A 461,373-nucleotide genomic window follows, 5' to 3' on the forward strand; every position below is an offset into this window, starting at 1 on the left:
CTGAATACCTTGCTGCAACATGCGCAGGCGAAAAAGGTGAAAGATATTTTTCTCGGCACGACAGACAAGTTTCTGGCAGCGCATCGCTTTTATGAAAAGAACGGATTTCAGCCCGTCACGGTGGCAGACCTGCCGCCAGATTTTCCGCTGATGGCGGTAGACAGTAAGTTTTACCGGCTAACGTTCTGAACGTTTTATCATCAGTAAAACCGTCCTGACTGAGACATATCAAAACCATCGTCTTTCATACTGCTATCCTCTGTAATATTCAGGGTCATCAGCTCAACGGACAGAGAATGGATCAGCAGCGGCGGTTTGCATTTAATCTTAAACGCCTGATATTGCTTCTGGCATTGGTGAGTACGCTTGTCACCTTGCTCAGCAGCTATCTGGCGATTTTTCAGGTAGAGAAAAAACTTCTTATCGAATCCTCATTGCGGGCGAGTCAGTCGTTCGCGACGCGGCTGTCGCTGACGGCGGATCTGTTCTTCAATGCGGCACAAAAGCAGGTGGCTTACAGTGCCGATTTGCTCGGCGACGAGTTTGACAACATTCAGGCGCTGACCGATGAAGCCGACCGGTTGCAGGTGCAGAGCAAGCGGTTCAGTTCCGTGCTGGTGGTGGATAAAACCGGCGTGGTGCGCGCGGCCTCGCGAAATTCCGCGTCGATGGTCGGATTAAAACTGGTCTCTGATGCCAATACCGCCGCGCTGACCACGCAAAATCCGGTGCTCAGTTCGCCGTTTCGTACCGCGCAAAACAATCACATCATCGTGCTTTCCGCCCCGATCCGTAATGCGCGCGGCGGCTATCTCGGCTATCTGGCGACCGAAATCGATCTGAGTAAAAGCAGTATTGTCGATACGCTGATTAACGCCCGTAATTACCGCAAGGACGCCTATATCTATGTGATCGACCGTGAAGGTGATGTGTTGTACCGCGCGGCATCCGGCTGGATTGAAAGCGTGCCGCAGGGGCATGTGAATAAGGCGCAGCTCGGCGGCCGGGAGCAGGGCTATCTGCGCATGGGAAACCTGCAGGGCGAGGAGTCGCTGGCCGGTTTTTCTACCATGGAAGTCGCGGGCTGGACGGTGCTGGTGTTGCATCCCGCCAAAGCCGACGTGGTGCTGCTGTACAACGTGATGTTGCAGGTTTTGCTCTACACGCTGCCGATCGTGATTCTGGTGTTTATCTGTATCTGGCTGCTGACGCGCTATATTTCGCGGCCATTGCGACAGCTCGCCTCGAAAGCGGACACCATGGATTCAGAAGATGTTTCTCAGGAAATTCAGCGGATTAATGCCTGGTATTACGAAGCCTCGAAGCTGAAAACGGTGATGTTACAGGGCATCAGGTTGCTGCATCAGCGCATCGAGCAGCTCAGTACGGAAGCCCACACCGATCCGATGACCGGCCTGCTGAACCGGCGTGGCTTTTATGAGGCCGTGGATAAACAACTGACGGCGTCGTCGCGTATTGCGGTCATCACGCTCGATATCGATCATTTCAAAAAAATAAATGATACCTACGGCCATGACGTGGGGGATAGCGTGATCACACAACTGGCCCGTCATATTCTGAGTAATTCCCGGGACGGCGATTTGCTGTGCCGCATGGGCGGCGAGGAGTTTCTGTTGCTGCTGCCCGGCGCGTCACTGACGCAGGCCATTCAGCTTGCCGAGCGTTTGCGTAAACAGGTCGAAGTGCAGCAGTTTGACGGCGCCGGACAGGTAACCATTTCGCTCGGAGTGACCCTGTTCTATCCCGGAAAAGTCAATATCGACGGGGCATTGAAAACGGCAGACAAGGCGCTGTATCAGGCGAAAAATGAAGGGCGTAACCGCGTGGTGAATTTGTAGATTTTGCCGGTACGGATCAGGCAGAAAAAGAGAAAAGGCTCAGGCATCGCGCCTGAGCTTTTTTTTAGCGTGAACCCGGCAGCAGGGATTCAGTACATTTGAAGACGTCTTCGCGGAATTTCCGTGATGCGTCGTCCAGATCCGCCTGATTAGCGACATCTGCACGGTTGGCTTCCAGCGCCTGATTGACCGCAATGGTAAACGCATTTTCCTGGCTGGCATTCAGCACGTTGCCCACGCTGCCAAACAGCAGACGCATGGCGGAAATCTGTACCAGCAGTTCACGGTTTACGCGTTCGAGCTGGTCTACGCGTTTGTTCAGGGTATCGTCGTTCATCAGTGTCTCCTTATTGAATTGCCGCACACCATAACAAAAGCGCCGCCGCGAAAAAACCGCCTTTCGCCAGCGGGCGGTTTCCTGCGGATTTATCGCACCATCTGCTGCATCTGGCGGCTGAGTTGCATCAGTTGCGCATTCAGCGGCACCAGTTGCTGCTGGATGGCGTTGTATTTATCCAGCTGCTTCTGGTTGGCAAATTGCAGCCGGTTGCCGGTGATGGTGACATTTTTGCCCTGACTTTTGATAAAGTCGGCCTTCGCCACAATCAGGTTCAGCACCTGCGGCAGGAGATCAAACACCTGTCCGGTGATCTCGGACGGTTTGACGATGGTTTTTTCATACGCCTGATCGTAAACCTTTTTCAGGTCTTCCGGCTGTTTCAGCGCGGCACGCTGGCTGTCGGCCTGCGTTCTCAGTTGCACGATTTTTTCTTTCCATTTCACACTGCTGTCCGCCATTTTCTTCAGATCATCGCGCTGTTCCAGCAGATTGTTCACGCTGTTGACTCCGTTCATGCCGGCAAAAACCGGCACCAGCGAGGAATCCAGTGCAATGTTCATCTGACGATGAAAGCCGGTGATGATGGCGTAATCTTTGCTGTAATCACCCAGCTCTTTTTTCTGGGCTTCAGTCAGTTGCGGGACGGCCAGTACGGGCTTGTTCAGGATCCGCGACTGAAGAAAATCGATAAACGCTTTTCGCTGTGCGGGTTCTTTGTCACCGCAGGCGCTGATAGCGAAAATCATCAGCAACATCATAAAAGGCAGCAGAAAGGCGCGGTTAAAGGCTGAGGTGCGGGGGGCTGAGTGCATAATTTCCTTGTTCCTTTATCTCCATCTTCAGAGTCTTAACCTTAACGCATAAAGATAATTTTTTGCTAGATCGGCATGGCTATCTTCGCTAACGTCACTGTCAGATGCATTCATTCAGGGAACGTATAACTTTGAACCATAAGTCATTTTCGATTAAACAGGCCGCAGCGGTGCTGACGATCCTGATCCTTGCCGGATGTACATCCACGAAAAAAACCGCCACACCGGCTCAAAATCCCCGCGACGTGAAAGCCGATATCGTGCGGCTGTTACCCGCGTCCGCGCCGGATAAGAAGGGCTGGGCCACGGATATCACGGCGGCGTTTACCGCGCAGGACATTCCGGCGACCACGGAAAATATCTGTTCCGTACTGGCGGTGGCGCAGCAGGAATCCAATTTTAACGCCGATGCGCCGGTGCCGGGTCTCGGGAAAATCGCCTGGAAGGAAATCGACCGGCGTGCGGATGCCGTGCATGTGCCGAATTTTCTGGTGCATACGGCACTGCTGCTGAAATCGCCGAACGGAAAATCCTACAGCGAGCGGCTGGATAACGTCAAAACCGAGAAACAGCTGAGCGCCATTTTCGATGATTTCATTGATATGGTGCCGATGGGGCAGACGCTGTTCGGCAACCTGAACCCGGTGCATACCGGCGGCCCGATGCAGGTCAGCATTGCCTTTGCCGAGCAAAATGCCAAAGGCTACCCGTATCACGTTGAGGATTCGATCCGCAACGAAGTGTTCAGCCGTCGCGGCGGGGTCTATTTCGGCGTCAAACATCTGCTGGGTTATCCGGCGAATTACACGCAGCCGTTGTACCGCTTTGCCGATTTTAATGCCGGATGGTATGCCAGCCGCAACGCCGCATTCCAGAGCGCGGTCAGTAAAGTGTCCGGCATTCCGCTGGCGCTGGACGGCGACCTGATTAACTACGGCACCGATAAACCGGGCAGCACCGAACTGGCGGTTCGCACGCTGAGCAAGCGTCTGGACATCAGCCAGTCCGCCATCCGCAAGGCGCTGGAGAAGGGCGAGCAGCTGGAGTTTGAACAGACCAGGCTCTATAAACAGGTCTTTGCGCTGGCGGATAAAACCACCGGCAAACGCCAGCCGCGCGAGATGCTGCCGGGCATCACGCTGGAAAGTCCGAAGATTACCCGCAAGCTGACCACCGCCTGGTTTGCCAAACGGGTGGACGGTCGCCGGGCTGATTGCATGAAAAGGGCGGGAGGATAATTCTTAAAGCCTGCCGGTATCGGGCAGGCTGTTTTCTTTTCATTCTGTCCGCAGCCACCGCCACGGGCGGGCTGTGGCTTATTTCCCTTTGGAATATCATCCGCATAAATATAATTGCGATGAAATAAAAGCTTGCTTAATAAATCCTCCTGTGTGTAAATAGCGTCAACGGTTTGTGGTTAAGACCTATTTATGTAAGACATTTTAGTAAAGCAGTTCCTGGTTCAAGTGATATAGCAAATCCTTTCTCCGACGAATTTCCTTCTCTGATGCATCCATAAGTATTTCAAATAAAAACAGACCTATATTGCCCTATGGCATCATAAAATAAAAACGAAGAAGGTATTTCCTATGTCTAATAAAATGACTGGTTTAGTAAAATGGTTTGACGCTGGTAAAGGTTTCGGTTTCATCTCCCCTGCAGACGGCAGCAAAGACGTGTTCGTTCACTTCTCTGCTATCCAGAGCAATGATTTCAAAACCCTGGACGAAGGTCAGAACGTTGAGTTCACCATCGAAAATGGTCAGAAAGGCCCATCAGCGGGTAACGTTGTCGTTCTGTAATGTCGCCTGATATTGAAGGCAAACACTCTGCAATAGCGAAGATGGGTTAAACCCGGAGCAGCCAGAATAATTGTTTCAATATCGACATTATCAATGACAAAAATAAGCCCTGGCCAACGCCGGGGTTTATTATTTCTACGCTTCTGAATTTATTATCAGGAGCCACAACAGACAAACCGGTTCTCCTTTTTAAATTCCAGCCGTTTTTTCTGTTGTGCAAAGGCCGTGCTCAGGCCGCGTAATGTTGGAGTGTGGGATGGACGCTTACGCCATAATATGACGGCCGGGAAAGCACCGGCACTTCTTCCCTTCATACTTCAAGCCGCAGATGCGTTGGCTGCACTCAGTCACCCGAATCACTTACATAAGTAAGCTCATCGGGATTCCTTCACTTGCCGCCTTCCTGCAACTCGAATTATTCGTGAATAAGCTGTGACTGCTTTCGCCAAATCCCAATCCCAATCCAAATGATGCTTTTGCCGGAAAACAGGCAAAAAAAAGCCCGCACGCGGCGGGCAAATAACAGGGTTCTACAGGGGTATAACACAGGGACTTTACACAGGGACATCACACAACATTTGATGGATTTAAGATAACAAACGCTGTGTATGTTTTTGTCATGGCCCGGTAAGGTTAATCCAGCAGATGTAAGGCTTATTTCTCTGCGTAATGGGAAATCACCTGGTCGATTTTGGCGTCCGCCAATGTAATACCCTTTTGGATCAAAGACTCAGAGCCGATGCTTGCCAGTACGATGACGGCAGCCACCACCATTAATCCTTTCCAGGTCATGATGTAATCCTTGCGTAGTGATCAGTGAATGGCAGCATTATGCGGCGATACCGGATGTATCGCCACCGGGCAGGGGGGAAAACGCGGAAAAAGTGTTATGCGCCTAAATGGCCGACGGTGAAATAGGTCACCAGACCGACGATGACCAGCAGCGCAATGGCGGCTGCGGTGTAGAGCATGATGCGTTTAGGGCTGTAAAATGCCATAAAATATCCTTATTTATCCGTCACAACTCAACGTTGCAGAATCACAGAAGTTCCATCATCAGGGCCATCGCATAGCCGATCCCGACAGAGCCTCCGGCCATGACTAACCAAAATGCTGTTGCTTTCATCTCACACTCCTTGTGCGGGACGGGTTGTCCCATCGATAAGTTTTAAGTCGCAATTATAACAAACATATAATCCATATGGATAAACATGTGCTTTTATTTTAAACAAATCAGCGGAAAGATCCTACCCTGAACTGTGAAGCACCTCGCTAGTGGCGGCATTTTTCCTTGTCTCAACACCGCAGGACGCCAAATGGCTGACGGATGAGGAGAAACTGGCGCTGAGCACGGCACTGAGCACGGAAGCCAGCTCGCGCGATGTGCATACGCAGGGGATGTCGCGCTGGAAGCTGATCACTGACGGCAAAATGGCCTATCTGTGTTTTCTGTTCTTTGTGATGTGTATGACCGGTTACACGCTGGTGTTCTGGCAGCCGGAAATCATTGGCCGCATTCAGGGGCTGTCGCCATTCCAGATCGGTATGCTGAATTCCGTGCCGTGGATTTGCGCCATTATTGCCATCAATATTCTTGGCCGTGTCAGCGACCGTTTCCGGGGAAACCGTGAAACCATTCTGGCGCTGGCGCTGATTGTGGCGGCCATCGGGACCTGTCTGTGCACCTTGGGCAGCCCGTGGTTCGGTCTGTTTGCGCTTTGCGTGGTGTGCATCGGCACCAAATCCAGTGCGGTACTGTTCTGGCCGATCCCGCAGAGTCAGCTGCCGTCCTCCATCGTCGCGCCGGGCATTGCGCTGATCAATTCGCTGGGCAATCTTGGCGGTTTCTTTGCACCGGCGGTGTTTGGTTATCTGCAACAAACCACCGGCAGCACAACGGCGGGGCTGTATATCCTCAGTGGCATTTCGGTTTTCGCTGCCATCACGCTGTTCTTCACCAAAACTCACCGTACGCCAACACAACCTGAATATCACGCCCCGCAGGGAATGGAGACCAAACGTCATGTCTGATACGCCAAAAATTGTCGAAATGCAGGTTATTCCGGTCGCCGGTTATGACAGCATGCTGCTGAACATTGCCGGTGCGCATCACTGCTATTTCACCCGTATTTTACTGGTACTGAAAGACAACGCCGGGCATACCGGTGTGGGCGAGGCACCGGCCACCGGCGTGGTGCTGAAGATCCTCAATGATGCGGTCCCGCATATTGTCGGGCAGGAAATCGGCATCATGAATCAGCTGGTCAGTGATTTGCACAAACGGGATCTGGACGAAAACCGCCAGCCGAAGCCGGTGCTGCCGGGCTTTCGTCCGTGGGATCTCGAGCGGCACCATAATGCGGTCGCGGTGCTGGAAACCGCGCTGCTGGATCTGATGGGGCAGTTTCTCAATCAGCCTGTCGCGCAACTGCTTGGCCCCGGTAAACAGCGCGATGAAGTGCCGGTACTGGGTTATCTGTTTTATATCGCTGACCGGCAGAAAACCGATCTGGATTATCTGCCGGGAAATGCGCAGGCGGGGCAGCATCCGTGGTATCACCTGCGCCATCAGGAAGCCATGAGCCACGACAAGGTCGTGCAGCTGGCAGAAGCCGCGCAGGATAAATACGGTTTTAAGGATTTTAAACTCAAAGGCGGCGTGCAGGCGGGCGAGGTCGAAATCGAAACGGTCAGGGCGCTGAAAAAACGTTTTCCGCAGGCGCGGATCACCGTCGATCCGAATGCCTCCTGGTCGCTGGAACAGGCGATTTCGCTGTGCAAAGACATGCACGGAATTTTGTCTTACGTTGAAGATCCGTGCGGCGCGGAGCAGGGTTTTTCCGGGCGTGAGACGCTGGCGGAATTTAAACGCGCCACCGGATTACCGGTCGCGACCAATATGATTGCCAACGACTGGCGGCAAATGAGCCATGCGCTGCAACTGAATGCCATCGATATTCCGCTGGCCGACCCGCATTACTGGTCGATGCGCGGGGCGAATACTATCGGCACATTATGCAACGCATGGGGGATGACGCTCGGCTGCCATTCGAACAATCACTTTGATGTGTCGCTGGCGATGCTGGCGCATCTCGGGGCGGCCGCACCGGGTGAGATCACGCCGTTTGATACGCACTGGATCTGGCAGGAAGGCCAGCATCTGACCAAAAATCCGTTACAGATTAAAGAGGGCAAACTGGCGCTGAACGGGCTGCCGGGGCTGGGTGTCGAGCTGGATATGGACGCCGTCGGCATTGCCCATCAGCGTTACAACAACCTGCGGCAAAAAGATCGCGATGATGCGGTTGCTATGCAGTATCTGATCCGCGGCTGGGCATTTGACGGTAAGCGCGCCACGCTGGTGCGCTGACGGGGCTTGTTTCAGGGATTTTTTATTTCAGATAATCGCTGCTGGCGGTCAGTTTATTGTGCGCGCTGGCATCGATCGTCGTCGAAGGGCGGGTACTGCTTTCGCTGGCTTTACGGTTCAGTTCAGAAGCCACTTCCTGTGCGCTGGAAGGGTAAGCCTGAGCGAAACTGTTAAAGGTGGTCATGGCGATCATCATGCCAAAAAGCGCGAGGGTGGTGCGTTTCATTTTACGGGTGTCCGGTCTGTTCACATTCTGTCATAGGTTTTGCGTGATTCAGCGGCCGATGTTAACTGCTTTATACATAAGAAACGGGAGCTAATTGTGCTCCCGTTCATCATTTATTCTGCGCTCAGCTGCTGTATTACACGTGCTGGAGCGTATTATGACCTGCTTCTGATTTATTCGGTAAGCGAATCGTGGCAGAAAGAACCAATGACACAATCAATAATACAGTGATGATGCTGAAGGTCACCGCAAAGCCACCGAACAGGGACGCGACCAGGGACGCGAAGATGCTGCCGATACCGAAGCCGAGATACAGCAGACCGTAGTTTTTGGTCATGTTGTTCAGGCCGAAGAAGTCGCTGACCAGTGAAGGGTAGACGGTGATGGTGCCGCCGAAACTGAAGGCGACGCAGGCCACGGAGAGGAAGAACATCATTTCATTCATCTGCGTGAACAGCATCAGGCTCATACCGGCCAGTGACACAATCTGCGCGATAGAAATCACGCGGATACGCTGCATTTTGTCGGACAGCACACCCAGCACCAGACGGCCACTCAGGTTGGCAATCGCAATCACGGTCACGGCATTGGCGGCGGTCAGGGCATCCAGTTTGACCAGGCTCTGGCCGATATCTTTCGCCACACCAATCACATACAAACCACTCATGCAGGCGGTCAGGAACATCAGCGCCAGCATCCAGTATTGCGGTGCGCGGATGGCTTCGGCCAGCGTGAAATCACGGCTGTCATTGCTGTTGTCATTCAGGCTGTTTTCTTCACGGGTGACATTCGCATTCGCCGCGGAATTTTCCTGTTTCGGCGCATCTTTCATCATCAGCGCCCCGGCAATCACCATCACCATCGCCACACCGCCCCAGATCATAAAGGTATTTTGCAGACCTTCTGTCGCCAGCAGATGACCACAGACGAATTTGAATAACAGGCTGCCGAGACCGTACGCCCCGATAGAACAGGCGGAGATCAGACCTTTGCGTTCAGGGAACCATTTCACGCAGTTGGTGAGGGTCAGCAGATACCCGGCACCGTCCGCCAGACCGACCAGCACACCGGCGCTGATGTACAGCATGATGACGTTATCGGAATGAGCGGTCAGCGCGAAACCCGCCGCCATCAGCAGACCGGCGGCGATAGTGACGGTACGCACACCGAAACGTTCCTGAAGTTTACCCGCCACGGAAGAGGCCAGCGCCAGACACAGGCTGAGGATACCGAAGGTCAGCGCGACGCGGCTGATGGGCTCACCGAGTTTCTCGGATAACTGACCGTTAAACAGGCTCCAGGTATAAACAGAACCCAGAGCAAGCTGAGTAAGAATGGTTCCGACCAGTGTCAGCCAGCGGGTACGGTTGTAATTCTGCATGCCAGATGTGTCGCTCATAGTGGGTTCTCCCGGGCGAAGTAGATTCAATTAACTGTGGCTATGATAAGTCTGCTGAATGAGGCCGGCGCATTTGCGGAGTGAGTTGCATGAGTTGCGGAATGAAATGCATCCAGTGAGGTATGAGTCGCCATTTTCGGGTCAAAAACAGCGCGAAATTGGACTTAAAACACCGCTGCAGCCCTTGCGGGGCGCGGGTTTTAGTTGATCTGGATCACTAATCCGTCATTTAGTTTTTTCGGGCCAGCTTACAAATTTTGTTACAAAGGTTTCGTTGTATCATTTGGTACATAACGTTGTGCTCACAGACATTTGGTCGTACCCTTCCGGCACTCCTCATTTTTACTTTTAGTGCGCATTCATGACTCTTTCTGCGGAACCGGCGCCTGCGTCACCGTTTCAACGCGCCCGGTTTCTGACGCCCCGCCGGTGTTTTATTCTCAGCCTGCTGCTGTTGCTGGGCGGAATAATGATTTCACTGACCCTTGGCCGGTATCCGGTTTCATTTGCGGCGCTGATACGTTTCGTCGGTGCCGACGCGTCTTCGCCCCAATACGCTCTGCTGCATAACATCCTGATTGATTCGCGCCTGCCGCGTATTCTGGCTGCCGTGCTGGTCGGCGCCGGGCTGTCGGTATCCGGTGCGGCCTATCAGGCGGTGTTCCGCAATCCGCTGGTGTCGCCGGGGTTACTCGGGGTGCTGAGCGGCTGCGCATTCGGTGCGGCATTGAGTATCGTGGCAGGGCTGAACGGGTTGTGGATCCCCGCGCTGGCCTGCGTGGCGGGATTGCTGGCGGTCGCCCTCGGCGTCGGTATCGCCAGCCTGTTTGCCTCGCCGTCGGTTCTGATGCTGATCCTCGGTGGGATCATCAGCAATGCGGTGTTTACCGGGTTGTTATCGGTCGTGAAATACGTGGCCGATCCGCAGGATCAGTTGCCCGCGATTGTCTACTGGATGCTGGGCAGTCTGAGCGCGGTAGATAATCATGCGCTGCTGCTGACCGCGCCGGTGCTGGCGGTGGCGATTGTGCTGCTGGCCGTACTCGGGCGGGTGCTGGATGTCATGACGCTCAGCGAAGATGAAGCTTACAGCCTCGGCGTGCCGGTCCGCTTTTACCGCTACGGCATTATTGTGCTGGCGACGCTGATTTCCGCCCTGACGGTCAGTCTCGCCGGGATGGTCGGCTGGGTCGGTTTACTGATCCCGCATCTGACCCGTCTGCTGACCGGCGCCAGTAACGTCTGGCTGTTGCCGGTATCGGTGTGTCTCGGCGGCTGTTTTCTGCTGTTGTGTGACGGGCTGGCGCGCACGCTGGCGCCGGGCGAAATTCCGCTGGGCATCATTACCGAACTGCTGGGCGCACTGGCCTTTATCGCGTTGCTGAAAACCGTGCGGCGGGGTTGGGCATGATCCTTTCTGTTGAAAACCTTTCATACCGGATCGGGCAACGTACGGTGCTCGATAACCTGTCTTTCGGGCTTGAGGCCGGAGAATGCGTGGCGTTGCTCGGTGCCAACGGTGCCGGAAAAAGCACGCTGCTGAAACTGTTGCTGCGGCTGATTAAACCGGCCAGCGGTCACATCGAACTGGCGGGTGTTGCACTGGAAAGCCTGACACGCCGCGATATTGCCCGTCATATTGCCTGGGTGCCGCAACACCATCAGCCGCATTTTCCGTTCACCGCCTGGCAGGTGGTGATGCAGGGAAGATTGCCGGTCACCGGCCTGATGCGCAGCCCGACGCCGCAGGATATCACCCGCGTGGAGCAGGCATTTGACGACAACGGCATCGCACATTTATCTGCCCGCATTTATACCGACCTTTCCGGCGGTGAGCGCCAGCGCGTGCTGATCACCCGGGCGCTGGTGCAGGACACGCCGCTGATCCTGCTCGATGAGCCGGTGAATGGCCTCGATTACGGCCATCAGCTGCATTTGCTCGCCCAGCTAAAAAAACTCGCCTCGGAAGGCTACACACTGCTGATGATCACGCATCAGCCCGAACATGCACTGATGGCCGCAAGCCGGGCTTTGGTGCTGCACGAAAGTCGGCTGATCGCCGATGGCGCGCCGTCAGAAGTGGTAGACAGCGCGTTGATTTCCCGCATTTATCAGGCACAGGTAGAACAAATCGATCTGAACAGCGGGCACCGTTTTTTTATTCCTTAAGGGACTGAACACAAATGCAAAGTAAAATAACTGCGCCGCTTATGGCTGGCGCGTGCGGACTTCTGTTGTCTGCAGGTTCTGCACTGGCCGCAGACACCTCCGACACCATCACGGTTAACGCCAGTGCGAAAAATAGCGATACCGCAGCCGGTGATCCGTCAGCCTCCGGTACGCAAAGCGCAAGTATGGGCGTGCTGGGCAAGCGTGATGTGCTCAACACACCGTATTCCGTGCATGCCGTGCCGGAAAGTATCATTACCCGTCAGCAGGTAAAAAGCGTCAAAGACGTATACAAATATCTGCCGTCGGTACAAGGTGACGGCGCGCGTCCGCAGACCCGTGGGATCCAGGGCAGCGTGGTGCAAAACTCGATGATCGACGGTCTGAATGTGGTGTCGACCACCGATTATCCGGCGGAGCAGTTTCAGAAAATTGAAGTGCTGAACGGACTGGCGGGGTCGCTCTACGGCCCGGCAAACCCGGCGGGGATGTTTAACTTTGTCTCGAAACGTCCGGGTTACACGACTAAAAACAGCCTGACGTTGGGCATGGGCACCGGCATGTCTGGCCTTGGGGCGCTGGATCTCAGCGGGGCGCTGGACAGCGGCGAGCGGGTGCGTTATCGCCTGAATCTGCTCAACGATCAGGGCGGAAGTTATACCTCCGGCAGCAGTAAAAAACGCCAGCTCGCCAGCCTGGCACTGGATTTTCAGCTGACCGACCAGACCGTGCTGGAAACCAATTTCAGCTATTACCGTTATGTGACGAAAGGTCTGCCGGGGACTTTTGCGCTGGCCAGCGGTGTGGCCTTCCCGAAAGCCATGAACCCGACACAGCGTAATCTGGGGCAAAGTTATGCCGGTGATGACAATCACACCAGCACCTACAGCGCGCACCTCAAACATGATTTCGATGGCAACTGGCAGTCGGATATCGGCTTCCTGCATCAGGTGGCCGACCGTCAGTCCACGGCGGTGACGAATACGCTGGTCAACAATAAAGGCGACTACAAAACCACGGTCTCCAGCGCCACCGCGACGCGTTTTGTCATCAACAGCTATATGGCCAACCTGAACGGCACGGTGAATACCGGCGGGCTGCAACATGATTTGTCCTTCGGCATGCGCGGTTTTGTGTGGAAAAACTACAACCCGATCCACGGCGGCACCGCCACATTAGGCACGGGCAATATCAACGATCTGCAGCATTTTGCCGAGCCGGATTTCCCGGATTTCTCTGACCGTTATCACTCGGCGACCAGCACCCAGCAGGCGTTCTCGGTGGGCGATACGCTGACCTTCTCGCCGAAATGGAGTCTGTTGCTGGCCGGTAGCGAAAGCTTCCTGACCTCGGCGAATTACGCGAAAACCCGTCAGCGTACCAGCGATTCCAATGACAGCGGATTTAGCGGTTCGGCCAGCCTGATGTACAAACCGGTCGAGAACCTGACGCTGTACACCACTTACGCCGACAGCCTGCAACAGGGCGACACCGCACCGGCAGGCGCGACAAACGCCGGACAGATCACCTCGCCGTACCGCAGCAAACAGATTGAAGTCGGCAGCAAATTGCGCGTCGGTCAGGCGAATCTTTCTGCGGCCTTGTTCCAGATCGATCGCCCGTTTGCCTACACGCTGGAAAACGGCGAATTCGCTAACGACGGCAATCAGCGCAACCGCGGGCTGGAGCTGATGGCGGATGGCAACGTCAGCCGTGACGTGCACATTTTTGGCGGCGTGACTTTCCTCGATCCGAAACTGCGCGATACGGCGTCGGCGTCCTCCGATAACAAACAGATCGTTGGTTTGTCCCGTGTCACTGCCAATCTGCTGACCGTCTGGAGCCTGCCGCAGGTCGAAGGGCTGGATCTGGATGCCAACGTCCATTACGTCGGCAAACGCCCGACAGACAATGCCAACGACAACTGGGTCGGCAGCTATGCGGTATTTGATGCGGGCAGCAGTTACCGCACGCGTCTGTTTAATACCAACACCACCTTCCGCTTTGATCTGACCAACCTGACCAACCGCCATTACTGGACCAACATTGTGCCCGGCGGTCTGAACGGTTACAGCGGGGCGGGCAATGCGTCAGCGCAACTCGGCGCGCCACGCATGGCGCAGGTATCGATGCAGCTTGAGTTTTAAGTCCCCGGAGAAATAGAAATGAAATTACCGACAGGTTTGATTCTGGCGGGCGTACTGAGTCTGTTCAGCCTGAGCAGTGTCAGCGCAACCCGCGAAGTGACGGATGATGCGGGTAAGCAGGTGATCCTGCCTGCCAGAGTGGCGCGGATCGCCGATGCCTGGTACGCGCATCATTCATTACTGATGACGCTGGGCGCGGGGAAAAACATCGTCGCCACGGTGAATCATCCCGAAAGCCAGCCATGGATGTTTCACATTCAGCCGTCGCTGAATCAGGCGCTGTCGGTAAAAGGCACCACGTTTAATGCCGAAAGTTTGCTGGCGCAGAACGTGGATGTGGTGTTTGTCAGCGCCGGTAATCGCGATGCAGTCGCGCTGCGTCAGGCCGGTCTGCCGGTGGTCGAAATGAAGTTCACCGATTTTGATTCCATGACGCGTTCCCTGCGCACCACCGCGCAGGTGCTGGGCACGCCGCAGGCCGAAAAACGGGCAGAGGATTACATTCATTATCTGGATGATCATTTGCAGGTGATTGCCGCGAAAACCGCCAGCCTCACTGCGCAGCAGCGTCCGCGAGTGCTGCATATTCAGTCGCTGAATCCGCTGAAAGTCGACGGCAGCGACACGCTGATCGACCAGTGGATCCGTGCCGCCGGTGGACGCAATGCCGCCGACGGGCTGAAAGGCAATATGCAGGCGGTTTCCGCTGAGCAACTGCTGGTATGGCAACCGGATGTGATCATTCTGGCTGCCAGCGCCGGAGATATCGCGACCTCCGCCTACGCCAGCCAGTTTGCATTGCTCGACGCGGTGAAACAGGGCCGCGTGTGGCGCAATCCGGCGGGGGTGTTCCCGTGGGACCGGTATGGCACCGAAACCGCATTACAAATTCAGTGGGCTGCGCAGAAACTGCATCCGGCACTTTTTCCGGATCTGAATATGGTGCAAACCACGCAAGATTTTTACCGCCGGTTCTTTGATTATCCGCTGACGCCAGCCGAGGCGGAGAAGATTCTGGCGGGGAGCTTCTGAGAGCAGCAACGGGCGAAATATTTATTTGTTCAGATGTCGTTTTTTGAAGGTTTCCATACCTGACGCGGAGTTACACTTTCGGCGTGCATGAGGATGTATGCATGCTGGTGTTGACGGATGTCAACGAGAGGATATACTACAGCAACAGGAGGCCAATGAAGGCACATCCTAATAAGCATATTCACGCAGCCATTGAATATGCGATGTCTGAAGGCTGGCATTTTGTCAGCGGCGGCGGCAGTTCACACTGCTTTGGTCGGCTCCGGTGCGGAACCTCTGCTCATCGAGAACATATGATGAGCATCTGGTCTACTCCCCGGAATCCGGAAAAGCACGCTGCGCAAATTATCAGAAGGGTAGAACATTGCTCACCTGATAAGACATAACACCAGGGCGGGAAACCGCCTTTTCTGCCCTGACTGAATAAGGAGATTCTTTGCCACTCTATCACTTCATGCTGACGCTTTCCGGTGTCACGTCGGATACCGAAATGCTGGAAGACGCGCTCTGGGAGAGCGGCTGCGATGATGCACTGATCGCTTTTTATGGCACGTCGGTTTATCTCGAGTTTGACCGGGAGGGTACTTCATTCGCTAACGCCATTATGACGGCTGTCCGTGATATTGAATCCGCAGGTCTGAATGCCCGGGTTGAATCGGTAGATTCTGTGTTCGTCGGGCTCAGTGATATTGCCGGACTGGCCGGGCTGACCCGCCAGTCCGTCGCCTTATTGAAAGAGGGGGCAAGAGGGCCGCGTAATTTCCCCACCCCCGTTCAGCGGCTCAAAGGGAATTCCCCCCTCTGGCGCTGGAAGGATGTGGCGGACTGGCTGGTGAGAGAAGGGCGACTGGCAAACGACGCCCCTCAGGTGCAAAACGCAGTCATACTGGAGAATATCAATCTGGCGCTGCAATTACGTTCAGTGTCCGATGCCAGACAAGTCAGGGACTTTCTGCACTTGCTTGAGCATCAGGAAGAGATCACTGGTTGAGGATCCCGGCCTACAAGGCTGCCGTATTCAGCGCGGCATTGATGGCGGCTGCCAAACCGGTCGGGTTTTCCCACATCATCGAATGACCGGCCTGCGGCACGATGGCGGTCTGAATGCCATGTTGTGGCAGAACGGCGACATCCGGTTCCGGCAGTGAAAACTCACCGAATAATACGGTGGCGGGCATTTCCAGCTGATAGAGCTGTTCGCGCCATGACACGGCGTCGCCATTGACCAGTCCGACCGCCTGACGGTGGATCGCCAGTGGCGAGGCGATGCCCATACATCCCGCCCAGATATGATCGTTACCGCGAACTGCGACCTTAATCAGATGCGCATGACCTTCTCGCAGGTAATCAGCTTCTGAGTATTGCGTGACGGCACGGCTGAATACGCCGCCTCCGGCATCCAGATTCGGCTCGGCGACAATCAGCCGCTGGATCAGATCCGGCCGCTGCGCCGCCACCATAATGGCAATACTGCCGCCCATGCTGTGGCCGAACAGGTTGACCTGCGGCACGCCGAGACTGTCCAGCCAGGCAATGACGCAGTCAGTGTGTGCCTGCAGGCTGTAGCTGAAATCATCGGGTTTATCGCTGTAGCCTGAACCGGCGAAATCCAGCAGGTATGAACGACGCGGACGCAGTGATGCATCGGTCGCTACGCGCGGAAAATCGCAGGAAGCCGCACATCCCAGACCGTGCAGAAACACCAGCGGAACGCCCAGCCCTGACAACTCATGGAAACGTAAATGTATTTCCGTCCCCGGTACTTTGAACGATTTCATCTCAATCCTTTGTTAACGGCTTAAGTGCAATCTGCGGATTATAGGCAGGATTTTTCTTAGTGGCAGTACAAAAACTGAGTAAACAGACGTCACGGGATGGGATATATCATTTGCGCGATGCAATTTAAGTTAAGTTATTCAGTAGATGAATATTTTTTCTTCCGGACTCTTTCTATCAGCCCGACAAGTGATAGCATGGAACTCTTGCTCACTTTATGGATTTATCTGATGGTCAGGTTAGGCAGTTTTGTGGCGGTTACCCTGGTGCTGGCGTCCTTTTCAGCATCTGCTGTCACTCAGTATCAATGTGTATTAACGCACCACACGCAGTCTGATGATGGCAACGATGTGTCCGAAGTCGTCAATAAAAATGCACCGGTCTATGACGCGGGTAATACTTTCAGTTTTTCACCGGATGGCAGCAAAATGGTCACCAGCCCGGAACTGACGGATATCATCGGCAAAGATAATCAGCCGATGAAAGCCGGTGCGCAAGATAACCTGATGTATATTCACGTCAAAGACAGTTTTGTGGTCGCTACCCAGACCGAAGGCTATGTCTACGGTGAGTGCAAAGTGAATACCGCGAAGTAAAAATGTGAGCCTCCCGCATTTTCTGTATCAGGGGCGTTGAGCCAGTCCGCAACGCCCTGCAATAAATAGAAACACTCCTGCCACTTCATTAGCACACTTCTTATAGTCGCCTGTTGCACGACGGGCTATCCTTGCGCACTTTTCCAGTCCTCACGTTATTCCATTTTCGCCCGCTTTAAGAAGCAGACAATAAAGGTATTTGCCCGCTTATGGCCTTACTTAACGACGAAATCCGCGACCATACCGCCGAGTCCGTCCTTTTCGTTCGTCGCGCCGTGATCGCATTTTTGGTTGTGGTGTTATTGTCTGCCGCCCTGGTGTTCAATCTGTACCACCTGCAGGTGGGAATGCATGATTTTTACCAGACCCGCTCGAATCAGAACGACATCAAAATGCTGCCGATCGCCCCAAGTCGCGGGCTGATCATGGATCGCAACGGGGTGGTGCTGGCGCAAAATATCACGCTGTATCAGATCCAGGTGATCCCCGGCAAAGTGCCTGATCTTAATGCGACACTGAAGGCACTGACGCCGATTGTCGATCTGACACCCGACGATCTGACCAGTTTCCACGACGCCATGATCCACGGCCGTCGCTTCGCGCAAATCCCGCTGAAACTGGCGCTGACTGATGTCGAAGTCGCGCGTTTTTCCGTCAATCAGTTTGATTTCCCCGGCGTATCCATCAGCACTTATCAGCAGCGCCGCTATCCGTACGGCGCGGAACTGGCGCATGTGGTGGGGTACGTTTCCAAGATCAACGATAAAGATGCTAAACGTCTCGATGCGGAAGGCATTTCAGAAAACTATGCCGCCGACCACGACATCGGCAAACAGGGCGTTGAAAAGTATTATGAAAATATCCTGCATGGCCGCACCGGCTATCAGGAAGTGGAAGTGGATAACCATGGCCATGTGGTGCGCTTACTGAAAGAAGTGCCGCCGCAGGCCGGGCAGAATATCTATCTGACGCTGGATCTCGGTTTGCAGCAGTACATCGAAAAAGTGCTGAAAGGCCAGCGCGCCGCCGTGGTGGTGATGGATCCGCGCGACGGCGGCATTAAAGCCATGGTCTCCAGCCCGAGCTATGATCCGAACCCGTTTGTGAACGGGATTTCCAGCAAGCAATATAGTGCGTTACTGAAAAACCCGGATCTGCCGCTGATCAACCGTGTGACGCAGGGGCTGTATCCTCCGGCCTCCACGGTGAAACCGTTTATGGCGACATCAGCACTGTTTGAAGGCGTGATAACACCGCAAACATCGTTCTTTGGCGCGCCAACCTGGACGCTGCCGGGCACCCAGCGCCATTACCGCGACTGGCTGAAAACCGGTCACGGCATGCTGAATGTCACCAAAGCCATTGAAGAATCCGCTGATACATTCTTCTATCAGGTGGCTTATGAAATGGGCATTGACCGTATTCATACGTGGCTGAGCAAATTTGGTTACGGGCAATCAACCGGTATTGATCTCGATGAGCAATATAACGGTGTGCTGCCGAGTCGTGAATGGAAACTGAAGGTACATAAAAAGGGCTGGTATCAGGGCGATACGGTGTCTGTCGGTATCGGTCAGGGCTACTGGGTGGCGACGCCAATTCAGATGGTGCGTGCGCTCAGTGCGCTGGTGAATAACGGTAAGCTGGAAACGCCCCATCTGCTTTATTCAGCAAAAAGCGGCAAAGTGATTACGCCATATAAAATGCCGCCGACGCAGCAAATAGCGGATCCGAAATCGCCAATCTGGGGGATTGTGAAAAACGGCATGTTTGGCATGGCCAATTTCCCGAATGGTACCGGCTATAAATTATTCCACACCGCGCCTTATCAGATTGCGGCGAAATCCGGCACCTCGCAGGTTTTCAGCCTGCGTGAGAATCAGGTTTATAACGCTAAAATGACGCCGGTTCGCTTACGTGACCACATCTTCTACACGGCGTTTGCGCCTTACAAACATCCGACGGTGGTGATGGCGCTGATCATGGAAAATGGCGGCGGCGATGGTGTGGTGGCCGGGCCGACCGCGCGGGCGATCCTCGACCATATTTTCCTGCCGCCGCAGGCGGTGATGTGTGATCCGGCCAAAGCGGATAATCCGGCAGACTGTGAACAACCGGTGCCGGCGCCAAATTCACTCGGTTTCAGTGAGCATTGATCCGGGCGCGGGATCAGAGCATTTCAAAGGGCACGTTGTTGAGCCGGGCAACGTGTTTTCCAATCTCTTCCGTGGTCTTCATGTGACCAGCAGAGACCTTACTGTAGTCAGGAAACGGCACATCATCGACGCCTAACACTCTCGTCACCCGGATGCTTTGAGTTGCGGGGAGCCCGGCATAGAGATTCAGACCCGGGCGGCCGATAATCAGTATTTCATTGTGGGTATATTCACGACGGATCGCTTTATCTTGTGTCATGAGCGCAGCGGGGGTCAAAAGTTGCTGATAGCCACCCTCGCATCTGAAGCCATTTACTCCTACTCCGGTCCGAATGCAGTCCACAAGTTCATAGGGGTCGATCAGCCGCCCCTGGGGGTGACCTCCTTCCCGTCCGGCATGGTTCATAAACGACACGTCACGCGGGAATGTCCCGAGAATATTTTGTCGGGGAACGTCAAGAACCAGCGCGATGTTGTGATACATCCCTGTGTAACGAGAAGACTGTGTCGTGAATTTTTTAATATCGTTTAAATCAACCAATGATGTGCTGAAGACATCCCAACTATTAAACAGGGAGGCTGCGTCCTGACGGCAGAACGGGCTTTCGTGCCGTTTAATGGTATGGACCAAAATATGGCGCTCAGGCAGTACGGCCCAGCTTTGTAGTGTGGCTGCTTTTTGCTTATCCCACACTTTTCTTCTATTTAACCACTTATCCCGCTCAGCTAAATACATTGCACGCGTGTAAGATGATGGTTTTTTTTTTTTGAAAAAGGGCATGATTTACATCCTGTAAATGTGCGTGTTGCTATTGTTTTGGGGAAGTAAAATGAAGCGATAACGGTTCTAAAATATATCATGTTGATATTATTAATATAGTTAATAACATATTAAGAATAAGCAGAAGGGAAGCCTGTTCCCTTGACTGTCGGAGCAGTGGATTGCCTTGCAGGAGGCCGGAAGGGGGATAAATGGTTTTACCTTTTCTCCGAAAAGCATTTTTCACTTTACAGATTTCTTTGTTGAGATGTGCCATCTTAAGCGGACTGGCGAGATTCAGAGCGCTTAAAAATATTATTGATAATAAAATTCCTAACACAAACATATACAAAACTTGCGGTGGGCGCCCATCCAGTACAATTTTTTTGCTATTGTTTTTGTTCGCTAATATAAAGGGTAAAAATCTCCAAACGCTCTCTTTATTTTTTTATTTGAATCCGGGAAATCTGTTTCACCTGACGACTGGCATCTTGCAGTCTGAAGTAGGGTGAAGCATGAAATATGAGGTCCGTGAATGAAAACGCCAGAAATCCCCGCTGACGAGGCGAAACGCATCCATGCGCTGCGTGCCTATAATTTACTTGATACGCTGCCCGAAGAGCGTTTTGACCGCCTGACGCGTCTGGCAAGACGCCTGTTCGATGTGCCTATCGCGCTGGTTTCACTGGTGGATGTTAACCGCCAGTGGTTTAAATCCTGTCAGGGGCTGGCCGCCACCGAGACGTCCAGAGACGTTTCATTCTGCGCCCACGCCATTTTGCAGGATGACATTCTGCTGGTCCCCAACACCCTCAGTGACGAACGTTTTTATGACAACCCGCTGGTGACCGGCGATCCGGGGATTCGTTTTTACGCTGGTTGTCCGCTGATTGTGCCCAACGGCAGTTCCCTCGGCACCTTGTGCCTGATTGACGTTAAGCCCCGCGACATGGGCGATGACGAACGCCAGCTTTTGCGCGATTTAGCCAAAATGGCAGAACAGGAGATCGGTGCCCTGCAGATGGCGACGATGGATGAACTGACGCTGGTGGCCAACCGTCGGGGCTTTGAGGCTCAGGCGCAACAGGCGCTGACGGCCTGCCAGAAGCTGGGCGTACCGGCCACCATGCTGTTTTTTGATCTCAATGATTTCAAAGGTATTAACGATCAGTTTGGTCATGCTGAAGGCGACCGGGCGCTGACTGTTTTTGCCGGTATTCTCAGCGGTTTGTTGCGGGAAACCGATGTCGTCGGCCGCCTGGGCGGTGATGAATTTGTCGCGCTGCTGACCAATGCCAGCCATCTTGAGGCGGCAGAGATTATGCAGCGTCTGCATGAGGCAGTCGTGGCGTGGAATCTGCTTGAGCAGCGCGGATACAACATTAAATTCAGCGTCGGGCAGACGGAATATGACAGCGGGAAACATGCCTCTGTTCAGGCGTTACTGGCGGATTCCGATCAGGCGATGTACAGCCATAAACAGCTGAGCAAAAAGACCGTCATTAATCACTGATGCCGGTGTGTCATAAATTGGCGACAATCGCGCCTGGCGTTGTCGCCAATTGGCGACATATAAGTTACTGATAATTAAAGATTGTGATTACCGTGGCCGGGAGTGTTGCGATATGGCGACAGTGTGGGTGTTTTTTCGTCGCCAGAAACGCGTCGCGCAGAGAATCTCATTGCGGAAATTATATTTAAATCCTTTATATTCATTCAGTTGATGTTTTTGTTTAAAAGTTGGCACGCATCCTGCTAGAATGGGGCAGTTGCTCATTCACCTGATTATGATTGGCTCACGCGAAAGCGTTGATATGCTCATAATGTCCGAATGACGCCAAAGAAACGGTGCCTATCGTTCACCAGACCGATAATCGTTGCGCAAGCACGTTATCAAGCATCGAACGACACGTTGAGTGAGGCACCACCTCTTCCGGCCTGCTGAATTTTCTGAAGAAGTTTCAGCAGGCCAACCCCTCCCGGCTTTCGCCCATCAAATCGCTTTCAATTCCCACTCCGAGACTGGCTGTTCAAACCGTTGTCCGCTAGCATGACGTTATCTGTGGTCAATGAGATGAATGCGTTGAAAAGAGGACGTTTATTCCCCGGTTCGCTCCGCCAGCTGGTACTGATGGCTTTCCTGCTGGTTCTGCTTCCGTTGCTGGTGCTGGCTTATCAGGCGTATGACAGCCTCGATCAGCTCAGCCGTCAGGCGGCACGCATTAACCGCACCACGCTGAGCGACGCCCGTCGCAGTGAATCCATGTCCAGTATTGCGCTGGAGATGGAGCGCAGTTACCGCCAGTATTGTGTTCTCGATGATCCGACCCTTTCCCGCCTTTACCAAAATCAGCACAAACAATACGCGCAGTTGCTGGATGCCCATGCGTCGGTATTGCCGGATTTACGTTACTACCAGACGCTGCGCACCTTGCTGACGCAACTGACCCAACCGGTTTGCCGCAATAACTCGCCGGATGCCGAATCCTCGGCGCGGCTGGAGAATTTCTCACGTACTAACGCCGAAATGGTACAGGCGACGCGGGAAGTGGTGTTTTCGCGCGGGCAACAACTTCAGCGCGCGATTGCCGAACGCGGCCAGTTTTTTGGCTGGCAGGCGCTGGTGCTGTTCCTGCTCAGTGGCGCGCTGGTGCTGCTGTTTACCCGCATGATTATCGGGCCGGTGAAAGGCGTCGAGCGGATGATCAACCGGCTGGGAGAAGGGCGTAATCTCGGGGATGTCACGCGCTTTAAAGGCCCGCGGGAAATCCGCTCGCTGGTGCAGCGCATCGTCTGGCTGAGTGAGCGGCTGGCGTGGCTGGAATCCCAGCGTCACGAGTTTCTGCGCCATATTTCTCATGAGCTGAAAACGCCGCTCGCCAGTATGCGTGAAGGCACGGAATTACTGGCGGATGAAGTCGCCGGGCCGCTGACGCCGGATCAAAAAGAGGTGGTGGCGATCCTCAATAACAGCAGCCGCCATTTACAGACGCTGATCGAGCAACTGCTCGACTATAACCGCAAGCTGGCAGATGCGCCGACGCTGAGTGTGGTGGTCGACCTTAACGCGCTGATCGATGAGGTGGTGACCGCCAACAGCCTGCCTGCCCGCGCCAAGAAGATCCGTACCGAGGTTTCCATCGATGCGCCGCAGTGTCTGGCCGAGCCGACGTTACTGAAACGCGTGCTGGATAATCTCTATTCCAATGCGGTGCACTACGGGGCTGAATCCGGTACTATTTGGGTCCGCAGCCGGCAAGCTGAAGGACGGGTGAGAATTGAGGTGGCGAACACCGGCACACCGATCCCGCAAGCCGAGCGCGCGATGATTTTTGAACCTTTTTACCAGGGTAGCCAGCAGAGAAAAGGGGCCGTAAAAGGCAGCGGTCTGGGGCTGAGTATTGCTCAGGATTGTATTCGCCGTATGCATGGAGAGCTGCAACTGGTTGCCGTTGAGGATGCGGACGTCTGTTTCCGTATCGAATTGCCCCTGACGGCTGAGAAGAATGAAGAATGATCACATTTTCAGGCTGGCTGCGTGCCGTATTCCGCCGCCGGATCATCGTATTGAGCGCCACACTGGCGCTGGCGGGCTGCGTCACGCATTCCGCCGATAACCGCTATTATCAGCAAGTCTCCGATCAGGTTGTCCCGGACAGCAAAGTGATCGATTTTCGCATCGCGCCCTGTGAAACCTTGTGGGCGCTGGATGACAGCGACGCCGTGACCAATTCACTGTACTGGTTGCGGGCGATGGATTGCGCCGAACGCATGAGTGATGCACAGGCGCGTTTCCAGGCGCAGCAGATCCCCGCCACCCGCTGGGAAGAGGTGTTTAAACAAAGCATCCTGCTGGCCGGTGCGGAACCGGATCAGCAGCAGCGCCGTGCATTGCTGGCGAAAGTCAGCCAGTACCGTGGCGAAATGCCGGGGTCGATCCGTCCGCTGGTGCAGTTATGGCGTGAGCGCCAGAACCTGCAGGTGGTGCTGGGGGATGAAAAAGCCCGCAACGCACGTCAGCAGGCGGTAAACGAAGAAAAAATTCAAATGATGACGGCACAGCAACAGGTGCTGGAAGACAGTCTGGCAGACACGCGCCGTAAGCTGGAAAACCTGACCGACATTGAACGTCAGCTTTCCTCGCGTAAACAGATCCAGGGGGATTTACCGGATAACGACGCCAGCACGCCGGCGACGAAACCGGCTTCCGGCAACGCAGTGAAACCGGCTGAGACGTATACGCCACCGTCTAAGGATCCGAACGCAAAATGACGATACGCAAAGCGGCCAGTTTATTGCTGGTTGATGATGATCCCAGCCTGCTCAAGTTGCTGGGAATGCGCCTGACCAGCGAGGGTTTCCGTGTGACCACGGCGGAAAGCGGTGCCGAAGCGCTGCGTGTCCTGCACCGGGATCGTATCGATCTGGTGCTGAGCGATTTACGCATGGATGAAATGGACGGCATGGCGCTGTTCGCCGAGATCCAGAAATTTCAGCCGGGCATGCCGGTGATCATTCTGACCGCGCACGGCTCGATCCCCGATGCGGTGGCGGCCACGCAGCAGGGCGTCTTCAGCTTCCTCACCAAACCGGTCGACCGCGATGCGTTGTATAAAGCCATCGATGAAGCGCTGGCGCAGTCCAGCCCGTCGGCGGATGAAAGCTGGCGTGAGGCGATTGTCACCCGCAGCCCGATCATGCTGCGCTTGCTGGAACAGGCCAATATGGTCGCGCAGTCTGACGTCAGCGTGCTGATTAATGGTCAGAGCGGTACCGGCAAGGAAGTGCTGGCGCAGGCCATTCACGGTGCCAGTCCGCGCGGCAAGAAAGCCTTTATCGCCATTAACTGTGGTGCATTACCCGAACAGTTACTGGAATCCGAACTCTTTGGACATGCCAAAGGTGCCTTCACCGGCGCGGTGAGCAGCCGTGAAGGGCTGTTTCAGGCGGCGACCGGCGGCACGTTGTTCCTCGATGAAATCGGCGATATGCCGCTGTCGTTGCAGGTGAAATTGTTGCGCGTATTGCAGGAGCGCAAGGTGCGCCCGCTCGGCAGCAATCAGGATATCGATGTGGACGTGCGGATTATTTCGGCGACTCACCGTGATTTGCCGAAAGCGATGGAAAAGGGCGAGTTTCGCGAAGACCTGTTTTACCGCCTGAACGTGGTCAGCCTGAAATTGCCGACGCTGAGTGAACGCTCTGAAGATATCCCGCTGCTGGCGAATCATCTGTTGCGCGTGGCAGCCCAGCGGCACAAACCTTTTGTGCGCAGTTTTTCCATCGATGCGCTGAAACGGCTGATGGCCGCCAGCTGGCCGGGCAACGTGCGTCAGCTGGTGAACGTGATCGAGCAATGCGTGGCGCTGACGTCGGCGCCGGTGATCAGCGAGGCACTGGTGCAACAGGCGCTGGAAGGTGAAAACACCGCGCTGCCGACATTTGCCGATGCGCGTAATCAGTTCGAACTCAATTATCTGCGCAAGCTGCTGCAAATCACCAAAGGCAATGTCACGCAGGCCGCCCGTATCGCCGGGCGTAACCGCACCGAATTTTACAAGTTGTTGTCGCGCCACGAGTTAGAAGCGACCGATTTTAAAGAGTAACCGGAATTTACTTTCAGAGGCTTGAGGTACATTGCTGCCGCTGAACTATGATACCTTTAGCGCCTTCGCATGCCTCAGGCATCCGAAACCAGACTGTGAACCATGCTGCCGCTCAGGAAGGCGGAGAGCAAACGAATGATTATAAGGGTCCGCCATGAAAAAGATTGATGCGATTATCAAGCCATTCAAACTCGACGACGTCCGTGAAGCACTGGCTGAAGTCGGGATTACCGGGATGACCGTGACCGAAGTGAAAGGCTTTGGTCGTCAGAAAGGTCACACCGAACTGTACCGTGGTGCGGAATACATGGTCGATTTCCTGCCAAAAGTGAAAATCGAAATTGTCGTGGCGGATGACATCGTGGATACCTGCGTTGAAACCATCATGACCACCGCACAGACCGGTAAAATCGGTGACGGCAAAATCTTCGTGTTCGATGTCGCGCGTGTGGTGCGTATCCGTACCGGCGAGCAGGACGAAGAAGCGATTTAATGTGTCAGCAGGGCGGGTAATGTCCCGTTACCGGCCCTGAGTTTTACCCTTCTGCTTTTTTCTGCGCTCTCCTCCCTGTTATACCAATCCATAATCCCCTGCGCATTCCCTTTGCCTGAATGACCCCAAAAAATGCTATTTGTTAGTTTTGTGTGAAGTTTGTAGGGTTTTTATTGTGACTTCATTGAAAAAGTGAGAGTAAAATCACGTTTGTTGTTATACCAGTTCGATAAATATGTCAGATACGTTGTAGTCACCAACTAAAACAATTCAGGGTGAAAGTATCTGGCTGCCGGAACTGGTGTGGATTGATCTCCGTTGATCGTGGTTTTCACACCCATTCAAAAGGCTTTGCAATGTCACCACATGAAAAACCCATACGCATTTCCCGTCGCGTATTTTTAGGGGGCGCACTGGCGGCGCTTTCCGTCCCGCTGATGAACAAACTGCTGCTCAGCCCGGTTTATGCCGCGCCGGTGGCCGGTTTGTCTCAGGCAAAACAGGATTTCACCCAACTCTCGCTGTATTTAACCGGTCATGATCAGTTAGAACCGGTCCTTTCTGAACGTTATTACCAGACCATGCTGGCGCTGTACCCGGATTTCACCGCGCAGGTCCAGGCGTTGCAGGCGTTTATCACGGCGAATCACCTTGACGCCGCTGACCTGCAAAAAGCCCTGGATACCCGGCAGCCCGCGCTGGCGAAACTGCCGCGCAGCATCTTACAGGCGTGGTATCTCGGCGTGGTCGGCGATGGCAAACAGGCGGTGTGTCTGGCGTATGAAAATGCGCTGATGAATGTCGCGGTTCGCGATCATCTCAACCCGCCGAGCTATGCCTACGGCGCTTACGGCACCTGGGCAAAACAGCCTGTCTGAAAATAACGTTCAAAAAGGGTTAAACAATGAGTGAACAACTTTCCGCTGACGTCGTCGTCATCGGCTCAGGGATCTGCGGCTCGCTGGTCGCGCAGCGTCTGGCAAAACAGGGCATCTCCGTCATTATTCTCGAATCCGGCCCGCGTATTGATCGCGGTACGCTGACCGAAAACTTCCGTAATTCACCACGCAAAAAAGACTTTATGTCGCCGTATCCTTACTCGGACTGGTCGCCGCATCCGGTATACAAACCGGAAGACAATGATTATCTGCAACAGCAGGGGCCGTATCCGTTCCCGGCGGAATATATCCGTATTATGGGCGGCACCACCTGGCACTGGGCGGCGCAGGCGTGGCGCGTTCTGCCAAACGATATGAAGATTAAAACGCTGTACGGCGTGGGGCGCGACTGGCCGTTATCCTATGACGAGCTGGAACCGTTTTATTACGAAGCCGAAGTGAAAATGGGCGTCTCCGGTGCGCCCGATAACGGTTCACCGCGCAATCAGCCGTTCCCGATGGAACCGGTCGCGGAATCCTGGCTGCAACAGCGTTTTCGCGAACGTCTGGCACCCGGCGGTTATGACGTGATTGTGAACACCACCGCGCGTAACAGCCGTAACTACGACGGGCGTCCGGCCTGTTGTGGTAACAACAACTGTATGCCGATTTGCCCGATTGACGCGCAATATCACGGCGGCATCGCCGCGCAGGCTGCCGAAGCAGCGGGCGCAAAACTGATCACCAGCGCGGTGGTTTACCGCCTCGAGCACGACGAGAAAGGCCGCATTGTCGCCGCGCATTATTACGATCCGGATAAAGGCGAACATAAAGTCACGGCGAAAAACTTCGTTCTGGCCGCCAATGGCATCGAAAGCCCGAAACTGCTGCTGATTTCCGCCAGCGATAAATACCCGGACGGACTGGCCAACAGTTCCGGCACCGTTGGCCGTCATCTGATGGATCACCCGAGTAACTCGCTGACCTTCGAAACCGAAGAGCCGCTGTGGGCCGGGCGCGGACCGATGAGTCCGGCGTCGATCAACAGCCTGCGCGACGGCGATTTCCGCAAAGATTACGCCTCATTCCGTATCGATATCGCCAACTCGTCGCAGGTGCAGTCCGTCACTCAGGACTTGCTGGCGGAAGGCGTTTACGGCATCAGCCTGGATAACGAAATCCGTCGCCGTGCCTCGCACCAGACCAGCCTGAAAAACGTCATGGAGCAGCTGCCGAACTACGACAACCGCATCATTCTCAGCGACAAAAAAGACAAACTGGGTATTCCTAAACCGGCGGCGATTTACCACATGGACGATTATGTGCATCGCGGTATGGCGCGCGCGGTAAAAGAATATACCGAGATTGCCAGACTGATGGGCGGCACCAATCTGCGTTTCAGTAAGCCGGGCGTTTACGGCAACAACCAGCACATTACCGGCACGATGAGCATGGGGCATGACCCGAAAGATTCCGTGGTGGATGCGTTCGGACGCACTCATGACCATGAAAATCTGTTCATCACCAGTACCGGCGTAATGCCAACGTCTGCCACGGTCAACTCCACGCTGACTGCGGTCGCTCTGGCGTTACGTACCGCTGATCATCTTGCCAAAACTGCGCTATAGGCTGACTGACATGACTCTGAACCGTTTATCTCAAAAACGTCTGACGGGCGCATTGCTGGCCTTTGGCCTGAGCCTCAGTGCGGGCGCAGCGTATGCCGCGTTGTCGCCGCAGCAGGATGCGCTGATTAAGAAAGGCGAATATGTCGCGGTGGCCGGTGACTGCGTGGCCTGCCATTCCACTGAAGGCGGCAAGCCGTTCGCCGGTGGCCTCGGGCTGGCGACGCCGCTGGGCACCATTTATTCGAGCAACATCACGCCGTCTAAAAAAGACGGCATCGGCAATTACACGCTGGAACAGTTTGAACACGCGGTGCGCGATGGCGTGCGTGGCGACGGCGCGAATCTTTATCCGGCAATGCCGTATACCTCGTATGCCAAAATCAGCGATGAAGACATGAAAGCGCTGTACGCCTATTTCATGCAGGGCGTGCAACCGGTGGATGTGCCTTCAACGCCGACCGCGCTGCCGTTCCCGTTCAACGTGCGTTTGTCGATGGCGGGCTGGAATCTGCTGTTTCTCGAGAAAGGCGCGTTTAAAGCCGATCCGTCAAAAAGTGATCAGGTGAACCGCGGCGCGTATCTGGGGGAAGCCCTCGCGCATTGCAGCACCTGCCATACGCCGCGTAATGCGCTGATGGCCGAGCAGGGCGATAAAGCCCTGGGCGGCAGCAGTCTGGGCACCTGGTTTGCGCCGAATATCACCCCGGACGCGGTCAGCGGCATTGGCAACTGGAGCACGGATGAAATCGCCGGTTACCTGAAGACCGGTCACGCGCCGGGTAAAGCACAGGCTGCGGGGCCGATGGCGGAGGCGATCGATCACAGTCTCAGCCATCTGAGTGACAGTGATTTGCAGGCCATTGCCGTGTGGCTGAAACAAACCACCCCGGTGAGTCAGGAAGGGCAGGCGAAAGCCGCCGACCAGTTCGGCACTCCGGCCAGTTATGTCGATAATCTGCGTGGCGTTGCGCGCCCGGCCGATGCCGATAAAATGACCGGCTGGCAGGTGTATGACGGCTATTGTGCCAGTTGTCACCAGCCCGACGGGCGCGGCAGCAAGGACGGCGGATTGCCTTCGCTGGTCAACAATACCGCGCTGGGACACCTGAACAGCGACAATCTGGTGATGGCGATCCTGCATGGCGTGCAGCGTGGTCCGGAAAGCCACAATGTCGCGATGCCGGCATTTGAACATTTGCTGTCAGATACGCAGGTTGCCACACTGAGCAATCAGCTGTTGCAGCAGTTCGGTAACGATCAGGCGAAAGTGACGCCGCAGCGGGTGAAGGAATTACGCGCTGGCGGTAAACCTTCGCCGTTGCTGGAACTGGCGCACTGGGGAATGGGCATTGCGGGGCTGATTGTTATCCTGCTGATCGCGCTGTTCCTGGTTCGCCGCCGCCGTCGTTAATCTCTGCTGACGCGGCAACAAAAAAAGGCTGACATTTTGCGTCAGCCTTTTTTTTCGGGCGCGGATTAAATCACTTTATGCGGGCCGAAGCATTCGTAGTGAATGTTCGCTTCGCTGACGTTCATCGCCAGCAACTGTTTCGCCGTGAACTGCATAAAGCTCACCGGACCGCACAGATAGAAATGCATCGCCGGATCGCTCAGCTGACCGCTGACTTTGCTCAGATCCATCAGCCCCTGATACTGGAAATCTTCACCGGGTAAATCATTCGCCTGTGGCTGGTTATACCAGACATGGCTTTCCAGTTGTGGCAGACGGGCCTGCGCGCTTTTCACTTCACCGGCAAACGCATGCACCGCGCCGTTTTCTGCTGCGTGCAGCCACTGCACCGGCGCGTGATGTCCGCATCCGGCCAGCGTGCTGAGCATACCTAACATCGGCGTCTGACCGACACCGGCAGAAATCAGTGCCACCGGCGTGGTATCGCTGATATCCATAAAGAAATCACCGTGCGGGGCGGCCAGATGAACGATGTCACCCGTTTGCGCGACATTGTGCAGGAAGCTGGACACCGCGCCCTGGCCTTCGCGTTTTACCGCGATGCGGTAAGTTTTGCCGTTCGGTGCCTGGGTCAGGGAATACTGACGGATTTCCTGATTTTCCAGCGAGGCATCGCGGATGTACACCGCCAGATATTGCCCCGGCCGGAAGTCAGCCACCGGTTTGCCATCCACAGGTTCCAGCAGGAAAGAGGTGATCAGTTCACTCTGCGGTTGTTTTTCAACAATGCGGAATTCACGGGTGCCACGCCAGCCACCGGCTTTTTCGGCGCTGTCCTGATAAATCTCGGCCTCACGATGGATAAACACATTTGCCAGCACGCCATAGGCTTTGCCCCACGCATCCAGCACTTCCTGACCCGGACTGAACATTTCATCCAGCGTCGCCAGCAGGTGTGCGCCGACGATGTTGTATTGCTCAGGCTCAATGGTGAAGCTGGTGTGTTTTTGCGCGATGCGTTCCACCGCAGGCAGCAACGCCGCCAGATTGTCGATATTGGCAGCGTATGCGCAGATGGCATCAAACAGCGCCTGACGCTGATCGCCGTTGCGCTGGTTACTCATATTGAAGATGTCTTTCAGCTCGGGATTATGCGCAAACATGCGGTCATAGAAGTGTGCAGTCAGTTTCGGGCCGGTCGCGGCGAGCAAAGGAAGGGTGGATTTAACGGTGGCGATAGTGGCTGAATCAAGCATGGTGAACTCCGTGTCTGTGATGACTTTATCTAAACATGTATTTCAAATGCATCTTATATAAACCCACAATTTCTGTAAACACCCCCTAAAGGGGTAGGGGGATTCAGGGGGGCGCGCTGAGTCACAAAGCTGAAATTTGTACATGTTCAGGTGAATATATATCCCTTGATTATGGGCGGAGGTTCTTAGATCAAAGCCTTGCTGTATCTGGAGCCAATCGTTTGCCTAAAAACCTGAAACTGACCCTATCCGAAGGCCGCTTAAACATTTACACTGTTGCGCAGAACCCGGAAGGGGCGTTTATTTTTTAGTTTGTTGAGTCAGGAGATGCGGATGTTAAAGCGTGAAATGAACATTGCCGATTATGATGCTGAGCTGTGGGCAGCAATGGAAAAAGAAGTTGTTCGTCAGGAAGAACATATCGAGCTGATTGCGTCAGAAAACTATACCAGCCCGCGTGTCATGCAGGCTCAGGGTTCGCAGCTGACCAACAAATATGCCGAAGGCTATCCGGGCAAACGTTATTACGGTGGTTGTGAGTACGTCGACATCGTTGAGCAACTGGCTATCGACCGTGCAAAAGCATTGTTCGGTGCCGATTTCGCCAACGTTCAGCCACACTCCGGCTCACAGGCCAACTTTGCGGTATACACCGCGCTGCTGCAACCGGGCGACACCATTCTGGGGATGAACCTCGGCCATGGCGGTCACCTGACTCACGGTTCACCGGTTAACCTGTCCGGCAAACTGTACAACGTGGTGCCTTACGGCATCGACGAAAGCGGCGATATCGATTACGAAGACGTGAAACGTCAGGCCGAAGCGCACAAACCAAAAATGATCATCGGCGGTTTCTCCGCATTCTCCGGTATCGTTGACTGGGCAAAAATGCGTGAAATCGCAGACAGCGTGGGCGCTTACTTCTTCGTCGACATGGCACACGTTGCCGGTCTGATCGCAGCAGGCGTTTATCCGAACCCGGTTCCGCACGCACACATCGTGACCACCACCACGCACAAAACGCTGGCGGGTCCACGCGGTGGTCTGATTCTGGCAAAAGGCGGCGACGAAGAGTTCTACAAAAAACTGAACTCGGCTGTCTTCCCTGGCGGCCAGGGCGGCCCGCTGATGCACGTGATTGCCGGTAAAGCGGTTGCACTGAAAGAAGCGATGGAACCTGAGTTCAAAGCGTACCAGCAGCAGGTGGCGAAAAACGCCCAGGCAATGGTGGCGGTGATCCTGGAACGTGGCTACAAAGTGGTTTCCGGCGGCACCCATAACCACCTGTTCCTGATGGATCTGGTGGATAAAAATCTGACCGGTAAAGAAGCCGATGCCGCACTGGGTCGCGCGAACATTACCGTCAACAAAAACAGCGTTCCTAACGATCCGAAGAGCCCGTTTGTGACGTCCGGCGTGCGTATCGGTACTCCGGCCGTGACCCGTCGCGGCTTCAAAGAAGCGGAAGTCCGTGAACTGGCTGGCTGGATCTGTGACGTGCTGGACAACGTGAACGACGAAGCGACCATCGAACGCGTTAAACAGAAAGTTCTCGACATCTGTGCACGCTTCCCGGTTTACGCGTAATATTTTGCGAAGCCGTTGAGCTGCTAAAACCCGCCACGGCGGGTTTTTTTATGGGCATGTATCAGAATTTGTGAGCTGGCAGACATTACGGGAGTATGAAAGCGTCTGCGGATTGCTAGCGATTGTGAGCTTTGTCAAAGTATTGGCCTCACACCGGAGGATTTATGGAATTGCGTTCCACGCGCTGGCTTGCACTCAGTTATTTCACCTATTTTTTCAGTTACGGTATTTTTCTTCCTTTCTGGGGCTTATGGCTAAAAGGCGAGGGCATCTCCTCCGAAAGCATCGGCCTGCTGCTCGGCGCGGGGCTGGTCGCCCGTTTTCTCGGCACGTTAATCATTTCGCCCTCCATTAAAGATCCTTCTTATCTCATCACCGGTTTGCGTATTCTGGCGCTGCTGACTCTGGCCTTTGCCGTCGGCTTCTGGTTTGGCAACGGCTGGGCGTGGCTGATGATCAACATTGCCGGTTTCAGTCTGTTCTTTGGTCCGCTGGTGCCGCTGACCGATGCGCTGGCGGGGACGCTGCAACGTCAGATCAATATGGATTACGGCAAGGTGCGCGTCTGGGGTTCCATTGCGTTTGTGATCGGTTCCGCAGTGACCGGCAAGCTGGTTGAGGTCTATGGTCATAACGCGATTTTGTACACGCTGACCGCCGGTGTGGCAGCGATGCTGCTGGGCATGTTGCTGCGTCCGAGCGTGAAACCGGTGGGCGAGCCGAGGCAAAGCGGCGCGGCGGGTATTTCGTGGAAAGCGTTGCTCGGCGAAAAACCGGTCTGGCGGTTTCTGTTATGCGTCACGCTGTTACAGGGCGCGCATGCGGCCTATTACGGTTTCAGCGCGATTTACTGGCAGGATGTCGGCTATTCCTCAACGACCATTGGTTACCTATGGTCGCTGGGCGTAGTGGCAGAAGTGCTGGTGTTTACTTTCAGTCATCAGCTGTTCCGGCGCTGGTCGGCGCGGGATCTCCTGTTGCTGTCGGCGTTCTGCGGGGTGGTCCGCTGGGGACTGATGGGGGCGTTTACCGCGTTGCCTTGGCTGATCGTAATTCAGATTTTGCACTGCGGCACGTTCACGGTCTGCCATCTGGCCGGGATGCGTTTCATCGCGGCGCGTCCGCGTGATCAGGTGATCCGTCTGCAATCGGTCTATTCCGCGCTGGCGATGGGCGGCGGCGTGGCGGTGATGACCATGGTGTCCGGTTTCCTGTTCGAACATCTGCATGCCGGATTGTTCTGGGTGATGGCGCTGCTGGCCGTACCGGCGATTTTCCTGCGTCCGGCGGTTACGCCGTCAGCGCCGGAGGTTTCCACCCGCTAGGGGGCTTCGAGCAGCGAGCGGATACGTTTTCGCTGCTCTTTTGCCAGCGGCAATTGTGTGTGGATCACCAGCGGATCGGCGTCGGTGCTGCGGGTGGCGTAAGGCGTGACAATCATCGCCACGCCGCTCGGCGCACCGAATTTATAGAAATCCGCCAGTGTCTGATATTTGATATTCAGCGGCAGCAGCGTCGCTTCGCGGATCTGCTGTTCAACGGCCTCTTCCAGCTCGGGATTATCATGGGTCAGCAGCAGGATCTGTTTCTCCTGCAAGGCGTTACCCTGCATCAGCCACGCGCCGAAGGTGATCGCCACCAGCCCGACTTCATCTTCTGACAGCGTGATCAGGTATTCGTGTTCAAAACCCTGCAAGGCTTCGCGGGTGGTACGCACCAGACGCGGATACATGCGGTTCACTTCTTCCTGCATCAGATTGTCGATGCCAATGCCGAAATGACAGCGTTCAATTGCCGGGCCAAGATGGGCGAAAAGCTGGCCGACCAGCCCTTCATAGCTGCTGAACTTCATCCCGGCGATGTCCTGAAAACGCGCCACCATGTTCTCAATTTCTAACAACAGCCGCTGATCTTCGGTCGAACCGGAACTCTGGTAACTGTGGATTTTCAGCATGCGTAACATCAGGGTGAAAAACTCACACTCGCAGTCATCCAGCAGGCCGTTGCTCAGTTCCTGTAGCTGGATAAACAGCTCGCGGGCCGCCGGATATTCAGGCTTTTCGCGCAGCCAGCGGCGCTGTTGTTCGGTGAAACGCAGGCCGGTTGCGCCGTTGTTTTGCCACAGGCAATATTGCAGACAAATCAGCATCAGCTGGCGGTCATGCCCGCTGAGCGGTTTGGGTAACAGCGCGCCGGAATCTTCCAGCACCATGCCGAGAATGTCGGTGCGCAATGCCGCCTTCGGGCAGGTCTGACCTTCGAAAGCGATATGCAGCCACGGGATAAAATGGCGGGAAACAAAGTCCGGCGAAATGCGCAACGTCCGGCGCAATCCCTGAAATAAACACAGCCGCTGTGCCAGCGCATCGCCCTGAATGCGGCATTCTTTCTCGCTGTATTGCAGCACATCAAGCTGGTGGATCCGCTGAATTTCGCAGGTCACTTCCGCCAGATCTTCCCAGGTCGTGCCTAATCCGACGCCGTTAATTTCGCTGATGATCTCCAGCTGAACCGCCGTCAGCGGCGCGTACAGCATCAGCAACACGTGGCAACGGCGTTGCGTAGCGGAAAGCGCAGGGGAGGGCTGTTTGTCTGGATTCATATCACCTACCGGAAAGGTATCACCTGAAATTATTAGTCAAGCATAGCAAAGGCAATGCCCGCAATAAGGCGCGGGGATTGGGTTTTACTCCGGCTTACAACTCAGATCACAGATATTTTTGACGACTGCTTAAATGCACAGCAAAATACTGTTACTTAGTAACAATATATGGCGCTGATATGGAAATGACGTTAACCCGGGCCCGGAACCGGCCTTTCTCCCGTTACGGCAAATGGCTGGGAGTTGCGCTGTTCTGCCTGCCCGCCACGGTCATGGCGCACCCGCACAGTTTCATTGATATGCAAACCACGCTGGTGGCGAATGACACCTCGCTGACCGGCCTGAAAATGGTCTGGACGATGGATGAAATCACTTCGGCAGATTTGCTGTATGACGCGCAGAATGCCAAACCGGGGTCAGATATCTGGAAAAAACTGGCGGCTGAAGTGATGGCGCGGGTACTCAGTCAGCACTATTTCACTGACTTTTATCGTGAGGGAAAACCGGTGAAATATCTCGATTTACCCAGCGAATATCAGCTTTCCCGCAAAGGCGATCAGGCCGTGCTGGAATTCGTTCTGCCGCTGGCAAAACCGCAAGCGCTGGAAGGCAAACCGATGGAATTCTCCACTTTCGATCCGTCGTACTTTGTCGATATGACATATAAAGACAAAACCGCGCTGCACCTGCCGCCGGAACTGGAAAAACGCTGCACGCTGGCGCTGTTTACGCCGAAGCCGGATGCTTCGCTGCAAAACTATGCGCTGTCACTCGATAAGGCCGATGCCCCGCCGGAAGATATGGATCTTGGTCAGCAATTTGCTCAGAAGGTCACGCTGGAATGTCATTAATCTCCACGCCATCGAAAACCCTCTCATGGCGCGATCTGTGGCCGCTGGCCATATTTCTGTTGCTGCTGGCGGGCGGCGCTTTTCTGTTAATCCATTACTGGCCGCGCATTTTGCTTAGCAGCATTATCTGGCAGCGGGAGTTGCATCAGGAACTGGCCGGACTGTTGCGGCAGGTGAAAGAAAATCCGATGCAGGCAGGCATGACGCTGGCCGGTTTCAGTCTGATTTACGGGGTGATCCACGCGGTCGGTCCGGGACACGGGAAAATCGTCATCACTACCTATCTGGCGACCCATCCTTCACGGCTGAAAAGCAGCCTGAAGCTGACATTTGCTTCGGCGATTGTTCAGGGGCTGGTGGCGATTTTACTGGTCACGGTGGTGCTGGTTGTGTTGCAGCTCTCTTCGCGTCAGTTGCATCAGAGCAGTTTCTGGATGGAGCGGGGCAGCTTTATTCTGGTGATGCTGCTCGGTTTACTGCTGTGCTGGCGCGCACTGAAACGTGTATGGCAGACGCTCAGAAGTATGCGTCCCGCGACGGCAATGAAAATCCACAGTCTGTCGCCGATGGATAAGGGAACGCATGTTCACGATGAACATTGCGGTTGCGGACATCAGCATGTGCCGAGCGATCAGCAGCTTCAGGCGGGCGGCGATTTACGCACGCAGGTGGCGATCGTGCTGGCGATGGGATTACGTCCGTGTTCCGGTGCGATCATGGTGTTGCTGTTTGCCAAAGTGATCGGCGTGTACAGCTGGGGCGTGATTTCGGCCATTACCATGGCGGTCGGCACCTCCCTGACCGTCTCGCTGATTGGTGTGCTGGTGTTTTACAGCCGCGCGCTGGCGGTGAAACTGAGTGCCAGCCGCACGCCTGCCGTCTGGCAGCGGATCACCTGGTCGTTGCTGGCGCTGACCGGTGGGATGGTACTGCTGGTGGCGGGGTTTTTGCTTTACAGCACGGGCGGTGGTGATGTTTCGCCAATCACCGGCGGGCCTTTCAGGGGATAGCTTTCTGTACATACCCAACAGGCAAAAAAAAACGGACGCCCGAAAGGACGTCCGTTTTTCTTTGTAGCAATAACTGGCGGGATTAACGCTTCAGCGCTTCGCTCAGTTCATCACGCATGGTCGTCAGAATACCTTTAACGACGCGCGGGTTACCGGCAACGATGTTGCCTGATGAGAAGTGGTTGTGGCCGCCAACAAAGTCAGTCACTACGCCGCCGGATTCACGAACCAGCAGTTCGCCACCGGCGAAATCCCATGGTTTGAGGGCGATTTCGAAGAAACCGTCAACGCGGCCAGCAGCCACGTAAGCCAGATCCAGCGCAGCAGAACCGGTGCGACGGAAGTCTGCACATTCGGTGAACAGCTTGCCAACCACATTCATGTAGCTGGTGGCGTGTTGTTTTGCTTTGAACGGGAAGCCGGTCGCCAGAATGGTGCCGTCGAGATCTTTCGCATTGGTACCGCGCAGACGGTAACCGTTCAGCTGTGCGCCCTGACCACGGGTCGCGGTGAACAGTTCGTTACGCATTGGATCGTAAACTACCGCGACTTCAGTGCGGCCTTTGATGCGCACGGCGATAGAAACAGCGAAATGTGGGAAGCGTTTAACGAAGTTGGTGGTGCCATCCAGCGGGTCGATAATCCATTGTACGTCTTTGTCTTCGCCTTCCAGTTCGCCACACTCTTCACTGATGATGGTGTGTTTTGGATAGGATTTGCGAATGACATCGATAATCATGTGTTCTGCATCGCGGTCTACATTGGTAACAAAATCGTTGGTACCTTTTTGTGTAGCTTCTACAGAGTCTGGCGTTTCGTAATGTTTGGCAATCAGGTTACCGGCCTTGCGCGCAGCGCGCACGGCGATGGTGAGCATCGGATGCATGGATATCTTCCAACTAGGATGTTAAAGAACGGGAATACGGGAAACGGCGCGCAGTATAGCAGGGGTTCTGAAAATTAACTACCGTTGTGTTAGGCTGTTGTGATTTTCCGTCTGGCTAAGAGTGCCTATGCTGCCCAATATCCGCATTGTATTAGTAGAAACGTCCCACACTGGCAATATGGGCTCCACCGCCCGTGCCATGAAAACCATGGGATTATCAAGTCTTTATCTGGTAAATCCGCTGGTGAAACCTGACTCTCAGGCTATCTCGTTATCTGCCGGTGCCAGTGATGTCATCGGTAACGCGACCATTGTGGATACGCTTGATGAAGCGCTGGCCGGTTGCAGCCTGGTGATCGGCACCAGCGCGCGCTCCCGCACACTGCCGTGGCCGATGCTCGAGCCGCGTGAATGCGGAGAGCACAGTGCGAAAGCCGCGCAAACCGCGCCGGTGGCACTGGTGTTTGGCCGCGAACGTGTCGGGCTGACCAACGAAGAACTGCAAAAATGTAACTATCACGTCTGTATTCCGGCCAACCCGGAATACAGCTCGCTGAATCTGGCGATGGCCGTGCAGATTATCGCGTATGAAGTCCGCGTCGCGCATCTGGCTCTGCTGGAAGCAGCAAAACCGCAAATTGAATATGAAGAAACGCCGTATCCGCTGGTCGATGACCTTGAGCGTTTTTATCAGCATCTGGAAAAAACCTTGCTGGAAACGGGCTTTATTCGTCAGGCGCATCCGGGCCAGGTGATGAGCAAATTACGCCGTCTGTTTACCCGTGCACGACCTGAATCTCAGGAATTAAACATCCTGCGTGGTATCCTGACGTCGATTGAAAAGACGCAGGGCAACAAAGAATAAGTGGCGTAATGAGGCGATAAGAAGCTGATTTTTGTTTGTTAGTCAAAAGCTTATCGGTTGCCTATAAATGACGAAAAGAGTGCGGTTGTGCCCGCTCTGTAATACTTGAGTAAATTACTAGGTTAAATAGTTGACTGTTTTACTCGGGAATGGCAGACTCGTTTGCATGTTCCGCACGATTGAATTTTTAAGTCATTTTAAACAGGTAACCATGCTATGAGACTGACATCCAAAGGCCGTTATGCCGTGACCGCTATGCTCGACGTTGCACTGCATTCACAGGAAGGACCAGTACCCCTGGCTGACATTTCTGAGCGTCAGGGTATTTCCCTTTCTTACCTGGAGCAGCTTTTCTCGCGCTTACGTAAAAATGGCCTGGTTGCCAGTGTTCGTGGTCCGGGCGGTGGTTATCTGTTAGGTAAAGATTCCGGCGATATCGCCGTTGGCGCAGTGATTACTGCCGTTGACGAATCTGTCGATGCTACCCGTTGTCAGGGTAAAGAAGGCTGCCAGAATGGCGAACGCTGCCTGACTCACACCTTATGGCGTGATCTGAGCGAGCGCATCAGCGGCTTCCTGAACAACATCACGCTGGCAGAGCTGGTCAACAACCAGGAAATCCTGGAAGTGGCCGACCGTCAGAACGGTGAAATCCGTCGTCAGCCTAATGGCCGACAAATCGAAACGATTAATGTGAACTTACGAGCGTAATTGCTTAGTCAGCATTGATAACTGATTTAAAAAGCCCGCGGAAATGCAGATTTCCGCGGGCTTTTGCTTTTATGACGTCAATTCTTACCGATTAGTGCCCGCAAAGCGTCATTTCCCTTTTAAGAATCTGTGAACCCGTTTTAAACTGGATGTCGTTTTTAATTCTATCGTTCGACGCCGAACGCGCAGTCCGGAGCTTACCTGCCATGAAATTACCTATTTATCTCGATTACTCTGCCACCACGCCGGTTGATCCGCGTGTTGCACAGAAAATGATGCAGTGTTTAACACTGGACGGTACTTTCGGTAATCCGGCTTCCCGTTCGCACCGTTTCGGCTGGCAGGCGGAAGAAGCAGTGGATGTGGCGCGTAACCAGATTGCTGAGCTGATCAATGCCGATCCGCGCGAAATCGTCTTCACGTCGGGCGCGACGGAATCGGACAATCTGGCGATTAAAGGCGCAGCCCATGCGCATCGCGCGAAAGGTAATCACATTATTACCAGCCAGACGGAACACAAAGCGGTGTTGGACACCTGTGCGCAACTGGAAGCGGAAGGCTTCGAGGTGACGTATCTGGCTCCGCAGCCTGACGGTTATATTCCTCCGGCGGCGATTGAAGCGGCGCTGCGTCCGGATACCCTTCTGGTGTCCATCATGCAGGTAAATAATGAAATCGGTGTGGTGCAGGATATTGCGACTATAGGCGAACTGTGCCGCAGTCGTGGCATTCTTTTCCATGTCGATGCCACGCAAAGTGTGGGGAAAATCGCCATTGACCTGAGCGAACTGCCGGTTGATCTGATGTCATTTTCCGCGCACAAAATCTACGGCCCGAAAGGGATCGGGGCGCTGTACGTGAGCCGTAAACCGAAAGTGCGGATTGACGCGCAGATCCACGGCGGTGGCCATGAACGCGGCATGCGTTCCGGTACCTTGCCGGTGCACCAGATCGTCGGAATGGGCGAGGCGTATCGCATCGCCAAAGAGGAAATGACCGCTGAAGTCGCGCGACTGACCGAACTGCGCGATCGTTTATGGAAAGGCATTCAGCAACTCGATCAGGTGTTTCTCAACGGCGCACCAAAACATGCCGCGCCAAATATTCTCAACGTCAGTTTTGCCGGTGTTGAAGGGGAATCCCTGATCATGGCACTGAAAGATCTGGCGGTGTCATCAGGGTCGGCGTGTACGTCGGCCAGCCTTGAACCTTCCTATGTTCTCCGTGCGTTGGGATTAAGCGAAGAACTGGCGCACAGTTCCCTGCGTTTCTCCCTCGGACGCTGGACGACAGAAGAAGAAATTGATTATGCGATTGCGCTGGTGGTGAAATCTGTCCGCCGCCTGCGTGAGTTGCCCCCTGTCTATACGAAATGAAGTGCCGCCCGATAAAAGGGTGATTTGCCTGTCATTGAAAAAATGAATATTCATTGAAGATAAAAAACATCAGGAGTGCAGTTATGAGTTCCGAAGTCACCACCAATGAAGCAATGTCCGTATTCCTTTCCTCTCAGCCTGCCGATGCGCGCTGGGGCGAAAAAGCCACGCTGAGCACCGATTCTGCCGGTATGACCATTCATTTGAATGGCGGCGATGTGCTGACGGTCATTGCCCGTGCTGCGCGTCGTATCGACGGTCAGGGTGTTAAAAACGTGAAGCTGGCCGGTGAAGGCTGGGATCTCGAAAACAGCTGGGCATTCTGGCAGGGCTTCCGAGGCCCGAAAGGCGCACGCCATGTTGAATGGGCTGAACTGTCTGAAGATGACGCGAACACGCTGAAACAACGCCTGAAAATCATCGACTGGGTGCGTAACACTATTAACACCCCGGCGGAAGATTTGTCGCCTGAACAGCTGGCGACCCGCGCGGTTGATCTGATGTGTGAATTTGGCAACGAAAAAGTCAGCTACCGCATCACTAAAGGCGACGATCTGCGTCAGCAAAGCTACATGGGCATTCACACTGTCGGCCGTGGTTCTGACCGTCCGCCGGTATTCCTGGCGCTCGATTACAACCCGAGCGGTGACGCTGAAGCACCGGTTTACGCCTGTCTGGTCGGCAAAGGGATCACCTTTGATACCGGCGGCTACAGCCTGAAACCGAGTGCTTCCATGGATTCCATGAAAGCGGATATGGGCGGCGCGGCCACCCTGACCGGCGCACTGGCGCTGGCGGCGGCTAACGGCCTGAACAAACGCGTGAAACTGTACCTGTGCTGCGCGGACAACATGGTCAGCGGCAACGCGCTGAAACTGGGCGATATTATCCGCTACCGCAACGGCAAAACCGTTGAAGTGATGAACACCGACGCCGAAGGCCGTCTGGTGCTGGCCGATGGCCTGATCGACGCGTCTGCGCAAAACCCTGAACTGATCATTGATGCGGCAACGCTGACCGGCGCGGCGAAAACTGCACTGGGTAACGATTATCACGCCCTGTTCAGCTTTGACGATGCACTGGCGGGCGAGTTGCTGGAAAGCGCGAAAGCCGAACACGAACCGTTCTGGCGTCTGCCGCTGGAAGAGTTCCACCGTTCACATTTGCCGTCTAACTTTGCCGAGCTGAATAACATTGCCGGTCCTGCGCATACTGCAGGTGCGAGCACGGCGGCAGCGTTCCTGTCGCATTTCGTGACGGAATATAAGAAAGGCTGGCTGCACATTGACTGTTCCGCCACTTACCGTAAAAGCGCGGCGGATCAGTGGTCTGCCGGTGCAACCGGTTTAGGCGTACGTACCGTGGCTAATCTGTTATTAGCCAAAGCGAAATAAGCCGTAAAACATTTGCATGAAGCACAACGGGGCGCTTAACAGCGCCCCGTTTTATACCATTACCGGAGTCAAGAAACATGAGTGTCCCACACGATCATCTTCCTGCTGGCGCGGCGGCGACCGACGGTGAAAACGAGCTGGAGCGTCTGCTCCGCCTGTCTGTCACCGCGCCTGCCTGGCGTCCGGCGTTTTATCAAACGTTGCTGGAATCCACCGTCTTTGTGCTGGGTGATGCAGGGCAGGATGACGCTGAAAAGCAGGGCAGTGTGGCGATCACCGCAGGCAGTGAACTGAATATTTTGCACTGGGAAAAACAGGACGGCAGCTCAATTATTCCTTTCTTTTCCTCAGTGGAGGTGCTGGAAAAAGCCAGTGCAGGCGAAAGCCCGGATGAGCAGGCGTTTGTCGCGCTGCCCGCCCGCGTATTGTTTGAAATGACACAGGGTGAAGAACTGTTCCTGAACCCGAAATCAGAGTACGGCAAGGAATTTTACCCGAGCGAAGTCACGCTGCTGCTGAGTAATGGCGGGCTGAATGCGCCGTCGGAACTGGTGCTGGATAAAGAAAGCCAGTTGCTGATCGGCCAGCCGGAAGAATACCCTTCTGCGATGATCGACGCGCTTACCACACTGTTTACGCAGAAAAAACCGGTGCGCCGCGCCTTTATGGCGCTGATCCATGACAAAGCGGTGGATGACCAGCCGAACCTGCTGATTGGTGTGGAAGCTGACGGCGATGAGCAGGAAATTGACGCGCTGATCCGCGAAGCGGGAAATGTGGCGAGCGAAACCTCTCCCGACGACCGTCCGGTGGATTTCTGTATCGTTTCCGAAAAAGAGCGCGGCATCAGCCATTATCTGATCAGCCACACCCAGCCGTTCTATCAGCGTAAGTGGGGAAGCTGGCTGCGCAACATTATTCCTTCCTCCGGTCAGGCATAAAAGATCACGAAACCACAGGGGAAACGCCATTTTGCCCCTGCTTTGTTTAAGGGGAATGGGCGGTTTAGGTTCATTAGTGAATCAATCACGCATTTTTTTAATTAAATGTTGTGATTCGGGTAGGCAATCGTAACTTCGCTCCCTATAATCACCGCCATTTTACGGCAGGTATAACATTAAATTAACCGGCCCTACCTATAAAAGTCAGACAGAGGTTTTTTCATGACTATCGAACGCACTTTCTCCATCATCAAGCCAAACTCCGTAGCGAACAACGACATCGGCGCTATCTACGCACGTTTCGAGCGCGCGGGTTTCACCATCATCGCGTCTAAAATGCTGAAACTGACTAAAGAACAAGCTGAAGGTTTCTACGCAGAACACAAAGGTCGTCCTTTCTTCGACGGTCTGGTTGAGTTCATGACCTCTGGCCCAATCATGGTTCAGGTTCTGGAAGGCGAAAACGCCGTTCAGCGTAACCGTGACATCATGGGCGCGACTAACCCGGACAACGCACTGGCCGGTACCCTGCGTGCAGACTTCGCTGACAGCTTCACCGCTAACGCGGTTCACGGTTCTGACGCGGTAGAATCTGCACAACGCGAAATCGCTTACTTCTTCACCGAAAGCGAAATCTGCCCGCGTTAAGATTTTTGCGTCACCGTTGCTGGAAGATGTGCCGCAAATTCGCAAGAATTTTGTAACAGCCACTTTCCAAACATGGCAACTGTGCCCTAAAATTTGTACAATGTTGCGCCCCGAATGAGCCAGCCTCTTCGGGGCGCACTTTTATTTGCAGGCCAGCCGTTTTCTGTCAGGTCAGGCTCTGCACTTCCAATACGCCATAACGTGTAACAACGAGGCCATTTTTCATCATGTTAGAATCCAACACGTCCGAGCCAATCTTGTCTGAAAATAACGCTGTTTCCGCAGAAGCCGTGAACACTGTCGTGCCTGCTGCCGCCAAAATTAACCTTCTTGACCTTAACCGCAAACAGATGCGCGAGTTCTTTATCAACATGGGCGAAAAACCGTTCCGTGCTGATCAGGTCATGAAGTGGATGTATCACTACTGCAGCGATGATTTCGAGCAAATGACCGATATCAATAAAGCGCTGCGTGAAAAGCTGGCCCGCGTTGCCGAAATCCGTGCGCCGGAAGTCGCTTCTGAACAACGTTCAACTGACGGCACCATTAAATGGGCGATTCAGGTGGGCGGACAACTGGTCGAAACCGTGTATATCCCGGACGGCGACCGCGCAACGCTTTGCGTTTCCTCTCAGGTCGGCTGTGCGCTGGAATGTACGTTCTGTTCCACGGCGCAGCAGGGCTTTAACCGTAACCTGCGCGTGTCCGAAATTATCGGTCAGGTGTGGCGCGCGGCAAAAATTATCGGTGCCGCGAAAGTCGCGGGTACACGTCCGATCACCAACGTCGTGATGATGGGCATGGGCGAGCCGTTGCTGAACCTCAATAACGTGGTGCCGGCGATGGAAATCATGCTCGACGATTTCGGTTTTGGTCTGTCAAAACGTCGCGTGACGCTGTCCACATCAGGCGTAGTCCCTGCACTGGACAAACTGGGCGACATGATTGACGTCGCACTGGCGATTTCGCTGCATGCGCCAAACGACACCATTCGTGACGAAATCGTGCCGATCAACCGCAAGTACAATATCGACACTTTCCTGGCTGCCGTTGAGCGTTATATTGGCAAATCCAACGCCAATCAGGGTCGCGTCACCATTGAGTACGTTATGCTGGATCATATCAATGATGGTACCGAGCATGCGCACGAACTGGCGGAGCGTCTGAAAAATACGCCGTGCAAGATCAACCTGATCCCATGGAACCCGTTCCCGGGCGCGCCGTATGGCCGCAGCTCGAACAGCCGTATCGACCGCTTCTCAAAAGTGCTGATGGATTATGGCTTTACGGTTATCGTGCGTAAAACCCGTGGCGACGATATCGATGCCGCGTGTGGTCAGCTGGCCGGTGATGTGATTGACCGTACCAAACGTACGTTGAAGAAAAAAATGGCAGGCGAGCAGCAGATTTCCGTAAAAGCTGTCTGATCCTGACGTTGTGTGCGGGGCTTTACCATGCCGTTGCGGTGAAGCCCGCTGTTTTATTGTCGCTGGCAGGGTAAAGGGAATTAAGCATGACAATGAAGGGCAGTGTGAAAATGTTGATCGTCACCGGCATGACGGTGGCTTTACTGGCAGGATGCGCCGGTTCCCCGAAAAAAACGCAACAGGCCAGTGGGGCGGCACAAACGCGCCTCGAACTTGGCATGGCTTATCTGAATCAGGGGAACATGGACGCGGCAAAGCAGAATCTGCAAAGTGCCGCTGACAGCGCGCCACAGGATTATCGTACACAGCTGGGTATGGCGCTTTACGAGCAAAAAAACGGCAATCAGAAAGCAGCGGAAAGCCGCTACCAGCAAGCGTTGCAGCTGGCACCGCAAAATGGGACGGTCTTAAATAATTACGGTGCGTTTTTGTGTAGTTTAGGGCAGTATGTACCGGCACAACAGCAGTTTAGCGCCGCAGCTAACGCGCCTGATTACGGTCAGGTTGCTGACAGTCTGGAAAATGCAGGCTACTGTTTTCTGAAGGCCAATCAGAATGAGGAAGCGCGAGTGTTACTAAGCCGGGCATTGAAAGTTGATCCCGATAAAGGCGCACCCTTGCTGACTGAGGCAACCAAAGAATTTGGGGAAGGGAACCGCGCTCAGGCGAAACTATTACTGGATGTATATCAACATGTTCTGCCAGCCACGGCTGACAGCCTTATGTTGCAAATTCGATTCGCTGCGTTAGCGGGCAACCCGGATAGCGTTCAACGCTACGGTAAGCAACTTGCGCGTAGTTATCCACAATCTAAACAGTACCAGCAGTTCTTAGCCAATGAATACTGAAGCCCCTCAAGAAAATAATGCAAAACTGACGACAGGCGAACGTCTGCGTCAGGCTCGTGAACAGTTAGGTCTCAGTCATCAGGCCGTTGCAGAACGCCTGTGTCTGAAAGTCTCAACTATTCGCCAAATCGAAGAAGAAACGACGCCGGCCGATCTTGCGCCGACTTTCCTGCGTGGTTATCTCCGTTCTTACGCCAAACTGGTTCATGTACCTGAAGAAGAATTATTAGGTCTGATCGGTAAACAAGCGCCGATTAAAGTGCCAAAAGTGGCTTCCATGCAGGGATTCTCGCTCGGTAAGTCTCGCAAAAAACGCGATGGCTGGCTGATGGGCTTTACCTGGCTGGTGGTGTTTGTGGTGATTGGCCTGACGGGTGCGTGGTGGTGGCAAAATCATCAGGCGCAGCAGCAGGAAATCGCAACCATGGCCGACCAGTCATCGGCACAGCTGAATCAGGATAACGGCCAGGGGCAAACTATTCCTCTGGGCGATAACGCGAATTCAGCGCCAACTACCGATGACACCTCTGCTCCGGCACCGGATGCAGCATCCACCGCGCCAGAGCAACAAAACAGTATTCCGCTGAACACCACGCCGGGTGCAGCCGCAAGCAACGCGCCTGCAGCCTCGGGGACACCAGCGGATCAGGCACCTGCAGCGGTGTCGACCAGCCAGCCTCCTGCCACTGCGGAAAATGGCCTGCCAACCGGTGATGCACAAACTGCTGCGGCAGCGGGTGTGGATCCAGAAGCGGTCACATTTACCTTTAAAGCAGATTGCTGGTTCCAGATTGATGACGCGTCAGGGAAAACCCTGTTCAGCGGCATGAAAAAAGGCGGTGAAACCTTCAGCGTGAAGGGGACTGCGCCATATAAACTGAAAATCGGTGCGCCGGGTGCAGTGGATATCCAGTTCCAGGGCAAACCGGTGGATTTAAGTCGTTTTGTAAAATCAAGCCGTGTTGCGCGCCTGACCTTAGCTGCCGAGTAATCGGCAGTTTGTCAGACGGTTGCAACGATGGAGAGTGAAGTAATGCATAACCAGTCACCCATTACCCGTCGCAAATCAACCCGGATTTATGTCGGCAAGGTGCCTGTAGGTGACGGAGCACCGATTGCTGTGCAATCGATGACCAACACCCGCACCACAGATGTGGCGGCAACGGTCGCACAGATCAAATCACTGGAGCGCGTCGGTGTTGATATTGTTCGCGTTTCTGTGCCTACCATGGATGCGGCTGAAGCATTCAAACTGATCAAGCAGCAGGTGAATGTCCCGCTGGTTGCTGATATTCATTTCGATTACCGCATCGCCCTGCAGGTTGCAGAATACGGCGTGGATTGCCTGCGTATTAATCCGGGCAACATCGGTAACGAATCCCGCATCCGCTCCGTGGTGGATTGCGCGCGCGACAAAAATATTCCTATCCGTATCGGTGTGAACGGTGGCTCTCTGGAAAAAGACATCCAGGAAAAGTACGGCGAACCCACGCCGGAAGCGCTGCTGGAATCGGCGATGCGTCACGTCGATATTCTCGACCGTCTCAACTTTGACCAGTTTAAAGTCAGCGTAAAAGCTTCTGACGTTTTCCTGGCCGTTGAGTCCTACCGCCTGCTGGCCAAACAGATTGTTCAGCCGCTGCACCTCGGGATTACCGAAGCCGGGGGCTTGCGTGCAGGTTCCGTTAAATCGGCGATCGGTTTAGGCCTGCTGCTTTCTGAAGGTATCGGCGACACGCTGCGTATTTCGCTGGCAGCCGATCCGGTTGAAGAAGTCAAAGTTGGTTTCGATATCCTGAAATCCCTGCGCATCCGCTCCCGTGGTATCAACTTTATTGCCTGCCCGACCTGTTCGCGTCAGGAGTTTGATGTCATCGGCACCGTGAATGCCCTGGAACAACGTCTGGAAGATATCATCACGCCAATGGATGTCTCGATCATCGGGTGTGTGGTAAACGGTCCGGGCGAAGCACTGGTTTCCACCCTGGGTGTGACCGGCGGTCATAATAAAAGCGGTTTCTATGAAGACGGCGTCCGTCAGAGAGAGCGTTTTGATAACAACGATATGATCGACCAGTTAGAAGCAAAAATTCGCGCCAAAGCAGCGCTGATGGATGAGAGTAAACGTATCGTTATCAATCATCTTGAAAAGTAACATCGGTTGCGGGTCATAATACTTATACCCAAATAATTCGTGTTGCACAAAGGCGGCAATCGAACGAATCCCGGGGAGCTTACTCAGGTAAGTGGTTCGGGTGAGTGAGGGCAGCCAACGCCTCTGCGACCCGAAGAATGACGGGTATAGACCTGCATTATTATAGTGAACCCGTTGGGGTGATTGAGACTGTGCGTTGAACCACAGCCCACAAAGCCCCTATAATCGGGTTCATTTTTTATAAAACGATAGAGAACTGACGTGGCAAAGAATATCCAGGCCATTCGCGGCATGAACGACTACCTGCCTGAAGATACCGCACTGTGGCAACGCATCGAAGGATCGTTGAAACACGTGCTCGGCAGCTACGGCTACAGTGAAATCCGTATGCCGATTGTAGAGCAGACCCCATTGTTTAAACGCGCTATCGGTGAAGTGACCGACGTCGTGGAAAAAGAAATGTATACCTTTGACGACCGCAACGGCGAAAGCCTGACGCTGCGTCCGGAGGGTACGGCGGGCTGCGTGCGCGCCGGTATTGAACATGGTCTGCTGTACAATCAGGAACAGCGTCTGTGGTACATCGGTCCGATGTTCCGCTACGAGCGCCCGCAGAAAGGCCGCTATCGTCAGTTTAATCAGCTGGGTGTGGAAGTCTTTGGCCTGCAAGGCCCGGACGTTGATGCCGAATTGATCCTGCTGACCGCCCGCTGGTGGCGTGCGCTGGGTATTTCAGAACATGTTGCGCTTGAGCTGAACTCTATCGGTTCACTGGAAGCCCGCGCCAACTACCGTGATGCGCTGGTGGCCTTCCTTGAGCAGCACAAAGACAAACTGGATGAAGACTGCAAGCGCCGCATGTACAGCAATCCGCTGCGCGTTCTGGACTCTAAAAATCCCGATATTCAGGCGTTATTAAATGATGCACCGGAACTCGGTGATTACCTTGATGATGAATCAAGAGAACACTTTGCAGGTCTGTGTGAACTTTTAGAGCAGTCTGGTATCCCATATACGGTTAATCAGCGACTTGTGCGCGGTCTGGATTATTACAACCGCACCGTGTTCGAATGGGTAACCCGCAGTTTAGGTTCACAAGGTACCGTGTGTGCCGGTGGCCGTTACGACGGTCTGGTCGAACAACTGGGCGGTCGTGCCACACCGGCAGTCGGTTTCGCCATGGGGCTGGAGCGTCTGGTATTACTGGTTCAGGCCGTGAACCCGGACTTCAAAGCACCGGCAACCGTCGATGCCTACGTGATTTCTTCCGGTGCCGGTACGCAAAGCGCGGCCATGCAACTGGCTGAAACACTGCGTGATGCATTGCCTGAGCTGAAAGTGATGACTAACTACGGTGGCGGTAACTTCAAGAAACAATTCGCCCGTGCTGATAAATGGGGTGCGCGTGTTGCCCTGGTATTAGGCGAAACTGAAGTCGCTAACCAGCAGATCGTTGTTAAAGATCTGCAGAGTGGAACGCAAGAAACGCTGGCGCAGAGCGAAATCGCCGCGCGTCTGGCTTCGATGTTGGGTTAAGGAGAAGGACACTGTGGAAGTCTATACCACTGAGAATGAACAGGTTGATGCTGTACGTCGCTTCTTTGCCGAAAACGGTAAAGCGCTGGCCATCGGCGTGGTTCTGGGTATTGCAGCCCTGGGCGGCTGGCGTTTCTGGCAGAGTCATCAGGACTCAGCCCTGACGGAAGCTTCTGCGTCTTTCCAGCAAGCTAATCAGTCGCTGACCAGCAATAACGCGAAAGGCGTGGCTGATCTCGAAAAATTTGCTCAGAGCAATGACAATAACTACGGGGTGTTTGCTGCCCTGCAACTGGCTGATCATTTTGTCGGGACTCACGATTTCGCCAATGCTGAAAAGCAGTTAGCGCAGGCGCAAGGTCAGGCTAAAGAAGATAATTTACATTCGCTGGTGAACTTACGTCTGGCTCGTGTCCAGATGCAGCAAGGCAAATTTGATGATGCACTCAAAACGTTAGACGGCGTGAAGGGTGAAGGCTGGACGGCTATGCAGCAAGGCATCCGTGGTGATGTTCTGCTTGCGAAAGGCGATGCAAAAGGTGCACGTGAAGCCTACAGCAAAGGACTCGATTCTAAACCCTCTCAAACGCTGCAAACCGTGCTGCGTATGAAATTGAACAACTTAGCCAGCTAAGGGGAACCCCGATGCAATTGCGTAAAACACTCTTGGTAGGATGGGTTTCTGTTGCCCTGCTGAGTGGCTGTTCATTGTTTAACAGCGAAGAAGACGTGGTAAAAATGTCTCCGCTGCCAAAAGTTGAGAACCAGTTTACTCCGACAAAAGTATGGAGCAAATCCGTAGGCGATGGCATTGGCGAATTCTATTCCAACCTGCGCCCGGCCTGGCAGGACAGCACCATTTTTGCCGCTGACCGTTTTGGTGTGGTCAAAGCACTGGACGCAGACAGCGGTAAAGAAAAATGGAGCGTTAACCTTTCTGAGAAGACCGGGTTCCTCTCCAGAAATATTTCCGCGCAGCTCTCTGGCGGTCTGACGGTTTCCGGCGATCACGTCTACGTCGGCAGCGAAAAAGCCATTGTTTATGCATTAAACACAAGTGATGGTAAAATCGCCTGGCAAACCAAAGTCGCGGGCGAAGCACTGTCCCGTCCGGTGGTCAGCGATGGTCTGGTTCTGGTTCACACCGGCAACGGCATGTTGCAGGGTCTGAATGAATCCGACGGTACCATTCAGTGGACCGCTAACCTGGATATGCCAACCCTGTCTCTGCGTGGCGAATCTGCCCCGGCCGTGGCCTTTGGTGCTGCGATTGTCGGTGGCGATAATGGCCGCGTCAGTGCCGTGCTGATGAAAGAAGGTCAGTTGATCTGGCAACAACGTATTTCTCAGACCACGGGTACCACTGAAATTGACCGTCTGAGTGATGTGGATACCACGCCGGTTGTTGTTGATGGCGTAGTGTATACGCTGGCGTATAACGGCAATCTGGCCGCGATGGATCTGCGTTCCGGTCAGGTCATGTGGAAACGTGATGTCGGTTCCGTCAATGACATCATTGTTGATGCAGGCCGTATCTACATGGTTGATCAGGATGACCGCGTGATGGCGCTTGATACACAAGGCGGTGTCAGCCTGTGGCGTCAAAGTGATTTGCTGCACCGTAACCTGACAGCGCCTGTGCTGTATAATGGTTACATTGTGGTCGGCGATTCCGAAGGCTATCTGCACTGGATTAACACCACTGATGGTCGTTTCGTTGCTCAGCAGAAAGTTGACAGCGATGGCTTCCTGAGTGCGCCGATTGTGGCAAGTGACAAGCTGGTTGTGCAGGCGAAGGGTGGCGAAGTTTACTCCTTCACCCGTTAATATCGCGACCGGCATCTGGCTCTGAGATCGGTTGATCCCGGGCTTTAAAACGGCTCCTGAATTGCTCAGGGGCCGTTTCGTATTCTGAAATCTGCGTAATCGTGAATGACGGATTGCGCTGTAACAATTTGAATTATAGTGGTTTGTATCGAAATTCTACAGGCCAGCTATTTGCGTTTAGCACCACCTATAAAAACACTGAGGCTTCAAAATGATACCTGTCGTTGCGCTTGTTGGGCGCCCGAATGTGGGTAAATCCACTTTATTTAACCGTTTAACCAAAACGCGTGATGCGCTGGTGGCGGATTTCCCGGGGCTTACGCGTGACCGCAAGTATGGTCGTGCCGAAATTGAGGGTAATGAATTCATCATCGTGGATACCGGCGGTATCGACGGTACCGAAGATGGCGTTGAAACCCGCATGGCAGGGCAGTCTCTGCTGGCAATCGAAGAAGCGGATATCGTGTTGTTCATGGTCGATGCCCGCGCGGGTCTGATGCCAGCCGATCAAGGTATCGCCCAGCATCTGCGCAGCCGCGAAAAAGCCACTTTCCTGGTCGCGAACAAAACGGACGGTCTGGATCCGGACAGCGCCACCGGTGATTTCTATTCGCTCGGTTTGGGCGACGTGTACGCCATCGCCGCTTCACATGGCCGCGGTGTCACACAGCTGATCGAACACGTGCTGATCCCGTTCGTGGGTGAAAAGCCGGAAGAAGTTGAGCTGACCGAAGAAGAGGCAAACGCCGCTTACTGGGCCGAGCAGGAAGCGACCGGTGACGAAATTCCTGAAGACGAAGAAGACGATTTTGATCCGCAGTCTCTGCCAATCAAACTGGCGATTGTCGGGCGTCCGAACGTAGGTAAGTCCACACTGACTAACCGTATTCTCGGTGAAGAACGTGTTGTGGTGTACGACATGCCGGGCACCACCCGCGACAGTATTTATATCCCGATGAACCGTGACGATCGTGAATATGTTCTTATCGATACGGCTGGTGTGCGTAAACGCGGCAAAGTCACTGAAACCGTGGAGAAATTCTCGGTAATCAAAACGCTTCAGGCCATTGAAGATGCTAACGTGGTGATGCTGGTGATCGATGCCCGCGAAGGCATTTCCGATCAGGATCTCTCGCTGTTAGGCTTTATCCTCAATAGCGGGCGCTCACTGGTTATCGTGGTTAACAAGTGGGATGGCATGAGCGAAGAAGCGCGTGCTCAGGTCAAAGACCAGCTGGATCTGCGTCTTGGCTTCGTCGATTTTGCCCGTATTCACTTCATCTCTGCGCTGCACGGCAGCGGCGTCGGTAACCTGTTTGAGTCCGTGAACGAAGCCTACACCTGTGCGACCACGCGTGTGAGCACTTCCTTACTGACCCGTATCATGCAAATGGCGGCTGACGATCACCAGCCACCGCTGGTGAACGGTCGCCGCGTGAAACTGAAATATGCGCACGCCGGGGGTTATAACCCGCCAATCGTGGTGATCCACGGTAATCAGGTGAAAGATCTGGCCGATTCCTATAAACGCTATCTGATGAACTATTTCCGTCGTTCACTGAAAGTCATGGGTACGCCAATCCGTATTCAGTTCAAAGAGGGTGAGAACCCGTTTGAAGGCAAGCGTAATACGCTGACGCCAAATCAGCTGCGTAAACGTAAACGCCTGATGTCTCACCTGAAAAAAAGCAAGTAATCCGCAAGCGGGGCGCATAAGAATGTGCCCCTTTTTTTCGTCTCATTTTCCCCGCAAGGAGCTGGCTGGATGTTCTGGCAGACCTGGAGTTTTGCATTTGGTGTTACGGTCCCCAACTTACTGATTTTGTTACTGGGTGTGGTGCTGCGTCGCACCGGCCTGATGGATGACAGCTTCAATGAGAAAGCCAGCCGGTTAGTGTTTAATATTGCCTTACCTTGCCTGCTTTTCTTCAGTGTGGCGCAGGGACATGACTCCTCAGGTTCAAACCTGCCGCTGGCCATTTACGGTGGCCTTGGCACCGTCGTTTCATTCCTGTTGCTGGAACTGGTGGCGATAAAACTGGTGAAGGATCCGCGTGAGCGCGGTATTTTCGTGCAGGGCGGTTTCCGCGCTAATACCGGCATCGCAGGGCTGGCGTATGCGTCACTGGCTTTCGGCAGTGAAGGGATTGCGCTGGGATCGATGTATCTGGCCGTTACGGTGATTTTGTTCAACGTATTGTCGGTGATCACCCTGACCCGCAGCCTGAAGGGCGGCCATGGCAAGCGTATCGGGCTGAAGCCGGTTCTGTACGAGGTCGTGACTAACCCGCTGATTATCGGTCTGGTGCTCGGGCTGGCATTCCAGTACAGCCATCTGCCGATGCCTGCCACCCTTGCCAGTACCGGGAATTTTATTTCCGGCATGGCGTTACCGCTGGCGATGCTCTGCGCGGGTGCCAGCCTTGACTGGCAAGCCATGTTCCGCAGTTCCAATGTGGCGGCCTGGTCTTCTGCATCACGTGTGATCTTCGTGCCTGCACTGATGACGTTCGGCGCGTGGCTGTTCGGATTTCGCGACGCGGCGCTTGGGGTTATATTTCTGTTTTCCTGCACGCCGACGGCGGCAGGCAGCTATGTCATGACCCGCGCGATGGGCGGCAACGCCACGCTGGCAGCGAACATTATTGCCGTCACCACGTTGGGTTCATTTTTCACGACCGCACTGGGCCTGTATTTACTGCGAACGCTGGGTGTTATTTAGAAGGGGAATACCATGGAAGCTCTTTGTCCGGTCTGCCGTCAGCCGATGAAATGGGTAAGCGGTCACTTTCACTGTGATGCTTGTCAGGTCGATTATAAGCAAACGGCATTATGCCCGGATTGCCAGCAACCGTTGCAGGAACTGAAAGCCTGCGGCGCGGTCGATTACTTCTGCCAAAACGGGCACGGGATGATTTCTAAAAAACGGGTACAGTTTATTTATTCCCCTTATTCAGAAGAGTGATCGTCCGGCGGCGCCTGTTTCCATAAATCCACCAGTTCTTCCGGGGTTTCGGTTTCAGGAATAATCACCACCAGACTGGCCGAATGCTCTGCCGACGCATAGTAAATCTCCAGCCGGAAATAACGCTGGTCTCCATGACCGGCGTTTTCTTTTTCCTGAGCATACGGCAGGGCTTTGTTGATGAGCTGGCAAATTTCCCGCCGCTTGTCATCACTCATGCCTGAAAGTTCCACCCGCCGTGGCCCGCTGAGTTTGGGAATAAACGCGATGCCGCCTTCGCGGTAAATTTCAATCACCGCATTACTTTCCAGCGAATCTAAAGGTTTCATTTACATCACTCCAACCTGCTCCCAGGCTTCACGCACCGCCTGAGCGACGGAAGCGTCAAATCGTTTTTCCGCATGCTGAACTGTTAGTTGAGCGAACGTGACGAAATCGGCATCTTTCGGCAGGGATTTATCGCAAACCGTGTCGTACCAGACGTAACCTGCACGTTCCCAGGCGTGACCGCCCAGTGCCGTGGCGGCCAGATAAAATGCGCGGTTTGGGATGCCTGAATTAATGTGGACGCCGCCATTATCGTCGCGGGTATTCACATAGCCGCTCATGTCGGCGGGTTGCGGATCTTTACCCAGCAGCGGATCGTCGTAGGCGGTACCGGGATGAGACATTGAGCGCAGACCGGTGCCATGAATGCCTTTTGCCAGCAAGCCTTCGCCAATAATCCAGTCGGCCTGATCCGCCGTCTGTTTCAGATGGAACTGTTTCACCAGCGAGCCAAACACATCCGACATTGATTCGTTCAGCGCGCCCGACTGGCCGTTATATTCCAGACCGGCTTCCGTTTCGGTCACGCCGTGCGACAGCTCATGCCCGACCACGTCGATGGCAATGGTGAAACGGTTGAAGATTTCGCCGTCACCGTCGCCAAAGACCATCTGCTGCCCGTTCCAGAAGGCGTTCTGATAACCTTTGTCGTAATGCACCGTGCCAAGCAGCGCCAGCCCTTTGTTATCGAGGGAATTTCGCTGATAGGCCTGCCAGAAGAAATCATAGGTGACGCCGAGATAATCATAGGCTTCATCCACCGAGACATCGCCGTTACCGGGCTGACCTTCTTTTCGCACGGACTCACCCGGGAGGCGGGTGGTATTTTTGGCATCGTAAATATCCCGCTCTGCCTGTCCCGCTTTGGCTGTCACGATTTTTTGCGGTTTGGCGTAAGGCTGCGCCATCAGGGTATTCACATGCACCAGGGTCTGTTTTGCACACCGGCGCTGCGGTTCTGAACCGTGCTCAATAATACGATTGAGCATGTAGGGCGGGATCACGCTGTGGTAACGCTTTGCTGAACTGTGATTCATGATGAATCTCCTTATCAAAAGAGTCACTGGTCAGTATAGGACCGCTGCGCGTTCCGTCGGTCAAAGATGAGATTTATCTGTCCGGCTGCGGGTCATACAACGTATGCGGATGACAGGTCACGGCGCGTCCGGTGGCTTTCCTGACCGATTCGCGCACCACCAGTTTTCCCTGTAACAACTGCGTGGTGTGGGGCGCATCGGGGCGTAACATGCGACGCTGCAACAGGGAAATGGCTTCAGCGCCCAGTTCATCGCGCGGGACGTGCACCGCCGTCAGCGGGACGTCGTGGATCTCCGCCAGATTGAATCCGTCTGTACTGAGGACGCTGATATCGCCCGGCACCGAATACCCGCGCTGAGCCAGCGCCGCCACAATGCCGGACGCCATGAAATCTCCCCCGGCCAGAATAGCCGTCGGCATCGGCTGGCCGGGCGGTAAGGCATCGAGATATTCCAGCAAGGCCTGTTCGCTTTCCTGCGCACCGAATCCTGAGGTATTCAGCAAATGCTGGCTGTCACTGAAGGTCATATGATGGCGGGCGAACGCCTGTCTGATGCCGGTCAGGCGCAATTCCATGGTATGACGGCGCAGACACTGCACGGTCACGATATGGTTATGCCCCTGAGAAAACAGGTAGTCACAGGCGAAATCGCCCATGGTCTGATGATCCGGACTGACGCTGTCGTGTCGCATATGGCGGTCATGACAATTGACCAGCACGCACGGTTTGCCCATCTCGGCAGCGAGCTGATGAATGTGCGGATCGTCGATACCGACCAGCAACACGGCTTCGGTCTGCGGATCGGTCATTTTGGCGATGAACAGCGCAGCATCGGCGTTTTCTTCTTCCATCGCACAATACCGGACGCGCACTTCATGATGGGCAGTGGCCGCCAGAATGCCCTGGATCACTTTGTAGTAAAAAATATCACTGCGCACATCAAAGGCGCGAGCCGGTGCAAAAATCAAAATGTTGTTGAGCATCAGCCTGCCGGTGGAAAGCTCGTTCAGCACCCCCTGCGCTTTGGCGCATTCAAGCACGGCGTCACGCGCCTTGCTGCTGGTGTTATTTTTCCCGGCTAAAACCCGCGAAACGGTACTGATCGACAACCCTGTCTGGTCGGCAATTTGCTGGATATTTAACTTTCCTTTCAAACTGTGATCTCCTTCAAAATCGTCCCTGCAAAAATTTTCATATCAGAAGATGTGCTGCCTGTGAGCATTTATCCTCCCTGACTTCCCGGTGCAGTTATAGCGTGAAAGCTTTTGCAAAAAATCACGTTTCCCTCACAAATCCGTGTGCCTACTCTGCAGAAGTACCTCACATACCACATCATCTGCGGCAAGGCCGACGGGTGGGAGAACGGACATGACAATTCAAATAAATACCGGGACAGCTGCGGTCGCAGGGCGCAGAAAAATAAAAGCCTTACGCTGGTGGATGCTGGCGCTGTTTCTGCTTGGCGTGACAGTCAACTACGTCACCCGAAATTCACTGGGGTTACTGGCGGCTGAACTGAAAACCAGCCTGAACATGACCACTGAACAATATTCTTATATCGTCGCGGCGTTTCAGGCGGCTTACACCATTTTCCAGCCATTGTGCGGCTGGCTGATTGATGTGATTGGCCTGAAGCTGGGCTTCCTGATTTGCGCCTCCATCTGGGCAGTGGTGTGTATGCTGCATGCGGGCGCGGGCAGTTGGATCCAGCTTGCCGTGCTGCGCTTCTTTATGGGCAGCGCCGAGGCGGCGGCCACACCGGCCAACGCCAAAGCCATTTCCGACTGGTTCCCGCGTAAAGAGCGTCCGGTTGCCGCGGGCTGGGCAGGCGTGGGCTTCTCGATTGGTGCCATGCTGGCTCCGCCGATTATTCTGGTAGCGCATGTGTCATTTGGCTGGCGCGGTGCGTTCCTGTTCTGCGGCGTGCTGTCGATGTTATGGGTCCTGCTGTGGTGGAAGTTCTACCATTCACCGGAAACCCATCCGAATCTGAGCAAAGATGAACTGGCGCTGATCCGCTCTGACAACGAGCCGCAGCAAACACGTCTGCCGTTTATCAAATCGCTGAAAATCGTCTGCAAAAACAAAAAATTCTACGGTATCGCCATTCCGGCATTTCTGGCTGAACCTGCGTGGGCGGTGTTCAGTTTCTGGGTGCCGCTGTATCTGGCTAACGAACGCGGAATGGATTTAAAACACATTGTGATGTTTGCCTGGCTGCCGTTCCTGGCCGCCGACCTCGGCAGTATTGCCAGCGGCTACCTCACCACGCTGTACCGCAAAGTGTTTGGCTGCACCCGCATTAACTCCATCGTCGCCAGCTCCGTCACCGGCGCATTTATGATGCTCTCGCTGGCACTGGTTGCCGTGACGCAAAGCCCGTACGCCGCCATTGCTCTGATTTCCATCGGCGGGTTCGGCCATCAGGTGATTTCCTGCATGTTGAGCGCGGTAGTGGTAGAGACATTCGATAAAAGTCAGGTGGCGACGGTCAACGGTATGCGCGGTTCCTCCGCATGGATCGCCAGCTTCCTGTTTTCACTGCTGATCGGCGCAGTTGCCGACAAAATGGGTTTCAATCCGCTGTTTATCGCGATGGGTTTCTTTGATTTGATTGGCGCAGTCTTCCTGATTGCTCTGATCGCTGAACGCCGCAATCCGGCTAAAAGGGAGAGTGTATGAAGACGTTAAAACACTGGGAGCTTGCCGGGCAACATGACGCAGGCGTGGATTTGCGCGTTGATGATAAGCATCTGTTTTCTCTGCGCGTGCTGGAGCAGGGGCTGGTCCGCGTGTTTATCCAGCGTCATGGTGAACTGGCGCTGGATCGTACCTGGAGCATCGCGCCGCAAAATGACGTGCCGTGGGAAGGGCGTGACCGCCTGAGCAACGACGGTTTCACCGTGCCGGGTTATCAGCTGACGCAGGGCGATGACCATCTGATACTGACCACTGACGCGCTGCGCGTTACGGTTCATCAGCCGTTGTGGCTGGAATGGGAATACAAAAACGAGGCGGGTACCTGGTTGCCGCTGGCGAAGGATCGTAAAACCGGCGCCTACATGCTCGGCGTGAAAGGGGACGAATCCGCACACTATCAGCTGCGCGAACCGCAGGACGGCGTGTTCGGGCTGGGCGAAAAAGCCGGTGATCTCAACCGCAGCGGCCGCCGCTTCGAAATGCGCAATCTGGACGCGATGGGCTATAACGCCGCCAGCACCGATCCGCTGTATAAACATATTCCGTTTACGATGACCCGCCGCAATGACGTCAGTTTCGGCATGTTCTACGACAATCTCAGCAATGTCTGGCTGGATCTCGGCAATGAACTGGACAATTACCATCTGCCATACCGTCGTTTCAGTGCGGAAGCCGGTGATCTGGATTACTACCTGTTTGTCGGGCCGACCTCGCTGGACGTCACCAAAAAGCTGGTCAGGCTGACCGGTAAAACCACCTTCGGGCCAAAATGGAGCCTCGGCTACAGCGGTTCCACCATGTATTACACCGATGCGCCGGATGCCCAGCAGCAGCTGATGAAATTCATCACGCTGTGCGAACAGCATGAAATTCCGTGCGATTCATTCCAGTTATCATCGGGCTACACCTCGATCGGCAACAAGCGCTACGTCTTTAACTGGAACTACGACAAAGTGCCTGAGCCGGAAGTGATGTCGAAAGCGTTTCTTGACGCCGGTATCCGCCTGGCGGCAAACATCAAACCTTGTCTGTTGCAGGATCACCCGCAATACGGGCAGGTCGCTGAGCAGGGATTGTTTATCCGCGACAGCGAAAGCGACGTGCCGGAACGCTCTGTGTTCTGGGATGACGAAGGCTCGCATCTGGACTTCACCCATCCTTCCGCCGTGCGCTGGTGGCAAAATGGCGTGACACAACAGTTGCTTGCAAAAGGCATCGGCTCGACGTGGAACGACAACAACGAATATGAAGTCTGGGACCGTGATGCGCGCTGCCATGGTTTCGGTAAATCCATCGCCATCAAACATATCCGCCCGGTGATGCCGCTGCTGATGATGCGTGCGTCGTTTGAAGCGCAGCAGAAATTTGCGCCGGAAACCCGTCCGTACCTGATCTCCCGTTCCGGCTGTTCCGGCATGCAGCGTTACGTGCAAACCTGGAGTGGTGACAACCGTACCAACTGGCAGACGCTGCGCTACAACACGCGCATGGGGATTGGCATGAGTCTGTCCGGTTTGTACAACGTCGGGCATGACGTCGGCGGGTTCTCAGGCGATAAGCCGGATGCCGAACTCTTTGTCCGTTGGGTGCAAAACGGCGTGATGCATCCGCGTTTCACCATTCATTCCTGGAACGATGATCACACCGTGAACGAGCCGTGGATGTATCCGCAGGTGACGCCGCTTATCCGCGATGCCATTCGTCTGCGTTACCGCCTTCTGCCGTATTTCTACACCTTGTTATGGCAGGCGCATGCGGATGACGAGCCGATGTTGCGGCCGACATTCCTCGATCACGAGCACGATAAAAATACCTTTGTGGAAACGGATGATTTCCTGATGGGCCGGGATTTGCTGGTCGCCAGTGTGGTCGATGAAGGCCAGCGTGAGCGTCAGGTTTATCTGCCGGATAACGGCATTGGCTGGTGCGATTTCTACACCGGCGAATGGTTTGCGGGGGGGCAGACAATCACGCGGGATGCGCCGCTGGATCGCCTGCCGCTGCTGGTGCGTGCGGGCGCTGCGTTGCCACAATCCTGCCGTCTGGCACATGTCGATATCCGCAAAGATACGCTGCGTGAGTTGCATGTGTATCCGGCACCGGGTCAGGCGACATCCTCAGGGTTGCTGTTCGAAGACGACGGCGAAAGCCATCGCTGGGAGCAGAATCATGCGCTGTGGCTCAACTGGGATATTTGCAGTGACGAGCAGCGAATCAATATCACGCTGACGCAGCGCGGCGATTTCAAACCTGGCTGGAAAACGCTGGATATGGTGTTGCCGGAAGGTGAAACGCGCGAAGTGCGGGTCAATGGTATGAAGACCAACAGCTATAATTTGTAAGCTTTTCAATCTCCCCTCCCCGTCTCCCCCTGCGAAGGGGGAGACGGGGAGGGGGCTTTAAACCCAACACTTATTTAACTGCACGTTTCCGCGCTTTCTTCTCCACCACAATCGATTTCACTTCACTTTCAATCCAGCCATCGGCCAGACGCGTTTTCAGTGTTTCGCCCGGCGCAGTCTGCGTGGTTTTCTTCAACAATGCGCCCTGTGGCGTGGTCGTCACGCTGTAGCCGCGGGCGAGTGTCGCCAGCGGGCTGACGCCTTCCAGCTGTGTACAGGCGGTGCCGAAACGCTGACGGCTTTCCGCCAGTTGTGATGACATCGCCTGTTGCAGCCGGTATTGCAGTTGCTGAACCCGTTGCTGGGCGCGGTGAATGCGCGGCTGCGGCTGTTGTTGCGTCAGGCGCTGCTGCAAACGGTCGGTGCGACGCAGCATCTGGCGCAGCTGATTTTGCATCGCCTCATCCAGACGACGACGCAATTTGAACAGCGCCGTTTGCTGGCGTGCCAGACGTAAATGCGGATGCTGTTGTTGCAGGCGATGATTCAGACGGGTAAAGCGTTGCGTCAGCTGTGCGAGGTAATAATCCATCGCCATTTCGAGGCGTTGCTGCTGCGACTGGATCTGGCGCAATAATTCCAACTGATTTCGGCTGATCAGTTCGGCGGCGGCAGACGGCGTTGGCGCGCGTAAATCCGCGACAAAATCAGCAATCGTCACATCGGTTTCGTGGCCGACGGCGCTGACAATGGGAATGCGGCTGGCAAAAATCGCCCGTGCCACCCGCTCATCGTTAAAGCTCCACAAATCTTCCAGCGAACCGCCGCCGCGCCCGACAATCAGCACATCCACTTCTTCGCGGGCGTTCGCTAACTGAATGGCACGGACAATCTGGCCCGGCGCATCTGCGCCCTGAACGGACGTCGGATAAATAATGACGGGCAACGACGGGTCACGACGCTTTAAGACATTTAACACGTCATGCAGCGCAGCACCGCTGGCGGAAGTAATCACCCCCACGCATTTAGCGGGTGAGGGCAGCGGTTGTTTAAACTGCGCATCAAACAGACCTTCGGCGGCCAGTTGTTGTTTCAGTAAATCGAATTTCTGCTGTAACAGACCGTCGCCCGCTTCCTGCATGCTTTCTGCAATCAGCTGATAATCGCCACGTGGTTCGTACAACGTAATCGTAGCGCGAACTAAAACCTGCTGGCCATTTTGCGGGCGGAACGTGGTGCGGCGGTTGGAATTGCGGAACATGGCGCATTTGACCTGCGCCCGGTCATCTTTGAGCGTGAAATACCAGTGGCCGGAGGAAGGCTGAGAGAAGTTTGAAATCTCACCGGAGAGCCAGACCTGACCCATTTCGTTTTCCAGCAACTGTCGGACCGTCTGATTGAGGCGGCTTACGGTAAAAATAGGAGGCGAAGAAGGTAGCGACATGTGATCCAGATCAAATTCAAAAACAGAGACTTAATCGAACGATACTACATGCCCGCAAAAGGTAATCAAGAAGTTTTTGAAATAGTTCTGGTCGGAATGCCTACTCACCTGTATACTCCCGCTGCAATATTTTATCTTTTCCGCATCCACCTTGGTGAGATATTGCCCATGCTACGTATCGCAAAAGAAGCACTAACGTTCGACGACGTTCTCCTTGTTCCAGCCCACTCCACAGTTCTGCCTAACACTGCCGACCTCGGTACTCAACTGACCGCTAAAATCCGTCTGAATATCCCTATGCTGTCCGCAGCGATGGATACCGTGACTGAAGCGAATCTGGCGATTGCTCTGGCGCAGGAAGGCGGCCTCGGATTCATCCACAAGAACATGTCTATTGAGCGTCAGGCGGAAGAAGTCCGTCGCGTGAAGAAGCATGAAAGCGGCGTTGTTGCTGACCCTAAAACCGTCACACCTTCAACCACTCTGCGTCAGGTCAAAGAACTCACTGAAATCAACGGTTTTGCCGGTTATCCGGTCGTGACGGAAGAAAACGAACTGGTCGGTATTATTACCGGCCGTGACGTGCGCTTCGTGACCGATCTGGAACAGCCTGTCACTGCGGTCATGACGCCGAAAGAACGTCTGGTCACCGTGAAAGAAGGCGAAGCCCGTGAAGTCGTGCTGCAGAAAATGCACGAAAAACGCGTAGAGAAAGCGCTGGTGGTTGACGCGCAATTCCATCTGCTCGGTATGATCACCGTAAAAGACTTCCAGAAAGCCGAACGTAAACCGAACGCCTGTAAAGATGAGCAGGGCAGCCTGCGCGTCGGTGCAGCGGTTGGCGCAGGTGCGGGCAACGAAGAACGTATCGATGCGCTGGTGGCTGCCGGTGTTGACGTTCTGCTGATCGACTCCTCTCACGGCCACTCCGAAGGCGTTCTGGAACGTATCCGCGCCACCCGCGCAAAATACCCGGATCTGCAAATCATTGGCGGTAACGTGGCGACTGGCGCAGGTGCTCTGGCACTGGCCAAAGCAGGCGTGAGCGCAGTGAAAGTCGGTATCGGTCCTGGTTCAATCTGTACCACCCGTATCGTGACCGGCGTAGGCGTTCCGCAAATCACTGCCGTTTCTGACGCAGTTGAAGCGCTGGAAGGCACCGGTATTCCGGTTATCGCTGACGGCGGTATCCGCTTCTCCGGTGACATCGCAAAAGCTATCGCTGCTGGCGCAAGCTGTGTGATGGTCGGCGGGATGCTGGCAGGTACTGAAGAATCGCCGGGCGAAATCGAGTTGTACCAGGGCCGTTCGTACAAATCTTACCGTGGTATGGGTTCTCTGGGCGCAATGTCCAAAGGCTCTTCTGACCGTTACTTCCAGACTGACAACGCCGCTGACAAACTGGTACCGGAAGGTATCGAAGGTCGCGTGGCGTATAAAGGCCGTCTGAAAGAGATCATCCACCAGCAAATGGGCGGTCTGCGCTCCTGTATGGGGCTGACCGGTTGTGCTACCATCGACGACCTGCGCACCAAGGCTGAGTTTGTCCGTATCAGCGGTGCAGGGATCCAGGAAAGCCACGTGCATGACGTGACGATTACCAAAGAGTCACCGAACTACCGCATGGGATCTTAATTCCACAGTCGCTGCTGCGCGTCGGCGAGCCGGCGTTGGAAGCTGGCTCAAAATGCTCATTTACGTCATGTAAACTGCGCTTTATCGCCAGCTTCCGCCTTGCCTCACCTTAGCTCGCGAGCGCCTGGATCGAGTCACTACCAATTTATACCCAGCCCGATGTTTCCGGGCTGATTAATATTCCGTTTTAACGCTTTTATTGCTTTCTGGAAAACGCCCCCTCATGAGCGAAAATATTCACAAGCACCGTATCCTGATCCTCGATTTCGGCTCCCAGTACACCCAACTTGTTGCGCGCCGCGTGCGTGAACTGGGTGTCTATTGCGAACTCTGGGCCTGGGACGTAACCGAAGCCCAAATCCGCGAATTCAACCCGAACGGGATCATCCTGTCCGGCGGCCCGGAAAGTACCACCGAGCATGACAGCCCGCGTGCACCAGATTATGTTTTCGAAGCCGGTGTTCCGGTTCTCGGCGTCTGCTACGGCATGCAAACCATGGCAATGCAGTTAGGCGGCCATGTTGAAGGTTCTAACGAGCGCGAATTTGGTTATGCGCAGGTTGAAGTGCAGACGGAAAGCGCGCTGATCCGCGACATTCAGGATGCCCTGAGCGAGAACAACAAACCGCTGCTCGACGTCTGGATGAGCCACGGTGATAAAGTGACGGCCATCCCGTCTGATTTCGTGACCGTCGCCAGCACAGATTCCTGCCCGTTTGCCATTATGGCGAACGAAGAAAAACGCTTCTACGGTGTGCAGTTCCACCCGGAAGTGACGCATACCCGTCAGGGCCTGCGTATGCTCGAACGTTTCATCATGGACATCTGCGAGTGCGAAGCATTGTGGACGCCTGCGAAAATCATCGAAGACGCTGTTGAGCGTCTGCGTGTGCAGATTGGCGACGATCACGTGATCCTCGGCCTGTCCGGTGGCGTTGACTCTTCCGTCACCGCCATGCTGCTGCACCGCGCCATTGGCGACCGTCTGACCTGCGTATTCGTCGATAACGGCCTGCTGCGCCTGAATGAAGCCGATCAGGTGCTGGAAATGTTCGGTGACCGTTTCGGTCTGAACATTGTTCACGTCGCTGCGGAAGAGCGTTTCCTGTCTGCACTGGCGGGCGTTGATGAACCCGAAGCCAAACGTAAAATCATTGGCCGCGTCTTTGTTGAAGTGTTCGATGAAGAAGCCTGCAAACAAGACGAAGTGAAATGGCTGGCGCAGGGCACTATCTACCCTGACGTGATCGAATCCGCCGCGTCTGCCACCGGCAAAGCGCACGTGATCAAATCGCACCACAACGTGGGCGGTCTGCCAAAGGAAATGAAACTGGGTCTGGTTGAGCCGCTGAAAGAGCTGTTCAAAGACGAAGTGCGTAAAATCGGTCTGGAACTCGGCCTGCCGTACGACATGCTTTACCGTCACCCGTTCCCGGGTCCAGGTCTGGGCGTTCGTGTGCTGGGCGAAGTGAAGAAAGAATACTGCGACCTGTTGCGTCGCGCCGATGCAATCTTCATCGAAGAACTGCACAAAGCCGACCTGTACAACAAAGTCAGCCAGGCATTCACCGTCTTCCTGCCAGTGCGTTCCGTTGGCGTGATGGGCGATGGCCGCAAATATGACTGGGTGGTTTCCCTGCGTGCAGTAGAAACCATCGACTTTATGACCGCGCACTGGGCGCACCTGCCGTATGATTTCCTCGGCCGCTGCTCCAACCGCATCATCAACGAAGTCGACGGCATTTCCCGCGTGGTGTATGACATCTCCGGTAAGCCACCGGCGACGATCGAGTGGGAATAAGTTTTAGCGCAAGCTGAGGCGTAAATCCTGTAAAAACGCCAGTGTGATCGCAAGATCCACTGGCGTTTTTTATGTCTGAATTTTATTGCGGAATCACTCAGAACCGCACTGTTTTTAATCGCGCGGGAACAGTTTTGTGTCGTTCGCCATGCTGTCTACCACCACTCTCAGATCATTGGCGGTGACTTTCTGGCTGTCATTGGACACCTGTTTGCCGAACCCTTTACGCACGACTTTAATCACCGGTTTACCTGTGCTGGCGTCGATCAACTCACCTTCAAAGTAGACTTCGGTATCACGGGTACGGTGGCCTGTCGCCGTTTCAGTACCGGCAATCACCAGCGCAACCGGGATGACTTCATAGAACTGCAAACCTTCTGCCGCTGTATTCACACCGGTGATAGCACCTTTGAAAATCAGGGTGCGCGGGCCAGCCACGTCGGTCAGTTGCATACGTTCGGCCAGTGCCGGTTTCATACGGCTGTTGGCGTAATCCAGAACGCCCTGCAAGGTTTCCTTGCTGATTTGTTCCGTTGGCTGAGGTTCAGGATAGAATTTGATCGGCTCATATTTGATATAGGAATAATTTGAGCGTTTGTAAGAAGGATCAATCCAGCGCAGCACAGGGTTGCCGGACCCTGTTTTCACTTCCTTAAGTCCGGAGTAATCGCCGAGGAAACCGGAGAATTTTTCAGTCTGTGTCACATGGCTGGTACAGCCGGCCAGGAACAGCGCGCCGGTCACTGCAGCAACCTGCATCAGTTTTATTGTTTTCATTCGTACCCTCGAAAATTTTTAAGGAAGACAAGGTATGTATAGCACCGCTGCAAAATTTAACCTCTTCACTACAAAGAAAAATTGATATTCGTCAGGATCGCGAAAATTCAGTTCTGTGGGGTAATCATTTCGTCTTTAATTATTTTTTTGATGAATGAAACAGATAGTATTCCCCCTTCGGACTTTCCCCCGTAGAGACGATGTTCCAGCCCTTTGACAGGTAAAAGCTGACCGAATTTTCACTCTTTACTAAACATTTCAGCGAGCCCTGACGGGTGAACGTTTCTTCGGCGGCGTGTAGCAAGGCCGTGCCTGCGCCGGTTCCCTGATATTGCGGATCGATAAACAGGTTATGCAGAAAATTTTCCTGCGTGAAGATCGAGGCAAAACCCAGTAAATGCCCGTCACGTTCGGCGACCAGTATTTTTTCACCGATCACGGCACGGTCAAAATCCTCCAGTTGAAAATCGTCTTCCAGCCAGGTCCAGGTATGTTTGCGTGACGCCAGATATAAGGTACGCAAGAAAGGGCGGTCTGCTTCCTGGTAGGGGCGGATGTGAAGGGATGATGGCAAAGAGAACTCCTGAGAAAGGTTTAACATCAATGTCTGTCTTCATATTTGCCTTTTGATACTGCCAGCGAACAGGGGCAAGTTCAATGGGGTCGTCAGCCGGTTTTTATCGCATTTCCTGATTGATCTTCTGGCCTGCGCCACCAATAATGTCCCCTTGACTCGGGGTGCCCGCTTGCAAAAGTCAGGGCTGAGATTTTACCCGTATTACCTGATCTGGATTATGCCAGCGTAGGGGGCCGAAATTCGGCCTACTTATCATGAGATTGACTCTCTTTTTGTCGGTGCATAATGCACTTGAGGTACAAAAAGGGTGTATTCATGGGGTACAGAACTCTTCCATACACGTTTCAGCGAAACGGCAACTACTACCTTCAAATCCGGCTTTCAAATGGCAGGATATATAAGAAATCCCTTCTCACTGACAGCTATCGTGAAGCATCTGCTTTGATGATTGGCGTCACTCCGCATATTCCTTTTGTTAAATCATTAGCTACGCCGATCTCAGTTTTCGATTCATTTTTGTCAAACCTGATTACGTCAGAACGCCAGGCTGTGAGAAATCCACTTTTCCCCCACCAGCAGATAGCTCCTCCTGTTGAAATCGTGGAATCTCAACCGCCAGCCGAATCGGAAAAAGTGATAACCCTCTCGGATGCGTGGGCGATGTACAAAGACGAAAAGGGGCGAAACTGGACGAAATCGATCTCAATGGCAAATAAGCGCTACATGGAAGTGTTGCTAACTGTCTTGGGCGGAGAAACTAATGTCACGGCTATCACCAAGCAGGACATTAAACAGGTGATGGAAGTTGTTGAGAACCTCCCTAAGCGAGTTGTACAGCCTTATCGCTCAATGACCATTCAGCAATTGATAGAATGTGACGATGCCCCGGCTGATGAACTGGTCGGGGTTGAAGCCATCCATAAACATCTAAAGCTCTACAAATCACTGTTCAAAACTTTTCTTACTGAAAGTAAAGACGTTTTGCTGAAGTCGCCAACTGATGGGGTAGTGGCTGCACCATCGAAAGCAAGATTTGGCGCATACAGTACAGCCGAGATGAAAAAGTTTGTAGGGTGGGCGCTTAAGCAGCCCGATAACTGGCAAAAATGGATCACGTTGTTATTGGCATACACGGGAGCGAGAAGAGGCGAGATAGGAAAGCTGGAGAAGTCACAGATTAAATTTGACGAAGATAGCCAGCGTTACTATTTCCTGATTGCTGAAGGAGGGCAGGGGAAAACTGAGAACGCTACGAGGCAGGTAGTCATCCACCCTAAGTTAATCGAATGGGGTTTCATGGATTACGTTGATCGCCAGTGGAAAGAGCGGATTTTTTCAGAAGTGGCAGGTACGAACATGACGAAGATCGGCAAAGTGTTTGCTGATGTTCGGGATCAGTTGGGTATTCCTTATCTGGACGATTATGGACAGCGGCGGTTGCTGCATTCTATCCGTCACTCGGTCTGCTCTGCGGCAATGGCTGGTTGGGTGACCAACATTCTTCACCTACAACAGACGGTAGGCCATGAGAAGAGTGGTGGGATCACGAAACGCTATTTACATAAGTTTCCACTATCATCAGTTTGCTATGTTATTGATGGGATTTATTGGATCTGAGATAGCATATTCGTTATGAATGTTTTGCTATGATAAACGTGAGAGTTAAGTATTTATTTGTATTACAGACCATTCCAATAGTGCATTTTTTGAACAAAAACATCAAAACATCACTTGACTGTATATTAATACAGTATCTATAATCAGTGCAAGAAATCGACAACATATACTTGGTATGATAAATTTTGTCCATGATAACAAGAAGGTATTGTGGATATGCTACTACCAATACGAGTTGATAAACGGTTTTTGAACTTATTTAAGACTGTACAAATAGACACTTGCCCACAGCAATCAACGTTAAACTTGCATATATTGAATATTGAAAGCAATCAATTCATATATTCAAAGTTGGTTGAAGAACTTCGGGAACTTATTATTAGTTATGTACATTCTAATAGGCGAATTGAAGAGTTTAAACAAAACTATCCTGCTTATAGTCCTAAGCCATTCTTTGAAGCAATACAAAAATTCCGAAGTTACACTTCAAATGAAGGTGAATTGGGTGAGTTGCTCTTATATGCCTTTCTTGAGGCAGGATTAAATGCTCCCAAACTACTTTCCAAAATGGAATTGAAAACGGATTCAAATGACTATATTAAAGGTTCTGATGGTGTACATTTATTAGAAACAGACGATAGTTTTCAGTTAATTTTTGGTGAGTCTAAGTTGTATGCCGATCTGTTAGACGGTGCTCGAGAGGCATTTGATTCTATAGTTGACTTCAAGGCTAATGGAATGGGGTTTGAAAGAGGGTTAATAGATACACATGTTATAAATGAAATGGTTTCAGAAGCTGGATATGAAAAGATAAAAGAAGTTTTGCTACCCTCTGGTAATAATGGACCGGATCTCGACCTGTCATTTGGCATATTTCTCGGATTCGAACTACCAGTTGATAATTCCATCTTAGCATTGAAGACCAAAGAATTCAGAGAGTGGGTAAATGAATCTGTTAAAGAGCATGCTTCACGTGTTGTTAAAACCATACAAAAAAAGATTATCAATCATGGATTATTTGGGCATGAGTTTCACATATATATAGTCCCTTTTACAAATATAGATATAACGCGTAAGCAGCTAATTAAAGATATGCTAACTATAGAGGGGGATTCATGAGTGAATTAAGCTCTAATAATATTCATTTAGCGGCTCGCCTTGCAGAAGATGCTTTTGCGAGCCCTTATTTTAAAGAAATATATAAGTATATAAGTGAATTATATGACAAGTTTTTATTTGATCGGGGAGCGATAAAAATTCTTGAGCTGTCTGAAACCAATAAGATCTCGCATGCTTTACGTTTTGCCGATATTTTGTCTCACTCCGATGTTGAAGTGTATAGAACTCGTGCATTTGAAATAATAAGCAAAATAGCAGCATTCAAAAATGATGATCCATATTTCAAATTTATAGGTTCAGCGGTTATAAATAGAATTGGGGTATACGCAGCTGAAAAATTAATATCTGATGGGGTCTCATTACCCTTAGATCGAGAGATAGACTCCATAATAAAAAAATCGGTACAAAAAACAGATGACGATGGGATATATTTCACGGACAGGCAATATGAGTTGTATCAATTATTGAAAAACAGTTCAACTATTAGCTTTGCTGGCCCAACCTCAATGGGGAAATAATTTGTTATTAACGCCTATATTAAAGAGATTACGTCGAAATATAATGACAAAAATATAGTGTTGATCGTACCTACAAGAGCATTAATAAGCCAAAATGCCCTTAAGTTAAAAAATGAAATGGCGAATTCGGCATGCTCAAACAGCTATACGATAGTTACCACATCATATATGATCGATAGCGAGGTTGATAGCGGTTATATTTTTATATTAACACCTGAAAGATTGGTTAGTATTATAAGTACTATCCCTGAACTAAAGATTGATTATTTATTTGTGGATGAGGCTCAAAAACTTACAACTAAGAATGACTCAAGGAGTCTTGTTACGTATTCGGCAATAGAGCAGACTCTTAATAATAATCCGGGTGCAAAGCTATTCTTCTCATCGCCTAACCTATCAAATCCTGATGTGTTCAATTCTCTCTTTAATCGTTCAAAATCAAAGGTTTATAGAAGTACAGAAGGTGCCACTGCGCAAAATATGTATTTTATTGATTTATTAAATGACAGTTTTAGTGTTGTAAACACACACGATAGAAACCTTGAGAAAATTGAAAGGGATTTTAACAAGTATAAAAGTGCGAATGATTTAATTTATAAATTAAATCACAAGAAAAGTAAGATCATATACTGTGGTGGTGTTGAAAGTACCCTTGTTAGAACCAGGGATTTTATCAAATATCTTAAAATAAATAACAGAGCTATAAATCCGAAAAATATAGAGATATCAGCACAAATTAGAGAGTTTGTTCATGATAATTATGAACTTGCTGAAGCTATTAATTACGGTGTTGCCTTTCACTTCGGTAATTTGCCACAATCGATTAGAGATCTAATTGAACATAACTTCAAAATAGGAAATATAGAATATCTCTTTTGTACGTCTACCCTTCTCGAAGGTGTGAACTTACCTGCGAGATCTGTTTTCATTCTAACTCATAAAAAAGGCCTCAGCCCTTTAGAGCCTGTTGATTTTTGGAATTTGGCAGGCAGGGCTGGTCGATTAGCTATGGAATTATCAGGAGATATTTTTTGTATTAGAGATGAAGTTAAAATATGGGATAATAAAGCAATTAATAACATTCTATTATCAGATAAAAATGATATATCATTGACGCCAAGTTTTTATATTGAAGACAAAAAAAGATTAAATGAGTTGCATGAAATAATAGCTACAGGAGAAACAGGAAAGATTAAGAATTCTGAATTTCTGCGAACATTAGGTGATATGATTAGAATTGATACGATGCGGGATGAGAAACATCTTCCGTTAATTAATTATTTTCAACACAGTGGTAAGCCAGAAATCGTATTAAGTGCAAAAAATAGCACTAAAGATATTAATCTACCACTTAATATACTTCTGGCAAATAGCCATATCCCTGTTGACTCACAGTATAATGCGTTTAATAAAATAAAATCACTCAGTGTTAATGAAATAAAATTGTCATGGCAGCCCTCATATGATGAAATTAAATCGAAGCTGAGCTTGATTTTTGAGATTTATCAGATAGATAAGTTCGCAACTGGTCAAAATCGTCTATATTCTAATTCGATCCCTTATTACGCACTTATACTTTCTCAATGGATGTATGGTAATAGCCTTCAAGAGATAATATCAGGGGCAATAATATACAAGAAAAACAAAACCATTTATATAAAGAATGCACCAATTCCTTTTGATAGCAATAATTCATCACATATAACAGCATTAGTAAATGACACAATTAAAGATATTGAGTTGCGAGTGGGGTATTTATTGCAGAATTATATTTCACATTATTGTCAGCTCTTAACTTATGTTCATCATGGAAATCCAGGCGCAAATTGGTCACAGTTCATCGAATTCGGATCAAATGATCCTATCGTGTGGCATTTGCAAATGGTGGGTTTTTCAAGGGATTGCGCAGTATACCTCAAAAGGAATTTTTCAAAACATTTGAAAATGAACGTTGAGTCTAACAAGTTAGTAATAAAAAACAAATCAACAATTAAGGAATTGGTTAAAAAAAATAAACTTTACTCATTGGAAATTCATTCGCTTTTATGATTTTCGTAAGCCAGAGGTTAGTTAAATAGCCTCTGGTAAAACTCATATTTTAAGTGTGCTACTTTAATTTGAGTTAGTACTTAATTTTGTAACTATATTGATCTCTACTACCGGTACAACGGTGATAAACCTGCCAAGATGCTTAAACTGTTAAGCTCGATCTTTTCTACCCCGGTCCAACGATATCCTGAATCTTAAAATATCAGAGAGATGAGCGAATATCTTAAGTCGGCAGAAGGTGGCTTTGCTGGTCGCTACCTATACTGTACCGCTGCTCATGGTGCAACCTTGCACTAACAACTCTCTCATCTGTTCAATTGTCTCTTTGGTAGATCGTACGCAATTATTACTTTCCTACATTATTGTAAACATGCCTTTATCGACTGGCGCAGATAGGGCTACAGCCCTTCTAAAGCAAACGTCAGGATTTGGATTTACTTGTGGGTTGACTAATTATTGCACAAGGGTAGAGCAACCTCTCAAGCTCAACACTTTTCACTTTCGGATGAATCTTAATGATTGTAAGTTTATTCCTTGCTCATTTCTTACGGTAAAGGAAGACAGATGAACGTGAATATCAAGCCAATTTTTGGCAATTGGGATTTAGGATATGCAATGGATAAGCATATGATTAAAAGTACCTATTTGGGTGATAATGAATATGGACGGCCTCAGTTTCATAACGAACGTACTGAAGTTGGTGAGGCACTTTATCAGCTGAAATATCAGCATGACTGGAACCAAGTTGAACCACTCGCGCAGTGTCTTTTTGAAAAAGCACTCCCTCTTTTTAAGGGTATTCAGCTAATCATTCCGATGGCTGCCTCTAATCCAAGAGCCAGACAGCCAGTCACAGCAATTGCTGAAGTTCTTGCAAGTAAAATGGGATTTGGGATGAATTGTTTTGACGGATTAATTCTGAAAAAAGCCGGTGGTCCCTCTCTCAAAAATCTGAGCACCAGAGCAGAAAAACTTGAAGCTGTAGCGAATATGTTTTCATATCAAGATCTTATATCTTCTGAAGGGACTTACAACGCACTTATCATTGATGACCTTTATCACACGGGTGTATCGATGGAGGCGGCGGTTGCGGCGCTTCGTGGATATAGTAAAATAGATAAAATCTATGTCGCGGCCCTGACTTGGAAACCAGAATGAAAACCGTTTTTGTAGCTGGATCGATAACCATAAAAAAATTGGCCCCTCAAATCGTTGAGAGGTTGAAGAAAATCGTCGATAAGAATTTCAACGTTGTGGTCGGTGACGCAACAGGCGTTGACTCATCCGTGCAGCAGGAGTTGTTACAGTTGGGATGTCGTGCTGCTACGGTATTCAGTAGTTCTGTAAGACCACGCAATAACCTCGGCTCGTGGCCCGTCAACGTTGTTCATACAGATCATACACCTGGCACGCGCGCATTTTTCACTGCAAAAGATATTAAAATGGCGGAAGCCGCTGATTATGGTCTCATGGTGTGGGATACCAAAAGCCCTGGCACATTAAGTAATGTTATTGAACTTTTGTCCCGTAAAAAGTATTCAGTAGTATTTATTAATAAGTCTAAGGAGTTTATTGTTATCAAAGAACCAAAAGATGTAGACAAGTTGATAAGCTGTATGTCTGCTTCCGCGCTCGAAAAAGTTGAAGAAAAAATAAAACTTTCCGAAAGATTGGCGCGACTAAAAAATGAGCAGATAGCACTTATTTAACTAAAAATGGACACTTTCATAATGGATAAAAAACAGCTTTAAGAGGCTATTTTAAAAGAAGAAATACAAGCATTGATTGATATCCGCTTTCGCTATGAGACGGCGCGAGAAGCATGCTTTAGCGAGTTGCAAAGAGATTGTGAACGTAGTGAGGGGAACATGGCGCAGGAAGCCAGACGTGAAGAGTATCAGATTGAATTGCGTAATGCTGACCATTCAGCTAAATTAGCGTTAGATGCTCAGGAAATAATTGTCTCTGACCTGACTAAGTTGTATTCAACTATTTAATGACAACCGTTTCCGAGCGATTTACCCCAGCAGCCTTGGGTATATGGGTATTTAAGGATCATCCTGTCACGCGGCTTTTATTAATTGTACAAAATCTGTTCAATGCTCATCGTTTAAAGCATTAAGCAATTTCATTTTCTCCCCGATCTCTATCTTTTAACTGGATGAAATATCGCCAGTAAATAATTTGATATTGAAATGAATATTTATTGGATAAATGCCCCATTGTTTCTTTTGGGTATACGCAAATGAGACAAACTATAGTAGTTAACTACTTGCACTTATTTAGCATCCTTAGTCGCTAATGCTGAGAATAAGTTATCTTGTTGCTTGAACTGCTAAGCTCTAACTTTCCCTACCACCTACCTGAGTAGCCAGAATCCTTAAATATCAGTGATGTAGATCAGAAGGTCTTTAGTCGATAGAAGGTGGCTTTGCTGATACCTAACCTGTGTTGTACCACTGCTGGCGGTAAACCTTACGCTAACAATTCTCGCACCTGTTCAACGGTTGCTTTTATAGGTCTGCCGCAATGTTTTCCTTCAGACTGAGCACGCTTGATACCTGCTGTTCTACGCTCTGCGATCAGATCTTTTTCCAGGCTGGCAAGCCCTGCCATCATAGTGAGCATCGCTTTACCAACTGGCGTTGACAGGTCGAACCCTTCACGCAAGCTGACAACTTTCACGCCTTTCGTCTGCAATTTTTCCACGGTGGAAAGAACGTCAATCGTGTTACGCCCCAGGCGGTCTATAGCAATCACAATCAGCGTATCGCCTTCTCGCACATAACTGAGTAGTTCACCAAACCCTGGACGCTCTTCCGCCTTGATTGCACCACTCACCGCTTCATCACTGAACCAGCGAGTAACGCTATAACCAGCATCGGTTATCTGTTGCTTCTGGTTTTTAACGTTCTGGTCGCTGGTGGAAACTCGCACATATCCGATCACCGTTGTCATGATGTTCTCTAAGTCTCAAAAGGTAGTATCAAAATAACCTCGTTAACTAAACGTAGATACCGATGATCTTGTTAATCACAGCTTCGAGGTATCAAGCCCAGAGGCTTTAAGCCGTTCGGTGAGATTTCTCATTTTGCTGAATTCAGTACCAAAACTGGCTTTAAGTCCCACACCCTCGCAAAACTCTTTAGCAGTGACGTTTTTCAGGTGGTCGGCGTATTTGATCATCTGGAGGTGCATTTCAACCGTTTGACCATTTCGCGGTGCGCTGTTGATGGCTTGCTTAATGCTCTCGTAGATCTGGGTTTCTGTCATTTGCATATCTCACTTATCAAATTTAGATAATCAAGAGGTTTTGTCATACAGATATGGGGTACAAGCTGGGGTACAGCGTGAAGAAGCGATAACCGGAAGGGCGGGCTTGCGTCAGCAAGCAACTTCCCCTAAGCTGGCAAAAAGTATAGAGATTCAATCTTCATGACTCGGGGTGCCCCATCACTGATGGGCTGAGAAATACCCGTACCACCTGATCTGGATAATGCCAGCGTAGGGAAGTCAGGTATCTCTCCCGATACCGCCTTCTTTAGCGCCGGTGGGGAGATTTATGAATATCCAACCTGCCGTATTTTCCGGCGCTGTCGCCGCCGCTTCCTTGCAACAACTCCGCCTTTCCGCGCCGCTGGTTCATTGTCTGACCAACGACGTGGTGCAATCTTTTACGGCCAATGTCCTGCTCGCACTGGGCGCTTCACCCGCGATGGTGGTGGATCCTGCCGAGGCTGCGCAGTTCAGCGCTGTCGCCGACGCGTTACTGGTGAATGTCGGCACGCTGACACGCCCTCACAGCGACGCCATGCTGGTGGCCATCCACGCTGCCCGTCAGGCCGGAAAACCCTGGGTGCTGGATCCGGTGGCGGTGGGCGGTCTGAGCTGGCGTACCGAATTCTGTCTGGAACTTATCAAACTTAACCCGGCGGCGATCCGCGGAAATGCCTCGGAAATTCGTGCGCTCAGCGGGCTGACTGCCGCCGGGCGTGGCGTCGACAGCGGTGACGACTCGCTTTCTGCCATTCCGTCAGCGCAGCAACTGGCACGGGAAACCGGCGCGGTAGTGGCCGTGACCGGCGAAACGGATTACGTCACGGATGGCGAACGCTGTCTGGCGGTGGCGGGCGGCCATCCGATGATGACCCGCGTGGTCGGCACCGGTTGCGCCTTATCGGCAGTTGTCGCCGCCTTTTCGTGTTTGCCGGGCGATCGCCTGAATCATGTGGCTGCGGCCTGCCGGGTGATGTCCTGCGGCGGTGAGCGGGCCTGCGCGGTGGTGAAAGGGCCGGGCAGCTTCACGGCTGCGTTTCTGGACAATCTGTATCTGATGAACGAAGGCTGGCTGAACGGGGAGGGGCAGTAATGAAACGGATCAATGCCCTGACCATTGCCGGCACCGATCCCAGCGGAGGCGCGGGGATCCAGGCAGATTTAAAAACCTTCTCGGCGCTGGGCGCTTACGGCACCAGTGTCATCACCGCACTGGTGGCGCAAAACACCCGTGGCGTGCAGTCGGTTTATCACATCGAACCGGATTTCGTTGCCGCGCAGCTGGATTCCGTGCTGAGTGACGTCCGCATCGACAGCACGAAAATCGGCATGCTGGCGAACAGTCAGATCGTGGAGGCGGTGGCGGAGCGGCTCAGATATTACCGGCCCGCTTTTGTGGTGCTGGATACTGTGATGCTGGCGAAAAGCGGCGATCCGTTGCTGTTGCCGGAAGCCGTCGATGCTGTACGCCGTTTGCTGATCCCGCAGGTGTCGATCATTACACCGAATCTGCCGGAGGCCGCCGCGTTGCTGGAGTGTAGCGTGGCAGCCAGTGAAACCGAGATGCGCGAGCAGGGGGAGGCGTTGCTGGCGATGGGATGTGACGCGGTGCTGATGAAAGGCGGTCATCTGAGTGATGAGGAAAGCCCTGACTGGCTGTTTACCGCCGATTCCCGCGAGCGTTTTACAGCGCCACGCGTCAACACCCGCCATACGCACGGCACAGGATGTACGCTTTCTGCGGCACTGGCCGCCTTGCGCCCGCGCCACAACAACTGGGCAGATACGCTGCGCGAGGCGAAAGCGTATTTACAGCAGGCGTTGATGCAGGCGGATTCACTGGAAGTCGGCCACGGCATCGGGCCGGTGCATCATTTCCACCGCTGGTGGTAAACAGATATCAGGCGCGGCGCAATGTCTCGCCAAGCGCCTGTTCAGCCTGACGGAATTTCACCAACGCCTGCTGCAAATGCACGGCATCGAACGGGTTAAGCGGATAGAATTTTGCGTCTTTGCGCGGTCTAAGCATGACGCGGATTTTATTCGCCGAAACCCGTTCAAACAGGTAACTGGCAATATCGTCATTCTCTTCATCTTTCCATGACAGCAGCACCGAAGCATGTTCACCGCTACGGCGTCCGATAAACTGATCGTGTGTCCACAGACCTTCACATTCACCGTCTTTTTGCAGTTTTTTGCCGCTGAACCACGGTGATTCAGACAGCGTCCACAACGCCTGCGGTGAGATTTCCTCATGCACCTGACGCCACAGAGGACGGTTGTTGTCCATTTGCCAGCAGGCCATGCCCAGATAATCATTCAGTTCACGCCAGTCATTTTCCAGCGTGTCGCGAAGTTCAGGATCCTGAATATGCATGAACTGTTGCAGGCCGGTCGGTTGTTCGCCCAGCTTGTTATAGGCGATCACCGTCATCGTGCGGGGCTTGCGGCGGAAAGTGACCCACAGCAGCACTTTAGGAATACGAAAGGTAATGGCCTGCACGGTCAGTTTGTAGCGGTTGCCGCGTGACATCACCAGCCCGCTGGAGGTGCCGCGTTTGTCCTGATAATTTCTCACCAGCACCACGCTGTTCTGACCCATCCAGCCTGTGAGGTAATGTTCCTTTTCGCTTTCCGCCACATCCAGATCACGGGCGATCTGACTGATTTTTTCCTCATCGAGCTGGGAAAGGGACAGTGACTGTTCTGCGCTGTAGTAGCTTTTTTTCAGGAGGGTTGCGGCTGGCATAGAAAGTATCCACGATATTGATGTGGTTTACAGCTTACACTAAGTTGTCATACAGATTTCAGGGGTAACCCGCAAAATTTGAACCGCGTCGCAAACTGCCTGCGTGGCCGGTTTTTCGCTTACGGATATTTTCTCTGTTGAAATTTTACGAGACGTCTCGACAAAAATAGCTTTGGTGATTGTGATTACGGGCGGTCATATTATTCTTGCAGGATTGATTTTCACACTGCGGGAATATAATAAAAGATGACGTTACATGAAAAGGTTGTTGCCGAGACGATGACAACAATGAATGCGGCTTTTGTACAGTTAAACGTCCCGCTTATTATAAGGCGTATTCGACGGAGTGATATTATCTGGCAGCAACGCCGTGCGAGACGTAATTTACGGCAACCCGAAAAACATCTTCTTAACTGGAAATGGCTATTTAAGCAATACAGGAAAAACCAGCCACGGGAATCCGGTATGGAACAAACGGCTTATGTGTTTTGCCTCAACAATCCTCATCAGGAGCGGGCTGCGTTCCTGCTGAAGTCATGTAAGCCAGTGAAGGGTCCTGTTGAGTTAAACTCATTGGAAAATTTTTATCGTAAGACGCAAGGGCATCCACTCAAAGGAAAAATGCTCCGTTACAGTCTTTGCATGATGGTTATTTATGCCGATAGCCTTAATGAAAATAGAATGTTGGAAAAAGAGAGTGCAAAGTTCATTATTAAGGATATTGTGAATGAGGAAGTTATGCGGTTTTATATCAGCGAAGCACCAATGACTCCCGTTTTCGGGAAAATGGAATGTGAATCCACTTACTATTTGTTAAATCAATATATGAAAGTAAACTTTGTTGATCGGAGTTATTCATTGTTGAAGTAAATAATGTTTAACAGAGTGAATATATCATCGGTATACATTATGTAAAAGGAGCAGCACATGGAGTTGGATAGGGAAAAAATGACTCATTTGACGCCAAGGCAGGTGAGAATGGTGGAAAAAATTGTTGGTTTTTTGAGGTATTGCGATGAGAAATGTCCTGAGGGTGATGTAGATGACCTCGACGTTTTTGGTCCTCCTGAAGCCTTTTATCGCCCGTCGAAGGAATGGAACAAACTGCCCTGAATCCTGCTTTCTTCCCGCGTTTAACGACAACTTCTGAACGCGGGAAGTACTCACTCACTCGTTGTCAAACCAGTCACTGTTTTGTTCAGCGATCGGGGTGATGGTGGAGATCATTTCCTGCAGATGAACGCGGATCGCTTTTTCAGCGGCGTCCGGGTCATGAGCCTTCAGCCCGTCAAAAATCGCATAATGCTGCGCAATCAGATTTTCCGGAGGAGACACTTTACTGAGTGTTAAGAAGCGTACGCGATCCATCGTCGCCTTGATGTGCTCGACGGTTTCCCATGCCAGACGGCAGTCAATGATCTGTGTAATGGTGCGGTGGAACTCATCATCGAGCAGCAGGAATTCCTGCGTTTGCTGACTTCTTGCCGCCAGCGTCTGACGTTCCAGGTTATGTTCCAGCAACGCCAGATCTTTGTCCGTGACCACCATTGCTGCGCGACGCACCACTGCCGTTTCGACCGCTTCACGAATGAAACGACCGTCAGCCACCCGCTTGGACGAGATTTTCATGACATAGGTGCCGCGCTGCGGTAAAACCTGAACCAGACCGGCCTCGGCCAGTTTGATAAAGGCTTCGCGAACCGGCTGGCGGGACACGTTAAAGCGCGTGGAAATCTCTTTCTCCGACAGGAATGCGCCCGGTGCGATTGCACAGGTGACGATGTCCTGACGCAAGGTACGGTAAATCTGCTGATTAACCGGCACGTTATGGAGAAATTCAAAGGCGTCTGTCATGGGCAAAAGTTGTCTTTAAAGTCGGGAGAGCCCAATACTACCATGAGTTTTCTGATGATTATGAGATTGTTAGCGCAAGGCTATCTCAAATTATTGAGAGTTAATGTGCTCGCGGCAATAAAGCTTTTTATAAGCGGCGGGCGTGATGCCCAGCAGTTTGCGAAATACCCGGCGAAAATAGGCAACATCATTAAAACCGGTCAGCCTTGCTACGTCCGCCACATTCCCGGTATTGGCCAGCAACAGTTTCTCTGCTGCCGACACCCGCTGTTTATGCAGGGCATCGGTCAGCGTCATCTGAAAAGTCAGACGGAAAACGCGGCCAAGATAATCGGCATTACAGTGAAGCCGTTCCGCAAGCTCAGATGCGCCAAGCGGCAGATGAAACTGTGTGGTAATCAACTGACGGGCTTTGTACGCCAGCGCCACGCCGGGGCCGCCAGGTTCAACATTTTCCGGCCAGGCGCGCGCGACCTCCTTTAACAGCAACATCAGGAACAGTTCCAGCGAACTTCCGCCACGTTCCTGTTCATATAAAAATAATCTGAACAGGGTTAACAGGGTTTCGCTGTCCCTGACTTTACAATGCTGTGGAATATTTAACTGTATTGAGGGACTATTTAGCTGTGATGTTAATATTGCCGCTTCTTTCACAATATCGAAGTGCAGCCAGTAAAATTTCAGCTCAGCATCAAATGTCGTCACCCCTTTATGTTCCCTGCCGGGAAATAGCAATAAACTTTCCCCTTCATGTAAATCAAAACGCGTATTTTCTTCCTGTAAGGAGAGTGTGCCGCGAACGACATAAATGAGTTCATGGGAACTGAGTCTCCGGGTCGGATGTGTACCCATTCCGCGCGAAATAAACAGGCCGCCATTTTGCACTTTGACCGGGTGGCTGACAGAAAAGGTAAGCGTTTCAGACATTTTCAGGCGCTCATCAGGCAGATTTAGCCTGACAGTAGCACAACGCTAAGGGGCTGCCAGCGGGGTGGCAAGAGGTTATGATCTGCTTCACAGATTCTGAACGTGAGTCGGAATTGTCCCGTTTAACTACTTTATCCTCCTCTTGTTGGCGTGTTGTCCCTATGCCAGATTTACGGCGTACCTTATTTAATGTCCGGGCTGATATGAATAAACAGCCTTATTTATCGTGTTCCTGTTGCTTATAAATAACGATATAAAAGCGAGGAAAAAACAATGCCAACAGATTCTGTGAATACCGGTTCCGCGCCGGTAAGTGGCGAGGGTGGAATAATTTCGGCGAATGCAAAACTTTCGGTCAGTGAGAAAATTGGTTACGGATTAGGGGATGCCGGAGGCACCATTATTACCTGTCTGATCACCAGTTTTCTGACCTTCTTTTATACCGATGTGTTCGGGCTGACGCCGGCCATTGTCGGCACATTATTTATTTCCCTGCGGGTGATTGATGCGATTTCCGATCCGCTGATGGGGATCCTCGCCGACCGAACGCAAAGCCGCTGGGGGCGTTTTCGTCCGTGGCAGTTGTGGATTGCGCTGCCGATTGGCGTGGTGGGCTTTCTGACCTTCACCGTGCCCGGCCTGAGCGGCGATGCCAAAATCGCCTACGCCTTTTTCACCTATTTCCTGCTTTCCGTGTCGTATACCGCCATTAACGTGCCGTACTGCGCATTGATCAACACCATGACCACCGATCACCGTGAGGTCATTTCCTGTCAGTCGTGGCGTTTTGTTTTGTGCGGCGTCGCCGGTTTTATGGTGTCAGTCGGATTACCGTGGCTGGTACAGGTGCTGGGTAAAGGCAATGCGGCGGCAGGTTATCAGCAGGGCGTTGGCCTGCTGTGTGCGGTGGCTGTCGTGATGTTTCTGTGGTGCTTCTTCGCGGTGCGTGAGCGTTTGCCGCTGGCGCTGCTCGGCCAGTTCAGCATTAAGGAACATATCCGCGGGATGCTGAAGAATGACCAGTTGTTGCTGGTATTGCTGATGTCTTTCCTGCTGATCAATGTGTTCAACCTGCGCGGTGGCGGCTACATGTATTTCATCACCTATGTACTGAAAGGCGGCGCGGGTTATGCCTCGATGTTCTTCGGTATGGTGACGCTGGCATCCATTCTCGGCGCGGTGATTGTCAATCAGCTGACCAAATTCATCGACAGCGTGCGGCTGTACATGATCACTAATCTGGTGCTGGCGGTGTTTTCCCTGCTGCTGTGGTTTGTGCCGGTCGGTGAACAATGGCAGACACTGTGGCTCGGCATCATCTTTGTGCATTGCGTGATTCTCGGTTTCACATTGCCGCTGCATTTTTCCCTCATGGCGTTCGCCGACGATTACGGACACTGGAAAAACGGTATCCGCTCCTCCGGCATGAATTTCGCCTTCAACCTGTTCTTTATCAAACTGGCCTGGGCATCCAGCGCCGGGATCATCAGCCTGGTCTTCATTCTGGTCTCCTATCAGGCCGGTGCTGAGCATCAGACAGCGGCATCGCTCGGCGGGATCACCCTGCTCGAAACCCTGCTACCGGCGGCGATGCATCTGCTGCTGGCCGGTACGCTGCTGTTCTGCAAGCTCGACAATACATTACTGACGCGGATGTCCCGCGATTTAGCAGCGAAAATTTAAATTACTGTTTTACAGGAGGTTGTATGTCGTTTTCTCCGGTTGACTCCTTAGAAGTCCCGTTGCAAAAAGTGAATGTTTCCGATGCGTTCTGGCTGGAATACCAGCGGCTGGTGAAAGAGGTGGTGGTGCCTTATCAGTGGAAAGCCCTGAATGATGACGTTGCAGACGCTGAACCGAGCCATGCGATTGAAAACTTCCGTATCGCCGCCGGACAAAGCGACGGCGAATTTTACGGGATGGTATTTCAGGACAGTGATGTGGCGAAATGGCTGGAGGCGGTCGGTTATTTGCTGGCAAAAACGCCCGATCCGGCGCTGGAAGAGACCGCCGATCAGGTGATCGAACTGGTCGGTGCGGTGCAGCAACCCGATGGGTATCTGAATACCTATTTTACGGTAAAAGAGCCGCAACAGCGCTGGACCAATCTGGCGGAATGCCATGAGCTTTACTGCGCCGGGCATCTGATCGAAGCCGGTGTGGCCTATGCGCAGGCGACCGGAAAAACCCGTTTGCTGGAGATTGTCTGCAAACTGGCTGATCACATTGCGCAGGTGTTCGGGCCGGGTGAACAGCAACTGCATGGTTATCCCGGTCACCCGGAAATTGAACTGGCACTGATGCGGTTGTATGAACAAACCGCCGAAACACGTTACCTCGAACTGACCCGCTATTTTGTTGAGCAACGAGGGGCACAACCGCATTTCTACGATATCGAGTATGAAAAGCGTGGCAAGACTTCGCACTGGAATACCTACGGTCCGGCGTGGATGGTGAAAGATAAAGCCTACAGTCAGGCGCATGTCCCGGTGGCCTTGCAGACAACGGCCATCGGTCACGCAGTGCGTTTTGTCTATCTTTATGCCGGTGTCGCGCATCTGGCGCGGCTGAGTCAGGATCAGGAAAAACGCGAGGTGTGCCAGCGGTTGTGGGAAAACATGACCCAACGGCAGATGTACATCACCGGTTCTATCGGATCGCAAAGCAGCGGGGAAGCCTTCTCTTCCGATTATGATTTGCCGAATGACACGGCCTACACCGAAACCTGTGCCTCCATCGGTCTGATGATGTTTGCCAACCGCATGTTGCAGATGGATCCTGACAGCCGTTATGCCGATGTGATGGAACGCGCGCTCTACAACACCGTACTTGCTGGCATGGCGCTCGACGGCAAGCATTTCTTCTATGTGAATCCGCTGGAAGTGCATCCGAAAAGCATTCCGTTCAACCACATTTATGACCACGTCAAACCGGTGCGTCAGCGTTGGTTCGGCTGTGCCTGTTGCCCGCCGAACATTGCACGTCTGCTGGCGTCACTCGGCCATTACATTTACACCCAGCGTCCGGATGGCGTGGATATCAATCTGTATATCGGCAGCGATGTTGAGGCGACAATTGGCGGCAAAGCATTACGCCTGAAACAATCCGGCGGCTATCCATGGGCGGAACAGGTGCTGATTGAAGTGGATACCGATCAGCCGCTTGAAGCCACGCTGGCACTGCGTTTACCGGACTGGTGCGCCAGCCCGCAGGTCACTCTCAATGGCCATCCGCTGGAACTGACCAGCCTGACGCAGCGCGGATATCTGCGTCTGACGCAGGCGTGGCAGAAAGGTGACTGCATTGAATTGACGTTCCCGATGCCGGTAATGCGGGTGAAAGGCAACCCCTTGCTGCGCCATGTCGCCGGAAAAGTCGCGATACAGCGCGGTCCGCTGGTGTATTGCCTCGAACAGGCAGACAACGGCAGCGAACTGCATAACGTCCGTCTGCCGCAGGATGCGCCATTCCGTCTGATTTCCGGCAGCGGATTGTTCGCCGGTAAGACGCTGCTGCAAACGCAGGGTAAGCGGAGTACATCCGTGCAGGCCAGCCAGCAGCCGTTGTACCGCTACAATCCGCCAGCGGAAGAGGTGGTGCCGCAAACCCTGACTTTTGTGCCGTACTTTACCTGGGCGAACAGGGGAGAAGGAGAGATGCGGGTTTGGGTCGATGAGGCGTGATGTGAATGGAAAGAAAACCCGGTCTCTGCAGACCGGGTTTTTTCATTATGTTCAGAACATCAGTTATGAGAAAGCGTGGTGGCAGGCGTATGTTTCGGGGGTTTAATCACGAAGAACACCAGAATGGCACCCAATGCGGCGACGCCGCCCGCGAGAATAAAGGCGCTGTCGAAACGACCGGTATTTTGGACAATGAAGCCGGTGACCACCGGGCCGATGATGCCCGAGACGCTGCCGACCAGATGAATGAATCCGCTGGTGCCGCCGACGCGGGATTTATGCACCACGTCCTGAATAATGGCCCAGTAAATGGCCCCGGTGGTGTACAGGAAGAAAATAGACACCGACATCAGAATAACCGCCGGAACCACGCTGGTGACCACCCCGGCCAGCGCGACACAAATGGCGGCGGCTAACAGGCTGACCACTAATATAATTTTTCGCGACAGCAATAAACGGCCGGTAATATTGAAAATCTTATCGGAAATATAACCACCGAGTGCCAGACCTACGAAACCGACAATCCACGGAATAACCGTCGTCAGGCTCATCTCTTTAATATTCAGACCATGTGCCTGTACCAGATAAGCCGGGAACCAGCTGAGGAAGAAGAATAAAATATAGTTGTAGCAGAAGAAGGCAAAAGCCGTCACCAGGATAATCGGCTGACGTAAATAATAGCCCAGACCGTGTGCTGCCTGCGCCAGATCTTCTTCTTCGCTGATGTTTTCATTCTTCATCTGATCCACTAAACGTAATTCTTCCGGCGAGACACGTTTACTCTTCAGCGGATTATCTGCCACGGTGAAGAACCAGACGGCCATCCAGACAATCCCGATAGCGGCAATCACCATAAAGGCCGGACGCCAGCCAAAGGAGATCGCCAGATACCCGACAATCGGGCCGGCGACCGCGCCACCAAGGGGGGAACCGGCGCTCAGCAAGCCCATCGCAGTGGCCGCCTGTTTCTTCGGGAACCAGCCGTTGATCATCTTATTGGCGGAGGCGCAAATCGGGCCTTCGGCCATGCCGAATAATACCCTCAAAATCAGCATGGAATAAAAGCCGGTAGCGATAGCCGTCATGCCGCAAAATACTGACCATAAGCCGACGGCTAATCCCATGACCAGCGTCGGGCCGAATTTATCGACGGCCAGACCACCGATAAAGTTAAAGATCGCATAACCAAAGAAGAAGCTGCCAAATATCATGCCGAATTGTTCGGGATTAATGGTCAGTTCTTTTTCAATCATCGGAACAGTAATCGACAGCGCAACGCGGTCGAGGTAATTGATCATGTAAACCAGAAACAGCAGGAATACGATGATCCAGCGTAGGTTCTTAAACATAGATGAGTGCTCCACTTGTGGTGTCGTTTTAATAGTGTTGCGTTTTTATAGGTAGAATATGAGGTACGGCAGACGGGGAGATATTTGGAATCTTCCCGTCTTCTTTCAAAATTAACAATTCATCAGAATGTCAGTAAAACCTTGCAGCAGGAACGCTGATCTTTCTCAAACAGCGTTAACGCCGCTTCGACTTCGCTGGCGGGCATCCAGTGCGTCACCAGTTTTTCAGGTGCGATTTTCCCTTGCTCCATCCACTCAATCACCTGCGGGAACCGGTGGCTGTTGAGACGTGAAGAAAACAGTGAAATCTCTTTGCTGGTAATGCTTTGCTGCGTTACCTGGCTGGGTTCCCCCGAGAAACCCATCATGCCAATCCGGGCTGCCGGTGAGGCCAGCAGAATGGCTTCCTGCAAAATTGCCGGATGGCAGGCGGCATCCACGATAAGCGTCGGACGCACGCCTTCTGCGGCCAGTTCATCCGCCACGCTGCGTTCGCTGTTGTTGATGATCCAGTCCGCGCCACTGGCCTGCGCCATCTGCAACCGCTCGTCAATACGATCGGCGACAATCACTTTCTGTACGCCATACACGCCTTTCAGCACCTGAATCACCGTCAGCCCCATCGGGCCTGCGCCGTAAATCAGCGCGGTATCCTGCGGCGTCGGCTGAAGAAACGCCGTGATATTGGCGGCGATAGTAAAGGGTTCGACCATACTGGCGAGTTTGTCCGGTATCGCCGCAGGCACCACATAAGCGTTTGTCGCGGGCGCACAGGCATAATCGCTGAAACCGCCGTCACGGTGGACGCCGATCACCTGCAGTTCGGCGCAGACATTCGGCCGGCCAATCGAACACGGATAACACTGTCCGCAGCTGACCACCGGATCGACAACAACCCGCTCGCCAATCCTGCTGGTGTTTACGCCTTCGCCGACACTGTCGATGTGGCCGAAGAACTCATGGCCGATCACCCGCGGATATTTCGCAAACGGATTGTGGCCGTGATAGATATGAACATCTGAACCGCAGATGCCCGCATGACTCACCCGAACTCGTACCTCGCCGGCGGCAGGTACCGGCAAAGCACGTTGCTCGATGACTAACTTTCCGGGTTCTTGTATTACAACGCTGTTCATGTTTCGCTCCCTTACCAGTTCCACAACGTACCGTCATCCAGACGGGCCACCGGCAGATATGCCGGTTCGTACGGATATTTCGCCGCCAGCTTTTCGTCGAACTCAATGCCCAGCCCCGGTTTTTCACCCGGATGCATGTAGCCGTTGTCGAACGTCCAGTTATGCGGAAAGACTTCCAGCATCTGCTCGGAATAACCCATGTATTCCTGCACGCCGAAGTTTGGCACCCACAGATCGAAGTGCAGGGCGGCGGCCATACAAACGGGTGAAAGGTCGGAAGGGCCGTGAGAGCCGGTGCGCACCTGATACAGCGAGGCGAAATCTGCAATCCGGCGCATGCCGGTGATGCCGCCTGCATGGGTGATCGTGGTGCGGATGTAATCGATCAGCTGTTCTTCAATCAGCTGTTTGCAATCCCAGATGCTGTTGAACACTTCGCCGACCGCAATTGGCGTTACCGTATGCTGGCGGATCAAACGGAAGCATTCCTGATTTTCCGCCGGAGTCGGATCCTCCATCCAGAACAGGCGATATTCTTCGATACTTTTGCCAAAACGCGCGGCTTCGATTGGCGTCAGGCGATGGTGCATGTCGTGCAGCAGGTGTTCATCAAAACCGAATTTATTGCGCACGGCTTCAAACAGTTTTGGCGTGAAATCGAGGTATTTTTCGGTCGACCATAACTGCTCTTCCGGCCAGTTACCTTTCGTCGCCGGTTCGTAAGCCAGGCCTTTGCCTTTCGCCATGCCGTAGGTGGTTTTCATGCCCGGAACCCCGCATTGCGCGCGGATCGCCTTGAAGCCCAGTTCTTTGTGTCTGGCGTAATCGTCCAGCACTTCGTCAATGGAATGGCCGGTGGTGTGACAGTACACCATGACGCCGGTACGGGATGCGCCGCCGAGCAATTGATAAAGCGGCATATTGGCGGCTTTGGCTTTGATGTCCCACAGCGCCGTGTCTACCGCCGAAATCGCAGACATCGTGACCGGGCCACGACGCCAGTACGCGCCTTTGTAGAAAAACTGCCAGATGTCTTCAATCTGATGTGCATCGCGGCCGATCAATTGCGGGCAGACATGATCTTTCAGGTATGACGCGACCGGCAATTCGCGGCCATTCAGCGTGGCATCACCAATGCCGGTCAGCCCGCTGTCGGTGGTGATTTTCAACGTGACAAAGTTGCGCCCCGGGCAAGTAACAAACACTTCAGCATTCACGATTTTCATCGGTTACGACCTTCTGCAGTAAAAGTAAGATGCATTTTCTTTGGTTATAAATACGCCATATGCCAACTACCATACAAGTATGCTTATCGTTTTTTGCCGGAGAAGATCACACTTTGTTGCGGGAAAGTGAACGTGGAAGGAAGAAATTAAGAGAGTAATAATGGGCAGAAGGTATCAATAAAAAGCCTCCGTAAGAGGAGGCTGCGGGAATTATACCGTTTTCTGATAATTCCCGATGAGTGTGAAACAAATCTCCGCAGAGGGATCACAGTACCGGGAATGAACGATAAGGCGGATGAATATCAGCCGAGCAGTTCGCAGTGCGGCGGTAAACGGCACTGAATCGCATCCGGCAACACTTCGATACGGAAATGTGTGCCGGTCAGCGGTTCGCCATCAAGGTTGAAAGTCATGTCGTGCGGCGCGGTAATTTCCAGCCACGGCAGACTGGCAGAAACGATATTTTTGTTTTCTTCGTTATTGATCAGACTGCGCAGGAAAGAGGGCAGCAGCTCTTCTGACGTCAGAAGACGCAACTGTAGCAGGCCATCGTTAATCAGGGCATCGGGGCAGATTTGTTGCCCGCCACCCGCCTGGCGGCCATTACCGATACCGATCACCAGCGCGTCACCTTCCCAGCTGAAATCCGGCCCGGTAATCTCGCAGCGGTCGGCTTTAAGCGTATCAAGGCGCAAAAGTCCGTGGATAAAATACGAGACCCCGCCCAGCGCGGCTTTCAGTTTTTCCGGTGTTTCCGTGGTGATACGCGTGCCAAAGCCGCCGGTCGCCATGTTGATGAAGAAATGCTGGTCGTTGACGCGCGCCAGATCGATATCAACCGCTTTGCCTTTTACCGCCAGCTGTAATGCCTGTTCAGGCACCGGAGGAATATTGCAGGCGGTGGCGAAATCATTAGCCGTCCCCAGCGGAACAATCCCCAGTACCGGCTTGATGCCGGGAAGTTGCGCCAGCGCACCGGCCACTTCGTTGATGGTGCCGTCGCCGCCCCCGGCGATCACGGTTTCACAGCCCAGTTCGACGGCTTCAGCAACGTATCGCGCGGCATCGCCATGTTCCCAGGTGACCCGCACACTCAGCTCCACGCCTTCGGCGCGCAGCGCGCTCACCGCTTCACGCAGTTCTTCGATGGCTGCGCCTTTTCCATTCAAAATCAGCAGTGCTGTGGTCATGTACGCTCCTTTTATCTATACATATCTACCATAGATGAAAAGTCCCATATTTGGCTATCAGATTAATCAGCGAATGATTTATTCATACGGAAAATAATTTCACTTAAATTAATTCAATATTTCGTTTATTTTTTGACGCGGTTTTTTATTAATACGGATAATCATTATCGTTATTAACAAACCGAAAGAAGAGGGTGTTAGCAGGCTGAAAACTAAAAGAAAAGCCAGCTCAAGGGAGATTGAGCTGGCCAAGGAGGTGGTTCCTAGTGTAGTCCGGTGCTTTATTTTGCATTCGAAGTAAATTGCGAATGCATATTAACCAGCTCCACCAGAAATAGATGTGATCGGCTCCTTATTTTCGAATAAATCCTTATTTCGCGTGCGGATCACGGGTGTCAGTATTTTCCAGATTACGCAACAAAATGGCGAACTCCAGACTGACATCTTCCGGCAACGCGACATACACGATGTGCCCGTTGCCCGGTGCGACATCCACCGGCTGCCCTTTTTTATTGCGCAGGGCCTCCAGTTTGAACTGGACGTTGCCCTGTGGCGTCATCATTTCCACGCTGTCGCCGACGCTGAATTTATTCTTCACATCGATTTCAGCCCAGCCATCCACGCGGTTGCCGGTGAATTCACCGACAAACTGCTGGCGGTCGCTGACGGAGAAACCGTATTCGTAGTTTTGCTGCGCGTCATGGGTATGGCGGCGCAGGAAACCTTCGGTATAACCACGGTGTGCCAGCCCTTCCAGCGTGGAGAGCAGCGTCGGGTCAAAAGGCTTTCCGGCGACGGCGTCATCAATGGCGCGGCGGTAAACCTGCGCGGTGCGGGCGCAATAATAGAAGGATTTGGTACGGCCTTCGATTTTCAGTGAGTGCACGCCCATTTTCGTCAACGTTTCGACATGCTGAATGGCACGCAGATCTTTGGAATTCATAATATAGGTGCCATGTTCGTCTTCAAAGGCACTCATGTATTCACCCGGACGCATCGCTTCTTCCAGCATAAAGACTTTATCCGTCGGCTGGCCGATGCCTAATGTCGGCTCCGGCGCGTCAACCTGCTGAACGGGGATCGGCTCGTGCTGATGCACAATATTGCCGACAGCGTCTTCTTTACCTTCCTGAACTTTATATTCCCAGCGACAGGCGTTGGTACAGGTGCCCTGATTCGGGTCACGTTTATTGATGTAGCCGGAAAGCAGACAGCGGCCGGAATACGCCATGCACAGCGCGCCGTGGACGAAGATCTCGATCTCCATATCCGGCACCTGAGCGCGGATCTCGGCGATCTCTTCCAGCGACAGTTCACGCGATAAAATCACCCGCGTCAGCCCCATTTGTTTCCAGAATTTCACCGTCGCCCAGTTAACGGCGTTAGCCTGCACCGACAGATGAATATCCATCTGCGGGAAGGCTTCACGCACCATCATGATCAGCCCCGGATCGGACATGATCAGGGCATCCGGCCCCATGTCGATCACGGGCTGTAAATCACGGATAAAGGTTTTCAGTTTGGCGTTGTGCGGCGCGATATTCACCACCACGTAGAATTTTTTACCTAAGGCATGGGCCTCGTTGATGCCGGTTTCCAGATTCTGGTGGTTAAATTCGTTATTACGTACGCGCAGGCTGTAGCGCGGCTGACCGGCATACACGGCATCGGCGCCATAGGCGAACGCATAACGCATATTTTTCAGGGAGCCGGCAGGGGAGAGCAGTTCCGGAACAAAAGAATCGCGGGTAAACATAGTCAATCTCAGTCTGATCACAGGTCAGGGCCGTCCCGGATGCGGGGCGACGAAAGGTCAGAATTGTAACGTCTGAGTTGACTGAAAGCAGCCGGTTTGTGTGGGTATTTGAGGTTTTAGCGGGTCAGATCAATTTTTGTATCCTGAGGCTGCAAACGGAAATATGCAGCCCCGGGATAATGGGATCAGGCAATCTGCTGGGTAAGATCGCGGATCTCCGGGCTTAACCCGTTTTTGATGACGGACTGCACCCCTTTCTTAGCCGCGCTCAGCGTGGTGTACATCTCGCTGACGCCAATAACCTGATGGTTTTTTGCTTTCAAGACGAAATAAAACTGCCCGTCTTTTGAGGGCTTAACTTCATACTGCGATTCTTCGGCTGCATTGTTTTGTACCGATAAGATGCCGTTTTCAGCGGATGCTTTGCTGGCATACATTTCGCTGGTGAGAATAATCTCTCCATTACCGGCTTTAAGGATAAAGTGATATTGCCCGTTCCTCGCCTTAGTCAGATCGTAGTGACCATTAGCCATAAAGGTAATCTCCATAAGAGGGGTTATTTTCCAGAGATAAGTGTAGTTAATGGAAACTTTTTCGCGGCGATAGCGGAAATTTAAGGTATGAAATGTGAACTGGCCGACAGACTTTCAGCAACTTTACAAAACTCAATTGCCGGCCAGAATAACGTTAAACCAGATGGCAGGGTTCGGCTTCCCAGCGGTAGCCGACGCCATAGACGGCGCGGATAAAAGCTTTTTCGCCGTCGAGGGATTCGAGTTTGCGGCGCAGATTTTTGATGTGGCTGTCGATGGTGCGGTCAGTCACCACGCGGTAATCATCATAGAGATTATTGAGCAGCACCTCGCGGGTGAAAACGTAGCCCGGTTTCACCGACAGGGTTTTCAGCAGACGGAATTCCGCAGGCGTCAGCTCAAGCTCATGCCCCTGGAAGGTGGCGCGAAAGCGGGCTTCATCAATGTGCAGACCGGTTTCTTTTGCCACATGTTCATCGGGACGTACGCAACGGCGCAGGATCACTTTGACGCGCGCCACCACTTCCCGCGGGCTGTAAGGTTTGCAGATGTAATCATCGGCACCGATTTCCAGCCCGAGCAGACGGTCGATTTCTTCCGTTTTGGCGGTCACCATCATGACCGGCACATCGGAGAACTGGCGGATGTCGCGGCAGATCGATAAACCACTGCTGCCCGGCAGCATCAGATCCAGCAGGATCAGCGCCGGAGGCTGGGTTTTCACCAGCGTAATCACATCGTGACCGTCGGGCAGCCATTGCGTGGCATAGCCCGCCGCTTCGAGATAGTCGATCAGCAACTGGGCGAGTTTCGGTTCGTCTTCCACGATCAGAATTTTCAACGGCGCAGGGCCGGACAGTACAGAGTCGTTCATTCAGTTTCTCGGGCCATGTGGAACAGAAAGTGGCAGGACGATCGTAATACGAACGCCCCCGGCGGGGGAGTGGCTGGCGCTAATCTGCCCGCCGTGCGCTTCAACGATATTCTGGCAAATCGCCAGACCTAAACCGGAACCGCCGCTGGCGCGGTTGCGCGAGCCTTCGGTGCGGTAGAAGCGTTCGAAAATACGGATCAGCTGTTCATCGCTGATGCCCGGCGCGCTGTCCTGAAAAATCAAATGCAGCGATTTGTCGCGTATTTCGCCCAGAATTTCCAGACCGCCGTTCGGGTCAGTATAGCGCAGACTGTTTTCCAGCAGATTATTGAAAAGTTGCGACAGCCGCTGCGGATCACCAAACACGTCTGCTTTTTCAGGCAGCTGGCTGGTGAGCGTGAGCTGTTTACTGTGGAAGCGATCCCGTGAACCGGCCTCCGCCAGCTGGACCAGATGCACCACATCGGTGTCCACCTTGCGATAGGCCAGCGCACCCGCATCCGACAGCGAAAGCTGATGCAGGTCGTCCACCAGTTTGGTCAGAATCGCCACTTCAGATTGCAGAGACTCCAGCGAACCGACACTCATTTTGCGCACGCCGTCCTGCATGGCTTCCAGCTCACCGCGCAACACCGCCAGCGGCGTGCGCAGTTCATGGGAAATATCCGCCATAAACGCCCGGCGCATTTGCTCGTTTTTTTCCAGCGTCATCGCCAACTGGTTGAAATCCTGCGCCAGTTTTCCCAGCTCATCTTCACTGTCGACTTTTACCCGGGTGCTGAAATCCCCGGCGGCCAGCTGATGGGTGCCGTTCACCAGACGCTTAACCGGCGCGAGCATTCCCCGTGAGAGCACCCACGTGACGGCGGCGGCCAGTAACGCGGTGAAAGCGACAATAATCCAGCTGGTCTGGCTTTGCTGGCGTTCGAAATTGATATCGGCATTGCGCGTCAGACGTTCGGCGGGAGTGGAGATCACCGAGCCTATCATCACGCCGTCAACGGTCATCACCCGACGCGGGCCTTGCAGATCGGGCGGAACCGGCTGGTCATACCCGCCGATGCGGCGATCATGACTGTCGAGGATCCAGAACTTTGTCCGCCAGCCTTGCGGCGGCATTTTCTCGCTGCTGGTCTGGTCAAACGAACGCATCAGCTGATAGATCAGCCGGTCATTTTTTTCCAGAAAATCCCAGCTGCCGTGTTGTTTGTACTGCTCCTGCAGGGTGTCAGCCAGCAAGGCAACGCGCTGTTCGTTACTTTGACGGATGTAGTCGATAAAGCCCCGTTCGAAGCTCATCCGCACGCCCCAGTTCATGGTGATTAACACCAGCGCGCAGGTACAAAAGATGGCCATAAACAGCTTGGCGGTAATACCAGGTTTCATGATTTTCTCATCGGGTCGGGAGAACCGGCCGCAGCACGACGACGGTCAATAAGGGCATTTTTTTGGGCGTCAGGCGGTACTTTGGAGAATACCCAGGCAGGCAGGGCAATCACCAGCGCCATCGACATGTAGCAATAGAGGAAAGCGGTATGCATGATACTGCTGTCCGGTGTGATCGCCTGCTGATGGGCAAACAGCCCGATCAGCAAACCGGCGACACTCACGCCGAGGCTCATCGATAACTGCATGATCATCGACAGCAAACTGTTGCCGCTGCTGGCAAGACGCGGCGGTAAATCTTTCAGCGTCAGCGTATTCATTGAAGAGAAGCGCAGTGAATTCACCATCCCCTGGAAAAACAGCACGATCGGGATCATCCACACGGCACCGTAAATGGCGACAACCGGGAAAATCAGCGTAATCAGTGCCAGCAGCAGGGTGGCGCTGACCAGGGCTTTACGGTAGCCGAGCTGATTCACCAGCCGGACGACCACGCGCTTCATCCCCATGCTGCCCAGCACCATCGGGATCATCATCAGCCCGGCGTGGAAAGGGGTAAAACCCATGCCGAGTTGCAGGAAGACCGGCGTCATAAAGGGTAACATGCCGCTGCCGATACGCCCCAGCAGGCTGCCGATCAGCCCGATCTTAAACGTCGGGGTGTGGAACAGGCGCAGGGAAAACAGCGCCGACAGATTACCGCGCGCGTGCATCCAGTAAACACCCAGCGCGCCGCCACCGACCGCCACCAGCAATACGATTTCCAGCGGCGTCAGCCCCATACTGCGGCTGCCTTCCAGCGCCAGCGTCAGTGTGGCCATACACACAGCAAGCATCACAAACCCGCTGATATCAAAGCGGCGGGTCTGCATTTTATAGTTCGGCATGATCATTAACGTGGCGATACAACCGGCCAGCCCGACAGGCAGGTTGATGAGGAAAATCCAGTGCCAGCTGGCGTATTGCACCAGAAAACCGCCGAGCGCCGGGCCGAGTAACGGACCGACCTGACCGGGCAAGGTCACCATGGTCATCGCCGCCATGTATTCGCTGCGCGGAACGATTTTCAGCACCGTCAGCCGCCCGACCGGCACCATCATCGCCCCGCCAATCCCCTGAACAATGCGTGACAACACCAGCTCGCGCAGGCTTTCCGACTGTGCGCACAGCAGGGAGCCGAGGGTGAACAGCACGATGGCTGAAAAGAATACCCACTTCACCCCGACTTTATCCGCCAGCCAGCCGCTGGCGGGCAACATCACCGCGACCGTCAGCACGTAAGCGACAATCACCGAATGCATATGCAGCGGGTTTTCACCGAGGCTGCGGGCCATGGAGGGAAGCGCGGTATTGACGATGGTGGTGTCGAGAGCCTGCATAAAAAAGCCGAAGGCGACGATCCACAACTGCCAGCGCACCGAAGGCGGCAGCGGCGTGGAGGGCGGTAAGGTGTCAGTATTTTCAGATTTCATGAGTCATCGCATCAGCACAATCATTGTCGCGGCATTTCAGGAAGAAATTCACCTGCAGACCGGCTCACAGTGTAGCCAGAATGTTTCAACAGAAAATGGAGGAAATAAGGAGAGTCTTTCCCATTTTTTGACAATTCTTCTGACAATAAAGAATAGCGTTCAGCCTGACATTTTATATCAAAATGCTAAGGTTGACCTTTGACCATAAACCGTTCGCACGCAAACTAAGTGTAATCTGACCTTATGAAAGGGAGAGAATGATGAGCAAAAGAGAACTGGGTCGTTCAGGTATTCAGGTGCCGTTGTTAACCTTCGGTGGCAATGTGTTTGGCTGGACGGTGGATCAGGCCGCCTCGTTTAACCTGCTGGATGCCTTACTGGATCACAAACTGAATTTTATCGACACGGCAGATGTGTACTCGAGCTGGGTTGAAGGCAACAAAGGCGGAGAATCTGAAACCATCATCGGCAACTGGCTGAAAAAAACCGGTAAGCGTGACCAGGTCATTCTTGCCACCAAAGTCGGTAAGCCGATGGGGGAAGGCAAAGTCGGGCTGTCGCCCCGCTATATCAGAGAAGCCGTCGAAGCGTCACTGAAACGCCTGCAAACGGATTATATCGATTTGTATCAGTCACATGATGACGATGCCGATACGCCACTGGCTGAAACCATGGCGGCATTCGATGCGTTGATTAAAGAAGGCAAGGTGCGTGCCGTCGGCGCGTCAAACTACAGCGCACCGCGTCTGGCCGAAGCGTTGAAAGTCAGTCAGGAAAACGGGCTGGCGCGTTATGAAACCCTGCAACCGCAATACAATCTTTATGACCGCAAAGTGTATGAAGAGGCACTGGAGAAAGTGGTGCTCGATAACGGCTTAGGCGTGATCAACTTCTACGGGCTGGCCGCCGGATTCCTGACCGGCAAATACCGCACCAAAGCCGATGCCGCTAAGAGCAAACGCGGGGAAAACGTGGTTGCACGCTGTCTGAACGAACGCGGTCTTAAAGTGCTGGCTGGGTTGGATCAGGTGGCTGAGAAGCACGGCGCGCAACCCGGGCAGGTGGCGCTGGCCTGGCAGATTGCGCGTCCGGGCATTACCTCGCCGATCGTCAGTGCGACCTCCCTGCAACAGCTGAATGAACTGGCGCAGGCCGCGACCCTGAAACTGGATGACGCGGATATCAAAACGTTAAATGACGCCAGCGCCTGGTAAATCCGGTTTCTGAGACATAAAAAAAACCGCCTTCAGTCTCAGGCGGTTTTCGTTTTTCTGCACCGTGACATCTTAACGGAACAGCGTTTGTGCCCAGCGCGCCAGACCGGCGGTGACGGAGCCAAAATCATTGCCCCCGACCAGCGGGATCCCCGGCAATTGTGCCTGCAAAGCCGCACGCAGCAGTGGCGAACGTGCGCTGCCACCCGTCAGATAAATGACGTCCGGTTTAATGTCGCTGCTGGCCAGTGCCAGACTGACCTGTTCCTGAATTCGTTCCAGCGGCTGAGAAATTGCTTCACTCAGTTGCTGCTGGCTGATGGTTTCGGCCAGACCGGATTCAATGAAGTCCATCGCCGCCGTCACGCTTTCACGTTCAGAAAGCGCAATCTTACTTTCTTCTGCCGCGCGGACCAGACGGTAGCTCAGACGCTGTTGATGCACTTTCAGCAGGCGTTTGATTAGATCCGGTTGCGCCGCATCGCGGATTAAATCACGCAACATGCGGCCATTCGCCACGCTGTAGAAATCCAACTGCGCCGGTACGTCATTGGTTGCTACCGCATTCCAGTAAGGCAGCGCCGGGATGGCGATCCCTTTTTGGGTTTCGCTGCCCATCCCAAACTGGGGGGTGAGCTGTTTGAAGGCGGTCATGATATCCAGATCGTTTCCGCCGACGCGGCAACCACTGTGGCCGAGCAGGCTGCTCTGACGCTCTGCTTTATCGCGCCATTGCGGACCCATCAGCAGCACCGAGCAGTCGGTGGTTCCGCCGCCGATATCCACCACCAGCACGGTTTTCTCTTCCGTCAGCGTGGCTTCGAAATCCAGACCTGCCGCAACCGGCTCAAACTGGAAAGCGATATCGCGGAAACCTGCGCGTTCAGCCGCACGCTGCAAAATACCCTGTGCCTGCGCATTCGCGTCTTCCCCGCCCATGCCCTGAAAGTTTATCGGGCGACCGATAACCGTCTGCTCAATGCTTTCCTGCAGGACGGATTCAGCCTGACGCCTGATGTGGTACATCATCGCGCAGACCAGATCTTCAAACAGGGCAATTTGCTGTGGTTTCAGGCCATTTGCGCCCAGGAAGGATTTCGGCGAGCGAACAAAGTACACCTCTTCCGGATCTTCCATGTAGGTCGCCAGCGCCTGCAAACCGAAGTTCACGCTGTTGGCATTAACCGGAATATCTTCCTCACGGTTAAAGCTGATACTGCGGCGCAGCAGCGCCAGATTTTCATCACTGCCCGTCGGAACCTGTCCGTGACGGTTCAGCCATTCGCTGACCGCTTCACGTGTCGGTGCACAAAGCATGGAGGGTAAGTAAGGATCGTTATTTTCGAGCGCCAGAAGATGAGCGTTATTATCACGCATCACCGCCACGGAGCAGTTCGCTGTACCGTAGTCAAATCCAATAAACATCATTGTTCCCCATGCCAAAGAAGGGACGGGACTTTACCGGAGAGACGCAGATTGAGCAAGATGAAAACCGGGGTTTTCCTGATGGCGTAAAGCAGTATTTTGTTCCCGTGTTTGCTGTGAAACTCACCCCTTCGCAGGGGTGAGAGCAGATCGAGCATTTACTCCTCCCCCTGCGAAGGGGGAGGCGGGGAGCGGGTTTACCGACCACTCATGACTTTCTTTTACTTCAAAAGCGCCTGCGCTTTCGCGACCACATTATCCGCTGTAAAACCGAACTCCCTGAACAGTTGCTCTGCGGGTGCCGATTCCCCGAAGGAGGTCATGCCGACAATGGCTCCGTTAAGGCCGACGTATTTGTACCAGTAATCGGCGATACCGGCCTCAACGGCGACACGCGCGGTCACGGCTTTTGGCAGCACGGCTTCACGGTATGCCGCATCCTGCTGATCGAAGACATCGGTAGACGGCATGGACACCACGCGCACTTTGGTGCCAGCAGCGGCCAGTTTATCTGCGGCCTCTACGGTAATGCCGACTTCCGAACCGGTGGCAATCAGGATCACCTCCGGCGTGCCGTCAGAATCTTTCAGCACATAACCGCCGCGCGCCACGTTTGCCAGTTGATCAGGCGTACGCGGCTGCTGGGTTAAATTCTGACGCGAGAAGATCAGGGCAGAAGGGCCGTCAGTTCGCTCAATGGCATATTTCCACGCCACCGCTGATTCCACCTGATCACCCGGCCGCCAGGTGTTCATGTTTGGCGTCACGCGCAGGCTGGCCATTTGTTCCACCGGCTGATGCGTCGGGCCGTCTTCACCCAGACCGATGGAGTCATGGGTATACACGAACACGTTGCGGATTTTCATCAGTGCGGCCAGACGTACGGCGTTACGGGCATATTCGACGAACATCAGGAAGGTCGCGGAATAAGGCAGGAAACCGCCATGCAGGGCGATACCGTTGGTGATGGCCGTCATGCCGAATTCACGTACGCCGTAGTGGATGTAGTTACCGGCCTGATCGTCACCGATCGATTTCGAGCCAGACCACATGGTCAGGTTACTTGGCGCAAGGTCAGCGGAGCCGCCAAGGAATTCCGGCAGGATTTTACCAAAGGACTCCAGCGTATTTTGCGAGGCTTTACGGCTGGCAATATTGGCCGGTTTTGCCTGCAATTCTTCGATGTATTTCTGCGCTTCGCTTTGCCAGTTGGCAGGCAGTTCGCCACTCACACGACGATCAAATTCGGCGGCCAGTTGCGGATAGGCTTTGGCATAGGCGGCAAACTTGTCGTTCCAGGCTTTCTCTTTCGCTTTACCGGCTTCTTTGGCATCCCATTGGGCGTAAATATCCTGCGGTATTTCAAACGGAGGATAGTTCCAGCCAATGTGTTTGCGGGTGGCAGCGACTTCATCGTCACCCAGCGCAGCGCCATGCGCGCCGTGGGTACCGGCTTTGTTCGGTGAGCCGAACGCGATCACAGTTTTGCACAGCAACAGCGACGGTTTGTCGGTCACCTGGCGGGCTTCTTCGATGGCGGCTTTTACGGCGTCAGGATCATGACCGTCAATGCCACGGATCACATGCCAGTGGTAGGCTTCAAAGCGTTTGGCGGTGTCATCGGTGAACCAGCCTTCCACATGGCCGTCGATGGAGATCCCGTTGTCATCATAAAACGCAATCAGCTTGCCGAGTTTCATGGTGCCCGCGAGTGAACAGGCTTCGTGTGAGATGCCTTCCATCATGCAGCCATCACCGAGGAAAGCGTAGGTGTAGTGGTTCACGATGTCGTGATTTTCACGGTTAAACTGAGCCGCCAGCGTGCGCTCGGCAATCGCGAAGCCCACGGCGTTAGCGATCCCCTGACCCAGCGGGCCGGTGGTGGTTTCAACGCCCGGCGTATAACCGAATTCGGGGTGTCCCGGCGTTTTGGAATGCAGCTGGCGGAAATTCTCCAGCTCTTTCATTGGCAGGTCGTAACCGGTTAAATGCAGCAGGCTGTATTGCAGCATCGAGCCGTGTCCGTTGGACATCAGAAAGCGGTCACGATCGGCCCATTTCGGGTTGGTCGGGTTGTGATTCATATAATCACGCCACAGCACTTCGGCAATGTCAGCCATGCCCATCGGGGCGCCGGGGTGGCCGGAATTCGCTTTCTGAACGGCGTCCATGCTCAGGGCGCGGATCGCATTCGCTAGTTCTTTACGAGAAGGCATATTCACTCCATCTGGTTATTCAATACAAAACTACAGTTGTGCTGACAGCACATCTTCGAGTTTTTTCTGGTCGGTGGCGAACTGGCGAATACCTTCTGCGAGTTTATCCACGGCCATCGCATCCTGATGATGTTCCCAGAGGAATTCTGCCTGTGTCAGTGGTGCGGGTTTTTTGCCACCCTTATCCGATGGCTGCAATTTACGTTCAACCGGTGCGTCACTGGCTTTAAGTTCTTCCAGCAGGTTGGGTGAAAGGGTCAGGCGATCACAACCGGCCAGTGCCAGAACCTGTTCCACCTTGCGGAAACTGGCGCCCATGATGACCGTCTCGTAGCCGTGAGATTTGTAGTAATCGTAGATAGTACGGACAGATTTCACGCCCGGATCTTGTTCCACGTCGTAGGCGGCATTCGGTTCTTTGGCTTTGTACCAGTCATAGATACGGCCAACGAACGGGGAAATCAGGTAAACACCGGCTTCGGCGCAGGCGCGTGCCTGGGCAAAGGAGAACAGCAAGGTCAGGTTACAGTTGATGCCTTCTTTTTCCAGTGCTTCAGCGGCTTTGATGCCTTCCCATGTGGAAGCCAGCTTGATGAGAATGCGTGATTTGTCGATACCCTGATCCTGATACAAGCCAATCAGTTTGCGGGCTTTTTCGATACACAATTCGCGGTCAAACGACAGGCGGGCATCGACTTCTGTCGAGATGCGCCCCGGAACGCTTTTCAGGATTTCCACACCGATATTCACGGCCAGCTTGTCTGTGGCATTGACCACCTGAGTCTCTTTGCTGCCGCCCTGCTTACGGGCATAGTCCAGCGCGTCTTTAATCAGGTTTTGGTATTGCGGCAGGTCGGCTGCTTTGAGGATCAGCGAAGGATTGGTGGTCGCATCCTGAGGCTCGAAATGACGGATAGATTCAATGTCACCGCTGTCGGCAACGACGGTGGTGATTTTTTTTAGTGCGTCTAACTGGTTCATCTCTTAGCTCCTTGGCAAGAAAAAACGATACAGCAATAAGGTCGTCCGACTCTCTTTCGTAGGGCTCCTACCCTGCATCATTCGGTTAACAAACTGAATGCGCTTTTTCTGATTACTGCAATGGGTCTCAACAATGACGGCCCCTGTTGCCCCACAAACTGAGCGTCTGACGGGTAAAGCGCAAGGCCAAACTTTAAGCTTAGTTGATTTTTACGAGACGTCTTCCACGAATGAAAAGTAATCAATGTAACGGCGAAATTTTGGTCGTTATCCGCCTCTGGCCGTGGCAGGGTTATCTATACTGGTCAGCGGGAAAAGCCGATGGTGAGATTTCCCCGTGCCCTGTTGTCCCTACAAATGTCCCTACAAAAAGTTGTCTCTACAAAAAATAAGAAACAAGAAAAGGATCCTGCAATGGACGAACAACTCAAACAAAGTGCGCTCGATTTTCACGAGTTTCCGGTGCCCGGAAAAATACAGGTTTCTCCGACCAAACCCCTCGCCACGCAACGTGATCTGGCTCTGGCCTATTCGCCGGGCGTCGCCGCCCCTTGCCTGGAAATCGCCAAAGATCCGCTGGCGGCTTACAAGTACACCGCCCGTGGCAATCTGGTGGCGGTGATTTCCAACGGGACCGCCGTTCTCGGGCTGGGCAATATCGGTGCGCTGGCCGGTAAACCGGTGATGGAAGGCAAGGGCGTATTGTTCAAGAAATTCGCCGGTATCGACGTATTTGATATCGAAGTTGATGAGAACGATCCCGATAAGCTGATCGACGTGATCGCCGCGCTGGAACCGACATTCGGCGGTATCAACCTTGAAGACATCAAAGCGCCGGAGTGTTTTTACATCGAGAAAAAGCTGCGGGAACGGATGAAGATCCCGGTATTTCATGACGATCAGCACGGCACGGCCATTATTTGTACCGCAGCGGTGCTTAACGGTTTGCGTGTGGTCGGGAAAAACATTTCAGATGTGCGGCTGGTGGTGTCAGGTGCCGGAGCTTCCGCCATTGCCTGCCTGAATCTGCTGGTGGCGCTGGGGCTGAAACGCCACAACATCACAGCCTGTGATTCCCGTGGCGTGATTTATCAGGGCCGCGAAGAGAACATGGCCGAAACCAAAGCGGCTTACGCCATTGCAGATAACGGTCAGCGCACGCTTGGCGATGCGATCCCGGAGGCGGACATTTTCCTCGGCTGTTCCGGCCCCGGCGTTCTGACGCAGGATATGGTGAAAACTATGGCGAAGGATCCGCTGATCCTGGCGCTGGCCAATCCTGAGCCGGAGATTTTACCGCCGCTGGCAAAAGCCGTACGGCCTGATGCCATTATCTGCACCGGCCGTTCGGATTATCCGAATCAGGTCAACAACGTCCTGTGCTTTCCGTTCATTTTTCGCGGGGCGCTGGATGTCGGCGCGACCACCATCAATGAAGAAATGAAACTGGCCTGCGTTCATGCCATCGCAGATCTGGCGATGGCGGAGCAAAGCGATGTGGTGGCTTCTGCTTATGGCGAAGAAGAGTTGTCTTTCGGACCGGAATACATCATTCCCAAGCCTTTTGATCCGCGTCTGATTGTGAAAATTGCGCCAGCGGTGGCGAAAGCGGCGATGGATTCTGGTGTCGCCATGCGCCCGATTGTCGATCTGGACGCGTATACCGAAAAACTCACCGAGTTTGTCTATAAAACCAACCTGTTTATGAAGCCGATTTTCTCGCAGGCGAAGAAAGACGCCAAACGGGTGGTGATGGCGGAAGGGGAAGAAGAGCGTGTCCTGCATGCCACGCAGGAGCTGATTTCTCTCGGGCTGGCAAAACCGATTCTGGTCGGCAGGCCGAGCGTGATTGCCATGCGCATTAAGAAACTGGGTCTGCAACTGGAGGCGGGACGGGATTTCGAAGTGGTCAATAACGAATCCGACCCGCGTTTTAATGAATACTGGCGCGAATATTATCAGCTGATGAAACGGCGCGGTGTCTCGCAGGAGCAGGCGCGGCGGGCGGTGATCGGCAATCCGACGCTGATTTCCGCCATTATGCTGTTACGCGGCGAAGCGGATGCGATGATCTGCGGTACGGTCGGCACTTATCATGAGCACTATGACATCGTCGAAAAGGTGTTTGGCTTCCGCCGGGGTACGCATGTAGCCGGGGCGATGAATGCCCTGTTGCTGCCAAGCGGTAATACGTTTATTGCGGATACTTACGTCAATGATGACCCGACACCTGAGCAACTGACGGAAATCACGCTGATGGCGGCAGAAACGGTGAGACGATTTGGCATTGAGCCGAAAGTGGCGCTGCTGTCCCATTCCAGTTTCGGCACCTCCGACAGCCCGGCCGCGCTGAAAATGCGCCGTACGCTGCAACTGATTAATGAGCGTGATCCTGATCTGGAAATCGACGGTGAGATGCATGGTGACGCGGCACTGGTCGAAAGCATCCGTCAGGACATCATGCCGGACAGTCCGCTGAAAGGGTCGGCGAATATCCTGATCATGCCGAACATGGAATCGGCGCGCATCAGTTACAACCTGTTGCGGGTTTCCTGTTCAGAAGGGGTAACGGTGGGGCCGGTGCTGATGGGCGTTTCAAAACCGGTGCATATTCTCACGCCGATCGCCTCGGTCAGGAGGATTGTGAATATGGTGGCGTTAGCCGTGGTGGAAGCGCAAACCGAGCCGCTATAAATCAGCAAGGGCGCCGCAACAGGCGCCCTTTAAAGAGAGTTACTCAGTATTTCACTTCGCCGATACGTTCCAGCGCATCGACGATCAGGTCCCAGAAACGCTGATGATCGAGTTTTACCGCCACTTGTGTATGGCAATCCGGTGGCGGCGGAGCGCGGAAATCCGCGACGGTCATGCCGAGGGTTAAGGTGCCGGTCAGTTCGATATCCACCGGGACTTTTTGCACGGTCATGACATTCGGATCAATCACGTAAGCCACCGCGCACGGATCATGAACAGGTGGTGAATCAAAGCCTTGCCGGTCTTTGTAACTCAGACCAAAGAAATCGAGCAGCTCGCCGACAAATTTCGCAGGCTGTGTCCCCACGGCGGCGATGCGCGCGGCGACGTCCGGTGTAGCCAGTGCCTGATGGGTTAAATCCAGTCCGACCATGGTCAGCGGCCATTTTTCGTTGAACACGATATGGGCGGCTTCCGGGTCAATCTTGATGTTGAACTCGGCGACTGCGCTCCAGTTCCCCACATGATAACCGCCGCCCATCAGCACCACTTCTTTTACCCGTTCCGCAATGCGCGGTTCTTTGCGCACGGCCATGGCGATGTTGGTCAGCCCGCCGGTCGGCACCAGCGTGATGGTTTTCGGCGGATGAGACATGATCAGATCAATGATCAGGTCGATCGCATGAACAGGTTCAAGTGTGATGGCCGCTTCCGGCAATACCGGGCCGTCCAGACCGGACTCGCCGTGGATCTCGTCCGCCACTTCAATCTGACGCACCAGAGGACGCGTTGCCCCCGCAGCGAACGGCACGCCGGTCAGATTAATCACACGAGCGACGGCAAGTGCGTTGCGGGTGACTTTCTCCAGCGTCTGATTGCCAACCACCGTCGTGACGGCCAGCAGTTCGATATCGGGGTTACCGTGCGCCAGTAACATCGCGATAGCATCGTCGTGCCCCGGATCGCAATCAAGGATGATCTTTTTGACCATTTCTTATTCCTTTAATTAATGTAGTGGTACTTCGGTTTCGACAGCCAGACTGGATTATTTTTTGGCTTGTTGCAGCCACTTATCCAGTTCATTGGCAAATTGCTGGCGGTCGCGCTGATTAAGCGCAGGCGGCCCGCCGGTCTGCACGCCGCTGGCGCGCATGGTGTCCATAAAATCACGCATGTTCAGGCGTTCTTTGATGGTTTCCGTGGTGTAACGCTCGCCGCGCGGGTTCAGCGCCACGCCGCCTTTCTCAATGACTTCGGCGGCCAGCGGGATATCGGCGGTGATCACCAGATCGCCCGGTTCGGTGCGTTTCACAATTTCGTTATCGGCGACGTCAAAACCCGCTTCGACCCGCAGGGTGCGCAGATATTTTGACGGCGGCGTGCGGATGATCTGGTTGGCTACCAGCGTCACCATCATGCCGGTGCGTTCGGCGGCACGGAACAGCACTTCTTTGATGACGTTCGGACAGGCATCCGCATCAACCCAGATTTGCATCAGTTTGGCGCTCCGTTTTCAGATAAGCCATTTTCAGCCAGCCAGTCGCGTACCGGCAGAAAATCGCGGTACAGCGCGGCTTCCGGGCTGCCTTCTTCCGGCTGGTAACCGTATTCCCAGCGTACCAGCGGTGGCATCGACATTAAAATGGATTCCGTGCGACCGCCTGTTTGCAGGCCAAACAACGTGCCGCGATCCCACACAAGATTGAATTCAACGTAGCGGCCACGGCGGTAGAGCTGGAACTGGCGCTCACGTTCGCCCCACGGCAGTGTTTTGCGTTTTTCCACCACCGGCAGATAGGCGTCAGTAAAGCCGTTACCGACCGCCTGCATAAAGTTAAAGCAGGCGTCGAAATCCGGTGAATTAAGGTCATCAAAGAATAAGCCGCCGATCCCGCGTGCTTCGTTGCGGTGTTTGATAAAGAAGTAATCGTCGCACCATTTTTTGTATTTCGGATAGACATCGTCGCCGAACGGCTGGCAAAGCTGTTGTGCAGTGAGGTGCCAGTGGCGGGCGTCTTCTTCAAAACCGTAATAAGGCGTGAGATCGAAACCGCCGCCAAACCACCAGACTGGTGCTTCGCCGGGTTTTTCCGCAATGAAAAAGCGCACGTTGGCATGGCTGGTCGGCACATAGGGGTTCAGCGGATGAATAACCAGGGAGACGCCCATCGCCTGAAAGCTGCGTCCCGCCAGTTCGGGGCGATGAGCGGTGGCGGAAGCGGGCAGGGTGGCACCGGAAACGTGGGAGAAATTCACCCCGGCCTGTTCAAACACCGCGCCATTCGTCAGAACCCGGCTTTGACCGCCGCCGCCTTCCTCGCGCACCCATTGATCTTCAGCGAACTGACCTTTGCCATCGGCGTCCGCCAGTTTCTGGCAAATGTGCTCCTGAAGTTTAAGCAGGAAGGTTTTGACTTGCTGGATGTCGGGAATGGATTGGCTCACGGGCAAACTCGCAGACGTTGACTGAAAGGACATTCAGCGCCGTGCGGGCGCTGAATGAGAAAAAAGTGGTCATCAGTATAGCGTGATTTGCTGTCAGTTTGGCAGCTCAGTGGGGTTTACGCTCGTTGGCGTCGAAATAGCTGAAGAAATTCACAATACCCTGTGAAATGGCCTGCGCAATTTCGCGGCGGAATGCCGTGGTGCTCAGTAACTGTTCTTCCTGATGGTTGGTGATAAAGGACGTTTCCACCAGAATCGACGGAATTGACGGCGATTTCAGTACGGCAAAGGCCGCCTGTTCGGTTTGCTGACTGTGAAGATGGTGGATCGGGCGGATCCTGTCGAGCACATGGTGACCCAGCGTCAGGCTGTTTTTAATGGTGTCGGTCTGTACCAGATCAAACAGGACTTGCTGGAGATAATTGTTGTCTTCTTTGGCATATTTCGCACCCGCGACCAGATCGGCATCGTTTTCTTTTTTCGACATGTAACGCGCCATGGCGCTGCTGGCTCCCCGGTTGGAGAGCGCGAAAACCGACGCGCCGGAGGCTGTCGGGCTGGTGTAACCATCGGCATGAATCGAGACGAACAGATCGGCCTGATGCTGATGCGCCAGCTCAACACGCTGATAAAGCGGAATAAAGTGATCCGAATCGCGGGTCAGTTTGACCTCAATATGGCTTTGTTCGCCCAGAAATTCCCGCACATAGTTGGCGATTTCCAGCACCACATGTTTTTCTTCCGAGCCTTCATGGCCGACAGCACCGGAATCTATACCGCCGTGGCCGGGGTCGATCATCACCAGTTTTTTTGCGCCCGGGGGTTTAGGGGCGGGGGCGGATTTGGTGATGTGCTCCTGCTGCGCGGCGCTGGCAGAACGTGAACCGAAAGCGGCAATGGCTAATCCAAGCCCGGACAGTAACAACTGGCGACGGGTGGCGGCGGCAGGGAGAGGCTGGAAATGCAGAAATTTATTCAGGGGGTTTAACATCAGTCCGTTACCGTCAGAAAAAATGCAGAATGCCCTATGTTATAGAGTATCTTTTTTATAGTTTCGATCTGAGAACTATTACTTTTTATGAATATTGTGTCGTGAATGAATCTGTCACCGAATAAATCTCCGTCTGCGGAGAGGCGGCCTGTTGTTTTATGTGAAGATTTTATCGCTGAAAACGGTTCATAAAGTACACAATCTGTGATTTTGATGTTGCGTATCAATCAGATCACGCGATAATCAGATAAACCCCTACTAACAGCGGCGAACAGTGATGGAAATTCGCGTATACCGTCAAGAAGATTTCGAAGAAGTACTGACCTTATGGGAACGTTGCGACCTGCTGCGTCCGTGGAATGATCCTGAGCTGGATATTGAACGTAAAATTAACCACAGCCCTGAGTTTTTCCTTGTGGCGGAAGTGGGCGGTGAAGTGGTGGCGACGCTGATGGGCGGCTACGATGGTCATCGCGGATCAGCCAATTATCTGGGTGTACATCCAGATTATCGCGGCCGTGGCATTGCCAATGCGCTGGTAAACCGTCTGGAGAAGAAGTTAATCGCACGCGGTTGCCCGAAAATGAATTTAATGGTGCGTGCTGAAAACGATGCGGTAGTCAGCATGTATGAAAAACTGGGTTATGAGATTTCGGACACTTTGCTGCTCGGTAAACGACTGATCGAAGATCAGGAATACTGATATACCCGTGTCCTTCAGGTTGCAGATGCGTGGGCTACGCGCACCCGCCCGAATCACTTACTTAGGTAAGCTCATATAAAAAAGCCCCGGCAGGAGTGATCCGCCGGGGCTTCGTTTTCTGCGTTACTTGATCAGTTTTACGCTTTTGACATCCACTTCCACAGAGTTCCAGTCTTTATCGACTTTACCTTCAATGCGGATTTTGTCTTTCGGCGACACGTTCTGTCCCTGCCAGCGTTTGCCATCTATTTCGACATTGAGGGTGCCGGTGTTGTCGCGGAAAATGTATTTATCATGGTCGATGCGCTGATCGATGAACCCTTCCAGCATCACCCACTGATCATCCTTCATGGTTTGCGTGTCTTTCACCGTGCTCAGCGCCGTGGTACCGGTGAAACCGCCCTGCGCGGCAGGCTGGGTTTGCGTTTCCTGCGCCGACGGGCCGTTAAAGCCACCGGTCTGCTGGGCAAACGCGGTTGCGGAACAAAGTGCAATGAGGGTTGCCAGCGTGATCTTCTTCATCATAATAGTCGTCCTTAAGTTAATGTTTCCAGAGCACCGGCAACTATGACATCGTTCAGGATGTGTTGCCGTGTTAGAAACCATTAAAGCAGACTGTTCTTAACAGTTTCTTAAGCGCCTGCCCGACAGAGGTCGATTTATGTCGGGTATGTCCCTGAGCGATGGTTAACTTTCACCTTATTTGCAGGAACGTTGTTCTTTTTATGAACCCGGATGATTATAACGACCACGGTATGTTGCGGTTGCCGCTGTGGTTCTGGACGATTTTGATTTTGCAGGCGCGGACCTGGATATTGTTTGTGATGGTCGGTGCGTCACGTCAGCAGGGCAGTGATCTGCTGGCGTTGTTTTATCCCGAATCGCAGAATTTCTGGTCCGGTATGTTGCTCGGTTTGCCGCCCGCGCTGGTGTTTTTGCTCAGCGGACGCCGTCATCTGTGGCCACGGGTCTGGCAGGCCGGTTACTGGCTGTTGCTGGCCGGTATGTTCATCACCTTTGCCTTGCAGGCGCTGGGTTTGTGGCAAAGTACCGACAGTATTTCAGGTGTGGACATTGTGCTGGCGTTGCTGGATGCCGCCGCGCTGGCTTACTGGTTAATGAGCCGTCGTCTGCGCGCCTGTTTTGATGCCGCGCGCCGTCTGGTCTGAAGCATATTCCATTTGGGGCTGAACTTTCTTACTGAGTAAGTACTCGAACTGGCGCTAAACAATAATGATTCAAGGAGTGTACCGAATGACTGTTCGCCTGCGGGTTCGCCCGCTGTTACTGGCGCTGCCGCTGATCCTGACCGGCTGTTCGTCGATGTCACATATGTCATGGCCAGACGTCTCCTGGTCAGCGATGAATCCGCTTAACTGGTTTGGCAGCAGTGCGACGGTCAGCGATAAAGGAGTCGGTGGGATCACCGCCAGCACGCCGCTGACGGAAACCGCGATCACTGACGCGCTCGACGGCGACTATACCCTGCGCAGTGGTATGTCGATGAGCAACGGCAAAATGCTCAGCTTCTTCCAGGCGATGGATGGCAAAGAGGTGAAAATGTCGATCAGCGGCGAGCCGAAAGGCACGGTGCAGCGCGTTGACGTGGTGGATCCGAAAGTCGAAAGCGAGTGGGGCGTCAAAATCGGTACGCCGTTCAGCGATCTCTACAGCAAGGCTTTTGATGTGTGCGTGAAGGGTGAAGGTGATGACGCCGAAAGCGTCGAGTGTAAAGCGCCGCAAAGTGCTCACGTGACCTATGTGTTCAGCGGTATCTGGCATGGCCCGGATTCGCTGATGCCTTCGGATGATGCCCTGAAAGACTGGAAGGTCAGCAAAATTATCTGGCGCGCCAATCCGGCACAGGCCGCTGCCGCGCAATAAAACGGTTTTCTCCGCTTAAAAAGCCCTCAATGCCTTGCCTTCGCGCAAGGCATTTTTATTGACATCCGGTATGATGACGCCGGTCAAATTAACGAGGATGAGAAGATGACTCAGGTTCAGAGCGGCATTTTACCCGAACATTGCCGTTTCGCGATTTACATTGAAGCGAAAGCTCAGGGTGACCTGGATGCGCTCCGGCAGGGCTGCCGTGCATTTGTGGCCGTACTGGAAGACATGCAGAAAAAATTTCCCACCGAACATCTTGGTGCGGTCGTGGCCTTTGGCAACGATGTGTGGCGTGATTTATCCGGCAACCAGGGCGCGGATGAACTGAAATCTTTCGAGCCGCTGGGCAAAGGTCTGGCGCCCGCGACGCAGCGCGATATGTTGCTGCACATTCAGTCCCTGCGTCATGACGTGAACTTTGCGCTGGCCCAGGCGGCACTGAAAGCCTTCGGCAGTGCGATCACCGTCGAGGAAGAAACCCACGGTTTCCGTGCGCTGGAAGAACGTGATCTGAGCGGCTTTGTCGATGGCACTGAAAACCCGAAAGCGGAAGCCCGCGCGCAGGTAGCGATTATTCCTGAAGGCAGCGTCGATGCTGGCGGCAGTTATGTGATGGTGCAACGCTGGAAACATAATCTGGTGCAATGGGAACGCTTCTCCGTGCAGCAGCAGGAAGAGGTGATCGGCCGTACCAAAGACACCGACGAAGAACTGGATTCAGAAACCCGTCCGGCGACGTCACACGTCAGCCGCGTGGATCTGAAAGAGGACGGCAAGGGCCTGAAAATCCTGCGTCAGAGCCTGCCTTACGGCACTGCCAGCGGTGAGCACGGATTGTATTTCATTAGCTATTGCGCCCGTTTGTGGAACATTGAGAAACAACTGCTGAGCATGTTTGGCGATCTCGATGGTAAACGTGATGCCATGCTGCGCTTCACCCGTCCGGTAACCGGCAGCTATTATTTCGCGCCGTCCCTGACCCGCCTTCTCGCACTCTAAGTTCTCTCAGCGCGTTCCCCGTGGGCGCGCTGTTTCTTTCCCTCCTGTTATTTTCCCCTGCGGTTGTTAATGCCTTATAGCTTTTCATGCTTGAAAATCACCAAATGGTATATAAAACCGTTACAGCCTGACCCTCAGTTATAAATACACTGTGTGATATTGAGCGATTCATATTCGTGTCGCAAATCGATTCATCACCTAAGGCTGAGCATGAAAACAGAAACGGGGTTTGCTAAAACGTGGTTTACAGGCAACGTGCTGAAAGGTTCGGTGGCGGCACTCTTGCTGGCCAGCGGAGCCGCGTCGGCGACTGAATTGCTCAACAGCTCTTATGATGTCTCCCGTGAACTGTTTTCTGCCCTGAATCCGCCTTTCCAGAAACAATGGGCGGAGCAAAATAACGGCGACAAACTGGATATCAAACAGTCCCATGCCGGTTCATCCAAGCAGGCGCTGGCGATTTTGCAGGGTCTGAAAGCCGATGTGGTCACTTACAATCAGGTGACGGATGTGCAGATTTTGCATGACCGCGGCAATCTGATCCCGGCCGACTGGCAAACACGTCTGCCGAACAACAGTTCGCCATTCTATTCCACCATGGCGTTTCTGGTGCGCAAGGGCAATCCAAAGAATATTCACAGCTGGGACGATTTAGCGCGTCCGGGCGTGAGTCTGGTGTTCCCGAATCCTAAAACCTCCGGCAATGGCCGTTATACCTATCTCGCGGCCTGGGGCGCGTTCAATCTGGAAGACAATAAAAACCAGACGCAGACCCGCGAGAAGATGGCGAGTTTACTGAAAAACGTGCAGGTCTTTGATACCGGCGGCCGTGGCGCGACCACCACATTTGTCGAACGCGGGCTGGGCGATGTGCTGATCAGCTTTGAATCTGAAGTGAACAATATCCGCAAACAATACGGCGATGATAAATACGAAGTTATTGTCCCGAAGGTGGACATTCTGGCGGAATTCCCGGTCGCCTGGGTGGATAAAAATGTCGAGAAAAATGGCACTGAGAAAGCCGCGAAAGCGTATCTGAATTATTTGTGGAGCCCGCAGGCGCAGAAAATCATCACCAGTTTTAATTACCGCGTGTATGACAAAACGGCGATGGCGGCGGCGAAAGGGCAATTCCCGGACACCAGACTGTTCAAGGTTGAAGAACAGTTCGGAAGCTGGCCACAAGTGATGGAAACCCATTTCAGTACCGGCGGTGAGCTGGACAAACTGTTAGAGCAAGGTCACCAGTAATGTTGTTGTCGAGCAAACGCGTTTTACCCGGATTCACCCTGAGCCTCGGCAGCAGTTTGCTGTTCGTATGCCTTGTCCTGTTGCTGCCGCTGAGCGCGCTGGTGATGCAGTTGTCGCAAATGACCCTGTCGCAATACTGGGATGTCATCACCAACGGTCAGGTGGTGGCGGCCTATAAAGTGACGCTGCTGGCAGCGGGCGTGGCGAGTCTTTTTAACTGTTTCTTCGGCATGCTGATGGCGTGGATCCTCACCCGTTACGAGTTTCCGGGCAAAAGCCTGATCGACGGGCTGATGGATTTGCCGTTTGCCCTGCCAACCGCCGTCGCCGGTTTAACGCTGGCCGGATTATTTTCTACCACCGGTTTTTACGGCCAGTGGCTGGCGCATTTTGATATCAAAGTGGCCTACACCTGGCTCGGTATTGCGGTGGCGATGGCGTTTACCAGCATCCCGTTCGTGGTGCGTACCGTGCAGCCGGTGCTGGAAGAGTTAGGCCCGGAATATGAAGAAGCGGCTGAAACCCTTGGCGCCTCGCGCTGGCAGAGTTTCCGTCGCGTGGTATTGCCGGAGGTGATGCCTTCGCTGCTGGCGGGCACCGCGTTGTCCTTCACCCGCAGTCTCGGGGAGTTCGGTGCGGTCATTTTCATCGCCGGGAACATTGCGTGGAAAACCGAAGTCACCTCGCTGATGATTTTCATCCGCTTGCAGGAATTTGATTACCCGGCGGCCAGCGCCATTGCTTCCGTGATCCTCGCAGCATCGCTGCTGCTGTTGTTTGCGATTAACACCTTACAGAGCCGCTATGGCCGTCGTCTGGGAGGCCAGTAATGTCTGATATTCCGGCTTTTGCAGGGGAAAAACGCCAGCGTATTGACTGGGTGAAATGGTCGCTGATTGGCACCGGTGTGCTGATCTGCGTGCTGCTGCTGGTGATCCCGATGATCAGCATTTTTGTGCTGGCATTTTCTGATGGCATTGCGGCGGTGTGGAAGAACCTGTCGGACTCCGACATGTTGCACTCCATCTGGCTGACCGTGCTGATGGCGCTGATCACCGTGCCGGTTAACCTGATTTTCGGCACGCTGCTGGCCTGGCTGGTGGCGCGCTTTAATTTTCCGGGACGTCAGCTGTTACTGACGCTGATCGACATTCCGTTCGCGGTGTCACCGGTGGTCGCTGGTCTGCTTTATCTGCTGTTTTACGGCACTAACGGCCCGATTGGCGGCTGGCTGGATGCCCACAACATTCAGTTTATGTTCGCCTGGCCGGGCATGGTGATGGTGACGGTATTTGTCACCTGTCCGTTTGTTATCCGTGAGCTGGTGCCGGTGATGCTCAGTCAGGGCAGCCATGAAGATGAAGCGGCGGTCTTACTCGGCGCCTCCGGCTGGCAGATGTTCCGCCGCGTGACTCTGCCGAACATCCGCTGGGCATTGCTGTACGGCGTGGTGCTGACCAATGCCCGCGCGATCGGTGAATTTGGCGCGGTGTCCGTGGTATCCGGTTCTATTCGCGGCGAAACGTACACGCTGCCTTTACAAGTTGAATTACTGCATCAGGACTACAACACCGCTGGCGCGTTTACTGCCGCAGCGCTGTTAACCCTGATGGCAATTGTCACACTGTTTCTGAAAAGCGGCCTGCAATGGCGTCTGAAGCGCCACAACGACCGTCTTGAGCGGGAGGAAAGTCATGAGCATTGAAATTAACGGTATCAACAAATATTTTGGCCGCACCAAGGTGCTCAATGATATCTCGCTCGATATTGCTTCCGGGGAGATGGTGGCGTTGCTCGGGCCTTCCGGTTCCGGTAAAACCACGCTGCTGCGTATTATCGCCGGGCTGGAAAATCAGAGCGCGGGGCATTTGAGTTTTCACGGCAAAGACGTGACGCGTCTGCACGCCCGCGATCGTCAGGTCGGCTTTGTGTTCCAGCATTATGCGCTGTTCCGTCATATGACCGTGTTCGACAATATTGCCTTCGGTCTGACGGTTCTGCCGCGCCGCGAGCGTCCGGACGCCGGGGCCATCAAACAGAAAGTCACTAAATTGCTGGAGATGGTGCAGTTAGCCCATCTGGCAAACCGTTATCCGGCACAGCTTTCCGGCGGTCAGAAACAGCGTGTGGCGCTGGCCCGTGCGCTGGCGGTCGAGCCGCAAATTCTGCTGCTGGATGAACCCTTCGGCGCGCTGGATGCCCAGGTGCGTAAAGAGCTGCGCCGCTGGCTGCGTCAGTTGCATGAAGAACTGAAATTCACCAGCGTATTCGTGACCCACGATCAGGAAGAAGCCATGGAAGTCGCCGACCGTGTGGTGGTGATGAGTCAGGGCAATATCGAGCAGGTTGGCGCACCGGAAGAAATCTGGCGTGAACCGGCGACCCGTTTCGTGCTGGAATTCATGGGTGAAGTGAATAAAATCGGCGGCGAAATTCGTGGCTCGCAGTTGTATGTCGGCGCGCATCACTGGCCGCTGGAAAACCCGCCGCTGCATCAGGGCGCGGTCGATTTGTTCCTGCGTCCGTGGGAAATGGAAATCACCGCGCAAAGCACGGCGCGTTGTCCGTTACCGGTGAAAGTGCTGGAAGTCAGCCCGCGCGGTCACTTCTGGCAGCTTATCGTGCAGGCTGAGGGCTGGCATGATGAACCGCTTTCCGTGGTACTGTCAGAAACGCACGGCAACGGCGTACCTCAGCGCGGCGATCGTTTTTACGTCGGCGGGTTGAATGGTCGTCTGTATGCCGGTGATCAACCGCTACAACCCGTTGCGTTAGCGAAGAGCGCCTGATATTTTTTAATCAGAATGTGTCTCAGGGCGGTCATCAGGCCGCCCTTTTTATCGCCTGATATCTGTTTATGTATTTTTTATCAGTCAATATATCCTTTTAATATAAGGCAAGCCCGTGAGTACGCTTGAACATTACATCGGTAATACCCCTCTGGTGAGATTACAGCGCCTGACTCAGGATCTGGACAGCGAGATTTGGGTCAAACTGGAAGGCAATAATCCCGCCGGATCGGTAAAAGATCGTGCCGCACTGTTTATGATTGAGCAGGCAGAAAAGCGCGGTGAAATTCGCCCGGGTGATACGCTGATCGAGGCCACCAGCGGCAATACCGGTATTGCGCTGGCGATGATTGCCGCGCTGAAAGGCTACAAGCTGAAATTGCTGATGCCGGAAAATATGAGCCTTGAGCGTCAGGCGTCGATGCGCGCGTACGGCGCGGAGCTGTTACTGGTCAGCCGGGCACAGGGAATGGAAGGCGCGCGCGATCTGGCGCTGGACATGGAAAAGCAGGGGCAGGGGAAAGTGCTGGATCAGTTTAATAATCCCGATAATCCGCTCGCTCACTTCACCACCACCGGCCCCGAAATCTGGCAACAAACGCACGGGCGCATCACGCATTTTGTCTCCAGCATGGGCACCACCGGCACAATCACCGGTGTCAGCCGTTTTCTGCGCAGCCAGCACACCGGGGTTAAAATCGTCGGGCTGCAACCTTCAGAAGGCAGCAGCATTCCGGGTATACGCCGCTGGCCGGTGGAATATCTGCCGGGGATTTTCAATCCTGAACTGGTTGATGAAGTGATGGATATGGGCCAGAACGAAGCAGAAGACACCATGCGCGCACTGGCGCGGACAGAAGGTATCTTCTGTGGCGTGAGTTCCGGCGGGGCCGTGGCAGGGGCGTTACGCGTTGCCAGAAGCCATCCGGGCAGCGTGGTGGTGGCGATCATCTGCGATCGCGGAGACCGTTACTTATCCACTGGCGTTTTTAATGTTTAATTCTATATTCAGCTGTTGAATGTAAAATTAGAGTAAAAGCGGCTGCGAAGGGCAGGCTTAGTGGTAAAAATGACCAAAATTTTAGCCAGGCGGAAATAAGAATGAAAATTTTGTTAGTCGATGACGATCTTGAGTTAGGCACCATGCTCAGCGAATACCTGATCGCAGAAGGCTTTGACGCCTCTCTGGTGCTGACCGGCAGAGCCGGTGTGGAAGGCGCGATGTCTGGCGAATACACGGCGATGATCCTCGATATTATGCTGCCGGACATGAGCGGCATTGATGTTCTGCGTCAGGTGCGTAAAAACAGCCGTCTGCCGATCATTATGCTGACGGCGAAGGGCGACAATATCGACCGCGTGATTGGCCTGGAAATGGGGGCGGACGATTACATGCCGAAACCCTGTTATCCGCGTGAACTGGTGGCCCGTCTGCGTGCCGTGCTGCGCCGTGTGGAAGAACAGCAGGAATCGCATTCTGACTCTTCCTCAGTGATCTATGGCGACCTGACGCTGAATCCGGCGACCCGCAGCAGCGAATGGCGCGGTGTACCTTTCGATCTGACGGCCTCTGAATTCAATCTGCTGGAGTTACTGCTGCGTTCACCGGAGCGAGTGGTATCGAAAGATGAATTGTCGGAAAAAGGTCTGGGGCGTCCGCGTGAAGCCTATGACCGCAGTATTGATGTGCACATCAGTAACATCCGTCAGAAACTGGGGTCACTGGAAGGTGGCGATATTCTGACTATTGAAACGGTGCGCAGCATTGGCTATAGAATCCGCTAAACGACTGCGCGGAAGGCTGTTCTGGAAAATCCTGCTGGGATTCTGGTTTACCTTCGTGGCGATCACTCAGGGGCTCTGGGTGGTTTTTGCCTTTTATAATCCGCATGAACCGCCGGAAAGCGGCATTGCCCGCCGGTTTGTGAAACTGCAAATTACCTCTGCCGTCTCAACATTGCATTCCGGCGGCTTGCCTGCTCTCAACGCCATGATAGCCGACTGGCCTGCGGATGACCGGCAATTCTTCTCGGTATCGCCTTCCTTGCTGCCCGCCAAAGGCAACAGTATGCAGGATCTGGAACCCGGTAAAATTCCCCATGAAGTGGTGGAGTTTGTTCAGGGGCCGGACGGGCAGGGCTATCGTCTGCGCTATGACGTGAAAGGGCTGATGGAAGAATACCGGCCACGGAAACGTCGCGAACTGCTGAATATGCCACCGCCGCTGTTATGGCTGGGCGGGCTTGGCGGATTGCTGTTCAGCGCCGTGCTGGCCTGGAACCTGACGCGACCTATGCTGCAAATGCGTAAAGCTTTCGGACGTGTGGCGCAGGGCGATCTTTCTGTACGGTTGTATAGCAGCATGGGGAAACGTCACGACGAGTTGTCAGAAGTGGCGCGAGATTTCGACTCCATGGCCGAACGCTTACAGGTGCTGGTGAAAGCGCGAGAGGAGTTGCTGCACGACGTTTCGCATGAATTGCGTTCGCCGCTGGCACGCCTGCAACTGGCGATCGGACTGGCGCGGCAAAATCCGTCTAACGTCGATACCTCGCTGAGCCGCATTGAGCATGAAGCGGGCCGTCTGGATAAGATGATCGGCGAATTGCTGGCATTGTCGCGCACTGAAAACAGCGAAATCCCTGATGAGGAATATTTCGATCTCTACGGGCTGGTGGAAGCGGTGGTGAACGATGCCCGCTACGAAGCACAATTGCCGGGCGTTGAGATTGCCATGAACCCTGAATCACCGGATGAAACGGATTACACCGTGAAAGGCAATGCTGAACTGATGCGACGTGCTGTGGATAACGTGGTACGCAATGCGCTGCGTTTTTCTGCCCGCGGTCAGACAATCACTGTATCGCTGGCGCAGGTCGAGCAATATTTGCAGATTGAAGTGGCCGATCAGGGGCCGGGTGTAGAAGAAGATAAGCTGTCGAGTATCTTTGACCCGTTCGTGCGCGTGAAATCGCCACTGTCAGGCAAAGGCTACGGTCTGGGGCTGGCAATCACCCGCAAAGTGATGGTGGCGCATGAGGGGAAAGTGGATGCCCGTAATGCGCAGCCACATGGACTGATCATCAGCCTTCAAGTTCCTCACTGGAAATCCGCTTCATAATTCGAGCCGCAGATGCGTTGGCTACTCTCAGCCACCCGAATTACTTACTTTGTGTAAGCTCATCGGGATGGCTTCGTTTGCCGGCTTTCTGCGACTCGAATTATTGTGCAGATTGCTGTTTTTACAGGCAATAAAAAACGGCGCTGATAAGGCGCCGTTTTTAACTTCTTGCTTTACATCTCGCTGAGCGAATTACTTCTTGATGCGGATGATTGGGGTTTCGCCCACAGTCACGCTACCAGTCAGTTTAATCAGCTCTTTGATCTCGTCCATGTTAGAGATGACAACCGGAGTCAGGGTAGACTTCGCTTTCTCTTCCAGCAGAGCCAGATCAAACTCGATAACCAAATCGCCTTTCTTAACACGTTGACCTTCTTCAGCGATGCGTTTGAAGCCTTCGCCTTTCAGTTCAACGGTGTCGATACCGAAGTGCACGAACAACTCGATGCCACTGTCGGATTCGATTGAGAAAGCATGGTTAGTTTCGAAGATTTTACCGATAGTACCATCAACCGGCGCAACCATTTTGTTGCCAGATGGTTTGATAGCAATACCGTCACCTACGATTTTCTCAGCGAAAACTACGTCAGGCACATCTTCAATGTTGACAATCTCACCAGAGATCGGCGCTACGATTTCAATAGTGCCAACGTCTTTTTTATCATCAGAAACCAATGATTTCAGTTTATCGAACAAACCCATGATCTTCTCCTAAGCATTAATTTGGGCAGCTTTACCAGCATCGCGCAATTAGCAGAGTGTTTTTTCTTCAATGAACTTGTTAACCAGGTTCATCAACTCTTGCGCCGTAGGTTGGGCCAGGGCCTGATCTGCCAGCGCTTTCACATCTTCGAAGTTTGTATTGCGAATAATTTTCTTGATGCGTGGGATAGAGATAGCGCTCATGCTGAACTCATCTAACCCCATGCCCAATAGAAGAAGTGTAGCACGTTCGTCACCGGCTAGCTCGCCGCACATCCCTGTCCATTTACCGGCAGCATGAGATGCGTCAATAACTTGCTTAATTAAACCAAGTACTGACGGAGACATTGGGTTGTACAGATGAGAAATCAGCTCGTTACCGCGATCCACTGCCAAAGTATACTGGGTAAGATCGTTTGTACCAATACTGAAGAAATCGACTTCTTTTGCCAGATGATGAGCAATCACTGCGGCAGCCGGTGTTTCCACCATTACGCCGACTTCGATGGTTTCATCGAACGCCTGACCTTTCTCGCGCAGCTGCGCTTTCAGCATTTCCAGTTCTGCTTTCAGTTCACGCACTTCTTCAACAGAAATGATCATCGGGAACATGATGCGCAGTTTACCGAACGCAGAAGCACGCAGAATGCCTTTCAGCTGGTCGTGAAGAATTTCTTTACGGTCCAGACAGATACGGATTGCACGCCAGCCCAGGAACGGGTTCTCTTCTTTTGGCAGGTTCATGTACGGCAGGTCTTTATCACCGCCGATGTCCATGGTACGCACGATAACCGCCTGTGAGCCCATTGCTTCAGCAACGGCTTTATACGCCTGGAATTGCTCTTCTTCGGTAGGCAGGCTGTCACGGTCCATGAACAGGAATTCTGTACGATACAGGCCGACACCTTCAGCGCCATTGCGCTCTGCACCGGCGACGTCGCGCACGGTACCGATGTTGGCACAGACTTCAACCTGATGACCGTCCAGCGTGATCGCCGGCAGATCTTTCAGTTTGGTCAGTTCGTCTTTTTCGGAAATGTACTGGTTCTGAACGGCTTTCAGCTCGTCAATAACGTCTGCTGTCGGGTTGACATAGATTTTATTGTTTACGGCGTCGAGGATCAGATAGTCATCATTTTTGACTTGTTTGGTCACGTCGCTGGTACCTACGATTGCAGGTAATTCCAGGGAACGCGCCATGATTGAGGTGTGAGAAGTACGGCCACCCAAATCAGTGATGAAGCCCAGAACCTTGTTCAGGTTCAGCTGTGCGGTTTCTGACGGGGTCAGATCGGTTGCCACCAGGATAACTTCGTCCTGAATGGAACTCAGATCAACGATGGTCATGTCGAGAATGTTGCGCAGCAGGCGTTTACCGATGTCACGCACGTCAGCCGCACGTTCTTTCAGGTATTCGTCATCAAGCTCTTCCAGGGCTTTCGCCTGGCCTTCAATGACAGAGAAAGCAGCAGCGTCAGCAGAAGCATGCTCGTCTTTGATGAGGGCTATGATTTCCTGTTCAAGCTCTTCGTCTTCCAACAACATGATGTGGCCTTCGAAGATGGCTTCTTTCTCTTCACCGAAGGTCTCACCGGCTTTGGTCTTGATCACTTCCAGCTGGGCAGACGCTTTCGCACGGCCCGTCAGGAAACGCTCAACTTCCTGATCAACCTGATCAGGAGAGATTTTTTTCCGGTTGATGACAATTTCATCTTCTTTCAACAGAAGTGCTTTGCCGAAAGCGATACCGGGAGATACTAAAATGCCTGAAATCATAACCCTACCTTTCTCTTGACTGGTTTAAACTATATAAGAGCGGCTATTGTTACTCGAGCTCTGCCATCAGTTTTACCAAGTGTTCAACGGCTTTCTGCTCGTCTTCACCTTCAGCTGAGAGGGTCACAACGGTGCCCTGAGTCAGGCCCAGAGTTTGCAGTTTGAACAGGCTTTTAGCGCTGGCGCTTTTACCGTTTGATGTCACGGTGATGTCAGACGCGAAACCTTTCGCTTCTTTCACGAACTGTGCAGCAGGGCGAGTGTGCAGACCATTAGGAGCGGTAATAGTAACTTCTTGCTGGAACATTGTTGTTTCCCCAACTTATTAAAGTAATGTTGTGGAGCTAAAGTTTAGCTTATGGCCTTCACTTTAGCCTGTAGAGATTAGCGCCTGACTATGGTTCAGGGGCAGGTTCTGATGCAACAGAAAAGAGAAAATAACGCACTCAGCGATAAAACTCTTTGCCCTGGATCCAGGCTTTTCTGTTATTCCTCCATTATGCCGTCTTTTTCCCTCATGTAACAAATCGGTAAATCGATTCAGCGGGAAGGCATCATGGAAGCGATTAATTTCGAGCATCGAAATAATTGTCCGGTTAAATACTAAACCTGGCGGGTAAAATCAATGACGGAGTGGTATAAACTTTGACGCAGGCCACAAAAAAGCACCCCTTGAGGTGCTTTTTTAGCCGCTTTTAAGGATGTGGCATTATTGTTGCAATTCTTTCTCGGTGAACAAATCGGCAAACAATGCGGTACTCAGATAGCGTTCGCCAGATGATGGCAGGATAACCACGATCGTTTTATCAGCAAATTCCGGTTCTTTGGATAATTTTACTGCCGCTTCGACGGCTGCACCGGAAGAAATCCCCGCCAGAATGCCTTCTTCTTCCATCAGGCGACGTGCCATCTGGATAGATTCGTCATTGGTGATCAGCGTGACACGATCCAGCAGTTCCAGATCCAGGTTGCCCGGAATAAAACCGGCCCCGATACCCTGAATTTTATGCGGGCCGGGTTTCACTTCTTCGCCGTTCAGCGTCTGGGTGATAACGGGTGAATCTGTTGGCTCCACGGCCACCAGCGTGACGCTGCTTTTTTTGCTTTTCAGATAACGGCCGGTTCCGGTGATCGTCCCGCCGGTGCCCACGCCCGCAATCAGCACATCCACTGCGCCATCGGTATCTTCCCAGATTTCCGGGCCGGTGGTTTGTTCGTGGATGGCCGGGTTGGCCGGATTGCTGAACTGCTGAAGAATAAGATAACGCTGCGGATCGCTGGCCTGAATTTCTTCAGCTTTGGCAATCGCCCCTTTCATGCCTTTCGCGCCTTCGGTCAGCACCAGATTGGCACCGAGGGCTTTCAGCAACTTGCGGCGTTCCACACTCATGGTTTCCGGCATGGTCAGCGTCAGTTTGTAACCGCGCGCGGCCGCGACGTAAGCCAGTGCGATACCGGTGTTGCCGCTGGTCGGTTCAACCAGTTCGATATCTTTGGTCAGAATGCCTTTCTTTTCAGCATCCCAAATCATGTTTGCACCGATACGGCATTTCACGCTGAAGCTCGGGTTACGTGACTCGACCTTAGCCAGAATACGACCATTACCGATACGGTTCAGGCGAACCAGTGGCGTATGGCCAATTGTTAATGAATTGTCTTCATAGATCTTGCTCATAACCCGTCCTTTAACTGTATGAAATATTCACGGTGTGAAGCTTTCAACACTATGAAATTAGTGGGAATCAGGAAAGCATACGCGAACCGCTTTCCCAGTGAAGTAAGGTTTTGGTATTTGGTATATCGATACGTTATTAAGAAATAAGTTTGGGGAAGAAAAGTCAAGCATAGCAGGCAGCCGCCCGCAGGCGGCTGTGAGAAAAACGCATTATTGTCGGGTGGAATTCACATCGATATTGTTTTTAACGTAAACATGGCGATAGCGGTCACACCACATGGCGGTCGCGCCGCACACCGCCACTGGCAGGATCACCAGATTCAGCACCGGTATCATGGTGAACAGGCTGACCAGCGAGCCAAACTGCATATTGTCGATTTTGTTGCTGCCGAGCGAACGGCGCATGTCAGCAAAACTCACTTTGTGGTTATCAAAAGGATAGTCACAGTACTGAATCACCACCATCCAGGCGCTGAAGAAGAACCACAGTACCGGGGCGACGGTCTGGCCGATCACCGGAATAAAATAGAGCGCGAACAGCAGCAGGGCGCGCGGCAGGTAATACGCCAGCTTCTGCCATTCACGTTTCATGATGCGGGGCAGATCTTTCATGATGTCCCAGATACCGGTGTCCAGCAGCGGTTTGCCTGTCAGGCGTGCTTCGAGTTGTTCGGCGAGCAACCCGCTGAACGGCGCGGCAATCCAGTTGGCAAGGGTGCTGAAGAAATAGCTGAACACCAGCACGACGGACAGCACCGCCACCGGCCAGATCAGATAATCCAGCCAGCTCAGCCATGTTGGCACCTTGCTCATCATGGCCGGGATCCATTCTCCCAGTTTGCTAAACAGCCACCAGAACGCGCCGCCCATCAGCAGCACATTCACGGCCAGCGGTAAAATCACAAAACGTCGTATCCCGGGTAAGGAAATGAGCGTCCAGCCCTGTTTGAAATAATGCACGCCGTTTGCTTGTCTGGCGCTTTGCGATGAGGTCATAAACGAAATTTTCTCTCTGAGTTGAATGACATGGGCTATCATATCGGTATGATTTTCCACTGGCTAGCAGTGGATTGGCTGAAAAAACAGCAAAAAAAGGTGCAACTGCCCTATTTATTAGCAGAAAGTAGAGTCCAGACTTGCACTTATCTACGTGGGCAAATAGAGTTAATATTGTGAATGTTTGCCGTGGTGGCAATGTATTAGAACAACAGAGATAGCAATGATGCAGGATTTGCGTCTGATATTAATCGTTGTTGGCGCGATCGCCATAATAGCGTTGTTGTTACACGGTTTGTGGACCAGCCGTAAAGAACGCTCTTCGCTGTTTCGCGATCGTCCAGCTAAACGTGTGAAAAAAGAACGGGAACAATCTCCGTCCGAAGATTTTGTCGATGGAGTGGGGGAAGTGCGCGTGCGTCCTGCTTATCCTCAGGATGAACCGACTTTAGGTCAGTATGATGAGCCAGAACAGACTGCACCGCCACGTCAGCCGCAGGTTTCCCCTGCGCAGCCAGCGCCAGCACCTGTTGCTCGTCCTCAACAACCGCCTCAGCCACAGCAACATGCTGTGCAGGACGATCCGTTGCTGAGTGGTTATTCAGCCGCTGAACCCGTCACTGCACCGCGTCGCGAACCTGTCGCTGATTTTGCGCCTCAGGATCAGGAATATACCCCTGACGCTAAACAGCAGGCACCGGTACCGCCGCAGGAAATTCATGCGGATGCGGCACCGGCTGCGAAAGCAGAGCCTCAGGCCGCGCCTTTTGCGCCTGCAGAAGAAGCCCCGGCTGAGAAAGCGAAACTGAAAGAGACGGTTCTGGTGCTGCACGTTGCAGCGCATCAGGGCGGCGTCATCGGCGGTGAAGTGTTACTTAACAGCGTGCTTCAGGCTGGTTTCCAGTTTGGTGCCATGAATATTTTCCATCGTCACGTCAGCCCTGCGGGCAGCGGTCCGGTGTTGTTCAGTCTGGCAAATATGGTCAAACCGGGTTCTTTCGACCCTGACACTATGTCTGACTTTTCCACGCCAGGCGTTACGTTGTTTATGATGGTGCCTTGCTACGGCGACGCGCATCAGAACTTCAAACTGCTGTTGCAGTCTGCCCAGCGTATTGCCGATGATGTCGGTGCGATGGTGCTCGACGATGAGCGTCGTATGATTACGCCGCAGAAGCTCGAAACGTACAAAGCGCGGATCCGCGAGGTCCTCGAGGCGATCGCCTGAGTCAGGCGTTCGTGAAACACCCATTCCCCAAACCCCCGCTTGCCGGGGGTTTTTTATCTCCACGGTGAGTCATGGCCACTATCGAACAACAGATCAATCAATTACGCACTCAGTTGCGCCATCACGAATACCAGTATCATGTTCTGGATGCACCGGAAGTGCCGGATGCGGAGTATGACCGCTTAATGCGTGAGTTGCGTGAGCTGGAAGCTGCGCATCCTGAGCTGATTACTGCGGATTCTCCGACGCAACGCGTGGGCGCAGCACCGCTTTCTGCCTTTGAACAGGTCAAACATCAGGTACCGATGTTGTCGCTCGACAACGTGTTTGATGAAGAAAGCTATCTGGCGTTTTATAAGCGCGTGCAGGATCGCCTGAAAACAGCTGAGCCTCTGACATTCTGTTGCGAGCTGAAACTTGATGGTCTGGCGGTAAGCCTGCTGTATGAGAATGGCGAACTGGTGCAGGCAGCCACGCGTGGCGATGGCACCACCGGCGAGAACATTACCGCCAACGTACGGACAATCCGCGCCATTCCCCTGCGCCTGCATGGCGACAATATTCCTGCCCGTCTTGAGGTGCGTGGTGAAGTCTTTATGCCACAGCCGGGCTTTGAGGCGATGAATGACGAAGCGCGCCGCACCGGCGGGAAAGTGTTTGCCAACCCGCGTAATGCCGCCGCCGGTTCGTTGCGTCAGCTCGATCCGCGCATTACCGCCAAACGTCCGCTGACTTTCTTCTGCTACGGCGTGGGTCTGCTGGAAGGCGGTGAACTGCCACGCAGCCATATTGCCCGTCTGCAACAGTTTAAGGCCTGGGGTTTACCGGTCAGTGACCGCGTCCGTCTGTGTACCGGCAGCGATGAAGTGCTGGCATTTTATCGTCAGGTTGAAGCTGACCGCCCGTCGCTGGGTTTTGATATCGATGGCGTGGTGGTGAAAATTGACTCGCTGGATATTCAGGAAACGCTGGGCTTTGTCGCCCGCGCGCCGCGCTGGGCGACGGCATTTAAATTCCCGGCGCAGGAGCAGATCACGCTGGTGAAAGATGTCGAGTTTCAGGTCGGACGTACCGGTGCTATCACGCCGGTTGCCCGTCTGGAGCCGGTGCTGGTCGCAGGCGTGATGGTCAGTAACGCGACGCTGCATAATGCGGATGAGATTGAGCGTCTTGGCCTGCGTATCGGCGATACCGTGATTGTCCGCCGTGCCGGTGACGTGATCCCGCAGGTTGTCGGTGTGGTGCTGGATGAACGTCCGGAAGATGCCCGCGAAGTGGTGTTCCCGACGCATTGCCCTGTCTGTCACTCTGATGTCGAACGTGTCGAAGGCGAGGCCGTGGCGCGTTGTACGGCGGGTCTGATTTGTGGCGCACAGCGCAAAGAGGCGCTGAAGCATTTTGTTTCCCGCCGCGCGCTGGATGTTGACGGCATGGGCGACAAAATCATCGATCAACTGGTCGACAAAGAATATGTCAAAACACCTGCGGACCTGTTCCGTCTGACCGCAGGTAAGCTCACCGGCCTTGATCGCATGGGGCCTAAATCGGCACAAAACGTGGTGAATGCGCTGGAAAAAGCCAAAGAAACCACGCTGGCGCGATTCCTGTACGCTTTAGGTATTCGTGAAGTGGGCGAAGCGACGGCGGCAAATCTCGCGGCGCATTACGGTTCAGTGGATGCACTGAGAGCGGCGGATATCGAATCACTGAAAACTGTGCAGGACGTGGGTGAAGTGGTCGCCAGACACGTGGTGAATTTCCTGTCGGAAGAACATAACCAGCAGGTGATTGACGAGCTGTTAAGCCCGGAAATCAACATTCACTGGCCGGAAGTGCAGGTCATAGTTCCGGAAGAAATCGACAGTCCGTTTGCCGGTAAAACCGTGGTACTGACCGGATCGCTGTCGATCCTGTCCCGCGACGAAGCCAAAGATCGTCTGACGGCGCTGGGCGCGAAAGTCTCCGGCAGCGTGTCGAAGAAAACTGATCTGGTGATTGCCGGTGAAGCGGCGGGTTCCAAGCTGGCGAAAGCGCAGGAACTGGGCATTGAGGTGATCGACGAAGCGGAAATGATCCGTCTGCTGGGTGAATAAACGATGGAAAAAGAAGATCTGATCCAGATAGCCAATACGGTGATGCCGTTCGGTAAATATGCCGGACGCGTGCTGATCGACCTGCCGGAGGAATATTTGCTGTGGTTTGCCCGCAAGGACGAATTCCCGCAGGGAAAACTCGGTGAGCTGATGCAGCTGACGCTGACGATCAAAAGCGAAGGATTGCAGAGCCTGATCAACCCGCTGCGCCGCAACGGGCCGGGTCTGGACGGCACTGACGAATAAAAATTTTCTTTTTCATAAAACAAAGGCGCTGAACGCAGCGCCTTTTTTCTGCCTGTTATTCGCCCGCATTATTCCGTGACTGGCGTCTGTTTCAGCGCCGCTTCCTGCTGCTTTTTCTGGTAACGTTTCGCCAGTACCGCACAGGTCATCAGCTGCACCTGATGGAAAATCATCAGCGGCAGCACCATCATGCCGATCGCGCTGACCGGGAACAGAATATTTGCCATCGGAATACCATTCGCCAGACTTTTCTTCGAGCCGCAGAACACGATGGTGATTTCATCGGGTTTGCTGAAGCCCATCCAGCGCGCCATATAGGTGTTGATCACCAGAATAAACGCCAGCAGCACCAGGCTGAACACCACGATAAACAGCAATGAGCCGATGCCCACCTGATGCCAGATCCCTTGTGTGACCGCTTCGCTGAACGCGGAATAGACCACCAGAAGAATCGACGTCTGGTCGGTTTTGCCGATCATTTTACGGTGACGTTCTACAAAGCCACCAATCAGCGGACGCAGCAAATGCCCGGCGACAAACGGCACCAGCAGTTGCAATACAATGTGCCAGACCTGTTCTAACCCGTTCCCCGTTTCGCCCTGCACATGCATCAGCACGCTGACCAGCAACGGCGACACAAAAATCCCCAGCAGACTGGACGCGGAAGCACTGCACACCGCCGCCGCCACATTGCCGCCCGCCAGTGAGGTGAAGGCAATGGCCGACTGCACGGTGGCAGGCAAAATACACAGATAGACAAATCCGCTGTAAATCTGCGGGCTGACATCCACCGGATGCCACCACTGGAACAACAGGCCGAGGATCGGGAATAAAATAAAGGTGCTGAACATCACCCACAGGTGCAGTCGCCAGTTATTGCTGCCCTGAAAAATGGCTTCGCGCGACAGTTTTGCGCCATGCATGAAAAACAGCAGGCCGATGGCGAAAATGGTCAGATTATTGAAAAAAGCGACAAACATGCCGCTGGCCGGGAAAAAGGTCGCCAGCAGGACGGTGGCGATCAGGGTCAGGGTGAAACGATCGGGTAAAAAGCGCATAGCAGGTCTCGGAAATGTTGTTCTGGAATGCGGCTATTTTGTGCCTTTGCGATACAATTAAAAAATTGATTTATTTAATCCATTAATGCAGAAAATTCATGAATTATTCTCTCCGTCAGCTTCGTGTATTTGTTGCCGTTTCCCGCTTCGGCAGCTTCAGCCGCGCCGGTGAAGCGATAGGGTTAAGCCAGTCGGCCATCAGTCACAGCCTGAAAGAGCTGGAGGCCGAAATGGGCGTGCGGTTGCTGGACAGAACCACGCGTGAAGTGGCGCTCACCGACGCCGGTTTACGGCTGGCAAACCGGGTCGAACCGCTGCTGGATGAGCTTCACGCCATGCTGCTCGATACCCGCAGTTTCGGGACGCAGCACAATGGCCGCGTACGTATCGCCTCCAGCCAGACCATCTCTGCGCAACTGATGCCGCAATGTATCGCCAGCGGCGAGCTGCAGTATCCGGATATCCGTATTCTTCTGCGTGATCAGGCCCAGCAACTGGTGCTGAACAGTGTGAGAAATGCGGAAGTGGATTTCGGCATTGTGATTGATCCCGGTGAAAACACCGATCTCGATTGCGAGCCGATTTTGCATGAGCCTTTCTTGCTGCTGTGCCGCGAAGATCATCCGCTGGCGACGCGGCCGGTGGTGGAATGGCAGGCGCTCAATGGACAGAAACTGGTGCTGCAGGATTATGCCTCCGGCAGCCGGATGCTGATCGACGGCGCGCTGAAAGCGCAGAAAGTGAAAGCGGAAATCGCGCAGGAGATCGGCCATCCGGCCACGTTATTTCCCATGGTGGAAGCGGGAATTGGCATCAGCGTATTACCGGCGCTGGCGTTGCCAATGCCGGAAGGCAGTCGTCTGGTGATCCGCAATCTGACGCCGGAAATCAACCGTGTGCTGATGCTGGCGAAAAGGAAAAACCGCTCGTTGTCCCCGGCGGCACAGGCTATCTGGCAGGTGGTGAAAGAGCAGGCGGCACAACTGAGCGAGAAACGCAGCCAGCAGGGGATGTTCACTTTCTGAGTCCGTGCTGGCTGTTCACTGCATTTAAAAATCAGACGTAGATATCGATCGCGTTGGTTTCAGACGGCTTGTTGACGCCTTCTTCTTTCTTCATTTCAGCGGCGGCTTCTTGCTTTTGCTGCTGCTGAAGGGCTTTCTGTGCCTGTTGTTGCTCGATTTGTGCAATCTGCTGTTGCAGCAATTCGATTTGCTGTTGCAGCATTTCCTGCTGTTCCTGCACGTCTTCAGAGCTGCCGCCGGAACTGCTCAGGTTTTTTACCTGCTCGGTCAGTTTTGCGATCTGTTTGGTCAGCTGTGCGATCTGACTGGAGCTGCCTGAATCACTGGTGGACGCCGAGCTCAGTGAGCTGCTGGTGGCGCTGATAGTAGTCATAAAGCCTCACTTAGTAAGAATCAAATTTTGCACGTAAGCGTGCTCAACAGGTATCGGCGGTGACAGGCGAAGGCTTTACCTGCTTTTCGTATTCCTTACAGAGTTAACGCATTCTTTTCGGTCTTCGCTTTTATTTGCAGTTTCGGCCACAACGTCAGCCAGCCCTTACGGCTGACGCGCTCTGCAAACACCGCCGGAATCGCATGACGGGGGTTAGGCGTCAGGGTGAAGGTAAACAGGGCGTCCAGCCCCAGCGGCGCATTCAGTTCAATCTGTCCGTCGGCATTAAGCCGCGCCCCGATGGCGGTTTCCACTTCCACCCAGTAGCTCATGGCCTGGGCGCTGGAGGTATAAGGTGCATGTCCGTGACGTTCGTGCATCCGGGCCTGATTTTTTACCGACCACGGCAGGTCGGGGGAGGTCGTCAGCAGACGCCGCTCATAGTCTTCATCGGCCTGAACGGAAAAATCCTGAGGATTAAAATACACCACGTCGATGTCGTTAAGCGGCGTCACCTGCGTATACCCGTGCAGCCGGTCCCACACCAGATTGCGCACAAATCCCGCCGCCAGCCACGCATCATTCAATCCCAGTTCGCGGACTGCGGTCAGCGCGCGCCAGTGCAGCGGTTCGTCTCTGAGCCAGGTGATAATCTGTTGTTCCTGCTTATTCATCTGATTTTTCCTTTTCGGCGACGCAAGATAGTAACGCCATTTTGTGACCTTTTTGCAACGCACTGTTTCGGGCAAGCGGCTGTCGGGCAACGCGCCAAAATGAAGCAGGCCGCCTGCCAGAACCTCTGCAGCCCGCGCCGGGAGCGGGTTTATTAAGTGGTACAGCCTTTGCAACAGCTTCCCTGACATTATTGCATTATCACCGGGCAGGGGATCTTCTATGCAAAATACTAAAGTGACACCCGTATTAAAACGAACACTGGGAAGCTTTAAACTCTGGGGCATCGCCGTCGGGCTGGTGATTTCCGGCGAATATTTTGGCTGGAGTTACGGCTGGGCGCAGGCAGGTACACTGGGCTTTCTGATCACCGCACTGGTGATCGCCGCCATGTACTGCGCGTTTATTTTCAGTTTCACCGAACTCACCACCTCCATTCCGCACGCGGGCGGGCCTTTTGCCTATGCTTATCGCGCCTTCGGGCCGACAGGGGGATTCGTCGCCGGTTTTGCCACCCTGGTGGAATTTGTTTTCGCGCCTCCAGCCATAGCCATGGCGATTGGCGCGTACCTTAATGTGCAGTTTCCGTCGATTGAACCGAAATGGGTGGCCGTCGGCGCCTATCTGGTCTTTATGGTGCTCAATATTCTGGGCGTCAGCATCGCCGCTACCTTTGAACTGCTGGTCACGCTGCTGGCGATTTTCGAATTGCTGGTCTTTATGGGCGTGGTGGCACCGGGCTTTGAGATGTCCAACTTTGTTCACGGCGGCTGGGCGGGCAGCGACAGCTTCAGTCCGGCGGCATTCTCCGGCATTTTTGCCGCCATTCCGTTTGCCATCTGGTTCTTTCTGGCGATTGAAGGTGCATCAATGGCGGCTGAAGAAGCCAAAGATCCGCAGCGTACCATTCCGAAAGCCTTTATCGGCGGCATTCTGACCCTGACCGTTCTGGCGCTGGGCGTGATGCTGTTTGCCGGTGGCGTGGGCGACTGGACCAAACTGTCGAACATCAATGATCCGTTACCGCAGGCGATGAAACTGATTGTCGGCAGTGACAGCGGCTGGCTGCATATGCTGGTCTGGCTCGGGCTGTTTGGCCTGATCGCGTCGTTCCACGGCATTATCATGGGGTATTCCCGCCAGATTTTCGCGCTGGCGCGTGCGGGTTATCTGCCGAAAACGCTGGCCAGCGTCAATGCCCGTTTCCAGACCCCGCATCTGGGGATTATCGCCGGGGGTGTGGTCGGGATCGCCGCCATTTTCTCTGATTCGCTGATCGTGATTGGCGGTATGCCGCTGACCGCCAATATTGTCACCATGTCCGTGTTTGGTGCCATTGTGATGTATATCATTTCGATGGCCGCGTTGTTCAAACTGCGCCGCAGCGAACCCAATCTGATCCGCCCGTTCCGTGCGCCACTCTATCCTTTTGCTCCCGCACTGGCGCTGGTGCTGGCAGTCGTCTGTCTGATCGCTATGATTTACTACAACACCTTACTGTTTCTGATCTTCGCCGCCATGATGCTGCTGGCTTACGCCTGGTTCCGCATCACGCATCAGGCCCGTACTGATGCCGCAGAAGATCCGCAATTACGTGGTCTGCGACCGGTGCCTGCAAAAAGTGGCAAGTAATCCGGCGCGTTAAGGAGTGTTATGTTTCAGACGACATTACGTCACCGACGTTATCAGTTTAAGGATTTGCGCGAACTGATGGCAAAGGCGTCGCCCGCACGATCGGGCGACTATCTGGCCGAAGTGGCTGCCGCCAGCGCAGAGGAGCGTATGGCGGCAAAAATGGCGCTGGCCGATGTGCCGCTCAAAACCTTTCTGCAACAGTTGCTGGTGCCGTATGAAAAGGATGAAGTCACGCGGCTGATTGTCGATACCCATGATGTCGCAGCGTTTGCCGCGATTTCGCATCTGACCGTCGGGGATTTTCGTGACTGGCTGCTGAGTGAAAAAACCGACAGCGATACCCTGGCGGCAGTCGCCCGGGGCATCACGCCGGAAATGGCCGCCGCTGTCAGCAAACTGATGCGTAATCAGGATCTGATCCTGGTCGCCAAAAAATGCCGGGTGATCACCCGGTTCCGCAACACCATCGGGCTGCCGGGGCACATGAGTGTGCGTCTGCAACCGAATCATCCCACTGACAATTTGCAGGGCATTGCCGCCAGTATGCTCGACGGCTTGCTGTATGGCTCCGGCGACGCGGTGATCGGCATTAATCCCGCCAGCGACAGCTTACCGTTGCTGGAAAATCTCAATTACATGCTCGACGACATCATTACGCGATTTGAAATCCCCACGCAGTCCTGTGTTCTGACGCATGTCACCAACACCATCAAACTGGTGGAACGCGGCGCGCCAGTGGATCTGGTGTTTCAGTCGATTGCCGGAACCGAAGCGGCGAACAGCGGTTTTGGAATCAATCTGGCGCTGCTGGCGGAAGCACAACAGGCGGCACTCAGCCTGAAGCGCGGCACGCTCGGCGATAACGTGATGTATTTCGAAACCGGGCAGGGCAGTTGTTTATCCGCGAATGCGCACTTTGGTGTGGATCAGCAAACCTGCGAAGCGCGGGCGTACGCCATTGCGCGACATTTTTCGCCGCTGCTGATCAACACCGTGGTCGGCTTTATCGGCCCGGAATACCTGTATGACGGCAAGCAAATCATCCGCGCCGGACTGGAGGACCATTTCTGCGGCAAACTTCTGGGCGTGCCGCTGGGTTGCGATGTGTGTTACACCAACCACGCCGAAGCCGATCAGGATGATATGGATACGTTGCTGACACTGCTTGGCACCGCCGGGCTGACATTCCTGATTGGCGTACCGGGCGCGGATGACATCATGCTCAATTATCAGAGCACGTCTTTCCATGACGCGTTGTACATCCGCGAATTACTCGGGCTGAAACACGCGCCGGAATTTGCCGTCTGGCTTGAGAAAATGAAAATTATTGATCCGCAGGGCGCCTTGCGGGATGCCCGTGCGTCGCATCCGTTACTGCGTCAGTTGCCGCAATTAAACTGAGGTCAGCCTTGATGAATAAAGAAAAAGGGCAGGGACTGTCGCCGCTGGTGCACAACAACCCGTGGGAAACGCTGCGACAGTTTACCGCCGCACGTATCGCGCTGGGGCGTACCGGATCCAGTTTACCGACGGAAGAGTTATTACGCTTTGGTCTGGCGCACGCTCAGGCGCGGGATGCGGTGCATCAGCCTTTCGACAGCCAGACGCTGGAGCCTGAACTTTTTGCGCTGGGGCTGGAAACACTGACCGTGGCCAGTGCCGCGCCGGACAGAGCGACCTATCTGTGCCGCCCGGATCTCGGACGTAAGCTGTCGGAGAGCAGCCGTCAGGCATTGCAACGTCTGGCACCGGAGCCTGCCGATGTGGTGCTGGTGATTGCTGACGGTTTGTCATCGAAAGCGGTACATCGGCAGGCGGTACCGCTGATTGCGGCGTTGTTGCCGTATCTGCGCACGCTGGAGCTGAACATCGGGCCGGTAGTGCTGGCGCATCAGTCGCGGGTCGCGCTGGGCGATGACATCGCGCAGGTAATGAAAGCCAAAGCGGTAGCGATTTTGATCGGCGAACGCCCCGGCTTGTCGTCTCCCGACAGTTTAGGGATTTACATGACCTGGGGGCCGCACACCAAAAGGCTGGAATCAGAACGAAATTGTATTTCGAATGTGCGTCCGGAAGGGCTGAACTATCCTCAGGCGGCGTTTAAGCTGGCGTGGCTGCTCGAACAATCTTTCCAGCGGAAATTGTCGGGGGTGAATCTGAAGGATGAAAGCGATAATCCGGCGCTGCACAATAAAGTCGTGCCGATGTTTAAACTGGAGTAGAGGAGGGGGAAAGTAAGAACCAGCGGCTGGTTCGCCTCCATCACGGTTTTTCTTCGGAGTACAGATGCGAAAAAAGCGCCTATAAGGCGCTTCTTTCTGAATTGGTGGGCCGTGCTGGATTCGAACCAGCGACCAATTGATTAAAAGTCAACTGCTCTACCAACTGAGCTAACGGCCCGCAGAAGTGGTGGGCGATGACGGGCTCGAACCGCCGACCCCCTCCGTGTAAAGGAGATGCTCTACCAACTGAGCTAATCGCCCACTTCTGGGTACTTCCCCATGTAAGAAGAAACGTGCTGAGAAATGGTGGGCGATGACGGGCTCGAACCGCCGACCCCCTCCGTGTAAAGGAGATGCTCTACCAACTGAGCTAATCGCCCATTTCTCACTTCTTCCTACTTATCACAACGCGGCACTCTTAAAGAGTGGTGGGCGATGACGGGCTCGAACCGCCGACCCCCTCCGTGTAAAGGAGATGCTCTACCAACTGAGCTAATCGCCCCCGTCGTGATGGAGTCGCATTATAGGGATACTTGAAATTACGTCAACGCTTTTTAAAAACAAAAATGATCGTTCGGCTTATTTTTAGTCAACCTGACGCGTTTCTCGCCCGCGTAGCCGATTCTTTACGCATTCATGGCCTTAAACAATGCCTGTACCACGGGTTGTGCGTTGAGGAATCAGGGCAGAGTGGTAGAATGTCAGCCACTTTTTGTTAATTGATAGCAGCGTTTATTGGCGTTGCGTGATTAAGGTTGCACCCAGATGAAAATCAAAACCCGTTTTGCCCCAAGCCCGACCGGCTATCTGCACGTCGGTGGCGCCCGTACCGCGCTCTATTCCTGGCTCTTTGCCCGCAACCTTGGCGGTGAGTTTGTGCTGCGTATCGAAGATACCGATCTCGAGCGTTCCACTCAGGCAGCAATCGACGCGATTATGGATGGCATGAACTGGCTGAATCTGGACTGGGATGAAGGCCCGTATTTCCAGACCAAACGTTTTGACCGTTATAACGCAGTTATTGATGAGATGCTGGAAAACGGCACCGCGTATAAATGCTATTGCTCTAAAGAGCGTCTGGAAGCCCTGCGTGAACAACAAATGGCGAATAACGAGAAGCCTCGTTATGACGGCCGTTGCCGCGACAGCCATGAACATCACGCGGCGGATGAGCCATGTGTGGTGCGTTTCCGTAACCCGCAGGAAGGTTCGGTTATTTTTGACGACCAGATCCGCGGCCCGATCGAATTCAGCAATGACGAGCTCGATGATCTGATCATCCGCCGTACTGACGGTTCACCGACCTATAACTTCTGTGTCGTGGTCGATGACTGGGATATGGAAATCACCCACGTGATCCGTGGTGAAGACCATATCAACAACACCCCGCGTCAGATTAACATCCTGAAGGCTCTGGGCGCGCCTGTGCCGGTTTATGCGCACGTTTCCATGATTCTGGGTGATGACGGTAAAAAACTGTCCAAACGCCACGGTGCGGTCGGCGTGATGCAATACCGTGATGACGGTTATCTGCCGGAAGCGCTGCTGAACTATCTGGTGCGTTTGGGCTGGTCTCATGGCGATCAGGAAATTTTCAGCCGCGACGAAATGAAAGCGCTGTTCTCACTGGAAAACGTCAGCAAATCCGCCAGTGCGTTTAACACTGAAAAACTGCAATGGCTGAACCATCACTACATTAATACGATGGATCCGCAGTATGTGGCGACACACCTTCTGTGGCATGTGGAGCAGGCGGGTATCGAAACCCGTAACGGTCCGCAGCTGTTTGAAATCGTGACCCTGCTGGGCGAGCGTTGCAAAACCCTGAAAGAAATGGCGGAGTCCTGCCGTTACTTCTACGAAGATTTTGCCGAGTTTGATGCCGATGCCGCGAAGAAACACTTACGTCCGGTTGCGCGTCAGCCGCTGGAAGTGGTGCGTGCGAAACTGGCTGCCATCACTGACTGGACCGCTGAGAACATTCACCACGCCATTCAGGGCACGGCGGATGAGCTGGAAGTGGGGATGGGTAAAGTCGGCATGCCACTGCGTGTTGCCGTCACCGGTGCAGGTCAGTCTCCTGGCGTTGACGTGACCGTTCACGCTATCGGCCAGCGTCGTGTGCTGGCGCGTATCGATATGGCATTAGCCTTTATTGCTGAGCGCGAAACACAAGCCCAGTAATCACAACGGCTTGCCATAAAAAAAGCCAGCGCGGGAAACCGGCTGGCTTTTTTACTTTCTGCAAAACCTCAGGGCGAAAAACGGCTTAATTAACGTTGTTCAGTAGCAGGGGTTTCAACGGTCGGGCGGTAAGCCAGGAAGTACATCAGGCCAACGAAGCCTGCGCCACCGACGGCATTACCGAGGAATACGGCCACGAAGTTAGGCAGGTATTCAGACCAGCTCAGCGCACCGGCAAAGATCGCCGCAGGCACGATGAACATATTGGCGACCACGTGCTGGAAGCCGATTGCCACGAATGCCATGACCGGGAACCACATGCCGATCACTTTGCCGCCGACTTCTTTACTGGCGAAGGCCAGCCAGATCGCCAGACACACCAGCCAGTTACAGCCGATACCGGAAATAAACGCATGCATGAAGTCTGCGTTCACTTTTGCGGTGGCGGTTGCCACGGTTTTACTCAGGAAGGCGCCTTCTGTCAGCCCCAGAACATGGCCGAAGAAATAGGCCACGGCCAGACTGCCCAGCAGGTTAGCGAGAGTGACCCAGAACCAGTTACGCAATACTGAGTACAAACTGATTTGACGCGCAAACCAGGCGATAGGTAAGGTCATCATGTTACCGGTCAGCAGTTCTCCCCCTGCTAAAACGGTCAGAATGATGCCTACCGGGAAGACTGCGGCGCCCAGCAAGTTACTGAATGAACCCCAGGATGCAGGTAACGTCCCTATTACATGCAGATCCAGAAGGAACCCGGTGGCAATGAATGCGCCAGCCAGGAAGCCCAAAATTAACAAATTCAACACGGTGGCGCGGCTTTTATTAACGCCCGCTGTGACGGCGATGGATGCGATTTCTTTAGGTGAATACAAGGACATGGGAGTGCTCGAAAGTAGTGAGTTATGATTATAGCGCGAGCAGTCTATTCTGAGATTTATCTCAAAACAAGACGATTTTCATAGTCTGCTAACATTCCATTAATTATTCAGACATAGATGTTAAGGAAATGCGTAGGCAGATCAGAAAGCTAGGTAAAATGCGGCCTGGCGGGCAAATTGTAAAACAAAGCGTCTGTCTGAAAATTTCCCTGAAGGCAGGGGGTTTTTTCCTGTGAAATGGGAGATTTGGCGGCTTTTTCAGCGCTTGAATTGATAAACGGATTTAGCCGTTGACAGGGGTAGCGACGTTTCATATTATGCGCCCCGTTCACCCGTTTTTGCGGGCATGAATTGGGGGTATAGCTCAGCTGGGAGAGCGCTTGCATGGCATGCAAGAGGTCAGCGGTTCGATCCCGCTTATCTCCACCAACTTCCTTTCCAGAGTAAGTTGGCTGTTTCCTTACCAGAGGAAACAAAAGCAGTAAATGTGTACGACCTCGTGTGGGGGTATAGCTCAGCTGGGAGAGCGCTTGCATGGCATGCAAGAGGTCAGCGGTTCGATCCCGCTTATCTCCACCAAATATTAAAGAAACCCGCTTCGGCGGGTTTTTTGCTTTCTGCGTTCCGGTGATTTCATCACGTTTTGTTTAACCCTGAATTACCGACATAAAAAAACCCGCCGAAGCGGGTTTCTCTGTCTTTCAGTCGTTTGCTAACTTACGCCAGTACCAGACCCGCGATAGAAGCAGACAACACGCTGACCAGCGTTGAGCCGTACAGCAGTTTCAGGCCGAAGCGGGAAACCACGTTGCCCTGATGCTCGTTCAGGCCCTTGATCGCGCCGGCAACGATACCGATGGAAGAGAAGTTCGCGAAAGACACCAGGAACACGGACAGGATGCCCACGCCGCGTGGTGACAGTTCGGTCGCGACTTTCTGCAGATCCAACATCGCAACAAATTCATTGGAAACCAGTTTGGTTGCCATGATGCTGCCTACCTGCAAGGCTTCGTGACTTGGTACGCCCATCATCCATGCAAATGGATAGAAGACATAACCCAGCACGCCCTGGAAGGTGATACCGAATACCACGTCGAACAACGCATTCAGGCAGGAAATCAGTGCGATGAAACCAATCAACATGGCTGCAACGATGATAGCCACTTTGAAACCGGCCAGGATGTATTCACCCAGCATTTCAAAGAAGCTCTGACCCTGATGCGTGTTACCGATTTGCAGGTCTTCTTCTGAATCAACTTTATAAGGGTTGATCAACGACAGTACGATGAAGGTACTGAACATGTTGAGCACCAGCGCAGCAACAACAAAGCGCGGTTCCAGCATGGTCATGTACGCACCCACAATCGACATAGACACGGTCGACATGGCGGTGGCTGCCATGGTGTACATACGTTTTTCAGACATTTTGCTCAGAATATCTTTATACGCGATAAAGTTTTCTGACTGACCCAAAATCAGGGAGCTGATGGCGTTGAAAGATTCCAGTTTTCCCATGCCATTGATTTTCGACAGTACCGTACCAATGATACGGATGACGAAAGGCAGAACACGAATGTGCTGTAAAATACCAATCAGTGCGGAAATAAACACGATCGGACACAAGACCTTCAAGAAGAAGAACGCTAATCCTTTATCGCTCATGCCTCCAAATACGAAGCCGGTCCCTTCCGCAGCGAATCCTAATAATTTCTCAAACAAGTCTGAGAAGCCTTTCACAAAACCTAAACCAACAGAGGAGTTCAGGAAGAAATAGGCTAACAAGACTTCGATGACCAACAGCTGAACGATGAAACGTAAACGGATATTTTTCCGGTCACGGCTCACCAGTAAAGCGAGTGCAGCGACAACGGCCAACGCTAATACAAAGTGCAATATTCGGGACATGGGTGCTCCAAATTAGAGGCAGGCTATATTTCGACGGACATTTTATGTAACGCGTACATTTAAAACGTGAAGTCGATTGCAAATATAGAAATTACAGACACGAATTGCAACAAATCGCGGCTCATCACACAAAAAATCAAGATGTTAATAAAACTAAGCACAATTAGCATTCCTGTGCTAGTTTTATCATGTGCCGTAATGCGTTCTGAATCTGGCCCGTTAATGTCTGTTTTAGGAAAGTGCCCTGCGTCTGGCTTTCTGAAGTCGGGTGAGCGAATCACCTCTCAGTTATTACCTTCTCGCTTACCGCTGCTGCCTATCAGAGTAATTACTCAGATCATTCTAAATGCACTTGATAATCATTATCAATTAGATATGATTGATGTAAGCGTAATAATTGTAAGGGTAAACTAACTATGCTGAACAGCCGGGCCGAATCCTCAGGCCGCGCGTCCAGAAAGATGAAGCTTTCACTGATGGGACCGGCCTTTATTGCCGCCATCGGTTATATCGATCCGGGCAACTTTGCGACTAACATTCAGGCCGGTGCCTCCTATGGCTATCAGTTGCTGTGGGTGGTGGTGTGGGCCAACGTCATGGCGATGTTGATCCAGCTGCTGTCTGCCAAGCTCGGTATTGCCACCGGTAAAAACCTGGCTGAACATATCCGCGACCGTTTTCCGCGCCCGGCCGTCTGGGCCTACTGGGTGCAGGCGGAAATCATCGCGATGGCGACCGATCTCGCTGAGTTTATTGGCGCGGCGATCGGCTTCAAATTGCTTCTCGGGGTCTCGCTGCTGCAAGGCGCGGTGCTCACCGGGATTGCCACCTTTATTATCCTCGGGCTGCAAAAGCGCGGACAAAAGCCGCTGGAACTGGTGATCGCCGGTTTACTGCTGTTTGTCGCGGCGGCTTATATTGTCGAACTGTTTTTCTCGCAGCCAAGCATGCTGGCGCTGGGCAAAGGGATGTTGATCCCTGCGCTGCCTACCGCCGATTCAGTGTATCTGGCGGCCGGGGTTCTCGGCGCGACCATCATGCCGCACGTCATTTACCTGCACTCTTCGCTGACCCAGCGGGGCGGGAAGGCGTCGAAAGAGCAACGTTATTCTGCCACTAAACTGGATGTGGGCATTGCCATGACCATTGCCGGTTTCGTGAATCTGGCGATGATGGCGACGGCTGCGGCGGCGTTCCATTTCAGCGGACACAGCGGCATCAGCGAGCTGGATGAAGCCTATCTGACCCTGCAACCGTTACTCGGCCACGCGGCTGCGACCACTTTTGGTCTGAGTCTGGTGGCGGCGGGGCTATCGTCGACAGTGGTTGGCACGCTGGCCGGTCAGGTGGTGATGCAAGGCTTTGTGAAATTCTACATTCCGCTGTGGGTCCGCCGTACGGTGACCATGATGCCTTCCTTTATTGTGATCCTTATGGGGCTGGATGCCACGCGCATTCTGGTGATGAGTCAGGTGTTGCTGAGCTTCGGCATCGCCCTGGCATTGCTGCCGCTGCTGGCTTTCACCGGTAACCGCAGCCTGATGGGCGATATGGTGAATACCAAAACCGTTCAGTGGGCAGGGCGCATCATCGTGCTGATTGTCGTCAGCCTTAACCTTTATCTGTTGCTCGGCATGCTGAAATAGCGCCCGGACACACGTCAGGCAATAAAAAACGGGACAGCGCAAACTGTCCCGTTTTTGTTTCTGTTATTCCGTCTTTCAGTGGCGATGATCGCCGTGACCGCCACGGTGATCGTCGTGGCCGCGTCCTTTGTCGTGTCCGTGACCGCGATCCGGCCCGTGTCCGCGCCCGTGGTCATAATGCGGACGCCCGTGGTCGCCATGATAATAATGCGGCGGTGGCATCGGACGGCGTGGCGGATGGCGTTCATTCCACCAGCCATGGTCGCGCCAGCGATAACCATCCCAGTAATAGCCGCGCGGGCTGCGTGCGCCGTAATGATGGCCGCGGTAGCCGTTCCACCAGCTCGGGTTACGCCAGTCGTAACCGTCCCAGTAATAACCGCGGTTATCCCGGTCACCGATATTGATAGAAAGGCCCGGCGTATTCAGGCTGAAGCTGCTGGCCTGCACGGCAGGCGCCGCCGCAGGGAGCAGGGCAAAGAACAATGTTGCGAACAGTACAGGCTTTAACATGAGTGGCCCCAGATTCCTTATAATTTATGCTGACAGTTATAAGGGGAAGAAGGGTGTTGTACTATTGCTTACAATCCTGTTTTGAATGATTTACGCGCCTTAACGGAAAGCTTACACAGTCTCCACAAAGGCGCGTTTTTTATACCGAAGGGTAACCGCTTACACTAAAATACCTTCAATTGACGCCAGTTCTTCCGCGCTGAAATGACGGTTAGCGACCATGCCCACGGCGTCATCAATCTGGCTGGTTTTACTGGCCCCGATCAGCACGGACGTCACGCGGTCGCCGCGCAATACCCAGGCCAGCGCCATCTGTGACAGCTTCTGACCGCGCGCCTGCGCAATCTCATTCAGCTTACGCACTTTCGCCAGTTTTTCTTCCGTCAGCTGGTCAGCGGTCAGGAATTTACTGCCGCTGGCCGCACGGGAATCTTCCGGAATACCCGCCAGATAACGATCCGTCAGCACGCCGCCCGCCAGCGGTGAGAAGGCAATCGAACCGACGCCATTATCCGCCAGCGTATCCAGCAGATCTGCTTCGACCCAGCGTTCGAACATGGAGTATTTCGGCTGATGGATCAGGCAGGGTGTGCCGAGCTGTTGCAAAATCTCAAACGCTTTCCGGGCGCGTTCTGCCGGATAGTTCGACAGCCCGACGTACAGCGCCTTGCCCTGACGCACAATCAGATCCAGCGCTGCCATGGTTTCTTCCAGTGGCGTGTCAGGATCAGGACGGTGATGATAGAAAATATCTACGTACTCCAGACCCATGCGTTTCAGGCTCTGATTCAGGCTGGCGACCAGATATTTTTTCGAACCCCAGTCTCCGTAAGGGCCGTCCCACATGGTGTAACCGGCCTTGGAGGAGATGATCAGTTCATCGCGGTAAGGCAATAAATCTTCCTGCAGGATGCGGCCGAAATGCTGTTCCGCTGAACCCGGAGGCGGGCCGTAATTGTTGGCTAAATCGAAGTGAGTGATCCCGTGGTCGAAAGCATGGCGGATCAGTTTACGGCCATTATCAAAATGGGCGTTATCGCCGAAGTTATGCCACAGGCCAAGGGAAACGGCGGGCAGTTTCAGGCCGCTCTGACCACAGCGACGGTATTCCATATTCTCATAACGCGTTGGACTGGCTTGATACACCATGTGAGTCCTTATAATAATTTCAGAAGTGAACAGAAGGTTAACAATGTCATAAAAAAACGAATTTAGTGTATGCGCTTTCACAAGCATTTCCAGCTATTCAGATCACATCCGGAACAATCCTTAAGCTTATGGCGATTGATAACCGTGACTATTCTTCCTGCGTATTACCTTTACTACTCACTGTTCTTCCCTGCGTTAATGCAGTGCAGGGCTGTAACTCTGCGTTTCCATCACCTGTTTCGGATAATAAATACCTTAATTCCCGAAGTAGAGTAATACTTCAGTTAGTGGGATTAACTGTTTACTTTATTTTTAACAGAGGATCGTCATGGATAATGAATATACCGTAGGTGACTATCTCTTAGACCGCTTGTCATTCAGCGGGATCTCCGAGTTGTTTGGCGTGCCGGGCGACTACAATCTCAAATTCCTCGACAGTGTGATGAATCATCAGCAAATCACCTGGATCGGCTGCACGAATGAATTGAATGCTGCTTATGGCGCTGACGGCTATGCGCGCACGAAAGGCATTGCGGCATTATTGACGACCTTTGGTGTCGGCGAATTAAGTGCGCTGAACGGCATAGCAGGCAGTTATGCCGAATATGTCCCGGTGGTGCATATCGTCGGCGCGCCGCCGCTTTCGGCACAGCGCAAAGGCGAGTTGCTGCATCACACGCTGGGCGACGGCGACTTCAGTCATTTCATGCGCATGTCACAGCCGGTCAGCGTGGCGCAGGCGACACTAACGCCGGAAAACGCCCTCGCCGAAATTGACCGCGTCATTGAAGAGGTGATGTACCACTCGCGTCCCGGTTATCTGCTGTTACCCAGTGATGTCGCCGCGCTGCCGGTCAGCACCAGAGCGCATGCCTTGCCTGCCCGCCAGCCGCCGTTCTCGCCTTCCTCTCTTGAAGCTTTTGTGGCTGCCGCCGAAAACCTGCTGCGCGACGCAACGCGTGTTTCCGTGCTGGCGGATTTTCTGGCCGACCGGTTCAGGGTAAAAGACGCGCTGGAACAATGGATGGAAGCGGTACCGCTGGCGCATGCCACCCTGCTGATGGGTAAAGGCTTGTTCAACGAACAGCAGGCGCATTTTGCCGGGACTTACTCGGGCGCAGCCAGCGCAGCGTCGACCAGAGAGGCGATTGAAGGGGCGGATGTGGTGATAACCGTCGGGGTGAAATTCACCGACACCATTACCGCCGGTTTTACCCAGCAGCTTCCCGCCGGGAAATGCATCGACCTGCAGCCGTTTTTTGCCCGCGTGGGCGATCAGATTTTCCACCAGTTGCCGATGGAGAAAACCGTCAGCGTGCTGCATCGCCTGACTGCTGAACTGGCTTCCGGCCGGGTACCCTACAGGGTGAAACGCAACACCCTGCCGTTATCGCATGATCAACTGCTGGGACAGTACGCCTTCTGGCAGCAAATTCAGGATTTCCTGCAACCGGGCGATGTGCTGGTCGCCGAACAGGGCACGGCCTGTTTCGGGGCGGCGGCGCTGAATCTGCCGCAGGATTGTCAGTTTGTCGTACAGCCGCTCTGGGGATCGATCGGGTTTACGTTGCCTGCCGCCTTCGGGGTACAGATTGCCGTGCCGGATCGCCGCGTGGTGCTGCTGATCGGCGACGGCTCCGCACAGCTGACATTACAGGGGCTGGGTGCTGCGATCCGCTACGGTCTGCCACCGATTATTTTTGTGATCAATAACGACGGCTATACCGTTGAACGGGCGATCCACGGCGAAACCCAGCGCTATAACGACATTGCGCAGTGGAACTGGACGCAATTCCCGGCGGCGTTTGGCGGCAAGGAAGTGTTCAGCGCGCGGGCGGATTCCCCGCAGGGGCTGAAAGAAGCGATTGAAAAGGCCACCGCACAACGTCAGATGGCCTGGATAGAAGTGGTTTTGCCGAAGATGGATATTCCCGAACTGCTCAGTTCCGTCACCAAATCGCTGGCGAAGCGAAACTCAGGGCAATAAACCGGTTTCCGGTGACGGCGGATCAAGCAGCTGGTCGAGGAACCAGCACCCCGCCGGACCCGGCTGATTATTTTTACTCCACACCGCATCCACCGAAATCTGCTTCGGCCAGCCGCGCAACGGCAGGCTGACCAGTATGTCATGGCCGAATTGCTGCACCAGCCAGTGCGGCAGCGTCGCCCAGCCAAACCCCTGTTCCGCCATTTCCAGCAACATCAGATAACTGGGCGCAGACCAGATCTGCCCCAACGCCCGTGGCATCTCGCGGCGGCTGTAAGGTTGCAGGCAAAGCTGGCGGAAGGTGTGTAACTGCTCCGGTTGCAGATTGCTGATGTTCGCCAGCGGATGCTCACGGCTGCAAAATACCGACATATCAGTTTGTTCGGGCAGCCGCGCCACGCCAATATCCGGCGGATAATGATCCTGCACTTCCACCAGGCCGATATGCGCGCGGCCGGACTGCAACAGGTCAATCACATCCTGATCTTCGGCGATCTGGCATTCGAATTCGATATCCGGATAACGTTGCTCAAAACGGCGCAGCAACGCCTCGTGGTGGGTCGGCTGATACGTATCGGAGAGCACGAACGTCAGGCGGGTTTCCACCTGCGTGGAGAGCCGCACCGCCAGTTCATCGAGCCGTTCGCTGGCGGCCAGAATCGCCTGAACGTGGCTCAGCACGCGCTGCCCGGCAGGCGTCAGCACCGGCTGGCGGCTCTGGCGGTCAAACAGCGTCACGCCTAAATCCACTTCCAGATTGGCGATGGCGGTGCTGACGGTGGACTGACTTTTGCGCAGCTTGCGCGCAGCGGCGGAAAACGACCCCGCATCGGCGGCTTCGACAAAGGCCATCAGGGCTTCGGGGGAATAGCGCATGTTAAGATCCTCAGACTTCAATCCATCTATTTTATCGATACTTTCTATCTTTTACCTATCTCATTTAGTGATGATAATGCCCGCCTGTGACAAACGTCACCTTTCACTTTTCAGGAATCAGGCAGGTTTTTATGTCTAAGCAAACTCGGAACAGCACTCAGAAAACATTCGGCGAACGCGTCTTTCATGCGGTAGGTTTTGAGACGATCGCCGTACTGATTTCAGCACCGGCAGCGGCATGGGTGCTGAACAAACCGGTCTGGGAGATGGGCGCGCTGGCGATCATGCTCTCCACCACGGCGATGGTCTGGAACATTATCTACAACAGCCTGTTTGACAAATTCTGGCCGGTTTCCCGCGTGGTGCGGACATTTAAAATCCGCGTGGCGCACGCGCTGGGCTTCGAAGGGGGCTTTATCCTCATCGGCCTGCCGATTGCGGCACTCTGGCTGGGCATCAGCCTGCCGGAGGCCTTTATGCTGGAAATTGGCTTCTTCCTGTTCTTCCTGCCGTATACCGTGGCGTACAACTGGGTGTATGACACCTTGCGTCATCGCTGGATGAACCGCCGTATGGCGGCCAAGGATTGCCCGTCCGGTCACTAATTAATTCTGCACGCGGCCGTGTTGTTGGGTATAACGGAGGCGTTTATTCAGAAAAAGACAGGGTGTGCAGATGAAAACCTTAGGGCTGATTGGCGGCATGAGCTGGGAATCCACCGTGCCGTATTACCGCATGATCAACGAACACGTGAAACAGCAACTGGGCGGATTGCATTCGGCCAAACTGTTCCTCTATAGCGTTGATTTTTATGAGATCGAAAAGCTGCAAATGGCGGGCGACTGGCAGCAGGCCGGTGAAATCCTCGGCAATGCGGCGAATTCACTGGCGCGGGCGGGCGCGGACGTGATTGTGGTGTGCACCAACACCATGCATAAAGTGGCGGACGATATTGAGCGTATCGGCGGCCTGCCGTTGCTGCATATCGCCGATGCGACGGCAGAAAAAATCACCGGCCAGGGGCTGCGTAAAATCGGTCTGCTCGGCACACGTTTCACCATGGAACAGGATTTCTATCGCGGCCGTCTGCAGGAAAAACATCAGATTGATGTGGTGACGCCGGATGACGCCGACCGCGCGATTGTGCACCGCATTATTTACGACGAGCTGTGTCTGGGGATCATCAGAGACGCGTCACGCGACGAATATCGCCGGATCATTGGCACGCTGGAAGCGCAGGGCGTGGAAGGCATTATTCTGGGCTGTACCGAAATTACCCTGCTGGTGGGCGCAGAAGATGCGAAAGTGCCGGTCTTCGACACCACCGCCATTCATGCGCTGGCGGCGGCGGAATTTGCATTAACGCAGGATTAATCCTCTTCCGGATCCTGACGGACAAGCCGCTGTTTTGCGACCTGCATCAGCGGCTTACCGGCCAGCATTAACCACGCGGGCAGCATCACGATGCACAGCAGCGGCAATAATTTCAGCCCCGGCACCACGGCCGCAGCCATAAACAAACTGAGCCAGCCGTCGCGTGTGACCACCAGCACCATGCCCATCACCGCGCAGGAAACGGTCACCGCCGCCGGGACATCCGGCGCGTACTGATGCAGCATCAGACCGAGCGACACGCCGACAAACACCGCCGGGAAAATACGCCCGCCGCGAAAACCACAGGCTGCCGCCACCACTAACGCGCCGAGCTTGGTCAGGGTGATCGCCAGCAGCGGTCCCATGGCGAACAGCTGATTGGAATGCGCCAGTTCCTTCATTTCATCCAGCCCTTTAAACAGGGTGATTTCCCCGCCGGTCAGCGCCAGCAAACCCAGCACAAAGCCGCCAATCCCCAGCCGCAGCATCGGGTTATGGATGCTGTTAAACAGCCGGTGAACATGCGGGAACAGCCAGACGGCAATCATCCCCAGCGCGATAGCAATCAGCACCACCACCGAGCCGCTGAAAATATCCATCAGGCTGGACGTGTCATAGGACGGAATGCTGAGCGAAAAATCCGGCTGGAAGAACTGATCGGTAGTAATGGCACCCGCGCCTGCCGCGAGCAGGGGGGCAAACAGACGATCCCATAACTGCACGTCTTTATTGGTGCCGAGGGTTTGTGAAAAAATCAGCGCCGCCGCCACCGGCGTACCGAACAACGCACCGATAGTGCCAGCCGCCGCCAGAATCACCCAGTCCGTCGTGGGCACCGCCGGCAGCAGGCGGGATCCTATCGCCGCCACCAGCGCAATATTAATCACCGTGATCGGATGTTCCGGCCCGAGGCTGACCCCGCCTGCCAGCCCGAGCATCAGCGCCAGCGCCAGCCCCGGTAACGCATTGATGGCTACCGGCGCGCCAATCAGCGATTCCGTGGCAGGATCCGGTCCGGCGTGGCCTGGCATATACTTAATGACAGCGCCTACGGCGACACCGGTCAGCGTCAGCATAAACAGCGTCCAGCTGGCAGATTGCGTATCGACATGGAAAACGTCCGGGATGTGCTCCCAGAGAAGATTTTGCAGCGCACCGGAAAGCATCATGATCGTGACCAGAATCAGACTCGACATCACCCCGATAAGAATAGCGGGCAGGGCGAAAGCCAGCATGACTCTGGCGCGGGGATGAAACATGCAAGAATTCCTTATCGTTATACTTACGAATAGCTTAGATGATTCTTGTTGCGTGCCACCGACATTATTTTGCGCGACGCGCCGCATAAATGTGCGTTGGTTCAAAACTGCATTGCAGCGTATAGCAATTACCGCTATTTTGCCCACACGAATTTGGCGCGGGTGCGCACTATAACGAATTTACTTTTGCGGAGAATAACATGACCAAATACTCCCTGGTGGGCGATGTTGGCGGCACCAACTGCCGTCTGGCGCTATGCGCGCTGGAAAGCGGCGAGATTTCTCAGTCTAAGACTTTTTCCGGGCTGGATTACGACAGCCTTGAAGCAGTCGTTCGTGAATACCTCGCGCAGCAGCATCAGGATGTTGAGGATGCATGTATTGCCATTGCCTGCCCGATCACCGGCGACTGGGTGGCGATGACCAACCACACCTGGGCGTTTTCCATTGCCGAAATGAAGAAAAACCTCGGCCTGCAACATCTGGAAGTGATCAACGATTTCACTGCGGTATCGATGGCTATCCCGATGCTGAAAGAAGAAGATTTGTTGCAGTTCGGCGGCAAGAAAGCACAGGACGGCAAACCAGCGGTGATTTACGGCGCGGGTACCGGTCTGGGGGTGGCGCACTTAATCCATGCCAATAAGCAATGGATGAGCCTGCCGGGTGAAGGCGGTCATGTGGATTTCGCACCAAACAGCGAAGAAGAAGACATCATTCTCGAGCAGCTGCGTACCGAAATGGGCCACGTCTCCGCCGAGCGTATTCTCTCCGGTCCGGGGCTGGTGAATCTCTACCGTGCCATTGTGAAATCCGATAACCGCGAGCCGGAAAACTTCAAACCGAAAGATGTGACCGAACTGGCACTGGCAGACGAAAACCTCGATTGCCGCCGCGCACTGTCACTGTTTTGCGTCATCATGGGTCGTTTCGGTGGGAATCTGGCGCTGAACATGGGCACCTTCGGCGGCGTCTATATCGCAGGCGGTATCGTTCCGCGTTTCCTCGAATTCTTCAAAGCCTCAGGCTTCCGCGCCGCGTTTGAAGATAAAGGGCGTTTTAAAGATTATCTGATGGATATTCCGGTATTCCTGATCACCCACGATCAGCCGGGATTACTCGGTGCAGGGGCTTATCTGCGTCAGTCGATTGGTATGACGATCTAAAACTGTCCCTCTGAAGGTAACGCGATCGGCTCCCTCCCCTGCGAAGGGGAGGGCTGGGGTGGGGTATTAAGTTCAAAAACAATAAGTTGAAGTGTGCTTTAGCAAGGTGTTAGCCCTTAAAACCCCCTCCCGACCTCCCCCTTCGCAGGGGGAGGAGCAGGAAAACCCGCCCGAGATTTAGCATGAGAGGAGCAAGGAACCTCACCCGAGATTTAGCAAGAAGCCGCACTCAGGTTCATCTTAGCCATCATGATTTCTTTTCTGACTTTAATTCCCGCGATAAGTCGAGAAACCGTAAGGGCTGACAAGCAGAGGGATGTGATAGTGAGGCACTGAGCCATCGGCTTTAAAAATAACCGGGATTTCCGGGAAAAATGAAGCGGTATGATGTTTTTCAAACCATTCGCCAGTTTTAAACGTTACCCGATAATTACCTTTCTCCATCACATTTTCATTGGGATACAGCGCCGGAATTCGTCCCTGCTCATTGGTCACTCCACTGCTCAGTTGCACCCATTTGTTACCTTCCTGCTTCTCGAGCGATACGCTTACCCCCTGTGATGGCAGTCCGTTTTGCAGGTTCAGAACGTGGACGCTAAGAGGGTTTGCTGCAAAGGCAGAGGTCAGACACAGCGCATTGATAATACCGGCGAGTAATAATTTCTTTTTAAACATATGTTCGTCCTTTTGAACTCAATGTTATTTGGTAATAACGCAGAATATTTGGCAGAGGTATATTTAGGTTTTTCTCATCACAGACATGAGAAAGTGCAAAATATCCTCTGTCCTGACGAAACAAAGTCTACTTATTACTGGCTAACCTGAGGATGACGGGTTAATGACATTTTTGTAATAATTCAGAGTCGGACGCCAAAAGATAACGCCTTCCGCCTCAAAACCCGTCAGCCCCCCATCAAAACCGCATTAACTGTCTGAACTCCTTCACTTTGCTCCTGCTCACCGGCACTTCAAAATCCAGATCACTTAAGCGCAAAATATAGGTGTTATTAAACCACGGAACGATCTCGCGGATTTTCGACAGATTCACGCAATATGACCGGTGACAGCGAAAAAAATGCTCTTCCGGCAGGCGGTTGCATAATTCGGTGATGTTCATTGGCATGGTGAATTCTTCTTTGCGGGTGTAGACCTGCGTGACTTTTTCCTGCGCGGCGGCGTAATAAATATCGTTAATGTCGGTGACGATTATCCGCTCATCTTTGATCAGATTGATGCTGTGACTGACGCGCGGCGTATTGCCCGCGACGGGCGTGATGCCTTCCTGTTTATCGCCCGGCTCCTTTACCGTCAGCTCTTTATCGCGGCGAAAATGCATCTCCAGCTTTTGCAGCATGGTGACGATACGTGACTCGTGATAAGGCTTGAGGATGTAATCAAACGCCTCGATTTCAAAGGCTTCGGCGGCGTGTTCCTTATATGCCGTGATGAACACGATATACGGCTTATGCGCGAACTTACTGATGTTCTGCGCCAGTAAGACGCCATCAAGGGAAGGGATGCTGATATCGAGAAAAATCGCGTCCACTTCATGCGATTGCAGGTATTTGAGCACGTCCAGCCCGTCATCAAAGACAGCGTCGATGGTGATGCTGCTGTGCGTATTGATCAGATAACTCAGCTCTTCCTGAGCCGGTACTTCATCTTCGACGATAATTGCTTTCACTGAATTATCTCCCTGGTGCGATGGCCCGAAAGGCGGGCGGGTAAATCAAAAGGCGTTCTGCGGGTCAGGCGATTTTGCTCTCAGGGGCTTGTGTGACCTTCGCAGGCGCATGGGTAATCACAAACGAAATATCGGTGCCCGGCTCCAGACGGCGGATCGTCAGACCCTGGCCGTACAACAGCGAGACACGGTGGTGCACATTCAGCAGGCCGATTTTATTGCCCGGCATTTCATTGCGCGCCACGCGGTCAATGGTTTCCTGATTAATGCCGTGGCCGGTGTCTTTCACGGAAACCTTAATGCCTTCGGCCTGATGTTTCACCGAAATCACCACCACGCCTTTGCCGCTGCATTTCTGGATGCCGTGCACGATGGCGTTTTCCACCAGCGGCTGGATCAGCAGGCTGGGGATTTTCACCGAAATATCATCATCAATGTCATAAATCACCGTCAGTTTGCTGCCAAACCGCGCCTGTTCGATGGCGATATAATCCTGTACCTGATGCAGCTCTTTGCGCAGATCAATCAGCTCGTCATTCAGTTCCAGGTTATAACGCAGATAACGGGAAAGGTTGATGATCAGCTGGCGCGCCACGTCAGGACGTACGCGGATAGACGATGAAATGGCATTCAGCGCGTTAAACAGAAAATGCGGGTTTATCTTGCTCTGCAATGCCCGCATCTCGGCTTTGTTAGCCATCTCGCGCAACTGTTCAGTGCGCGACACTTCCATCTGCGTCGACATAATCTGCGACAGCCCGATCGCCATCACTTTCAGCGAATAGGTGATGCGGTGCGGGTCGCAATAATAAATTTTCAGCGAGCCGGTCACTTCGCCTTTTTCCCACAGCGGGATGATGATCAGCGAGTGGATCTGCGGCGTGCGGTGCATTTCGTCATTGTTTTTGACGGTGATCTGGCCGCTTTCCAGCGTGGCTTTGGTGATGTCGCTGAGGGTTTCATGGCCGATATTGTATTCTTCCGCGCCCACACCGACGTACGCCAGAATGTTTTTGGTGTCGGTAATGGCCACCGCATCGGCGTCGATATCTTCGCGGATAATCCGGCAAATGCTGGCCAGAGAGTCGGCGTTAATATTACGGCCCTCGATATTACGGAAATAGGGCAGCGTTTTATTGGCGATATCCAGTGCCAGCCGTGCCTGCCGGGCGGCGATCACCTCTTTTTCATCCTCGACACTTTGTACCAGCAGCACGATCAGACCGATGGAACTCGCCCCCAGGATCAATGGGGCGGCGATATTCATCACGATATCCAGCCCGAGCGAAAACGGCCGCGCCATCAGCAAAATCAGGATCATGGTCAGCGTTTCACACAACATCCCGGCGATAATGCCGACTTTCCAGTGCAGCGTTTTTTTGACTTTTTTATTGATGTAGCCGGAGAGGAAACCTGCGGTAATACTGGTGATCAGACAGGGGATGGAGGTCGGCCCGTGAATGTCGATCAGGAAACGGTGGGTGCCTGAAATCACGCCGGTAATGATGCCGACCCACGGCCCGAACAGGATGCCGCCGGACATGATGGCGATGGTGCGCACGTTAATCAGCGACCCTTCGACGTTGATCCCGGACAGCGTACCGAAAATGGCGAACAGCGAGAAAATGGCGGTGACCGCCGTCAGTTCCAGCGGCGTGTGCGTCTCATTTTCTTTGTGCAGCAGTTTACGGAACAGCGGGGTCCGCGTGAGGAAAAACAGACAGATGAGCATCAGCGCCGCACGGTCAAAGACCGCCAGCAGCATGTCGAACATGTGAGGCATGGCAGATTTAACTCTTTGCACGCTTGAAAGATAAGCATGCCAAATGGATTCAGCGGTTATTATATGTAAAAGGTCAGACTTTCACCATCGGCACACACAGGAGCACATTCCGACATGATTTCGTTATCCACGCCGCGGCTGATCATGCAGCCCCTCCAGGCTGACGACTGGGCGTTTTTCTTGCGGCTGTACCAGACTCCGGACGTTATGCGCTTTATCGGCGATATTGAAACGCACGCGCAGGTTCACAGCCGGTTTGAACAGCGTCTCGGTAACTGGGATCGCTACAGTGATTTCTGGCTGTGTTTGCTGATCCGCGAAAAAGAGACCGGCGCGGCGGTGGGGCTGACCGGCTTTTTCCCGGACTGGCGGCCGTATAAGCAGGGCGAAGTCGGCTTCATTCTGGCACCGGAGCATCAGCGCAAAGGCTATGCGGTGGAATCCCTGCGAGAAGTGCTGAACTTTGCGTTTGACCACTGCGGCTTTCACCGTTTGCAGGCTAACGTGCTGGAAGGCAACGAGGCGTCGCGCCGCGTGCTGGAAAAGTGCGGGTTTCAGATGGAAGGCCGGTTGCGGGACAGCTACCGCATTGGCGATGAGTGGAAAAACGACTGGCTGCTCGGACTGCTGGCGACCGATCCGCGTCCGTAGAAAAAAAAGAGTGCTCACTCACTCGACAGTGCTTTTCCCCTGCGTTATGTTCGTTGAAGGCCGTTCCGCGGCCAGCGTCGCTCGGACGGTCCGGGCGCTTACGTATCCCAGAGGAAATTATGGCTGATTCCAGTTCACCCCGTCGTTTTTCACGTATTGATCGTCTTCCCCCGTATGTTTTCAACATTACTGCTGAGCTGAAAATGGCCGCCCGTCATCGTGGCGAAGACATTATCGATTTCAGCATGGGTAACCCTGACGGCCCGACACCGCCACACATTGTGGAAAAACTGGTGCAGGTGGCGCAGCGTGAAGACACTCACGGTTACTCGACCTCACGCGGTATTCCGCGTCTGCGTCGCGCGATTTCCCGCTGGTATGCCGATCGTTATCAGGTGGATATCGACCCTGAAAGCGAAGCTATCGTCACCATCGGTTCGAAAGAAGGGCTGGCACACCTGATGCTGGCGACCCTCGACCACGGCGATACCGTGCTGGTGCCTAACCCAAGTTATCCGATCCACATTTATGGCGCGGTGATTGCCGGTGCGCAGGTGCGTTCCGTGCCGCTGGCCGAAGGGGTGGATTTCTTTGCTGAGCTGGAAAAAGCCATTCGCGAAACCATTCCGCGTCCGAAAATGATGATCCTCGGCTTCCCGTCCAACCCGACGGCGCAGTGCGTGGAACTGGATTTCTTCGAGCGCGTGGTGGCACTGGCCAAACAATATAACGTGCTGGTGATCCACGATCTGGCCTACGCCGATATTGTGTATGACGGCTGGAAAGCGCCGTCGATCATGCAGGTGCCGGGCGCAAAAGACATCGCGGTGGAATTCTTCACGCTGTCGAAAAGTTACAACATGGCGGGCTGGCGTATCGGCTTTATGGTCGGTAACCCGGAGCTGGTCAGCGCGCTGGCGCGCATCAAAAGTTATCACGATTACGGCACCTTCACGCCGTTGCAGGTGGCGGCGATTGCTGCGCTGGAAGGCGATCAGCAATGCGTGAAAGACATTGCCGAGCAATATCGTCAGCGCCGCAACGTGCTGGTGCGCGGTCTGCATGAGGCGGGCTGGATGGTGGAAAATCCGAAAGCTTCGATGTACGTCTGGGCTAAAATTCCGCCAGCTTATGCGCATTTAGGTTCGCTGGAATTTGCCAAACGCCTGCTGGCCGACGCCAAAGTGTGTGTGTCGCCGGGCATTGGTTTCGGTGATTACGGCGATACGCACGTGCGTTTCGCGCTGATCGAAAACCAGGACAGGATCCGTCAGGCCGTGCGTGGCATTAAAGCGATGTTCCGCGCCGACGGCTTGCTGCCACCGAAAAAAACGGCAGGCGAACCGCCGGTGGAACAGGATCCGGCCAGCCTCGCGTAATACGCCGTCAGACAACCAGACCGGGCACACGCCCGGTTTTTTTATAACATTAATTTAACTTCTTTACTTTCGCGGCCGCATTTATCCACAAAGTCTGCGCATTTCCTTCCTATACTCAGGGCAATATTCCTGTTTTTTCACGCAATTCTCCGGCCAGGGCATCACTCATGAAAACCCGTTATTCGCTGTCCCAGATCAGCCTGCACTGGGCGACGCTGCTGATGATTATTCTGACCTACACGGCGATGCTGACCCGCGATTATTTTCCGGAAGACAATCAGCCGCTGGTGCGTCTGCTGCATTTTAATTTCGGGATTTGCGTCTGGCTGCTGATGTTTGTGCGGGTGTATCTGCGCACCCGCCATACCACACCGGTTATCACGCCGCCGCTGCCGCGCTGGCAGATTGCTGCCTCGCACGCGGTGCATGGCGTGTTGTATCTGCTGTTTTTGTCATTGCCGGTGCTGGGCGTGCTGACGCTGGAATTCGGCGGGCGGGACTGGTATCTGTTCGGCTGGCACGTGCCGCAGTTTGTCACCCCCGATCCGGCGGTGCGCCGTACGGTGAGAACTGCCCATGAATTTCTGGCGAGCTGCGGGTATTACCTGATTGGCCTGCATGCGCTGGCGGCGATTTATCATCATTACGTGCGTAAAGATGACACCTTATTGCGCATGACGCCGGGAAAGTAAGGCGGGAATTCACCGGCAGAACGCCTGCCGGTGAAAGTTGAGAGATTATTCTTCGCTGAGATTGTAATGGATCACGCGACGTTTGCCGTTGATCTGGATATCCGCCCATTTGCGCGGCACCGGCTTCACCTCGCCATTGCGCAGGGCGGCGTTCAGCGCCGGTTTCTCCTTATCGTCATAGAGATAAAGTTCACCCGCCTGCGCCCATTTTGCGTCATGCCGGACATAAATACGGCAGTTCGCCGACGCGCTATCTAACGTATTACATAAGAAAATTTCTTTCTGTTTATCGCCGTTAAGATCCAGCGTATTGACGATACACGCGCCGTGCAGGCTGAGACAGTCGCGCAGCGTGTTGGTGTATTGCTCAAGCTGCGGCAGGGTGTTCCACCAGCCGTCATCCGGCGACGTGGCACCTTTCGCCAGCACTATCATCTTTTTGGCGTCTTCCACCCGATAACTCTTGGTCAGTGCGGCAGAGTCTTTATCGCTGTACGCCCCCCAGCGGGATGTCTGGCTGATCATGTTTTTCAGTATCACCAGCAGCCGGGGATCGCCGGTAAAGGCCGGATGCTGTTGCAGTTTCACCAGCGCCTCGTTGCCACGGCGTCCGGTGTCAAAACGCAGCATCTTCAGATCGACATCCTTCGCCAGCGTTTTGCCGCTGTCGAGGCGCGCGATCTGACTGTTCACACTGATCCGGTACGGATCGAGCAGCGGGCTGTTGGCCGCGATCAACAGAATGACCACCAGCAGCGACAACGGCTTATTGAACTGGGTAATTCGTGGCAGCCAGTCGGGGCGCTTATCGATCACCGAGAAGCTGTAGCAAAGCGCGGCGACCAGCGTGACGATGATAACCAGCACGGCCCACAGACGTTGTGGCGTCCAGCCGTACTGCGACACGCGCAGGCCGGTGGCATACAGCGCCAGCGCGGCATACACCGGCAGCAGCAGAATTGCCGCATTGACCAGCAGACGGATCGCCCGCGGATACGGCTTTTCAGCGTGATCGGTTTCGCGCACCACGTTAACCAGCAGCAAAATGCTCAGCGCCATGGTGGTCAGCAAACTGGCCGCAGACCAGGCTTGCGACAACACCGTCAGGCCGGTGAACGGCAGGGCGAACAGGAAAATCAGCGCCACAAATGCCACCAGCGGCAGCAGACCTTTGAGAATAAAACGGATCACATTGCGGGTGGTATTCATCAATGCCGGTTGCGTCCGGCAGGTGACGATACTGATGCCCAGCAGCACGCCGTACACCAGATTCATAAACAGCGGCGTATCGAAAAACAGCTCGTGGAAATATTCAATGCCGATCACCCGGAACAGCGCGGCACACAACGCCATCACGCCGATGGCCAGCAGCATCATCAGAAGTGTCAGCAAGGCGCACAGCGTATTCTGGCTGTAACAGGCGGAAAGATTGGCGTAACGGTAACGGCTTTCCGCCGGGAACGCCTGCACCTGTAGCCACGGCAGCACAAAAAAGACCAGCAACACCAGCGACAGGTTAAACGGCATCATCACCGAATCGGTCGTCGTCCCGCTGATATTGCTTTTCGCCCAGGCTGCCATCCCGGCCAGCAGCAGGGTGAGAAGCGCCATTCCGCCCCAGAACCGGCGGTCATTGAGATGCGTGACAGACAACGAAATCAGCACCGGTAATGTTAATGCCATAGTCTGGCCGTAAATATTGTGGGAGAAACTTGCGAACCCCACCGGCGCGAGATCGGAAAAGAAGTAATGCAGCAGGAGCCCCTGGAGCAGGCAAATCGCAAAGATTACCCAACGTGCGGGAACGGGCAGGTGCGGCATGGCGCGACCCGCTCTGTTGAACTGAGACATCCGTGACTCTCCAAAAATGTAAGAGGACATGTTGTTAAAAACTCATGCCAGTGTAGTGGGTTCCGGCCTCCGGTGCAGAAAACTCTTCATCAGCGCGGTGTCCGTGTGATGTGAGCGTCTCCCATAACTGGCAAAATCAGCGGCAGTCACTAGGCTTAGTGATCAGATGGAGAAAGTCGAGGTGAAAATGGCAGAACACGAACTGAAAGAAAAACGCATTGAAATTGTTAAGAATTTCTACGCCAAACTGGATCAGGCTGACGCGTCATTACTGGATCTTTTTGCCGAAGATGTGGTGCTGTTTTTTCCGAAATTTGGCACCGCGCAGGGCAAGACTTCATTAGGAGAACTCGGTAAACGTTTTGCGCTCGAAATCGACAAAATCCAGCACATTCAGGATGCATTTCAGTTTCTGAGTGACGGAGATGTCATTGTACTGGAAGGGCAGATGCGCGGCGTGATGCAAAACGGCGACCGCTGGCCGACATCGGAAGCCGGCAGCCATCATTTCTGTAGCGTCTTTGTCTTTGACGATCTGCTGATCAAGCGGGTGAGCATTTATCTCGATCCTGACTTTAATCTCGAGGATAAAAAGCGGGTGAACAATTACCGTCAGGTGGTGAAAACGGAGGAAAACAAAACCTGAGGTTGCCGGAAAAAAGAAGGGAAGCGGCGTCAACCCGCCACTTCCCTTCGCCAACTGCCTCTCATCAGGATTCGGCAGGGACAACACTGTTTTTGTAGCGTTGCAGGATCGGCGAGTTGATCTCCGACGGGTTCTGCAACTGCCACAGGTTACGTTCGATGCCATCATTCACCAGATAAATCACTCCGGATTCAATCGCCGACATCAGACACAACATCACTGGCTCATTGGTGGTGTAGCCCAGCTCGCCTTCCAGCAGACGCTGGTAGTCGATAAAGCGGAACACCCCGGCCTGCACTTCATAGGACAAAATCGTCTTGCTGGTATTCACAGACGACAGCACTTCCCCGGTATTGACGTCGACAGCACGCAGGTTCACGGCTATCTGGTCCAACTGGTATTGCGTACTGGCACCGATACCGAAGTAACGCGCCCCCACGCCGCCCGATTTCACATTACTTTCATAGCCAATGATCGAGCCTTCAATCAGGATATTTGCCGCCACCAGTGAAGAAAGCGGCCGCTGATTATTGATGGCCACGCTGCCATTCTCCTGCGCAGCACGGATGATTTTGCGTTCGTTCAGCAGGTTTTGCAGCCCCTGACGTTCCAGCGGAATAAACCACTTCGAATCTTTCAGGGCGGAAACCAGCATCGCCGTGGCGCTTTGCGGCACCGCCGTCGAGAAGTTACTGGCCGGATACGGTTTAAACTGGCCCGTCTCATCCTGGATGTTATAGACCGACACAAAAATCCTGCCCTGCGGCGAAGGCAGATGGGTCAGATCGCTATAGCTGGGCGCACGGGGTAATAAGGTCGGTCTTGCGGCTTCTTTCGGTGCTGCTGTGAGGCACCCGCTCAACACAAAAACTGCGATGAGAACTAAATAGCTGCGCATAATGTCGTTCCTGTTTTTTATTTGTCGTCGGAATCAGTTGGTCGTGGCAGACAAACCCTGAACCTGAATAGTGGAAACTTTGCCGGTTTTGCGGTCGGTGACGTTCATCACCAGTTGCCCGTCGGTATTCTGGATATCCACGATAAAGTCCTGTGTCACCAGCCGTCCCGGTTTCCCCTGATTGATGTTGCCCATCAGACTGCCCAGCAGCTGCGACTGAATCGACGCCGTGAAATTATCCAGCGCGGAGGTACTGGTCGTGCCGAAATCATAGGCGTCGGGATCTTTATAAGAGTTCTGCGCCTGAGCCTCGTTAAGCAGGAATGCGCCATTATTCGGGTTGCCGCCGAAATTCGGGTTGATGAACTGGTAAACCATGTTGCCGCCCCAGGAAACCGGGGACGCCGTCAGTAATGCCAGCAGCATGACTGAACGCGGAGCTGAGACTGGAATATTCACGATGCTCTCCTTAGAAGAGGCTGTGCATTAAAATTCGTCATGGGCAAGATCCCCGGTACCAAGTAACGCTTTGTCTAACTGCCGCCGTGATAACGCCTCGGTGACCCCGGCAATGGCGGTATCGACGTCCTTATCAAAATTGCGACGGTTCGGAAAAAGCAGGGTCTGATATAAGGTGTCCTGACCTATTTTTATGGTGATCCAACTGCCCCAGCGGGCGCTGGGTCTTTCTGAAATCGTGATGGTTTCCGGGTAGTTCTCTTCCCATTTAGCGGTAAAACCCCGGTAAAAATCGTGGCCTACCGACGTCACCGTGCGGTCGGTGATTAACCCGGGATCCCTTATATCCGCCGCCTGAACATGCAGGCAGGTGGCGCACAGCAGCGCCAGCCAGAGCCAGAAGCCCTTGATGCATATCGTCATGATGTCAGCGCTTGAGATTGTCATTAGCCCAGGACGCCGCCTGGGTGCGGTTTTTAACCGAGATTTTCCTAAATAAATTATAGAGATGCGTCTTCACGGTGTTCTCGCTGATAAACAGCAACCGTGCGATTTCCGTGTTTGAGGCACCCACACGTAACTTATTGAGGATCTCTTTTTCGCGATGGGTCAGGCCGGTATCTTCTGAATGCAGATGGCGGAAGGCACCGGACTGATTGATCAGGTAGCTGGCGAAGCCCTGTGAGAAATAGCACTCACCGCGGATCACGCTGCGGATGCCTTCCACCAGATGTTCTTCATCGGTGGAAAGATAAAACACCGCGCTGATCCCCGGCCAGGTTTCTATTTCCCGAAAATGATAATTATCAGGGGTGTTTAATAATAATAACTTCACGCTGTCGTGATAACGGGTAATAGCGGATTGCCATAACTCAATAGTCCGGCGATCGGCTTCCATCATATCGAAGAGAATTAATGTCTGATGAAGATATTGATCCTCCAGTGATTTATGGATGTTATGAAGTCGGGTATTGACACAAAGTTGCTGTTTTAATTGCTGCAATAAAGCGCTGGCCTGTAATGATGGTTTAGTCACTAATAAAAGAATATTATTATTGATTGCTGCTTCATTACTCATAATGAAACCCTGCCCTGATTTTTTATAGCCACAGTCTGCCATTGCCTGATAATAGAAAAGGCAGGAAATAGACCGTGATTTTATTTTGCTAAATCTATAGCTGTATGTTCGCTGTGCATATCTGAAAATAGCAAATAAACGCAGCATGAGGCACATAATATTTTCAGGTGGCTTATGTGCGGTACAGACTCAATTTAGCTTTTGGCTTCCCTTACGCAAGGCTTATTTATGTTTCAAAATGTAACTCAAAATGTATAAAGTTTTCCTTATGTATTGAGTAAAACTCAATACGCCCCTCTTAAACAGAACTTAAGTAACGGCTTTACACTATCTTAACGTTTAGCCTTGTTAAAACTGCACATTTGAACAATGCCGGTGCTTAATAATTCTGATGAAACACCAGCCGGCTTCATGCTTCGCCTTTAATAACGCAAATCAGTACCGGTTTAATTATTGATTTCACTTAGGTGAGCATGCTCGCTGGCCCTTTTATGCAGGGTTAAAAGGCGTAATAACACCAGGGAACGGCGGTTTCAGGGCACTGTTAAGGGATGGAAATGTGCGGGAGATCTCTTTTACCCCTGATTTATATTTCACAGGGAATTAAGAATAGTTGCATTTGTGTGATTATTAACGCCTGCCGCGTCGTTAACTTTAGGATAAATGCCATGGGGTCTATTAGCCCTGCTGACCTTTTACTGTCACCCGGTGGTCACAATGTATGATAAAAGGCTTCTCATACTTTTTGCTGAAGCCGGAAATTAAAATACGACGTGCGGGTGAGTTCCTTATTTTTCGTAAACTCCATAATCAATTCGTCAACAGCAATAACCCGGTGAGCCAATAACCAGTTACCGGCGATATACAGGGTGACGAAATGAAAAAGACTTTATTGACCCTGGCGTTACTTTCAGTCTCCTGGGTCGTTCACGCTCAGCAGTTTGATATGGCTTATCCGGAGATAGGAACGGGTAATCCGGAGCAAGTGTTTGCTGGCGCGAGAAGTTCATCAGGGAATTCATCAATGATTTATCAAAACGGGAACAGCAATCTGGCCGCGAATAATCAGACGGGTTATGGCAATTCCAGCGTTATCCGTCAGTCAGGGTCAGAAAATACCGCGGTGATCAATCAGCGAGGTAATGGAAATAACGCGGATATATCCCAAAGCGGCAGCGATAACTTTGCTTATATATCGCAGCGCGGCGGTGGGGATGCATCCATCACGCAACAAAATTTTGGTAATACCGCTTACATTCTGCAAAAAGGCCGGAGTGTGACCGAGATTCGCCAGAATGGTACGAACCAGACCAGCGGCGTCGTACAAAACTCGTCAGGAATGGCGATTAGAGTGACACAGCATTAATAAACATACGTTCTTATGACATCCGATATTAAACCAATGGGGTAGCATCATGAAACTTTGGAAAATTGTGGCAGTCTCCGCTTTAGTCGTCAGTGGCAGTGCGTTCGCAGGTCACGGTGGTGGTGGCGATTATACGCCGACGCCTCCGGTATCCACAGTGCCGACATTCACAGCGACTCAGTGGAATTCTGAAATTCAGATTTACCAACAGGGGACATCAAACCTGGCGAATGCCACTCAGGCAGGCGCGCAAAAATCGCTGACCTCCATCGGTCAGGATGGGTACAGAAATACCGCGAGCACCAATCAGACCGGCGACGGCAGTCTGGTGAGCGTTTCTCAGAAGGGTGACTTCAACAATGCTAACGTTGCACAAACTGCAAACGGCAGCAAAGTGCTGGTTTCCCAAAATGGTTCTGGCAACTATGCTCAGGCTTCGCAAGGGGCTAACGGTGCTCTGACCAATATTGTTCAGTCTGGTACCGGCAACCTCGCGTACGCTTCACAAAACTGATTCAGCTACCTCCCCTGCGAAGGGGAGGGTTGGGGTGGGGTATTAATCGCAACGTCGAATTTGATGTTGCCTGCGAAACCCCCTCCCGACCTCCCCCTTCGCAGGGGGAGGAGCAAAAAACAGGTTTAGCTTCTGCCATGAGTCATGGCAAAAGCTTCTCAGAACAGGGCACTCGCCCTGTTTTTTTTCGACCAAACCGGAGCATAAACGTTATGCATTTACTCCTGATTGCCGCCGTGATGTCTAACCAGCTCTGGTTCGATACACACAACGATGCGCAAACTTATGTGATTACCCCGATGGTCAGTCTCACTAAAGCCTGCGCCTGTCAGGTGGCGGTTTCTGTATCTCAGCAGGGCGCGGCGGGGAGCAGCACCAGCCGCCAGAGCCACAATATGAATCTTTCCGCCAACCAGCCGCAGCCTCTGGGACAGATGCGTTTTGCCGTCCAGCCCGGCGGAAAAACACAAATACTGATCACCGTGACCGATGGCGACAAACTGCGGCTGGAAAAACAGCTCACCCTGCCGAACGACGCCTGACAGCAGGCCGCGTTACATCGCCAGATTGTCATAGCCTTTGCGACGATAATGGATCGCAGAGCAGGCCCAGAACACCACGAAAATCGCCACGGCGGCGTACCCGACGCTGCCCATATTCTCATTCAGACGTCCGACAACCGCCCACAGGCCGCCCTGTAAATTCAGCTTATCCGCCATCAGTCCGAGTGCTTCCAGCCCGCCAATAAACAGGGCGATCACCACACTGGTGGCCGTAATGGTCATATTGTAATAGAGCTTGCGCACCGGTTTATCGAACGCCCAGCCGTACGCGCCGACCATAACAAAATTATCCAGCGAATCGATCAGTGCCATGCCGCTGGCAAACAGTGCCGGAAACACCAGAATGCTCCACACCGACATGCCGGAAGAGGCACCGGCAGCGGAAATCCCCAGCAGGCCGATTTCCGTGGCGGTATCAAAACCCAGCCCGAACAGAAAACCCACCAGATACATTTGCCAGCTTTTATTGACCATATTGAAGGCAAAGCTGAATAACCGGCTCATCACCCCGCCTTGTACTGCGTGCTGTTCTTCTTTGTCGCTGAATGTGTGGCCTTGTTTTACTTTCTGAAAACGGCGATACACGTCGCGCAGGATCAGCGCATTCAGTAACGCCATCATCAGCAAAAACAGCGCCGAGACCAGGGTGCCGATCGTGCTGCCGTACTCATGCAGCCAGCCGATTTTATTGCCAAACACCAGTGAAGTGGCGGCGATAGCCACGCAGGCCAGCACCACAATGCTCGAATGTCCGAGGGAGAAAAACGCCCCAACAGCCACCGGGCGCTGACCCTGCTGCATCAGCTTACGGGTGACGTTATCAATGGCCGCAATATGATCCGCATCGACGGCATGACGCAGCCCGTAACCGTAAGCCAGCAACGCCGCCGCCACCAGCGCAGCATTGTGGCGGAACACCACCAGTGCCCAGCCCCAGGCCAGTAAATTGACAGCCACCAGTCCGGTTAACAGCCAGAAGGCGCGGCGGTGAGTATGGAAAAATTCGCGGTTAATCATGACGGTCCTTTTCTGCATTATTTGAATGGAGTACGGAAGGGGAACTCTGAAGACGGGCGCAGGCAATCACCGCCTGACCCAGCGCCAGCCCGCCGTCACCGGCCGGAACCGCCAGCGGCATCAGGACGCGGAGGGGCGCTAAATAGTGGTGTAAAAGCTGGCGCAGCAGACGGTTATGCAACACGCCGCCGCCCAGTGCGACGGTGCGGGTGCCGGTTCTCACCGCGTGATAGCGGGCGAGGGCGGCAAAGCCCTGCGCAAGGGCATCATGAAAAGCAAAAGCCCGTGCGGCGGGCGCGGCCTGCCAGCCAAGCCATTGTTGCCAGAAGGTGGCGAGATCCAGCACGGTGCCCGCAGGCGTGTGGCGCAAAGGCAGCGACACCGGATGGGAGATGTCCTGCGCGTGATGCGCCAGCGCCTCCAGACGGCAGGCGGCTTCCCCTTCCCAGCTGAGGTGCGCGGGGGCGCAGCCGAGTGCGGCGGCAACCGCATCAAACAAACGCCCGCAGGAGGACGCCAGCGGTGCATTGATTCCGGCGGCGATGGCTTTTGACAACGGCTGCCACGGGTGTGAAAACAGAACCTGTGCCTCAGGCCGCAACTGCCAGTCCGGCACGAATGCCTGCCATTGCGCCAGTAAATTTCGCCATGGCTCGCGTGCGGCACGATCACCGCCCGGCAGCGCAACGGCAGGCAATCCCCCCAAATGTTCACAATGAAGATAATCCACCTGCAAACATTCGCCGCCCCACAGCGCGCCGGTTTTATCCTCTGTAATGCCATAACCCAGTCCGTCCAGCGCCAGCCCGATCACTTTGCTGCCATCCAGCGGCCAGCGGTGTTCGGCCAGACAGGCGGCGATATGGGCATGATGATGAAGGACATCCACCACCCGTATGCGGGGGCGTTCAGCCGCTTCATGACTGACATAACCGGGATGCGCATCCCGCGCCACCGCTACCGGCGTACAGTCATAAAGCTGCAGGAAATGGTGAATCGCCTGCCGCTGTTGTCCGGCGATATCGCTGCGGGTCAAAGAGCCAAAATGGGCGCTGAGAATGGCCTCCCCACCCCGCACCAGACAGAAGGTGTTTTTGAGATCGCCCCCCAGCGCCAGAAGGGCCGGCTGACTATCGAAACCCGCGGGAAGGGGCAGTGCATCGGGCACGTAACCGCGCGCACGGCGCAGCACTTCGGTGCCCTGAGGCGTCAGGCGCACCAGCGAATCATCGGCGCGCTGAACGATATCGCGGTTATGCAAAAGCCACAGATCGGCGATACCGTTGAGCTGCGTCAGCGCGGCTTCATTGGTCAGCGCGGGGGCGCATCCGGCGGCATTCCCGGAGGTCATCACCAGCGGCACCCCGCACGCCTGCATCAGCAAATGATGCAGCGGGGTAAACGGCAGCATCACCCCGACTTCATCCAGCTCAGGCGCAACGGACGGACAGAGCGGTGACATCGCGCTTTTGCTGACCAGCACAATCGGCGCAGCGGGGGACGCCAGCAGTTCCCGCAGCGCAAACTGCGGGCTGTCATCACTGCATTGCGCCAGCCAGCCGGTATCCGGCAGCATCACCGCCAGCGGTTTTGACGGCCGTTGTTTGCGTTCACGCAGACGCATCACGGCGTTCTGCTGCGTGGCGTCACAGGCCAGATGAAAACCGCCCAGCCCTTTGACAGCGATGATTTTCCCCGCGCGTAATGCGGCGACGGCGCATGCCAGCGCGGCATCATCCTGCGCCTGTGTTTTGCCATCGCAGAATGTCGCACTGAGCCGGGGGCCGCAGTGCGGGCAGGCGACAGGTTGCGCGTGAAAACGCCGGTCGGCCGGATTCTGATATTCCTGCTGACATTGCGGGCACAGCGGGAATTCCGCCATGCTGGTGGACGGCCGGTCATACGGCATGGCGCGGATCAGCGTAAAGCGCGGGCCGCAATGGGTGCAGTTCGTAAAGGCATAGCCGAAGCGCCGGTCACCCGCACGGGTGATGTCTTTCAGGCATTCGGGGCAGGTTGCCGCATCGGGCGCCACCTGGGTGTCCATCTGGCTGTGACGGCTGTCAGTGATGGTGAAATGCTGAGGCGACGCTCGCCAGTCGAAAGGGGTAAAACGGATGCTGTCGATGCGCGCCAGCGGCGGGCAATCGCGCTGTAACTGTTCGATAAAGGCTTCAATGTCTACCGGTTTAAGGAGCCTGATTTCCACACCCGCGCTGTCGTTGCACACTTCGCCGCGAAGCCGCAACCGGTCAGCCAGTTGCCAGACAAAAGGCCGGAAACCGACGCCCTGGACTTTGCCGCTGATGCGGATGAGTAAACCAGACATAAAAAACCTTTTAAAAACGTTTAAGAAGAGGTCAGCGAAAAGAGGGGGTTTGCTGCCTCCCCAGCGAAGGGGGATTGGTTTTTGCTCCCTCCCCTGCGAAGGGGAGGGTTGGGGTGGGGTATTAATGGCAACTCCGGATCTGGCGTTGCCTGCTAAACCCCCTCCCAGCCTCCCCCTTCGCAGGGGGAGGAGCTAAGAACCACCCCTTTGGTGAGGCGCTTAAAAGCTAAATCTCAACCACCGGGATCACATCTTCAACGGCGCTGCGCAGGCGCGCTTTCATGTCGCTGTAGCTTTGCTGGGCATAGTTTTCGGCCCAGCGTTGATCGGCGATTTGTTCGACTTTCACGGCGCAGTATTTGGTTTCCGGCGTTTTGGAAATCGGATCGAGGTTGTCCTGTGTCAGTTCATTACAGGCACCAATCCACCACTGATAGGTCATGTACACCGCACCGAGGTTAATACGCTCGTTATAGTTGGCGCGGGAAATGACCTTACCGCGACGCGATGCCACCCAGACCAGTTGCTGATCGCGAATGCCCAGCGCCTGCGCATCCACCGGATTCATCTGCACAAAGCCCGGTTCGTCAGCCAGTGTTTGCAGGGCGGCGCAGTTACCGGTCATCGAACGGCAGGAGTAGTGACCGACTTCGCGCACGGTGCACAGCACCAGCGGATAATCGCCGTCCGGCACTTCCGCCGGTGCGCGCCACGGGGCGGCGAACAACTGGCCTTTGCCGGTCGGGGTATCGAAATGATTGTCGGCGTACAGGTATTGTGTCCCAGGACTTTCCAGCGTGGTGCAGGGCCATTGCACATGTCCCAGTTCGCCCATTTTTTCGTAGGTTGCACCGTAGAACAGCGGGCACAGGTTGCGCATTTCGTCCCAGATTTCCTGGTTATCGCGGTAATGCATCGGATAACCCATCTCGGTCGCCAGCAGGCTGATGATGTCCCAGTCGCGCTTGACGTTGTATTTCGGTTCGATGGCTTTCTCGAAACGCTGGAAGCCGCGATCCGCGCAGGAGAACACGCCGCCGTGCTCGCCCCATGATGTTGCCGGTAAAATCACGTCCGCCTGTTCAGCGGTTTTGGTCATGAAGATGTCCTGCACCACCACGAATTCCAGCGCATCGAAACCTTTGCGTACCAGCCCTAAATCCGCTTCGGTCTGCAACGGATCTTCGCCCATGATGTAATAGGCTTTCACCTTGCCTTCCATCGCCAGATGCGGGATCTCGGTGATGCGGTGACCGATTTTGTCGTCCATCTGGTTGACATCAATGCCCCAGGCATCGGCGAATTTCGCCCGCACTTTCGGATCGGTGACGGACTGGTAACCCGGGAATTCATTCGGCAGCACACCCATGTCGCAGGCACCCTGCACGTTATTCTGACCACGCACCGGGCCGACGCCGACGTTGGCGCGGCCAAGGTTACCGGTCAGCAATGCCAGACCCGCCAGACCTTTCACCACGTCCACCGCCTGACCAAACTGCGTGACGCCCATGCCCCACATAATGGTGGCGGAAGGTGCCGCCGCGTAAGTGCGCATGGCCTGACGGATTTGCTGTGCGGACACGCCGGTCTGCTCAGCCACGGCTTCCGGTGAGTAATCCGCGACATTTTTGCGGTATTCCTCAAAGCCTTCGGTGTATTTCGCCACATAGTCGTGGTCATACAGATTTTCTTCGATCAGCACATGGGCGAAAGCATTCACCAGTGCCATGTTGCAGCCGTTTTTGATTTGCAGATGCTGATCGGCAATACGCGCTGTTTCGATGCGGCGCGGATCGCAGACGATAATCTGTGCGCCTTTTTCTTTGGCTTTGATCACCCGACGAGCGACGATCGGATGGGAATCGGCGCAGTTATAGCCGATCACCAGCAGGCATTTTGAGTTCTCGATATCGCCGATGGAATTACTCATCGCGCCGTTACCGAGCGTGGCCTGTAAACCGGCGACCGACGGGCCGTGACACACGCGGGCGCAGCAGTCGACGTTGTTGGTGCCGATCACCGCACGGGCAAATTTCTGCATCACGTAGTTGGTTTCATTGCCGGTACCGCGGGAAGAACCGGTGGTCATGATGGCGCGCGGGCCGTGTTTTTGTTTGATCTCTTTCAGGCGCTGCGCGGTGTAGCGGATAGCTTCATCCCAGCTGACCGCTTCGAATTTTCCGCCTTTCTGACGGCGGATCATCGGTTGCGTCAGGCGCGGGGTCAGCAGTTTGGTGTCATTGAGAAAATCCCAGCCGTAGTAACCTTTCAGGCATAACTCGCCCTGATTGGTCACCCCGTTCGCAGCTTCTGCGCGGATGATTTTTCCGTTATCCACAACCAGATTCAATTTACATCCGGCCCCGCAATACGGGCAGACAGTGGTGACTTTTTTCATGGTATTACTTCCTCTATCCGGGGTTAAAACAGCAGCGGGGAGGTGCTGTCGAGCGCAGCGCGGCGGCGTTTTTCTGCGTTCATTTCCTGTAACTGGTTACGGTCGATGGCATACAGCGCCTTGGTCGGGCAGATTTCCATACAGGCCGGGCCTTCTGCGCGGGCATGGCACAAATCGCATTTATGCGCTTCGGCTTTGTCGGAGGTGGCGGTCATGGCCGCGCCGTTCTGGCGGAAAATGGGTTTTGTCACCACTTCCATCGCACCGTACGGACAGGCAACAACGCAGGTTTTGCAACCGATGCAGCGTTCCTGCATGACCTGCACGTGATCGCCGGTACGGGCAATCGCGCCGTTCGGGCAAACATTGGCGCAGGGCGCATCTTCACACTGGCGGCACATCACCGGCGTGCTGAGATTGACGCCTTTGATCACATGCAAACGTGGCGCGAAAGTGGCGGCGTTAAGCAGCGAGATATCCTGCGAATCGCTGTGCGCCATCACACAGGCAATTTCACAGGTACGGCAGCCGATGCATTTTTTGGGGTCGGCAATGATGAACCGGTTCATGATGATTTAATCCCTAAGTCATTGGTTTCAGATACTGGCTATACATAAAGCGTGCCAGTTCCTGTTTTTAATTTTTCAGCATTAAATTCAGGTGGTTAGTGATGGCTGGTGAGCCGATGACGACATTTTTTACTGACGTCATGTCTGTTTCGTCACCGCATCGACAGTTATGTCGACGGGCTGAAAGGGGCGATCCCCAGGCCGGTTTCCAGAGCCGGTAACCGCTGATGAAGGCGGTTAACGGCCTGTTCCACGGCGGCACTCATCGGGTAATAGAACGCGACGACATCGGGCTGAATGCCGACAAAGGTGATCTGCGGGATATCCTCGCGCAGTTGCTGAATAAGGAAGGTCAGCGGCAGATTGTGGGTGGTCATCATGAACATGTCGGCGATGTCATTTTCGTCGATGATGCGCATTTCACCGGGTGCCAGCCCCATGTCGGTGGCGTCCACAATCACCAGATGCTGCGGGCGCTGCTCGCGCAAAAAGCCGATGTCGTTTTCAGGTGCGGCACCGCCGTCCACCACCGTCCAGCCGGGCAGCGGCTGTTCAGCGCAGAGTTCGGCCAGACGCGGACCGGCACCGTCATCGCCCATCATGCTGTTGCCGACGCATAACAGGGCGTAGCGGGAAGAGGTATCAGGCATCGTATCTCCTGACCATCAGGTACATGGCGGGGTCGTTTTCAATCTGAGTCAGCAGGGCGATAAGCTGGTCGCTCCAGCCCCGTTGTTCTTCACTCATGTCCGGACGGGCATCGCGCAGCGCCAGCGCCAGCAAATGGGTGTGGCTGCTGTCGATGTTGATCTCGCCGAAACGCTGCACACCGGCCAGTTTGCGGTGTGCTTCGCTGTTTTCCGGCAGACAGTTAATCCAGTGCAGATAGCCGTCGAGCGGGCATTCGAGGCGGGATTGCAGGCAGTCGATCACCCCAAGGTGATGGCCGATCGCCAGGCTGTAATACACCACTTCCTGCACTTTTTGCGAACTGCGTTTCTGCGCGCTTTTTTCATCGACAAACTTGCTGCTCAGTGAATAAAAAATCACTTTGTTTTTGTCCGGCTGATGGCCTGAATAAGGCTGATGCCGCGCGTAACGCTGGTCATTGACGGACGTCATCACAGGCGCACCTCGCCACGCAGCACCTGCTGATAAATGTGCTGCAGGTTGCCGATAATCTCGTTGAGCCGCAGATCGCCTTGCTCCGCCAGATAGTCTGACACCCGTTGTTCCACCGGCTGTAAACCGGGCGCGGCCACCATATCCATAAAGGTGTCAGCAATCTGGCGGCCATAGCGGTAACCGGCCATGCGGCGCGCTTCACGATCGAGCAATACGCGCAACGGCTGCGGCAGCTCAGGGTGCAATAACGCCGCCGGTTCGCCAGCGGCCTGGTCGTGTTGCTGGCCTTTGATTTTCTGATCCAGCAAACCCAGCGCCATCGCGAAGCCGTAAATGGTGGCGGCCGGTGTCGGCGGACAGCCCGGAATATACACATCCACCGGCACAATCTTGTCGGTGCCGCCCCAGACGCAATACAGGTCGTGGAAGATGCCGCCGCTGTTGCCGCAGGCTCCGTAGGAAATGCAGATTTTCGGATCCGGTGCAGAATCCCAGGCGCGCAGTGCCGGCATACGCATGGCGCGGGTCACGGCACCGGTGAACAGCAGAATGTCCGCATGGCGCGGCGACGGCACCACTTTAATGCCGAAACGTTCGGCGTCGAACAGCGGCGAAATGGCGGCGAAAATCTCAATTTCACAGCCGTTACAGCCGCCGCAGTCGACGCGGTAAACATAGGCGGAGCGGCGGATGCTGTGAAGCAGGGTAGATTTCAGGCTCGCAATGCTTTCATCCAGCGTGACGGGCACCGGCAGGCCATTTTCATCACGCGGAGCAATCAGGTTATGGCTCATCAGCGAACCTCCGTGGTCATATGGCGGCCAATATCAATGCGGTCGCTGGAAGAAAGACCGTGCATTTTTTTGCACGTCGGACAGGTTTCGTATTGCTGGCGACGGTCGGCAATCTGCCGGTCACTCAGCGCGGCGCTTTCCTGTAACAGACTGAGGGCGAAGTCGATTTCCTTTTGCACGGCATAAGGTTTGCCACATTCGCGGCAGTGGCAGACGGGGAAATCTGCCGTTTCATACAGGTCTTCTTTGCGCCACACCGCCAGTTCGAATTCCTGCGACAGTGTAATGGCCGCCGTCGGGCACACTTCCTCGCAGCGGGCGCAGAAAATGCAGCGCCCTAAAAACAGTTGCCAGCGGATCGTTTGACCGTCTTCAGCCGTGGTCATGGTCAGCGCGTTGGACGGGCAGGCATTGGCGCAGGCACCGCAGGCAATGCATTGCTGTGCGGTGTACTGCGGTTTGCCGCGAAAATTCGGTGCCAGATCCAGCGGCTTAAACGGATACGCCACGGTTGCGGTGCCGGTTTTCAGCACTTTTTTAATCAGTTTCAGCATGATTGAAGCGGCTCCTTAAAGCGGCGAGTTTTTGCGTTCGATGCCGTAACGTTCGATCTCTTTGTAAGGCACCACGATGGACGTTTTCTTACGCACATCGACGACCGTCATGCGGTCGGTGCAGGAGTAACAAGGATCGAGACTGCCGATGATCAGCGGCGCATCGGAGACCGTATTGCCGCGCAGCATGTAGCGCAGGGTCGGCCAGTTGGCGTAGGTCGCCGCGCGGCAACGCCAGCGGAACAGCTTCTGGTTGTCGCCGGTCATGCTCCAGTGAATGTCGTCACCGCGTGGCGCTTCGGCAAAGCCGAGGGCGAAACGGTGCGGAATATAGTTGAAGCCTTCCACCGCCAGCGGACCGCCCGGCAGACTTTGCAGACCAAACTCAATCATATTCAGGGCGTTAAACACTTCGTGGATGCGCACTTTCAGGCGGGAATAGACGTCGTTACCGGTTTCGCTGCACAGCTCAAACGGCAGTTTGGCGTAACCGGCATACGGGTGATCCTGACGCATATCGCGGCGGTGACCGCTGCCGCGCACCATCGGGCCGACGTTGCTGAAATCGCGCGCCACCTGCGGATCCAGAATGCCGACGCCGACGCTGCGCTGTTCGGTATTTGGCGTGCTGAGCAGAATATCCACCAGTTCGTTGAGATCACGGCGCATGCTGCCCGCCAGCGCAATGGTCGCGATCATGTCGTCTTTCAGAATGTCGCGACGGATGCCGCCGATCAGGTTCATGCCGTAGGTTTTACGCGCACCGGTCAGGATTTCCGCCATCTTCATGGACTGCTCGCGGATGCGGAAAAACTGCATAAAGCCGGAGTCAAAGCCGACAAAGTGACAGGCCAGCCCGAGATTCAGCAGGTGGCTGTGCAGGCGTTCCACTTCCAGCAAAATGGAGCGGATCATCTGGGCACGTTCCGGCACCACAATGCCCATCGCGTTTTCGACCGACGAGGTATAGGCCACGCTGTGCGTAAAGCCGCAGATGCCGCAAACGCGGTCCGACAGGAACGTCACTTCGTTATAGCCCATGCGGGTTTCTGCCAGTTTTTCCATGCCACGGTGCACGTAAAACAGGCGGTAATCGGCATCGATAATGTCTTCGCCGTCAACGAAAAGACGAAAGTGCCCGGGTTCGTCAGATGTGACGTGCAGCGGGCCAATCGGCACAATTTTGCTGCCTTCTTTGGCCTCGGAAATAAACGGATAGGTTTCCTGGTCAGTGGTCGGGGCCGGGCGCTGACGATAATCCATCGCGTCTTTGCGCAGCGGATACAAATCGTCCGGCCAGTCATCCGGCAATACCAGACGGCGTTCGTCCGGCAAGCCGACCGGGCGCAAACCGTACATATCACGCACTTCGCGTTCGCCCCAGACCGCCGCCGGAACGCGCGGTGTCACGGACGGAAATTCCAGTGAAACGGGATCCACTTCGGCACGCACCGTGATCCAGCATTTCACGCCTTTTTCCATCGACAGCACGTAATACAGCGCGTAATTGCCGCACAGCGTCCGTTCGTCGTTTCCGAACAACACGGAGAGCCAGCCGCCCTGCTGGTAGTACAGCCATTCCACCACTTCCGGCAGCCAGTTCAGCCTGATGGTGACCGTCGCCTGGGTGTCGGTCTGCCATTCGCTGCCTAAAATTGCCGACGGAAACTGCGCCGCCAGCGCGGCCAGATACTGTTTGCCGACCGGGTTTTGATTTAATGCGGTATTCAACTCACTCATTACAAAGCCTCTTCCCGCCGCAGCGGGACAAGAAAAATGTCAGGTCAGCCTGCGACCAGCCAGGAAACCAGCGCCAGAAACGCCAGCCCGAACCCCGCCCATGTCGTGCGGGAGGTTTTAAGAAAGCGCAAACGGGCGACGCTGTTCTCGATCAGCGCGACCACAAATACCGCGATCAGCAGTTTCACCAGACACAGCACCACGGCGGTCAGCAGCGTCAGCGGCGTGATGTGCTCTGCCAGTCCGAACGGGAAAAACAGGCCGAGGAACAGTTGCAACACCACCAGTTGTTTCAGGCTGATGCCGATTTTCAGCACGCCCAGCGCCGCGCCGGAATATTCGGTCAGCGGGCCTTCCTGCAATTCCTGCTCCGCTTCCGCCATATCAAACGGCAGCTTGCCCATTTCGATATAGGTGGCGAACGCACAGGCCAGACCGGCCAGAATCAGGGTTAAAGAAGACGCGGACGGCCAGTGCAGCACACGGGCGGCAATCGCGCCGAGCGAAGTGGAACCTGCCACCAGCGCGGCAATCCACAGCCCGAGCAACAGGATCGGCTCGACTAATACACCGAGCACCGCTTCACGGCTGGCACCGATGCCGGTAAAGGTGCTGCCGGTATCCAGCCCGGCGATGGCAAACACAAAGCGCACCACCGCGAACAGATAAATCACGGTGATCAGATCGCCTGCGGCACCCAGCGGCGACGCCAGCGTGACCACCGGCAGGGCGGTGGCGATCACCAGCAAGCCGCCGGTCAGCAGATAAGGCATGCTGCGAAAGGCCGCACCGGCGGCGGCAGGGGCGACACTCTGGCGGGTCAGCAGCTTGGCGATATCACGGTATTCCTGTAATACGCCCGGCCCCTGACGGTTGTGCATCCGTGCACGCATCACGCGACTGAAACCGGCAAACAGCGGGGCGATCGCCAGCAACAGCACCGCCTGAATCAGCGCCAGCGGCCACAGTGAACCGGCAAGCAGGTAGGGAAAATTCATAGTCAGTTCCTCAGGCAAAAGCCACGACCAGCAACACGGCCAGTTCGATGAATGCCAGACGACGGCAGAAGGCACCCGTCCAGCCCCGATGCAGCGCGCCGACCATGGAAGACGGCGTGACGCGCTGACGCAGGCGGTAAAGCGGGGCAAACATCACGCGCAGCGGTTGCGCGAAGCCGGTTGCGGTCACCACCATGTCAGCGGAATGCGCGTAACCGCAGGCCCACGCATCACCGCGCGAACGGTTCGGCAGACGTTTTCCGCGCAACACGGCGGCGATGATCCACGGCAGCAACGGCATACCCAGCAGCAGGATCGCCACCATCGGCGCAGACACGGCGGACGTGGTGGAGAACACCACGCCATGCTGTGCGACCTGCAAGACAGGCGCGTTCAGCACCGAGGCGGCCACGGCGGAAAAATGCGGAATAATCCACGGCGAGGCGACACCGCAACCCACACACAGCAGGGCGAGCAGCACGCCGCTGAGCGTCATGGCAAGGGGCGCGGGAGTGGCTTCCGCCGCCGCCTGACTGCGCGGTGAGCCAAGGAAGGTGACGCCAAAGACTTTGGCGATACACATCAGCGCCAGTGCCCCGGTCAGTGCCAGACCGACCGCCAGCAACGGCCCGAGCAGGCGGGCGATAAACAGCGGACTGGCGCTCAGCTGGAACAGCGACTGATACAGCAACCATTCGCTGGCGAAACCGTTAAGCGGCGGCAGCGCGGCCATCGACATCAGGGCAATCAGCAGGGTGAATGCCGTCCACGGCATCAGACGGGCGATCCCGCCGAGTTTTTCCATATCTTTAATGCCGGTCTGCATTTCGATTTCACCGGCACCAAGGAACAGCGCGGTTTTAAACAGGCCGTGGTTGAACAGGTGGAATAATCCGGCCAGCAGGGCGAGGGACGCCAGCACCGGCAGATTCAGTGCCACACCGGCCATCGCGCCGCCGACACCCAGCAGAATGATCCCGACGTTTTCCAGCGTGTGATAGGCCAGCAGGCGGCGGATATCGTGTTCCATCAGGGCGTACAAACCGCCAATAAACGCGGTCAGGATCGCCAGCAGCAATACCATCAGGCCCCACCAGAGTGGCGGTGCGCCAAGCAGATCCAGACCGACTTTTACGATGCCAAGAATGCCGATTTTCATCAGCGCGGAAGAGAACAGCGCAGCGGCGTGGGCTGGCGCGCTGGAGTGCGACTGCGGCACCCAGGCATGCAGCGGGATAATCCCGGCGTACAGCCCGAAACCGGCCAGCGCCAGCAGGAAGGAAACCGATTTAATGCCCGGCGTGAAGGCCGTATGACGCAGGACGTCGAAACTCACACTGCCGCTGGTGTGATGCAGCAGGGCGAACGCCAGGATCAGACACAGCGTGCCGAGGCGGCCGGATAAAAACTGATTCAGTCCGGCGCGGCGGCTTTTCACATCGTCAGTCTGGACGATCAGGAAATACGCGCAGAGCGCCGCCATTTCCATCATCAGGATCAGTTCAACCGCAGTGGCGGAAATCGCCGCAGCGGTCAGTGCCGCCAGCAACAGATTGCAGAGCAAACCGGTGCGGGCGCGCTGACGCTGACGGGCATGGGCCAGCCATGCGCAGGCGTAGAGACTGCTGAACAACGCGGTCACTGACATCGCCAGTAACAGAAACGCATTCAGCGGGCTTAGCTCTGCGGTGTAAGGCACCACCGGCAATGTCAGCGTGACGGACGTCCCGCTGATCAGCACCTGTACCGCAGCCACGATGACGGCCGCCGAAGCCACCATACCGCCGGTGCCGGAAATCAGGCCGCTGATCCTGGCAGCGGCGGCCAGCAATCCGCCAGCAATGCCGCTGAGTAACCAGACCAGCAGGGCCAGCGCCAGTAATGACGCCGGTTCTAACGCGAACAGTGCCGTCATTATTTGGCCTCCGTATCGGGTGTGGTGAAGGATGTCAGCCCGGCCGGAAATACGTTCATCGCATTCAGGCGTTTTTGCTGACTGGCGGATTCAGACAGGCTGGCGGTGATAAGCCGGATTGCCTGGGTCGGGCAGGTTTTGATGCATGCCGGGCCGTCCGGGCTGAAGCTGCATAAATCGCATTTCACCGCCACCGCGCGAAGACCGGGCACGCAATCAAGGAACGGGCTGACCGCACGGGGCGGGCGCGGGGCTGGCAGGGCTTTGGATGTATTGCAGTCGCGGGGAATATCCAGCGGTGTGCTGCCGGAAAACGTGATGGCGCCGAACGGACAGGCGAGTCCGCACAGTTTGCAACTGACGCACAGGCTTTCATTCAGTTGAATCGCGTCATTCTCACGGGTAATGGCATTGACCGGACAGACCTGCGCGCACGGGGCATCTTCGCACTGGTGGCACATCACCGGTGCGGAATCCAGACGGTTACGCATCACCTGCAAACGGGGGGCAGACTGTAAGCCGTGCAACTGGTGTTCCTGTGAACAACTGGCCATACAGGTATTGCAGCCGATACACAGTTTGGGGTCGGCTATCACATATTGATTCATGGAGGCAGTGCGACGCATGAAATCTCCTCGCTGTTTCGTCAAAGGTGACGAAATCGGCACTTAAATTGACATTTCGACATTTATGTCGGAATTAATCCCAGTAAAAAAACGGCAATGAGAAAATATTTACGCTCTGCCGGTGCTTAATATATTTCTGAATGTGAATCAGACGCGGCTGAGTAATTTTTCGAGTTGCGCGTGAACGGGCTGGTTGTTTTGCAGCGAATCAAAAATGCATTGGTAAATAGCGGAAATCTTATTGAGATAATGTTCCAGCACGGCGTTTTTATCTTTGATATCCACGCTGCCGTCTACCTTGCCTTCTTCAGTCAGACGGGCGTGGGCAAAAGGCTGGAAATCCTCGTCATCACTGACCTGCGCCATGTTCAGGCTGTAGACAATATCCTGACTGTAGAAGTCTTCACTCAGTTGAATACTGACCGCAAAATGGTTAAACAGCGTGAAGCGGATATCCTGATCTTCACCGCAGCTGAATTCATGATTTATCTTTTTATTTGAATGCGTTATCGCCTGAGTCAGACTGTTCTGGTAAGTCCGCCATTGCGATTTCAGATGGCTGTTTTTGCTGGCGATATAGTCTGCTTTGGTAGTCAGTTCGCTGAGAGTGCTCATGTGCATTATCCGTTGTTGATTGATATGTCGGGTGACGATGAAAAGTCGACGCATATGGCTCTGTTGGCATAAAGCATGCCAATTCCACAGATTATTTTTTAAATGCTGTTAAATGAATGAGTTACTTGTTTCAGAGCCAGAAAACCTCCCGGCCATGAAAATGCCATGACATGTCGATGACACCTTATTTCGACACTAATGACGGACTGTGCAGGTTAATTCCGTCACGCCGTTTTATGGTGGGAATAATACGTGTCGAAAAATTCTGGCACTGTTATTGCAACGGCGAGGGCAAAGGTCTCTTTATTGTTCTCCTGAGGGAGGGGAAATAATGCACGAGATTACGTTGTGCCAGAATGCCGTGGAAATAATGCAGCAGTTCGGGCAGCAAAATAATGCGCGAAAAATTACGGCGGTATGGATGGAAATTGGCGCGTTTTCCTGCGTCGAACCCGATGCCGTGCAATTTTGTTTTGAACTTGCCTGTCGCGAAACGCTGGCGGAAGGGTGCGAATTACACCTGATCACCCCGCTGGCCGAAAGCTGGTGTCACACCTGTCAGCAACACATCACCTTACTCAGCCCCGGCGTTCTGCTGTGTCCGCACTGTGGCGGGCATGATTTGCGCGTGGTGGCCGATGACGGCATGACGATTAAACGTATTGAAATCGAATAACGGGCCTCCGTTTTGCCCGGGGAGAAAACTATGTGCAGTACCTGCGGATGTGCCAGTGGCGAACTTCGTATTGAAGGCGTCAGCAACGAGCACACTCATCATCATTCTCACGATCATTCCCATGATCACAGCCACTCTCACGGCCTGCCGTTTGCGCCGCGCCGTCTGGTGGATATCGAAATGGACGTGCTGGCGAAGAATAACCATATCGCCGCGCATAACCGCGAGCATTTTGCTGCCGTGGGCATTCTGGCGCTGAATCTGGTGTCCAGCCCCGGTTCCGGCAAAACCACCTTGCTGACTCACACCCTGACCCGGCTGGCACCCTATTTCGACTGCGCGGTGATCGAAGGTGACCAGCAAACCACCCGTGATGCTGACCGGATCCGCGCCACCGGCGTACCGGCGATTCAGGTCAACACCGGTAAAGGCTGCCATCTGGATGCGCAGATGGTTCACGATGCGCTGCATCAGCTGTCACCGAACAACAACAGCCTGCTGTTTATCGAGAATGTCGGCAATCTGGTGTGTCCGGCCAGTTTTGATCTCGGCGAACTGCACAAAGTGGCCGTGCTGTCCGTGACGGAAGGCGAGGACAAACCGCTGAAATATCCGCATATGTTTGCGGCGTCACGCCTGATGATCCTCAATAAAATCGATCTGCTGCCGTACGTCAGTTTTGACGTTGAAGCCTGCATCGCCAATGCGCGGCAGGTGAATCCGCAGATAGAGGTGATTCAGTTGTCAGCCACCACAGGCGAAGGGATGGATCTGTGGCTGGCGTGGCTGGAGCAGCAACGATGTGCATAGGCATTCCGGGACAAATCGTGGCGCTGCACGATCAGCAGCCCGATCACGCATGGGCGGAAGTGTGCGGTTTGCGCCGCGAAGTGAATGTCGCACTGGTGTGTGATTGCGGACGTGACGGCGCACGCGAGGCGCTGATCGGCGGCTGGGTGTTAATCCACGTCGGTTTTGCCTTAAGCAAACTCGATGAGCAGGAGGCGCAGGAAACGCTGGCCGCGCTGCATGCGATGGAGGAAGTGGAAGCCGATGTCGCCCTGTTTCTCGGTGCGGGAGAGGCAAGATAATGCGTTTTGTCGATGAATTTCGTGACCCGACACTGGCGAAAACGCTGATTGAGCGGCTGCATCAGCGTGCCGCCTTGCTGCCTTACACGGCTGAAAAACCGATGCAGATTATGGAAGTGTGCGGCGGCCATACCCACGCCATCTTCAAATTCGGGCTGGATAAACTGCTGCCCCCGCAGCTGGAGTTTATTCACGGGCCTGGCTGCCCGGTGTGCGTGTTGCCGATGGGGCGCATTGATGCCTGCTGCGAAATCGCCGCCCGTCCCGGGGTGATTTTCTGCACCTTTGGCGATGCGCTGCGGGTGCCCGGTCAGCAAGGCTCACTGTTGCAGGCGCGCGAACGTGGTGCCGACGTGCGCGTGGTGTATTCACCGCTGGATGCGCTGAAACTGGCGCGTGAAAATCTGCAACATCAGGTGGTGTTTTTCGCCCTCGGTTTTGAAACCACGTTGCCGGTGACGGCGGTGACGCTGCAACAGGCGCGGCGGGAAGGCATGACCAATTTCAGCGTGTTCTGCCAGCACATCAGCCTGATGCCGACACTGCGCAGCCTGCTGCAACAGGACGACGTTCGCATTGATGCGTTTCTGGCACCCGGCCACGTCAGCATGGTGACCGGCACTGCGCCGTTCCATTTTATCAATGAAGAATTCGGCAAACCGCTGGTGATCAGCGGGTTCGAACCGCTGGATATGTTGCAGAGCGTCCTGATGCTGGTGGAACAAGTTTGCGAGGCATCGTGTAAAACGGAAAACCAGTACCGGCGCGTGGTGCCGGAAGAGGGTAACCTGCTGGCACAGGACGCGATGCGCGAGGTGTTCCGGCTTTGCGGTAACAGCGAATGGCGCGGTCTTGGTGTCATTGCGGATTCGGGGATTTCCCTGACACCGGCGTATGCCCGGTTTGATGCCGAACGGCGTTTTAACCCGCAGGCACAGCCGGTCGCCGATGATCCGCGATCCCGTTGCGGCGAGGTGCTGACCGGCCGTTGCAAGCCGCACGAATGCCCGCTGTTTGGCACCGGCTGTACGCCGCATAACGCTTTCGGCGCGCTGATGGTCTCTTCCGAAGGGGCTTGCGCAGCGTGGTATCAGTACCGGCATCAGGAAACCCCGGCGCAGCAACAGCCGGAACATGCACAACAAAAGGTATGGCAGGATGAGTGATCGCAAAGAAGTCGTCACGATGGCGCATGGCAGCGGCGGCCGTGCCATGCAGCAGATGATCGAACACCTGTTTCTCAGCGCCTTCGATAATCCCTGGCTCAATGAGCGGGAAGACGGCGCGCGGCTGTCACTGGCCAGCCTCAGCGCGCAGGGCGATCGCCTGGCGTTCACCACCGACAGCTATGTCATTGATCCGATATTTTTCCCCGGCGGCAACATCGGCAAACTTGCCGTATGCGGCACGGCGAACGATCTGGCCGTGAGCGGCGCGGCACCGGCCTTTCTGTCCTGCGGGTTCATCCTGGAAGAAGGGTTGCCGCTGGATGACTTGCAGAAAATCGTCAGTGCGATGGCGCAGACCGCCCGCGATGCGGGCATTGCTATTGTGACCGGTGACACCAAAGTGGTTCAGCGCGGTGCGGCCGACAAAATCTTTATCAACACGGCGGGGATCGGCGTGATCCCGACGGCGGTCAGATGGGCGGCCGGCACGATAAAGGCAGGGGATAAAGTGATCGTCAGCGGCACGCTGGGCGATCACGGCGCGGCGATCCTCAATCTTCGTGAACAGCTGGGGATGGATCTGGGCGTGGAAAGTGACTGTGCGGTGCTGGCACCGATGATCGCACCGCTTCGTGTCCTGCCCGGGGTTCATGCGCTGCGCGATGCCACACGCGGCGGGGTGAATGCGATTTTGCATGAATTCAGCGCGGCCAGTGGATTCGGGATCTGCATTGATGAAACGGCCCTGCCGGTTAAACCCGCCGTGCGCGGGATCTGCGAGCTGCTGGGGCTGGAACCGCTGAACTTTGCCAACGAAGGCAAGCTGGTGGCGGTGGTCTCTGCGGCGGCAGAACAGAAAGTGCTGAACCTGCTGCGGCAACATCCGCTGGGCGCGGATGCGGTGACCATCGGTGAGGTGACCGAAAATCCGCAGGTGTGTCTGCGCGGCGCGCTGGGCGTCTCCCGCCAGCTTATGTTGCCCCATGCGGAGCCGTTACCCCGCATTTGTTGATCTCATCAGGGGAGCGCGCCGTCACGAAGGCGTAAACTTTCTTAATCGTTTTTTTCAGAACGCTTTAAATCAAGAGCCAGAGCCCACGGTATGCAGAGCGCAACAATGAGCACCACAAAACATAAAGGATTACTGGAACTGACGCGCACGCTGTTGCTGCAACAGACCATGACGTCGCTGCTGGAGACCCTGACCCAGGTGGTTCAGGGGGCCGGTATTGCCGACGCGGTGACGCTGGTGTTGTTTGATCAAAACAGTGAACGTGTCAGCTTTTACGGCATAGATCCGCACCATCAGCCGGTCAGTTATGAAGACGAAACCCTGCTGGCGACCGGACCGGTACATGCCCTGCTGAGCAATCCGAAAACGCAGGTCTGGCGCAGTGAAGCCTTGCATCTTCGCTATCCGCAACTGGCGGCGCTTAACCTTTATCCGGCCTTTACGGATTATTGTCTGGTGCCGTTGCTGGCCACTTCCGGCTTACTCGGCGGCTGTGAATTTACCCGTCAGCATGCGACGCCGTTCAGTGAAGAAGACAAAAATGGCCTGTATGAACTTTGTATGCTGGCGGCCATTGCGGTGGAACAAATTCAGCTGCGTGAGAATGCGCTGTTCCAGCAATCCATGCTGCGCCATGAGCGTGACGATTTCCGCATTCTGGTGGATATCACCAACGCGGTGCTCTCCAAACTGGATCTTGATGAACTGACGGGCGAAATTGCCAAAACCATTCACCATTTCTTCCATATCAACGCCATCAGCATTGTGCTGTGCGATGCGGATAAAGACAGCGAACAGGCCAGTGTTTACGCCACCCATTACGTGCAGACGCATGTGGCGGAGCGCGAACAGTCGCGGATGACGCTGGCCGGATCCCTTGAACAGCAGGTGATGAAAAACGGCGAAATGCTGCTGACCAACGTGCGGCCCGCCGAAGAGCCGGAAAGTGATGAGAGCACGCTTTTCCAGTTGTTATGGCGTGACCAGACGAAAACGTTGTGCATCCTGCCGCTGTGTTTCGGCCATAAAACGTTGGGTGTTTTGAAACTGGCGCAATGTCAGCCGGACAATTTTAATTCCGCCAATCTGCGGGTGTTACAGCAAATCGCGGAACGCATCGCGATCGCCGTGGATAACGCGCTGGCCTATCAAGAAATCAAAAGCCTGAAGGAAAAGCTGCAACACGAAAATCTGTATCTGACCGAGCAGATCAACAGCAACAATCCGGATTTCAGTGATATTGTCGGGCGCAGTTCCAGTATGTCGGCGGTGCTGAAACAGGTCGAGATCGTGGCGAAAAGCGACTGTTCGGTACTGATCCTCGGTGAAACCGGCACCGGAAAAGAGCTGATCGCCCGTGCGATCCATAATCTTGGTGATCGCCGCGATCAGCGCATGGTGAAAATGAACTGTGCCGCCATGCCTGCCGGATTGATGGAAAGTGATTTGTTCGGCCATGAAAAAGGATCCTTTACCGGCGCGACTGCTCAGCGCATGGGGCGCTTCGAACTGGCGGACAAAGGCACGTTATTCCTTGATGAAGTGGGGGAAATCCCCATCGAACTGCAACCCAAATTACTGCGTATTTTGCAGGAACAGGAGTTCGAACGGGTCGGCGGCAATAAACTGATTTCGGTCGATGTGCGGATGATCGCGGCGACCAACCGCGATTTACGCCAGATGGTGGCTGATAAAGAATTCCGCAGCGATCTCTATTACCGGCTGAACGTGTTCCCGATCGTGATCCCGCCGCTGCGGGAGCGTCCGGAAGATATTCCGCAACTGGTGAAATTCCTTACCTACAAAATCGCCAAACGCATGAAACGCACCATCGACAGTATTCCGGCGGAGACCCTGCGTCTGCTGAGCCGTATGCCGTGGCCGGGCAATGTGCGCGAGCTGGAAAATGTCATTGAACGCGCTGTGCTCTTGACGCGCGGTACGGTGCTGGATTTGCAACTGCCGGAGCTGAATTACCCGATGCCGGTGTCTCAGCCGGTAATCATGCCTTGCGTGGCGGACGCGGCGCCCGCACCGCATATGAGTGAGGATGACGAGCGCGAGCGCATTCTTCAGGTGTTAAAAGAAACCAACGGCGTGGTCGCCGGGCCGCGTGGTGCGGCGCAGCGGCTTGGGTTAAAACGTACGACGTTGTTATCGAGAATGAAAAAACTGGGTATTGCGGCGCATTGATGTTACTGGCTGTCTGCGGGCAGTCTTTCCCCTTCTGGCATAAACATTTCACCTTGGCTGAATGACCAGTCTTCCGGTTGGGTGAAACTCACCACCACCATCACGTCGGCGGGGGAAATGCCCAGCGCCGCATGCAGTTTATCCGCCAGATAACGGTATAGTTCCTGTTTTTGGTATGAGTTACGCGGTTTGCCCGCCGTAATGTGAAACAGCAGAAAATCGTCTGAACGGCGGTCATTTTCTCCCGCTAAATAGGTCGGGTTGATCACCCGCTGGCGGCAGCTGACCGGTTCGAACAGCTGAAAACAGTCATTTTTCGGCACGGAAAAAGTATGCACCAGCGCCGCCTGTAAAATGGCGGAGATCTGATCCTGCCAGATTTCAGCGCGGTGTTCAGGCAATGATATGCGGGTAAAAGGCATCGTAAACTCCTCCGGTTATTGGTCGTTCAGGCTGGCAAAACGGGTCAGGGCAGACGCCGCTGCGGGCCAGCCGGCATAAAACGCCAGATGAGTGATCATCTCTGAAAGCCCGGCCTGCGTGACACCGTTTTTAACCGCAAGGCTCAGATGAAAGGGCAGTTGTTCACTGCGGTTGAGGGCAATCAGCGCGGCAACGGTGATCAGGCTGCGGTCTCGGGGCGACAGCCCGGGGCGTTGCCATATATCGCCAAACAGCACCTGTTCGGTCACTTCGGCGAATTTGGGGGTCAGACGCGCCATGGCATCGAGTGTCAGTGTCTGGGAAGTATTGCTGTCCATATCAGGCTCCTTTTTATCAGTGTGGAAAGGAGCATAAGACGTTATGATTATCCGAAATATCGAAAATATCAGCAGTGTTAATCCATAAAAACGGGATGATGAAGCGTGGCAAAACGGCCCTTAACTTTTGATGCAGAAGCCCTGCGCACTTTTGTCACCGGCATTGAACTGGGCAGTTTTGTGCTGGCGGCAGACCGGCTGGGGCGCTCGACCTCTGCGGTCAGCGCACAATTGAAAAAGCTGGAGCAACAGGCGGGGACGGAGCTGGTACAAAAATCCGGACGGCATCTGATCCTCACCGGGCGCGGGGAAGTGATGATGAGCTACGCCCGCCGGTTGCTCAGCCTGAATGACGAACTGAGTGCGGCGCTGCTGGCCAGCTCGCTCAGCGGCAGCCTGAATCTGGGCATGCAGGAGGATTTCGGCGAAACCCTGTTGCCGGCCATCCTCGGGACATTCACCCGTGCGCACCCGCAGGTTCAGGTTTCGGCCAGCATCACCCGTAATCAGCAGCTGCTCGACGGTATCCGCCATAACGAATTCGATCTGGCGGTGTGCTGGCAGGGCGATGACGCGCCGCTCTTTCCGTCAAGTCAGTCGCTCGGACGGATCCCGTTGCGCTGGGTTGGCCCTGAAAATTTCGCCCTGAAGCATTATCAGGAAAGCGGTGAACCACTGCCATTACTGGTGTTCGAAGCGCCATGCCTGATGCGCAGTGCGGCGACGGCGGCGCTGGATAAGGCAGGTATTCCGTGGCGAATCGCCTTTACCAGCCGCAGCCTGAGCGGGATCTGGGCGGCGATGTCGGCGGGATTAGGCATCACCGTGCGCACGGATTTCGGTAAACCCGCCGCAGTACGCCTCTTGAATGAATTGCCCGAACCGGGCGAGGTGGGTATCAGCCTGCACCAGAGCCAGATGCAGCCCGGCGACGCGGCCCGTTATCTGACTCAGGCGATCACGGATTTTTTCGCGACGCGTCAGTAAGCGGCAGCGGGATTATTTTTTAGCGGGCTGCTGGCGGTAGTGTTCCAGACGTTCGCGAAAATAAGCGCGCAGATGCTCCGGTTGCTCCATTTCCACTTCGTCCGCATTCACCGGCAGATGATTGCGCTCACGCACCGCCACCGTTCCGGCGGCCAGACCGGCGCTCACTTTATCCATTTCTTCTTTACTCAGACCTGCGAGAGTTTTGTTCATGATGTCTCCTCCTGACTGTCAGCAGTTTAGCATCCTCAGGGGGCAAAAAGGTTTTGGACTTTCCTGAGAAACGTGCCCGATTTCATCACCGGCTTACAAAATCACCAAAAACAGGCCATTATTTATCCTTCACTTGTACGGAACGGAGCCTGAAGATGACGCGAATGACAGCTAAAGATTTCCCTCCTGAACTCCTCGAATATTTTGATTTTTATGTACACGGCAAAATGACCAAGCGTGAGTTTCTCGATCTCTCGGCGAAATTTGTCGCGGGTGGACTTTCTCTCGCCGCGCTGACCACGCTGATGACGCCCAATTATGCCTATGCGGAGCAGGTTGAATTTACCGACCCGGACATCGTGGCGGAATACATCCAGTATCCGTCGCCGCAGGGGCACGGCAGCGTAAAAGGCTATCTGGTGCGCCCGGCAAAGGCCACCGGTAAAGTGCCGGGTGTGGTAGTGGTGCATGAAAATCGCGGGCTGAATCCCTATATCGAAGATGTCGCCCGGCGGGTGGCGAAAGCCGGATATGTTGCGCTGGCACCGGACGGTCTGAGTTCGGTCGGCGGTTATCCGGGCAATGACGAAAAAGGCCGTGAGCTGCAAAAACAGGTTGATCCCACCAAACTGATGAACGACTTTTTTGCGGCAGTGGAATTTCTGATGCACCACGAGACGGCGACCGGCAAAGTCGGCATCACCGGTTTCTGTTACGGCGGAGGTGTGGCGAATGCGGCGGCCGTGGCGTATCCGGAGCTGGCGGCGGCGGTGCCGTTCTACGGCCGTCAGCCGAAAGCGGAAGATGTGCCGAAAATTAAAGCACCGTTATTGCTGCATTACGCGGAGCTGGATAAGCCGATCACCGAGGGCTGGCCTGCGTATGAGGCGGCTCTGAAGGCCAATAATAAAGTCTATGAGGCGCATATTTATCCCGGTGTGAACCACGGTTTCCACAATGATTCGACGCCGCGTTATGACAAAGCGGCCGCCGATCTGGCGTGGGAAAGAACCCTTGCCTGGTTTAAAAAATATCTCGAACCGCAAACAGAAAGTGCCTGATTTTCAGGCAGATAAAAAAAGGGCGGGATCCTGCGATCCCGCCCTTTTTGCGTGTCAGGCGTAGGTTATGATTTCAGTACGCCATCGAAATCTGAAGCATCGTGGCGCTCTTCCAGCTGTTCGTCGCCCCAGGTGCGGTTAACGATGCGCCCGCGTCTGACCGCCGGACGGCTCGCCACTTCCGCTGCCCAGCGCTGGAAGTGCTTATAAGAATCGATATCGAGGAATTTAGCGGACTCATACAGGCCGCCCTGCGCCAGACTGCCGTACCAGGTGAAGATGGCAATATCGGCAATGGTGTATTCTTCTCCGGCGATAAATTTATGGTCTGCCAGTTGTCTGTCGAGCACGTCGAGCTGACGTTTGGCTTCCATCGTGAAACGGTTGATGGCGTATTCGATTTTCACCGGCGCGTAGTGATAGAAATGGCCGAAACCGCCGCCCAGATAGGGTGCGGAGCCTTGCAGCCAGAACAACCAGTTGAGGGTTTCTGTGCGTCCGGCGAGATCTTTCGGCAGGAATTTGCCGAATTTTTCCGCCAGATACAGCAGAATGTTGCCGGATTCAAACACGCGGATCGGCGGCGTGGTGGAATTGTCCAGCAGCGCCGGGATTTTCGAGTTCGGGTTAACATCGACAAAGCCGCTGGAGAACTGATCGCCTTCGTTGATGCGGATGATAAACGCATCGTATTCCGCCCCGCTGACGCCCAGCGCCAGCAACTCTTCCAGCAGGATCGTCACTTTCTGACCGTTTGGCGTGCCAAGTGAATAAAGCTGAAGCGGGTGTTTACCCACCGGCAGCGTTTTCTCGTGTGTCGGGCCCGCTACCGGGCGGTTGATGTTTGAGAATTTGCTGACTTCATCTTTATTCCAGGTCCAGACTTCAGGTGGCTGATACTGTTCTGACATGGCAATCTCCGCTTCTTTTTTGAGGTTAAGACTCAAAAGTCTAGCAGGAGATGAAACAGCGCGACGCTGAGAATGTGCCCCCGGGTGCGTGGCTTAACCGGCGGCGGAATACAGCCCTTTACGTTTCCATTTCACATCGGCCACCGACTGGCCGGTGTGGTTTTTGCCCTGTAACAGCAGGTTGAATTTCGCTCCCGTTGCCCGCATCAGGCGGCTTTGCAGGATATACACCGCCTCGATACCCAGTTCGCGGCAGGGCAGATGCACGGCGGTAAAACTTTCCGCTGCTGGTGTTTTCATATCGTGCGCGAAATCGATACTCATCACGGAAATATCTTCCGGGACTTTAAAGCCGTGTTTAGTCAGGGCATCTACGGTGGCCTGCGCGATCTGATCGCCTCCGCATACGATGGCTGACGGCATGTTTGCCCGCTGATGTTCCCGGAGATACTTCTCAATCGTTTCCCGCGCCTGTTCCCCTCCGTTGCCATGATTGACCAGTAAATGCAGGGCTTCGTCGAACGCCACATGGTGCTCGAGACAGGCACGTTTAAAGCCGTCGAGACGCTGCATCATGGTTTCACGCCGCAGGTCAGTGAACAATAAAACCGGACGATGGCCTCTGACAAACAGATAGTTGGCGGCGCTGTAACCAATGGAATAGTGATCGGCGGAAACACAGTCGAGGCGCATTTCGCTGTCTTTGGCATTGATCATCACCACCGGCTTGTTGGATTCCGCCGCCAGCCGGTACAGCATGACGTCATCAATGCCGATGATGATAATCCCGTCGACATCCCCCTGACTGAGCGCCTGCATAAACACGGCGATGTCCGGATCATTCACGGTCAGCGCACACCTGCGCACGTGGATATCAAAGCGTGCCACTTCTGTCGTGATTTCCTGGATCACTTCATAATAATAACGATCTTCATGTGGGGAGAAGGCGGCGGGAGGCGCACAGATCAGCAAGCAATTCATTAACAAACGGCTGGCCGGAATGTCGCGCAAAATACCCATTGAACGCGCATGGGTAAATACTTTCTCTTTTGCCTGCGGACTGACATTGGCTTTCCCTGCCAGCACCCGGGAAACGGTACTCGGAGAAAGCCCGGTTAACTCGGCAATTTGCCTGATTTTTAATTTTCCCGTCATTTTGTGATCAACGCCTCATATGCAGATGGACTTATTACCACGCTTAACTGCTTGTAATTGATGGGCTATTCAGAATGATAGCAAATCCCGCAAACGGCACTGCAATTCCTGTCACAAATAGCGGTTGTTGGAAAAAAAATCCATTACTACTCTCCGGAATATAAATCTCATAAACAAAAAATAAGGTATTTATCCGAGCTGAATATTTAAAGAATTCAATACGGTGACGTCCTTTGTGCGGCGTAAATCTGCCCGCTGTCCGGTTCAATATTAGGAGTAAGATAATGCTGAAAATAGCAATTATTGGTACAGGTAATATTTCCCATAACCATATTCAGGGATATTTAGAGTTTGCTGATCGTTGCCAGATTGTTGCGCTGGTAGATATTTATCCGGAGAAAGCCGAAGAGAAAAAACGCCATTACGGCCTGACGAATGCGAAGGTCTACGCCCGCCATGAGGATATCCTCAATCAGGCGGACATCGACGTTTTTGACGTCTGTACGCCGCCGTATGTCCATGCGGAAATTTCCATTAATGCGCTCAACGCGGGCAAACATGTGTTGTGCGAAAAGCCGATGGCGGCGTCTTTGCAGGAATGTGACGCGATGATCCGCGCGGCAAACGAGAGCGGCAAAACGTTGTCTATCATTGCGCAGAACCGTTTTACCGATGCGTTCTGGCGGCTGAAAAAAGTGATCGATTCCGGCGAGGCGGGCAAGGTGTGCCACGCGCAGGTGGATTCTTTCTGGTGGCGCGGGCATTCCTATTACGATTTATGGTGGCGCGGCACCTGGGAAAAAGAAGCCGGTGGCTGCACCCTCAACCATGCCGTTCACCATATCGACGCTATTCAGTGGATGCTCGGCTTCCCTTCCGAAGTGGTTTCCATGATCACCAATGCCGCACACGATAATGCGGAAGTGGAAGATCTGTCGGCGGCCATTTTCAAATATGACACCGGCGCGCTGACCCAGCTGACCGCCTCCGTGGTGCATCACGGCGAAGATCAGAAGATTGTGATTCAGGGTGAGAAAGCGCGAATTTCAGCCCCGTGGGACAAATACGCCAGCATTTCCGCGCCTAACGGTTTCCCGATCGATGCGCGCGATACGGATCACGAGAATCAGCTGGAAGACATTTACCAGTCGATCCCCAAACTGACCTATACCCTGCATACCGGTCAGATCGACAATTTCCTGACGGCGCTGGAAACCGGCACCGCACCGCTGATTGACGGCATTCAGGGCAAGCGTTCACTGGAGCTGATCGCCGCGATTTATAAATCCGCCATTACCCGCAGCATCGTTTCTCTGCCGCTGACCCCTGCCGATCCGTTCTATCAGACCGGCGGACTGGTTTCGCTGGCACCGCATTTTTATGAAAAATCCGCCTCTGTAGAAAACTTCGCCAATGAAGACGCGATCCCGCTGGGTAAAAACATGGATAAAGGAGCCTGAACATGAGCAATAAAGACGGAATGAACTATGCGCCGGTGGGCAAACCGCAGCCGGTTGTGAAACCGGGAGAGTTCGTGATTGCCGCAGCGGCACTGGATCACGGGCATATCTACGGCATGTGTAACGGATTGATTGAGGCGGGGGCCAGCCTAAAGTGGGTCTACGACCCTGATCCGGCCAAAGTGGAGAAATTTGTCGCGCAGTATCCGCAGGTGAAGGTCGCGGATTCGTTGCAGACGCTGCTTGATGACAAGGAAGTGCAACTGGTCGCCGGTGCGGGCATTCCCGCTGAACGCTGCGCGCTGGGGCTGAAAGTCATGGCGGCCGGCAAAGATTATTTCACCGACAAAGCGCCGCTGACCACGCTGGAACAACTGGCGCAGGCGAAGGCGAAAGTGGCGGAAACCGGACGCAAATATGCCGTGTATTACAGCGAACGCCTGCATGTCGAAAGCGCGGTATTTGCCGGACAACTGGTGCAGCAAGGGGCCATCGGCCGGGTGATCCAAACCCTCGGTACCGGTCCGCACCGCGAGGGAGAAGGGCGTCCTGACTGGTTCTACGAGAGAGAACGTTTTGGCGGCATTCTGTGTGATATCGGCAGCCACCAGATTGAACAGTTCCTGTTTTACACCGGCAACCACAACGCCCGCGTGGTGGCCGCACAGGCGCTGAATTTCAATCATACGCAATATCCGCACTTTGAAGATTTTGGCGACACCATGCTGGAAGGCGAAAACGGCGCACGTGGTTATTTCCGTTGCGACTGGTTCACGCCGGAAGGGCTGAGCACCTGGGGCGATGGCCGTCTGACGCTGCTCGGCACTGAGGGGTATATCGAGATCCGCAAATATGTCGATCTCACGCTCGGCGAGCAGGACGTGGTGTATCTGGTCAATCAGCAGGGCGAATTCCGCTATCCGGTTTCCGGCAATGTCGGCTTCCCGTTCTTTGGTCAGATGATCCTGGATTGCCTGAACCGTACCGAACACGCCATGACGCAGGAGCATGCGTTTAAAGCTGCCGAGCTGTGCGTCCGTGCGCAAATGCTGGCAAACGAAACGCACTGAGAAGGGGCGGATCATGAAAACTCTCCAGACTGCTGTGATTGGCTGTGGCGCTATCCATACCTGCCATGTGGCGGCGATCCGGCATGAGCCGGACTGCCAGTTACGGGCGATTGCCGAGTGCGATATTGGCAAAGGCCGGGCGCTGGCGCAGGAATATGGCTGTGATTTTTATACGGATTATCACGAAATGTTGTGCGATCCGCAGATTGACGTGGTGCATATCTGCCTGCCGCATCATCTGCATAAGGAGGCTATTCTTGCCGCGCTGGCGGCGGGAAAGCATGTTTTCACTGAGAAACCAGTGGCGCTGAATATCGGTGAAGTCAGCGCCATTAAACTCGCACAGACCCAGGCGGCGGGGCTGGTTGGCGTCTGTTATCAGAACCGCCTGAACCCTTCGAGCCGTAAAATTAAAACGCTGCTGGAAAGCGGCCAACTGGGCAACATGCTGAGTATCAAAGCGGTGCTGACCTGGTCGCGCAGCGGTGCTTATTACACCGAAAGCCTGTGGCGCGGGCGTTTTGCCACCGAGGGCGGCAGCCTGCTGATCAATCAGGCCATCCACACGCTGGATTTAATGCAGTGGTTTGCCGGTGGCGTTCAGGCGCTGAAAGGCGTGGTGGAAAGAACCTTTCTCAGCGATGTGACTGAAAACGAAGACACCGCGATGGCCAGTCTGAAAATGGGCAACGGCGCACGCGGCATGTTTTATGCCACCAACTGCCACAGCACCGATTCGCCGTTGCTGCTGGAAATTCATTGTGAAAAAGGACTGCTGCAGTTGCACCACAATGCGCTGTGGCTGATTGAAGGAGAAAATAAAACACTGCTGGTCAGTGATGACAGCCCGTCAGGGGCAGCAAAAAGCTACTGGGGCGACAGTCACCGTCAGGCAGTCTCGAATTTTTATTATTCCGTTCGTCATCCTGAAGAAAAAAATTATACCTCTGTTTCACAAGCCGAAGTGTCTCTGAATATTATCGGGGCAATTTACCGCTCCTCACAATCAGGGAAATGGATCACGCTGGCTGATTGAATAATTTTAAATAACCTTACCTCACAGGATAATAATAATGAAACCTACTGAACGCAGAGTAGGTTACGGCACAGCAATAGGCTATGGCGTAACCGACTTATTTGGTGGCGGTGCATTCGCTGTTATCGGTACCTGGCTTTTATTCTTCTATACCACGTATTGCGGATTGTCCGTTCTGGAAGCGGGATCTATTTTTGCCATCGCCCGTGTGATCGACGCCATATTAAGTCCGATCATGGGCTATATCACCGACCATTTCGGCAATACCTGGCTCGGTAAACGGTTTGGCCGCCGTCGCTTTTTCCTGCTGATCAGTTCGCCGCTGATGTTCCTGTATGCACTGGTCTGGGTTAAGGACATGGGCTACTGGTATTATCTTGGCACTTATCTGTCGATTGAGTTACTTTCAGCGATGGTTCTGGTGCCGTGGGAAACGCTGGCCGCAGAGATGACCAACCGTTTTGGCGAACGTACTCGTCTGGCGGGTGTGCGGATGATTTGCTCGCAGCTCGGCGGTTTTCTGGCGGTGTCGGTGCCGGGCGTGATCATGATGTATACCGGTAAAGATAATCCGATGACTTACACCTATACCGGTATGTTTTTCGCCACGGTATTTTGCCTGGCGGTCTTCACCACCTGGATGTGTACCTGGGAAGCCAAAGATGTACGGGATCCCAATGAACCGGAACCGGAAATGGAAACCGGCGGCAGCCTGTGGCACCACCTGAAAAGTCTGGTGCTGGATTTTATCTCGTCCTTTAATATCCGCATGTTCCGCCAGCATATTATTATTTATATCGCTTCTTTCACCGCGATGGACGTATTTGGTGCCGTCTTTACCTATTATGTGGTTTATGGCCTGCATCAGGATGTCGGGGCTGTTTCGGGATATTTAAGCGTTGCCGCGTTTGTTTCAGTACCTTCCACCATTGTCTATATGATGGTCATGGAACGGTTGAATCTTTCGCCCTCTGCGGCGCTGCGTATCGCCTACGGCTGTATATTCTTCGTTCTGGCTGCGCTGTTTTATATTTACATCACCAAAATCACGGTGCCGTTAATTCTCTTCACTTCCATCTTCGTTATTTTGGGGTTCGGACGTTCAGGGCTTTATTATATTCCCTGGAATATTTACAGCTTTATTCCGGATGTCGACGAGATCGTGACCAAAAAACGTCGCGAGGGGATCTTTGCCGGTGTGATGGTGTTTACCCGTAAAAGTACTGTCGCTATTGCCATTATGATCATCGGGCTGGTACTGGAAGAGAGTGGATTTGTGAAAGGGCAGGGCGCGCAACCGCTCAGCGCACTGCATGCGATTATCGGGCTGATGATCTTCGCCACCGGCGCCTTGCTGGCGATCAGTTTCTACATGACCTTCAAATTCAAACTGACGCGGGAAACACATAAAATTCTGATCAGGGAAACCGCACGCCTCAAACTGGGCGGCGCGCAGGAAGATTGTGACGAGGTATCACGCAAGGTCATTAAAGACCTGACCGGTTACGAGTACGACGAAGTGTGGGGCGGAAGAGCGACACGCAAAACCGCGAGGGAAAAATTAGCGATTGAGTAAGCGGTAAGAAAACGGGCAGAGAGACTGCCCGTTTTCTTTTACGTCAGCCTTCCTGCGCTGGCAACGTCTGATTCCCTTCTCCCAGCGCACGCTGCATAAAGACGGTATCCAGCCAGCGGCCATGCTTAAATCCGACGCAATGCAGGGTGCCTTTTATCTGAAAACCGGCCGCGAGATGTAAGTTAATCGAGGCTTTATTTTCACTGTCACCGACATTACCGATCATCTGCCGGAATCCATGGGTTTCAGCCCAGTCGATTGCCCGGCGCAGCAACGCCTTACCCGCGCCGCGTTTCTGAAAAGCGGGGTCAATGTAGATCGAATCTTCCAGCGTGTGACGATAGGCGTAACGTTCGCGATAACGCCCGAGGTAGCAATAACCTTTCACTTCTCCCTCATGCAACACCACCAGCCACAGCAGCCCCGCTTCATTAATCTTCTTCAGACGGCTTGCCATCTCGCGTACGTCAGGGGGTTGTGTCTCGAACGACGCAGTGCCGTGCAGCACATGCCAGGCATAAATTTTCTGCATTGCGGGGATATGCTGTTCTTCGGCTTCAATAATTTCCATTCCGGCAGGCTCTCATTGGTTATTTCTGATAAGCCTACTCTTTCCGAAAAGAGGCGGGGAGGGCAAATTGTTTATGACTGATATAAGGAAAAGATCTGGATATAGTACGGAATTTGAACAGCGAAGGTCGTCTTTGTCGCAAACAATTTTGAGACAAACGTAGCAGATTTATTGAGTTAAGCATTTTCTCAAAATTGATTATGTTATGCTTGTACTCTTTCTGTGGTTGTTATTTTTAAGGATGAAAATAATGAAAAACAAAGCGTTGTTGGTATCAATGAAAACATCCGGGTTTCGCAATAGTGAAATCGAGTGGGTAAGCAACCGGGCGAAGAAGTTAAGCATAACACCCTCAGCACTCCTGTCGGAGTTATCAGCAGTTTTTCCTAAATTGATACTGTCTCATAGTCTGGTTGTGATTATTTTTGTGCTCACAATCGTGTTGAATTATCAGGATATAGAAGAGCCAGAATTGATCTCTCTGATATTCACCTATGCTGTCGCTTGTATAATCATTACAATGTTTGGCCCTTTAATTATATCTTTTAAATCGTTTAGAATGTTAAGAAAAGAAAAACTTTGAAATCATAAAATTCGTGGCCTGTAATTGTTATTAGTAGGGGTTTTTAATGGTCAAATCATTTATTTCATTCCGTTGGGAATGGGAAAGGTATAATTGTAGTGACAGGTTGCAGCGAATCACTCATCGATTTGATTGTTAATCCGTCTATCCCTATTTCTATTTTCAATGCTCTGTTTGTCATGTTTCTGAATCCAAATACGGTATCATCATACATATAATAATACAGCCTGTTTTTTTCCGGTTTAAGAACGGATCGTGAGAGGGTATATGTCGATAATAGTAAGTCAACGCCGCCATAGATGATATCCCCTTGCGCGCTTGTTAGGCCAACATGTTGCGCTGCGCTTTCATAACCTTTCCTTAAATATCCTTTATAGGTTGTATTTCCAGTAATAATGGCGGTAAAGTTTTCCTGAATCGCTCCAAGTCCATGGATGACTAATGTAATGCCCGCAATATTACCAATGACCGCACCTGGCCCGGTAACATAACCGCCTCCAATTAATCCAATACCAGTGTGTATCTGAAGAGCGCCTGAAACAATGCCGATACCTTTTACGAAATAATAAAGTGGTGTTTCCAGAGCACTGTCAATGATATCAAGTGACAGTAAAATCATGAGGCTGACTTGTTTATATTTTAACTTAAAAACCTGATCGGAAAGATATCTTCTTTCCTGTTTTAAAACTCGGATAGCTTGAAGTTTTTTGTCAGGTGTTGATTCATCGTTGATTATTTCTTTCTGGTGCTCAATGAAAAGGGAGAGGTTATTGATGAAATCTTGTTTAACTTTGACATTTTTTAAGTAATTCGATGCGATTATCGTTTCTTGTAATAATGCTCTGATTTCAAGATTACCCATTATTTGATAGTAATCATTTGCCCGAGTATTATCTCTATGTAGTATATATTCATCCATTTTATACTTCCACATCCTATGAGGTTGATATTAAAATACAGTTTATCCCCATCTTTTTGCAAATGAATGAAACATCTTTGAGTCACAAATTTCATAAATAAAGCAAAGGAAGTGCGCGCCACATGAGTTATGAGGAAATCGATGCTAATGTCTATATAATTTTATCTTATAAGCGATGCTTTATTGGTTTTTTAAACCGCGCCAAACCTCCTGCTATAGTCAGTTCATTACTCTTTAGCGGTTATTTTTTAAGGAAAAAAAGTGAAACTGACGATAGCTCATTTACGGACCGGCGCGGTGGTATTACTGGCAGGATTGCTGCTGGCGGGATGTGATCAAAAAAGCGGTGATGCCAGGCATATCAAAGTCGGGGTGATTAACGGCGCTGAGCAGGATGTGGCAGAAGTCGCGAAACAGGTCGCCAAAGACAAATACGGGCTGGACGTTGAGCTGGTTGGTTTCAGCGGCGCGTTATTGCCCAATGATGCCACCGAACATGGCGAACTCGATGCCAACGTTTTCCAGCACCGTCCGTTCCTTGAGCAGGATAACAAAGCTCATGGCTACCATCTGGTGACCGTCGGCAATACCTTTGTCTTCCCGATGGCGGGCTACTCAAAAAAAATCAAAACCGTGGATCAACTGAAAGACGGCGCAACCGTGGCGATCCCAAATGATCCGACTAACCTAGGCCGTGCGCTTCTGCTGCTGCAAAAAGAGAACCTGATCACGCTGAAAGAAGGCAAGGGCCTGCTGCCAACGGCACTGGATATCACCGAAAACCCGCATCATCTGAATATTATGGAACTGGAAGGCGCGCAACTCCCCCGCGTACTGGACGACCCGAAAGTCGATGTGGCGATCATCAGCACCACCTACATCCAGCAAACCGGTTTATCGCCGGTGCATGACAGCGTATTCATCGAAGATAAAAACTCGCCGTACGTGAACATTATGGTTTCACGTCCCGATAATAAAGACGCGGAAAATGTGCAGGAGTTTCTGAAATCCTATCAGTCGCCGGAAGTGGCAAAAGCGGCGGAGAAGATCTTTAACGGCGGGGCGGTTCCGGGCTGGTGATTGGGTTTGTGGGGGATATTATGAGCGCTAAAATGGTGTCCCCTACAGGAATCGAATGTATAAATATTTTCATGATTTAAAAGAGAATTTTTATAGGTAGTCATAATTGTTCCAACATTAATACCAACAAAGATTTTTTATGTCGCTGTCATCAGTTAAGTCTTTGAAACTTGCATAAATCGAGTAAGTCTGGGAAGTTCAACACTAACAGATTATGGTCTATTGCTGGAGTGTGTTTCGATGAAAAATTGGTCCCCAGAGCATACAAAAGAAATCAAAGCTTGGCTCGACATAGATAACTACCGTAAGTTCGAAGAAATCACCCTAAACGGCCTGTATCATGAACTTTGGGCTAGATCGCATTTGTTTAAGCCATGGCCCACGGAGGAAGAGAAAAAAGGGTTGTGGAACTACATGACGAAAATTTTCAGTGGCAACCCCCATCTTTTCAATGACACACAACTCGACTACCCAACGACCCACGATAGCCTTTACAACCCTCCCCACATTTTTATAACTGATATCAGCAGGCTTGCTCAACTGAGCGTATCTGCTCTCAATGTGAATCTTTTCACTTGGGAAAGAGGAAACGATATATACAGTGTTAACGCTCCCCATCACGAAGCTTATGTATCAGCGCTAATGTCCCCTTTATGTGAGAAAACTGTTCTGCTCGAAATCGATCTCGGTAGTGGAACAGACGATGAAATTACAGAGTCCATAAAAGCAGCACTGCCTCAATGGAGACGGATTAAAGGGGTTGAGGTTGATGAGGCTGGTGCGGTTCGTTTTGGCTATGGAACTATCAAAAAAATCATAAACTACCGTTTGCCAGCGATGTTGGACATATTGCTATGGGCGAAAAGGAAAGATGTTCGAGTGTCAGATGATCGCCTTTCTCGTCTTCTATACACGGACGAAGACGATGAGGCTTCAATCCGTCTTCACTATCACATCAAAGATGCAGATCGACCACTTGCTATGAAAGCTGCAACAATGGACTTCGCCAAGCAGTTCAATTTTTTCATGAATCGAAATCCACACCTAAAAAACATGAGAGTTTCAGATGTGATGAAACTCTCTGATTCCAACTAATCGTAACTCCACGACACCTAGATCTACAGGGCTACTCATTGCCCTGTGGTTCGGAAGCTCGCTCCTTTTTTATTCCGACAGTTCGTATAGTCATTTCATTGAAACGAACAAGAGGAAATATGAAATGAACAACAAAAGCACTCGTCTAATACGTCTTCCTGAAGTCCTCTTGAGAACTGGTTACGGAAAAGCCTGGATCTATCGGCTCATCAGCGAAGGGCGTTTCCCAACTCAAATTAAAATCGGCTCACGGTCTATAGCTTTTATTGAAAGTGAAATTGATGATTGGATTCAAGCAACAATAGATGAAACAAGAAAAAACGCTGCTTAAAACTAATTCTATTAAAGGATAGAGAAAATGGAAATATTCACAGAAAATGTAAAGTTTGAATGATAAATACAGGGTTAAACTTTACAAAATACTTTACGAAAACATTGAGTGTCTTATTCTACTTAGGTTTGACACTCGTTTCTAAGTATTAGGTGTACATAATCTTTACTAGATCTACCAGATGATAAATTGTAATTTTTTAAATCGTTATATATTGATTTACATATAATTTTAAGAATATTCTCTTTAATTTTTTTTGTAAATTTAAAAACCGTCTATTACTAATATATTAGAACTATACTTTTTGTAAACTTTAGGAGGAATATATGTGTAGTATTTGCGTGGATTCATTTATGTTTGAAAATGGTGAAAGATATTGTCATGTTGTTGATAAAGAAACAGGGGAACCACTTTTTTATCCTAATCTGTATATAACAACACAAGTCAGGAATCGTTCTGAGTCAATATCAACAATGAAAGTGATAGCAGGCAACATTTCATTGCTATATCGCTTTTTTGACAATAAGAACATTGAGATTGACGAAAGAATTCAGAAGATGATATTTCTGACTCCTAATGAAATCGATGACTTGATAGAGTATACATCGATCAATTTCAAGAAAGAAAAACCTAACAGTTTTAAAGATATTGCTGTTAAAATCCCAACTAGATATTTCAGGGTGACAACAATTGCTAACTATCTAGAATGGTTATGCAAAATTCATCTTTCTCTTTCAAGCCAGAAAGATAAGATTAAAGAGATACAGATTTTCATTAAAAACATAAAAAGAAAACAGCCAAGGAACAACAGTAAATATAATATGAATATTGAAAAAAGTTTAGATGAAAATCAACTTGATTCCTTATTTAACATGCTTGCACCCGGTAGTAATTCAAACCCATTTTCAATAAATGTACAAAAAAGGAATAATCTGATATTTCTGTTGCTTCACTCATTTGGCATTAGAGTTGGTGAGCTTTTGAATTTAAGGATTAGCGATATAAATTTTTCAGAATCAACAATCTCTATAAGAAGAAGACCTAATGATAGATCAGATCCACGAGTATACCAGCCATTGGTTAAAACTTGTGAGAGAAAGCTGAGTGTTGATACAACACTAATGCTGGAAATTTCAGACTATATTTTAAATGATAGACGTAAAATTAAAAACGCGAAAAAGAACGATTTTCTTTTTGTTACTTACAAGGAAGGCCGAACCCAGGGACAACCTCTATCATTTTCCTCCTATCATAAAATAGTCAGCGTTGTTCGACAATCATCTTCACTTTTAGATGGATTGACAGGTCATAAACTTAGACATACTTGGAACTATGAGTTTTCGAAAGCAATAGATGAAATAGGGGGCATCTCAGATGAAAAGGAACAGCAAATCCGTTCTTACCTAATGGGATGGAGACCGGGTTCAGACACTTCATTAATCTATAATCGCAGGCATATTGTCGAAATTTCGAAAAAGACATCAATTGATCTTCAAAAGACACTATTTAAAGGAATGTGTAATGAATAATATTATGCAAAACAATAAAAATATAGAATCTAATGAAGGTAAAACCATTATCGTCCAGAGGGTATTAGGTTTAGATGAGAACAGTAAAATAAGTATTAGCAATTTAATCGAGATTATGAATGTAAACTTGCTTAATGGATTCATAAATACATTGCAGCAATATGCTTGTAGTAATAGTCGTTCTTACATAAAAACCATAATTAATCATATGGTGCATTTCATTAAGAACATACAGCCAGAAAGCATTAATGATAAGGCAGTGATGCAATATAAAGATATCCACCCTACAAATTTACGGGTTTTAAGACCATTTATTATTAAATGGTTCGAGTTTGGATATCCTGGAGTTGATGAAAATGCAGTTGAGTTATTGAAACACTTCGATCTTAAAATAAAGAAATTTGGGCAGGCAGTTTTGCAAGACGACCCGAATGAAGGACCACTAACTAAACATGAGCTTGATTCATTGATCAAAGCTATAACTAATGCGTATGGCAAAGGGGAATTATCATTATCAGATTATGCAATATCGTTATTAATTAGCATGACAGGAAGAAGGCCACAGCAGTTAGTTCTGTTAAAATATAAAGATATTAGAAAAAAGAATATAAGTGGCGATTTAACTGAATTCTTAATTAGTATGCCAAGAGTTAAACAACGAGATGTACAACAACAATATCGGGATATTGCTATAATCCCGCACCTGGCTTCGATTATAGTTAAGCAAGCCAATGATTCAGTTGATCTTGTTGAGAAAGTTCTTGGCATGTCTCTTGATGATAAGGTTAAAGGAGAAATTCCTATATTTCTAAACAAGCAAAGCCTGTGCAAGTTAGAGAAAACAAAAAATATATTTGAGCTAACAAATAATGATGTATTAAATGCAAAGCCTTCAATAGCCCATGCTGCATTAACTAGAATAGTTAAATTTGAAAATTTAATTTCAAGCCGGACAGGTTTGTTACTAAAAATTAATCCAAGAAGACTTCGTCATACGATAGCGACACTGCTGGCTCAGGATGGTCATGATGCCAGCGTCATTGCCGAATTGCTTGACCACTCTTCGACTTCAAGTGTTGGGATTTATATTAAGAACTTAGCCGATAGTGCAGAAAGGATAGATAATGCTGTTACAAAGCAACTTTCATTTTTAGCAGATATTTTTATGTATGGGATGAAATCGAAAAAAGACCTGGCTTTTAAGTTTTTCTCGAAAAAAATATGTCAAGCGCAAAATTCAGATTACCCTTGTGATCAATGTGCTTTTTTTATCCCATTTGAAGATATTAAGGATAACAGTTAATGAATAATATCGTTTTGTTTAAATCTAAATATTCAATAAATGTGGAGGATAATTATAATAACTTCATAAAATTTTGCCATTATAAATTGATTGGATTTACTCAAATTAAAGATTGGGATAACTGTGTGTGGAAAGGAGTTACGACATTTCGGAAGATCGGCGTGGGATGTAAAAAATTCAGTTCTGCAGATGCAATGCATGACGAGTTTGCTAATTTTGCTAAAGCATACATTAAGTATCAACACTCACTAAAACCGCTAAAGAGCTATGGATCTGTGATGATGGCATTGAGGTGTCTTGAACAAGCACTTTTGCAGATTTGTAGTAATGGTTTCATTTATAATGTTACAACCATAATTTTTGATGAAGCAATGCAAATCGGAAGAAAACATTTCAAGGGTAATGTTTTGGCACAATGTGGAACACAGCTTGAAAGATTATCCAATTTCCTTTACGAACATAATCTTGTAAAAGCTGGTTATATAGCTTGGAAAAATTCGGTAAAACAGAAAGTTAAAAATAATTATATTCCAGTCATAGATGACTATCAAAGAAAAGATAAATTGCCCAATGAGTCTGCGTTATTAGCTATTGCAGATATCTTTTCAAAAGATGATGATGTAATGAGCCAAAGAGATATGTTTACAAGTTCAGTATTTGCGCTTCTCCTCTGTTGTCCAAGCCGAATTTCTGAGATTTTAGCTTTACCTGCTGATTGTGAAATTATCCAGCAAGATAGCAAGGGAATTGAAAGATATGCTTTGAGATTTTATTCAGTTAAGGGATATGGGCCTAATATAAAGTGGATTCCACAAGTTATGGTGCCAGTTGCAAAGAAAGCTGTCAGAAGGCTACGTCATCTCTCTCGAAATGCAAGGTCACTGGCTATATGGTGCGAAGATCACCCTGACGAGTTTTATCGACATGAACTGTGTCCATTGGTCGATGAAAAAGAGAAATTAACAGTTGAGCAGGTCTGCCATGCATTGGGATATCCTTTGCATGACAAAAAAGCATGTATATTGAAAGTTAAAAGGACGAGTCTTGATGGCAATAAGACCTTCCTTAATGCAAGTGATTACGCATACACATTGACTGAACTATGGAAAATGATTCGTTCAGGATTTAGCCAAAATTTCCCATGGTTTGATAAAGAAAAATCTATAAAATATAGTAATGCATTATGTTTACTTAATGATAATCAGCTTGTTTTGTCACGAATGACGAATATCTATTCTCTGTATAAACCTACTAAAGGATTCTTTTCCGTTGATATGCAATGGAAAGAAAGTCATGAGTATGGTTATAAAAATATCTTTGCTCGATATGGTTTCTTTGATGAGGAAGGAAAGCCACTACTCATTCGTTCACACCAGCCAAGACATCTTTTAAACACAATTGCTCATTACGGTGAAATGTCGGAATTAGATATCTCAAAATGGTCTGGTAGAGTCAATGTAAATCAGAACCGTGTTTATAACCATGTTTCAGAAGAAGAGATGGTGGAAAAAGTTGGAACTATTGATTTCCATGTAAATTCTTATTGCCATAAGGAGCCGAACTCATCTGCAGGATTAGCTGTGAACTTAAATGATCTTCAGCATGGAGCAATACACTTAACAGAACGCGGTTATTGTATTCATGATTATGCAATTCTACCTTGTGAAAAAATAAATCAATATATTGAGTCATGCAATCACTTAAAAGAACTAAAACCAACTGATAAGAATAGGCTTCTAATCATCAGAGATAGAATAATAGAGTTCAAGAGACTAACTCAAGTAGCATTTGAAAATGGTGACTATGGTGCTGAAAAATGGATCAAGCATCATGAGTTGAATTTAAATAGAATAAACAATCTGTTAGGTAACTAAAATAGGAAAAATATATGGCAAAACATTTGAGTAGTAGTGAGATAAAGGCGATAACATATATTATAAAAATGTGGAATGGGAAAATTACATGGGTTAATTTGTGTGAGTCAATACACAAAAAATTAAATAGAACCATAACGAGGCAATCACTTAATTCACATGAGGAGGTTGTCGAGGCGTATAGAATTAAAAAGAACGTATTAAATTTGAAAGCATCTGATTTAAAGAAACCTGCAAATTTAGCTATTGCTGCACAGCAGATTTTGAACCTTAAAGCAGAGAATGACGCATTAAAAAGCCAAAATAAAAGGTATAAGGAACAGTTTACCCGTTGGCAGTATAATGCTTACAGGCATGGTGTTTCACCAGAGAACTTGAATCGACCATTTAATCAAAAGTAAATAATAATGATTGAGTTAGTATAATGATATTTTTGTTATTTATTTTTATATTGATAGGTTTTACCTATTGACAACCTCATGAAAGCTGATAATTATTTAATTAAGTCAGGAAGACAAACCTATTGCAAGGATGCAATCTATGGACAATACAAATAAATCTCTATCGAAAGAAGAGAAGTTGATAACACTCATTGATAAATATATTACTGATACGTATAACGAAAAAGATGAAATATTCACATATAAGTTGTATTTGATTTTTGTCGGGTATCATCTTAAGTATTTCTACCCAGACTCTCAGTATTGCTGTTCAACTAAAAACATTGATAATATTATGCAGATGTTCTGTGGCGTATTTAAATGTCTAAAAGGCAACCTTATAAAAGAACTACCACATAAAGAGGTGCTTTTCTTTCAGTTAAATACACTGGTAGATTACATTGAAGGGAATCAGGTGAGATTAGAGCAAGTCTACGTTGAGTTAAAAGCTCAGTATGAAATGAAAGAGATTAACAGTCGCGTGACAACAGCTTGTAAGCCTATTAAAAGAAAGAGGTTGTAATAACCTAGCCCTGAACTATGAGGCTATCACAATCTCTTGTAGGGTATATTAGTTGGCAATCCCGTTTTCAGATTTTCTGTCTTCTGACGAAAAGCTCCATGTATTGACAGTATCATTCTTATTGAATGTTATGGATAGTGTTCTTGATTCTGTTGTTGTATTACCAGCGAAGAATCCAACGACAGGAACATAAGTCAACGGGTTTATTTTCCCATTGTTCATTTCATATAGATAAATATCGCCACCGTCATTTTTGGAAGTTACAGACGTAGGTGAACCAAAAGCTCTCACAACATCACTTTTGGAGGTTTTATTTTTAATTAATTTCGTTTGTAATGTAGCCTGAGTTTCACTCTTCAAAGATTGGTTCCCTGATGATGAACAGGCTGATATTGATAAAATAGAAATAGTAAGTAAAACTCTAATAAATTTATTCATGATACTGTCCTTGTTATATTTAATGCGATTAATTTTTATTCAAAACTTGCTCAAACACTTGCATCCAACGCTTCATTTGAAGCTCTGTGTCTCTAAAACCGACATCATCACTGAAACGTCCTTTTTTTGGGAAAAACTTGATTTGCCATTCGGGATTTTGAATATCTTTTACTGAAATGAAAAAACCAGATTTTTTTGCATCTTTTAATCTATTAGAATCATTCTGTGACTTGGCAATAATTCCGTTTGTAATACCTACACCGATAATTTTCCCTGAGCTTATCAAATCATAACGCCATGTCTTAATGTCGCTGAATGGATATGTTTGCTCTTTACCTTTTTCTTTAAGTTTCAGAGTCTTTTTATTTAAATCTAAGAGCAACGCTGTATTGTCAAACTCATGATAGTAATAGCCATCGTTATTCTCGTTTAAATAATCGATAGTTGAATGATTTTTGCGTTTATCGAGATACTTAGGTATTGCCGTAAAAATTATAAAGGCACCTGCCAGTAGCCATGCAACGAATGACTGTGAGACAGCTTCTGAACCTAAGGTGCAGAATATTACTACGGGTATTGCTAATGCTATCCAGACCCGTTTCATAACGAAGATTGTTGGTTTAGAAGGTTCTTTGAAACTGATTTCTGTTGTCATTTAAGTATCCATCTAATCTGGTTGATTTTTAACAACGTTTAAACTTATCTCGATGAATTCTCGATGGTTTGTGAGCTTTAGTAAAAACGTTTGTACCGATCGATGGCTTACTTGTGATAGGTGTAGGCTATCAGCACTGGATTATCGATCTGTATAACCGATCGATGAATCTCGTGAAATCAATGGATTAATCCCTACTCTCGATATGGTTGCATTCATGTTAAGGCAATTAGTTGTTATTTCTGTCGTTTTAAATTTGCAGTGAATTGAGTTTGTATTGCGGGAGATATAGCGTGGATTTTCAACACTCTCTTAAATTTCCGGAATGAATGCATTAAACAAAAACCGTAATTTTTCAACAGGTTAATGAAAGGAAGCCACAAGCTGAAGCGGGGATGTTTTGCTTTCCTGATTTTCTGGGCATTTTGTAAATCGAAAACTGCATTAAGTATTTGCTGCCGTTTATCTGCTTTAACTACGGTTCTCGGTATCAAAGCCGGTGTAAGAGCAATAGAAGCCTTTGGAGTAAGAGAAGCTATTTTCTCAGAAATAGTTAGTGATTCCTTTGTTACCCTGATTACCATTTCAGCAGGAGCAGGAGCAGGAGCAGGAGCAGGAGCAGGAGCAGGAGCAGGAGCAGGAGCAGGAGCAACTGGTCTGGTATGCAACAGTAGCGAGTTATCGCGGTCTGGCTCGTAGTTGAGGAGCTTCTGCAAGTTTGACCACGAATACTTTTTCCCAAGTTGAGAAGCCTTAAATGCTATCCCTTGGTATTCAAATGAGAAGCCATTCATTTTTCCCGTCGAAGCGACATTGGCATTACAGGCCACTTGGCTATCTGCGAGCCGCTTGATAAAAGTTAGAAGCTCAGGCGTATCAGCCAAACTTTTATCAATGAGCTGTTGAAGAGCTTCCTTATGTGAAAGAACACCAGTCCGTTGAGAAAGCATCTGTTCGTTGCGAGAGATTCTTTTCCGCTTCGGTTGTGCCGGTTTGGTTGAAGATGCGGCTTTGGTAATAGTAAGGCCATGAGTAATCTCAAGTTCACTAATAATCCGGGTGCTGATGAGGTTTTCGTTCCTGCCAAGGTAAAGTTTACCGGCACTGAGATTTATGCGGCTTGCGATGATATGTATGTGCTGGCCGGCTTCGTCATCGTGCAACACATAACACCTAAGATGCGTTTCTGAGAAGCCCATGCGTTGCATGTAGTCGTTGGCAAATGCTACCCACTGTTCATTGGTTAGGCTTTCACCGCAGGGCAACCGAAGCGAATTGTGCCACACCGCTTTTTCTACTTCCGGGCGAAGCTGTTTGGTGTCATCAAATTCAGCAATCAGTTCAAGGGCTAAGTCACTCAGCATATTGCCCCCGATAACGACTGGATCACTTTTATGATGTGAACCAGGCTTCAATGCATACTGGACCACACCTGAGAAGTTCTTACCTCTCTTGATCTTCTGCATACCCTTCACGAGAGACACTCCAAATATCCGCATTAAGAAGATGTTGACGAAGTTCACTGATCTGTCTTCTGACTGCAAATAGTTCAGTATGGGTAAGCTGGCTTTCTTTGCTCTTACCATCAATATGAGTCGCAATACGATTTAGCTTTTGTGATATTTCAGAAAGTGCTTTCCACGCTTCGGTATTAATAGCGGGTATAATGGGGGGTAATTTGTGTAGGGATGCCATACGAAGCCATTCGCCTTTGCTTCTAGGACCACGTTTGGTATTAAGGTGTTGTAATTCTATATTGTTCAGTCTAACACTAACACAATGGGTGCGGAGAAATTCTGAGGGGAACGGGGATTGTGCTTTTAGATGTGTTGGGTTTGTGACAATATTAGGCACCGATTTTTTTTCCATATAAACTCCTTTTTATATGACTTCAATTGATATACTTATAGATTACTTTATTTTATTGTCAATACATGAAATCTCATTATGCAATTCACATAAAGCTGAAGTTACCTCGAGTTTTATGTGAATTAGGATTGCTTATAGGGTTTTTCTATTATTTTTATGATGTATATATCTCCGCCATTCTTTAGTGAGAGATTTGTTATTTATCTTATATAAACATGGTAGGGTATTAGGTGATTTTTCTATAGCCGCATTATAATCCGACATCAATAGTAAAACATCTGCCTCTAAATAATTTCGACCTTCAATACCTTCGATTCTTTCAAAAATATCAGTAATGGTTTTAGTTGCATTAAAGTATGAAAGCATTACACCTAAATAATCAGAGGATAATAATAATATCAAGAATGCAATTAAAGTTCGCGCTATTGAAAAAATGGTTGGGGACTGAATAGTCACGGAGGAAACCCATCCAATGATAATAAATAATAATAATAATAAACTTAAGAACAATAACATTATTTTCGCGCTGGTTTTTTGCAACGCACATGTCCAATATGATGACTCTTCTATCATTTCAGTTAGGCGTTGATACCCTGGCGTTTTTTTAGTTGAAAAATATGTATCAATAGAAAGATTTTTATCATCAATCGATGCTGTGAAATTTTTATAGATAGATACATTTTGCTTATTTGAAAATACTCCTTTAAGGCCATTTTTTATTAACAGAGCACGCCGGGCTTGATCACCAGCTTGTCGATGGCGTTGTTGTAAATGTTCAAACCTAAGCCAAAATATAGTTGTAATTACACCGAAAAAAGCAACTAAAAGAAGAAAAAAATTATCATCAATGTAAACTGAGGTGGCAGATAAAATAGCTAAGAAAAATTGTGCTAGCATCATTTTAATCTGATACTTCCCAGCCATGTCTAGCTCTGCTCTTTGATGTGACAAAAGATTGGTAGCATCATATAGAGAGTATTCTTTTCTTAATATACTTGATATGAAATCAGACTTCCCGGAAGTGTAGGACTCCAGATCATTATGATGTTTCTTTATTAATTCTGATTTGAGTTCGCTATATTTTTTTTTGAGACTTTCATCTTCATTTAGAATGTCACGAAAAAGAGACATATCAGTCCCCCACCTTGAAGTAGGGATGGTTATATGCAAATTAATTGCCTCAATGCTGTCACACTGAACCGATTTAGTTAAAAAATATCTCGGAGTTTTATCGCATTGCTCAATAATTTTATAACCTAACGTGTCAAGATGCTGAAGTATATCGGCAATATGACTCCATTCATCTACGGTCAGCAAAATATCTATGTTAGGCTTGGCTATAATATGTTCTATTGAAGTTGAACCAACATGCTCGATGTGAATATTATAACTTGCACCAGATATATTGGTTCTAAGATTATCAGATTCATTCTTGAAGATGTTCCTCCATTTAGAACTCCAGGGAGTTAGAGTGATTTTCTTTTTATTAGATATTTGCATAGAGAGTCCATTTTCCTCTTTTAAAAACTCATCCAACTCTATTGGTTTTTATGAAATTTATCTATCTTTTTTAGGCGACATGGCCACCAAAATATTATCAAAGAAGTTCTGAGCATCTCTTTTCTGACTAAAAGGAAGAAAAGCAAGGCAACTCTATGAAGCGGAGCTTCGCAGAGTTAGCCCTTGCTTTCTCCATGAAATAAATGCAATAACTTAATTGACAAACATTATCATTGTGCTATGGATAATCTATGAATATTGAAAGAGGTTGCCATGACTAATAATATAAAAAGTAAATTCATAGTAGATATGGTGTTAACATTAATAACCGTAATAGTGATTGTTTATTTTGGGTATAGCATTAGAGATGAAATAACACTTTGGACTTTACTCGAATCGTTGCGAATGATATGTTTTTATTTCATATTATTGCTTCCAGTAATTTTTACATCACTTTACAAGAAAATAACATGCAGAGGGCGAATGTATTCTGAAAATGTTTCATTGGGTATATTCTTAATAACATTCGCCATGATTTTATTTGTGCTTGTATTTTAACTTGTATGTCTGAATTCATAGAAGGCTATAATTCCTTTCAAAGTTAGGAGGAATATAAAAAAGGTCACTAAGTTCACATCGAATGAAATTGCATCAAATAAAAAATGAATTGGTTTATTTTCCGTTTTAAGCCAGTTGAGGGCTTTTGCCATAGCAGCAAGTGCTGCTACTGAACATAAAATTAAATCGTTAAGCGCTTTAACTTTTTTATAATGATTTTTAGTTAACCAAAAAAGTATCGAAGAAACAAATATAGGAATAAATACGAAGTAATAATTCTCTGGTCCAATATAAATTGAGAATACATATGCCATTAACAAAAAAATAAGAAATGCCAATAGATAACTGCGCATCATGAATTTCTTCCACATACTTCACTCCTTTCAATATGATAATTTTTATTAAACACTAAATCTAAATCATTCTAAAAAGCCTTGCGATAACACCTTACCGCCTAAAATACCAGCAGAAGGACCTATTTTAACCTCATAGTCTGAAAAATCGATAATTTCCGGCCTGTGCTCTATTAAAATAACTGCACAAAACAAAGGTACTTTTTGATAAATATATTCTGCTATTTTACTCGCTGTTTCAGGGTCTAACCCTGCTACTGGTTCGTCGATAATCAAAATTTTCTTTGTTTCTTTTTTTCTTGATAAATGTTCACATAACTTCACTCTTCGTAACTCACCTCCAGATAATGTTTGGGTCTTACGTTTTAATTGTAAGTGTCCTAAACCTAGCGAAACCATTGTTTCGAGTGTTTTATTAAATGGTGTTTCAATTTCATGTAACAAGTTATAAAGTTCTTTTATTTCTTTATTGTAAAAATCAATAATATTTAATCCATTTACTTTTAATTCAATGAACTCATTTTTTTTATCAAAAAGGTCGCCTTCACAAGTTGGGCAAGTTAAGTAAATATCTTTATCGTATCCTCTTTCATACTTAATTATCCCAGTTCCAGCACAATTTTTACAGCCTGCATCTTTTGATAGAAGGAAATTATTGGAGTCTACACCAGTATTCTTTGAGAAGTAATCAGCTAGGAGGATATTAATTTTTATTGTAGAAGCTAATACAGAACGACCGTTGAAATTTGTGTTTTTTTGGGAGATGTAAATAGCCTTTTCTCTTTCTTCAATAACTCTTGCTATCGATGATTTCCCTGAACCTGATAAACCAGTCAATACAGTTAAACAACCTTTAGGGATTTTTAATTCCTGTTTAACTACATTGTTCTTACTCATGTCTTTGAAGTAAATGTATTTATTTGTTTTACGCCTCTGCATTTCTCTTATAATAGGTAATATTTCTTCATTCTTACAAATATAACCACCTTTTTCACCTGCTTCTAATCCAATGTGAATTTCATAATCTGCATTTTCAATAAAATAGGGGGAGTGCTCAACTAATACTATAGTGTTATGTAATGATAGTTTTTTAAGTTTTTCATGTATTTTAGGAAAGTCCTCTCTATTTATTTGAGAAGATATTTCATCTATAACTAACAATATCCCTGATATATTCGAGTTAAATAATCGACTGAATCTGAGCTTCTGTAATTCCCCTCCTGATAAACTCGGAATTGAACGTGAAAAACTCAAATACCCCAAACCCATTTCACATATTGATTTAATAACTCTTTGTATTTCAGTTGCTTCTGAAAATTCGGTTAGCTTTTTGAGTATTTCAGTAAAGGGCTGTGTAAGAAATTCTATTATATTTAAACCCAATATTTTTATGTGTTGATAAGTGTTTGTATTTATCCGGGAACCAAAACACTCAGGACAACTTTCTCTAATGGTTGCATTCCCAAGTGTTTTTTGGCCCATCATATTTTGTGCAAAAATCATTACACCTTCATAATAAGCTCGTCTTTGTCTTAAGGCCCCCTTATATTTAAATTTGAATGCTAACCTAGATGTGGTTATGCCATAGAGTATTTTTTTCTTTTCCACTTGTGATAAGTTTTTGAATGGAGTTGATGTGTTAATATTTTCTAGTTCACAGAAAGCAAGTAGTAAATTGTGATACAATCCCGAAAAGGTACCAGTCTTCCAAATTGAAAATGGTTTTTCAGAGATGCTTAGGTTTTCGTTGATGATAGTGTTTAAATCAATATGAACTATTTCACCTAATCCTTTACAAGTGGGGCATTCATTATCAGGTTTGTTTATTTTTAGATATTTAAAGTTAGGAATATTTTGGCTATTATCTTTTGTAAGAAAAGAAAGAATTTGTGCAATATTTAAATAAGAATACAAAGTTGATCTGGGGTTGTTGTTTTTATTCGATTGTGATATCGCAATTGCAGGAATAATACCTGAGTAACTCTCTATTTTATATTCGTTATTTTCACTGTAGCCATTTTCTAATGCATCAAATTCATCGCTACAAAGTTTATATAGACTAGAAAATGCAAGGGAGCTTTTACCTGCACCTGAGCGACCATAAATTGCTGTTATTTTGTTTTTATGTATTTCAATGTCAATTTTTTTTAAATTATGCGTAGAAATACCATTTAATTTAATATTATTCATTATATTAATCCCCACACCATGCACAATTAGGGTTTCTTTCTATATCTACTGTCTGGAAACTGAAATCTTGGGCATTAAACTCAATTCTTTTATTTGTCTGTTGCAAAGTATCGTATCTATGAATAAGCACCTTAAATGCATCAAGTGCTGCTAGACTGGCTGCAATCCCTGATAATGGCGAGAAAGACCCTAGCTTACGATTGTTCCTATTTAGGGCTTTAACATTTTTTAATTCGGCGTCATTGATCGAATTTAAAGCAGTTTTGAAACATTCGAAACAAGCGCTTTGAAATGGAATGATAGTTTGGCCAATAAGTGTAAGATGCAAATTATATCCGCCACCAACAATATGGGGGATTTTAGAACGCATGGCGTATTTAGAAATAATTCGACTGGTGACATCAACACTTGGCTCATCAGAACAATTAATGATCAAGTTGAGATTAGTTGGAATCTCTGTTTCTTCAAAAAAATCATTACTTAAAAATTTTTTAATAATAGATACTTTAATGTCTGGGCTTATATTTTTTAACTCCTCACCTAATGTAATCGCTTTATTTAGCCCTACGTGGTTTTCAAAGTAATACTGTCTATGTAGATTACTTAAGTCGACTTCATCATTATCAACTAAAACTAAATGCCCAACGTTCAATTTGGCTAGATATGTAGCAATAACGCTACCAACTGCACCTAATCCAATAATCATTACGTTGGCATTTTTAAGTCTATTTATTGCGTGTAGTACTTCACTCGTAGAATGAAAATAATCTTCAAGCAAGTTAATTAAACGGCAGTCTTTTTCAATTCTTTCTATTGGATAAGCTACATCTTGCTCGATAAGAACAAATTCTTCCTTTAGATATTCTGCTAACTTTTCTAACTCATTATTATCTATCAACCCGTATTTTTCGCATATATCTTCAATGGAAGTTTTCCCATCAAAATACTTTAACATGTTGATTATGTCAGGGAAGTTCATTCTTAGAGAGATATTCTCCCGAATATTTGATTTGAAAAAATCAACACCAACCTCATGAGGTATTATCCCTACGCTTTCTCTTAACCTGAGTTTATTTATTGCAAACATCACATCCACCTTGCTTTAATAATGTAAAGCTAGTCAGTTCACCTGCATTAGGAAGATATTCATAACGAAGTGTTAAATAATTATAATGTGAATCTTCAGCTAAAAATTTAATTATCTTTAAGCTGCTAAGAAATGCGGAGAATCCGCTCATCATAACAATACCACCAGACCCTCCAATATTATAATTGACGATTTTTTTGTCTTCGGAATTAGCAGCCTTAATTAATATATGGATATCTTGAGTCTTGCTATAAATAGGCTTCCAGTCACCCAATGCCTTACTAAATGTATTTTGAATGCAATCTATACAAGGCGTATTAGGTGGATAGACTAATTCACCTGAACTCATCAAGTGGGCATCGAAACCACCAGCAACATACATCGGAATATTTCGTGGTTGTAAATAACGGCCCAACTTTAAGGATGTGTGTCCAATATAAGGCTCATCACAACCATTAATAACTAGAGCTGTATCTTCACTTATCCATTTAGATAGGTCAGAATGTGGTAATAATTTTTCATTAAAAATAGTGACATTTACACGTGAATCAATTTTCCTTAAATAATTGGCTAAGGTTTCAACTTTGCTATTTCCAATATCAGAAATCCTTGAAAATACATGCCTACTTAAATTTGATTTTTGAAAACATTTGTCATCAACAAGAGAGAAATTTAATACTCCCGCTCTTACTAGAGTTTCAGCAATATTTCCCGTTACTGCACCACAACCTAAGATGGTAACTTTTTTAGATTCTATAATTTTTTGTGTATGATGACCTTTTCTATCCAATACCATATCATCAAGATAAGCGATCTGACGTGCATAACGAGAATGTGAATCAACCTTTTCATCATCTTCGGTAATTAAATGTTGATCCAAAAGAAATGTGATTAAACCATTAGCACTGTATTGTTCAAATACCCCTAGCTTTGTTAATATTTCTTGGGTAGTCCTTTTTCCATCTAGTAATGCTAAAAACTCAGCTATTATTTTAGATGTAATGATTTCTACTTTTTCGCGAGTAGTCATTCGATGAAAAGTGATTTTCACTTTTTCATCATTCAATTCAGAAAGGTATACATCTACTGTATGTTGTAAATAAAATTTTTTTTCTAACATGATGTATTTATACTAAACTAATGTTAAGTGAAGCCCATTTCATAAGAATATAAAATGGGCCGGTATGGTTAGTATTGCAATACACCTGCATTCATCTGTAAGTATTGATCCCAAGCATCCATGTTAAATTCAGATTCAGATTCAATGCCTTGACAGTTTTTTGCAGTGCAATATGTAGAACAGCAAGTGCTTGTGCCGTTCGTTTTACAGCCCGCGCTGTTTTGAGGATTAATGTTTTGCTTAATTACTTCAAATGTTAAATCTAAAAGCTTACCCATAACTAAAGCTCCCATTATTCATATTAAATTTTAGTGCAAAATCAGCATAAACTTTACGGGTTTTTTGGTCAACTTAATTCGGTCGCAGTAGTGGGATGTTAAGTTAACTGTCAACATCAGCAGCGGTGGGTGGGATTGAGCTTACTCACTTAAAGTGGACACAGCTCTAAGTAAGCTTCTGGTTTTCAAATTGTTCCGAGCGAGGTGGCCGCCGGCACTTCCGTGATGCCGGCGGTTATAATTGCACTCGATATAATATAACACAATGATTTTCATCTCATCACGGCTGATACTATGCTCTCAATGTATAGATTCAATCCTCTGAGCAATACTTAACCCCATCAACTTTTACGGTGCTTCGTAGCCATAACGTCATCTTAAATGAATTGTAGATGAACTGTGCCGTCATCCTTTGAACGATATCGTTCAGACAATAACTGCTCGAGGTCTTAAGTCGATAATCACTGTCCTACCGAAAGATATAGTCAGTCTCACCGCTGAGTAAGTAGGTAATTTTGCCCATCTACTAATGATCTGGAACTCCTGCACAAAATTCTACTTTTATAGGTTTCCTGATACGTGTAGTTTCTGCACCAGGTTCCTGCCACAAGTATATTTTCGAAATTTTGCACTTAACCCGCAACGGTGCAGAATAGCTGCTATAGTTTGTACGTTATAAATCGATAAATCATTAGTCAAACGTGGTGCGCCATGGTCTTTTTTCCTTGAAAATCTCGTGAATTATCAAAGCATAACTGGAATTTCTGCCACGGCGATACAAAAATTGAATGATGAACTTTAATTCATAATATTGACCCATTAACGGCCTAATCAAATAAGTTAATCTTTTTATCAGAACTCAAATTGTTGCAGCTTTTTTCGTGATTCAAGTGCAATAGCCTTCGGAGTACGACCTTGACCAGTCCAAATCTTTTCACTTCGATCCTCATCTATATACTTATACTTTGTAGGGCGAGGGGCACGGGCGGCTTTTGGTGATATGGTTTAGGCTATCAGTTCAGAAGGGTCAATACCTGCTTCCAACAGCTTCTCAAGAAAAGCTTTAAGTTTTGCTTGTTTTTTATAATTTTTTATGTTTTGAATCTTATTCTTCGCGACGATCCTCTATTATGGTAGTAAGATTTTCTGATATCTCCTCTAATTATTCGAGTGTAAGATCGCTTGCCTCGGCTCGCAAAGCGCGAATGTTGTTAAGATTTTTCAATGTTTCAGACATGATCTAGATCCTTGTTCTTGTAACCAAATGAAATTACTATACCATTACCTATAGTAAACGATTTTAAATATTTAAAAACTGTCACATGCTTTTTAATATTAAAATCGATATTAGATTAAGGTGATAGTGATGCCTATAATTAATGTATTAGATGCCGGTCATGGCGATTGTATTCTGTTGGATTTTACACATACATTGATACTTATTGATTCTGGACCCAAAGATTTTTTAATAAGAAGGAAAGTGATAGCCAAGCTAAAAGATTTATTGAATGACAGAGCTATTGATATTGCAGTGTTGACACATAATGATGATGATCATATTGGAGCTTATGAATATATATTATCTTCAGGGGTTAAAATTCATAGATTTATTTTTAATAGTTTAAATGTTTGTGGCAGCATTTTCAATGCTGATGAACAACAGATATCATACATTCAAGATGTTAACTTAGATACTTTCCTGACGGATAATAATATTTCTGTAGAAATATTATTTGGTGAGGCAGATCCAATTATCATTAATGATATCAAGCTTACTCCCTTAACTCCAAGAGTTGATGCTCTGGAACGAATGCATAGTGATTTTTTGAGAAAGATTCAGAAAAAAAATAATCAACCACAAATTTCATCTGATGAAAAAGACGAACCCTCTTTAACTGAATGTATCGAGGAAATCGCTAATAGTGACGATAAATTCATACCTGATAGATCAATTACTAATAGAACCAGCTTATCTCTCATCATAGAGTATAATGGTTTTAAAGGGTTGTTTTTAGGTGACGCATGGGCAAAGGATGTAATCGAAACTCTAAGTGCTAATCAAATAGAACCGAATTTTACTGTTGTTAAGCTATCGCACCATGGAAGCGAAAAAAATACTAATAGCGAATTGATAAAACTTTTTGGAAAAACAGAATACATTATTTGTGCTGACAAGAGTAAGCATAATCATCCAAATAATAAAACTATTGCTCGAATTTTAGATCAATTCCCTGAAGCAATATTCCACTTTAGCAGTGATAATGAGGCTGTCAGAAGTATTTTCAGTGAGAACAATGTGTTAGGATCTCAAGTGTTATGCACTTATTCTTCCAACGGAGTGAATGTAAGATACTATGAGTGTAAGTAATTGCATAAAGATCAGGGTGTTAGGCTCTGAGTCAACAGGGTATCTATTCAAGGCTAGTTCTTGTGACGCAGCTTTTGTGATCTCGTCGAAGCATGGTCTTTGTCATCAGAAGGCAACTTGCGAACCATTCAATGCGAAAACAGCAGGCTGCTGTAGGCAATGTGGCATTCAACCTGACATAAACTGTCTATCATTCGACTGTATGTCAACAATCCTTGATGCGGAGGATGTATATAGTTTTCCAGACAAAGATTTAGTCATTACACGAGTTAGTGGGAATGCAACACACCCCCTACGCATTGGTGAAATCGAAAATATCGCGGATAAGATATTTTACCTCAACGCTTTCAAGGAAAAAGATACTGAGCCTGGAAGGATCATGCTCAATTTTCCACAACTTGCCCCGCAAGGACTAATTAAGTATAATATTGAATCAAATTCAACTCCCGATTTGATAGAGAAATCAAAAGGATATAAAGGAGTTTCTGGTGGGTTGGTTTTAGAATATCCAGAATCTGATTTACCTGTAGCCTATGCTGTAATAATTGAAAATGGTAAAAATAACGATCTTATAGCTGAGTGTTTGAATGATATAGATCATGATTTGATTAATGCATATTTTGATTGTGTCATTTTTCATAGGCCTGTTTGGACAGTTAAATTAGATAATTCTATAAATGGTTACGTAAAGGAAATATTTAGAAAAAAATTAACCAACGATTTTGAAATTGTTACTTATATACCAGCACATAATGGTTTTCCTCATTTTGACTTAAAACCTATTGCAAGGTTTTTGTTGAATGAATTTAACTACATGCTCACCAATAATAAAATTTTACCTCCTCAAAGTGTGGTAAGAGCGGGTATGTTATTGTCCAAAGAAATTTCTCATGAGCCAGCAAATAAACTTTTAACTGGGAGATTGGTTGAAACATATCTTAATGCCCCTCATCTTTACTCTACGGGTTTAACCGCTAAATACTACCACCATATGCACTATATGATCACTGCTGATGGTAAATGTGAATTGGCATTTTCTAATTATTGCGGCCATAATAATTTAGTTGAAGAGTTAAATAATGAAATAGTTAAAATAATTTCTAATTTTAATTTTTATGGTTTTAATCAGGAGTTATTTTTAGAACGTTCATTTTTAAGCCAAAAACTTCCTGAGTCAGAGTGCGAAACTTTATTTAAAGTTCTATTTACTGGAAGTAAAAACCTTAATACTTTTTGTTTGGTTTTCACCTTGTCAATGGAAAATTATGATAAAGATGAATTTAATACTGTCGGTGACTATATTATTTCTATAGTTAATAATGCATGTAATAGTATTGATGAAAACATTCTTAAAACTCTTTCTTCAGGTCTTAAATTAAATTTATTGATTATGCCAAGCAACAAAATAAATGAATTATCACAGGCCATTGTTAGGGAGTTATATGGTGATGATTAGTCTTATTGAATATCTTTGTGATCGAATTAAGAGTAGTTATGAGTTTAACAATCACTACAGATTTTTATTAGATGAATTAGCCACTTCGTTCTTTGAGAAAGACAAATCTGATTTTGTTTTTTCTGAACATCATAAGCGACTTCTTCACTTCAGCGAATACTTGTCTAACTCCAGTCATGAACAAAATCGAGCAATAGCATTAAAAATAATCTCTGGCGTTAATGAACTATTTGCAGATAATAGCTATACAAAAGCTATAACCAAATCAATTCTTACTAAGTTCGGTTTGTTTTCAGCAGTTACATCTTTTACTGATTCTTCAATTTCTCTCTCAACAGCATCAACTATATTAGGTGATATTCGGAGGGTCGTTCAAACAATACCTAGTTCAGAATTGTCATTTACCAATAGGCAATATGATATTTATAATGAAATTCTGGCTAACAATTTCTTTAGTTTTTCTGGTCCAACCTCTTTAGGTAAGTCGTTTGTAATAAAAAACTGTGCAATTGATTTACTTAATAAATTTAAAATAATTGTTTTTATTTTACCTACTAAGGCCCTGCTTGAAGAATATTTGGTAGATTTTCGAGCTATGCTGAATGAAAGAAAAGTTGAAGGTGTAAATATCACCAAGTCTGTGTCAGGTGTAAAGGCTGACACAAAGAATATTATGATATTCACGCAAGAAAGGTATAATAATTTTCTATACGAAACTAATTTTAATGATATTAAAGTTGATGTCCTTTTCATTGATGAGGCACATAAATTAGCTGATAAAGGCAGTAGGCGGTCTATGACTTTATACAAAGTCATTTCCAATTCATTAGAGAAGTATTCCGATTTAAAGCTTGTATTCTCCAGCCCAGTAATTTCTAACCCTCAAATATTTTTCAAATATTTTAACGTGGTTGGTGAGAGCTTGAGTATCACGGAAAGTCCCGTTGCCCAAAGTTTATTTTTTGCAAATATATATAAAAACGAATATAAATATTTTGACACTGTGACAAAGTCGGTTGTTGATTTTAATGTTTCAGATACATTCGATTCTGATTTTGATTTGATATTGAAAATAGGCTCAAATTATGATTCAAATTTAATCTATGTATCAAGCAAATCACAGTGTGTGAACAAGGCTATAGAGTTTTCAGAGTATTTAATATCTAAAAAAATACCGCTCAAAGTTGATGATGAGTTGATGAATGAAGCGAAGCTAATTTCTGACTTTATTCATAAGGATTTCTCGTTACCCCACCTCTTAAAATATGGTATTGCATATCATCATGGGAATTTGCCGTCTTTTATTCGTAAGAGAATAGAGTTCCTTTATGCGAATAAAAAAATAAAGTATATTTTTTGCACATCTACTTTGTTGGAAGGGGTAAACTTACCAACTAAAAATGTGTTTATTTACCCATTCGGTAAGGCTAATAGTAATAGTGGTTTCTCGCTTGATTTTTGGAACCTTGCAGGAAGAGCAGGTCGTTACAAAAACGAGTTAACAGGTAATATTATCTGTATTAGTAATGGAGAAAATACTTGGAGTGAATTTGAAAATTCGGTTACAAACAAAGACAAAATAGAAATCGAAGATGAAATTTCCCCATTATTGAAAGCACATCGCAAGATTCTTAATTATCTTAATGAGAGTGTTCAAACCCCTGATCCCAAAGTGGTAGAAATATCTACTATGATTTTATCAGAAGTTTTAACATATATAAATGAAGGTAAGGTCGGCGGATTGTTAGAAACTTTTGATTCAAAGATTAGACAGAAAATAATTTCTGCTGGGCGTGAGCATTTAATAAGGAAAAACATTCTTGATATTGATGTCTCTACCTTTTCAGAAAATCATCGTTTTGACTCAGGTATTCAATCTTCAGCTTATAAGTTGGCTTCAAATAAAAATAATATTCTAACTACTTTCCAGAATGAAGATGTCAAAAGGTATCTCAAAAAAATTAATGACGTTTACGAAATAGTTAACCCTAAAGGTATCGTTCCTTTTCATATAATGACATACTCTTGGCTGATGGGTGAGCCTATTAGTGCAATAATAAATAATTCTATTAAATATAGTAACTCAGTACGTGATATAGAATCCTACTCTTGGGTCGATTTTGATAAAAATAATTCACAACATATAAATCAAAAAATATTAGAAGTGATAAATACCATAGAAACTGATATTACATTCAAGCTGGAAAGTGCTTTGGCTCATTACCATCAATTGTGTAAATCAATACATGGGGAAGATTTGAGTGGGATAAATCTTTCCAAGTTTGTTGATTATGGGACGGTAAATTCCAAAGAAATGTCATTGCAAGAATATGGTTTTTCACGTGCTGCCGCTTCTGAATTGCTGAGGAAGTATCGAAATTTAATTGAATTTGATAATAAAGACCAATTAATTGGAATAAAAATTAAATCTCTGATTAAGGTTATAGATAATAATAGTTTGGTCAAAAAGGAAATTGAGTGGCTTAATCTTTGAAATTTAACTTAAACCGAAGTGGTAAAAATACCTTTTTACCACTTCGAAAATATTAGTGATTATTATAACCTTGTAATATTTATGCGGTAACTGCTTTAAATCTTTGAGCAACGACGTAATCGCTCCAGCACTGCATGAGAACAAGACGTTCCGAAAGAGATTCTGCACGATTGTATGCTGTAATTATTTCGTCTTTCTTCGAGTGGCAAGGGCTGCTTCTAAAACATCTGTCCTGAACTTACCAGACTCTTCTGCTGCTATTCTTGCAATAAAGTCATACCGTGAGCTACAAGCACGCCTCCAAACCCCATTCGGATGATAGCTGCATTGGCTGTCTTTTCATGCATATGATTAAGTGGCGTTTTAATGCTCGAAAAAACTCATTCCCTGTGCCTACTGCCTACTGCCTACTGATTGGTTCCATTGATTTGAGTATTCGTATTGCTTCTTTGCTCAGTTCAATCTTACCAATTCGATGGGATGTAGGGCAGCCTCATTAGCATTTTCAAGGCTGCCCATCGGTAGGCGGCTATCTTCGGTCCACATAGGTAAATGGTGTCACAGCTTCTACCTTACATGTTTCAAGGTAGTCAGCCCACCATTGGAGCATTAGTTTCCTTTCTTCAAGATGTTCTGCTTTGTGTATGTATGCTGCTCGAACGGAGTTTCGTTCTTGATGGCTCATTTGACGTTCAACAGCATCTCTTGACCACAGTCCAGACTCAATTAGAGCACTACATGCCATGGTTCGAAAACCATGGCCACACACTTCCTTCTTTGTATCGTAGCCCATAGTGCGCAGGGCCTTGTTGACAGTGTTTTCGCTGATTGGTTTGTCATCACGACTAAAACCTATGAACATAAGTTCTTTATCGCCACTGATAGAATGAAGTTTTTCGAGCAGGCTTTTGGCTTGTTTGCTCAATGGCACAAGGTGAGGGTTTTTCATTTTCGAGCCTCTGCCAGAATACTTAACTCCATCCAACTCTTGACGTTCTCCTGGGATCGTCCATAAGGAATTTTCGAAATTCACTTCGGACCAACGTGCAAACCTAAGTTCACTTGAACGGATGAAAGTCAGCAGAGTTAACTGGACTGCGATTTGCGTTATGCCTTTACCTTTATAAGCTTCAATTCGTCTTAGAAGCTCAGGTAGCTGTTCGAAGGGGAGAGCAGGGCGATGAGTGCTTTTAGGTGTTGTCACGGCACCCGAAAGGTCATAGGCGGGATTTTGGTCAATCAAAGCGTTATGGACGGCATATCGCATTATGGCTGTTATGCGTTGTTGTAAACGCGAAGCTACTTCAAGATGCCCGCTTTTCTCAGCGTTTTTTAGCGGAAGCAACAAATCACGGGTTTTGAGTTCAGTGATGTTCCGTTTACCAATAACTGGAAACAGATGGGTGATTAAGCTGTTTAACACTGTTGTTCTGTGACTATCAGACCATGTCCTGTTGCTCGAATGCCAATCTCTGGCAACCGTTTCGAATGTGAGCAAACCTTTTTCTTCAACCTTTTCAGATTTTCGCTTCTCACTAGGATCTATGTTGTTTGCGATTAGCTTTCTTGCTTCGTCTCTTCTAAGGCGTGCAGTGGCAAGAGAGATTTCAGGATAAACACCTAACGCCAACATTTTTTGTTTACCGGCAAAACGGTATTGCAGACGCCAATATTTCGAACCGCTGGGCTGAATCAGAAGGTGCATACCACCACCATCAGTCAGCTTTACCGGCTTCTCAACAGCTTTAGCATTTCTTACTTTTACCTCAGTGAGTGCCATAGAAAACCTCCCATACTGATGGTATCTGCATTATCGAACTTACCATACCAACTGTTATACCAACAAAATGTGCAGGATGTTGATAAAAGTTATTGGAATTTGGTAGACGAAGTGATGGGGTTAACTTGCTGAATTTAGAGAATAAAATAGACTTGAGTGGACGTTTGCAGACATTAAATTGGTGTCCCCTACAGGAATCGAACCTGTAACTAGCCCTTAGGAGGGGCTTGTTATATCCGTTTAACTAAGGAGACACGGGCGCCTGTGGAAAGCGCCCGCGTAGTATACCCATTTTTCTCAGAATAATAAGGCATCAGACTGCCGTTTGGTTGTTTCCTCGCCAGTCAGGGTTTTGCGGCCTCTTTTTTCGCGGCTTCCTGTTCCTCTTTTTTCGCCTTCGCTTTCTTCTGATTACTCATATCGTTACGGATCTGCGCGTGGCTGATCAGCGCGAAGATAAAGGTGCCGCCGAAGATGTTTCCGGCAAGCGTCGGCAGGGCGAAAGGCCAGATAAATTCATACCAGGGGATGGCGCCGGAGAACACCAGATACAGGATTTCTACCGAGCCGACCACGATGTGTGTCAGGTCGCCAATCGCCACCATATAGGTCATCAGCATGATCACCCACAGCTTGGCAGTACCGGCGGAGGGGATCATCCAGACCATCGTCGCGATCAACCAGCCGGAGACCATGCCGCCGACAAACATGCCTTCGGCGTCTTTCTCCATGATTTCCAGACTGATGGTGCGGAATGCCTCGTCGGTCGCCGTATCGAAAAAGGGCACCAGATGAAAGACCAGCGCCGCCAGCCCGCCGCCAATCACGTTACCCGCCAGCACGATGGCCCATAAACGCAGCAGCAGCAGGATATTCCTGCCGGTCGGTTTTTGCATGATCGGCAAAACGGCGGTGACAGTGTTTTCGGTAAATAACTGCTGGCGCGCCATGATCACGATAATGAACCCGACGGTATAACCGAGGTTTTCGATAAAAAAACGTTCCGGCGTATCGGGCAGACGGGCGTGAAGAATGCCTTTCGCCATCAGCGAGGCGCTGATCGACAGCCCGGCGGCAATGGCTGACCACAGCAGCGCCTGTCCGTCGCGCTCGAGTTCTTTCTCTCCTTCCATGCGGATGACTTCATGTACGGCGGCCGCTTTCGACGGCAAATTCTCCTCGCCGGTCTCGATCTCTTTGCCTTGCGCGTGTTCGTCGCTGTCGACATCGTTATCATCGCGAGGCTTTTTTTCTTCGGTCATTGTTGTTCCCCAAAAGTACGGCAAGTCAGTTTTATTGGTGTTCCTGAATAAGCATAGGCGAGGCGGGAAGATTATGAGCAGGTATACAAAAAAGTTACAAACCGTTAACCCATGAACCTTATGGGACATTTTACGGAATGTTTGCTGGATTTCAGGGTTTTCAACCCTGTAAACTGTCGTCCCCTAAGCTGCGTCACGTCCGGCGCCTGTGATATGATGCGCACTTGTGAAAAATAAGAGACATCACCATGTTTGAAGCCCTTAACCTGAGCTGTGTTCGCGATGAGCGAACCTTGTTTAGCGGCTTAAGTTTCACTATCGAACCGGGTGAAATGGTGCAGATTGAAGGCCGTAACGGCGCCGGTAAAACCAGTTTACTGCGTATTCTTGCCGGGTTGTCCTCTCCGGACGCCGGTGAAGTCCGCTGGCAGGGCGTGAGTACCCGCCGTCAGCGCGATATTTTCCATCAGCAACTTCTGTACCTCGGCCATCAGCCCGGCGTAAAGTCAGTGCTCACTGCGTTTGAAAACCTTGCCTTCTGTCAGTCAGTGACCGGAAAAACCGATGCCGACGCTATTTATCAGGCGCTGGAGAATGTCGGTTTGCTGGGCTACGAAGATGTAACGGTGGCGCAGATGTCAGCCGGACAGCAACGCCGTGTCGCGCTGGCGCGTTTATGGCTGAGTGAAGCGCCGCTGTGGATCCTCGATGAACCGCTGACCGCGATTGATAAACAGGGCGTTGCCACACTGATTGCCCTGTTTGAGCAACATGCGCAGCAGGGCGGAATGGTGCTGCTGACCACGCATCAGGATTTGCAGGGTGTGAACCGCGACGTGCGAAAACTTCGTCTGACCAGTGCTGAGCCGGTGTGACGCGAAAGGGAAAGAATAGGAATGTTTACGAAAGTCCTGCGCCGCGAGCTGAAAATCGCCTTTCGCAAAAGCGCTGAAATTATTAACCCGCTGTGGTTCTTCCTGATTGTGATTACGCTGTTCCCGCTCGGGATCGGCCCCGAGCCTAAATTACTGGCACGCATTGCACCCGGCATTGTCTGGGTCGCCGCGCTGCTGTCCTCGTTGCTGGCGCTGGAAAGGTTGTTCCGTGACGACTACCTGGACGGCTCGCTTGAACAACTGTTGTTACTGCCTTCGCCGCTTGCACTCACGGTTCTGGGGAAAGTATGTGCTCACTGGGTGGTGACCGGTTTGCCGTTACTGATCCTCTCTCCGCTGATTGCTTTGCTGCTTTCACTGGATTTTGACACCTGGAAAGCCGTCGCACTGACGATTTTACTGGGGACGCCGACGCTGAGTTTTATCGGCGCGATTGGTGTGGCGTTGACCGTCGGGTTGCGCAAGGGCGGCGTTCTGCTCAGTCTTCTGGTGCTGCCGCTGTACATTCCGGTGCTGATTTTTGCCACCGGCGCGATTGATGCCGCCTCGATGTCGATGCCCATTGGCGGTTATCTGGCCATTCTTGGTGCGATGCTGGCGGGCAGTGCGACGCTAGCGCCATTCGCGACGGCCGCTGCTCTGCGAGTCAGTGTTCACTAACCCGTCATGCTTCGAGCCGCAGATGCGTTGGCTGCGCTTCGCCACCCGAATCACTTACTTGTGTAAGCTCATCGGGATGGCGTCGTTTGCCGCCTTCCTGCAACCCGAATTATTTAGGGTTAACCTGGACGCTGGCCAGTAGCACAGAATTATTTTACGTGTCGTTACAATAGAGAAGAAAAAACGCAACCTTTGACTAACATCACACTTCTCTATAGTGAACAATAGAGACGCCAACAATAAGTGCGGGTGATTGAAGGCTGACCGCGCAAGAACCCACCGAGGTTCCACGGCATATCACACAGTGACATTTTATAGTGAGCAACGATAACAATGTGGAAATGGTTACATCAACTCGCAAGGCCTGAACGGCTTTACCACGTCTGTGGCCGGTTCATTCCCTGGCTCGGCATTATGGGTCTTGCCTGCCTGCTGATCGGCTGGGTATGGGGTTTTGGCTATGCGCCTCCGGATTACCAGCAAGGTAACAGTTACCGGATAATGTATATCCATGTCCCGGCGGCGATCTGGTCGATGGGCATTTACAGCGCGATGGCGATCGCGGCATTTATCGGCCTGGTGTGGCAGATGAAAATGTCGGATCTGGCGGTGGCTGCGATGGCACCGGTCGGCGCGGTGTTCACGTTTATCGCGCTGGTCACCGGCTCCGCATGGGGCAAGCCGATGTGGGGCACCTGGTGGGTGTGGGATGCGCGTCTGACCTCCGAACTGGTGTTGCTGTTCCTGTATCTCGGTGTGATTGCACTGTACAACGCCTTCGACGACCGCCGTCTGGCCGGACGTGCCGCCGGTATTCTGGTGCTGGTCGGCGTGGTTAACATTCCCATCATCCATTACTCCGTGCAGTGGTGGAACACCCTGCATCAGGGATCCACTAACATGCAGCAGACCATCGACCCGAGCATGCGTTATCCGCTGCGCTGGGCGATCTTCGGTTATCTGTTCTTCTTTATTACCCTGACGCTGATGCGTTTGCGTAACCTGATTTTGGTTCAGGAACGTCTGCGTCCGTGGGTGGCTGGCTTGCTGAATAAGGAGCATCGCGGATGAGCCCTGCATTCTCAAGCTGGCATGATTTCTTTGCGATGGGCGGCTATGCCTTTTATGTCTGGCTGTCGGTCGCCGCCACCCTGATTTCCCTGATTGCGCTGGTGGTGCATACCTTTGTGCAGCACCGGCAGATCCTTGGCGAGGTTCATCGTCGTCAGGCGCGTGAAAAACGTATCAGTCAGTCTCAGTCTAAAAAACAGCAAGACGCGCAGACGTCACCGCTGGAACCGGACACTTCCCCGGAGAAGTTATTGTGAATCCACGTCGTAAAAAGCGGCTGTCGCTGGCGCTGGTGGTGCTGATCGGCCTTGGCCTGAGCATCTCACTGGTGATGTACGCGCTGCGCTCGAATATTGATTTGTTTTATACACCCAGTGAAATATTGCAGGGCAAAGGCGAAGACCACGAAATGCCGACCGTTGGCCAGCGCCTGCGCATCGGCGGCATGGTGATGCCCGGTTCCGTGAAGCGTGATCCGAAAAGTTTGCAGGTCAGTTTTAAAATTTATGATGCGCGCGGCGCGATCGCGGTGACATACAACGGCATCCTGCCGGATCTGTTCCGCGAAGGGCAGGGCGTGGTGGCGCAGGGCGTGATGGAACCGGGGAACGTGGTGAATGCCATTCAGGTTCTGGCGAAACACGATGAAAAATATGTGCCGCCGGAAGTTGCCGACGCCATGAAAGAAAACCACAAAGGGCCGGCTTCGGCCTATGTGGGCAACGATAAAGGAAATGACCGCTCATGATGCCGGAACTGGGAACATTTGCACTCTGTCTGGCGTTAGGTCTGGCGGTGTTACTGAGTATTTATCCGCAGTGGGGCGCTGCCCGTCAGGACAGCCGGATGATGGCAATGGCGCGTCCGCTGGCGTACGGCATGTTCGCCTGCATCGTGCTGGCCTTCATTATTCTGGTGCATGCGTTTGTGGTGAATGATTTTACCGTCGCGTATGTCGCCAATAACTCCAACACCCGTCTGCCGGTATATTACCGCGTGGCGGCCACCTGGGGCGCACACGAAGGTTCGCTGCTGCTGTGGGTGTTATTGCTGAGTTGCTGGACGCTCGCCGTGGCGCTGTTCAGCCGCCGTATGCCGCAGGATGCGGTGTCGCGCGTGCTGGCGGTGATGGGCATGATCACCGGCGGTTTCCTGCTGTTTATTTTGCTGACGTCGAATCCGTTTATCCGCTCTTTGCCGAATTTCCCGGTAGACGGCAGCGACCTGAATCCGGTGTTGCAGGATATCGGCCTGATTTTCCATCCGCCTTTGCTGTACATGGGATACGTCGGTTTCTCCGTGGCCTTTGCGTTCGCGATTGCTTCGCTGATGGCCGGTCGTCTGGATACCGCATGGGCGCGCTGGTCGCGTCCGTGGACACAAGCCGCGTGGGTGTTTCTGACTATCGGCATTGTGCTCGGGTCCGCCTGGGCGTATTACGAATTAGGCTGGGGCGGCTGGTGGTTCTGGGATCCGGTTGAGAATGCCTCCTTTATGCCGTGGCTGGCCGGTACGGCGCTGATCCACTCGCTGGCGGTGACCGAAAAGCGCGGGACGTTTAAAGCCTGGACGGTACTGCTGGCGATCACCGCGTTCTCGCTGTGTCTGCTCGGCACTTTCCTGGTGCGCTCCGGCGTGCTGGTCTCCGTTCACTCATTTGCTTCGGATCCGGCGCGCGGCATGTTTATCCTCGCTTATCTGGTGATTGTGATCGGCGGCTCGCTGCTGCTGTATGCCTTCAAAGGTAACTCGGTGCGCGCGCCGAGCCGTCACGAATTACACTCTCGCGAGAGCTATCTGCTGGGAAACAACGTGTTGCTGGTTGCGGCGATGCTGGTGGTGCTGCTCGGTACGCTGCTGCCGCTGATCCACAAACAGCTCGGGCTGGGCAGTATTTCTATCGGCGAACCCTTCTTTAATACGATGTTTACCTGGCTGATGGCACCGCTGGCGCTGCTGCTGGGGATCGGGCCGCTGGTGCGCTGGCGTCGTGATGAACCGAGCAAACTGTGGCGTCGTCTGGGCCTGGCGCTGGTCGTCACGCTGGTCTTGTCGATTCTTCTGCCGTGGTTGTTGCAGGATAAAATTGTCGGCATGACCGTGGTCGGTATGCTGATGTCGGTGTGGGTGATCGTCCTTACGCTGATGGAACTGCACGAACGCGCCACGCACCGTCATTCATTCTGGCGCGGTCTGACCAAACTTTCCCGCAGTCACTGGGGCATGGTGCTTGGCCATCTCGGCGTGGCGGTCACGGTGATCGGCATTGCCTTCAGCCAGAATTACAGCGTGGAGCGCGATGTGCGCATGAAGTCCGGCGATACCGTGGATATTCATGACTATCACTTTATTTTCCGCGATGTTCGTGACATTACCGGCCCGAACTATACCGGCGGTGAGGCGAATATTGACGTCACTCAGAACGGCAAAAAAGTCACCACGCTGCACGCTGAAAAACGCTTCTACAGCGTGGCGCGCAGCATGATGACCGAAGCGGCCATCGACGGCAATCTGGCGCGTGACCTGTACGCCGCGCTGGGTGAAGAGATGGACGACGGATCCTGGGCGGTGCGGTTGTACTACAAACCCTTTGTCCGCTGGATCTGGCTCGGCGGCCTGTTTATGGCGGCGGGCGGCGTGTTGTGTATTCTCGATCCGCGCTATCGCATGAGCAAAAAGCTTAAGAAGCAAGGTCTGACGGAGGCTGAAGAAGCATGAACCGTAAACTCCTCTTTATTCCGCTGATCTTGTTTCTGGCGCTGGCCGCAGCCTTTCTCGTGCAACTGACCCGCAATGCCAACGGCGATGATCCGACCTTGCTGGAATCTGCCCTGATCGGCAAACCGGTGCCGGTGTTCAAACTGGAATCGCTGGCGCAGGCGGGGAAAACCTACGATCAGTCGGTACTGCGCGACGGCAAACCGATGCTGCTCAATGTCTGGGCGACGTGGTGCCCGACCTGCCGCGCCGAACATGATTATCTGAATACCCTCGCCGCCAAAGGTGTACGCGTGGTCGGGCTGAATTACAAAGACGACCGGCAGAAAGCGGTCAACTGGCTGAATACGCTGGGTAATCCTTACATGCTGAGTCTGTACGACGGCGACGGCATGCTGGGGTTAGATCTGGGGGTTTACGGTGCGCCGGAAACGTTCCTGATTGACGGACAGGGCATCATCCGCTATCGCCATGCCGGTGATCTGAATGAAAAGGTCTGGCAGAGCGAAGTCTTGCCGCTGTACAAAAAATACGGAGGCAGCGTATGAGACTGATTTCGTCACTGCCCGCGTTGCTGCTGGGCATGCTGCTGAGTGTCAGCGCCTTTGCGTCGATTGATACGTATCAGTTCACATCGCCGGAGCAGGAACAGGCTTACCGCGACATCACCGCTCAGCTGCGCTGTCCGAAATGCCAGAACACCAATATCGCGGCGTCGGATTCGATCATCGCCGCCGATATGCGCACCAAGGTGTTTCAGCTGCTCAATGAAGGGCAGGATCGCCAGCAAATCGTGGCCTATATGGTGGCGCGTTACGGTAATTTCGTCACTTACGAACCGCCGGTCACGCCCTCGACGATCATTTTGTGGCTCGGTCCGGTGCTGGTGATTGTGATTGGCGCGGGAATGATTTTCATGCGTTCCCGCCGTGGCAGGGCGCGCACGATAAACACAACAGAAGACATGTCAGAACAAGAGAGACAGCGCCTGGCGCAGTTACTTAAAGACAGCGACGGGAAAGGATCATGAGCATTTTTTGGCTGTGCATTATTGTGATGCTGGTTATCGCGCTGGCACTGTTTATTGTGCCGGTGGTGCGTGGCGACCGGGCGGAACATACCTCCCGCGATGCGCTGAACAAAGCGTTTTACCATCACCGTCTGAGTGAGCTGGAAGAAGACGAAGCGCAGGGCGTGGTGGATGAGCGTCCGGCGCATATTCAGGAGTTACAGGAAAACCTGCTGACGGACATTCCTGCCGGACAGGCACCGGTTGCGGTTCAGCCGATAGGCCGCTGGACGCTGGTGCCGGGCGGTATTCTGCTGGTGATCATCACGCTGGGGCTGTATCTCTACGCCGGTGGTCTGGGGCAGGTGAGTGCGTGGGATCAGGTGATGCAACACATGCCTGATCTGCGCCACCGCATTGCTGACGATCACGGCGCGCCGCTGACCGCCACGGATGTGCAGGATCTGGGGCTCGGATTGCGTACCGATTTGCAGGCCAATCCGGATAATATTCAGGACTGGGTGATGCTTGGCCGGGTCGGGATGGCGCTCAACAATGCCGCCACCGCCACGCAGGCGTATGCCCATGCGTATCAGCTCGCGCCAAACGATATGTCCGTCAAACTCGGTTATGCCGAAGTGCTGACCCGCTCGTCGGATCCGCAGGATAACCTTACCGGCGGCAATCTGTTACGCAGTATGCTGGAAAAATCTCAGGGCGATCTGCGTGTGCTAAGCCTGCTGGCCTATAATGAATATGAACAGGGTCACTACCCGCAAGCCATTGGCGCGTGGGAAGTTATGCAGAAAATCCTGCCTGCCGGGGATAAGCGTCTGGAAATGGTTAACGCCAGCATTGCACAGGCAAAACAGAAAGCCGGTCTGGATCAGGCTAAACTGGCGGTCAATGTGACGCTTTCTGCTGACGCACAGACGAAACTTCCGCAGAATGGCACGGTCTTTATTTCCGTGACAGATGGCAGCAGTCCGGTGCCGGTAGCGGTTAAAAAGCTGCCGCTCAGCCGCTTCCCGCTGGCGATCACTGTCGATGACAGCAACGCAATGATGCCGGAACGCTTGCTTTCTTCGCTGCATCAATTAAAAGTACGCGTTCGTATTTCACAAAATGGTCTGGCAACCCCGGCCTCAGGTGACTGGTACGGCGACAGTCCGCTGATCGATTTTACCGGTAACGGTCAGGTCAGCATCGACATTAATCAGCAGGTTCCATAATAAGGAACCGACGATCAAAAACAGGGAGATATCCATGAACTTACGCCTGACTGGGCTGGCGTTTGCGACAGTTTTGCTGGTCGGTTGTGCCGGCACGTCCGGATCTTCGGACAGCGAACAGCAAGGACGTTCTGATCCGCTCGAAGGTTTCAACCGGGTGATGTTCGACTTTAACTACAACTATATGGATCCGTACCTCGTGCGGCCTGTTGCCGTCGCATGGCGTGATTACGTGCCGCAACCGGCGCGTAACGGTACCAGCAATTTCCTCAGCAACCTTGATGAACCGGCCAGCATGGTCAACTCCTTGCTGAAAGGCGATCCGTACCGTGCGGCGATCCACTTCAACCGTTTCTTCCTGAACACGCTTCTGGGGATGGGCGGTCTGATTGACGTGGCGGGCATGGCGAATCCGAAACTGGCGCGCGAGGAAGCACAAGGCTTCGGCAGCACGCTGGGACATTACGGTGTCGGCTACGGTCCGTATGTGGTTCTGCCGGGTTATGGCAGCGCGACCATTCGTGATGAAGGGGGCGATCTGGTCGATGATCTGTACCCGATGCTCAGCTACCTGACCTTCTGGATGTCGGCCGGTAAATGGGTACTGGAAGGCGTCGAAACCCGTGCTGAACTGCTCGATTCTGATGGCCTGATCCGTAACTCTTCTGATCCGTATCTGTTTATCCGTGAAGCGTACTTCCAGCGTCATGATTTCCTGGCGAGAGGCGGTCAGCTGACGCCGCAGGAAAACCCGAACGCGGCATTGATTCAGGGCGACCTGAAAGATATCGATGCGGAATAACCGTTTCTTGTGCATAAAAAAAGCGCCTTCCGGCGCTTTTTTTCTCTCTGGCGTAACTTTGGCTTATCAGAAGCTATAGTTAAAGTTCGCGCCATACAGCATCGCGGTGCCTTTCGCTTCGAACTCATAGTTCGGCACACCGTCTGCCACTTTCTCGCTGATATTCACTGTCTGGCCGTGCATATAAGAGACACCGACATCCACTGACGCATCTTTATTGAAGGCGTAAGTGGTACCCGCTGAAATCCAGAAGCGATCCTGATCCGGGATAGAAATGGTGCGGTTATCTGCCGGAACCGGGCTGTCATCGAAGGCGATACCGGTACGGAAGGTCCAGTTCTCGTCGTAGTAATACGTGGTACCCAACGCGATGCGGTACGCATCATGGTAGCCTTCGTCTTTCTGGAACAGAGTCTGACCGTCAGAACCGGTGGCTTTCAGCTCCTGGAACTGGCTCCAGCTGGTGTAAGCCAGGCTGTAGTGAATCGCCCATTTCGGTGCGACTTTGTTATAACCGGACAATTCCCACATTTCTGGCAGGTTGAGGGTCAGGGAACCCGGAACGGTATGACCGCCCGTGCCGCCTAACGCCTGCGGAATGCCGTTGCGGTATTCGCCGTCAAAGTCGATTTTCACTTCTGAACGGTAGGTGAAACCGTAACGGTTATTATCATCCACTTCATACAAGATACCGGCGTTCCAGCCGTAGCCCCATTCGTTACCTTTCAGCTTGGCGGCTTCCGTGTCGGCTGGCAGCAGGCCACCCGTTTGCAGCGGAACCAGCTCACCGGCGGTACGACGGATTTTCGCTTTCGCGTAGACGGCATCAAAGCCGACACCGAAGCTGAAATTCTGGTTTAAACGGTAAGCGACACTTAAGTTAGTGTTGATGGTGGTGAGGTCTGTTTCACCGCCGATCGGGCCTGCCGGATAATTATCACTGAATTCTGTTGCCAGACCGTAGTTGGAGGTGGCTGATGCGCCAACCGCCCATTGATCATCCAGAGGCATAATAAAGTGGATATTCGGCACCCACTGATTTGGCGCAATATTATCATCACTGGTGCTGGCACCGGTGACCGGGGATTTCCCCGTCACGCTGACGTCCGGGTCGACATAAATCGCGCCTGCCGAGAAGGAAGGTCGATCGAACATGGTCATGGTTGCCGGGTTACGGCTACCGGACGCTGCGGTGTCAGCGATAGCGCCTTCACCAGAGAAGGAGCGACCTAAGCCCGCAGCGGTATATTCATTTAACTGAAAACCTGCTGCATATACATTGGAGGAAACAATTGCCACTGCAGCTGCCAGAGCTGATCTTTTAAACAGGTTTTTCTGGTTCATGACCAAAACCTCAATTTTATGTTTTTTATCAAACAATGTTACATGACGTAACAATGAGCGCAGGATTGTAGGGTCCGTTATCAGTCTGACAAATCAGACCAGTGAGCGAAGTATAGGTCTGACCTGTGGTGTAGTTGCAATAATGTTTCATTGATATTTCTTACTTGATGCAAGAAATTGGATCCACTTAACAAAAAACCAACAATAAAAGTTCAATTAAGAAACGTTAAAGTGAGAAGACAGACTTAGTTTTAACCGATTGCTTGCATTTACGTGATCTGGATCACCCCAAAGCCACATAAAAAGTAAGTTGTCGTGTGTTGTCAGGGCGGTGGCGTAAAATACAGGCTGAAAATAAATTCTTTATTCGCAAACAGGCCAGACGGTGGATGTTGCCGTTGATGCCGGGGAGAAAATGATGTCTGACGTAACTATGTCCTCTAAATCCACCCAACCTCTGCATTCCATCAACAAATGTGGCGCGGAAGAAACCGCCGCCTGCTGTTGTGTTGATGTGGGTACCATCATGGACAACACCGATTGCACCGCCTCTTACAGCCGCGTTTTCGAAAATGAAGCACAGGCGAAAGAAATGCTGCAAACCCTGACCGAACGTGCGCGCGATGTAGAATCCGAGCCATGCGAGATCACCAGCCGTCTGGAAAAAGTCGAAGGCGGCGTTGAGCTGAATATCGATTTCACCTTTAGCTGTCAGGCTGAGACCATGATCTTCCAGTTAGCCTTGCGCTAATCCCCGTCATACTTTGAGCCACAGATGCGTTGGCTGCACTCAGTAACCCGAATCACTGACTTATGTCAGCTCATCGGGATTACCTCGATTGCCGCCTTTCTGAGACTCAAATTATTTAGGGGAAGTTTTAAATTGTAATACCGCTTATATAAGCGGTATTTTTTTGTCTGCTATTCCTGCCAGTCGCATTTCTTCTCCTTCTTATTTCAGAAAAATTTGCTGTTGCTCGCACTTCACTGCCTTTCGCTTTGCCAAATGTAAATACATGGTTAAAACTGAGTTATCAGGTCTGACCTCTTAAGACCCTATTTTTTCTCAGGAGCGTGTATGAACAAAGTCATTCCACTGGTAACGCGTGAGGGCGATCGCATTGCGATTGTCGATGGCTTGCGTACGCCGTTTGCGAAACAGGCCACCGCCTATCACGGCATTCCTGCTGTCGATCTCGGCAAAATCGTGGTCAGTGAGCTGCTGGCAAAAAGTGGGATAGACCCGAAAGACATCGACCAGCTGGTTTTCGGCCAGGTGGTGCAGATGCCGGAAGCGCCGAATATTGCGCGTGAGATTGTGCTGGGCACCGGCATGAATGTTTCGACCGATGCCTACAGTGTGTCGCGCGCCTGCGCCACCAGCTTTCAGGCGGTAGCGAACGTGGCGGAAAGCATTCTCAGCGGCACGGTCAGTGTCGGGATCGCGGGCGGAGCGGATTCCTCCTCGGTCTTGCCGATTGGCGTCAGTAAACGTCTCGCCCGCGCACTGGTGGATGTGAATAAAGCGCGCACGCTGTCGCAGCGCCTTTCCATTTTCAGCAAACTGAAACTGCGCGATTTACTGCCGGTGCCACCGGCGGTCGCGGAATATTCCACCGGTTTGCGGATGGGCGATACGGCCGAGCAAATGGCGAAAAGTCATCACATCAGCCGTGCGGAACAGGATGAGCTGGCGCACCGCTCGCATACACTGGCCGCGCAGGCGTGGGAGCAGGGGTATCTGACCTCTCAGGTGATGGCCGCGCAGGTGCCGCCGTACCGCGAGGTGCTGCAAAAAGACAACAATATTCGTCTCAACTCTGAAATCGGCCAGTACGCGAAATTGCGTCCGGCGTTTGACCGCAACCACGGCACGGTCACTGCCGCCACCAGCACGCCGCTGACCGATGGCGCGGCGGCGGTGCTGATGATGAGCGAATCGCGTGCGCGGGAACTGGGTCTGAAACCGCTGGGTTATCTGACAAGTTTTGCCTTCGCCGCCATCGACGTCTGGGAAGATATGCTGCTCGGCCCGGCTTATGCCACGCCGCTGGCGCTGGATCGCGCCGGACTGACGCTGGGCGATCTGGATCTGATTGATATGCATGAGGCGTTCGCGGCGCAGACGCTGGCGAATATCAAAATGTTAGCCAGTGATGAATTTGCCCGTGAAAAACTCGGCCGCAATCAGGCGGTTGGCGAAATTGACTGGGATAAATTCAACGTTCTGGGCGGTTCGCTGGCGTACGGGCATCCGTTTGCCGCAACCGGCGCACGAATGATTACGCAAACGCTGCATGAATTACGCCGCCGTGGCGGAAAATACGGGCTGACCACAGCGTGCGCAGCGGGTGGCCTGGGCGCGGCGATGATTGTGGAGGCAGCGCAATGAGGGACACGATGGAAAACCGACAACCCGCAGAAACCGAAGCGACTGAAACAGCTTCCGCCTTCTCACTGATGTTTACCGCAGAACATATCGGCATCATCACTATTGATGTTCCGGGCGAAAAGGTGAACACCTTAAAGGCTGAATTTGCTCAGCAAATTTGCGCCATTTTGCAAAAAGCGCAGCAGTATCCGAATCTGAAAGGTCTGGTGCTGATTTCCGGCAAGCCGGACTCGTTTATTGCCGGTGCCGATATCACCATGATTTCCGGTTGCAGGACGGCCGCCGAAGCCAGTGAACTGGCGCAGAAAGGTCAGACGGTGATGTCGCACATTGCCTCATTTTCTGTGCCGGTGGTGGCGGCCATTCACGGTGCCTGTCTGGGCGGCGGACTGGAGCTGGCGCTGGCCTGTCATTCCCGCGTGTGCTCGCTGGATGACAAAACCCAACTTGGTCTGCCGGAAGTGCAACTGGGTTTACTGCCGGGTTCCGGCGGCACGCAGCGCCTTCCGCGTCTGATCGGCGCGTCAAAAGCGCTGGAGCTGATGCTGACCGGTCGCAGCGTTCGCGCCAAACAGGCACTGCGGATGGGGCTGGTGGATGATGCCGTTCCTTACTCGATTTTGCTGCAAACGGCGCTGGAGCGTGTCGCGAAGGGGCGTAAATCGCGTCCGCCATTACCGTGGCAGGCGCGGCTGGCAGGGGGGCCACTGGGCAAAAGCGTGCTGTTCCATTTAGTGCGTAAACAGACACGGGCGAAAACCCACGGCAATTACCCGGCCACCGAAAAAATCATTGATGTGGTAAGAACCGGGCTGGATCAGGGCAGCGGTAACGGCTATCAGGCCGAAGCCAACGCGTTTGGCGAACTGGTGATGACGCCGGAATCCGCCGCGTTGCGCGGGCTGTTTTTTGCTTCTACTGCGCTGAAGAAAGAAAAGGGCGGAGACGCCGAACCCCTGCCGGTGCGCCGTGTGGGCATTCTCGGCGGCGGCCTGATGGGCGGCGGTATCGCCAACGTGACCGCCACCAAAGCCGGTCTGCCGGTGCGCATCAAAGACATTAATCACGAAGGCATCCGCCATGCGCTGAAATACAGCTGGGATCTGCTGGAGAAAAAAGTGCGTCGCCGCAGGCTGACCCGCAACGAGCAGCAGCGTCAGATGATGCTGATTTCCGGCACCACCGATTACAGCGGGTTTGCGCGCATTGATATCGTGGTGGAAGCCGTATTTGAGGACTTGTCACTCAAGCAATCAATGGTGGCAGAAATCGAACAAAATGCCGCATCGCACACGATTTTCGCCTCAAACACCTCTTCCCTGCCGATCCATCGCATCGCAGAGCAGGCCGCCAGACCTGAACAGGTCATTGGTCTGCACTATTTCAGCCCGGTGGATAAAATGCCGCTGGTGGAGGTGATCCCCCACGCAGGCAGCAGCGCACAGACGATTTCCACCACCGTGGCGCTGGCGAAGAAACAGGGGAAAACAGCGATTGTGGTGGGCGACAGCGCCGGATTCTATGTAAACCGTATTCTTGCCCCTTATATCAATGAGGCGGCCCGTTGCCTGCTGGCGGGAGAACCTGTCGATCACATCGACAGCGCGCTGGTGAATTTCGGCTTCCCGGTCGGACCGGTTCAGTTACTGGATGAAGTCGGGATTGATGTCGGCACCAAAATCGTACCCATTCTGGAAGAGGCGTTTGGTGAGCGGTTTGCCGCACCGTCCGGCTTTGATGCGGTGCTTAAAGACGACCGCAAAGGGCGTAAAAACGGCAAAGGTTTCTACCTTTACAGCCAGAAAGGACGGGCGGCGAAGAAAAAACAGGTCGATCCGTCGGTCTATCGCCTGCTGAATGTCACGCCAAAAGCGCAGCAACCGGAAGAAGAGATCGCCCGCCGCTGCGTGATGCTGATGCTCAACGAAGCGGTACGATGCCTCGATGAGAACGTGATCCGCAGTGCCCGCGATGGCGATCTCGGGGCGGTGTTCGGGATTGGTTTCCCGCCATTCCGCGGTGGCCCGTTCCGTTACATCGAATCGCTGGGTGTGGCCAAGGTGGTGAAAACCCTTGAGCAACTGGCGCAGCAATATGGCGAGCGTTTTGCGCCCTGCGAAGGATTATTACGTCGCGCAGAGCAGGGGGAAGGATTCTGTTCAGCGCGCGAGGCACGCGAAAAGGTCAGTGAAGTGTGATTGCGGTCACTGCTTATTGCTGAATTTCGCGCGAATCTGGAACAGATCCTGCTTGCAGCCAGACATATGCCGGCGGGATCTTTTTTATGGTGAGGCTGACTTTGTACAGAAACAAAGCCAAACGATTGATCTACAACCCGAGTGGTTAAATAATCAGCACAATGGTTTACAACCGGTAAGGGTTGGTGTAAAAAACAGCGTTTTCTTTACGTGAACTTTCAGGCAAAATGCCCGACCGCTGATGCTTACCATGCAAAGCATGTGGGCACAGCGCGTTAAGTGGATGTACTGCCTTACAGCTATCTTGTAATGAGAACGGTCACCTCTGCGGTGACTGACATGCTGGGCAACGGGTGATACAGCACGCAAGGCGTTTCTGTATAGCGCTATTTTTGTTAACAAAAGCGGTGCAATATGCAAGTTGTAATTATGCGTCACGGTGATGCAGTTCTCGAAGCTGCAAGCGATTCAGTTCGCCCGTTAAGCGAATGCGGATGTGACGAATCAGTACATATGGCTGCCTGGCTGAATGGCCGTGGCGTCAACATTGACCGTGTTCTGGTCAGTCCGTACCTGCGTGCGCAGCAGACACTTGAAAAAGTGCGCCAGTGTCTGGCTCTGCCTGAAAACGTTGAAATTGATATTCTGAAAGAGCTGACGCCGGGCGGTGATCCTGCTCTGGTCGCCAGTGAACTGCAACATCTGGCGCTGACCGGTGTCAGTGCCGTGCTGGTGGTCTCTCACCTGCCGCTGGTCGGTTATCTGGTGGCAGAGCTGTGTCCGGGCGTCTGCCCGCCGATGTTTGCCACATCAGCCATGGCCAGCATCGAGCTGAACGGGGATACCGGTCAGGGGACGTTTGACTGGCAGTTCAGTCCGTGCCAGGTCATGGCCAAAGTATAATCCCCGTCATACTTCGCATTGCAGATGCGTTGGCTGCGCTCACTTACCCCGGTCACATAGTTATCTATGCTCCCGGGGATGCGTTCACTTGCCGCCTTCCTGCAATCCGAATTATTTAGGGGATCTGTTCTGAGACAGACAGTTCAGCGACAGACAAAAGAAAGGCACAGCTCCGGCTGTGCCTTTCTCGTTTCTGATGGTTGGGGTGGGGTCAGCTGATTTTGTCGTCCAGCTCCACCAGCACCAGCAGGGCGGCGGTGCCACCGAGTTCTTTCGGGGCCTGATGGAAGGCTTCGACGTCAGGGTGCTGTGCCAGCCACAACGGCGTTTGCTGTTTGAGAATATGCTTGCCGTGACCGTGCATGACGCAGGCGCAGTGGACATGTTCGCGACGGCAGGCGGCGATCAGCGCGCCCAGTTCCTGTTTGGCTTCTTTCTGCGTTAAACCGTGCAAATCGAGAAACAGCTCGGGTGAGTAATCACCGCGCCGCAATTTTTTCAGTTCAAAATGACTGATGTCTGGCCGGATGTGACGAACCGGGCCTTCTTCCTGCAACATCGGCTGGAATTCATCAGAAAAATAATAACTTGCGTCCACCTGCTCCTGAATCAGCTTTTTAGGTGACAGTTCGGCCACCTTTTTCCGTGGCGGACGGTGAGTAATCGTATCATTTTTCAGGCGCTTGACGCCCGGTACGGCCTCGCGGAATAACGCGGCTTCTTCCGGGCTGAGCAGGTGTTTTTTCTTCATCTTTTCATCGTCATTTTCGCTCAATTCACACAGTGTACCTTCCGTCGCCCTGCGGTTTAAAGAAAACTCAGGGTTAAATTCTTCGAGACATCGCGCAAGTGCGTTGACTAGCTGCTGATTTGTGGCGGGCTTCGTGGCAAACTATGCGGCAAATAATGGGTTAAACGTCTGTTAAAAACCCGTGCACTGCCTGGAGAATAAAATTGGACAAAATTTTCGTCGACGAAGCTGTCAGTGAACTGCATACCATTCAGGATATGCTGCGCTGGACCGTCAGCCGCCTGAACGCGGCCAATGTCTATTACGGTCACGGCACCGATAACCCGTGGGACGAAGCAGTGCAACTGGTCTTGCCAAGCGTGTTTTTGCCGCTGGACATTCCTGAAGATATGCACACCGCGCGCCTGACCTCCAGCGAGCGTCACCGTATCGTTGAGCGTGTGATCCGCCGCGTTAACGAGCGCATCCCGGTGGCCTATCTGACCAATAAAGCCTGGTTCTGCGACATGGAATTTTATGTCGATGAACGCGTTCTGGTGCCGCGCTCGCCGATTGGTGAACTGATCACCAACCGTTTCTCCGGCATCCTGAGTGAGCAACCGCAGCACATTCTGGACATGTGTACCGGCAGCGGCTGTATCGCTATTGCCTGCGCTTATGCATTCCCGGAAACCGAAGTTGACGCTGTCGACATTTCTGCCGATGCGCTGGCCGTCGCAGAACGCAACATCGACACACATGGCATCGAGAACTGGGTTACGCCAATCCGCTCTGACCTGTTCCGCGAACTGCCTCCGCTGCAATACGACCTGATTGTGACCAATCCGCCGTATGTGGACGAAGAAGACATGTCAGATCTGCCGCAGGAATATCGCCACGAGCCGGTTCTGGGTCTGGCTTCCGGCACTGACGGTCTGAAACTGACCCGCCGCATTCTGGCCTGTGCGCCGGATTACCTGACCGACAACGGCGTGCTGATTTGTGAAGTGGGCAACAGCATGGTGCATCTGATGGATCAATATCCTGAGATCCCGTTCACCTGGCTGGAATTTGAAAACGGCGGCGACGGTGTCTTTATGCTGACCAAACAGCAACTCCTCGATTGCGCGGAAACATTCCACGCATACAAAGACTAAAAGTCGCCTCTGACAATGATGGCCGGCATAGCGCCGGCTATTCTGCAATCCATCAACATAATGGTTAAGGAGCCGTGATGGCAGGGAACAGTATTGGGCAGTTTTTCCGCGTCACCACTTTTGGCGAATCCCACGGTGTGGCACTGGGCTGTATTATTGACGGCGTGCCGCCGGGCATTGCGCTGACCGAAGCAGACCTGCAACACGATCTCGATCGTCGTCGTCCGGGCACTTCGCGTTACACCACGCAACGCCGCGAAGCCGACGAAGTGAAAATTCTGTCGGGCGTGTTTGAAGGCGTGACCACCGGCACCAGCATCGGTCTGGTGATCCAGAATACCGATCAGCGTTCGCAGGATTACAGTGCCATCAAAGACGTGTTCCGTCCGGGACATGCGGATTACACCTACGAGCAGAAATACGGCGTGCGCGATTACCGTGGCGGCGGTCGTTCGTCTGCCCGCGAAACCGCCATGCGTGTGGCGGCGGGTGCCGTGGCGAAGAAATACCTGCTGGAAAAATTCGGCGTTAAGGTGCGCGGTTATATGTCCCAGATGGGCGATATCACCTGCGAGCTGAAAGACTGGGATCTGGTCGAAACCAACCCGTTCTTCTGCCCGGATGAAAGCAAGCTGGAAGCGCTGGACGAACTGATGCGCGCGCTGAAAAAAGAAGGCGATTCCATCGGTGCCAAAATCACGGTTGTGGCGGATCACGTGCCGGTCGGTCTCGGCGAGCCGGTGTTTGACCGTCTGGATGCCGATCTGGCGCATGCGCTGATGAGCATTAACGCGGTGAAAGGCGTGGAAATCGGTGACGGTTTTGCTGTGGTTGCCAAACGCGGCAGCGAGAATCGTGACGAAATCACACCGAACGGTTTTGAAAGCAATCACGCGGGAGGCATTCTCGGCGGGATCAGCAGCGGTCAGCCGGTGGTTGCCCATCTGGCGCTGAAACCGACGTCCAGCATCACCGTTCCGGGTCGCACCATCAACCGTGAAGGTGAGCAGGTAGAGATGATCACCAAAGGCCGTCATGATCCCTGTGTCGGTATCCGCGCGGTGCCGATCGCTGAAGCGATGATGGCGATCGTGCTGATGGATCATTTGCTGCGTCAGCGCGCTCAGAACGGCGACGTTCATTCCACCGTGCCACGCTGGTAATCCAACCGATGAAATCCTCACGTACGCTTCCTGTGTTTCGTGCTGTCTGCGCCAGTTTTCTGGCGCTTGCACTGTGCGCCCCTGCGATGGCGGCCACGCCGTGGCAGAAAATCACCCAGCCGGTTGCCGGTGTCCCGCAGGCCATTGGCAGTTATGCCAATGGCTGTCAGGTAGGCGCGCAGCCATTGCCGCTGAATTCGCCTGATTATCAGGTGATGCGCACCGATCAGCGCCGCTATTTCGGGCAACCGGATTTGCTGGCGTTCATCACCCGTCTCGGCACGCAGGCGCAGCAAAAAGGGCTGGGCACCATGCTGATCGGCGATATGGCGATGCCTGCGGGCGGCCGATTCAGCAGCGGTCATGCCAGCCATCAGTCGGGGCTGGATGTGGACATCTGGCTGCAACTGCCGCGTCAGCGCTGGAGTGAGCAAATGCTGCTCAGGCCGCAACCTATCGATCTGGTCAGCGCCAATGGCAAATCCATTGTGGCAAGCCAGTGGCAGCCACGCATCGAAACGCTGATCAAAATGGCGGCGCAGGATAAAGACGTGGTGCGGATTTTCGTCAACCCGGCCATCAAACAGCAACTTTGCCTTGATGCCGGAACGGATCGCGAATGGCTGCATAAAGTGCGTCCGTGGTTTGGTCATCGTGCGCACATGCACGTACGTCTGCGTTGCCCGGTCGGTAATCTGGAATGTGAAAACCAGGCACCGCCGCCGCCGGGAGATGGCTGTGGTGCGGAACTGCAAAGCTGGTTCCTGCCTCCGAAGCCTTCGACAGGCAAGCCGGTGAAAAAAGAGCCGCCTCCGCTGCCGCCGTCATGTCAGGCGCTGCTGGATAAACACGTTCTTTAACAGGTTTCACTTACTCTTCGCCATGCATAGCGAGCTGACAGAAAATGGACTGGTTGATTGTTGCCCCGTGGGTTCTGGTTGTTTTATTTTTCGTTGCACTTTTTGCCGGTTTCATTGATTCCATAGCAGGTGGCGGCGGGTTGATCAGCCTGCCTGCCTTGCTCGCGGCGGGGGTTCCTCCGGCGCAGGCGATTGCGACCAATAAACTGTCATCGATAGGCGGGTCTTTTTCCGCCAGCCTGTACTTTGTGCGGCGCGGGGTGGTGGATCTCAATGATCAGAAGCTGAATATCGCCTGCACCTTTGTCGGTTCGGTGATCGGCGCGATCCTGATCCAGCATCTGCGCGCCGACATGCTGCGTCAGGTTCTGCCGCTGCTGATCATCTGCATCGGCTTGTATTTCCTGCTGACACCGCGTCTGGGTGAAAGCGATCGCGCCAGACGTTTGAATGCGCTGCCGTATGCGCTGGTGGCGGGGGGCTGCGTCGGTTTCTACGATGGCTTTTTCGGCCCCGGTGCCGGGTCTTTCTACGCACTGGCTTTCGTGACCTTATGCGGGTTTAATCTGGCAAAAGCCACGGCGCATGCGAAAGTGCTGAATTTCACCTCCAACTTTGGTGGCCTGTTATTTTTCATTCTGGGCGGCAAAGTGGTGTGGGTGCTGGGTTTTGTGATGATGGCAGGGCAGTTTATCGGCGCACGGCTGGGCGCGCGGATGGTGCTGAGTAAAGGCCAGAAGATGATCCGCCCGATGGTGGTGGCCGTTTCCGTCGTGATGAGCTGTAAGTTAATTTATGATAATCACGGCACTGAAATCATGCACTGGTTAAGCCTGCATTTATAATGTCAGGAGCAGCAAAATGCTTGCCTGAGGTCATGAAATCGGGTGTTTAAACAAGGGTATATTGTCGCCCTTTCTCACTTACTGAGTTTCACAGCTTTTATGTCAGATTCGACTGCAACACATAACTATCATCAATTGATCGACATTTTTGATTCCTGCTTCTTTGAGGAATTCAACGTTCGCTTAGTCAAAGGCGACGACGAGCCGATCTATCTGCCTGCCGATGAACAGGAATCCTTTAACCGCATTGTGTTCGCGCACGGTTATTACGCCAGTGGTATGCATGAAATCTCCCACTGGTGCGTGGCCGGTGCTGAGCGTCGTAAACGAGTGGATTTCGGCTACTGGTATTGCCCGGACGGCCGCGATGCGCAAACACAAAGTGAATTCGAGAAAGTCGAAATCAAACCCCAGTCTTACGAATGGTTGTTCTGCGCGGCGGCAGGTTTCCGTTTCAATGTCAGTTGCGACAACCTGAGCGGCGATTGCGAGCCGGACCGCGTGGGTTTTCAGAATAAAGTGCGTGAAGAAGTGTTGCGTATGCTGGAGCAAGGCATCCCTGAAAGACCGGCGCGCTTTATTAACGCGTTACAATCGTTTTACAATACGCCCCCTTTGACGCCTGCGGACTTCCCGGCGTTGCAGCCGATTGAATAAATACCGGATACGAGAGGAAGAGTAATGATCGCAGAATTTGAAACGCGGATTTTAACGCTGATCGACGATATGGTCGAAAGCGCCAGTGACGACGAACTGTTTGCCAGTGGTTATCTGCGGGGCCATCTGACCGTTGCCGTGGCAGAAGCGGAAGAAAACGGTGAACACACCGCCGAAGCGCTGAAACTCCGTGTTCAGGACGGCCTGGACAAAGCCATCAAAGCCGGTGAACTGTCGCCGCGCGATCAGCTTCTGGTGCAGGGGATGTGGGAAAATCTCTATCAGGCATCTCTCCCTCAGTAATCTCTTTTCAGTAAAAAAAAGCGCAGCGACGGGTTAACCGGCTGCGCTTTTTTATTGCCTGAGAAGGGACGGATTAATGTGATTCGACCGGGCGGCCTTTCAGCAGTTTTCTGACCCACATACGGTTCGGGTTCAGCGCCGCCAGCGTGTCGCTGTCCAGAGGTATCGGTTCACCGGCTATCTGCGCCGCCAGAATTTCTGCGCCGAGCGGGGCAGAACTGAGGCCGCGTGAGCCGAGTGCGCCAAACAGGAACAGGTTTTCATAGACCGGCGCTTCTGCAATCGGGCGATGACGCTGAATGTCCAGATCCAGCTTTTTATAACTTTCCAGCAGGGCATCGTAATCCGACACCGAACCGATCATCGGCAGATGGTCACGGGTGGCGCAACGCACACCATTTCGCGCCTCGCCTTCGCTGACATCCACCTCATACGGCCATTGCTGTTCCGGCAGGCAGCTGATCAGACGCTGGCGGTTTTGCTGCTGATCATCGTCGCGGTAATCCGTGCATTTGTCTGCGCGGTGATAGCTGGCACCGATGCAATGATGCTGATTTTGCGGGCTGACCGGCGTCATATACCCGTCGTAACACAACACCTGTTTCAGCTTGCTCAGCGCCGGAGTGGTCGGGATATGCGAAACCTGACCGCTGACCGCGTAAACCGGCAGTTTTTCACTCTGACTGAAATCGGTAATGTCCGCGCCGTTGGCCAGCACCACCGCATGATGACGCGCAACATGGCCGTCGGCAAAGGTCAGCGCCCACTGAGACTCTGCGTCGTAATTTAACGTTGTCGCGCGCTGGCGATAATGCACCGTTAAACCCTGTGTTTCGGCCAGCGCAATCAGCGAAGCCGTCAGCTGTGCCGGACAAAGCCACGCGCCGAGCGGATAGGTCACGCCGCCGCTGCCGCACGGCAATCCGCACAACGCCTCCACGTCTTCTTCCGTCAGCCCTTTTGCCAGATCTTCCGGCCAGCCGCCGCTGATAATGCCGTCAATTTTGCCCTGACTTTTTTCGTCATAGCCGAGCTGCGTGACGCCGCTCCAGCCGTGGTCGAAAGGCACATCCCACTTTTCGAGCTGCGCATACTGGCGGCGGGCGAAAGTGAAGGCATGAGCAAAGAAGTTTTCCAGCGTGTCGCCGCGTCCATTGAGCAGCGGATATACCGCCCCCTGACGGTTACCGGAAGCGCCAAGCGCCGGTTTTTCATCAGCGCAATACAGCGTGACTGCGTAACCACGGCGAAGTAACGCCAGTGACAACACGGCGCTGGCCACACCGCCGCCGATTACCGCAAATTCTGTGGCATTTTTTGCTGCCGGTCGCGCATACCACGGCGCAGGATGAGGTACGTCAATGCCTGACGGTAACGCGCCCGCTAACATATGCCGTTTTTCGCCGAACCCCGGCACCTTACCGATGTCAAAACCGGCGTCCTGCAATCCCCGGCGGACAAAACCGGCCACGGTGAAGGTGGCAAAGGTGCCTTGCGGACGGGTCATTTTCGCCATAGAGCGGAATAAATCTTCCGTCCACATATCCGGGTTTTTGGACGGGGCAAAGCCGTCGAGAAACCAGGCGTCAACCTGCTGATTCATACTGGTGTCACATGCCGGAAGCAGGGTAGTCACATCACCGAACCACAGGTCCAGCGTGATGCGTCCGCCTGCCAGTAACAGGCGGTGACAGCCGGAAAAGGCCATCGGCCATTGTTCGCAAAGCTGCGCGGAATACGCGGCAAGTTCGGGCCACTGCGTATGCGCTGTCGCCAGATCACGGGCAGATAACGGGAATTTTTCGTAGCTGATGAAATGCAGACGTTGCAGCGTGGCGTCTGGGTGTGCTTCGCGGAAGGCGTCAAAGGCCTGCCACAGCGACAGAAAGTTCAGACCGGTGCCAAAACCGGTTTCGGCGATGATGCACAGCGGGCGAGTGTGACCGGCAAAACGCGCCGGAAAATGGTTGCCGTTGAGAAAAACATGACGGGTTTCCAGCAGGCCGCTCTGATTGGAAAAATAGACGTCATCAAAATGTCGGGAAACAGGTGTACCCTGTTCGTTCCAGCTTAATTCAGCGGGCGTGATCGGGTTATGGCTCACGTGAAACTCTCTCAGTTCAAGGCGATGCCGGAGTTTAACGCTGCGTTTGACCCTGCGCAAATTTACCACGATTTACACAAGGAATTGCTGATCGGACTTGTTCGGCGTACAACTGTACGCTAGAGTGCGTGACGAAATCCCAAATGGTGAATAGTACAAGAGGTATTAAATGAAACGTGCAGTGATTACTGGCCTGGGTATCATCTCGAGCATCGGTAACAACAAGCAGGAAGTTCTTGCATCTCTGCAGGAAGGTCGCTCTGGGATCACCTTCTCGCAAGAGCTGAAAGATGCCGGGATGCGTAGTCACGTCTGGGGTGATGTCAAATTAGACACCGCAGGCCTTATCGATCGTAAGATTGTGCGTTTCATGAGTGATGCCTCGATCTACGCTTACCTGTCCATGCAGCAGGCGATTGAAGACTCCGGTCTGACCCCTGAAATGGTCTCCAACGAACGTACCGGCCTGATCGCTGGTTCCGGCGGCGGTTCTCCACGCAACCAGGTTGCGGGTTCCGACGGTATGCGCGCCAAAGGGCTGCGCGGCGTGGGTCCTTACATGGTGACCAAAGCGATGGCGTCTGGCGTGTCTGCCTGCCTCGCGACCCCGTTCAAAATCCGCGGTGTTAACTATTCCATCAGCTCTGCCTGCGCCACCTCTGCACACTGCATCGGTAACGCGGTAGAAATGATTCAGCTGGGCAAACAGGATGTGGTGTTTGCCGGTGGTGGTGAAGAACTGTGCTGGGAAATGGCGTGTGAATTCGATGCCATGGGCGCACTGTCCACCAGCTACAACGAAACTCCAGACAAAGCTTCCCGTACCTACGACAAAGCGCGTGACGGTTTCGTTATCGCAGGCGGCGGCGGTATGGTTGTTGTCGAAGAGCTGGAACACGCTCTGGCCCGTGGCGCACACATCTACGCAGAAATCGTTGGCTACGGCGCAACGTCTGACGGCGCAGACATGGTGGCACCATCCGGTGAAGGCGCAGTGCGTTGCATGAAAATGGCAATGAACGGCTTGGATACCCCAATCGACTACGTTAACGTGCACGGAACATCAACTCCGGTCGGCGACGTGAAAGAACTGGGTGCTATCCGTGAAGTGTTCGGCGATAAAACCCCGGCACTGTCTTCCACCAAAGCCATGACCGGTCACTCTCTGGGTGCCGCTGGCGTTCAGGAAGCGATCTACACCCTGCTGATGGCAGAGCACGGCTTCATCGCGCCAAGCATCAACATCGAAAACCTCGATGAGCAGGCAGAAGGCATGGACATCATCACTAAACCGACTCAGCGCGAGCTGACGACGGTGATGTCTAACAGCTTCGGCTTCGGTGGCACCAACGCCACGCTGGTCATGCGTAAGCTGAAAAACGACAAATAATCTCCGTCGTTAATACCTGAATAAAAGCCTGCTTCCGAGCGGGCTTTTTTGTATCCATCATCCTTCAAGCCGCCTTGATGCAACTCGAATGATTTTGGATATGTTTCTCTACAATTCAGGTACAATTTCGCCGCTTCTTATTTTCACCTTGTTGACATAATGCTCTCACTCAGACACATCCATCATCGACACCTGCACTTCCCGGCCTGGCTCGGGATGGTGGCGATACTGATGTTGTTTATTGCGCCGGTGATTTCCAAATCACGGGTGGCAGAGGGTGCGCAGCATATGATGATGCCCGGCATGATGATGTCCGATATGGACATGGAGATGCCGGACGCAGATATGGCTGACATGAATATGTCAGGCCATCACTCATCATCGATGGAACATTGCGACAAGCAAACCTGTCAATCCGCGCCGCACGATGCCGTTAAGGCGCTGCTTGCCGGTGACATGAGCGATGCCGCCTGCGGATATTGCGTGTTGCTGGTGCATCTGCCGATGCTTGATTTACAGGCTATGCCGATGCTGTGGTCACTGGATTTCTCCAGCCGTGCCCCTCCGCGTGCACTCATACAACGTCTTATCCCTTCACTGTTCTTCACGGATTCCCAACCCCGCGCACCGCCCGTTTTTTCATAACCGCGTAATACAACATTTATCTTCAGGTTAACCGCCAGACTGACAGCGGTTGACGGCGTGCTATTTGAAATTTTGGGATCCGTATTTATGAACCAACCTGTCTATCCGGCTAAAAAACTGCCTGCGCAGGCGGCTTTTCTGGCGCTGTTGCGCCGCTTACATTTCTATATTGGTCTGTTTGTCGGGCCGTTTATTTTTGTCGCCGCACTCACCGGCACCCTGTATGTGCTGACGCCTCAGTTCGAAAATTACCTCTATGCTGATGCGCTGTTTACCCGCTCAGAAGGCACCGCGCAGCCGTTATCACGTCAGGTGGATGCGGCGCAAAAAGTGGCCGGTCAGGAGAAGCAGATTTATGCCATCAGACCGGCACCGTCTGCCGGGGAGACCACGCGGGTGATGTTTTCTGATCCGCAACTTGGGGCATCCAAAACCCGGGCGATTTTCATCGATCCGGTCACGCTGGCGGCGAAAGGCGATATGACGGTGTACGGCACCAGCGGCATTCTGCCGTTCCGTACCTGGCTGGACGATTTGCATCGCGGCCTGTTACTCGGCGATGCGGGACGCGTTTACAGCGAGCTGGCCGCGTCATGGTTATGGGTGGCGGCGCTGGGTGGTGTGGTGCTCTGGTTTACCGGTCGGCGCCAACCCCGTCAGTTGCGTAAGGTCAGCGGGAAAGTGGAAAAACAGCAGCACAGCCGCCGCTGGCACAGCACGCTCGGCCTGTTGTTACTCGCCGGATTGCTGTTCTTCTCGGCCACCGGTCTGACCTGGTCACAATGGGCGGGGGACAATATCAGCGTACTGCGCGCGTACATGGGCTGGATGACCCCTGCGGTGAACACCCGTCTGGACGGGCAAACAGTGGCAGCACCGGCTGACGAACATGCGGAGCATCATGCGCAGATGGCCGGTATGCCCGGCATGGACATGTCCGCGCACGCAATGCCTGCGGTATTGGTTTCCGCACAGACTTTCGACGCGGTATTTCAGGCGGCGCGGGAGTCTGGCATCACGGCAGATAAGATTGAAATCCGTCCGTCCGGGGATGCAGGAAAAGCCTGGACGGTGACGGAAGTCGATCGCCGCTGGCCGACGCAGGTAGATGCGGTTTCGGTGAATCCCCGCTCAATGCAGATTGTCGATCACGTGCGGTTTGCTGATTTTCCGCTGCTCGCCAAGCTGACCCGCTGGGGCGTCGATGCCCATATGGGGATTTTATTCGGCGTCTGGAATCAGGCCATTCTGGTGATTTTTGGTGCCGGATTATGCGTGATGATTGCCTGGGGATATCGCTTGTGGTGGCTGCGCAGAAGCGTCAGCAACGACGGCAGCAATCCGGCGGTGACGCTGCTGCAAACCTGGACATCGCTCCCGTTCAGCCTGCAATGTCCGGTGTTTGTCATCACGCTCGGGCTGGCGATTTCATTACCGGTGATGGGCATCAGCCTGCTGATTTTCCTGCTGATCGATGTTATTCGCTGGCAGCGGCGAATTTCTTCGGGTAACGTCAGCGCATTCTGATCAGCGAAGAAAAAAACATGTTGATGGCGGCACTCGGCTCAGTCTTTAAGCCTTTTTTACGTGACAGATTTTTGCATCTGTTAATCATACTTGGCGTCATTCTGACACTGTTCCAGCCTGCGAAAATCATGCAGTTTCCGCAGTTTGTCGACTGGAACACTATCGTCACGCTGCTGGGTTTGCTGATGCTGACCAAGGGCGTGGAGGTCAGCGGCTACTTTGATTTTGTTGGCCGCAAGATGATTAACGCCATCAACAATGAACGGCGGCTGGCGCTTTTCCTGGTGAGTGCGGCGGCGGTGCTGTCGACCTTTATGACCAATGACGTCGCGCTGTTTATCGTTATTCCGCTGACCATTACCCTGAAAAAACTGACGTCGCTGCCGGTGACGCGGCTGATCATCTTTGAAGCGCTGGCGGTGAACGCCGGTTCGCTGCTCACGCCAATCGGTAACCCGCAAAATATCCTGTTATGGAATAAGTCCGGTCAGTCATTCCTGCATTTCATCGGGCAGATGGCACCGCTGGCGCTGGTGACCCTGGCCGCCTTATTCATGGTGACCTGGTGGTGTTTTCCGTCGCACAGCCTGAAAAAGCTGGAGAATAATCAGGGGTATCCGTTTAAGAAACGTCTGCTGATCAGTTGCGTGGTGCTGTATGTGGCGTTTATTGCCTGCGTGGATCTGGGGTATGCGTTATATGGCCTGCTGGCGGTAGTGGTGTGCTTTTTACTGCTGGCGCGTAACGTTCTGCTGCGTATCGACTGGCCGCTGATTTTGGTGTTTATTGTGATGTTTATCGATGTGCGTTTGCTGGTCGGGCTGCACGCCTTGCAGCCTGCGTTTACCCATATTCACGGGCTGCCGGATTACGGACATTATCTTCTCAGCATCGGGCTTTCGCAGGTGATCAGCAACGTGCCGGCGACGATCCTGATGATCAACTATTTACCGTCCGGCCCGCTGCTGGCTTACGCCGTGAATGCCGGGGGTTTCGGGCTGGCGATAGGATCGCTGGCCAACCTGATCGCACTGCGCATGGCGGGTGACAAAAAAATCTGGCTCCGTTTTCACTACTACTCCTTCCCGTTCCTGTTGTTCAGCGGCGGGGCTGGCTGGTTGCTGCTGGCATTGTTTGCGAAATAGCAGGCACTTTCAGCGAGGCTAGCCGGTTTACTGCGGTGGTGATTTCAGACGGCGTTAAGGCCGAAAAGCCGAGCAGCCAGCCATCCTGATGCTGCGCCGGTGAACCGCCATTGCCGGTAAACAGCGGCGAAAGACGCGGAGTCTCAATGCCCGCCTGTGCGGCAAGCGTGCTGAAATACTGTTCTTGTCCGGCAGGCAGATGAGCGGCGAGTTGCAATCCTCCGGCTGACACCTGAGGTATCAGCCAGTCAATTTTCTGCCCAATCTGTGCCAGCAGATGATCGCGGCGGCTGTGATAAAGCTGACGCGAAAAACGCAGGTGAGAAGTGAAATGGCCGGTGTGCATAAATTCGGCGGTCACCGCCTGCATCAGCTGTGAAGAGTGGCCGTCATTCACCGTGCGCAATGTGACCATCGGAGCCACCAGTGCAGGCGGCAAAACGGCATAGGCCAGCCGTAATGACGGGAACAGCACTTTCGAGAAGGTGCCGAGATAAATCACCTGCTGATGTTTATCCAGCCCCTGCATGGCGGGAAGCGGCCGTCCGTCGTAATGCAATTCGCTGTCGTAATCGTCTTCAATGATCCAGCTGCCGTGCCGCCGGGCAAACTCAAGCAGGTGTAAGCGGCGGGGCAGACTCAGGCTGACGCCGGTCGGGTAATGATGCGAAGGCGTCAGGTATATCAGGCGCGGAACCGGGAATGCGGGATCCGGCGCCATTCCCTGATCATCCACCGGAATGGCGCAAATGTCGGCGCCGGCGCTGGCAAACGCATTGCGCGCACCGGGATACCCCGGCTGCTCAAGCCAGACGCTATCCGCCGGATCAATCAGCAGCATCGCCAGTAACTGTAATGCCTGTTGCGAACTGGTGGTGATCAGGATTTGCGCGGCGGTGCAGCTCACCCCGCGCGACTGTTGCAGGTAACGGGCAAGCGCCTCACGCAGGGGCAAATACCCTTGCGGATCGCCATAACCCAGCAGACGTTCTCCCTCAACACGTAATTGTCTGGCGGTCATCTGTTTCCAGATTTTCAGCGGAAAAGCGCGAAGGTCGGGCGAACCGGCGGCAAAGGCGACGGGGGATTGCGGGTCACGGCATCCGCCGGTGGCGACAATTTTCTGCCCTCTGGCTGATATTCTCGCCAGACCGGGTTTGACGACTTTGCTTTTGCGTGCAGACGGCGCGCGGGGCAGCGACTGGCTGACAAAGGTGCCTTTGCCGGTATGACGCTGAAGATAACCTTCCGCCTCCACCTGCGCATAAGCCGCCTCAACCGTGACTCGCGACAGATTCAGATCACAGGCCAGCAGACGGGAAGAGGGCAGACGCTCTCCGGCCGTCAGTGCTCCGCTGCTGATGGCCTGCCGCAACGCGGCACACAGCCTGTCACGCAGACCTGCCGTGGTCGCTGTATTTTCAAAAAGCGTAATCAGAGCCGGTGGCTGGGGCTGCGCGGGCATAATGGGTCTTAGTGTTAACCGGAAATTGGCATTAATCATAAGACCAAAAACAGCGATGATGAAACTGTTTTCAGACACATCACTTTATGAGGAAGCGTTTATGCAACAGGCGTCTTATGTGTTGGGATTTGCACCGCCGTCACCGGAAATCAGCGCCGCGTATCTGTTGTCCAAACTGAGTTTTTATACCGATGCGGCGGATGTCGCGGCGGATTTACAAAACGGCATCGAAGGCATTGTGGTTATTGATACCCGTTCTGCTGAACATTATGCACGCGGTCATGTGCCCGGCGCGGTCAGTTTTCCGCATAAACATATGACGGCAGAAAGCACCCGCGAGCTGAGCAAAGACGTGGTGTATGTGACCTATTGTGACGGCATCGGGTGCAACGGCTCGACGCAGGGCGCGTACAAGCTGGCAAAACTGGGGTTCAGGGTAAAGGAAATGATTGGCGGGCTGGATTTTTGGATCCGCGATCAGCACCCGCTGGCAACAGGTGAAGAACGCGGACAGTATGCGCCGGAACAGGCACCGCAGGAGTGCGGTTGCTGAAAGTCGCGCTTAAAACAGTAACCACAACAGCAGCACGACCACCACGAACGCAATAAACAGCAGCGGTTTGCCGCCCATCGCCTGCATGGAGGGCGGCAACATCGCGATGAACGGATTCATGATTGGTTGCGGGTCGGTGCGCGACACGGTCGTGAATGTATCGTCGGTTTCATCCGCACGCGGTGAACGGTCAACCCGCTGGCTGAACAGCACACCAATCAGATCGCTTACCTGAACCGGCGTCAGCGGCGTGGATAATGTCGCGCTGAAACGGTTTTCCGCATATTCCGTCAGCTGATGGATTTCATGCGTGCTGGCAGGTTGTTTGAGCACACTCAGCAGCGTTGTCAGCGTCGGTGGCGTCGTCTGCTGGCTGAGCGAGGCTTTTACCTGCAAAAACTGGCTGAGCACCTGAAAATGCTTCGCCGGTATTGGCTCGCCCACCTTCACACCCACCAGCGTAAACAGCGCCTGCCAGACTTTTACCGGTGCTTCGCCGGTAGCCGCGCTGAGGCGCGTGACAAGCTGTTGCAGGCTGTTATGTTCGGCAGGCAGCAACGGACGATCGGTCACCGGCGTCTGTTGCGGTTGCGGGATATTCATCTGACGGGTCTGGATCAGATCCAGCACCTGTTGCAGCTGCGGATGCGTCAGCTGGCTGAGCACGGTGTGTCCGAAATTCTGGCGTATAAAGTCACTCACCGCCTGACGGTTATTGCCCTGCGGCAGCAGTTCGGTCAGTTGCAACATCAGCTGGCGCGAGGCATGGCTGTCCTGCGCTTGCGTGAGTTTCCCCTGCAACAGCGTTTCGGCCTGCGGGAACTGCTGCGAGGTGATTTCTGCACCATGGGGCAGCGCCAGGTCGTGGCGCAAATTCGCCCAGATCTCAGCCGATTTAATCGGCGTGAGCGCCATCAGTTTGACGATCAGTTTTTCCAGCGTGGTGCGCTGTACCGGCGTTAACGGCAGTTCAGCGCCTGTTTTAACCGGAACGGTCTGACCCTGGGGCTGTGTTCTGTTGTCGCCAACCGGCATGCCCGGGCCGCTCAAAGGTTGCATATCACCGTCCTTCGCTGGAAATTTAAAACGTTGCCTGAACTTAATGAAAAGTAAAAAGCACGGCGCAGAGCGCGGAAGCGGCTCATCATACCTGCAAAGTGTATTAATCGACACCGTGAATAGCAGGCTGAGTAAGATTCTTCGGGAGATTGTTTCCTAAAACGGCAGATAAAAATGTCTGGCGGGGCGCGAAAGCAGAAAACAGGCAAGTGCCATCTTCTTTTCGGAAGATGGCACGAGGATTTAGCGGGGATTTTTTTGTTCCGCAGGGACGGCGCGGCTGAACAGCGGTTTACGCAAACGCTGCGCCAGGATCACCCCGGCAAGGGTGATACCCCCGCCGATAAGATGGTAGCTGTGCAACTGCTCGTGCAGGAACAACACCGCGATCACGGCGGTGAAAATCGGCGACAGGTTCATGAAAATGGACGCTTTGTTGGCACCGAGACGAATAACGCCCTGGATCCATAAAAACGGCGCAATGATCGAGGCCGGGATCCCCGCGAACAACACCAGCGGAATATTGTGTACCGTCAGGCTGACATCCTTCGCCATCAGGAAATTCGGCAGCAGCAGTAACACACCGAAAATGATCTGCACATATAACGACTGCCAGTTCGGCAGCGGGATCGCCCAGCGTTTGGTCAGCACGCCATACAATGCGTAGGACGCCGAAGCGGCAAACATCATCAGCTCACCCGTGCCAATCCCGTGTTGCAGCAGTTGCGCTGGATCACCGGCACTGACCAGCCAGACCAGCCCGCCGAGAGAAATCATACTGCCCAACGCCACGCCGACGGTCGGCACCACGCTCAGCACAAACAGACCAATCAGCACGGTCAGCAGCGGGATCAGCGAGTTGAGGATCCCCATAAACAGCGCACTGACACTGTGGGCGGCGTAATAGGCCAGACTCTGATAAAGCACCATGCCCAGCAGGCCGAGGATCAGCAGTTTCCACCAGTATTGTTTTATCGCCTGAAGGTTGCGCAGCACACCGGGCAAAATGAACGGAGTCAGCGTCAGCAGGGCGAGCAGCCAGCGGTAAAACGAAATGGCAGCCGGATCAATCGCGCTGGCCGAGGCTTTACTGACCACCGCGTTCAGTGACCAGATCAGGACGGCGAGCAGGGGAAAGAGCACATTCATGACATAATATTCCTCAGTAAATCGTCACGTCAGTGTACGATTGTCTTGTTTGTTAGATATAACGATAATCAGACAATACGTCGTGCAATCCGGACAATCCCGTGCGGCTCACAGACAAAAAGGTTTTTATGCGTTCGCCACGTTCTTCCTCACCCCGTTATTATCCGCCATTACCCGAAAAGATGCCGGTTACGCTGCTTTTTCGCGGCGAAATCGTTGAGGGGAATTCGGAGTATGTGCGCCATTCGCATCCCTGGAGCCAGATTATCTGCGTCAAATCCGGCGTACTGGCCATGCTGGTGGCCGGTCAGCGTTATCTGGCCCCGCGTGAATTCGCTATCTGGGTGCCTGCGGGCGTGGAGCATTCCAGTTATAACCGCAAAACAACCCGTTTTTGTGCCATCGATATTGCGCCGGAACTGGACACCCATCTGCCTGCCGAACCTTGTCTGCTGACGCCCACGGCCATTTTTAATGCCATCGCTGATGACTGCTTCTCGCGAAACATGACCGAGCCGCAGAGTGAGGCGGATTTGCGCATGTGCCGCGTGTTGCTCGATCAGATCAGTCTGGCACCGCGTCAGAACACCTATCTGCCGACGTCAGAGAATAAATTACTGGCTCCGATCCTGAGCGCGCTGGAAAAGAATCCGGCGGATAATACGCCGCTGGCGCACTGGGCGACGCAGGTGTATACCACCGAACGGACATTGTCGCGGCGATGCCAGCAGGAACTGGGGATGAGCTTTGCGCAGTGGCGTCAGCGGCTGCGTTTTCTGCATTCCATCTCATTGCTTGAGCAGGGGAAGACGGTGCAGGATATCTCACTCGAACTGGGTTACAGCTCGTCGTCTGCCTTTATCGCTATGTTTCAGCAGGTTTCCGGTACCACACCGCAGCGTTTTCGTAACGACAGGTAAACCTGTGCCCTGAAAGTTGGGATCTGACCCGGTATCGTGGCAAAATCAATGCCCTCTTTATTTTCTATTCTTTCTTTAGGCCATGCTGCCGGAGACAAACGTGAAAATCCTGGTTGATGAAAATATGCCGTATGCCGTCGAGCTTTTTAGCCGTCTGGGTAACGTGCAGGCTGTGCCCGGCCGTCCTATTCCGCAAGATGCCCTGAATGACGCCGATGCGCTGATGGTGCGGTCTGTAACCAAAGTGAACGAAAGTTTACTGGCGGGAAAACCGGTGAAATTTGTCGGCACCGCCACGGCGGGAACCGATCACGTGGATGATGCATGGCTGGCCAGCGCCGGGATTGGTTTCTCCGCCGCGCCGGGCTGTAATGCGATTGCGGTAGTGGAATACGTTTTCTCATCCCTGCTGATCCTCGCGCAACGCGACGGTTTCCAGTTGCGCGATAAAACGGTCGGGATCATCGGCGTGGGGAATGTCGGCTCGCGCCTGAATGCGCGTCTTGAAGCACTCGGTGTACGCACGTTGCTGTGCGATCCGCCACGCGCCGATCGCGGTGATGCCGGTGAATTCTGGCCGCTGGAAAAACTGGTCGCTGAAGCAGACATTCTGACGTTCCACACGCCGTTGAATATGTCCGGCCCGTATGCCACGCATCATCTGGTGGATGCAGATTTACTGGCGCGTCTGCCCGCTGACCGCATTCTGATTAACGCCTGCCGTGGCGAAGTGGTGGATAACGCCGCGCTGCTCGAGGCGCTGAACGGCAGTAAAAAACTGACCGCCGTGCTGGATGTCTGGGAACCGGAACCAGATTTATCGCTGGCGCTGCTGGATAAAGTGGCTATCGGTACGGCACACATCGCCGGTTACAGCCTGGAAGGCAAAGCCCGCGGCACCACGCAGGTGTTCGAAGCATTCAGCCAGTTTATCGGTCAGCCACAAACCGTGCCGCTGGAATCCTTGCTCCCTGCGCCTGAATTTGCCGAAGTGACCCTGAGTGGCGCGCTGAGCGAAGCCAAACTGCTGCGTCTTATTCACTTAGTGTATGATGTGCGCCGCGATGACCGGCCTTTGCGCCGTGTCGCCGGTAAACCGGGCGAATTCGACAAGCTGCGTAAGTTCTATGAAGAACGTCGTGAGTGGTCCTCTTTACGGGTGATATGCGACGATGCAGCGACTGCGGATGTGCTGAAAAAACTGGGCTTTAACAGCCAGTTAGGTTGAGTTAAGCCAGCCTGAATCTTTTCACTGTACATTCACGCAATATTACTCTGATAGCCGGGCGGTGAGTTTCACCGCCCCTTTGTATTTTGTACTTTTATTTCTGGAGAATACCAACATGTCTGATGGCTGGAATATTGCGCTGCTTGGCGCAACGGGCGCAGTCGGTGATGCGTTACTGGAATTATTGGCTGATCGTCAGTTCCCCGTTGGTGAGCTCTTCCCGCTGGCCAGTGAACGCAGCGCCGGTCAGACCGTGCGTTTTAACGGTAAAAGCCTGCGCGTGCAGCAGGCGTCTGAATTTGACTGGTCGCAGGTTCAGCTGGCGTTCTTTGTCGCAGGCTCTGAGGCTTCAGCGTTGTATGCCGAAGAAGCGGCAAATCAGGGTTGTCTGGTGATCGACAGCAGCGGCCTGTTCTCCCTTGAGCATGACATTCCTCTGGTGGTGCCGGGCGTGAACCCTGACGCGCTGTCTCATTACCGCAACCGTAATATCGTGGCTGTGGCCGACAGCCTGACCAGTCAGTTGCTGACGGCCATCAAACCGCTGACCGAACAGGCCGGTTTGTCCCGTCTGCACGTCACGTCGCTGCTGTCCGTTTCGGCGCTGGGTAAAGCGGCCGTTGACGATCTGGCCGGACAAAGTGCCCGCCTGCTGAACGGCATTCCGGCAGAAGAAGGTATTTTCAGCAAACAACTGGCATTCAACCTGTTACCGCTGGTCAGTGATGAAGAGGGCAGTGTGCGTCAGGAACGCCGGCTGGTGGATCAGGTGCGCAAAGTGTTGCAGGACGATGGCCTGCCGATTTCGGTCAGCTGCGTGCAGTCGCCGGTGTTCTACGGTCACGCGCAGGTGGTGCATCTGGAAGGCTTGCGCCCGCTGTCTGCCGATGAAGCGCGCACCGAACTGGAACAAATTGATGACATTAATCTCAGCGATGAAGATGATTTCCCGACGCAGGTCAGCGATGCGTCCGGCAATGCCAACCTGAGCATCGGTTGTATCCGTAATGACTACGGCATTCCTGAGTTACTGCAATTCTGGTCAGTGGCCGACAATGTGCGTTTCGGCGGTGCCCTGATGGCGGTGGAAACCGCAGAGAAGCTGATTAACGAGTACTGGTACTGATTATGTCCGAAGATGTGATCGCTGACATCAGCGCGGCACCGGTTGCCGGGCGTGTGGCGTTAGGCGTGGAATATGACGGCAGTGCCTACTTTGGCTGGCAGCGTCAGCAGGGCGTCGCCAGCGTGCAGGAATGTCTGGAAAAGGCGCTGAGCCGTGTCGCGAATACGCCGATCGTGGTGTTCTGCGCCGGTCGTACGGATGCCGGTGTCAGCGCGACCGGACAGGTGGTGCACTTTGATACGCCGGTGCTGCGTAAAGATGCGGCGTGGACGATGGGGGTGAATACCCATCTGCCGAAAAATATTGCCGTGCGCTGGTGCGCGAACGTGGCGGAAGATTTCCACGCCCGTTTCAGCGCCACCGCCCGCCGCTACCGTTACGTTATTTATAACAACCGTTACCGCTCAGCGATTTTGCATACCGGCGTGACCCACGTTCATATGCCGCTCGATGTGGAGAAAATGCAGCTTGCCGGTCAGGCGTTGCTGGGGGAGAACGACTTTACCTCTTTTCGCGCATCGCAGTGCCAGTCGCGCACGCCGTGGCGCTACGTGATGCATTTGAATGTCAGCCGTCACGGCAACTATGTGGTGGTCGATATCAAAGCTAACGCTTTTGTTCATCACATGGTGCGCAATATTGTCGGCAGCCTGGTGGAAATCGGCGCGGGCAATCAGCCGGTGAGCTGGATGGGCGACCTGCTGGCAGCGAAAGATCGTAACCTTGCCGCCGCTACCGGGAAACCGGAGGGGTTGTATCTGGTCTCGGTTGATTATCCGGAAAAATTTTCATTACCTCAGGTAAATATGGGGCCACTGTTCCTGGAAGATTAAGGGACATTTTTAGCGATTGTTGCATTAACGTTTATTCACAACGGCGTTTTTTGACCAGGAAGAGGTGGAGGAACTGATGGGCTTTATTCACTTTGTCATAGATTTCATTCTGCATATTGATGTGCATCTGGCGGAACTGGTTGCACAGTATGGCGTCTGGGTTTACGGGATTTTGTTCCTGATTTTGTTCTGCGAAACCGGTCTGGTGGTGACACCTTTCCTGCCGGGCGATTCCTTATTGTTCGTGGCAGGTGCGCTGGCGGCGTTGCCGGGCAACGATATGAATGTCCATCTGATGGCATTGCTGATGGCTGTCGCGGCGATCCTCGGGGATGCGGTGAACTACACTATCGGACGGGTGTTTGGTGAACGACTGTTCAGTAATCCGGACTCAAAGATTTTCCGTCGCAGTTATTTAGACAAGACGCATAAGTTTTACGAGAAACATGGCGGCAAAACGATTATTCTTGCGCGCTTCGTGCCGATCGTCCGCACGTTTGCGCCGTTCGTGGCCGGTATGGGGCATATGTCTTACCGCCATTTTGCGGCCTATAACGTGATTGGGGCGCTGGTTTGGGTGCTGTTATTTACCTATGCTGGCTACCTTTTCGGCGATCTGCCGATTGTTCAGGAAAATCTGAAATTACTGATCGTGGCAATCATTGTGGTTTCCATCCTGCCGGGGGTGGTTGAAATCTGGCGGCACAAACGCGCAGCCGCAAAAGAAAAGCGTCAGCAGGAGTAATCCCTGACGTTTTTTTACGCAAGCGCGTTAAAATTTAAGGCATTAAACCCGAGGGTAAGACCAGTTTTTTATCCACAGTGTCTGGCCGTTATGGTTTAATGAGCGACAATTTATGGTCTGTTCCTGCGAACAACCCTTCTGTGACGCGGTGTGTGAGGTTTTTTATCATGCCGCGCACAGGTGATTTTGGGTAGGTTTCAGGGGACTTGTTACAGCATGAACAGCGGACTGGCTTCGGCCGGGTTCAAACAGAAAGGTTATCGATGAGCTGGATTGAACGAATTCTTAGTAAGAGCACCGACTCGCAAACCCGTAAGGCAAGTATTCCTGAGGGCGTCTGGACTAAATGCGACAGCTGCGGGCAGGTACTTTACCGCGCCGAGCTTGAGCGCAACCTCATGGTGTGCCCTAAGTGCGACCACCATATGCGTCTTACCGCGCGTATGCGTCTGGCCACTTTCATGGACGAGGGCAGTGAGGTTGAATTAGGCAGCGAGCTTGAGCCTAAAGATGTTCTGAAGTTTAAAGATTCCAAGAAATACAAAGATCGTCTGGTTGCGGCACAAAAAGAAACCAACGAAAAAGACGCGATGGTCGTCATGAAAGGCACGCTGTTCGGCATGCCAATCGTGGTGGCTTCATTTGAATTTGCCTTCATGGGCGGTTCAATGGCGTCCGTGGTGGGTGCGCGTTTTGTGCGTGCCGTTGAGCAGGCGCTGGAAGATAACTGTCCGCTGGTGTGTTTCTCTGCCAGTGGCGGTGCCCGTATGCAGGAAGCGCTGATGTCGCTGATGCAGATGGCGAAAACCAGTGCTGCACTGGCGAAATTACAGGAACGCGGCCTGCCGTACATTTCTGTGCTGACTGACCCGACCATGGGCGGTGTTTCTGCCAGTCTGGCGATGCTGGGCGACATCAACGTCGCTGAGCCGAAAGCGCTGATCGGTTTTGCCGGTCCACGCGTTATCGAGCAAACCGTGCGCGAGAAACTGCCGCCGGGCTTCCAGCGCAGTGAGTTCCTGATCGAAAAAGGTGCGATTGATATGATCGTACGTCGTCCGGATATGCGTGCCAAACTGGGCAGCGTACTGGCAAAACTGACCGGGCAACCGGAGCCGAATGTGGCTGACGTCCATGTTGCTGTCAACGGTTCTGCCGCTGACAACCAGGATGCCTGATCAGACAGGGTAAACGCCGGTCAGTAATTGGGGCGGCCATCGGTTGTTGTGCCGCCCACACTGTTTTTCTGCAAAACAGGCAGCCCGTGCTTTTACTCTGTTGGTGAGATCTGACAAAGAGGGCATTGCCTGCTGTCACAGTCTGGTGATGTAGTGTCGAAGTGAACCTGACAAGGTTGAACGGGACTCATGCAAAATCAACTTATCCCCCAAGCCACGTCGCCTTTGGCCACGTGGCTTTATTATCTCGAACATCTCCATTCTCAGGCCATTGAACTGGGCCTCGACCGCGTGAAAGCGGTTGCCGCGAAACTCGATTTGCTGACGCCAGCACCGTTTGTGTTTACCGTCGCCGGAACCAATGGCAAGGGCACCACCTGCGCCACGCTGGAGTCCATCCTGATGGCGGCCGGATACCGCGTTGGCGTTTACAGTTCCCCGCATCTGGTGCGCTACACCGAACGGGTGCGCATTCAGGGTGAAGAGCTGCCGGGATCCGCGCACTGTGAATCCTTCGCGGTGCTGGAAGCCGGTCGTGGTGATATCTCGCTGACCTATTTCGAGTACGGCACATTGTCGGCGTTGCACCTGTTCAAACAGGCGAAGCTGGATGTGGTGATCCTCGAAGTCGGGCTGGGTGGACGTCTGGACGCGACCAATATCGTCGATGCCAGTGTCGCCGTGGTCACCAGTATTGCGCTCGATCATACCGACTGGCTGGGTTCGGATCGCGAAAGCATTGGCCGCGAAAAAGCCGGTATTTTCCGTGGCGGTAAACCGGCCGTGGTCGGTGAGCCTGATATGCCGCAATCCATTGCCGCCGTTGCGCAGGAAAAACACGCTGATTTACATCGCCGTGATGTGAACTGGCATTTTTCTGCCGATGCCGGACAGTGGCGCTGGGCGGCGCTGGAACAGGGCAACGAGGTGAACGTGCTGGAAGGTTTACCGTTGCCGAATGTGCCGCTGGCCAATGCGGCGACCGCGCTGGCTGCCCTGCATTATTCCGCACTGGCTGTTCCTGAAGCCGCGTTGCGCAGTGGTTTACAGCGCGCGGCGTTGCCTGGACGTTTCCAGACGGTGAGTGAATCGCCACGCCTGATCCTGGATGTCGCGCATAACCCGCATGCGGCAGCGTATCTGGCCGGACGTCTGGCAGAACAGCCGCGAAATGGCGGCAAAGTTCGCGCCGTCGTCGGAATGTTGAAAGACAAAGATATTGCCGGTACGCTGGCTTGCCTGTCGCCGCAGGTGGATGAATGGTATTGCGCGCCGCTGGAAGGCCCGCGCGGGGCCAGTGTCGAAGAACTGACGACGCATCTGCCGCAGGCGCACCAGTTTGATGATGTGGAGTCTGCCTGGAAACAGGCTATGCAGGAGGCGGCTCCTCAGGATATTGTGATTGTCTGCGGCTCGTTCCATACCGTAGCTCACGTAATGGATGCTTTAGACACGGGGAAAACCAGTGGCAAGTAAGTTTCAAAATCGTCTGGTCGGGACGGTCATTCTGGTGGCGCTGGGCGTCATCATTTTGCCCGGTTTACTCGACGGCAAGAAAAAGCATTACGAAGACGAATTTGCGTCTATTCCATTGGTGCCAAAACCAGGTGATGTTGAAGAACAGGACTCGGTGCCACCGGTCACGCAATCTTTGCCTGCTCAGCCGCCGGAAGGTGCCGATCAGGCCATGAACGGCGAACCGGACACGGAGAGTTCAGCCAACAATACCAATGCTGCGAATCAGGGCAATGTGGCACCCGGCAACACCACCATAGAAGCTCCGCCGGCCACCACACTGCCTGAGCAGAAAAAACCGGTACAGACCGCGCCGGTCAAACCTGCGCCGCAGAAGCCAAAAACGATTGAACCTAAACCGATGGTGGAAGCTAAGCCCACGGTGAAACCGAAGCCTGTGGAGCAGCCGAAACCGGTCGAACAACCGAAGGCAGTTGCCGAACAACCTAAACCGGTTGAACAGCCGAAACCTGCACCGGAAGAAAAAGCACCGGCGGGGCAGTCTTATGTGGTTCAGCTTGGCGCATTGAAAAATGCCGCTAAAGCCAATGAAATTGTAGCGAATCTGCGCCTGTCAGGTTTCCGTGCTTACACCGTTCCGGCCACACCGGTTCAGGGGCAGATCACGCGCCTGTACGTCGGCCCGGATGCCTCGAAGCAGAAACTCGAAGCCTCATTGCCGCAACTGCAACAGCTGAGTGGATTAGGCGGGCAGGTTCGCGCATATTCTGCACACTGACTTTGCTCCTTCCCCTGGGAAGGGGGAGGCTGGGAGGGGGTTTAGCAGGCAACGCCAGATTCAGAGTTGCCATTAATACCCCACCCCAACCCTCCCCTTCGCAGGGGAGGGAGCCGATCGAGTTCTTTGCTCCTCTCCCTGCGAAGGGAGTGGCGGGGAGGGAGCCGATCGAGTTCTTCGCTCCTCCCCCTGCGAAGGGGGAGGCTGGGAGGGGGTTTAGCAGGCAACGCCAGATTCAGAGTTGCCCTTAATACCCCACCCCAACCCCTCCTTTCGCAGGGGCGGGAGTTGATAAATACATAAAAAATACCACGGAGGGCACAAGCGATTTGTGCCCTTTTTCTATAAGATCCTCTGGCTGGATTTTTATAGGTTTATGCTGCGATTGAGGTTTTTTTAATCGCTATTATTAATTTGTCTGACCGGCAGATTTCCCCTACGCAAACGTTTTCTTTTTCTGTTAGAATTCGCCGCGAACTGGATGCCGGGGCAGACGTGACTGGATTAGACACTGGAATAGTTAATGGTCTGGATTGATTACGTCATCATTGCGGTTATCGGATTTTCTGCTTTAGTCAGTTTAATCCGTGGTTTTGTCCGTGAGGCTTTATCGCTGGTAACCTGGGCTTGTGCCTTTTTCGTTGCCAGCCATTATTACCCTTACCTCGCCATCTACTTCACACGTTTCGAAGATGAGTTAGTTCGAAACGGGATCGCAATTGCCATCTTGTTCATCGCGACGTTGATCGTAGGTGCAATTGTCAACTATGTGATTGGTTCACTGGTTGAAAGAACCGGGTTGTCCGGCACTGACAGGGTGTTAGGTGTGTGCTTTGGCGCACTGCGCGGGGTGTTAATCGTCTCCGCGATGCTGTTCTTCCTCGATACTTTTACCGGTTTTTCACAAAGCGAAGACTGGAAGCAATCCCAGTTGATCCCACAGTTCAGTTATATCATCAGGTGGTTCTTTGACTACCTGCAGAGCACGTCGAGTTTCTTGCCCAAACATATTTAGTTTTGGCAGCGCTGAAGAGGAAAAGACAACATGTGCGGTATTGTCGGTATCGCCGGTTTCATGCCGGTAAACCAGTCGATTTATGACGCGTTAACGGTGTTACAACACCGCGGTCAGGATGCTGCAGGCATCACCACCATCGACGCGAATAATAACTTCCGTTTACGTAAAGCGAATGGCCTGGTGAAGGATGTTTTCGAAGCCCGCCATATGCAACGCTTACAGGGCAACATGGGTATTGGCCATGTGCGCTACCCAACGGCTGGCAGTTCCAGCGCTTCAGAAGCTCAACCTTTCTACGTCAACTCTCCGTTCGGCATCACCCTTGCTCATAACGGTAACCTGACCAATGCTCACGAATTGAGAAGTAACCTGTTCGAAGGCCAGCGCCGTCATGTGAACACGACGTCCGATTCTGAGATCCTGCTGAATATCCTGGCGAGTGAACTGGATCGTTTCCAGCACTACCCGCTGGAAGCAGACAACATTTTCGCGGCAGTGGCGGCGGTGAACCTGAAAATTCGCGGTGCCTATGCGTGTGTGGCGATGATTATCGGTCACGGCATGCTGGCGTTCCGTGACCCGCACGGTATCCGTCCGCTGGTCATCGGTAAACGTACGCTGGAAGATGGCCGTAACGAGTACATGGTGGCTTCTGAGAGCGTGGCGCTTGATACGCTGGGCTTTGAGTTCCTGCGTGACGTTGCGCCGGGCGAAGCGGTGTACATCACCGAAAAAGGTCAGCTGTTCACCCGCATGTGTGCGGAGAACCCGCAGTACAATCCGTGCCTGTTCGAATACGTCTATTTCGCACGTCCGGATTCCTTCATCGACAAAATTTCCGTCTACAGCGCCCGTGTCCGTATGGGTGAAAAGCTGGGCGCGAAAATTGCCCGTGAATGGGAAGACATGGATATCGACGTGGTCATTCCGATCCCGGAAACCTCCTGCGATATCGCGCTGGAAATCGCCCGTATTCTGGATAAACCGTACCGTCAGGGGTTTGTGAAAAACCGTTATGTTGGCCGTACCTTTATCATGCCGGGGCAGCAGGAACGTCGTAAATCTGTACGCCGTAAACTGAACGCCAACCGTGCTGAATTCCGTGATAAAAACGTGTTGCTGGTGGATGACTCCATCGTGCGCGGCACCACCTCTCAGCAGATTGTTGAGATGGCGCGTGAAGCCGGGGCACGACGTGTTTATCTGGCGTCAGCGGCACCGGAAATCCGTTTCCCGAATGTGTACGGAATCGATATGCCAAGCGCCAACGAACTGATTGCGCATGGCCGTGAAGTCAGCGAAATCAATCAGATGATCGGTGCTGATGCCTTAATCTTCCAGGATCTGAGCGACCTGATCGCCGCAGTGAAAGAAGATAATATGGATATCGAGAAATTCGAATGTTCAGTCTTCGACGGTGTTTACGTCACCAAAGACGTTGACCAGAACTATCTGGAATACCTTGAAGCCCTGCGCAACGATGACGCTCAGGCGTTACGTGGTCAGCAGGAAGCTGAAAATCTCGAGATGCACAACGAAGGCTGATTCGCCCGTTACTGACATCCGTTAAGGCGCGCCCCTCCGGTCACCACCGGGCGGGCGCGTTTTTTTATGCCTGAATTTATGTCAGTATTGGCTGAAACGGATCCGGGTTCATTTTAAGGCAGTGTTTATGAAACGACTTATCGTCGGTATTTCCGGCGCCAGCGGCGCAATTTATGGTGTCAGACTTTTGCAGGTTTTGCAGAGTGTACCTGATATCGAAACCCATCTGGTGATGAGCAATGCCGCCCGCCAGACGCTGACACTGGAAACCGATCTTTCCCTGCGCGATGTGCAGGCGCTGGCAGATGTGGTGCATGATTCCCGCGATATTGCCGCCAGTATTTCTTCCGGTTCCTTTAAAACCGCCGGTATGGTGATCCTGCCGTGTTCGGTCAAAACACTTTCCGGCATTGTGAACAGTTATACCGACGGTTTACTGACCCGCGCCGCTGACGTGGTGCTGAAAGAACGTCGCCGTCTGGTGTTGTGCGTGCGTGAAACCCCGCTGCACCTCGGCCATTTACGGCTGATGACCCAGGCCGCCGAACTGGGTGCTGTGATTATGCCCCCGGTTCCGGCGTTTTATCATCGTCCGGCCTCGGTCGAAGATATTATCGATCAGACGGTAAACCGGGTGATCGATCAGTTTGATATCGAGCTGCCGGAAGACTTATTTGTTCGATGGCAGGGCAGTCACTGATCTTTCCAGTCTCAATACGCACTCATTTCGCGCACTTCAGTTACATTGCACCAACAATGATCACAATTTGATTCATTGAGGTGCAGTGTTCACCACGCCTTCAGCTATTCTTCCTTCAGACCTTTGAAAACTTTCATTATCCCGATGCTTTTTTGACCGGTTTTCACACTCTCACGGCGCAAAATCGCTGTGCAGAGAAGCGGCACGAAAAGTGCATGAGAAAACCTGGCAAAAAGCCATTTGCATCGTTCAGCAAACTATAAAAAGACGTTCATTCACGCACACACAACCACAACAGATGAATAATCACTGAGGCTAATGTATGAAAAAGTTGTTCAAGGTTCTTCCGCTGGTTCTGGTCTTAGCCAGTGCAGGTAGTGCATTTGCTGCCGCGCCTAAAGCAATTAATATCGGTACTGATCCGACTTACGCCCCATTTGAATCAAAGGACTCCAGCGGCAAGCTGGTAGGTTTTGATATCGACCTGGCTAACGAGATGTGTAAACGTGCAGAAATAAAATGCACCTACGTCGAAAGTGATTTCGATGCCCTGATCCCTTCCCTGAAAGCCAAGAAAATTGATGCGATAATTTCCTCGTTATCCATCACTGAGAAACGTCAGCAGGAAATTGATTTCACTGAAAAACTGTATGCGGCCAACGCCCGTCTGATCGCACCAAAAGGGTCAAAAGTGCTGCCAACGCTGGACGCGCTGAAAGGCAAAAACGTCGGTGTTCTGCAGGGTTCCACGCAGGAAGCTTATGCCAATGCAATGTGGCAGCCAAAAGGCATCAACGTGGTGGCTTACCAGAACCAGGATCTGATTTATGCGGATCTGGCTTCCGGTCGTCTTGACGCGGCATTCCAGGATGAAGTGGCAGGCAGCGAAGGCTTCCTGAAACAATCTGCCGGTAAAGATTACGCGTTCGCCGGTCCGTCCGTTAAAGACGACAAATTCTTCGGCGTGGGCACCGGCATGGGGCTGCGTAAGACCGATACTGACCTGAAAGACGCGCTGAACAAGGCGTTTGACAGCATGCGTAAAGACGGTACCTACGACAAACTGGCGAAAAAATACTTCGATTTTGATGTTTACGGCGGCTGATTTGCCCCGTGAGATGTGCCAAAGGGGGCGGTACGCCGCTCCCTGCGGTTCTGACGCAGGCTGCCGTTTTGCCTGCGCAGGGATCCACTAAAGACAGGAAAAAACCATGCTGTATGGGTATTCCCAGGTAATCATCCAGGGCACGTTAGTGACACTGGAGCTGGCGATTTCGTCAGTCATTCTGGCGCTGGTGATAGGGTTAATCGGCGCGGGCGGGAAACTGTCAAAGAACCGGATCGTGTCTGGTTTATTTGGTTGCTACACCACGCTTATCCGCGGCGTACCTGATCTGGTATTGATGTTATTGATTTTCTACGGGTTGCAGATTGCACTTAACAGCGTCACAGAATCACTGGGCATGACACAAATTGATATCGACCCGATGAGCGCCGGTATTATCACGCTGGGCTTTATCTATGGCGCCTATTTCACCGAGACGTTTCGTGGCGCATTTATGGCGGTGCCGCGCGGACAGATCGAAGCCGCAACAGCCTACGGTTTCAGCGGTTCACAAATTTTCCGTCGTATTTTATTTCCGGCCATGATGCGTTTTGCGCTGCCGGGCATTGCCAACAACTGGCAGGTTATCCTCAAAGCCACCGCGCTGGTGTCCTTGCTGGGCCTGAATGACGTGGTGAAAGCCACGCAACTGGCCGGGAAAGGCACGTATCAGCCATTCTATTTCGCGATTGTGGCGGGGGTGGTTTATCTGATTTTCACCACGCTGTCGAACGGCGTGCTGGTGTGGCTTGATCGCCGTTATTCGCTGGGTGTGAAGAGGGCTGATCTATGATCGAAATTTTACAACAGTACGGTATGTCCCTGCTCTACAGCGACGGCTACCGTTTCACGGGTCTGGCGATCACCCTGTGGTTACTGATCAGCTCCGTCGTGATAGGCGGATTACTGGCGGTGCCGATGGCGGTGGGGCGCGTGTCTGCCAACAAATTCCTGCGTTATCCGATCTGGCTGTATACCTACGTTTTCCGCGGAACGCCGCTGTATGTCCAGTTGCTGGTGTTTTATTCGGGGATGTACAGCCTGGAAATCGTGCGTGGCACCGACTTCCTCAATGCCTTTTTCCGCAGCGGGCTGAACTGTACGATTTTGGCGCTGACGCTGAATACCTGCGCCTACACCACCGAAATATTTGCCGGTGCCATCCGTTCTGTTCCGCACGGCGAAATTGAAGCGGCCAATGCGTACGGGTTCTCACGATTTAAATTGTATACCTGCATTATTTTGCCGTCGGCATTGCGCACGGCGCTGCCTGCGTACAGTAATGAAGTCATTCTGATGTTGCACTCCACCGCGCTGGCGTTTACCGCCACGGTGCCGGACGTGCTGAAAATTGCCCGCGACATCAACTCGGCGACGTATCAGCCGTTTTATGCTTTCGGGATTGCAGCAGTGATTTATCTTTGTGTTTCTTTTGTCCTGATCGGGCTGTTCCGCAAGGCGGAAAAACGCTGGCTGGCTCACGTAAAGCCTCAAGCTCATTAATAAGAATTATTTTTGCGGAATAACTTTATGCCAGAAAACAAATTAGCGGTTCTCGATCTCCACAAACGCTATGGCGACCACGAAGTGCTGAAAGGCGTTTCATTGTCTGCCAATGCGGGAGATGTGATCAGTATTATCGGTTCATCCGGTTCCGGGAAAAGTACCTTCCTGCGCTGCATTAACTTCCTTGAAAAGCCAAGCGAAGGCTCGATCAGCGTGAATAATCAGGATATCCGTATGGTGCGCGATACCGACGGTCAGCTGAAAGTGTTTGATAAAAAACAGCTGCAACTGCTGCGCACCAAACTGACGATGGTATTTCAGCATTTCAACCTGTGGAGCCACATGACGGTGCTGGAAAACGTCATGGAAGCGCCGGTACAGGTGCTGGGGCTGAGCAAGGCAGAAGCGCGGGAACGCGCGGTAAAGTACCTCGATAAAGTGGGTATCGACGCCCGTGCGCAAGGCAAATATCCGGTGAACTTATCCGGCGGCCAGCAACAGCGCGTATCTATTGCCCGTGCGCTGGCGATGGAACCGGAAGTGCTGCTGTTTGACGAGCCAACTTCCGCGCTCGATCCTGAACTGGTGGGCGAAGTGTTGCGCATCATGCAAAAGCTGGCGGAAGAAGGAAAAACCATGGTGGTGGTGACGCACGAGATGGAGTTTGCCCGTCACGTCTCCAGCCACGTCATTTTCCTGCATCAGGGGGTGATTGAAGAGCAGGGCGATCCGTCTGAAGTCTTCGGCAGCCCGAAAAGTGCGCGCCTGCAGCAGTTCCTGTCAGGTGCATTGAAGTGATATCCGTGCTCCTTCCCCTCTCACGAGGGGAAGGTTTAAAGCAAATCAACCTTTCGCGGCCAGCAGGCACAACTGAAGGGTCAGTTCGTAGGATTTCACAAACGAATTCACCGGCAGGAATTCGAATTTCGAATGGAAATTGTGCGCGCCGGTGAAGTAGTTCGGCGTCAGCAAACCTTTGGCTGACAATGCGGCTCCGTCGGTGCCGCCGCGCATCGGGATCACTTTCGGCTCCACGCCAATCTCTTTCAATCCGGCAAAGATCAGGTCAATCGCCCGGCGGTCTTCACCGATGGCGCTGCTGATATTGCTGTAGGTGTCGCTGATCTCAACCGAGACTTTCGCCGTCGGATACTGCGCGGCAATCTCTTTCGCGACATCCTGAATTTTCTGCTTACGGGCGGCAAAACTGGCGCTGTCGAAATCACGGATTGAGGCTTTCAGTTCGGCCCCTTGCTGGGACGCGCTCATGCCGTTAAACCAGACATAACCTTCACGGCCTTCGGTATTTTCAGGGGTTTCTGCGCGATCAAAATGGCTGATGAAATCCTGTGCCATCAGCAACGGATTCACCAGTACGCCTTTTGCTGACATCGGGTGCGCTGTCACGCCGGTAAAGGTAATCTCTGCCGCTGCCGCGTTGAAGTTTTCATACACCACTTCGCCCAGTTCGCAGCAGTCGATGGTATAGGCGAAATCCACATCAAAGCGCGCCAGATCCAGCGCCTTGGCACCACGCAGGCCGATTTCTTCGTCAGGCACAAACGCCACCACGATATCGCCATATTCCTGCTCTGCCGTCAGGTTTTCCAGCAGCGTCATCACCACGGTGACGGCCGCTTTGTTATCGGCACCCAGCACGCTGGTGCCGTCGCTGAAAATAATGTCTTCGCCTTTGTACGGCAGAATTTCCGGGCGTTCAGCAGGGCGCAGCCAGATATCCTGTTCCCTGTTGAGGCACACATCCTCACCGGTAAAACGCAATGTTTGCGGATGAATATCCGGGCGCAGGCCGACATCCACCGTATCAATATGCGTGATGAAACCGATGCGCGGGCCGCCTTTTTTGGTGCCGGATTTTACTGCCGTTACGGTCGCATGTTCGTCGATCTGAATGTTTTCCAGACCCAGCTGATGCAGTTCTTCCGCCAGCAAGCGTGCCATATCATGCTGGCCCGGCGTGCTGGGCAGGGTGGTCGCGCTGGCATCACTTTGTGATGTCACGGAGAGATAGCGGTAGAAACGTTCGGTAAGCTGTGTTGCGATTGTTGTCGACATCTTGACCTCTGAATGTGCGCAAATAGGGTTCCTTGTTATAAGATTTTCATATATAACAAAGTATTACTACGTGTTATCCAGATGTTAATCTGTTTTTGCTTTATGTTCCACGATGAAGAAGATCTAAACACTCTCCGGACAGGGAAAATAGGGAAAAGAATGAAACACAACATTTTAAAAATAAGCACAGGTTTACTGGCATTGGCGATCACCGGCGGCGTTTCTGCGAAAACGCTGGTTTACTGCTCCGAAGGCTCGCCTGAGCAATTCAACCCGCAACTGTATACCTCGGGCACCTCGGTAGATGCGAGCGCCGCGCCGATTTATAACCGTCTGGTGGATTTCAAAATCGGCACCACCGAACTGGTGCCAAGCCTGGCGGAAAGCTGGGACGTCAGCGCGGACGGTAAAACCTATACCTTCCACCTGCGAAAAGGCGTGAAATTCCAGAGTAATAAGTTGTTCAAACCGACCCGTGATTTTAACGCCGATGACGTGATCTTTTCGTTCATGCGTCAGAAAGACGAAAATAATCCTTATCATAAAATTTCCGGCGGCACGTATCTGAACTTTGACAGCCTGAAAATGGGCGATCTGATCGGCAGCATTGATAAGGTGGATGACTACACTGTTCGCTTCAATCTGACCCGCCCTGAAGCGCCGTTTGTCGCCGATCTGGCGTGGTATTTTGCGTCAATCCTGTCGGCGGAATATGCGGATCAGATGCTCAAAGCCGGTACCCCCGAGAAACTCGATCAGGTCCCGGTCGGCACCGGTCCGTTTGAACTGGTTCAATACCAGAAAGACACCCGTCTGCTGTATAAAGCGTTCCCGGAATACTGGCAGGGCAAATCTAAAATTGACCGTCTGGTGTACACCATCACGCCGGATGCCTCAATGCGTCTTGCAAAACTCGAGAAAAACGAGTGTCAGGTGATGCCGTTCCCGAACCCGGCTGACCTTGAGCGTATGCGCGCCAATAAAGACATCAACCTGATGAGCAAGGCGGGCCTGAACACCGGTTTCCTTTCGTTCAACACGCAGAAAGCGCCGCTGAATAATGTGAAAGTGCGTCAGGCGCTGACCATGGCCATCAACAAACCGCAAATCATCGAAGCGGTATTCCACGGCACGGGCACCGTCGCCAAAACGCTGCTGCCGACCGGCGTCTGGAGCTACAACGACAAGCTGGTGGATTACGATTATTCGCCTGAGAAAGCCAAAGCCTTGCTGGCCGAAGCGGGAATGCCGAACGGTTTTGATATTGATTTGTGGGCGATGCCGGTTCAGCGTCCCTATAACCCGAACGCCCGTCGCATGGCGGAGATGATCCAGGCGGACTGGGCGAAAATCGGCGTGAAAGCGCATATCGTCAGCTACGAATGGGGCGAATACCAGACCCGTATCCGTAACGGCGAGCACATGGCAGCATTAATGGGCTGGACGACCGCGAACGGTGACCCGGATAACTTCTTCGGCCCGCTGTTTACCTGTAACGCCGCGAAGGGCGGGTCGAACTCCGCCAAATGGTGTTACGCACCGTTCGACAATCTGATTACCGAAGCGAAAGAAACCACCGATCATGCCAAACGTGTCGCACTCTACGAGCAGGCCCAGCAGATGATGCACGATCAGGCACCGGCGGTGATGATCGCTCATTCGACGATCTTCGAACCGGTTCGTAAGGAAGTGACGGGATATGAAGTGGATCCGTTTGGGAAACATGTTTTTTATCAGGTGGATGTGAAGGAGTAAAAGCGGCTAGTTCAGTTAACTCCCTTCCCAGCGAAAGGAAGGGCTGGGATAGTAAAGAAAAATCAAAAATTTGAAGCGTACATGAGTAACGGTGTTAGTCCTTAAAACCCCCTCCCAGCCTCCCCCTTCGCAGGGGGAGGAGTAAAAGCGCCGATCTGCTCCACCTTCGCAGGGGCAGGAGTAAAAGCGCGGATCTGCTCCATCTTCGCAGGGGCAGGAGTAAAAGCGCGGATCTGCTCCCTCCCCTGCGAAGGGGAGGGCTGGGGTGGGGTATCAAAGGAAAATCAAGAAGTTGAGGTGTGCATTAGTAATGGTGTTAGCCCTTTAAGACCCTTCATCCCAACACATCCTCCAGCGCTTCTTTCAATTCCTGATGCTTAAAAATAAACCCTGCCGCTTCCAGCCTGCGCGGGACGGCGCGTTGTCCGCCGAGCACCAGTACGGCGGATTCCCCCATCAGTAACCGCACCACCGGCGCGGGCGCACGCATAAAGGCCGGGCGGTGCAGCACTTCACCCAGCAGGGCGCTGAATTGTTCGTTACGGGCCGGATAAGGCGACACCATATTGAACGGGCCGGAAAGTGTCTCGTGAGCGAGCAGGAATAAAATCCCGTCAATCATGTCGTCAATATGGATCCACGGCATGTATTGCTGACCATCACCCAGCGGGCCGCCGAGACCGGCGCGGTAGGGCAGAACCATTTTTGCCAGCGCGCCGCCTTTTTTAGCCAGAACGATACCGGTTCTCAGCAGACAAACCCGGGTCTGCGGGCTTTGGGCTGTCATCGCCAGCGCTTCCCAGCGGGCGCAGAGCTGCCAGGTAAATTGCTTGTCAGGCGGCTCGTCTTCTGGCACCAGCGCCTGCCCCTGATCGCCGTAATATCCTACTGCCGAACCGGAAATAAACACTGAAGGCGGCGTTTGGCTGGCATTTATCAGCGTCGCCAGTTTCTCCGTCAGCTGCCAGCGGCTTTCACACAGCAACGCTTTCTGATCTTTCGTCCAGCGTTTATCGGCAATCGGCTCACCCGCCAGATTAATCACGGCATCAAAACCGTCCAGCGTGGTTTTGCCTGTCAGCGTTTCCCAAATCTGAACCGCGGGGCCGAGTAATTTTGCCGCGCGTTCCGGGGCGCGGCTCAGCGCGGTAATATGATGAGAGTGACTGAGAAGTTGTTCGGTCAGTTTGCGGCCAATCAGGCCGGTCGCGCCGGTAATCAAGATCTTCATAACGTGATCCTTAACTGTCTGAATACGCGGATGAACTGTCTTTCATCATAGTTGAGTCGCCGCCATTAACTCGCGATATGGAGCACAATTAAGCATTTTCGTTCTAAGGGGAGGGTGAACGCCTCCGGCAGGAACCGGAGACGGAAGGGCTTACTGCGCCTGCGCTAAGGCATAAGCTTTCTGTGTGGCGGGACGGCTTTTCACCCGTTCAAACCAGTTGCGCACGGCAGGGTATTCCGCCAGATCAATACGCTGGCGTTCATGCGCTACCACCCACGGATACGTGGCCATATCGGCAATACTGTACTGGTCACCGGCAATATAGGCGTTTTTCTCTAACTGCCGGTTCAAAACGCCATACAGACGCTGGGTTTCCTGCAGGAAACGCTCAATGGCGTAAGGCACTGGTTGCGGGGCGTAATGAGTAAAATGATGATTCTGACCCAGCATCGGACCAAATCCGGCCACCTGCCATGTCAGCCATTCCAGCGTGAGGGTACGCTCACGCAACTCTTTACTGAGGAATTTGCCGGTTTTTTCTGCCAGATATTGCAAAATTGCGCCAGACTCAAAAACACTGACCGGCGCGCCGCCATCAACGGGCTGACTGTCAACAATGGCCGGGATTTTATTGTTGGGTGAGATGGCAAGGAATTCAGGTTTGAACTGCTCCCCGGCGCTGATATCAATGCGGTGAAGCCGGTATTGCAGACCACTCTCTTCAAGAAAAAGAGAAATTTTATGGCCGTTAGGTGTTGGTGCGTAATAAAGATCGATCATATTGCCTCCTGCGTTGTTTTAATCACTTTCCGCGACGTGCGGGGCGGGATGCGCCAATGTGGAATTGGTAATCACAAGCTTCTTATCTGAAGTAATAGGGTATCATAATGCAGATGAAGAGCGGCCTATGTCAGAGTTGTCTGATGGCGAACTTTGCGGGGTGACATAGCTTTTACGTTGCGAGAGCGCATCCATAGCTATTGAAGCCACCCTGCAGACCCAGATAGAATCTCGGGACATTACCGACGTGTTGCAAAATCACAGCGCACAGACTTATTGCGCACAGACCAGCGCTTAAAAGAGAAGGTTCCAGCGGATGTCAGAACAAGAGCAAAACATCAGTACGGATGAGTGGGTTGATATCGTCAACGAAGACAACGAGGTCATTGCCCAGGCCAGCCGACAACAAATGCGCGCTCAGGTCCTGCGTCACCGTGCCAGCTACATTGTGGTTCATGACGGAATGGGGAATATTTTGGTTCAGCGCAGGACTGAAACCAAAGACTTCTATCCGGGCTGGCTGGATGCCACCGCCGGTGGTGTGGTGCAAAGCGGCGAAAATATTCTGGACTCTGCCCGCCGAGAAGCGGAAGAAGAACTGGGCATTGCCGGTGTGCCGTTTGCCGAGCACGGTCAGTTCTATTTCGAGGAAGAGAATAAATGCCGCGTATGGGGCGCGCTGTTCAGTTGCGTATCCCACGGTCCGTTTGCCCTGCAGGAAGAAGAGATCGACTCTGTCCGCTGGATGAAACCGGAAGAAATTACCGCGCGTTGTGATGAATTCACGCCGGATTCCCTGAAAGCGTTGTCTTTATGGATGACGCGCAACAACGAAAAAGAGCACGGTAAACCGCTGACCCGTGAAGTTACCGCCCCTGTCGCTGAAGAGAAAGGCAATCAGGAAGACGCGTCACCGAAAGACGATATCTGATCCTGCCTTACGGGCGATCCCGCATCGCCCGTACTCTTTTAGCAACTGTCCCGCTTGCACAATGACGAGGCAATCGTCACTTCTTCCCATTCCTCATCATGAATTCTCGCCAGCAATGCCTGCGCGGCCCTGACGCCAATCTCTTTATGCGGGATGGCAATCGTAGTCAGCGGCGGCTGGCACACTTTACTGACATCCGCATTGCCGAATCCGACGACCGCCAGATCGTCCGGCACCTTGATGCGTCTGCGCTGGCATTCATACAACGCGCCACAGGCCAGATCATCGGAGACACACACCAGCGCGTCGATTTCCGGCCAGGCCAGAAGGAATTCCGGCAACTGTTGTGCGCCGGTGGAAAAGCAGGCCGGTTCGGCGGCATTGATCACCCGGTGCGGTGACATGTGCGCTTTCAGCATCGCCTTACGCCATCCCTGAAGATGCTGCTGGAAAATCCACTGTTCCTGATTGGCGCACAGCATGCCGATATTCTGGTAACCCTTTGCCACCACGGTCTGCGTCAGCTGAAACATCGCTTCCACGTAATCAATACCGATATTCATGTCGATCGGCGAATCGGTCAGCGCCCCGATTTCCAGTACCGGAATCGTCAGGTTATCCAGCCATTGCCGGACGTTGGCGGAATGTTCGACCGACAGCAAAATCGCTGCCGCCAGATTGTAGGAGAGCAGCGTTTCCAGCAGTTTTTCTTCACGCTCAATTCGGTGCTGAGATTCCGCCAGCATGATCTGATAACCCGCCGGTTGCAGCACTTTCTGCAATCCGGCAAACATTTCGGCACAGCCCGCTTCGGACAGGCTCGGCACAATCATGGCAATGGTATTTGACGAGGCAGATGCCAGTGAACTGGCCGCCTGATTAGGCAGATAGCCCAGCTGACTGACCGCTTCTTCGATCTTCTCCCGCAGCTTATCGGAAACCTGTTCAGGCGTTCGCAGCGCACGGGAAACGGTCATGCTGCCCACGCCTGCAAGCTGTGCGACATCGGCCAGCGTCACTCTTCCGGTACTGCGTCTTTTCTTGTTAATGGACATTCACGATCCTGACCTTAACTGCGCATCTTGCGCACAATGTATACCCACAGGTATAGCGAAAAAAGCGGGCCGCAGCAGGACCGGCAAAACGGGAACCACGGCAGAATTCGGTAAATTATCGGCAATTTCCTGACAAAGTATACCGTTATTTATGCGATCCACGGACGGGTGATACCGCCGCGCGATTATTTTTGATAGCGCTATCACAGATCTCAATGATAGAAGTTTGGTAGCGCTACCTTTGTGATTTGTATCACAGATGTTAACGCTATCGCTGAAGTAGAGTCTGGATCGTTGGTGCGGTCTAGGGGAAATTTGACCGGCCATCTTCAAAAATAAAACGGAGTATCACTATGCTGAATGATTGGCTGACCTCTGAACGAATTCAGATCAGAACGGATATCACGGACTGGCGGCAGGCAGTGGAAGTCAGTGCACAACCGCTGCTGAAAGAAGGGACAATTACCCCGGAGTACCTGACGGCAATTTTTGCCCAACGGGAAAAGCTGGGACCGTATTTTGTGCTGGCGCCCGGCATCGCCATGCCCCATGCCAGACCGGAAGAGGGCGCACACGGATTAGGGTTATCACTGCTGACATTGCCGCACGGCGTCGTGTTTAATTCAGAAGATAACGACCCGGTGTACACGGTGGTGATGTTATCGGCACCGGATAAGCACAGCCATATTGAGCTGATTTCCGAACTGGCTGAATTATTTTCCTGCGATGAGGATATGCAGAAAATACATCAGGCCGGAACGATAAGCGAAATACAGGATGTGATATCCCGCTATTAATTTGAGTTAATACCGAAATAAAGTGACGCGTTAAATAAAAAGGAATTCAGACCTCTCAGATGCATTTTCACAGGCAGCTGATACGGTATTCTACATTTTAAAAAACAGATAAAGAACAGGTGAATAATATGAAAATCATGGCGATTTGCGGTTCCGGTTTAGGCAGCAGCTTTATGGTGGAAATGAACATCAAGAAAGTCCTGAAGAAACTCAATATTCAGGCGGATGTTCAGCACTCCGATTTGTCATCGGCCATTCCGGGCGAAGCCGATCTGTTCGTGATGGCAAAGGATATCGCCGCCAGTGCCAGCATTCCTGAAAACCAGTTGGTGGTGATCACCAATATCATTGATATTAATGAACTTGAAACAAAACTGATTGCCCATTTTGAAAAACATCCAGTGTCCTGACCGGCGCTGAATAACCCTACAAATAAAACAAATAGACAAACGAGGTGGATATGTTTATCCAGGAAACGCTCAAGTTTGTGGTTGATATATTAAAGGTACCTTCCGTTCTGGTCGGGCTTATCGCATTAATCGGTCTGGTGGCACAAAAGAAAAACTTTTCTGATGTGGTGAAGGGTACGGTGAAAACAATACTGGGCTTCCTGGTATTGGGCGGTGGTGCGACCGTACTGGTCGGCTCATTAAATCCATTAGGCGGGATGTTTGAACACGCCTTTAATATCCAGGGTATTATTCCTAATAACGAAGCGATTGTTTCCATCGCGCTGGAGAAATTCGGTGCGCCGACCGCCTTAATTATGGCCTTCGGTATGGTGGCAAACCTGATCGTGGCACGTTTCACCCGTCTGAAATATGTGTTCCTGACCGGGCATCACACGTTCTACATGGCCTGTATGATCAGCGTCATCCTGACGGTCGCCGGTTTCGAAGGCATCTCGCTGGTGTTTACCGGTTCCCTGACGCTGGGTTTGATCATGGCGTTCTTCCCGGCGCTGGCGCAGCGTTACATGCGTAAAATCACCGGCAGCGACGACGTGGCCTTCGGCCATTTCGGCACCATCGGGTATGTTTTATCCGGCTGGATCGGCAGCAAGGTCGGTAAAGGTTCACGTTCTACGGAAGAAATGAATCTGCCGAAAAACCTCAGCTTCCTGCGCGACAGTTCTATTTCTATCTCTCTCACCATGATCATCATTTACCTTATTATGGCGGTATTCGCCGGTCAGGTCTTTGTTGAAGCCACCTACAGCGCGGGCCAGAACTATCTGGTGTACGCCATCATCATGGCGATTACCTTCGCGGCCGGTGTGTTCATCATTCTGCAGGGTGTGCGTCTGATCCTGGCGGAAATCGTTCCGGCATTCGTCGGCTTCTCCGAGAAGCTGGTACCTAATGCGCGACCTGCGCTGGACTGTCCGGTGGTCTATCCGTACGCGCCGAATGCCGTGCTGATTGGCTTCCTGTTCAGCTTCCTTGGCGGTCTGGTGGGGCTGTTCCTGTTAGGGCAAATGCATCTGGTGCTGATCCTGCCGGGCGTGGTGCCACACTTCTTCACCGGTGCGACGGCGGGCGTGTTCGGTAATGCCACCGGCGGACGTCGCGGGGCGATGGTCGGTGCCTTTGCCAACGGCGTGCTGATTACCTTCCTGCCGGTTCTGTTGTTGCCGGTGCTGGGCGCGCTGGGCTTTGCCAATGCCACCTTCTCCGACGCGGACTTCGGCGTTATCGGCATCCTGCTGGGTAATCTGGCCCGCTTCATGTCGAAGGAAGGCATCATGGCGCTGATTGTTGGCATCTTTGCGGTACTGGTTGCCTGGAACTATCTGGGCAAAAAAACGGTGGCTGAGAAAGAAGTCACTGAGAAGTAATTCCCTTTATCACTACGTTTATTAACTCCATCCGGGAAACACTGTCCTGCCTGTTAGCAATAACAGGCCAGGATAAGTGCTCACTAAAATAAGGACCCATCAAGATGAAAGATGTCCAGGAGGTTCGTGATCTGGCCCGCCATATCCGCATCGAGACGCTGAAAATGCTGACCGGTCTGGGATTCGGCCACTATGGCGGCAGCATGTCAGTGGTGGAAACGCTGGCAGTATTGTATGGCGATGTGATGCGCATCGACCCGAAAAAACCGGACTGGCAGGATCGCGATTATTTCGTGCTATCCAAAGGCCATGCCGGACCGGCTTTGTATGCCACGCTGGCGCTGAAAGGTTATTTCCCGGTCAGCGAATTGCACACCCTCAACCAGAACGGCACCCGTCTGCCGAGCCATCCTGACAGGCTGAGAACCACCGGCGTGGATGCCACCACCGGTTCGCTCGGACAAGGCGTTTCCATCGCTGCGGGTATGGCGCTTTCGCATAAACTGGCCGGTCGCAGCAACCGCGTCTTCTGCATTCTGGGAGACGGTGAGCTGAATGAAGGCCAGTGCTGGGAAGCCTTCCAGTTTATTGCCCACCACAATCTGCATAATCTGACGCTGTTTATTGATTACAACAAACAGCAACTCGACGGCACGCTGGATGAAGTGATTAAACCTTTCGATCTGGCCGGAAAATTCAGTGCGTTCGGGTTTGATGTGCAGACGATCAAAGGCGATGACATCGTGGCAATCAGCGAGGCGGTGACGCCGGTACGCTACGGCGAACAACGTCCGCTGGTGGTGATCCTAGACAGTATTAAAGGGCAGGGCGTGAAGTATCTCGAACAACTGGCGAACTCACATCACCTGCGGTTAACGCCGGATGTGAAACTGGAAATCGAAAATGCTATCGCTGAGCTGGAGGCCACCCATGTTTGAAGTCACTCTGGAGTTGCAAAAAGACGCGGTAGAAATGCGTAAAGTGTACGCCAATACCGTGCGTGAAAAGATTGTTGAGAATACGCCAATTATCGCGCTGGAAGCCGACCTGATGAGTTCGATGGCAATGGACGGCGTGCATAAAGATCATCCTGATCACGTGATTAACTGCGGCATTATGGAAGCTAATGTTATCGGTGTGGCCGCCGGGCTTTCGCTGACCGGCCGCGTGCCGTTTGTGCATACCTTCACTGCCTTTGCCAGCCGCCGTTGTTTCGATCAGTTGTTTATGTCGCTGGATTATCAGAAGAATAACGTCAAGATTATCGCCTCTGATGCCGGTGTCAGCGCCTGTCATAACGGCGGCACGCACATGTCGTTCGAAGATATGGGCATTGTGCGCGGGCTGGCGAGTTCAGTGGTGATGGAAGTGACTGACGCGGTGATGTTCCGCAATATCCTGCTGCAACTGATGGATTTAAAAGGCTTCTACTGGGTGCGTACCATCCGTAAACAGGCCACACAGGTTTACAAAGAAGGTTCGACGTTTACCATCGGCAAGGCCAATGTGCTGCGTGACGGCACTGATGTCACGCTGATTGCTAACGGGATTATGGTCGCTGAAGCGCTGAAAGCAGCGGAAATGCTGGAACGCGAAGGGGTCAGTGCGGCGGTCATCGACATGTTCACCCTCAAGCCGATTGATAAAGACATCATCATTCACTACGCCGCGAAAACGGGCAAAATTGTCACCTGTGAAAATCACAGTATTCACAACGGCCTGGGATCGGCGGTCGCTGAAGTCCTGGTGGAAAACGAGCCGGTGCCGATGCGCCGTGTCGGCGTGAAAGAACGTTACGGACAGGTGGGGACGCAGGAGTTTTTACAGCAGGAATATGGCCTGACCGCGGAGCATATTCTGGAAGCGGCGAAAACCTTGCTCTGAGATCCTGAAGAACAAAAGACCAAAAAAAACGCCGGACATAAAGCCCGGCGTTTTGCGTTCAGGGGGGTTGGCTTATTTAGCCGGAACCGCCGCTTCTGCCTGAGCAGACTGAATCGCAGTCAGTGCCACGGTATAGACGATATCGTCTACCAGCGCGCCACGTGACAGGTCGTTAACCGGTTTACGCATACCTTGCAGCATCGGCCCGATAGAGACCAGATCCGCAGAACGTTGTACCGCTTTGTAGGTGGTGTTACCGGTGTTCAGGTCTGGGAAGATGAACACGGTCGCTTTACCCGCCACTGGCGAGTTTGGCGCTTTGGATTGTGCAACGTCAGCCATAATCGCGGCGTCATATTGCAGCGGACCATCGATGATCAGGTCAGGACGTTTTTCCTGGGCCAGACGGGTCGCTTCACGCACTTTCTCAACGTCGCTGCCTGCGCCGGAGTTACCGGTGGAGTAGGAGATCATCGCAACGCGAGGTTCGATACCGAATGCCGCGGCGGAATCCGCAGACTGGATGGCGATTTCAGACAGCTGTTCAGCGGTTGGATCCGGGTTGATCGCGCAGTCGCCGTAAACCAGAACCTGGTCAGGCAACAGCATGAAGAACACCGAAGAAACCAGTGAGCTGCCCGGCGCGGTTTTGATCAACTGCAACGGTGGACGGATGGTGTTGGCGGTGGTGTGAACAGCACCGGAAACCAGACCGTCAACGTTGCCTTGTTCCAGCATCAGGGTGCCCAGCACCACGTTGTCTTCCAGCTGTTCGCGCGCAACCACTTCGGTCATGCCTTTGCTTTTACGCAATTCAACCAGACGTGCCACGTATTCTTCGCGTACAGCCACCGGATCAACGATTTCGATGCCTTTACCCAGTATCACGCCCTGTGCCGCAGCAACACGTTTGATCTCGTCAGGATTACCCAACAGCACGCATTCCGCGATACCACGTTCAGCACAGAGGGCTGCCGCTTTCACGGTACGTGGCTCGTCGCCTTCCGGCAGAACGATACGCTTACCGGCTTTACGGGCCAGTTCAGTCAGCTGATAGCGGAATGCCGGTGGAGACAGGCGGCGTGAACGCTCTGAATGGGCGCTCAGGGAGTTGATCCAGTCGGCGTTGATGTGAGAAGCGACATATTGCTGCAGTTTCTCTACGCGCTGATGGTCGTCTGCCGGGACTTCCAGGTTGAAGCTTTGCAGGCTCAGGGAAGTCTGCCAGGTGTTGGTGTCAACCATGAAGACAGGCAGGCCAGTCTGGAATGCACGTTCGCACAGGCTGTTGATGCGCTCGTCAATTTCGTAGCCACCGGTCAGCAGGATAGCACCGATTTCCACGCCGTTCATCGCTGCAAGGCATGCTGACACCAGCACGTCAGGACGGTCTGCAGAAGTGACCAGCAGGGAACCCGGACGGAAGTGTTCCAGCATATGGGGAATGCTGCGTGCACAGAAAGTCACGGATTTCACGCGGCGGGTTTTGACATCGCCTTCGTTGATAATACGGGCGTTCAGGTGCTTGGCCATGTCGATTGCACGGGTGGCAATCAGCTCGAAGCTCCATGGAATGCAACCCAGAACCGGCAACGGGCTGTTGGCGAACAAGGTGGTCGGGTCGATATTCGCGACGCTGGCTTTGGTGGAATCATCAAAGATTTCAGACAGGTCAGGACGGGTACGCCCCTGATCGTCAACCGGTGCGTTCAGTTTGTTGATGATTACGCCGGTGATGTTTTTGTTTTTGCTGCCACCGAAGCTGGAACGGGCCAGTTCGATACGTTCTTTCAGCTGTGCCGGAGAATCATTGCCCAGTGCCAGCACGAAGACGATTTCCGCGTTCAGGGTTTTGGCAATTTCGTAGTTCAGGGCATTAGCAAACTGATGCTTGCGGGTTGGCACTAAACCTTCAACCAGAACCACTTCGGCGTCTTTGGTGTTTTCGTGATAACGCGCGATGATTTCTTCCATCAGCACGTCTTGCTGGTTAGAACTCAGCAACGTTTCCACGTGGCTCATTTTCAGCGGTTCGGCTGCGGTCACGCTGGAATTAGCACGGATAATCGTGGTGGTTTGATCAGGTGCATCTCCGCCAGTACGCGGCTGGGCGATAGGCTTGAAGATGCTCAGGCTGACGCCTTTTTGTTCCATGGCACGGATCACACCCAGGCTGACGCTGGTCAGACCGACGCTGGTGCCTGTTGGGATCAACATAATTGTACGGGACACGGCTAAACCTCTTTAACGGTTGCCAGGCAGGGACGGTCACAGGTTTGTGCAGAGGAGATAACGATCGGCATAAGCGCGATGATTACCTGCGCGGTGCGTCCAAACGGGCGATGTTTGCCTATAAGTGAAAAATTGCCCGCATGAAGCGGGCAGTCTTGAATCGTATTATGCGGTCAGACGCGCGGCGTCTTGTGCAATCACCAGCTCTTCGTTGGTCGGAATGACCAGAGCGGTGCGGGTGCCTTCTTTGTTGATGGCACCAGATTTGCCGAAACGGGCAGCCAGGTTGCGTTCGTGGTCAACTTCAAAGCCCAGCAGGCCCAGTTTAGCCAGAGACAGTTCGCGAACCATTGCGGCGTTTTCACCAATACCGCCGGTGAATACGACGGCGTCCAGACGGCCTTCCATCAGTGAAGTATACGCACCGATGTATTTCGCCAGACGGTGGCAGAAGACGTCCATGGCACGTTTCGCATCGGCTTTGGTGGTGTAGTTATCTTCAACATAACGGCAGTCGCTGGTAACTTCAGTCAGACCCAGCAGGCCGGATTCTTTGGTCAGCATTTTGTTGATTTGATCAACGCTCATGCCCAGAGAATCGTGCAGGTGGAAGATGATTGCCGGGTCGATGTCACCGCTGCGGGTGCCCATGACCAGACCTTCCAGCGGGGTCAGACCCATAGAGGTGTCAACACATTTGCCGTTACGGATGGCGCTGACAGAACCGCCGTTGCCCAGGTGGCAAGTGATCAGATTCACTTCTTCCACAGGTTTGTTCAGCATTTTTGCCGCTTCCTGCGTCACATAGAAGTGACTGGTGCCGTGCGCGCCATAGCGACGGACATGGTGATCTTTGTACAGGCTGTACGGCAGGGCGTAGAGATAAGATTCTTCTGGCATTGTCTGATGGAAAGCGGTGTCGAAAACGGCAACGTTTTTATCAGCCAGTTTAGGGAAAGATTTCAGCGCTTCATCAATACCGATCAGGTGAGCCGGGTTATGCAGCGGTGCAAACGGGATAGATTCTTTGATACCTTCGATAACCGCATCGTTAATCAGCATGGATTTGGTCAGCTTTTCGCCGCCATGAACGATACGGTGGCCGATCGCCACCAGCTCTGCGGACAGCTCAGGTTTTTTGCTCAGAATGTTATTAACGATGAATTTCAACGCTTCACTGTGTGCGGCGCCCGCACCTAAAGCGGCTTCTTCTTTGCCACCGTCCATTTTCCATTTAATGCGTGCTTCTGGCAGATGGAAACATTCGGCTAAACCTGAAATGTGCTCTTCACCATTTGCAGCATCAATGATGGCAAATTTAAGGGAAGAACTACCACAGTTAAGAACCAGTACAAGCTTACTCGACATGGAAGTACCTATTTATTGTTGGTGCTGTTTAAAAAAAACAATACACGTGGTTAATAAACCGTCAGTCTGACATCAAGCGTAGCGCATAATGGCGGTGACAATTATGATTAACATCATGCCAGAGAGCCAAAAAAGGCATGACGATGAAAAAGCTGAAGAATCGCCGGGCTCTGGTTTTTATAAGCCCACGGATACCGCAAAAAAGTCTGTGTCGTGCACAAACCCTGACGGTCACGCGCCTTCAGAATGTTACTAATCAGTAAAAACACTAACAAAAAATACAATAACTAATTACAAATCCACTCAGACCGAGGCACTATGCTTAATGTACGGGTGAAACATTGCAATTCACCGCATTTACCCCAACTTTATATTGATATCGTTGCCTGAGAGGGTTGCGAGGCTGCGATAGAATACCGACAGGTGCCAGCAAAAACAAAATATATTTTATCGTGGTAAACTCCAGTTTGTGTTTTACAACTATTTTTTAAATTTTATACGCGAAGTTGAGGTGCAAAGATGACGAGTAAGCCAACAGGCTCCGTAGGCTGGTTCCAGATATTCCAGCGCGGACAGCATTACATGAAGACATGGCCGTCAGATAAGCGCCTGGCTCCGATGTTCCCGGAGAACCGGATTTCCACCGCGACACGCTTTGCCGTGCGCATCATGCCCCCGGTTGCCGTCTTTACGCTGACCTGGCAAATCGCGCTGGGTGGCCAGCTCGGGCTGGCGGTCGCGACCGCGATCTTTGCCTGCAGCCTGCCGATGCAGGGTTTATGGTGGCTGGGCCGCCGTTCCCTGACGCCGCTGCCGCCGGGATTACTCGGCTGGTTCCACGATGTGCGCAATAAACTGGCCGAGGCAGGTCAGGCGTTGGCACCGATTGACGGCACGCCGACCTATCAGTCATTAGCCGATGTCCTCAGGCGTGCGTTCAAACAACTGGATAAAACCTTTTTAGACGATCTGTAAGCCTGATTTCCCCGCTTGCCGCGTCCTTCATCATCTATAGTCTTTCATAAGTCGCATTTCGCCGGAGGAAAGTCTCCTCCGGTGATTATTTCAGATGAGATCCCGACCCAAATCAAAGAATGGTGTGCTTGCGATTTCGCGGAACTTTGCGCTATGCCATGCTTTGCTCATTATGCAGACATGAGGATTTTCACGATGGAAATGACTAACGCTCAACGCCTGATTTTGTCCAATCAATACAAAATGATGACCATGCTCGATCCTGAAAACGCGGAACGTTATCGCCGGTTACAAACCGTGATCGAACGAGGTTTTGGTTTGCAAATGCGCGAGCTGGACCGGGATTTCGGCGAGCTGCCGGAAGAAACCTGTCGCACCGTCATTAACATTATGGAAATGCACCATGCCATGCAGGTGTCATGGACCAACCTGAAAGACACCCAGGATCTCGATCGCCGCCGTATTGATTTCCTTGGCTTTGATGCCGCCACGGAATCCCGTTATTTAAGCTATGTCCGCTTTATGGTGAACACCGAAGGACGTTACACTGACTTTGATGCGGGAACGCATGGCTTTAACTCACAGACCAAAATGTGGGATAAATACCAGCGGATGCTGGCGGTGTGGCAATCGTGCCCGCGTCAGTACCATCTGAGCGCGGTAGAGATCGCGCAAATTATCAATGCCTGATGTAAACACTTAAAGGAGTCGCCTGTGCTTTGTAAGGGTTTTTTGTTCGACCTTGATGGAACGTTAGTGGATTCATTACCCGCAGTTGAGCGCGCATGGATTAACTGGGCGCTAAGCCGGGGTGTCAGCCCGCAGGAAGTGCTGGCGTTTATTCACGGCAAGCAGGCGATCACCTCTTTACGCCATTTTATGGCGGGCGAAAGCGAAGAAACGATCCAACAGGAGTTTCTCAAGCTGGAGCAAATTGAAGCCACTGATACCGAAGGCGTGACCGCGCTACCCGGTGCCCATCTGCTGCTCAGTGAACTCAACCGGCAGAACATTCCCTGGGCGATTGTGACCTCCGGTTCGATGCCGGTGGCCAGCGCCCGGCACAAAGCTGCACTGTTGCCGGAGCCTGAAGTGTTTATCACCGCAGAACAGGTTAAACACGGCAAACCGCAACCTGATGCTTATTTGCTGGGTGCCGAACGTTTAGGTCTGGCACCGGAAGAGTGCGTGGTGGTTGAAGATGCCGCTGCCGGCGTAATGGCCGGACTGGCCGCAGGCTGTAAAGTCATCGCGGTTAACGCACCGGACGATACACCCGGCATTGAAAACGTTGATTTTGACCTGACGACGCTGGAAGTTCTGTTGATCAGTCATACCGATGAAGGTGTGAAAGTCAGCCTGCGCTAAGTACAGAAAAAATACAGTTTCCTTGTATTAATTGATATAAACCTCGCTTATGCGGGGTTTTTTTATGCCATTCTGATTGAATTATTTAGGGTATCCGGTGAGTTAACGTCCCTTCTCAACGCAAACGGAGTGTGTTTTGACCGGTGAATTACTTTGGGTGGTGATGCTGCTGGTGGTGGCAATGGTGTTGTTCGCACGTAATACGCTGCGGATGGATATTGTCGCATTGCTGGTGATCATTGCTTTCGTGCTCAGTGGCACGCTGACCATCAATGAAGCGCTGGCCGGATTCAGCGATCCTAACGTCATTCTGATCGCGGCATTGTTTGTCGTCGGCCATGGTCTGGTGAGAACCGGCGTGGCGTATCAGGTAGGCGACTGGCTGATGAAAGTGGCGGGCAACAGCGAAACGCGAATGCTGGTTTTACTGATGCTGACGGTTGCCGGTCTCGGTGCTTTTATGAGTTCCACCGGCGTGGTCGCGATCTTTATTCCGGTGGTGATCAGCGTTTCTGCACGGATGAAAACGTCTCCCGCACGTCTGATGATGCCACTGAGTTTCGCCGGGCTTATCAGCGGCATGATGACACTGGTCGCGACGCCGCCCAATATGGTGGTGAACAGCGAACTGTTGCGTGAAGGGTTCGACGGTTTTGGCTTCTTCGGCGTGACGCCGGTGGGGCTGGTGGTGCTGATCATGGGCATCGGCTACATGTTACTTGCCCGCCGCTGGCTCTCTTCCGAGGATACGTCAACGGGTCAGCAACGCTGGAAGCGCCGGACTTTCCGGGATCTGATCCGCGATTATCACCTGACCGGCAGGGCGCGTCGCGTCACTATCCGTCCTGGCTCGCCGCTGGTCGGTCGCACACTGGATGATGTACATCTGCGTTCCCGTTATGGCGCGAATGTCGTCGGCATTGAGCGCTGGCGTAAATTTCGTCGTGTAATGGTCAGCGCCACCGGGAATACCGAACTGTTTGCCCGCGATGTGCTGCTGCTCGATATGTCTGACCCTGAGGTCTCCATCAGACAGTTTTGTACCGATGAAATGCTTGAACCTATGGTGCTGCGCGGCGAGTATTTCTCCGAACAGTCGCGGGATGTCGGCATGGCCGAAGTATCGTTAATTCCCGATTCCGAATTACTGGGCAAAACGCTGCGTGATGTTGCTTTCCGTTCGACCTACGGCCTGAATGTGGTGGGGATCCGCCGTCAGGGGGAAGCGCTGGACGGCAAACTGGTGGACGAAGAGTTGCAGCTTGGCGACATGCTGCTGGTGATCGGCGACTGGAAACTGATCCGCCAGCTTCAGCAACAAATGCATGATTTCATCGTGCTTAACCTTCCTGCCGAAGTAGACGAAGTGGCACCGGCATTAAGTCAGGCGCCCCATGCGCTGTTTTGTCTGGCGCTGATGGTTGCGCTGATGCTCACCGATGACGTGCCCAATGCCATTGCCGCCATTATCGCTTGTATGCTGATGGGCAAATTCCGCTGTATCACGATGGAAGGCGCTTACAAAGCCATTCACTGGCCGAGTTTATTGCTGATTGTCGGCATGATGCCTTTTGCGCTGGCGTTGCAAAAAACCGGCGGTGTGGCGCTGATTGTGAAGGGATTAATGGAGGTCAGTGGCGGTTATGGTCCGTACATGATGCTGCTGAGTTTATTTATTCTCTGCGCAGGCATCGGGCTGTTTATTTCCAATACCGCCACCGCCGTGCTGATGGCACCGATCGCCATCGCGGCAGCACACCAGATGGGCGTTTCACCTTACCCGTTCACCATGATTATCGCGATTGCTGCGTCTGCTGCATTTATGACGCCGGTGTCTTCACCGGTCAACACGCTGGTCATGGTGCCGGGCAATTACAAATTTGGCGACTTTCTGCGCATCGGTGTCCCATTTACGCTGCTGGTGATGGTGGTCAGCGTATTTCTGGTGCCGGTCCTGTTCCCGTTCTGATTGGCAAATCAGAGCGGGGAATCAAGACTGATTTCATCCAGAGACAGGCTGAAGCTGGGAATGAACACTTCCATAAAATAATCCATTTCCGGGCTTTTTCTGTCTGCCAGCGTTTTCTCAAGACGGGCTTTTGCCAGCGTAAATTCATTGTTGCCAGCCGATAACTCCTCGAGACACTTCAGGTAAGCGCAGAGCGCATCGGCCTGTTTGACCGTCAGTTTTTCATCTTCGCTGTAATAGTGCTCATCGATCAGCGGGCGGAAATCTTCCTGCAATTCTTTCGGCAGCATTTCAATCAGCTTCTGCTGAGCAATTTTTTCGATCTTCTTATATTCATGCGCAATTTGCGGATTGTAATACTTGATCGGCGTCGGCATATCGCCGGTCAGCACTTCGCTGGCATCGTGATACATGGCGAGCAGGGCAACACGTTCAGCACTCAGGTTACCGTTAAATTTGCGGTTTTTGATCACGGCTAAAGCATGCGCGACAAAAGCGACCTGCAGGCTGTGTTCCGAGACATTCTCGGTGCGGACATTGCGCATCAGCGGCCAGCGGCTGATCAGCTTGAGACGGGAAAGGTGGGCGAAAAAATGACTCTGATTCATAGCACTCTCAATAACAACGGTGAATGAGCGTCCATTGTGAGCAGTGCGGGGCAGTGATGTAAATAGGTGAAAGAGAAAAGGGCGCAGCCGTTTATGCTGCGCCCTGAAGATTACTGGCGGTAGGTTTCCAGGAAGCGGCCCAGTTTGTTGACGGCCATTTCCAGCTCATCAACGCGTGGCAGCGTCACGATACGCACATGATCCGGATACGGCCAGTTAAAGGCTGAACCCTGAACCAGCAGTACTTTCTGCTGTAACAGCAGGTCGAGTACCATTTTCTGATCGTCATGGATGTTGAAGCGTTTCGCGTCGATACGCGGGAACATATACAGCGCACCTTTCGGTTTCACACAGGACACGCCCGGGATCTCGTTAATCAGTTCCCATGCGCGGTCACGCTGTTCCACCAGACGTCCGCCCGGCTGAATAAACTCGCTGATGCTCTGATAGCCGCCCAGCGCAGTCTGAATCGCGTGCTGCATCGGCACGTTGGCGCACAGGCGCATGGACGCCAGCATCTCCAGACCTTCGATATAGCCTTTCGCGTGTTTCTTCGGCCCGTTCAGCACCATCCAGCCCTGACGGAAACCCGCCACGCGGTAGGTTTTGGACAGACCGTTAAAGGTCACGGTCAGCAAATCCGGTGCCAGCGAGGCGATGGAAATATGCTGGGCTTCGTCGTAGAGGATTTTGTCGTAAATTTCGTCGGCAAAAATGATCAGATTGTGTTCGCGGGCGATGTCCACGATCTGCATCAGCAGTTCTTTGCTGTAGACCGCGCCGGTCGGGTTGTTCGGGTTGATGATCACAATGCCGCGGGTGCGCGGCGTGATTTTGTCACGAATATCGGCGATGTCCGGGAACCAGTCTGCCCCTTCATCACACAGATAATGCACCGCATTGCCACCCGACAGAGAGACTGCCGCAGTCCACAACGGATAGTCAGGCGCCGGGACTAACATTTCGTCGCCGGTGTTGAGCAGCGCCTGCATAGACTGAACGATCAGTTCGGAGACACCGTTGCCGATATAAATATCTTCTACCGTGATGTCGCGCATCTCGCGCGCCTGATAGTGCTGCATGATCGCTTTACGTGCAGAAAACAGGCCTTTCGAATCACAGTATCCCTGGGCAGTAGGAAGGTTGCGGATGACATCGACCAGAATTTCATCAGGCGCATCAAAACCGAACGGGGCGGGGTTGCCGATGTTCAGTTTGAGGACTTTGTTTCCTTCTTCTTCCAGACGTTTTGCTTCTTTGAGCACCGGGCCGCGAATGTCGTAACAGACGTTGTCCAGTTTGTGGGATTTTTCAATCGGGGACATGTAAATGGGAGCCTTTTGCAGTAAAGCCTGTTCTTCCCTGGTGCCGAGTGACCGTAGAACAGTGCGAAGGGCTCAATTTACTCCCCCACAGAGGGCATGAAAAGTGCCTTGCACCGTTTTGGTGAAAAACAGCAGTAAAGGAAGATGTGGTGGGGTTTTACCTCAGTCACGTTATTCACTGGTGGTGTTTAATTCCGGTTAATGCCGTTTTCGTGTTTTTTTATTTTGTGATTGCGCGCTTTGCAATCAAAAAATTCACTGTTTTTGCTGTCCTGCCGGGATCCCCAGCTGACGCTTTGTCAGGCGCTTTTACCCGGAACATCATGAAAACTTACCAAAGCTCGACAAATTCTGAAAAAAAAATCGGCTAAGATGTTTTTCCGATAAAAATGGGTAACAAGAATTAGTTTTATTTATCTAATGAGTGAGTATGAGTGCTGGATAAATGATCATACAGCAGGCGTTATCCGAAACGTATTCGTTTAAGATTAAGTAAATGCTTTTCCAGCCTATATTTCACGTAACTGTTATAAACAAAATTTGAAGAAACGAGAAAAATCTTAATGTCCCTTTAACTAAAAGATCTCCGTGGAATTGGTTATTCTTGTGACTCAATGAATTTACTGGATTATATTTTTACTTGCCCGCATTATTAATTAATTTAGCTTATGTTTTTATAGGCGTGCGTCAGGGAATGCAGGGGCATGCTGGCGCTCTGAGCGGGAAGGGGCCGCGGGTGGAACGGTTTGATGAGGGAGACTATATTAAATAAGGTGTACTAATCATTTAGTCTTCATGTGGAATTATTGTGCGCGTTTTTAATGCCCGGACGCTCACAATGACGAAAACTTTTGTGCACAAATATTTCTCAATTTCGGTTATCAAATGAGTGAGTATCCGCCATATCTGGTATTCTGCTTTTTGCGGGTACTTTGACGCACCATCAGGGTAGCTTGTTATTAGATTCTATAAAGTGAAGAAAAACTATGACAATTGCAAATCGTCCAATCCTCAATCTCGATCTTGACCTGTTGAGGACATTTGTAGCTGTTGCTGATTTAAATACGTTCGCTGCGGCTGCGGCTGCGGTGTGCCGTACTCAGTCGGCGGTCAGTCAACAAATGCAACGTCTAGAACAACTCGTTGGAAAAGAACTGTTTGCCAGACATGGACGCAATAAATTATTAACTGAACATGGTATTCAGTTATTGGGGTATGCACGCAAGATCCTTCGTTTTAATGATGAAGCCTGCACCTCTTTGATGTACAGCAATGTCCAGGGTGGGATCACGATTGGTGCGTCAGACGATACGGCTGACACCATCTTGCCTTTCCTGCTCAGCCGTGTGACCTCGGTCTATCCCAAGTTGTCTATCGATGTCCGCGTAAAACGCAGTCCTTTCATGTTGTCGATGCTGGAAAGTGAGGAAGTGGATCTGGCCATCACCACGATGACTAACACCGATCATCCGCACATCGTTCTGCGCACTTCGCCAACATTGTGGTATTGCTCGGCTGATTTTGCGTATCCCTCCGGCGACAGTGTGCCGCTCGTCGTACTTGATGAGCCAAGCCCATATCGTTTAATGGCGATAGAGCATCTGAATCAGGCGGGGATCCCGTGGCGTATTGCCTACGTCGCCTCGACGTTATCGGCGATCCGTGCGGCAGTCCGTGCCGGGCTGGGGGTGACTGCGCGGCCTATCGAAATGATGAGTCCGGAGTTGCGTGTGCTGGGCGAACAGGACGGTTTACCGCGCCTGCCGGATACACAATATGTGCTGTACAAAAATGCCCGTAGCGAAAACGAACTGGCCATGGCGATTTTCAATGCTGTGGAGCAGGGGAATGATCCGTATTCTCTCAGTGCTTACGGTCCGCGTCCTGCCGTGGATGACGATCAAGAGTTCCTGACGGATACACAAAGTTAAGGCAATCCCCCGGCTTTACCTTCCGCCTGCGTATCACGGGGCGGGGGTAAAGGTTCCTACCTCTTTAGGGGTGAATAAGTGCTGTTTTTAAAGGTTCTGTTTACTATTCTTCCTAAAACCATTTTTTTCTGATGTTAACGCTTCTCGTTCCTCGCCATCACTGTCATCTGCGTCAATTATCACTTCACTAAATCACGTAAATATCAGCCTTTTTTCAGGTTAAAAAAAACCATCAATTTTTTCCGCAATTCGCTTGTCGTTTTTTGAAAATCAATAAAACTTGTTAAATGTGTGTCTTTTTTTCTATCAAAATTGACAGAACTCTGACGTGGATCAAAAAAATACCCCCATTAAGAGAGTGGAAGCGCTGTCTATTCCTGCGACAATAGGAAAGCTCGAAAGATGCCATAACTCCCATCACAGGCTCATGCTTTATCACAGTATTTAACTGACACGATTTAGCTTAAGTACCGTCGCATGATATGTTAATTAAATGCTAAGCATGTAAACTAATGTGGAGATACTTTTGTCAAAGTTGACAAAAGGTTATAGAAAAGGGTAAAAAGCCCACAACAAATCACTGGCTTAATCCCTTGTTGAGCCGTGAACTGTGTGGTTTTTAATCCTTCCCTTGAATCGATGTGGTGCGCAAGCTGCCGACCTTACAGAGCAGATGCCAAAGTGCCACTTTTGATGAGTAAGCAATGAGTATGTCAACAGCCACTGAAGTCATCGCTCAACACTGGGCGTTCGCCGTTTTTCTTATCGTCGCAATGGGCCTTTGCTGCCTGATGTTACTGGGCGCCGCGTTCCTCGGCGGGAGAGCCAGAGCGCGCTACAAAAACACGCCTTTTGAATCCGGCATCGCCTCCGTCGGCACCGCCCGGCTGCGTCTTTCCGCTAAGTTCTATCTGGTCGCCATGTTCTTCGTCATTTTTGACGTTGAAGCCTTGTATCTCTATGCATGGTCAACGTCTATTCGCGAAAGCGGCTGGACCGGATTTGTAGAAGCCACCATTTTCATTTTGGTACTGCTGGCTGGTTTGTTCTATCTGGTGCGTATTGGCGCGCTCGACTGGACACCAACACGTTCGAAAGGACCTGTTAAACCAAGCCCGGCAATTAATACCAACAGTCACCCTCAGTAAGCAGTCATAGCGAGGCAATAAGATGGACTATACGCTCACCCGCATAGACCCGGACGGTGAGAACGACCGTTACCCCCTGCAATCCCAGGAGGTCGTCGGCGATCCCCTTCAGGAACAGGTTAAGCGCAGCGTCTTTATGGGAAATCTCCAGGAGTCACTGCATGGCATGGTGAACTGGGGTCGTAAAAACTCCCTTTGGCCGTACAACTTCGGTCTTTCCTGCTGTTATGTCGAAATGGTGACGTCATTCACTGCGGTGCATGACGTTGCGCGTTTTGGCGCAGAAGTTCTGCGTGCTTCCCCACGTCAGGCTGACTTCATGGTGGTGGCGGGAACCTGCTTCACCAAAATGGCGCCGGTTATTCAGCGTTTATACGATCAGATGCTGGAACCTAAATGGGTGATTTCGATGGGTGCCTGTGCGAATTCCGGCGGCATGTACGATATTTATTCTGTGGTGCAGGGCGTGGATAAATTCCTGCCTGTCGATGTGTACATCCCGGGATGTCCGCCGCGTCCGGAAGCCTATATGCAGGCTCTGCTGCTGCTGCAGGAGTCCATTGGTAAAGAACGTCGCCCATTGTCATGGGTTGTTGGCGATCAGGGTGTTTACCGCGCGAATATGCAGTCTGAAAAAGAGCGTAAACGTGCTGAGCGTATTGCCGTGACAAATCTGCGTTCGCCGGACGAGATTTAACACTGCGGTCTGAGAGTCAACCCTGAGGGGTGAGTGTTCCCCCTTACGGCATAAATGACCATTTAGTGTGGTGAAAAAAATATGACAGATTTGACGACGCAAGATTCCGCCCTGCCAGCATGGCATACCCGTGATCATCTCGATGATCCGGTTATCGGCGAATTGCGTAACCGTTTTGGGCCAGAGGCCTTTACTGTCCAGGCAACCCGCACCGGAATTCCCGTGGTGTGGTTCAAGCGTGAACAGTTACTGGAAGCGATTACCTTTTTACGAAAACAGCCAAAACCTTACGTCATGCTTTTCGATTTGCATGGCTTTGATGAGCGTTTACGTACACACCGCGACGGTTTACCGGCTGCGGATTTTTCCGTTTTCTACCACCTGATCTCCGTCGAGCGTAACCGCGACATCATGATCAAAGTGGCGTTGTCAGAAAACGATCTTCATGTTCCGACGATCACCAAAGTGTTCCCGAACGCTAACTGGTACGAACGCGAAACATGGGAAATGTTCGGTATTACCTTCGACGGCCACCCGCACCTGACGCGCATCATGATGCCGCAGACCTGGGAAGGGCATCCGCTGCGTAAAGACTATCCGGCGCGCGCCACCGAGTTCGATCCTTATGAGCTGACTAAGCAAAAAGAAGAACTCGAGATGGAATCGCTGACCTTCAAGCCGGAAGACTGGGGCATGAAGCGCGGTACCGATAACGAGGACTTTATGTTCCTCAACCTCGGTCCTAACCACCCGTCAGCGCATGGTGCATTCCGTATTATCCTGCAGCTGGATGGCGAAGAGATTGTCGACTGCGTGCCTGACGTCGGTTACCACCACCGTGGTGCGGAGAAAATGGGCGAGCGCCAGTCATGGCACAGCTACATTCCGTATACCGACCGTATCGAATATCTCGGCGGTTGTGTTAACGAAATGCCTTACGTGCTGGCTGTTGAAAAACTCGCCGGTATCGTGACGCCGGATCGCGTTAACACCATCCGTGTGATGCTGTCTGAACTGTTCCGTATCAACAGCCATCTGCTGTACATCTCTACGTTTATTCAGGACGTGGGTGCGATGACGCCGGTATTCTTCGCCTTTACCGATCGTCAGAAAATTTACGATCTGGTGGAAGCGATCACCGGTTTCCGTATGCACCCGGCCTGGTTCCGTATCGGTGGCGTAGCGCATGACCTGCCGAAAGGCTGGGACCGCCTGCTGCGTGAATTCCTTGACTGGATGCCAGCCCGTCTGGATTCCTACGTCAAAGCGGCGCTGAAAAACACCATTCTGATTGGCCGTTCCAAAGGCGTGGCCGCGTATAATGCCGACGACGCACTGGCCTGGGGCACCACCGGTGCTGGCCTGCGCGCAACGGGTATCCCGTTCGATGTGCGTAAATGGCGTCCGTATTCAGGTTATGAAAACTTTGACTTTGAAGTGCCGACCGGTGATGGCGTCAGTGACTGCTATTCCCGCGTGATGCTGAAAGTGGAAGAACTTCGTCAGAGCCTGCGCATTCTGGAACAGTGCTACAAAAACATGCCGGAAGGCCCGTTCAAGGCGGATCACCCGCTGACCACGCCGCCACCGAAAGAGCGCACGCTGCAACACATCGAGACCCTGATCACGCACTTCCTGCAAGTGTCGTGGGGGCCGGTCATGCCTGCACAAGAATCTTTCCAGATGGTTGAAGCAACCAAAGGGATCAACAGCTACTACCTGACCAGTGACGGCAGCACCATGAGCTACCGCACCCGTGTCCGTACGCCGAGCTTCCCGCATTTGCAGCAGATCCCGTCCGTAATCCGTGGCAGCCTGGTATCCGACCTGATCGTGTATCTGGGCAGTATCGATTTTGTAATGTCAGATGTGGACCGCTAACGATGACAGATATCAATAAAGACTCAGAAGTTCAGTACATCAACGTCAGCGAGCCTGTTGCGCCGCCGGTGTTCGTGCTGAGCGACGCTGAACGTGAAGCGATTGAGCACGAAAAACATCACTACGAGGATGCCCGTGCGGCCTCTATCGAAGCGTTGAAAATCGTGCAAAAAGCGCGTGGCTGGGTGCCGGACGGCGCTATCTACGCGATCTCCGATGTTCTGGGCATTCCTGCCAGCGACGTTGAAGGTGTGGCGACATTCTACAGCCAGATCTTCCGTCAGCCGGTGGGCCGCCATGTGATCCGTTACTGTGACAGCGTGGTGTGTCACATCACCGGTTATCAGGGGATCCAGGCCGCGCTGGAACAACAGTTGCACATCAAGCCGGGCCAGACGACCGAAGACGGACGTTTTACCCTGCTGCCGACCTGCTGCCTCGGTAACTGTGACAAAGGCCCGTCAATGATGATTGACGAGGACACGCACAGCCACCTGACGCCAGAAGCGATCGGCCAGCTACTGGAGCGCTACGCATGACATACACCCCTCGACACATCGAACGTACACCGGAAATGCATCCGCTGACCTGGCGTATGCGTGACGACAAACAACCTGTCTGGTTCGACGAATACCGCAGCAAAAACGGTTACGTCGGTGCAGAGAAAGCCCTGAAAAGCATGGCTCAGGAAGAAATCGTCAATCTGGTGAAAGACGCGGGCCTGAAAGGGCGCGGCGGCGCAGGTTTCTCCACCGGTCTGAAGTGGAGCCTGATGCCGAAAGACGAAAGCATGAATATCCGCTATCTGCTGTGTAATGCCGATGAGATGGAACCGGGTACCTATAAAGACCGCATGCTGATGGAACAGATGCCGCACCTGCTGGTGGAAGGCATGCTGATCTCCGCGTTTGCGCTGAAATCTTACCGTGGCTACATCTTCCTGCGTGGTGAGTACATCGAAGCTGCGGTGAACCTGCGTCGTGCGATTGCGGAAGCCACGGAAGCGGGTCTGCTGGGTAAAAATATTCTCGGCACCGGGTTTGATTTTGAACTGATTGTTCACACAGGCGCAGGGCGTTACATCTGTGGTGAAGAAACCGCCCTGATCAACTCGCTGGAAGGCCGCCGTGCTAACCCGCGTTCCAAGCCACCGTTCCCGGCCTCCGCCGGTGCCTGGGGTAAACCGACCTGTGTTAACAACGTCGAAACCCTGTGTAACGTGCCCGCAATCCTTGAGCACGGTGTGGACTGGTACAAAGGCATGTCTGCGGGCAAAAGTGAAGATGCCGGCACCAAACTGATGGGCTTCTCCGGTCGGGTAAAAAATCCGGGCGTCTGGGAGCTGCCGTTTGGGACTACCGCACGTGAAATTCTTGAAGACTATGCCGGTGGCATGCGCGATGGCCTGAAATTCAAAGCCTGGCAGCCGGGCGGGGCAGGGACTGACTTCCTGACCGCCGATCATCTGGACCTGCCGATGGACTTTGCCAGCATTGGTAAAGCCGGTAGCCGTCTGGGGACCGCACTGGCGATGGCCGTCGACCATGAAATCGGCATGGTGCCGCTGGTGCGTAACCTGGAAGAGTTCTTCTCCCGCGAATCTTGTGGCTGGTGTACACCGTGCCGCGATGGCCTGCCGTGGAGTGTGAAAATTCTTCGTGCGCTGGAACGTGGTGAAGGCCAGCCGGGTGATATCGAAACGCTCGAACAGCTTTGCCGCCAGCTTGGCCCGGGCAAAACCTTCTGCGCACACGCGCCGGGTGCCGTGGAGCCATTGCAGAGTGCGATTAAATATTTCCGGGAAGAGTTTGAGGCGGGTATCGCCAAGCAGCATTACAACAACGCGCGTGCGATTGCAGGCATTCAGCCAAACAATCTGCTGAAAGAGCGTTGGTAGTGAAGGCAACAGGCAGCGGACGTGAGCCCGCTGTGCGCGAATTCCCGGAACAAGGGACGCGCTGTCGAATGATATACGCCAACCCGGCAAGAATTTTTGATTAACGCCCGCCGTCAGGTGGGCCACGTGGAAGCATGCTGACTATGGCTACGATTCATGTAGACGGCAAAGAATACGACGTAGACGGAGCGGACAACCTGTTACAGGCTTGCCTCTCTCTCGGCCTCGATATTCCTTATTTTTGCTGGCATCCGGCGCTGGGAAGCGTCGGCGCTTGCCGCCAATGTGCGGTTAAGCAATACCAAAACGCGGAAGACACGCGCGGTCGTCTGGTGATGTCTTGTATGACACCTGCGTCTGATGGCACCTTCATTTCCATCGACGACGGCGAAGCGAAAGAATTCCGTGAAAGCGTCGTGGAATGGCTGATGACCAACCATCCGCACGACTGTCCGGTGTGTGAGGAAGGCGGTAACTGTCACCTGCAGGATATGACAGTGATGACCGGCCACAGTATGCGCCGTTACCGCTTCACCAAACGTACCCATAACAACCAGGATCTCGGCCCGTTCATCTCTCATGAAATGAACCGCTGTATCGCCTGTTACCGCTGTGTCCGTTACTACAAGGATTACGCGGACGGCACCGATCTGGGCGTTTATGGCGCACACGACAACGTCTATTTCGGTCGTCCGGAAGATGGTCCGCTGGAAAGCGAGTTCTCCGGCAACCTGGTAGAAGTGTGTCCGACCGGCGTATTCACCGATAAAACGCACTCCGAACGCTACAACCGTAAATGGGACATGCAGTTTGCGCCAAGCATCTGTCAGCAATGTTCTGTGGGCTGTAACACCAGCCCGGGTGAGCGTTACGGCGAACTGCGTCGTATCGAAAACCGTTATAACGGTACCGTAAACCACTACTTCCTGTGCGACCGAGGCCGTTTCGGCTATGGCTACGTGAACCTGAAAGATCGTCCGAAGAAACCCCTGCAATTGCGTGGTAACGACTGGATCGAACTTAACGCTGAACAGGCGATGCAGGGCGCGGCAGACATTATCCGTCAGGCGAAGAAAACCATCGGTATCGGTTCTCCGCGTGCCAGCCTGGAAAGCAACTTTGCCCTGCGCGAACTGGTGGGAGCCGAAAACTTCTACACCGGGATTAACGCGGCAGAGCAGGGACGTCTGCAACTGATGCTGAACATTCTGCGTAACAGCGGTGTACGTACACCGGCGCTGCGCGAAATTGAAGATTACGATGCGGTTCTGGTGCTGGGTGAAGATTTAACCCAGACCGGTGCACGTATCGCGCTGTCTGTGCGTCAGGCCGTAAAAGGCAAAGCGCGCGCGATGGCGGCGGCTCAGCGTGTTGCTGACTGGCAAATCGCCGCTGTACAGAACATCGGCCAGCATGCCAAACATCCGCTGTTTATCACTAACGTGGATAACACCAAACTCGACGATATCGCGGCATACAATTACCGCGCACCGGTCGATGAGCAGGCGCGTTTCGGCTTTGCTATCGCCCATGCGCTGGATAATTCTGCACCAGCGGTCAGCGACCTTGCTGATGGCCTGAACAAGAAAATCGACGTGATCGTGCAGGCACTGACCGGTGCGCGCAAGCCGCTGATCATCACCGGTACGAGCGCCGGTTCTGATGCCATCATCGAAGCCGCCGCGAATATCGCGAAAGCGCTGAAAGTGGCTGGCAGCGATGTCGGCATTACGTTCGTGGCTTCTGCGGCAAACAGCATCGGTCTTTCGATGATTGGTGGCGGCTCGCTGGACGAAGCACTGGAATTGCTGACCCGTGGCGAAGCCGACAGCGCGATCGTGATGGAAAATGACCTTTATCGTCAGGCGCCTGAAGCGAAAGTTGATGCGGCATTAGCGAATGTGCAGAACCTGCTGGTCGTTGACCATCAGCGTACGCGCATTATGGATAAAGCCAGCCTGATCCTGCCTGCGGCAAGCTTCGCAGAAAGCGACGGTACGCTGGTCAATCAGGAAGGCCGCGCCCAGCGCTTCTTCCAGGTTTACGATCCGGCATACTACGACACTACTGTGACCATGCTGGAAAGCTGGCGCTGGATGCACTCGCTGCATTCCACCATCAACAGCCGCCATGTTGACTGGACGCAGCTGGATCACGTCATTGAAGCCTGCGTTGAAGCACTGCCACAGCTGAAAGGAATGGTAGAAGCTGCGCCAAACGCCAGCTTCCGTATCCGTGGTCAGAAACTGGCGCGTTCTCCGGCACGTTCCAGTGGTCGTACCGCCATGCGCGCGAACATCAGCGTTCATGAACCGCGTCAGCCGCAAGATAAAGACACCATGTTTGCCTTCTCAATGGAAGGGAACAACAGCCCGACAGCCAACCGCAATCAGGTGCCATTCGCCTGGGCGCCGGGCTGGAACTCACCACAAGCCTGGAACAAATTCCAGAGTGAAGTCGGCGGCAGTCTGCGCCATGGTGATCCGGGTGTGCGTTTGATTGAAGCAGGTGCGGGGACACTCGATTACTTCACCACTATTCCGGCTGCCTTTACTGCGCAGAGCGATAACTGGCGTGTTGCGCCTTATTATCACCTGTTCGGCAGCGAAGAAATGACACAGCGCTCTAAGGTGATCCAGCAACGTATGCCACAGGCGTATGTGATGGTTAACCCGGCAGATGCTGCGCAATTAGGGGTGAATGCAGGTTCTCAGGTGGAATTCACCTGTGCCGGTCAGACCCTCAGATTGCCGGTTCGTCTGAGTGAAACATTGAGTCAGGGCCAGGTTGGCCTGCCGCTGGGCTTGCCGGGTATTCCGCCGGTGCTGGTTGGCGCAACGGTTGAAAATCTGCGGGAGGCAGCACAATGAGCTGGTTTACACCTGTCGTGATTGATTCGTTGATCGCCATTCTGAAAGCCGTGGTGATCCTGCTGGTCGTCGTGACCTGCGGGGCCTTCATGAGCTTCGGCGAGCGCCGCTTGCTGGGCCTGTTCCAGAACCGTTACGGACCAAACCGTGTCGGCTGGGGCGGTTCCCTGCAGCTGGTTGCTGACATGATCAAGATGTTCTTCAAGGAAGACTGGGTCCCTAAATTCACTGACAAAGCCATCTTTACGCTGGCTCCGATGATTGCGTTTACGTCCCTGCTGATCTCCTTTGCGATCGTTCCGGTCAGCCCGACCTGGTTCGCCGCAGACCTGAACATTGGTATTTTGTTCTTCCTGATGATGGCCGGTCTGACCGTCTATGCGGTGTTGTTTGCTGGCTGGTCCAGTAACAACAAATACTCGCTCCTGGGTGCGATGCGTGCATCCGCCCAGACGCTGAGCTACGAAGTGTTCCTCGGTTTATCGCTGATGGGCGTCGTGGCGCAGGCGGGTTCTTTCAACCTGCAAGACATCGTCAATTCACAGGCGCATGTGTGGAACATCATTCCGCAGTTCTTTGGCTTCGTGACCTTTGCGATTGCCGGCGTTGCTGTTTGCCACCGTCACCCGTTTGACCAGCCGGAAGCCGAGCAGGAACTGGCCGATGGTTACCACATTGAATATTCCGGTATGAAATTCGGTCTGTTCTTCGTGGGGGAATACATCGGTATCGTGACGGTCTCTGCGCTGATCGTCACCTTGTTCTTCGGTGGCTGGCAGGGTCCGTTCCTGCCGCCGTTTATCTGGTTTGCGCTGAAAACTGCTTTCTTCATGGTGATGTTCATTTTGATCCGTGCTGCTTTGCCGCGTCCCCGCTACGACCAGGTGATGTCATTTGGCTGGAAAGTTTGCCTGCCACTGACCTTGCTTAATCTGCTGGCGACCGCTGCGGTCATCTTGTACAACGCGCAATAAGGGGTGATGAAACCATGACATTGAAAGACATAGTGGTCGGGTTCGGTACCCAGGTTCGCAGCTTGTGGATGATAGGCATGCACGCCTTCGCCAAGCGCGAAACCCAGATGTACCCGGAAGTACCGGTCAATCCACCTCCGCGTTACCGTGGCCGTATCGTGCTGACGCGCGACCCGGACGGTGAAGAGCGCTGCGTTGCCTGTAACCTGTGTGCGGTAGCCTGTCCGGTCGGCTGTATTTCTCTGCAAAAAGCAGAAATGAAAGACGGTCGCTGGTATCCGGAATTCTTCCGTATCAACTTCTCACGCTGCATTTTCTGCGGTCTGTGTGAAGAAGCGTGCCCGACAACAGCCATTCAGCTGACGCCGGACTTCGAACTGGGCGAGTTCAAACGCCAGGATCTGGTGTATGAGAAAGAAGATCTGTTGATTTCTGGGCCGGGTAAATATCCGGAATACAATTTCTACCGGATGGCCGGTATGGCGATTGACGGCAAGTCGAAAGGCGAAGCTGAAAATGAAGCCAAACCGATCAACGTCAAAGGTCTGATGCCTTAAGGAGCCGCAAGCATGGAATTTGCATTTTATATTGCAGCCCTGGTGGCCGTGTTGGCGACATTGCGTGTGATCACGCATACCAACCCGGTGCACGCATTGCTGTACCTGATCGTCTCTTTACTGGCGATTGCTGCGGTCTTCTTCTCGCTCGGTGCCTATTTCGCCGGTGCGCTGGAGATCATCGTCTACGCCGGTGCCATCATGGTGCTGTTCGTCTTTGTCGTGATGATGCTTAACCTCGGCAACGTCGAGGAGCAGGAGCGCGCATGGCTCAAGCCTGCCACCTGGATCGGACCGTCGGTTCTGTCTGTCATCCTGCTGGTGGTGATGATCATGTCAATCCTCGGATTGCACGATCACGGCATCAAAGGCGACATGATTGACGCGAAAGCGGTGGGTATCGCGCTGTTCGGGCCGTATGTTCTGGCGGTTGAACTGGCGTCAATGTTGCTGCTGGCCGGTCTGGTCGTGGCGTTCCATATCGGTCGTGAACACAAACCGGGTGAAGTCTTTGGTGACGCACCGGCCACGACGGAAATGGCAAAAAGAAAAACGGAGGAGAGAGCATGATCCCTCTACAACATGGTCTTATTCTGGCCGCCATTCTCTTTGTGCTGGGGCTGACCGGGCTGCTGGTTCGTCGTAACCTGCTGTTTATGCTGATCAGTCTCGAGGTGATGATCAACGCGGCAGCACTGGCGTTCATCGTGGCGGGAAGCTACTGGGGTCAGGCAGACGGGCAGGTGATGTACATTCTGGCTATCAGCCTGGCTGCGGCGGAGGCCAGTATTGGTCTGGCGTTGCTGCTGCAACTGTATCGCCGTCGCCACACTCTGAATATTGATACTGTCAGTGAGATGCGCGGATGAACCTACTCTATTTAACAATTCTGTTCCCGCTGATCGGCTTTGTATTACTGGCCTTTTCACGCGGTCGCTGGTCTGAAAATACGTCCGCAACCATTGGTGTGGGTTCGATTGGTCTGGCAGCACTGACCACGATTTACGTCGGTATCAACTTCCTCAGCCAGAAAGCGGCGGGCGTTGAAATCTTTAATCAGACATTATGGAACTGGATGCAGGTCGGCGATTTCAATATCTCCGCGACGCTGACCCTCGACGGTTTGTCGATGACCATGCTGTCTGTGGTGACCGGCGTCGGTTTCTTCATCCACATGTTCGCTTCCTGGTACATGCGCGGTGAAGAAGGCTACTCACGCTTCTTTGCTTACACCAACCTGTTTATCGCCAGCATGGTGATTCTGGTACTGGCAGACAACCTGTTGCTGATGTACCTCGGTTGGGAAGGCGTGGGCCTGTGCAGCTATCTGTTGATCGGTTTCTATTACACCAATCCGGCGAACGGTGCGGCAGCGATGAAAGCCTTCATCGTGACCCGTGTCGGTGACGTGTTCCTGGCTTTCGCGCTGTTCATCCTGTACCGCGAACTGGGTACGCTGAACTTCCGCGAACTGATGGTGCTGGCACCGCAAAAACTGGCTGTGGGCGACACGGCGATCACCTGGGCGACGCTGATGTTACTCGGTGGGGCAGTGGGTAAATCGGCCCAGCTTCCGTTGCAGACCTGGCTGGCAGACGCCATGGCCGGTCCGACACCGGTTTCTGCGCTGATCCACGCCGCGACCATGGTCACCGCCGGTGTTTACCTGATTGCACGTACGCACGGCCTGTTCCTGATGGCGCCGGAAATTCTGCATCTGGTAGGCATTATCGGTGCGGTGACGCTGGTGCTGGCGGGCTTTGCTGCGCTGGTGCAAACCGACATCAAACGTGTTCTCGCGTACTCGACCATGAGCCAGATTGGTTACATGTTCCTGGCGCTGGGCGTTCAGGCGTGGGATGCCGCTATCTTCCACCTGATGACGCACGCGTTCTTCAAAGCACTGTTGTTCCTTTCTTCCGGTTCGGTCATTTTGGCCTGCCACCACGAGCAGAACATCTTCAAAATGGGTGGGTTACGTAAATCCATTCCGCTGGTGTACATCTGCTTCCTGGTCGGTGGCGCGGCGCTGTCTGCCTTGCCAATCATCACTGCGGGCTTCTTCAGTAAAGATGAAATCCTCGCGGGTGCGCTGGCTAACGGCCACCTGAATCTGATGGTTGCCGGTCTGGTCGGTGCGTTTATGACCTCGCTGTACACCTTCCGCATGATCTTCATCGTCTTCCACGGCGAAGAGAAAATCAAAGCGCATGCGGGTAAAGGCATCACTCACCACCTGCCTCTGCTGGTGTTACTGGTTCTGTCCACCTTCATTGGCGCAATGATTGTTCCGCCACTGAAAGGCGTTCTGCCGGAAACCACTGAGCTGGCGCACGGCAGCGTGCTGACGCTGGAAATCACATCAGGCGTGATTGCAATTGCCGGCATTCTGCTGGCGGCGGCCCTGTATCTGGGCAAACGCTCGCTGGTTAACAGCATTGCGAAAAGCGCACCGGGCCGTTTCTTCACGACCTGGTGGTTCCACGCCTGGGGCTTCGACTGGCTGTACGACATGATTTTCGTGAAACCGTATCTGCTGGTCGCGAAACTCCTGCAACGTGACCCGCTGAACGCAATGATGAATCTGCCTGCGCTGTTTGCCCGTCTGGGTAACCGCGGTCTGACCGTCAGCGAAAACGGGCAAGTACGTTGGTACGTCGCGTCAATGGGGCTGGGTGCAGTGGTGGTTCTGGCGCTGCTGCTGGTGATGTAAGCCTGCATTACGGGTGTAATTATCAATGCCGGTCTGTTCCCGTGACAGACCGGCAAGTGAAATAGCCTTCGGGCATAAAAGAAGGGAACGACACGCCATGCTATTACCTTGGCTAATATTTATCCCCTTTATCGGCGGGCTGCTGTGCTGGCAGACTGAACGCTTTGGGAGCAAAGTACCGCGCTGGATCGCGTTAATTGCGATGGGGCTGACGCTGGCTCTTTCCGTGCAATTGTGGTTGCAGGGAGGATATTCATTAACGACGCCTGCGGGTATTCCACAGTGGCAATCCGAGTTTTCGGTACCGTGGATCCCTCGTTTTGGCATCAGCTTCCATCTGGCGCTGGACGGTTTGTCCCTGCTGATGGTGGTGCTGACCGGTCTGCTGGGTGTTCTGGCGATCCTCTGTTCGTGGCGTGAAATCCAGAAGTATCAGGGTTTCTTCCACCTGAACTTACTGTGGATCCTCGGCGGCGTTATCGGCGTGTTCCTCGCCATCGACATGTTCCTGTTCTTCTTCTTCTGGGAAATGATGCTGGTGCCGATGTACTTCCTGATTGCCTTGTGGGGTCACAAAGCGTCAGACGGTAAAACGCGTATCAGCGCAGCGACCAAATTCTTCATCTATACGCAGTCCAGTGGTCTGGTGATGTTGATTGCCATCCTCGGTCTGGTGTTTGTGCATTACAACGCCACCGGTGTGTGGACATTCAACTACGCTGACCTGCTGAAAACGCCAATGTCGCACGGTGTTGAATATCTGCTGATGCTGGGCTTCTTCATCGCCTTTGCGGTGAAAATGCCGGTTGTGCCACTGCACGGCTGGTTGCCGGATGCACACAGTCAGGCACCGACCGCAGGTTCCGTCGACTTAGCCGGTATCTTGCTGAAAACCGCGGCCTACGGGATGTTGCGTTTCTGTCTGCCGCTGTTCCCGGAAGCGTCACACCAGTTCGCTCCGATTGCGATGTGGCTGGGGGTGATTGGTATCTTCTACGGCGCGTGGATGGCCTTCTGCCAGACCGACATCAAACGACTGATTGCTTACACCTCGGTGTCGCACATGGGCTTCGTCCTGATTGCCATCTACACCGGCAGCCAGCTGGCGTACCAGGGTGCGGTGATCCAGATGATTGCGCACGGTCTGTCTGCGGCCGGTATGTTCATCATTTGTGGTCAGTTGTACGAACGTCTGCATACCCGCGATATGCGCCAGATGGGTGGATTGTGGGGACGGATTAAATACCTGCCAGCGTTGTCCCTGTTCTTTGCGGTGGCGACCTTAGGGATGCCAGGTACCGGTAACTTCGTGGGTGAATTCATGATCTTGTTTGGCAGCTTCCCGGTTGTGCCGGTGATCACTGTCATCTCGACCTTCGGCCTGGTGTTCGCTTCGGTGTACTCCCTGGTGATGATGCAGCGCGCGTATTACGGCAAAGCAAAATCAGACCAGCCGCTGCAAGGCATGACCTCACGCGAACTGTCGATCATCCTGTTGCTGGTGGTATTACTGGTGGCGCTGGGCGTGTTCCCGCAGCCAATTCTGGATACTTCGGGTGCAGCGATGAGCAACATTCAGCACTGGTTCGGGTCTTCAGTTTCCACTATTTCAACGACAAGGCCGTAACTCGCCATGACATTTACACTTCAAAATCTGATCGCACTATTACCGCTGATGATCGTCGGATTGACGGTGGTGGTGGTGATGCTGTCCATTGCGTGGCGACGCGACCATTTTCTCAATGCCACACTGACAGTCATCGGGCTGAACGTTGCCTTACTTTCCCTTTACTACGTCGGGCAGGTCGGCCCGCAGGATGTCACGCCGCTGCTGCGTGTTGACGGCTACTCGATGTTCTACATCGGGCTGGTGTTGCTGGCGAGTCTGGCTACCAGCACCTTTGCCTATCCGTGGCTGGCCGGTTATCCGGACAACCGCGAAGAGTTCTACCTGTTGGTACTCATCGCGGCCATGGGCGGCATTCTGCTGGCATGCTCTAACCATCTGGCTTCCATGTTCCTGGGGATCGAACTGATTTCGCTGCCTTTGTTCGGCCTGATTGGTTACGCCTACCGTCAGAAACGCTCGCTGGAAGCCAGTATCAAATACATGCTGCTGTCTGCCGCTGCGTCCTCCTTCCTGCTGTTCGGTATGGCGTTGCTGTACGCACAGTCTGGTGATCTGTCCTTCGCGTCACTGGGCAAAAATCTGGGCGATGGCGTGATCCTGCACCAGCCGCTGCTGATGGCCGGTCTGGGCATGATGATTGTCGGTCTGGGCTTTAAACTGTCACTGGTTCCGTTCCATCTGTGGACGCCAGATGTGTATCAGGGCGCGCCGGCACCGGTATCGACTTTCCTGGCAACCGCCAGCAAAATCGCTATCTTTGCTGTGGTCATGCGTTTGTTCCTGTATGCGCCGGTGGCTGACAGCGAATCGATCCGCATCGTACTGGGCATTATTGCCTTCTGTTCGATTCTGGTCGGTAACCTGATGGCGATCAGCCAGAGCAACATCAAACGTCTGCTTGGTTATTCGTCTATCGCCCACCTCGGTTATCTGCTGGTGGCACTGATTGCGGTGCAAACCCATCAGCTGTCGATGGAAACCGTGGGTGTGTATCTGGCGGGTTATCTGTTCAGCAGCCTCGGCGCGTTCGGTGTGGTCAGTCTGATGTCCAGCCCGTACAAAGGCCCGGACGCAGAATCACTGTTCTCCTACCGTGGTCTGTTCTGGCATAAGCCAATCCTGTCTGCGGTAATGACCGTGATGATGCTGTCACTGGCCGGTATCCCGATGACGCTTGGCTTTATCGGTAAGTTCTACGTGATTGCTACCGGTGTGACTGCGCATCTGTGGTGGCTGACCGGTGCTGTGGTTGTCGGTTCTGCGATTGGTCTCTACTACTATCTGCGTGTCACCGTGAGCCTGTATCTGAGCGCACCGGAAACGCTGGTTCGTGATACGCCAAACAACTGGGCACTCACGGCGGGTGGTGTGGTGGTACTGATTTCCGCGATTCTGGTGCTGCTGCTGGGTATCTTCCCGCAACCACTGATTTCGCTGGTGCAGATGGCACAACCTCTGCTCTGATAAAGACAGTCAGGTCAGACGAAGCCGCTCATATGAGCGGCTTTTTTCATCACATTGCTTAATAAATGTGATTTACATCACGTTTATATGTACGTTCAGCAAAATATTACATTGGTTTTGTGATCTCTCCCATTCCATTATTACTGCCAATGCGTACACTGCGCGCTTGTTCCGATTCGTACAGGTTTACACCATGAATGTTTTAGTGATGATCGCCATCACCACCGGCATCCTCTCCGGTATCTGGGGCTGGGTGGCTATCAGCTTTGGCCTGATTAGCTGGGCCGGTTTCCTCGGATGCACGGCCTATTTCGCCTGTCCGCAGGGCGGATTACGCGGATTGCTGATCAGCACGCTGACCTGCCTCAGCGGCGTATTCTGGGCGGTTGTGATCATCGCGGGCAGCGCCATGCGCCCCGAGTGGAGCATTCTGGGCTATCTGCTGACGGGTGTGGTGGCCTTCCTGATGTGTATTCAGGCGCGCCAGCAATGGCTGGCTTTTGTGCCGGGCACCTTTATCGGCGCGTGTGCCACCTTTGCCGCGCAGGGCGACTGGCGTCAGGTGGTGGTGTCCTTGCTGGTCGGACTGGTCTTCGGTTACGCGATGAAAAACAGCGGATTATGGCTGGCGAAACAGCGTGAAAAGCAGCAACGCGACGCTAAAAAAGCCGCCGTGTTTAGCGACATCAAAGGGTCAGAAGGTTCTTAAAACCCCGAGTTTTCGGCAGTTTAGCGAGATCAGTCAGGCAATTGATCCCGATATGCGCTAGGGTTAAAGGCAGTCTTAGCTTTTCCCAGAACACATCATAAGGAGATAACCATGGCTGACCAATTTGAGACACAGCAGAATTCGTTGGATGACGATTTACGCATGTTGACTGAAACGCTGGAAGAAGTGCTGAAATCCTCCGGCGATAAAGCGGATGAGAAATACATCCAGATTAAAGCGCGTGCTGAAAATGCACTGAAAGACATCAAATCACGTATTGATCCGGCCGCGCGTTCTTACTGCAAAAAAGCCCGTCAGGTAGCGGAAAGAACGGACGACTATGTGCATGAAAACCCATGGCATGGCGTCGGTGTCGGTGCTGCCGTCGGTCTGGTTGTCGGTCTGCTTCTGCGCCGCTAACCTGCCTGAACAGGGGCGGCACCTGCTGCTCCTGTTATTCCTGAGTTTGCTTACTCCTTTCTCCCCTCCTATACTCCTTCTTAGCTAACGGCACTCACTTCAGCTTGATCTGTCGCATATTTTCATTTTTCGTATCGCCGCATAATTCATCCGTAATTGATCCAACCCGTTTTTTGATCCAGAAGGGTATTTCTACCCGTCACTAAACATCCGGTATGGCCCGAGGTAGCGGTGAAACAAATATCAGCAATCATTGAGCAGCTTGATACCACGCTGGCAGGCGAATGGCCTGATACTGCGGGGATCCGGCAGTTCAGTTATTCCCTGCAAAAACAGCCTGACACCGGCCTGCTGGAATGGCTGGCTGCGCAACCCTGCTACCCGAAATTCTACTGGCAACAACGTGACGGAAAAGAAGAGGCGGCTGTCTGCGGTGATGCCTACGCCTTTGGTGATACCGCTCAGGCACAGGCGTTTATCCGTCAGTATCCTGAGGTTCCCGATTTACATATCTGGGGGCTGAATGCCTTTAATGGCGCGGAAGGTTCCAATTTCGCCGCTAACGCACTTTTCCTTCCCCGTATCGAACTTTGCCGCCAGGCCAATACTTACTGGCTGCGCTGTACGCTTTTCAGTCCGCATTCTTTACGTGATGAAGCCCGCCGCACGCGCTTATTCCTGCGTTCTCTGGTCGCCAGTCGCGCGTTGCCGCCGATCGCCTCCCGCGTATTGCAGCATCAGCATTTACCGGCGGAGCCGCAGTGGAATCAGCTGATTGACCGGGCGCTCACCGGCATCGAACAGCATCAGTTCGACAAAGTGGTGCTGGCGCGGAAAACCACCTTAACGCTCAGCCAGCCGCTGAATGCCTGCGCCTTTCTCGCCGCCAGCCGCGATGTCAATCATCACTGTTATCACTTCATGCTGGCGTTTACGCCACAACGCGCTTTTCTGGGTTCCAGCCCGGAGCGTCTGTTCCTGCGCGATCACGGTGAACTCTATACCGAAGCGCTGGCGGGCACCGTCGCCAATCATCCCGATGATCACGAAGCGCAGAAACTGGGGGCGTGGCTGCTCGGCGACGGTAAAAACCAGCGCGAAAATCTACTGGTGGTCGACGATATCTGTCAGCGTTTGCAGGGCGGGGCGCACTCTCTGGATGTGACGCCTGCCGAGATTTTACGTCTGCGCAAGGTGCAGCATTTACGCCGCAATATTCACGGCGAACTGGCTGAACCTGATGACGCCGGTTGCCTGCAACGTCTGCAACCGACGGCGGCGGTTGCCGGATTGCCGCGACAGGCGGCGCGTGAATTTATCGCCGAATTCGAACCTTTTGATCGCGAATGGTATGCCGGTTCCGCCGGGTATCTCAGTGCCGAACAAAGTGAATTCACCGTTGCGCTGCGTTCTGCGGCGGTGAAAGGACATCATCTTGAACTCTACGCTGGCGCGGGGATTGTCGCCGGTTCTGACGCTGCACAGGAATGGCAGGAAATCGAAAACAAAGCCGCCGGTTTGCGCACTTTGTTGGAAGAGCACTACACGCCTGCCGTTCAGGCCGGATAACCCTTTGCCGGAGTGAGTTGAACATGTCTGTTGCCGTCTTTAACCGCCGCTGGGCGACGCTTATCCTCGAAGCGTTAACCCGCCATCAGGTGCAGCACGTCTGCATCGCGCCCGGTTCCCGCTCCACGCCGCTGACTCTCGCCGCTGCCGCGCATCCGCACCTTATTTGTCACACCCATTTTGATGAACGTGGTCTTGGCCATCTGGCGCTCGGGCTGGCAAAAGCCAGCGGACAGCGCGTGGCGATCATCGTTACGTCCGGCACGGCAGTGGCAAATCTGTATCCGGCGCTGATCGAAGCCGGGCTGACCGGCGAAAAGCTGGTGTTGCTGACGGCTGACCGCCCGCCGGAACTGATCGACTGCGGCGCCAATCAGGCGATCCGCCAGACGGGTATGTTTGCCAGCCACCCGGTTCAGTCGCTGGATTTACCCCGTCCGACGCCGGAAATCAGCGCGCGCTGGCTGGTTTCGGCGCTGGATAACACGCTGGCGCACCAGACGCACGGGGCGGTGCATATCAACTGTCCGTTCGCCGAACCGCTTTATGGCGAAGATAACGGCGAGCATCAGGACTGGCTGCAGGCGCTGGGCGACTGGTGGCAGGGGCATCAGCCGTGGCTGAATTACTCTCAGGTTCTGCCTGCGACCGCGCAGCCGGACTGGTTTTCATGGCGTCAAAAGCGCGGCGTGATCATCGCGGGGCGGATTTCAGCACAGGAGAGTGAATTCGTCGCTCATTGGGCAGAACAACTGGGCTGGCCGCTGATCAGCGATGTTCAGGCGTCCACCGGCAATCCGCTGCCTTGTGCCGATTTATGGCTGGCGTCGCCGCAGGCGCAGACAGTGCTGGCGCGCACGCAGCTGGTGATCCAGTTCGGCGGAGGGCTGACCGGTAAGCGTCTGCTGCAATGGCAGGCGGCGTGTGAACCCGAAGAATACTGGCTGATTGATCCGCTGCCAGGCCGTCAGGATCCGGCGCAGCATCGCGGTCGCCGTATCCAGGCGGACGTTGCCGGCTGGTTGCAGTCGCATCCGGCACAACCGCAGCCTGACTGGGCCGAAGCCCTTGAACATTGCGCACAGCGCGCGCTGCATGCGGTGGAAACCCGTCTCGAAGGCGTATTTGGTGAAGCCACCGCCGCGTGGCAGCTTCCGGCGTTATTACCCGAGCACGGTCAGTTATTCCTCGGCAACAGCCTGATCGTTCGTCTGGTGGATGCCTTTGCCCGGCTGCCCGCCGGTTACCCGGTGTTCGCCAATCGTGGCGCGAGCGGTATCGATGGTCTGCTGTCGACCGCCGCCGGTGTGCAGCGCGCAACCTGCAAACCGACGCTGGTGCTGCTGGGCGATATCTCCGCGCTCTATGATCTCAATGCGCTGGCGCTGATGCGTCAGTGCTCAGCGCCAACTGTCATTATTATCGTCAACAATAACGGCGGGCAGATTTTCTCCCTGCTGCCGACGCCGGAAGCGGAACGCCAGCGCTTTTACTGCATGCCGCAGAACGTCAGTTTCAGTCACGCGGCGGCGATGTTTGGCCTCGATTATGCCTGCCCGACCTCCATGCCCGCGCTGCATCAGGCGGTCAGTCAGTGCTGGCAGCATGGTGGCGTGAAACTGATTGAGCTGAAAGTCAGCGAGACGGAAGGGGCGGAATGCCTGCGCGCGCTGGTGCAGGAGATGAGCGCATCATGACGCTGGCCTGCCAGACACTCAACGCCGGGGTGAAACACCGCCCGTGGCTGGTGTTTCTGCACGGTCTGCTGGGCAGCGCGGAAGACTGGCAACCGCTGCTTTCCGCCCTGACGGACTGGCCCTGTTTGTTTGTGGATTTGCCGGGGCATGGCCGCTCAGCGTCGTTAACCGCTGCCGGATTTGCGGATGTCAGCCAGCTGTTAACCGACACCTTGCGTGAAAAAAACATTACCACCTACTGGCTGATCGGCTATTCGCTGGGCGGGCGTATCAGTCTGTATCACGCCTGTCAGGGCGACCGCAGCGGTTTGCAGGGCCTACTGGTCGAAGGCGCGCATCCGGGGCTGACCTGTCAGGCGGAACGCGCGCAGCGCCGCCATCATGATCAGCAATGGGCGACCCGTTTTTTGCAATTGCCATGGCAACAGGCGCTGGATAACTGGTATCGCCAGCCGGTGTTTTCCAGCCTGACCGACAGCCAGCGTCAGCAACTGATCGCCCTGCGTGCGGACAATAATCCCCGCACCGTGGCGGCGATGCTGGCGGCCACGTCGCTGGCGGTACAGCCGGATTTGCGCGGGGAATTGCAGCAGTTGTCCCTGCCGGTGGTCTGGTTGTGCGGCAGTCAGGACGCCAAATTTATTCATCTCGCGCAGCAGTCAGGTTTTGCGCTGCGCACTATCGCCAATGCCGGGCATAACGCCCACCGCGACAATCCGGCGGAATTTACCCGTCAGGCGCTGGCATGTATTTCTTCACCTGTCTTAAAGGACGTTGCACATGATTTATCCTGATGAAAAACAACTGTATGCGCCGGTCGAATGGCGTGATTGCACGGGTGAGTTTGAAGATATCCGTTATCACAAATCCACGGACGGTATCGCGAAAATCACCATCAACCGCCCGCAGGTTCGCAATGCGTTTCGTCCGCTGACGGTTAAGGAAATGATCCGCGCGCTGGACGACGCCCGTAACGACGAAGGGATTGGTGTGATCGTGCTGACCGGTGAAGGCGAAAAAGCCTTCTGTGCCGGTGGCGACCAGAAAGTGCGTGGCGATTACGGCGGCTATCAGGATGCCAGCGGCGTACATCATCTGAATGTGCTGGATTTCCAGCGCCAGATCCGCACCTGCCCGAAACCGGTGGTAGCGATGGTGGCCGGTTATTCCATCGGCGGCGGCCACGTTCTGCACATGATGTGCGATCTGACCATTGCGGCGGATAACGCCATCTTTGGCCAGACCGGCCCGAAAGTCGGCTCCTTCGACGGCGGCTGGGGCGCATCCTATATGGCGCGCATCGTCGGTCAGAAAAAAGCGCGCGAAATCTGGTTCCTCTGTCGTCAGTACGATGCCAAAGCCGCACTCGACATGGGGCTGGTCAACACCGTGGTGCCGCTGGCGGATCTGGAAAAAGAAACCGTGCGCTGGTGCCGTGAAATGCTGGAAAACAGCCCGATGGCGCTGCGTTGCCTGAAAGCCGCACTGAACGCCGACTGCGACGGTCAGGCCGGGCTGCAGGAGCTGGCGGGGAACGCCACCATGTTGTTCTACATGACCGATGAAGGTCAGGAAGGCCGCAACGCGTTTAATGAAAAACGCCAGCCGGACTTCAGCAAATTTAAGCGTAATCCATAATGCGTCGCGCCACGGTGTACCGGTACAGCGTGCCGATGGAGGCTGGCGTGGTGCTGCGCAATCAGCGCCTGAAAACCCGCGACGGTTTTTTAGTGTCACTGTGGCAGGACGACAAAACCGGCTGGGGCGAAGTGGCGCCGCTGCCGGGGTTTAGTCAGGAAGATGTGCCTCAGGCGCAGGACGCGGTGCAGCACGGTTTGAGCCAGTGGGTGCAGGGCGCCTCGCTGGCTGCCGTGGCCTCGGCCTTCAGCGCGTTGCCCTCCGTGGCGTTCGGGCTGAGTTGTGCGGATGCCGAACTGCGCGGTGAACTGCCCGACGTGCTGAGTACGCGCTGTGCGCCGTTGTGTCATGGCGATCCGAATGAGCTTTATGCGCGTCTCGGTGCATTACCCGCAGATGCGCATGGCCGCAAGGTCGCCAAAGTAAAAGTCGGACTGTACGAATCCGTCGGCGACGGGCTGAATGTCAGCATGTTGCTGGAAGCCTTGCCGGAACTGCATTTACGTCTCGACGCCAACCGCAGCTGGACGCCGGTCAAAGCCGAAGGTTTCGCCCGCCACGTTGCCCCTGAACTGCGTTCGCGCATCAGCTTTATCGAAGAACCCTGTCTGACCCGCGAACAGTCGCGCGATTTTGCCCGTCAGACCGGCATCGCGATTGCCTGGGATGAAAGTGTGCGCGAAGCCGGTTTTACCGTACAGGCTGAGCCGGGACTGGCGGCGATCATCATCAAACCGACGCTGACCGGCAGCCTGATGCGTTGTCGTCAGCTGATCGCGCAGGCGCATGCCGCCGGGCTGGAAGCGGTGATCAGCTCCTCCATTGAATCAAGCCTCGGGCTGACGCAACTGGCGCGTATCGCGCAGTGGCTGACGCCGGATGCCATTCCGGGGCTGGATACGCTGGATCTTATGCAGGCGCAGCTTATCCGCCGCTGGCCGGGGTCGGAATTACCGCTGACTGACGTGTCTGAACTGGAGGTTGTGTGGCAGAGCAAATGATCAGCGACTGGCCGTGGCGTGAACGGGCACATTTGTCGCCTTTTGCCGTGGCGCTGAAAGCCGGAGATATCACCTGGTGCTGGCGTGATTTACAGCATCGCGTGGATTCGCTGGCGGCCGGATTTATTTCGCAGGGCGTGGACGAAGGCACCGGCGTGGTGTTGCGCAGCAAAAACACACTGGATGCATTACTCAGTTATCTGGCGTTGCTGCAAACCGGCGCACGCCTGTTGCCGCTCAATCCGCAACTGCCACAGGCATTGTGCGCAGAACTGCTTTCACAGCTTGATATCGCTTTTGTGCTGGATCTGACGGAACCGGCTCTGCCGCTGAATATTCCCGCGTTAACGATGCAAAATGCCTGCTGGCTCAGTTGTGCCGGATGGCAGCCACAGCGTATCGCCACGCTGACCCTGACGTCCGGCTCCAGCGGTCTGCCGAAAGCCGCCGCGCATACCCTGGCCGCGCACCTTGCCAGCGCCGCCGGTGTGCTGGATCTGATCCCGTTCACCCGTCGCGACAGCTGGCTGCTCTCGCTGCCGCTGTTCCATGTGTCCGGGCAGGGCATCCTCTGGCGCTGGCTGACGGCAGGGGCCACGCTGGTGCTGGCGGAAGGGCAACCGCTGGAGACGGCGCTGGCAGAATGCAGCCATGCGTCGCTGGTGCCGACGCAGCTCTGGCGTTTGCTGCAAAGCGGCGCCGTGCCTGAAAAGTTGCAGGACGTGTTACTTGGCGGGGCGCAAATCCCGCCGGAGCTGACAGAGCAGGCTGAGCGGGCAGGGATCCGTTGCTGGTGCGGATACGGGCTGACGGAAACCGCCTCGACCGTAACAGCAAAACGGGCTGATGGCAGTGCCGGTGTCGGAAAGGCGCTGACCGGCAAAGAAGTCAGGATTGTCGATCAGGAGATCCAGATCCGCGCTGACAGTCTGGCCAGCGGTTACTGGAAAAACGGTCGGCTGTCGCCGGTCGCTGATGCTGATGGCTGGTTACATACCCGTGACCGTGGTTTGTGGGCGGACGATGAGTTGCTGGTTTCGGGACGTCTGGATAATCTGTTTTTCAGCGGCGGGGAAGGGATCCAGCCGGAAGATATCGAGAAAGTGCTGGTCCGCCATCCGCTGATTTCACAGGCATTTGTCGTGCCTGTGAATGATCCGCAATTTGGTCAGCGTCCGGTCGCGGTGCTCGAGGCACAGGCCGGATTGTTGTACGAGGAACTCAATCTCTGGCTGAGTGATAAGATCCCGCGCTTTCAGTTGCCGGTAGCCTATCATCCGCTGCCGGGAAAACTGGCGCAGGGAGGGATTAAAATCTCGCGTGTCAGCGTCCGGAAATGGATAGAGAGGCTTTCGTAAAACAAGCCGTTGAAACAAACAAAAAGGGCCGCACATCGCGGCCCTGATCATTTCTGAAAAAAAATCAGTCTTTCAGTGCTTTCTCGACACCGGCACCGTAGGCCGGATCCACTTTATAAAACAGCGCCAGCTGGCGTGTCTGTGTTTCCTGCGAGGCATGTTTCAGTTCGCCGGCGATACGGGCAAACATACGCTGATGTTCTTCTGCCGACAGCAAATTGAACAGCAATCCCGGCTGAGTGAAGTAATCCTCATCCTCGCGATGATTCCAGTGATCGGCGGCACCTTCAATGCTCAGTGGCGGTTCGCTGAAATCCGGTTGCTCCTGGAACAGACCGGCGCTGTTTGGCTCGTAGGTCACGCCGTTGCCGCTGTTACCGTCCACCCGCATTGCGCCGTCACGGTGATAGTTATGGAACGGGCATTTCGGCGCGTTCACCGGGATCTGATGATGGTTCACACCCAGACGGTAGCGGTGCGCATCGCCGTAGGAGAACAGACGCCCCTGTAGCATGCGGTCCGGAGAGAAGCCGATGCCCGGCACCACGTTGGCCGGGCTCATGGCGACCTGTTCCACTTCGGCAAAGTAGTTTTCCGGATTGCGGTTCAGTTCGAATTCACCCACTTCAATCAGCGGGTAATCCGCATGCAGCCAGACTTTGGTCAGGTCAAACGGGTTGTACGGCAGTTTTGAGGCGTCGGCTTCCGGCATGATCTGCACGAAAAGTTTCCAGCGCGGGAAATCGCCGCGTTCAATGGCATCGTACAAATCACGCTGCGAACTTTCGCGGTCGGTGCCGATCAGTTTTTCTGCTTCGTCATCCATCAGGTTTTCAATACCCTGCTGGCAGCGGAAGTGGAATTTCACCCAGAAACGTTCGTTTTCTGCATTGATAAAGCTGAAGGTATGGCTGCCGAAACCGTGGATATGACGGTAAGACGTTGGCAGACCGCGGTCACTGACGTCGATGGTCAGCTGATGCAGGGCTTCCGGCAGGTGGGAGAAGAAATCCCATTTGTAGGCCGGATTACGCAAGTTAGTGCGCGGGTCGCGTTTTACCACATGGTTCAGGTCCGGGAATTTCAGCGGATCACGCAGATAAAACACCGGCGTATTATTCCCGACTAAATCCCAGTTACCTTCTTCGGTATAAAACTTCATTGAGAAGCCGCGAATATCACGTTCCGCATCCGCCGCGCCGCGCTCGCCCGCGACGGTAGAGAAACGAACAAACATGTCAGTTTGCTTGCCGATTTCGGCGAAAATCTTCGCGCGGGTGTAGGCGGTAATATCATGGGTGACGGTGAAAGTACCGTGAGCGCCGGAACCTTTGGCGTGCATACGGCGTTCAGGGATCACTTCCCGGTCAAAATGCGCTAATTTTTCAAGAAACCAGACATCCTGCAAAAGCAGCGGTCCACGGCGTCCCGCAGTTATCACATTATTATTATCGACAACCGGTGCGCCGGCTGCGGTGGTTAAACCTTTCTTGGTCATAACAAATTCCTTCCAGTGAAAACGGGTGTAGGTGTAAAGAGAGACTCTGAGGGGTTTTTTAGCCTTCTCTGTTTGCGGGGTGTGTCCCTAAGCCAAATTAACTCTACCCATTAGAAATAAACCATATGTTGATCAGGGGCAAATAGGTGGGAGTTATCATTTCGATGGGAATACTTCATTTCATCAATGAAATCGATGTTTCTTACAATTTTCACTGCTCAGATGAATGCTTAAAGTTCCAAAAAGTTGTTACGACAGAGTGAATTGCTTTAGACTTCGTGCGGAAGATTTAATGTCGTTTAGCTATTATTTGGGAAAAATAATGAAAAAGATCCTTGTCGCTGGCGCTGCCGCCAGCCTGATGTTCGCTGCTGCCTCTGCGAACGCGATCAGTGTTAACGGTGAAGTTGGTGAACATTACACTCATCTGGGCGTGGGCTTCGGTACCACTTCTCCGGGGCTGGCATTGAGCGGTGATTACACCCATAACGATGACGACGGTGATGTGGCAGGTTTAGGATTAGGCTACAACATTCCGCTGGGTCCGTTTATGGCGACCGTGGGCGGTAAAGGCCTGTACACCAATCCGAAAGACGGCGACGAAGGTTATGCGGTTGCTGTTGGCGGTGGTCTGCAACTGCCTATCGCCAAAATGTTCACCCTGTACGGTGACTACTACTATTCCCCGGATTCCCTGTCCAGCGGCATTGCTAACTATGAAGAAGCCAACGCCGGTATTCGTCTGACGGCGATCCCACTGGTTACCGTGAGCGTGGGTTACCGCTACATGGCAATGGATGGCAAAGACGGCAACCGCGACAACGTGGTGGCAGACGGCGCATACCTCGGTGGCGCGATTAATTTCTGATTTTGTCTGAAGCAAAATCCGGAGGCTCGCATTCGTGCGGGCCTTTTTGTTTTCTGCCGTAGGAAGATTGTTTTTCTGCTTCAGGCTTTCTACAGTGGAATGACAAAAAAACAGAAGGAGAACGGGATGCTTAGGGTTGAGATGCTGAGTACGGGTGATGAAGTGCTGCACGGCCAGATTGTGGATACCAATTCGGCATGGCTGGCGAATTATCTGTTTGAGCAAGGTTTACCGATGACCAGCCGCGAAACCGTGGGTGACAGTCTGGACGCGCTGGTGGCTGTGCTTAAAGAACGCAGCCATATCGCCGATGTGCTGATCGTCAACGGCGGCTTAGGGCCAACGACGGATGATCTCAGCGCGCTGGCGGCGGCAAAAGCCTGCGGCGTGGAGCTGGTGGAAGACGCGGGCTGGATTGCCACCATGCAGGCGTTCTTCAATGAGCGTGGCCGTCCGATGGCCGATTCCAACCGCAAGCAGGCGCAGATCCCGGCCAATGCCGAACTGCTGGATAATCCGGTCGGCACCGCCTGCGGCTTCAGCGTGAAACTTAACCGCTGTCAGATCTTCTTCACGCCGGGTGTACCTTCTGAATTCAAAGTGATGGTGGAGCAGCAAATCGTTCCGCGTCTGCATAAACAGTTTCCGGCGCTGGAAGCCCCGTTATGTCTGCGCCTGACCACCTTCGGACGCGGCGAAAGTGATCTCGCCACCGAGCTGGATAAACTCGAACTGCCGGAAGGCGTGGTGATGGGTTACCGCTCTTCCTCACCGATTATCGAACTGAAAGTCACCGGCCCGCGTTCTCAGGAAGCGGCGATGCACAAAGCCTTCGAACGCGTGCGGGAAGTGGCAGGGGAGAGCACTATTTTTGAAGGGCTGGGCAGCCTGCCGGATCGTCTGGCTGAACGCCTGCTGGCGCAGGATTTGCGTCTGGCGGTCAGTGAAAGTTTCACCGGCGGCCTGCTGAACTGGCGTCTGCAAAGCGCCGGGGTTCCGCTGGTCGATGGCGAGTTATTGCCACAGGGCGACGAAGCCTCACCAGAGAAATTCCTCGAATGCCTGCTGTCACGCGCGCAAAATCTGGCAGAAACTACCGGCGCACAACTGGCGCTTGCCGTCGGGGCGCTGTCTGGTGAGGAATTGAGTCTGGCACTGCACACGCCATCCGGCACCAGCGGATTAACCATTCGTTACACTGCGACGCGTCACGGTCTGGCATTACGTCAGGAGACGATGGCAATGGTGGCGATGGATATGTTGCGGCGCTATCTGAATGGCTGGGAGCCGGTGGCGGATTATCCGTGGTTGGATCGCGTTGCTAAGGTTTAGCTTTAGCTCCCTCCCCTGCGAAGGGGAGGGCTGGGGTGGGGTATTAAAGCAAAATCAAAGAGTTGAGGTTGGCTTTGATGAGATGTCAGCCCTTAAAACCCCCTCCCGTCCTCCCCCTTCGCAGGGGGAGGCGTAAAGACTAAAACGCAATCTCAATATCCCCGACCGGCATGCAACAACACGGCAAGATCTCGCCGTCGGAGATAAAAGCCAGCGGTTTTTCACTGTAGGTGACTTCACCGTTGATCAGCTTCATCCGGCAGGATCCGCAATAACCTTCACGGCACTGGTATTCCACTTCAACCTGATGATGTTCAAACACTTCCAGCAAATTCCGGTGTCCGGCTTTGCAGGCCAGTTGCTGGCCGTTTGCTGAAAGTGTGATGGTTCTGTCGGTCATTTACAGCTCGAAATCACTCAGGTCATCGGCGTGAACTTCAGAATCAATCTGACCCACCAGATAGGAGCTGACTTCCACTTCCTGCGGGGCAACCTGCACGTTATCAGACACCAGCCAGGCATTGATCCACGGGATCGGGTTTGAGCGGGTTTTGAACGGCGCATCCAGACCTACCGCCTGCATACGGATGTTGGTGATGTATTCCACGTACTGACACAGAATGTCTTTGTTCAGGCCGATCATCGAACCGTCTTTGAACAGGTATTCTGCCCAGTCTTTTTCCTGCTGCGCGGCAAGCACGAACAGGTCATGACATTCCTGCTGACATTCCTGCGCGATTTCTGCCATTTCCGGGTCGTCCTGACCTGAACGCAACAGGTTCAGCGCATGCTGAGTCCCGGTCAGATGCAGGGCTTCGTCACGGGCAATCATCTTGATGATTTTCGCGTTGCCTTCCATCAGTTCACGTTCGGCGAACGCAAAGGAACAGGCGAAGCTGACGTAAAAACGGACGGCTTCCAGCGCGTTGACGCTCATCAGACAGATGTAGAGTTTTTTCTTCAGCTCGCGCAGGTTCACCACGACAGTTTTGCCGTTGACCTGATGGGTGCCTTCGCCCAGCAGATGATAGTAGCTGGTCATCTCGATCAGCGTGTCGTAATAACCGGAGATGTCTTTCGCGCGCTTGAGGATTTCTTCGTTAGTCACGATATCGTCAAACACAATCGCCGGATCGTTCACGATGTTACGGATAATGTGCGTGTAAGAACGTGAGTGAATGGTTTCTGAAAACGCCCAGGTTTCGACCCAGGTTTCCAGCTCGGGAATGGAGATCAGCGGCAACAGCGCCACGTTCGGGCTGCGGCCCTGAATGGAATCCAGCAGGGTCTGGTATTTCAGGTTGCTCAGGAAGATGTGTTTTTCATGTTCCGGCAGCGCCTGAAAATCGATACGGTCGCGGGAAACATCAATCTCTTCCGGACGCCAGAAGAAGGACAGTTGCTTTTCGATCAGTTTTTCAAAGATTTCATGCTTCTGCTGGTCGAAACGGGCAACGTTAACCGACTGGCCAAAGAACATTGGCTCAAGAAGCTGATCGTTTTTATTCTGGGAAAAAGTACTGTAAGCCATGACGTTAACTTCCTCGGAATGCTCGGCAAAAACCCCCTGACGGGGGTTTTGAATAATAGTTTTTAGTTAAAACAGACGGTTAGATTTTGCAGGCGCCGCTTTCGCAGTCGTCAGCCACGTCGGCTTTCATGTCTTCCTGCACATCATCAGCCCCGTCGCGGGTGTTCTGATAATACAGAGTTTTCACGCCAAATTTGTAGGCCGTCAGCAAGTCTTTCAACAACTGTTTCATCGGCACTTTGCTGTTCGGGAAGCGCGACGGGTCATAGTTGGTGTTGGACGAAATCGCCTGGTCGATGAATTTCTGCATCACGCCAACCAGTTGCAGGTAACCGTCGTTGTTCGGCATATCCCACAGCAGTTCGTACTGATCTTTCAGACGCTCATATTCCGGCACCACCTGACGCAGGATCCCGTCTTTCGACGCTTTGATGCTGATGTGGCCGCGTGGTGGCTCGATACCGTTGGTGGCGTTGGAGATCTGCGAAGAGGTCTCGGAAGGCATCAGCGCGGACAGCGTGGAGTTACGCAGGCCGTGGGTTTTGATGCTTTCACGCAGTGTATTCCAGTCCAGATGCAGCGGCTCATCGCAAATCGCATCCAGATCTTTCTTGTAAGTGTCCACCGGCATGATGCCTTGTGAATAGGTGGTTTCGTTGAACCACTGACACGCGCCTTGTTCTTTCGCCAGCTCGTTGGAGGCTTTCAGCAGGTAATACTGAATAGCTTCAAAGGTTTTGTGCGTCAGGTTATTGGCGCTGCCGTCGGAATAACGCACGCCGTTTTTCGCCAGATAGTACGCGTAGTTAATCACGCCGATACCCAGCGTACGACGGCCCATCGCACCACGTTTCGCGGCTTTGATCGGGTAATCCTGATAATCGAGCAGGGCGTCGAGGGCACGAACCGCCAGCACCGCCAGCTCTTCCAGATCGTCCAGGCTCTCGATGGCACCGAGGTTGAAAGCAGACAGCGTACACAGCGCGATTTCGCCATTTTCGTCGTTTACGTCATCCAGCGGTTTGGTTGGCAGTGCGATTTCCAGACACAGGTTGGACTGGCGAACAGGCGCAATAGCCGGATCAAACGGGCTGTGGGTGTTGCAGTGGTCAACGTGCTGAATGTAGATACGGCCGGTGGATGCACGTTCCTGCATCATCAGCGAGAACAGCTCAACCGCTTTCACTTTCTGCTTACGGATGCTGGCGTCCTGCTCGTATTTCTCGTACAGACGCTCGAACTCGTCCTGATCGGCAAAGAACGCATCGTACAGGCCAGGCACGTCAGACGGGCTGAACAAAGTGATGTCGCCGCCTTTCACCAGACGCTGATACATCAGTTTGTTGATCTGCACCCCGTAGTCCATATGACGGACGCGGTTGCCTTCCACACCACGGTTGTTTTTCAGCACCAGCAGGCTTTCAACTTCCAGATGCCACATCGGGTAGAACAATGTCGCCGCACCACCACGAACGCCGCCCTGAGAACAGGATTTCACGGCTGTCTGGAAATGCTTGTAGAACGGGATACAACCGGTGTGGAACGCTTCGCCGCCACGGATCGGGCTGCCCAGTGCACGGATGCGACCGGCGTTGATGCCGATACCGGCACGCTGGGAAACGTATTTCACGATGGCGCTGGAGGTCGCGTTAATGGAATCCAGGCTGTCGCCACATTCGATCAGTACGCAGGAGCTGAACTGACGGGTTGGGGTGCGTACGCCGGACATGATTGGCGTAGGCAGGGAAATCTTGAAGGTCGAAATCGCGTCGTAGAAACGTTTGATGTAATCCAGACGGGTCTCACGCGGGTAGCCGGAGAACAGGCAGGCCGCGACCAGAATGTACAGGAACTGTGCGCTTTCGTAGATATCGCCAGTGACACGGTTCTGCGCCAGATATTTGCCTTCCAGCTGCTTAACGGCAGCGTAGGAGAAGTTCATGTCACGCCAGTGGTCAATAAAACTGTCCATCTGCTCGAACTCTTCAGCCGTGTAGTCTTCCAGCAGATGTTTGTCGTATTTACCCATTTCAACCATGCGGGTGACCTGGTCGATCAGTTTTGGCGGTTCAAACTGGCCGTAGGCTTTTTTACGCAGGTGGAAGATCGCCAGACGCGCCGCCAGATATTGATAGTCCGGGGCATCTTTAGAGATCAGATCAGCCGCTGCTTTAATGATGGTTTCGTGAATGTCAGCGGTTTTGATCCCGTCATAGAACTGGATGTGTGAACGGAGTTCTACTTGAGAAACTGATACGTTTTGAAGACCTTCCGCTGCCCAGTCAATGACACGGTGGATTTTATCAAGGTTGATGCGTTCTGTGCGGCCATCACGTTTAGTAACAAGCAGACTTTGGTTCATTGGGTGCGATACCTTAAAGGTTTATAAAGGGTCTGACCTGGCCGCGTAAAACACGGGCGACAGCACAAGAGGTCCCTAGTGTGCTGGTCAGGATATAAACACAATATATTGTGGGTTTGTTATTTTCTGATGACAAGATAGTGACTGAATGGCCCTTTTGCAAGTGAACAAAACGGGCAGATTTGTGGATAAGTTGGGGAGAAATTTTCAGCTTCCGCCTGAGGAGTCCGTCATTGCTGGCGCGACAAACCTGTCAATATCTGAGATACGATTTTCTTATATTTTTATGAAAGGTGATCGACTGCCGGTTTATTAAACGTTAGAAAAAAACGCTATATTGATCTGGATAACTATTCTAAAAAATCATGTTAAGCCGCCCCCGCACACCAACGCGCTAAAAACTAAGGTTTTAACGCCCGGCCGCCCGTCCCCTAACGCAAATTCGCCCAAACCGGCTAAAAAAAGCGCTTGCATCCGCTGGCGATTTGGCGTTATCAGTGAGCGGGAAGCCGCTCACCGTCAGCCTTGCGCGTATCATTTTTCTCATTTTTTATCACACTTTCCTAAACAGGCAGCCCTGAGAAAACCAGTGATTTTATAAATACATATAATGAATATATTGAGTCATTTATATATTCTAAATTTATCATTAAGTCGTCTCTCTCACTCGCCTGTATTACCTTCGCCCGTCTTTAACCAGTGCGGGAATAAAATGTCGATGGTATTCAATAAAATTACAGTGTGTTTATTTTTAGCCTTTAATTTACTGCCATTGGCAGACGTTGCGCTTGGAGAAACCCTCCCGGCCTGTTCAGGCACGCAAATCACTGAAAGTTGCAACGCCAGTGCCACAACCCTGACCGATGAGACACTCAATACTTACACCGTCGCCGACGGGGCTGAAATGCAGTTCTCCGGGCTGACGGTCTCTGACGCATCAGGCGGTGCGGTTCATCTGGAAAGTAATACCTCGCTGGCGATCGTCCCCGAAGATTCCACCGGTTACAGCCTGTTTACTGACAATAAAAGCAATGGCAGCGGCGGCGCGATTTATGCCAACGAAGACTCGTCGGTTTATTTAATTAACACCGCTTTTACAGATAATGTCGCCAATGATTACGGCGGCGCCATTTACATGAACGGGTCGAACGATCGCGGTGTGGGTGACCTCACCATTATCAATGGCGTCTTTTCTGGCAATATTTCCGAAGAAGGTAAGGGCGGGGCGATTTACTCCCTGAATAATAAAGTTCGCCTGACCCATGTTTTATTTGAGAATAATCAGGCGCAAACCAGCGGAAACGGCAGCAACGGTAATGGCAGCGGCGGCGCGATCGACGCGACGGACAATACCACTGACTCTCACGGCAACATGATTATCACCAACAGCGAATTTACCGGTAATCAGGCGGAAGGAGAAGGCGGTGCCATCTTTACCAGCAGCGCGTCTACGCCTTTCCTCGTCGATATCAATATTGATGAAAACTATGAAGATAACGACGGCGTGGCGTACTACCACGATAACGTCGCCTACAACTACGGCGATGATGCGGACGCCGCAGCCGGTGGTTTCATGTATCTCGGCGACAGCGAAGCGGACTTTGATATTGCCGCAGATAAAACGCTGATCATCGGCAATACCGCCAACGACGGGGCTTATGATTCTATTGCCGGTGAAGGTGTCATATTCAAACGCGGCGAGGGTGAACTGGTGCTGAATGCCGACAACAGCGGCTTTACCGGCCTTTTCGATATTATAGAAGGCACGGTGACGCTGGGGCGCGACGATACCCTGATCAATGCGGGTGACACACAATGTCAGACTGAAGCGGGTGCCTGTCAGGGCATCGTGTTAGGCAGTGACACTGCCGTGAATGACACCGCAATCCTGAATGTCGGCAGCACACAGCAAACCTTCAAAAATACCTTTACCGGCTACGGAAACAGCACGCTCAATATTGATGCGGGCGGCAATGTGATCGTTAGCAGCGGTGCGATGGCGGGCACTACGTCAGGTGCAGGCGATCTGACCGTTGCGCAGAACGGCAGTTTTACCCTGACCGGCGCGCAGTCTATGGGGCTGGATGGCGACATTGTGGTGGAACAAAACGCTGTACTCAGCGTTCAGGGCGATGCAGACGATTTAGCCCTGTTGCAGGCGGATCCGCAGTCCATTGTGTTAGAGGGCGGCGTGCTGGATTTATCGGATATGTCGACCTTCAACGGTGAGACAAATCAGGTCAGCGACGGCCTGACGATCACCGGGACCGGCGGCACCGTGATCGGTAACGACGATCTGGTGACGCTCGGCGCGGGTAGCGGTTATCACATCGGTGACGGCACCTCTGCCGGTGATGGTGTGTATGTCGTGATTGATGCCGGAGCCGGGCGCGTCACGCTGGCGGATAACAACGCTTATCTCGGCACCACGCAAATTGCTTCCGGCACCTTGCAGGTCACCGACAATTCTCAGCTGGGCGATGAGGCGTATAACCGTCAGGTGATTTTCACCAATCCGGCGCAGGCCAGTACGCTGGATGTTTCCGCACCAGCAGACGGCAGCGGGCAGGTCGATACCACATCAGCACAAACCGGCAAGGCGCGGGACATTGAAATGCGGGCCTCAGGGACGATGCAGGTGGACGACGGCGTAACCACGCAATGGGGCGGTTTAATGGCCGACAGTAGCGGCGCGCAGGCGGACGTGAACAGCACGTTCACGAAAACCGGCAACGGCACGCTGATTCTGGACGCAACAGGCAGCAGCCATTCCGCCGTGCGTGTCGAGCAGGGCACCTTACAGGGCGGGGCGGAAAATATCCTCGCCAGCGCGTCTTCCCTGTATGTCGGCGACCATGCCACTTTTGAAACCGGGCTGGATCAGCAGGTGCAAAGCCTCGATGTGACCTCCGGCGGGACGGTGGTGATTTCCGAGGGTACCCAGCTGATGCTGACCCATCAGGACACTTCTGCGGCGCTGGATGCCAGCCTGTTTGCGGATACGGACGGCACGCTGGTCAACGCCACGTCCGGCATGAGTCTGCAAGGCACGCTGAACACCAATATGTCCCTTGATGCCTTAACCTATCTGGCCGGTGTCACGGTGAATGGCAATCTGGATAACAGCGCAGGAACCGCCAGCCTGCAAAACGGCACAGCGGGGGATACGCTGACGGTGAACGGTGATTACACCGGCGGCGGCACCGTTGCGCTGGATACTGAACTGAACGGCGATGCATCGGCCACCGATCAACTGATCCTCAATGGCAACACGTCCGGAGATACCGCGCTGGCGATTGTGCCGGTCGGCGGTATCGGGCAGGCCACGCAAACCGGCATCAAAGTTGTCGATTTTGTTGCCGACCCGCAAACGAATAATAACGCGGCAGATTTCCATCTGGCGGGCGATCAGCAATATATCAATATGGGGGCCTACGACTATTCGCTGGTGCAGGATAATCAGGACTGGTATCTGCGTTCGCAGGTGGTGACGCCAGATCCGCAACCTGAGCCGGTGCCCGGTGGTGACGATTTTACACCGGTGCTGAATCCGAAAATGGGCGGCTATATGAGTAACCTGCGCATCGCCAATAACGTCTTCAGTATGACGGCGCAGGATCATGCCGGTGCCGATCACGATCATCTGAAATTGCGTGTGGATACCGCGCGCGACAGCGCCACCTTTGGCAATCAGATTGACAGCCACAACGACACGTCGGTGGCGCAACTCAGCGCCAATTTCCTGCAACATTCTGCGGGCAATGGCGAGTTACTGGCGGGTGTGGTGGCGGGCTACAGTCATAACAGCGGCGACAGCACCAGCGTGCTGACCGGACGTAAATCCGACAATGACAGTCAGGGTTACGCCGTGGGGCTGACCGGTGCCTGGTATCAGGATGCGCAGGCGCATCAGGGAGCCTATCTCGACAGCTGGCTGCAATATGCCTGGTTTGATAACAGCGTCAGCGAAGACGGCACGGGCGACGATAATTATCACTCCTCCGGTCTTCTGGCCTCACTGGAAGGGGGTTACCGTTTCACCCTGATGCAGGGAGATCAGTGGAACTGGACTCTGCAACCGCAGGCGCAGGTGATTTATCAGGGCGTGAAACAGAAGGATTTTACCGCGTCGAATCAGTCTAAAGTGGCACAAGAGGGCGATAATAACGTTCAGACGCGCTTAGGGTTGCGCAGCGAATGGGATATTCAGACGGCACCGGCGCTGCATCTCAAACCTTTCATCGAGGCGAATTACCGCCATAACAGTGCGGAAACGTCCCTGAATGTCGATGGCGCGAATTTTAGCGATAACACCGCAAAAGACAGCGCGGAACTGAGTGCCGGTATCAGCGGCAACCTTGGCGCGAATACCACCGTCTGGGGCAAAATCGGACAGCAAAAAGGGTCGGATGATTTTTCGCAAACCGAAGGCTCAGTCGGGTTGACTGTCCGCTGGTAAAACGGCCGGAAAGAAAGCATAAAAAAAGGGTGACAGACGGATCTGTCACCCTTTTTTGCTGGTCGTGTTTTACAGGGCCTGCGTGTGGATCATGTAGTTCACATCTACATTTGGCCCGAGCTTGAAATGGTCGGTCAGCGGGTTGTAGTGCAGACCCATAATGTGACGCTCAAACAGCGATGTGCGGTCGATCATACCCAGCAATTCAGAAGGCTTGATGAATTTCTTGATGTCGTGCGTGCCCTTAGGCACCATTTTCAGCACATACTCAGCGCCGAAAATCGCCATCAGCCAGGCTTTATTGTTACGGTTGATGGTAGAGAAGAACACATGACCGCCGGGTTTCACCAGGCGCGCGCAGGCGGCAACGACAGAAGCCGGATCCGGCACGTGCTCGAGCATTTCCATGCAGGTCACCACATCATATTGCTGCGGATGTGCGTCGGCATGAGATTCTACCGTTTCCTGTACGTAATCCACTTTCACGCCACTTTCCAGCGCATGTAAACGTGCCACCTGTAATGGCTCACCGCCCATGTCCAGACCGGTAACATTCGCACCTGCTACCGCCATGCTTTCACTCAAAATCCCGCCACCACAACCTACATCCAGCACCTTCTTGCCGAACAGGCCATCAGCGCGTTCGAGAATGTAGTTCAGGCGCAGCGGATTGATACGGTGCAGCGGTTTGAATTCGCCTTCCAGATCCCACCAGCGCGAGGCGACGGCCTCAAACTTGGCGATTTCTTCGTGGTCGATGTTTTGTGTTGCTGAGGACGGTGTGGTTGCCATGAGCGTGATGAACTCCTTATAACTTGATTAGCGGATTATACATATTCCATCTGCTTTGGCGCAGTTTTGTGGTTCTGGTTAATGTTTATACGAAATGCAGCCGTTTGCGCAAAGGTTTGAAACGCGTTGGATAATAGTACGCAAAAGGGGGCGGTTGTTTTCCACGTTTGGCAGGTTTGTGGTATAGTTTTACACCTTTGCGCTATATATGCCTACGTGGGCAGCGGCCATGAATAATCAGTAGAGGGATAGCAGCTCCATGAGCGACCTTGCCAGAGAAATCACACCGATTAACATCGAAGAAGAGCTGAAAAACTCTTATTTGGATTATGCGATGTCCGTTATTGTCGGACGTGCGTTACCAGATGTGCGCGATGGTTTGAAACCGGTGCACCGCCGCGTACTTTTCGCAATGAATGTCCTCGGTAACGACTGGAATAAAGCCTACAAAAAATCGGCCCGTGTGGTCGGTGACGTTATCGGTAAATATCACCCGCACGGTGATACCGCGGTGTATGACACCATTGTTCGTATGGCTCAGCCTTTCTCACTTCGCTATATGCTGGTGGACGGCCAGGGTAACTTCGGTTCGGTGGATGGCGACTCCGCCGCCGCCATGCGTTACACCGAAATCCGCATGTCAAAAATTGCTCACGAACTGCTGGCAGACTTAGAAAAAGAAACTGTCGATTTCGTGCCTAACTATGACGGCACCGAACAAATTCCTTCTGTGATGCCAACCCGTATTCCTAACCTGCTGGTCAACGGCTCGTCAGGTATCGCCGTCGGTATGGCAACCAACATTCCGCCGCATAACCTCACCGAGGTGATCAACGGCTGTCTGGCATACATTGAAGATGAAAACATCAGCATTGAAGGGCTGATGGAACACATCCCGGGGCCGGACTTCCCGACGGCGGCGATCATCAACGGTCGTCGCGGCATCGAAGAAGCTTACCGTACCGGTCGTGGCAAGATTTACATCCGCGCCCGCGCGGAAGTGGAAGCCGATGCGAAAACCGGTCGCGAAACCATCATTGTTCACGAGATCCCGTATCAGGTGAACAAAGCCCGTCTGATCGAAAAGATCGCCGAGCTGGTGAAAGAAAAACGTGTTGAAGGGATCAGTGCCCTGCGCGATGAGTCTGACAAAGACGGCATGCGTATTGTCATTGAGATCAAACGCGATGCGGTCGGCGAAGTGGTGCTGAACAACCTGTATTCACTGACCCAGTTGCAGACCTCTTTCGGTATCAACATGGTGGCACTGCATCAGGGTCAGCCGAAAATTCTCGGCCTGAAAGAAATCCTGTCTGCCTTCGTCCGCCACCGCCGTGAAGTGGTGACACGCCGTACCATTTTCGAACTGCGTAAAGCCCGCGACCGTGCTCATATCCTCGAAGCACTGGCCATCGCGCTGGCAAACATCGACCCGATCATTGAACTGATCCGTGCTGCACCGACGCCGGCTGAAGCGAAAGCGGGCCTGGTGGCGCGTTCATGGGATCTGGGCAACGTTGCCGCGATGCTGGCAAGTGCCGGTGACGATGCAGCCCGTCCTGAATGGCTGGAGCCGCAGTTTGGTATTCACGATGAAAAATACTTCCTGACTGAACAACAGGCGCAGGCCATTCTGGATCTGCGTCTGCAGAAACTGACCGGCCTTGAGCATGAAAAACTGCTGGATGAATACAAAGAGCTGCTGGTACAAATCGCCGAGCTGCTGTTCATCCTGTCCAACCCTGAACGTCTGATGGAAGTCATTCGTGAAGAACTGGAAGCGATCCGCGATCAGTATAACGATCCGCGTCGTACCGAAATTACGGCCAATACGTCTGACATCAACATCGAAGACCTGATCAATCAGGAAGACGTTGTGGTGACCTTGTCGCATCAGGGCTACGTGAAATACCAGCCTCTGACCGATTACGAAGCGCAGCGTCGCGGCGGTAAAGGTAAGTCAGCAGCACGCATCAAAGAAGAAGACTTTATCGATCGTCTGCTGGTGGCCAACACCCACGACACCATTCTGATGTTCTCAAGTCGCGGACGTCTGTACTGGATGAAAGTCTATCAGTTGCCGGAAGCCAGCCGCGGTGCCCGTGGCCGTCCTATCGTCAACCTGTTGCCGCTTGAGCCGAACGAACGTATTACCGCCATTCTGCCAGTACGCGAGTACGAAGAAGGCCGTCATGTGTTCATGGCGACCGCCAGCGGTACCGTGAAGAAAACCGCCCTGACTGATTTCAGCCGTCCACGCAGCGCTGGCATCATCGCCATCAACCTTAACGAGGGTGATGAGCTGATTGGTGTTGACCTGACTGACGGTAAAGACGAAGTCATGCTGTTCTCTGCGGCCGGTAAAGTGGTGCGCTTCTCTGAAGAAGCGGTCCGCTCAATGGGCCGTACGGCGACCGGTGTACGCGGTATCCGTCTGGGCGAAGGCGACAGCGTTGTGTCGTTGATCATCCCACGCGGCGACGGGTGTATTCTGACTGTGACGCAGAACGGTTTCGGTAAACGTACTGAATCGACCGAATACCCAACCAAATCCCGTGCAACGCAGGGCGTTATCTCGATCAAAGTGAGCGAGCGTAACGGACCGGTTATTGGCGCGATCCAGGTGGATGAAGCCGATCAGATCATGATGATCACCGATGCCGGCACACTGGTGCGTACCCGCGTTTCCGAAGTGAGTACTGTTGGCCGTAACACCCAGGGTGTGACGCTGATCCGTACCGCAGACGACGAAAACGTGGTGGGTCTGCAACGTGTTGCAGAACCGGTAGAAGACGAAGAACTGGATGGCGTAGCCACCGAAGCGGGCGAACTGGAAGCAGCACAAGCGGCTGACCTGCCAGACGACGCAGAAAGTGAAGACGATCAGCCAGCAGATGACGAAGAAGAATAAGTCTTCTTAGTCAGATAACAAAAGGGCATAACATTTGTTATGCCCTTTTTTATAGAAACCGCAACAATAGTGTATTCTGAATTCAAATTTATCCCGCTCTCAGAGCCGTAACATCAATGGTTAACCCTTGAAATATCTTGCTTCGTTTCGCACCACGCTGAGGATCTCCCGTTATCTTTTCCGGGTGCTGGCGCTTATGTTGTGGACACTGGGTGTGCTGCTGACCACCTTTTATGTGCTGAGTATTTTCCATAACAAAGAATCCGAGATCCGCGATGAGGACAACCTCAATTACGATCTGGCGCAGAGTTACGTCAAAAACTCGAATGACGTCATGCACAGCATTAAGTTTATGGCAGAGAAACGGCTCAGCGACTCGATGAACGGGCTGGATATCATCAATGGCATGATCAGCACCAAAAATACCACGCCGACGTATCTCTCCCTGTTCCCTGAATCTGATTGTTCCCAGATCAACGACAGCTACCGTAATTCGCTGTCTTCACTGGGTAACATGATCCACTACTGGAAAGACAATTTTTCCGATGCCTATGATCTCAACCGCGTGTTTTATATCAGCGGTGAGAATTTGTGTCTGGTCGATTTCGGTATCAGCAGTGAACCGCTTGAGCGTGAGAGTCAGGATCAACTGAAATCGCTGCACGAAAAAATCCTGCAATACCGCAACGGCAAGAGTCAGGATAAAGAAAACAGCCTGTACTGGGTGTCGCAGTCCGACAATAAAGACTCCGGTTATTTGTACGTGCTGACGCCGATTTATGTTGGCAACAAGCTGGAAGCGCTGATGGGCATTCAGCAAAACCTGCGTATGGAAGATCTGATCAACCCGAACGCCCAGCACACTTCCGTCACGCTGCTGGACGCCGATGATCAGCCCTTGCTGCGGATTTCTGAAAATGAACACACCAATCCCGCGCCGGGAGTGTATCCGCAGGAAAGCGCGTATTTCGGATACGTGAATGGCTACAAAGATCTTATTTATAAAAAGCCGCTGACGCCATCGTCCCTCAGCGTGGTGTATTCCATGCCGTTTAATACGGTGATTGAGCGGTTTAAAATCCTGATATTTAACGCCGTCTTACTGAATATTTTCTCCGGCCTGCTGCTGTTTATTCTGGCCTGGGTATTTGAGCGCAAAATGTTTTTACCGGCGGAGGAGAACGCTTTCCGGCTGGAAGAGCACGAGCAGTTCAATCATAAAATCGTGGCCTCAGCCCCGGTCGGGATATCCATTTTGCGTATCAGCGATGGCGTAAACATCCTGAGTAACGAGCTGGCGCACAACTATATCAGCATGCTGACGCAGGAAGACCGGCAGCGCATTACGCGGATCATCTGCGATCAGCAGACGAATTTCGTCGATGTTATCACCAAGAACAATAACAACATCCAGCTGAGCTTCGTGCATTCGCGTTACAGAAACGAAGACGTGGCGATTTGCGTACTGATCGACGTCAGCGCGCGGGTGAAAATGGAAGAATCCCTGCAGGAAATGGCGAACGCCGCCGAGCAGGCCAGCCAGTCGAAATCTATGTTCCTGGCGACGGTCAGCCACGAATTACGTACGCCGCTGTACGGTATCATCGGTAACCTGGATTTACTGCAAACTCAGGGACTGCCGCAGGGGGTTGACCGTCTGGTGACGGCGATGAACAACTCCTCGGCGCTGTTACTGAAAATCATCAGCGACATTCTCGACTTCTCCAAAATCGAATCCGAGCAGCTGAAAATCGAGCCGCAGGACTTCTCCTGTCGCGAAGTGATCACCCACATTGCCGGTAACTATCTGCCGCTGGTGGTGAAAAAACGCCTCGGGCTGTACTGCTTTATCGAGCATAACGTGCCGTTATCGTTCAATGGCGATCCGGTGCGTTTACAGCAGGTCATTTCGAACATCCTCAATAACGCGATCAAATTCACCGATACCGGCTGTATCGTGCTGAACGTCAGAACCTGCGGCAACTACCTCGAATTCCAGGTGCGCGACACCGGCGTCGGCATTCCCGAGCGGGAAATCACCCGCCTGTTTGATCCGTTCTTCCAGGTCGGAACCGGCGTGCAACGTCATTTCCAGGGCACCGGGCTGGGTCTGGCGATCTGTGAAAAGCTGATTAACCTGATGGATGGCGATATCGAGGTGGAATCCGAGCCGGGGCTGGGCAGTTCCTTCACGGTGCGCATCCCGCTGTATAACGCCATCTTCCCGTCAGGGGAACCGCTGGATAACTGGCAGGACAAAACAATCTGGCTGGATGTGCGCAATGCTTATCTGGAAAGCTATCTGATGCAACTGATGCGTTATTACGGTGCGAACGTTCAGCGTTGCGAGCCGGGGCTGCAAAGTCAGCGTGAAGACGTGCTGATCACCGATACGCCATTGATCCACAAGGGTGAGCTGGCCGCGCAGATTGAATTCTCCATCGACCATATCGGGCCACCGGTGGAAACCCGGCCGGGCTATTGGGTTCACAGCACGTCAACGCCGCTGGAAATCACCGCGCTGCTGAATCGTATTTACCGCCTTGAGGCTGAAACGGAAGAAGGCACACCGGCTCTTCCAGAAGCCACGGCGCAGGATTACAGCGATGTGACTCTGCTGGTGGTGGATGACCATCCGATTAACCGTCGTCTGCTTGCTGACCAGCTGGGAACCATGGGGTATATCGTGGTGACGGCGAATGACGGAATGGATGCGCTGGATGCCATGCGTGCGCATGAAATTGATATTGTGCTCAGCGACGTTAACATGCCGCGACTCGATGGTTATGGCCTGACGCAGAAACTGCGCGAACTCGGTCACACGCTGCCGGTGATTGGGGTAACGGCCAACGCGCTGGCGGAACAGCGTCAGCGTTGTCTGGAAGCGGGTATGGATAACTGCCTGTCGAAGCCGGTCACGCTCGATACCCTGCGCAGTACCCTCAGCTACTACAGCGCGCTGGTGCGCAAAAAACGACAGTCCTGACGGACGACGTCGGAAAATACAAAAGGCACCTTCCGGTGCCTTTTGTACGTCTGGACCTACATATCGCCCTGAAACGTTAGTCTTTATCCACCGGCTGTGAGCTGACGGAAGACAGGTAGTTCAGCAGGGCGATATCATTTTCAACGCCCAGTTTCAGCATGGCCGATTTCTTCTGGCTGCTGATGGTCTTGATGCTGCGGTTCAGTTTTTTGGCAATCTCAGTCACCAGGAAGCCTTCTGCGAACAGGCGCAGCACTTCGCTTTCCTTCGGAGACAGGCGTTTGTCGCCGTAACCGTTGGCGCTGATTTTTTCCAGCAATTTTGCCACGCTGTCAGGCGTGAATTTTTTCCCTTTCTGCAAAGCGGCCAGCGCTTTCGGCAGATCGGTGGGTGCGCCTTGTTTAAGCACAATCCCTTCGATATCCAGATCGAGAACAGAACTGAGGATCGCCGGGTTATTGTTCATGGTAAGAACAATAATGGAGAGCTGCGGGTAATGGCGTTTGATGTATTTGATCAACGTGATGCCATCGCCGAATTTGTCGCCCGGCATGGACAGGTCTGTGATCAACACATGGGCATCAAGTTTGCTTAAGCTGTTAACCAGTGCCGTTGAGTCTTCGAACTCGCCTACAACATTCACCCATTCAATTTGTTCAAGGGACTTACGAATACCAAACAGGACGATAGGATGGTCATCAGCAATAATTACGTTCATATTATTCATGTGATTAGCTACCTTGCTGGAGCAGTCTGGAGACAAAAGAATCAATGTGATTGATGGTTTCAGTAATCTGTAATGCATCGCCATCTGCGATGTATTGTTCTAACGATTCACACATTTGCTTGCCTGGGGTCAGGTTCAGCATGGCGAACACCCCCTTGAGACGATGTGCTGTTTGGGAAAGTGATGTGAAATCACGGCGTTGGTTTTCATTATACAGTTTCTCAAGATCTTCCGGTACTGTCTCGACAAAAAGCTGATAGTAATCGCTTGATTTTAGCTGCTTTTCATAAAAGTCGAGAGAGTCTTCTCCGGGTTCTTCGGGTGAAACACTGTCATCGGACACAGCAAATTGCTGCTCAATTAACAGTAAGGTTGCGTCGATCAGCGCACTGCTGATGTTGTAATTGACGCGGATATAATGCTTTTCAAGCTGCTGGAAACCGGACTCATCGTCGGTCAGCAGCAGCGTAAATTTGTCACTGTTTTGCGGATTATCTGTCAGTAAAACATCATATTCCCGCGCCACCTGACGGTCATCCGCCACGATGCAGACAGCGCCGTAAGCGTTCATGGTCCGCGTAACAATACCGCGAACTTCATCCGATGTGATATCGAGTAACACCGTCACATCGTTGAGTAATTTCTCGTCGTCCGCTTCCACTTCCTGCGCTTCCTGACGCTGTTTAACGCGAACAGTATAGCGCGTGCCGATATTGAGCTTGCTGCGGATTTCCAGCTGACCGCCCAGTTTTTTGCACAACTGATTACACAGGAAGAATGTCAGCCCGGAGCCGTGATTAAAGCGATCGACTAACGTCTGGCTCAGGAAAGGATAATTCAGATTGCTCAATTCTTCTTTGGAAATTCCGCTGCCGGTGTCGTTAATGTGGAAAATCAGCTGATCCGGGCGATCTTCGTCCTGTTCGCTGGTCAGCGTGACTTTACCCAGAGACGTCGTGACAATGGCGTAATCAAGCAGCAGGGACAGGATTTTCTTCACGGCCTGCACATCGCCGGTAAAGGTGGCGTCCGGCGCAATCTGGAAATGATTGAGCAAGCCAAGTCCTTTCTGACTCAGGCGGGGCAGGGCCTCGAGCAGCAGTTCATCAACCATCGCTGACAGCACATAGCTTTCATTGGCCGGTTGCCAGTCCTGGGTTTCCAGCCGGGTCAGCAGGGTGATGTTATCCACCAGCGTCAGCGCATTCCGCGATTCATTGAGCAGCTTGCCTTCCAGCGTCTGACGTTCTTCGGGGTGCTGTTCTTCCACCAGCGCGACCGCCAGCCCGTTCAGTTCCTGCAACGGCTGATTCAGCTCAATGCCCAAATTATGCAGCATCAGTTTGCGCGCCTGCAGGTTCTTCTCAAACTCACGTTTGGCCTGTTGCAGCGTGCGGTTCACCATCACCTCTTTATCCTGATCGTGGAGCATAAACAGGTAGGTTTCCGGCGAAATCTGACTGCGGATCATGCGGATTTCATAGACTTCATTATTCACCGTCGCCTGAATGGTGCCGTGATGCTGCTCGGCCATATTGGCGATTTTATTCAGGCTAAGGTGCGGTAACAGCTGATCAGCGATTTTGTTACTGAGGATCACGCTGTGATTGCTGAAGTTATACACCAGCAAACCAAGCGGCAGACCCGAGATGATTTCCTGATTCAGCGCCTGCTGCATTTGCAACTGCGCGGCCATATTCTCGCTTGGCCGGATGTACTGATGGCGGATGAAATAGATGCTGGCCATCGCCAGACCCATCAGGAACAGGTTGATGAGGATCAGCCAGAAGTTATTGCGGGAAAGATCCACCACCAGACTGACCAGCGGCACGCGATAGGTCAGCGACAGCGGGGAATTGCTCAGCGGCACGTCAAACACCAGCGACCAGCCCTGCATCACAATGCTGCTGGCGGCGGCGTTGTCATCATCTGCCGGATCGCCTTCATTCACGGCGGTGGTGTTGCCATTAAGCTGGAAATTATCCCGCGCCATGTTGTAAGGGATCAGATCACTCATCGGCAGATCGAAGGCAATCACGGTCGCCAGATGGCCCGGATTATTGAAGGTTGTGCGCAGTGAGAAAGAGTAATCATTGCTCTGGCGTGATTTACGCAAAGCCGAATAACTTTCACGTTCATCCAGCGTGTTGGCCTGTTGCAACATTTCGGCGCGACGCGATTGCAGCGTACTGGTGAAGTAGTTTTCCTTCAGGCGGGAATCCTGCTGTTGCAGCGGCACGGTAGTGACCAGCAGCATGCTGTTGTCCTGACCGTTGAGGTAGTACAGCGAATACGGCTGGTTAGTGGCGCCCCACTGGTCATCCAGAAACGCCGAAATTTTCAGGGTCAGATCCAGCGTTGAGCTGTCATGTGTACCGAAAATCAGCGCATCGGTTTTTTTGTGAGGTTTCGAGACAAAATACATGTCCTGACGCAGGCGGATTTCCTGCGCGCTGACCGCTTCCGGCGACAGCGGCTGGCCGGCGAAGTTGTCATAAATCTGATAGGTCATATAACGGTACTTATCGATGCGCTTTTGCAGCAGTTCGGCGGTGTTCTGCACCGTGCGCAGTTTGTCGTTCAGATAAGCATTGGTGTAATTATAGCCATACAGGCCCAGCCCCATGACCAGCAGCAAAACGAAGAACCAAAAGAACCGCGTGATATTGGTCGAGGTCAGCGATAAGTATTTACCAGCCATGATGATGAGTTTTTTCCTTCATTCTTGTTATCACTCTTTTTTATCTGACAACGGCTCTGGCGCAGGCAGCGACGCATAACATCATGGCTGCCACGCAACCTAAGGCAATGGACAGGCTGCTGACTTGCGCAATAAAACCGATCAATGCCGGACCGGCCAGGATCCCGGCGTAGCCCAATGTGGTCACCGACGCAATCGCCATACTGGCGGGCATCGACGTCTGATTTCCCGCCGCGCTGAACATGATGGGCACCAGATTAGCGGCACCAAATCCAATCATGACAAAGCCCAGTCCGGCTATCCACAAATTATCGACGGTGGTCAGCAACACCAGCCCGAGGCTGGCACATAAACTGCCGTACATCAGCACATTAAAACGGCCAAACGTGGCGATGATCCGGTCACCGGTAAGACGTCCGGCAGTCATGGCGACGGAGAACACCGCGTAACCCAGACCGGCCTGATGGGCCGACACGCCGCGTTCCGTCGTCAGGAACAGTGCGCCCCAGTCCAGCATTGACCCTTCGGTCATAAACATCACAAAACATAAAAATCCGAGTAATACCACCCAGCCACGGGGCAGCACAAATATCGGGCCGTCGCCTTCATGACGGGTGTGACGCCACAAATGCGGACTGGTAAACACCACCAGAATCGCCAGCAGAATCACCACCAGAACCACCGACTGAAACGGTGTCAGCCCGAGAAACAGCAGGCCGGTGACCGCCAGCGCGCCAAAAATACTGCCCATGCTGAAGAAGCCATGAAACCCGGACATCATCGCGCGTCCGCTGGCTTTTTCCACCACCACCGCATGCACGTTCATCGCCACATCAATCATGCCCATTGCGGCACCGAACACCAGCAGGATCAGCGCCATACCCGCCGTGCTGTCCATCAGCGTCAGCAAAGGCAAAGACAATAACAGCAAGGTGCTGGCAATCAGAATCACCGTCTTACAGCCCAGCTTACCGGTCAGAAAACCGGTCAGCGGCATCGAAAAGGTCGAGCCTGCGCCGATGCATAACAGCAGCAGTCCCAGCGTGCCGTCGCTGATCGCCAGACGCAATTTCACAAAGGGCACCAGCGGTGCCCAGGCGGCCATGGCAAAGCCCGAAAGCAGAAACGTCAGTCGTGTTGCATGTTGCTGCGCCACGCCCGGTACAGAGGCGGCCGCGCGCGGTAAGGCAGGGGATGAATCTGTGGTCATCGGGTCATGAGACATGACGGTAAAATCCTTTTTGCTGTACGTAAGAAGGGTGACTCACATTCCACCTGTCTGACTGACCGGACACTTTATCAGAAAGCATAAGTTACTGTGATTGCACATAGTCTTAATTATTTGTTAGTGAAATAGGTTAACGCCAGAAAATCTAAAAGACGATCACACAATTGGTAAGTCATTTTGATGGTTAAAGCCTGAGTCTAACACTTGATTTTATTAATAATAAGCCCGCTTACTCTTCATGGATAAGTTGCAAAGATGTTGTTTTTTATCGTTATGTTTAGCGCGAATTGTGACTAGGACAGGATTTTAAATCCGTCAAACTTATATTTTGGCTAATTTTAATGAAATTTTTCAATCTCATTGATTATCTTTTTTTATGGCACTTAAGCCAAATCATGCATATAACTTATGGAGTTTCGGACAAAAAATTACCGAAATGATGTTTTTTACGCATCCTAAAAAAAGACATAAATGCATTAACGACGCTGTATTTTGTTTGTTTTGTAGTCTATGACGTCCCAAACACCAGTTGGAAGTATACCCATTTTTCTTAATGGTCTTCATACATGTGGAACTGCTCTGCCCCGATAACCGGCACAGCGGTTCTTTGCACGTGTGGGCAACAACTGGTGTTACAGGGGTACAACATGGCTCAGAACGGTAGCGTAGTGACAGATGTTCTTTCTCGTACAAACGGTGCGGTAATCTCTCAGGTTTCAAATTCCAGCCAGGACGTCACCCTCAATCAAATCAGTATCGTACGCGTGCATGCCACGCGTGATGCCGTCACCAGCTACGAGCGTGTCGGCAATGATCTGGTCATCCACATGAAGGATGGCCGCACGGTCCGCTACCACAGCTTCTTCGACACCGATGGCAAAGGCCATCACAGTGAACTGATTTTCGATGACGGCGTGCATCCGATTGAGCACGCCGCTTTTGTCGATACCGGGGCCACTGCGGCTGCGGTACCGATTGTTCCCGCCTATGAAACCATTCCGGGCGTGGGCGCGCTGGTTATTGATTCTTCCAATTTTGATCCCGCGGTCTTAGGTGCCGTGCTGGGCGTTATCGCGCTGGGTGCGGGTATTGCGATTGCCGCAGGTGGCGGCGGGGGCGGTGGTGGCAGCAGCAGCGACAATGGCGGCAATAACGGCGGCAACGAGGGCGGCGATACCCCGACCCTGACGCTCGGCGCGTTCGCCGGTGATAACCGCCTGAACGCCACGGAAGTGCGCAGCACCCAAACTTTCTCCGGTCTGGCGACTAATGTCGCTGCGGGTGACACGATCACCCTGACCATCAACGGCAAAACCTACACCACAAAAATTGGCAGTGGCGGGGCGTGGAATTTACCGCTGACCGCCGGTGAATTGCAGGGACTGGCGGACGGCACTTACGTAGTGACCGTGAAAGTGACCAACAGTGCGGGCGCCAGTATCAGCAAAAGCGTCACCGTGGTGGTCGACACCACACCGCCGGTCATCAACGTCAACGCCGTTTCCGGCGACAATATTATCAACGCTGCCGAACACAACCAGCCGCTGGTTGTCTCCGGTACTGCCTCCGCGTCAGAAGCCGGGCGCACGATCACCGTCACCCTGAACGGCGTGAATTACACCGCGACCGTCGGCAGCAATGGCGCGTGGTCGGTCACTGTTCCGGCCAACCGCGTCGCGGCGCTGGCGAACGGCGAGTATGACATCCGTGTCGCGCTGACCGATTCTGCCGGTAACAGCACCACGGTAACCCATGATCTGACGGTTAATACCTCGGTGGTCAGTACCACGCCGACCATCACCCTGAACGCCTTTGCCGGAGACAACGTGCTCGATGGCGCGGAACGTCAGGTGAATCAGACCATCAGCGGCTCGACGACCCATGTCACCGCCGGTCAGGTTGTCACCATCACGCTGAATGGCAAAACCTATACCGCGACGGTACTGGCCAATGGCAAATGGAGTGTCTCCGTGCCTGCCGCCGATCTGCTCGGGCTGGAAAACGGTACGCTGACCATCAACGCGACCGTGAAAGACACCGCGGGGCATACCGCCACCACCAACGAAAATGTGACCGTCAATGCGTCCCTCGCCGGGATTGTGGTGAACCCGATTTCCGGTGACGGCCAGCTTAACCAGACCGAAGCGCAGTCACCGCTGGCCATCAGCGGGATTGCCTCGAACGTCCCAACTGGCACCGTCGTGACGGTGACGCTGAACGGCAAAACCTATACCGGCACCACCACGGCAAACGGTTCCTGGAGCATCAACGTCCCGGCGGCTGATTTGCAGGCGCTGGCCGATGGCGCGACCACCGTCAAAGTCAGCATGGCGGGCGTCAGTGTCAACGCCAGCGTCAATGTGGCTACGCATCCGGGCGACGTCACCCTGACGCCACCGTTTGGCGGCGATGGGGTGCTCAACAATACCGAGGCGGGATCTAACCAGACCCTGACCGGTAACACCGGGCTGAAAGGCGCGGGTCAGACCGTCAGCGTGGTGATCGACGGCCACACCTACACCGGCACGGTTTTGCCAAACGGCACTTACACCGTCACGCTGCCAGCCTCGGCGGTATCAACCCTGCCGCAGGGCCAGAATTCTGTGGTGGTGAACGTCACCGATTCTGCCGGTAACCACAACTCGCTGACCACCAACGTATCCGTCGATACCGTCGCGCCAACACTGGTGATCAATCCGCTGGCGGGCGACGGGCAAATCAGTCTGGCTGAAGCAGCGGGCGCACTGACCCTGTCCGGCACCGCCTCAGTGGCTGACGCGGGCAAAACGGTCACCATCACCATTGATGACAATACCTTTACCGCCGTGGTCGGCGATAACGGCGCATGGAGCACGCAGATCCCGGCAGGCACCCTGACCGGTCTGAACGGTCATTTCACCGTCAGCGCCACGTTGACGGATGCGGCGGGTAACAGCACCACCAGCACCAGCCCGCTGCACGTTGTCGCGGATGCCACGGTTCAGCCGGTTATTACGGTGAATGCGTTTGGCGGTGATAACGCCGTGGATGGCGCAGAAGTGCAGACGGCGCAGGTGCTGACCGGGACCACGACCCGCGTCGAAGCGGGTCAGATTGTCACCATTACGCTCAACGGCAATACCTATGAAGCCACGGTGCAGGCCAGCGGTAACTGGAGTGTGATCATTCCGGCAGCCGATATGGTCGCGCTGACCGACGGCACCAAAACCATCAATGTCAGCGTGTCTGATAAAGCCGGTAATCCGGCGACCGGCAACGATACCTTCACGGTGGATACCTCTGACAATGGCATCGCGATTGATCCGGTGACCGGCGACAACGTCATCAACGTCACCGAAACCAATGACGGTATTTTGATCACCGGGACCACGCTCGGCGTCGCGCCGTTTGCGCTGGTGACCGTGACGTTCGGTTCACTGATCCGCCTTGCCCTGGTGCAGCCAAACGGCAAATGGTCTCTGGCACTGTCATCCGCCGATTTACAATCTCTGGGAACGGATCCCGCTGGCCTGCAACTTTCCGCCAGCGTTCAGGCGCTCGACGGTACGACGCTCAATAACAGCGTCTCCGTCGGTGTGGATAACGTCGCGCCGATGCCAACCCTCAATACCCCGTTTGGCGATGGCCTGCTCAATGCGACAGAAGCCGACGCCGGACAGACCCTCAGCGGCACCACCGGCAAAACTGGCGATGGTCAGACGGTCACCGTGACGCTGGGTGGTCACACCTATAACGCCACCGTTGCCGAAAATGGCAACTGGACAGTGAAAGTGCCGGCGGCCGATTTGCAGGCTTTACCGGCGGGCAATGTGCCGATCACCGTCAATGCCACCGACGGCGCAGGTAACACTGCCAGCGTGAGCGGCAATGCGAGCGCAGATTTCACCGCACCGACGCTGACCGTCAATCCGGTCTCCGGCGACGGTTACATCAACGGCGCAGAAGCGGCGGACGGTGTGGCGATCACCGGTACGGCCTCGATTTCTGAGCAAGGACGTACCGTCACCGTCACCCTCAACGGCGAAACCTATACCGGCATTGTGCAACCCAACGGCCAGTGGAGCGTTTCCGTCCCGGCTGCCGCGTTTAACGGCGTGGCAGACGGCAGCTATCCGGTGAAAGTTCAGCTGTCTGATGCCGCCGGTAACAGCACCACGGTCAATTCCAGCGTGCAGGTGGCGGCGGATGCGGCTAACAGCCCGACCATCAGCGTCAATACCTTTGCGGGCAACAACGTGCTGGATGGCGCGGAGCAAAAAACCGCACAGCAACTCAGCGGAACGACGTCGCATGTGGAAGCCGGTCAGACGGTGCTGATCCTGCTCAACGGTCACTCTTACACGGCGGTGGTTCAGCCAAGCGGTAGCTGGAGCGTCAGCGTACCGGCGGCGGATCTGGCGCTTCTTGCCAACGGCACCACACAAATCAGCGTGTCCGTGGCGGATAAAGCCGGGAATGTGGCGACCGGCAGCGAAACCCTGACCGTCAACAACCTGCTCAGTGGCCTGTCGGTCAATCCGGTGGCGGGTGATAACCAGCTTAATGCCGGTGAAGCGGCGGCGGGTATTACCCTCAGCGGCACATCCAGCAACGTGCCGGTTAACGGCGTGGTGACCATCACGCTGAACGGCAAAACCTACACGGCAACGGTTGGCGTCGGCGGTGCCTGGAGCGCACAAATCCCGGCCGCCGATCTGGCACTGCTCAATGACGGCAATAACACCGTGAAAGTCAGCGCGACCGATGCGGCAGGCAATCCGGTGTCCGGCAGCAGCGACTTCGGCGTGATCATTCATTCCGTACCGGCGGCCACGCTTAATACGCCGTTTGGCGATACCCAGCTTAATGCCAGTGAAGCGGCGGCGGGTCAGACCCTGACCGGCAGCACCGGCGTCAGCGGCGACGGACAAACTGTCACCGTTACCATCGGCGGTAAAGGTTACCCTGCGACAGTGGATGCCAGCGGGAACTGGAGCGCCACCGTCCCGGCCGCGGATTTGCAGACCCTCCCGCAGGGACCTGGCGCTGTAAAGGTTGCGGTCACTGACGCGGCAGGCAACACCAGCAATATCAGTGCGCCGGTGACCATCGATACTGTCGCGCCCGTTGTCACCATCACCACGCCGGTGGCGGGCGACGGCACCATCAATGCCGCCGACGCCGGAGCGGTTATTCCGGTCAGTGGTACGGCGGGGGCGGGTGAGGCGGGGGATACCGTCACTATCAGCATTGGCGGACACACTTATACCGGCACCGTGGCAGCAGGCGGCGGCTGGACGGTGAACATTCCTGCGGATGCGCTGGCGAACGTCGCCAACGGCACCTATACCCTGACCGCGACCGTCACCGACGCCGCCGGTAACGCGGGCACCGCCACCGCACCGGTGACCGTGACAGCGGATCCGGCATTCCTGCCGACCATCGACATTGATCTCTTTGCCGGAGACGGCACGCTGGATGGCGCAGAGCGCACCAACCCGCAAACCGTCAGCGGCACGACGACCAATGTGGAAGCCGGGCAACTGGTCATCGTGACTGTCGGCGGCATTGAGTATGAAGCCACAGTGCAGGCCAGCGGCGCATGGAGCGTCAGCATTCCGGCGGGGACCTTGCAGACGCTGCAAAACGGCCAGGCAACCATTGAGGTTTCTGTCGCGGATAAAGCCGGTAACCCTGCTGTTAACAGTGAAGACTTCACCGTGAACAGCGCGCTGGGCGGTGTGACCATCGACCCGATCACCGGCGATAACAAAATCGACGCCACCGAGGCGGGTACCGGTTTTGATATCAGCGGTAAAACCGCCAATGTGCCGGAAGGCACTGACGTTACCGTCAAACTGGGCACCGTGACGTACACCACACAGACCGATGCTGACGGCAACTGGACGGTCAATGTTCCGTCGGGGGATGTCGCGAATCTGGCGGACGGCACCAGCCACGTGATTGTGACCACCGTGACCACCGATCAGGGAGAGGTCACCACCACGCAGGATCTGGGCATTTACACCACCTTGCCGCAACCGACGCTGAATACGCCTTTTGGCGATGGCTTGCTGAGCAGCGCGGAAGCCGCGACCGATCAGACCCTGACCGGGAAAACCGGGCTGACCGGCGACGGCCAGACGGTGACGGTCACCATTGACGGCACGCCTTACACCGGCACCGTGGCGACCGACGGAAGCTGGACAGTCACTATTCCTGCAGCAGATTTGCAGGGTCTCGGTGAAGGTACCAACACGATTACGGTGGCGGTGACCGACGCCGCTGGCAACACCGGCACGCTGCCGGGTTCGGTAGACGTGGACTTCACGCCGCCAGCGCTGTCGCTGGATCTCGTGGCGACGGATAACGTGATTAACGCCGCTGAAGCTGGCGCGCCGATCACCCTGAGCGGGAACGGCGATCCGGCCGATGCCGGGCAGATCGTGACACTGACCTTCAACGGCCAGACCTATACCGCAGAGGTGCAGGCAAACGGCAGCTGGAGCACCACTATTCCGGCGAACACCCTCGACGGTCTGGCCGACGGCAGTTATCCGCTGACCGCTGAACTGACCGATGCGGCAGGCAACACCACCACGCTGCCACCGGTCAGTATCGGAGTGGTGACGCAGAACGTGCCGGTGCCGACCATCGATACCCCGTTCGGCGATACTTTCCTTAATCAGCGCGAAGCAGACACCGACCAGACGCTCACCGGGACCACTGGCGTCACGGGCGCAGGTCAGTCCGTCGTTGTGAATATCGGCGGTGTGGATCATGCGGCGACTGTCGATGCGGCCGGTATCTGGACGGTGAATATCAGTGCGGCGGATTTGCAGTTAATCACCGAAGGTCCGCAAAACATTGTGGTCACGGCTACCGATAGCGCGGGTAATGCGGGTACGGCCAACAGCGCCATCACCGTGGATTACACGCTGCCAACGCTGAGCTTTGATCCGGTGGCGACGGACGACATTATTAATGCGGCGGAAACCTTGCAGCCGGTGGTGATCAGCGGCACATCAGATATCCCGGATGCAGGACAAACGGTTTCTGTGGTGCTGAGCTTCAACAATGTGACCTACACGGCGATCGTCCAGCCGGACGGAACCTGGAGCTTCACGCTGCCAAGTTCTGTGGTGCAGGCGCTGGCAGATACCACTTACACACTCTCCGCGACCATCACTGATGCCGCCGGTAACACCACCACCGGCGATCATACTTTCACCGTAGATGCGGCATCGGCTGACTTGCCAACGCTGACCATCACAGCGGTGTCGGGTGATGATTACATCAATGCGGTAGAAAAAGGTGCGGATATCCCGATCACCGGGACATCCACCAATCTCGAAGCCGGACAGACGGTGGTGGTGAGCTTTAACGGCAAAAACTACAATGCCCTCGTCGGTGCGAATGGCGAATGGACGGCGACCGTGCCGCTGGCGGATCTGGCGACCTTGTCCGACGGGCCGATTACCGTAACAGCGACTTCAGCTGATCTGGCCGGTAACCCGGCGTCAGCGTCGCATAACGCCACCGTGATCGCCCAGCCGGGCGACCTGCCGACCCTGACCATCAACGCCATTTCCGGCGATGATTACATCAATATCACCGAACACAATCAGGGCATGACCGTGAGCGGCACCTCCACGCATATTCCTGTGGGTGGCACGGTGACGGTGGTCATTACCGGCGAAAACTACACGGCGACCTATACGGCCACCGTGCAGGCCAACGGCAGCTGGAGCTTCCCGATGACCGCCGCGCAGGTTCAGGCGATGCCGTCCGGGAACAACACCTTTACGGCCACTGCGGATGACGTGGCGCAAAACGTCGCCACCAGTACGCACGATGTGACCGTGGATACTATTCCGCCGTTGCTGACCGTGACCGTGGATACCGGCGGTGACGGCATCATCAATCTGGCCGAAGCCGCGCTGGGCGTCCCGGTAAGCGGGACCACCGATCCTAACCTGACGGTCAAAGTGACCTTCAATGGTAAGGATTATCTGACCACCGCCAGCGATCAGGGCGTCTGGTCACTGACCATTCCGGGCGCGGATGTGCAGGCGCTCACCACCGATGGCAACAAAACCTTCGGCGTCAGCGTCACTGACACCTCAGGCAACATTGTCACCGGCTCGGGCAATTTCACCCTGGCTACGCATTCACTGCCAACCCTGACGGTCGGTCTGATTGCCGGTGACGGCGTGCTGAACATTGCCGAAGCGGCCGCCGGGTTTACCCTGAACGGCACCAGCAGCGGGCTGGCGGCGGGCACTGCCGTGCTGGTCACCATTCCGGGACTGGCGGATCCGATCTCCGGTGTCGTAAATGCCCTCGGAACAGGCTGGACTGCCGTCGTGGCACCGGGTCTGCTCAGCGGGCTGGACAACGGGCCAATACAGATCAGCGTCTCGGCGACGGATACGGCGCTTAACCCGGCTTCTTCCAGCGCCAGCCTCAATGTGGCACTGACCCAACCGGGCATACCGACCATTAATACGCCGTTTGTTGATGGTGTGCTGAATGCCGCCGAAGCGGGCGCAACCCAGCTGATCACTGGCTCCACCGGCATTGTCGGCGCAGGCCAGACCGTGACGGTGACGATAGATGGCACGGCGGTCACCGCGACCGTCGGGGCGGATGGCGTATGGACCGCCACGGTGCCTTCTTCTGTGTTACTGGGGCTGACGGATGCCACGCACACCATTTCGGTGACGGCGACAGACAGTGCGGGTAACCCGAGCAGTGAAGCGGGTACGCTCGATTTCACGGCGCTGACGCATGTTCTGCCTGTGGCGGGAATCAATATCCCGTTCGGTGACGGCATCCTGAATCTCGATGAAGCGACCGCGGGCGGCAGCATTACCGGTACCACCGGTATCACCTCGCCGGGTCAGACCGTCACGGTGGTGATTAACGGTAACGCGGTGCCGGTGGATGTGGATTCTGCTGCCGGAACCTGGAGTGTCACCCTGTCGCCAGCGCAGTTGCTGGGCTTGCAGGATGGCACCTGGCCGGTCGTCGTGACTGTCACCGACAGCGCGGGCAACACCTCGCCGCTGACGGCATCGGTTGACGTGCAAATCCACAACGTGCCGGCCCCGACCATCAATCTGCCGTTTGGTGACGGCACGCTGAACATTGCCGAATCGACGGCTGTGGGCGGCCAGACGCTTACCGGGTCCACCGGCGTGACAGGCGCAGGTCAAACCGTCAGCGTGGCGATTGCAGGCATGACCGGCAGTCCGTTTACCGCCGCGGTTGATCCGGTTACCGGCAACTGGAGCCTCAACCTGACACCTGTGCAGCTGGCCAGTCTTGGCACCCCGACGGCGGCACACCTGATTACCGTCACGGCGACCGATGGCGTGGGCAACCATACCGATGCCACCCTGTCCTTCACGTCGCATCTTTCTGCCCCGGTACCTGTTATCAATGAACCTTTCCTTGACGGTAGTCTGAATATCGCTGAAGCCGCGGGTGTGAACGTCATCACCGGTAACACCGGCATCACCGGCGACAACCAGAACGTCAAACTGACCATCGACGTGGGCGGCACCATTTATACTGCGACCGTCGATCCGACGACGGGCGACTGGGCGGTCAGCCTGCCTGCGGGCGTGCTGAACTCTCTGGGCAGTGGCACGCACGATATCAACGTGACGGTGACGGATGCCGCAGGCAACACCACGCCAGCGACATTGCCATTCACCAGCTATCTCACCGTGCCGGATGTCACCATCGACACGCCGTTTGGCGACGGTTACCTGAACGCGACCGAAGCCGGGGTCACGCAGACCCTGACCGGGACGACGGGGCTGACGGGGGCAAATCAAACCGTGGTGGTGACCATTGGCGGTCTGACGATCCCCGGTGTCACGGTGGATGCGAACGGTAACTGGTCAGCCCCTCTGACGGCTGGCGAACTCGCCGATCTGCCACAGGGACCGCAGGAAATCACCGTCACCGTCACCGACGGCGGCGGCAATACCGGTTCGGCCATGGCGGATGTCGGCATTGCCGTGACGCTCTTGCCAACGGTGGCGGTGACCTCCTTCGCCGGTGCCGGTTTTGACCTGACCTATACCGAAAGCCAGAGCACGCAAACCATCACCGGTACCACGGTGAACGTGCAGGCGGGGCAGCAGGTAACGGTTTCCGTCGGCGGCATCAGCCATCAGGCTACGGTGCTGGGTGACGGTTCATGGAGTGTGACGCTGACACCGGCTGAACTCGGTACGCTGACCACCGGGCAGACGATCGGCGTCACGGTGAGCGATCTGGCGGGTAACCCGGCAACAGGGGCTTCAGCGCCAATCACGGTCAACCTGACACCGCCAGCGTTCTCCATCAGTATCGATCCGGTCACCGGCGACAACATCATTAATGTGGCGGATGGCAGTCCGTTGAACATAACCGTTTCCGGTAAAACCCTGAACGTACCGGACAACACAGAGGTTATCGTGACGGTGGGCAGCGTGGCGCACACGGCGACGGTCACCGGTGGCGTCTGGTCGGTGTCTGTGGCTGCCACTGAATTTACCAATGGCACCACCACGACGGTTACCGCGTCAACACTGGATCCATTAACCAATGCCACACAAGGCGTGCTGGTGGATACCAACTTGCCAACGGTGACGATCAATGCCTTTACCGGCGACGATGTTCTCAACAGCACCGAGTCGAAATCCGCGCAGCTGATTACCGGTACGGCGGATGCCGGCGACGTGGGGCGTGTGGTGGTTGTCAACCTGAATGGCAAAACCTACAGCGGCACCGTACAGGCAGGCGGCACCTGGTCCGTCAGCGTACCGGCAGCCGATTTGCAGGCATTACCACAAGGTAGCGGCGCGACCAACGTGATCTCCGCGACGCTGACAGACGCGGCAGGCAACGTGGGCACGGCGGTTCCGCATACCGTGAACGTTGATACCGCCGCACCGTTACTGGCGCTGGATGTGGTGGCCGGGAATAACGTCATTAACCTGGTGGAATCGCTGGCCAACGTACTGGTCGGCGGTACCTCCAGCGGGGCAGACGGTCAGACCGTCAACGTCACTCTCGGCGGTGCGTCAATTGGTACGGCAGTGATCCAGCCGGGCGGGGCATGGACGCTCAACCTGACGCCAGCGCAGTTGCTGTTGCTTAACGACGGCACCCTGACTCTGGCAGCTACCGTGACGGATCAGGCGGGTAACACCACCAGCGTCAGCACCGGTCTGGATATCTTCTTCAACAAACTGCTGGCACTGAATGTGACCAGCGGTCTCGGGCTGACGGACGGCTTCCTCAATCTGGCGGAATCGCAGGTGGCGCAAACCATCAGCGGGACGGCGATTGGCGCGGGCGTGGGATCGGTGGTCTCGACTGTCATCAACGGCACGCCGCTTTCGGCGATTGTCGGGGCGAACGGCGCGTGGTCGCTGAACATTCCGGCGGCGTTACTCGGTGCGCTGGGTGAAGGCCAGCAGGTGCTCAACATTAACCTCACCGATGCCGCAGGCAACGTGAAAGCCTCCTTGCTGAATCTGGACGTCATTAAAACGCTTCCGGTTCTGGGCGATCTGGATCCGCTGTTTGGCGGCAACGGTCTGCTGAATGCGGCGGAATCGCTGCTGGCGCAAACCATCGGCGGGGTAGCGACGGCGGTTGACGGCACTCTGGTGACCGTGACCCTCGGCGGTAAAACCTACAACACCACCGTGACGGCGGGGACCTGGGACCTTCAGATCCAGCCGGGCGATTTGGGCGCGTTGCTGGACGGCAATCTGAATCTGGGGATCACCCTGACGGATCCGGCGGGTAACACCTCCACCACCACTGTTCCGGTGGGCATTGCCATCCACAATCTGCCGCAGGTGGTGCTCAACACCGTGTTTGGCGACGGCGTGCTGAATATCGCCGATCTGCTGGTGAATCAGACCATCAGCGGTACGGTCTCCAACGTGGCAGCGGGAACCGCCATCGCCGTGCAGGTCGGCACGCAAACCATTAACGGCGTGGTCGATGCGACGGGGCATTTCCTGGTCACCGTTCCGCCGTCCGTTCTTGGGTTGCTGAGTGGTACCACTGCGGCGGTCAGCGTGACGGTCGCCGATGCGGCGGGCAACGTCGGCAGTGCGGTGGCGAACGCGGTGCTGGATCTGGTCAAACCGGTCATTAACCTCACGTCGGTTCTGGGCGATGGCTTGCTGAATGCGGCTGACGCGCTGACCACGCAGGTGATTGGCGGTACGGTCAGCGGCGTGACCACCGGGACGCAGGTGCAGGTGACGCTGGGCGGGAAAACCTTCCTCGGCGCAACCGATGCCAGCGGTGCGTTCAGCATCACCCTGCAACCGGGTGACCTGAAAGCCCTCGGCGACGGCACCTTCACCGTCGGGGTTTCCGTGACCGACAGCGGCGGTAACACCAGCACCACCAGCGGAACGCTGAATTCGATCATCAACGCGGTACCGAAAATTGTGCTGGATCCTGTTTTCGGTGCAGACGGCATCCTCAACGCGGCTGAAGCCCTGCTGACGCAAACCATCAGCGGGACAGTCACCAACGGGCATGTCGGTGAAACGGTCAATATCAACATCGGCGGGGGGCTGATTAATCTGACGGCCGCCGTAGGCAGTGACGGCAAATTCACCGCGTCGCTGACACCGCTGCAACTGGCCGGGCTGCTGGACGGCAATCTGACCATCGTCACCTCGGTGACCGATGCGGTGGGCAACACGGCGTCCAATACCGTGGGGCTGAATGTCGGTATCCACAACCTGCCATCGATTGTCCTTAACCCGCTGTTCGGCGACGGCGTGCTGAATGTGGTTGACCTGCTGACCGGACAGACCATCAGCGGTGTCGCCACCAACGTGGCGCAGGGCACTCAGGTTCAGGTTTCCCTGAATGGCAAAAACTACCTGGCGACGGTGGGCGCGGGCGGCATCTTCAGTGTCACCGTTCCGGCGCTCGATCTCTCCGCCATCCTTAACGGCACGCAGTCGGTGGTCGCCAGCCTGACGGACGGATCCGGTAACCCGGCCTCTGTCACCGGTCTGCTGAATGTGGTGTCGCAGTCGCTGCCAACCATCACGCTTAACCCGCTGTTTGGCGATGGCCTGCTGAACGCGGCAGATGCGCTGCTGACCCAAACCATCAGCGGGACCACCACCAACGCGCAGGGATCGACCGTGACCCTGAACGTGGGCGGCAATACCCTGACGGCGCTGGTGAAAGCCGACGGTACCTTCAGCGTGGCGGTCCCGCAGCTCACTCTGTCGGGCCTGCTGGACGGAACGCTGAACGTCGGTGCCTCGGTGACTAACGCCGCCGGTCACGCCGTCAGCGGTAACGCCACGGCGACGGTGGGGATCCACACCTTGCCAACGTTGCTGGTCAATACCCTGTTTGGCGGAGACCAGTATCTCAACGCCGCCGAGGCCGGGGTCAACACCAACATCACCGGTACCTCCAACCTGCTCAACGGCACGGTGTCGGTCAGTATTGGTGGCGTAACACACACCGGCACCATCACCAACGGCGCGTGGAGTGTGCCGTTCACCTCGGCAGAACTGAAAGGGCTGGCGGATGGCTCAACGCAGGTTTCCGTCTCGGTTGCGGATCTTGTGGGCAACACCGCGATTATCTCTAACCCGCTGAGCGTACTGACGCATGCTCTGCCGCTGGTGGCGCTGAATCCACTGCTCGGGCTGACGCTCGGTGTAGTAGGCGGCATTTTGGGTGGTCAGGGTCTGACCCTGAGCGGGACCAGCCGCAACATCGCACAGGGCGGTCAGGTCAGTGTGACTCTGCTGGGCAATACGCTGGCCGGGACCGTGCAGGGGGATGGATCGTGGACCGTGAAATTATCCAGTGCCCTGCTGAGCAGTTACGGGCTGGTGGGCTTACTGAACGCATTGCTCGGCGCGATAGTTGAACTGAAAGCGGTGGATGCGGCGGGTAACGGATTCGATGCGCACGTCGGGCTGACAGTCGGTTCTACCTTACCGGCGGACCCTGCTCCGCAGGTTCAGTCGCTGTCAGTGGATGATACCCATACGCTGGCGGCGGTTCACACCACCGATACCAGCACAACCACTGATACCTCAGTGACACACGCCACCAGCACGCTGACCGATTCGCTGGCCACGACGGACACCGGTTCATCAACCACCAGCACCACGACGACGTCAACGACAGACACCACCGCGCATGCGGACACGGCGTTCTCCATTGGCGGTGTCACCCTCGATCTGACGGCAACTGACGGCGTGGCTATCGGCGGCGCGGGCAACGATACCATCTCAGTGCATACGCTTGATTTCTCGCAAATCGACGGCGGTACCGGTGTCGATACCTTGCTGCTGGCGGGCACCAACCAGCATCTGGATCTGACGGTTCTCGGGCTGAAAGTTGAACACATCGACATCTTCGATTTGGGTCACTCCGGCACCAACAGCATCTCACTGAATCTGCATGAGGCGCTGAGCGTGAAGGATAACCCGACGGATGAAGTGATCATCAAAGGCGGCGAGGGCAGTCTGGTGAATCTGCACATCGGCACTGACGGCGCATGGAGTGAAACCGGACAACGCACCGTCGATGGCCTGACGTTTGACGTGTACCACAACGCATCCATGGATGCCTCAAACACTCTCGGAGACGTTCTGGTGCAGCACGGTCTGCACGTACAACAGAGTTAATTTCTGTACGCCTCCCCTTGCGAAGGGGGAGGCGCAGTACCAAAAAATCAATCGGCGTAATTAAGTGGTGTCGGTAATGAAAAATAAGAGAGTGATGCGGTCACTGACCGTCATATTGGGCACCTTGTGCCTGACCGGGTTAACAGGGAATACGGGTGTGATGGCTGCGGTGAAACAGCCGGAATTTAACTGGCAGGCCGCGCCAACGGAAGAAATGCGTGCCAGCCTGACGTTACAGGATGCCATCCTGCGGGCGTTTGCGCGCAATCCGCAAATCTCCGAAGCCGCCGCGCAAATCCGCGTCGGCAAAGGCAATCTTGATGAGGCCAAAAGTGCGTGGTATCCGCAGATTTCCTTACAGGGAACGGCGGGAAAATCCCATCAGACCGACTCCGCGGGCAGCCTGAGCAACAACGCCTCGGCGGGTGTCCAGCTCAGCCAGTTGCTGTATGACTTCGGTCGTACCGGCGGCAGCATCAGTCAGCAGGAATACCTGTCTGACTCCTATCGCTATTCGCTTTACAGCACCATGACCGACGTGGCGCTCAGCACCATGCAGGCCTATCTCTCGGTCAAACGCTATCAGGCACTGAGCCTGGCGGCGCGTGACAATATTGCCTCTCTTGAACGGGTGCGTGACACCGCCAAACTGCGCGCCGACGCCGGGCTGAGTTCTCAGTCCGATGTGTTGCAGGCGGAAACGCGCATTGCCGGTATGAAAGCCACCGTCGAACAATACCGCGCGCAGCAACGCTCCGCACAGGCACAACTGACGGTGCTGACCGGCGTGGTCTCCGACAATCTGCCGGATCTGCCGCAAAGCCTGCTGGATCAGAAAGTGACCCTCGACAAAATCCCTTACGAAAGCAGCACGCTGGTTCGCGCCGCACAGGCCAAACAGCAGGCGGCGATCGAAGAAGTGAATCAGAACGAGGCCCAGCACTGGCCGACCCTGAAAGTACAGGCGGGACGCACGCGCTATGAAAACAGCGGCGGTGGCGGTTCTTACTGGGATGATCAGGTTCAGCTGGCGGTGGATGCGCCGGTGTATCAGGGCGGCGCGGTCAGCGCCAGAGTCCGCGCGGCAGAAGGCCAGCGGCAGGCGGCGCAGGCCGAAGTGGAAAAAGCCAAGCTGGATATCAACCAGAAAGCCTCAACGGCCTATGCCGACATGATCGGCGGGCAGCAGCGCCAGCTTGCTGGCGAGCAACAGTTTGGCAGCGCGACGCACACCCGCAGCGTCTATCAGGACGAATACAAACTCAGCAAGCGCAGCCTGAACGATTTACTCAGCGTCGAACAGGACGTCTTTCAGGCCGACACCTCGCGCATCGGCGCGCTGTATGACGGCTGGGACGCCACGGTGCGTTACGCCGCTGCGGTCGACAATCTGGTCGACATGTTAGGCATCGACCGCCAGAAACAAACAGGTGACACCATCCCGTCGCTGTAACGCACGGGCAGGACGGGAATAACCCAGAAGCATTCGATAACGAGGTTGAAATGAGTAATGAAGCAACAACACCTTTGTCGATCGACGTCTGGATAAGCGCCATGGGGCGTGTGGCCGAAACATTCGGTAAGCCAGCAGATCCGCTTTTTCTCCGCCAGCAAATGCGCTGGTTTGAACATCAGCCGTTGCGGCGTCAGCTCGACCGGCTCAGCGGTCTGATGGGACTTCAGGTCGGTATGGTCAGCTGGAATCAGGTGCGCTGGCGTCAGGAAGTATTGCCTGCGGTGATCACCCTCGATCAGGGCGGCATTGCGGTACTGGAAAATCTGCACGACGACGGCACGGTGGATTACTGGCTGAGCGACGGCGGCGATTTACTGCGTTCCGCCGAACTGGTGGTGCTGCTGGAGCAAAGCAACGGGCCGGTCTTTCTGGTGGGCGTGGCGCCGCGCGGGCGCGATCAGCGTATCGACCAGTTTGTTCAGCCGCATAAAAAGCACTGGTTCTGGGAGAATTTTCGTGGCTCCGGACGCAAAATTGCCGAGATCTCGCTGGCGTCCATTCTCGGTAACGTGCTGGCGCTGGCCGGGATTTTGTTCTCGATGCAGGTGTATGACCGCGTGATCCCGGCGCAGTCTTACCCGACATTGTGGGTGCTGTTTTTCGGCGTGGTGCTGGCGGCAGGCATGGAGTATGTCATCCGTCTGATGCGCACGCTGGTGTCCGATTTAATGGGCAAAAAAGTCGACCTGAAAGTCTCCTCGCTGTTTTTCGTGCGGGCGATGAACATCAAAAACGACGACCGTCCCAAATCCACCGGTTCCTTTATTTCTCAGCTGCGCGAAATCGATCAGGTGCGCGAACTGCTGACCTCAACGACCATCAGCGCGGCGGCAGACATGCCGTTTGTGTTCCTGTTCCTCGGCATCATGTTTTTCATCGGCGGCCCGCTGGTGATCATTCCGCTGCTGGCGATCCCGCTGATTGTCATCCCCGGCATTCTGATCCAGTGGCCGATGGCCAAACTGGCGAAAGAAGGTATGCGTGAAAGTGCGCTGCGCAACGCCGTGCTGGTTGAAACCATCGAAGGCATCGAAGACATCAAGGCATTGCAGGCGGAAGCCTATTTTCAGCGTCAGTGGGAGCAGACCCACGAGGTGAGCGCGGCAGTGGGCATGAAGCAACGTGTGTGGGGCGCACGCCTGACCGGCTGGGCCTCTACCGTGCAGCAACTGACTTATGGCGGGATGCTGGTGTTCGGGGTGTATCTGGTGCTGAGCGGCGATATCACCACCGGGACGCTGGTCGCCAGCAGCATGTTGTCATCACGCACCATCGCGCCGCTGATGCAGCTGACGATGGTCTTTTCCCGCTGGCAGCACGCCAAAAGCGCCATGCGCGGGCTGGATGAATTGCTGAAAAAACCTGTCGATCGCCCGGCGGATGCCGAGCTGTCGCATTGCCCGACGCTCAGCGGTCATTTCAACGTGCGCAATCTGCAATACACCTACGACAAAGAAAACGCGCCGAACGTGTTAGGCATCGGCCAGCTGGAGATCAAACCGGGCGAACGGGTGGCGATCCTCGGCAAAGTCGGCGCGGGGAAATCCACCCTGCTGAAATTGCTGTCCGGCCAGGCCAGTCCGTCACAGGGGAAAATCCTGATCGACGGCGTCGACATGACCAAAGTCGAACCGGCCGATATCCGCCGCCAGTTGGGTTATCTGTCGCAGGATTCACGGCTGTTTTTCGGCACCCTGCGTCAGAACCTGATGCTGGGTTATCCGCATGCCACCGATCAGGAAATGATCCAGGCGCTGCGGATCAGCGGTGCGCTGTCGATGGTGCAGGCGGATGCCTCGAGCCTCGATAAAATCATCAATGAAGGCGGGCGCGGGTTGTCCGGCGGCCAGCGGCAGATGGTGATGCTTAGCCGCATGATCCTGCGTAATCCGCAGGTGGTGCTGATGGATGAACCGACTGCCTCCATGGATGAACAACTGGAAGATTACGTCATCCGCCAGTTACACGGCTGGCTGGTGGGGCGCACGCTGATCGTGGTGACGCACCGTCCGGCGCTGCTCAAACTGGTGGACAGAATTGTGGTGATGGATAACGGGCGGGTGGTGGCTGACGGGCCACGGGATCAGATCCTCGCCAAAGCGGCCAGTAACACGCCCGCACCGGCGCCAGCCGTGGTGGACGATAAAAAACAAGGCGCAGCCTGAGCTGCTAAGGACACCGCATGGCACATCTGACATTGCATGATGAACTGGAAGCCGAAAGCCGCAAAGTGTCGTGGATTATCTGGGTGACGCTGGCCAGTTTGCTGGTATTTTTCGTCTGGGCGCGCTTTGCCGTGCTCGATGAAGTCACCGTCGGCACCGGCAAGGTGACGCCGTCCAGCAAGGCCCAGCAGATAGATTCACTCGACGGCGGCGTGATTTTAAAACTGATGGTGCAGGAAGGCTCGGTGGTCAATCGCGGGCAGCTTCTGGCGCAGCTCGACCCGACCCGTTCGCAGTCGAACTACGGTGAAGCGGCTTCCCGTGTGCGGACACTGCGGGCATCGTCTGAACGTCTGAGTGCCGAACTGACCGGCGCACCGCTGAAATTCAGTCCGGAGACCATGAAATCCCCCGAACTGGTGGCGCGTGAACGGCAGTTATATTTATCGCGCAAGCAGAACCGGGATGAAACGGTCAGTAATCTGCAACAGTCGCTCAAACTGGTGAATGACGAAATCAACATGACGCAACCGCTGGTGGCAAAAGGCGCGGCGGGGCAGGTGGAAGTGATCCGCCTTAAACGTCAGGCCAGTGAACTGCGCGGAAAAATTGACGATGCCGTTAACCAGTACGCAGTGCGCGCGCGTGAGGAGCAGGTAAAAAACAACGCCGATCTCGACGCCGAATTGCAGGTGATGGCCGGGAAGGAAGACCAGGTCACGCGGTCTGAGCTGTATTCGCCGGTGCATGGCATCGTCAAAGACATACAGGTCTCCACCGTCGGCGGCGTATTACAACCCGGCGGTAAGCTGATGGAAATCGTGCCGATTGAAGATCAGCTGCTGATCGAAACCCGCATCAATCCGCGTGATATCGCCTATATCCGTCCGGGATTGCCTGCCACGGTAAAAATCTCAGCGTACGATTCCTCCATATATGGCGACCTCGACGGCAAGGTCGAAGGCGTGTCACCGGACACCTTGCAGGACGAAGTCAAGCGTGACCAGTATTACTACCGCGTGTATGTCCGTACCGATAAAGCCTTCCTGACCAACAAAGCCGGACGCCAGTTCCCGATTGTGCCCGGCATGGTGGCGAACGTAGACATTAAAACCGGCCAGAAAAGTGTGCTGGATTATCTGATTAAACCGTTGAATAAGGTGAAGGAATCGCTGAGGGAGAGGTAAGCAGGAAGCCGCTGCTTGTGCGGCTTTAAAGTCAACTTCAACTTCAACTTCAACTTCAAGGTCGTGGGCGTCGGCCCACACCGACTTGGGGGACGGCTTATCGCCGCCGCCCCCCAAGACCCCCCGGGCTCTTTCACTGCGCGCTTCGCTCGCTGGCTATGTTTCAGGTAGCGTAGTGATAGCCGCAAAATCCCGCCGCTGCGCGGTGCCCTTCGTTCGGGTTACAACCCGCGCAAACTGATGCGCGGTTTTCCACCTCTCCTCCGGCGGTATTTTGGAACCGGCCTCAGGTTTTGACTTCACAACCTTACTTACTTTTCTTTATTTTTTAAAAGCTGCGGGCGATTCAGAAATCTTGCTGAACGGAGCGGCCTGAAGACCTCAGGCTTCAGGACCGAGAGAAGGCACCGCGAAGCGGCAAGATTTCCAGCCTGTCGCTGTGGTTGCTGAAACATAGCCAGCGCACGGATCACCTGTTTGAAAAAGCGAGGGGAGTTCAGAGGGGAAAAGCCTTTCCCCTCTGGTCGGTTTCAGCGCAGCGCGTTAAGTGATCGCCGCATTTGATAAACCGAAATATTCTCGATCAAGCCCTCACGGCGAGTGGTAAACCGAAAACTTGCACCTTTATAAAAGGTGTTTGAGCCGCTATTGCAGCGGCTCCTGCAAACGAAACTCCGCCACCGGATCTTCCACTTCGGCCTTCCGCTTGTCCTGCCACAGATTCATTCTGGCGCGCAGGGAACCGTTGAGATCGTCGTGAACCTGTTTCGCGGCCTCCGATTCCGGGTTCAGTTCCAGCACGAATTCCATGAATTTATCAGCGAGGTAGCGGTTTTTCTTTACGCCGGTACCGGTCAGATATGCCATGCCGAGGGTATAGGCGGCGTCGGCCCGATCAGGGTGTGCCGGATTGTGCAGAATTTCAGGTAACCAGGCTTCTGCCGCCTGACGTTTTTCGGCGTCTGAGCCATTATCCAGCGCGCAGCTGGCGCGGAAGTAGGCGGCGGAGAGGTGTCCGCCGTCCATGGCGCGCTGATACCACTGCATCGCCTGCCCGTAATCCGGTTCGCCACCCAACCCTTCACGCAGGGCGTTGGCACAGGTAAACATGGCAGGCACCATGCCAGAACGGGCGGCGCTGAGCACGCAATCCATCGCATTGCTGTCGTTGTGATAGTGCTCCGGCACATCCTGATGCCAGCCGTTGCGGTAGAAGAAATACAGCTCATAACAGTGAATGGCGCTGCCGTGACGGGCCATGCCGGTCATCAGAAAATGCGCGGCATCAATATCGTCATTGATTGCCATGTCATGCGCCAGTGTGACCAGATCGCTGAGCGGCTGATCATCGCCGGACTGCTGGATCAGCGACCAGGCGTGCTCCATCAGGCCGTCGCTCAGCTCCGGCCGGGCGGGTAATCCGTACAAACCAAATTGCAGCGCAGTGGCGGCAAACGCCACCAGCAGCGGATCATTGGCCTGACTCAGTCCGCGGGTCAGCAGCTGTGTCAGGACCGGCAACCCTTCCTCGTGACCATTTGCCAGCACGGCACGCGAAATAAACATCTGCGCGGAATGGCCGGGCATCGCCTGCGGGGAAACGGCAAATAATTCATCATAAACGGCCAGTCCGGCCTGATCATCATCCTGCCAGTACGCGGTGCAAATCCCGGCCAGATCCAGCAGACGGATGCGGGTCGCCGGTTCGAGAGGTGTCGCCAGCAACGCGGCTAAACGTTGCTGTAATTCAAGCGCCCGTGGCGACTCGCGGTCAGCGATGTCCCCGGACAGGGCATCGCACATGGCAGTAGCGCGGAACTGATTGCGCTCCTCATCACTGAATTCAGCACAAAGCGGACTGTCGATAATCTGCATCTGTTGCTCGTCGCTGCCGCCCCAGAACGCGGAATGGAATAACAGATAGGAAGCCATGGTGCCGGCATCAGCATGACGCACTGACATGGCCATCCGCAGCCAGTAATCCAGCGCGTCTTCGCCGGGCTTGCGGGTTTGTTGTAATGCTACCGGCAACGCCTGCGGCCAGTGGGTTGCGGGTTCAAAACCAAGGGCATGGAGATGTGCCACGCCAGCCTGCCAGATTTCACTGCCCTGAATCGAAAACTTCTCATGCAGGGGCTTAGGGATTTCACCGGCAAACAGGGCTTTCAGCCAGTACGGCTCGCCGAAACCGCCGCTCAGATTCATCATATGACGCAGGGCATGGGTCGGACGCGGATGCAATTCAATGGCACGTAAAAACGCCAGAACCGCATAATCACAGCACAGTTGCGCGCCAAGCCACTGGTGATCTTCCGTCTCATTTTCGCCCTGCGGCTGGCGGATTATCCAGGCGTGTTCATGCCAGACCATGCCCAGCAGCACATGGGCGTGGTAGCTTTGCGGACACTGCTGCGCCCAGTCGCTGAGTATTTCCAGCGGATTAAGCGGGGGAGATTCTGTCCCGGTAAACAGGGTGGACGGGTGCATCAGCAGGCCATAATCGCTGTGACCTTCGCCCTGATTTTGCCAGCCACGCATCTGTGACAACAGCCACTCGTCGAGTTTTAGAAAACGGCGGGTTGCCAGAAGCATTCTGGCTTTGGAGAGGTTGTCGAGCTGGTCCTGTTGTGGCATGAGGTTCCCTGAACAGTTGAATAAAGAAGGCATTACGTGGCACCGGCAGTCTAACGGTCTTCCCGCTGGCTTTCAGCGGGATTGGTCTGACTTTGGCTATAGTAACGGATCTGAACGGTCAGTGACTAACATTGCCTCTCCACAATTACCGGTTAATAACTTTCCTAAAATACCTTATTAATTTAGGTGATTAGATAGCAATTATTAAGAAAATCGGGTTTTGAAATAAGGAGAAATGATGAGGTTATTATGGAGAAATACAGTTAACCGTCGCGATATAATTAGTGATGAATATCACAGGACGTGATCATATTTTCACGAAACGAAAAAAAACCGACCACAAAGGGTCGGCTGTTGTTTCCACAAAACGGGGAATGAGGGTAATTAAATAACAAATAATGATGATAGCGAGAGAGAGTATATATTAAATACGAATGTTTGCTTTATCACTTAGTGCGGTAAGTATTTTGCATAAGTGTTTGTTTTTAAAGGTAATTATTTTAATTTAGCTTTGCGTGCTTTATTTTAACAATTATCTTAAGCTGAAAAATTACTCAAAATTAATATTTTGTTACACGTTTAAATATAAACGAAATGTCTTAACTAATTTCGTATCATTTTCTTTCTGGATTAATAGAATTTATATCATGAGAATGGATTTGCCATGTCGGGCCAACATTTATACAGATACCAATAAGCGTTAAGCAGATTTAAAACAGTAAAAAACGTGTACTTTACATTCAGTGGCACGGTCCGACACCTATCGAGGACAGAAAAATGAAACTCCGCGTTCTTTCACTCATGATCCCTGCGTTAGTGGTAGCGGGTTCAGCAAGTGCGGCAGAAGTTTATAATAAAGATGGTAATAAACTGGACCTGTACGGTTTAGTTGATGGTTTGCACTACTTCTCAAATGATGCGGGTTCAGACGGTGACCAGAGCTACATCCGTCTGGGCTTCAAAGGCGAAACACAGATCACTGATCAGCTGACCGGTTACGGCCAGTGGGAATATCAGGTTCAGGCGAATCAGGATGAAGGTTCCAGCAATACCTCCTTCACCCGTTATGGCTTCGCGGGTCTGAAGTTTGGCGACATGGGTTCTTTCGACTACGGTCGTAACAACGGCGTGATGTACGATGTGGCCGCCTGGACCGACATGCAGCCTGAGTTCGATGGTTCGACGTACGGCGCAGACCAGTTCCTGTACCAGCGCACTAATGGCGTGGCGACTTACCGTAACGATAACTTCTTCGGTCTGGTGGATGGCCTGCACTTTGCTCTGCAATATCAGGGTAAAAATGACGGCGGCGGCGAACCGGGTACGCGTGATGTGCTGACGCAGAACGGCGACGGCTATGGTATGTCCCTGAGCTACGACATTGGCGCGGGCGTCAGCGTGGCGGGTGCCTTCTTTAACTCTGACCGTACCAATGAGCAAAACTCCGCAACCGGTATCATGGGCGACGGTAAAAAAGCCGAAGGCTACACCGGCGGTCTGAAATATGACGCCAATAACGTCTATCTGGCCGCGATGTTTACTCAGGCGTATAACGCTTCCCGCTTCGGTTCTACCGATTCAGAAGCTTACGGTTATGCAAACGAATCTCAGGCATTTGAAGCCTACGCCAGCTACCAGTTCGATTTCGGTCTGCGTCCGTTCGTGGCTTATAACCAAACCCGCGGTAAAGATTTAGGTTCAGACCGTTTGGGTAACAACTATCAGGATCAGGATCTGGTTAAATTTGTTGACCTGGGTGCGACTTACTACTTCAACAAAAACATGTCAGCCTACGTTGACTATAAAATCAACCTGATCGACAGCAGCACCTTCACCGATAACGCCGGTATCAACACCGATGACGTGACGGCGGTTGGTCTGGTGTATCAGTTCTAAGCGTGCCTTTCTCAGACACAGAATAGCGCGTAGTCTTTAGCAATAAAGAATGTGCAGTAAAAAGAACGCGGCCTCTGAGGGTCGCGTTTTTTTTGGGTAAAGCGTGGGGGAGACGAGCAGGACTCAGGCAGCCTCAGGCTGATTTCTGATGGATCAGATGCAGCGGGGGAGACACATCGAGTTCGATGTCAGGGTTCTGGCGGAATTCATGTGGCGTAATGTTGAAACGCTTGCGGAACATGTAGGTGAAATGCGATTGCGAGCCGAAGCCGAAATCCATCGCGATATCGAAAATCGGCGTTTCACTGCTGCTCAGCTGATAAACAGCGCTCGCCAGACGTCTTTCCCTGATGTACTTCCCCAGAGAAATGCCGGTCGATTCCTTGAACAGTTTTTGCATGTGCCAGAGCGAATAACCTGAGTACTCAGCCAGTTCTTCCAGGTGGATCACGCGACCAAGATGGCCTTCAATCCATTTGCTGAGTGCGCAGACGATAGCGAGATGAATGTCTTGAGCCATAACCAGTCTGTATTAAAGTTGAATACCGCTATTATACACGAGTTCGTCAGGTTGGCGTGGCAGGTGTTGCTCTGAGTGGGTCAGGGGTTGAGCAGACAATAATGGCCCGGTAAGCCGCATAGCCAGACGGGCCTGATCTTAACGTAACAGGATCCAGTGGATTAACCGGGCGATGCCGTCATCCACCAGAACGATCCCGACCAGAATAAGAATAATCAACATCACGAAGTGCTTACGCCCCGGCAAAGTGATGTCTCCCCCTGTTCCGCGTCAGGGAACGGCAATCAGTTACCACGGGCCGTTGCCCTGCATATTCAGTGCAATCACACCCAGACAAACCGCAACAAATATCAGAAAGACGATAAGAAGCCGTTTCATGCTTTTTCTTTCAGAGCGTACGCTCTTCCTCCACAGTAGGTCTTCAGCCAGCCGTTCAGCCAATAAGTCTGCGAACGTTAACCGCTTATTTCTGTGAGATCCAGCCTGTCAGGAATTTTTAACGAATTTTAGAGGTTTCGTTTAACCATCCGTTGCCGGACGGCGCACCAGATCGGTTTTCTGACCCCCATTAATCACCGTTGTTGGTGGCGTTTCCGGCACCAGCGCATCCGGCGCAATGTTCATATGGTTGAGGATTTCACCCATAATCTGGCCGAAGATCGGCCCGGCCACTGAACCCCCGAAGTGCTTACCTGCCTGCGGGTTGTTGACCATCACCACCAGCGCCACGCGCGGGTTACTGGCAGGGGCCACACCGGCGGTGTAGTTGATATAACCGCCATCGTATTTGCCGCTGGCCCCCATTTTTTCCGCCGTACCGGTTTTGATGGCCAGACGGTAGCCCGGCACTGCCGCGCTCAGGCCGGAGCCGCCCGGCAGGGCGTCACTTTCCATCATATGAATAACCGTTCTGACCACATCAGCCGACATCACGCGGGTGCCCAGCACCGGCGGCGTGACTTTGGTGATCGACAGCGGACGGTAAATGCCTTCCGCGCCGATAGTGGCGTATTCGCGGGCAATTTGCAGCGGGGTGACGCGCAGACCATAGCCAAACGAGAAAGTGGCGCGTTCGATATCGGCCCAGCGATCACGGTGCGCCGGGAAATAACCGCTGCTTTCGCCGCCAATGCCTAAGTCGGTCGGCTTGCCTAAACCGAACGACTGATAAAGCTGCACCAGCACGTTGGCGGGCATCGCCAGCGCGATATGCGAAACGGCAATGTCACTGGATTTTTGCAAAATGCCGGTGATGGTCAGCGCAGGCCAGTGGCCGACGTCGCGGATCAGGTGACCGTTAACGGTGTACGGATGGGTATCCAGTACCGAATCCGGGCGGATCATATGGCGGTTCAGACCGGCCATCACCACCAGCGGTTTCACCGTCGAACCCGGCTCGAAGCTGTCGCTGATCGCCACATTTCGCATGTTCTTCGCCTGAACTCCGGCGTAGTTATTCGGGTTGTAAGAAGGGTAGGAGGCCATGCCTAAAATCTCGCCGGTATTCACATCCACCAGAACGGCGGCACCGGACTCCGCCTGATTGAGCGTCACGCCATCACGCAGCCGGGAATACAGCACGTACTGCATGAAGCTGTCGATGCTCAGGTTGATGGTCGGCGGTTGTTGCGGCGGCACCTCTTTAAGCACACCGATCACATTGCCATGGCGATCCTGACGGTATTCGCGCATACCCGGTTTGCCCTGCAGCAGCGTATTAAAGCCTTTCTCGATGCCGTTCAGCCCTTCATTATCGGTGCCGACAATTCCCACCAGATTGGCGGCGGCTTCACTCATCGGATAATAGCGGCTGTCATCAAGCTGGCTGGTGATACCGCCAAGGTGAAGCTGGCTGATATCGGCGGCAATGCCTTCTTCGATTTTGCGGCCAAGATAAACGAAGCGGCGTTGCGGATCACTGGTGATGGTTTGCTGCAACTGGGAGAGCGGCATATTCAGCGCGGAAGCAAGATATTGCCACTTAGGGCTGTTCAGATCGCTGTGCAGTTCCAGCACACGGAACGGATCCGCAATAATGTCTTTTGAGGCGACGCTCAGCGCCAGCGGGTGACCGTTACGGTCTACAATGGTTCCGCGTCCGGCAGGAATGACGGTGGAGCGCAGAGAGCGTGAGTCGGCTTCCTTCTCCAGCATTGGCTGGTTAAGTAACTGCAGATAACCCACGCGGCCCAGCAGAAGCGCCAGGCAGAAGACAATACCGAGACAAATCAGCGCAAAGCGCTTGGTGTAAAAATTAGGTTGGGCGCTGGATTTTCTTGGGCTCGGTGGCATGGCGGTTTCGCAAAGTCATTGACGCATGTGAAGCGAAAAGCGAAGGCGCGGGGAACAATTGGCCGCAGAAATCAGCCCTGTCTGAACCACGTTTTGTGCAACTCATCGCTCTGATTGATAATGAATTTCGTATAACACGCACATCTTATATTAAGCCACCGCGATGGATTGTTTATTTCAATTGCCCTTTGTAAGCAAGTGCAACGGCGGCGCGGATTTTTACTCCACTGAAAGCCATTCATCGGCTTCTTCAAACATTTCTTCTAACATTTGGTTTAATTGCGAACGTTCCTGCTTGCTGGCGCCGTGGGTGTTCAGCCCGTTGGCCTGCATCGGTTTGACCTTTACTTCCGCGTCAGGAAACAGCCGGTGAACCCGCTTGACCAGTTCCGCTTCAATCTTTTCACTGGCATTCGGGATACCGGAGACATTCCGTTTGTCAAAAATCAGTTCGACCCGCATAACATTCCTCATCAATATGACTGGCAAAAAAAAATAGCTGTTCAAATATACAGTGTTATGCCTGCGGGTCCAAGTGATTTTTAGCCGGTTGTGTGCATCACCCCGCGTCCGCTGAGACGCTGACGATCATGCGGGCGGCGCAGATCCAGTTCCGGGCCTGCCGGAACAATGCCGGTCGGGTTAAGCCACAGAATGCCGTAGTAGCCCTGTTTGATGTGCGGGAGGTTTACCGTGTCGCTGATCCCCGGCCACTGGTAGAGTTCGCGCAAATAATTTGAAAGATTAGGGTAGTCTTCGATACGGCGGATATTGCATTTGAAGGCACCGTGATAGGCACTGTCAAAACGCACCAGCGTGACGAACAGCCGCCAGTCGGCTTCGGTCAGATATTCACCGGCGATATAACGGTGAGTCTGTAAATGCGCCTCGAGGGTATCGAGCGTGCTGAACAACCGGGTTACGGCCGCGTTGTAGCTTTCCTGCGTTTTCGCAAAGCCGGTCTTGTAAACCCCGTTGTTGACGTCGTGATAAATCACCTCATTCCAGCGGTCGATCTCTTCGCGCAGGGCGGCAGGGTAGAAGTCATCCTGATTACCCGTCAGCGCATCAAAGGCATGGTTGAGAATGCGGATAATGTCGGCAGATTCATTGTTGACGATGCGGCCTTCCTGGCGATCCCACAACACTGGCACCGATACCTTACCGGTGTAAGTGGCGTCGCTGGCGGTATACAGCTGATGAACATAGCTGACCGGCGCAATCTTATCGCCTGCATCTTGCGGCGTATCGAACGTCCAGCCATTTTCGCCAATCACCGGCTGCGCGACCGAAATCTGAATGAATTTTTCCAGTCCTTTCAGATGGCGTAAAATCAGCGTGCGCGATGCCCACGGGCAGAGCAAAGAGATGAACAACTGGTAGCGCCCCGCCTGCGGCCCGATATGCATTTCACGAAACGCGGTGTCTTCCCGATGAAAGGCACCGTTTTTGATTTCTTCTTTCGCGACGTCGCCGCTTACCCATTTTCCGTTGACCAGTCCTGACACGATGGCGCACTCCGCTCTGTTTTTATCAGCTTGTTAGAATTCAGATCCCAAGCTAACGGTTTCAGGCCGGGCTATAAACGACATAATTTTCATAGAGAAGGTCAAATAATTTGAAGGGGAAATGCGGGGCAAAAAAAAGCCAACCGGTGAGGGCTGGCTTTTTCGGCTTCATGTCTGGCGGCGAACGTCAGTTTGCCAGGAAGCGTTTTTCATCGGTCAGTACCTGCAACAGCAGGCCAAGCTCCGGTTTCTGATCTTTAATCCGCTTGCCGTGCGCATCGAACGCACGGAAATCACCGTCAGTCTCGAGTTCCAGCGTCTGATCTGGCGTGGTGATCACCAGCGTTCCGTCATCACTGGTGGTTACCCAGTTGTGACGACGTTTGGCTGCAAATAAATCCTCACCCTGAGAGTAATCGGCAGGCGCGGTGGTCACGTGCAACAGGCGCTGCATCAGCGTGGTCATCACATCGGCATGGTCGGTCAGCTTATCGATACTTTGCGCCGGTGTCCCCGGCCAGTGGATGATCAGCGGAACCTGCAACTGCTGGCGGTTCATGGCATTGCCGGAACCCCAGGTCCCGTTTTCGTTGAATTCGATGCCGTGAGACGCGGTGATCACCACCACGGTTTTATCCAGTTCGCCGCGATCTTTCAGTGCCTGCAGAATCGCCTTGATCTGTTCATCGACCGTCTGCGCACCCGACTGATAACGACGGATAAAGGGTTTGCCGACCGGTACGCTGTCGCCATTCTGACGTAATGCCGCGCTGATACCGTTCAGGTTCACATACGAGAACCACGGGCCGTTACCGCGCACATTCAGCCATTGCTGCCACTGATACACCGTCTGCGCGTCGGTCTGTTTCACCGGCGGCGGCAGGGTAAAGTCAGTCAGCAATGCCTGACGGTACAGTGGGCTGTTAAAGCCGTCGGAAGCAAACAGGCCAAATTCATAGCCTTGCTGCTCCAGCGAGGTCACCAGCGCAGAAGGCTTACGTGCCGCCAGAATGCCCTGCATATAGCTCGGTGAAATCCCGTAGAACAGGCCAAACTGGCCGGTATCGTTACGGTTACCGGAACTGAAATGCTGATCAAAACGGATGTTGTGTCGGGCGAAGTCGCTCAGCACCGGCATGTCGTTATCGAGCGTGGCGGTATGAACGCCGTCCAGCACCACCATCAGCAAGTTATATTTGGAACCTGTTTTCGCAAAACTGATGCTGTTCAGCGGATATTCCACTGCCAGCGCTTCCGGATTGCCCTGTTCGATCAGGCGTTTCTGATATTCCTCGGCATTCAGCAGACCGTGTTTTTCGAGGAACTTACGCGCTGTCATCGGATACGACAGCGGCAGATTGGCGCGCTGCATGGTGATCGGACGATAGAAGTTGGCATCCGCCCAGATGTACATCAGGTGCGATGCAAAGAAGCTGGCAATAAACAGCACCACAATCGGTTTGGCAAAATTACGGCGGTTCAGGCTGCGCAGCTTCTGCCACGCCCAGGTGCCGAACAACATTTCGAGCAGGAAAATCACCGGCACAGCAATAAACATCAGCTGCCAGTCACGCGCCATCTCGCCCCGGCCGGGATTCACCACCAGTTCCCAGACCACAGGATTAATGTGCAGATGGAAACGGGTAAAGACTTCGGTATCGACCAGGATCAGCGTCAGCCCGGCGGTCGCCAGAATGGCAGACAGGAACCGCAGCAGGCGCTGCGACATCACCACAAAAGTGAGCGGGAAAATAATCAGCAGATAGGCAGCAAAACCGATAAAGCTGAAATGCCCAAGCCAGCTGACCAGTGCGTAAATACGCCCCTGCAATGAAGAAGGCCAGTCAGAAACAAACAGGTAGCGGCTGCCGATCCCCAGAATGAGCAGGATATTAAACAGGGCGAACCAGTGGCCCCAGCTGATCATCTGGGATACTTTTTCGCGATAGCGCTGACGATTCGTCACCATGAGAGGTTTTGGGCAAGTAATGGATTAATGGGCTTTATCTTCTCTTATCGACGCTTGCAACGCCTTCGCAAAAGACTGAGACAAGGCTTTGCGCTGTGCAGGAGCGACGCTGGTATTAATAAGGTTTGTCACCATATTGCCCAGAACCATCAAAGACAGGTCTGTCGGGGCGCGGTGTTTTTCCAGAACGGTTGCCAGCTCGGAAAGGAGTTGTTCAACGTGTTCGTCACTGTAACGGGATGATTGTGCCATAGAGTATTGTGCTTCTTGATCTGACAAAGTCCAATATCTTAGCGTATCACAGACTCACTTTCCGCATTTTTATAACCCCCTTCCTACTTCGCCTTGCTGATGCGCGGGCTGCGCGATTAAATTCTTCTTTCTAAGGCATGAGCGGTTGCGGCTTTAGAACTTCGGTGTTTGAATACGCCCCGCAGGCACGCCCTTCTTAAACGGCTGCAATTCTTACAGGAGAGAGTCCCCCATGAGTCTGGATATTGAGCAGATCGCTCTGCACCAGTTGAACAAACGTGACGAGCAAACGCTGGATGTTGTGCTGCGCGATACGCTGCTGACGCCAAATGCGGCCGTTGATGAAATGATGGCGGAGTTGCACCGCGTTTACAGTGCCAAAAGCAAAGCCTACGGTTTGTTCAATGAAGACAGCGAACTGGCTGTGGCGTTACGCAGTTGCCGCAAAGGGGACGACGATTTCCTGTCATTCAGCCGCGCCGCCACGGGGCGTTTGCGTGATGAACTGGCGAAATACCCGTTTGCCGAAGGCGGCGTGGTGTTGTTCTGCCATTACCGCTTCCTGGCGGTGGAATATTTGCTGGTCGCCGTGCTCAACAGCCGCAGCAGCATGCGCGTCAATGAACAGCTGGATGTCAGCAGCATTCATTATCTCGATATCAATCATGCGGATATCGTGGCGCGTATTGATCTGACCGAATGGGAAACCAACCCGGAATCCACCCGTTACCTGACTTTCCTGAAAGGCCGGGTAGGGCGCAAAGTCTCGGATTTCTTTATGGATTTCCTCGGCGCATCCGAAGGTCTGGATACCAAGGCGCAAAACCGCGGCCTGTTGCAGGCGGTTGACGATTTCTGTACCGAAGCGCAGCTCGATAAAAATGAGCGTCAGAATTACCGTCAGCAGGTTTATACCTACTGCAACGAGCAGTTACAGGCGGGCGAAGAAATCGCACTGGATGATTTGTCCGAAGAACTGCCGCCGTGGAATGACAAGAAATTCAAAGAGTTTACGCAGGAACAAGGTTATCAGCTGGAAGAGACTTTCCCGGCGGATCGCAGCACCTTACGTCAGCTCACCAAATTCGCGGGCAGCGGCGGCGGGCTGAGCATTAACTTTGACGCCATGCTGATGGGCGAACGCATCTTCTGGGATCCGGCCACGGATACCCTGACCATCAAAGGCACGCCACCGAATTTGCGGGATCAGTTGCAGCGCAAAGCGGGCAATAAATAATCGCCCCCTCCCCTGCGAAGGGGAGGGTTGGGGTGGGGTATTAAAAGCAAAATCAAGATGTTGAAGTGTGCTTTAGCAAAGGGTGTTAGCCCTTAAAACCCCCTCCCGCCTCCCCCTTCGCAGGGGGAGGAGCAAACCTGAATAGCGCCCAATAAAAAACACCGCCTGGGCGGTGTTTTTTATTTGTTCTCGCACGGCGTCCCGATGCGCAACAACTTGGTCAGCGATTAAACGCGAACGAAGTCGATGTGAGCCAGTTTTGGCTTGAACGGGTGACGCTGTACAGCCTGAACTTTAACTTTGGTTTCTTTACCGTCGATAACCAGAGTAATAGCTTCAGAGTAGAACTCCGCTTTAACTTCCATGTTCTTAACAGAATCATGGTCCAGTTTGATAGAAACCGGAGCAGCTGAGCCACCGTAAACGATAGCCGGGAATTTGTTTTCTGTACGCAGGCGGCGGCTCGCACCTTTGCCCTGCTCGTCCTGTGGACGTACTTCTACATTGATAGTGAACATGTATGTTTCTCTATATAAGAAAGTTTGCCCCGCCACCTGCGACCGAGTGACGAGTTGAGTACTGCAACTTCCACACAAGGCGAAAGCGGGCGGTATGATACCGGAGTCGTGCCGTAGCAACAATGAATAATTACCAATTTGGTAATGCTTGTTACCCGCGCAACTCATTGGCGCGCCGGTAGCGGCCTTCATAATCAAACATTTTTTCCCGCACCTGCCAGAACTGGCCTTTCATACGGGCCACCACAAAATCCGGATGACGTAATAAAACCTGCTGCGCGACGATATCCGCAGCGGTGTTCCATTCCAGCGGTACGCCCGGCGCGCGCTGGTGCGGACGCAGGAAGTTATGCAAAAACGCCATGCGCTGGGCCGGTGTTTGCAGGCGGAAGCGTTCGGAAACGTCGGCACCGTCTTCATCGTAATAGGTAATTTTCAGCCACTCGCCTTTGTCGTCGCGGCCATTTTCCAGATTCATGCCGCCGCAGCGCAGGACCAGCGCATCTTTCAGACGCAGCGCCGCTTTCAGCATGTCATCGGGATCGACCAGAATTTCCTGACACTGATGGCAACGCCGTGCGGCGATGTCGTTTTCCGCGCCGCAATGCGGACAGCTTTTAAAGCGGAAGCGAAAATCACACTGCTCGCGGTTGCCTTCGTCATCTTCCAGCACGCCCTGACAGCGGCGGCCAAAATGCTCAATAATGGTGCCGTCTTCGGTGGTTTTTCCCCAGAAAATATTGGCAAAACCGCAGGCCGGGCAGAAGACCTGTACCGGTTTGTTATCACCCGCCGGTTTATGGCTGCCGACTTCCGGCGTAAACAGGTCGTGCGGATTGCCAGCGTAATCGAGGATCAGGCAGTCGGTTTTGCCGGGTGCCAGCCGCAGCCCGCGTCCGACAATTTGCTGATAAAGGCTGACCGATTCGGTAGGGCGCAAAATAGCGATCAAGTCCACATGCGGTGCATCGAAACCGGTGGTCAGTACCGACACATTCACCAGATAGCGCAACTGCCGGGCTTTGAAAGCATTGATCAGCCGGTCACGGTCAACCGCATGGGTCTGTGCGCTGATCAGCGCCGCTTCGCCTTCCGGCAGCAATCCGTAAATCTCTCCGGCATGTTCTACCGTCGAGGCAAAAATCATCACGCCTTTGCGATCCTGCGCGAACTCGACGATCTGGCTGATGATGTGTGGCGTGATGCGCTTTTGCTGACGCAGTTCGTCATTCAGATCTGCTTCGCTGAACAGGCCGTTACTGTTGGCCTGTAAGCGGCTGAAATCGTAACTGACCACCGGCATATCGAGCCGCTCAGGCGGCACCAGAAAGCCATTTTTAATCATGTAGCGCAGCGGCAGTTCATAGATGCAGTCGCGGAACAGGCTGTTCGCATCGCCGCGTACGATGCCCTGATGGTGATACTGATAAATCCAGCCTTTGCCCAGACGATAAGGCGTGGCGGTCAGGCCGAGCAGACGCAGACGGGGGTTTTGCGCTTTAAGATGGCCGATGATCTGCTGATACTGGCTGTTGTCATCGTCAGAAATCCGGTGGCATTCATCGATAATCAGCAGGGAAAACTCGCCGCTGAATTGGTCAAGGTTCGGCGCGACGGACTGCACGCTGCCGAACACCACTTTGCCGCTGCTTTGTTTCAGGTTCAGCCCGGCGGCGAAGATGTCCGCTTCCAGCCCGTAGGACAGATATTTACTGTGATTTTGCGCCACCAGTTCTTTGACGTGCGCGAGCACCAGCACACGCCCGCGCGCCACCCTGGCCAGTTCGGCAATCACCAGACTTTTTCCGGCACCGGTGGGAAGCACAATCACCGCCGGTTCATCGTACTGGCGGAAGTGACGCAGCGTGGCATCCACGGCATCTTGCTGGTAGGGACGGAGGGTAAAAGCAGTCACGCGATGATCACCTGTTGATTTTCCGGTTAACAACCCTGTTTATAAAAACAGTAATGAAGTATGCCAAGAAATCCACCGGATGGCGATGAGCAAAAAAATCACCCGCCGTGAATGTTTAGCCTGCTTATTTTCCTTCTTCCTTACCGGATGCGCGGCTATACTGGTCAGCTCAATGCGGCAGTGTGTCTGCCCCCCCCGAAGTAATAATAACTCGTTGCAATTATTACGAAACGAACAACCCTGAACCCTGTCAGTTGCCTGAGCGCAGCGGCGGGGTCTTGTGTTTTATCAGTAACGCGATCACTCAGATCGCCATGAAGGCAAGTCGATCCAATGCGTCTGGACAAATTTCTCTCTCAGCAATTAGGTGTAAGCCGCGCGCTTGTGTTGCGTGAACTGCGCAATAAACGTGTCACCGTCGACGGTGAAATCGTCAAAACCGGCGCGATGAAAATCAGCCCTGAACAACGCGTCGAATTTGACGGCAATGTGCTGGATCAAATCACCGGCCCGCGTTATTTCATGCTTAACAAACCGCAGGGTTATGTGTGTTCCACCGATGATCCTGATCATCCGACCGTGCTGTATTTCCTCGAAGAGCCGGTGGCTTACAAGCTGCATGCGGCAGGGCGTCTGGACATCGACACCACGGGGCTGGTGCTGATGACCGATGACGGACAATGGTCGCACCGCATTACCTCCCCGCGCCATCACTGCGAAAAAACCTATCTGGTGACGCTGGAACATCCGCTGGCTGACGATACCGCCGCGCAGTTTGAAGCGGGCGTTCAGCTGCATAACGAAGATTCCCTGACCAAACCGGCACAACTCGAGAAAATCGAGGACTGTCTGGTGCGTCTGACCCTCAGCGAAGGCCGTTATCATCAGGTAAAACGCATGTTTGCTGCGGTCGGTAACCGCGTGATCGCGCTGCACCGTGAACGTATCGGTGAGATTGTGATGGATGAAGATTTGGAACCGGGTCAGTACCGGCCTTTAACTGAGCAGGAAGTGGCCAGCGTTGGCGTTCCCTCGCGATAGTTTTTTATTAACTGGAGCAGCTGAAAGTGCAAGAAAAACCGGTCTCCCACATCGGACTGATTTTCATCCTGGGATTGATATCGATGCTGATGCCTCTGGCTATCGATATGTATCTGCCAAGTATGCCTGTGATTGCGCAGGAATATGGCGTTCCGGCGGGCAGCGTGCAAATGACCCTCAGCGCTTACGTGCTGGGGTTTGCGATAGGGCAGCTGTTTTACGGGCCGATGGCGGACAGCCTTGGGCGTAAGCCGGTTATCTTCTGGGGCGTGCTGATCTTTGCCGTCGCGGCTGGTGCCTGTGCGCTGGCTCAGTCGGTCGAGCAACTGGTCTGGATGCGTTTCCTGCACGGTCTGGCGGCGGCCGCGGCGAGTGTGGTCATCAATGCGCTGATGCGCGATATGTTCACCAAAGATGAATTCTCACGAATGATGTCTTTCGTGGTGCTGGTGATGACAGTTGCGCCGTTGCTGGCGCCGATGCTCGGCGGTTTGCTGATGGCGATTTTCAGCTGGCACGCGATTTTCTGGGCAATGGCTATCGCCGCGCTGATCGCCGCGACGCTGGTGGGCGTGTACATCAAGGAAACGCTGCCCAAAGAGCGGCGGCAAAAATTCCATCTGCGCACCAGCGTCGGCAACTTTGCTTCCCTGTTTCGGCATAAACGTGTGCTGAGTTATATGCTGGCGAGTGGTTTCTCGTTTGCCGGGATGTTCTCCTTCCTCAGCGCCGGTCCGTTTGTTTATATCGAACTGAACGGTGTATCGCCGCAGAATTTCGGTTTTTACTTTGCGCTGAATATCGTTGCACTGGTCATTCTGACGCTGATCAACAGCCGCAATGTGCGCCGGACCGGCGCGGTGAAAATGTTCCGTTTCGGGCTGTTTGTGCAGCTGACGATGGGCATGTGGCTGGTGATCGTCTGCACTTTCGGGCTGCCATTCTGGGCGATGGTGATTGGCGTGGCGGGGTATGTCGGCGTGATTGCGATGGTGACGTCCAACGCGATGGCGGTGATCATGGATGACTTCCCGCATATGGCCGGTACGGCGGCGTCACTGGCGGGGACGATTCGCTTCGGCACCGGTGCGGCGATTGGCTCTGTGTTGTCGCTGTTTACCGCCAAAAGCGCCTGGCCGATGGTCGGCTCCATGGCGTTCTGTGTCCTGGCCGCCACCTTGCTGTATCTCTACGCCAGCCGTCCGGCGAAAGCTGTATCTGCATAACTCCCTCCCCTGCGAAGGGGAGAAACAAAGTCCGGTTGGCCTGCTGATTTTACAGATGTCGAAGCAGGAATTCGGTCTGCTCCCTCCCCTGCGAAGGGGAGGGTTGGGGTGGGGTATTAAGGTCAAAATCAGAAAGCTAACGTTTTCTTTAACAAGGGGTTAGCCTTTAAAACCCCCTCCCAACCTCCCCCTTCGCAGGGGGAGGAGCTAAACCAGCACCGTTTTGGGTCATTAAACCACTTCTGCTTTCACTCCCTGAACCCTGCGCGCGGCTTTGGCACGGGCGTATTCATCCGCCATGGCTTTGGCTTTCGCACCCGGCACCAGCGCCATGTCGCACTCTTTTGGCAGCAGGGTGGTGACCGCCGCAGCAATCAGCAATGAGGCTACCAGCGCATAAATCGCGGTGCTCTGGCCGTACAGACTGACCAGCACGCCGACCAGATAGGGTCCGCAGAACCCGCCAAGATTCCCCAGACCGTTAATCACACCGCGTGCGCTCCCCGCGACTTCCGGCGTGGTGACTTTGCCCGGAATGGTCCAGAAGGCACTGGTCGCGGCTTGCAGGAAGAAACCGGCACCGACCAGGAAACCGTAGGCCGCCATGATGTTATGACCGAATGCCACAGACGCGGCCAGACAGGCGGCGAAGCCACACAGCGGCAGGGCGATGAACATACGGCGCTTACCGGTTTTATCCGACAGTACCGACATCGCCAGGATCCCCAGCATGGTGCCGACGTAAGGAATAATCGCCAGCATACCCACCGAACTCATGTCGCCGCCGGTCAGGTTTTTCAGGATGGTGGGCAACCACAACGTATAGCCGTAAATCCCGGTCTGATAGAAAAAGTTAATGATGATCAGTTTGACGATGGACTTGTTGCGGAACACCTCTTTCAGCGGCGCGTTATTCACCGGCGCCAGTGCCCGCAGGGCCTCACGTTCGCGGTTCAGCTCAGTCACCAGATAGTCGCGTTCACGGTCTGACAGCCATTTGGCTTCTTCAGGACGGTCGCTGATGGTGAACCACCAGAACAGCATCACCACGAAAGATAACGTCCCTTCGATGATGAACAACCAGCGCCAGTCGAGCGTATCCAGGATCAGGCCCGACAGCGGTGCGGTGATCATTCCGCCAAGTGGCGCGAACATCAGTACATAAGCATTGGCGCGGCCACGTTCTTTATCCGGGAACCAGTTGCTGACCATGGTCAGCACCACCGGCAACATCCCGCCTTCTGCCACGCCGAGCGCGAAGCGCAGGAACAGAAGCTGATACTGATTGGTGATAAAGCCGGTCAGGATAGAGATCACCGCCCAGGCAATCAGCGAGCAGGCGATGAATTTACGTCCGCTGCCGTGCACGGCCAGACTGCCGCCGGGAACCTGCAGGAATAAATAACCGATAAAGAAAATACCGGCGGCCAGACCGGCCATTGACGCGGTGATCCCTAATTCAGCATCCATTCCGCCTGGCATGGCGAAACTAATATTGACCCTGTCCATGAAGGAAATAATACAGGCGATAAGAATAGGTGTTATTACACGAAGCCAGCGAGCCTTAGGAATCTTATTATCCATGTTCTTTCCTCTGTGTGCTTGTAATCGGCGATGGCTTAATAAAAGCATTTTGAGGAAAGTATTTCGTGACAGGAGTCACGTTGAATTATGTTAAGAAAAGGTGTTACTACATACGTGATCCTGCACCGGAGTTGGCGTGCAGGATGGAAGAGGGAAATTCAGTAAGAAAAGAGGATTAAATCGTGCCGCCGAGGGAGATGCGGTAGTGCAAATCCACCCGTTCAATGGTCGGCAGGTTTCTGATTTTTTTGAGCAATATCTCAGCCACAACCTTGCCCATTTCAAAGCGTGGCGTAATCACACTGGCTAATAATGGGGTCGTCGCCAGCCCGATATCCAGCCCGTGGAAGCCGGAAATCGCCATGTCCTGCGGTACGCGGATGCCCAGTTTGATACATTCCTGTAACACGCCCACCGCAATATCGTCGTTGGTACACAAAATGGCATTGGTCTGCGGATAGAGCTGGCGCGCCATAGATAACATGCCTGCGCCGATAGACACCGATGACACTTTATTGGGCGTGATATGCACCGGTGTCAGTCCGCGTTCAGACATCGCGCGGCTGTAGCCCTGATAACGTTTCTGGTCGCGGGCATCTGACATCGACCCGAAATACACCACATGCTCTTTGCCGCTGGCGAGCAGGGTATTGGCCATATCGTAACCGGCCTGCTGATTATCAAATCCCACCGCGATACGCCCGTGCGGGTCATCCAGATCCATCACCTGCGCCACCGGGATCTCACTCGCATTCAGGTACTTATCGGCTTTCAGCGTATGCACGGAGTCGGTGAGGATCAGCCCCGCCAGCTGATAACCGAGCAGGTTGATGATGTGTTCTTCTTCGCGCTCTTTGCTGTAATCATAATTGACCACCAGCGTCTGAAAGCCCTGCGCGGAAGTGACCGATTCAATGCCTGCCAGCAAATCGGAGAAAATCTGGTTATTGAACGAGGGGACTAATATGCCGATACGCGGCGCTTTGGCCGGTCCGCGGGCTTCTTCCAGCGGATAACCCACTTCTTCCATGACCTTCGTGATGCGCTCACGGGTTTCAGGAGACACCTTTTCCGGCGTGCGCAGAAAACGGCTCACCGTCATCTTCGTGACATCCGCCAGTTGGGCGATGTCCTGTAGTGTCACGCGCTGGTTTCTCATGCGGAATGTTCCTGGTTGGGGCGGCAAATATACCTGATTATTGAAACAGAAAGCGCCGAAGATTGTTATCAAAATGATGAGGATCACAGCGGGAGTAACAGGGTTTTTTAACATCCTGCGAGGTGATCTGCATCACAGTTTAGCGCAGGGTAAACCGGTGTAGTGAAGCTAACTTTTTAAATCAGCATTCAATAAGGCCAACGTCATGACAAATCTCTTCTCACTGGATAATAAAAAGATTCTGGTTACCGGCTCGACGCGCGGTCTGGGTTTCCTGCTGGCGAAAGGGCTGGCGCAGCATGGCGCGGAAATTATCGTCAACGGTACGCAACCTGAATCGACGCAAAAAGCGGCGGAAGCCCTGCGTGCGGAAGGCTTTATTGCCCATGCGGTCTCCTTTGATGTCACCTCCAGTCAGGCGGTGAATCAGGCGATTGACCATATTGAAAGCACCATAGGACCGATTGATGTGCTGGTGAATAACGCCGGTATTCAGCGCCGCCATAAATTCACCGAGTTTCCGGAAAAAGACTGGGACGACGTGATCGCCGTAAACCAGAAATCCGTATTCCTGGTGTCGCAGGCGGTGGCGCGTTACATGATCCAGCGTGAGCGCGGCAAAATCATCAATATCGGTTCGATGCAAAGCGAACTGGGCCGCGACACCATCACGCCGTATGCCGCCTCAAAGGGCGCGGTGAAAATGCTGACCCGCGGCATGTGCGTCGAACTGGCGCGCTACAATATTCAGGTTAACGGCATCGCGCCGGGCTATTTCAAAACCGATATGACGCAGGCGCTGGTGGATAACAAAGAGTTCTCCGAATGGCTGTGCAAACGCACGCCGGCCGCACGCTGGGGCAATCCGGAAGAGCTGGTGGGTGGTGCAGTTTACTTATCATCAAAAGCGTCCGATTTTGTGAATGGTCATCTTTTATTCATTGACGGCGGCATGCTGGCGGCGGTTTAAAAGGAAACATAATGAGCACTGAAGACACCAAAATTGCACTGGTAACCGGCGGCGGGAGCGGCATCGGATTAAGCGCCGCCAAAGCGCTGGAAGCGATCGGCTTTATTGTGATCCTGGCCGGACGCAACAAAGAAAAGCTGGATCAGGCGGTGGCGTTGTTTACGCCGGGGCAGGCGGTGGCGCGTCAGCTGGATGTCACCAGCCCGTCGTCGGTGGCCGCGCTGTTTCAGGATATTCAGGAAACCTTCGGGCGGCTGGATGTGCTGTTCAATAACGCCGGTAATAACGTGAAAGATGTGCCAATCGAAGAACTGCCGGTGGAAGACTGGCTGTCGGTGATCAATACCAATCTCACCGGCGCGTTTTTATGTACACAAGCGGCGGTAAAATTGATGAAACAGCAATCGCCACAGGGCGGCCGTATCATCAACAACGGGTCGATTTCGGCGCAGTCGCCGCGTCCGAATTCCGCGCCTTACACGGCCAGCAAACATGCCATCACCGGTCTGACCAAATCCACCGCGCTGGATGGCCGGGCGTTTAACATTGCCTGCGGACAGATAGATGTCGGCAACGCCGCGACGGACATGGGCAATAAAGCGCTGGCAGGCAGAATGCAGGCGGACGGACATATTGCTGAGGAACCGGTGATCCCGGTGGAGCGCGTCGGTGAGGCGGTGGCGTTTATGGCCGGTTTGCCGCTCGATACCAACGTGCTGACCATGACGGTGATGGCGAGCGCCATGCCGCTGGTCGGGCGCGGTTAAGCTGAGTTTCAGGCATAAAAAAACGGCCCGTCATGGGCCGTTTTGCATGTCAGCGTGAAGGATTACGCCGCTTTGGTTTTGCGTTTCCGGCCAAGCCAGAAAATCAGCACCAGCAGAACAATTACGCCAGCCACCATCGCCGGTGCCATGAACGGTTGCAATTTTGCCAGCAATGTCACCGGACCGCCTGCCCGTAACACCGCCACATCCTGCGCGCTGACCTGCACACCGGCGTTGCCGTAGTTTTTCAGCACGTAGTTGGAGATGTCGGCAATTTGCTGGTCGTCCAACTGACCGACATAGGATCCCACGCCGAATTTCGGCATCAGCACGTGATGGTCGCCAACCTGACGATCCACGCCGTACAGAATGGCAGAAATCAGGTTAGAGGCATTGCCCATGCCAGTGGCCGTATTGTTAAACAGCGACGGATAAGCCTGATTTTCGCTGCCTGAGCCATCCGGCTGGTGGCAACTGGCGCAATAGCCGCTGAACAGTGCAGCACCGTTGTCGATGGTTTTATTGGCGTTAAACGGATGTGCGCCGCGTAAACCTTCTTCCACATTCACCGGTTTGCCAAAAGTATCCGCCGCCTGCGTATCACGCGGGTCGCGAACCGGCGTGCTGTTTTTCAGGTAGAAGGCAATCGCGTTCAGATCGCTGTCAGACATGTATTGCAGACTGTTCTGTACCGCTTCCGCCATGCCGCCTGCTGCCTGATTTTTCCCGGCGGTACGGCCGGTTCTCAGGTATTCCACCAGTTGCGCCTGCGACCAGTTGCCGATACCGCTGACCGGATCTGAACTGATATTCGGCGCATACCACGGCCCGACCATGCCGCCTGCCAGCGGTTTATCCGTCACCGACCCCATCATCAGGTTACGGGGGGTATGGCAGGTATCACAGTGACCGGCACCGTTCACCAGATAAGCGCCGCGATTCCATTGCTCACTTTTCGACGGATCCGGCTTAAACGGCGTGCTGTCGAGGTACATCATGTTCCAGCCCGCCATGGCGATACGCATGTTGAACGGGAACGGCAGGGCGGTTTCCACATTCGGCTGCTCAACCGGTTTCACCCCTTGCTGGAAATAGACATACAGCGCGTGCATGTCGGCATCGCTCATATGGCTGTAAGAGGTGTAAGGCATGGCCGGATACAGATTGGCACCGTCCGGACGAACCCCTTCACGTACCGCGCGGATGAACTGCGCTTCGGTGTAATTGCCGATACCAGACTGCTTCGATGGCGTGATGTTAGTGGTATAAATCGTGCCCATCGGCGAGTGAATTTCATAACCCCCGGCAAAAGGTTTGCCGCCTTCCGGGGCGGTATGACAAGCCTGACAGTCAGCGGCGGTCGCCACTTCCTGACCCTGACGGATCAGTTCTGCCTGATTATCGGCAGCAAAAGCCATTCCGCTAAGGGATGCGCTTAACAGGCAGGCGGTGAGAAGTTTTTTCATGCGGCACCTGCCAGTTTTTTCGCCATATCATCAGCTGCTTTCAGGCCGAGTGCGGCCATGGTCAGCGTACTGTTTACCACGCTGGAAGACGGGATCGCGCCGCCGCCCGGTAACCACAGGTTAGCGTGGTCATGAGCACGACAGTTGCCGTTCACCACCGAATCTTTCGGATCGCTGCCCATGATGGTGCCGCCCATGATGTGGTTGTTGGCATTCAGGCTGGTGGTGATATTGAATTCTTCCGCCATAAACAGGGAACCGATGTGCTCCAGCTGCTTGTGCGCGGCTTCTGCGCCTTTACGCACGTAATCGCCGACGTCGTAATGAATGTCCGGGCACGGCAGACCGTGTGGATCTTTACGGGTGGTGCTCAGCGTCAGGCGGTTATTCGGATCCGGCAGCGGTTCGAGGCTGATGGACAAATCCACACCGAAGATTGAACGGCGGCGGATCTCTTCATCCAGCTCTTTACCCACCAGCCCCATCTGTAAGGCTTTTGAGGTGGCCGGGATCACACGGCTGATGTTGTTGAGGATCATTTTGTTGGCAGAATAATCTTTGCGGAAATCGCCGTCGCGCGGCCCCACCAGACAACTGCTTTGTGCCGGACCACGACCGATCCACAGCGGTTCTTTGGCAATGAACGTACAGTGGAAACCGGAGTGGTCCATCATGTTACGGCCAACGTGATCAGAAGAGTTGGCGATACCGTTCGGGTTCTTGTCGTTGGCCGCCATCAGCAGCAGACGCGGCGTTTCGATGCCATTACAGGCCAGCGCGAACACTTTACCCGTGGCTTTGTGCGATTTCTTCTCACTGTCCAGCCAGTGAACGGCGGTCACGTTGTTGTTTTCGTCGGTGTCAATTTTGTAGACCACCGCTTCAGCCAGCACGACCGCACCTTTGTTCTCCGCGCGTTCCACGTGGGCAATGCCGTTATACATCGCGCCAATCGGGCAGATCGGCTGGCAGTTGTTGTTGCCACAACAGGTCGGACGGCCGTTCCACGGACGGGTACTGCGGCCCTGGGGGATCGGTACGGAGCGGTAACCGTGCGGGTTAACGATTTCAGCGAAACGGGTGTCGCCGTAACCGTAAGGGACCTGTTCCATCGGATAGGGTTTGCTGCGTTCAGAAGGGGATTGCAGTTCCGGATCGTTCGGACCCGCTACGCCGATTTCTTCCTCAGCGCGGCAATAATAAGGTTCCAGCTCATCGTAAGAAATCGGCCAGTCACGTCCCACGCCATACAGGGTTTTCATTTTGAAATCGTTAGGAACATGACGCCAGCAGGAAGCCGCCCAGTGCCAGGTGGTGCCGCCCACAGTGCGCAGGTAACCCTGTTTGAAGCTGCTGGCGCTCGGTCCGGTCAGATGGACGTAGTTATTTTCCGGGAAGTACAGCGGCGCAGGCGCGTTTTTGGACTGCGGGTAAAGCCCCTGGAAATCCGAACCGGCACGGTTTTCAAACGGCATGTTGCGCCAGTTTTCCACCGCCTGAGCACGTTCAATACGCAACCCGGCTTCAAGCACCAGAACAGAATGTCCCTGACTGACCAGTTGATCGGCAATCATGCCGCCTACAACGCCGGAACCGACAACAATCACATCAGCAGACGCATCGCCGTCTGCAGTAAATTCTGGTTTTTTCATCAGGCTTTGCTCACAACATTTGTTTCAGAAGGATTGGTAAAACGATCGGCGTTCATGGATTCAGGCATCGCGGCAGCAGGCGGCGCAGCGGTGAAATACAGCGGACCGTTGCCGCAGTAAGTCGGCACAATCAGGCCGTCACTGACCGGGCGATACATCAGCGCGTCTTTATAGGAGATAAGAATGGAATCGGTTCCATGCCCGACCGTGCCGGTATACCAGGCGGTGACGATGGCGGTCACCAGTTCACCCAGACCATTTTGTTTCGCCACTTCCTGCAAATCTTTTGCCGCCTGACCTGGTTTCACCAGCGCGTGCAGTTTGCTGACCTGCGCAGGGAAGTCGGGTTGAGAGCGGTAAAACGCGTTGAAAATCTGGGCGGAAGTCCCTTCGCTGATATTTTTATGCTCAGTGATGGCCTGTGAAACCAGATAGAACTGACCGAAAATGACCGGATCCTGAGCAGCGGTTTCTTTCTCCGCCTGGCTGAGGAACGGGAAGCCGAGCAGGGTGGTGGCCACCATGGCGGACGTCAGTCCTTTCAGCAGTTCACGACGACTGAAACCGGTTCCATTTTCGGGTGTATTGCTTCCAATGATTGAAGGATCGTTTTCCATCTCTTTCTCGCTGGGATTGGGTTGTTTTGCCAAACGGCAGTGAATTCGCGTATCTGATTCTTATTATAATTTGCGTAATGCGAGATTTATCAGCGGGTTAGTTTCTGCCGATGTGTGTCGCGATAGGGTATACCACTTATAACGGTGCGGATGATAAGCCAAAGAAGAGGGATTTGTGCAAACAAATTGTGCGGATTTATTAACATTAGATCCGCAATTTAACGTATGATGCGCGGCGGTAAAAATTGTAACCAACCGGTTCATTTCAGACTGAAATTAACAGAGTGACTGAACGACCCGCTGAGGTAAAAATTCACTATCTTATTGATAATAAGAGTTTTGTGAGATTTACCTGAGTTTCCAAAGCTTTCTATTTGTATATAAAATGTAAACAAATAAGCAATTAAAAGTAGCGTCAATTGATTAAAATGGTTGTGAATCAACACGGAAAAGGTTACAAATAAGCCAAAATGAGATCTGCCTCGCAGAACAGGTGAGAGCAGAGATAAAAATGACGGTGGTCTGCCGTTTTGTATCCGGTGACGTTAATTTAATGTTAATTATTTGAACGGAATGTGGGCAAAGCTCAGCCTGTCGGCTATAACTTAAACAGTGCGGTTGTAGCCATTTTGTAAAAATATCGTGTAAATGATTTGAATGAATCATTGTCTGGGGAACCACGTGAATAATATCCAACTTTCGGTAGTACATCGTTTGCCGCAAAGTTATCGCTGGTTATCAGGGTTTGCGGGTATCAAAGTTGAACCGATTCCGCTGCCGGGTAACGAGGAAGATAACAATCTGATCGGCCTGAAACTGCTCAGCCATGAGGGCGAATTCGCCTGGCAGGTGATGCATCAGCTGACCGATGCCTTAGAAGATATTCAGGTAAAAGCGGCGATTGTTGAAATTGACGGTGAGCCTTGTCTGTTCGTGCATCGCGAAGATGAAAGCGCCACCTTGTGCTGCCTGAAAAACATCGGCGCGGCGATCGCGGAATCTGTCACCGCACTTTATCCTTTCTGACACGCCTGAATTGTCACTCCTTCAGGCGCGTTGATCCTGTGTATCAGGATGTCGTATCGAAAGCATCTGACGCGGCCAGCAATTCGCGGGTGTAAGCCTGCTTCGGCGCGGTAAAAATCTGCTCGCAATCTCCCTGTTCCACCACTTCCCCGTTGCGTAACACTAACAACTGATGGCACAACGCCCGCACCACATGCAAATCATGGCTGATAAACAGATAGGTCAGGCCGTGGCGTTGCTGTAATTCACTCAAAATGGTCAGGATTTGCGCCTGTACCGACTTATCCAGAGACGATGTGGGTTCATCAAGGATCAGCATTTCCGGCTGGAGGATCAGTGCGCGGGCAATCGCAATACGCTGGCGCTGGCCGCCGGAAAACTCGGTCGGGTAACGGTGGCGGGACTGCGGATCTAACCCCACTTCCTGCATCGCGCGGATCACTTCTGCGTCGCGTTCCTGTTCACTCACGTTGCGGTGCACTAGCAACCCCTCGGCAATAATCTGTCCGACGGTAAAACGCGGATTCAGTGCCGAGAAGGGATCCTGAAACACCACCTGGATCCGGCTGCGGAACGGCAGCATTTTCTTGCGGGAGAACGTATGCAGCGGCTGGCCGTCAAACCAGATTTCGCCCTGCGACTTCATCAGACGCAGGAGTGCCAGCCCGGTGGTGCTTTTGCCGGAACCGGATTCGCCCACCACGCCGAGACTTTCTCCGCGACGCAGCTGAAAACTGACCTGATTCACCGCATGTTTGATGCTGACCGTGCGGCGCAACAGGCCACGCCGGACCGGAAAACCGACATCCAGATTTTTCACCTCCAGCAGAACGGGCTGTTCGCCATTCAGCGGCTGCGGCCGTCCCTGAGGTTCGGCCAGTAACAGCTGGCGGGTGTAGGGATGCTGAGGCTGGCTGAACAGCGTGCTACGCGGTTGCTGCTCAACAACGCGTCCGTGTTGCATTACCGCCACGGTGTCCGCCAGACGGCGCACAATGCGCAGGTTATGGGTGATAAACAGCATCGCCATGCCCATTTCCTGCCTGAGTTCGGCCAGCAGCGATAAAATCTGCGCCTGAACGGAGACGTCCAGCGCGGTGGTCGGTTCGTCAGCAATCAGCAATTTTGGCCGCGTCAGCACCGCCATCGCAATCATCACGCGCTGCCGTTCACCGCCGGAAAGCTGATGCGGAAAATCCCGCAGACGCGAGGCGGCCTGACGGATACCCACGCGGTCCAGACAGCGGAGGATTTCGCTGCGCGCCGCTTCTCCGCGCAGATTGCGGTGCAGCGTCAGCACTTCGGTCAGCTGCTTTTCAAGGGTATGCAGCGGATTGAGCGACACCATCGGTTCCTGAAAGATCATCGAAATCTGATTGCCGCGGATCTGCCGCAATGTCATGGCGTCGGCCTTCAGCAGCGACTGCCCGGCAAAAAGGATATCGCCCTGCGGCCAGACCACGGAAGAGGGCAGCAGGCGCAATACCGACAGTGCGGTGACGCTTTTACCGGAACCGGATTCGCCGACCAGCGCCAGCGTTTCTCCCGCATGGATATTCAGCGACACGTCGCTGACCACTTCGCGCTGTTCGTTCCCCTGACGGAAAGCGACGCTGAGGTTTCTGATCTGCAATAACGCGGCGTCTGTCATGTCAGAGTGCCTCACTGTTGTGGTGTGCGGACGGATTGAAGGCGTCGCGAACCGCTTCACCAATGAAAATCAGCAATGACAGCAGGGTGGCCAGCACCACGAACGCACTGATCCCAAGCCAGGGCGCCTGCAAATTATTCTTGCCTTCCATCAGCAGCGTACCCAGCGACGGAGAACCCAGCGGCAGACCGAAGCCGAGGAAATCCAGCGACGTCAGGGTGGTGATGGAGCCACAAAGGATAAACGGCAGATAGGTCAGGGTCGCAACCATTGCATTCGGCAACATATGTCGCCACATAATGGCGCGGTCACTGACGCCCATCGCCTGTGCAGCGCGGATATAATCGAAATTACGGGTGCGCAGGAATTCCGCGCGCACTACGCTGACCAGCGTCATCCAGCCGGAAAGTACGGTTATCAGCAGCAGCCACCAGAAATTCGGCTGCACCACGCTGGCCAAAATGATGATTAAAAACAGGGTCGGGATACTCGACCAGACCTCAATAAAGCGTTGCCCCAGCAGGTCGGTCAGCCCGCCGTAATAACCCTGCGTGGCCCCGACCATAATGCCCATCACCGAGGTCAGCACGGTCAATAAAATCCCGAAGAACAGTGAAATGCGCAGGCCATAGAGGATCTGCGCCAGCACGTCGTGACCGTTGCTGTCGGTGCCCAGCCAGTTCTGCGTGGAAGGCGGCGAAGGGAAGGGCTGCGTGGTGGAAAAATTGATGGAGTGGTAACTGCTGCGGATCGGTGCCCACACTGCCCAGCCGTGGTCTTCAATCTGGCGCAGGACAAAGGGATCCTGATAATCGGTCGGGGTTTCCAGTTCTCCGCCAAACGTGGTTTCGCTGTAATTCACCATAAAGGGCACGTACAGATGTCCCTGATAGCGTGCCAGCAGCGGTTTATCATTGGCCAGCACATTGGATAACAATACAAGAATCAGCATCGCCATGAATATCCACAGTGACCAGAAGCCCCGCCGGTTCTGGCAAAAACGCGCCCAGCGCGCCTGATTGACGATGTTCAGCTTAAAGAGACTCACGCTCATCAGTGGCGGCCCTCAAAATCGATACGCGGGTCAACCAGCGTGTAAGTGAGGTCACTGATGATATTCAGCAGTAAACCGATCAGGGTAAAGACGTACAGCGTGCCGAAAATGACCGGGAAATCGCGCTGTACGATCGCGTCGTAGCCCAGCAACCCCAGGCCCTGCAAGGAGAACATCACTTCAATCAGTAAGGAACCGGTGAAAAACATGCTGATAAAGGTGGCCGGAAAACCGGCGATCACCAGCAGCATGGCGTTGCGGAAAACGTGGCGGTACAAAATCTGTTTCTCGTTCAGCCCCTTGGCGCGTGCAGTCACCACATATTGCTTACCGACTTCATCCATAAACGAGTTTTTGGTCAGCATCGTCAGCGTGGCGAACCCGCCGATGACCGTCGCCAGCACCGGCAACGTAATGTGCCAGAGGTAATCGGTCACTTTGCCATACCAGGGTAACGTATCAAAATTCGGTGAGGTGAGACCACGCAGCGGGAACCAGTCGAGGTAGTTGCCGCCGGTAAACAGCACGATCAGTAAGATGGCGAACAAAAAAGAGGGCACGGCGTAGCCGACGATAATCACCGAACTGCTCCAGGTATCGAATTTCGAGCCGTTGCGGACGGCTTTGCGGATCCCAAGCGGGATCGACACCAGATAGATTATCAGTGTGCTCCATAAGCCGAGGGTAACCGACACCGGCAAGGCACTTTTCACCAGCCCCATCACGGAAGAACCGCGGAACAGACTGTCGCCGAAATCAAAGCGAACGTAGTTCGATAACATCTCAAAATAGCGTTCATGCAGGGGTTTATCGAAACCGAAGCGGTGGGTGATTTCCGCAATGACTTCCGGATCCAGACCGCGTGCGCCACGGTACTGGCCTTCACTGAACTGCGCCAGTCCCGGAGACGCCTTGCCATTTCCGCTGCCGCCTCCCGCACCGGGTAAGCCGCCGGATTGTCCCATTTCTATCGCCGCGATGGCCTGATCCACAGGACCGCCGGGGGCGATCTGCACGATAAAAAAGTTAATGGTGATGATCGCCCATAATGTCGGGATCACCAGCAGCAGTCGTCTTAACAGATAGGCGGCCACAATGTGCTCCTCAGCGACGTTGCGCAGGTAAGCGGGCTGCGCGGTTCATGTCATACCACCAGGTATCGAGTTCCATACCATTAGACGGCGTGACCGCGGGCATCGAGAATTTATCCCAATAGGCATAGCGTTCGTGGTGGGTGTACCACATCGGGATCATCAGCATGTTCCAGGTCAGCACGCGGTCGAGCGCATGGCCCAGCGACAACAGCGCCTCAGGTTTGCCCTGATTCGCGGCAATCTCATCGGTCAGCTTATCAATGGCCGGATCGCTGACACCGGATTTGTTGTAAGTGGAATCGAGATACTGGGTGTTCCAGTAAATGCGTAAATCACTGCTGGGGTACGAAGTGGCGGGGTAAACGGTCGGCAGCATATCGTAATCACGCTGGCGCATACGGCGGACAAACTGGGAGTTGTCCACCTCACGGATCGACATCTTAATGCCAAGCCGCTGTAAATTATGCTGGAACGGCAGAACATACTGCGAGTTACCCCCGCTTGGCAGCAGCAGTTCAAAGGTCAACGGCTTGCCGGTTTTGCTGTTCACCAGCACCTGATTTTTGATTTCCCAGCCCGCTTCTTTCAGCAAAGCGGTGGCTTTCAGTAAATTCGTCCGGTCGTTACCGCTGCCGTCCGAAGCGGGGGGCTGATACAACGTGGTGAAGACTTCCGGCGGAACCTTGCCTTTCAGCGGCCCCAGCCACGCCAGTTCGGCAGAGTTGGGATAATCTGTTGCCGCATATTCCGTATTCTGAAAATAGCTGTTCACGCGCTGGTATGCGCCGAAATACAGCGCCTTGTTCATCCAGTCAAAATCAAAGGCCAGCGTGATGGCTTCACGCACCTTACGGTCGGCAAACTGCGGGCGATGGAGATTAAATGCCAGCCAGCGGGTGTCCTGTGCCGCCTGATTTTCCTCGTCAGCTTTGACGATAAAGTTTTTGCTGAAATTACCGCCCTGATATTGCGTCGCCCAGTTTTTCGGCGAAGACTCCATGCGGAAATCGAACGCGCCAGATTTGAATGCTTCCAGCGCGACGTTATCGTCGAGATAATAATCGTAGCGGATGGTGTCGAAATTATAGCGTCCCCGGTTGACCGGCAGATTGGCCGCCCAGTAATCCGTGACCCGCGAATAGGTGACGTACTGACCCAGTTTGTAATCGCTGATGCGGTAAGGCCCGCTGCCCGGCGGCGGCGTACTCAGCGGTTCGTTGAATTTATGCTTTTCCCAGAATGTCTGCGGCAAAATCGGTAAACCGAGCAGGCCGAGCATCATGTCTTTATCCGGTTTCGGCAATACCATGCGTACCGTCAGCCGTGAAATGGCTTTCACTTCCACGCCTTTGTAGACCACGCGGAACTGCGGCACGCCTTCGGTCATGAATTTTTTGAAGGAGAACGCCACGTCGCTGGCGGTAATCGGCGTGTTGTCGTTGAATCGTGCGCGGGGATTAATATCCACTTCAACCCAGCGGTACTGGCTGTCATAGCGTGCAGAATCGGCGATCAGCGGGTAGTAGCTGCCGATTTCATCGCTGGAGGTGGTGAACAGGCTGTCGTAAAGCGAACCGCTGCGTGCGGCCGGATTGCCACGGGTCGCGAAGCGGTTGAAGTTGTCATAGGTGCCGATTGCTGCCAGCGTGATCTGTCCGCCTTTCGGGGCAGCCGGATTCACATAGTCAAAACTGGTGAAGTTAGAGACATACTTAGGCTCGCCCAAAATGGCGAACGCATAACTGTCCTGTATGACTTCAGCCTGTGTGCTGAAACTCAGCAGACAGAGCACAACGGCGAACGCACGGGAAAACATCCTGAATCTCCACTCCTGTGATGACGACAGCATGAGTCGGACAGGGCCGCAGCCGAATGTCCGGTATTAATCAATTGAAAGCTAAGATGTTGTAACCTGCAAATCTTAGATCCCGCCCCTGATTTCGGCCTTTTTATCACAACCGGATGCAGACGCCTAAGAGAAAAATGGAACAAAAGGTGCGGGGCTGATGCAGGTCAAATCTGCCAGGTGGCTTCTTTCTCATTGAAATCGCGGATAAAGTCCAGCAGTTCGGGCACGCCCAACGGCTTACTGTACAGATATCCCTGCAAATAGGTCACCCCGTGATTGCGCAGATATTCCGCCTGCATCTCCGTCTCGACGCCTTCCGCCACGGTTTTCAGCTTCAGCTCTTCCGTGAGTTTAAGAACAGTGTCCAGCACCGGTGCGATCAGGGTTTTCTGATCAATCGACATCACGAAGCCGCGGTCAATTTTCAGATAATCCAGGGTAAACTTCTCAAGATAAATCAGCGCGCTGTGGCCGGTGCCAAAATCGTCGATGGCGATTTCGATCTTATGGCGGCGCAGCCAGTTAAATTCACGCAGCGCCCCTTCGGTATCAATCATGCCGCGTTCGGTGATTTCAAACACCACCTGAAACGCATTCTCCGGCAATGCTTCGATAAAATTCATCACATCGTCATGAAAACTGACTTTACCCATATGATGAGGAGAAATGTTGATGCTCAGTTTTCCCTTTTCGGCAAACGCATGCTGTAATTTATGCGCATCCGCCGCCACCATCGACATCATGTGCTGCGTCAGTTCGACAATCAGCCCCTGATTTTCCGCGTAGCCAATAAAGACATCCGGCGGAATACGTCCCTCGATAGGATGCTGCCAGCGCAGCAAGGCTTCCACGCCGGTGACTTTCAGGTTTCTGGCGTCGATCACCGGTTGGTATTCGACAAAGAACTCTTTATTTTTCAGTCCGCGCAGAATTTCACGTTCGACATTGTGGCGGTTGAGCAGGCTGTGATAAATCAGCGCGCATACCAGCAGGCTGAGCAGCAGACCGCCGGACAGGGTAAAAAGTACGTTATCGCGGGTCAGGGAAGGGGAGTAGAGGCGGATATTAAACGGATAACTGTCGATTTTGACTTCGGTAAAATGACTGCGCGGTAAATTTTTGACAGGCACCAGCCCGGCCTGCGAGGAAATCAGCGCGGTATCCCCCACCAGCAGGGCAAAACCCCGGTAGCCGGAACCGGGCTGCGCAAAAAGCATGTAGGGTGACAAGGTGAGTTCAAGCGTTGCAATCACACCGTCATCTGAAGCACCGGGATTACGCTGCCACACAATGATCACCGCGCGGTTAGGCACGGCGGGTGTGCCCATTTGCAGATCAATACTCATCGGTTTGTCGAAATCGATATCGTGCAGCGAGCTGTTGGCAGCAATATTCTGGTTTCCTGAGGCCGAAGAGCAAAAGACCATGCCGTTGCGCACCAGCTGAAAATCACGCACACCGATACTGAATGCCGCGTCGCGGTTTAACTCCCCGGCAATGGAATCACAGGACTCCGCCGTGAGCAGTCCGATCCGCCGCATGGTGTCGGTTAACTGATCTAAATAGTCGGAAGTAAACTTTGCGGTGCGCTGCGCAATTTCATTTTGTTCACGAAGCGTGTTGGTTTTAATGACGGTGAGAGTGACAGCGGTAAATAAAATAAAAAACAGGGCGGAGAAAAGGACACTTCTTTTCAAATAACGGCGCTTGGGTAATACGGTGTGTGTGAGCGCCGTTTTTAAACCCATATGTTTTGCCCTTTTTCTCGCCGAAGAAATAAAAGTATAACCCAGTAAAAAAAACAACAGACCCTAAATACACTTTATTACGGGCATAAAAAAACGCCATCCGAAGATGACGTTTTTTTATTCGCTTGGCACAGGACAACAAGAACTAAATCATAGGGTAACGTACTCAGCCGTTAGCCAAAACTCGTCTTGCTTCACGATAACGCGCATTCCAGTAGGATTCTTTCAGATTTGAAATCATCACACCGTTGCTGGTGGATGCATGAACAAACTGATCATTCCCTAAATAAATACCGACGTGACGTCCCGTGGAACCTGCGCGGAACAGAACCAGATCGCCCGGACGCAGTTTCGTGCGCTGAACTTTCTTGCCTTTCTCTTCCTGTTCATAGGTTGAACGAGGTAAATCCATACCAAATTGTTCGCGGAATGTTACCTGAACGAAGGCTGAGCAATCGATACCACGCTTGCTGTCACCGCCTAACCGATAACGAACGCCTTTCCAGCCAGCGTACTGATCCATAATTTTGGATTTAACGTTGACGTTGCGAACCATTGCTTCGAATTCATCCTGAGAGGCTTGCAGTAGAAGGCCATCATTGCCATTTACTGCACGCATATCAGTTTGTGCGTTTTCTGTGTTCGAAGAATGTGTACCACTACACGCAGAGAGAATAATTGCTGCGCCAATCGCGGGGATCATCCGCGTGATATATCTCAGAAACGGTTGAGACTTGACCATTATTGTTGTTATCCCTTGCTGTCCTTAACGATGAAATCGTTATTAAAATTGCCAAACGAAGCGAGACTACCTGCCACTCACACGGTGGACAAACACCTCTGGGGTAAAATGTGCGTCAGAGCACGTTTTTTCCTTCAACACGGGTGTTTTTGCCACAATTGTGTGCGGGCGTTTTGGAGAGTACCGTAATGAATAGGGGATTGCGAGAGGTATTATGAGATTTTTTATAAGAAATTGTGATGTAAGGTGATGTAAGTAAACATGTTAAAAACGATGGGTGATTTTTATACTTATTTGGCTTAAAACCGCATCACAAGCGGGTTGCAGGCACATAATACAGCACAGACGCCCTGAGAAACCTCTCAAAAAAAGGCCCGGCAGATCATCAACATCTGTCGGGCCATAACTTTTCTGTATATATCTAAAAATCAGACCGGCGTCTTAGGATTTTTGGTACCGGGTAATTTTTTCTCCAGCCAGTTAATCAGCGCATCGCTGGCGGGGGTCATCAGCCACCAGCTGGCACCGACCAGCACCACAGACATCGATCCGACCGCGATATCGGTGAACCAGTGCGCGCCAATCATCACACGCGGTAGCGAGAAGATAATGGTGATGAGCACGGCGATAGCAAACGCAGACTTGCTCAGGTAGCGCAGCATAAAGCACGAGAAAATAATCAGCATCATGCCGTGGTCACCGGGGAAGCTGTCACTGGAGGCATCTTTTGTCGGAATGCCGGTCAGTTCGCTCACGCGGTTTACGCCAGGGAAGCTCAGCGACGGGCTTTTATGGCTGACAGGCAACAAATGCCCGAGCTGGTTCAGCACCACGGCGGTGAGCAGCATCACCACGCCGATCACAATATAGCGGCGGCGCCCGGCGGTATCCTGCTTCAGGAAGTAGCTCAGATAGAGCAATCCCATCGCCAGCAGCGAAATCAGGTCAAAAGCCCGGTTATTGGTCACTGCGACGAGATGCAGGAACCAGGCGTCAGTCGCCAGATGCTGGTTAAAGAAGAAGAAAATCGATTTATCAATCGGGAACCAGAAACCATGATTCGCCGGCAGATAGAAAGATAAAAACAAGGCAACACCCAATACATTGAGTATCAGGATTGCGGGAATATTTCGGCGCCACATAAAGGAAGACCTATTCTTAGCAGGATAAGGAATAATTTATTCAGCGTTAACTTAATCCGTTTAACCTAAACGAACCTTCAACAAGGATGATTGTATTGTATTCCATTGTGCCTCATTTTGAGTAATCAGCTCAATCCGGCTGTCTGACGGCGCCACCGGTTTGGTTTCGATATGCAAATCGTTGCCCTGACGGTTAATCAGTATCGTGCCTTCTTTAATACGAATAATGCCTTTCACCCGGTCAACCGGCACCGCCCGCGCCCAGTCGAGAATGCCTGCGGTATCAAATTGCGTGTCACCATCAAATATCCAGCCACAACTGGTGTAACCGTCCGCCTGATTGAGGGCACGACGCCAGCGCTGATTCCCCGGCAGGCTCAGTGCCGCCAGCCCCTGTTTCGCCGCATGCGCATGATGATGTTTCCCTTCCGGTAAGTCGGCAAGATTCAGGCGGGGTAAATCGAGCAGGGCCGGATCAATCACGCCCTGTGAGGCTGTCACCAGACGACGCTCGCGACCTTGACGTTGATACCACTCTTCCAGTTTCTGCCTGTCCTGGGGCTGAGCCACATCCGACTTATTGGCGACAATAATGTCAGCCGCCGCCAGCTGATCGCGGAAGTTTTCGTTTTCAGTTACCCGCTGATCGCTCAGCTGACGCGCATCCACCAGGCACAGGGTAGCGTTCAGCGTCAGCCAGTTGCGGTAAACGTCGGAGGTTAACAAAGACAGGATCTGTTTCGGATGTCCGAGACCGGTGGGTTCAATCAGCAGACGGTCAGGTTTGGCCTGCTGCAGTAACATATTCATGCCAACCTGCATCGGCAAACCATTCACGCAACACATGCAACCGCCGGGAATTTCTTTCAGGACTGCGCCACTGTCGGCCAGCAATGCGCCGTCAATTCCGACTTCACCGAATTCATTGACCAGCACGGCCCATTTCTCACCTTCAGGTTTCTGAGCCAGCAGATGGCGCACCGTCGTGGTTTTGCCGCTTCCCAGAAAGCCGGTGATCAGGTTGGTTTTCGTCATGGTTGCCGATCCTTTTTGAAAAATTCACCCGCCAATGTGCAGCGACTCATTAAGAAAATCCAGCGTTGTGCCGATGAATAACATGGATTGCTTATTTCTGCCCGCCGCGACGGCAAAATATTTTGCCGGAGAGCGTGAAAATTTAATTAGATGTATTAATGTTAAATTGCGGTTACATGAAGTTTAAAATTTACAACAATGATGAGGTGTCACCATGAACAGAACAATCTGCTTACTGTTTTTGGGAGTCATGGCCTCAGGGACGATTCAGTTTGCCAATGCCGCCGCTTCAGGCGGAATAATTCATATTACGGGTTCGATTGTTGAAGCAGGATGTAACTTCAATACCGCGCGCAACAAGGTGATCAGCGACTGTGACCACGGTGGAAAACAGGTGCGGCAGGTGCATGCGCTGAGTGTGGATAATCCTTCCTCATTCTCGCTGCCGATGTCACTCGGACATGTCACCACGAAGCAGGTCAACAATAATCCTCACCTCGCCGTCATGACCGTGAGCTACAACTAAGCTCGCGAAAAAGATTAACAGGACTGATAAGTTTCAGGCCGGTCACGCTAGGCGCGGCGTAACACCCGCCACAGGTGGCCGGACAACTTCACAAACTGGCTGGCCCAATTTTGATCGGGCCGTCAGTTTTCTATTCCCGTCCTTTCCCTTTCTGCCGACATGTTATAATTTCCTCTCTTATTTCAGGCATCAGAACCCGTAATCAGGTGTCGGACCAATTGCGTGCGTGTCACAGACAGGGGCAACATTATGCGACTTTATCAGGAAATTGGCGGCCATCTGCGTCGTGATATCCATGCCGGGAAATATGCCCCTGGCGATCGTCTTCCGCCGGAACGTGATATTGCCGAGTCTTACTCGGTGAGCCGCAGCGTGGTGCGTGAAGCACTCATTATGCTGGAGCTGGAAAAAGTGGTCGAGGTGCGCAAAGGCTCCGGTGTGTATGTTCTGCATCAGCCGGAAAACAGCCAGCCGGAAGGCGCGGACAGCGGATACGGGCCATTCGAACTGTTACAGGCGCGGCAATTGCTGGAAAGTGAAGTGGCCGCCTTTGCGGCGATGCAGGCCACCAAAACCGATATTCTGCAAATGCGTGATACGATTGATGCTCAGCGGGAATGCATTGCGCGGGGCGTATCGGACGACGCTGAGGATCAGCGGTTTCATGCCCTGCTGGCGCAGGCGTCTCAAAACAGCGTGCTGGTTAAACTGGTGGATGATTTATGGCAGATCCGTCAGCGCAGCCCGATGTGGCTGGGAATTCATCAGCATGTCGGTGATAAAAATTACAGCCAGATCTGGTTGCAGGATCACCAGACCATCTTGCAGGCCGTGCTGCGGCGGGATCCGAAAGCCGCCAAGCAGGCGATGTGGCAGCATCTGGAAAATGTGAAGGATATGCTGTTGCAGGTGTCTGACGCGGATGACCCGTCTTTTGACGGATTCCTTTTTTCATCGGTGCCTTCCGAACTGAACGACTGATTTCTCCGCTGCTGATTTTTCCCGTGATTTTCCACGCTAATAAAAAAACGGCTGCCTGTGAGCAGCCGCTTTCTATTTTACGTATAACCTGCCGGGCTTAATTAACCGACATATTTCGCGACGGTTTTCTTCGCGCCGATCCTTTGCAGGTCCGCATAAGCATTGAGGATCGCCTGCACGACTTTTTCTTCCTGCGGCAACTGCTCGCCAAATACGCCATTCAGCGCCAGCAGGGCTTTCACGCGCGGTTCGCCATCTTCGGTTGACGCCACAATTTGCGCCACCGTGTCTGCCATCGGGTCTTTAATCTCGATAGCCTGACCGGCATCGTCGGTGCCGCCGACATAGCGCATCCAGCCAGCCACGCCCAGCGCCAGCAGTTCATACGAACCGCCATTTTTTACGTGCCAGCGGATGGAGTCGAGCATACGTTGCGGAAGTTTCTGCGTACCGTCCATGGCGATTTGCCAGGTGCGGTGTTTCAGTGCCGGATTGCTGTAACGCGCAATCAGACTGTCGGCGTAGGCGCTGAGATCGACACCTTCAACGCTCAGCGTCGGTGCCTGTTCATGCAGCATCAGCTGGTGAGCCGCGGCTTTATAGTTGGCATCTTCCATGCAGTCGTTAATGTGCTGATAACCCGCAAGATAGCCGAGGTAAGCCAGGAAAGAGTGGCTGCCGTTCAGCATGCGCAGTTTCATCTGCTCGAAAGGCAGAACGTCAGACACCATCTGCGCACCGGCTTTTTCCCAGTCAGGACGACCGGCAACAAAATGATCTTCCACCACCCACTGGATGAAGGGTTCGCAGGCAATACCGCACGGATCTGTCACGCCACCCAGCGCCTCGGTGATTTCTTCCAGCGTATTTTCCGTCGCGGCAGGCACAATGCGGTCAACCATGGTGCTTGGGAAAGAGACATTGCCAATGATCCATTCCGTCAGTTCGGCGGAACGGGCTTTCGCCATGCCCAGCACGGCATTTTTTACCACCAGACCATTTTCCGGAATGTTATCGCAGCATAAAACAGTAAAGCCCGGCAGACCGCGCTCATGGCGCAAACGCAGTGCTTCCACTAACACGCCCGGCGCGGTACAAGGTGCTTGTCCGCCCGCCAGATCCTGCTGAATTTTGGGGTTCTGCAGATCCAGTTCGCCAGTGCCCGGTTCAATGCAGTAGCCTTTTTCGGTAATGGTCAGCGAGACAATCGCCACCTGCGGTTCGGTGAGTTTTTCAAGCACGGCATCCAGACCGTCAATGCCGCCGTGCACGGATTCGTGCGCCGAACCGATAATAATGGCCTGATTGCCGTCTGCGCCTTTTTCCAGCACGGTGAACAGATGGTTTTGCTCGCGCAATTGTTTGATCAACGCTTCATTGCCAAACAGGCTGATTTCGCAGATACCCCAGTCGCCGCCCTGCTGATTCAATACGCGGTTGGTCAGCAACGCCTGATGGGCGCGGTGGAAAGCGCCGAATCCCAGGTGAACAATACGGCTTTTCAGTGCATCGCGATCATAAGCAGGCAATGACACTTCTGCAGGCAGGGACGCTGTGGCAATAGTTTTCATGCAATACTCCAGGCAAGTCAGAAATTAGTAATTGGTCAGGCCAAATTGGGGCTGTTTACCCGTCAGTTGAATTTTATGCTGGATAAAGCGACGATTTAAGCCGAAATCAGGGCTTAGAGTGTAAAGTCATATGATAGAAAGGGGAATTGGTAAGTCCAGACAGCCACTCATTTTGTGATGCAGATCCACAGTCTGTGGAATTAATGGCAAAAAGCAGACAATAAAAAAGGAACGCCGGAGCGTTCCTTTTCGCAGAGCAGGGCGGTCTGATTAATCCGCACGGCCCATATAACGACGTTCCGCGATATGAATGCGGATTTTATCGCCAGAGCTGAGGTATTCAGGCACCTGGATGCTCAGGCCGGTAGCCATGACCGCAGGTTTGGTTCGGGAGCTGGCGGAAGCGCCTTTGATGCCCGGTGCCGTTTCCACGATTTCCAGATCCACCGTCTGTGGCATTTCCAGCGCCAGTAACTGGCTGTCCAGTGTCAGCACCTGCATACCCTGCAAACCTTCCTCAGGGATGAACAACAGTTCGTCTTCGATCTGCGCCTTATTAAAGGTGTACGGCGTGAAGTCCTCATCATCCATAAAGATGTACTCATCGCCATCGACGTAAGAGAAGTTCACTTTACGACGGGTCAGGCTGACGGTATCGAGAATATCGTCGCCTTTGAAGCGTTCTTCCACTTTGCCGCCAGTGCGTACGTCAGCGAAACGCATTTTGTACAGGGTGCTGGCACCACGGGCGCTTGGGCTTTGAACATCGATGTCTTTTACCAGCAGCAATTTGCCGTCGTAGTTCACGACGAAGCCGCGTTTAATTTCGTTAGCACGTGCCATATAAATAACCTGTCAGCAGAGAGATAAATAATTTGCGACACGTTACCCGCGCCGCTGAATTCAGGCAAGCGGATAGCGTAAAAAGAGTCGCGAAAACCCGCTTTATGACCCATTTTTTGCGCCTGTTCTGTCCGCGTGAAAAATGTTCGGTATAGCCTGTTAAAGGATAGTAAATATTTCGCTGGTGGCGCATAACGCCGCCTGCTATTGTCGCGCCTCAAAATGAGGCCTGAGGAGGCTGTTGATGGACTGTCGTACCGATTGCGGAGCCTGTTGCATCGCGCCTTCAATTTCCAGCCCGATCCCGGGGATGCCAGACGGCAAACCGGCGAATACCCGCTGTGTTCAGCTGGCGGATAATTTCCTGTGTAAGATTTTCACCTCACCGCTGCGCCCGAAAGTGTGCGCCAGCCTGCAGGCCAGCCGCGAGATGTGTTTCACCCATCGCGACCAGGCCCTGACGTACCTGATTAAGCTGGAAGCGGATACCGCGCCTTAAACCACCGCAGCCGGAATTTCTTCCGCCGGTTTATCGACGTTTTTCACATTCCAGATACACAGCACGGAACCGACCACCATCGCCAGCGCGGCATAAAACACAGCATGATAAGTCCAGAACTGCGCAATCACACCCGCCAGCGAACCGGCAAGGATCCAGCCCGCACGCGTTGAATTGGTAAACAGCGTGGTGGCCGCACCGGCCTGACCCGGCATCAGATCCTGAAAATACAACATGCCGATCCCGGCCAGAATGCCGATGAAAATCGCGTTCAGCAGCTGTAAAGCAATCAGCATGGCCGCGCCGGTGGTAAACAGAATACAACCGTAGAAAATCACCCCTGCGACTACCGCAAACCGCATCAGGAAGCGTTTCCCCAACTGCTTCGCCAGATACCCGGCAATCAGCATGGTGGGGATTTCCAGACAAGCCGCACTGCCCATCAGCACGCCCGCCAGTTTCTCCGGCAAGCCCAACTCACGCACCACATACAACGGCATATTGATCAGATAAATACTGTTCGCCGCCCACATCAGGGAACACGCGATAAACAGCATCAGCGTATCGCGGCGGTTACGGCGGGGGGCTTCCAGCGTGGCGGTGGTCTTGATGTGCGCTTTAGGCATTGAAGGCAGGAACATCCACACCATCACCCCGCACAGCAGGAAGGCCAGCGTGGCGGCGCAATACATAAAGGTAAAGCCAAAGCCCATAGAAAGGGCGAAAGCCAGCGGCGGACCCACCACCCAGGCGAGTGACACCTGCGCACGCAAAATAGAGCTGAACATCACGGCTTCACGGCCGGTTTTTTCGGAATGCTCCCGTGCCAGCGCGAACATCTGCGGGTTCGCCGTGGAGCCAAAACTCGACAGCAACACGCCGATGAACAGCAGAATAAAGTAGTTGCGGTTGAAGGCGAAAAGCACGCACGCCAGCGCGCCGAGAATGCAGCAATACAGGATCAGCGTTTTGCGATCGCCGCGTTTATCTGACCATGTCGCCAGCAACTGACTGACGAAAATGCCAATCACGGCGCTGCCGGTAAAGAAAATGCCGACCATGAACGGGCTGACATGGACCTGCGATGTCAGAAACAGGCTGAGCGTCGGGGTCTGTAAGGCGCCTGCAATACCGGTAAGAAAGGCGATGATCAGAAAAGCCGTTGATGTCATGTCGGGTAAACGGCGGGCTGACGTTGTAGAAATTCGCATTAGCTAAGTGAACCAGAGAAAAGGAAGGGGACGAAATTTGCGCGAATGTTACGTCAGTTTAAAAAAAACAAAAACAGGTTTTGATCATCAAAAATGTAAACCCGAGTGAATTTGCCATACTGAATAATAAAACCGCACGTTGTGCCAAAAACAACCCAACGGAGGGTCGCTCATTCACGCCGTAAAAACCACGACGCTGACGGTCAGCTTGCGTCAGCATTTTCCGTCAGCCTGACTTCAGCATTTGCGTTAAGTTATTCGTTTCAGAAAGCGCTTAGAAAGGAAACTGTGCGTAGCATCAAAAAATTGTTACGCAAAATCAGGGAAAGCTTGCTTTAAAAACAGGCCGGATTGAGACTCCCTGAAACGTTTCAGCGTTGTCAGCTTTTCTCCTGAAATCTGACGGCGCTCCTTTTTTCTCAGTAAAGCTGAAACGATTCAATTTCAGCAGGAGAGGAGAATTATGTTCCAACTGTCACAGCAAGATATTCATCTCGGTGCGGCTGCCAGCGATAAGCAGGACGCTATTCGTCAGGTTGCAGCAGCACTGACTCAGGCCGGTCGCGTCAGCGAAGGCTATGTAGACGGTATGCTGGCGCGTGAGCTGCAAACCTCTACGTACCTTGGCAACGGCATCGCCATCCCGCACGGCACCACCGATACCCGTGATTTGGTGCTCGACACCGGTGTACAGGTTTTCCAGTTCCCGCAGGGTATTACCTGGGGCGAAGGCCAGACGGCGTATGTCGTTATCGGCATTGCCGCCCGCTCTGACGAACACCTTGGTTTGCTGCGTCAGCTGACGCACGTACTGAGTGACGACAGCGTGGCCGATCGACTGGCAAAAACAGATTCAGCTGAAGAATTACGCAGCCTGCTGATGGGCGAAAAGAATGCCGCTGAATTCCTGTTTGATACCCAGCTGATCGCGGTTGACGTGGCGGCTGAAAGCCTGATCACGTTACAGGCGCTGAACGCCGGTCGCCTGAAAGAAATTGGCGCGGTCGACACGGCGTTTGTCAGCGACGTCATCAGCCGTCAGCCGCTGAATCTGGGGCAGGGCATCTGGCTCAGCGACAGCACCGAAGGCAACCTGAAAAGTGCCGCCACGGTCAGCCGTGCGAAGCAGACCTTTGATCTGAATGGCGAAAAAGTTTCCATGCTGCTGACGATTTCCGTCGCAGATGACCAGCCGCTCGATGTGCTGAATTACCTCAGTGATTTACTGATTGCCAACAAAGCTGAACGCTTGCTGACGGCAGATTCCGTCGGTGTGCTGGCATTGCTGACCCGTGAAGTGGAAGAACAAGCCAACGTGCTGACTGCGGAATACGTTATCCGTAACGAACACGGTCTGCACGCGCGTCCGGGTACTGCGCTGGTGAACGTGATCAAACAGTTCAGCAGCGAAATTACGGTCACCAATCTGGATGGCAGCGGTAAACCGGCTAACGGCCGCAGCCTGATGAAAGTCGTGGCGCTGGGCGTCAAAAAAGGTCATCACCTGCGCTTTACTGCCAGCGGTGAAGATGCCGAACTGGCATTAAAAACCATCGGTGAAGCCATTTCTGAAGGTCTTGGGGAGGGCGCATGAGCCGCAGAGTTGCCACTATTACGTTAAACCCGGCGTACGATTTAGTCGGCTATGTGCCTGAAATCGAACGCGGTGAAGTCAATCTGGTGCAAACCACCGGTCTGCACGCCGCAGGTAAAGGCATCAACGTGGCGAAAGTGCTGAAAGATCTCGGCATCGACGTCACCGTGGGCGGTTTCCTCGGGAAAGAAAATCAGGACGGCTTCCAGCTGTTATTCAGCGATCTGGGCATTGCTAACCGCTTCCAGGTGGTCAATGGCCGTACCCGTATCAACGTCAAACTGACCGAAAAAGACGGCGAAGTCAGCGACTTTAACTTCTCCGGTTTCAACGTCACCCCTGCCGACTGGGAGCGTTTCGTGACGGATTCTCTGTCATGGCTGGGTCAGTTTGACATGGTTGCCGTCAGCGGCAGTCTGCCTGCTGGCGTTGATCCTGACGCATTCACCGACTGGATGAAACGTCTGCGTGCGCAATGCCCGTGCATCATCTTCGACAGCAGCCGTGAAGCACTGGTTGCCGGTCTGAAAGCCGCGCCGTGGCTGGTGAAACCAAACCGCCGTGAGCTGGAAATCTGGGCTGGCCGTAAATTGCCGGAACTGAGTGACGTGGTTGAAGCCGCGCACGCCTTGCGTGATCAGGGTATCGCCCACGTGGTGATTTCTCTGGGCGCTGAAGGTGCCTTGTGGGTTAACGCATCCGGTGCGTGGATCGCCAAACCTCCAGCCTGTGAAGTCGTCAGCACCGTGGGTGCCGGTGATTCCATGGTCGGTGGTCTGATTTACGGTTTGCTGATGCGCGAATCCAGTGAACATACGCTGCGACTGGCCACTGCCGTTGCCGCCCTGGCTGTCAGCCAGAGTAATGTCGGCGTCACCGATCGTCCGCAGCTCGCGGCGATGATGGCCCGTGTTGATCTGAAACCCTTTTAATCCGCAGGAGGCAGAATGAAAACGCTGCTGATGACAGACAGTTCGCTGGGACAAGCTCGCAGCCAACTGGCGAAAAAATTACTCGCTGCTGCTGCGGCGAAAGCCGGACACCAGCTGACCGAACAGATCGCTGAGGCTGATGTGGTGATCGTTGCCGGTGAAACCGTGCCAGATGACGCGGCACTGACCGGCAAAAACATGTATACCGGCGATGTGGCTGAGGCAGTTCGTGAGCCGGAAGCTTTCCTGCAACGCGCACTGGCCGAAGCCAAACCTTATGTTGCACCGGTTGCGACTGCCGTTGCTGCTCCGGCTGCCAGCGGTCCGAAACGTATCGTCGCAATCACCGCTTGCCCGACCGGTGTGGCTCACACCTTTATGGCTGCGGAAGCGATTGAAACTGAAGCGAAAAAACGTGGCTGGTGGGTCAAAGTTGAAACCCGCGGTTCTGTGGGCGCAGGCAATGCCATCACGCCGGAAGAAGTCGCAGCGGCCGATCTGGTGATCGTCGCGGCAGACATCGAAGTGGATCTGGCGAAATTTGCCGGTAAGCCGATGTACCGCACTTCTACCGGTCTGGCACTGAAAAAGACCAAACAGGAACTGGATAAAGCCCTGGTCGAAGCAGAAGTGTTTTCGCCGGCCTCTCAGGGTGCAGCGACAGGCGCGAAGAAAAAAGAAGCAGGCGGTACGGGTCCTTACCGTCACCTGCTGACCGGCGTGTCTTACATGCTGCCGATGGTGGTGGCGGGCGGTCTGTGTATCGCGCTGTCGTTTGTCTTCGGTATCAAAGCGTTTGAAGTCAAAGGCACACTGGCGGCGGCACTGATGCAAATCGGTGGCGCATCCGCCTTTGCCCTGATGGTTCCTGTGCTGGCAGGCTTTATTGCCTTCTCCATCGCTGACCGTCCGGGTCTGACCCCGGGTCTTATCGGCGGCATGCTGGCGGTGAGCACGGGCGCAGGTTTCCTCGGCGGTATCATTGCCGGTTTCCTGGCGGGTTACGTGGCGAAAGCCATCAGCGGCAAGCTGAAGTTACCGCAAAGTATGGAAGCGCTGAAACCTATCCTGATCATTCCGCTGGTGGCGAGTCTGATTACCGGTCTGGTGATGATTTATGTTGTCGGTACGCCGGTGGCGAAAATCATGGCAGGTCTGACCGCATGGCTGCAATCTCTGGGCACTGCGAATGCGGTACTGCTGGGTGCTATCCTCGGTGCGATGATGTGTACCGACATGGGCGGCCCGGTGAACAAAGCGTCTTACGCCTTTGGTGTCGCCCTGCTGAGTTCTTCCGTCTATGGTCCGATGGCCGCCATCATGGCAGCCGGTATGGTGCCACCGCTGGCCATGGGTCTGGCAACGATTCTGGCGAGCAAGAAGTTCGAGCAGGGTGAACGCGAAGGCGGTAAAGCGGCGCTGGTTCTGGGTCTGTGCTTTATCTCTGAAGGGGCGATCCCGTTCGCGGCCCGTGACCCGATGCGTGTTCTGCCTTGCTGTATCGCCGGTGGCGCGCTGACAGGTGCTCTGTCTATGGCGTTCCATGCGCAACTGATGGCACCGCATGGTGGTCTGTTCGTGCTGCTGATCCCGGGTGCAATTACCCCAATCCTCGGTTATCTGGTGGCGATTATCGCCGGTACCGTGCTGGCGGGTGGTGCATACGCGATTCTGAAACGTTCAGATGCAGCGGTCGCGGCAAAAGCGGCGGCATAACGGTAAATCGTTAAAAGCCAAAAGGCGCGACATGTGAATGTCGCGCCTTTTTTATTGCGCCTTCTCTGCGAAAGAAAAGAGAGTATGGAGCTGAATCTTTCTGTTTTTTTACGCCTCCCCCTGCGAAGGGGGAGGCGGGGAGGGGGTTTTAAGGACTCACATCCTTGCCCATGCACACTTCAGCTTTCGTTTTTGACCTTAATACCCCACCCCAACCCTCCCCTTCGCAGGGGAGGGAGCCGACCGGAATTTACGGTACAAACTACGCGGCGGCTTCGTCATTCTCCGACTTCTGCTGCGCTTTCAGCCAGGCGATTTCATCTTTCCAGATATCCGGATCCACCGTTTCGAGGATCATCGGGATGCCGTCGAAACGGGCATCTTTCATCATCCAGCTAAATACCGTGTTGCCGATATTCCCTTCGCCGAGGCTGTGGTGGCGGTCGACGCGGCTGTTGAACTCGCTTTTCGCGTCGTTGAGGTGCATACCGCGCAGGTATTTAAAGCCCACGACATCTTCAAAGTGTTGAAAGGTTTTCTCGCATTCTTCTACCGTGCGCAGATCGTAGCCCGCGGCAAAAGCGTGGCAGGTATCAATGCAGACGCCGACACGGCTTTTGTCTTCCACGCCGTCGATGATTTTCGCCAGATGCTCGAAACGAAAGCCCAGATTGCTGCCCTGACCGGCGGTGTTTTCGATCACAGCGGTCACGCCTTGGGTTTTATCCAGCGCGATGTTCAGGGATTCAGAAATCCGCTCAAGGCATTTATCTTCTTCGATTTGCATCAGGTGGCTGCCCGGATGGAAATTCAGCAGCGACAGGCCAAGCTGTTCACAACGTTGCAGCTCATCGAGAAACGCCTCGCGGGATTTCTCCAGCGCCTCAGTCACCGGGTGCCCGAGGTTAATCAGATAGCTGTCATGCGGCAAAATCTGGTTGCTCTTGTAACCGTATTTTTCACAGGCCGCTTTGAATTTTTCGATGACATCTTCCGGCAAGGCTGCCGCTTTCCACTGCCGCTGATTCTTGGTGAAAAGCGCAAAAGCCGTGGCTTCCAGTTCGTGTGCCCTCAGAACCGCCTGATCGACACCCCCGGCTGCACTCACGTGTGCTCCCACAAACTTCATTTTTGCTCCTCAGTTATTCATCGCGTTTATGGACGAATGATAGCGCCTCCGGGCAGGAGGCGCAGCACCGAAGTGTTAAAAGTCGCAACATCAGCCAAAAAGATGCTGAACCAGCTGGTTGATACCGGCACCGCCAACAATCAGCCAGATGAACAGCACAGCCGCCAGCAGCATGGGTTTCAGACCCGCCTGACGCAATGCGCTCATGTGAGTGGTCAGGCCGAGAGCCGCCATCGCCATCGCCAGCAACACGGTATCGAGCGTGATCAGCGCCGGGATCCAGCTGTGCGGCAGAATATCCAGTGAGTTAAATGCCGCCACCAGAATGAACAGCAGGGCAAACCAAGGAATGGTGATGTTGCGCATGCCTGCATTCTGACCACCTTGCTGCACCGCTTTGCGAGATTTCCAGCCAGAGAGCAGCAGCAGGAACGGTGCCAGCATCATCACGCGGATCATTTTGGCGATCACTGCTGCATTTTCTGCATCCGGGCTGACACCCTGACCCGCTGCGACGACTTGCGCCACTTCATGCACCGTTGAACCGGTATAGATGCCGAACTGGGCAGCGGTTACGCTCAGCCAGTGGTACTGCGCATTCAGATGCCACAGCCACGGATACAGGAAGATAGCCGCCGTACCGAAGATAACCACGGTCGCCACCGCGACAGTGACCTTCTCTGCTTTAGCTTCCAGCACGGGTTCTGTCGCCATGACCGCCGCCGCGCCGCAAATGCTGCTGCCCGCGCCGATCAGCATGGACGTGTCGCGGTCGAGCTTAAACACCCGCTGACCGAGCCAGCAGGCGAGGGTGAAGGTGGAACACAGCATCAGGGCGTCGATCAGAATACCGGTGGCACCGACATCGGCGATTTGCGCGAACGTCAGCCGCAAGCCGTAAAGAATAATCCCCAGACGCAGCAGCCGCTGTTTCGCCAGCGTTACGCCTTCCTCACACCAGGGTTTTGCCGCCGGATACAGGGTGTTGCCGATCACCATACCGATGACAATCGCCATCGTCAGCGCGCTGAGACCCAGGTGGTTCAGCGCCGGAATATCGCTCAGCCAGACCGCCAGCGCGGTGATCACGCCGGTCAGTGCCAGGCCGGGTAACACGCGGCGCAAAGCTGACAGAAGCGAAACGTCGTGTTTATCCGTCGTCTTTCTCTCTTCGCGTTTAAGCGCAAATGTATTCATCGTCCGTTCCTCGTTCAGGAGTGATGACATAAGGCTACGCCGCGCTTATATAAAAATGAAATTGATTATTACTTTATAACCTATCGATAAAACTGGTATAAAACAGCCATTCAAAAGAGGCCTGCAAGGCGAGGGTCTATACTAAAAAGAACGGGCGTGCAGTCAGGCGCAGGAGAATAGCGGGACATTTATGCACATAACATTGCGACAACTTGAAGTTTTCGCCGAAGTGCTGAAAAGCGGTTCGACCACGCAGGCATCGGTTGTGCTCTCCTTATCACAATCGGCAGTCAGTGCGGCGCTGGCCGATATCGAAGGTCAACTGGGCGTGCAGTTATTTGACCGTGTCGGTAAGCGGCTGGTCATTAATGAACACGGGCGTTTGTTGTATCCGAAGGCGCTGGCCTTGCTTGAACAGGCCGGTGAAATCGAGCGTCTGTTCAATCACGATAACGGTTCGCTGCGCATCGGTGCCAGCAGCACGATCGGCAACTATATGTTACCGGCGATGATCGCCGATTACCGGCTGGATTATCCGGCGACACCGCTGGAGCTGAACGTCGGTAACACCAATGACGTCATTAACGCGGTGGCGGATTTTCGTGTTGACCTCGGTTTGATCGAAGGCCCCTGTCAGGTACCGGAACTGATCACCCAGCCCTGGCTGGATGACGAACTGGTGGTGTTTGTCGCGCCGGAAAATCCGCTGGCGGGCAAAGTGGCATCGCTCGAATCGCTGGCGCGGGAACCCTGGATCCTGCGTGAGCGCGGCTCCGGTACACGCGAGGTGTTGGATCATCTGCTGTTGCCGCAGTTGCCGGATTTTAATCTGGTCATGGAACTGGGGAATTCCGAAGCGATCAAGCACGCGGTACGTCATGGCATCGGCATCAGCTGTCTGTCGCGTCGGGTCATTGCCGAACAACTGAGCAGCGGTTCACTGGTGGAAATTCCGTTGCCGGTGGCCCCGCTGGTGCGCAAACTTTATCTGATCCATCACCGCCAGAAACATATCTCCGGTGCATTATCACGGTTTCTTACGTATTGCCGTGAAACCCGATAATGGTCTTTCACTAATGATCGGCGGCCTGTTATGAAGGTGTCTTATAACAGGTCGTTCCTGCTATTCAGAGCGGCAGGTTTTGCTACAATCCGCGCTTAAATTTCCACATGACGAGCGGATATAGGGTAAAAATGGCTCAACAACCTACAAAAAATACGCAGGTGGCTCCCACACTGCGTCGCGAGCTGAAGGCACGTCACTTAACGATGATCGCCATCGGCGGTTCAATTGGTACGGGTTTATTTGTCGCCTCCGGCGCGACGGTTTCTCAGGCAGGGCCGGGTGGGGCGCTGCTCTCCTACGCATTAATCGGCATCATGGTGTACTTCCTGATGACCAGTCTCGGTGAGCTGGCGGCGTTCATGCCGGTCTCCGGTTCATTCTCTACCTACGGCTCACGCTATGTTGAAGAAGGCTTCGGTTTCGCACTGGGCTGGAACTACTGGTACAACTGGGCCGTCACCATCGCGGTTGACCTGGTGGCCTCGCAGCTGGTGATGAACTACTGGTTCCCGGACACGCCGGGCTGGATCTGGAGCGCCTTGTTCCTCGGTCTGATCTTCCTGCTCAACTACATTTCCGTGCGCGGTTTTGGCGAAGCGGAATACTGGTTCTCACTGATCAAAGTCGTGACGGTCATCATCTTTATCGCCGTCGGCGTCCTGATGATCACCGGCATTATGCGCGGTGCGGAAACAGCGGGCTGGCACAACTGGACCCTCGGTGATGCGCCGTTTGCGGGTGGTTTTGCCTCGATGATTGGGGTGGCGATGATTGTCGGCTTCTCCTTCCAGGGCACTGAACTGATCGGTGTCGCGGCGGGCGAATCGGAAAATCCGGGTAAAAATATTCCGCGCGCCGTGCGTCAGGTTTTCTGGCGTATCCTGCTGTTCTATATTCTGGCGATTCTGGTGATCAGCCTGATCATCCCTTATACCGATCCAAGCCTGTTGCGTAATGAAGTGGGCGATATCTCCGTCAGCCCGTTCACGCTGGTGTTCCGCAATGCCGGTCTGCTGTCGGCTGCGGCGGTAATGAATGCGGTGATCCTGACGGCGGTATTGTCTGCCGGTAACTCCGGGATGTACGCCTCAACCCGTATGCTGTTTACGCTGGCAAGCGAAGGCAAAGCGCCGCGCATGTTCGCTAAACTGTCGAAAGGCGGTGTGCCGCGTAACGCACTGTACGCCACCACTATCGTGGCTGCGCTGTGCTTCCTGAGTTCAATGTTTGGTAATCAGACCGTGTACCTGTGGCTGCTGAACACCTCAGGGATGACCGGTTTTATCGCCTGGCTGGGCATTGCCGTCAGTCATTACCGCTTCCGTCGCGGTTACGTCTCTCAGGGACGTGATCTGAAGAAACTGCCTTATCTGTCCGGCTTCTTCCCGTTCGGTCCGGTCTTTGCCTTTGTGCTGTGTCTGATCATCACGCTGGGTCAGAACTATCAGGCCTTCCTGAAAGACACCATTGACTGGGGCGGCGTGGCAGCGACTTACATCGGCCTGCCTCTGTTCCTGATCATCTGGTTCGGCTACAAGCTGAGCAAAGGCACCAAAGTGGTGAAATACAGAGAAATGGAATTCCCGGAACACGTTGATAAATAAGTGACGGAACGTTCTTGCTGCTGAGAAGCGGAGCCACGGCTCCGCTTTTTTTATGTCCGGGATCCACGGCGGGGAGACACCACGTCATGTTTTGTTACCCCGCCGTTTAATCTGAACGCCTGATAGGTTTTGCAAAACACATTGATAATTATTATCATTTCTTTCCTTCCTACGGGAACCGCAGAGCACGTCTCCCGCCGTAAGTTCTTAACTTAATGAGATTGAAGCGAAAATGAGTGCAACTACCGAACCCGCTCTGGCGGTGAAAGGCAATGCCGAACACAGCGTGATGGGGCGATATCAGAATATTGTGCGCCGCCGTCTGTTGATCATGCTGGTACTGGTTCTGGCGATTGTCGTCTCACTGGTGATTGATTTTGTGATGGGGCCTTCGGGGTTGTCACTGGGCACGCTGTGGAAAACGCTGTTTGACGCCGCGTCGGCAGATCCGGGTACGCGGGTCATTGTCTGGGATATCCGCCTGCCGTACGCGCTGATGGCGGTGGCGGTCGGGATGTCGCTGGGTCTGGCGGGCGCTGAAATGCAAACCATCCTGAACAACCCGCTGGCCAGCCCGTTTACTCTCGGCGTCTCCTCGGCGGCGGCGTTTGGTGCCGCGCTGGCGATCGTGCTCGGTATCGGTATTCCGGGCATTCCCGACCAGTGGTTTATCTCCGCCAACGCCTTTATTTTTGCGCTGTTAGCGGCACTGATGCTCGACGGCATTACCCGCTGGACGCGCGTCGCCAGTTCCGGCGTGGTGCTGTTTGGTATCGCGCTGGTCTTTACGTTCAACGCACTGGTTTCGCTGATGCAATTCATCGCCACCGAAGACACCTTACAGGGGCTGGTCTTCTGGACGATGGGCAGTCTGGCGCGGGCGTCGTGGGTAAAACTCGGCGTGATGGTGCTGGCCTTCCTGATTTTGCTGCCGTGGTCGATGATGAGCGCGTGGAAACTCACCGCGCTGCGTCTGGGTGAAGATCGCGCCGTCAGCTTTGGTATTGATGTCCGTCGTCTGCGCCTCGGCACCTTACTGCGTATCAGTATTCTTTCCGCGCTGGCGGTGGCGTTTGTCGGGCCGATTGGCTTTATCGGTCTGGTCGCGCCGCACATCGCCCGCCTGATGTTTGGTGAGGATCACCGTTTCTATCTGCCTGCCAGTGCGCTGATTGGCGCGCTGGTGTTATCCATGGCGTCGGTGGCGTCGAAAAATCTGGTGCCGGGCGTCATTATTCCTGTCGGTATCGTGACCTCGCTGGTCGGCGTACCGTTCTTCCTGAGCATTATTCTTCGTCACCGGGGGAACGTCTGATGTCAGCCATGCCGGAAATACAGCCTGAGGATCTGCTGAACGCCGCCACCCAGGGGCTGCAAATTCGTGATTTCAATGCCGGTTACCCGAAGCGTCATGTGATCCGCCATCTCAATGTGCCGATGCTGCCGCGCGGTAAAATTACCGTTCTGCTCGGGCCAAACGGCAGCGGGAAATCGACGTTACTGCGTTCGCTTGCCGGTCTTAATCGTGCGGAAGGGCAGTTGCTGCTCGACGGCCACGACTTAATGCCGATGCCGTTTGCCCGCCGTGCGGAGCAGGTCGTTTACCTGCCGCAAACCCTGCCAGCGGGCGTCCATCTGCATGTGCTGGAATCCATTATCGTGGCGCAGCGCGCGTCCGGTGGGAAAGGTAAACAGGCGGAGGGCACTGATAAAGTGATGGCGCTGCTGCGTCAGCTGGGAATCGAACATCTGGCGCTGAGTTATCTCGATCAGCTTTCCGGCGGGCAGAAACAGCTGGTGGGTCTGGCGCAATCGCTGATCCGCCAGCCTTCGCTGTTACTGCTCGACGAACCGCTCAGTGCGCTGGATCTCAACTATCAGTTCCATGTCATGGATCTGGTGCGCAAGGAAACGCAGAAACGCCATATCGTGACCGTGGTTGTTGTGCATGACATCAACATCGCCCTGCGTCATGGCGATCGGGTGCTGATGCTCAAGGACGGTAATCTGATCGCCGATGGCGCGCCGGAAGACGTGATAACTCCCGACAGTCTGGCGCGGGTTTACGGCGTACGCGGAAGGATTGAGCGTTGCTCGCAGGGGACACCGCAGATATTGATTGACGGGCTAGTGGGGGATCCCGAGATTTAACGTTATGTCCTGACAAAAGGCAGACATTACTCAGGCGTTCACCGATCCGCTCCCTCCCCTGCGAAGGGGAGGGCCGGGGTGGGGTATTAACGCAAACACATTGGGTGACGTTTCCGCTCAGGCCATTGATCTACAGTCTAAAACCCCCTCCCAACCTCCCCCTTCGCAGGGGGAGGAGCAAACCGCAACGGGCTTACTTCCCGTTCCACGCCTTCAGATTCTGATCCCGCGCAGACAATTTCTGCTCAGGCGTCAGCTTGTTGTAATCCTTCGCCAGACCGCTCTCCCAGTCGCCGTATAACGGGTTCGGCAGCACGATATATTGGGTGCCAAAGTGCTGATGATTCTGGTTCACAAACGCACGGCGCTGCTCGTTGCCCTGATGATAGGTCGCGGCACCAAAGTCATTCAGGTTGTCACCGATGTAAATCACCACGTGATAACCGGCGGCTTTAATGGAATCAAAACGCGCCTGTTTATTCGAGGTGTCTGAACTCAGCAGCATGGTTTTTTCATTGGCACCGGTGAAGCCCAGACGGTTCATGTTGTCGAGGGTAGCGGCGTATTCACTGGTTTTACGGTTTGACACGTAGAACATGGTGCCGCCGTGGGAATTGACATAGTTAGCGAACTCAACAGCGCCGGGAATGGCCGTGGCCTGACGGGCAGCAGTCCATTGCGACCAGGTTTTGCTGTCAAACGGCTGATTGGCTTTGACCTGCCAGGCGCTGTAGGCACTGTTATCCAGCATGGTTTCATCCAGATCCACCACCACCGCTTTCTTCTGACCTGCCAGCGGCTGCGCCTGATCGTAAGCCATCTTCGCTGTATTAAACGCCTGATACGCCAGCGCCTGATATTCACCGGATTGCTGGAACCAGTTCAGCGCCATCACCGACTGATCATTGAGTTTCTGCTGGGCATCAGGTTTTTGCTGCGCACAGCCGCTGAGGGCCAGCATGATTAAGGCACTGGTGGTGCAAAGTGTCATTTTATTCATTGGTCATCCCTATGCTTGTTAAGAAAGATTCGCATTTATGAAAATCGTTAAAACTGTAGCAGATTCAGCGGGATGTGAAACAAGAAATGACGGGTTACGCGAGATGTCGCGGAAAATCATAAAAATAAAAAAGGCCGGAGGGTGAGTCCGGCCGAAGAAAATCAAGACAGAGAATAATAATGAGGTGGTAAAGCGCCTGTTTTAATAACGGATTGTCAGAACTGATAAACCAGGCCGACAGCCGTCACGTCGTCGTTATTCAGACCGAGTTTGTTGTCGTCGTCCAGCTCGTTGATTTTATAATCAACATAGGCAGACATATTTTTGTTGAAATAATAGGTCGCGCCGACGTCGATATATTTAACCAGGTCAACATCACCGATGCCTTCAATATCTTTGCCTTTGGTCTGCACATAACCCAGAGAAGGACGAAGACCAAAGTCAAATTGATATTGTGCGACCGCTTCCACGGTCTGTGTTTTATTTGCAAAACCGCTGCCTGCTGGCGCGCTGGCAATACCTGCCGGCACAGTAATGGCGATCATATTACGGGTTTCCGCATACATCGCGGCTAAATATACCCCGTTGTCATCATATTTCAGGCCGCCGGTCCAGGCGTCTGCTTTATCGCCTTTGCCGTACGCGGAGGTGCTCTGGCCGATAGTGCGGTCAGAGGACGCGTAGGCGCCACCGATGCTCACGCCGGTATCACCGAGTGCGTAAGTGGTGGAAAGGGCGTAACCGTCGCCGTTCGCGGTGCTGTTGCCGCGACCGTCATTTTCGTTTTTACCCTGATACTGAACGGCCACATTCAGGCCATCAACCAGACCGAAGAAGCCACGGTTACGGTAGGTGGCCACGCCGTTGGTACGGCCCGTCATGAAGCGGTCTGCCTTGGTGTAGCCGTCGCCGCCGAACTCAGGGAACATATCGGTCCAGGCTTCGACGTCATACAGTGCGCCGTAGTTACGACCGTAGTCGAAAGAGCCGTACTGACCGAATTTCAGACCGGCAAAGCCCAGACGGGTTTTGGTGCCGGTGGTGCTGGCTGTCTTGCTGTCGGATTCAGCATGGTTAGCCATGATGTTGTATTCCCACTGGCCGTAACCGGTGATCAGGTCGTTAATTTGCGTCTGACCTTTAAAACCGAAACGCACATAACTCTGGTCGCCGTCGTTGCTGTCAGAATCAGAGAAATAATGCAGACCTTTTACTTTACCGTACAGGTCAAGTTTATTGCCGTCTTTATTATAAATTTCCGCTGCGTGTGCGCCTGATGCCATCAATAAACCAGGAATTAAAAGTGCCAGAATGTTACGTTTCATCAATTTTTACCCTGCATTCTTTTATTAAAAGCTTTTCATAAAAGCTTTATATGAAGTCTTGTGAAAAGACGCTGTTCATCATTGTTTGCTGTGCATTCCGTATGGACTCGGATTTTTCTCAGCGAGAGTTTTTTACCGTATATTTGTGATCAATTTATGACAGGCAGAAATGAACTTTTTCTTTTTTTACACGTCCTCCGTTTTTTCTGCACAATTTTTATTCAGGCAAAAAGCCCGGAATTAAGATTTCGGGCTGCGCCCGATGCCGGTCTGTGTGACAATAGCGGCCACATTCCGGTCACGACCTTCAACCAAAAAGAGATGCATGGCGCTTTCCCCCTCAGTTAAAAATCAGATAAGCCAGTGGTACAAAGCCCTGCAACAGCAAATCCCGGACTTCATTTCCCGCGCTCCGCAACGTCAGATGATTGCCGAGGTGGCGAAAGCGTTCTCGGGGGATTCCGCACGGCATCTGGCCATCGAGGCGCCCACCGGCGTCGGGAAAACGCTGTCTTATCTCATTCCCGGCATTGCCGTCAGTCGCGAAGAAGAAAAGCCGCTGATCGTAAGCACCGCCAACGTGGCGTTGCAGGATCAGATTTACAGCAAAGATTTACCGCTGCTGAAAAAAATTATTCCCGATCTGAAATTCACCGGCGCGTTCGGGCGCGGCCGTTATGTCTGCCCGCGTAATCTGGCGGCGATGAGTAATGAAAATGCGCAGGGCGATCTCGGGTTATTTCTCGGCGATGAACTGGCACCCTCGAGCGGCGAAGAACAAAAGTTCTGTAAAACGCTGGAAACCGCGCTTTCCCGTTACGAATGGGACGGACTGCGCGATCACTATCAGAAAACGATCGACGATCCGCTGTGGATTAAAATCAGCACTGACAAAGCCAACTGCCTCAGCCGCAACTGTCACTATTTCCGCGAATGCCCGTATTTCGTGGCGCGCAAAGAGATTGAAAGCGCTGACGTGGTGGTGACCAACCACGCGCTGGTGATGGCCGCGCTGGAATCCGAATCGGTACTTCCGCCCGCGAAAGACTTGCTGCTGGTGCTCGACGAAGGCCACCATCTGCCGGAAGTGGCGCGCGATGCGCTGGAAGTCGATGCGGAAATTACCGCCGTGTGGAATCACCTGCAACTCGACAATTTTGTGCGTCAGATTGAGCAATGTCTGGCGTTGTTTACCCCGAAAAATCCGCCGCCGCTGACCAATGCTGAACGTCTGCACAATCATTGCGCTGAAATGCGCGAATTGCTGCTGCTGGTCGAGCAATCCGTCAGCCAGTATCTGCCGCCTGCGGAACCGGAAGCCGAATACCGTTTCGAACTGGGCGCCTTGCCGCCGGAACTGACTGAACAGTGCAGCCGCCTGTTCAAGCTGACTGACGGCCTGCGCAGTCTGGCGGAATATATGGTGAATGATCTCAGCGAAAAGACCGGCAAACACGACATTATGCGGCTGCACCGCGCCATTTTGCACATGAGCCGGATGCAGGGTTATCTCGAAACCATGAGCAAACTGTGGCGGCTGGCGGCGCTGGATAAAGCCTCGAACGCGCCGATCGGTAAATGGGTGACGCGTTCCTATTTCGATAACCAGACGCATCTGGTGTTTCACTGCGCCGGGATCCGCGTCAGTGAGCAGCTGGAAAAAATGCTCTGGCGTAAAGTGCCGCATGTGGTGATCACTTCCGCCACGCTGCGGTCGCTGAACAGTTTCTCGCGGTTGCAGGAAATGAGCGGGCTGACGGAAAAAGCCGGTGACCGTTTCGTCAGTCTGGATTCGCCGTTTAATCACGTCGAACAGGGCAAGCTGGTCATTCCGCAAATGATCCACGAACCGCTGATGGCTAACGAAGCGGCACATATTCAGGAAATGGCGGATTTTTTCCGCACCGAACTGGCGAAAGGCGGACACACCGGGCAACTGGTGCTGTTTGCCAGCAACCGCGCGCTACAGCAGTTTGTGTCCCTGCTGCCGGACCTGCGGCTGATGCTGCTGGTGCAGGGCGATCAGCCGCGCTACCGGCTGGTAGAAGAGCACCGCAAGCGGGTGGCGGCGGGCACGACCAGCGTGCTGGTGGGGCTGCAATCGTTCGCCGAGGGGTTAGATCTGAAAGGCGAACTGCTGACGCAGGTGCATATTCATAAGATCGCGTTCCCCCCTATCGACAGTCCGGTTATTCTGACGGAAGGCGAATGGCTGAAAACACTGAAACGTTATCCGTTTGAAGTGCAGAGTTTGCCGAGTGCGTCATTCAATCTGATCCAGCAGGTCGGGCGGCTGATCCGCAGCCATGAATGCACCGGCGAAATCGTCATTTACGATAAACGTCTGCTGACAAAAAACTATGGCGCACGCCTGCTGGCGGCATTGCCGGTGTTCCCGATTGAGCAGCGTGAAATGCCCGCGCCCGGTTCGGTGAAACGCCCCGATATTCTTAAAACCGCGAAGAAAGATCCGGTTCGTCGCCGTGCACGCAGACGATGACTTTTTTCGGACAGACAAGGTAAGGCTACGATGGATTACACCAAACTTATCAAAGAAGTGGGGCGCGGAAAAAATCACGCCCGGGATCTGGATCGGGAACAATCGCACGCGCTGTATCGCGAGATGCTGGCAGGTGAAGTGCCGGATTTACAGCTGGGGGCGCTGCTGATTGCGTTTCGTATTAAAGGCGAAGCGGAAGAAGAAATGCTGGGTTTTTATCAGGCGATGGCAGAAAGCGTTATGCGCCTGCAGGCCCCGGCAGACCGTCCGCTGCCGGTGGTGATCCCCACCTATAACGGCGCGCGTAAACAGGCGAACCTGACGCCGCTGCTGGCCATCTTGCTCAGCCGTCTGGGGCTGCCGGTGCTGGTGCATGGCGTGGATGAAGATCCGACCCGGATCACCAGTGCCGAGATTTTCCGCGCGCTGGGTATCCCCGCCGCACAAAACCAGCAGGAAGCGCAGCAGCAGCTGGATGCCGCCAGCGGACCGGTCTTTGTGCCGATCTCCGTGCTGTGTGCGCCCATTGAGAAGCAGCTCGCCCTGCGCTGGCAGATGGGGGTTCGCAACAGCAGCCATACGCTGGCGAAACTGATCACACCGTTTACCGGTCAGGATTGCCTGCGCTTATCGAGCGTTTCGCACCCGGAATATGTGCAGCGCGTTTCCTCGTTCTTCCGCCAGATCGATGGCCGCGCCTTACTGACGCAGGGCACCGAGGGCGAAGTGTATGCTAACCCGTCACGCTTCCCGCAGACGCACCTGATCGCCGCCGGAGTTCAGCAGGTGCTGGCAGAAAAAGAAGAGATTTTCGCCGCGGACGTGCCTGCCTCGAAAGACGTGGCGACCACCGTCGAATACATCAATCAGTGTCTGAATGGCGGGCGCGCGATCCCGCAGGCGATCATCACGCAACTGGCGTGTTGTCTGGTGGCCGCAGAGGTTTGTGCCGATATGGTTGAGGCCAGAATGATTGTGGATCAGATATTTTAAAAGCCGGGAATGAGCTAAGTTAGCTCCTCCCCCTGTGAAGGGGGTCGGGTATTAAGGTCAAAATCAGGCGTTTAAGTGTGCTTAAGCATGGGTTTCGCCTTTAATACCCCCTCCCGGCCTCCCCCTTCGCAGGGGGAGGAGTTAAAAAACAGCCCTTATTACTCTATAAATCCTGCGTTTAGGTTTGTCTCAGCTCCCCAAAATCTCCGTTACCCTGTTCAAAAGTGTGGTTAAAGGCTAAAATAAAGGAACTACGAAATCTATTGACTGATTTCATTCGTTTTTTTTATAAAGTTTTATGGAGATTAAAATATGGAAACGTTACCAGCTTGCCCGGCATGTCAATCTGAATTCACCTGGCAGGACGGCGAAATGCTTAACTGCCCTGAATGTGGACATGTCTGGTCGATGAACAGCGATGCAGCGGGTGAAGATGACACGCTGAAAGTGGTGGATGCCAATGGCAATCTGCTGGCGGATGGCGATTCTGTCACGGTGATCAAGGACCTGAAAGTCAAAGGCAGTTCTTCGATGCTGAAAATCGGCACCAAAGTGAAAGGCATTCGTTTAGTCGAAGGCGATCACAATATTGACTGCAAAATTGACGGTTTCGGCCAGATGAAACTCAAATCCGAGTTCGTTAAGAAAAACTGATCTCCGCACGATCCTGCCTGACGTTCAAAAGCGGTTCTGCCATATCGACATAACCGCTTTGCGAACATACACTCAATGCATAATCTCGTTAACTTTCAGCAGAGAAGAATGCATGAAACAGGCTCAGGACTATTTTAACGCGCTCAATCGCGACTACCTCAACGTGCATCAGGACAAAGAGAATTTGTTCTGGCAACACTATATGGGCACGGGTGATGAAAACGTCTCCGACGCATTCTCCGCTGCCGAAACCGCCTACAAACGCTTTATCGCCGAACCCTCCCGTCCGAAAGAAATCCGTGATGCCATTGCCGCCGCAGAGAAAGAACCTGCCGGTGAAGCGCGTGATGCGTTGCTGCATGGCCTGCGCGGCTGGCTGAGTTTCTTCGACTGCAACGTGATTGAAGATCCAAAAGCGCAGGCGCTGATGGATGAAATCATTCAGGCCGAATCCGTGCTGTTTGGTAAACGCAAACAGTACCGGATGACCCACATCAACAGCAAAGGCGAGCGCGTTAATGCCTCCCTCGGCGAGCTGCTGACCAATCAGGCCAATAACGAAAATGAAGCTTACCGCCGCAGTTCGCAAAATGCGTTGCGTGAACTGGAAGAGTGGCTGCTGCATAACGGTTTGCCGCAACTGATCGGCCTGCGTAACCGTTTTGCGCGCCAGCTCGGTTACCGTAACTATTTCGATTATAAAGTGAATAAAACCGAGCGCATGACGCCGGAACAACTGTTCGCCATCCTCGACCGGTTTGAAGAGCAAACGCGGGAAAGCAACACGCGCAGCCTCAATGAACTGGTGGCGCGGGAAGGCGATGCCGCGCTGTTGCCGTGGAATATCCGCTTTGCCAGCGCCGGTGACGTGACCCGTCAGCTTGATCCGTATTTCCCGTTTGCCGATTCCCTGCGTCGCTGGATCGACAGCTTTAAGCGCCTGAATATCGGCTTTAACGGCGCAGAAATGCAGCTGGATTTACTGGTACGCGAAGGCAAATATGAGAATGGCTTTATGCACGGGCCGGTGCCGCCGTTTTATGACAACGGCAAATGGGTGCCCGCGGTGATTAACTTCACCAGCCTGGCGAAACCGGATCAGATTGGCAGCGGTGCGAGCGGCCTGAATACGCTGTTCCACGAAGGCGGTCACGCGGCGCATTTCGCCAATATCCGTCAGAACGCGCCTTGCTTCTCGCAGGAATTCCCGCCGACCTCGATGGCTTACGCCGAAACCCAGTCGATGTTCTGCGACAGTTTGCTCGACGATGCCGACTGGCTGAAGCGTTATGCGAAAAATACCGCCGGAGAGCCGGTGCCGGATGAACTGATCCACGCCAGCATCGAAGCCCGTCAGCCGATGCGCTCTTTCAACGAGCGTCACATTCTGCTGGTGCCGTATTTTGAATGGCAGCTTTATCAGTGGCCGGATGAGAAACGCACGCCGGAAGCCATGATCGCGCTGGCGCGTGATGTCGAAACCCACATTTTAGGCGTGACCGGCAGCCCGCGCCCGACGCTGGCTATTCCGCATCTGCTTTCCATGGAATCCGCCTGTTCCTATCAGGGCTATCTGCTGGCGATGATGGCCGTAGAACAGACCCGCGCATTCTTCCTGAAACGCGATGGCTACCTGACCGATAACCCGGCCATCGGCCCGGATCTGGCGAAACATTACTGGACGCCGGGCAACAGCGTCAGTCATGACGATACGTTGCGCAGCCTGACCTGTGAAGGCTTCAATCCGGATTATCTGGCGCAGGCCTGCAACCAGACGATTGAAGCCGCGTGGCAGGATGCAAAGCAGACGATTGAAAAGGCCTCCGCACGTGAGCAGCCGGCAGCCGATTTCGACCTGAATGTGCATATCCGGGTGGTGGACGGCAGTCTGATCCTCGCGGACAGCGCCGACGGTGATGATGCCATGTGTCAGGATTTTGCGGATTTCGTTGAGCAGAACTACGGAAGTAAATAGCGACGGCAGCGAATAACCGTCATTGATGAAAAAGCCACCGGCAGCGAACACTGCGCGGTGGCTTTTTTTATCGCAAGATTGTTAACTCAGCGGGCGTCGGGGCGCGTCAGGTCGAAACGTAAGTCTTCGGAAATGGCGTAATACGCCGACGGGCCGCCCGCGCGTAAAACCGGCTCGGCGAGGGCGGTCTGATAAATCCCGTCCACCAGCAGATGTGGCGCGATATGCACGGCGACCACTTCACCCAGCACCAGCCAGGTATCGATATCGCCGCCGGCGGCGGTTTTCAGCTGGATGCATTGCGTGAGTTTGCATTCAAAATTGACCGGACTTTCCAGCACACGGTCGGCGGCCACCAGTGTGCCGGGCTGCGCGGTCAGTCCTGCAAATTCAAATTCATCCACGCCGCGCTCCAGAGAGGCCGAGCTTTCATTCATTTTGACCGCCAGCGAGCGGGTGGTCAGGTTCCAGACGAATTCGCCGGTTTCCACAATGTTTGCCACGCTGTCTTTCCAGCCGCTGCTGGCGAAACCGATGATCGGTGGCCGGTAATTGAAGCAGTTAAAGAAACTGTAGGGCGCGAGATTGCGTTGTCCGGCGGCATTGCGGGAGGAAATCCAGCCGATCGGGCGCGGGCCGACAATGGCGTTCAGCGGGTCATGGGGCAGGCCGTGGCCTTTCGTTGGTTCGTAGTAATAGCGATCATCAGCGGTCATGATTTTCCTCAGCAAATAATTCATAAAGACTATGATTTGTACATTACCGGATTTCATCCCCCGCTGAGCGTTTTTATGTGCCCGTCTGCGACAGGATGCTTCCGGCAGGCAGCGGCGCTTTGTGGTATCTTGTGCGCCATTCATGAATATCCAACGCCTCATCGCATGTTTTATGCGTCGCGCACACCTTTCGGAGAGTCAATCAGGTGGAAAAAAAGAAAGTCTTCCCTCAGGAAAAAAGCGGTCTTCACCCGCGAAATCGTCATCGCAGCCGCTATGATTTCCCGGCCCTGATTGCCAGCAGCCCGGAACTGGCACCGTTCGTTACCGAAAACAAATGGGGCGATTTATCGGTAGATTTCGCCAATCCTCAGGCGGTAAAAGCCCTGAACCGTGCGTTGCTGCGCGACTGTTATCAGATTGAAAACTGGGATATCCCCGCTGACTATCTGTGTCCGCCGATCCCGGGACGTGCCGATTACATTCACCATCTGGCCGATTTACTGGCCAGCAGCAACCAGGGCAATATTCCGCAGGGTAAAGACATTTCCGTGCTGGATATCGGCGTGGGCGCGAACTGTATTTACCCGATCATTGGCCTGCGCGAATATGGCTGGCGTTTCACAGCCAGCGAGATTGATGCGGTTTCTATGGCTGCGGCCAAGAAAATCGTGGCGACCAATCCGCTGCTGACCAATCAGGTGCGTTTCCGTTTACAGGCCAAACCGCAGCGTATTCTCGACACCATTATCCGTCACGATGAGCGTTACGACGCGGTGTTGTGTAATCCGCCATTCCACGCCTCTGCGGCGGATGCGGCGTCCGGCAGTCAGCGCAAACGTCAGAACCTCGGTCTTGATCGTCGTGCAGGCACGGCTGAACTGAACTTCGGCGGTCAGCACAACGAATTGTGGTGTGAAGGCGGCGAAGAAGCCTTTGTGGTCCGTATGGCGGAAGAGAGTGCCGGTAAGGCACAGAACTGTTTCTGGTACACCGTTCTGGTGTCCAAAAAAACCACACTGCCGCTACTGTATGACGCGCTGAGTGAAGAGGGTGCCACCGATGTCCGCACCATCGAAATGGTGCATGGTAATAAGATCAGCCGCTTCGTCGCCTGGACTTTCCTGACTCCCTCGCAGCAAAAAAGCTGGGCAATCAAACGCTGGTCAGTCTGATCACGGGGTGAATTGCCTTATTCCAGCGCGTTCATCTGAGGGTGAACGCGCCGGAAAAAATAGTCCGGCATCCCCCTTTCTTTTTCAGTGGAATAAATTATGATTAATTCACTATAAGAAAGTTGATTAATTATCTGAGTAATGATTTTGCGCGTGACTTTATTTTTCACCGCATACTGTTGTTTTTGTACGTTCCTGCCTGCAACCCACCCAGGGGTCAGACTAATGTTACGCCGGTTATTATCAGTATTATTAATAACCTGTGAAACTTAGCACGTGTTTAATTCAGTTAATTGCCTTTTGTGCATTAATTCACGTTATCTGCCACAGGGTGTCTGTCCTATGCAATTATTTTCTCATCAATTTAGTACGGCATGGCGTGATAAGTTCGCGGCTATCCAGCAGGCAGTCCCGATGATTGCCTTCTCGCCAGAGGGCGTGGTGCTTGAGGTCAACGATCTGTTTCTCAGCAGTATGGGTTACAGCAGAAACGAAGTGATAGGCCAGCCTCACCGGATGTTTTGTACCCCGGAATTTGTTGCCAGCGATGCGTATCGCCTGCACTGGGAGGGTTTACGGCAGGGAAAGTCCGTCAGTGGAAATATTAAACGTGTGCAAAAGAATGGAAACTTAATCTGGCTGGAAGCCACTTACATTCCGGTAAAAAATAAGCAAGGCAAAGTCACTGAAATAATTAAAATTGCCAGTGATGTCTCCGAAAGAATTAACGAATCGCACGAACACCAGGGAATTCTACAAGCACTCGAACGTTCTATGGCGCTGATTACTTTCACGCCTGATGGTCACGTCATTTCTGCAAACAATAACTTCATGAAAGTCATGGGGTATTCGTTGCAACAGATTAAAGGCCATTCCCACGCGATGTTTTGTCTTCCGCAATACCGTGACTCTCACGAATACCGCAATCACTGGCAGCGCCTGCGCAACGGCGAGTTTATTCTTGGCCGTTTTGAGCGGGTGAATGGCCGGGGTCAGTCCATCTGGCTGGAAGCCAGTTACAACCCGGTGATTGATGACGACGGCAAAGTGGTGAAGGTTGTCAAAATCGCGCAGGACATCACGGCGCAGATGGATCAGCAGCGTCAGCAGGAAAGCATGATGACGCATGTGCATGAGTTGTCGCTGACCACCGATAAAACCGCCGCAGAAGGCGTCACTATCGTGCAGAAAGCGGTGGAGGACATGCAGGAAGTGGAAGCACTTGCCCGCCGTACCTCCGACATCATCGGACAATTAGGTCAGACGTCAGAACGCATCGGCGAAATGGTCGACACCATCCGGCGCATCTCATCGCAAACCAATCTGTTAGCCATTAACGCCACCATCGAAGCCGCCCACGCAGGCGAGCAAGGCAGGGGATTCGCCGTGGTCGCCGGAGAAGTCCGCTCACTTGCCGATCAGTCGCGAAAAGCGGCGGTTGAGATTGATCAGCTGACCCAGAATATCCGCGACGGCGTCATGGCCGCCATCGACGGCATGGGCAACTGCGTTAACCGCGCAGGCGGCGGTGTCGCGCTGAGCCGCAATGCCGGTGATGTCATCAATCAGGTCAACCTCGGCATGCAGGATCTGGTGCGGATGATGGCGGAGTTTTCCGTTGTCGCGAGGGACCAGGGGCAGACGAGGCATTAGTTGTCGTTTTGCTCCCTCCCCTGCGAAGGGGAGGGTTGGGGTGGGGTATTAAGGTCAAAATCCGCCGTTAAAGTGTACTTTTACCAAGGCTTAATCTTTAAAACCTCCTCCCGGCCTCCCCCTTCGCAGGGGGAGGAGCAGGTCAAAACCTAAGAAACAGCCATTTTCCCCGGATTTTCTGGCGGCAAGCCTTCATCTTTATAAATCTGCACTGCCTGCCTCGGCATCGCCATGCCGGCTTTCTCGAAGTGGATTTTCACCAGCCTGTCCAGCGCGTACTGCACCGTCCATTGCTCCAGCGCTTTGGTGCGCACCAGCACGCGGATAGTGAAGAACTGGTCGCCTAATCCCACCACACCCTGGAAGGTCGGTTCGCCAAGCAACAGCGGTTTGATTTTCTCGTCCTGCTGCAACTCTTCCACGGCCTGACGCAGGACGTCATTGGCTTTATCCACGTCTTCGTCGCGGCTGATGTTATAGCTGGCGCGGTAGACGCCAAATTCACGCTCGTAGTTGGACAGGGTGGTGATCGACGAATAAGGCACGATATGGAAGACGCCGTAAATGTCGCGCAGGCCGATTGAGCGGATGGTCATGCTTTCGACCGTGCCGGTGATCCCCATGACGGTGACGTACTCGCCGGTATTCATGCCGTTTTCAAACTGGATGAAGATCCCGGTGATGACGTCTTTCACCAGCGTCTGGGCACCGAAGCTGACCGCCAGACCCAGCGCACCGGCACCGGCGAGCAGGGGCGCGATATTCAGCCCGATTTGCGAAAGCATAATCATCACGGTAATAGTGCAAATTACGATGGCGAGCACGTTACGGAACAGCGTCAGTAACGTGCGTTCGCGGGCGCTCGGGCGTGCGCCGTTGCTCAGTTCCTGCCCCAGACGGTGTTCAATCATGCTGGCCAGCAGCGTCCAGCCGACAATCGCAAAGCACAATATAAACAGGATATGCCCCAGCCCGCTGATCACTTTCTCACCGGCGTCGGTCATAAACCATTTATTGAGGTTGAAGATGTGCCAGGCATCCAGCAGCGACAGGGTGACGCTGAGCACCACCAGCACGCGGATGATTTTCAGACCCGCCGGAATGTACGAGTTGATGCGTTTTTGCAGCAGGGGATAACGGCGGTTAACGTCGTCGGGCAGGGTAATGCGGCGGTTGATCCAGCGCGAAAGCAGACCGGAGAGCAGGGCGCCGAGGGCGATCACCACCAGACTTTTCAGCGTGGCCGTCATCATAAACCGCAGGCTGCCCGCAAAATCAAACTGTGACAGGAAAAACAGCACCACAAAATAACTGACAGCCAGCAGATGCCAGACATGCCCGAGGGCGCGCAGGATCACGCTGAAAAAGGCCATTGAGCGTTCGGCCAGCAAATTGAATTCGCGGTGGATGGTGCGCCGGTTATGCATAATCAGCCAGCTGGCATACACCGTCAGCGCAAGCATCACCACGAAATTGACTACCGCCGCCGTGGTGTAATTGATTTGCGTGGCAACGACCGGCACGCCGACCATCAGCGCATAGCCAATCAGGCCGCTGACCCATGCCAGACGGGTATTCCAGTAGCGTGCGGTCATGTCGGTCAGCGGGAACGGACGAAGATAGCTGAAGCCGGGCGCAAAGATCAGCCGCAGTACGGCTTTGAAAAATTCAATGACGGCAAAGGCGCTGAGAAACAACGCCTGCTGGCGTGCAATGAGTGCGCTGCCACCGTTCACATATTGGGTGAACAGGTTTCCGGCGGCGACAGTCAGCAGCAAAATGACCACATCAATGGCAAACGCGCCCAGAATGCTGGCGGGCAACTGATACCAGTGCGCCTGTTTCAGGCGGGCGTTATTTCCCCAGCGACCCAGACGGACATACAGCGGGCCGACAAGTTTACGAATCAGATGAAACAGGGCAAACGTCACGGCAACGGTTAACAGAAAATATCCCAGCGCCGGAAAAAAACGATCGGCGCGAAAATGATGCTGCGGGCCGGAGTCGATGGTCTCTTTCAGTTTTTCTACGCGCTGTCTGAACTGCGCGACAGTCTCTTGCGTGGTATCGACCAGCTCGTCGATCAGGGAAAGTTGTTGCGGCTTAGGTTCGCTCTTTTCAGCGGCGGGAGCAGGTGCTGGCGTTTCGCTTTTGGCCGCTTCACGCAGATGTGAAATCAATTCAGCCCTGGCTTTATCATCCTGAAGAATATCGGCCAGCGCAGTGTAAGAGGCTTTTTGCTGATCGGCACCGGCGGGTTTTTCTGCCGCGTGGCTGAAGGCACTGAACAGAGCCAGCGTGATGAACAGCAAGGTGAAAAGTAAATGTGTCTGGATGCGGTGAGCCAACGGAGTCCTGTCGTTATGCGGCATTGTTCCTCTCTCAAATAAGGCGTTTTCGAAGGTGGGTAGTGTAGGGAATTGTGGCGAGCGATGTGTAGGGTGACGTGCGATAAGCAGGCAGCGTTACAAAAACTCCCTCCCCTGCGAAGGGGAGGGTTGGGGTGGGGTATTAAGGTCAAAAACCAAAGTCAAAGTGTGCTTTAGCAAGGATTTTATCTGCTAAACCCCCTCCCTGCCTCCCCCTTCGCAGGGGGAGGAGAATGGCATCAGGAAACGTGTTGCAGGAACTCGCGCAGACGCTCGCTCGGCGGATTGTTTACCAGATCCGACGGTTTACCGTCTTCTGCAATGCGGCCTTTGTCGATGAAGATCAGGCGGGAGGCCACTTTCTCGGCAAAGCCGACTTCGTGGGTCACGATCACCATCGTCATGCCTTCTTCTGCCAGTTGCTTCATGACGGTCAGCACTTCGTGACGCAGTTCAGGATCCAGCGCAGAGGTTGGCTCATCAAACAGCATCAGTTTAGGCTTAACTGCCAGCGCACGGGCAATCGCCACGCGCTGCTGCTGGCCACCGGACAGCTCTGACGGATAGTGGTTGGCCCGTTCGGACAGGCCCACTTTCGCCAGCAGTTCTTTCGCCAGTTTATTGGCTTCATCTTTCGACGCGCCACGCACACGGATCGGGCCGAACGCCACGTTTTCCAGTGCGGTCATGTGCGGGAACAGATAGAACTGCTGGAACACCATACCGGCTTCCTGGCGGATCAGACGTTCGTCGACTTTCGGATCGTTGACTTTCAGGCCATCAACAATCAGCTCGCCGGAAGTGATTTCTTCCAGCTTGTTGATGCAACGCAGCAACGTGGATTTACCGGAGCCGGACGGCCCGATGATAACCACGACTTCACCCTGAGAAATGTTCAGATCGATGTCGTGGAGCACCTGGGTTTTACCAAAGTGTTTTGAGACGTTCTTGAATTCAATCATATAATTTTCAGTTTGCGTTCTAAGCGGCGCAGAACAAAGCTCAGAGCCAGCGTGATGATCAGATAGATAACAGCCACCGCACTCCAGATTTCCATGGCGCGGAAGTTGCCGGCGATGATTTCCTGGCCCTGACGGGTCAGCTCGGCGACACCGATAACGATAAACAGGGACGTGTCTTTGATACTGACAATCCACTGGTTACCCAGGGGTGGCAGCATGCGGCGCAACGCCAGCGGCATGATGATGTAACGCAGGGTCGCACGGCGGGATAAGCCCAGTGCCAGACCGGCTTCACGGAAACCGTTGTGAATAGACAACACCGCGCCACGCGTAATTTCCGCGATATACGCACCGGAGTTGATGATGATTGTCACCACCGCCGCGCTGAACGGGTCGATCCGCAGATCGGGCACCATCATCGGCAGTGCGAAATAAATGAACATTACCTGTACGACAATAGGCGTACCGCGAATAAGCTCGATAAAGACCAGTGCGACGTTGCTGCTGAACCAGCCACCAAACGCGCGGGCAAACCCCGCAATCACACCAATAATCAGACCGCCAACCAGACCGAGGACCGAAATCCACAGGGTCATTTTAGCGCCTTCGAGCAGGATAGGCAGAGCGGGCCAAATTACGCTCCAGTCAAACTGCATGGATTATCTCCTGGTAAAACAACAAACTGCGCCTGTCCGGATCACTTTCCGGCAGGCGCTTCTTATCAAGTGCTCTTTCTGAAAAGGAACGACTTAAATGAAAAATGACTTATTTAGGTTCGGTATCAAACCATTTTTTGTAGATGGCTGCGTAAGTACCATTCTCTTTGATGGTTTTCAGCGCGGCGTTGGCTTTTTCACGCAGGTCGCTGCCCTGAGGGAAAGCGATACCGTATTGCTGACCCGCCAGTGAATCACCGACCGCTTTGAACTGACCTTTACCGGCAGTTTTGATGAAGTACAGAATGTTTGGCGTGTCGTGCATCACCGCATCAGCACGGCCTGTGCCCAGTTCCATATAGGCGCTGTCGATGTTCGGGAACTGACGCAGATCTTTGGTCTGCACGTTGGCTTTCATGTAATCCACGGAGCTGGTGCCGCTTTTCACTGCCACGGTTTTGCCTTTCAGATCAGCAACGCTTTTGATCGCGTCGTTGTTGCTCTTAACCATCACCATCAGGCCGCTGTTGTAATAGCCGTCAGAGAAGTCGATCGCTTTTTTACGTTCCGGCGTGATGGTGATACCCGCCAGCGCCAGATCGATGTTATGTGTTTGCAGGGCAGGAATGATGCCGCCAAAATCCATTGGTTTCAGTTCATAAGAGACTTTCATCTCTTTGGCGACCGCGTCCCACAGGTCAATGTCGAAGCCGACGTACTTGTCGCCTTGTTTGAATTCAAACGGTACAAACGCAGTGTCGGTAGCTACGATCAGTTTTTTATCTGCTGCGTGGGAGCTAACGGCAAAGGCCAGGGTTAACGCGGCCAGGGAAACTTTTAAGAGTGACTTCATCAGTGAATTTCCTTTGTACATATTATGGGAACGACTTTATATTACGGCCTGTTTATGCAATATTCATGCCAAAAACGATGCATATTAAAATTCAATGGCTTAACGTCGTGCTGAACCGATCAAGCTGACATTCACGGCAGCAGGGCACCATTATGGTGCGTTGTGACAAGTTGTCATGTTCTCTCATGGTGCACAGCCTCATCATTAACCAGATGTTGTCTTTTAAACAATCATTAATTAACAAATGCGCTGCTCAAATGATAACTCGCCCTAACTTTCCCGGAACATGGGGAAAACGAGTGCTCAGTTTTGAAGCAGATGTAAAGGAAGGGAAGGGAGTATTCACGCAGGAAATAGCTTTCGTTGAACCATAATGGTGCATGGGTATATAAGAAAAAGTGCTAGCGTAACTGGCTGTCTTTGCTGCCACGACGATTATATCCGGCGTGATCCTGCTGTTTTTTGTCCAGTGCGGCCTGACAGTTCACACAATACTGAACGCCCTGAAGTGCTTTTCTGCGGGCTTCGGGGATTGGCTCTCCGCACTCTTTGCAATAGTGCGCACTTTCGCCATGTCCGAGGGACTGACGTGCGCGTTCGACGGCATCGCTGACTGTCGAATCGATCTGATCCTGAACGGCGCCATCCTGCGCCCAACCGCTTGCCATGACTGACCTCCGGAATGACCTCAGAAAAAGTAAAAACGGGCCGGTGATCACCACCCGCCCGCTTCGCATTGATCTTCATACATATTGCCGCAGCCTATCACTGCGGCTACCGAGTCCTGATTACTCGATATTGGATTCAATGAACCACAGGAATTTATCCAGGTCGCGCGATGCGGCAGTGAAAATATCTGCGGTATCTTCATCTTCAACTTCGCCGATGGCTTTACGGGTGTCGTTCGCGACCACGCCATAACGCTCAGCCAGTGCTTTCAGATGTTCCTGCACGGTGTGGATATTGGTCGGGTAGCTTTTCAGCGGGGTTTTATCATTCACCACCTGCACGGTACCCAGTGCCACGCCGCCTAATTGCACCACACGTTCTGCGATGGTGTCCTGATGATCAATAATCGCAGTACGGAAACCATCAAGCATTTCATGGACGGCAATAAAGTTTGCGCCACGCATATTCCAGTGAGCCTGTTTGGTGATCAGCGATAAATCGATATATTCCGTCACCAGACGGTTCAGCACCTTGATAGTATTCAGTTTAACGCTTTCATCTAAATCGTTGCGTGTGTAGATAAGTTCAGAAGATTTCGTTTTGACCAGTTTAGCGGTACTCATATTTAGATCTCCTTGTTTCGCTTACTGTTAATTAATAGGTATTTCAGAACTGCATACAGTATAGCAATAAATGGGCATTTTGCCGGGCAGTCATTCCTATCGCTATGATAGCTGCCGCCATGTGATGCGTTACACCACACAGGTATTTACCGTATCACACTGTTTTCAAAGTGAGATAGGAATGTTCCTGAACGGGCTTCATGTTTTTTGTGGTTTTCATTTTTTACGGGTGAAGTATTAATGAATGTAACATGAAATATCGGGATATATATTCGCCGGGGGAGGGTTGCGGTATATCCAGACTGGAATGAGACATATTAACAAATAAGAATGATTACAGTGTTAATCCGCAAAGATTATTATCCCGGCAGAAATGACGCCGCCGGGATAATAAGCCCACTACGATATTCTCAGCTACATTCTCAGCGCGCCACTGTAGAGTACGGCACCGGTCGGTTGTCCGGTCGGCGACCCCCCGCGCGGCTCCAGGCTTATCGCCAGCGTATAGCCCGGATCAGGCATCTTCGCGGCCAGCGTCAGTTGCGTCGGTTGTTGGGTGTTCAGCAAGCCGAGCGAGCGGGGTTTGCCGCCCGGCGGAATGGCCCACAGTTCGAGGCTGCGGTCCGTGGCAATACTCTGCGCATTCAGCGGCGTCAGCATCAGGCTGCGGGTGCTTTTATCGACACTGACCACCCACTGGCCGCTTTGCGCACCTGCGCTGCTGGCCAGAATCGCCACCGGTGTCGGTGCTTCTGGCTGCACCAGCAGGCGCGGGATCAGCAGCAATGCGGCAAGCCCGGCGGCCAGCACCCAGCCAACATAACCGCGCACCGGTCTTTTAGATGCCGGCAACAGGCGGACAGGCTGGAGCGCGAGACTATGCTGAATGCGCTTCCACACCGACGCGGGAGGGATCACCGTCACAATCTGATTATCCAGTTGGGTGAAGGCTTCCTGCCAGCGGGCAACTTCCGCCGCCAGTTCAGGATCCGCCTGCATTTTTTGCTCGAACTGTCTCCGGGCTGCGCCGCGCAACGTGCCGAGCGCATATTCAGCCGCGAGGGCAGCATGATAATGGCTTCTGCTTTTCATAGTCCGACGCAGCTCTTTAAGTGATCCAGGGCGCGACGGATCCAGCTTTTGATCGTCCCCAGAGGTTGTTGCAGATGGGATGACACCTCGCCGTGCGACAGGCCCTGATAATAGGCAAGGATCAGGCTTTGTCGTTGTTCGGCGGGAAGGTGCGCGAGGCAGGCGGCGAGAATTTTGGCGTCGCTGTCCTGTTGCAGCCGTTGCAAGGGTTCATCGTTGTCGCTGGCATCGCTGTCGCCCATTGTGTCATCCAGTTCATCTAACTGGTTGTCGCTCCCGCGCATCCAGTCGATAGCGCGGTTGCGGACAATGTGCGTGAGCCAGGTCATCGGGGAACTGAGCGCCGGATTATAAGAGGCGGCGCGGTTCCACGCGGTGATATAGCTGTCGTGTAACACTTCTTCTGCCCAGGCATGTCGCCGCAACATGCGTAATGCGACGGCGAACAGCCGGGGGGACGTCAGACGATATAACTGCTCAAATGCCTGACGATCGCCAACGGCCATGGCGCTCATCAGTTCGCGCTGGATTTCCGGCGCTTTCTCTGGTGTTGGCTTAACTAAAAAATTGTCATGCATTCGCCCGTCCTGACTTACTGAGGTGCTGTTTCATAAGAGAAATCATGCCCTCAGTATAGTCGGTATTATTTTGGCATCAGGACGGTATCAATGACGTCGATCACACCGTTCTTCTGCTGGACGTCATAAGTGCTGATATTGGCGACATTCCCTTTGCCATCTTTGAGCTGAATATTGTGCGGACCGTTATTCATGATCCACAGTGGCTGGCCGTTAACGGTTTTCAGTTCCGCCGTGCCGTTGCCTTTTTTCAGCAGTTTTTCCAGATCTTTCATTTCATATTTACCTGCCACCACGTGATAGGTAAGGATGCTGGTCAGCGTGGCTTTGTTTTCAGGTTTCACCAGATTATCCACGGTGCCCGCCGGTAATTTTGCGAAGGCCGCGTTGGTCGGGGCGAAAACAGTAAACGGCCCTTTGCCCTGCAGGGTATCTACCAGACCGGCGGCTTTCACTGCCGCGACCAGCGTGGTGTGGTCTTTCGAATTCAGGGCATTTTCGACGATATTTTTGGACGGATACATTTCAGCGCCACCGACCATGGTGGTGCTCTGGGACATCATTGCTGCCATTGACGCAGTGCTCAGCAGCAGAGAAGCACAGATTGCGGTACGGAGTAAGGTTTTCATGATGGTGTCCTTAGAGTGTTAAGTAGGTAAGGTCTTGCCTCACCTCTATACATACGAATGACCCCCTGCTTTTGGATGCAGGAAAAACGATAAAAAAGTGAAATAAACGAACGTTATTTTTAATGCCTTGATACCAAAGAAAAAAGCCACGTTCTGAACACGCGGCTTTTTAGCAGAAAAGGGGCAGGATTATTTACCGGAAGGCGTATTGCCGGGAATATCCACCGTTTCGATTTTGGTTTTACGTTGCAGCGTCAGCGTGGAACCGGCAGAGGCCGCGATAATCGCCGCCAGCCCGAGCCACTGTGTTGCCGTCAGGAATTCCCCGAGGAAGATAATGCCGGAAAGGGCGGCCATCGCCGGTTCCATGCTCATCAGCGTCCCGAAGGTTTTGGCAGGCAGTTTGGTCAGCGCCATCATTTCAAGTGAATAGGGGATGGCGGAAGTGAGCAGGGCGATCAGCAAGCCCAGCGGCAAAATTTCCCAGCTGAAAATCGAGGTATGCGCCTGAACGGCACCGATCGGGAAGAAGATTAACGCAGCAATCAGGGAACCCATCGCGGCAGTCCCCGGCCCGTAACTGCTGCCTGCGCGCTGTCCGGCCAGAATATACACCGCCCAGCAGGCCCCGGCGATCAGCGCAAAACACGCCCCTTTCAGATCGACGCCACCGGCACTTTGCCCGAGCGGCAACAGAAACAACAGGCCGAGCACCGCCAGCACCACCCAGATAAAATCGACCGGACGGCGTGAGGAGAACATCGCGACCGCCAGCGGGCCGGTGAATTCCAGTGCAACGGCAATACCCAGCGGCACCGTCCGCAGCGCCAGATAAAACGAATAGTTCATACAGCCGAGCGCCAGCCCGTACATCAGCAGCGCCCGCAAATTACCGCCGCGCATTTTCAGGCGCCACGGACGAAAATAGAGAAGCAACAGGATCGAGCCGATACCCAGACGCAGCGCCGTGACGCCTTGCGGGCCAACCACGGGGAACAGGGTTTTTGCCAGTGACGCGCCCCCCTGCAGGGAAAGCATGGCGATCAGTAACAACAGAATCGCAATCAGCGGAGAGGCTTTTTTCGGTAATGCGGGAACCGGAGGGCTGTTGTTATGCGTCGCAGATTCCTGCGGCTTATGTTGTCCTGACTGTGTCATCCATTGCGCCTTTTGAGGTGATCCCATGAATCCGGAACTTCAGATTTATAGTTTTGAAAAGAAAGGTAAAGAGCAGTCAGTGTAGTGGGAAATCAGGAGAGAAAAAATCTCTGAAAAAAAGTTTTTTTTGGAGCGGCTTTCTGAAAAAATGGCTGAAAATAGTTCATTTTTTGTCCAAAACTTTAGGATTTATCTGCTAATCTTAAAAAGTTCAATAAGTTTACCTTATAGTTTTTGTGGCAAAAATCACAATAAAATTATAAGGATACACTATGTTGGAAACTTTCTGTTACACCATATGATGCTTTGGACATCTATAATCAGGCAGAGTTTCACACTGCTTTTTGTTATATTTTCAAACGTGAAGGTTACTTTGGTTTCTCTTTTTGAGGTGGTTATTATGAAAAAAATCGCATGTCTTTCCGCATTAGCTTGCGTTGTTGCACTGGGCGTTTCTACAAGCGCATTCGCTGATACCAGCACCGTTACCGCTGGCTACGCACAGGGTGATATGCAAGGCGTTGCTAACAAAGCAAACGGCTTCAACTTAAAATACCGCTACGAACAAGATAACAACCCACTGGGCGTTATCGGTTCTTTCACTTACATTGAAGACGACAGCACTCCGGCTTCTGGTGACTACCGTAAAGGTCAATACTACGGCATCACTGCAGGTCCTGCTTACCGTCTGAACGACTGGGCTTCCATCTACGGTGTTGTAGGTGTGGGTTACGGTAAATCTCAGTACACCGAATCAGCAGCATCTACCGCTGGCCGTGAAAAATACGATTCAAGCGATTACGGTTTCTCTTACGGTGCTGGTCTGCAGTTCAACCCAATCGAAAACGTTGCTCTTGACGTTTCCTACGAACAGTCCCGCATCCGCAGTGTTGATGTTGGCACCTGGATCGCAGGCGTGGGTTACCGCTTCTAATTCTTCGCTTTTGCGTAACGTCTCGTCGTTACACGAAAACGAAAGCAAAAACCGCTCAGCTGAGCGGTTTTTTTATGCCTGAAATCTGATATCACGGAAAAAAATCACCGCTTCTGGATATACGTCAGCGCCAGCGCCACTGCCAGCACCAGCCCTTTAATGATATCCATCGCATAATACGGCACCGATAACATCACCAGCCCGTTCGACAACACGCCTAAAATCACCGCGCCGAGCAGGGTTCCCAGCGCATTCGGCTTACCGGAACCGGCCAGTGAGAAACCGATATACGCGGCGGCAACGGCGTCCATCAGATAACCGCCACCGGCATTGACCTGAGAAGAACCAATGCGCGAAGCCAGCAATATTCCGCCCGCACCGGCAAGCACCGATGACATCACATAAGCAATCACCCGGTAGCGCGCGGTGCGGATCCCCGCCAGACGTGCGGCCAGCGGGTTGCCGCCGATGGCGTACATGCGGCGGCCATGTTTGGTCAGCGACATAAACAGCTGCACCGCGACAGTGACAACGGCCATCACGATCACAATCACCGGCACCTGACCGAGCAGGCTGAACACCGCAGGGACCGTGCCTTCGGCCATGTCACCGCTGGGCAATAACATGTTTTCAGTGATCGAGCCGCCGTAGCTGTAGGTCATCGCTGCGCCCTGAATCACAAACAGACTGGCGAGGGTGGCCAGCATGTCAGGAATTTTCAGGATCACGATCAGAAAGGCGTTAAACAGGCCGACCAGCGTACACAGCGCCAGCGTGATCAGAATGGCTTCTGTGGTACCGAATCCGTGCCAGACGAACATCGAAATCACCAGCGCATTGGCAAGCGATGCCGTTGAGCCGACGGATAAATCGAAGCCGCCGACGGCCAGTGAGATCGACACGCCGATGGCAATTACCGTGACGATGGCAATCGAGCGCAGAATATTGATGATATTCGAAGGTTCGAGGAAGTTATCGGAGGCGATGCCAAACGCGGCGATCAGCAATACCACGGTCAGCAACATGCCCCATTTATACAAAAACTCGAACAGCTGATGACGCCACGGTTGCGGGGCGTCGGGCACGTTTTCTTTACTCACCACGGCTTTGTTCACGCGGGGATTCCTCCGGTTGAATAGGTTAATAAGGTTTCTTCGTCGACGTCTGCGGCGTTCAGTTCGGCGACAATCCGGCCGTCCCATAACACCAGAATGCGGTCGCATAAACCGACCAGTTCGGCGAACTCACCGGAAGCATAAATAATGCCTTTTCCCTGTTGCGCCAGGCCGTCGATCAGCCTGAACACGTCCGTTTTGGCCTTGATGTCTACGCCTTTGGTCGGTTCGTCAAAGATCAACACCTGACTCTCACTGCGCAGCCATTTTCCGATGGCGACCTTTTGCTGGTTGCCGCCGGAAAGCCGGGCCAGCTTCTGCATCGGCCCGGAAGCGCGAATGCCTAAGCGGCTGATAATGTCTTTTGCCCACGACAACGACTGACGCCCGCTGAAAATGCTCCAGCGCGAAAAGGTGTCGTCGGCGGTGACGCTGAGGTTCATCGGGATATTTTCGTCAATGAAAATCCCTTCCTTGCGCCGTTCTTCCGGTACCAGCGCCAGTCCCTGTTCTACGGAAAGATGCGGTTCTTTCGGCTTCCACGGTTTGCCGTTCAGCTCACCGCTGTCGACCTGGCTCGGCGTCGCACCAAACAGCGCCTTGCACAGTTCGGTTTTCCCGGCACCGGCCAGCCCGGCAATACCGAGGATTTCCCCGCGATGCAGACGCAGCGAGATATCACGCAGTTTGTCTTTATCGTGCATACCCTGAATGCTCAGCAGGGTTTCACCGCTGTGCGGCGGGCGGCGCGGCGGATAAATATCGTCGAGCTGATGGCCGATCATTTTCTCGATAATGTGCTCATTGCTCAGGCCGTCCATACTGTCATCACTCACCAGACGCCCGTCGCGCAATACGGTCATGCGATCGCAGATATCGCGCAGTTCATGAATACGGTGCGAGATAAACACAATCGCCATTCCGGCGGCTTTCAGCTTGCGTACCAGCGCGAACAGTCGTGCGCTTTCCGCCTGATCGAGCGGGGCGGTGGGCTCATCGAGGATCAGAAAACGACATTTATGCGATAACGCCCGCGCCAGCAAAATCAGCTGTTTCTCTGCCAGCGTGCAACTGTCGATGCGCGCCCTCAGGCTGATGTTCAGCCCGAGTTGTTCGGTCAGCAACTGCGCCTGACGATAAAGCTGCGGCCAGTTGTGCAGATGACCCGGTTCGGCAAGGCGATCGAGCATGATGTTTTCGGCGACGTTAAGCGTCGGCACCAGCGCGACATCAACCTCCTGCTGAACCAGATGAATACCGTGCTCGCGGGCATGATGCGGCAGACGGATGTTAACCGCCGTGCCGTCGATGCTGATTTGCCCGCTGTAATGGTCATGCGTGCCGGAAAGCACCGCCATCAGCGTCGATTTTCCCGCGCCGTTCGCGCCGACTAATGCGTGGACGGATCCGCCTTCCAGCGTGAAATCCACCTGGCGCAGGGCAGGGAAACCGGCAAAGGAAATCGAGATGTTGCGCATCTCAAGGAGGGAGGAGGTCACTGGAGGTTCGGCCTTATTAAATAGACGGATGGGGATTCAGACGTTTAGCCGTCTAATACTCTGTAGCAGAGTTTTAACATATCGGCTGATTTTCGCAACCAATTAAATAATCTAAGCCCGCGTCAAAAAAGCATAAGCTGTCGCATGGAAAAAGTTCACGGTGATTTCAGAACAAAAAAGTGTCATCAGGCAGTCAACTTTTATACTATCTGCTCGCCCGTTCAGGGCGGACAAAAAACAGGGTTAACCCCTGACATATAAAGGGATGTTATTTATGGATCTGAATTTAAAAGACCGGCGCCCGATTACCACGCGGGATAAGCGTTGGGCGAAAGACAGTGCGCGCTGGCTGAAAAATAAGGGTGTGACGCCCAACCAGATTTCGGTCGCCAGCATGGCCTTTGCGCTGGTGTCCGGGCTGAGTTTTCTGCTGGCATTTTATGTCGGGTCAGCCGTCGGGCGGGGAATTTTCCTGCTGCTGGCCGCGCTGATGATTCAGGGGCGGCTGATCTGCAATCTGCTCGACGGCATGGTGGCGGTCGAAGGCGGCATGGGCAGCCCGGCGGGGCCGGTGTATAACGAGTTGCCGGATCGCGTTTCCGATACGCTGATTTTACTCGGCGTCGGTTACAGCCTGACGGCCTGGCCGGAGGCGGCCATCCTCGGCTGGGCAGCGGCATTGCTGGCGCTGATGACGGCGTATCTGCGTCTGCTCGGCGGGACCTGCGGGCTGAAACAGCAATTTCTCGGGCCGATGGCGAAACAGCACCGTATGGCGATCTTGTGTGCCGGTGCGGTAGTGGCGATCTTCCTGCCCGTCCAGTGGGGGCAACTGCTGTTGCTGACCTGCCTGATCATAATCTGCCTCGGCGCGCTGGTAACCTGCTGGCGTCGTGGTGCAGGGATATTGCGTGACCTGCATACGCAGGCTGACAAACAAGGAAATGATGATGGATTATCAGACTAAATTACCGCTGGATGGCCGTCTGGTGGCGGGTTTTCTGGTGCGCTTATGCCGTTTGCTGACGGGCATCCGCGCCCGCTGGCTGGCACCCTTGCCGGGAAAACAGGCGCGGATTTACTACGCCAACCACTCCAGCCATCTTGACGGCATGGTGATCTGGGCCAGTCTTCCCGCGCGGTTACGCGGCAACGTCCGTCCGGTGGCGGCAGCCGATTACTGGCTTTCCTCAAAATTGCGCCGTTACATCGCCCGCCGGGTGTTTAACGCCGTGCTTATCAAACGTCGCCCTGCCGAAAAGCAGACCGAACAGCCGAATAACGCGCTGGAACTGATGAATGACCCGCTGCGCAAAGGCCAGTCGCTGATTATTTTCCCCGAGGGCACACGCGGCAACGGTGAAGAAATCTCTCCTTTCAAAAGCGGGATCTGGCATCTGGCGAAAATGAATCCGGATGTGGAACTGGTACCGGTGTATCTCGAAAACCTTAACCGTGTGTTGCCGAAAGGCTCACGGCTGGTGGTGCCGATCCTGTGTTCCGCCACCTTTGGTGAACCGGTAGAAGGGATCAGGGAAGGGGAAGACAAAACGGAATTCCTGCTTCGTGCAAGGACGGCTCTGGAGGCACTGGCATCATGAATTTTCAGGATAAATCATTAGTTTATTTACTGTGCGGATTGTTCGGTCTGTTACTGATCGCCAGCATTCTGGGGTATCTGATTGCGCTGGTAAAAGGCAATACGCCGGTCGTCGCTAACCTGAATGCCCGCATCCGCGCCTGGTGGATGATGTGTATTTTATCCGTGATGGCGATGTGGTTCGGGCCAGTCGGCTCGACGCTGCTGTTTGCGGTGATGTCGTTTCTGGCGCTGCGCGAATGCATCACGCTGACCCCGACGCGACGCGGCGACCACGAGGCGCTGTTCTGGTGTTTCTTCATCATGCTGCCGCTGCAATATCTGCTGGTGGGCGAACGCTGGTACGGCACTTTTGCCATTTTCATTCCGGTGTATGCGTTCCTGTTTATTCCCACCCGTATGGCGCTGGCTGGCGATACCGTGAATTTCCTCGAGCGCAGCGCGAAAATTCAGTGGAGCATGATGCTGGCGGTTTATTGCATCAGCCACGCACCGGCGCTGCTGATGCTGAATATTCCGGGCTATGAGAATCAGAACATCAAGCTGCTGCTGTTCCTGATGATTGTGGTGCAGATTTCGGACGTGTTGCAGTACGTGTTTGGCAAACTGTTCGGTAAACGCCCGATTGCGCCGCGTCTCAGCCCGAATAAAACCCTCGAAGGCTTTGTCGGCGGTATCCTCAGCGCCACGCTGGTGGGTACACTGCTGTGGTGGATCACGCCGTTCGCTCCGTGGCAGGCGGCGCTGATTTCCCTGATTATCACCCTGCTGGGATTCGCTGGCGGCCTGTGCATGTCGGCGATCAAACGCGACCGGGGTGTTAAAGATTTTGGCGCCATGATCGAAGGGCACGGCGGCATGATGGATCGCATCGATTCCCTGTGCTTCGCCGCCCCGGTGTTCTTCCACATTATCCGGTTCTACTTTACGTAGTTTCCCGCTTGCACCTCCCCTGCGAAGGGGAGGTGCAAGGAAATCAGGACTTCGCGGCCAGCACCACCAGTTTCTGGTTCACAAATTCTTTGATACCGAGATCAGAGAGTTCGCGGCCAAAACCGGAGCGTTTCACGCCGCCGAACGGCAGTTCTGCTGCGGTATCCGTCGGGGAATTGACGTATACCATGCCGGTCTCAATCTGGCTTGCCAGCTTACGGGCGCGGGTCAGATCGGTGGTGAACAGGGAACCGCCGAGGCCGTAATGGGAGTCATTGGCAAGTTTCACCAGCTCCTCATCATTTTTCACCACATACACCTGTGCAACCGGGCCAAAGAACTCCTCGAAATAGGCCGGGTTATCGCGGGTGATGTGCGTCAGGATCGTCGGCTCATAAAAGTTACCCGGATTGTTTTCGACTTTTTTACCGCCAAAGTGCAGTTTCGCCCCATGTTTCACGGCGTCATCGACCTGTTTGCTGAGGGTTTTCAGGGCTTCTTCTGACGACAGTGGCCCCAGCGTGGTGGACGAATCCAGCGGATCGCCAATCTTCAGCGCCTTAAAGTGTTCGGTGAATTTTTTAAGGAACTCATCGGCGATTTTTTCATGAACAATGAAACGCTTGGCGGCGGTACAGACCTGACCGGCGTTGGAAACACGCGCCTGCGCACCCGCTTTCGCAGCCTTGTCGATATCCGCATCATCAAGCACGGCAAACACATCGTTGCCGCCCAGTTCCAGCGTCGATTTTTTCAGCTTACTGGCAGCGCGTGAGGCCACTACGGCACCGGCTTTTTCCGAGCCGGTGAGCGCGACACCCTGAACGCGATCATCATCGATGATGGCACTGACCTGATCCTGAGAGATAAACAGATTGGTATACGCCCCTTTTGGCGCGCCCGCTTCGGTAACCAGTTTCTCAAATGTTTGGGCACAATGCGGCACGATGCTGGCATGTTTCACCACCACACTGTTACCGGACGCCAGATTCGGTGCCAGCACGCGCATCAGCTGATAGAACGGGAAGTTCCACGGCTCGACGGCCATGATGATCCCTATCGGATGATGCTCAACCCAGGCTTCGCCGAGATCGGATTTATAAGGCACAGGTTTGAGAAATTCTTCGGCGTTTTCCGCGTAGAATTTCGCAATATCTGCGCAAATTTGTACTTCGCCGCGGCTCTGACCGATGAGTTTCCCCATCTCAACACTGACCACTTCCGCCAGTTCATCGACGCGGGAAGCCATCAGTTCAGACAATTTATGCAGTACGTTAACGCGCTGCTTAATATCGCCCTGGCCCCAGTCAGATTTGTACAGGGCGTGGGCGGTGGAGAGCGCTTCTTCAACCTGCTGATCATTATGTGTTTGATATTCTTTGATGAGCTTATTGTTGAACGGATTGATTGTTTGATATGGCATATGTTGCTCCTTGTTTTGTGGCGCGCTGTGAATAAATGAACAACGCGTTGGAATTGAGGTGCGTGCGCCTGTCTGTGTTCTTTCTCAACAGAACATTAAGCATAGTCGATAAAATGTGAACTCTGTCCCACAGACACCTCATGCAACACAACCGTTTTAAGCACTCAGCCTGCTTTCTCCGCAGCCCCGCCATACGCGGGCTGTCGTCTGTCTCTCAGAAAAGTCGGCTTTACGTAACTTTGCGGCAGAGTGTTAATGATTTGTTTTCAGCAAGCGATTGATAAATTTACCGCTCACTTTTATGCTGGCTTTCCTTCCATTTTCCGACTTTGAGAAACTCATGAAACTTGAGGCGATTCCGTTTTGCACGACTGACTGGAGCGACGTCACACCGACGCAGCATCCGGGTGATGCCGGTATGGCGCTGTGGCGTACGCAAAAATTTGGCGATATCCGTGTGCGTATCGTCGAATACTCCGCAGGTTATGAAGCCGATCACTGGTGCAGTAAAGGGCACGTTTTGTTTTGCCTTGAGGGAGAGCTTCACACGCGTCTTGAAGACGGGCGTACTTTTACCCTGTCGCCGGGCATGAGTTATCAGGTGGCGGACAACGCCGAAGCGCATCGTTCATCCACACCGGTTGGCGCGAAACTGTTTGTTGTTGATTAGTCGTGGTGGTTTAGCAGGATTGTTTACAGAAAATTGGCCGTCCGCTGAGGCGGGCGACAAGGAGCAGCAGGTGAGTAAATTACGGGTTGGTATTATTTTTGGCGGTAAATCGGCAGAGCATGAAGTGTCACTGCAGTCGGCAAAAAACATTGTGGATGCGATTGATAAACAGCGTTTTGAGGTGACTTTGCTGGGCATTGATAAAAAAGGTGAGTGGCACATTAACGATGCCAGTAATTATCTGATCAACGCTGAAAATCCGTCGCTGATTGCCCTGAACCGCTCGAATAATCAGGTCGCGCTGATCCCCGGTCAGACTGAAAATCAGCTAATCGAAACCCACAGTGCCAGCGCGCTGTCGCAGGTGGACGTGATCTTCCCGATCGTGCACGGCACGCTGGGCGAAGATGGTTCATTGCAGGGGTTGCTGCGCATGGCCAACATCGCCTTTGTTGGCTCCGGCGTGCTGGGGTCGGCAGTCAGCATGGATAAAGATGTCACCAAACGTTTGCTGCGTGATGCCGGTTTATCCGTGGCGCCCTTTGTCTGTCTGACCCGCGCCAACCGTCAAAAAAATACCTTTGCCGATGTGTCGAAAAAACTCGGGGTACCGCTGTTTATCAAACCGGCTAATCAGGGTTCTTCCGTGGGCGTCAGTAAAGTCAGCGATGAAGCGGGCTTTGTACGCGCCCTGGATCAGGCGTTCAGTTTCGATCATAAAGTGCTGGTGGAATCGGCAATCAAAGGGCGTGAAATTGAATGTGCGGTGCTGGGTAATGATTTCCCGCAGGCCAGCGTCTGCGGCGAGGTGATCCTGCACGACGATTTTTATTCCTACGACACCAAATACATCAATGAATCCGGTGCATCGATTGCCGTTCCGGCGGATCTACCGCAGGAAACGCACGACCGTATCCGTGCTATCGCTTTACAGGCATTTCAGGTGCTGGAATGTCGCGGCATGGCGCGCGTTGATGTGTTCCTGACGGAGCAGGGAGAAGTGATCATCAATGAGATCAACACGCTGCCGGGCTTCACCAATATCAGCATGTATCCGAAACTCTGGGCCGCCAGCGGTGTAGGTTACAGCGAACTGATCACGCGCCTGATCGAACTCGCACTGGAGCAACATCAGCAGGACAACCAGCTGAAAAGTTCGGCTCACTGATTTTTTTGGTGTAAATCCCGGACACGAAAAAGGCGGCAAACGCCGCCTCTTCTGCTTACTGCTCTTTACTGCTTACATCAGCTTATTTATACAGCTCTGCAGTACCGTACAGGTGGTTTTCACCGGATGCACCGATGATGCGGTATGAACTTGCACCGGCGTCATTGGCTTTGGCATTCAGTTTATTCTGCAGGCTGGACAGGTCATTGCTGGATGTCGCACTGACCACACCGATTGCTTGCTGACCAGCAGGCGCAGACTGAACTTCTGTTGCCGCCAGGGTAGAGAATGAAGCGGTTGCCAGCGCAATGGCGGCGAGAGTCATAGTAATGTTTTTCATGATGGTTTCCTCAATTCGATTTTTTAAGCTTTGCCAGGCGTTGTCATCAACGTTCATTTAATGGGCAAAGCTGTCTTCTGTCCGATACAACATTCAGTTTTTTAATCGTCAACTCAATGTCGTTTTACCCTTAAAACTCAGTGCTTATTTATACAGCTCAGCTGTGCCGTACAGGTGATTTTCACCGGATGCACCGATGATGCGGTATGAACTTGCACCGGCGTCATTGGCTTTGGCATTCAGTTTATTCTGCAGGCTGGACAGGTCATTGCTTGATGTTGCACTGACCACACCGATAGCTTGCTGACCGGCAGGGGCAGACTGAACTTCTGTTGCCGCCAGCGTCGAGAATGATGCGGTAGCAAGGGCAATTGCAGCTAATGTCATTTTTACGTTTTTCATGATGGTCTTCCTTATATCTCTTTATCAGCAGGTGATTTTTCAGTCCGACGTTATTTATTAACGTTCGATAAGTAAATGTTAGACCTTGATCACAAACTGCGCAACTGATTTATTTATTAATCGTTAACTAATTGTGCGGAACAATCTTCTAGCGGACCCCAGCGGGCTTATTTATAAAGCTCTGCGGTACCGTACAAGTGGTTTTCACCAGAAGCACCGATGATGCGGTAAGACGTTGCACCGGCTTCTGTCGCTTTAGCATTCAGTTTTGACTGCAGGGTGCTCAGGTTGCCGTTTGAAGAAGCACTGATGGTCCCGATGGTTTGTTCACCTGCCGGAGCGGACTGAACTTCAGTAGCTGCCAGGGCAGAGAAAGAAGCGGTAGCCAGTGTCAGAGCTGCGAGTGTCATTGCGATGTTTTTCATGATGTCTTGTCCTGTTCATTAATCTGTTGTTCGGGGATTCTTCTTTCGAACCCTCAGTGTCGGGTCAACGTTATTTATTAGTTAACGTTCGATAAGTAAATGGTAAGGGGTGTTGAGAGTTTGTGCAAGATGTTTTTTTAATGAGCGTTAACTTATTTTGCTGTGACACGCATCACATCAAAACGGCATCTTGTTTTGGTTTTGTTAAATTTATGTTTTTAAAATGATTCACCAAACTCACAGGGATAGGGCTTATCTAAAAATGAGCTGAATGAATCTTTAATGATCGCTAAGTTAATGGTTGGTTCTGACCGGAGAGGGTGATAAAACAGGGGTCGGCGACGAAAAAGATAAGGCGACACAGGCCGCCTTATCGTTATTCCTGCCCTGACAATCTGTCGTCAGGTGCCACTCTTCTTTAGTAATAGATAGAAGGGGGCTGATGACCAGAGGTCGAAGGTGCAGGTGGCTGAGTCGGAGAAGTTGGAATTCGGCCCTGTTCGACTTTTTTGTTCGCGCAGGTAGCCGGGTTACAAAAGTTACTGTCACCGGTCACATTGACCATGGCGACTTCCTGACTCTGTAAAGGCATCATGATAACCTGCTGTGCGGCAACGTTGGCAACCGGTACAGCGGTCAATGCCAGAACTGCAAGAAGGATTTTGAAGTTACTCATGATGTTACGTCCTGGGTTTATTGCTTATAAAAAGCGTCTTTAGCTGTGCTGCTTTGCGGGTGTGAGTGATTTTCTTATCGCTCGATAATTAAATGATAAACTCCGCTGGACTTGTGCGCAACTATTTTTAATAATGATCGTTAACTTATTTCAACGATAAGTTTTTATAACCATAATCACAATGGTGATGGAAGGAGGGTGTATGAGCACTGAACAGACGGCTTTGGTCCGGAAAAGTCGCGGTCGCCCAAAACAGTTCGACCGTGGAACTGCTCTGAGCAAGGCCCTGAATTTATTCTGGCGCCATGGTTATGAGGCCACGTCATTAGCTGATTTGGTCGAAGCAACCGGTGCGAAAGCGCCTACTCTGTATGCCGAATTTGGCAACAAAGAAGGGCTTTTCCGCGCAGCCGTTGAACATTATCTGAAAAACTTTTACGAAAAGAGCTCATGTTTACTGAGCAGAACAGATTTGTCCGTCGAGGATACGGTCGGGCGCTATCTACGTGCCATCGTTGAGCTGTTTACCGACTGCGACACGCCAAGTGGCTGCTTTATGATCAGCGCATCATCCGGGATGTCTTCATCGTCTGCGGATATTGCCGAAATGCTGCGTGCACGCCACCTCTCGCAGGAACGCACTCTGTTTGAATATTTCGAGAAGAAAAAACAGAGCGGCGATCTGACCGCTGTGACCGACAGCGCCCTGCTGGCGAAATACCTCGCCTGCACCATTCAGGGCTTCTCGGTTCAGGCGCGTGATGGCGCAAGTTCGGATGAACTGAACCGGCTTATCGACGTGGTCATGAATATCTGGCCGCAACTGGCTAAAGCGACCGTTATCAGCACTGCTGCACATTAACGGATGCCGGATTTCAGACAATTGTTGAGAAAGAGAATAGAACGCCAGGTGCTGAGTATTTCGGGCCTGGCGTCAGGCGGTATAGACTTTGAGAAACCGCCGGGCGACCCGGGATTATTCGGTCCGGAAAGCGTCACCTGGCGGATCCACGGCGATTTCTCCTCCATGCTTTGCGGCGGCGTCAGTGCGTTGCTGTTGCAAATGCTGCACCCGCTGGCGCTGGCCGGTGTCTGGGATCACTCCTCGTTTCGTGAAGATATGCTCGGCCGTTTGCGCCGTACCAGCCAGTTTATTTCTGCCACCACCTTTGCCCCTGTCGGCGAGGCCAACCTGTTAATCGATAAGGTCAAATCCATTCATCTGCGGGTCACCAGAACCGATGCCTGTGGCACGCCGTATGCCGCCAGCGACCCGGATCTCCTTGTCTGGGTGCATGTGGCCGAAGCCTACAGTTTCCTGCAATCTCACCTGCGTTACCGCAATCCTTCGCTCAGCCTGGCGGATCAGAACCGTTATTATCAGGAATTTTCCCGCGTGGCGAAAAGCCTCGGCGCGGTGAATGTGCCGGAAAGTGTCTCGGCAGTAGAAACCTATTTGCAGGCGATGCGCCCGCAGTTGCGCTGCGACGAACGTACGCTGGAAGTGGTCAAACTCTTGCGAAATGCGCCCGCGCCAAGCCGTCTGGCGAAACCGGTTGGCAGCCTGATGATTCAGGCGGGGTTTGAATTATTGCCTGACTGGGCCGCCACGCAACTGGGGATTTCCCATTCCCCGTCTAAACGTAAAATTGTGCGTTTCGGTACCCGCCGCATTGCAGGCGTGCTGCGCTGGGCGGTAAGAAACGGCTCATGGCATCGCGCCATGCGGCGGATGGGGCGTCTTCGCTGATCGTTAACGATGCGGATATGCGCCCGGCCCGGTCGGCGCTCAACCGATTCTCCCAGTGTGCGACTTATCCGTAAGTCTTGCCGCTTAGGTAAAAAAGCGCGTGTTTTAAAGCCTTATCGGAGATTTTTGGGAATATTGCCCGTTATCGGGCTGGCATAACCGTTCTACACTGACCATCACAGGGAATAATAAGCTTCCTAATCTTGCTGAGGTCATATGCGCCAGTCCGACATTGTTGCTGAAGTCAGTAACGACAAACAAACCCTGACCGCGCTGGTCGAGCAGGATAACCGCGTGGTGTATTTCTACATTTTCGCCCGTGAAGATTTGCGCGACCGTTTTCCGAAAATGCGTGCCTGCTGGGTGCGTAATCTGGTGCCCGCGCCGGTGAAAGATGATACCGACGCGATGGAGCAGGGGATGGCTCCGATGCTGGCGGCGCAGTATTGCCGTAATCTGGAAGGCGAGGCGCCGCTGGATCCGGCACAAATCCAGATTTTATGGAACGAGAGCGATGACGGCGCGGCACTGTGGTATCAGGGATTGTTACTGGCGGTGATCCCCGGCTGGAGTTTGTATATCGACCATTCGGTGTGTTATTCCGCCGGATGCATTAAACAGAATCCGCTGACCTTCCCGCTGGGTTCTGCCTCGACGAACACGCAATGTGAGCTGGCGGAAAAGACCCGTTTGTTCTGGCGTGACTGGCAAAATGAGTTCAGTAATCCGTGGCCGAAAATTCAGCGCAAGCTGCTGGAATCCTACGAAGATCGTTTTGGTCCCTCGCTGAAATATTATCTGATCAATCAGGGCTGCTGGCCGCCGATGGCGATATCCCAGCATGAAGATGAAGAAAATTACTACTTCTTCACGGTCGGCATGAGCATCCGCCCGATGCCACAAATCGACATTGTTTTTAATGACGAAGCGGAAAAACACCGCCGCATCGAGCTGGCTTTTTCGGTCGGCAAGGAATACGTCACGGAAGAGAATGCGGTGCAGATGGCCAGCGCGTTATCCGGTTACGCACAAGTTCCCTGGACCACCCTCAGCTGGCTCGGCGAAGGCCACACGCTGATGTCACCGATGGCACCGCTTGGTTTTGAAGGCCACGTGATTTCCTCCGCACTCTGCGGCCCTGCCGACAAAATGCGTTTGCCGAAGATTTACGGGGATCCGGTGAATCAGTTCTGGGTCAGCCCGGTATTCACCAGCGAACTGGAATTTGCGCAGGCCAAACCGAACGGCGGATTTGAACTGGTCGCCGCGATGATCGAGAACGACATCGGGTATGTGTTTGCGCCGAGAAGCGCGGTGGTCTGAGGCTTTGAGGTTGCCGCTCAAATTTGGCTTTAAGGTCAAGACCGTGGGCTCGCCGCCCACACCCACAAAACCTTGGGTTGCCACCCAAACTGGCCTCAAGGGGCGCCTGTCGCCGCACCCCTTGAGAATCCCGGGCTCTTACACTGCGCGCTTCGCTCGCTGGCTATGTTTCAGGTATCTCAGTGACAGGCTGGAAATCTTGCCGCTTCGCGGTGCCTTCTCTCGGTCCTGAAGCCTGAGGTCTTCAGGCCGCTCCGTTCAGCAAGATTTCTGAATCGCCCGCACGATCTTAAATTCAACGGCAAACTGTTGTTCATCTTTTAAAAAGGTTGATTGGCGTGCTCAAAAATGGCACCGAATGAATGGTTCGAGACCCATGGCTCGAAGCCTGAAATGAGGGAATCGCGAAGCGATGACATTTTGCGCCACTCATCTTGGCAGCGGAACATGTCCGTCGTGCCCGCGATAGCGCGTAGTGAAAAAGCGAGGGGAAATCCAAAAGGGGAAAAGCACTTTCCCCTTTTGGGCGGTTTCGGCACGAAGGGCCATGTGATAACCATGAGTGAGAAACCGAAATCTCTCTATCCTATGTACAAGCTAATGCAAGAGTGCTTGCACGTTTAGCAGCGATTAAACCGCTGCCTCCGGTTTAATTTCCGGCTGAAAATCCTCAGCATCCACATCATATCCCGACGGTTCCCACCGTACCGCTGTCAGCACGATTAAGCCTGCCAGTGGCGCTAACGCGATCACCCAGAACACGCCGGTGCCGAGCGCCGCGGAAAGGACCGGGAACAGGAACAACGAGACCGTGGAACTGCCGCGCATCAGCGTCTGGTTGAAGCCGACACCCATGCCGCGCAGCGACGTCGGATAGCTCAGTGACGCAAATGTCATAGTGTGCGAACCCGGACCGAAGCCCTGACCGAACAGGAATAACGCCAGCATGGCGATGGAAATCGCCGCTTCTCCGCCGTCGGCCGGTCGGCCCACCAGCGCCAGGCCGATCATCGCGACCAGCTGGCAGGCGTAACCGGCGTAAGTCATTTTCCATGCGCCAAATTTCGAGACATAACGCACCGCAATCAGGCCGCCGACAAAGGCGAAGCACAGGTTCAGGCCGAGTGAGAACAGAATGGTGCTGATCATCGACTGTTGCAGGAAGCTGGATAAGATCACCGGCAGCCCGAACGCCACGGCGTTATAGGCAAAGGACGAGGCCACGGCAGTGACGGTCGCCAGCACGGTGCGGCGCAGATAAACGCCCTGCAACAGCGTGCCGTAGTTGCGCCATGCGGCTTTACGTACTTTCACCTGCGGTGTCTTATCGGCATCGTCTGCCACGACGGCATTGATGTTGTATGACTTGCGCAGGATCGCCGCCGCACTTTGCAGGTCGCCCTGATTGGCTGCCCAGACCGGCGATTCATTCATATAACGGTGGCGGATAGCGATAATCAGGATCGCCGGTACTGCGCCGAAACCGAGGATCAGACGCCATAACCAGTCGGTATGGGTAGCCGGCAGCACCGCGTAAAGCAGCAGAACCAGCAGATACGACACGCTGATCGCCGCGTACCACGTCGGACACCACATCGCCACGCGCGAGGCTTTATTGCCGCGTCCCTGAAGTTTTGAGAACTCCGCCAGAAACGCCATGGCGACCGGTAAATCGATACCGACCCCCAGACCCATCACAAAGCGTGAGCCGCCCAATACCCATTCGTTTGGCGCAAAGGCGCAGGCCAGCGCGGCAATCACGAAGAAGAACATATCAGCCATAAATACGCGGTAACGGCCGATTTTGTCGGTCAGATAGCCGCCGAACAGTGCGCCGACAATCGCCCCGAAGGTGATGGCCGATGCCACAAAGCCCGCGCCGGAAGGCGTCAGGCCGAACTGGCGGGTAATATCTTTCATCCCGAAAGCCAGCGCACCGAGGTCGTAGGCGTCGAGGAAAACGCCGCCCAGTGCGATAGCAATCACGATGCGCGCGTCGCTGATTTTGGCCGCGCCACGGTTCACTAACTGAGTAATATCGGCAGCGGAACGAATCACCACCGGCTGGTCAGACGCAGTGTCGGCTGCGCTGTAATCCCCTGAAGAGGCGGCCTGAGAGGCCGCAATTGAATCAGACATTGTTGTGTTTACGCTTTTTGACAAAAAAACCAGCATAGAGGCGACGTGATACCGGTCACAAGTCCTGATTAGGGGTTGAGTGAAAATAAATGGCTATAAGTTAAAACTAAGTGATCTAAGCGTGCTGTCGCCAGCGCAAAACTGCCTTAATCACCTTGCCGTTTCTGCTGTCTTCTGCCGCCTGATTAATGGCCTCAAAATCGTAAAAATGCAGTAAGCGATCGAAGGGGAATTTCCCCGCCTGCCACAACGAAATCATTGTCGGTATGAATTCCTGCGCGACCGAATCCCCCTGAATGACGCTGAGAATTTTCCGCCCGCGTGACAGCGTCGCGCCACCGGCACCGGTCAGGCGCACCATCACGCCGCCGTCTTTCAGCGCCTGTTGTCCGAGGGTGTCCAGCGCCGGTACGCCCGCCGTATCAATGACGTAATCCAGCGTCCCTTGCAGATTGCGCTCCTGGCCGGTTTTCAGCACGTCTGTTGCGCCCAGTTCACGCGCCAGATCCAGACGGTGCTGATGCTGATCGAGGGCGATAATCTCCTTCGCTCCGGCGATTTTTGCCGCCATCACCGCCGCCATGCCGACCGTGCCGGTGCCGGTGATCAGCAGGCGGTCGCCTTTTTTCACCTTCAGGGTATTCATCACCGTTCCCGCGCCGGTTTGCAGGCCGCAGCCGAGGGGCGCGAGTGTGGCCAGCGGCAGCGATTTATCCACTTTGACCAGATTCTGTTCCGTCACCAGTGCATAACTGGCAAACGACGACTGACCGAAAAAGTGCCCGTCGATACCCTGCGGATAGGCGCTGCTGCCGTCGAGGCGTGAGAAGCCAAAATTCAGGGTGGAGAAGTGTTCGCAGTCCACCGGCCGGTGATTTTCGCAGGCGTCGCACCGGCCGCAGGACTGAAACGACAGCACCACATGATCGCCCGGTTTCACCCCGGTCACCGCGCTGCCGACCTGATCGACAATCCCGGCGCCTTCGTGGCCCGGCACCACGCCGGGCGACAGAAAACTGAGATCGGTGTGGCAGATCCCGCAGGCGACAATCTGTACGCCGACTTCATTACGACGCGGCGCGCCAAGGCGGATCTTTTCGAATTTCAGGTGATGATCACTGTCAGCGATAGCCGCGCTGATCATGCGGGGATGCGTTCTGTGTGGATGTTGCACTGACATCGGGTTCTCCTGTCTGCAGGGAAAACGGACGAGGGTGGCCTAAGTAATGCGGCGGATAAGCTTCGAACATTTACGCATTTTACAGCGATACCGCCGCCTGCTTTTATGGCTCACCATCCATTCCCCTGCGCAAAATTGGACTATTCTTGTTAGCAGCTTGTTTTCATGAGTGAAAGAATAAAAAAGAGCAGTCGCCGGGCGACAAAACCAACATAACCCGATAAGAGGATAGAACATGACTGTAATAACCGGGCGAGTACGGGGATTTTCCGTGGCAGCGCTGGCACTGGTGTCAGCCATCAGTTTCAGCGCACAGGCGGCGGATGACGCCGTGCGTGTCGGCTCCAAAATTGATACCGAGGGTTCGCTGCTCGGCAACATCATTATTCAGGTGCTGGAAGCTAATGGCATTCACACCACCAATAAGTTACAGCTGGGGACGACCAAAGTAGTGCGCGGCGCGATCACCGCCGGTGAAATCGACCTCTATCCGGAATACACCGGTAACGGCGCGTTCTTCTTCTCCGACGATAAAGATCCGGCGTGGAAAAATGCCCAGGCCGGTTTCGATAAAGTGAAAAAGCTCGATTACGACCAGAACAAAATTGTCTGGCTCAGCCCGTCTCCGGCCAATAACACCTGGACCATCGCGGTGCGTCAGGACGTGGCGAGTGCGCATAACCTGAAATCCCTGGGCGATTTGGGCAAATTCATCAGCAGCGGCGGCGATTTTAAACTGGCGGCCTCGGCGGAATTTATCGAGCGCCCGGATGCGTTACCGGCGTTTGAAAATGCCTACGGTTTCAAACTGAATCAGGCGCAGTTACTGTCGCTGGCGGGCGGCGATACGGCGGTCACCATTAAAGCGGCTGCCGAACAGACTTCCGGCGTCAATGCGGCGATGGCTTACGGCACGGACGGCCCGGTGGCGGCGCTGGGCCTGCAAACGCTGGAAGATCCGAAAGGCGTGCAGCCGATTTACGCGCCAGCGCCGATCATCCGCGAGGCGGCGCTGAAAGCGCATCCGAACATTCCTGATTTACTGAAACCGGTGTTTGCGTCGCTCGATACCAAAACGTTGCAGGGCCTGAACGCGAAAATCGCGGTGGATGGTCAGGATGCGAAAAAGGTCGCGGCGAAATATTTGCAGGAAAAAGGTTTCGTTAAAAAATAACCGGGCAGTGACGCCCTGAGCACGGCCTGCGGGTCGTGCTCACCGGACTCAGGTATTGTTTTGACTCATCATTCTCCCGTCAAAAACCGCGTGCTGCTGACGCTGGTTTTGCTGCTGTGGCTGGCCGGTTTCGGCCTGGCCTTTCTCAGCCATGCGCCCAACCGGCTGGTGTCCGGCAAGGGCATTTCGCTGGCGAGTCTGCTGCATGGCTACTCCGCGTTATTACTCATTCCGGCTTTATTGCTGCTGGCCTGCGCCTTCGTGACGCTGTATGGCCGCCATCATTTGCTGGTGATGTTGCTGGCGGAAATCCTGCTGACGGCGCTGGTCTGGCTGGCCGGACACGGTGCTGTGCAACTGGCCGGCGGCGATGAGGACAGCATCGCGCGCACCTCGCTCGGCGGCGGCTTCTGGTCGGCTGCCGCGCTGTGTCTGCTGATTGCCTCCGACGCCATTTCCCGTTTCACCCGCAATCACAGCCTGCGGATTGTGCTCAACGTGCAAATGATCGTGCCGGTGGTGTTGCTGCTGGCGTACGGTCAGCTTGCCCAGCTTTCGCTGCTCAAAGAATACGACAACCGTTCCGACGTGTTTAACGACGCGCTGTGGCAGCATCTCGGCATTCTGTTTGGCACGCTGGTGCCTGCGGTGCTGATCGGTCTGCCCGCCGGATTGTTGTGTCACCGCAAACCGCGCTGGCGCGGACCGGTGCTGTCAGTGCTCAATATTATTCAGACCGTGCCGTCGATCGCGCTGTTTGGTTTACTGCTCGCGCCGCTGGCGGGACTGGCGAAAGCGGTGCCGTGGCTGGCGGAGCACGGTATCAGCGGTATCGGGCTGGCCCCGGCGATCATTGCGCTGGTGCTCTATTCATTGCTGCCGCTGGTGCGCGGGGTGATTGCCGGGCTGGAGTCGGTGCCGGAAGCGGTGATCGAATCCGCGCGTGGCATGGGCATGAACCGGGTGCAGATCTTCTTCCGTGTACAGATGCCGATCGCCTTGCCGGTGATCCTGACCGGTATCCGCATCGTGGCGGTGCAAACCGTCGGTATGGCGATGGTCGCGGCGCTGATCGGCGCAGGCGGACTGGGTGCCATCATGTTCCAGGGCTTGCTCAGCAGCGCGCTGGATCTGGTGCTGCTCGGTGTGATCCCTGCGGTGCTGATGGCCGTCGTCGTCGACAGCGCTTTTAAATTCGCCGTCTCAATGCTGGAGACCACACGCAGATGATTCATTTCAAACAGGTAAGCAAACACTTTGCCGGAAAAGCGGTCGTGCGCGACCTGACGCTGGAAATGGCGAAAGGCGAATTCACGGTGCTGATCGGCACGTCCGGCTCGGGGAAATCCACCACGCTGAAGATGATTAACCGGCTGGTGGAGCACGATCGCGGCGAAATTCTTTTTGCCGGTGAACCGATAGAAAAATTCCGTGCGCAGGATTTGCGCCGCCGCATGGGCTACGCCATACAGTCGATTGGCCTGTTCCCGCACTGGACGGTGGAAGAGAACATCGCCACGGTGCCGCAACTGCTGAAATGGCCGAAAGCCAAAATCCGCGACCGCGTGACCGAGCTGATGAACCTGCTCAATCTTGACCCGAAACAGTTCCGTCAGCGGTATCCGCATCAGCTTTCCGGCGGGCAACAGCAGCGCGTCGGCGTGGCGCGTGCGCTGGCCTCCGACCCGGAAGTGTTACTGATGGATGAACCCTTCGGTGCGCTGGATCCGGTGACCCGCGCAACCTTACAGGAAGAGGTGGCGCGTATTCATAAAATCACTCACCGCACCATTGTGCTGGTGACCCATGATATCGACGAGGCGCTGGCGCTGGCCGACCGTATCGTCCTGCTTAACGACGGGCAGGTGGTGCAGCAGGGCACGCCGCTGGAACTGCTGACGCAACCGGCGACGCCGTTCGTACGCGATTTCTTCGGCGGCAGCGACATGGGTATTCGTTTGCTGTCGCTGCGGGAAGTCGGTTCGCTGACGCGGCGCGGTGAGCTGTACACCGGCAGCGGCAAACCGCTGACCGACAGCATGAGCCTGAGTCAGGCATTGTCGGCGTTTGTCGCGCAGCAGGTTCAGCATTTGCCGGTGGTGGATGAACAGGGGCAGCCGCTCGGCGTGCTGCATTTTGCGGATCTGACCGCGCAAAGGAGCATCGCATGACACGGGTTGTGGTGCGGGTCATCACGGATCCGCTGATCTGGCTGTTTGCTTTATTGCTGGCGCTGATTTTTGGCATGACCTCGCTCGGCGGCCTGTTCCACTGGCTGTTTCCTGAACTGAGCAGGCCGGTCTATCAGCAGGAAAGTTTCGCCGCGCTGGTGCAGGCGCATCTGTTGCTGGTCGGGATTTCCAGCCTGATTGCGGTGGTGATTGGCGTGGCGGCAGGCGTCGGGGTCACGCGTCCGGCGGGTAAAGAGTTCCGCTCACTGGTGGAAACCCTGGTGGCGATGGGGCAGACCTTTCCGCCGGTCGCGGTGCTGGCCGTCGCGGTGCCGGTGATGGGATTCAGTGAAAAACCGGCGATTATCGCGCTGGTGCTTTACGGTTTACTGCCGGTGTTGCAGGGAACGATTGCCGGGATCGAATCAGTGCCGCCTTCGGCGCGCGAGATTGCGCAGGGCGTCGGCATGAGCCGCTGGCAGATGTTGCGGAAAGTGGAAATTCCGCTGGCCGCGCCGGTGATCATTTCCGGCATCCGTACGTCAGTGATCATCAATATCGGCACGGCGGCGATCGCCTCGTCGGTCGGCACGTTAAGCCTCGGCTCACCGATTATTATCGGCCTGAGCGGGTTTAACACGGCGTATGTATTGCAGGGCGCGGTGATTGTTGCACTGCTGGCGATTTGCGTGGATATGCTGTTTGAACGCTGGAGCCTGTGGTTACAACGCTGGCAGCAGCGGTCAGGAGAGGGATCAGTTCGCTGATGCCGCAGGCGGCGCAGGCACCACAGAAGGGGCGTCGTTATCGCTGACCGGTTTAGCGTCGTCCTGGATCACCACGGCATAACCGGCAACCATCACGCCACCAATTGCGCCAATTGCCATCAGACCAAACAGCGCGATAAATAATTTTTTGCCAAGCGAATTCATGTGCAATACCTCAGAAATTTGAACGACGAATTATAAATCGTTTCCTCACCCCTGCAACAGACTATTCATGCTGTGATTACTTTTAGCCGGATGCACAGGTATTTTTTGTCATATACAGAAACTTTTTAGCAACATTTTGACGCGATAGCACAGATTTCCTTGCCGGTAATCAGGCCAATAGCGTTAACTGTCTGCCTTCGTTATCACGCTAATAAGTTATTTCTATGATGGGTTCTGCCGGACGTGCTCTGCTGCCGTTAATCGCCTCACTGTTTGCGTTGTATTTTATCTGGGGTTCTACCTATTTCGTCATCCGCGTGGGGGTAGAAAGCTGGCCGCCGCTGATGATGGCGGGTCTGCGTTTCTTCGTCGCCGGATGCATTCTGTTTACTTTCCTGCTGTTACGCGGGCATCACGTTCCGACCCTTAAACAATGGATGGCCGCCGGTGCGGTGGGCATCTTGCTGCTGTCGGTGGGTAACGGGCTGGTGACGGTTGCCGAACATATGCAGGTGCCGTCTGGCATTGCGGCAGTGATGGTTGCTACCGTGCCGCTGTTTACCCTGTGCTTCAGCCGCCTGTGGGGCATGCCAAACAGCCGTCTGGAATGGACCGGCGTTGCCATCGGTTTGTTCGGCATTGTGCTGCTCAATACCGGCAGTAATCTGCAAGGCAACCCGTGGGGCGCGGCGCTGATTCTGCTCGCCTCGCTGAGCTGGGCGTTTGGTTCGGTATGGAGTTCGCGTCTGCCCCTGCCAAAAGGTCTGATGGCGGGTGCGGCAGAAATGATTATCGCCGGTGTGGTGTTGCTGGTCGCCAGCCGGTTCAGCGGTGAACACCTGACCGCCGCCCCCTCGCTGAACGGCTTTCTGGCGCTCGGCTATCTGGTGGTATTCGGCTCGATGATTGCCATCAGCGCCTATATGTTCCTGCTGAAAACCGTACGTCCGGCTGTCGCCACCAGTTACGCCTATGTGAATCCGATCGTCGCGGTATTGCTCGGCATAGGTTTCGCGGGCGAATCCCTGTCGCCGGTGGAGTGGGTGGCCTTAGGCGTGATCCTCTGCGCAGTCCTGCTGGTGACGCTGGGGAAATTCGTGTTCGGGCGTAAGAAAACTAAGATCACGGAAGTGAAGGTTTAAACCGCTTCCCTTTCGCAGATGTGACAGCTGGGTTGTTTTACTCCTCCCCCTGCGAACGGGGAAGGCGGGAGGGGGTTTTTAAGGGCTAACACCTGGTCAAAGCATGCTTCAACTCATTGATTTTACTTTAATACCCCACCCCACCCCAGCCCTCCCCTTCGCAGGGGAGGGAGCAGATCGCGCTTCCCTCCTCCCCCTGCGAAGGGGGAGGTTGGGAGGGGGTTTTAAGGGCTAGCACCCGGTCAAAGCATACTTCAACTCATTGATTTTAATTTAATACCCCACCCCAACCCTCCCCTTCGCAGGGGAGGGAGCAGATCGAATTAACCTCACTTCTTCTCAAAGAAGATCGACACCCGCGCGACTTCCACGCCGAATTTTGTCAGGGAGGTGACGTTGAACAGGTGCTGTTCATCCTGCTGATAAATCCAGTCATCGAAGTTCAGGCGGTAGGTGCTGCCGCCTGATTTCACATCCATCACGTATTTCCAGTTAAACGCGTTGCCGGCAGAATGACCGGTGGCGGTTCCGATAATATCGCCCGCCGTGCCGCTATAGCTGCCGTCATCGAGTTTGCGGATGTGCCAGACGCGGGTCTGTTTTTCGCCTTTGTCATAGACAAAGTCTTCATGCAACGTCAGCGTATCGCCCGCCACGTCACCATGGATTTTGACGGTGAAGCGCCGCGTCTGTTTGTTGCTGTGATCCTGCACCATGCCGTAAGCCACGCTGTCACCGGCAAACCAGCTGAAAATATCCAGCTTCGGTTGTGCCTGCGCGTAATCCTGAACAGTGGCTTTACAGCCAGTCAGTAGCAGCATTGTGCCGACGATCAGCGTTAAAAAAATCTTGCGCAGAACAGTCATAAAAACTCCCCCAATAAGATGGTATTAATCGGGCGCAGTTGCGCCGGTCAGCCTGCTGCGTAAATCAGGATATTGCGTGGCGGGCGAGAGCCAGATCGCCAGAAAAGCATCGCGGAATGCCGGGCTGAATGGCTGGCCCACCGGCGTACTCAGCACGCTGTTCGCGGGCTGGCTGTAAAACTGGCCGCCATTCTCAGTGGCGACAAACACAATTTCGCTGCCGTTGCTGACATCCGGCCAGGTGTTCTGCACCGCGTCCAGCCAGCCATTTTCCTGTGCCTGCGCCAGTAATCCCAGCGCCTGCCATTGTTCTTCGGTGGCTTTGGTCAGCTCCTGATGATCAATCTTGCGCAGATACTCAATCTTCAGTGCCTGCGGCCATTTCCCGGCCTGATACTTACCGTCGGGTGTCAGCAGTTGCGAGTGATAAACCTCAAACGGCCCCCAGCTCAGGGTCGCGCGCCCGACCTGTTGCCACGGGCTCCAGGGCGTGGCGGCAAAGGCAGAGCAAGACATCATCAGCCAAAGTGTTGCCAGAAATACGCGCATCATCAGGTTTTCCGCCCTGTATGGTTGCTTAGCAAAACCGGCAGG

Annotated in this window: 400 protein-coding genes, 7 tRNA genes, 5 pseudogenes and 2 riboswitches (2 of these 414 cut by a window edge); of the genes and pseudogenes, 238 read left to right on the forward strand and 174 right to left on the reverse strand. The window is 53.2% G+C overall.

The features are described 5' to 3' along the window. On the forward strand, positions 1–189 hold the 3' end of the coding sequence (locus EDF78_RS07385) for a GNAT family N-acetyltransferase (RefSeq protein WP_133822827.1). It extends 303 nt beyond the left edge of the window; only the last 189 of its 492 coding nucleotides appear in the window; the start codon falls outside the window, past its left edge; it ends in the stop codon at positions 187–189. A gap of 107 nt (positions 190–296) precedes the next feature. Continuing rightward, the gene (locus EDF78_RS07390) at positions 297–1,859 is read left to right on the forward strand and encodes a sensor domain-containing diguanylate cyclase (protein ID WP_133822828.1); all 1,563 of its coding nucleotides are present in this window, start codon (positions 297–299) and stop codon (positions 1,857–1,859) included. Positions 1,860–1,923: 64 nt separating this feature from the next. On the opposite strand, the gene EDF78_RS07395 is transcribed toward EDF78_RS07390, so the two are convergent. Next, positions 1,924–2,196 (reverse strand): hypothetical protein, encoded by a 273-nt coding sequence (locus EDF78_RS07395; RefSeq protein WP_095923067.1) that lies wholly within the window; start codon positions 2,194–2,196, stop codon positions 1,924–1,926. Positions 2,197–2,285: 89 nt separating this feature from the next. Continuing rightward, positions 2,286–3,011, reverse strand: coding sequence for a DUF3053 domain-containing protein (locus EDF78_RS07400; protein ID WP_208294465.1), 726 nt, complete (start codon positions 3,009–3,011; stop codon positions 2,286–2,288). A 131-nt stretch (positions 3,012–3,142) separates the two neighbouring features. Here EDF78_RS07400 and EDF78_RS07405 point away from each other — a divergent pair, with 131 nt between their 5' ends. Together EDF78_RS07405 and cspA are read left to right on the forward strand one after the other, a co-directional pair. Continuing rightward, on the forward strand, positions 3,143–4,249 hold the full coding sequence (locus EDF78_RS07405) for a DUF1615 domain-containing protein (protein ID WP_133822830.1): 1,107 nt from the start codon (positions 3,143–3,145) through the stop codon (positions 4,247–4,249). Positions 4,250–4,600: 351 nt separating this feature from the next. After that, entirely contained in the window at positions 4,601–4,813 is a 213-nt protein-coding gene (cspA, locus tag EDF78_RS07410; protein ID WP_013574336.1) for an RNA chaperone/antiterminator CspA, read from the forward strand. 654 nt (positions 4,814–5,467) lie between these two features. On the opposite strand, the gene EDF78_RS25575 is transcribed toward cspA, so the two are convergent. Beyond that, complete coding sequence (locus EDF78_RS25575) at positions 5,468–5,605, reverse strand: hypothetical protein (protein WP_162928551.1); 138 nt, start codon at positions 5,603–5,605, stop codon at positions 5,468–5,470. A gap of 483 nt (positions 5,606–6,088) precedes the next feature. Here EDF78_RS25575 and EDF78_RS07415 point away from each other — a divergent pair, with 483 nt between their 5' ends. Both EDF78_RS07415 and EDF78_RS07420 read left to right on the forward strand, forming a co-directional pair. After that, entirely contained in the window at positions 6,089–6,844 is a 756-nt protein-coding gene (locus tag EDF78_RS07415) for an MFS transporter (protein WP_242675567.1), read from the forward strand. Then, positions 6,837–8,183 carry an enolase C-terminal domain-like protein gene (locus EDF78_RS07420; protein WP_133822831.1) on the forward strand — a complete coding sequence of 449 codons (1,347 nt, stop codon included), beginning with the start codon at positions 6,837–6,839 and terminating at the stop codon, positions 8,181–8,183. Before EDF78_RS07415 ends, EDF78_RS07420 begins: the two co-directional genes overlap by 8 nt. A 22-nt stretch (positions 8,184–8,205) precedes the next feature. Here EDF78_RS07420 and EDF78_RS07425 read toward each other — a convergent pair whose 3' ends face one another. Together EDF78_RS07425 and EDF78_RS07430 are read right to left on the reverse strand one after the other, a co-directional pair. Then, a complete protein-coding gene (locus EDF78_RS07425; protein WP_095923062.1) occupies positions 8,206–8,409 on the reverse strand; it encodes a hypothetical protein in 204 nt (67 codons plus the stop codon). A gap of 136 nt (positions 8,410–8,545) precedes the next feature. Next, complete coding sequence (locus EDF78_RS07430) at positions 8,546–9,808, reverse strand: OFA family MFS transporter (RefSeq protein ID WP_095923061.1); 1,263 nt, start codon at positions 9,806–9,808, stop codon at positions 8,546–8,548. A gap of 361 nt (positions 9,809–10,169) precedes the next feature. On the opposite strand from EDF78_RS07430, the gene EDF78_RS07435 reads away from it, so the two are divergent. From EDF78_RS07435 to EDF78_RS07460, 6 genes are all read left to right on the forward strand, one after another. Further along, entirely contained in the window at positions 10,170–11,219 is a 1,050-nt protein-coding gene (locus EDF78_RS07435) for an iron ABC transporter permease (protein WP_119822686.1), read from the forward strand. After that, complete coding sequence (locus EDF78_RS07440) at positions 11,216–11,977, forward strand: ABC transporter ATP-binding protein (RefSeq protein WP_133822832.1); 762 nt, start codon at positions 11,216–11,218, stop codon at positions 11,975–11,977. The genes EDF78_RS07435 and EDF78_RS07440 overlap by 4 nt, the downstream gene beginning before the upstream one ends. 14 nt (positions 11,978–11,991) lie before the next feature. Beyond that, on the forward strand, positions 11,992–14,124 hold the full coding sequence (locus EDF78_RS07445) for a TonB-dependent receptor (protein ID WP_133822833.1): 2,133 nt from the start codon (positions 11,992–11,994) through the stop codon (positions 14,122–14,124). A gap of 18 nt (positions 14,125–14,142) precedes the next feature. Then, positions 14,143–15,156, forward strand: a complete 1,014-nt coding sequence (locus EDF78_RS07450; protein ID WP_133822834.1) for an ABC transporter substrate-binding protein — start codon at positions 14,143–14,145, stop codon at positions 15,154–15,156. A gap of 155 nt (positions 15,157–15,311) precedes the next feature. After that, entirely contained in the window at positions 15,312–15,542 is a 231-nt protein-coding gene (locus EDF78_RS25745; protein ID WP_133822835.1) for a hypothetical protein, read from the forward strand. A 50-nt stretch (positions 15,543–15,592) separates the two neighbouring features. Further along, on the forward strand, positions 15,593–16,147 hold the full coding sequence (locus EDF78_RS07460) for a DNA-binding protein (protein ID WP_133822836.1): 555 nt from the start codon (positions 15,593–15,595) through the stop codon (positions 16,145–16,147). Between the two features lie 10 nt (positions 16,148–16,157). On the opposite strand, the gene EDF78_RS07465 is transcribed toward EDF78_RS07460, so the two are convergent. Then, a complete protein-coding gene (locus EDF78_RS07465; RefSeq protein WP_095923055.1) occupies positions 16,158–16,934 on the reverse strand; it encodes an alpha/beta hydrolase in 777 nt (258 codons plus the stop codon). Between the two features lie 195 nt (positions 16,935–17,129). Between EDF78_RS07465 and EDF78_RS07470 the strand changes: the two genes are divergently transcribed. Both EDF78_RS07470 and mrdA read left to right on the forward strand, forming a co-directional pair. Then, positions 17,130–17,528 (forward strand): hypothetical protein, encoded by a 399-nt coding sequence (locus EDF78_RS07470; protein WP_229921073.1) that lies wholly within the window; start codon positions 17,130–17,132, stop codon positions 17,526–17,528. A 209-nt stretch (positions 17,529–17,737) separates the two neighbouring features. Then, entirely contained in the window at positions 17,738–19,684 is a 1,947-nt protein-coding gene (gene mrdA / locus EDF78_RS07475) for a penicillin-binding protein 2 (RefSeq protein ID WP_131692889.1), read from the forward strand. Positions 19,685–19,697: 13 nt separating this feature from the next. Here mrdA and EDF78_RS07480 read toward each other — a convergent pair whose 3' ends face one another. Beyond that, positions 19,698–20,465, reverse strand: coding sequence for a hypothetical protein (locus EDF78_RS07480; protein ID WP_133822837.1), 768 nt, complete (start codon positions 20,463–20,465; stop codon positions 19,698–19,700). A gap of 514 nt (positions 20,466–20,979) precedes the next feature. Here EDF78_RS07480 and EDF78_RS07485 point away from each other — a divergent pair. The 8 genes from EDF78_RS07485 to EDF78_RS07520 all read left to right on the forward strand — a co-directional run bounded on the left by EDF78_RS07485 (position 20,980) and on the right by EDF78_RS07520 (position 30,460). After that, complete coding sequence (locus tag EDF78_RS07485; RefSeq protein WP_133822838.1) at positions 20,980–21,957, forward strand: sensor domain-containing diguanylate cyclase; 978 nt, start codon at positions 20,980–20,982, stop codon at positions 21,955–21,957. 561 nt (positions 21,958–22,518) lie between these two features. Next, on the forward strand, positions 22,519–23,961 hold the full coding sequence (locus EDF78_RS07490) for a HAMP domain-containing sensor histidine kinase (protein WP_095925195.1): 1,443 nt from the start codon (positions 22,519–22,521) through the stop codon (positions 23,959–23,961). Further along, positions 23,958–24,716, forward strand: a complete 759-nt coding sequence (gene qseG, locus EDF78_RS07495; RefSeq protein ID WP_095923050.1) for a two-component system QseEF-associated lipoprotein QseG — start codon at positions 23,958–23,960, stop codon at positions 24,714–24,716. Before EDF78_RS07490 ends, qseG begins: the two co-directional genes overlap by 4 nt. After that, the gene (glrR, locus tag EDF78_RS07500) at positions 24,713–26,050 is read left to right on the forward strand and encodes a two-component system response regulator GlrR (RefSeq protein ID WP_133822839.1); all 1,338 of its coding nucleotides are present in this window, start codon (positions 24,713–24,715) and stop codon (positions 26,048–26,050) included. The genes qseG and glrR overlap by 4 nt, the downstream gene beginning before the upstream one ends. 154 nt (positions 26,051–26,204) lie before the next feature. Beyond that, positions 26,205–26,543: a nitrogen regulatory protein P-II gene (glnB, locus tag EDF78_RS07505; protein WP_013574351.1), complete on the forward strand. Its 339-nt coding sequence runs from the start codon at positions 26,205–26,207 to the stop codon at positions 26,541–26,543. A 356-nt stretch (positions 26,544–26,899) separates the two neighbouring features. Further along, entirely contained in the window at positions 26,900–27,421 is a 522-nt protein-coding gene (locus tag EDF78_RS07510; RefSeq protein ID WP_133822840.1) for a sorbitol dehydrogenase family protein, read from the forward strand. A gap of 26 nt (positions 27,422–27,447) precedes the next feature. Continuing rightward, positions 27,448–29,049, forward strand: a complete 1,602-nt coding sequence (locus EDF78_RS07515) for a GMC family oxidoreductase (protein WP_095923047.1) — start codon at positions 27,448–27,450, stop codon at positions 29,047–29,049. A 10-nt stretch (positions 29,050–29,059) separates the two neighbouring features. After that, positions 29,060–30,460 carry a cytochrome c gene (locus EDF78_RS07520; RefSeq protein ID WP_131692893.1) on the forward strand — a complete coding sequence of 467 codons (1,401 nt, stop codon included), beginning with the start codon at positions 29,060–29,062 and terminating at the stop codon, positions 30,458–30,460. 65 nt (positions 30,461–30,525) lie between these two features. Here the strand turns inward: EDF78_RS07520 and hmpA are convergent, their stop codons facing one another. After that, positions 30,526–31,716 carry an NO-inducible flavohemoprotein gene (gene hmpA, locus EDF78_RS07525; RefSeq protein WP_133822841.1) on the reverse strand — a complete coding sequence of 397 codons (1,191 nt, stop codon included), beginning with the start codon at positions 31,714–31,716 and terminating at the stop codon, positions 30,526–30,528. Positions 31,717–32,049: 333 nt separating this feature from the next. Here hmpA and glyA point away from each other — a divergent pair, with 333 nt between their 5' ends. Next, positions 32,050–33,303 carry a serine hydroxymethyltransferase gene (glyA, locus tag EDF78_RS07530; protein ID WP_095923044.1) on the forward strand — a complete coding sequence of 418 codons (1,254 nt, stop codon included), beginning with the start codon at positions 32,050–32,052 and terminating at the stop codon, positions 33,301–33,303. Between the two features lie 164 nt (positions 33,304–33,467). Next, positions 33,468–34,628, forward strand: coding sequence for a 3-phenylpropionate MFS transporter (locus EDF78_RS07535; RefSeq protein ID WP_095923043.1), 1,161 nt, complete (start codon positions 33,468–33,470; stop codon positions 34,626–34,628). Here the strand turns inward: EDF78_RS07535 and csiE are convergent. Then, positions 34,625–35,905, reverse strand: coding sequence for a stationary phase inducible protein CsiE (gene csiE / locus EDF78_RS07540; RefSeq protein WP_095923042.1), 1,281 nt, complete (start codon positions 35,903–35,905; stop codon positions 34,625–34,627). The genes EDF78_RS07535 and csiE overlap by 4 nt on opposite strands. A 272-nt stretch (positions 35,906–36,177) precedes the next feature. On the opposite strand from csiE, the gene EDF78_RS07545 reads away from it, so the two are divergent. Next, positions 36,178–36,756, forward strand: coding sequence for a DUF1007 family protein (locus EDF78_RS07545; protein ID WP_229921145.1), 579 nt, complete (start codon positions 36,178–36,180; stop codon positions 36,754–36,756). Continuing rightward, positions 36,747–37,766, forward strand: coding sequence for a nickel/cobalt transporter (locus tag EDF78_RS07550; protein WP_133822843.1), 1,020 nt, complete (start codon positions 36,747–36,749; stop codon positions 37,764–37,766). The genes EDF78_RS07545 and EDF78_RS07550 overlap by 10 nt, the downstream gene beginning before the upstream one ends. A gap of 82 nt (positions 37,767–37,848) precedes the next feature. Here the strand turns inward: EDF78_RS07550 and suhB are convergent, their stop codons facing one another. After that, positions 37,849–38,652, reverse strand: coding sequence for an inositol-1-monophosphatase (gene suhB, locus EDF78_RS07555; RefSeq protein WP_095923039.1), 804 nt, complete (start codon positions 38,650–38,652; stop codon positions 37,849–37,851). A gap of 127 nt (positions 38,653–38,779) precedes the next feature. Here suhB and trmJ point away from each other — a divergent pair, with 127 nt between their 5' ends. The 16 genes from trmJ (at position 38,780) to EDF78_RS07635 (ending at position 55,345) form a co-directional block, all read left to right on the forward strand. Next, positions 38,780–39,517, forward strand: coding sequence for a tRNA (cytosine(32)/uridine(32)-2'-O)-methyltransferase TrmJ (trmJ, locus tag EDF78_RS07560; RefSeq protein ID WP_095923038.1), 738 nt, complete (start codon positions 38,780–38,782; stop codon positions 39,515–39,517). 216 nt (positions 39,518–39,733) lie between these two features. Then, positions 39,734–40,228 carry a Fe-S cluster assembly transcriptional regulator IscR gene (gene iscR, locus EDF78_RS07565; protein WP_113875975.1) on the forward strand — a complete coding sequence of 165 codons (495 nt, stop codon included), beginning with the start codon at positions 39,734–39,736 and terminating at the stop codon, positions 40,226–40,228. A 206-nt stretch (positions 40,229–40,434) separates the two neighbouring features. Further along, the gene (locus EDF78_RS07570; RefSeq protein ID WP_133822844.1) at positions 40,435–41,604 is read left to right on the forward strand and encodes an IscS subfamily cysteine desulfurase; all 1,170 of its coding nucleotides are present in this window, start codon (positions 40,435–40,437) and stop codon (positions 41,602–41,604) included. 83 nt (positions 41,605–41,687) lie between these two features. After that, on the forward strand, positions 41,688–42,998 hold the full coding sequence (gene pepB, locus EDF78_RS07575; RefSeq protein ID WP_162928550.1) for an aminopeptidase PepB: 1,311 nt from the start codon (positions 41,688–41,690) through the stop codon (positions 42,996–42,998). Between the two features lie 77 nt (positions 42,999–43,075). Next, positions 43,076–43,939 carry an enhanced serine sensitivity protein SseB gene (gene sseB, locus EDF78_RS07580; protein ID WP_095923035.1) on the forward strand — a complete coding sequence of 288 codons (864 nt, stop codon included), beginning with the start codon at positions 43,076–43,078 and terminating at the stop codon, positions 43,937–43,939. Between the two features lie 222 nt (positions 43,940–44,161). Further along, complete coding sequence (gene ndk / locus EDF78_RS07585; protein ID WP_013574367.1) at positions 44,162–44,587, forward strand: nucleoside-diphosphate kinase; 426 nt, start codon at positions 44,162–44,164, stop codon at positions 44,585–44,587. 227 nt (positions 44,588–44,814) lie between these two features. Further along, a complete protein-coding gene (locus EDF78_RS07590; protein WP_095923034.1) occupies positions 44,815–46,014 on the forward strand; it encodes a bifunctional tRNA (adenosine(37)-C2)-methyltransferase TrmG/ribosomal RNA large subunit methyltransferase RlmN in 1,200 nt (399 codons plus the stop codon). Positions 46,015–46,124: 110 nt separating this feature from the next. Then, entirely contained in the window at positions 46,125–46,862 is a 738-nt protein-coding gene (pilW, locus tag EDF78_RS07595; RefSeq protein WP_195817544.1) for a type IV pilus biogenesis/stability protein PilW, read from the forward strand. Next, positions 46,852–47,853 carry a cytoskeleton protein RodZ gene (gene rodZ / locus EDF78_RS07600; RefSeq protein ID WP_095923032.1) on the forward strand — a complete coding sequence of 334 codons (1,002 nt, stop codon included), beginning with the start codon at positions 46,852–46,854 and terminating at the stop codon, positions 47,851–47,853. The genes pilW and rodZ overlap by 11 nt, the downstream gene beginning before the upstream one ends. A 42-nt stretch (positions 47,854–47,895) precedes the next feature. After that, positions 47,896–49,017, forward strand: a complete 1,122-nt coding sequence (gene ispG, locus EDF78_RS07605) for a flavodoxin-dependent (E)-4-hydroxy-3-methylbut-2-enyl-diphosphate synthase (RefSeq protein WP_095923031.1) — start codon at positions 47,896–47,898, stop codon at positions 49,015–49,017. A 261-nt stretch (positions 49,018–49,278) separates the two neighbouring features. Next, positions 49,279–50,553: a histidine--tRNA ligase gene (gene hisS / locus EDF78_RS07610; RefSeq protein WP_095923030.1), complete on the forward strand. Its 1,275-nt coding sequence runs from the start codon at positions 49,279–49,281 to the stop codon at positions 50,551–50,553. A gap of 13 nt (positions 50,554–50,566) precedes the next feature. Beyond that, positions 50,567–51,187 (forward strand): YfgM family protein, encoded by a 621-nt coding sequence (locus EDF78_RS07615; RefSeq protein ID WP_119822670.1) that lies wholly within the window; start codon positions 50,567–50,569, stop codon positions 51,185–51,187. A gap of 11 nt (positions 51,188–51,198) precedes the next feature. Further along, positions 51,199–52,380 carry an outer membrane protein assembly factor BamB gene (gene bamB / locus EDF78_RS07620; protein WP_095923028.1) on the forward strand — a complete coding sequence of 394 codons (1,182 nt, stop codon included), beginning with the start codon at positions 51,199–51,201 and terminating at the stop codon, positions 52,378–52,380. 211 nt (positions 52,381–52,591) lie between these two features. After that, on the forward strand, positions 52,592–54,076 hold the full coding sequence (gene der, locus EDF78_RS07625) for a ribosome biogenesis GTPase Der (protein ID WP_095923027.1): 1,485 nt from the start codon (positions 52,592–52,594) through the stop codon (positions 54,074–54,076). Between the two features lie 69 nt (positions 54,077–54,145). Further along, entirely contained in the window at positions 54,146–55,102 is a 957-nt protein-coding gene (locus EDF78_RS07630) for an AEC family transporter (RefSeq protein ID WP_133822845.1), read from the forward strand. Between the two features lie 12 nt (positions 55,103–55,114). Then, entirely contained in the window at positions 55,115–55,345 is a 231-nt protein-coding gene (locus tag EDF78_RS07635) for a zinc ribbon domain-containing protein (protein WP_095923025.1), read from the forward strand. On the opposite strand, the gene EDF78_RS07640 is transcribed toward EDF78_RS07635, so the two are convergent. The 3 genes from EDF78_RS07640 to EDF78_RS07650 all read right to left on the reverse strand — a co-directional run bounded on the left by EDF78_RS07640 (position 55,330) and on the right by EDF78_RS07650 (position 57,865). After that, positions 55,330–55,674, reverse strand: a complete 345-nt coding sequence (locus EDF78_RS07640; RefSeq protein ID WP_095923024.1) for a protealysin inhibitor emfourin — start codon at positions 55,672–55,674, stop codon at positions 55,330–55,332. The two genes, EDF78_RS07635 and EDF78_RS07640, sit on opposite strands and share 16 nt — an antisense overlap. Next, positions 55,675–56,709: a M4 family metallopeptidase gene (locus EDF78_RS07645; RefSeq protein ID WP_095923023.1), complete on the reverse strand. Its 1,035-nt coding sequence runs from the start codon at positions 56,707–56,709 to the stop codon at positions 55,675–55,677. It lies immediately after the preceding gene. A gap of 73 nt (positions 56,710–56,782) precedes the next feature. Beyond that, complete coding sequence (locus EDF78_RS07650) at positions 56,783–57,865, reverse strand: LacI family DNA-binding transcriptional regulator (RefSeq protein WP_119822667.1); 1,083 nt, start codon at positions 57,863–57,865, stop codon at positions 56,783–56,785. A 214-nt stretch (positions 57,866–58,079) separates the two neighbouring features. On the opposite strand from EDF78_RS07650, the gene EDF78_RS07655 reads away from it, so the two are divergent. Beyond that, on the forward strand, positions 58,080–59,393 hold the full coding sequence (locus EDF78_RS07655; RefSeq protein WP_095923021.1) for an MFS transporter: 1,314 nt from the start codon (positions 58,080–58,082) through the stop codon (positions 59,391–59,393). Continuing rightward, positions 59,390–61,753, forward strand: a complete 2,364-nt coding sequence (locus EDF78_RS07660) for a glycoside hydrolase family 31 protein (protein WP_133822846.1) — start codon at positions 59,390–59,392, stop codon at positions 61,751–61,753. Before EDF78_RS07655 ends, EDF78_RS07660 begins: the two co-directional genes overlap by 4 nt. Before the next feature lie 70 nt (positions 61,754–61,823). On the opposite strand, the gene xseA is transcribed toward EDF78_RS07660, so the two are convergent. Continuing rightward, positions 61,824–63,197, reverse strand: coding sequence for an exodeoxyribonuclease VII large subunit (gene xseA / locus EDF78_RS07665; protein WP_133822847.1), 1,374 nt, complete (start codon positions 63,195–63,197; stop codon positions 61,824–61,826). A 168-nt stretch (positions 63,198–63,365) separates the two neighbouring features. Here xseA and guaB point away from each other — a divergent pair, with 168 nt between their 5' ends. Both guaB and guaA read left to right on the forward strand, forming a co-directional pair. After that, complete coding sequence (gene guaB, locus EDF78_RS07670) at positions 63,366–64,832, forward strand: IMP dehydrogenase (RefSeq protein ID WP_015689478.1); 1,467 nt, start codon at positions 63,366–63,368, stop codon at positions 64,830–64,832. A gap of 223 nt (positions 64,833–65,055) precedes the next feature. Then, positions 65,056–66,633: a glutamine-hydrolyzing GMP synthase gene (gene guaA / locus EDF78_RS07675; RefSeq protein ID WP_119822665.1), complete on the forward strand. Its 1,578-nt coding sequence runs from the start codon at positions 65,056–65,058 to the stop codon at positions 66,631–66,633. A gap of 114 nt (positions 66,634–66,747) precedes the next feature. Here guaA and EDF78_RS07680 read toward each other — a convergent pair whose 3' ends face one another. Together EDF78_RS07680 and EDF78_RS07685 are read right to left on the reverse strand one after the other, a co-directional pair. After that, a complete protein-coding gene (locus EDF78_RS07680; RefSeq protein WP_133822848.1) occupies positions 66,748–67,410 on the reverse strand; it encodes a DUF3313 domain-containing protein in 663 nt (220 codons plus the stop codon). A 139-nt stretch (positions 67,411–67,549) separates the two neighbouring features. Then, positions 67,550–67,984 (reverse strand): GNAT family N-acetyltransferase, encoded by a 435-nt coding sequence (locus EDF78_RS07685; RefSeq protein ID WP_119822664.1) that lies wholly within the window; start codon positions 67,982–67,984, stop codon positions 67,550–67,552. 150 nt (positions 67,985–68,134) lie between these two features. After that, positions 68,135–68,235, forward strand: a riboswitch (TPP riboswitch). A gap of 67 nt (positions 68,236–68,302) precedes the next feature. Here EDF78_RS07685 and EDF78_RS07690 point away from each other — a divergent pair. The 7 genes from EDF78_RS07690 (at position 68,303) to EDF78_RS07715 (ending at position 75,287) form a co-directional block, all read left to right on the forward strand. Further along, positions 68,303–69,604 (forward strand): tyrosine-type recombinase/integrase, encoded by a 1,302-nt coding sequence (locus tag EDF78_RS07690; RefSeq protein WP_133822849.1) that lies wholly within the window; start codon positions 68,303–68,305, stop codon positions 69,602–69,604. 216 nt (positions 69,605–69,820) lie between these two features. Next, positions 69,821–70,723: a DUF1837 domain-containing protein gene (locus EDF78_RS07695; protein ID WP_065370540.1), complete on the forward strand. Its 903-nt coding sequence runs from the start codon at positions 69,821–69,823 to the stop codon at positions 70,721–70,723. Next, positions 70,720–71,241 (forward strand): hypothetical protein, encoded by a 522-nt coding sequence (locus tag EDF78_RS25750; RefSeq protein WP_243839429.1) that lies wholly within the window; start codon positions 70,720–70,722, stop codon positions 71,239–71,241. The genes EDF78_RS07695 and EDF78_RS25750 overlap by 4 nt, the downstream gene beginning before the upstream one ends. A gap of 27 nt (positions 71,242–71,268) precedes the next feature. Next, the gene (locus EDF78_RS07700) at positions 71,269–73,290 is read left to right on the forward strand and encodes a helicase-related protein (protein WP_279586798.1); all 2,022 of its coding nucleotides are present in this window, start codon (positions 71,269–71,271) and stop codon (positions 73,288–73,290) included. A 564-nt stretch (positions 73,291–73,854) separates the two neighbouring features. Further along, on the forward strand, positions 73,855–74,448 hold the full coding sequence (locus EDF78_RS07705) for a ComF family protein (RefSeq protein ID WP_133822850.1): 594 nt from the start codon (positions 73,855–73,857) through the stop codon (positions 74,446–74,448). Then, the gene (locus EDF78_RS07710; RefSeq protein WP_133822851.1) at positions 74,445–74,999 is read left to right on the forward strand and encodes a hypothetical protein; all 555 of its coding nucleotides are present in this window, start codon (positions 74,445–74,447) and stop codon (positions 74,997–74,999) included. Before EDF78_RS07705 ends, EDF78_RS07710 begins: the two co-directional genes overlap by 4 nt. Positions 75,000–75,071: 72 nt before the next feature. Beyond that, positions 75,072–75,287, forward strand: coding sequence for a hypothetical protein (locus tag EDF78_RS07715; protein ID WP_133822852.1), 216 nt, complete (start codon positions 75,072–75,074; stop codon positions 75,285–75,287). A 403-nt stretch (positions 75,288–75,690) separates the two neighbouring features. On the opposite strand, the pseudogene EDF78_RS07720 reads toward EDF78_RS07715, so the two are convergent. Next, positions 75,691–76,248: pseudogene (locus tag EDF78_RS07720) on the reverse strand (recombinase family protein). A gap of 75 nt (positions 76,249–76,323) precedes the next feature. After that, positions 76,324–76,563, reverse strand: coding sequence for a transcription factor (locus EDF78_RS07725; RefSeq protein WP_133822853.1), 240 nt, complete (start codon positions 76,561–76,563; stop codon positions 76,324–76,326). Positions 76,564–76,721: 158 nt separating this feature from the next. After that, a riboswitch (TPP riboswitch) is annotated at positions 76,722–76,818 on the forward strand. Positions 76,819–76,852: 34 nt separating this feature from the next. Here EDF78_RS07725 and thiM point away from each other — a divergent pair. Next, on the forward strand, positions 76,853–77,659 hold the full coding sequence (thiM, locus tag EDF78_RS07730) for a hydroxyethylthiazole kinase (protein ID WP_133822854.1): 807 nt from the start codon (positions 76,853–76,855) through the stop codon (positions 77,657–77,659). Further along, positions 77,659–78,459, forward strand: coding sequence for a bifunctional hydroxymethylpyrimidine kinase/phosphomethylpyrimidine kinase (gene thiD / locus EDF78_RS07735; RefSeq protein ID WP_133822855.1), 801 nt, complete (start codon positions 77,659–77,661; stop codon positions 78,457–78,459). Before thiM ends, thiD begins: the two co-directional genes overlap by 1 nt. A gap of 7 nt (positions 78,460–78,466) precedes the next feature. Here the strand turns inward: thiD and EDF78_RS07740 are convergent, their stop codons facing one another. Further along, entirely contained in the window at positions 78,467–79,315 is an 849-nt protein-coding gene (locus EDF78_RS07740) for a hypothetical protein (RefSeq protein ID WP_133822856.1), read from the reverse strand. 246 nt (positions 79,316–79,561) lie between these two features. Here EDF78_RS07740 and EDF78_RS07745 point away from each other — a divergent pair, with 246 nt between their 5' ends. Further along, on the forward strand, positions 79,562–80,185 hold the full coding sequence (locus EDF78_RS07745; RefSeq protein WP_133822857.1) for a hypothetical protein: 624 nt from the start codon (positions 79,562–79,564) through the stop codon (positions 80,183–80,185). Positions 80,186–80,242: 57 nt separating this feature from the next. Beyond that, complete coding sequence (locus EDF78_RS07750) at positions 80,243–80,428, forward strand: hypothetical protein (RefSeq protein WP_119822659.1); 186 nt, start codon at positions 80,243–80,245, stop codon at positions 80,426–80,428. 54 nt (positions 80,429–80,482) lie between these two features. On the opposite strand, the gene EDF78_RS07755 is transcribed toward EDF78_RS07750, so the two are convergent. Together EDF78_RS07755 and EDF78_RS07760 are read right to left on the reverse strand one after the other, a co-directional pair. Continuing rightward, the gene (locus EDF78_RS07755; protein ID WP_133822858.1) at positions 80,483–81,169 is read right to left on the reverse strand and encodes a GntR family transcriptional regulator; all 687 of its coding nucleotides are present in this window, start codon (positions 81,167–81,169) and stop codon (positions 80,483–80,485) included. A gap of 90 nt (positions 81,170–81,259) precedes the next feature. Beyond that, positions 81,260–82,096: an AraC family transcriptional regulator gene (locus EDF78_RS07760; protein ID WP_119822658.1), complete on the reverse strand. Its 837-nt coding sequence runs from the start codon at positions 82,094–82,096 to the stop codon at positions 81,260–81,262. Positions 82,097–82,369: 273 nt separating this feature from the next. On the opposite strand from EDF78_RS07760, the gene EDF78_RS07765 reads away from it, so the two are divergent. Beyond that, positions 82,370–83,779 (forward strand): MFS transporter, encoded by a 1,410-nt coding sequence (locus tag EDF78_RS07765; protein ID WP_095923007.1) that lies wholly within the window; start codon positions 82,370–82,372, stop codon positions 83,777–83,779. Positions 83,780–83,802: 23 nt separating this feature from the next. Next, positions 83,803–85,779, forward strand: a complete 1,977-nt coding sequence (locus tag EDF78_RS07770) for a beta-L-arabinofuranosidase domain-containing protein (protein ID WP_133822859.1) — start codon at positions 83,803–83,805, stop codon at positions 85,777–85,779. A 59-nt stretch (positions 85,780–85,838) separates the two neighbouring features. On the opposite strand, the gene EDF78_RS07775 is transcribed toward EDF78_RS07770, so the two are convergent. From EDF78_RS07775 to mdtD, 9 genes are all read right to left on the reverse strand, one after another. Continuing rightward, positions 85,839–87,128, reverse strand: coding sequence for an MFS transporter (locus EDF78_RS07775; RefSeq protein WP_095923005.1), 1,290 nt, complete (start codon positions 87,126–87,128; stop codon positions 85,839–85,841). Positions 87,129–87,250: 122 nt separating this feature from the next. Continuing rightward, the gene (locus EDF78_RS07780) at positions 87,251–88,264 is read right to left on the reverse strand and encodes a Zn-dependent oxidoreductase (RefSeq protein ID WP_095923004.1); all 1,014 of its coding nucleotides are present in this window, start codon (positions 88,262–88,264) and stop codon (positions 87,251–87,253) included. Positions 88,265–88,275: 11 nt separating this feature from the next. Then, positions 88,276–89,490 carry a D-mannonate dehydratase ManD gene (gene manD / locus EDF78_RS07785; RefSeq protein ID WP_095923003.1) on the reverse strand — a complete coding sequence of 405 codons (1,215 nt, stop codon included), beginning with the start codon at positions 89,488–89,490 and terminating at the stop codon, positions 88,276–88,278. A gap of 302 nt (positions 89,491–89,792) precedes the next feature. Beyond that, positions 89,793–90,680, reverse strand: coding sequence for a lipid kinase YegS (yegS, locus tag EDF78_RS07790; protein WP_131692920.1), 888 nt, complete (start codon positions 90,678–90,680; stop codon positions 89,793–89,795). Positions 90,681–91,050: 370 nt separating this feature from the next. Further along, entirely contained in the window at positions 91,051–92,436 is a 1,386-nt protein-coding gene (gene yegQ / locus EDF78_RS07795) for a tRNA 5-hydroxyuridine modification protein YegQ (RefSeq protein WP_095923001.1), read from the reverse strand. Between the two features lie 185 nt (positions 92,437–92,621). Next, the gene (locus tag EDF78_RS07800; RefSeq protein WP_095925193.1) at positions 92,622–92,969 is read right to left on the reverse strand and encodes a YegP family protein; all 348 of its coding nucleotides are present in this window, start codon (positions 92,967–92,969) and stop codon (positions 92,622–92,624) included. A 154-nt stretch (positions 92,970–93,123) separates the two neighbouring features. Then, the gene (gene baeR / locus EDF78_RS07805; protein WP_095923000.1) at positions 93,124–93,843 is read right to left on the reverse strand and encodes a two-component system response regulator BaeR; all 720 of its coding nucleotides are present in this window, start codon (positions 93,841–93,843) and stop codon (positions 93,124–93,126) included. After that, on the reverse strand, positions 93,844–95,229 hold the full coding sequence (gene baeS, locus EDF78_RS07810; RefSeq protein ID WP_095922999.1) for a two-component system sensor histidine kinase BaeS: 1,386 nt from the start codon (positions 95,227–95,229) through the stop codon (positions 93,844–93,846). It abuts the gene before it with no gap. Beyond that, entirely contained in the window at positions 95,226–96,701 is a 1,476-nt protein-coding gene (mdtD, locus tag EDF78_RS07815; RefSeq protein ID WP_095922998.1) for a multidrug transporter subunit MdtD, read from the reverse strand. The genes baeS and mdtD overlap by 4 nt, the downstream gene beginning before the upstream one ends. Before the next feature lie 260 nt (positions 96,702–96,961). Between mdtD and EDF78_RS07820 the strand changes: the two genes are divergently transcribed. Next, positions 96,962–97,915: an aldo/keto reductase gene (locus EDF78_RS07820; RefSeq protein ID WP_095922996.1), complete on the forward strand. Its 954-nt coding sequence runs from the start codon at positions 96,962–96,964 to the stop codon at positions 97,913–97,915. Positions 97,916–97,987: 72 nt separating this feature from the next. On the opposite strand, the gene yegD is transcribed toward EDF78_RS07820, so the two are convergent. The 3 genes from yegD to tal form a co-directional block, all read right to left on the reverse strand. Beyond that, entirely contained in the window at positions 97,988–99,340 is a 1,353-nt protein-coding gene (gene yegD / locus EDF78_RS07825) for a molecular chaperone (protein ID WP_119822653.1), read from the reverse strand. 221 nt (positions 99,341–99,561) lie between these two features. Continuing rightward, positions 99,562–101,556: a transketolase gene (gene tkt, locus EDF78_RS07830; RefSeq protein WP_133822860.1), complete on the reverse strand. Its 1,995-nt coding sequence runs from the start codon at positions 101,554–101,556 to the stop codon at positions 99,562–99,564. A gap of 30 nt (positions 101,557–101,586) precedes the next feature. Further along, positions 101,587–102,537 carry a transaldolase gene (tal, locus tag EDF78_RS07835; protein WP_095922993.1) on the reverse strand — a complete coding sequence of 317 codons (951 nt, stop codon included), beginning with the start codon at positions 102,535–102,537 and terminating at the stop codon, positions 101,587–101,589. Between the two features lie 414 nt (positions 102,538–102,951). Between tal and maeB the strand changes: the two genes are divergently transcribed. Continuing rightward, positions 102,952–105,231, forward strand: coding sequence for an NADP-dependent oxaloacetate-decarboxylating malate dehydrogenase (gene maeB / locus EDF78_RS07840; RefSeq protein ID WP_133822861.1), 2,280 nt, complete (start codon positions 102,952–102,954; stop codon positions 105,229–105,231). Between the two features lie 43 nt (positions 105,232–105,274). On the opposite strand, the gene EDF78_RS07845 is transcribed toward maeB, so the two are convergent. The 4 genes from EDF78_RS07845 to amiA all read right to left on the reverse strand — a co-directional run bounded on the left by EDF78_RS07845 (position 105,275) and on the right by amiA (position 108,667). Next, a complete protein-coding gene (locus tag EDF78_RS07845) occupies positions 105,275–106,222 on the reverse strand; it encodes a nucleoside hydrolase (protein WP_095922991.1) in 948 nt (315 codons plus the stop codon). A gap of 54 nt (positions 106,223–106,276) precedes the next feature. Then, the gene (locus EDF78_RS07850) at positions 106,277–106,726 is read right to left on the reverse strand and encodes a YaiI/YqxD family protein (RefSeq protein WP_095922990.1); all 450 of its coding nucleotides are present in this window, start codon (positions 106,724–106,726) and stop codon (positions 106,277–106,279) included. Next, a complete protein-coding gene (hemF, locus tag EDF78_RS07855; protein WP_133822862.1) occupies positions 106,726–107,709 on the reverse strand; it encodes an oxygen-dependent coproporphyrinogen oxidase in 984 nt (327 codons plus the stop codon). Before hemF ends, EDF78_RS07850 begins: the two co-directional genes overlap by 1 nt. A 73-nt stretch (positions 107,710–107,782) precedes the next feature. Continuing rightward, complete coding sequence (gene amiA, locus EDF78_RS07860) at positions 107,783–108,667, reverse strand: N-acetylmuramoyl-L-alanine amidase AmiA (RefSeq protein WP_119822648.1); 885 nt, start codon at positions 108,665–108,667, stop codon at positions 107,783–107,785. A gap of 277 nt (positions 108,668–108,944) precedes the next feature. On the opposite strand from amiA, the gene EDF78_RS07865 reads away from it, so the two are divergent. Beyond that, positions 108,945–109,370, forward strand: coding sequence for a GNAT family acetyltransferase (locus EDF78_RS07865; RefSeq protein ID WP_095922987.1), 426 nt, complete (start codon positions 108,945–108,947; stop codon positions 109,368–109,370). Between the two features lie 123 nt (positions 109,371–109,493). Here EDF78_RS07865 and EDF78_RS07870 read toward each other — a convergent pair whose 3' ends face one another. Continuing rightward, on the reverse strand, positions 109,494–109,892 hold the full coding sequence (locus EDF78_RS07870) for a YgiW/YdeI family stress tolerance OB fold protein (protein WP_195817543.1): 399 nt from the start codon (positions 109,890–109,892) through the stop codon (positions 109,494–109,496). 203 nt (positions 109,893–110,095) lie between these two features. Between EDF78_RS07870 and EDF78_RS07875 the strand changes: the two genes are divergently transcribed. From EDF78_RS07875 to EDF78_RS07920, 10 genes are all read left to right on the forward strand, one after another. Next, positions 110,096–110,539, forward strand: coding sequence for a DUF2919 domain-containing protein (locus EDF78_RS07875; RefSeq protein WP_095922985.1), 444 nt, complete (start codon positions 110,096–110,098; stop codon positions 110,537–110,539). A gap of 85 nt (positions 110,540–110,624) precedes the next feature. Beyond that, the gene (locus EDF78_RS07880) at positions 110,625–111,254 is read left to right on the forward strand and encodes an RpoE-regulated lipoprotein (RefSeq protein WP_095922984.1); all 630 of its coding nucleotides are present in this window, start codon (positions 110,625–110,627) and stop codon (positions 111,252–111,254) included. A gap of 105 nt (positions 111,255–111,359) precedes the next feature. Continuing rightward, positions 111,360–112,259, forward strand: a complete 900-nt coding sequence (locus EDF78_RS07885; RefSeq protein ID WP_133822863.1) for a Dyp-type peroxidase — start codon at positions 111,360–111,362, stop codon at positions 112,257–112,259. 210 nt (positions 112,260–112,469) lie between these two features. Beyond that, positions 112,470–113,510 (forward strand): thiosulfate ABC transporter substrate-binding protein CysP, encoded by a 1,041-nt coding sequence (cysP, locus tag EDF78_RS07890; protein ID WP_162928549.1) that lies wholly within the window; start codon positions 112,470–112,472, stop codon positions 113,508–113,510. Beyond that, positions 113,510–114,340, forward strand: a complete 831-nt coding sequence (gene cysT / locus EDF78_RS07895) for a sulfate/thiosulfate ABC transporter permease CysT (RefSeq protein WP_131692926.1) — start codon at positions 113,510–113,512, stop codon at positions 114,338–114,340. The genes cysP and cysT overlap by 1 nt, the downstream gene beginning before the upstream one ends. After that, complete coding sequence (cysW, locus tag EDF78_RS07900) at positions 114,340–115,215, forward strand: sulfate/thiosulfate ABC transporter permease CysW (protein ID WP_095922981.1); 876 nt, start codon at positions 114,340–114,342, stop codon at positions 115,213–115,215. Before cysT ends, cysW begins: the two co-directional genes overlap by 1 nt. Beyond that, positions 115,205–116,299, forward strand: coding sequence for a sulfate/thiosulfate ABC transporter ATP-binding protein CysA (gene cysA / locus EDF78_RS07905; RefSeq protein ID WP_133822864.1), 1,095 nt, complete (start codon positions 115,205–115,207; stop codon positions 116,297–116,299). The genes cysW and cysA overlap by 11 nt, the downstream gene beginning before the upstream one ends. Positions 116,300–116,414: 115 nt before the next feature. After that, a complete protein-coding gene (cysM, locus tag EDF78_RS07910) occupies positions 116,415–117,299 on the forward strand; it encodes a cysteine synthase CysM (RefSeq protein ID WP_131692928.1) in 885 nt (294 codons plus the stop codon). A gap of 101 nt (positions 117,300–117,400) precedes the next feature. Beyond that, on the forward strand, positions 117,401–118,084 hold the full coding sequence (locus EDF78_RS07915) for a response regulator transcription factor (protein WP_095922978.1): 684 nt from the start codon (positions 117,401–117,403) through the stop codon (positions 118,082–118,084). Beyond that, positions 118,065–119,420 (forward strand): ATP-binding protein, encoded by a 1,356-nt coding sequence (locus EDF78_RS07920; protein ID WP_133822865.1) that lies wholly within the window; start codon positions 118,065–118,067, stop codon positions 119,418–119,420. The genes EDF78_RS07915 and EDF78_RS07920 overlap by 20 nt, the downstream gene beginning before the upstream one ends. Before the next feature lie 192 nt (positions 119,421–119,612). On the opposite strand, the gene crr is transcribed toward EDF78_RS07920, so the two are convergent. The 5 genes and pseudogenes from crr to cysZ form a co-directional block, all read right to left on the reverse strand. Further along, positions 119,613–120,122, reverse strand: a complete 510-nt coding sequence (gene crr, locus EDF78_RS07925) for a PTS glucose transporter subunit IIA (RefSeq protein ID WP_095922976.1) — start codon at positions 120,120–120,122, stop codon at positions 119,613–119,615. After that, positions 120,101–121,898 (reverse strand): annotated as a pseudogene (gene ptsI / locus EDF78_RS07930) (phosphoenolpyruvate-protein phosphotransferase PtsI). The gene crr and the pseudogene ptsI overlap by 22 nt, the downstream one beginning before the upstream one ends. A 49-nt stretch (positions 121,899–121,947) precedes the next feature. Continuing rightward, entirely contained in the window at positions 121,948–122,205 is a 258-nt protein-coding gene (ptsH, locus tag EDF78_RS07935) for a phosphocarrier protein Hpr (RefSeq protein ID WP_013574433.1), read from the reverse strand. Positions 122,206–122,607: 402 nt separating this feature from the next. Continuing rightward, complete coding sequence (gene cysK, locus EDF78_RS07945; protein ID WP_095922974.1) at positions 122,608–123,573, reverse strand: cysteine synthase A; 966 nt, start codon at positions 123,571–123,573, stop codon at positions 122,608–122,610. A 210-nt stretch (positions 123,574–123,783) separates the two neighbouring features. Next, positions 123,784–124,569 (reverse strand): sulfate transporter CysZ, encoded by a 786-nt coding sequence (gene cysZ, locus EDF78_RS07950; protein WP_133822866.1) that lies wholly within the window; start codon positions 124,567–124,569, stop codon positions 123,784–123,786. Between the two features lie 223 nt (positions 124,570–124,792). Here cysZ and zipA point away from each other — a divergent pair, with 223 nt between their 5' ends. The 3 genes from zipA (at position 124,793) to EDF78_RS07965 (ending at position 128,136) form a co-directional block, all read left to right on the forward strand. Beyond that, positions 124,793–125,797 (forward strand): cell division protein ZipA, encoded by a 1,005-nt coding sequence (gene zipA / locus EDF78_RS07955; protein ID WP_133822867.1) that lies wholly within the window; start codon positions 124,793–124,795, stop codon positions 125,795–125,797. A gap of 71 nt (positions 125,798–125,868) precedes the next feature. After that, complete coding sequence (gene ligA / locus EDF78_RS07960) at positions 125,869–127,890, forward strand: NAD-dependent DNA ligase LigA (protein ID WP_133822868.1); 2,022 nt, start codon at positions 125,869–125,871, stop codon at positions 127,888–127,890. A 3-nt stretch (positions 127,891–127,893) separates the two neighbouring features. Then, positions 127,894–128,136 carry a DUF3820 family protein gene (locus EDF78_RS07965; protein ID WP_133822869.1) on the forward strand — a complete coding sequence of 81 codons (243 nt, stop codon included), beginning with the start codon at positions 127,894–127,896 and terminating at the stop codon, positions 128,134–128,136. A gap of 68 nt (positions 128,137–128,204) precedes the next feature. On the opposite strand, the gene EDF78_RS07970 is transcribed toward EDF78_RS07965, so the two are convergent. Continuing rightward, on the reverse strand, positions 128,205–129,194 hold the full coding sequence (locus EDF78_RS07970; RefSeq protein ID WP_095922969.1) for a bile acid:sodium symporter family protein: 990 nt from the start codon (positions 129,192–129,194) through the stop codon (positions 128,205–128,207). 98 nt (positions 129,195–129,292) lie between these two features. Between EDF78_RS07970 and EDF78_RS07975 the strand changes: the two genes are divergently transcribed. Next, the gene (locus tag EDF78_RS07975) at positions 129,293–130,219 is read left to right on the forward strand and encodes a LysR family transcriptional regulator (protein ID WP_133822870.1); all 927 of its coding nucleotides are present in this window, start codon (positions 129,293–129,295) and stop codon (positions 130,217–130,219) included. Positions 130,220–130,250: 31 nt separating this feature from the next. Here the strand turns inward: EDF78_RS07975 and EDF78_RS07980 are convergent, their stop codons facing one another. Both EDF78_RS07980 and EDF78_RS07985 read right to left on the reverse strand, forming a co-directional pair. Then, positions 130,251–130,592, reverse strand: coding sequence for a FlxA-like family protein (locus tag EDF78_RS07980; RefSeq protein WP_095922967.1), 342 nt, complete (start codon positions 130,590–130,592; stop codon positions 130,251–130,253). Between the two features lie 95 nt (positions 130,593–130,687). Beyond that, the gene (locus EDF78_RS07985; RefSeq protein WP_133822871.1) at positions 130,688–131,266 is read right to left on the reverse strand and encodes a nucleotidyltransferase family protein; all 579 of its coding nucleotides are present in this window, start codon (positions 131,264–131,266) and stop codon (positions 130,688–130,690) included. Between the two features lie 220 nt (positions 131,267–131,486). Between EDF78_RS07985 and eat the strand changes: the two genes are divergently transcribed. From eat to eutC, 3 genes are read left to right on the forward strand one after another with little or no spacing between them, the layout of a single operon-like run. After that, positions 131,487–132,896 (forward strand): ethanolamine permease, encoded by a 1,410-nt coding sequence (eat, locus tag EDF78_RS07990; RefSeq protein ID WP_095922965.1) that lies wholly within the window; start codon positions 131,487–131,489, stop codon positions 132,894–132,896. Between the two features lie 21 nt (positions 132,897–132,917). Further along, on the forward strand, positions 132,918–134,300 hold the full coding sequence (locus EDF78_RS07995) for an ethanolamine ammonia-lyase subunit EutB (protein WP_095922964.1): 1,383 nt from the start codon (positions 132,918–132,920) through the stop codon (positions 134,298–134,300). 11 nt (positions 134,301–134,311) lie between these two features. After that, a complete protein-coding gene (eutC, locus tag EDF78_RS08000) occupies positions 134,312–135,121 on the forward strand; it encodes an ethanolamine ammonia-lyase subunit EutC (protein ID WP_119822638.1) in 810 nt (269 codons plus the stop codon). 102 nt (positions 135,122–135,223) lie between these two features. On the opposite strand, the gene EDF78_RS08005 is transcribed toward eutC, so the two are convergent. The 4 genes from EDF78_RS08005 to EDF78_RS08020 form a co-directional block, all read right to left on the reverse strand. Continuing rightward, a tRNA-Lys gene (locus tag EDF78_RS08005) sits at positions 135,224–135,299 on the reverse strand. A gap of 7 nt (positions 135,300–135,306) precedes the next feature. After that, positions 135,307–135,382, reverse strand: a tRNA-Val gene (locus tag EDF78_RS08010). A 43-nt stretch (positions 135,383–135,425) separates the two neighbouring features. Next, positions 135,426–135,501 (reverse strand) — tRNA-Val (locus EDF78_RS08015). A 46-nt stretch (positions 135,502–135,547) separates the two neighbouring features. Continuing rightward, positions 135,548–135,623, reverse strand: a tRNA-Val gene (locus tag EDF78_RS08020). Positions 135,624–135,886: 263 nt separating this feature from the next. Here EDF78_RS08020 and gltX point away from each other — a divergent pair. Beyond that, the gene (gene gltX, locus EDF78_RS08025) at positions 135,887–137,305 is read left to right on the forward strand and encodes a glutamate--tRNA ligase (RefSeq protein ID WP_095922962.1); all 1,419 of its coding nucleotides are present in this window, start codon (positions 135,887–135,889) and stop codon (positions 137,303–137,305) included. A gap of 89 nt (positions 137,306–137,394) precedes the next feature. Here the strand turns inward: gltX and EDF78_RS08030 are convergent, their stop codons facing one another. Then, positions 137,395–138,186, reverse strand: a complete 792-nt coding sequence (locus tag EDF78_RS08030) for a formate/nitrite transporter family protein (RefSeq protein WP_095922961.1) — start codon at positions 138,184–138,186, stop codon at positions 137,395–137,397. A gap of 353 nt (positions 138,187–138,539) precedes the next feature. On the opposite strand from EDF78_RS08030, the gene EDF78_RS08040 reads away from it, so the two are divergent. Further along, a tRNA-Ala gene (locus EDF78_RS08040) sits at positions 138,540–138,615 on the forward strand. A 74-nt stretch (positions 138,616–138,689) separates the two neighbouring features. Next, a tRNA-Ala gene (locus tag EDF78_RS08045) sits at positions 138,690–138,765 on the forward strand. A 138-nt stretch (positions 138,766–138,903) separates the two neighbouring features. On the opposite strand, the gene EDF78_RS08050 is transcribed toward EDF78_RS08045, so the two are convergent. After that, positions 138,904–140,091, reverse strand: a complete 1,188-nt coding sequence (locus EDF78_RS08050; RefSeq protein ID WP_013574449.1) for a NupC/NupG family nucleoside CNT transporter — start codon at positions 140,089–140,091, stop codon at positions 138,904–138,906. A 416-nt stretch (positions 140,092–140,507) separates the two neighbouring features. On the opposite strand from EDF78_RS08050, the gene EDF78_RS08055 reads away from it, so the two are divergent. Beyond that, positions 140,508–141,737, forward strand: a complete 1,230-nt coding sequence (locus EDF78_RS08055) for an Nramp family divalent metal transporter (RefSeq protein ID WP_095922960.1) — start codon at positions 140,508–140,510, stop codon at positions 141,735–141,737. 75 nt (positions 141,738–141,812) lie between these two features. On the opposite strand, the gene EDF78_RS08060 is transcribed toward EDF78_RS08055, so the two are convergent. Next, positions 141,813–142,250, reverse strand: a complete 438-nt coding sequence (locus EDF78_RS08060) for a DUF2502 domain-containing protein (RefSeq protein WP_095922959.1) — start codon at positions 142,248–142,250, stop codon at positions 141,813–141,815. A 159-nt stretch (positions 142,251–142,409) separates the two neighbouring features. Next, complete coding sequence (mgrA, locus tag EDF78_RS08065) at positions 142,410–143,399, reverse strand: L-glyceraldehyde 3-phosphate reductase (protein ID WP_133822872.1); 990 nt, start codon at positions 143,397–143,399, stop codon at positions 142,410–142,412. A gap of 328 nt (positions 143,400–143,727) precedes the next feature. Here mgrA and EDF78_RS08070 point away from each other — a divergent pair, with 328 nt between their 5' ends. Next, positions 143,728–145,386 (forward strand): alpha-keto acid decarboxylase family protein, encoded by a 1,659-nt coding sequence (locus EDF78_RS08070; RefSeq protein WP_133822873.1) that lies wholly within the window; start codon positions 143,728–143,730, stop codon positions 145,384–145,386. Here the strand turns inward: EDF78_RS08070 and EDF78_RS08075 are convergent. After that, positions 145,375–146,262, reverse strand: a complete 888-nt coding sequence (locus EDF78_RS08075) for a LysR family transcriptional regulator (protein WP_119822635.1) — start codon at positions 146,260–146,262, stop codon at positions 145,375–145,377. The genes EDF78_RS08070 and EDF78_RS08075 overlap by 12 nt on opposite strands. 131 nt (positions 146,263–146,393) lie before the next feature. Here EDF78_RS08075 and EDF78_RS08080 point away from each other — a divergent pair, with 131 nt between their 5' ends. Then, positions 146,394–146,867 (forward strand): multidrug/biocide efflux PACE transporter, encoded by a 474-nt coding sequence (locus EDF78_RS08080; RefSeq protein ID WP_133822874.1) that lies wholly within the window; start codon positions 146,394–146,396, stop codon positions 146,865–146,867. A gap of 70 nt (positions 146,868–146,937) precedes the next feature. Beyond that, the gene (locus tag EDF78_RS08085; protein WP_131692936.1) at positions 146,938–147,636 is read left to right on the forward strand and encodes an aspartate/glutamate racemase family protein; all 699 of its coding nucleotides are present in this window, start codon (positions 146,938–146,940) and stop codon (positions 147,634–147,636) included. Here EDF78_RS08085 and EDF78_RS08090 read toward each other — a convergent pair. Continuing rightward, positions 147,633–148,895, reverse strand: a complete 1,263-nt coding sequence (locus EDF78_RS08090; protein WP_095922953.1) for an ion channel protein — start codon at positions 148,893–148,895, stop codon at positions 147,633–147,635. The two genes, EDF78_RS08085 and EDF78_RS08090, sit on opposite strands and share 4 nt — an antisense overlap. Before the next feature lie 200 nt (positions 148,896–149,095). Between EDF78_RS08090 and glk the strand changes: the two genes are divergently transcribed. Next, positions 149,096–150,061, forward strand: coding sequence for a glucokinase (gene glk / locus EDF78_RS08095; RefSeq protein ID WP_095922952.1), 966 nt, complete (start codon positions 149,096–149,098; stop codon positions 150,059–150,061). Positions 150,062–150,328: 267 nt separating this feature from the next. Here the strand turns inward: glk and uraH are convergent, their stop codons facing one another. From uraH to EDF78_RS08110, 3 genes are all read right to left on the reverse strand, one after another. Further along, positions 150,329–150,736, reverse strand: a complete 408-nt coding sequence (uraH, locus tag EDF78_RS08100; RefSeq protein ID WP_131694054.1) for a hydroxyisourate hydrolase — start codon at positions 150,734–150,736, stop codon at positions 150,329–150,331. A 238-nt stretch (positions 150,737–150,974) separates the two neighbouring features. Next, a complete protein-coding gene (locus EDF78_RS08105) occupies positions 150,975–151,745 on the reverse strand; it encodes a LytTR family DNA-binding domain-containing protein (RefSeq protein WP_133822875.1) in 771 nt (256 codons plus the stop codon). Between the two features lie 64 nt (positions 151,746–151,809). Then, entirely contained in the window at positions 151,810–153,528 is a 1,719-nt protein-coding gene (locus tag EDF78_RS08110) for a sensor histidine kinase (protein WP_119822632.1), read from the reverse strand. A gap of 114 nt (positions 153,529–153,642) precedes the next feature. Between EDF78_RS08110 and EDF78_RS08115 the strand changes: the two genes are divergently transcribed. The 3 genes from EDF78_RS08115 to EDF78_RS08125 all read left to right on the forward strand — a co-directional run bounded on the left by EDF78_RS08115 (position 153,643) and on the right by EDF78_RS08125 (position 156,250). Continuing rightward, positions 153,643–154,179 carry a GNAT family N-acetyltransferase gene (locus tag EDF78_RS08115; RefSeq protein WP_119822631.1) on the forward strand — a complete coding sequence of 179 codons (537 nt, stop codon included), beginning with the start codon at positions 153,643–153,645 and terminating at the stop codon, positions 154,177–154,179. Between the two features lie 119 nt (positions 154,180–154,298). Then, positions 154,299–155,558 carry an alanine transaminase gene (gene alaC, locus EDF78_RS08120; RefSeq protein ID WP_119822630.1) on the forward strand — a complete coding sequence of 420 codons (1,260 nt, stop codon included), beginning with the start codon at positions 154,299–154,301 and terminating at the stop codon, positions 155,556–155,558. Between the two features lie 167 nt (positions 155,559–155,725). Beyond that, positions 155,726–156,250: a cytochrome b gene (locus EDF78_RS08125; protein WP_095922946.1), complete on the forward strand. Its 525-nt coding sequence runs from the start codon at positions 155,726–155,728 to the stop codon at positions 156,248–156,250. Positions 156,251–156,295: 45 nt separating this feature from the next. On the opposite strand, the gene EDF78_RS08130 is transcribed toward EDF78_RS08125, so the two are convergent. Then, positions 156,296–158,101, reverse strand: coding sequence for a DUF4153 domain-containing protein (locus EDF78_RS08130; protein ID WP_133822876.1), 1,806 nt, complete (start codon positions 158,099–158,101; stop codon positions 156,296–156,298). A gap of 187 nt (positions 158,102–158,288) precedes the next feature. Here EDF78_RS08130 and EDF78_RS08135 point away from each other — a divergent pair, with 187 nt between their 5' ends. Then, positions 158,289–158,747 carry a nuclear transport factor 2 family protein gene (locus EDF78_RS08135; protein WP_095925191.1) on the forward strand — a complete coding sequence of 153 codons (459 nt, stop codon included), beginning with the start codon at positions 158,289–158,291 and terminating at the stop codon, positions 158,745–158,747. A 64-nt stretch (positions 158,748–158,811) separates the two neighbouring features. On the opposite strand, the gene csgG is transcribed toward EDF78_RS08135, so the two are convergent. The 4 genes from csgG to csgD are packed head-to-tail and all read right to left on the reverse strand — an operon-like array spanning position 158,812 to position 161,182. After that, the gene (gene csgG / locus EDF78_RS08140; RefSeq protein ID WP_095922942.1) at positions 158,812–159,645 is read right to left on the reverse strand and encodes a curli production assembly/transport protein CsgG; all 834 of its coding nucleotides are present in this window, start codon (positions 159,643–159,645) and stop codon (positions 158,812–158,814) included. Between the two features lie 33 nt (positions 159,646–159,678). Beyond that, entirely contained in the window at positions 159,679–160,071 is a 393-nt protein-coding gene (gene csgF / locus EDF78_RS08145) for a curli production assembly/transport protein CsgF (RefSeq protein ID WP_095925188.1), read from the reverse strand. Positions 160,072–160,131: 60 nt separating this feature from the next. Beyond that, positions 160,132–160,551: a curli production assembly/transport protein CsgE gene (gene csgE / locus EDF78_RS08150; protein ID WP_195817427.1), complete on the reverse strand. Its 420-nt coding sequence runs from the start codon at positions 160,549–160,551 to the stop codon at positions 160,132–160,134. Beyond that, complete coding sequence (gene csgD / locus EDF78_RS08155) at positions 160,532–161,182, reverse strand: biofilm master transcriptional regulator CsgD (RefSeq protein ID WP_095925187.1); 651 nt, start codon at positions 161,180–161,182, stop codon at positions 160,532–160,534. Before csgD ends, csgE begins: the two co-directional genes overlap by 20 nt. An 877-nt stretch (positions 161,183–162,059) precedes the next feature. Here csgD and EDF78_RS08160 point away from each other — a divergent pair. The 3 genes from EDF78_RS08160 (at position 162,060) to csgC (ending at position 163,604) form a co-directional block, all read left to right on the forward strand. Beyond that, a complete protein-coding gene (locus tag EDF78_RS08160) occupies positions 162,060–162,548 on the forward strand; it encodes a curlin (protein WP_095922941.1) in 489 nt (162 codons plus the stop codon). Between the two features lie 49 nt (positions 162,549–162,597). Beyond that, on the forward strand, positions 162,598–163,062 hold the full coding sequence (gene csgA, locus EDF78_RS08165) for a curli major subunit CsgA (protein ID WP_133822877.1): 465 nt from the start codon (positions 162,598–162,600) through the stop codon (positions 163,060–163,062). 212 nt (positions 163,063–163,274) lie between these two features. Beyond that, positions 163,275–163,604 (forward strand): curli assembly chaperone CsgC, encoded by a 330-nt coding sequence (gene csgC / locus EDF78_RS08170; RefSeq protein ID WP_131694051.1) that lies wholly within the window; start codon positions 163,275–163,277, stop codon positions 163,602–163,604. Positions 163,605–163,616: 12 nt separating this feature from the next. Here csgC and EDF78_RS08175 read toward each other — a convergent pair whose 3' ends face one another. From EDF78_RS08175 to hycA, 13 genes are all read right to left on the reverse strand, one after another. Further along, positions 163,617–164,642, reverse strand: coding sequence for a HoxN/HupN/NixA family nickel/cobalt transporter (locus EDF78_RS08175; protein WP_119822626.1), 1,026 nt, complete (start codon positions 164,640–164,642; stop codon positions 163,617–163,619). Then, positions 164,635–166,971, reverse strand: coding sequence for a carbamoyltransferase HypF (hypF, locus tag EDF78_RS08180; protein ID WP_133822878.1), 2,337 nt, complete (start codon positions 166,969–166,971; stop codon positions 164,635–164,637). Before hypF ends, EDF78_RS08175 begins: the two co-directional genes overlap by 8 nt. Positions 166,972–167,197: 226 nt before the next feature. After that, the gene (gene fdhF, locus EDF78_RS08185; RefSeq protein ID WP_133822879.1) at positions 167,198–169,369 is read right to left on the reverse strand and encodes a formate dehydrogenase subunit alpha; all 2,172 of its coding nucleotides are present in this window, start codon (positions 169,367–169,369) and stop codon (positions 167,198–167,200) included. Between the two features lie 23 nt (positions 169,370–169,392). Further along, positions 169,393–169,938, reverse strand: a complete 546-nt coding sequence (hydN, locus tag EDF78_RS08190) for an electron transport protein HydN (protein ID WP_095922935.1) — start codon at positions 169,936–169,938, stop codon at positions 169,393–169,395. A 167-nt stretch (positions 169,939–170,105) separates the two neighbouring features. After that, positions 170,106–170,588, reverse strand: coding sequence for a hydrogenase maturation peptidase HycI (gene hycI / locus EDF78_RS08195; RefSeq protein WP_133822880.1), 483 nt, complete (start codon positions 170,586–170,588; stop codon positions 170,106–170,108). Further along, a complete protein-coding gene (locus tag EDF78_RS08200) occupies positions 170,581–171,060 on the reverse strand; it encodes a formate hydrogenlyase maturation HycH family protein (protein ID WP_015689508.1) in 480 nt (159 codons plus the stop codon). Before EDF78_RS08200 ends, hycI begins: the two co-directional genes overlap by 8 nt. Further along, positions 171,060–171,857 carry an NADH-quinone oxidoreductase subunit B family protein gene (locus EDF78_RS08205; protein WP_095922933.1) on the reverse strand — a complete coding sequence of 266 codons (798 nt, stop codon included), beginning with the start codon at positions 171,855–171,857 and terminating at the stop codon, positions 171,060–171,062. The genes EDF78_RS08200 and EDF78_RS08205 overlap by 1 nt, the downstream gene beginning before the upstream one ends. Next, positions 171,857–172,411, reverse strand: coding sequence for a formate hydrogenlyase complex iron-sulfur subunit (locus tag EDF78_RS08210; protein ID WP_133822881.1), 555 nt, complete (start codon positions 172,409–172,411; stop codon positions 171,857–171,859). Before EDF78_RS08210 ends, EDF78_RS08205 begins: the two co-directional genes overlap by 1 nt. 15 nt (positions 172,412–172,426) lie before the next feature. Beyond that, positions 172,427–174,151, reverse strand: coding sequence for a hydrogenase large subunit (locus tag EDF78_RS08215; RefSeq protein ID WP_133822882.1), 1,725 nt, complete (start codon positions 174,149–174,151; stop codon positions 172,427–172,429). Between the two features lie 44 nt (positions 174,152–174,195). Further along, positions 174,196–175,149 (reverse strand): respiratory chain complex I subunit 1 family protein, encoded by a 954-nt coding sequence (locus EDF78_RS08220; RefSeq protein ID WP_095922930.1) that lies wholly within the window; start codon positions 175,147–175,149, stop codon positions 174,196–174,198. Positions 175,150–175,159: 10 nt separating this feature from the next. Then, positions 175,160–177,064: a proton-conducting transporter membrane subunit gene (locus tag EDF78_RS08225; RefSeq protein ID WP_133822883.1), complete on the reverse strand. Its 1,905-nt coding sequence runs from the start codon at positions 177,062–177,064 to the stop codon at positions 175,160–175,162. Next, positions 177,064–177,672, reverse strand: coding sequence for a 4Fe-4S dicluster domain-containing protein (locus tag EDF78_RS08230; RefSeq protein ID WP_095925186.1), 609 nt, complete (start codon positions 177,670–177,672; stop codon positions 177,064–177,066). Before EDF78_RS08230 ends, EDF78_RS08225 begins: the two co-directional genes overlap by 1 nt. A gap of 165 nt (positions 177,673–177,837) precedes the next feature. Beyond that, the gene (hycA, locus tag EDF78_RS08235) at positions 177,838–178,305 is read right to left on the reverse strand and encodes a formate hydrogenlyase regulator HycA (RefSeq protein WP_095922928.1); all 468 of its coding nucleotides are present in this window, start codon (positions 178,303–178,305) and stop codon (positions 177,838–177,840) included. A 331-nt stretch (positions 178,306–178,636) separates the two neighbouring features. Here hycA and hypA point away from each other — a divergent pair, with 331 nt between their 5' ends. The 6 genes from hypA (at position 178,637) to flhA (ending at position 184,446) form a co-directional block, all read left to right on the forward strand. After that, complete coding sequence (gene hypA / locus EDF78_RS08240; RefSeq protein WP_119822619.1) at positions 178,637–178,981, forward strand: hydrogenase maturation nickel metallochaperone HypA; 345 nt, start codon at positions 178,637–178,639, stop codon at positions 178,979–178,981. A gap of 30 nt (positions 178,982–179,011) precedes the next feature. Beyond that, the gene (hypB, locus tag EDF78_RS08245; RefSeq protein ID WP_095922926.1) at positions 179,012–179,791 is read left to right on the forward strand and encodes a hydrogenase nickel incorporation protein HypB; all 780 of its coding nucleotides are present in this window, start codon (positions 179,012–179,014) and stop codon (positions 179,789–179,791) included. Continuing rightward, complete coding sequence (gene hypC / locus EDF78_RS08250) at positions 179,782–180,072, forward strand: HypC/HybG/HupF family hydrogenase formation chaperone (RefSeq protein ID WP_095922925.1); 291 nt, start codon at positions 179,782–179,784, stop codon at positions 180,070–180,072. Before hypB ends, hypC begins: the two co-directional genes overlap by 10 nt. Beyond that, complete coding sequence (hypD, locus tag EDF78_RS08255; RefSeq protein WP_133822884.1) at positions 180,072–181,238, forward strand: hydrogenase formation protein HypD; 1,167 nt, start codon at positions 180,072–180,074, stop codon at positions 181,236–181,238. The genes hypC and hypD overlap by 1 nt, the downstream gene beginning before the upstream one ends. After that, entirely contained in the window at positions 181,231–182,253 is a 1,023-nt protein-coding gene (gene hypE, locus EDF78_RS08260) for a hydrogenase expression/formation protein HypE (RefSeq protein WP_133822885.1), read from the forward strand. The genes hypD and hypE overlap by 8 nt, the downstream gene beginning before the upstream one ends. Before the next feature lie 90 nt (positions 182,254–182,343). After that, the gene (gene flhA, locus EDF78_RS08265) at positions 182,344–184,446 is read left to right on the forward strand and encodes a formate hydrogenlyase transcriptional activator FlhA (RefSeq protein ID WP_133822886.1); all 2,103 of its coding nucleotides are present in this window, start codon (positions 182,344–182,346) and stop codon (positions 184,444–184,446) included. Between the two features lie 2 nt (positions 184,447–184,448). On the opposite strand, the gene EDF78_RS08270 is transcribed toward flhA, so the two are convergent. Continuing rightward, a complete protein-coding gene (locus EDF78_RS08270; protein ID WP_133822887.1) occupies positions 184,449–184,868 on the reverse strand; it encodes a tautomerase family protein in 420 nt (139 codons plus the stop codon). 15 nt (positions 184,869–184,883) lie between these two features. Further along, a complete protein-coding gene (locus EDF78_RS08275) occupies positions 184,884–185,207 on the reverse strand; it encodes a carboxymuconolactone decarboxylase family protein (protein WP_095922919.1) in 324 nt (107 codons plus the stop codon). Positions 185,208–185,312: 105 nt separating this feature from the next. Between EDF78_RS08275 and EDF78_RS08280 the strand changes: the two genes are divergently transcribed. Then, positions 185,313–186,194 carry a LysR substrate-binding domain-containing protein gene (locus EDF78_RS08280; RefSeq protein WP_133822888.1) on the forward strand — a complete coding sequence of 294 codons (882 nt, stop codon included), beginning with the start codon at positions 185,313–185,315 and terminating at the stop codon, positions 186,192–186,194. Positions 186,195–186,206: 12 nt separating this feature from the next. On the opposite strand, the gene EDF78_RS08285 is transcribed toward EDF78_RS08280, so the two are convergent. Next, positions 186,207–186,407, reverse strand: coding sequence for a DNA polymerase III subunit theta (locus EDF78_RS08285; protein WP_119822612.1), 201 nt, complete (start codon positions 186,405–186,407; stop codon positions 186,207–186,209). A gap of 155 nt (positions 186,408–186,562) precedes the next feature. Between EDF78_RS08285 and yghX the strand changes: the two genes are divergently transcribed. Beyond that, the gene (gene yghX, locus EDF78_RS08290; protein ID WP_133822889.1) at positions 186,563–187,468 is read left to right on the forward strand and encodes a YghX family hydrolase; all 906 of its coding nucleotides are present in this window, start codon (positions 186,563–186,565) and stop codon (positions 187,466–187,468) included. Positions 187,469–187,533: 65 nt separating this feature from the next. Here the strand turns inward: yghX and yghU are convergent, their stop codons facing one another. Then, positions 187,534–188,379, reverse strand: a complete 846-nt coding sequence (yghU, locus tag EDF78_RS08295; RefSeq protein ID WP_095922915.1) for a glutathione-dependent disulfide-bond oxidoreductase — start codon at positions 188,377–188,379, stop codon at positions 187,534–187,536. 93 nt (positions 188,380–188,472) lie between these two features. Next, entirely contained in the window at positions 188,473–189,534 is a 1,062-nt protein-coding gene (locus EDF78_RS08300; RefSeq protein ID WP_133822890.1) for a LacI family DNA-binding transcriptional regulator, read from the reverse strand. A gap of 284 nt (positions 189,535–189,818) precedes the next feature. Between EDF78_RS08300 and EDF78_RS08305 the strand changes: the two genes are divergently transcribed. The 4 genes from EDF78_RS08305 to EDF78_RS08320 are packed head-to-tail and all read left to right on the forward strand — an operon-like array spanning position 189,819 to position 194,676. Continuing rightward, entirely contained in the window at positions 189,819–190,994 is a 1,176-nt protein-coding gene (locus EDF78_RS08305) for a Gfo/Idh/MocA family oxidoreductase (RefSeq protein WP_133822891.1), read from the forward strand. A gap of 2 nt (positions 190,995–190,996) precedes the next feature. Further along, the gene (locus EDF78_RS08310) at positions 190,997–192,064 is read left to right on the forward strand and encodes a Gfo/Idh/MocA family oxidoreductase (protein ID WP_133822892.1); all 1,068 of its coding nucleotides are present in this window, start codon (positions 190,997–190,999) and stop codon (positions 192,062–192,064) included. Positions 192,065–192,077: 13 nt separating this feature from the next. Further along, positions 192,078–193,100, forward strand: coding sequence for a Gfo/Idh/MocA family oxidoreductase (locus EDF78_RS08315; protein WP_133822893.1), 1,023 nt, complete (start codon positions 192,078–192,080; stop codon positions 193,098–193,100). Positions 193,101–193,137: 37 nt separating this feature from the next. Continuing rightward, complete coding sequence (locus tag EDF78_RS08320; protein ID WP_133822894.1) at positions 193,138–194,676, forward strand: MFS transporter; 1,539 nt, start codon at positions 193,138–193,140, stop codon at positions 194,674–194,676. Between the two features lie 43 nt (positions 194,677–194,719). Here EDF78_RS08320 and EDF78_RS08325 read toward each other — a convergent pair whose 3' ends face one another. Then, positions 194,720–195,247 carry a GNAT family N-acetyltransferase gene (locus EDF78_RS08325; protein ID WP_095922909.1) on the reverse strand — a complete coding sequence of 176 codons (528 nt, stop codon included), beginning with the start codon at positions 195,245–195,247 and terminating at the stop codon, positions 194,720–194,722. A 250-nt stretch (positions 195,248–195,497) separates the two neighbouring features. On the opposite strand from EDF78_RS08325, the gene EDF78_RS08330 reads away from it, so the two are divergent. Continuing rightward, the gene (locus EDF78_RS08330; protein WP_133822895.1) at positions 195,498–195,830 is read left to right on the forward strand and encodes a hypothetical protein; all 333 of its coding nucleotides are present in this window, start codon (positions 195,498–195,500) and stop codon (positions 195,828–195,830) included. Between the two features lie 64 nt (positions 195,831–195,894). Here EDF78_RS08330 and EDF78_RS08335 read toward each other — a convergent pair whose 3' ends face one another. After that, positions 195,895–196,749, reverse strand: coding sequence for a DUF4225 domain-containing protein (locus tag EDF78_RS08335; protein WP_166654447.1), 855 nt, complete (start codon positions 196,747–196,749; stop codon positions 195,895–195,897). 261 nt (positions 196,750–197,010) lie between these two features. On the opposite strand from EDF78_RS08335, the gene nlpA reads away from it, so the two are divergent. The 8 genes from nlpA to EDF78_RS08375 all read left to right on the forward strand — a co-directional run bounded on the left by nlpA (position 197,011) and on the right by EDF78_RS08375 (position 204,924). Continuing rightward, entirely contained in the window at positions 197,011–197,829 is an 819-nt protein-coding gene (gene nlpA, locus EDF78_RS08340) for a lipoprotein NlpA (protein WP_133822897.1), read from the forward strand. A gap of 240 nt (positions 197,830–198,069) precedes the next feature. Then, a complete protein-coding gene (locus tag EDF78_RS08345) occupies positions 198,070–198,924 on the forward strand; it encodes a DUF6387 family protein (RefSeq protein ID WP_133822898.1) in 855 nt (284 codons plus the stop codon). A 124-nt stretch (positions 198,925–199,048) separates the two neighbouring features. Next, complete coding sequence (locus EDF78_RS08350; RefSeq protein ID WP_032905947.1) at positions 199,049–199,255, forward strand: AlpA family transcriptional regulator; 207 nt, start codon at positions 199,049–199,051, stop codon at positions 199,253–199,255. Between the two features lie 326 nt (positions 199,256–199,581). Continuing rightward, the gene (locus tag EDF78_RS08355) at positions 199,582–200,784 is read left to right on the forward strand and encodes a tyrosine-type recombinase/integrase (RefSeq protein WP_133822899.1); all 1,203 of its coding nucleotides are present in this window, start codon (positions 199,582–199,584) and stop codon (positions 200,782–200,784) included. Continuing rightward, positions 200,777–202,087, forward strand: a complete 1,311-nt coding sequence (locus EDF78_RS08360) for a tyrosine-type recombinase/integrase (protein ID WP_133822900.1) — start codon at positions 200,777–200,779, stop codon at positions 202,085–202,087. The genes EDF78_RS08355 and EDF78_RS08360 overlap by 8 nt, the downstream gene beginning before the upstream one ends. Continuing rightward, positions 202,087–203,961, forward strand: coding sequence for a DNA-binding protein (locus tag EDF78_RS08365; protein ID WP_133822901.1), 1,875 nt, complete (start codon positions 202,087–202,089; stop codon positions 203,959–203,961). Before EDF78_RS08360 ends, EDF78_RS08365 begins: the two co-directional genes overlap by 1 nt. Positions 203,962–203,975: 14 nt before the next feature. Beyond that, complete coding sequence (locus EDF78_RS08370; RefSeq protein ID WP_133822902.1) at positions 203,976–204,362, forward strand: hypothetical protein; 387 nt, start codon at positions 203,976–203,978, stop codon at positions 204,360–204,362. Between the two features lie 139 nt (positions 204,363–204,501). Continuing rightward, the gene (locus tag EDF78_RS08375) at positions 204,502–204,924 is read left to right on the forward strand and encodes a hypothetical protein (protein ID WP_133822903.1); all 423 of its coding nucleotides are present in this window, start codon (positions 204,502–204,504) and stop codon (positions 204,922–204,924) included. A 48-nt stretch (positions 204,925–204,972) separates the two neighbouring features. On the opposite strand, the gene EDF78_RS08380 is transcribed toward EDF78_RS08375, so the two are convergent. From EDF78_RS08380 to EDF78_RS08430, 11 genes and pseudogenes are all read right to left on the reverse strand, one after another. Then, the gene (locus tag EDF78_RS08380) at positions 204,973–205,362 is read right to left on the reverse strand and encodes a hypothetical protein (protein WP_050870708.1); all 390 of its coding nucleotides are present in this window, start codon (positions 205,360–205,362) and stop codon (positions 204,973–204,975) included. A 28-nt stretch (positions 205,363–205,390) separates the two neighbouring features. Then, positions 205,391–206,017 carry a DUF4755 domain-containing protein gene (locus EDF78_RS08385; RefSeq protein WP_166654448.1) on the reverse strand — a complete coding sequence of 209 codons (627 nt, stop codon included), beginning with the start codon at positions 206,015–206,017 and terminating at the stop codon, positions 205,391–205,393. A 236-nt stretch (positions 206,018–206,253) separates the two neighbouring features. Next, complete coding sequence (locus EDF78_RS08390) at positions 206,254–207,492, reverse strand: relaxase/mobilization nuclease domain-containing protein (RefSeq protein WP_166654450.1); 1,239 nt, start codon at positions 207,490–207,492, stop codon at positions 206,254–206,256. Further along, positions 207,461–207,886: a hypothetical protein gene (locus EDF78_RS25580; protein ID WP_243839431.1), complete on the reverse strand. Its 426-nt coding sequence runs from the start codon at positions 207,884–207,886 to the stop codon at positions 207,461–207,463. Before EDF78_RS25580 ends, EDF78_RS08390 begins: the two co-directional genes overlap by 32 nt. A gap of 132 nt (positions 207,887–208,018) precedes the next feature. Next, positions 208,019–209,386: a GrpB family protein gene (locus EDF78_RS08395; protein ID WP_133822905.1), complete on the reverse strand. Its 1,368-nt coding sequence runs from the start codon at positions 209,384–209,386 to the stop codon at positions 208,019–208,021. A gap of 554 nt (positions 209,387–209,940) precedes the next feature. Further along, a complete protein-coding gene (locus EDF78_RS08405) occupies positions 209,941–210,315 on the reverse strand; it encodes a hypothetical protein (RefSeq protein WP_133822906.1) in 375 nt (124 codons plus the stop codon). A 48-nt stretch (positions 210,316–210,363) separates the two neighbouring features. Next, complete coding sequence (locus tag EDF78_RS08410; RefSeq protein WP_133822907.1) at positions 210,364–212,487, reverse strand: ATP-binding cassette domain-containing protein; 2,124 nt, start codon at positions 212,485–212,487, stop codon at positions 210,364–210,366. A 4-nt stretch (positions 212,488–212,491) separates the two neighbouring features. Continuing rightward, on the reverse strand, positions 212,492–213,574 hold the full coding sequence (locus tag EDF78_RS08415; RefSeq protein ID WP_133822908.1) for a ThiF family adenylyltransferase: 1,083 nt from the start codon (positions 213,572–213,574) through the stop codon (positions 212,492–212,494). Then, positions 213,558–214,694 (reverse strand): ThiF family adenylyltransferase, encoded by a 1,137-nt coding sequence (locus tag EDF78_RS08420; protein ID WP_133822909.1) that lies wholly within the window; start codon positions 214,692–214,694, stop codon positions 213,558–213,560. The genes EDF78_RS08415 and EDF78_RS08420 overlap by 17 nt, the downstream gene beginning before the upstream one ends. A 68-nt stretch (positions 214,695–214,762) precedes the next feature. After that, entirely contained in the window at positions 214,763–214,972 is a 210-nt protein-coding gene (locus tag EDF78_RS08425) for a hypothetical protein (protein WP_133822910.1), read from the reverse strand. Between the two features lie 852 nt (positions 214,973–215,824). Further along, positions 215,825–216,209, reverse strand: a pseudogene (locus EDF78_RS08430) (H-NS family nucleoid-associated regulatory protein). A 129-nt stretch (positions 216,210–216,338) separates the two neighbouring features. Here EDF78_RS08430 and EDF78_RS08435 point away from each other — a divergent pair. From EDF78_RS08435 to EDF78_RS25755, 3 genes are all read left to right on the forward strand, one after another. Then, positions 216,339–217,340 (forward strand): MBL fold metallo-hydrolase, encoded by a 1,002-nt coding sequence (locus tag EDF78_RS08435; protein ID WP_133822911.1) that lies wholly within the window; start codon positions 216,339–216,341, stop codon positions 217,338–217,340. A gap of 202 nt (positions 217,341–217,542) precedes the next feature. Beyond that, complete coding sequence (locus tag EDF78_RS08440; RefSeq protein ID WP_133822912.1) at positions 217,543–218,796, forward strand: hypothetical protein; 1,254 nt, start codon at positions 217,543–217,545, stop codon at positions 218,794–218,796. Continuing rightward, positions 218,783–221,290 (forward strand): DEAD/DEAH box helicase, encoded by a 2,508-nt coding sequence (locus tag EDF78_RS25755; RefSeq protein ID WP_243839432.1) that lies wholly within the window; start codon positions 218,783–218,785, stop codon positions 221,288–221,290. Before EDF78_RS08440 ends, EDF78_RS25755 begins: the two co-directional genes overlap by 14 nt. Before the next feature lie 79 nt (positions 221,291–221,369). Here EDF78_RS25755 and EDF78_RS25760 read toward each other — a convergent pair. From EDF78_RS25760 to EDF78_RS08465, 4 genes and pseudogenes are all read right to left on the reverse strand, one after another. Beyond that, positions 221,370–221,765: pseudogene (locus tag EDF78_RS25760) on the reverse strand (integrase); the annotation flags it as partial. Positions 221,766–221,819: 54 nt separating this feature from the next. Further along, positions 221,820–223,070 carry an integrase arm-type DNA-binding domain-containing protein gene (locus EDF78_RS08455; RefSeq protein WP_133822913.1) on the reverse strand — a complete coding sequence of 417 codons (1,251 nt, stop codon included), beginning with the start codon at positions 223,068–223,070 and terminating at the stop codon, positions 221,820–221,822. Positions 223,071–223,249: 179 nt separating this feature from the next. Continuing rightward, positions 223,250–223,324 (reverse strand) — tRNA-Arg (locus EDF78_RS08460). A 90-nt stretch (positions 223,325–223,414) separates the two neighbouring features. Beyond that, complete coding sequence (locus EDF78_RS08465; protein ID WP_133822914.1) at positions 223,415–224,332, reverse strand: formate/nitrite transporter family protein; 918 nt, start codon at positions 224,330–224,332, stop codon at positions 223,415–223,417. Between the two features lie 248 nt (positions 224,333–224,580). Between EDF78_RS08465 and ccmA the strand changes: the two genes are divergently transcribed. From ccmA to mlaA, 10 genes are all read left to right on the forward strand, one after another. After that, positions 224,581–225,207, forward strand: coding sequence for a cytochrome c biogenesis heme-transporting ATPase CcmA (ccmA, locus tag EDF78_RS08470; protein ID WP_119822603.1), 627 nt, complete (start codon positions 224,581–224,583; stop codon positions 225,205–225,207). Between the two features lie 21 nt (positions 225,208–225,228). Next, a complete protein-coding gene (gene ccmB / locus EDF78_RS08475; RefSeq protein WP_131694033.1) occupies positions 225,229–225,888 on the forward strand; it encodes a heme exporter protein CcmB in 660 nt (219 codons plus the stop codon). A gap of 333 nt (positions 225,889–226,221) precedes the next feature. Next, positions 226,222–226,959 carry a heme ABC transporter permease gene (locus tag EDF78_RS08480; protein WP_095922900.1) on the forward strand — a complete coding sequence of 246 codons (738 nt, stop codon included), beginning with the start codon at positions 226,222–226,224 and terminating at the stop codon, positions 226,957–226,959. After that, positions 226,956–227,216 (forward strand): heme exporter protein CcmD, encoded by a 261-nt coding sequence (gene ccmD, locus EDF78_RS08485; RefSeq protein ID WP_095922899.1) that lies wholly within the window; start codon positions 226,956–226,958, stop codon positions 227,214–227,216. Before EDF78_RS08480 ends, ccmD begins: the two co-directional genes overlap by 4 nt. After that, entirely contained in the window at positions 227,213–227,707 is a 495-nt protein-coding gene (gene ccmE / locus EDF78_RS08490; RefSeq protein ID WP_095922898.1) for a cytochrome c maturation protein CcmE, read from the forward strand. Before ccmD ends, ccmE begins: the two co-directional genes overlap by 4 nt. Continuing rightward, complete coding sequence (locus tag EDF78_RS08495; RefSeq protein ID WP_095922897.1) at positions 227,704–229,677, forward strand: heme lyase CcmF/NrfE family subunit; 1,974 nt, start codon at positions 227,704–227,706, stop codon at positions 229,675–229,677. The genes ccmE and EDF78_RS08495 overlap by 4 nt, the downstream gene beginning before the upstream one ends. After that, positions 229,674–230,225: a DsbE family thiol:disulfide interchange protein gene (locus EDF78_RS08500; RefSeq protein ID WP_119822599.1), complete on the forward strand. Its 552-nt coding sequence runs from the start codon at positions 229,674–229,676 to the stop codon at positions 230,223–230,225. The genes EDF78_RS08495 and EDF78_RS08500 overlap by 4 nt, the downstream gene beginning before the upstream one ends. Beyond that, positions 230,222–230,707: a cytochrome c-type biogenesis protein gene (locus EDF78_RS08505; RefSeq protein WP_133822915.1), complete on the forward strand. Its 486-nt coding sequence runs from the start codon at positions 230,222–230,224 to the stop codon at positions 230,705–230,707. Before EDF78_RS08500 ends, EDF78_RS08505 begins: the two co-directional genes overlap by 4 nt. After that, positions 230,704–231,918, forward strand: a complete 1,215-nt coding sequence (ccmI, locus tag EDF78_RS08510) for a c-type cytochrome biogenesis protein CcmI (protein WP_119822597.1) — start codon at positions 230,704–230,706, stop codon at positions 231,916–231,918. The genes EDF78_RS08505 and ccmI overlap by 4 nt, the downstream gene beginning before the upstream one ends. Positions 231,919–231,952: 34 nt before the next feature. Next, positions 231,953–232,720 carry a phospholipid-binding lipoprotein MlaA gene (gene mlaA, locus EDF78_RS08515; RefSeq protein WP_095922893.1) on the forward strand — a complete coding sequence of 256 codons (768 nt, stop codon included), beginning with the start codon at positions 231,953–231,955 and terminating at the stop codon, positions 232,718–232,720. A 66-nt stretch (positions 232,721–232,786) separates the two neighbouring features. Here mlaA and fadL read toward each other — a convergent pair whose 3' ends face one another. Continuing rightward, positions 232,787–234,064 carry a long-chain fatty acid transporter FadL gene (fadL, locus tag EDF78_RS08520; RefSeq protein ID WP_131694030.1) on the reverse strand — a complete coding sequence of 426 codons (1,278 nt, stop codon included), beginning with the start codon at positions 234,062–234,064 and terminating at the stop codon, positions 232,787–232,789. A gap of 418 nt (positions 234,065–234,482) precedes the next feature. Here fadL and EDF78_RS08525 point away from each other — a divergent pair, with 418 nt between their 5' ends. From EDF78_RS08525 to sixA, 4 genes are all read left to right on the forward strand, one after another. After that, positions 234,483–234,815, forward strand: coding sequence for a YfcZ/YiiS family protein (locus EDF78_RS08525; protein WP_095925185.1), 333 nt, complete (start codon positions 234,483–234,485; stop codon positions 234,813–234,815). Positions 234,816–235,142: 327 nt separating this feature from the next. Beyond that, on the forward strand, positions 235,143–236,456 hold the full coding sequence (fadI, locus tag EDF78_RS08530) for an acetyl-CoA C-acyltransferase FadI (RefSeq protein ID WP_133822916.1): 1,314 nt from the start codon (positions 235,143–235,145) through the stop codon (positions 236,454–236,456). Further along, positions 236,453–238,654, forward strand: coding sequence for a fatty acid oxidation complex subunit alpha FadJ (gene fadJ, locus EDF78_RS08535; RefSeq protein ID WP_133822917.1), 2,202 nt, complete (start codon positions 236,453–236,455; stop codon positions 238,652–238,654). Before fadI ends, fadJ begins: the two co-directional genes overlap by 4 nt. Positions 238,655–239,068: 414 nt before the next feature. After that, positions 239,069–239,557, forward strand: a complete 489-nt coding sequence (gene sixA, locus EDF78_RS08540) for a phosphohistidine phosphatase SixA (RefSeq protein WP_133822918.1) — start codon at positions 239,069–239,071, stop codon at positions 239,555–239,557. Between the two features lie 211 nt (positions 239,558–239,768). On the opposite strand, the gene smrB is transcribed toward sixA, so the two are convergent. Next, positions 239,769–240,308, reverse strand: coding sequence for an endonuclease SmrB (smrB, locus tag EDF78_RS08545; protein ID WP_095925184.1), 540 nt, complete (start codon positions 240,306–240,308; stop codon positions 239,769–239,771). Positions 240,309–240,511: 203 nt separating this feature from the next. Here smrB and prmB point away from each other — a divergent pair, with 203 nt between their 5' ends. The 6 genes from prmB to EDF78_RS08575 all read left to right on the forward strand — a co-directional run bounded on the left by prmB (position 240,512) and on the right by EDF78_RS08575 (position 245,272). After that, positions 240,512–241,444 (forward strand): 50S ribosomal protein L3 N(5)-glutamine methyltransferase, encoded by a 933-nt coding sequence (gene prmB / locus EDF78_RS08550; protein ID WP_095922888.1) that lies wholly within the window; start codon positions 240,512–240,514, stop codon positions 241,442–241,444. A 77-nt stretch (positions 241,445–241,521) separates the two neighbouring features. After that, the gene (aroC, locus tag EDF78_RS08555; RefSeq protein ID WP_095922887.1) at positions 241,522–242,607 is read left to right on the forward strand and encodes a chorismate synthase; all 1,086 of its coding nucleotides are present in this window, start codon (positions 241,522–241,524) and stop codon (positions 242,605–242,607) included. Positions 242,608–242,693: 86 nt separating this feature from the next. Next, positions 242,694–243,467, forward strand: coding sequence for a penicillin-insensitive murein endopeptidase (mepA, locus tag EDF78_RS08560; RefSeq protein ID WP_119822980.1), 774 nt, complete (start codon positions 242,694–242,696; stop codon positions 243,465–243,467). A gap of 44 nt (positions 243,468–243,511) precedes the next feature. Then, the gene (locus EDF78_RS08565; RefSeq protein ID WP_119822594.1) at positions 243,512–244,312 is read left to right on the forward strand and encodes a sulfite exporter TauE/SafE family protein; all 801 of its coding nucleotides are present in this window, start codon (positions 243,512–243,514) and stop codon (positions 244,310–244,312) included. A gap of 99 nt (positions 244,313–244,411) precedes the next feature. Then, positions 244,412–244,969: an elongation factor P hydroxylase gene (locus EDF78_RS08570; protein ID WP_131694026.1), complete on the forward strand. Its 558-nt coding sequence runs from the start codon at positions 244,412–244,414 to the stop codon at positions 244,967–244,969. A gap of 24 nt (positions 244,970–244,993) precedes the next feature. Continuing rightward, positions 244,994–245,272 carry a YfcL family protein gene (locus tag EDF78_RS08575; protein WP_013574543.1) on the forward strand — a complete coding sequence of 93 codons (279 nt, stop codon included), beginning with the start codon at positions 244,994–244,996 and terminating at the stop codon, positions 245,270–245,272. Between the two features lie 73 nt (positions 245,273–245,345). Here the strand turns inward: EDF78_RS08575 and mnmC are convergent, their stop codons facing one another. Continuing rightward, positions 245,346–247,376, reverse strand: coding sequence for a bifunctional tRNA (5-methylaminomethyl-2-thiouridine)(34)-methyltransferase MnmD/FAD-dependent 5-carboxymethylaminomethyl-2-thiouridine(34) oxidoreductase MnmC (gene mnmC / locus EDF78_RS08580; RefSeq protein WP_133822919.1), 2,031 nt, complete (start codon positions 247,374–247,376; stop codon positions 245,346–245,348). Between the two features lie 169 nt (positions 247,377–247,545). Here mnmC and fabB point away from each other — a divergent pair, with 169 nt between their 5' ends. From fabB to EDF78_RS08600, 4 genes are all read left to right on the forward strand, one after another. Further along, positions 247,546–248,766, forward strand: a complete 1,221-nt coding sequence (gene fabB, locus EDF78_RS08585; protein ID WP_133822920.1) for a beta-ketoacyl-ACP synthase I — start codon at positions 247,546–247,548, stop codon at positions 248,764–248,766. A gap of 159 nt (positions 248,767–248,925) precedes the next feature. Next, positions 248,926–249,411, forward strand: a complete 486-nt coding sequence (locus EDF78_RS08590) for a DUF2946 domain-containing protein (RefSeq protein ID WP_133822921.1) — start codon at positions 248,926–248,928, stop codon at positions 249,409–249,411. Between the two features lie 87 nt (positions 249,412–249,498). Continuing rightward, positions 249,499–250,938, forward strand: coding sequence for a PepSY-associated TM helix domain-containing protein (locus EDF78_RS08595; RefSeq protein ID WP_133822922.1), 1,440 nt, complete (start codon positions 249,499–249,501; stop codon positions 250,936–250,938). A 17-nt stretch (positions 250,939–250,955) separates the two neighbouring features. Continuing rightward, a complete protein-coding gene (locus tag EDF78_RS08600) occupies positions 250,956–252,083 on the forward strand; it encodes an SLC13 family permease (protein WP_133822923.1) in 1,128 nt (375 codons plus the stop codon). Here EDF78_RS08600 and EDF78_RS08605 read toward each other — a convergent pair. Beyond that, positions 252,037–253,548, reverse strand: coding sequence for a PLP-dependent aminotransferase family protein (locus tag EDF78_RS08605; RefSeq protein WP_133822924.1), 1,512 nt, complete (start codon positions 253,546–253,548; stop codon positions 252,037–252,039). The genes EDF78_RS08600 and EDF78_RS08605 overlap by 47 nt on opposite strands. Before the next feature lie 100 nt (positions 253,549–253,648). Between EDF78_RS08605 and EDF78_RS08610 the strand changes: the two genes are divergently transcribed. Next, a complete protein-coding gene (locus EDF78_RS08610; RefSeq protein ID WP_133822925.1) occupies positions 253,649–254,101 on the forward strand; it encodes a rhodanese-like domain-containing protein in 453 nt (150 codons plus the stop codon). 9 nt (positions 254,102–254,110) lie between these two features. Here the strand turns inward: EDF78_RS08610 and flk are convergent, their stop codons facing one another. Together flk and EDF78_RS08620 are read right to left on the reverse strand one after the other, a co-directional pair. Then, positions 254,111–255,160, reverse strand: a complete 1,050-nt coding sequence (gene flk / locus EDF78_RS08615) for a flagella biosynthesis regulator Flk (RefSeq protein WP_095922874.1) — start codon at positions 255,158–255,160, stop codon at positions 254,111–254,113. A gap of 243 nt (positions 255,161–255,403) precedes the next feature. Beyond that, complete coding sequence (locus EDF78_RS08620; protein ID WP_133822926.1) at positions 255,404–256,309, reverse strand: DMT family transporter; 906 nt, start codon at positions 256,307–256,309, stop codon at positions 255,404–255,406. A gap of 128 nt (positions 256,310–256,437) precedes the next feature. Between EDF78_RS08620 and EDF78_RS08625 the strand changes: the two genes are divergently transcribed. The 15 genes from EDF78_RS08625 to hisP all read left to right on the forward strand — a co-directional run bounded on the left by EDF78_RS08625 (position 256,438) and on the right by hisP (position 271,265). Further along, a complete protein-coding gene (locus EDF78_RS08625; RefSeq protein ID WP_131694020.1) occupies positions 256,438–257,229 on the forward strand; it encodes a helix-turn-helix transcriptional regulator in 792 nt (263 codons plus the stop codon). A 100-nt stretch (positions 257,230–257,329) separates the two neighbouring features. Next, positions 257,330–258,457 (forward strand): 4-phosphoerythronate dehydrogenase PdxB, encoded by a 1,128-nt coding sequence (pdxB, locus tag EDF78_RS08630; protein ID WP_095922871.1) that lies wholly within the window; start codon positions 257,330–257,332, stop codon positions 258,455–258,457. A gap of 115 nt (positions 258,458–258,572) precedes the next feature. Continuing rightward, positions 258,573–259,583, forward strand: coding sequence for an aspartate-semialdehyde dehydrogenase (locus EDF78_RS08635; RefSeq protein ID WP_095922870.1), 1,011 nt, complete (start codon positions 258,573–258,575; stop codon positions 259,581–259,583). 2 nt (positions 259,584–259,585) lie between these two features. Beyond that, positions 259,586–260,416, forward strand: coding sequence for a tRNA pseudouridine(38-40) synthase TruA (gene truA, locus EDF78_RS08640; protein WP_131694019.1), 831 nt, complete (start codon positions 259,586–259,588; stop codon positions 260,414–260,416). 76 nt (positions 260,417–260,492) lie between these two features. Continuing rightward, positions 260,493–261,161, forward strand: a complete 669-nt coding sequence (locus EDF78_RS08645; protein WP_095925182.1) for a DedA family protein — start codon at positions 260,493–260,495, stop codon at positions 261,159–261,161. A gap of 263 nt (positions 261,162–261,424) precedes the next feature. After that, on the forward strand, positions 261,425–262,339 hold the full coding sequence (gene accD, locus EDF78_RS08650; RefSeq protein ID WP_095922868.1) for an acetyl-CoA carboxylase, carboxyltransferase subunit beta: 915 nt from the start codon (positions 261,425–261,427) through the stop codon (positions 262,337–262,339). A 189-nt stretch (positions 262,340–262,528) separates the two neighbouring features. Continuing rightward, positions 262,529–263,815 (forward strand): bifunctional tetrahydrofolate synthase/dihydrofolate synthase, encoded by a 1,287-nt coding sequence (folC, locus tag EDF78_RS08655; RefSeq protein WP_133822927.1) that lies wholly within the window; start codon positions 262,529–262,531, stop codon positions 263,813–263,815. Then, positions 263,805–264,593 (forward strand): cell division protein DedD, encoded by a 789-nt coding sequence (dedD, locus tag EDF78_RS08660; protein ID WP_095922866.1) that lies wholly within the window; start codon positions 263,805–263,807, stop codon positions 264,591–264,593. The genes folC and dedD overlap by 11 nt, the downstream gene beginning before the upstream one ends. Before the next feature lie 523 nt (positions 264,594–265,116). Then, entirely contained in the window at positions 265,117–265,608 is a 492-nt protein-coding gene (gene cvpA, locus EDF78_RS08665) for a colicin V production protein (protein ID WP_013574561.1), read from the forward strand. A gap of 30 nt (positions 265,609–265,638) precedes the next feature. Continuing rightward, positions 265,639–267,156, forward strand: a complete 1,518-nt coding sequence (gene purF, locus EDF78_RS08670; RefSeq protein ID WP_095922864.1) for an amidophosphoribosyltransferase — start codon at positions 265,639–265,641, stop codon at positions 267,154–267,156. 127 nt (positions 267,157–267,283) lie between these two features. After that, the gene (locus tag EDF78_RS08675) at positions 267,284–267,856 is read left to right on the forward strand and encodes a UbiX family flavin prenyltransferase (protein ID WP_095922863.1); all 573 of its coding nucleotides are present in this window, start codon (positions 267,284–267,286) and stop codon (positions 267,854–267,856) included. A 322-nt stretch (positions 267,857–268,178) separates the two neighbouring features. Beyond that, entirely contained in the window at positions 268,179–268,961 is a 783-nt protein-coding gene (gene argT / locus EDF78_RS08680) for a lysine/arginine/ornithine ABC transporter substrate-binding protein ArgT (protein ID WP_095922862.1), read from the forward strand. 106 nt (positions 268,962–269,067) lie between these two features. Next, positions 269,068–269,754, forward strand: coding sequence for a histidine ABC transporter permease HisQ (locus EDF78_RS08685; protein ID WP_095922861.1), 687 nt, complete (start codon positions 269,068–269,070; stop codon positions 269,752–269,754). Beyond that, positions 269,751–270,464: an ABC transporter permease gene (locus EDF78_RS08690; protein ID WP_095922860.1), complete on the forward strand. Its 714-nt coding sequence runs from the start codon at positions 269,751–269,753 to the stop codon at positions 270,462–270,464. The genes EDF78_RS08685 and EDF78_RS08690 overlap by 4 nt, the downstream gene beginning before the upstream one ends. Before the next feature lie 27 nt (positions 270,465–270,491). After that, on the forward strand, positions 270,492–271,265 hold the full coding sequence (hisP, locus tag EDF78_RS08695; protein ID WP_095922859.1) for a histidine ABC transporter ATP-binding protein HisP: 774 nt from the start codon (positions 270,492–270,494) through the stop codon (positions 271,263–271,265). A 45-nt stretch (positions 271,266–271,310) separates the two neighbouring features. On the opposite strand, the gene pepT is transcribed toward hisP, so the two are convergent. Next, on the reverse strand, positions 271,311–272,543 hold the full coding sequence (gene pepT / locus EDF78_RS08700) for a peptidase T (RefSeq protein WP_095922858.1): 1,233 nt from the start codon (positions 272,541–272,543) through the stop codon (positions 271,311–271,313). A 159-nt stretch (positions 272,544–272,702) separates the two neighbouring features. Between pepT and EDF78_RS08705 the strand changes: the two genes are divergently transcribed. After that, on the forward strand, positions 272,703–274,298 hold the full coding sequence (locus EDF78_RS08705) for an ABC transporter substrate-binding protein (RefSeq protein ID WP_133822928.1): 1,596 nt from the start codon (positions 272,703–272,705) through the stop codon (positions 274,296–274,298). 334 nt (positions 274,299–274,632) lie between these two features. On the opposite strand, the gene EDF78_RS08710 is transcribed toward EDF78_RS08705, so the two are convergent. Then, entirely contained in the window at positions 274,633–275,529 is an 897-nt protein-coding gene (locus EDF78_RS08710; protein ID WP_133822929.1) for a TIGR01777 family oxidoreductase, read from the reverse strand. Between the two features lie 150 nt (positions 275,530–275,679). Next, positions 275,680–276,309 carry a GSH-dependent disulfide bond oxidoreductase gene (gene yfcG, locus EDF78_RS08715; protein ID WP_095922855.1) on the reverse strand — a complete coding sequence of 210 codons (630 nt, stop codon included), beginning with the start codon at positions 276,307–276,309 and terminating at the stop codon, positions 275,680–275,682. Positions 276,310–276,625: 316 nt separating this feature from the next. Here yfcG and yfcD point away from each other — a divergent pair, with 316 nt between their 5' ends. After that, positions 276,626–277,240, forward strand: coding sequence for an NUDIX hydrolase YfcD (gene yfcD / locus EDF78_RS08720; RefSeq protein WP_119822578.1), 615 nt, complete (start codon positions 276,626–276,628; stop codon positions 277,238–277,240). A gap of 38 nt (positions 277,241–277,278) precedes the next feature. On the opposite strand, the gene EDF78_RS08725 is transcribed toward yfcD, so the two are convergent. Then, a complete protein-coding gene (locus tag EDF78_RS08725; protein WP_095922853.1) occupies positions 277,279–278,295 on the reverse strand; it encodes a LacI family DNA-binding transcriptional regulator in 1,017 nt (338 codons plus the stop codon). A 353-nt stretch (positions 278,296–278,648) separates the two neighbouring features. Between EDF78_RS08725 and EDF78_RS08730 the strand changes: the two genes are divergently transcribed. The 5 genes from EDF78_RS08730 to EDF78_RS08750 all read left to right on the forward strand — a co-directional run bounded on the left by EDF78_RS08730 (position 278,649) and on the right by EDF78_RS08750 (position 282,813). Further along, complete coding sequence (locus tag EDF78_RS08730) at positions 278,649–279,092, forward strand: PTS sugar transporter subunit IIA (protein WP_095922852.1); 444 nt, start codon at positions 278,649–278,651, stop codon at positions 279,090–279,092. A gap of 128 nt (positions 279,093–279,220) precedes the next feature. Then, complete coding sequence (locus EDF78_RS08735) at positions 279,221–279,502, forward strand: PTS sugar transporter subunit IIB (protein WP_013574575.1); 282 nt, start codon at positions 279,221–279,223, stop codon at positions 279,500–279,502. Between the two features lie 50 nt (positions 279,503–279,552). After that, positions 279,553–280,929 carry a PTS ascorbate transporter subunit IIC gene (locus EDF78_RS08740; protein ID WP_133822930.1) on the forward strand — a complete coding sequence of 459 codons (1,377 nt, stop codon included), beginning with the start codon at positions 279,553–279,555 and terminating at the stop codon, positions 280,927–280,929. A gap of 104 nt (positions 280,930–281,033) precedes the next feature. After that, positions 281,034–281,867: a transketolase gene (locus EDF78_RS08745; RefSeq protein WP_133822931.1), complete on the forward strand. Its 834-nt coding sequence runs from the start codon at positions 281,034–281,036 to the stop codon at positions 281,865–281,867. Further along, positions 281,860–282,813, forward strand: a complete 954-nt coding sequence (locus EDF78_RS08750; RefSeq protein WP_095922849.1) for a transketolase family protein — start codon at positions 281,860–281,862, stop codon at positions 282,811–282,813. Before EDF78_RS08745 ends, EDF78_RS08750 begins: the two co-directional genes overlap by 8 nt. Positions 282,814–282,885: 72 nt before the next feature. On the opposite strand, the gene pta is transcribed toward EDF78_RS08750, so the two are convergent. Next, on the reverse strand, positions 282,886–285,030 hold the full coding sequence (gene pta, locus EDF78_RS08755) for a phosphate acetyltransferase (RefSeq protein ID WP_195817542.1): 2,145 nt from the start codon (positions 285,028–285,030) through the stop codon (positions 282,886–282,888). A gap of 180 nt (positions 285,031–285,210) precedes the next feature. Next, on the reverse strand, positions 285,211–286,413 hold the full coding sequence (gene ackA / locus EDF78_RS08760; protein ID WP_112289913.1) for an acetate kinase: 1,203 nt from the start codon (positions 286,411–286,413) through the stop codon (positions 285,211–285,213). Positions 286,414–286,932: 519 nt separating this feature from the next. On the opposite strand from ackA, the gene yfbV reads away from it, so the two are divergent. The 4 genes from yfbV to EDF78_RS08785 all read left to right on the forward strand — a co-directional run bounded on the left by yfbV (position 286,933) and on the right by EDF78_RS08785 (position 290,725). Beyond that, positions 286,933–287,388, forward strand: a complete 456-nt coding sequence (gene yfbV / locus EDF78_RS08770; protein ID WP_133822932.1) for a terminus macrodomain insulation protein YfbV — start codon at positions 286,933–286,935, stop codon at positions 287,386–287,388. 195 nt (positions 287,389–287,583) lie between these two features. Beyond that, entirely contained in the window at positions 287,584–288,078 is a 495-nt protein-coding gene (locus EDF78_RS08775; RefSeq protein ID WP_133822933.1) for a YfbU family protein, read from the forward strand. Between the two features lie 24 nt (positions 288,079–288,102). Beyond that, on the forward strand, positions 288,103–288,756 hold the full coding sequence (locus EDF78_RS08780) for a sugar phosphatase (protein ID WP_095922844.1): 654 nt from the start codon (positions 288,103–288,105) through the stop codon (positions 288,754–288,756). Between the two features lie 136 nt (positions 288,757–288,892). After that, a complete protein-coding gene (locus tag EDF78_RS08785) occupies positions 288,893–290,725 on the forward strand; it encodes an SLC13 family permease (protein ID WP_095922843.1) in 1,833 nt (610 codons plus the stop codon). Between the two features lie 8 nt (positions 290,726–290,733). Here EDF78_RS08785 and yfbR read toward each other — a convergent pair whose 3' ends face one another. After that, complete coding sequence (gene yfbR / locus EDF78_RS08790) at positions 290,734–291,333, reverse strand: 5'-deoxynucleotidase (protein WP_095922842.1); 600 nt, start codon at positions 291,331–291,333, stop codon at positions 290,734–290,736. A gap of 110 nt (positions 291,334–291,443) precedes the next feature. Continuing rightward, on the reverse strand, positions 291,444–292,658 hold the full coding sequence (locus EDF78_RS08795; protein WP_095922841.1) for a pyridoxal phosphate-dependent aminotransferase: 1,215 nt from the start codon (positions 292,656–292,658) through the stop codon (positions 291,444–291,446). A gap of 149 nt (positions 292,659–292,807) precedes the next feature. Here EDF78_RS08795 and EDF78_RS08800 point away from each other — a divergent pair, with 149 nt between their 5' ends. From EDF78_RS08800 to menE, 23 genes are all read left to right on the forward strand, one after another. Further along, positions 292,808–293,029, forward strand: a complete 222-nt coding sequence (locus EDF78_RS08800) for a hypothetical protein (protein ID WP_133822934.1) — start codon at positions 292,808–292,810, stop codon at positions 293,027–293,029. A 615-nt stretch (positions 293,030–293,644) separates the two neighbouring features. Then, positions 293,645–294,589 carry a transcriptional regulator LrhA gene (lrhA, locus tag EDF78_RS08805; RefSeq protein ID WP_095922839.1) on the forward strand — a complete coding sequence of 315 codons (945 nt, stop codon included), beginning with the start codon at positions 293,645–293,647 and terminating at the stop codon, positions 294,587–294,589. A gap of 704 nt (positions 294,590–295,293) precedes the next feature. Continuing rightward, positions 295,294–295,737 carry an NADH-quinone oxidoreductase subunit A gene (locus EDF78_RS08810; protein WP_015696460.1) on the forward strand — a complete coding sequence of 148 codons (444 nt, stop codon included), beginning with the start codon at positions 295,294–295,296 and terminating at the stop codon, positions 295,735–295,737. A gap of 22 nt (positions 295,738–295,759) precedes the next feature. Then, positions 295,760–296,434 carry an NADH-quinone oxidoreductase subunit B gene (locus tag EDF78_RS08815; protein WP_013574590.1) on the forward strand — a complete coding sequence of 225 codons (675 nt, stop codon included), beginning with the start codon at positions 295,760–295,762 and terminating at the stop codon, positions 296,432–296,434. An 81-nt stretch (positions 296,435–296,515) separates the two neighbouring features. After that, positions 296,516–298,315 (forward strand): NADH-quinone oxidoreductase subunit C/D, encoded by a 1,800-nt coding sequence (nuoC, locus tag EDF78_RS08820; RefSeq protein ID WP_095922838.1) that lies wholly within the window; start codon positions 296,516–296,518, stop codon positions 298,313–298,315. Between the two features lie 2 nt (positions 298,316–298,317). After that, a complete protein-coding gene (gene nuoE, locus EDF78_RS08825; protein ID WP_229921071.1) occupies positions 298,318–298,854 on the forward strand; it encodes an NADH-quinone oxidoreductase subunit NuoE in 537 nt (178 codons plus the stop codon). Continuing rightward, on the forward strand, positions 298,851–300,212 hold the full coding sequence (nuoF, locus tag EDF78_RS08830; RefSeq protein ID WP_119822573.1) for an NADH-quinone oxidoreductase subunit NuoF: 1,362 nt from the start codon (positions 298,851–298,853) through the stop codon (positions 300,210–300,212). Before nuoE ends, nuoF begins: the two co-directional genes overlap by 4 nt. 143 nt (positions 300,213–300,355) lie before the next feature. Then, on the forward strand, positions 300,356–303,082 hold the full coding sequence (gene nuoG, locus EDF78_RS08835; RefSeq protein WP_095925180.1) for an NADH-quinone oxidoreductase subunit NuoG: 2,727 nt from the start codon (positions 300,356–300,358) through the stop codon (positions 303,080–303,082). Continuing rightward, positions 303,079–304,056 carry an NADH-quinone oxidoreductase subunit NuoH gene (gene nuoH, locus EDF78_RS08840; RefSeq protein WP_013574595.1) on the forward strand — a complete coding sequence of 326 codons (978 nt, stop codon included), beginning with the start codon at positions 303,079–303,081 and terminating at the stop codon, positions 304,054–304,056. The genes nuoG and nuoH overlap by 4 nt, the downstream gene beginning before the upstream one ends. A gap of 14 nt (positions 304,057–304,070) precedes the next feature. Next, a complete protein-coding gene (nuoI, locus tag EDF78_RS08845) occupies positions 304,071–304,613 on the forward strand; it encodes an NADH-quinone oxidoreductase subunit NuoI (RefSeq protein WP_013574596.1) in 543 nt (180 codons plus the stop codon). Positions 304,614–304,625: 12 nt separating this feature from the next. After that, the gene (gene nuoJ, locus EDF78_RS08850; RefSeq protein ID WP_119822572.1) at positions 304,626–305,183 is read left to right on the forward strand and encodes an NADH-quinone oxidoreductase subunit J; all 558 of its coding nucleotides are present in this window, start codon (positions 304,626–304,628) and stop codon (positions 305,181–305,183) included. After that, positions 305,180–305,482 (forward strand): NADH-quinone oxidoreductase subunit NuoK, encoded by a 303-nt coding sequence (gene nuoK, locus EDF78_RS08855; protein ID WP_004936014.1) that lies wholly within the window; start codon positions 305,180–305,182, stop codon positions 305,480–305,482. The genes nuoJ and nuoK overlap by 4 nt, the downstream gene beginning before the upstream one ends. Continuing rightward, positions 305,479–307,326, forward strand: coding sequence for an NADH-quinone oxidoreductase subunit L (gene nuoL, locus EDF78_RS08860; RefSeq protein WP_095922835.1), 1,848 nt, complete (start codon positions 305,479–305,481; stop codon positions 307,324–307,326). Before nuoK ends, nuoL begins: the two co-directional genes overlap by 4 nt. A gap of 97 nt (positions 307,327–307,423) precedes the next feature. After that, positions 307,424–308,953: an NADH-quinone oxidoreductase subunit M gene (nuoM, locus tag EDF78_RS08865; RefSeq protein WP_095922834.1), complete on the forward strand. Its 1,530-nt coding sequence runs from the start codon at positions 307,424–307,426 to the stop codon at positions 308,951–308,953. A gap of 6 nt (positions 308,954–308,959) precedes the next feature. Then, the gene (gene nuoN / locus EDF78_RS08870; RefSeq protein ID WP_095922833.1) at positions 308,960–310,420 is read left to right on the forward strand and encodes an NADH-quinone oxidoreductase subunit NuoN; all 1,461 of its coding nucleotides are present in this window, start codon (positions 308,960–308,962) and stop codon (positions 310,418–310,420) included. Positions 310,421–310,613: 193 nt separating this feature from the next. Further along, a complete protein-coding gene (locus EDF78_RS08875; protein WP_095922832.1) occupies positions 310,614–311,129 on the forward strand; it encodes a DUF1097 domain-containing protein in 516 nt (171 codons plus the stop codon). Between the two features lie 111 nt (positions 311,130–311,240). After that, positions 311,241–311,549: a stress response protein ElaB gene (gene elaB, locus EDF78_RS08880; RefSeq protein WP_095922831.1), complete on the forward strand. Its 309-nt coding sequence runs from the start codon at positions 311,241–311,243 to the stop codon at positions 311,547–311,549. 231 nt (positions 311,550–311,780) lie between these two features. Next, entirely contained in the window at positions 311,781–313,118 is a 1,338-nt protein-coding gene (gene menF / locus EDF78_RS08885) for an isochorismate synthase MenF (RefSeq protein ID WP_095922830.1), read from the forward strand. A 23-nt stretch (positions 313,119–313,141) separates the two neighbouring features. Further along, positions 313,142–314,815 (forward strand): 2-succinyl-5-enolpyruvyl-6-hydroxy-3-cyclohexene-1-carboxylic-acid synthase, encoded by a 1,674-nt coding sequence (menD, locus tag EDF78_RS08890; protein WP_133822935.1) that lies wholly within the window; start codon positions 313,142–313,144, stop codon positions 314,813–314,815. Next, on the forward strand, positions 314,812–315,609 hold the full coding sequence (gene menH / locus EDF78_RS08895; protein WP_133822996.1) for a 2-succinyl-6-hydroxy-2,4-cyclohexadiene-1-carboxylate synthase: 798 nt from the start codon (positions 314,812–314,814) through the stop codon (positions 315,607–315,609). The genes menD and menH overlap by 4 nt, the downstream gene beginning before the upstream one ends. Next, entirely contained in the window at positions 315,596–316,453 is an 858-nt protein-coding gene (gene menB / locus EDF78_RS08900) for a 1,4-dihydroxy-2-naphthoyl-CoA synthase (protein ID WP_095922827.1), read from the forward strand. Before menH ends, menB begins: the two co-directional genes overlap by 14 nt. After that, positions 316,453–317,454, forward strand: a complete 1,002-nt coding sequence (gene menC, locus EDF78_RS08905; RefSeq protein WP_119822569.1) for an o-succinylbenzoate synthase — start codon at positions 316,453–316,455, stop codon at positions 317,452–317,454. Before menB ends, menC begins: the two co-directional genes overlap by 1 nt. Further along, the gene (gene menE, locus EDF78_RS08910; protein ID WP_133822936.1) at positions 317,439–318,812 is read left to right on the forward strand and encodes an o-succinylbenzoate--CoA ligase; all 1,374 of its coding nucleotides are present in this window, start codon (positions 317,439–317,441) and stop codon (positions 318,810–318,812) included. Before menC ends, menE begins: the two co-directional genes overlap by 16 nt. Before the next feature lie 64 nt (positions 318,813–318,876). Here menE and EDF78_RS08915 read toward each other — a convergent pair whose 3' ends face one another. Beyond that, on the reverse strand, positions 318,877–320,310 hold the full coding sequence (locus EDF78_RS08915; protein ID WP_119822567.1) for a catalase: 1,434 nt from the start codon (positions 320,308–320,310) through the stop codon (positions 318,877–318,879). Between the two features lie 322 nt (positions 320,311–320,632). Between EDF78_RS08915 and EDF78_RS08920 the strand changes: the two genes are divergently transcribed. Together EDF78_RS08920 and EDF78_RS08925 are read left to right on the forward strand one after the other, a co-directional pair. Further along, on the forward strand, positions 320,633–321,178 hold the full coding sequence (locus EDF78_RS08920; RefSeq protein ID WP_095922823.1) for a YfaZ family outer membrane protein: 546 nt from the start codon (positions 320,633–320,635) through the stop codon (positions 321,176–321,178). Between the two features lie 126 nt (positions 321,179–321,304). Then, positions 321,305–322,510 carry a nicotinamide mononucleotide deamidase-related protein YfaY gene (locus tag EDF78_RS08925; protein ID WP_133822937.1) on the forward strand — a complete coding sequence of 402 codons (1,206 nt, stop codon included), beginning with the start codon at positions 321,305–321,307 and terminating at the stop codon, positions 322,508–322,510. A gap of 139 nt (positions 322,511–322,649) precedes the next feature. Here EDF78_RS08925 and yfaE read toward each other — a convergent pair whose 3' ends face one another. The 3 genes from yfaE to nrdA all read right to left on the reverse strand — a co-directional run bounded on the left by yfaE (position 322,650) and on the right by nrdA (position 326,403). Continuing rightward, entirely contained in the window at positions 322,650–322,910 is a 261-nt protein-coding gene (gene yfaE, locus EDF78_RS08930) for a class I ribonucleotide reductase maintenance protein YfaE (protein WP_095922821.1), read from the reverse strand. Beyond that, positions 322,911–324,041 carry a class Ia ribonucleoside-diphosphate reductase subunit beta gene (gene nrdB / locus EDF78_RS08935; protein ID WP_095922820.1) on the reverse strand — a complete coding sequence of 377 codons (1,131 nt, stop codon included), beginning with the start codon at positions 324,039–324,041 and terminating at the stop codon, positions 322,911–322,913. A 79-nt stretch (positions 324,042–324,120) separates the two neighbouring features. Then, positions 324,121–326,403: a class 1a ribonucleoside-diphosphate reductase subunit alpha gene (gene nrdA / locus EDF78_RS08940; RefSeq protein WP_133822938.1), complete on the reverse strand. Its 2,283-nt coding sequence runs from the start codon at positions 326,401–326,403 to the stop codon at positions 324,121–324,123. A gap of 712 nt (positions 326,404–327,115) precedes the next feature. Here nrdA and EDF78_RS08945 point away from each other — a divergent pair. Next, complete coding sequence (locus EDF78_RS08945) at positions 327,116–330,862, forward strand: autotransporter outer membrane beta-barrel domain-containing protein (RefSeq protein WP_243839433.1); 3,747 nt, start codon at positions 327,116–327,118, stop codon at positions 330,860–330,862. A 69-nt stretch (positions 330,863–330,931) separates the two neighbouring features. On the opposite strand, the gene ubiG is transcribed toward EDF78_RS08945, so the two are convergent. Next, positions 330,932–331,654, reverse strand: a complete 723-nt coding sequence (ubiG, locus tag EDF78_RS08950; RefSeq protein ID WP_133822939.1) for a bifunctional 2-polyprenyl-6-hydroxyphenol methylase/3-demethylubiquinol 3-O-methyltransferase UbiG — start codon at positions 331,652–331,654, stop codon at positions 330,932–330,934. A 259-nt stretch (positions 331,655–331,913) separates the two neighbouring features. On the opposite strand from ubiG, the gene gyrA reads away from it, so the two are divergent. Next, positions 331,914–334,565 carry a DNA topoisomerase (ATP-hydrolyzing) subunit A gene (gyrA, locus tag EDF78_RS08955; RefSeq protein WP_095922817.1) on the forward strand — a complete coding sequence of 884 codons (2,652 nt, stop codon included), beginning with the start codon at positions 331,914–331,916 and terminating at the stop codon, positions 334,563–334,565. A gap of 127 nt (positions 334,566–334,692) precedes the next feature. Beyond that, positions 334,693–337,551: a two-component system sensor histidine kinase RcsC gene (gene rcsC / locus EDF78_RS08960; protein ID WP_133822940.1), complete on the forward strand. Its 2,859-nt coding sequence runs from the start codon at positions 334,693–334,695 to the stop codon at positions 337,549–337,551. A gap of 76 nt (positions 337,552–337,627) precedes the next feature. Here the strand turns inward: rcsC and rcsB are convergent, their stop codons facing one another. Genes rcsB through EDF78_RS08975 form a run of 3 tightly spaced genes read right to left on the reverse strand, consistent with a single transcriptional unit; the run spans position 337,628 to position 342,189 of the window. Further along, the gene (gene rcsB, locus EDF78_RS08965; RefSeq protein WP_013574620.1) at positions 337,628–338,278 is read right to left on the reverse strand and encodes a response regulator transcription factor RcsB; all 651 of its coding nucleotides are present in this window, start codon (positions 338,276–338,278) and stop codon (positions 337,628–337,630) included. Between the two features lie 4 nt (positions 338,279–338,282). Further along, a complete protein-coding gene (gene rcsD / locus EDF78_RS08970; RefSeq protein WP_133822941.1) occupies positions 338,283–340,979 on the reverse strand; it encodes a phosphotransferase RcsD in 2,697 nt (898 codons plus the stop codon). 40 nt (positions 340,980–341,019) lie between these two features. Beyond that, entirely contained in the window at positions 341,020–342,189 is a 1,170-nt protein-coding gene (locus EDF78_RS08975) for an MFS transporter (protein ID WP_095925179.1), read from the reverse strand. Positions 342,190–342,854: 665 nt separating this feature from the next. Here EDF78_RS08975 and EDF78_RS08980 point away from each other — a divergent pair. The 4 genes from EDF78_RS08980 (at position 342,855) to EDF78_RS08995 (ending at position 361,753) form a co-directional block, all read left to right on the forward strand. Beyond that, positions 342,855–356,885 carry an Ig-like domain-containing protein gene (locus EDF78_RS08980; protein ID WP_166654449.1) on the forward strand — a complete coding sequence of 4,677 codons (14,031 nt, stop codon included), beginning with the start codon at positions 342,855–342,857 and terminating at the stop codon, positions 356,883–356,885. A 76-nt stretch (positions 356,886–356,961) separates the two neighbouring features. Next, positions 356,962–358,338 (forward strand): TolC family outer membrane protein, encoded by a 1,377-nt coding sequence (locus EDF78_RS08985; protein WP_119822559.1) that lies wholly within the window; start codon positions 356,962–356,964, stop codon positions 358,336–358,338. Positions 358,339–358,388: 50 nt separating this feature from the next. Next, on the forward strand, positions 358,389–360,566 hold the full coding sequence (locus EDF78_RS08990) for a type I secretion system permease/ATPase (RefSeq protein ID WP_133822943.1): 2,178 nt from the start codon (positions 358,389–358,391) through the stop codon (positions 360,564–360,566). Positions 360,567–360,583: 17 nt separating this feature from the next. Continuing rightward, positions 360,584–361,753 (forward strand): HlyD family efflux transporter periplasmic adaptor subunit, encoded by a 1,170-nt coding sequence (locus EDF78_RS08995; RefSeq protein WP_095922811.1) that lies wholly within the window; start codon positions 360,584–360,586, stop codon positions 361,751–361,753. Positions 361,754–362,398: 645 nt separating this feature from the next. On the opposite strand, the gene EDF78_RS09000 is transcribed toward EDF78_RS08995, so the two are convergent. Further along, positions 362,399–364,387, reverse strand: a complete 1,989-nt coding sequence (locus tag EDF78_RS09000; protein WP_133822944.1) for a DUF4034 domain-containing protein — start codon at positions 364,385–364,387, stop codon at positions 362,399–362,401. 777 nt (positions 364,388–365,164) lie between these two features. Between EDF78_RS09000 and ompC (EDF78_RS09005) the strand changes: the two genes are divergently transcribed. Next, complete coding sequence (gene ompC, locus EDF78_RS09005; RefSeq protein ID WP_095922809.1) at positions 365,165–366,283, forward strand: porin OmpC; 1,119 nt, start codon at positions 365,165–365,167, stop codon at positions 366,281–366,283. 133 nt (positions 366,284–366,416) lie between these two features. Here the strand turns inward: ompC (EDF78_RS09005) and EDF78_RS09010 are convergent, their stop codons facing one another. The 6 genes from EDF78_RS09010 to EDF78_RS09035 form a co-directional block, all read right to left on the reverse strand. Further along, positions 366,417–366,803 carry a helix-turn-helix domain-containing protein gene (locus tag EDF78_RS09010; protein WP_095922808.1) on the reverse strand — a complete coding sequence of 129 codons (387 nt, stop codon included), beginning with the start codon at positions 366,801–366,803 and terminating at the stop codon, positions 366,417–366,419. Between the two features lie 519 nt (positions 366,804–367,322). Beyond that, positions 367,323–369,095: a penicillin-binding transpeptidase domain-containing protein gene (locus EDF78_RS09015; RefSeq protein ID WP_131692967.1), complete on the reverse strand. Its 1,773-nt coding sequence runs from the start codon at positions 369,093–369,095 to the stop codon at positions 367,323–367,325. A gap of 219 nt (positions 369,096–369,314) precedes the next feature. Further along, complete coding sequence (locus EDF78_RS09020; RefSeq protein ID WP_095922806.1) at positions 369,315–369,557, reverse strand: DinI family protein; 243 nt, start codon at positions 369,555–369,557, stop codon at positions 369,315–369,317. 80 nt (positions 369,558–369,637) lie between these two features. Next, positions 369,638–370,603, reverse strand: coding sequence for a glutathione S-transferase family protein (locus EDF78_RS09025; RefSeq protein ID WP_133822945.1), 966 nt, complete (start codon positions 370,601–370,603; stop codon positions 369,638–369,640). Positions 370,604–370,790: 187 nt separating this feature from the next. Next, positions 370,791–372,572 (reverse strand): LPS biosynthesis-modulating metalloenzyme YejM, encoded by a 1,782-nt coding sequence (gene yejM, locus EDF78_RS09030; protein WP_095922804.1) that lies wholly within the window; start codon positions 372,570–372,572, stop codon positions 370,791–370,793. A 24-nt stretch (positions 372,573–372,596) separates the two neighbouring features. Continuing rightward, positions 372,597–372,824, reverse strand: coding sequence for a YejL family protein (locus EDF78_RS09035; RefSeq protein WP_015696497.1), 228 nt, complete (start codon positions 372,822–372,824; stop codon positions 372,597–372,599). Positions 372,825–373,056: 232 nt separating this feature from the next. On the opposite strand from EDF78_RS09035, the gene yejK reads away from it, so the two are divergent. Continuing rightward, positions 373,057–374,061, forward strand: a complete 1,005-nt coding sequence (gene yejK, locus EDF78_RS09040; RefSeq protein WP_119822553.1) for a nucleoid-associated protein YejK — start codon at positions 373,057–373,059, stop codon at positions 374,059–374,061. Between the two features lie 227 nt (positions 374,062–374,288). On the opposite strand, the gene rplY is transcribed toward yejK, so the two are convergent. Together rplY and EDF78_RS09050 are read right to left on the reverse strand one after the other, a co-directional pair. Further along, the gene (gene rplY / locus EDF78_RS09045) at positions 374,289–374,579 is read right to left on the reverse strand and encodes a 50S ribosomal protein L25 (protein WP_095922802.1); all 291 of its coding nucleotides are present in this window, start codon (positions 374,577–374,579) and stop codon (positions 374,289–374,291) included. Positions 374,580–374,730: 151 nt separating this feature from the next. Then, entirely contained in the window at positions 374,731–376,494 is a 1,764-nt protein-coding gene (locus EDF78_RS09050) for a DEAD/DEAH box helicase (protein ID WP_133822946.1), read from the reverse strand. Between the two features lie 333 nt (positions 376,495–376,827). Between EDF78_RS09050 and rsuA the strand changes: the two genes are divergently transcribed. Further along, positions 376,828–377,535 carry a 16S rRNA pseudouridine(516) synthase RsuA gene (gene rsuA, locus EDF78_RS09055; protein ID WP_095922800.1) on the forward strand — a complete coding sequence of 236 codons (708 nt, stop codon included), beginning with the start codon at positions 376,828–376,830 and terminating at the stop codon, positions 377,533–377,535. 26 nt (positions 377,536–377,561) lie between these two features. Continuing rightward, the gene (locus EDF78_RS09060; RefSeq protein WP_095922799.1) at positions 377,562–378,761 is read left to right on the forward strand and encodes a Bcr/CflA family multidrug efflux MFS transporter; all 1,200 of its coding nucleotides are present in this window, start codon (positions 377,562–377,564) and stop codon (positions 378,759–378,761) included. 231 nt (positions 378,762–378,992) lie between these two features. Here the strand turns inward: EDF78_RS09060 and EDF78_RS09065 are convergent, their stop codons facing one another. Together EDF78_RS09065 and EDF78_RS09070 are read right to left on the reverse strand one after the other, a co-directional pair. Beyond that, positions 378,993–380,345, reverse strand: a complete 1,353-nt coding sequence (locus EDF78_RS09065) for an MFS transporter (protein WP_095922798.1) — start codon at positions 380,343–380,345, stop codon at positions 378,993–378,995. A 175-nt stretch (positions 380,346–380,520) separates the two neighbouring features. Continuing rightward, the gene (locus EDF78_RS09070) at positions 380,521–381,504 is read right to left on the reverse strand and encodes a LacI family DNA-binding transcriptional regulator (RefSeq protein WP_095922797.1); all 984 of its coding nucleotides are present in this window, start codon (positions 381,502–381,504) and stop codon (positions 380,521–380,523) included. A 205-nt stretch (positions 381,505–381,709) separates the two neighbouring features. Between EDF78_RS09070 and idnO the strand changes: the two genes are divergently transcribed. Continuing rightward, the gene (idnO, locus tag EDF78_RS09075; protein ID WP_095922796.1) at positions 381,710–382,474 is read left to right on the forward strand and encodes a gluconate 5-dehydrogenase; all 765 of its coding nucleotides are present in this window, start codon (positions 381,710–381,712) and stop codon (positions 382,472–382,474) included. A gap of 11 nt (positions 382,475–382,485) precedes the next feature. Next, positions 382,486–383,241 (forward strand): SDR family oxidoreductase, encoded by a 756-nt coding sequence (locus EDF78_RS09080; protein WP_119822551.1) that lies wholly within the window; start codon positions 382,486–382,488, stop codon positions 383,239–383,241. A 62-nt stretch (positions 383,242–383,303) separates the two neighbouring features. Here EDF78_RS09080 and EDF78_RS09085 read toward each other — a convergent pair whose 3' ends face one another. Genes EDF78_RS09085 through EDF78_RS09095 form a run of 3 tightly spaced genes read right to left on the reverse strand, consistent with a single transcriptional unit; the run spans position 383,304 to position 386,976 of the window. Further along, complete coding sequence (locus EDF78_RS09085; protein WP_133822947.1) at positions 383,304–384,707, reverse strand: cytochrome c; 1,404 nt, start codon at positions 384,705–384,707, stop codon at positions 383,304–383,306. Next, positions 384,704–386,359 (reverse strand): GMC family oxidoreductase, encoded by a 1,656-nt coding sequence (locus EDF78_RS09090; RefSeq protein WP_095922793.1) that lies wholly within the window; start codon positions 386,357–386,359, stop codon positions 384,704–384,706. Before EDF78_RS09090 ends, EDF78_RS09085 begins: the two co-directional genes overlap by 4 nt. Further along, positions 386,359–386,976 (reverse strand): sorbitol dehydrogenase family protein, encoded by a 618-nt coding sequence (locus EDF78_RS09095; protein WP_119822549.1) that lies wholly within the window; start codon positions 386,974–386,976, stop codon positions 386,359–386,361. The genes EDF78_RS09090 and EDF78_RS09095 overlap by 1 nt, the downstream gene beginning before the upstream one ends. Before the next feature lie 681 nt (positions 386,977–387,657). On the opposite strand from EDF78_RS09095, the gene EDF78_RS09100 reads away from it, so the two are divergent. Beyond that, complete coding sequence (locus EDF78_RS09100; protein WP_095922791.1) at positions 387,658–388,002, forward strand: YejG family protein; 345 nt, start codon at positions 387,658–387,660, stop codon at positions 388,000–388,002. A 43-nt stretch (positions 388,003–388,045) separates the two neighbouring features. Here EDF78_RS09100 and yejF read toward each other — a convergent pair whose 3' ends face one another. The 8 genes from yejF to EDF78_RS09140 form a co-directional block, all read right to left on the reverse strand. Then, complete coding sequence (gene yejF, locus EDF78_RS09105) at positions 388,046–389,653, reverse strand: microcin C ABC transporter ATP-binding protein YejF (RefSeq protein WP_133822948.1); 1,608 nt, start codon at positions 389,651–389,653, stop codon at positions 388,046–388,048. A gap of 1 nt (position 389,654) precedes the next feature. Then, on the reverse strand, positions 389,655–390,707 hold the full coding sequence (locus tag EDF78_RS09110; RefSeq protein ID WP_162928546.1) for a microcin C ABC transporter permease: 1,053 nt from the start codon (positions 390,705–390,707) through the stop codon (positions 389,655–389,657). Then, positions 390,707–391,801: a microcin C ABC transporter permease YejB gene (yejB, locus tag EDF78_RS09115; protein WP_095922789.1), complete on the reverse strand. Its 1,095-nt coding sequence runs from the start codon at positions 391,799–391,801 to the stop codon at positions 390,707–390,709. The genes EDF78_RS09110 and yejB overlap by 1 nt, the downstream gene beginning before the upstream one ends. A gap of 10 nt (positions 391,802–391,811) precedes the next feature. Then, positions 391,812–393,617, reverse strand: coding sequence for an extracellular solute-binding protein (locus EDF78_RS09120; protein ID WP_133822949.1), 1,806 nt, complete (start codon positions 393,615–393,617; stop codon positions 391,812–391,814). Positions 393,618–393,814: 197 nt separating this feature from the next. Then, the gene (locus EDF78_RS09125) at positions 393,815–395,398 is read right to left on the reverse strand and encodes a cyclic di-GMP phosphodiesterase (protein WP_243839434.1); all 1,584 of its coding nucleotides are present in this window, start codon (positions 395,396–395,398) and stop codon (positions 393,815–393,817) included. A gap of 166 nt (positions 395,399–395,564) precedes the next feature. Beyond that, complete coding sequence (gene mepS, locus EDF78_RS09130; protein WP_095922787.1) at positions 395,565–396,140, reverse strand: bifunctional murein DD-endopeptidase/murein LD-carboxypeptidase; 576 nt, start codon at positions 396,138–396,140, stop codon at positions 395,565–395,567. 428 nt (positions 396,141–396,568) lie between these two features. Next, positions 396,569–397,282 carry a phosphatase PAP2 family protein gene (locus EDF78_RS09135; RefSeq protein WP_095922786.1) on the reverse strand — a complete coding sequence of 238 codons (714 nt, stop codon included), beginning with the start codon at positions 397,280–397,282 and terminating at the stop codon, positions 396,569–396,571. Between the two features lie 60 nt (positions 397,283–397,342). Further along, positions 397,343–398,317 carry a GTP-binding protein gene (locus EDF78_RS09140; RefSeq protein ID WP_133822950.1) on the reverse strand — a complete coding sequence of 325 codons (975 nt, stop codon included), beginning with the start codon at positions 398,315–398,317 and terminating at the stop codon, positions 397,343–397,345. Positions 398,318–398,531: 214 nt separating this feature from the next. On the opposite strand from EDF78_RS09140, the gene EDF78_RS09145 reads away from it, so the two are divergent. Next, positions 398,532–398,843 (forward strand): hypothetical protein, encoded by a 312-nt coding sequence (locus tag EDF78_RS09145; RefSeq protein ID WP_133822951.1) that lies wholly within the window; start codon positions 398,532–398,534, stop codon positions 398,841–398,843. Between the two features lie 249 nt (positions 398,844–399,092). Beyond that, positions 399,093–399,824, forward strand: coding sequence for an FCD domain-containing protein (locus EDF78_RS09150; RefSeq protein WP_133822952.1), 732 nt, complete (start codon positions 399,093–399,095; stop codon positions 399,822–399,824). Between the two features lie 101 nt (positions 399,825–399,925). Here the strand turns inward: EDF78_RS09150 and EDF78_RS09155 are convergent, their stop codons facing one another. Continuing rightward, the gene (locus tag EDF78_RS09155; protein WP_133822953.1) at positions 399,926–401,395 is read right to left on the reverse strand and encodes a fructuronate reductase; all 1,470 of its coding nucleotides are present in this window, start codon (positions 401,393–401,395) and stop codon (positions 399,926–399,928) included. Positions 401,396–401,665: 270 nt separating this feature from the next. Further along, positions 401,666–402,238: an elongation factor P-like protein YeiP gene (yeiP, locus tag EDF78_RS09160; RefSeq protein WP_095922781.1), complete on the reverse strand. Its 573-nt coding sequence runs from the start codon at positions 402,236–402,238 to the stop codon at positions 401,666–401,668. 244 nt (positions 402,239–402,482) lie between these two features. On the opposite strand from yeiP, the gene EDF78_RS09165 reads away from it, so the two are divergent. Then, the gene (locus tag EDF78_RS09165) at positions 402,483–402,737 is read left to right on the forward strand and encodes a YkgJ family cysteine cluster protein (RefSeq protein WP_095922780.1); all 255 of its coding nucleotides are present in this window, start codon (positions 402,483–402,485) and stop codon (positions 402,735–402,737) included. Here EDF78_RS09165 and EDF78_RS09170 read toward each other — a convergent pair. Then, a complete protein-coding gene (locus EDF78_RS09170) occupies positions 402,734–403,948 on the reverse strand; it encodes a sugar efflux transporter (protein ID WP_095922779.1) in 1,215 nt (404 codons plus the stop codon). The two genes, EDF78_RS09165 and EDF78_RS09170, sit on opposite strands and share 4 nt — an antisense overlap. A gap of 463 nt (positions 403,949–404,411) precedes the next feature. On the opposite strand from EDF78_RS09170, the gene fruB reads away from it, so the two are divergent. Genes fruB through fruA form a run of 3 tightly spaced genes read left to right on the forward strand, consistent with a single transcriptional unit; the run spans position 404,412 to position 408,190 of the window. Continuing rightward, positions 404,412–405,542: a fused PTS fructose transporter subunit IIA/HPr protein gene (fruB, locus tag EDF78_RS09175; RefSeq protein ID WP_133822954.1), complete on the forward strand. Its 1,131-nt coding sequence runs from the start codon at positions 404,412–404,414 to the stop codon at positions 405,540–405,542. Continuing rightward, positions 405,539–406,474, forward strand: a complete 936-nt coding sequence (gene fruK, locus EDF78_RS09180) for a 1-phosphofructokinase (RefSeq protein ID WP_056778537.1) — start codon at positions 405,539–405,541, stop codon at positions 406,472–406,474. The genes fruB and fruK overlap by 4 nt, the downstream gene beginning before the upstream one ends. A gap of 15 nt (positions 406,475–406,489) precedes the next feature. Beyond that, positions 406,490–408,190, forward strand: coding sequence for a PTS fructose transporter subunit IIBC (fruA, locus tag EDF78_RS09185; protein ID WP_119822542.1), 1,701 nt, complete (start codon positions 406,490–406,492; stop codon positions 408,188–408,190). 262 nt (positions 408,191–408,452) lie between these two features. Here the strand turns inward: fruA and nfo are convergent, their stop codons facing one another. Together nfo and EDF78_RS09195 are read right to left on the reverse strand one after the other, a co-directional pair. After that, a complete protein-coding gene (gene nfo, locus EDF78_RS09190; RefSeq protein ID WP_095922776.1) occupies positions 408,453–409,319 on the reverse strand; it encodes a deoxyribonuclease IV in 867 nt (288 codons plus the stop codon). Positions 409,320–409,409: 90 nt separating this feature from the next. After that, positions 409,410–410,516, reverse strand: a complete 1,107-nt coding sequence (locus EDF78_RS09195) for a YeiH family protein (RefSeq protein ID WP_133822955.1) — start codon at positions 410,514–410,516, stop codon at positions 409,410–409,412. Positions 410,517–410,706: 190 nt separating this feature from the next. On the opposite strand from EDF78_RS09195, the gene yieE reads away from it, so the two are divergent. The 4 genes from yieE to EDF78_RS09215 all read left to right on the forward strand — a co-directional run bounded on the left by yieE (position 410,707) and on the right by EDF78_RS09215 (position 415,337). Beyond that, positions 410,707–411,579 carry a DNA-binding transcriptional regulator YeiE gene (gene yieE, locus EDF78_RS09200; protein ID WP_095922774.1) on the forward strand — a complete coding sequence of 291 codons (873 nt, stop codon included), beginning with the start codon at positions 410,707–410,709 and terminating at the stop codon, positions 411,577–411,579. A gap of 131 nt (positions 411,580–411,710) precedes the next feature. Continuing rightward, on the forward strand, positions 411,711–413,186 hold the full coding sequence (locus EDF78_RS09205; protein WP_133822956.1) for an amino acid permease: 1,476 nt from the start codon (positions 411,711–411,713) through the stop codon (positions 413,184–413,186). A 232-nt stretch (positions 413,187–413,418) separates the two neighbouring features. Beyond that, a complete protein-coding gene (locus EDF78_RS09210; RefSeq protein WP_095922772.1) occupies positions 413,419–414,501 on the forward strand; it encodes an iron ABC transporter permease in 1,083 nt (360 codons plus the stop codon). Next, positions 414,501–415,337: an ABC transporter ATP-binding protein gene (locus tag EDF78_RS09215; protein ID WP_133822957.1), complete on the forward strand. Its 837-nt coding sequence runs from the start codon at positions 414,501–414,503 to the stop codon at positions 415,335–415,337. Before EDF78_RS09210 ends, EDF78_RS09215 begins: the two co-directional genes overlap by 1 nt. A 193-nt stretch (positions 415,338–415,530) precedes the next feature. On the opposite strand, the gene EDF78_RS09220 is transcribed toward EDF78_RS09215, so the two are convergent. Both EDF78_RS09220 and ompC (EDF78_RS09225) read right to left on the reverse strand, forming a co-directional pair. Continuing rightward, on the reverse strand, positions 415,531–416,337 hold the full coding sequence (locus EDF78_RS09220) for a 5'-nucleotidase, lipoprotein e(P4) family (RefSeq protein ID WP_119822537.1): 807 nt from the start codon (positions 416,335–416,337) through the stop codon (positions 415,531–415,533). Between the two features lie 215 nt (positions 416,338–416,552). Further along, complete coding sequence (ompC, locus tag EDF78_RS09225; protein ID WP_133822958.1) at positions 416,553–417,662, reverse strand: porin OmpC; 1,110 nt, start codon at positions 417,660–417,662, stop codon at positions 416,553–416,555. Between the two features lie 325 nt (positions 417,663–417,987). Here ompC (EDF78_RS09225) and dinG point away from each other — a divergent pair, with 325 nt between their 5' ends. From dinG to EDF78_RS09245, 4 genes are all read left to right on the forward strand, one after another. Then, positions 417,988–420,162 (forward strand): ATP-dependent DNA helicase DinG, encoded by a 2,175-nt coding sequence (dinG, locus tag EDF78_RS09230; RefSeq protein ID WP_133822959.1) that lies wholly within the window; start codon positions 417,988–417,990, stop codon positions 420,160–420,162. A gap of 30 nt (positions 420,163–420,192) precedes the next feature. Further along, a complete protein-coding gene (gene ybiB, locus EDF78_RS09235; RefSeq protein ID WP_133822960.1) occupies positions 420,193–421,155 on the forward strand; it encodes a DNA-binding protein YbiB in 963 nt (320 codons plus the stop codon). A 312-nt stretch (positions 421,156–421,467) separates the two neighbouring features. Beyond that, entirely contained in the window at positions 421,468–421,809 is a 342-nt protein-coding gene (locus tag EDF78_RS09240) for a zinc ribbon domain-containing protein YjdM (RefSeq protein WP_095922766.1), read from the forward strand. 112 nt (positions 421,810–421,921) lie between these two features. Further along, a complete protein-coding gene (locus EDF78_RS09245) occupies positions 421,922–423,784 on the forward strand; it encodes a M3 family metallopeptidase (protein WP_133822961.1) in 1,863 nt (620 codons plus the stop codon). Positions 423,785–423,870: 86 nt separating this feature from the next. On the opposite strand, the gene EDF78_RS09250 is transcribed toward EDF78_RS09245, so the two are convergent. Then, the gene (locus EDF78_RS09250; protein WP_095922764.1) at positions 423,871–424,500 is read right to left on the reverse strand and encodes a flavin reductase family protein; all 630 of its coding nucleotides are present in this window, start codon (positions 424,498–424,500) and stop codon (positions 423,871–423,873) included. A 206-nt stretch (positions 424,501–424,706) separates the two neighbouring features. On the opposite strand from EDF78_RS09250, the gene rlmF reads away from it, so the two are divergent. Then, positions 424,707–425,675, forward strand: coding sequence for a 23S rRNA (adenine(1618)-N(6))-methyltransferase RlmF (rlmF, locus tag EDF78_RS09255; RefSeq protein WP_133822962.1), 969 nt, complete (start codon positions 424,707–424,709; stop codon positions 425,673–425,675). A gap of 342 nt (positions 425,676–426,017) precedes the next feature. Beyond that, complete coding sequence (locus tag EDF78_RS09260) at positions 426,018–427,328, forward strand: PAS domain-containing methyl-accepting chemotaxis protein (RefSeq protein WP_095922762.1); 1,311 nt, start codon at positions 426,018–426,020, stop codon at positions 427,326–427,328. Between the two features lie 149 nt (positions 427,329–427,477). Here the strand turns inward: EDF78_RS09260 and ybiO are convergent, their stop codons facing one another. The 10 genes from ybiO to rhtA all read right to left on the reverse strand — a co-directional run bounded on the left by ybiO (position 427,478) and on the right by rhtA (position 436,917). Next, the gene (ybiO, locus tag EDF78_RS09265; protein WP_243839435.1) at positions 427,478–429,676 is read right to left on the reverse strand and encodes a mechanosensitive channel protein; all 2,199 of its coding nucleotides are present in this window, start codon (positions 429,674–429,676) and stop codon (positions 427,478–427,480) included. 260 nt (positions 429,677–429,936) lie between these two features. After that, positions 429,937–430,659: a glutamine ABC transporter ATP-binding protein GlnQ gene (glnQ, locus tag EDF78_RS09270; protein ID WP_095922760.1), complete on the reverse strand. Its 723-nt coding sequence runs from the start codon at positions 430,657–430,659 to the stop codon at positions 429,937–429,939. Further along, positions 430,656–431,315: a glutamine ABC transporter permease GlnP gene (gene glnP, locus EDF78_RS09275; protein ID WP_013574682.1), complete on the reverse strand. Its 660-nt coding sequence runs from the start codon at positions 431,313–431,315 to the stop codon at positions 430,656–430,658. Before glnP ends, glnQ begins: the two co-directional genes overlap by 4 nt. Positions 431,316–431,424: 109 nt before the next feature. After that, positions 431,425–432,168 carry a glutamine ABC transporter substrate-binding protein GlnH gene (glnH, locus tag EDF78_RS09280; protein WP_013574683.1) on the reverse strand — a complete coding sequence of 248 codons (744 nt, stop codon included), beginning with the start codon at positions 432,166–432,168 and terminating at the stop codon, positions 431,425–431,427. A 401-nt stretch (positions 432,169–432,569) separates the two neighbouring features. Further along, entirely contained in the window at positions 432,570–432,836 is a 267-nt protein-coding gene (locus EDF78_RS09285; RefSeq protein ID WP_119822529.1) for a DksA/TraR family C4-type zinc finger protein, read from the reverse strand. A gap of 120 nt (positions 432,837–432,956) precedes the next feature. Continuing rightward, positions 432,957–433,460 carry a DNA starvation/stationary phase protection protein Dps gene (gene dps, locus EDF78_RS09290; RefSeq protein ID WP_015689551.1) on the reverse strand — a complete coding sequence of 168 codons (504 nt, stop codon included), beginning with the start codon at positions 433,458–433,460 and terminating at the stop codon, positions 432,957–432,959. Between the two features lie 414 nt (positions 433,461–433,874). Then, positions 433,875–434,552 carry an anti-sigma factor gene (locus tag EDF78_RS09295; RefSeq protein WP_133822964.1) on the reverse strand — a complete coding sequence of 226 codons (678 nt, stop codon included), beginning with the start codon at positions 434,550–434,552 and terminating at the stop codon, positions 433,875–433,877. Then, positions 434,549–435,130 (reverse strand): sigma-70 family RNA polymerase sigma factor, encoded by a 582-nt coding sequence (locus tag EDF78_RS09300; RefSeq protein ID WP_119822527.1) that lies wholly within the window; start codon positions 435,128–435,130, stop codon positions 434,549–434,551. Before EDF78_RS09300 ends, EDF78_RS09295 begins: the two co-directional genes overlap by 4 nt. 65 nt (positions 435,131–435,195) lie before the next feature. Beyond that, the gene (locus tag EDF78_RS09305; RefSeq protein ID WP_095922755.1) at positions 435,196–435,759 is read right to left on the reverse strand and encodes a fasciclin domain-containing protein; all 564 of its coding nucleotides are present in this window, start codon (positions 435,757–435,759) and stop codon (positions 435,196–435,198) included. Positions 435,760–435,948: 189 nt separating this feature from the next. Beyond that, positions 435,949–436,917 (reverse strand): threonine/homoserine exporter RhtA, encoded by a 969-nt coding sequence (gene rhtA / locus EDF78_RS09310; protein WP_133822965.1) that lies wholly within the window; start codon positions 436,915–436,917, stop codon positions 435,949–435,951. Positions 436,918–437,317: 400 nt separating this feature from the next. Here rhtA and ompX point away from each other — a divergent pair, with 400 nt between their 5' ends. Beyond that, complete coding sequence (gene ompX / locus EDF78_RS09315; protein ID WP_095922753.1) at positions 437,318–437,851, forward strand: outer membrane protein OmpX; 534 nt, start codon at positions 437,318–437,320, stop codon at positions 437,849–437,851. A gap of 104 nt (positions 437,852–437,955) precedes the next feature. On the opposite strand, the gene EDF78_RS09320 is transcribed toward ompX, so the two are convergent. Next, positions 437,956–438,951 carry an ABC transporter permease gene (locus EDF78_RS09320; protein WP_095925177.1) on the reverse strand — a complete coding sequence of 332 codons (996 nt, stop codon included), beginning with the start codon at positions 438,949–438,951 and terminating at the stop codon, positions 437,956–437,958. A gap of 11 nt (positions 438,952–438,962) precedes the next feature. After that, positions 438,963–440,444, reverse strand: a complete 1,482-nt coding sequence (locus tag EDF78_RS09325) for a sugar ABC transporter ATP-binding protein (RefSeq protein ID WP_095922752.1) — start codon at positions 440,442–440,444, stop codon at positions 438,963–438,965. 295 nt (positions 440,445–440,739) lie between these two features. Here EDF78_RS09325 and EDF78_RS09330 point away from each other — a divergent pair, with 295 nt between their 5' ends. The 3 genes from EDF78_RS09330 to EDF78_RS09340 are packed head-to-tail and all read left to right on the forward strand — an operon-like array spanning position 440,740 to position 442,998. Then, positions 440,740–441,432, forward strand: coding sequence for a CDP-alcohol phosphatidyltransferase family protein (locus tag EDF78_RS09330; RefSeq protein WP_095922751.1), 693 nt, complete (start codon positions 440,740–440,742; stop codon positions 441,430–441,432). After that, a complete protein-coding gene (locus EDF78_RS09335; protein WP_095922750.1) occupies positions 441,416–442,066 on the forward strand; it encodes a lysophospholipid acyltransferase family protein in 651 nt (216 codons plus the stop codon). The genes EDF78_RS09330 and EDF78_RS09335 overlap by 17 nt, the downstream gene beginning before the upstream one ends. Further along, entirely contained in the window at positions 442,063–442,998 is a 936-nt protein-coding gene (locus EDF78_RS09340; protein ID WP_095922749.1) for a phosphatidate cytidylyltransferase, read from the forward strand. Before EDF78_RS09335 ends, EDF78_RS09340 begins: the two co-directional genes overlap by 4 nt. A 43-nt stretch (positions 442,999–443,041) precedes the next feature. Here the strand turns inward: EDF78_RS09340 and EDF78_RS09345 are convergent, their stop codons facing one another. Further along, complete coding sequence (locus tag EDF78_RS09345; protein WP_133822966.1) at positions 443,042–444,421, reverse strand: NAD-dependent succinate-semialdehyde dehydrogenase; 1,380 nt, start codon at positions 444,419–444,421, stop codon at positions 443,042–443,044. A gap of 340 nt (positions 444,422–444,761) precedes the next feature. Between EDF78_RS09345 and EDF78_RS09350 the strand changes: the two genes are divergently transcribed. Next, positions 444,762–445,091 (forward strand): DHCW motif cupin fold protein, encoded by a 330-nt coding sequence (locus EDF78_RS09350; RefSeq protein ID WP_095925176.1) that lies wholly within the window; start codon positions 444,762–444,764, stop codon positions 445,089–445,091. 70 nt (positions 445,092–445,161) lie between these two features. After that, complete coding sequence (gene ddlA, locus EDF78_RS09355) at positions 445,162–446,259, forward strand: D-alanine--D-alanine ligase (RefSeq protein ID WP_095922747.1); 1,098 nt, start codon at positions 445,162–445,164, stop codon at positions 446,257–446,259. Positions 446,260–446,341: 82 nt separating this feature from the next. On the opposite strand, the gene EDF78_RS09360 is transcribed toward ddlA, so the two are convergent. From EDF78_RS09360 to EDF78_RS09375, 4 genes are all read right to left on the reverse strand, one after another. Beyond that, positions 446,342–446,599, reverse strand: a complete 258-nt coding sequence (locus EDF78_RS09360; RefSeq protein ID WP_095925175.1) for a DUF1471 domain-containing protein — start codon at positions 446,597–446,599, stop codon at positions 446,342–446,344. 144 nt (positions 446,600–446,743) lie between these two features. After that, entirely contained in the window at positions 446,744–447,001 is a 258-nt protein-coding gene (locus tag EDF78_RS09365; RefSeq protein WP_095922746.1) for a DUF1471 domain-containing protein, read from the reverse strand. Between the two features lie 167 nt (positions 447,002–447,168). Beyond that, on the reverse strand, positions 447,169–447,426 hold the full coding sequence (locus EDF78_RS09370; RefSeq protein WP_095922745.1) for a DUF1471 domain-containing protein: 258 nt from the start codon (positions 447,424–447,426) through the stop codon (positions 447,169–447,171). A gap of 418 nt (positions 447,427–447,844) precedes the next feature. Beyond that, positions 447,845–448,102, reverse strand: a complete 258-nt coding sequence (locus EDF78_RS09375) for a hypothetical protein (protein ID WP_095922744.1) — start codon at positions 448,100–448,102, stop codon at positions 447,845–447,847. Between the two features lie 202 nt (positions 448,103–448,304). On the opposite strand from EDF78_RS09375, the gene EDF78_RS09380 reads away from it, so the two are divergent. The 3 genes from EDF78_RS09380 to EDF78_RS09390 all read left to right on the forward strand — a co-directional run bounded on the left by EDF78_RS09380 (position 448,305) and on the right by EDF78_RS09390 (position 451,175). Beyond that, positions 448,305–448,964, forward strand: a complete 660-nt coding sequence (locus EDF78_RS09380; RefSeq protein ID WP_095922743.1) for a TetR/AcrR family transcriptional regulator — start codon at positions 448,305–448,307, stop codon at positions 448,962–448,964. A gap of 3 nt (positions 448,965–448,967) precedes the next feature. Further along, complete coding sequence (locus EDF78_RS09385; RefSeq protein ID WP_133822967.1) at positions 448,968–449,852, forward strand: oxygenase MpaB family protein; 885 nt, start codon at positions 448,968–448,970, stop codon at positions 449,850–449,852. Positions 449,853–450,068: 216 nt separating this feature from the next. Beyond that, entirely contained in the window at positions 450,069–451,175 is a 1,107-nt protein-coding gene (locus EDF78_RS09390) for a suppressor of fused domain protein (RefSeq protein WP_133822968.1), read from the forward strand. Between the two features lie 630 nt (positions 451,176–451,805). Here the strand turns inward: EDF78_RS09390 and EDF78_RS09395 are convergent. Together EDF78_RS09395 and EDF78_RS09400 are read right to left on the reverse strand one after the other, a co-directional pair. Then, on the reverse strand, positions 451,806–453,314 hold the full coding sequence (locus tag EDF78_RS09395) for an MFS transporter (RefSeq protein ID WP_133822969.1): 1,509 nt from the start codon (positions 453,312–453,314) through the stop codon (positions 451,806–451,808). Between the two features lie 115 nt (positions 453,315–453,429). After that, positions 453,430–454,494, reverse strand: a complete 1,065-nt coding sequence (locus EDF78_RS09400; RefSeq protein WP_133822970.1) for an NAD(P)-dependent alcohol dehydrogenase — start codon at positions 454,492–454,494, stop codon at positions 453,430–453,432. Positions 454,495–454,729: 235 nt separating this feature from the next. On the opposite strand from EDF78_RS09400, the gene EDF78_RS09405 reads away from it, so the two are divergent. The 4 genes from EDF78_RS09405 to EDF78_RS09420 are packed head-to-tail and all read left to right on the forward strand — an operon-like array spanning position 454,730 to position 458,606. Next, entirely contained in the window at positions 454,730–455,668 is a 939-nt protein-coding gene (locus EDF78_RS09405) for an ABC transporter substrate-binding protein (RefSeq protein ID WP_133822971.1), read from the forward strand. 60 nt (positions 455,669–455,728) lie between these two features. Further along, positions 455,729–456,898 carry an ABC transporter permease gene (locus EDF78_RS09410; protein ID WP_095922738.1) on the forward strand — a complete coding sequence of 390 codons (1,170 nt, stop codon included), beginning with the start codon at positions 455,729–455,731 and terminating at the stop codon, positions 456,896–456,898. Next, positions 456,895–457,839: an ABC transporter ATP-binding protein gene (locus EDF78_RS09415; protein WP_095922737.1), complete on the forward strand. Its 945-nt coding sequence runs from the start codon at positions 456,895–456,897 to the stop codon at positions 457,837–457,839. The genes EDF78_RS09410 and EDF78_RS09415 overlap by 4 nt, the downstream gene beginning before the upstream one ends. Continuing rightward, positions 457,836–458,606, forward strand: coding sequence for an ABC transporter permease (locus EDF78_RS09420; protein ID WP_162928543.1), 771 nt, complete (start codon positions 457,836–457,838; stop codon positions 458,604–458,606). Before EDF78_RS09415 ends, EDF78_RS09420 begins: the two co-directional genes overlap by 4 nt. A 63-nt stretch (positions 458,607–458,669) precedes the next feature. Here the strand turns inward: EDF78_RS09420 and EDF78_RS26000 are convergent. Next, positions 458,670–458,771 (reverse strand): annotated as a pseudogene (locus EDF78_RS26000) (hypothetical protein); the annotation flags it as partial. A 224-nt stretch (positions 458,772–458,995) separates the two neighbouring features. On the opposite strand from EDF78_RS26000, the gene yedA reads away from it, so the two are divergent. Next, positions 458,996–459,913, forward strand: a complete 918-nt coding sequence (yedA, locus tag EDF78_RS09425; RefSeq protein WP_133822972.1) for a drug/metabolite exporter YedA — start codon at positions 458,996–458,998, stop codon at positions 459,911–459,913. A 329-nt stretch (positions 459,914–460,242) separates the two neighbouring features. Here the strand turns inward: yedA and EDF78_RS09430 are convergent, their stop codons facing one another. The 3 genes in view from EDF78_RS09430 to EDF78_RS09440 are tightly spaced (at most 24 nt apart) and all read right to left on the reverse strand, a layout consistent with a single transcriptional unit that may run on beyond the window. Then, positions 460,243–460,779, reverse strand: a complete 537-nt coding sequence (locus tag EDF78_RS09430; RefSeq protein ID WP_133822973.1) for a DUF3833 domain-containing protein — start codon at positions 460,777–460,779, stop codon at positions 460,243–460,245. A 24-nt stretch (positions 460,780–460,803) separates the two neighbouring features. After that, complete coding sequence (locus tag EDF78_RS09435) at positions 460,804–461,331, reverse strand: hypothetical protein (RefSeq protein WP_133822974.1); 528 nt, start codon at positions 461,329–461,331, stop codon at positions 460,804–460,806. After that, positions 461,331–461,373, reverse strand: partial view of a DUF2878 domain-containing protein gene (locus EDF78_RS09440; RefSeq protein ID WP_133822975.1) — the 3' end only. The gene runs 458 nt beyond the window's last position; the window shows 43 of its 501 coding nt (coding positions 459–501); its start codon lies off the right edge, out of view; the stop codon is at positions 461,331–461,333. Before EDF78_RS09440 ends, EDF78_RS09435 begins: the two co-directional genes overlap by 1 nt.

Origin of the sequence: Rahnella sp. BIGb0236 (assembly GCF_004364755.1) — a bacterium.
Classification (GTDB): domain Bacteria; phylum Pseudomonadota; class Gammaproteobacteria; order Enterobacterales; family Enterobacteriaceae; genus Rahnella; species Rahnella victoriana.

Bases quoted from the DNA above. Each gene is read 5' to 3' on its own strand.
- EDF78_RS07390 (WP_133822828.1), top strand. From the start codon at position 297: ATGGATCAGCAGCGGCGGTTTGCATTTAATCTTAAACGCCTGATATTG.
- EDF78_RS07395 (WP_095923067.1), bottom strand. From the start codon at position 2,196: ATGAACGACGATACCCTGAACAAACGCGTAGACCAGCTCGAACGCGTA.
- EDF78_RS07400 (WP_208294465.1), bottom strand. From the start codon at position 3,011: ATGCACTCAGCCCCCCGCACCTCAGCCTTTAACCGCGCCTTTCTGCTG.
- cspA (WP_013574336.1), top strand. From the start codon at position 4,601: ATGTCTAATAAAATGACTGGTTTAGTAAAATGGTTTGACGCTGGTAAA.
- EDF78_RS25575 (WP_162928551.1), bottom strand. From the start codon at position 5,605: ATGACCTGGAAAGGATTAATGGTGGTGGCTGCCGTCATCGTACTGGCA.
- EDF78_RS07420 (WP_133822831.1), top strand. From the start codon at position 6,837: ATGTCTGATACGCCAAAAATTGTCGAAATGCAGGTTATTCCGGTCGCC.
- EDF78_RS07425 (WP_095923062.1), bottom strand. From the start codon at position 8,409: ATGAAACGCACCACCCTCGCGCTTTTTGGCATGATGATCGCCATGACC.
- EDF78_RS07430 (WP_095923061.1), bottom strand. From the start codon at position 9,808: ATGAGCGACACATCTGGCATGCAGAATTACAACCGTACCCGCTGGCTG.
- EDF78_RS07435 (WP_119822686.1), top strand. From the start codon at position 10,170: ATGACTCTTTCTGCGGAACCGGCGCCTGCGTCACCGTTTCAACGCGCC.
- EDF78_RS07440 (WP_133822832.1), top strand. From the start codon at position 11,216: ATGATCCTTTCTGTTGAAAACCTTTCATACCGGATCGGGCAACGTACG.
- EDF78_RS07445 (WP_133822833.1), top strand. From the start codon at position 11,992: ATGCAAAGTAAAATAACTGCGCCGCTTATGGCTGGCGCGTGCGGACTT.
- EDF78_RS07450 (WP_133822834.1), top strand. From the start codon at position 14,143: ATGAAATTACCGACAGGTTTGATTCTGGCGGGCGTACTGAGTCTGTTC.
- EDF78_RS25745 (WP_133822835.1), top strand. From the start codon at position 15,312: ATGAAGGCACATCCTAATAAGCATATTCACGCAGCCATTGAATATGCG.
- EDF78_RS07465 (WP_095923055.1), bottom strand. From the start codon at position 16,934: ATGAAATCGTTCAAAGTACCGGGGACGGAAATACATTTACGTTTCCAT.
- EDF78_RS07470 (WP_229921073.1), top strand. From the start codon at position 17,130: ATGGAACTCTTGCTCACTTTATGGATTTATCTGATGGTCAGGTTAGGC.
- mrdA (WP_131692889.1), top strand. From the start codon at position 17,738: ATGGCCTTACTTAACGACGAAATCCGCGACCATACCGCCGAGTCCGTC.
- EDF78_RS07480 (WP_133822837.1), bottom strand. From the start codon at position 20,465: ATGCCCTTTTTCAAAAAAAAAAAACCATCATCTTACACGCGTGCAATG.
- EDF78_RS07485 (WP_133822838.1), top strand. From the start codon at position 20,980: ATGAAAACGCCAGAAATCCCCGCTGACGAGGCGAAACGCATCCATGCG.
- EDF78_RS07490 (WP_095925195.1), top strand. From the start codon at position 22,519: ATGAATGCGTTGAAAAGAGGACGTTTATTCCCCGGTTCGCTCCGCCAG.
- qseG (WP_095923050.1), top strand. From the start codon at position 23,958: ATGATCACATTTTCAGGCTGGCTGCGTGCCGTATTCCGCCGCCGGATC.
- glrR (WP_133822839.1), top strand. From the start codon at position 24,713: ATGACGATACGCAAAGCGGCCAGTTTATTGCTGGTTGATGATGATCCC.
- glnB (WP_013574351.1), top strand. From the start codon at position 26,205: ATGAAAAAGATTGATGCGATTATCAAGCCATTCAAACTCGACGACGTC.
- EDF78_RS07510 (WP_133822840.1), top strand. From the start codon at position 26,900: ATGTCACCACATGAAAAACCCATACGCATTTCCCGTCGCGTATTTTTA.
- EDF78_RS07515 (WP_095923047.1), top strand. From the start codon at position 27,448: ATGAGTGAACAACTTTCCGCTGACGTCGTCGTCATCGGCTCAGGGATC.
- EDF78_RS07520 (WP_131692893.1), top strand. From the start codon at position 29,060: ATGACTCTGAACCGTTTATCTCAAAAACGTCTGACGGGCGCATTGCTG.
- hmpA (WP_133822841.1), bottom strand. From the start codon at position 31,716: ATGCTTGATTCAGCCACTATCGCCACCGTTAAATCCACCCTTCCTTTG.
- glyA (WP_095923044.1), top strand. From the start codon at position 32,050: ATGTTAAAGCGTGAAATGAACATTGCCGATTATGATGCTGAGCTGTGG.
- EDF78_RS07535 (WP_095923043.1), top strand. From the start codon at position 33,468: ATGGAATTGCGTTCCACGCGCTGGCTTGCACTCAGTTATTTCACCTAT.
- csiE (WP_095923042.1), bottom strand. From the start codon at position 35,905: ATGAATCCAGACAAACAGCCCTCCCCTGCGCTTTCCGCTACGCAACGC.
- EDF78_RS07545 (WP_229921145.1), top strand. From the start codon at position 36,178: ATGGCGCACCCGCACAGTTTCATTGATATGCAAACCACGCTGGTGGCG.
- EDF78_RS07550 (WP_133822843.1), top strand. From the start codon at position 36,747: ATGTCATTAATCTCCACGCCATCGAAAACCCTCTCATGGCGCGATCTG.
- suhB (WP_095923039.1), bottom strand. From the start codon at position 38,652: ATGCATCCGATGCTCACCATCGCCGTGCGCGCTGCGCGCAAGGCCGGT.
- trmJ (WP_095923038.1), top strand. From the start codon at position 38,780: ATGCTGCCCAATATCCGCATTGTATTAGTAGAAACGTCCCACACTGGC.
- iscR (WP_113875975.1), top strand. From the start codon at position 39,734: ATGAGACTGACATCCAAAGGCCGTTATGCCGTGACCGCTATGCTCGAC.
- EDF78_RS07570 (WP_133822844.1), top strand. From the start codon at position 40,435: ATGAAATTACCTATTTATCTCGATTACTCTGCCACCACGCCGGTTGAT.
- pepB (WP_162928550.1), top strand. From the start codon at position 41,688: ATGAGTTCCGAAGTCACCACCAATGAAGCAATGTCCGTATTCCTTTCC.
- sseB (WP_095923035.1), top strand. From the start codon at position 43,076: ATGAGTGTCCCACACGATCATCTTCCTGCTGGCGCGGCGGCGACCGAC.
- ndk (WP_013574367.1), top strand. From the start codon at position 44,162: ATGACTATCGAACGCACTTTCTCCATCATCAAGCCAAACTCCGTAGCG.
- EDF78_RS07590 (WP_095923034.1), top strand. From the start codon at position 44,815: ATGTTAGAATCCAACACGTCCGAGCCAATCTTGTCTGAAAATAACGCT.
- pilW (WP_195817544.1), top strand. From the start codon at position 46,125: ATGTTGATCGTCACCGGCATGACGGTGGCTTTACTGGCAGGATGCGCC.
- rodZ (WP_095923032.1), top strand. From the start codon at position 46,852: ATGAATACTGAAGCCCCTCAAGAAAATAATGCAAAACTGACGACAGGC.
- ispG (WP_095923031.1), top strand. From the start codon at position 47,896: ATGCATAACCAGTCACCCATTACCCGTCGCAAATCAACCCGGATTTAT.
- bamB (WP_095923028.1), top strand. From the start codon at position 51,199: ATGCAATTGCGTAAAACACTCTTGGTAGGATGGGTTTCTGTTGCCCTG.
- der (WP_095923027.1), top strand. From the start codon at position 52,592: ATGATACCTGTCGTTGCGCTTGTTGGGCGCCCGAATGTGGGTAAATCC.
- EDF78_RS07630 (WP_133822845.1), top strand. From the start codon at position 54,146: ATGTTCTGGCAGACCTGGAGTTTTGCATTTGGTGTTACGGTCCCCAAC.
- EDF78_RS07635 (WP_095923025.1), top strand. From the start codon at position 55,115: ATGGAAGCTCTTTGTCCGGTCTGCCGTCAGCCGATGAAATGGGTAAGC.
- EDF78_RS07640 (WP_095923024.1), bottom strand. From the start codon at position 55,674: ATGAAACCTTTAGATTCGCTGGAAAGTAATGCGGTGATTGAAATTTAC.
- EDF78_RS07645 (WP_095923023.1), bottom strand. From the start codon at position 56,709: ATGAATCACAGTTCAGCAAAGCGTTACCACAGCGTGATCCCGCCCTAC.
- EDF78_RS07655 (WP_095923021.1), top strand. From the start codon at position 58,080: ATGACAATTCAAATAAATACCGGGACAGCTGCGGTCGCAGGGCGCAGA.
- EDF78_RS07660 (WP_133822846.1), top strand. From the start codon at position 59,390: ATGAAGACGTTAAAACACTGGGAGCTTGCCGGGCAACATGACGCAGGC.
- xseA (WP_133822847.1), bottom strand. From the start codon at position 63,197: ATGTCGCTACCTTCTTCGCCTCCTATTTTTACCGTAAGCCGCCTCAAT.
- guaB (WP_015689478.1), top strand. From the start codon at position 63,366: ATGCTACGTATCGCAAAAGAAGCACTAACGTTCGACGACGTTCTCCTT.
- guaA (WP_119822665.1), top strand. From the start codon at position 65,056: ATGAGCGAAAATATTCACAAGCACCGTATCCTGATCCTCGATTTCGGC.
- EDF78_RS07680 (WP_133822848.1), bottom strand. From the start codon at position 67,410: ATGAAAACAATAAAACTGATGCAGGTTGCTGCAGTGACCGGCGCGCTG.
- EDF78_RS07690 (WP_133822849.1), top strand. From the start codon at position 68,303: ATGGGGTACAGAACTCTTCCATACACGTTTCAGCGAAACGGCAACTAC.
- EDF78_RS07695 (WP_065370540.1), top strand. From the start codon at position 69,821: ATGCTACTACCAATACGAGTTGATAAACGGTTTTTGAACTTATTTAAG.
- EDF78_RS25750 (WP_243839429.1), top strand. From the start codon at position 70,720: ATGAGTGAATTAAGCTCTAATAATATTCATTTAGCGGCTCGCCTTGCA.
- EDF78_RS07705 (WP_133822850.1), top strand. From the start codon at position 73,855: ATGAACGTGAATATCAAGCCAATTTTTGGCAATTGGGATTTAGGATAT.
- EDF78_RS07710 (WP_133822851.1), top strand. From the start codon at position 74,445: ATGAAAACCGTTTTTGTAGCTGGATCGATAACCATAAAAAAATTGGCC.
- EDF78_RS07725 (WP_133822853.1), bottom strand. From the start codon at position 76,563: ATGACAGAAACCCAGATCTACGAGAGCATTAAGCAAGCCATCAACAGC.
- thiM (WP_133822854.1), top strand. From the start codon at position 76,853: ATGAATATCCAACCTGCCGTATTTTCCGGCGCTGTCGCCGCCGCTTCC.
- thiD (WP_133822855.1), top strand. From the start codon at position 77,659: ATGAAACGGATCAATGCCCTGACCATTGCCGGCACCGATCCCAGCGGA.
- EDF78_RS07740 (WP_133822856.1), bottom strand. From the start codon at position 79,315: ATGCCAGCCGCAACCCTCCTGAAAAAAAGCTACTACAGCGCAGAACAG.
- EDF78_RS07745 (WP_133822857.1), top strand. From the start codon at position 79,562: ATGACGTTACATGAAAAGGTTGTTGCCGAGACGATGACAACAATGAAT.
- EDF78_RS07750 (WP_119822659.1), top strand. From the start codon at position 80,243: ATGGAGTTGGATAGGGAAAAAATGACTCATTTGACGCCAAGGCAGGTG.
- EDF78_RS07755 (WP_133822858.1), bottom strand. From the start codon at position 81,169: ATGACAGACGCCTTTGAATTTCTCCATAACGTGCCGGTTAATCAGCAG.
- EDF78_RS07760 (WP_119822658.1), bottom strand. From the start codon at position 82,096: ATGTCTGAAACGCTTACCTTTTCTGTCAGCCACCCGGTCAAAGTGCAA.
- EDF78_RS07765 (WP_095923007.1), top strand. From the start codon at position 82,370: ATGCCAACAGATTCTGTGAATACCGGTTCCGCGCCGGTAAGTGGCGAG.
- EDF78_RS07770 (WP_133822859.1), top strand. From the start codon at position 83,803: ATGTCGTTTTCTCCGGTTGACTCCTTAGAAGTCCCGTTGCAAAAAGTG.
- EDF78_RS07775 (WP_095923005.1), bottom strand. From the start codon at position 87,128: ATGTTTAAGAACCTACGCTGGATCATCGTATTCCTGCTGTTTCTGGTT.
- EDF78_RS07780 (WP_095923004.1), bottom strand. From the start codon at position 88,264: ATGAACAGCGTTGTAATACAAGAACCCGGAAAGTTAGTCATCGAGCAA.
- manD (WP_095923003.1), bottom strand. From the start codon at position 89,490: ATGAAAATCGTGAATGCTGAAGTGTTTGTTACTTGCCCGGGGCGCAAC.
- yegS (WP_131692920.1), bottom strand. From the start codon at position 90,680: ATGACCACAGCACTGCTGATTTTGAATGGAAAAGGCGCAGCCATCGAA.
- yegQ (WP_095923001.1), bottom strand. From the start codon at position 92,436: ATGTTTACCCGCGATTCTTTTGTTCCGGAACTGCTCTCCCCTGCCGGC.
- EDF78_RS07800 (WP_095925193.1), bottom strand. From the start codon at position 92,969: ATGGCTAATGGTCACTACGATCTGACTAAGGCGAGGAACGGGCAATAT.
- baeR (WP_095923000.1), bottom strand. From the start codon at position 93,843: ATGAACGACTCTGTACTGTCCGGCCCTGCGCCGTTGAAAATTCTGATC.
- baeS (WP_095922999.1), bottom strand. From the start codon at position 95,229: ATGAAACCTGGTATTACCGCCAAGCTGTTTATGGCCATCTTTTGTACC.
- mdtD (WP_095922998.1), bottom strand. From the start codon at position 96,701: ATGAAATCTGAAAATACTGACACCTTACCGCCCTCCACGCCGCTGCCG.
- EDF78_RS07820 (WP_095922996.1), top strand. From the start codon at position 96,962: ATGAGCAAAAGAGAACTGGGTCGTTCAGGTATTCAGGTGCCGTTGTTA.
- yegD (WP_119822653.1), bottom strand. From the start codon at position 99,340: ATGTTTATTGGATTTGACTACGGTACAGCGAACTGCTCCGTGGCGGTG.
- tkt (WP_133822860.1), bottom strand. From the start codon at position 101,556: ATGCCTTCTCGTAAAGAACTAGCGAATGCGATCCGCGCCCTGAGCATG.
- tal (WP_095922993.1), bottom strand. From the start codon at position 102,537: ATGAACCAGTTAGACGCACTAAAAAAAATCACCACCGTCGTTGCCGAC.
- maeB (WP_133822861.1), top strand. From the start codon at position 102,952: ATGGACGAACAACTCAAACAAAGTGCGCTCGATTTTCACGAGTTTCCG.
- EDF78_RS07845 (WP_095922991.1), bottom strand. From the start codon at position 106,222: ATGGTCAAAAAGATCATCCTTGATTGCGATCCGGGGCACGACGATGCT.
- EDF78_RS07850 (WP_095922990.1), bottom strand. From the start codon at position 106,726: ATGCAAATCTGGGTTGATGCGGATGCCTGTCCGAACGTCATCAAAGAA.
- hemF (WP_133822862.1), bottom strand. From the start codon at position 107,709: ATGTCCTTTCAGTCAACGTCTGCGAGTTTGCCCGTGAGCCAATCCATT.
- amiA (WP_119822648.1), bottom strand. From the start codon at position 108,667: ATGTTAAACCCCCTGAATAAATTTCTGCATTTCCAGCCTCTCCCTGCC.
- EDF78_RS07865 (WP_095922987.1), top strand. From the start codon at position 108,945: ATGGAAATTCGCGTATACCGTCAAGAAGATTTCGAAGAAGTACTGACC.
- EDF78_RS07870 (WP_195817543.1), bottom strand. From the start codon at position 109,892: ATGAAGAAGATCACGCTGGCAACCCTCATTGCACTTTGTTCCGCAACC.
- EDF78_RS07875 (WP_095922985.1), top strand. From the start codon at position 110,096: ATGAACCCGGATGATTATAACGACCACGGTATGTTGCGGTTGCCGCTG.
- EDF78_RS07880 (WP_095922984.1), top strand. From the start codon at position 110,625: ATGACTGTTCGCCTGCGGGTTCGCCCGCTGTTACTGGCGCTGCCGCTG.
- EDF78_RS07885 (WP_133822863.1), top strand. From the start codon at position 111,360: ATGACTCAGGTTCAGAGCGGCATTTTACCCGAACATTGCCGTTTCGCG.
- cysP (WP_162928549.1), top strand. From the start codon at position 112,470: ATGAAAACAGAAACGGGGTTTGCTAAAACGTGGTTTACAGGCAACGTG.
- cysT (WP_131692926.1), top strand. From the start codon at position 113,510: ATGTTGTTGTCGAGCAAACGCGTTTTACCCGGATTCACCCTGAGCCTC.
- cysW (WP_095922981.1), top strand. From the start codon at position 114,340: ATGTCTGATATTCCGGCTTTTGCAGGGGAAAAACGCCAGCGTATTGAC.
- cysA (WP_133822864.1), top strand. From the start codon at position 115,205: ATGAGCATTGAAATTAACGGTATCAACAAATATTTTGGCCGCACCAAG.
- EDF78_RS07915 (WP_095922978.1), top strand. From the start codon at position 117,401: ATGAAAATTTTGTTAGTCGATGACGATCTTGAGTTAGGCACCATGCTC.
- crr (WP_095922976.1), bottom strand. From the start codon at position 120,122: ATGGGTTTGTTCGATAAACTGAAATCATTGGTTTCTGATGATAAAAAA.
- ptsH (WP_013574433.1), bottom strand. From the start codon at position 122,205: ATGTTCCAGCAAGAAGTTACTATTACCGCTCCTAATGGTCTGCACACT.
- cysK (WP_095922974.1), bottom strand. From the start codon at position 123,573: ATGAGCAAGATCTATGAAGACAATTCATTAACAATTGGCCATACGCCA.
- cysZ (WP_133822866.1), bottom strand. From the start codon at position 124,569: ATGACCTCATCGCAAAGCGCCAGACAAGCAAACGGCGTGCATTATTTC.
- zipA (WP_133822867.1), top strand. From the start codon at position 124,793: ATGATGCAGGATTTGCGTCTGATATTAATCGTTGTTGGCGCGATCGCC.
- ligA (WP_133822868.1), top strand. From the start codon at position 125,869: ATGGCCACTATCGAACAACAGATCAATCAATTACGCACTCAGTTGCGC.
- EDF78_RS07965 (WP_133822869.1), top strand. From the start codon at position 127,894: ATGGAAAAAGAAGATCTGATCCAGATAGCCAATACGGTGATGCCGTTC.
- EDF78_RS07970 (WP_095922969.1), bottom strand. From the start codon at position 129,194: ATGCGCTTTTTACCCGATCGTTTCACCCTGACCCTGATCGCCACCGTC.
- EDF78_RS07975 (WP_133822870.1), top strand. From the start codon at position 129,293: ATGAATTATTCTCTCCGTCAGCTTCGTGTATTTGTTGCCGTTTCCCGC.
- EDF78_RS07980 (WP_095922967.1), bottom strand. From the start codon at position 130,592: ATGACTACTATCAGCGCCACCAGCAGCTCACTGAGCTCGGCGTCCACC.
- EDF78_RS07985 (WP_133822871.1), bottom strand. From the start codon at position 131,266: ATGAATAAGCAGGAACAACAGATTATCACCTGGCTCAGAGACGAACCG.
- eat (WP_095922965.1), top strand. From the start codon at position 131,487: ATGCAAAATACTAAAGTGACACCCGTATTAAAACGAACACTGGGAAGC.
- EDF78_RS07995 (WP_095922964.1), top strand. From the start codon at position 132,918: ATGTTTCAGACGACATTACGTCACCGACGTTATCAGTTTAAGGATTTG.
- eutC (WP_119822638.1), top strand. From the start codon at position 134,312: ATGAATAAAGAAAAAGGGCAGGGACTGTCGCCGCTGGTGCACAACAAC.
- gltX (WP_095922962.1), top strand. From the start codon at position 135,887: ATGAAAATCAAAACCCGTTTTGCCCCAAGCCCGACCGGCTATCTGCAC.
- EDF78_RS08030 (WP_095922961.1), bottom strand. From the start codon at position 138,186: ATGTCCTTGTATTCACCTAAAGAAATCGCATCCATCGCCGTCACAGCG.
- EDF78_RS08050 (WP_013574449.1), bottom strand. From the start codon at position 140,091: ATGTCCCGAATATTGCACTTTGTATTAGCGTTGGCCGTTGTCGCTGCA.
- EDF78_RS08055 (WP_095922960.1), top strand. From the start codon at position 140,508: ATGCTGAACAGCCGGGCCGAATCCTCAGGCCGCGCGTCCAGAAAGATG.
- EDF78_RS08060 (WP_095922959.1), bottom strand. From the start codon at position 142,250: ATGTTAAAGCCTGTACTGTTCGCAACATTGTTCTTTGCCCTGCTCCCT.
- mgrA (WP_133822872.1), bottom strand. From the start codon at position 143,399: ATGGTGTATCAAGCCAGTCCAACGCGTTATGAGAATATGGAATACCGT.
- EDF78_RS08070 (WP_133822873.1), top strand. From the start codon at position 143,728: ATGGATAATGAATATACCGTAGGTGACTATCTCTTAGACCGCTTGTCA.
- EDF78_RS08075 (WP_119822635.1), bottom strand. From the start codon at position 146,262: ATGCGCTATTCCCCCGAAGCCCTGATGGCCTTTGTCGAAGCCGCCGAT.
- EDF78_RS08080 (WP_133822874.1), top strand. From the start codon at position 146,394: ATGTCTAAGCAAACTCGGAACAGCACTCAGAAAACATTCGGCGAACGC.
- EDF78_RS08085 (WP_131692936.1), top strand. From the start codon at position 146,938: ATGAAAACCTTAGGGCTGATTGGCGGCATGAGCTGGGAATCCACCGTG.
- EDF78_RS08090 (WP_095922953.1), bottom strand. From the start codon at position 148,895: ATGTTTCATCCCCGCGCCAGAGTCATGCTGGCTTTCGCCCTGCCCGCT.
- glk (WP_095922952.1), top strand. From the start codon at position 149,096: ATGACCAAATACTCCCTGGTGGGCGATGTTGGCGGCACCAACTGCCGT.
- uraH (WP_131694054.1), bottom strand. From the start codon at position 150,736: ATGTTTAAAAAGAAATTATTACTCGCCGGTATTATCAATGCGCTGTGT.
- EDF78_RS08110 (WP_119822632.1), bottom strand. From the start codon at position 153,528: ATGCCTCACATGTTCGACATGCTGCTGGCGGTCTTTGACCGTGCGGCG.
- EDF78_RS08115 (WP_119822631.1), top strand. From the start codon at position 153,643: ATGATTTCGTTATCCACGCCGCGGCTGATCATGCAGCCCCTCCAGGCT.
- alaC (WP_119822630.1), top strand. From the start codon at position 154,299: ATGGCTGATTCCAGTTCACCCCGTCGTTTTTCACGTATTGATCGTCTT.
- EDF78_RS08125 (WP_095922946.1), top strand. From the start codon at position 155,726: ATGAAAACCCGTTATTCGCTGTCCCAGATCAGCCTGCACTGGGCGACG.
- EDF78_RS08130 (WP_133822876.1), bottom strand. From the start codon at position 158,101: ATGTCTCAGTTCAACAGAGCGGGTCGCGCCATGCCGCACCTGCCCGTT.
- EDF78_RS08135 (WP_095925191.1), top strand. From the start codon at position 158,289: ATGGCAGAACACGAACTGAAAGAAAAACGCATTGAAATTGTTAAGAAT.
- csgG (WP_095922942.1), bottom strand. From the start codon at position 159,645: ATGCGCAGCTATTTAGTTCTCATCGCAGTTTTTGTGTTGAGCGGGTGC.
- csgF (WP_095925188.1), bottom strand. From the start codon at position 160,071: ATGCTGCTGGCATTACTGACGGCGTCCCCGGTTTCCTGGGGCGGCAAC.
- csgE (WP_195817427.1), bottom strand. From the start codon at position 160,551: ATGACAATCTCAAGCGCTGACATCATGACGATATGCATCAAGGGCTTC.
- csgD (WP_095925187.1), bottom strand. From the start codon at position 161,182: ATGAGTAATGAAGCAGCAATCAATAATAATATTCTTTTATTAGTGACT.
- EDF78_RS08160 (WP_095922941.1), top strand. From the start codon at position 162,060: ATGAAAAAGACTTTATTGACCCTGGCGTTACTTTCAGTCTCCTGGGTC.
- csgA (WP_133822877.1), top strand. From the start codon at position 162,598: ATGAAACTTTGGAAAATTGTGGCAGTCTCCGCTTTAGTCGTCAGTGGC.
- csgC (WP_131694051.1), top strand. From the start codon at position 163,275: ATGCATTTACTCCTGATTGCCGCCGTGATGTCTAACCAGCTCTGGTTC.
- EDF78_RS08175 (WP_119822626.1), bottom strand. From the start codon at position 164,642: ATGATTAACCGCGAATTTTTCCATACTCACCGCCGCGCCTTCTGGCTG.
- hypF (WP_133822878.1), bottom strand. From the start codon at position 166,971: ATGTCTGGTTTACTCATCCGCATCAGCGGCAAAGTCCAGGGCGTCGGT.
- fdhF (WP_133822879.1), bottom strand. From the start codon at position 169,369: ATGAAAAAAGTCACCACTGTCTGCCCGTATTGCGGGGCCGGATGTAAA.
- hydN (WP_095922935.1), bottom strand. From the start codon at position 169,938: ATGAACCGGTTCATCATTGCCGACCCCAAAAAATGCATCGGCTGCCGT.
- hycI (WP_133822880.1), bottom strand. From the start codon at position 170,588: ATGCCTGATACCTCTTCCCGCTACGCCCTGTTATGCGTCGGCAACAGC.
- EDF78_RS08200 (WP_015689508.1), bottom strand. From the start codon at position 171,060: ATGACGTCCGTCAATGACCAGCGTTACGCGCGGCATCAGCCTTATTCA.
- EDF78_RS08205 (WP_095922933.1), bottom strand. From the start codon at position 171,857: ATGAGCCATAACCTGATTGCTCCGCGTGATGAAAATGGCCTGCCGGTG.
- EDF78_RS08210 (WP_133822881.1), bottom strand. From the start codon at position 172,411: ATGCTGAAACTGATTAAAAAAGTGCTGAAAACCGGCACCGCAACCGTG.
- EDF78_RS08215 (WP_133822882.1), bottom strand. From the start codon at position 174,151: ATGAGTGAGTTGAATACCGCATTAAATCAAAACCCGGTCGGCAAACAG.
- EDF78_RS08220 (WP_095922930.1), bottom strand. From the start codon at position 175,149: ATGAATTTTCCCTACCTGCTTGCCGGTTCACTGTGGCCGCTGGCGCTG.
- EDF78_RS08225 (WP_133822883.1), bottom strand. From the start codon at position 177,064: ATGACGGCACTGTTCGCGTTAGAACCGGCGTCATTACTGGCGCTGGCC.
- EDF78_RS08230 (WP_095925186.1), bottom strand. From the start codon at position 177,672: ATGAATCAATATGTGATAGCCGACCCCAAACTGTGTATCGGCTGCAAT.
- hycA (WP_095922928.1), bottom strand. From the start codon at position 178,305: ATGAGCACTCTCAGCGAACTGACTACCAAAGCAGACTATATCGCCAGC.
- hypA (WP_119822619.1), top strand. From the start codon at position 178,637: ATGCACGAGATTACGTTGTGCCAGAATGCCGTGGAAATAATGCAGCAG.
- hypB (WP_095922926.1), top strand. From the start codon at position 179,012: ATGTGCAGTACCTGCGGATGTGCCAGTGGCGAACTTCGTATTGAAGGC.
- hypC (WP_095922925.1), top strand. From the start codon at position 179,782: ATGTGCATAGGCATTCCGGGACAAATCGTGGCGCTGCACGATCAGCAG.
- hypD (WP_133822884.1), top strand. From the start codon at position 180,072: ATGCGTTTTGTCGATGAATTTCGTGACCCGACACTGGCGAAAACGCTG.
- hypE (WP_133822885.1), top strand. From the start codon at position 181,231: ATGAGTGATCGCAAAGAAGTCGTCACGATGGCGCATGGCAGCGGCGGC.
- flhA (WP_133822886.1), top strand. From the start codon at position 182,344: ATGCAGAGCGCAACAATGAGCACCACAAAACATAAAGGATTACTGGAA.
- EDF78_RS08270 (WP_133822887.1), bottom strand. From the start codon at position 184,868: ATGCCTTTTACCCGCATATCATTGCCTGAACACCGCGCTGAAATCTGG.
- EDF78_RS08275 (WP_095922919.1), bottom strand. From the start codon at position 185,207: ATGGACAGCAATACTTCCCAGACACTGACACTCGATGCCATGGCGCGT.
- EDF78_RS08285 (WP_119822612.1), bottom strand. From the start codon at position 186,407: ATGAACAAAACTCTCGCAGGTCTGAGTAAAGAAGAAATGGATAAAGTG.
- yghX (WP_133822889.1), top strand. From the start codon at position 186,563: ATGACGCGAATGACAGCTAAAGATTTCCCTCCTGAACTCCTCGAATAT.
- yghU (WP_095922915.1), bottom strand. From the start codon at position 188,379: ATGTCAGAACAGTATCAGCCACCTGAAGTCTGGACCTGGAATAAAGAT.
- EDF78_RS08300 (WP_133822890.1), bottom strand. From the start codon at position 189,534: ATGACGGGAAAATTAAAAATCAGGCAAATTGCCGAGTTAACCGGGCTT.
- EDF78_RS08305 (WP_133822891.1), top strand. From the start codon at position 189,819: ATGCTGAAAATAGCAATTATTGGTACAGGTAATATTTCCCATAACCAT.
- EDF78_RS08310 (WP_133822892.1), top strand. From the start codon at position 190,997: ATGAGCAATAAAGACGGAATGAACTATGCGCCGGTGGGCAAACCGCAG.
- EDF78_RS08315 (WP_133822893.1), top strand. From the start codon at position 192,078: ATGAAAACTCTCCAGACTGCTGTGATTGGCTGTGGCGCTATCCATACC.
- EDF78_RS08320 (WP_133822894.1), top strand. From the start codon at position 193,138: ATGAAACCTACTGAACGCAGAGTAGGTTACGGCACAGCAATAGGCTAT.
- EDF78_RS08325 (WP_095922909.1), bottom strand. From the start codon at position 195,247: ATGGAAATTATTGAAGCCGAAGAACAGCATATCCCCGCAATGCAGAAA.
- EDF78_RS08330 (WP_133822895.1), top strand. From the start codon at position 195,498: ATGAAAAACAAAGCGTTGTTGGTATCAATGAAAACATCCGGGTTTCGC.
- EDF78_RS08335 (WP_166654447.1), bottom strand. From the start codon at position 196,749: ATGGATGAATATATACTACATAGAGATAATACTCGGGCAAATGATTAC.
- EDF78_RS08345 (WP_133822898.1), top strand. From the start codon at position 198,070: ATGAAAAATTGGTCCCCAGAGCATACAAAAGAAATCAAAGCTTGGCTC.
- EDF78_RS08350 (WP_032905947.1), top strand. From the start codon at position 199,049: ATGAACAACAAAAGCACTCGTCTAATACGTCTTCCTGAAGTCCTCTTG.
- EDF78_RS08355 (WP_133822899.1), top strand. From the start codon at position 199,582: ATGTGTAGTATTTGCGTGGATTCATTTATGTTTGAAAATGGTGAAAGA.
- EDF78_RS08360 (WP_133822900.1), top strand. From the start codon at position 200,777: ATGAATAATATTATGCAAAACAATAAAAATATAGAATCTAATGAAGGT.
- EDF78_RS08365 (WP_133822901.1), top strand. From the start codon at position 202,087: ATGAATAATATCGTTTTGTTTAAATCTAAATATTCAATAAATGTGGAG.
- EDF78_RS08370 (WP_133822902.1), top strand. From the start codon at position 203,976: ATGGCAAAACATTTGAGTAGTAGTGAGATAAAGGCGATAACATATATT.
- EDF78_RS08375 (WP_133822903.1), top strand. From the start codon at position 204,502: ATGGACAATACAAATAAATCTCTATCGAAAGAAGAGAAGTTGATAACA.
- EDF78_RS08380 (WP_050870708.1), bottom strand. From the start codon at position 205,362: ATGAATAAATTTATTAGAGTTTTACTTACTATTTCTATTTTATCAATA.
- EDF78_RS08385 (WP_166654448.1), bottom strand. From the start codon at position 206,017: ATGACAACAGAAATCAGTTTCAAAGAACCTTCTAAACCAACAATCTTC.
- EDF78_RS25580 (WP_243839431.1), bottom strand. From the start codon at position 207,886: ATGGAAAAAAAATCGGTGCCTAATATTGTCACAAACCCAACACATCTA.
- EDF78_RS08395 (WP_133822905.1), bottom strand. From the start codon at position 209,386: ATGCAAATATCTAATAAAAAGAAAATCACTCTAACTCCCTGGAGTTCT.
- EDF78_RS08405 (WP_133822906.1), bottom strand. From the start codon at position 210,315: ATGTGGAAGAAATTCATGATGCGCAGTTATCTATTGGCATTTCTTATT.
- EDF78_RS08410 (WP_133822907.1), bottom strand. From the start codon at position 212,487: ATGAATAATATTAAATTAAATGGTATTTCTACGCATAATTTAAAAAAA.
- EDF78_RS08415 (WP_133822908.1), bottom strand. From the start codon at position 213,574: ATGTTTGCAATAAATAAACTCAGGTTAAGAGAAAGCGTAGGGATAATA.
- EDF78_RS08420 (WP_133822909.1), bottom strand. From the start codon at position 214,694: ATGTTAGAAAAAAAATTTTATTTACAACATACAGTAGATGTATACCTT.
- EDF78_RS08425 (WP_133822910.1), bottom strand. From the start codon at position 214,972: ATGGGTAAGCTTTTAGATTTAACATTTGAAGTAATTAAGCAAAACATT.
- EDF78_RS08435 (WP_133822911.1), top strand. From the start codon at position 216,339: ATGCCTATAATTAATGTATTAGATGCCGGTCATGGCGATTGTATTCTG.
- EDF78_RS08440 (WP_133822912.1), top strand. From the start codon at position 217,543: ATGTCAACAATCCTTGATGCGGAGGATGTATATAGTTTTCCAGACAAA.
- EDF78_RS25755 (WP_243839432.1), top strand. From the start codon at position 218,783: ATGGTGATGATTAGTCTTATTGAATATCTTTGTGATCGAATTAAGAGT.
- EDF78_RS08455 (WP_133822913.1), bottom strand. From the start codon at position 223,070: ATGGCACTCACTGAGGTAAAAGTAAGAAATGCTAAAGCTGTTGAGAAG.
- EDF78_RS08465 (WP_133822914.1), bottom strand. From the start codon at position 224,332: ATGACCGAAGAAAAAAAGCCTCGCGATGATAACGATGTCGACAGCGAC.
- ccmA (WP_119822603.1), top strand. From the start codon at position 224,581: ATGTTTGAAGCCCTTAACCTGAGCTGTGTTCGCGATGAGCGAACCTTG.
- ccmB (WP_131694033.1), top strand. From the start codon at position 225,229: ATGTTTACGAAAGTCCTGCGCCGCGAGCTGAAAATCGCCTTTCGCAAA.
- EDF78_RS08480 (WP_095922900.1), top strand. From the start codon at position 226,222: ATGTGGAAATGGTTACATCAACTCGCAAGGCCTGAACGGCTTTACCAC.
- ccmD (WP_095922899.1), top strand. From the start codon at position 226,956: ATGAGCCCTGCATTCTCAAGCTGGCATGATTTCTTTGCGATGGGCGGC.
- EDF78_RS08495 (WP_095922897.1), top strand. From the start codon at position 227,704: ATGATGCCGGAACTGGGAACATTTGCACTCTGTCTGGCGTTAGGTCTG.
- EDF78_RS08500 (WP_119822599.1), top strand. From the start codon at position 229,674: ATGAACCGTAAACTCCTCTTTATTCCGCTGATCTTGTTTCTGGCGCTG.
- EDF78_RS08505 (WP_133822915.1), top strand. From the start codon at position 230,222: ATGAGACTGATTTCGTCACTGCCCGCGTTGCTGCTGGGCATGCTGCTG.
- ccmI (WP_119822597.1), top strand. From the start codon at position 230,704: ATGAGCATTTTTTGGCTGTGCATTATTGTGATGCTGGTTATCGCGCTG.
- mlaA (WP_095922893.1), top strand. From the start codon at position 231,953: ATGAACTTACGCCTGACTGGGCTGGCGTTTGCGACAGTTTTGCTGGTC.
- fadL (WP_131694030.1), bottom strand. From the start codon at position 234,064: ATGAACCAGAAAAACCTGTTTAAAAGATCAGCTCTGGCAGCTGCAGTG.
- EDF78_RS08525 (WP_095925185.1), top strand. From the start codon at position 234,483: ATGTCTGACGTAACTATGTCCTCTAAATCCACCCAACCTCTGCATTCC.
- fadI (WP_133822916.1), top strand. From the start codon at position 235,143: ATGAACAAAGTCATTCCACTGGTAACGCGTGAGGGCGATCGCATTGCG.
- fadJ (WP_133822917.1), top strand. From the start codon at position 236,453: ATGAGGGACACGATGGAAAACCGACAACCCGCAGAAACCGAAGCGACT.
- sixA (WP_133822918.1), top strand. From the start codon at position 239,069: ATGCAAGTTGTAATTATGCGTCACGGTGATGCAGTTCTCGAAGCTGCA.
- smrB (WP_095925184.1), bottom strand. From the start codon at position 240,308: ATGAAGAAAAAACACCTGCTCAGCCCGGAAGAAGCCGCGTTATTCCGC.
- aroC (WP_095922887.1), top strand. From the start codon at position 241,522: ATGGCAGGGAACAGTATTGGGCAGTTTTTCCGCGTCACCACTTTTGGC.
- mepA (WP_119822980.1), top strand. From the start codon at position 242,694: ATGGCGGCCACGCCGTGGCAGAAAATCACCCAGCCGGTTGCCGGTGTC.
- EDF78_RS08565 (WP_119822594.1), top strand. From the start codon at position 243,512: ATGGACTGGTTGATTGTTGCCCCGTGGGTTCTGGTTGTTTTATTTTTC.
- EDF78_RS08570 (WP_131694026.1), top strand. From the start codon at position 244,412: ATGTCAGATTCGACTGCAACACATAACTATCATCAATTGATCGACATT.
- EDF78_RS08575 (WP_013574543.1), top strand. From the start codon at position 244,994: ATGATCGCAGAATTTGAAACGCGGATTTTAACGCTGATCGACGATATG.
- fabB (WP_133822920.1), top strand. From the start codon at position 247,546: ATGAAACGTGCAGTGATTACTGGCCTGGGTATCATCTCGAGCATCGGT.
- EDF78_RS08590 (WP_133822921.1), top strand. From the start codon at position 248,926: ATGCTCTCACTCAGACACATCCATCATCGACACCTGCACTTCCCGGCC.
- EDF78_RS08595 (WP_133822922.1), top strand. From the start codon at position 249,499: ATGAACCAACCTGTCTATCCGGCTAAAAAACTGCCTGCGCAGGCGGCT.
- EDF78_RS08600 (WP_133822923.1), top strand. From the start codon at position 250,956: ATGTTGATGGCGGCACTCGGCTCAGTCTTTAAGCCTTTTTTACGTGAC.
- EDF78_RS08605 (WP_133822924.1), bottom strand. From the start codon at position 253,548: ATGCCCGCGCAGCCCCAGCCACCGGCTCTGATTACGCTTTTTGAAAAT.
- EDF78_RS08610 (WP_133822925.1), top strand. From the start codon at position 253,649: ATGCAACAGGCGTCTTATGTGTTGGGATTTGCACCGCCGTCACCGGAA.
- flk (WP_095922874.1), bottom strand. From the start codon at position 255,160: ATGCAACCTTTGAGCGGCCCGGGCATGCCGGTTGGCGACAACAGAACA.
- EDF78_RS08620 (WP_133822926.1), bottom strand. From the start codon at position 256,309: ATGAATGTGCTCTTTCCCCTGCTCGCCGTCCTGATCTGGTCACTGAAC.
- EDF78_RS08625 (WP_131694020.1), top strand. From the start codon at position 256,438: ATGCGTTCGCCACGTTCTTCCTCACCCCGTTATTATCCGCCATTACCC.
- EDF78_RS08635 (WP_095922870.1), top strand. From the start codon at position 258,573: ATGTCTGATGGCTGGAATATTGCGCTGCTTGGCGCAACGGGCGCAGTC.
- truA (WP_131694019.1), top strand. From the start codon at position 259,586: ATGTCCGAAGATGTGATCGCTGACATCAGCGCGGCACCGGTTGCCGGG.
- EDF78_RS08645 (WP_095925182.1), top strand. From the start codon at position 260,493: ATGGGCTTTATTCACTTTGTCATAGATTTCATTCTGCATATTGATGTG.
- accD (WP_095922868.1), top strand. From the start codon at position 261,425: ATGAGCTGGATTGAACGAATTCTTAGTAAGAGCACCGACTCGCAAACC.
- folC (WP_133822927.1), top strand. From the start codon at position 262,529: ATGCAAAATCAACTTATCCCCCAAGCCACGTCGCCTTTGGCCACGTGG.
- cvpA (WP_013574561.1), top strand. From the start codon at position 265,117: ATGGTCTGGATTGATTACGTCATCATTGCGGTTATCGGATTTTCTGCT.
- purF (WP_095922864.1), top strand. From the start codon at position 265,639: ATGTGCGGTATTGTCGGTATCGCCGGTTTCATGCCGGTAAACCAGTCG.
- EDF78_RS08675 (WP_095922863.1), top strand. From the start codon at position 267,284: ATGAAACGACTTATCGTCGGTATTTCCGGCGCCAGCGGCGCAATTTAT.
- argT (WP_095922862.1), top strand. From the start codon at position 268,179: ATGAAAAAGTTGTTCAAGGTTCTTCCGCTGGTTCTGGTCTTAGCCAGT.
- EDF78_RS08685 (WP_095922861.1), top strand. From the start codon at position 269,068: ATGCTGTATGGGTATTCCCAGGTAATCATCCAGGGCACGTTAGTGACA.
- EDF78_RS08690 (WP_095922860.1), top strand. From the start codon at position 269,751: ATGATCGAAATTTTACAACAGTACGGTATGTCCCTGCTCTACAGCGAC.
- hisP (WP_095922859.1), top strand. From the start codon at position 270,492: ATGCCAGAAAACAAATTAGCGGTTCTCGATCTCCACAAACGCTATGGC.
- pepT (WP_095922858.1), bottom strand. From the start codon at position 272,543: ATGTCGACAACAATCGCAACACAGCTTACCGAACGTTTCTACCGCTAT.
- EDF78_RS08705 (WP_133822928.1), top strand. From the start codon at position 272,703: ATGAAACACAACATTTTAAAAATAAGCACAGGTTTACTGGCATTGGCG.
- EDF78_RS08710 (WP_133822929.1), bottom strand. From the start codon at position 275,529: ATGAAGATCTTGATTACCGGCGCGACCGGCCTGATTGGCCGCAAACTG.
- yfcG (WP_095922855.1), bottom strand. From the start codon at position 276,309: ATGATCGATCTTTATTACGCACCAACACCTAACGGCCATAAAATTTCT.
- yfcD (WP_119822578.1), top strand. From the start codon at position 276,626: ATGTCAGAACAAGAGCAAAACATCAGTACGGATGAGTGGGTTGATATC.
- EDF78_RS08725 (WP_095922853.1), bottom strand. From the start codon at position 278,295: ATGTCCATTAACAAGAAAAGACGCAGTACCGGAAGAGTGACGCTGGCC.
- EDF78_RS08730 (WP_095922852.1), top strand. From the start codon at position 278,649: ATGCTGAATGATTGGCTGACCTCTGAACGAATTCAGATCAGAACGGAT.
- EDF78_RS08735 (WP_013574575.1), top strand. From the start codon at position 279,221: ATGAAAATCATGGCGATTTGCGGTTCCGGTTTAGGCAGCAGCTTTATG.
- EDF78_RS08740 (WP_133822930.1), top strand. From the start codon at position 279,553: ATGTTTATCCAGGAAACGCTCAAGTTTGTGGTTGATATATTAAAGGTA.
- EDF78_RS08745 (WP_133822931.1), top strand. From the start codon at position 281,034: ATGAAAGATGTCCAGGAGGTTCGTGATCTGGCCCGCCATATCCGCATC.
- EDF78_RS08750 (WP_095922849.1), top strand. From the start codon at position 281,860: ATGTTTGAAGTCACTCTGGAGTTGCAAAAAGACGCGGTAGAAATGCGT.
- pta (WP_195817542.1), bottom strand. From the start codon at position 285,030: ATGTTGATCCCAACAGGCACCAGCGTCGGTCTGACCAGCGTCAGCCTG.
- ackA (WP_112289913.1), bottom strand. From the start codon at position 286,413: ATGTCGAGTAAGCTTGTACTGGTTCTTAACTGTGGTAGTTCTTCCCTT.
- yfbV (WP_133822932.1), top strand. From the start codon at position 286,933: ATGACGAGTAAGCCAACAGGCTCCGTAGGCTGGTTCCAGATATTCCAG.
- EDF78_RS08775 (WP_133822933.1), top strand. From the start codon at position 287,584: ATGGAAATGACTAACGCTCAACGCCTGATTTTGTCCAATCAATACAAA.
- yfbR (WP_095922842.1), bottom strand. From the start codon at position 291,333: ATGAATCAGAGTCATTTTTTCGCCCACCTTTCCCGTCTCAAGCTGATC.
- EDF78_RS08795 (WP_095922841.1), bottom strand. From the start codon at position 292,658: ATGTCCCCGATTGAAAAATCCCACAAACTGGACAACGTCTGTTACGAC.
- lrhA (WP_095922839.1), top strand. From the start codon at position 293,645: ATGACAATTGCAAATCGTCCAATCCTCAATCTCGATCTTGACCTGTTG.
- EDF78_RS08810 (WP_015696460.1), top strand. From the start codon at position 295,294: ATGAGTATGTCAACAGCCACTGAAGTCATCGCTCAACACTGGGCGTTC.
- EDF78_RS08815 (WP_013574590.1), top strand. From the start codon at position 295,760: ATGGACTATACGCTCACCCGCATAGACCCGGACGGTGAGAACGACCGT.
- nuoC (WP_095922838.1), top strand. From the start codon at position 296,516: ATGACAGATTTGACGACGCAAGATTCCGCCCTGCCAGCATGGCATACC.
- nuoE (WP_229921071.1), top strand. From the start codon at position 298,318: ATGACAGATATCAATAAAGACTCAGAAGTTCAGTACATCAACGTCAGC.
- nuoF (WP_119822573.1), top strand. From the start codon at position 298,851: ATGACATACACCCCTCGACACATCGAACGTACACCGGAAATGCATCCG.
- nuoG (WP_095925180.1), top strand. From the start codon at position 300,356: ATGGCTACGATTCATGTAGACGGCAAAGAATACGACGTAGACGGAGCG.
- nuoH (WP_013574595.1), top strand. From the start codon at position 303,079: ATGAGCTGGTTTACACCTGTCGTGATTGATTCGTTGATCGCCATTCTG.
- nuoI (WP_013574596.1), top strand. From the start codon at position 304,071: ATGACATTGAAAGACATAGTGGTCGGGTTCGGTACCCAGGTTCGCAGC.
- nuoJ (WP_119822572.1), top strand. From the start codon at position 304,626: ATGGAATTTGCATTTTATATTGCAGCCCTGGTGGCCGTGTTGGCGACA.
- nuoK (WP_004936014.1), top strand. From the start codon at position 305,180: ATGATCCCTCTACAACATGGTCTTATTCTGGCCGCCATTCTCTTTGTG.
- nuoL (WP_095922835.1), top strand. From the start codon at position 305,479: ATGAACCTACTCTATTTAACAATTCTGTTCCCGCTGATCGGCTTTGTA.
- nuoM (WP_095922834.1), top strand. From the start codon at position 307,424: ATGCTATTACCTTGGCTAATATTTATCCCCTTTATCGGCGGGCTGCTG.
- nuoN (WP_095922833.1), top strand. From the start codon at position 308,960: ATGACATTTACACTTCAAAATCTGATCGCACTATTACCGCTGATGATC.
- EDF78_RS08875 (WP_095922832.1), top strand. From the start codon at position 310,614: ATGAATGTTTTAGTGATGATCGCCATCACCACCGGCATCCTCTCCGGT.
- elaB (WP_095922831.1), top strand. From the start codon at position 311,241: ATGGCTGACCAATTTGAGACACAGCAGAATTCGTTGGATGACGATTTA.
- menD (WP_133822935.1), top strand. From the start codon at position 313,142: ATGTCTGTTGCCGTCTTTAACCGCCGCTGGGCGACGCTTATCCTCGAA.
- menH (WP_133822996.1), top strand. From the start codon at position 314,812: ATGACGCTGGCCTGCCAGACACTCAACGCCGGGGTGAAACACCGCCCG.
- menB (WP_095922827.1), top strand. From the start codon at position 315,596: ATGATTTATCCTGATGAAAAACAACTGTATGCGCCGGTCGAATGGCGT.
- menC (WP_119822569.1), top strand. From the start codon at position 316,453: ATGCGTCGCGCCACGGTGTACCGGTACAGCGTGCCGATGGAGGCTGGC.
- EDF78_RS08915 (WP_119822567.1), bottom strand. From the start codon at position 320,310: ATGACCAAGAAAGGTTTAACCACCGCAGCCGGCGCACCGGTTGTCGAT.
- EDF78_RS08920 (WP_095922823.1), top strand. From the start codon at position 320,633: ATGAAAAAGATCCTTGTCGCTGGCGCTGCCGCCAGCCTGATGTTCGCT.
- EDF78_RS08925 (WP_133822937.1), top strand. From the start codon at position 321,305: ATGCTTAGGGTTGAGATGCTGAGTACGGGTGATGAAGTGCTGCACGGC.
- yfaE (WP_095922821.1), bottom strand. From the start codon at position 322,910: ATGACCGACAGAACCATCACACTTTCAGCAAACGGCCAGCAACTGGCC.
- nrdB (WP_095922820.1), bottom strand. From the start codon at position 324,041: ATGGCTTACAGTACTTTTTCCCAGAATAAAAACGATCAGCTTCTTGAG.
- nrdA (WP_133822938.1), bottom strand. From the start codon at position 326,403: ATGAACCAAAGTCTGCTTGTTACTAAACGTGATGGCCGCACAGAACGC.
- EDF78_RS08945 (WP_243839433.1), top strand. From the start codon at position 327,116: ATGTCGATGGTATTCAATAAAATTACAGTGTGTTTATTTTTAGCCTTT.
- ubiG (WP_133822939.1), bottom strand. From the start codon at position 331,654: ATGGCAACCACACCGTCCTCAGCAACACAAAACATCGACCACGAAGAA.
- gyrA (WP_095922817.1), top strand. From the start codon at position 331,914: ATGAGCGACCTTGCCAGAGAAATCACACCGATTAACATCGAAGAAGAG.
- rcsB (WP_013574620.1), bottom strand. From the start codon at position 338,278: ATGAATAATATGAACGTAATTATTGCTGATGACCATCCTATCGTCCTG.
- rcsD (WP_133822941.1), bottom strand. From the start codon at position 340,979: ATGGCTGGTAAATACTTATCGCTGACCTCGACCAATATCACGCGGTTC.
- EDF78_RS08975 (WP_095925179.1), bottom strand. From the start codon at position 342,189: ATGACCACAGATTCATCCCCTGCCTTACCGCGCGCGGCCGCCTCTGTA.
- EDF78_RS08980 (WP_166654449.1), top strand. From the start codon at position 342,855: ATGGCTCAGAACGGTAGCGTAGTGACAGATGTTCTTTCTCGTACAAAC.
- EDF78_RS08985 (WP_119822559.1), top strand. From the start codon at position 356,962: ATGAAAAATAAGAGAGTGATGCGGTCACTGACCGTCATATTGGGCACC.
- EDF78_RS08990 (WP_133822943.1), top strand. From the start codon at position 358,389: ATGAGTAATGAAGCAACAACACCTTTGTCGATCGACGTCTGGATAAGC.
- EDF78_RS08995 (WP_095922811.1), top strand. From the start codon at position 360,584: ATGGCACATCTGACATTGCATGATGAACTGGAAGCCGAAAGCCGCAAA.
- EDF78_RS09000 (WP_133822944.1), bottom strand. From the start codon at position 364,387: ATGCCACAACAGGACCAGCTCGACAACCTCTCCAAAGCCAGAATGCTT.
- ompC (WP_095922809.1), top strand. From the start codon at position 365,165: ATGAAACTCCGCGTTCTTTCACTCATGATCCCTGCGTTAGTGGTAGCG.
- EDF78_RS09010 (WP_095922808.1), bottom strand. From the start codon at position 366,803: ATGGCTCAAGACATTCATCTCGCTATCGTCTGCGCACTCAGCAAATGG.
- EDF78_RS09015 (WP_131692967.1), bottom strand. From the start codon at position 369,095: ATGCCACCGAGCCCAAGAAAATCCAGCGCCCAACCTAATTTTTACACC.
- EDF78_RS09020 (WP_095922806.1), bottom strand. From the start codon at position 369,557: ATGCGGGTCGAACTGATTTTTGACAAACGGAATGTCTCCGGTATCCCG.
- yejM (WP_095922804.1), bottom strand. From the start codon at position 372,572: ATGGTGACGAATCGTCAGCGCTATCGCGAAAAAGTATCCCAGATGATC.
- EDF78_RS09035 (WP_015696497.1), bottom strand. From the start codon at position 372,824: ATGGCACAATCATCCCGTTACAGTGACGAACACGTTGAACAACTCCTT.
- yejK (WP_119822553.1), top strand. From the start codon at position 373,057: ATGAGTCTGGATATTGAGCAGATCGCTCTGCACCAGTTGAACAAACGT.
- rplY (WP_095922802.1), bottom strand. From the start codon at position 374,579: ATGTTCACTATCAATGTAGAAGTACGTCCACAGGACGAGCAGGGCAAA.
- rsuA (WP_095922800.1), top strand. From the start codon at position 376,828: ATGCGTCTGGACAAATTTCTCTCTCAGCAATTAGGTGTAAGCCGCGCG.
- EDF78_RS09065 (WP_095922798.1), bottom strand. From the start codon at position 380,345: ATGGATAATAAGATTCCTAAGGCTCGCTGGCTTCGTGTAATAACACCT.
- EDF78_RS09070 (WP_095922797.1), bottom strand. From the start codon at position 381,504: ATGAGAAACCAGCGCGTGACACTACAGGACATCGCCCAACTGGCGGAT.
- idnO (WP_095922796.1), top strand. From the start codon at position 381,710: ATGACAAATCTCTTCTCACTGGATAATAAAAAGATTCTGGTTACCGGC.
- EDF78_RS09080 (WP_119822551.1), top strand. From the start codon at position 382,486: ATGAGCACTGAAGACACCAAAATTGCACTGGTAACCGGCGGCGGGAGC.
- EDF78_RS09085 (WP_133822947.1), bottom strand. From the start codon at position 384,707: ATGAAAAAACTTCTCACCGCCTGCCTGTTAAGCGCATCCCTTAGCGGA.
- EDF78_RS09090 (WP_095922793.1), bottom strand. From the start codon at position 386,359: ATGAAAAAACCAGAATTTACTGCAGACGGCGATGCGTCTGCTGATGTG.
- EDF78_RS09095 (WP_119822549.1), bottom strand. From the start codon at position 386,976: ATGGAAAACGATCCTTCAATCATTGGAAGCAATACACCCGAAAATGGA.
- yejF (WP_133822948.1), bottom strand. From the start codon at position 389,653: ATGACAGACGCCGCGTTATTGCAGATCAGAAACCTCAGCGTCGCTTTC.
- EDF78_RS09110 (WP_162928546.1), bottom strand. From the start codon at position 390,707: ATGAGCGTGAGTCTCTTTAAGCTGAACATCGTCAATCAGGCGCGCTGG.
- EDF78_RS09120 (WP_133822949.1), bottom strand. From the start codon at position 393,617: ATGTTTTCCCGTGCGTTCGCCGTTGTGCTCTGTCTGCTGAGTTTCAGC.
- EDF78_RS09125 (WP_243839434.1), bottom strand. From the start codon at position 395,398: ATGGGTTTAAAAACGGCGCTCACACACACCGTATTACCCAAGCGCCGT.
- mepS (WP_095922787.1), bottom strand. From the start codon at position 396,140: ATGGTCAAGTCTCAACCGTTTCTGAGATATATCACGCGGATGATCCCC.
- EDF78_RS09135 (WP_095922786.1), bottom strand. From the start codon at position 397,282: ATGTGGCGCCGAAATATTCCCGCAATCCTGATACTCAATGTATTGGGT.
- EDF78_RS09140 (WP_133822950.1), bottom strand. From the start codon at position 398,317: ATGACGAAAACCAACCTGATCACCGGCTTTCTGGGAAGCGGCAAAACC.
- EDF78_RS09145 (WP_133822951.1), top strand. From the start codon at position 398,532: ATGAACAGAACAATCTGCTTACTGTTTTTGGGAGTCATGGCCTCAGGG.
- EDF78_RS09150 (WP_133822952.1), top strand. From the start codon at position 399,093: ATGCGACTTTATCAGGAAATTGGCGGCCATCTGCGTCGTGATATCCAT.
- EDF78_RS09155 (WP_133822953.1), bottom strand. From the start codon at position 401,395: ATGAAAACTATTGCCACAGCGTCCCTGCCTGCAGAAGTGTCATTGCCT.
- yeiP (WP_095922781.1), bottom strand. From the start codon at position 402,238: ATGGCACGTGCTAACGAAATTAAACGCGGCTTCGTCGTGAACTACGAC.
- EDF78_RS09165 (WP_095922780.1), top strand. From the start codon at position 402,483: ATGGACTGTCGTACCGATTGCGGAGCCTGTTGCATCGCGCCTTCAATT.
- EDF78_RS09170 (WP_095922779.1), bottom strand. From the start codon at position 403,948: ATGCGAATTTCTACAACGTCAGCCCGCCGTTTACCCGACATGACATCA.
- fruB (WP_133822954.1), top strand. From the start codon at position 404,412: ATGTTCCAACTGTCACAGCAAGATATTCATCTCGGTGCGGCTGCCAGC.
- fruK (WP_056778537.1), top strand. From the start codon at position 405,539: ATGAGCCGCAGAGTTGCCACTATTACGTTAAACCCGGCGTACGATTTA.
- fruA (WP_119822542.1), top strand. From the start codon at position 406,490: ATGAAAACGCTGCTGATGACAGACAGTTCGCTGGGACAAGCTCGCAGC.
- nfo (WP_095922776.1), bottom strand. From the start codon at position 409,319: ATGAAGTTTGTGGGAGCACACGTGAGTGCAGCCGGGGGTGTCGATCAG.
- EDF78_RS09195 (WP_133822955.1), bottom strand. From the start codon at position 410,516: ATGAATACATTTGCGCTTAAACGCGAAGAGAGAAAGACGACGGATAAA.
- yieE (WP_095922774.1), top strand. From the start codon at position 410,707: ATGCACATAACATTGCGACAACTTGAAGTTTTCGCCGAAGTGCTGAAA.
- EDF78_RS09205 (WP_133822956.1), top strand. From the start codon at position 411,711: ATGGCTCAACAACCTACAAAAAATACGCAGGTGGCTCCCACACTGCGT.
- EDF78_RS09210 (WP_095922772.1), top strand. From the start codon at position 413,419: ATGAGTGCAACTACCGAACCCGCTCTGGCGGTGAAAGGCAATGCCGAA.
- EDF78_RS09215 (WP_133822957.1), top strand. From the start codon at position 414,501: ATGTCAGCCATGCCGGAAATACAGCCTGAGGATCTGCTGAACGCCGCC.
- EDF78_RS09220 (WP_119822537.1), bottom strand. From the start codon at position 416,337: ATGAATAAAATGACACTTTGCACCACCAGTGCCTTAATCATGCTGGCC.
- ompC (WP_133822958.1), bottom strand. From the start codon at position 417,662: ATGAAACGTAACATTCTGGCACTTTTAATTCCTGGTTTATTGATGGCA.
- dinG (WP_133822959.1), top strand. From the start codon at position 417,988: ATGGCGCTTTCCCCCTCAGTTAAAAATCAGATAAGCCAGTGGTACAAA.
- ybiB (WP_133822960.1), top strand. From the start codon at position 420,193: ATGGATTACACCAAACTTATCAAAGAAGTGGGGCGCGGAAAAAATCAC.
- EDF78_RS09240 (WP_095922766.1), top strand. From the start codon at position 421,468: ATGGAAACGTTACCAGCTTGCCCGGCATGTCAATCTGAATTCACCTGG.
- EDF78_RS09245 (WP_133822961.1), top strand. From the start codon at position 421,922: ATGAAACAGGCTCAGGACTATTTTAACGCGCTCAATCGCGACTACCTC.
- EDF78_RS09250 (WP_095922764.1), bottom strand. From the start codon at position 424,500: ATGACCGCTGATGATCGCTATTACTACGAACCAACGAAAGGCCACGGC.
- EDF78_RS09260 (WP_095922762.1), top strand. From the start codon at position 426,018: ATGCAATTATTTTCTCATCAATTTAGTACGGCATGGCGTGATAAGTTC.
- glnQ (WP_095922760.1), bottom strand. From the start codon at position 430,659: ATGATTGAATTCAAGAACGTCTCAAAACACTTTGGTAAAACCCAGGTG.
- glnP (WP_013574682.1), bottom strand. From the start codon at position 431,315: ATGCAGTTTGACTGGAGCGTAATTTGGCCCGCTCTGCCTATCCTGCTC.
- glnH (WP_013574683.1), bottom strand. From the start codon at position 432,168: ATGAAGTCACTCTTAAAAGTTTCCCTGGCCGCGTTAACCCTGGCCTTT.
- EDF78_RS09285 (WP_119822529.1), bottom strand. From the start codon at position 432,836: ATGGCAAGCGGTTGGGCGCAGGATGGCGCCGTTCAGGATCAGATCGAT.
- dps (WP_015689551.1), bottom strand. From the start codon at position 433,460: ATGAGTACCGCTAAACTGGTCAAAACGAAATCTTCTGAACTTATCTAC.
- EDF78_RS09295 (WP_133822964.1), bottom strand. From the start codon at position 434,552: ATGAAAAGCAGAAGCCATTATCATGCTGCCCTCGCGGCTGAATATGCG.
- EDF78_RS09300 (WP_119822527.1), bottom strand. From the start codon at position 435,130: ATGCATGACAATTTTTTAGTTAAGCCAACACCAGAGAAAGCGCCGGAA.
- EDF78_RS09305 (WP_095922755.1), bottom strand. From the start codon at position 435,759: ATGAAAACCTTACTCCGTACCGCAATCTGTGCTTCTCTGCTGCTGAGC.
- rhtA (WP_133822965.1), bottom strand. From the start codon at position 436,917: ATGACACAGTCAGGACAACATAAGCCGCAGGAATCTGCGACGCATAAC.
- ompX (WP_095922753.1), top strand. From the start codon at position 437,318: ATGAAAAAAATCGCATGTCTTTCCGCATTAGCTTGCGTTGTTGCACTG.
- EDF78_RS09325 (WP_095922752.1), bottom strand. From the start codon at position 440,444: ATGCGCAACATCTCGATTTCCTTTGCCGGTTTCCCTGCCCTGCGCCAG.
- EDF78_RS09330 (WP_095922751.1), top strand. From the start codon at position 440,740: ATGGATCTGAATTTAAAAGACCGGCGCCCGATTACCACGCGGGATAAG.
- EDF78_RS09335 (WP_095922750.1), top strand. From the start codon at position 441,416: ATGGATTATCAGACTAAATTACCGCTGGATGGCCGTCTGGTGGCGGGT.
- EDF78_RS09340 (WP_095922749.1), top strand. From the start codon at position 442,063: ATGAATTTTCAGGATAAATCATTAGTTTATTTACTGTGCGGATTGTTC.
- EDF78_RS09345 (WP_133822966.1), bottom strand. From the start codon at position 444,421: ATGCCATATCAAACAATCAATCCGTTCAACAATAAGCTCATCAAAGAA.
- EDF78_RS09350 (WP_095925176.1), top strand. From the start codon at position 444,762: ATGAAACTTGAGGCGATTCCGTTTTGCACGACTGACTGGAGCGACGTC.
- EDF78_RS09360 (WP_095925175.1), bottom strand. From the start codon at position 446,599: ATGAAAAACATTACTATGACTCTCGCCGCCATTGCGCTGGCAACCGCT.
- EDF78_RS09365 (WP_095922746.1), bottom strand. From the start codon at position 447,001: ATGAAAAACGTAAAAATGACATTAGCTGCAATTGCCCTTGCTACCGCA.
- EDF78_RS09370 (WP_095922745.1), bottom strand. From the start codon at position 447,426: ATGAAAAACATCGCAATGACACTCGCAGCTCTGACACTGGCTACCGCT.
- EDF78_RS09375 (WP_095922744.1), bottom strand. From the start codon at position 448,102: ATGAGTAACTTCAAAATCCTTCTTGCAGTTCTGGCATTGACCGCTGTA.
- EDF78_RS09380 (WP_095922743.1), top strand. From the start codon at position 448,305: ATGAGCACTGAACAGACGGCTTTGGTCCGGAAAAGTCGCGGTCGCCCA.
- EDF78_RS09385 (WP_133822967.1), top strand. From the start codon at position 448,968: ATGCCGGATTTCAGACAATTGTTGAGAAAGAGAATAGAACGCCAGGTG.
- EDF78_RS09390 (WP_133822968.1), top strand. From the start codon at position 450,069: ATGCGCCAGTCCGACATTGTTGCTGAAGTCAGTAACGACAAACAAACC.
- EDF78_RS09395 (WP_133822969.1), bottom strand. From the start codon at position 453,314: ATGTCTGATTCAATTGCGGCCTCTCAGGCCGCCTCTTCAGGGGATTAC.
- EDF78_RS09400 (WP_133822970.1), bottom strand. From the start codon at position 454,494: ATGTCAGTGCAACATCCACACAGAACGCATCCCCGCATGATCAGCGCG.
- EDF78_RS09405 (WP_133822971.1), top strand. From the start codon at position 454,730: ATGACTGTAATAACCGGGCGAGTACGGGGATTTTCCGTGGCAGCGCTG.
- EDF78_RS09415 (WP_095922737.1), top strand. From the start codon at position 456,895: ATGATTCATTTCAAACAGGTAAGCAAACACTTTGCCGGAAAAGCGGTC.
- EDF78_RS09420 (WP_162928543.1), top strand. From the start codon at position 457,836: ATGACACGGGTTGTGGTGCGGGTCATCACGGATCCGCTGATCTGGCTG.
- yedA (WP_133822972.1), top strand. From the start codon at position 458,996: ATGATGGGTTCTGCCGGACGTGCTCTGCTGCCGTTAATCGCCTCACTG.
- EDF78_RS09430 (WP_133822973.1), bottom strand. From the start codon at position 460,779: ATGACTGTTCTGCGCAAGATTTTTTTAACGCTGATCGTCGGCACAATG.
- EDF78_RS09435 (WP_133822974.1), bottom strand. From the start codon at position 461,331: ATGATGCGCGTATTTCTGGCAACACTTTGGCTGATGATGTCTTGCTCT.